Source organism: Blastococcus sp. LR1 (assembly GCF_020166105.1).
Taxonomy (GTDB): Bacteria; Actinomycetota; Actinomycetes; order Mycobacteriales; family Geodermatophilaceae; genus Blastococcus.
Genome location: NZ_JAIUJY010000002.1, coordinates 456,846 through 854,695, shown reverse-complemented (window position 1 = coordinate 854,695; position 397,850 = coordinate 456,846). Strand labels below are relative to the sequence as shown.

Sequence of the window (397,850 nt, the reverse complement as noted above, 5' to 3'; positions counted from 1 at the left end):
CATGGCGAGAGGGAAACGCCCGGCAACATTCCGAACCCGGAAGCTAAGCCTCTCAGCGCCGATGGTACTGCCCTGGAGACGGGGTGGGAGAGTAGGACGCCGCCGGACAACCATTCACGAAAGGCCCCCAGCCACCAGGCTGGGGGCCTTTCGTCGTTCCCGGAACATTCGAGCTAAGGCCATAGAGGCCCCCGGATGGCCGGCACCGCTATCTGCCTCTCCGGTGATGGTGGGGCCGTCCCGTGTGAGCGCTGCCAGCGGTGGGACGAGGATGCCCCTCCTGTGGCCCGTTCAGCTGATGGACGAGTCAGGGGTCGCGGGCGGCGGGGTTGTCATGCGTCGCGTCGGTCCGTGCGCGTCGGCCGGGGAGAGTGGCACCGGCATTTCGTCAGGACCCGAAAAGGCCCCGCAGCACCGAGCGCCGCGGGGCCTTCTCTCGCGTTCGGTCAGGGAACGACGCGGCGGATCCCGGGGAAGGACACCAGCGCGATGAGGAGAGCGAGCGCGGCGGGCAGGCCCACCGTCAGCGTCGTCGCCGACTGGTCGCTGAACCAGGTGCCGAGGCTCCCCCAGGCGTCGAGCCAGGTGACCAGGACGGCGAGGCCGCCGAAGAAGACCAGCGATCCGACGATCAGGCCCCAGGTGCCGGCCTGGCCGTACCGCTGGTGCACGACGCCCATACCGATCCCGACGAAGATGAATGCCAGCATCGGGGCACCCGACGTCAGGACCTGCAGGAAGAAGTTGTCCACCTCGAAGGGCCCAGGAGCCCAGTAGTTCAGTCCGCCGCCCCAGCCGTTCGTCGCGTTCTCGATGGCCACGAGCACCGCGATCGCGAGGCCGTAGTACAGCGCCTGGGCTCCTGCGAACAGCGCCGTCCCCAGGTAGAAGGTGCGACGGCTGACGCTGACGCCCATGGCGAACGGGAGCAGGTGGGTGACGGCCTGGACGTAGACGACCAGCACGGTGAAGTAGAGCGCCAGGACTCCACCGGTGAAGCCGCCGTCCTCCTCCCCGGCCGGCGTGAGGTTCCAGATGGCGATGTTGATCGCGAAGCTGATGGCGACGACCAGCCACGGGATGCCGAGGCTGACCAGGGGGTTGATCAGGTGCAGACGTGCCGCCTGCAGGACGCGGGTCATCGGGGGACCTCCTCGAGGTCGGTGGGAGCGGTGGCGGCTGCCGCGCGGGAGGCGGGGCTCTGCAGGCTCATCGCGACGATCAGCTGCTGGAGGTTGGTCGGTTCGACGGTGAGCCCGGATTCGGCGGCCGACCGGCGGGCGGCGGCGTCGGGAACGCGGACGACCGCGCGGGCGTGGCCACCCAGGGCCTCCGTGTGCAGGAGCTGGTGCTGCTGCGCGAATGCCTCCACGACGACGCGGGGGCCGCTCACCGTCAGCGCGCTGTTGCGCAGCGACTCGGCGTCGGCGTCGAGGAGCACGCGGCCCTTGTCGATGAGCAACACGCGCTCCAGGAGCGGGGCGATCTCCTCGATGAGGTGGGTGGAGAGGATGACGGTCCGCGGGTGCTCCGCGTAGTCGGCGATGAGCCGGTCGTAGAACAGCTGCCGTGCCACGGCGTCCAGGCCCAGGTAGGGCTCGTCGAACACCGTGAGCGGTGTCCGTGCGGCAAGACCGATGACGATGCCGACCGCCGAGGTCATGCCCCGGGAGAGCTTCTTGATGTTCCGGTTCGCCGGAAGGTCGAAGTCGCGCATCAGCGAAGCGGCGACGTCGGCGTCCCAGTGCGGGAACAGCATCGCCGCAGCGGTCAGCGCGTCCTTGACCCGGAAGTGATCGGGGTAGCGCTGCCCCTCCTTGATGAAGCAGATGTTCCGGAGGGCGGTGTCGTGCTCGTAGGGGGACTCCCCGAACACCCGGACGGTGCCGCTGGTCGGCACGCGGTGCCCGGCGACCAGCTGCATCAGGGTGGTCTTGCCGGCGCCGTTGCGGCCCAGCAGGCCGGTGATGCTGTCCTTCTCGAACGTCGTCGTGACGCCGGCGAGCGCGGTGTGCTCGCGGAAGCGCATCGTGACGTCCTGCACGGTGGCTGCTGCGGTCGCGGAGCCGGCGGTCATCGGGGGTCCTCCCAGCGGTCGATCATGTCGGTGAGCTCGTGGGGGGCGATGCCGAGCTTCTGCGCCTCGGTCATCAGCGGTCGGACGTACTGGTCGGCGAACTCGCTGCGGCGGCGCTTCAGCAGCTGTTCGCGAGCACCCGGGGCGACGAACATCCCGACACCTCGTCTCTTGTAGAGGACACCGTCGGCCACGAGCTGGTTGAGCCCCTTGGCGGCCGTTGCGGGGTTGATCCGGTGGAAGGCGGCCAGCTCGTTGGACGAGGGGGCCTGGCTCTCCTCGGGGAGGGAGCCGTCGACGATCGCGTTCTCGATCTGGTCCGCGACCTGCCGGAAGATCGGGCCGGCGTCCTCGTTCACGAGGTGGCCCAACAGTCACCAGGGCCCATGCAGTCCCTGGGTTCATTACTCATGTAATGAACCATAGGACCAGGCCGATCCCGCGCGCAAGCGCCTTCCGGAGCGTCTCCCCCGTGCGCGTTACGGTGACGCCGTCGAGTTCACCGCAGGAGGCCCGTTGTCCGGTCGTGCAGGCGCCCTCGTCGGCGCCGCGGCCGTGCTCGCGCTGGCCGGCTGCGGGACCGATCCCGCGACGTCCTCCCAGGTCGCCACGGAGGCGGCGAGGGTGCTCGAGGCGCGGACCGGAGTGCCGTCCGACGTCTCCTGCCCGGACGAGCTGCCCGCCGAGGTGGGGGCGGAGCTCCGGTGCGTGCTGACGCCCGAGGGCGACCCCCAGGAGTACGGGGTGACCGTGACCGTGACGGCGGTCGACGGGAACGTGCTGGACCTCGACGTCCAGGTGGACGACGAACCGACCGGCTGAGGGCGGTTGCCCAGCGCTGCGGCGGATGTCAGAGCGCTGCGGCGGATGTCAGAGCGCTGCGGCGAACGTCAGAGCGCCTCGGCCAGGGCCTCCAGGTCCTCCAGCGCGGTGTCGAGGTGCGGCGAGACGCGCAGCACCGGGCCGGTCATCTCTCCGGGCGCCCGCTCGGGGCCGATCGCGCTCAGCACGATGCCGTGCTCGGTCAGCAGCCGGGTCCGGGTACCGACGACGTCGACCCCGTCCGGCGGCAGCAGCGTCGTGCTGGCGGTCGGCTCGTCGATCGGCTCGACCACCCGCCAGCCGCCGACGCCGTCCAACAGCTCCCGGGTGCACCGGCCCAGGGCGGCGAGCCGTTCGCGCACCGCGTCCGGGCCGGCCGCCAGGTGCTCCCCGGTCGCCACGACGAGGCCGATGCGGCCGGCGACGTGCGCCTCGCCCGACTCGAACGCCCGCAACGGCGGGATGCCCTCGGGTTCGGGCAGCACGGGCACCAGCTCCGCGGCCAGCGCGGGCCGGACGAACAGCATCCCGACGCCGCGGGGGCCGGCCAGCCACTTGCGGGAGGTGCCGACGACGGCGTCGGCGCCGAGGTCGACGTCCACGTGCCCGAGCGACTGGGCGGCGTCCAGGACCAGGGGAACGCCGGCCTCGCGGCACAGGGCGGCGATCTCCCGGGCGGGCTGCAGCAGCCCGCGGTGGCTCCCGATGTGCGTCAGGTGCACGAAGCGCGGGGGATCGGTCGCCAGCAGCCGCGCCACGCCCTCGACGTCGGCCCGGCCGAGCCCGTCGACCGGCAGGGGCTCGGGGAGCAGCCCGGCGGCCCGGAACTGCGCGATGTTCGGGGCGTACTCCCCTGGCAGGCACGCCACCCGGGACCCGGCCGGGAGTCGCCACCCACCGAGGAGGGCGACCAGCGCCGCCTGGGCGGACTCGACGAAGGCGACGTCGGCGGCCGCCATGCCGACCAGTCCGCCGAGGATCGAGCGCCCCTGCTGGAGCAGGTGGTCCGCCGTCGCCTCGGCGACGTAGCCGCCCAGCTCTGACTCGTGCCGCGCGTGGTGCGCCGCGGCCTCGAGCGCCCGGTGCGACTGCCGGCTGGAGGCCGCGCTGTCCAGGTGGCGGCCCGCGGGCCGCGGGCGGACCGCGCGCCAGGAGGCGCCGAGGTCGTCGTGCGGGAGGCGGTCGTCGTGCGGGGCGGTCACGGGATGAACGCTAGGCGACGGCGGTCCGGCCTCAGGTGTCGAGTTCCCCACGGGCCACGGAGATCCCGGAGTGCGTGGGATCCCCGTCCAGCGGCTCGACCGAGACGTCGACGAGCGGGTACTCGCCCAGGTCCAGTCCGGCGGGCAGCTCGAAGGTCTGGGAGCCCGGCCGCAGGACGCCGAGCGGGACCATGTCGACGACCTGGGGCTCGATCAGCCAGAGCTCGTAGTACTCGCCGTCCAGCGCGGGAGCGTCCAGGTCCACCTGGAGCGCGCGCGAGCCGTCCTCGCGAACGAGGACCTCGGCACGGCCGGAGGCCTGCTCGTCGTCGAGCGGGTCGAGGGCGACGGCGGTCAGCGCCTCGGTGCTCTCACCGCTGCGGACCACGGCAGTGACGCCGGCACCGAGCACGGCTCCGGCGACGGCGGCGGCCGCCACCAGGACCAGGCCGCGACGCCGGGTGCGGAACGGGAGGACCTGGGCCCCGCCCGGCGTCTCCTCGGAGGAGGGGCCCACGGAGGGGGCAGCGGCGGAGGGTGCAGCGGCGACGGGCGCGGTCATGCCGGCCGGTGCTGCGGTCACGCCGGTGGCCGCGGCGATCGCGCCCCACACGGCGGGCGGCGGCGTCACGGACGGGCCGGGGTCGGCGAGCTCCGGAACGCTCACCGCCTCCACCGCGCGTCGCAGCGAGGCGACCTCGGCGCGGCAGAGGTCGCACGCGGCCAGGTGGAAGGCGTCGTCGTCGGGCAGCGGCTCGCGCAGCGCGGCGAGGGCGAGCTGCTCAGGCAGGCAGTGCTGCACCATCACCCTCCAATCGGCTCCTCAGTCGTTCCAGCGTGCGGCGGATGTGGGACTTGACCGTGCCCAGCGGGATACCGGTGCGTTCGGCGATCTGGGCGTGGGTGAGGTCGGCGAAGAACGCCAGCTCGATGATCCCGCGCTGCGGCTGGCCGAGACGGTCCAGCTCGTCGAGGACCAGCACCCGGTCTGCGACGACGCTGTCGATCCCCGGCCCCGATCCGCCGAGAGGAGCGGCCTGCGCCTGCGACATGGCGGCGTCGGTCTCGCGGCGCTGTCGCTCCCGGCGACCCCACGCGTCGGCGATCTTGTGCCGGCAGATGCCGACCAGCCACGCCGGCAGCGGTGACTCGCCGGGCCGGAAGCGGGCCCGGCCGGTCCAGGCGGCGATGAAGGTCTGCTGGGTGACGTCCTCGGCGTCCGGGCCGGGACCGAACGCCCGCACCGCCATCCCGTGCACCTGGCCGGACCAGCGCTCGTAGGCCCAGGCCAGGGCCTGCTCGTCGCCGGCGGCGAAGCGCCGGCCGACCTCGGCGTCGTCCGGGTCCACGGCGCCGCGGGCGGCAGCCATGGCGTCGTCGGGCACGACGACGACGCTACTGGTCGGCGCGGGTCGTGCGACCAGCAGCCCGCCCATGTCGTCGTCCTCCCGCTCCGGAACCGTCATCCCTGCTTCGGCTGCGCCGGTCCTCCTGGATGCAGCCCGCTTCCATCCCGATTCGATGGCGCACCATCAAGTTTCGGCGGCATCCCGCCGATGGCATCGGTGGGCACGCGTCCGTCGGCGCCCGGAAGGGACCACCGGTGCGTCGCCTGCTCAGCTCCTGGCGCCTCCTGACGGCGGGGCTCGTCCTCGCCGCGGTGGCCGTCGGCGTGCTCGCGGTGAACCTGCAGCAGTGGGAGCGCCAGCGCGCGTTCGAGCACGCGATCACCGACGCCGGCATCGTCAGCGAGTTGCTCGTGGAGGTCGATCTCCCCGCCGGCGTCGCCCCCACCGCTCTCCCGCCGGAGGTCCTGGCCCGCATCGACCGCGGCGTGACCCACCTGATCGCGGCCGACCGTCTCGTCGGCCTGCAGCTGTGGACCCGCGGCGGACGGTTGCTGTACAGCGACAGCCCGACGCCCGACCTGCTCTCCGCCGAGGAGCAGGCGCATCTCGACGACGTCCTGGCGGGTGACCCGCAGGTCGAGTTCGAGCACGACGCCGGCCGGCCCGCGCCCACGGCGACGGTCCTGATCGCTCCGGACGGCGCGGACGGCCGCCCCGTCGGTCTGGTGGCGGAGATCCTGCTGCCCGAGGACCTCATCGCGGCCCAGCTGCGGGACGCCAGCATCCGGCTGGTCGTGACGGTGAGCCTGCTGCTCGTCGGCATCACCGTCGTCGCCGTTCTCGGCCGGCGGCGGATGCTGCGCCGGGAGCGCCGCGCCCTGCACGACCCGCTCACGGGACTGGGCAACCGCACGCAGCTCGTGCAGCAGCAGCTGTCGGGCACCGTGCGCGGGGTTCCGGAGCGGGCCGCGCTGCTGCTGCTCGACCTCGAGGGCTTCAAGGAGGTCAACGACGGTCTCGGCCACGCGGTCGGCGACCAGCTACTCATCGAGGTGGCCGACGTCCTGCGCTCCGCCGTGCGGGGCGACGACGTCGTCACCCGGCTCGGTGACGACGAGTTCGCCGTCCTCCTGCGCGACGTGCCCGACGGCGCCGCCGCGCTCGAGCGGGCCCGGACGCTCGCCGCCCGCGTGGAGCGACCGTTCGCCGTCGCGGGTGTCAGCCTGGAGATCGGGCTGAGCGTCGGGATCGCGCTCTCCCCCGACCACGGCGACGACGTCGCCACGCTGCTGCGCCGCGCGGACATGACGCTGCACCGCGCCAAGCGCGAGGGGCGCGGCATCCGGCTGTTCGACCCTGCCGACGACTCGCAGGACGGCGCCCAGCTCGAGCTGCTCGCCGAGCTGCGCGGCGCGATCGACGGCGGGGACCTCCGACTGCACTTCCAGCCCAAGGTCGCCCTGCGCACCGGGCGCACGGTGGGCTTCGAGGCGCTGGTGCGCTGGCAGCACCCGGAGCGCGGGCTGCTGGGCCCCGGCGCCTTCGTGCCCGGCGCCGAGCGCACCGCGCTCATGCGTCCGCTGACCGAGTGGGTGCTGGCCGAGGCGGTCCGCCGCTGCGCGGGCTGGCGGGCCGAGGGCTGGGACGTCGACGTCGCGGTGAACGTGGCCCCGGCGACGCTGCTGGACCCCGACTTCCCCGCCCGCGTCACCGAGCTGCTCGCTGTCGAGCAGCTGCCCGGCCACGCGCTGGAGCTGGAGATGACCGAGACCGCCGCGATGGTCGACCCGCAGCGCACGGCGGACACACTGCGCCGGCTCCAGGCCATGGGCGTGCGGGTGTCGATCGACGACTTCGGCGCCGGCTACACCTCGCTCTCCTACCTGAAGACCCTCCCGGTCAGCGCGCTGAAGATCGACCGCGGCTTCGTCACCCACCTGCTGGAGGACACCGCGGACGAGGCGGTCACGCGCACGGTCGTCCAGCTCGCCCACCACCTGGGCGTCACCGTCGTCGCCGAGGGCGTGGAGACCGCCGAGGTCCGGCAGCGGCTGCTGGAGCTCGGCTGCGACGAGGCGCAGGGGTACTTCTTCGCTCGCCCGATGGAACCCGACGCCGTCCTGGGGTGGCTGCGCGACTCGGCCGCCGCGGTCCACGCTGCCGAGGCTCCCCGTCCGGCTCTGCCCTCCCCCAGGCCTCCCGCGCCGCGTCCGTCCGGCCGCTGAGCGCTGCCCGGCTCGTCCGGGGCAGGATGAGCGGGTGCCGGACCGGGATCGCGACGTCGAGGGCAGGGCGCGCAACGCCCGCCCCCGTGACGCCCTGGGCCGTCCGCTCCCCCACGGCACCGTCGGGGAGGAGCGTGCTCCCGAAGGTGTGGTGCGGGAGCCGGCCGTCGCCCTCGCCGAGGCGCAGGCGCTGCTCGACGCCGGGCGCCCCTTCCACGCCCACGAGGTGCTGGAGGACGCCTGGAAGTCCGCGCCCGCCGACGAGCGGCAGCTGTGGCGCGGGCTGGCCCAGCTCGCCGTCGGCCTGACGCACGCCGCGCGCGGAAACGACCCGGGCGCGACCACGCTGCTCGAGCGGGGTGCGGGGAACGTCGGGCCCTACGCCGACCGACGTCCGCACGGCGTGGACGTGCCCGGGCTGGTCATCTGGGCGCAGCGGCTGGCCGCCTCGCCCGCCGGCGGGCGTGATCCGGTGCGGAGCGCCCCCCGCCTCCGCGGCTGACCCTCAGCCCGCGCGGACGCGGGCGTAGCGGTCCAGCGCCACCCGGCGCTCGTGCGCGTGGTCGACGATCGGCTCGGGATAGCCGGCGGGGACGCCGCCGGGCGCGGTCCACGGTTCGTGCACGAAGCGTGGGTCGACGTCGCGCAGCTCCGGAACCCAGCGCTTGACGTAGGCGCCGTCGGGATCGAACTTCTTGCCCTGCGTGACCGGGTTGAAGACGCGGTAGTAGGGCGAGGCGTCGGTCCCGGTGCCCGCGACCCACTGCCAGCCGTGGTTGTTGCTGGCCAGGTCGCCGTCGACCAGGTGGGCCATGAAGTGCCGGGCGCCCAGCGTCCACTCCTGGTGCAGGTCCTTCACCAGGAACGACGCGACGATCATCCGCACCCGGTTGTGCACGTAGGCCTCGCCGAGCAGCTGCCGCATGCCGGCGTCCACGATCGGGAAGCCGGTGCGGCCGGCCTTCCACGCGGCGACCAGCTCGTCGGCGTGCGGGCCGCTGTCGTACCCCATCGCCTGCAGCTCGGGCTTGAGGTACTCCCGGGCGGACTCGGGCCGGTGCCACAGCACGTCGGCGTAGAAGTCCCGCCAGGCCAGCTCGTCGGTGTAGCGGCGCACCGACTCGGTCTGCTCGGCCGCGGCCAGGTCGGCCAGCAGCGTCCGCGGATGGATGCAGCCGTACTTCAGGTAGGCCGACAGGCGGCTGGTGCCCTGGGTTCCGGGCAGGTTGCGCCCGTCGGCGTAGCCGAGCAGCCGTTCGTCGCGGAAGCGCTCCCAGGCCGCTCGCGCCGCGGCCTCCCCGGCCGGCGGCAGCGCGACACCGCCCAGGTCCGGCGCTGCGGGCTGGTCGTCGGAGGGGACGCCGGTGGCCCACCGGACGTTCCCCGGGGAGGCCGCGGGCGCCCGCCAGCCGTGCTCCCGCCAGGCGCGCGCGAAGGGGGAGTAGACGCGGAACGGAGTTCCGTCGGCCTTGGTCACCCGCCCGGGCGTGACCGCGTACGGCGAGCCGGTGCGGACCAGTGGCACGTCGCCCAGGGCGCGCTCGACGGCGGCGTCGCGCTGCCGGCCGTACGGCCCGGCGTCCGCACTGACGTGCACCGACGTCGCGCCCACCTCGGAGACCAGCGCGGGCAGGACGCGGGCCGGATCGCCGGACCGCAGCACCAGGGCGCCACCGAGAGCGGCGTCGAGGGCGGTCAGGCAGTCGAGGAGGAAGCGGCGGCGGGGACCGCCGGAGGGGCCCCACAGCCGGTCGTCGAAGACGAACACGGGGACGACGTCGCCGTCCTGAGCCGCGGCGAGCAGTGCGGGGTTGTCCCGCAGCCGCAGGTCCCGGCGGAACCAGAGCAGCGCGGTGGACACCGGCCGAGCGTAGGAGCGGGCAGGGCGTCGAGCAGCCCGAACCGGCAGGTCGGGCCGAGTGGGGCCCGGAGGCCCCGTGCAGGCACGACGCAGCGGCTTCACGCGACAGGAGGACAGCACGTGGTCGCGGGGTCGTCCGGAGGACGACAATGACCCGATGCCGGAGCTGCCCGAGGTGGAGGCGCTGGCGGCGTTCCTCCAGGAGAACGCCGTCGGCCACGTGCTCGCGCGCGCGGACCTGGCCGCCGTCCAGGCGATCAAGACCTTCGATCCGCCGCTGTCCGCGCTGGCCGGGCTGGAGATCACCGGCGCGGGCCGGCACGGCAAGTTCCTCGACCTCGACGTCTCCGGCGTGCACCTCGTCGTCCACCTGGCGCGGGCCGGGTGGCTGCACTGGCGGGAGAACCTGCCTACCGCGCCACCGAAGCCGGGCAAGGGGCCGCTCGCGCTGCGCGTGCACCTCGACGACGGGAACGGCTTCGACCTCACCGAGCAGGGAACGCGCAAGGGGCTGGCGATCTACGTCGTCCGCTCTCCGTCCGAGGTGCCGGGCATCGCCCGGCTCGGTCCGGACGCGCTGGCCGTGGACCGGGAGGACTTCGCCCGGCTGATGGCGGGGCGCAGCGGACAGCTCAAGGGCGCGCTCACCGACCAGACGCTGATCTCCGGCATCGGCAACGCCTACTCCGACGAGATCCTGCACGCCGCGCGGCTCTCGCCGTTCAAGGGCGCCGACAAGCTCAAGGACGACGAACTGGTCCGTCTCTTCGACGCGATGCGGACGACGCTGACCGACGCGCTGGAGCGCCAGCGGGGACAGAAGGCGGCCACGATGAAGGGCGAGAAGCGCTCCGGGTTGCAGGTGCACGCCCGCACCGGCCTGCCGTGCCCGGTGTGCGGCGACACCGTGCGGGAGGTCAGCTTCGCCGACACCTCGCTGCAGTACTGCCCCACCTGCCAGACCGGCGGCAAGCCGCTGGCCGATCGGCGGATGTCGAAGCTGCTGCGCTGACCCTGCTCAGCCGGGCAGCAGGGAGAGCAGCCGGGTGAACGTGCGCACGAGCACCGAGGAGCGCACGCCGGCGTCGGCGTCCGATCCCTCGGCTGCCGAGCCCACCGCCGTCCACCAGTCGCGCAGCGGCGGGGGGTCGAGCACGTCGATCCGCTCCCCGGGCTGCGGGATGGCGACCTCGATGCCTCGGGGGCCGGCGGCGGCGAGCAGCCGCTGGACCGGCTCGGCCCAGCGGTGGAAGGCGAGGTTGAACGTGGCCCAGTGGATCGGCAGCAGGATCCCGCCGCCCAGGTCGCCGTGCGCCCGCACGGCCTCCTCCGGGTCCATGTGGATGGCGTGCCAGGCGTCGTTGTAGGCGCCGATCGGCAGCAGCGTCAGATCGAAGGGGCCCAGTCGGGCGCCGATCTCGGCGAAGGCGGGGGTGTAGCCGGTGTCGCCGCCGAAGAAGACCCGGTGCCGGGGGCCGATGACGGTCCAGGACGCCCACAGCGTGGTGTCGCGGTAGAAGTAGCGGCCGGAGAAGTGCCGCGCCTCGGTGCAGGTGAGGGTGAGCTCCCCGATGCGGTGCTCGCCGTCCCAGTCGAGCTCGACGATCCGCTCCTCGGGCACGCCCCACTTGCGCAGGTGCTCCCCGATGCCGAGCGGGACGACCCACGGCGCGGACTGCGTGCGCAGCAGCGCCTGGACCGTGGGCAGGTCGAGGTGGTCGTAGTGGTCGTGCGAGATCAGGACGGCGTCCACCGGCGGCAGCTCGTCGAGCTCCATCGGCGGCTCGTGCAGCCGCGTGGGCCCGAACACCGGCGACGGCGAGACGCGGTAGCCCCACACCGGGTCGAGGAGCACCCGCTGCCCGTCGATCTCCAGCAGCGCGCTGGCGTGCCCGAACCAGGTGACGGCGAGCTCGGCGGCGTCGGCAGGGAGCTCGGCGTGCGCGAGCGGGATGGGGTTGCCCGGCAGGCCGACGTGCCGCTCCTCGTGCCACTGCCGGAGCAGCCCGTCGCGGGTGTTGGCGGGGGAGAGCGCCGGCGTCGGGATCCGGTTGTGGAACTTGCCCTCGGAGAACTGCGCGGAGCCGGCCACCACGGGGCGGAGCCGGCGACGGTGCGCGCCGAGGGCCTTCGGAAGGCCCCAGGCGGCGGCGGTCACGAAGCCCACCGGGCCGGCGAGGAGGGTGGCGACGACGGCGGCACGGGGCAGCGAGCGGGACGGCACGGTTCCAGTGTCCCAGGCCCGGCGGTGTGCGGAGCTGCGGAACCCGGATGATCAGGTGACCTGATCATCCGGGGTCCTGGCTCACCACCGACCGTGAGCCAGGACCCGGAACGATCAGGAGACCTGATCACGATGATCAGGCGGCGATGGCGGCCACCGGGGAGGTGCGGGCGGCGCGCCGGGCGGGCAGCACCGAGGCGAGCAGCCCGGCCAGCGTGGCGACGACGACGATGACGGCGATCTGCAGCCACGGCACGTCGAGCACGATGGTGCCGATCTCGCCGAGCACCGAGGCGGCCCCGATCAGCCCGTACGCGCCGCCGATCAGCACGCCCAGCACCGCGGCGACACCGGCCACGAGCACCGCCTCCCACGCCAGCAGCCCGCGCAGCTGACCGCGGGTGAGCCCGAGCGCGCGCAGCAGGCCGTTCTCCTGCCGCCGCTCCACCACCGACAGCGCCAGGGTGTTGCCCACACCGATCAGCGCGATCACCACGGCGATGCCGAGCAGGCCGGTGACGACCAGCAGCAGCGCGTCGAGGATCTCGTCGATCTCGGCCCGCATCGCCACCAGGCCGGTCACCTGGGTGTCGCTCGACGTCTCCGCGACGACGTCGGTGATGCGGTCGACCGCGTCCAGCTGCTGCTCCGGGTCGCTGCCGGCCAGGCGCACCCACACCTGGCCGAGCGTGGCGTCGGGCGCCAGCGTCCGGAGCTCGGCGGTGTCCAGCAGCAGAGGGTTGTCGGCGTCGATCACCCGAACGGTGAACTCGCGGGCCGGAACCTCCACGTCGGGATTCCCGCCGCCGAGGGCGAGCCGGTCGCCGTCGGCCACGCCCCACGTCTGCGCCAGCCACTCCGGCACCGACGCCTGCCCGGGGCCGGGCAGGACGAGGTCCTCGGTGGAGCGCAGCGCCGCGGCGGCCTCGCTGCGGTCGACGCCGAAGGCGCCGGTCGGCTCGCCGTCGGGACCCGTGACGCTGCCGGCGAGCACCGACGCGGTGCGCTCCACGCCCTCGGTGGCGGTCAGCGTGCTCACCAGCGTCGCCGGGAGGTCACCGGTGAAGCCCTCGACCACGACGTCGGTCGGGAACTCCGCTGCCAGCCCGGCCTGCGCGGTGGCCCGCGTGGACGCCGCTCCCACCACGAACGCGCTGGTCAGCGTAACGCCGATCAGCAGCGCCGTCGCCGTCGCCGCCGTCCGCCGGGGGTTGCGGGTGGCGTTGCCCGCCGCCAGCCGGGCGGGGACCCCGCCCAGCCGCCCCGCCAGCCGGCCCGCGGCCGCCACCACGGGCGGCACGCCGCGCTGGGCGAGCAGGACGACGCCGAGGAAGCTCAGCACGCCGCCCGGGAGCGCGATCAGCACGTCTCCGGCCGTCACGCCCAGCGCCATCAGGCCGATGCCGGGCAGCAGGAGCACCAGACCGAGGACCAGCCGGAGGATGCCCGCCCGGGAGCGCAGCGGCGCCTGGTCCACGGGCCGCAGGGCGGCCAGCGGGGCGACCCGGGTGGCGGCGCGCGCGGGGGCCAGGGCGGCGAGGAACGTGACCAGCGTGCCGACGAGGACACCGGCCAGCGGGGCGTACCAGGGAACCGAGAGCCCGGCGAGCGGGATCGGCGCATCCGCTCCGCCCACGAGTGCCGAGACAGCCGCGGCCAACCCGATGCCGGCGGCCGCGCCGATCGCCGCGGAGACCAGGCCGGTGGCCAGTGCCTCTCCGAGGACGCTGCGCCGCACCTGCCGGGAGGTGGCGCCCACGCAGCGCAGCAGCGCCAGCTCGCGGGTCCGCTGCGCGAGGAGGACGGCGAAGGTGTTGGCGATGACCAGGCCGGCGACGACGACGGCGACGGTGCCGAAGACGAGCAGCACCGCGGTGAGCGCCATCGCGTTGCCCAGCATGTTCGCCGCGGCCTCGTCGGCGCGCTCGGTGCCGGTCAGCACCTCGACCTGCCGGTCGCCCACCGCGGTCGCGGCGTCGGACCGGACCTGTTCGTCACCGACGCCGGGAGCGGCGGCGATCCGCAGCTCCACGGGGTCGATCGCCCCCCACTGCCGGGCCTGGTCGGCGGTCACGAAGGCGCGGCCGTACAGGCCGGCCTGGGGGTCCCCGCCGAGGTCGACGATCCCGGTGACGGTCACCTCGGAGGCGGTCTCCTCCCCGTTCTGGTCGTAGCTGGTCACGGAGAGGACGTCGCCCACCTCGGCGCGGGCGCGCTCGCTGACCGCGACCTCACCGGGCCCGTCGGGCAGTGAGCCCTCGGTCATCCGCTGCCAGCGCAGCGCGGCGTCGTCGGCGACCGATTCGACGAAGAGGTACTGCGAGCCCCCGCGGCCGGGGACGCCGGCCTGGACCGACGTCTCGTACGACGGGGCGACGGCGGCCACCGACCCCAGACCGGAGAGGGCGTCGACGTCGGCGGTCAGGGACGAGCCGTCGGTGGAGGTGACGACCGCCGCGGCGCCGACGTACTGGGCGCCGACGGCCTCCAGCACGGTGCTGCGGGCGGTCGCGTTGAGCACGAGCGTGGCGACCACGAAGCCCACCGCGATGACGATGGCCAGAGTGGAGGCGACCAGGCGCGCGGCGTGCGCGCGCAGCTGGGCGAGCAGGACGGAGCGCATCGCGTCAGGCCCCCAGCCCGCGCAGCGCGTCGAGCACCGACTCGGCGGTGGGGTCGGTCAGCTCACCGGCGAGGAGCCCGTCGGCCAGCAGCACCACGCGGTCGGCGTAGGCGGCGGCGGAGGGGTCGTGGGTGACCATGACGACGGTCTGCCCGGTCTCCCGCACGCTGGAGCGCAGCAGGCCGAGCACCTCGGCACCGGAGCGGGAGTCCAGGTTGCCGGTGGGCTCGTCGGCGAACACGACGTCGGGGCGGGGGAGCAGGGCGCGGGCGATGGCGACCCGCTGCTGCTGGCCGCCGGAGAGCTCGTGCGGCCGGTGGCCCAGCCGCTCGCGCAGACCGAGGCGGGCGACGACGTCGTCGAACCAGACGGGGTCCGGGCGCTGCCCGGCCAGCTGCATCGGCAGGACGATGTTCTCCCGCGCCGGCAGTACCGGCAGCAGGTTGAACGCCTGGAAGACGAAGCCGATCCGCTGGCGGCGCAGCGCGGTCAGGGAGTCGTCGTGCAGCGCGGTCAGCTCGGTGTCGCCCAGCCACACCTGGCCCGCCGACGCGGTGTCCAGGCCGGCGAGGCAGTGCATGAGCGTGGACTTGCCGGAGCCGGACGGGCCCATGATCGCGGTGAACTCCCCGCGGGCGAAGGCGACGTCGACGCCGGCGAGGGCGCGGACGGCGGTCTCACCCTTCCCGTAGGTCTTGCGCAGCCCGGCGGCGCGGACGGCGACGCCCGCCGGTGCGGCCGGCGGCTCGCCGGGAACGGTCATGACGGGAACGGACACGGTGGCCTCCGTGGACAGGTGATCGGGACGAGATCACGCTCTCGCTCGGGGCCGTCCTCCCGCGTCGGAGCAGAGGACGATCTCCGCCGTCATCCCCTGGTCTTACACGGGAGGTGCTGGAACGGCCCCGTCCAGAGGCTCGCCGCGAGCGTGCGAGCGGTGAGGGGGACGGGGTCCTTCTAGGCGTTGCGGAGCAGATCCGCGGGAGCGACCAGGCCGGTCCGGTAGGCGAGGACGACGGCCTGCACCCGGTCGCGCGAGCCGGTCTTGGCCAGCACCCGCCCGACGTGGGTTTTCACGGTCGCCTCGCTGACGAAGAAGTGCGTCGCGATCTCGCTGTTCGACGCACCCAGCGCCATCTGCTCGAGCACCTCCCGCTCGCGCGGGGTGAGCTCGGCGAGCGCCCGGTCGTCGGTGGGAGCAGTCGTCGGCGTCGCGCCCCGCAGCATCGGCGCCACGTGCTGCAGCAGCCGGCGAGTGGAGCTCGCCGCGATCACCGAGTCGCCCGCGTGCACGGTGCGGATCGCGTCGAGCATGTCCTCGGGCGCCGCGTCCTTGAGCAGGAAGCCGCTGGCCCCGGCCCCGATGGCGGCCACCACGTACTCGTCGAGGTCGAACGTGGTGAGCACGACGACCTTGGGCGGCTCGGGCAGCGCCGTCACCTGGCGGGTGGCCTCGATCCCATCGGTGCCCGGCATCCGGACGTCCATCAGGACGACGTCGGCCCGCGTGCGCGCCAGCAGCTCGACCGCGGCGGCGCCGTCGCCGGCCTCCCCGACCACGCCCAGGTCGGGCTGGGAGTCGATGACCATGCGGAACCCGGCGCGGACCATCTGCTGGTCGTCGACGAGGACGACTCGAATCGGTTCGCTCATCGCCGCGAACCGTAGGGCAGGGCGGCGTGCACGCCGAAACCGCCGCCGTGCCGCGGCCCGGCCTCCAGCCGTCCGCCGTGCAGGGAGGCCCGCTCCTGCATGCCGCGCACACCCTGGCCCTGCCCGTCGCTCTCCACGGCGGCGGCGCCGCGGCCGTCGTCCAGCACCGAGAGCTCCAGGGCGTCGGGTCGCCACTGCAGCCGCACCCAGGCGCGCGATGCGGGACCCGCGTGCTTGAGCACGTTGGTCAGCGACTCCTGCACGATCCGGTAGGCGGCCAGCTGCGGACCGGCCGGCAGGGGCCTCGGCTCGCCCTCGATGATGAGGTCGACGTCCAGCCCGCTGGCGCGCACGTCCTCTACCAGGGCCGGGATCGCGGCGACGTCGGGCTGCGGCGCGTACTCCTCGCCGCCGCCCTCGCGAAGCACCCCGAGCAGGGAGCGCATGTCGGTGAGTGCCTGGCGTCCGGTCGCGGCGATCGCCTCCAGGGCGCCGGTCGCCGCCTCCGGATCGGCCTTTCCGGCGTAGCGGCCGCCGTCGGCCTGGGCGATGACGACCGACAGGGAGTGCGCGACGACGTCGTGCAGCTCGCGGGCGATGCGCGCCCGCTCGGTGCTGGCCGCCAGCCGCATCTCCTGGTCGCGCTCGAGCTCCAGCAGCTGCGCGCGCTCCTCCAGCGCGGTCAGCTGCTGGAGTCGGGCCCGGCGCAGGTTGCCCAGCGCCCACGCGGCGACGACCGCGACGCCGATGGCTCCGGCGTTGGCGGCCATGACGAAGACGTCGGAGTAGTCCGAGAAGTAGCGCAGCACGGCCAGGGCCGCACCGAACAGGCCGACCGCCAGCCCGGCCCGGCTCGCCCACCGCGGCGCGTAGGCGGCCAGGGCGTAGACCATCAGCAGCGCCGAGACGTTGGCCGCGAGGAAGGCGGGGAGGAAGGCGACCTCCAGCAGTCCGGCGGCCACGACGACGGCGGCGGCCGGCACCGGAGCCCGGCGCCGCCAGGCGAGCGGGGCGGTGAGCAGGACCCCGACGAGGAACGACTGCCGGGTGCCCGCCCAGTAGGACTCTGCGGTGATGAGCACCGTGAAGAAGAAGACGGCCGCGGCCAGGGCGATGTCGACGGCGAACGGGTGCCCGCGCAGCCAGTCGGTCAGTCGCACGGGGGGCCGGTCCACGGGGTCGACCCTAGGAGGAACGGCGTCCGATCTCGTCGTCCCCTGGGGGGAGATGCGCGTCCACCCGCGGGAGGACGGGTAGGAACCGGCGCATGACCGACGACGAGGGTGGCGACGCCGCCTGCCTGCTCCGCCGCGTCTGCCCGGCGTGCGGCCGGGTCGCCGACGAGGACCCGCCCACGCGCTGCCCCGCGTGCGGGGAGGAGCTGCCGGGGGAGTGATCCTCAGGCGGCCCGCTGCTGCCGGCGCTCGGCGACCATGAAGTCGCAGAGCGCCTCGCGCAGCGCGAGGCCCAGCCGGTCGGCGGGCACGTGCACCTCGTCGCGGAGGTCCAGCGGCAGCCCGGGGACGGCGAGGGTCTCCTGCGAGCGCACGTCCTCCTCGAGGATCCGCCGCTGGAGCGCCACCTGCTCGGCCAGCGAGCGAGGCGTCGGCAGCGGCTGGCCCGGGCCGGCCGAGACGAGCAGGCAGGTGTAGATCCGGGTGGAGTCCAGGTCCTCGGGCTGCAGCAGGTACAGCAGCGTCGTCGCCGCGCCGGAGTCGAGGAACTCCTGCCGCAGGCAGAGCCGGAACGGGGCGCGGAACGTGTAGGTGGTCCGGCGGCGCTGGCGCAGCGGCCGCCCGCCGGTCGTGACCTCCGGGTCGACCGGGTTGTCCACCCACTGCTCCTGCACGCTGCTGAAGCCGCCCGGCTCGCGCACCACCTCGGCGGGAGCCACCTCCGCGCGGTCGGCCGCCCCGATGGTCGTGGCGTGCACGAACGGGCCGTGCGACGCGTCGAGGAAGGTGTCCGCCAGCGGGCCGGCCGGGCCGGGGGAGCGCACCGGCGGCAACCAGCCGGCCACGAAGCGGCGGTCGAAGAGCTCCGGCACCTCGAGCGGGACGTCGGCCGGCTCCGCCGGAGCCAGCCAGATCAGGCCGAGCCGCTCGCGGACGCCGAACACCGCCGGCTCGACGGTCACCGTGCCGGCGGCGTCGCGCGCAAGGTTCCACGTGCAACCGAGCAGCCGGACCGAGGACCAGCCGCCCGGTCGCAGTTCGCGGCTGAGCTCGACCGGGTGCCAGGCGTTCGCCAGGGCCGGCGCCAGGTTGTCGAAGACGGGGCCTGCTGGTCGCGGCAGCTCGGCTCCCGGCTCGGGGCGGAGATCGCCGGCCGGCCGCGGTGGTCCCGACGTCGTCGGTTCCGGCGCCAGCCACACCCAGCCGTACCGCTCCTCGACCGCCCACGGTCCACGGAGGTCGGCCCGCGGCGGAGGGCAGCCGTCGTCGCCGAGCGAGGGCACCGTCGTGCACCTGCCCTCGCCGTCGAACCGCCATCCGTGCGCCGGGCAGATCAGCCGGCCGTCCTCGACGTGCCCGGCGGCCAGGGGGACCAGCCGGTGCGGGCAGCGGGCCGGGAACGCCGTCACCTCGCCGTTCGGGCGCAGCCGGACGACGACGTACGCCGAGCCGGCGGCGCCCACCGGCACCGGCGTCGTCCCCACCTCGGCCGCGCGGACCACCGGGTACCAGCCGGTCGTCCCGCGCTCGGGCATGTCCATGCCGAAGTGCACCAGCCGGGAATTTCTCCGGGGTTACGGCCGTGGGACATGTCCCGCACCATGAGTTCGGGGACACATCACGATCGGGTGGCCCGAGCAGGCGGGCGGGCGTCTACCGTGCGCAGGCTCACCTTTCCCGCTCCAGCGGCGGGCACCGAGACGTGGGGGAGGAGGAACGGACGCCGGGTCGCGAGGCTCCCGGCGCCCGACCGCGATGCGCGATCTCCGGCGGTGGCTGCGCCCGGGCCACCTGGGCACCGAGGCGGAGCTGGCGACCTTCCGCACCCTCCACTCCGCCTCCCGCAGCGCGCCCGAGCTGCGCGAGGGCCTGACGACGGAATCCGCCGAGCGCGCCGTCCGCCACCTGCGTGACCTGCTCGGGGTGCCCGCTGTCGCCCTCACCGACACCGTGACGATGCTGGCATGGGACGGCCGGTTCGCCCATCACGAGCGCGACACGGCGGCCCTCGCCGCGAACGTGCTCGAGTCCGGCGGCACGGTGGTGCGCGACCGGAAGGACTTCTCCTGCACGCACGCCGGCTGTGGCCTGCGGCAGGTGGTCATCAGCCCGCTGGTGGTGGAGGACCGGGTCGTCGGCACGCTGCAGGCGTTCACGTCGTCGGCGTCCGCCGGTCTGGTGCGGGCCGCGACCGAGGTCGCGCGCTGGGTCTCGGGGAACCTGGAGCTGGCCGAGCTCGACGCCTCCCGCACCCGCCTGATGGAGGCGGAGGTCCGGGCGCTGCGGGCGCAGATCAGCCCGCACTTCATCTACAACTCCCTCACCGCGATCGCCTCCTTCGTGCGCACCGATCCCGAGCGGGCCCGGGAGCTGTTGCTGGAGTTCGCCGACTTCACCCGGTACTCCTTCAGCCGGCACGGCGAGTACACGACGCTGGCGGAGGAGCTGCGGTCGATCGAGCGCTACCTGGTCCTGGAGAAGGCGCGGTTCGGCGACCGGCTGCAGGTGACGCTGCGGGTGGCGCAGGAGGTGCTGCCGGTCGCCGTTCCGTTCCTGTGCCTCCAGCCACTGGTGGAGAACGCCGTCCGGCACGGGCTGGAGCGCAAACCGGGGACCGGGAGGGTGACCATCATCGCGGCGGACCAAGCGGGCGAGTGTCTGATCACCGTGGAGGACGACGGCGTGGGTGAGGATCCGGAGAAGGTGCGGCGGGCGCTCGCCGGCGACGCCTCCGACGACTCGGTCGGCCTGGGCAACGTCGACGCCCGCCTGCGCACCGCCTTCGGCGACGACTACGGCCTGGTGGTCGAGACCGGTCCGGGCGCGGGGACCAGGGTGCTCGTGCGGGTGCCGAAGTTCGCCCACGGGGTGCACCCGTGACAGCCGACCGGCTGACCGTCCTCGTGGTGGACGACGAGCGCCCGGCGCTGGAGGAGCTGCGCTGGCTGCTCGAGCGGGACGGCCGGATCGAGACCGTGCTGACCAGCGACTCGGCCACCGAGGCGTTGCGGTTGCTGCAGGAGCGGGCGGTGGACGCAGTCTTCCTGGACATCCGGATGCCGGGGCTCAGCGGGGTCGACCTGGCGCGGGTGCTGTCCCGGTTCAAGGTCCCGCCGGCGGTCGTCTTCGTCACCGCCCACGACGACCACGCCGTGGACGCCTTCGAGCTGGGCGCCGTCGACTACGTCCTGAAGCCGGTGCGCGACGACCGGCTGGCCGAGGCCGTCCGCCGGGTGGTGGGCGCGCGGGCCGGTGGCTCCGCGCCGGCGGACGACGACATCGCCGTCGAGCTGGGCGGGGTGACGAGGTTCGTGCCGCGCTCCAGCGTCGGCTACGTCGAGGCGCAGGGCGACTACGCCCGGCTGCACACCCCGACGGGCAGCCACCTGGTCCGGGTGCCCCTGACCACGCTGGAGGAGGCCTGGAAGGACGCCGGGTTCGTGCGCATCCACCGGTCGCTCCTGGTCGCGCTCCAGCACGTCAAGGAAGTGCGGATGGACGCCGGCCGCTGCACGGTGGTCGTCGGCGGCACGGAGCTCGGCGTCAGCCGCCGGCACACCCGGGAGCTGCGCGATCTGCTGGTGCGCCGGGCGCGGCCGGGCACCTCGGGTCGGGGGTGACCGGTGTCGGAGACCCCGCCCCGGCGGGTGCGCGTCACCAGCCCGCGCACCGGCGCCGCCCGGGCCCAGCGGGTTCCTCCCGCCCGCGAGATCGACGCCCAGACCCTGCTGGGCGAGGTCTACATGTCCTCGCTGCTGCGCTCCCAGCTGCGGCTGGCGCTGCTCGCGCTCGGAGCCGTCGCGGTGTTCGTGGGCGGGATCCCGCTGGTGTTCTGGCTGCTCCCGGACCTGGCGAGGATCGAGGTGCTCGCCGTGCCGCTGCCGTGGCTGCTGCTGGCGTTCGCCGTCTACCCGTTCCTGTTCGGGATCGGCTGGCTCTACGTGCGCGCCGCGGAGCGGAACGAGCGGGACTTCGCCGACGTCCTGGAACGCTCGTGACGCGCCTCGACGGCCCCCGATGACCGCCGCCGGCTACAGCGTCCTGGGCGTGACGGCCGTCTTCGTGGCCACGCTGGCGGTCGGCGCCTACGGCTGGCGGTTCTCCCGCACCACCAGCGACTTCTTCGTCGCCTCGCGCACGGTGCGGCCGGGACTCAACGCGTCGGCCATCGGTGGGGAGTACCTGTCCGCGGCCTCCTTCCTCGGGGTCGCCGGCCTGGTGCTCGCCTTCGGCACGGAGATGCTCTGGTACCCGGTCGGCTGGACCGCCGGCTACCTCGTCCTGCTGGTCCTCGTCGCCGCGCCGCTGCGCCGGTCCGGGGCGTACACGCTGCCCGACTTCGCCGAGAGCCGACTGGAGTCGCGCGGGGTGCGGCGGCTGTCCGCGCTGCTGGTGGTGGCCATCGGCTGGCTCTACCTCATGCCGCAGTTCCAGGGCGCCGGCATCGCGCTGGCCGCCACGACGGGGACCGGCCCCTGGCTCGGGGGTGTGCTGGTCGCGACGGTGGTGCTGGTCAACGTGCTGTTCGGCGGCATGCGGAGCATCACCTTCGTCCAGGCGTTCCAGTACTGGCTGAAGCTCACCGCGCTGCTGTTCCCGCTGCTGTTCATGGTCGGGATCTGGCTCGGCGACGGCGGCATCTCCCCGGCCTCGGTCGACGTCGGGGACGCCGGCCCGGCCGGGGACTCGTGGGTGTCGCCCCTGGCCGGGACCGACCACGAGCTCTACACGACCTACTCGATCATCATCGCCACGTTCCTCGGCACGATGGGGCTCCCGCACGTGGTGGTGCGCTTCTACACCAACCCCGACGGCGCCGCGGCCCGCCGCACGACCCTCTTCGTGCTGGCCCTGCTCGGCGTCTTCTACCTCCTGCCGCCCGTGTACGGCGGCCTGGGCCGGCTGTACGCACCCGACCTCGTCGCCAGCGGCCGCACCGAATCGCTGGTGCTGGAACTGCCGGCCCGCATGCTGGCCGGCACGCTGGGCGACCTGCTCTCCGCGCTCACCACAGCAGGAGCGTTCGCGGCGTTCCTGTCCACGTCGTCCGGGCTGACCGTGGCGGTGGCCGGCGTGATCAGTCAGGACGTGCTGGGGCGGCGGTTCGGTGGGGTGCGGGCCTTCCAGGCCGGCGCCGTCGTCGCCGTCCTCGTCCCGCTGGGTCTGGCGCTGGCGGCCGAGGGGGTGGGGGTGGCCCAGGCGGTCGGGCTGGCCTTCGCCTTCGCGGCCTCCACCTTCTGCCCGCTGCTGGTGCTGGGCATCTGGTGGCGTCGGCTCACCGACGTCGGGGCGATCGCCGGCATGGTCGTCGGCGGGGGGTGCGCCGGCGGGGCGGTGATCGCCACGCTGCTCGGGGTGGCGCCCGTCGGCTGGCCGGGCGCGCTCCTGGGCCAGCCGGCCGCATGGACCGTCCCCCTGGCATTCCTCGTCATGGTGGGGGTCTCCCTCGCCACACCCCGTCGGCTGCCGCCGCACGCCGCCCGCACGATGGTCCGGCTGCACACGCCGGAGGCCGTGCAGCTGGACCGCGGGACCCCGCCCCGATGAACCGGCCCGCGCTCCCCTGACCGCACGGAGCCCGCGGGCTCGACCGCTCGTCCCGCCGTACCTGCCGTACGGCGATTACCCCTCGCCGCTCGGCGCAGATGGGGGTGATCCACCGCACTCCTGGCGTTGCCGGCTTCTAACGTGACACCGCTCACAGCCCTGCGGAGCTCGCGAGCGCCCATCCCGACCCTGCCAGGAGGACGCACCTTGACCGATCCCACGGAACGGCGCCTGCTGACCCCGGAGGAGTACCTGCAAGCCCAGAACTCCCCCGAGTTCGCCGAACTGAAGAGCCGGTTCCGCCGGTTCGCGTTCCCGATGACCTTCGCGTTCCTCGCCTGGTACCTGCTCTACGTCCTGCTCTCGACCTACGCGCCGGACTTCATGTCCACCGAGGTGTTCGGCAACGTCAACCTCGGCATCCTGCTCGGCCTCGGCCAGTTCGTCACGACCTTCGTGATCACGCACCTGTACGTCGCCCACGCGAACAAGCGCACCGACCCGATCTCCGACGAGATGCGCGAGCGACTGGAGGCCCACGCCTACGCGCCCGACGGCGGGACCGACTCCCACGAGACGACCGGAGGGGCCACCCGTGCCTGACCTGATCGCCGCCGACAGCACGATCGGCAATCCCACGATCAACATCGCGATCTTCGGGGCGTTCGTCCTCGTGACGCTGGCCATCACGTTCAAGGCCAGCCGCAACAACAAGAGCGCCGCGGACTACTACGCCGCCGGGCGCAACATCAGCGGCACCCAGAACGGTCTCGCCATCGCCGGCGACTACCTGTCGGCAGCGTCCTTCCTGGGCATCGCCGGCGCCATCGCCGTCTTCGGCTACGACGGCTTCCTCTACTCCATCGGCTTCCTCGTGGCCTGGCTCGTCGCCCTGCTGCTGGTCGCCGAGCTGATGCGCAACACCGCCCGGTTCACGATGGCCGACGTCCTGGCCTTCCGGATGCGGCAGCGGCCGGTCCGCATGGCGGCGGCGATCTCCACGCTGGCGGTCTCGCTCTTCTACCTGCTGGCGCAGATGGCCGGCGCCGGTGGCCTGGTCACCCTGCTGCTGGGCGTGACCGGCGAGGCCGCGCAGGCCGTCGTCGTCACCATCGTCGGCGCGCTGATGATCTTCTACGTGCTCGTCGGCGGCATGCGCGGCACCACCTACGTGCAGATCATCAAGGCCACGCTGCTGATCATCGGCGCGCTCGTGATGACGATCTGGGTGCTCGGCAAGTACGGCTTCAACCTGTCCGCGCTGCTCGGTGGCGCGCAGGACATGGCCGTCGAGGGCCGCGACGTCACCAAGCCCGGTGCGCAGTACGGCGCGACGGAGACGTCGAAGCTGGACTTCGTCTCGCTGGGTCTCGCCCTGGTGCTCGGCACCGCGGGTCTGCCGCACGTGCTGATGCGCTTCTACACGGTGCCCACGGCCAAGGACGCGCGGAAGTCCGTGGTCTGGGCCATCTGGCTGATCGGCATCTTCTACCTGTTCAGCCTGGTGATCGGCTACGGCGCCGGTGCGCTGGTCGGCCCGGAGACCATCCTCGCGGCCCCCGGTGCGGTCAACGCCGCGGCCCCGCTGCTGGCCTTCGAGCTGGGCGGCACGGTGCTCCTGGGCATCATCGCCGGCGTCGCGTTCGCCACGATCCTCGCGGTCGTCGCGGGCCTGACCATCACGGCGTCGGCGTCCTTCGCCCACGACGTGTACGCCTCGGTGATCAAGAAGGGTCAGGTCACCGGCAACGGCGAGGTCAAGGTCGCCCGCATCACCGCGATCGTCATCGGCGCGATCTCGATCGGCCTCGGCATCCTCGCGCTGCAGGCCGGCCTGAACATCGCATTCCTCGTGGCGCTGGCTTTCGCGATCGCGGCCTCGGCGAACCTGCCGACGATCATCTACACGCTGTTCTGGAAGAAGTTCACCACCCAGGGCGCGCTGTGGTCGATCTACGGCGGGCTCATCTCCTGCCTGCTCCTGATCCTCTTCTCGCCGGTGGTCTCGGGCGGGCCGATCAACGCGGCGACCGGGAAGAGCACGTCGCTGATCCAGGACGTCGACTTCTCCTGGTTCCCGCTGAACAACCCGGGTCTGGTGTCCATCCCGCTGTCGTTCTTCCTCGGCTGGCTGGGCAGCAAGCTGTCGAAGGAGAAGCCCGACGAGCTCAAGAACGCCGAGCTCGAGGTGCGGGCGCTCACCGGCATCGGGGCGGAGAAGGCCGTCGCCCACTGAGTCCGGTCGTTCGCCAGGGGCCCATTCCTCGATTCGTCGGGGGGTGGGCCCCTTCGCGTGCCGCGGCTGGGTGCCTTGAGTGGGGGCGTCGGTGCCGCGGTGTGGGCGTCGGTGCCGCGTTGCAGCGCGGCACTCGGCCCAGTACCGCGGCTCTCGTGCGTGCGGGGGCGGTCGCGTCTCCGGTCGGTGCCGCGGTGTGGGCGTCGGTGCCCCGTTGCAGCGCGGCACTCGTGCCAGTACCGCGGCTCTCGTGCAGGCGCGGTCAGGCGGCGGCGGCCGGGGCGGGCGCGACCTCCGGGGTCAGGACGACGACGTCTGCAGCAACGACGGCGGCGCGCCGGTGGTGGCGCAGCGCCCAGCGGGCGGTGAGCCCGGCGAGGACGACGACGCCGGCGAGCGTGGGGCGGCCGGGGTTCGCCAGCGCGACGGCGATCGCGGCGACGTAGACGACCGAGAGCAGGACCGCGGCGGGCGGCAGGTGGGGCAGGCGCAGGTGCAGGTTCGGGTGCACGGCGGTTCGACCTTCCGGGAGTTGAGGGCCCGCCGGGCCGGCGGCCGCACCCGCGAGGGGCGGCCACCGGCACGGCGACGGCGCAACAGGGGGTAGGCGAGAGGCCTACTTGAGCATGTCCTTGGCCTTCTGGAGCATCGTCTGGGCCTCCATCTGCGGCGTCGGGTACAGGCGCGGGTCACCCGGGGGCAGGATCGGGGCGTCGGCGGTGGCCTCGATCGGGCGGGCCGAGTACGTGGCGCGACCGTCGTAGGACGGACCCGAAGCCCAGCGGCCGGCCGCGGCGTCGGGGCCGTCGGAGGCGTCGATGAACGTGTAGCCCAGGTCGCCGACCTCGTCCTCGAGCGGGAAGGCCTCGGGCACCGGAACGCCCTCGAGCCCGTCCTCCTTGAGCTCCTCGATCGCGTGCAGCCACTGCTGCTGGTGGTAGTGGTCCCGGGTGATGAGGAACCGGAGCATGTCCTTCACGCCCGGGTCGTCGGTCATGTTGTAGAGCCGGGCCACCTGCAGCCGGCCCTGCATCTCGGCCGTGGCGTTGTACATGAAGTCGGCCATCAGGTTGCCGCTGGCGGTCACGTACGCGCCGGTCCAGGGGTTGCCCATCGAGTCGATGTAGCTGGCGCCGGCTCCGTTGACGATGGCGTGCTGCGGGTTGTGCTGCCCGTAGCCCGCGGCCGCCTCCTTGGTGCGGTCAGCGGCGTCCGGCTTGAGCGGGATGTGGTCGAGCAGCCGGTCGATCATCGTCACGATCATCTCGACGTGAGCCAGTTCCTCGGTGCCGATCGCGAGGAGCAGGTCCTTGTACTTGCCGGGCAGTCGGCAGTTCCAGCCCTGCAGCAGGTACTGGGTGGCGACGGTCATCTCGCCCCACTGACCGCCCAGGACCTCCTGCATCTTGCGGGCGAAGTCCGGGTCGGGACCGTCGGGCTTGGCCTCGTACTGCAGAGCGTGGGTGTGGGTGAACATCTCGTGCTCCCTGATGCGTCGTGACGTCGCCGCCGCTGCGGTGACACCAGAGAGATGCCCGCACCAGTTGGCCCGCCCGTGCCGACCCCTGGCCCCCGGGGGCCTATCGATCCGGCAGTTGCACGGTGAGGGTGAAGGCGTCGCTGTCGCCGGCCCACACGATCCGGCCGCCGAGCTCGCGGGTCTGCCGGCGCACCGACCACAGCCCCAGCCCGGTGAGGTCCAGCGGCGGCTCGCTCCGGCTGAGGTGCCCCACCACCCGCTCGGTGGGGACGCCGCCCTGCGTCAGCGACAGGTCCACCCACCGTGGGCCCCGTGACACCCGCAGCAGCACCGGCCGCCCGCCGCCATGCCGGTGCGCGTTCTCCAGCAGATTGGTGAGGATCCGGCCCACCCGGGCGTCGGCCACGCGGACCTCGCCGGCACCCTCGGCCACCTCCACGGTCAGCGTCGTCCGGGGCAGCCCGGAGGAGGAGATCGCGGCCAGCAGCACGTCGCGGAGCAGCCGGGTGCCGGCCCGGGGAGGCGCGCCCGCGGTGGCGTCGGCCGTGCGCAGCATCGAGGAGAGGTGCGCCGTCTGGGCCCGGGCGAGGTCGAGCAGTTCGCGCTTCGCCGTCGAAACCTGGTCCAGGCTGCCCAGGACGGCCTCGAGCGACGCCAACGGGCTGCGCATGTCGTGGCACAGCGCGCGCAGGACGGCGTCCTCGGTGGTGGGCGGTTCGGGGGCCGTTCCGCCCCGTCGGGGCCTCGGAAGATGCGCGCGGAGCACGCGAGCGAGATCGTTGAGCAGTCCGTGGCTGGGCTTCGACGTCGGGACGTCGGGAGCGAGGGTCACGGGCGCCTCCTCATGGAGACCGGTCAGCAGCGCCGGGGAACGACGGCCGACAGGGGAGAAGTGTCGGAGATCGACAGCGCGCTCGTTGTTGAACGCGGAAACCCGGTGGACGTGGTGGTCGTGGACGACCACCCGCTGTTCACACGGGGGTTGACCCTGCTGCTGCCGGGGTTGAGCGGCGGCAGGGTCCGGGTGGTGGGGACGACGGATGACGCGTCGGCGGCGGCCGCGCTCGTGCGGCGGCACCACGCGGACGTGGCGATCGTGGATCTGCACATGCCGCCACCGGGCGGGACCAGGGCGATCGCGGCGATCCGGCGGGCCGACCCGATGGTGCGGGTCGTGGCCCTGTCGGGGCTGGCCGAGGCGGACGCGGCGATCGAGGCGCTGCGGGCGGGCGCCGCGGGATTCCTGCCGAAGACGGCGGACCCGGAGCACCTGGTGCGCCCACTGCTCGCCGTCCTCGACGGCTGGTCGGTGATCCCGGAGGCGCTGCTGCGGCAGCTGCTGGAGGAGGCGACGCCGGCCGGGGAGCAGACCATCGCCGACCAGCTCACGGCCGACGAACGGCGGCTCTGGCGGCTGATCGCCGACGGCACGAGCACCGTCGACATCGCCACGACGCTGCACGTCTCCGAGCGCACGACGAAGCGCCTGGTCGCGCACCTGCTGCGCCGGCTGAACGTGAGCACCCGGGTCGAGGCGGCCCAGCTGGCCGGCCGGGTGGGCCTGAACCGGGACGGCGGCGCGGCGGGGCGGCAGGCCGGTGGCCTGGCGGGGTGACCGGCGCGTGAGGGCATCGACCGCCCGCTACCCGGGCGGGTGATCGTCAAGCGTCTGGGCAGGAAAGGTTCACCTACCTCCGGCCCGGGCCCGGAGGCAGCTCAGGGGGTGAGCGTCCCCGCCCAGCCCCCGGAGGCGGCCGAGGCGAACGCCGGCACCTCGGCGGCGTCCATGTCCACCGCGGCATAGCCGCCGCTGCCGGCGCCCACGCACGCCGTCACCGTGGCCAGACCGTCGCGGCGCTGGAACACCGTCTGCTTGACCTGCCAGCCGATGACCGCGCGGCGCTCGAGCACGATCTGCTCGCGCACCAGCCATCCGCGCCGGACGCTGAACGAGCGCGGCCCGGCGGCGTGCCCGAGGGCGGCGTAGAGGCTCCGGGCCAGCAGCACGCCCAGCACGGTGATCACCGGACCGGCGACGAGGAGCTCCCAGAAGCCCGTCGTGACGGTCAGCACGAGCCCGCCCGCGGTGAGGACCGAGCCGACGACGACGGCCCGGACGATGCGGCGTCGACGGGCCGCGGCGGGGTGGGGCACCAGCGGGCCCGGGTCCTCGGTCAGTCGGTGGGCCAGCGACCAGGCCTCCGCCCGCGGGCCCAGTGGGAGCAGCTGCCCACGGCGCGCGGCGTCGGCCAGTCCGGTGACCAGAGCGGTCGCCCGGCCGGCGCCGACCAGCCGCATCCCGAGGCCCTCGGAGACGCTCACGCCGCGGATCCGGTCGATCTCCAGCTCGGTGTGCCGGCGGGTGAAGAGTCCACGGACGGCGACGAGCGAGGTGCCCCGCTGGGTCAGCCGGAAGCCCCAGTTCACGATCGCGGCCCCGATGACCGACCCGGCGACCAGGAGCAGCAGCGTGCCCCCGAGCACGCCTAGCGCCAGGGCCCAGGCGGCGGGCAGCTCGACGTCGAAGACGTCGCCGAGCGGGTCGCCCGGGAGGTCGTCGAACACACGGGACAGCGCGCCGAGGGCGGCGGCGGGGATGGCCAGGTAGCTGCCGACCAGCGGCGCGTAGAGCAGCCAGCGGTTGTCCCAGCGGGAGAGCTCCTCCTCGACGGGCTCGGGCTCGTCGTCGTCGGCGGCGGCCGGCGCACCCCGGTGCGTCAGGACGGCGATCCGCAGCCGGTCGCCCTCGGCGCGCGGCACGCCGTCGACCACGACCTCCTCGTCCTCTCCGGCGGCGCCGGCGGCGGCGTCCACCCGGACCCGGACCAGGCCGAAGAGCCGGTGCAGCAGCGGCGCCTCGACCTCGACGCCGCGGATCCGGTCGTTGGGGACGGTGCGCACCGACCGGGAGAGCAGCCCGCGGGTGAGGACGACGGCGCTCGGGCCGTTGGCGTAGGAGAACCGCCACCAGGAGAGGGCCGCGGCGGCCAGGGAGATCACGGTGATCGCGACCGCCAGGATCACGATCGTCGTCCATCCGCCGCTGAAGCCGAAGCCGGCTCCCACCGGGATCAGGATCGGGACGAGCTGCCGGGCCTGCTTGAACGTGACGGTGTGCACCAGCACGATCCGCGGCGAGGTGCGGCGGACGTCGGGTACCAGGAGCGGCGGGGTCACGAGGGGCGGGGTCACGTCGCCTGGTCGCGGACCAGCTCGGCCCGGCGGGCCAGGTCGTCGGCGACCCGCTGGGCGACGTCGTGCTCCAGGTGCCAGATCCGCACCGTGCCCTGGCTGGAGGCGGTGAGGACGGCGACGGTCGCCAGCCCGAACATCTGCTGCAGCACGCCGCGGGTGACGTCGACGGTCTGGATGCGGCTGATCGGCACCAGCGTCCAGGTCTGGGTCAGCCAGCCGGTGCGCGTGTAGGCGGCCTCGGCGGTGATCTCCCAGCGGTAGATCCGGTGCTTCACCGACGGGCGGATGCCGACGGCGATGATCGTGTGCAGGAGAGCCAGCGCCGGGAGGACCCAGCGGAGCACCGGGACCGGGCCGCCCGCCGAGGCAGGGACGAACAGCAGGAAGGCCCCGGCGCCGAGCCAGAGGAACACGGTGCTGATCGCGCTCTCGACAGTCCACAGACCGATTGCGGAGCGCGGGAGCTGCCAAGCGGGCTCGCGCACCGGGGCAGGGGCGGTGGTCATCGCACCCATCCTCGCAGTCGGCCGGCCCATCATCCGTTCAGGCGGCGGTCGGCCTTTCGGCTGGTGCAGCGCTGCGACGTCTGTCCTAGTGCACGCATGCCAGAGATGAGCGTCCCGGTCGCCATGCCCGCGGGCGAATTCGAACCCGCCTTCGGCATCCCACTCCTCGTGCTCGCCGTCCTCGTCATCGGCTACAAGATCTACCGGTACCTGTCACAGTGATCGGGCGGGGGCGCTCGACCTGGTCGGCGGACTTCGGGCACGTCCGGCGCGTGTCACGATGGACGGCGTGATGCCGCACCAGATCCCCACCGTGTCCGCCGCCGAACTGCCTCAGGACGCCGTCGTCCTCGACGTGCGCGAGGACGACGAATGGGTGCACGGCCACATCGAGGGCGCGACACACATCTCGATGGGCGACGTCCCGGCGAAGCTCGACGAGCTGCCCGAGGGCGACCCGCTCTACGTGGTCTGCCGCAGCGGTGGCCGGTCCGCGCGGGTGGCCGCGTGGCTGAACCAGAACGGCTTCGACACGGTGAACGTCGGCGACGGCATGGGCGCGTGGGAGGCGGCCGGCCGGCCGATGGTGAGCGAGACCGGCCAGCCGCCCTTCGTGCGCTAGCTCGGGAGCTGGTACTCCGCGAACTTCGCGCGGAGGTCCTTCTTCGAGAACTTGCCGACGCTGGTCTTGGGCACCTCGTCGATGAACTCGACGGCGTCGGGCATCCACCACTTGGCGATCAGCGGCTTGAGGTGCTCGAGGATGTCCTCCTGCGTCGCCGTCTCGCCCTCGCGGAGGACGACGCAGGCCAGCGGGCGCTCGTCCCACTTCGGGTGCGCGATGCCGACGACCGCGGCCTCCTTCACCTTCGGGTGGCTCATGATCGCGTTCTCCAGGTCGACCGAGCTGATCCACTCGCCGCCGGACTTGATCAGGTCCTTGGTGCGGTCGGCGATGCGGATCGAGCCGTAGGCGTCCATCGCGGCGACGTCGCCGGTCTTCATCCAGCCGTCGGCCGTGGTGAGCTCCACGCCGGCGTCGGGGTTGTAGTAGTCCTGGGCGCACCACGGGCCGCGCACCTGCAGCTCGCCGGTGGCCTTGTCGTCCCAGGCCTGCGGCTCCAGCGTCTCGGAGTCCACGATCCGGGCCTCGACGCCGAGGAACGGGATGCCGGCGCGGGCGCGCTGGGTGGCCTTCGTCTCGTCGTCGGCGTCCTGGTACCTCTTGGGCAGCACGCCCGAGGAGGCGACCGGGTGGGTCTCGGTCATGCCCCACGCCTGCAGGATCGGGATGCCGACCTGCTCGCGGTAGGCCTCGCTCAGCGCCTTGGGCACCGCGGAGCCGCCGCAGCCGATGTCCCGCAGCTTGTGCGGCTTGCCGGCCAGGTGGGGGAGCACGCCCTGCCAGATGGTCGGGACACCGGCGGTGAAGGTGACGCCCTCGTCGAGGATCAGCTTGGCGATCGCCTCGGGCTGCATCAGCGCACCGGGCATGACCAGCGAGGCACCGGCTGCGGGCCCGGCCTGTGCGATGCCCCAGGCGTTGGCGTGGAACATCGGCACGACCGGCATGGCGACGTCGTTGATGCCCAGGCCGAAGGCGTTCGGGGCCATCACGCCCATCGTGTGCAGGAACGTCGAGCGGTGCGAGTAGACGACGCCCTTCGGGTTCCCGGTGGTGCCGCTCGTGTAGCACATCGAGGCGGCGCGGTACTCGTCCTCGACGTGGAACTCCACCGGCTGCGCCTCGGCCAGCAGCGTCTCGTAGTCGAGGATCCGGGCGTCGTCGGGGATCTCGTTGTCGGTGCCGTCGTCCATGACCACGACCTGCTTGACCGTCGTCATGGTGTCGATCAGCGGCCACAGGAGCGGCAGGACGCTGCGGTCGACGAAGATGACCTCGTCCTCCGCGTGGTTGGCGATGTAGGTGAGCTGCTCGGGGAACAGGCGCACGTTGAGCGTGTGCAGCACCCGCCCGGTGCAGGGCGCGGCGAAGTAGAGCTCCAGGTGGCGCTGGCTGTTCCAGCCGAACGTGCCCACCCGGCCGTCGGCGCTGATGCCGAGGGTGTCGAGGACGCCGCCGAGCTTGCGGGTGCGCTCGGCCCACTCCGCGTAGGTGGCGCGGGTGACGCCGCCGGGGTTGTTGGTGACGATCGTCCCGTCGCCGTAGTGCTGCTCCACGTGGCGGAAGATCGCGTCGATCGTGAGGGGGAAGTCCTGCATCAAGCCGCGCATGGCCGCATCGTGCCAGTGACGCCGCTCACCTTCCACCGGTAGGCGCCTGCTCAGCCGAACGTCGCGACGACGCCGTCCACGAGCACCGGGAGGATCTCGGCAGGCCGGACCGGCGTGGTGTCCTCCGACGACACGCTGAGAATCCAGATCCCGTCGTCGAGACGGGTATCGGGCAGGACGAGCGTGTAGCTGGTGTCCCTCGTCTCGTGGAAGGTCGAGCACCGGACGAGAAGGGCGCCGTCCGCGACCCAGGGGACGTCGACGGCCGGACAGAAGTGGGTGCCCTGCCCGGGCCCCTCACGCTGCATCCGGAAGTCCTCGACCGTCGTCCCGTCGGCCAGGAACCCGACGCTGATGAAGTAGTCGTAGATGTTGTCCTGACCGGACAGCGGGGTCTCCACCCAGGTGCACCCGCCGGGCCCGTTGGGCAGGGTGCCGGTCCAGTAGCTCATCTGCTGACCGGTGACCGTCTCCAGCCGGGCCGAGAGCACGGGGCAGGTGGACATGTCGTCGGCCGCGTCGGCACCCGGGTACGGCTTCCCCTCGGGCAGCCACTGGTCCCACAGCGCCGGCGAGCTCAGGCTCAGGGCCGGGAGTCCGGCGGCGACCTGGCGCAACTCCGCTTCGTGTGCGGGGTCGGGCCGGGATGCCGCGGCAGACGCCTCGGCTGCCCGTCGGGCCGCCTCGAGCTCTGCGCGGGCCTCCGCGGCCGCCCGTTCGGCGTCCTCTCGTGGATCGGACGTCGCCGGGGCAGGGGCGGCGGGGGCGCTGGGAGCGGAGGAGAGCGAGCCGGCGGCGACCGGGATGCCGACGGCGACCGCCACCACCGCGGCGACCGTCGCCATCAGCCCGGCGCGGGCGCGGCGGCGCTGTCGGTGCCGGGCCACCACGTCGGGCACCGAGATCGTGCCGCCCCGGCCGACGAGGTCGTCGGCGAGATCGTGCAGCCGGGCGGGAAGTTCCTGCTCGAGATGGGTCACGACGACGCCTCCGGGGCCGGAGCGGGCTTCAGTACGGTGCGGAGGACGGCGAGACCGCGGGTGACGTGGTTGTTCACGGTGCTGGTCGAGCAGCTCATCAGCCGCGCGGTCTCCGCCTCGCTGAGGTCGTCGAAGTACCGGAGGACGACGGCGGTGCGCATCCGCGGCGACAGGTGGGCGAGCGCGGTGCGGAGCTCGTCGGCCTCGGCGTGCCGGCTCTGCAGGTCGGCGCCGTCGACGCGTTCGGGCAGCGACTCGATGACGCTCTCCGTGCTGGAGAGCCGGCGCAGCCAGCTCAGGTGACTGTTCACCATCAGCCGGCGGACGTAGGCCGGCCGGTTCTCGGCCCCTCGCACCTTCGGCCACTGCGCGTAGGCGCGTGCCAGTGCCGTCTGCACCAGGTCCTCGCCGCGGTGCCGGTCGCCGGTCAGCAGGCAGGCGGTCCGGAGGAGCCCGGGGCTGTGCTGCTCGACGAACTCGGTGAATTCGCCGTCGTCGCGCTGCGCCACTCGCCCCCCCCGATGCCGTGCCTACATCTGGAAAGACGTATCGGCACCCCGCGGTGACCCCAGTCCGCTACGTCTCGGTTCCGTAACGATCGGGATCCCGGCTCAGGCGGTGAGGACGACGGGCAGCTCCGACAGGCCGCGGATGACGAACTCCGGACGCCGCACGGCCTCTGCACCCAGCGCCAGGTCCGACGTCCTGTCCAGCAGCGCGCCGAACGAAGCCTGGAGCTCCACCCGCGCCAGCGGGGCGCCGATGCAGAAGTGGATGCCGGCGCCGAAGGTGATGTGCGGGTTGTCCGCGCGGCCGACGTCGAGCGCTTCCGGTGCCTCGAACACCGCCGGGTCGTGGTTGGCCGAGCCGAGCAGCGCGGCGATCTTCTGCCCGCGCTCCACGGTCACCCCGCCGATCTCGACGTCGGCCGTCGCGGTCCGCTCGAACAGCTGCAGCGGGGAGTCGTAGCGCATGAACTCCTCGATCGCCGTCGGCAGCAGGGCGCGGTCCTCGCGCAGCCGCCGCAGCTGGGCGGGGTTCTCCAGCAGTGCGAGCAGGCCGTTGCCGGTGACGTTGACCGTCGCCTCGTGGCCGGCGTTGAGCAGCAGGATGCAGGTGGTGACCAGCTCGTCCTCGGTGAGCCGGTCGCCGTCGGCGTCGCGCAGGCTCACCAGGTGGCTCAGCAGGTCCTCGCCGGGGTTCTGGCGGCGCTCGGCGGCCAGCTCACGGAGGTAGTCGACGAACTCGGCGGCCGCGCGCTCCGCTGACTCCTCGATGACCGGCGTCCGGCCGTACTCGTACATCTTCACGATCGCGTTGGACCAGGGGCGCAGCAGCGGGCGGTCGACCTGCGGGACGCCGAGCAGCTCCGCGATGACGGCGACCGGCAGCTGCTCGGCCATGCCCCAGAGGAAGTCGACCGGCTGGCTGCCCGCGGAGCGCTCGACCAGCTCGTCGACCAGGGAGTTCGCGAGCTCCTCGACCCACGGGCGCAGTCGCTCCACGTGCCCGCGCGCGAAGGCGGCGCTGATCAGCCGCCGCAGCCTGGTGTGGTCCGGTGGCTCCATCTCCAGGATCGCGTTGCGGTGGATGAGGTTGAAGCTGCCGAACCGCTCGGCCGGCTCCTTGTCCGACCAGATGCGGCCCAGTCGGCGATCGCGGAGGACGGCGTTGGACTCCCCGTGCGTGAAGGCGAGCCAGAGACCCAGCTCCTCGTGCCACTGCACCGGCCCCTCGGTCCGCGCCCGGGCGAAGGCGGGATACGGGTCGTCGACGAACGAGGGGGCGTGGAGGTCCAGCGGCGGCACGGTGCCGACACTAAGGCTGTGCTCCGGCCCACCGTGGGGGCCACCTACGCTGCACGCATGGCTTCCCGCAAGCGAACGTCCGCCCCCGCTGCCGAAGCGACGGAGGGCATCAACCCGAAGGCACCGTGCCCGTGCGGCTCCGGCCGCCGCTACAAGCACTGCCACGGCTCGGGCTACGCGCCGCCGGTCACCCGGCCCTTCGAGGGCCTGCCCGGCGAGGCGGACTGGGTGGCCCTGCGCGAGCTCGTCCCCGCCGCGACGGCGACGCTGAAGACGACGGACGGCCGCGAGATCACCCTGGCCAGCGTGCTCCCCGGCGGCGCCCCGGCGCTGGTGCGGGCCAACGGCGAGATCCTCGTCGGCGCCCAGCTGGCGACCTCCTCGGACGACGTGAGCCGCGACCTCGGGACCGCGGTCGCTGCCGCGCTCGAGGCGCCCAAGGGCGCGCCGGTCGAGCCCGGCCCGATCGGTGGCGCGGGTTCGGCGGGCCCGCGGCTGCAGGAGGTGCTCGACCTGACGGCCCCGCTCGACGTCGTCGTCCACGACACCTTCGACTTCTGGCTGGAGGGCACCGAGCCCGGTGCCGCGGCGCGGGCGGGCCTCACGCAGGCCAACGAGGCAATCCTGCCGACCGTGCGCCTCGAGGGGCTGGAGGCGGCCTACTGGGTGCGCCCCGGCAACGAGCGCGCCCACCTCCGCTGGGTGCGGCCGGAGAAGGAGGAGCAGCTGCTCGACGCGCTGGCCCGCCTCTCCGCCGCCGAGCAGATCCTGCTCGGCGAGGGCACCCGGTACGCCGGAGCCTTCCGGGCCCACGGCCTCGTCGTCCCGGTGTGGGACCTGCCGGCCGACGCCCCGGCCGAGGACTGGGTCGGGCCCGCCACGGAGTTCCAGGCCCGCCTGGAGAAGGCGCTGACCGTCACCACCCCGCTGAACGCCGACGAGCGGCGGGCGCGGGCTGGGCTGCTGTCCCGGCAGATCACGCTTCGCTGACACCGGCTCGAACGCAGGAGGCCCCTGCCCACCATGGTGGGCAGGGGCCTCCTGCGTCGTGTCGAGCTGCCGGGGTCAGGTCCGGCGGGCGGCGCCGATCACCGTGAGGGTGCCGAGCGCGATCAGTGCCGCACCGGCCACCAGGAACGGCTCGACCTCGAAGCCGGTGTAGGCGAGCTGCGGGCTCGCGGTCGGCGTGTGCGTCGCCAGCGCGACCTCCTGCTCGCAGCCGACGCCGTCACCGTCGTTGTCGAGGTGCGCGGCGTAGCCGGCCTGACCGGCGTAGACAGGAGCGGCCCCGCGGGCGCGCGCGTCGTCGCAGTTGGCGTAGTGCACCGCGGGCTGCGCGACCGGCTGGACAGCCGGCGGCGCGGGCTGCGGCTGCTCCGGCGCCTCGGGCACGAGGCCCTCGAGGCAGACGGCGACGCCGTCCGTGACACCGTGCAGGAGCTCCGTGAGCTCGGCGGCGAGGGCGGGGGCCGTGGTCTCGACGAGGGTCGGCAGCCCCTCGAGGAAGGTCGGGAGGTCGGCGATGTTCGCCGGGTCGAACCCCGCCTCGATCGCGCCGAGCAGCGCCTCGGCGCCCTCGTCCAGCGAGCCCTGGAGGCCCCCGACCAGGAGCGCGAGCTCCTCACCGAGGCATTCGCCCACGGCCACGAGGTCCGGGGTGCCGCCCCCCGTCATCGGCTGGAGAGGCGGCTGCTGGTCGTCGGCCGGCGCGTCGGTCGGCGCGTCGACGGTCGAGGAGGTGCTGGGGAACTCCTGCTCGGGCAGGGGCTGGGGGCCGGTGAAGGCCGGGATGCCCTCGCCGGCCCTCAGCGGCTCGTCCTCGGAGTGCACGGGCTGGACCGGTCCCGGCTCCCGCTCCGGCTGGCACTCGGGGAGCAGGAAGTCCAGGACGCAGCTGGTGCCCGACGGCTTGGCCTCCTCGTCCTCGGCGGAGGCGACTCCGGACCAGAGCACGAGCATCGCCAGGGCGATGAGCAGGGCGAACGGCATTCTCACGAGCTTCGGCACAGACGTCCCCCGAGGGATGGGCTACAAGTCGTGAGCAGTCGATCACCGCTCAGCCGATCTCGAAGGTTGTCTTGCGGAACGAAACCAGAACGCCCCGCGGGTCATCACGTCATGTGACGGAGCGGTCCGCTCTGTGTTCGGGGGTGCGCAATTCGATAGCGGAAGGCCGCGCATGGATGCCCCCGCCCACCGGAGTGGGCGGGAGCATCCACGGCGCCCTCGGATCAGGTCCGGCGGGCGGCGCCGATCACCGTCAGGGTGCCGAGTGCGATCAGGGCCGCACCGGCCACCAGGAACGGCTCGATCTCGAAGCCGGTGTAGGCGAGCTGCCCGCCAGAGGTGGGCGTGAACGACTGCGCGACCGGCTGGAACTGCAGCGGAGCGACCGGGGGCGGGGTGTAGGCCGGGACGCCAGGGTTGTTGTTGCCCGGCGTGCCCCCCGGCGGCGGGTTCTCCCCGGCCGGCGGCTCGGGAACCTGGAGCAGTGGGCAGAGGAACATCTTGAAGAAGGCCCCGATGGCCTCGGCCGGGCTGTCGAACTCCGGAAGTTCGGGGAAGGCCGCGAGGAAGTCGCCGATGATCGACTCCTGGAGGGGAGTCGGCAGGTCCAAGAACTCGGCCTCGCTGTCGAATGGGAGCTCGCCACCACCGGGGAGCTCGCCGGGGCTGAACAGCGCCACCAGGAAGTCGATGAACTCCTCGCAGGAGGGGACGCACGGCGGCTCGGGCATGCTGCCGGGTGCCCCGGGTGCCCCGTCCGCCCCTGGTGCCGCCAGGACGCCCAGGATGGGTCCGTCGCCGGGGGTCTCGCCCTCGCCGGGGGTCTCGCCCTCGGGCAGGCAGCCCTCGTCCTCCGTCGGGGGAGCGGGCGTCACCTCGTCGCCCGGGGCGCCCACGCTCATGGCGTCGAAGGCCTTCACGACCGGGGTGGAGCCGGGGTCGACCGCGGCCGGCCCCTCGGTGGGCTGCGCCGGGGCCTGGCTCGTCGGCGCCGGGTCCTCGCTGGCGTCCGGGGTGACGAGGTCGTTCTCGCCCTCCTGCGAACAGATCGCCGGGGCGGGGTCCGTGGCGCAGAGCAGCTCGAGTCCTCCGGTGACCTCGTCCTCTCCGTCCGCAGCGGCAGGAACCGACCAGAGCAGCAGCAGTGCCAGTGCTGTCAGCAGCGCGAACGGCAATTTCAGGATCTTCGACACGGACATCCCCCGGAGGCTCAGTGACAGGCGGTGTGAAGTGCACCACTTCCTGACGTCCTCACGAACTGCTCACGATCAGCGGAACCCTTCGGTCCGGTGGGTCGTGACGGGATGTGACGGAGCGGTCCGCCTTGCGCTCGGGGTTTCGCTCAGGCCGGCGCTCGCGACACCGGGCAGGACATGCAGCGCGGCCCCCCGCGACCGCTGCCCAGCTCGGAGCCCGCGATCCGCACGACCTCGATGCCGGCAGCCTCGAGCGCCGCGTTGGTGACGGTGTTCCGCTCGTAGGCGACCGTCAGCCGTGGGGCCAGCGCGAGGGTGTTGTTGCCGTCGTCCCACTGCTCGCGCTCGGCGGTGACCGGGTCCAGCCCGGTGTCGATCACCCGCAGCTGGTCGATCCCCATGGCCTCGGCCGCCGCCAGCACGAACGGCTCCGGGCCGGTGACGGCGAGGTCGGTGGCGTCGGCGTCGGCCGGGTGGGCGGGGGAGTCGGGCAGCGCCCGGACGGTCCAGGCGACCAGCGAGTCCGCGACGGCGGGGTACATGACCATCGCGTCGACGTCGACCATCGTGGCGATGGTGTCCAGGTGCATGGTGGCCCGCTCCTGGGCGATCGGGACCACGAGGACCGTGTGCGCGAGGCCGCGGGCGAACAGCCGACGGGCCAGCCGCTCGGCGCCGCCCGGCGTCGTCCGCTCGCCCACGCCGACGGCGACCACGCCCTCGGCGAGCAGCAGCACGTCGCCGCCCTCGAGGTGCTCCAGCTCCGCGCCGTAGAGCTGGTCGGCCCCGGAGAACCGCGGGTGGTGGGTGTAGATGGCGGCGGTGATCGTGCTCTCCCGGTGCCGGGCCGGCATGGCCAGCGACGTCACGGCCACCTCGTCGCCGATCCACACCGAGGAGTCCCGGGTGAACAGCAGGTTGGGCAGCGGCGGGACGACGAAGTCCGAGCGGTCCATCAGCTGGTAGGCCAGCCCGTGCCCACGCAGCTCGTCGTGCGCCAGCCCGCCGATGAGCGCCGAGGCGAGGTCCTCCGGCGACAGCCAGGCCAGGTGCCGGGTCGCGTCGCGCTGGAGGGTGGCGCCCAGCCGCGGGTCGTCGACGGCGGCGCCGATCAGCTCGGCCCGCGCCGCGGGGAACTCCAGCACCTCGGCGAGCAGCGTCGCCACGTGCAGCACCTCGACCCCGCGGTCGGTCAGCGCCTGGGCGAACGCGTCGTGCTCCTCCTGCGCGCGGGCCACCCACGGGACGCCGTCGAACAGCAGCTGGTCGTTGTTCCGCGGCGTGAGCCGGCGCAGCTCCTGGCCGGGCCGGTGCAGCAGCACGGTGCGCAGCCGGCCGACCTCACTGGTGGCGCCGAGCGCGGGCGTGATCATGGGCGAAAGGCTGGCACAAGGCTCCGGAACTGCGCCGCAGAACCGCCTGGCTAGGGTGCCCCGGGGGCCGGATCCGGCCCCCGACGCCGAACGCGGAGGAACCCTGTGGACCTGTTCGACCTGACCGGCAAGGTGGCAGTCGTCACCGGTGGCACCCGCGGCATCGGCCTGATGATGGCCCGAGGCCTGCTGCAGGCGGGAGCGAAGGTCTACATCAGCTCGCGCAAGGCCGAGGCGGGCGACGCCGCCGTCGCCGAGCTCCAGGAGTTCGGCGACGTCGTCTCCATCCCCGCCGACCTCTCCACCGAGGCCGAGTGCCTGCGGCTGGCCGAGGAGGTCGGCACGCGCGAGGAGCGGGTGCACATCCTGGTGAACAACGCCGGCGCCACCTGGGGCGAGCCGCTGGAGACCTTCCCCGAGTCGGCGTGGGACAAGCTGCTCGACCTGAACCTGAAGTCGCCGTTCTTCCTCACCCGCGCGCTGCTGCCCAAGCTCGAGGCCGCCGCCACCGCCGACGACCCGGCGCGCGTGGTGAACGTGGGCAGCATCGACGGCCTGCACGTCAACCCGATGCCCACCTACTCCTACGCCGCCAGCAAGGCCGGTCTGCACCAGCTCACCCGCGTGCTGGCCAAGGAGCTGGGGCCGCGGCACGTCACCGTGAACGCCGTGGCGCCCGGGCCGTTCGAGTCCAAGATGATGGCGGCGACCCTCGACGCGTTCGGCGACGAGATCGCGGCGAAGTCGCCGCTCGGCCGGATCGGGCGCCCCGACGACATGGCCGGCGTCGTCGTCTACCTCTCCTCGCGGGCCGGCTCCTACGTGACCGGCGCCGTCATCCCCGTCGACGGCGGCATCGCCACCACCTCGTAACGCCGTCCTGGCTCACCATGAGGCGTCCTGGCTCAGCGTCGACGGTGAGCCAGGACGCCCGTTGATCAGGTCTCCTGATCAACAGGCACGGCGTCAGTCCGGGAGAAGGACGCCGGGGTTGCAGATGCCCTCCGGGTCCAGCTTCTGCTTGACCGCGCGCAGCACCTCGACGCCGAGCGGCCCGATCTCGCGCTCCAGCCACGGGCGGTGGTCGGCACCGACGGCGTGGTGGTGCGTGAGCGTGCCGCCCGCCGCCAGCAGTGCGTCGGTGGCCGCGCGCTTCGCCGTCAGCCACTGCTGGATGGGCAGCGCGTCGTCCCGGTCGGCGAGCACCGTCAGGTAGAGCGAGGCGCCGGTCGCGTAGCCGTGCGAGACGTGGCTCATCACCAGCGGCTGGTGCCCGTCGCGGCTGAGCGAGGCCTGCAGCGCGCGGCGGGCGGCGTCGTAGACCGTGGGCAGCGCGGACCAGGTGGCCGCCGTCTCCAGCGTCTCCACCAGCAGCCCGCCGTCCATCAGCTTGTCGCGGGTGTACGGGGCGCCGAAGCGGTGCGCGCGCCAGGACTCCGCGACCCGGCGGCCCAGGCGCACCGCCCCGCCGTCGCGCAGCAGCGACGACGCCGCGCGCTTCCGGGCGCGGACGAGGTCGGGCAGCCCCTCCCAGCCGACGAGCAGCAGGCAGCCCTCGCCGTGCCCGCGGGCCTTGAGGCTGCCGCGCAGCGCCTTGGCCCCCGCGCCGCCGGCCATCAGCAGGTTGGCGCGGGTCTCGTCGGCGTCCGACAGCCGGACGACGTCGGGCAGCAGGTCGTGCCGGGCGAGGTTCTGCAGCGCCGCGAGTCCGGCCGGCCAGGTCCGGAAGGACCAGCCCTCGTACACGGCGACCGCCGGCTTGGGGCGCACCCGGAGCTTCACCTCGGTGATGACGCCGAGCGTGCCCTCCGAGCCCAGCGCCAGGCCGAGGAGGTCGGGCCCGGCCGCGGTCGCCGGGGGGTGCCCGAGCTCGAGCACGCCCGACGGGGTGGCCAGCGTGAGGCCGGCGACCAGCTCGTCGAACCGGCCCACCCCGGTGGACGCCTGCCCCGCCGACCGGGTCGCGGCGTAGCCCCCGACGGTGGCGAACTCCCAGCTCTGCGGCAGGTGCCCGAAGGTCAGGCCCTCCCGGCCGAGCGCCTGCTCCAGCGCCGGTCCGCGCATGCCGGGACCGACGGTGACCATCGACGACGGCACGTCGAGGGCCTGGACCGACGCCATGCGGCCCAGGTCCACCGCGACCGCCGGCCGGTCGTCGGGGTCCACGCCGGCCAGCCCGCCGACGACGCTCGTCCCGCCGCCGAAGGGGACCACGACGATCCCGAGCTCGCTGCAGAGCGCCAGCAGCGCCGCCGTCTCCTCGGTGGTGCCCGGCAGGACGACGGCGCAGGGCGCGTCGGAGGCATCCCCCTCGCGGCGGCGCAGCAGGTCCAGGTAGCTCTTGCCGCCGGCGCGGAGCAGTCGGGACTCCCGGTCGGTGCGCACGTTCTCGGCACCGAGGAGCTCCACCAGCGCGGCGTGCGCCTCCTCCGGCAGCCGGCTCGGGGCCAGCCGGATCTCCTCGACCGGCACCGGCGGCGTGGCCCGCGGCGTCCAGCCCAGCTCGCGGACCAGGTGGCGGCGCGCGGCCTTGGTCAGGGTGCCGGCCAGCGGGTCACCGGTCGGCTCCGTGGTTCCGGCGGGGGCGGGGCCCCACCCCTGGATCGTCAGTTCCGGCTGCTCGGGCACGGCTACAGTCTGCCGGTGCCGCGGAGAGCCAGGTGATGGGTTCCCTGTCGCCTGCCCGGCGGGCCCGGGACCTGGCGGAACTGCCGGGCGCGACAGTCGACGTCGTGGTCGTCGGTGGCGGTGTCACCGGTGCCGGGGTCGCGCTGGACGCCGCCTCGCGCGGGCTGTCGGTGGCGCTGTTCGAGCGGCAGGACCTCGCCGCGGGCACGAGCCGCTGGTCCTCGAAGCTGGTGCACGGTGGGCTGCGGTACCTGGCGCACGGCGAGATCGGTCTGGCGCGGGAGAGCGCCCGCGAGCGCGCCGTCCTCATGGGGGCGACGGCGCCGCACCTGGTCCGGCCGCTGCCGTTCCTCGTGCCCGACGTCGCCGGGCGGGACGTGACCGCGCTGGCCGAGCTCGGCGGCCGGGCCGCTGATGCGATCCGGTTCTCGGTGCCCGGCGGTCGCGGCTCGCTGCCCTCGACCCGGCGGGTGGGTGCCGACGACGTCGCCCGCATGACTCCCGGTGTGCGCCCGGGCGCCGGCGGCGTCGTCTTCTGGGACGGGCAGCTCGTCGACGACGCGCGCCTCGTCGTCGCCCTCGCCCGCACCGCCGCCGCGTACGGGGCGCGAATCGTTCCCGGTGTCGAAGTGCTGGCGGTCGACGGCGCAGACGTGCACGTGCGGGTGGACGACGAGGCGTTCGCACTGCGGGCCGGCGCGGTGGTCAACGCGGCCGGCGTCTGGTCGCAGAAGCTGGCGCCCGGCATCCGGCTGGTGCCCTCGCGCGGCTCGCACCTGGTGGTGCCGGCCTCGGTGTTGGGCTCGCCCTCGGCGGCGATGACCGTGCCGCTGCCCGGATCGCGGTCCCGGTACGTCTTCGCGCTGCCGCAGCCGGACGGGCTGGTCTACCTCGGGCTGACCGACGAGCCGGTGGAGGGGCCGGTGCCCGACGGCGATCCGCAGCCGTCGGAGGCCGAGGTGCAGCAGCTGCTCGACACGGTGAACCAGGTGCTGTCGTCCCCGCTGAGCCGCGACGACCTGGTCGGCGCCTACGCCGGCTACCGCCCGCTGGTGCTGCCGGAGTCGGCGGGAACGGGGCCGGGGGATTCGACGGCGGACCTCTCTCGCAAGCACCTGCTGCGCTGGGACGGACCGGTCCTCTCGGTGGTGGGCGGCAAGCTCACCACCTACCGGGCGATGGCCGAGGAGACCGTGGACGCCGTCGTCGCGCGGCTGGGCAGGGGAGCTGCACGGTCCACGACCGCCCGGCTTCCGTTGGTCGGCGCCGCGCCGCGGGTGGCGCTGGACCGGGTGTCCGCGCCCGAACGGCTGGTGGCCCGGTACGGCACGGAGGCGCCGCGAGTCGAGGCGCTCGGCCCGGCGCTCGTGGTGGCGGGGCGGCCGGAGACGGTGGGGGAGCTGCGGTTCGCCGTCGAGCACGAGGGCGCGCGGACCGTCTCGGACCTGCTGGACCGGCGCACCCGCATCGGGCTGGTGCCGGCCGACCGCGAGCGCGCGGTGGCGGTCGCGGAGCAGGTGCTCGCGGAGCGCTGACCCGCTCCGCCCTCGCGCCGCCCGGGTGTCGCTCTGTCCACGGTCCTCGTGGTCTGCGGGCGCTGCAGGGCGGCCAGAGCGCGAGAAGCGGCGCAGAGCGGGCGCGGCGCCCGACCTCGTCTCAGCTTGCGGGGACGCTGTTCCATCAGGTGGGCAGCGAGGAGCACGATCCGCTCGTGGACACCTACACGCACGGGCACGCCGAGCCGGTCCTGCAGTCGCACCGCTGGCGGACGGCGGAGAACTCCGCGGCCTACCTGCTCCCCTCGCTGCGTCCGGGGCTCGACCTGCTCGACGTCGGCTGCGGTCCCGGCACGATCACCGTCGACCTCGCCGCTCGCGTGGCGCCCGGTCGGGTGCTCGGGCTGGACGTCTCACCGGATCCGCTCGACGAGGCGCGAGCGGCGGCGGCACGGGCGGGTGCCGAGGTCACCTTCGCGGTCGGCGACGTCTACGCCCTCGACCTCCCCGACGCCTCGTTCGACGTCGTGCACGCCCACCAGGTGCTGCAGCACCTGACCGATCCGGTGACCGCGCTGCGCGAGATGGCCCGCGTGTGCCGGCCCGGCGGGGTGATCGCCGTGCGGGACGTCGACTACGCGGCGACGACGTGGTTCCCGCTGGACGACGGGCTCGACCGCTGGCTGGAGCTGTACTCGCAGGTGGCCCGGGCCAACGACGCCGAGCCCGACGCCGGGCGCCGGCTGCTGTCGTGGGCGCACGCGGCGGGGCTGCGCGACGTCACCGCGACGACGTCGTCCTGGTGCTTCTCCACCCCGGACGAGCGGCAGTGGTGGGGCGACTCCTGGGCTGGCCGCGCGACGGCGTCGTCCTTCGCCGAGCAGGCGGTCGCCTACGGGCTGGCCACGACTGCGGAGCTGGACGCGATCGCCGCCGCCTGGCTGCGCTGGCGGGACGCCGACGACGGCTGGCTCGGCATGCTGCACGGCGAGCTGCTCATCCGGATGTGACGCTGTGCGCTGATGTGCAGTTCAGGGCCGCGGAACTGCACATCAGCGCACACGGCTCGGCTGTCCGGCGCCGGCGGGTCAGCTGCCGTGGCGGGTGGCGTTGGCCTGGATCGCGGCGCTCACGAACTGCGCGAGCCCGGGCGCGATCCGCTCGTAGTACGCGGTGAAGCGCTCGTCCTCGACGTACATCCGGCCCAGCCCGGCGTGCATCTCGTACCCGCAGTCGTAGAAGTTCCGGCTGATCTGCTGCCGGTGCTCCTCCGCTAGGTCCATCGCCTGCGCCGAGTCGGCCCCGACGCCCGACCGCAACGCCTCGGCGAACCGGGCCTCGACGTCGTCGGTCTCGGCCTTGACCCGCAGCCAGTCGTCCTTGGTCATGGCGCGGGTCCGCTGCTGGGACTGCGCCCAGGCGTCGGTCCCGCCCCACTTCTCCTCGGCCTCGGCCGCGTACTCCTCGGGCAGCCAGTCGCCGAACACCTCGAACCGCTCCTCCGGGGTCAGTGAGATCCCCATGGATCGTGCCTCCATCTCCTTCTCGACGGCCGCGACCATCGCCGTCGTCCGCTCCAGCCGGTCCCGCAGCAGCCGGTGCTGCCGGCGCAGGTGCTCGGCGGGATCGGCGGACGGGTCGTCCAGCAGCGTCGCGACCTCCTCGAGGGGGAACCCGAGCTCGCGGTAGAGCAGCACCAGGTGCAGCCGGTCCAGATCGGCCGGCGCGTACTGCCGGTAGCCGGCCGCCGTACGCCCGGACGGCGTCAGCAGCCCGATCCGGTCGTAGTGGTGCAGCGTGCGCACCGTGACGCCGGCCAGTGCGGCGACCTCTCCCACGTTCATCGAATCCCTCCCTCCTTGACGCGGTGAGCCTGCGGCCTCACGTCGCGTCAGGGTCAAGCGTTCGCGGTCGTCCTTTCGGGGGACCGTTGCCGAACCGACATGATCGTCGACCCTCCACGTCGCGCCGGACTGTGCAACGGTCGAGGACCGGAACTCACGGCCCCGACGACGTGGCCAGGAGAGGTGGCGGCTACATGCTCGACTACGTGGGAGAACGCTGGGGGCTGATCGCCTTCCAGTCGTTCCAGCACGTCAGCCTGGTGGTCCAGTGCGTCGTCCTGGGCTCGCTGCTCGCCGTCGCGCTGGCGGCCCTGGTCTACCGGAACCCGACGGCGACGGCCGCGGCCAACGGCTTCTCCGCGGTGGGCCTGACCATCCCCTCGTTCGCGCTGCTGGGGATCCTGCTCGCACCGTTCGGCTTCGGCATCACGCCCGCCGTCATCGCGATCACCTTCTACGCGGCGCTCCCCGTGCTGCGCAACGCCGTCGTCGGGCTGGCCGGGGTCGACCGGGCGCTGGTCGAGTCGGCGCGCGGGATCGGGATGAGCCGCATGTCCACGCTGCTGCGCATCGAGCTGCCGCTCGCGTGGCCGGTGATCCTGGCCGGCATCCGGGTCTCCACCCAGATGGTCATGGGCATCGCCGCCATCGCCGCCTACGTGCTGGGCCCCGGGCTCGGCGGCTTCATCTTCACCGGGCTCTCCCGGCTGGGCGGGGCCAACGCGATCAACTCCGCGCTCACCGGGACCATCGCCGTCGTCCTGCTCGCCCTCGTCCTCGACCTGCTGCTGGTGCTCGCCGGCCGGCTGACCACTCCCAGGGGGATCCGTGTCTGAGACCTTGTCCGCGCGTCCGTCCGACGCCGGCTCCGGCGACCGGCGCATCAGCGGCGTCCCCATCCGGCTGGAGGGCGTGACCAAGCGCTACCCCGGCCAGGACACCCCGGCCGTCGACGACGTCACGCTGGAGATCGCCGCGGGCGAGACGGTGATGTTCGTCGGCCCGTCCGGCTGCGGGAAGACGACGCTGCTGAAGATGATCAACCGGCTGATCGAGCCGACCGAGGGGCGCATCCACCTCGGGGACGAGGACGTCACCGACCAGCAGCCCGACCAGCTGCGCCGCCGGATCGGGTACGTGATCCAGGCCGGTGGGCTCTTCCCGCACATGACCGTGGCCACCAACATCGGTCTGGTCCCGAAGATGCTCAAGTGGGACGACGCCCGGGTCAAGGAGCGGGTCGACGAGCTGCTCGACCTGGTCGGGCTGGACCCCGAGCGCTACCGGGACCGCTATCCGCGCGAGCTCTCCGGCGGCCAGCAGCAGCGGGTCGGGGTGGCCCGGGCGCTGGCCGCGGACCCGCCGGTGCTGCTCATGGACGAGCCCTTCGGCGCCGTCGACCCGATCACCCGTCAGCGCCTGCAGGACGAGCTCATCCGCATCCAGGAGGAGCTCGGCAAGACCATCGTCTTCGTCACCCACGACTTCGACGAGGCGGTGAAGCTGGGCGACCGGATCGTGGTCTTCGACGTCGGCGCGCGGGTGGTGCAGTTCGACACCCCGGAGCGGATCCTGGCCGAGCCGGCCGAGGAGTACGTGGCCGACTTCGTCGGCGCCGGCGCGACCCTGAAGCAACTCACGCTGACCCGGGTGGCGGACGTCGACCTCCAGCAGCCGACGACGGCGGCCGTCGGATCGGACTCCGCGGCCGCGGTGGCCGCAGCGCAGGCGGCCGGCGACGACTACGTGGTGGTGCTCGACGAGCGCGGGCGGCCGATCAGCTGGCCCAGCCTGGCCGAGCTCTCCCGGACGTCGACGGTCCCCGACACGGTCGACCAGCGCCTGCCGGTGGTGGGCCTGCGCTCGACCCTCAACGACGCGCTGGACACGATGCTGGCGGCGAGCCAGGGCGGCGTCGTCGTCACCGGCCGCCGGGACTCGGTGGCCGGTGTGATGGTCGTCGAGACGGTCATGGCGGCGATCCAGCGCACGCGGACGCAGGGGGCGGGATGACCGCCTCCACGGAGGTGCGCCCCGGCGGCGCCGCTCCCGGGGTCGTGGCCACTCAGGCCGAGGCCTCGGAGGGAGGCGGCAGCTGGCGGGCGCTGCTCCTGCAGCCGGTCCTGGTCCTGCTCGCGGTGCTGGCCTTCGTCGTCTGGCGGGGCACCGCGGACCTCTCCGACACCGAGTCGCGGCAGCTGGGCTGGGACGCGCTGTCGCGCAGCATCGTGGAGCACCTGCAGCTCACCGCCGTCTCCGCGGTCGTCGTGCTGGTGATCGCGATCCCGCTGGGCGTCGCGCTCACCCGCGGCTCGATGCGCCGGTTCAGCCCGCTGATCATCGGCGTGGCCAACACCGGGCAGGCCGCGCCCGCGATCGGGTTGTTCGTGCTGCTGGCCGCCTGGCTGGACTTCGGGTTCCGGACGGCGGTGATCGGGCTGGTGGTCTACGCGGCGCTGCCGGTGCTGCGGAACACGATCGTCGGCATCCAGGGCGTCGACTCGCGCCTGATCGAGGCCGGGCGGGGCATGGGGATGAGCGCCAAGGCGGTGCTGCTGCGGGTGGAGCTGCCCCTGGCGGTGCCGGTCCTGCTGGCCGGCGTCCGGACCGCACTGGTGCTGCTGGTCGGCACCGCCACCCTGGCGACCTTCATCAGCGGCGGCGGGCTGGGCGTGCTCATCACGACCGGCATCAACCTCTCGCTGGACGCCCTCCTGATCAGCGGCGCGGTCCTCGTGGCGCTGCTCGCCCTCGCCATCGACTGGCTGGGGCGGGTCGTCGAGCACGTCGCCCGGCCGAAGGGGCTGTGATGGGCAACCGTCCGGGGGCCGCGCTGGCGGCCGTCGCGCTCGCCGGGACCATGGCGCTGAGCGGGTGCGGGCTGCAGGCGGCCTCGCAGTACACGCCGCCGTCGGCTCCCGGCAGCATCGAGCCGATCGAGGGCGCCGAGGGCGTCGAGCTGGTCGTGGGCGCCAAGAACTTCACCGAGCAGCTGATCCTGGGCAAGATCGCGGTGATCGCGCTGCAGGTGTCCGGGTTCGACGTCGTCGACCGGACGAACATCCCCGGCTCGGTGCCGGCCCGGCAGGGCCTCGTCGACGGCGACATCGACATGGAGTGGGAGTACACCGGCACGGCCTGGCTCTCCTACCTCGGTGAGACGGAGACGTTCGCCGATCCGCTGGCCCAGTACGAGGTGGTCCGCGCGGCCGACGAGGCCAACGGGCTGACCTGGCTGCCGCCGGCGGAGGCGAACAACACCTACGCCTTCGCGGTGCGCTCCGAGGCGCTGCCCGAGCTGGGCGACGTCACCTCGCTCTCCGGGCTCGCCGAGCTCCCGGTCGAGCAGCGCACCTTCTGCGTGGAGTCGGAGTTCTTCAGCCGCAACGACGGTCTGGCACCGATGCTGGAGGCCTACGGGATCCCGCTCGGCGATCCGGCGGGCGTGCCGCGCGACAACGTCCGGATCCTGGACACCGGCGCGGTCTACACGGCCACCGACGACGGCGCGTGCAACTTCGGCGAGGTCTTCACCACCGACGGCCGCATCCCCGCCCTCGACCTCACCGTGCTCGAGGACGACAAGGGCTTCTTCCCGGCCTACAACATCTCCGCGGTGGTGCTCACCGAGACGCTCGAGGCGCATCCGGAGCTGGCCGACGTCTTCGGCTCGATCAGCGACCTGCTCACCGACGAGGTGCTGCAGCAGCTGAACGCGCGGGTCGACGTGGACGGCGAGGAGCCCGCCGACGTCGCGCTGGACTGGATGGTGTCCGAGGGGCTCGTCACGCGCGGATAGTGTCGCCTCCGATGAGCGACGACGGGCCGCGCGGCTGGGGTGCGCCGCTGTACGAGACGGTGCTCGACGCCACCGCGGTGGGGGAGGGCACCCGCCTCCTCGATCTCGGCTGCGGCGCCGGCCTGTTCGCCCGGGCGGCGGCCGATCGCGGAGCGCTGGTGACCGGGGTCGATCTCGACGACGGCGCCGTGGCGCAGGCGGCAGCCGAGGTGCCCGAGGGGACGTTCCTCGTGCGGCACGCGCAGGATCCGCCGCGCGGCCCGTTCGACGTCGTCGCGGCGGTGCAGCTGCTCATGCACGTCGCCGACCCCGTCGCGGTGCTCCGCCGGGCCGGGCGGGGCGGGGAGCTGGTCGCGGCCACGGTGTGGGGCCGGGACGACGAGTGCGACCTGCGCGTACTGCAGGAGGCGCTGGCGCCACGTCGGCCGGGGCGGGGGCCGGCGGTGAGCGAGCCGGCGCGGCTGCGGGCGATGGCGGAGCGGGCAGGGCTCGTGGTGGAGCGGCTCGACGAGGTCGTCGTGCCCTTCGAGTACGCCGACGAGGACGCCCTGCTCGAGCCGCTGCTGGCCACCCCGGTCGCCCGTACCGCGACGCGGACCACCGATCCGGAGAGCCTGCGGAACAGCGTGCTCGAGGCGGTCGAGCCCTTCGCGACCGGCGACGGCGGTTATCGCCTGGAGAACCTGTTCCGGGTGCTGGTGGCCCGGCCCCGCTGATCGCTCACGCCGACGGCACAGTTCCCTCCACCCCGGGGTGCCGGCTGATGTCGGCGAGGTCCATGCGGGGGCGCCAGTCGCGCATGGCGGAGCGGTGCGGCTCCGCACGGGCGTAGGCGGAGACAGCGGCGTCGTCGTCCCACCACGAGACGGTGGTGAACCGCCGCGCCAGCAGCCGGGCGCGCAGGCGCACCGACCGGACACCGGGCTGCCGACCGCTTGGCGGTAGACGGCCATCGAGGTGCGGAAGAACGCCGGCACGTCGCGCAGCCGGCGCAGGTGCAGGTGGGTGGTGACGACGACGCCGGGCCCCGGACGGGGGTCGGGAGCCGTCCAGGCCAGGTCGGGGATCAGGGGCATGGAGTGCTCCTCGCACTGAACTTTACGGGTGTAAAGCACTCTAGGCTCGTGCTTAACGTCTGTAAAGTGACCCCGTGCCCCGCAACCTCCGCGCCGATCTCGTGTCAGCCGCCGCGTCCCTCCTGGAGCGCGAAGGAACGGTCGGCGCGGTGAGCCTGCGCGGGGTGGCCCGCGAGGCCGGGGTGAGCGCTCCCGCCGTCTACGGGCACTTCGCCGATCTCGACGCGCTGATGGACGCCGTCCTGGACGAGGGGTTCGTCGCGCTGCTGGCCGCGACCCGGTCGGCCGCCGCGGGGGTCGAGGACCCGGTCGATCGGTTGGTCGCCGGATGCCAGGCCTACGTCGAACAGGGAACGGCCGCGCCCGCCCGCTACGGGGCGATGTTCGCCGGGCGGCACCTCCCGCATGCCGGCGAGGCGTTCGACGGTCTGGTCGGCGCGGTGCAGGCGTGCGTGTCCGCAGGCCGCTCCGCGAGCCGCGACCCACGCGCCGACGCGGGGCTGGTCTGGACCGCGCTGCACGGCCTCGTGACGCTCCGCGTGGCTTCGCCGGGAATGGGCTGGCCCGACCTCGAGGCGCAGCTGACCGCGCTGGTGGAACGGCTGGCCCTGCTGACGCCGGAGATCAGCTGAGCGCGCGGACGGTCTCCACGACGGCGACGACGGCGAACACCAGGAACAGCCCGGCGGCCACCCGGCGGATGAGCGCGATGGGCAGCCGGTCGGCGAGCTTCTTGCCCAGGAACACGGCCAGGCCGGAGACGACGAGCAGCGCGGCCCAGGCGCCGACGAAGACCGAGAGCGGCTCCTCGTAGCGGGCGGCGAGGCCGGCGGTGGCCAGCTGTGACAGATCGCCCCACTCGGCGGCGAAGAGCACGCCGAACGAGATCGCCGCGGCGCGCAGGAACGACGTCTGCTCGCGGGCGTCCGCGGCCTCGCCGCCGTCCTCGATCTCCCCGGCGCTGCGCCACAGGATGATCGCGCCGACCAGGAACAGCAGGGCGACGACGCCGGTGACCAGGGCCTCGGGCAGCAGCGACAGCAGCGAGCCGGCGGTGACGGCGATCGCCACCTGCAGGCCGAAGGCCGTGCCGACGCCCACGAAGACCGGGAGCGGGGCGAACCGGGTGGCCAGCACGAGGCTGGCGAACAGCGTCTTGTCGGGCAGCTCCACCGGGAGCACCAGGACGAAGGCAGCCAGGACGACCGACCAGATCACGACGACACTCCTCCGCACGGCTCTGCCGGGCGGGGCTCGGGCAGGCGACCTCTCGGTCGACCACGGTAGCGGGCCGGGCGCTAGCGCTTCCGGCTGGCCTTGACCTGGTACATGGCGGCGTCGGAGTTCGCCAGTGCGGTGTCGGCGGTGTCCCCGGCGCCGCAGAGGGCCACGCCGATGCTGATGCCGACGAGGTGCTCCTCGCCGCCGGTCCGGCGCAGCGGCTCCTGGAACGCAGCGGTGATGCGGTCGGCGATGACCTGCGCGGCCTGCTCGGTGCCCACCTCGGGGCAGAGGACGACGAACTCGTCGCCACCGATCCGCGCGACGGTGTCGCCGGGGCGGATGGCACCGGCCAGGCGGCGCGACGCCTCGACGAGGACCTCGTCGCCGGCGGCGTGACCGGCGAGGTCGTTGACCGGCTTGAAGCCGTCCAGGTCGCAGTACAGGACAGCCATCGTGCGCTGTGCCCGCTCCGCTGCGGCCAGGCTCTGGTCCAGGCGGTCCAGCAGCAGGTTGCGGTTCGGCAGGCCGGTGAGCGGGTCGTGCAGGGCGGCCTCCCGGAGCGCCGCCTCGAGGGCGCGCTGCTCGGTGACGTCGTGCAGGACGGCGACGACGCCGAGGAGGTTCCCCTCGTCGTCCCGGACCTGGGCGCCGGCGGCCGCGACGCGGCGGGTCGGCCGGCCGGGCACCGTGATCCCCGACTCGACCGGGTCGAGCTTGCCCTCCCGGTAGATGCGCCACAGCGGCACCTCGTCCGGCTCCAGTGGCCGGCCGTCGACGTCGGTGAGCGAGAAGGTCGCCGGGATGTCGGCCGGGGCGACGTCGGGGTCGGCGTCCATCCCGTGCCACTTGCGGCTGGTGGCGTTGAACAGCGTCACCCGGCCCTCGGCGTCCGCGCCGACCACGCCGACCGGCAGCACCTCGAGCAGGGCCTTGGTGAAGGCGGTGGAGCGGGCGAGGTCCTCGTGGGCGCGGGCGATCTCGGCGCGGGCCAGCTGGCTGGCGGCGGCCAGGTCGGCGAGCTGGCTGGCCTGCTGGCGGGCACGGACGAGCGAGGCGACAGCGGTCGCGACGTCGGCGAGCCGCTCCCGCTCCGCGTCGGTGAACGCGTGCGGGGCGTTGTGGAACACGCAGATGGCCGCGATGAGGACGTCGTCGACGGTCACCGGGGCGTAGGCGAAGGCGCGGAGCCCGTCGCGGCGGCCGTCCACCCAGGGGCTGCCGGCGAACGCGGGTTCGGCGGTCATGTCGTCGCAGCTCTGCACGCCCGGCCCGCGCGCCATCATCAGGTCGATGACCGAACCCTTGCGGGGCCAGGAGGTGTAGCGGAAGCCGTCCGACGCCAGGACGCGCATGATCGGGGTGTCCATGCTGATCACCGAGGCGCGGGTCATGCCGGTCACCGCGGCGGCGACCCGGATGAGTCCCTCGAGCGCGGGGTCGGCGTCCAGGGCGGGCAGGTCGTCGGAAGCCAGGGCAGCGAGACGGCCGAGCGCCGCACGGGGCTCCGTCGTGCTGCTCATGCTGGTCCTCCCGGGTCCGGCCGGTCCGTTCCAGCCGTTCGGTTCCGTAACGGCGCAGTCGGGTTCCCGATTGAGCCCTCGCGGCCGGACTCCCTCGCACGGGTAACTCCGCAGGCCCACCCGGCGGTTCCCGGCCCGCCACCGGCCGGTGGCCGGGGTTCCTACCCGCGGCCCTTCCGGCCGACACGGCAGCGCCGCGGCGGGCGGATTCAGCCCCAGAGCGGAGGCGCGTCCTCGACCCGGGATGCGGGGTCGGCGGGGTAGGCCGCCTCCGCGGCGGCGGTGGCCGCGCGGAGGACCTCCTTGACGGGCAGGTCCCGCTCCCGCGCCAGCGTGACGACGTCCTCGAACTCGACGCCGACGTTGACCACCCGGTCGCCGGCGGTGGCCACCTTGACCCCCACCTGCCCGCCGAGGACGTCGACGGAGGCCAGGCTCCGTTCCAGGGCGACCTTCCGGGCCTCCACGACCCGCATGCCGGTGGTGGAGGTCGCGGAGAAGACGGCGGACTGGACCGACGTGAGGGCGTCGGGCCGGCACAGCGCCGACAGCATGTGCGCCGGCCGCCCCTGCTGCACCAGGATCGGGGTGAGCCAGGCGTCGGACGCGCCGGCGGCCAGCAGCGCGTCCAGCACGCCGGGCCAGAGACGCGGGTCGAGGTCGTCGACGTTGGCCTCCACGACGACCGGCAGGAGCGGCGCCGGGCGGGACGGCTCCCCCAGGACCAGCCGGACGACGTTCGGCAGCTCCTCCGGGTCCTCCTCGCCGGCGCCGGTGCCGACCCGCTGCGGGCGCACCGCGGGCAGCGGCGTCCAGTCGTCCACCCGGGCGGCGAGCAGCGCCGCGCCGGTGGCGGTGCACGTCTCCTCCGGGAGGACGCCGGCCTGCACCGGGACGCCGCGCAGCAGTTCGAGCACCACCGGGCCGGGAACGGGCTGGAGGCCGCTCCGGAAGGGAACGGTTCCGCTGCCCACGGCCACGGGAGAGGCGGTGAGCCGCTCCAGCTCCAGGTACTCCAGGCAGGCGAGGACGCCGACGATCGAGGCCAGCTCCCGGGCCGTCCCCAGCTCGCGCAGGGGCACCTCCTCGGCGTCGACCCGCTGCGCAGCCGCCGCCGCGCGGGCCAGCCGCTCGACGACCGCGAGGGCGCCGTCCCGGACCGTCGGTGGCAGCGGAGCGGCGTCGAGCAGCGCGCGGACACCGGGCCAGGTGCGCTCCTCGTCGGCCGCCGCCGCGTGCACGACCGCCAGGGTGGCGCCCAGTCCCTGCCGGCTCACCTGCTGGGGCTCCAGGTGCAGATGTTCCACGTGCAACGCCGCGATCGCCTCGGTGGGCACCTCGGGTGGCACGCCGACGTCGAGCAGGGCGCCGAGCAGCATCTCGCCCGTGGCTCCTGCTGCGAGATCCAGCCACCCGATGGTCACGCTCGGACGGTAGCCGTCCACGAGCCCCGGATGGCTCACCGCTCGCGGACGGCGGCGATCAACCCGCCGCGGGATGCGCATCGTCCCCGAGAACGGGTACGGCAGGCCCCACCGACCCGGGGAGCAGCCATGGCATCCGAACCCACGACCGAGGGCAGGCCCGGCGGCCGGCTCGCCAGCAGCACCCGCTCGACGCTGCTCGGCGCGATGTTCCTGATGGCCACCTCGGCCATCGGTCCCGGCTTCATCACCCAGACCACGACCTTCACCGTCCAGCTGGGCGCCGCGTTCGCGTTCGCGATCGTCGTCTCGATCCTCATCGACATCGCCCTGCAGCTGAACGTGTGGCGGGTCATCGGCATCAGCGGCCGGCGCGCCCAGGAGCTGGGCAATCTCGTGGTCCCCGGCCTCGGCTGGGTGATGGCCGGCCTGCTCGTGCTGGGTGGCCTGGTCTTCAACGTCGGCAACGTGAGCGGCGCCGGGCTCGGCCTGGACGCGATGCTCGGACTGGACCCGAAGATCGGCGGCGCGATCTCCGCCGTCGTCGCCATCGGCATCTTCCTCAGCAAGAAGGCGGGCGTGGCGGTCGACCGGATCGTCGTCGTCCTCGGATTGGTGATGATCGCGCTCACCGCCTACATCGCGATCACCTCCGGGCCCCCTGTCGGTGAGGCGCTGAAGAACGTCGTCCTGCCCGAGGAGATCGACTTCCTGGCCATCACCACGCTGGTGGGCGGCACGGTCGGCGGCTACATCGTCTACGCCGGCGCGCACCGGCTGCTCGACTCCGGTGTCAGCGGCCCGGAGCACGTCCGGAGCATCACCCGCGGGTCGGTCACCGGCATCGTGATCACCGGCGTGATGCGCGTGCTGCTGTTCCTCGCGATCCTCGGTGTGGTCACGGCCGGCGTGGACCTCGGCGCCGAGAACCAGGCGGCGTCCGCGTTCCAGCAGGCCGCCGGCGAGGTGGGCCTGCGCGTGTTCGGCGTCGTCCTCTGGGCCGCGGCGATCACCAGCGTCATCGGCGCGAGCTACACCTCGGTGTCCTTCGCGACCTCCCGGACCGGCACCAGCGACCGCACCCGCACGGTGCTCGTCGTCGGGTTCATCGCCGTCACCTCGCTGGCCTACGTGCTGATCGGCGCCGCGCCCACCACGCTGCTGGTCTTCGCCGGCGCCTTCAACGGCCTGCTGCTGCCGATCGGCATCGCCGTCCTGTTGTGGGTGGCGACGTTCCGGTCGGACCTGCTCAATGGATACCGGTACCCGCGCTGGTTGCTGGGAGTCGGCTGGGCGGCGTGGCTGCTGACCCTGTACCTGGCCGTGCGGTCGATCCAGCCGGTCATCGATCTGTTCGCCTGAGGGAGGCTGTCGGCGTGGACCTGAACTCCGATCTGGGTGAGGGCTTCGGTCAGTGGACGCTCGGGGACGACGACGCGCTGCTGGGGGTGGTCACCAGCGCGAACGTCGCCTGCGGCTTCCACGCCGGCGACGCCGTCATCATGCGGCGGGTCTGCGAGCGCGCGGTCGGGGCGGGCGTCGCCATCGGGGCGCAGGTGGGCTACCGCGACCTGCCGGGCTTCGGCCGCCGGTTCATCGACGTCGAACCGGCCGCGCTGACCCAGGACGTCATCTACCAGCTCGGCGCGCTGGAGGCGTTCGCCCGCATCGCCGGGGACCGGGTGCGCTACCTCAAGCCGCACGGGGCGCTGTACAACGCGATCGTCGCGCACGAGGAGCAGGCGGCGGCCGTGGTGGCGGCGGTGGTCGCCTACGACCCGACGCTGCCGGTGCTCGGCCTGCCGGGCTCCGCCTGGCTGCGGCGAGCGGCCGACGCCGGGCTGACGGTCGTGCACGAGGCGTTCGCCGACCGGGCCTACACACCCGAGGGCACGCTCGTCTCCCGCCGGCTGCCGGGCGCGGTGCTGCACGATCCGGCCGAGATCGCCCGCCGGTGCGTCGCGATGGCCACCGGCGAGCCGATCCGGGACGTCGAGGGCGGTTCGCTGACCCTGCGGCCGGCGTCGATCTGCGTGCACGGGGACACCCCGGGGGCGGTGGAGATCGCCCGGCAGGTCCGAGAGGCGCTCACCGGGGCGGGCATCGAGCTCAGCCCCTTCGTGCCCTGATGCGGGTCCTGCCGAGCGGCAGTGCCGCCGTCCTGGTCGAGCTGGACGACCTGGCGGCGGTGCTCGGGCTCTACGCGGCCCTGGCCGACGCGTCTCCGGACGGCGTGCTCGACGTCGTGCCCGCGGCGCGCACGGTGCTGCTCGCCTTCGACCCGGCTGTGACCACGGCGGACGCCGTCGGCGAGGCCGTGCGGCGGACGACGCCGCGCCCGTCCGCGTCGGGCACCGGCGAGGTCGTGGAGCTGCCGGTGCGCTACGACGGCGAGGACCTGGCCGAGCTGGCCGGGCTGCTCGACGTCCCGCCCGACGAGGTGGTGCGCCGGCACACGCAGACCGAGTGGACGGTGGCCTTCGGCGGCTTCGCCCCGGGCTTCGGCTATCTCGTCCAGCCCGGCGGGAACTGGGACGTGCCGCGCCGGTCGACGCCGCGGACGCGGGTGCCGGCCGGTTCCGTCGCGCTGGCCGGGGAGTTCAGCGGGGTCTATCCGCGGGAGTCGCCCGGCGGCTGGCAGCTGATCGGCCGCACCGACGTCGCCGTCCTCGACCTCGACCGGGAGCCCGCGGCCCTGCTGCGGCCGGGGGTGCGCGTGCGCTTCGTGGACGCCGGATGACGCTGACAGTGCTCGCCGCCGGGCCGCTGACCACCGTGCAGGACACCGGCCGGATCGGGCAGGCCGCGCTGGGCATCGGCCGCTCCGGCGCCTGTGACCGGGGCTCGGCCGCGCTGGCCAACCGTCTGGTCGGCAACGCGGCCGACGCCGCCGTCCTCGAGGTGACCTACGGCGGCCTGGCGGTGCGGGCCGAAGCCGACCTGACCGTGGTGACCACCGGCGCCCGGTGCGCCGGGGCGACGGCGCACAACGCCCCGGTGCGGCTGCGGGCCGGCGAGCTGCTGCGGCTCGGCGCCCCGGTCAGCGGCCTGCGCACCTATCTCGGTGTGCGCGGTGGCATCGACGTGCCCGCGGTGCTCGGCTCGCGGGCCACCGACGTCCTCTCCGGGCTCGGCCCGCCCGTCGTCCACGACGGCGACGTGCTGCCGGTCGGAGCCGCATCCCTGCCCCTGCCCGACGTCGACCTGGCCCCGGTGCCGGACCCGCCGGGAGGTGGAGTGACGGTGCGGGTGCTGCCGGGCCCGCGCGCGGACTGGTTCGGCGACGCCGGGTGGGCGCGGCTCGTCGGCCAGCAGTGGCAGGTGACCAGCGAGAGCAACCGCGTCGGTCTGCGCCTGGACGGCGAGCCGATCGACCGGGTGCGCACCGGGGAGCTGCCCAGCGAGGGGATGGTCCGCGGAGCCCTGCAGGTGCCGCCGTCAGGCCTTCCGGTGCTGTTCCTGGCCGACTCGCCGGTCACCGGCGGCTATCCGGTGATCGGGTACGTGCGCGACGACCCGCGGAGGAGCGACGTGGATCGCTGCGCCCAGCTGCAGCCGGGGCAGACGGTGCGCTTCTCGGTCTAGCGGCGCGAGCTGCGGCGGGCGACGCGGGCGGCGAAGACGCCGGCCGAGTACCCGTTGTCGATGTTGCTCACCGTCATGCCGGGCGTCGCCGCGGTCAGCATGGTCATCAGCGCGCCGAGCCCACCGAAGGCGCTGGGCTGGCCGGTGGAGGTCGGCACCGCGACCACCGGGACGTCGGTGAGCGAGCCGATCATCGTGGCCAGCGAGGCCTCCATGCCGGCGACCACCACGAGGCAGTCGGTGTCGTCGAAGATCGTGCGGTCGGTCAGCAGGGAGCGCGTCCGGCTGCCGGCGACGTCGTCGATGCGGACGACCTCGGTGCCGGCCACCCGGGCCACGAAGGCCGCCTCGGCGGCGACAGGCGTGTCGGCGCCACCGCTGCACAGCACCGTCACCCGGCCGGCGGGCTCGGGCACGGTGCCGATCGCGGCGGCCGAGGCGGCGGCGTCCATGGTCGTGGCGGAGCCGTGCTCGGTCGCGAGGGCGACCAGGGTCTCGGGGACGGCCCGGAGCACCAGCACGGGGCGGTCGGGGTGCTCCCGACGTGCCTCGCGGACCAGCGTCAGGACCTGCTCGGTGCTGCGGCCCTGGGCCCACACCACGTCGGTCTCCACCGCGCCGGGGACTGCGGGCCCGACCTCGTCCACCACCACCGGCTCGGCGTCGTCGACGAGCGGGTCCTCGATGGCGGCGTCCTCGACGACGGTGTTCTCGACGGCGGGCTGCTCCACCACGGTGTCGTCGACCACCACGGCGTCGATGGTCTCGGGCGCGGACGTCGTCGGCAGCGGGCCGAGCAGGGGCTCGGTGGGACGGTCGGTGCCCAGCGGGGGATACGGCCGGTCGAGCAGCGCGGCGAAGCCGGACTCCTCGTCGCGGACGGCCGTGACGGCACGGAGCGCGGCGTCGAGGGGGGAGGGGGGCGCCGAGGTCAGCGTGCCCGGCTCGGTCGCGGGAGCGACGTCGTCACCCGCTGCGGGGCCGAAGGAGGCGTCCAGCGGGCCGGCCGCCGCGCGGGTCTGGGTGAGAGCGGACAGCCGCACCACCCGGTCGCGCCCGCTGCGCTTGGCGTCGTAGAGGACGCCGTCGGCGGCCGCGAAGAGGGTCTTCCGGTCATCACCTCGGGTCGCCGAGGCGATGCCCGCGCTGATCGTGACCGGCAGCTCGAGGCCGAGCTCCGACCAGGGATAGCCGACGACCGAGGCGCGGATGCGCTCCAGAGCGCGCTCGGCCTGCTCGGAGGTCGTCTCCGGCAGCAGGATCACGAACTCGTCGCCGGCCCAGCGGCACACCTCGTCGGTGTCGCGCACGCCGGCCACGAGCAGCTCGCCGACGACGCGCAGCACGGCGTCGCCACCGGGGTGCCCGATGGCGTCGTTGATCGACTTGAACCTGTCGACGTCGACCACGGCGAGGGCCGGGACGTCGCCGGCGGCCAGCAGACCGTCCAGGCGGGCCTCGGCGTAGCGGCGGTTGGGCAGGTGGGTGAGCGGGTCCTCGTAGGCCTGGCGGCGCAGCTGCCCGGCGGCGCGCTCGGTCTCCAGCAGGCTCTTGCGGCGCCCGAACAGCTCGACCCAGCGGGTGCGGCGCTCGTCGACCCGGTCCAGCTCGTCGGTGAGGTAGGCCTGCAGGTAGGGGAGCGCCCGCTCGGCGTCGTTCAGGTCCGCGTGCAGCGTGCACAGCTCGCGCAGGGCGGCGCGGCGCACGCGCGGCAGCCCGTGCTCGGTGGAGAGGTCGAGGGCGGCGACCAGGTGCTCGTCGGCGGCGCGGCCGTCGCCCTGGCGACGCAGTGCGCGGCCGAGCGCGAGCTGCGCCGAGGCGAGCCGGGCCCGGTCGCCGGCGCCGCAGGACAGCCGGACGGCGGCACGGAGCGGGCCGACGGCAGCTGCCTGCTCGCCCATTCCGACGAGTGCCCAGCCGTGCACGATCTGCGCCGGCACGATGCCGGGAGCGTCGGGAGGGAGCTGCACGAGGGCCTGCTCGGCCAGCTGGCGGGCCTCGGCGAAGTACGGCGCGGCCGACTCGGGGGCGCCGTCGTCGAGCAGCCCCTCGCCGAGCTCCGCGCACAGCTCGCCCAGCCGGGTCGCGGCCACCGCCACCAGCACGTCGGGGTCGGCGGTGTCGGGCTCCAGGAGCGCCGGGTCCGCCGCGGCGGCCTGCGCGGTCTCGTGCGCCCGCCGCTGGTAGTCCAGCGCCAGCGGCATGAGCTCCAGGTCGGCGAGGACGCCGGCCAGGGTGGTGAGCGTGTCGATCAGCAGGACGCTCGGCGGAAGGGTCGGGTCGAGCAGGCTCGCGGCCTCCACGGCCTCGTCCATCGCGGCGTCGATGCGCCGGGAGAGCAGCTCGATGCGCGCGTGGCGGGCGAGCCCGGCGGCGCGCTGCAGGTGGTCGTCGGCGGCGTCGAAGGCAGCCTTGGCCGAGCGGACGAGGGCGATGGCCAGCGCCGCACGGGACGCCGACTCCGACCGCGGGTCGGTCTCGGCGGGAGAGCCGTCGAGCAGCCCCGCCACGCCGGCGTGCAGGTCGAGGGCGGGCTCGGCGGGGGAGTCCGAGGGCACCGGCTCGCCGACCAGGGTGAAGCCGGCCAGCCGCAGCCTGCGGACCAGCAGCTCCGCCCGCAGCGTGTCGGCCCAGGCCCGGCCCAGGGAGTTCGGGGCGTCGTCCATCGCGTCGGCGGCCGGAACGGCTGCGACGTAGGGCGACGGATCCCGCTCCACCCCCGACAGCAGCTGCTCGGCGTCGTCGAGCTGCCAGTTGCTCAGGGCGGCGGTGACCCGCTGATGCAGGGCTCCCGGTGGCACGAGGGCACTGTGCATGTCGGTACCGACAGTGTCGAGAACCGATCCCGGAACGCGCCGTCCCCCGTCCGTCTCGTCCCTCCCGTCCCAGGCGTTCGGGAAGGTCACGCGCTCTCTCCCCGGCGCAGGCCGGCCGGGGGGCCGACGTCCGGAGGAGCGTGGGCGCGCACCCGGTTCCGGCCGCCGCGCTTGGCGGAGAACAGGTGCAGATCCGCGGAGTCGAAGAGCGCCCGCCAGCCGACGAACGGGCTGGGCTGGCCCTCCGGGACGGCCGGTGCGGTGGCGACGCCGATGCTGACGGTGACCGGATCGGAGATCGCCAGATCGCTCCAGTCCGCCTCGGCGACGGCTGCCCGGAGCCGCTCCATGATCACCATGGCCTGGGCCTCGGCGGCGGTGGGCAGCACGACGAGGAACTCGTCACCGGCCCAGCGGTACACCTCGTCGCCGTTGCGGCTGTGCTCGCGGAGCAGGTCGGCCACCCGCCGCAGCACGGCGTCGCCCTGGGTGTGCGAGGCCTCGTCGTTGACCTCCTTGAACCGGTCGACGTCGACGACGGCCAGCGACAGCGGTTCCTGCCCCAGCTTGAGCGCGCCCAGCCGGCGCTCGGCGCTGCGACGGTTGCCGAGCCCGGTGAGCGGGTCCTCCAGGGCGTGCCGGCGCAGCACGGCCGCCTGGCGCTCGGCCTCGCGCAGCCGGCTGCGGCGGACGAACATCTCCGCCCACATCTCCCGGCCCCGGGTGTGTGCGCGGCCGGTGTCGGCGCGGTAGGCCTCGAGCCAGTGCAGCGCCTCGGCGGGCCGGCCCAGGTCGGCGTAGTCCTGGCCGAGCTCGAGCAGGGTCTGCCGGTACCGGCGGCGGTCACCGGTCGCGGCGAACGCGCCGGAGGCGTCGACCAGCAGGTCGATCGCCTCCTCGGCGAGCAGGTCGTCGTCGTCCCGCTTGGCCACGGCGGTCAGCAGCCGCGCGAGGACGAGGTCGGTGTAGCCGCGCAGCCAGACCCCGGCCTCGCGCTGCACGGACCGGCGGACGCGGCGCAGCGGGCCGAGCGCGTCGTCGAGGTCGCCGCTGCACATGAGCGCCCACGCCTGGACGACGTCGAGCAGGTCGGCCTCGGTCTGCTCCGGCTCCCAGTCCAGCTCGCGGGCCGCCGAGGCGCGGACGAGCGCCTCGCCGGCGAGCTCCTGGGCGCGCTCGGAGTCGCCGCGTCGGCGCAGCGTCTGGGCGAGCTCCACGTGCTGACGGGCCGAGAGCAGCAGCAGCCGCCCGTGGTCGGTGACATCGGGGAGCGCGGCGGCGACCTGGTGGCCGAGGGCGGCGTGGGCGACCGCCAGCTCCTCCAGGTCCAGCCCGGAGAGCGTGAGCGACAGCCAGCGGTGCGCCTGGAGCAGCGCCCGGGAGGGCTGGGCGGCCTGGCCGTCGGTGAGCAGGCTGGCGTCGACGGCCAGCAGCATGGCGTGGTCGAGGTGGTCGGCGGTCACCTCGACGTGGGCGAGGTACGCCATCAGCAGCGCCGTCTCCGAGGACACCGGGCAGCGGTCGAGCAGGTCGCGGGCGGCGGCCACCTCGTCGGCGGCGACGTCGTGGTCGCCGACGAGCTGGGCGCGCCGGGCGGCCAGCGCGTGCCGCCATGCCGTCCAGGCGGGCTCGTCGGCGTCGGCGAAGGCGGCGTCGGACTCGTCGAGCAGGTCCACGAACGGGCCCGCGTCCTCGGCGTCGCTCAGGTCGAGCAGACGCCAGAGCGCGGCTTGGAGGACGCCAGGGGCGACGCGGGCCGGGCCGGTGGTCACCTGCTCCTCCACTCGCGGGTCGGCGGCCGATTCTGGCCGGATGTGCCGGTGTCGAGGTCGGTCTGCCGGGTGGGGCGTGCGCCTCGTCCCGTGCGCACTACCCTCGTCGGATGCCCGGGAAGCCACCCAGCACGTCTCCGACGCGGTTCGTCTATCTCGGGCCCGAGGGTACCTTCGCCGAAGCGGCTCTGAGCAGGGCGATTACGTCGACCGAGGGAGTCCGTTCCCCCCGGCCGAGTGTGGCCGCGGCGCTGGCCGCCGTCCGGTCGGGTGAGGCCGACGCCGCGCTCGTCCCGCTGGAGAACTCGGTCGAGGGCTCGGTGCCCGCCACGATGGACGGGCTGGCCGACGGCGAGCCCCTCGTCATCACCCGCGAGGTCTTCCTCGAGGTCGCGTTCGTGCTCGCGGTCCGGCCGGGGACGGCGTTGTCCGACGTCCGCACGCTGGGCAGCCATCCGCACGCGCTGGCCCAGACCGGCCGGCGGCTGGCCGAGCTGCTGCCCGACGTCCCCCCGCTGCCGATGACGTCGACGGCGGCGGCCGCGGCGGCGGTGGCCGCGGGCGAGGTGGACGCGGCGGTGTGTGCGGCGATCGCGGCCGCGCGCTACGGGCTGGACTGCCTGGTCGACGACGTCGCCGACAACGCCGGCGCCGTCACCCGGTTCGTGGTCGTCGAGCGCCCCGGCCCGCTGCCCGCGCCCACCGGCAACGACAAGACGTCGCTGGTCGCCGTCGTGGGGGACCGCACCGGCGCCCTGCTCGACCTGCTGCGCGAGTTCGCCGTCCGCGACATCAGCCTGACCCGCATCGAGTCGCGGCCCACCCGGCAGCGCCTCGGGGTCTACTCCTTCTCGATGGACTGCGAGGGCCACGTCGCCGAACCGCGGGTGGGGGAGGCGCTGGCTGCGCTGCACCGGATCTGCGACGACGTCCGGTTCCTCGGCTCCTATCCGCGCGCCGACGACCGGGAGAACCGGCCGGTGCCCGCGGAGTCGGCCGACGCCGCGTTCGCCGAGGCCGAGGGGTGGCTGGCCCGGCTGCGCGCCGGCGACCTCTGAGCGCGTCCCCCGATCGCGGGTCGCCTGCGGGGAAAGCCCCGCGAGCACGGTTCCGTCGCTACGCTCCGCCGCCGTGACCGCCTTTCCCAGCACGTCCCTGCCCCCCGGCCTGCCGGTCGACCCGGCGGCGCGTCGTCGCGCGGCGGTCGAGCTGGGCGTGCTGCAGGGCGTCTACCTGCTGTTCCTGGTCCCGTGGTTCGGGATCGTCATCGCGGGCGCGATGGGGGCGGGGAGCTCCGGATCGCTGCTCGCGGTGCTGCTGTTCTACGTCTGGGCGGGCTATCCGCTGGTCGTCCTCGTCACGACGGTCATCGCGTGGGTGCTCTTCGCCAAGCGCAGCCTGGCCGCTGCCCGGTGGGTGAACCGGGTGCCGCTGGTCTGGGTGGTCCTGGGCTCGGCGCTGCTGGTCTGGGTGTTCACCGCCGCCTGAGCTCAGCCGAGGCGGGCGCGCAGCTCCTCGACGATCGCCCGGGTGACAGGGACGTCGACGCCGTGCCGGTCCGCGGCCCGCAGGACGGCGCCGCCGATGGCCTCCAGCTCCGTCGGGTTCCCCTCGTCGGAGTCCCGCTCCATCGACGAGCGCATGCCGTCCGGGAGCGACCAGGTGAAGTCGCGGGTGGCCGCCGGGTCGGACGCGGCGCCCTCGGCCTCCGCGACGGCCGCCACCTCGGTGATCACGGCGGTGAGCTCGTCGCCGTGCTGGTCGCGCACCGGGCCCAGCGGCGTCCCGGCCCGGGTGGTCAGCAGCGCCATCGGCGCGAGGAAGCAGAGCTTGTCCCACAGCAGACCGGCCTCGTCGGCGCGGACGGCGGCGTCGACCCCGGCTGCGGTGAGGGCATCGGCCAGCTCCTCGCCCCCGGGCGCCAGCTGGACGGCGACCAACTGCCCGTCGTGCCGGATCACACCCGGCTCGGGACGGGACGCGAACACCCGGATGGTCCCGGCAACCACGCGGGCGGCGGGATAGCGCTCGCGGAGCGCCGTCAGGTGCTCGACGCCGTTGAGCAGCGGCACGACGACGGCGTGGCCCAGCACGTCGGCGGGAACGCGCTCCAGCGCCTCGTCCAGCGAGGTGGCCTTCGTCGTGACGAGCAGGACGTCGACCGGGCCGGTCAGGCGCTCGGCGCCGCCGACCTCGGCGGCCAGCTCGCCGAACCGGGCGCTGGACAGGCGGAGGCCGTGCTCGTCGAGGTGCTTCGCCGTCCCCGGGCGGGCCAGGCAGGTGACCGTGTGCCCCTGCCGGGCGAGGAGGACGGCGAGCATCCCGCCGACGCCGCCGGGTCCGAGCACGGCGATGCGCAAGGAGGTCATGGCCGCATCCTCCCTCCCGGGTGGCGGTGCTTGCGCGGGCGGTGCGGCAGCCCGACGCTGTGCCGCATGACCCGCTCGCGCCCGCTGCTGCTCCTGATCGGCGCCCTCGTCGGCGCGGGGATCGTGCTGGCGGCGACCTTCGTGACGAACTACGACGGCCGGAAGACCATCGACCTCGCCGCGTGGGCGGAGGTCGACGACGCCTGGGACCGGGAGATGATGCCCGGCGCCCGCTGGGCCACCGACGAGCTCTGCACCGACGACCTGCCCTGCAGCCAGGCCGTCACCTCGGACACCCTCACGATGTACCGGTTCGACGACCACGCCGACGCCGTCGCCATCGCCCGCCGGTTCGCGGGCGAGGCCTACAAGTCCGGCTGGATCGTGGTCCGCTTCGAGCCCGGCGGGCTCACCGCCGACCAGCGGCAGAGCTTCGTCGGCGTGCTGGACTGCATCAACGTCGGTGACACCGAGGACGGCCTGGGCTGCTGATCAGCTCGTCGTCGCGCCGCTGAGCTCCCTTTCCCGGGGCTGCCCGGCAGGCCCCTTCGCGAGCTTGCTCGGCCACCAGATCCTGTCGCCGAGCAGGTGCACCAGCGCCGGCACGAGCAGCGACCGGACGACGAAGGTGTCCAGCAGGACGCCGAAGCCGACCAGGAACCCGAGCTGGGTGAGGATCACCAGCGGCAGCACGGTGAGCGCGCCGAAGGTGGCGGCCAGCACCAGCCCGGCGCTGGTGATGACCCCGCCGGTGACGGCCAGCGCCCGCAGCACGCCGTCCCGAGTGCCGTGCCGCATCGACTCCTCGCGGGCGCGGGTCATCAGGAAGATGTTGTAGTCGATTCCCAGCGCCACCAGGAAGACGAACCCGATCAGCAGCACCTGTGGGTCGCTGCCCGGGAACTGGAAGAGGTGCTCGAACACCAGGGCGCCGACGCCGACGGTGGAGAGCACGCTCACCGCGACGGTGGCGACCAGCAGCACCGGCGCGACGAGCGCCCGCAGCAGCAGCGCCAGGACGACGGTGATCACCAGGAGCACCAGCGGCACGATCACCAGCAGGTCGCGGGCGGCGGTGTCCTGGGTGTCCAGGTCGCTCGCCGTCGAGCCGCCCACCAGTGTGTCGGCATCGACGTCGCTGACCGCCGTCCGCAGCTCGGCGACGGTGCCCTGGGCCGCCGGGCTGTCGGGGGCGTCGGTGAGCGTGGCGTCGAGACGGACCAGTCCGTCCACCTCGGCCGGCTCGCCGGGCTGTCCGGGGCGGCCCTGGCCGGTGAAGGGGGTGACGTCGCTGACGCCGTCCACCTGTCCGGCCGCGTCGGCGACGTCCTCCCAGCCGTCGGCCGGGGTGATGATGACCGCGGGCGCGGCGCTGCCGGCGTCGAAGTGCCGCGCCAGCGCCTCCTGCCCGACGCCGGAGGGTGAGCCGCCGCGGACGGCGTCGGAGAGCGCGATGCCCTCCGCGTCGATGGTCGGCGCGAAGACGGCGAGGACGGCGAGCAGGCCGAGGCTGCCCACCAGGACGCGGCCCGGACGGCGGCCGACCGACGTCGCCACCCGCTCCCAGCCCCGGCCGTGCGCCTGCTCGGAGCCGAACTTCGGGCGGAAGGGCCAGAACGCCGCGCGGCCGAAGAGCACCAGGACGGCGGGCAGGAAGGTGAGCGCGGCCAGCATGGCGAAGGCGATGCTCACCGCGGAGATCGGGCCGAGGCCGCGGTTGCTGCCCAGGTCGGAGAAGAGCAGGCACAGCACGCCGAGGATGACCGTGGCGCCGGAGGCGACGATCGGCTCCCAGGACTGCTTGAGCGCGATCCGCATCGCGGTGAAGCGCGACTCCTCCTCGCGCAGCTCCTCGCGGTAGCGGGCGACCAGCAGCAGGCCGTAGTCGGTGGCCGCGCCGACGACGAGGATCGAGGCGATCCCCTGGCTCTGCCCGTTGACCGCGATCCAGCCCTCGCGGGCCAGGAAGTAGGCGACCGCGGTCGAGGCGACGAGCGCCATGGCGGCGGTGCCGATGACCAGCAGCGGCAGGAGTGGGCTGCGGTAGACGACGAGCAGGATGACCAGGACGACGCCGAACGCCGCGAGGAGCAGCAGGCCGTCGATGCCGGAGAAGCCCTCGGCGAAGTCGGAGAAGGTCGCGCCCGGCCCGGTGACGTACTCCGTCGTCCCGTCGACCGCCTCCAGGTCGCGCAGCTCGCCGATCACGACGCCCAGCTCGTCGCCCAGATCCGGGCTGAACGGCAGCACGACCTGGGCGGCTTCGCCGTCCTGGGAGGGGATGGGCGGGGAGGCCTCGCCGGACAGGGCGTCCTCGGTGATCCGCAGCGCCTCGTCGGTGCGCTCGCCGATCGCCGCGAGCTGCTCCTGGTCGAGCGGGCCGTCCTCGCTCTCCCAGAGCAGGATCACCGGAAGGCTGCGCTCGGTGGCGAACTCGCGCTGGAGCTCGGTCACCCGCGTCGACTCGGCGCTGTCGGGCAGGAACGCCGTCGAGTCGTTCTCCTGGACCGAGCTCAGCTTTCCGCTGAAGCCGCCCAGGGGTGCGGCGAGCCCCAGCCAGATCAGGGCGACGACCGCCGGGAGGAGCCAGCGGAGGACGGAGGTGCGGCGAGGCATGATTTCCCTTGAGAGTCGATTATCTCGATCGTCGAGAGGTTACTGTGACGATGCTTCGAACGCGAACGGAGGAGCTGCGTGTCCCACGAGAGCGCCCGTGAACTGGCACTGCTCCTTCGCCGGCTGAACGTCGAGCTGGATGCAGTGACCACCCGATTCGCCGACCTCCACGGGTTGAACCGCACCGACGTCCGGGCGCTGGTGGCGGTCATGGACGCCGCCCGCCGCGGCGAGGCGCTCACCGCCGGGCGGCTGGGGGAGGCCGTCGACCTGCGCTCGGCGTCGGTCACGGCGCTGGTCGACCGGCTGGAGAAGGTGGGCCACCTGCGCCGGACGCGGGACGCCGAGGACCGGCGGCGCGTCGTGCTGGAGATGTCGGAGACCGCGCTGGCCGCCGGTGGTGAGCACTTCGGCGGGCTCGCGCGCGACCTCACCGGGGCGATGGAGGGCTACACCGACGACGAGCTGGCCGTCGTCCGCCGCTGGCTCGAGGACATGACCGCCGTGATCACCCGGCACAACCGCGCGGAGCCCGACGGAGCGTGAGCCGCGGTCGTTGCGCGCACATCCACCCCTGGCGGCGCGAGGAAGGTGGATGGCCGCGCAATGGCGAGCGGCGCCGCGCCTCAGAGGTAGAGGCCGGTCGATTCCTCGATGCGCTCGGCGGCGACGGCGTGCACGTCGCGCTCGCGCAGGATGATCAGGTCCTCGCCGTGCACCTCGACCTCGTGCTGGTCCTCGGGTGAGAAGAGCACCTGGTCGCCGAGCTTGACCTGGCGCACGCTCGGCCCGACGCCCTTCGCCTCGCCCCACACCAGCCGCTTGGTCACCTGAGCCGTCGCGGGGATGAGGATGCCGCCGCTGGAGCGCCGGTCGCCGTCCTCTTTTCGGAGCGCCACGAGGATGCGGTCATGCAGCATCTTGATCGGCAGCTTGCCGGCGTTGTCCTCGGGCACGTCGATCGACGCTACCGGTAGCGCCCTCAGCCCAGCCCGCGGTGGGCGGCCCACAGCGAGCCCGCGCGGTCGGCCGCGGCCGCCACCAGCGAGGCGAGCTCCGGCCGGTCGGGGACGGCGAAGGAGACGTACGCCCCGCGCCCACCGGCGGTGGGCCGGCCGTAGGCCTTGGCGGCCAGCGACCCGTCCGGGAGCAGTCGCACGTTGAGCGTCATCAACCGGAACTCGTCACCCCGCCGGGTGTCGGTCCAGCGGAGGTGCTCCGGGATCGTCACGTTGATGGCGAGGGCGCTCACCTCGACGTCGTCGCTCATGACCGGACGCTATCGCCGCCCCCGCAGGGCCGAAATGGCCATTGTGGCCCCGGCTCAGCCTTCCAGCCGCTCCACCTGACGTGCTGCCGCGTCATGGCTCGGCTGTACGTCCGCCCGCGGCTGAACCCCCGTCGCTCAGCCCCAGCCGAGCTCGTGGAGGCGGTCCTCCTCGATGCCGAAGTGGTGCGCGATCTCGTGGACGACGGTGATCGTGACCTCCTCGACGACCTCCTCGGCGGTCTCGCAGATGTCGCAGATCGCCTCGCGGTAGATCATGATCCGGTCCGGCAGCGCCCCGCCGTACTCCCAGCCGCGCTCGGTCAGCGCGTAGCCCTCGTAGAGCCCGAGCAGCTCGGGCTCCTCGGGGTTCCGGTCCTCGACCAGGACGACGACGTTGTCCAGGAGCTTCATCAGCTCGGCCGGCACCTCGTCGAGCGCGTCGGCGACGAGCCCCTCGAAGACCGGCAGCGGCAGTGCCTTCACCCGCCGGCCTTCACCAGCTGGTCGGCAGCGGCCGGCCCTCTTCGTAGCCCGCCGAGCTCTGCACGCCCAGCACGGCCCGCTCGTGCAGCTCGTCCACGGTGCGCGCGCCCGCGTAGGTGCACGAGGACCGCACGCCGGCCACGATCTGGTCGATCAGGTCCTCCACGCCGGGGCGGGCGGGGTCCAGGTACATCCGGGACGACGAGATGCCCTCCTCGAACAGCCCGGCGCGCGCCCGCTCGAAGCCGCTCTGGGTGGCCGTCCGGGCCTTGACCGCGCGGGCCGAGGCCATGCCGAAGGACTCCTTGTAGAGCCGGTCGCCGTCGAGGTGCGCGTCGCCGGCGCTCTCGTAGGTGCCGGCGAACCAGGAGCCGACCATCACGTTCGCCGCGCCCGCGGCCAGCGCGAGGGCGATGTCGCGCGGATGCCGCACGCCGCCGTCGGCCCAGACCTGCTTGCCCAGCGACCGTGCCTCGGCGGCGCACTCCTCGACGGCGGAGAACTGCGGGCGCCCGACGCCGGTCATCATCCGGGTGGTGCACATGGCGCCGGGGCCCACGCCGACCTTGACGACGTCGGCACCGGCCTCGATCAGGTCGCGGGTGCCCTGCGCGGTCACCACGTTGCCGGCGACGACCGGCGTCGAGCCGGCCACCTCCCGCACCGCGCGCACGGCCTCGATCGCCTTCTCCTGGTGCCCGTGCGCGGTGTCGACCACCAGCACGTCCACACCGGCGGCGAGCAAGGCCGACGCCTTGCCGGCGACGTCGCCGTTGATGCCGACGGCGGCCGAGGTCAGCAGGTGCCCGTCAGCGTTCGTCGCCGGCGTGTAGATCGCCGAGCGCAGCGCGCCCTTCTTCGTGATGACGCCGACCAGTCGGTCGCCGTCCACCACGGGGGCCGCGCTGACCCGCTCGTCGGAGAGGACGTCGAAGATCTTCGGCAGCTCGGTGCCCTCGGGGATGGTCAGCGGCTGCCGGGTCATCACCTCGGACAGCTGGGTGAACCGGTCGACGCCCCGGCACTGCCCGTCGGTGACGACGCCGACGGGGGAGCCGCCCTCGACCACCACGACGATCCCGTGCGCGCGCTTGGTCAGCAGCGACAGCGCCTCGCCCACGGTGGAGGTGGGGGAGAGGGTGATCGGGGTGTCGTAGACCGGGTGCCGGGTCTTGACCCAGGAGACGACCTCGGCGACGACGTCGGCCGGGATGTCCTGCGGCAGCACCGCCAGGCCGCCGCGGCGGGCGACGGTCTCGGCCATGCGCCGGCCGGAGATCGCGGTCATGTTGGCGACGACGATGGGGATGGTCGTGCCGACCCGGTCCGGCGTGGTCAGGTCGACCTCGAGCCGGGACCCGACCGTGGAGTGCGCCGGCACCATGAAGACGTCGGAGTACGTCAGGTCGTGCGCCGGACGGGAGCCCTCGAGAAACCGCATGACACCAGTGTCCCTGACGCGAGGTCGCATGCGTGGGGCTGTGCGCAGGCGGGCCCGGAGGGTTCCCGGCGCGGAGCCCGGACGCGCTCGTCGCCGCTGGGGAACGACCGCTGGCCGCGGTGTCGCCCGGAGGGTGACAAAATCGCACGGTGATCGACCTGCGACTCCTCCGCGAGAACCCCGAGCTCGTCCGTGCCAGCCAGCGTGCCCGGGGAGCGGACGAGTCCCTGGTCGACTCCCTCCTCGCCGCCGACACCGCCCGGCGCGAGGCGGTCCGGCGCGGTGACGACCTGCGCGCGGAGCAGAAGACCGCCTCGCAGGCGGTCAAGAAGGCCACCCCGGAGGAGCGTCCGGCGGTGCTCGAGCGGGCCAAGGCGCTCGCCGCCGAGGTCAAGGAGGCCGAGGAGGCCCAGCGCGCCGCCGACGCCGCCCTGCGCGCGGCGCACACGAAGATCCCGAACGTCGTCGCCCCGGAGGTGCCGCCCGGCGGTGAGGACGACGCGGTCACCATCCGCACCGTCGGCGAGGTGCCCACCTACGACTTCGAGGTGCGCGACCACATCGAGATCGGCGAGCTGCTCGGCGCCATCGACATGGAGCGCGGCGCCAAGGTGTCCGGCTCCCGCTTCTACTTCCTCACCGGCCCCGGCGCGCTGCTGGAGTTCGCGCTCGCCCAGCTCGCCATCAGCCGCGCCGTCGCCGCCGGGTTCACCCCGGTGATCGCCCCGGCGCTGGTGCGCCCGGAGGCCATGGAGGGCACCGGCTTCCTCGGCGAGCACGACGAGGAGGTCTACCGGATCGAGCGCGACGACCTGTACCTCGTCGGGACGTCGGAGGTCGCGCTCGCCGGCATGCACTCCGGCGAGGTGCTGGACCTCTCGAACGGGCCGAAGCGCTACGCCGGCTGGTCGTCCTGCTTCCGCCGCGAGGCCGGCTCCTACGGCAAGGACACCCGCGGCATCATCCGCGTGCACTGGTTCGACAAGGTCGAGATGTTCAGCTTCGCCCGTCCCGAGGACACCGAGGCCGAGCACCTGCGGCTGCTCGCGTGGGAGGAGGAGTTCCTCGCAGCCCTCGAGCTGCCCTACCGCGTCGTCGACATCGCCGCGGGCGACCTGGGCACCAGCGCCACCCGCAAGTACGACATCGAGGCCTGGTTCCCCACCCAGGGCACCTACCGCGAGCTCACCTCGACCTCGGACTGCACCACCTTCCAGGCCCGCCGGCTCAACATCCGGTACCGCGACGACGACGGGAAGACGCAGACGGCGGCCACGCTCAACGGCACGCTCTGCGCCATCGCCCGCACGATCGCCTGCCTGCTCGAGGTGCACCAGCGCGCCGACGGCTCGGTGCACGTGCCGGTGGCGCTGCGCCCGTGGCTCGGCGGCATCGAGGCGATCACGCCCGGTATGACGCTGGCGGCGCCGGTGCCCCCCGCATGAGCCAGGAGCGGCCGCGCGCGCTCAAGGCGTACGACGTCCTGCCCGATTCCGATCGAGTGATCGAACTCGGGGATCTGGGCAGCTGGCGGCCCGAGCTCGTCGCCACCGACCTCGACGGCACGCTGCTCGACTCCGCGGGCGTGGTCTCCCCGCGCACGCGCAAGGCGCTCAGCGCCTGCTGGGACGCCGGCATCCCGGTGGTCGGCGTGACCGGCCGCGGGCCCCGGCTGCTCGACAGCGTCCGCGACGCCCTCGACGGCCGCGGCATCGCCGCCCTCTCCCAGGGCGGCTTCGTCGTCGACCTGGAGCGTGACGAGGTGCTGCGGGCGGTGGCCCTCCCGCGCGAGCAGGCCGAGCGGGTGATCCGGCAGATCGAGGAGGTCGCCGGCGACCTGATCCTCGCGGTCGAGGACGCCGCGGAGCAGGGGGAGGCGCAGGACGCCCGGCTGCGGGTGCAGCACGGCTTCGAGTGGCCCTACCCCGAGGCCGCCCAGGTGCTGGCGCGCGACGAGGTGCTGCCCCCGGGGCCGGTGCTCAAGGCGTTCCTGCGGTCCTCGACGCTGGGCCAGGACGAGCTGCTCGCGCGGGCGAGGAGCGTGGTCGACCCGGCCGACGCCGAGGTCACCCATGCCGGTCTCGGGTTCATCGAGGTCCTCCCGCCCGGCGTGACCAAGGCGACCGGCCTGGCTGTGGCGCTGGAGCGGTACGGCGTCGACCTGGGCGACGTCCTGGTGTTCGGCGACATGCCCAACGACCTGCCCATGCTCACCGCGGTCGCCGCGGCCGGCGGGCGGGCGATCGCGATGGCCAACGCGCACCCCGACGTGCGGGCCGTCGTGCAGGGCGTCACCAGCGGCCACGACGCCGACGGTGTCGCCCGCTACCTGGAGGCGATCCTCGATGTCTGAGCGCGATGTCTGACTGGTTGCCCCGGCTGATCGCCAGCGACATGGACGGCACGCTGCTGCGCTCCGACGAGTCGGTCAGCTCCGACACGGTCGCCGAGCTGGAGCTGTGGCGCGAGCGCGGGGTGCCCGTGGTGCCGGCCACCGGCCGTCCGCCGCGCTGGATGCACGGCATCCGCGAGGTGCTCCGCTACGGCACCGCCGTCTGCTGCAACGGGGCGGTGCTGCTCGACCTGGAGCCGATGGAGATCCTCGACGAGGACCCGCTGGAGCCGGCTGCGCTGCAGGCGATCACCGCCGGGCTCCGCGCGCACCGGCCGAGCATGTGGTTCGCCGTCGAGTACGGCTGGGAGTTCCGGCACGAGCCGGTGTACCGCCCGCGCTGGGACGTCGACGCCCCCGGTGTCGCGGCCGCCTCACTGGAGGAGGTCACGGCGACGCCGGCCGCGAAGCTGCTCGCCCGCCACGAGTCGATGACCCGGGACGACTTCGTCCGCCTGGTCGAGGACGTCGTCGGGGACCGCGGGACGGTCACCAACTCCTCCACCGACGCCCTGGCCGAGATCTCCGCGCCCGGCGTCACCAAGGCCAGCGGCCTGGCGAAGGTCGCCGCCCGGTACGGGGTGGGCCCGGAGGACGTCGTCGTCTTCGGGGACATGCCCAACGACATCGCCGCCTTCGAGTGGGTTCGCGCCGGCGGCGGCCGGGCGGTGGCCATGGCGCACGCGCACGCCGACCTGCTCGCCGTTGCGACGGATGTGACAGGTGGGAACGACGACGAGGGCGTCGCGGCCTTCCTCGCCTCGCTGCGGAGCTGATCAGGGTCAACTCCGGCCGCTGCCTGCCGAGAACAGCCGGGAGTAGTTGGAAACCGGTACAGGAGAGCAGGCAGGCATGGAGCAGGCGTACGAGACAGGGGTGCGGTCCGAGGACCGTGCCGACGAGGGCGGGGCGCGCCGCGGGTTGTCCGGCGTGGGCCTGCGCACGCGCCTGCTCGGGGCGATCCTCGTCGTCGCCCTGAGCACCGTCGCGGTCGGTGTGTTCAGCATCAACCGGATGTCGACCCTCAGTGACCAGGCACAGAAGGTCTACGACGGGGGCACGGTGCCCGTCGACGGCCTGCGGCAGCTGCAGTCGGACTGGTGGGCCTACTCGGCGTACTTCGCCCGGGCCAACGTGACGACCCTGCCGCCCGAGACCCGTCAGACCAACCAGAAGAAGGCGACCGAGACCGTCGCCCTCATGAACGAGCACATCGCTACCGTCGGCGAGATGGAGCTCTCCGGCGAGGCGCGGGCCGCCTTCGGTGAGTTCGCCACCAGCATCGAGGCCTACCAGGGCCTGCTGGCCCAGCTGGTCCAGATGACGGCCACCGGCCCGTCGGCCCTGGCGCAGATGGCGCCCACCCTGAAGCAGATGAACGAGCTCGAGGCCGTGATCGGCGAGTCGCTGCTCACCGCCACCACCGCCGCCACCGAGGCCGCGCAGGCCACCGTCGCCGAGGCGAAGGACGCCTACGAGTCCGCCCGCACCCTGGCGATCGTGATCATGGCGGTCGGCCTCGGTGTCGCGGTCGTGCTCGCCTTCCTCGTCGCTCGCGGCGTGACCGGCCCGGTGCAGCGCATCCGGGAGGTGCTGGGCCAGGTCGCCGCCGGTGACCTCAGCGTCCGCGCCGGCCGCACCGGCGGTGCCGAGCTGGACGACATGGCCGCCTCGCTGGACGAGACGCTGGACTCCATCGGCAACGTCCTGACCCTGGTCAGCGACTCCTCCACGCGCCTCGCGGCCGCCTCCCAGCAGCTCAGCGGCGCGGCCGAGGGCATGCGCCAGAACGCGCAGATCGCGGCCGGGCAGGCCGACGAGGTCGTCGCCTCCGCCGGCGCGGTCGCCTCCAGCGTCGACACCGTGGCCACCGGCTCCTCGCAGATGGAGTCCGCGATCCGGGAGATCTCGCAGAACGCCAGCGAGGCCAGCCGGGTCGCCAGCCAGGCCGTCGACGTCGCCGAGGAGACCACCCGCACCGTCGGCAAGCTGGGCGACTCCTCCGCGGAGATCGCCACCGTCATCAAGCTGATCAACGGCATCGCCGAGCAGACGAACCTGCTGGCGCTGAACGCCACGATCGAGGCGGCGCGAGCCGGGGAGGCCGGCAAGGGCTTCGCCGTCGTCGCCTCGGAGGTCAAGGAGCTGGCGCAGGAGACGGCGCGGGCGACCGAGGACATCTCCAAGCGGGTCGAGGCCATCCAGGGCGACACCGCCGGCGCCGTGGACGCGATCAGCAGGATCAGCACGGTCATCGGCGAGATCAACGACTTCCAGGCGACCATCGCCGCGGCGGTCGAGGAGCAGACGGCGACGACGAACGAGATGAACCGCAACGTCGCCGAGGCCGCTCAGGGCTCGCAGGGCATCGCGGCCGCCATCACCGGCCTCGCGGCCGGGACGGCGGAGACCAACCAGCGGGTCGAGGAGTCGCAGCGCGCGGCCACCGAGCTGGCCCGGATGAGCGGCGAGCTCCAGGACGCGGTCAACCGCTTCCGCATCTGAAGAAGGGCCCCGCTGCCCCCCGGCGCTCGCATGCTCGCACCGGGTCCCTGCAGCGGGGCCGGTTCCAGCCCGTCACCACGGCGGGGAGTCACCTCCGGGTGGCTCCCCGCCGTTGGTCATTTGTGCCTGGTTCCCGCAGCGGGATTGGCAGCCCGGGTCGTTGTATCGACTACAGCGAACGATCGGTCGTCCGACATCTAGTTGGAGACGTCGGTACGAGACCGGCGCACGCCGACGACAGGGAGCCGGCATGGACGGCCACGCGAACCAGGACGAGCACGACGCCACCGACCGCGCCCGCGGGACGTTCAGCCGCATCGGTCTCCGCGGCAGGCTCCTCGCCGCGATCCTCGTGGTCGCGCTGACCACCGTCGCGGTCGGCGCTGTGGGCGTCTCCCGGATGTCGGCGCTCAGCGACAAGGCCACCGAGGCCTACGAGCAGGGCACCGTGCCACTCGAGCAGCTCAAGTCGCTCGAGGTGACCTGGTGGCAGCTGCGGTACTACCGGTTGCTGATCGGCCTGGAGACCCTGGACGCGGCGACCCGGGCGGCCACCCAGCAGAGCATCGAGAGCACCTCCGCTGCCCTGCAGGAGCAGATGGCGACGCTGGAGAATGCGTCGCTCGGCGCCGAGGTCATGGCGGCCTTCATCGGCTTCGAGGAGGCCACCGCCGGCTACCTGAGCACGCTCGAGGAGCTGTATGCCGCGGTGGCCACCAACCCCGCAGCGCTGCAGACGCTCCTGCCGAAGCTGACCGCGTTCGAGCAGCAGGCGAACGAGACGATCGCGGCTGCCGCTGCCGCCGCCGACGAGTTCGCTGCCGCCACCGCGGCGGAGGCCCAGGATGCCTACGAGTCGGCCCGCACCATCACCTTCACGATCATCGGCGTCGGCCTCGTTGTCTCCCTCGTCCTCGCCATGGTGATCGCGCAGGGCGTCATCCGGCCCGTGCAGCGGATCCGCGAGGTGCTGGGCCAGGTGGCCGCGGGCGACCTGACGGTGCGCGCCGGCCGCACCGGCGGTGGTGAGCTCGAGGACATGGCGGCCTCGCTGGACGAGACGCTGGACTCGATCGGCACCGTGCTGACGCTGGTCAGCGACTCCTCGACCCGCCTGGCGGCCGCCTCGCAGCAGCTGGACGGCGCGGCCGAGGGCATGCGCCAGAACGCGCAGATCGCGGCCGGGCAGGCCGACGAGGTCGTCGCCTCCGCCGGCGCGGTCGCTGCGAGCGTGGACACCGTGGCGACCGGCTCCTCGCAGATGGAGTCCGCGATCCGGGAGATCTCGCAGAACGCCAGCGAGGCCAGCCGGGTCGCCAGCCAGGCCGTCGACGTCGCCGAGGAGACCACCCGCACCGTCGGCAAGCTGGGTGACTCGTCGGCGGAGATCGCCACGGTCATCAAGCTGATCAACGGCATCGCCGAGCAGACGAACCTGCTGGCGCTGAACGCCACGATCGAGGCGGCGCGGGCCGGGGAGGCCGGCAAGGGCTTCGCCGTCGTCGCCTCGGAGGTCAAGGAGCTGGCGCAGGAGACGGCGCGGGCAACCGAGGACATCTCCAAGCGGGTCGAGGCCATCCAGGGCGACACCGCGGGGGCCGTGGACGCGATCAGCAGGATCAGCACGGTCATCGGCGAGATCGCCGACTTCCAGACCACGATCGCCGCGGCGGTCGAGGAGCAGACGGCGACGACGAACGAGATGAACCGCAACGTGGCCGAGGCGGCCCAGGGGTCGCAGGGCATCGCCGCGTCCATCTCGGGGCTGGCTGCCGGGACCGCGGAGACGACCCAGCGGGTCGAGGAGGCGCAGCGTGCGGCGTCCGAGCTGGCCCGGATGAGCGGCGAGCTGCAGGACGCGGTCAGCCGCTTCCGCATCTGAGAAAGGACCCGTGCCCCCTGGCGCTCGCACCGGGTCCCTGCAGCGGGGCCGTTCCAGCACGTCGTCGGTCGGATCAGGTGAGCATGTTGTAGGCGATCACCATGTTCACGATCGCGCCGACGATGGCCACGACGCCGAGCACCAGGCCGGCGGTCGCCTGCCCGCTCCGGTTGCCGTTGCGGCGGGCCACCGCACCCAGCGCGACGCTCACGATGCCGAGGGCGAGGCCGATGATTGCGAACAGGAAGGCGAAGACGACGCCCACGATGCCGGTGATGAGCGAAGCGATCGCCAGGCCGTTCTGGCTCTTCACGGGCGCGGTGCTCGACTGCTGAGTGGTCACGGGGGTCCTCCCGGGATAGGGCCGGGCGATCCCGGCCTCAGGCCTCGGGAGATGCCCCGTCGAGCTCCGAGTCGATCATGGTTCACCCGGTCAGGGGAACCGGCTGGTTCCCTTTGGATCGCGTCCTACAGGTACTGCCCGCCGCCGGGGCGGAAGTCCTGCGCCGGCGCGGGCTGCTGCCCACCGGGCAGGGCCTTGCGGCGCATCTCCTCCAGCTGGGCCCGGGCTGCCATCTGCTGGGCGAACAGCGCCGTCTGGATGCCGTGGAAGACGCCCTCCAGCCAGCCCACCAGCTGGGCCTGGGCAATCCGCAGCTCGGCGTCCGACGGCGTCTGGTCCTCGCTGAACGGCAGCGTGATCCGCTCCAGCTCCTCGCGCAGCTCCGGCGCCAGGCCCTGCTCCAGCTCGCGGATGGACGACGCGTGGATGTCGCGCAGCCGGTTGCGGCTGGCGTCGTCCAGCGGCGCCGCCCGCACCTCCTCGAGCAGCTGCTTGATCATCGTGCCGATCCGCATGACCTTCGCCGGCTGCTCCACCAGCTCGCCGACGTGCAGGGCGCCGTCGCCGTCCTGCTCGCCCGCCTGCGGCATGGGCACGGCACCCAGCGGGGAGCCGTCGGGCCCGACCACGACGACCTGGTGGGGATTCTCCGGTGCAGTCATGCCTCCATCCTGCACGGTGCCGGGGACGGCGTGCGGCGGGCCGGAGGACTCCGGCGAACACGTCCGGCCACAGCGCGTGACCAGCCGTCGCAGGAACTAGGGTGCGGCCATGTCGAACGGGCCGGGGGGGCTGGACGTCGCGCGCGTGCGCGGCCTCTTCCCGGCCCTCGCCGACGGGTACGTGCACGCCGACGGCCCGGCCGGTTCGCTGGTCCCCGAGACCGTCGCGCACGCGGTCGGCACGGCGATGCGGATGCCGGTGGCCAACCGTGGCGGCGTCTTCCCCGCTTCCGGGCGTTCCGAGGCGCTGGTCAGCGGAGCGCGGGCCGCCGTCGCCGACCTGGTGGGTGGCCGACCGGGCGGCGTGGTGCTCGGGGCGAACATGACCACCCTGACCTACGCCTTCGCCCGCGCGCTGGCCCGCACGTGGCGGCCCGGGGACGAGATCGTCGTCAGCCGGCTGGACCACGACGCCAACGTCCGCCCCTGGGTGCAGCTGGCCGCCGCGGTGGGCGCCGAGGTGCGCTGGGCCGAGGTGGACATCGAGACCGGCGAGCTGCCCGCGTGGCAGTACGCCGACCTGATCACCTCACGCACCCGCCTGGTGGCGGTGACCGCGGCCAGCAACGCGCTGGGCACCCGGCCGGACGTCGCCGGGATCGCCGCCCAGGCGCACGCGGTCGGCGCGCTGGTCTACGTCGACGCCGTCCACGCCGCTCCGCACCTGTTCCTCGACAAGCGTTCGCTCGGCGCGGACTTCCTGGCCGTCTCGGCCTACAAGTGGTGCGGCCCGCACGTCGGGGCGGTGGTCGCCGACCCAGAGCTGCTCGAGTACCTGCGCCCCGACAAGCTGGCGCCGTCGTCGGACAAGGTTCCGGAGCGCTTCGAGACCGGCACGCCGCCCTTCGAGCTGTTCGCGGGCGTGACCGCCGCCGTCGACCACCTGGCCGCGCTCTGCGGCGAGGCGGCCGGATCCCGCCGCGAGCGGCTGCGGGCCTCGATGGCCGCCGTCGCCCGGCACGAGGGCGACCTCTTCGAGTGGATGGACCAGGCGCTGCGCGTGATGCGGCACGTGCAGGTGATCGGCCGCCCCGAGCGCAGCACGCCGACGCTCTCGTTCACCGTCGACGGCATGCGGCCGCGGCAGGTGGCCGCCGAGCTCGCCCGTGCGGGGGTCTGCGCCTGGGACGGCGACTTCTACGCCCGCGAGCTGTTCGACGCCCTCGGGGTGAACGAGACCGGCGGAGCGGTGCGGCTGGGCCTCATGCACTACAACACCGGCGACGAGGTGGGCCGCATCATCGACGCGGTGGCGGCGCTCCGCTCCCGCTGACGGGCCCTCGCTGACCCCCCTGCGGGAGCGATGTGCGCTGGTGGCGGGTTAGGGGGCCGTTGACGCGCCCTGGGCGCACATCGCTCGCGCTCAGTCGGCGGGGAGCAGCAGGACCTTCCCGATGTGCTCGCTGGCCTCGACGACGCGGTGGGCCTCGGCGGCGCGCGACATGGGCAGCCGGCGGTCCACGATCGGCCGTAGGACCCCGCGCTCGACGTCGGGCCAGACGTCGTGCAGGACGGCGGCGACGATCTCGGCCTTGCCCCCGCGACCGGTGGCCGGACGGGAGCGCAGCGTCGTCGCGTGCACGGCCGCCCGCTTGCCCAGCAGCTTGCCGAGGTCCAGCTCGGCCTTCGTGCCGCCCTGCATGCCGATGACGACCAGCCGGCCGCCCGTGGTCAGGACGTCGACGTTGCGTCCCAGGTACTTGGCGCCCATGTTGTCCAGGACGACATCGGCGCCCCCGGTCTCGGTCTTCACGCGCTCGACGAAGTCCTCGTCGCGGTAGTTGACGAGCACGTCGGCGCCCAGCTCGCGGCAGAAGTCGAGCTTGGCCTGCGTGCCGGCGGTGGTCGCCACGCGGGCACCGGCCCGCTTCGCCAGCTGGATCGCCATCGTGCCGATGCCGCTGGAGCCGCCGTGCACGAGGAACGTCTCCCCGGGCCGCAGGTTCGCCAGCAGGAAGACGTTGGACCACACGGTGCAGACGACCTCGGGCAGCGCCGCCGCGGTGGCGAGCTCCACGCCGGCCGGCTTGGGCAGCAGCTGCCCGGCCGGAACGGCGACCCGCTCGGCGTAGCCGCCTCCCGAGAGCAGCGCGCACACCTCGTCGCCGACCGACCAGCCGGTGACGCCCTCGCCGATCTCGCTGATGATCCCGCTGCACTCCAGGCCGAGGATCTCGCTCGCGCCCTTGGGCGGCGGGTAGAAGCCCTGGCGCTGCAGCAGGTCGGCGCGGTTCACCGCGGTGGCGGCGACGTCGACGATCACCTCGCCGGGACCGCAGACCGGGTCGGGCACCTCCGCCCAGCTCAGGACGTCGGGGCTCCCGGGCTCGTTGATCGTCACCGCACGCATGCCGACGACCTTAGGGTGACCGTCCGCTCCCCACCGCCCGCCCACGGCGGGCCCCGGTGCAGGGGCCCGCCGCGAGCTCGCGAGCGGTGGGGGGCAGCGGGGTCCTTGCTCAGCGGGCCTTGAGGTCCTTGCGCAGGATCTTGCCGGCCGCGGACTTCGGCACCGCCTCGATGAACTCGACGAAGCGGATCTTCTTGTGCGGGGCGACCTTCTCGGCCATGTAGGCCTTGACGTCGTCCTCGGTGATCTCCGAGCCCGGCGCGCGGACGAGGAACGCCTTGGGCAGCTCCTCGCCGCTCTCCTTGTCCGGGACGCCGATGACGGCGGCGTCGGCGATCTCCGGGTGGTTGATCAGCACGGCCTCGAGCTCGGCCGGGGCCACCTGGTAGCCCTTGTACTTGATCAGCTCCTTGACGCGGTCGACGACGGTGTAGCAGCCGTTCTCGTCGACGATCGCGACGTCACCGGTGTGCAGCCAGCCCTCGTCGTCGAGGGTGGACCGCGTGGCCTCCTCGTTGTTGAGGTAGCCCTTCATGACCTGCGGGCCGCGCACCCAGAGCTCGCCGCGCTCGCCGGGGGCGGCGTCCTCGCCCGTGGCCGGGTCGATGAGCCGGCACTCGGTGTTGGGGATGGCGAAGCCCACCGAGCCCTTCGGGATCTCGATGGAGACGCCCGGGGGCTGCGCGTCGACGTCGGGGCTGGTGTGCGAGACCGGCGAGAGCTCGGTCATGCCGTAGCCCTGGCCCACGACGACGCCGGTGTCGGCGCCCTTGCGCAGCCGGCTCTGGGCCGACAGTGCGAGCTGCTCGTCCAGGGGAGCGGCACCCGACAGGATCGACGTCAGCGAGGAGAGGTCGTAGTTGTCGACCAGCGGGTGCTTGGCCATCGCCAGCAGGATGGGGGGCGCGACGAAGGCGCGGGTGATCTTGTGGTCCTGGATCGTGCGGAGGAAGTCCTCGAGATCGAACCGGGGGAGGGTCACCACGGCGCCGCCCAGGGCCAGGCCCTGGTTCATCAGCACGGTCAGGCCGTAGATGTGGAAGAACGGCAGGACGGCGATGATCTTCTCGTCGGCGCCGGTCTTGAGCAGCGGCAGGCACTGCGCGACGTTGGCCACCAGGTTGCGGTGGGTCAGCATCACGCCCTTGGGCAGGCCCGTGGTGCCGCTGGAGTAGGGCAGCGTGACCAGGTCGTTGGCGGGGTCGATGTCGACCGTGACGCTGGGGGCGTCGGCGCCCAGGAGGTCGAAGAGGTTCGCCTTGCCCTCGAAGCCGTCGAGGACGATGACCTCGTCGACCGGGGACTTCTCGACCGCGGCCTGTGCCCGGTCCATGAACAGCGAGATCGTGATGAGGATCTTGGCGCCGGAGTCCTTGAGCTGGAACGCGATCTCGTCGGGCGTGTAGAGCGAGTTGATCGGGCTCATCACGCAGCCGGCGGCCGCGATGCCGTGGAAGACCACCGGGAACCACGGGGTGTTCGGGCAGAAGACGGCGACGACGTCGCCCTTGCGCAGCCCGCGGGCGTGCAGGTTGGCCGCGACCCGGTCGACGTACTGGGCCAGCTGGCCGTGGGTGATCACGTCACCCTTGAGACCGTCGATCAGGGCAGGAGCGTCCGGACGTTCCTTGCCAGCGGCCAGGACGAACTCCGGGACCGAGACGTTCGGGATCTCGACGTCGGGATACAGGCTGGCCAGCGACACAGGTGGAACCTCCTAGGAACGGGTGTGTGGCCGTAGTCTCACACTCCCCGTGTCCCTGCTCACAAGGGGGTTACCGGCGGGTTCGCCCGATCAGCGGGGCCAGAGCACCGACTGCGTGCAGCGGAACAGCGCGATCGTCTTCCCGTTCTCCGCGTTCGTGACCACGGCGTCCCACACCTGCGTCGTCCGCCCGGCGTGCACGTTCGTCGCGGTGCACTCGATCCGGCCCTCGCGCGCGGTACCCAGGTGGTTGCTCTTCAGCTCGATGGTGGTGAAGCCGCTCGACCCCTCCGGCAGCAGCGCCCGGGTGGGCAGCCCGCAGCTGGTGTCGGCGAGGGTGACCACGGTGCCGGCGTGCAGGTAGCCGTTGGGTGCCAGCAGCTCGGGGCGGACGTCGAGGTGGCTGGTCAGCCGCCCGCGCTCGTGGGTGTCGATGACGATGCCGAGCAGCCCGGGGAAGGTGCCCGGGAGCAGGTCGTTGAGCTCGGCGGCGGTGTGGAACCCGGTAGCGGCCATGCCGTGGAACCTATCGCCGGGCGCGCGGGGGTCGAGACCGCGGTGTGGGCGTGGGTGCCGCCCCGCAGCGCGGCACTCGCCCCCGCGGCGCGGCGCCGACCGACGTCGCGGGGCTCAGGCCAGGCCGCGGACGGTGCGAGCCGGCGGCCGGGTGCCCTGGATGGAGGCGACCATGTCCAGCGTCTGCCGGGTCGCGGCGACGTCGTGCACCCGGAACACCCGCGCGCCCAGCCAGGCGCTCACCGCCGTCGCCGCGAGGGTGCCGGTGAGCCGCTCCTCCAGCGGGACGTCGAGGGTCTCGCCGACGAAGTCCTTGTTCGACAGCGCCATCAGCACCGGCCAGCCGGTGTCGACCAGCTCGCCGAGGCGCCGGGTGGCCTCCAGCGAGTGCCGGGTGTTCTTCCCGAAGTCGTGACCGGGGTCGACCATCACCCGCTCGCGGTCCACGCCCGCGGCGACCGCGGCGTCGGCCAGCGCCGTCGTCCGGGCCACGATGTCGGCGACGACGTCGTCGTAGGTCACGCGGTGCGGCCGGGTGCGCGGCGGCAGCCCTCCGGCGTGCGTGCACACGATCCCCGCGCCCGCCTCCCCGGCGACGGCGGCGAGCGAGGGGTCCACCCCGCCCCAGGCGTCGTTGACGACGTCGGCGCCGGCCGCCAGGACCTCCCGCGCGACGGAGGCCCGCCAGGTGTCGATCGAGATCGGCAGCGTCGGGTGCGCGGCGCGGATGGCGGCCACCAGGTCGACGGTGCGGCGGATCTCCTCGGCGGGGGAGACCTCCTCGCCGGGTGCGGCCTTCACGCCGCCGACGTCGACCATGTCCGCGCCCTCGGCGACGACGGCGTCCACCCGCTCGACGGCGGCGGCCAGCTCGAAGGTCGCGCCGCGGTCGTAGAACGAGTCGGGGGTGCGGTTGACGATCGCCATCACCACGAACCGGCCGTCGGGCACGTCGAGGGCACCCAGTCGCAGCAACCCGCTCCCCGTCCGATCGTGGTGTGTGGTGGAGTCAGCCAACCAGACCGCATGTGGTCGAGATCTGCACACTCGCCCTCATCGCCGGGCTGACAGGGACGAGTGTGCAGATCTCGTCGGGATCGAGTGGAGGCAGAGCTGATGGCGCAGACGACCGCGGACGGCGTCGAGGGGGTCCAGGGCCTGGTCGGCCAGCACCTGGGCTACAGCGACTGGGTGGAGGTGACCCAGGAGCAGGTGAACCAGTTCGCCGAGGCGACCGGTGACCACCAGTGGATCCACACCGACCCGGAGCGCGCGAAGAAGGAGAGCCCGTTCGGCGGCCCGATCGCCCACGGTTACCTGACGCTGTCGCTGCTGCCCTCGCTGGTGCCGCAGATCGTGGAGATCAGCGGCTTCCGGATGGGCGTCAACTACGGCACGGAGAAGGTGCGCTTCCCCTCGCCGGTGCCCGTGGGCGCCCGGGTGCGCGCCGGCGCGACGATGGAGGCCGCGACCCCGTTCGAGGGCGGCGTCCAGATGAGCCTCACCGTCACCGTGGAGATCGAGGGCGGCAGCAAGCCGGCGATGGTCGCCACCGTCGTCTACCGCCGCTACCTGTGAGCTGAGACCCGGAATGATCAGGTGACCTGATCATTCCGGGTCCTGGCTCACCACCGGTGCTGAGCCAGGACGCCTAACGATCAGGAGAGCTGATCATCAGCGCGCTCAGACGACGATCGACTGGTTCACCAGCTGACGCAGGTAGTTGCGGATCGGCAGTGTGCTCGAGGGCAGCAGCTGCGTGTAGAAGGTGACGGTCAGGTCCTCGAGCGGGTCCACGTAGAACGCCGTCGACGCCGCCCCGCCCCAGCTGTAGTCGCCCAGGTTGGCGACGACGCCGTAGCGCACCGGGTCGATGACCATCGAGAAGCCCAGCCCGAAGCCGACCCCGCGCAGCGGCGTCTCGGCGAACAGCGGCCGACCCGAGCTCTCCAGGTCACGACCGCCGGGCAGGTGGTTGAGCAGCATGTGCCCGAGCGTGCGCGGACCCAGCAGCCGCCCGCCGTCGTAGGAGCCGCCGCGGCGCAGCATCTCCACGAAGCGCAGGTAGTCGCCGGCGGTGGAGACCAGCCCGCCACCGCCGGAGAGGAACGCGGGCTTGCTGTGCGCTGCCTCGCCCATCGCGTCCAGCGGCACGAACCCCGTGGGCGCGCCTCCGGGCTGCCCGGGGACAGCGGCGTAGAGGCGGGCGAGGGAGTCGGGGTCGTCGTCCGGCCGGAGCCCGAAGGAGGTGTCGGTCATGCCGAGCGGCGCGAAGATCCGGTCGGCGAAGAACTCGTCCAGCGGCTGCCCGGACACGACCTCGACCAGCCGGCCCAGGACGTCGGTGGAGACGCCGTAGTTCCACTCGCTGCCGGGCTGGAACAGCAGCGGCATCGAGGCCCACTGGCGGCAGACCTCGGCGGAGTCCGCGCCCGGCGGGGTGCCCCACTCGTGGCCGTTGTTCCGGTAGATCGCGTCGGGGACCGTCGCCCGGTGGAAGCCGTAGGTGAGGCCGGACATGTGGGTCAGCAGGTGCCAGACCCGGATCGGCTCCATGAGCGGCTCGGTGACCGGCTTCTGGTCCGAGCCGGCGACGTAGACCCGCGTCTCGGCGAACTCCGGCAACCACCGGGCGATCGGATCGGTGAGCTGGAAGGCGCCCTCCTCGTACAGCATCATCGCCGCGACCGAGGTGACCGCCTTGGTCATCGAGTAGATGCGCCAGCGGGTGTCGAGCTCGACGGGGCGGCCGTTCTCCACGTCACGGGAGCCGCCGGTGCCGACGTGCACGAGCTTCCCGTGCCGGGCCACCGTGACGAGGTAGCCGGGGATCTGCCCGTCGTCGACGTAGCGGGTCAGCCGCTGGTCGATGCGCGCCAGCCGGCTGCCGTCCATGCCGACCTCGGCCGGGTCGGTGCTCACCTTCAGGTCGTCGTTCACGTCCACCACTCACTCCGTCTGTGTGCCGATGTCCCGGAACGCCGACCGCCGCCGGCGACGCCTCGACCGGCATCCTGACTCACGAGGTGTGAGCCCGGACACACGGGGTCGGGCGCCCGCCGGCGGCGGACGAGGTGGTGCTGCCGATCAGACGGTGCTGATCAGACGGTGCCGATCAGACCGGGACGGAGCTTGCGGCCTTCTTCAGGTTCGAGCCCGCGGTCACCTTGACGGTGTTGGCGGCCGGGATGTCGATCGACTCACCGGTCTGCGGGTTGCGGCCGGTCCGCGCAGAGCGCTGGGTGCGCTCGACGGTGATCAGACCGGAGACGGCGACCTTCTCGCCACGGGTGATGGCGTCGACGAGCTCGTCCTGCAGCCCGGCCAGGACGGAGTCCACCGTCGAGGCGGGGACATCGGCGCGCTTGGCGATGGCGGAGACCAGTTCAGCCTTGTTCATGTGCTTCCTCTCGTAGGCGGTGGCGGTGCCATGTGTTCGGCACTCAGCCGGCTCGTTCCCCCCGGCGCCCGTGGCCCCGGGAGGAGCCCGGGCCGGCGCGCGGGGCGCGCGGTGGCCGGGTATTCGGCCCCCGTGGAGGGGACGAATCAGGAGGAACGCTGCCATGTCGCCCCGACATCTGGCCAGCGGGGGGTCCCTGCGGGGCCGCGGAAGACCCCCGGAGTCACGTGCGTCTCACCTCGGGCCGCCCCGCAGCAGCGACCTGTGATTAGCGTGGAAGGCATGCCGCTGATCCCCCGCACCGACCTCTCCGTCAGCGACCTCTGCCTGGGCGGCAACGTCTTCGGCTGGACCGCCGACGAGCCGACGTCCTACGCGATCCTCGACCGCTACCTCGACGCGACCCCGGGCACCGTCTCCCCGTTCGTGGACACCGCGGAGATGTACGGCAACGGCGTCTCCGAGCAGATCCTGGGCCGCTGGATGGCCGACCGCGGCGTGCGGGACCGCATCGTCGTGGCCACCAAGGCCTCGCCGGGCGAGAAGCAGCACCCCCTCGCGGCGGCCGAGATCCGCACCGCCGCCGAGCGCTCGCTGCGCAACCTGCAGACCGACGTCATCGACCTCTACTACGCGCACTACGACGACGAGACCACGCCGCTGGAGGAGACCCTCACCGCCTTCGACGAGCTCGTCCAGGCCGGCAAGGTGCGGCACGTGGCGGCGTCGAACTACTCGGCGGCTCGGCTCACCGAGGCCCTGGGGACGGCGGAGCGCATCGGCGTGACCGGCTACGTCGCGCTGCAGACGCACTACAACCTGATGGAGCGGCCGGCATTCGAGGCGGAGCTGCGCGACGTCGTCACCGGGGCCGGGATGGGCGCGCTGCCCTACTTCGCGCTGGCCAAGGGTTTCCTGAGCGGCAAGTACGCCCCGGGCGAGCAGATCGACTCGCCGCGGGCGAAGGGTGCCGCGGCCTACGTGGGGGAGCGGGGCGACCGGGTGCTGGCCGCGCTCCGCGACGTGGCGGCCGAGCAGGGCGTGCCGATGACGGCGGTGGCGCTGCGCTGGCTGGCCGACCAGCCGGGCGTCGTCGCGCCGATCGCCAGCGGGCGCTCGGTGGAGCAGCTCGCCGACCTGCTGCCGATGCAGGACCTGGTGCTGACCGACGACCAGCGCCGGCGGCTCACCGACGCCAGCGCATGACAGCGCCCGTCGTCCCCGCCCGGGGTCAGGGGGCGGGGGGACGGGCGCTGGGCTCAGGAGGCGCGGACGCCAGGTGTCAGGCGGTGCGGATGGCCGGCAGCACCAGGGCATCGGAGTCGGTGCCGGGCGCGGGCATGCCGTGAGCGTCGACGGCGTGCGCGCGGGTCTGCACGAGGATGCCGTCGTCGTCCGCGGCGGTGAACGTGGCGTCGCAGCCGGGGATGATGTCGCCGCAGGCGAAGTGCTTCATGGATGTCTCTCCTCGGGTTCTCCGGGGGCCGGTCGGCCGCCGGGTGGTGGGTTCAGCGAGTGGCCCGGGCGGCCGTCGCCAGGTCCTCGACGCGCAGCAGGCCGAGTACGCGGCCGGTGGGGTCGGTGCAGACGACGGGGTCGAAGCGCTGGGCCGGAACGCGGGTGAGGGCCCGCTGCAGCGCGTCGCCGATGTCGGTGGAGGGGTGGACCCGCAGCGACACCGGAGCCGTGTAGACCTCGAGCGTCCGGGGGTCGCAGAGCAGCAGCGAGCACGGCTCGCCGTGCTCGCCGACGAGCACGACCGGCGGCACCTCGGGGGTGTCGTCCTCGCCGAGCACGCACTGGCGCACCGGGCGCAGCAGGCTGGCCACGCTGTCGGTCAGGCGGGCGCGGGCGGTCTGCGCGCGCACCAGCTTCTCGACCTCGGCGGTCAGCGGCAGGAACTCCGGTGACGGCCGGCCGAGCAGCCAGCCCTGCGCCAGCGGCACACCGAGGCGGGTGAAGGCGGCCAGCTCGGCAGGGGTCTCGATGCCCTCGGCGAGCAGCCAGGCGTCGATCTTGCCGGCGAACTCGCCGACCATCTCGGCCAGCGCCATGCGCACCGGGTCGCCGTCGGCGTCCGCGACCAGCGAGCGGTCGAGCTTCACCAGCTGCGGGCGCACGGTGGCCATCTGCTGCAGGCCCGAGTAGCCGCTGCCGGTGTCGTCGAGGGCGATCAGCGCGCCTCGCTCGCGGAGCGCCTGGGTCTGCCGGCGCAGGCAGGTCAGGTCGTCGACCGGGGTGTGCTCGGTCAGCTCGACGACGACGCGGTGCAGGTCGTCGCGGCTGGCCAGGGCACGCTGGACGGCGTCGGCACCCAGCAGGTGGGGGCTGACGTTGACGGTCAGGAAGGTGTTGGGGGGCAGGCTGTCGACGGCGGCCAGGGCCTTGTGGATCGCCAGCGCCTCGAGCTCCGCGGCGATGCCGGCGTCGGCGGCGGCGGCGAACCAGACATCCGGGCCGGCGGCGCCGGGGAAACGGGCGAGGGCCTCGTAGCCGGCGATCGTGGCGTTCGCGAGGTTCACGATCGGCTGGAAGACGAGGGTGAGGTCGTCCGCGTTCGCGAGCAGCGGGCGGCAGTCGGGGAGGCGGGCCGTCCGCGTGCCGATCATGCCCAGGTCATCGGCCGGATACGGGCTGCACTTGAATCGGGTCCCCGGGCTCCCCCCGTCGGAGTGACCGGCGGGTGAGGTGCCGTCATTCGGAGAGCCGGGCCCGACGTGCCAGCATGTGGGGTGGACGCGCCCGGACCGGGAGCGCGATCCCGGCGGAGGGAGTGCGGTGTCCACGTCCGAGAGCGCCGCCCAGCCGGCGGTCGACCCGCTCACCGATCCCCTCCGCACCGCCGCCGCGCGACGGCTGCTGCTGGAGGTCCCCGGCCCGGCGGCGTTCGACCGGCTCTCCGCCCTGACCGCCCGCGTGCTCGGCGTGGGCCACGCCAAGGTCACGCTCTTCACCGACCACGACGTCGTCGTCGGTGGCTTCGGTCTGCCGGCCGGCGTGGTGGGCGGCCCGGCGCTGCTCACCGGCGCGCTGTCGGCGATCACGGTGCGCCAGGGGGCGCCGCTGGTGATCCCCTCGGCCGTGGACGACCAGCGGGTCGCCGACCTGCCCGCCGTCACCTCCGGCCAGGTGCTGTCCTACCTCGGTGCGCCGCTGGTCGCGGCGTCCGGCCAGGTCGTCGGCGCGCTGGCGGTCTACGACCCCGAACCCCGGAACTGGTCGGACGACGCCGCCCAGCTGCTCGAGCAGCTGGCCGCCTCCGTGGTGGCGGAGCTGGAGCTCTCGGCGGCGCAGTCGGCGGTCGGCACCTCCCGCACCTGGCTGGAGGTGGCCCTGGAGGCGAGCTCCGTCGGCATCTGGGAGCGCGACCTGCGCACCGAGACCATCCACTGGGACGACCGCTGCGCCGCCATCTTCGGGCTCGCCTCCGCCGTGGAGCTCAACTCGCTGGACGACGTGCTCGCCACCCACGTCCACCCCGACGACCACGCCGCGATCGCGGAGGCCATGCGTGTCGCGGTCGAGGAGCGCGGCGACTACACCGTCGAGTTCCGGGCCCTCCGGGAGGACGGCGCGGTGCGCTGGGTCCTGGGCCGCGGGCGGGTCGTGGCCGACGCGTCCGGCGCGCCGGCGCGGGTGCTCGGCACGGCTCTCGACATCACCGAGGCCCGTGGGAACGCCGAGCAGCGGCTCACGGCCGTCCAGCGGGCCGCCGCCGTCGCCGAGGTGGCTGCCGAGCTGGCCAACGCCGCCCGCATGGAGGAGCTCGCCGAGGTCGTGCTGCGAGGCGCCCAGGTGCTCGGCGCGCAGTCCAGTGCCCTGGCGGTCTTCGACGCCCCCGGCGGACCGCTGCGGCTGCACATGACCGACAACCTGCTCGCCGCCGTCCGCGAGGAGAGCCCGGAGAGGGAGAGCCTGGCCGACGGGGTCGTCCTCCCCCAGGACGACGCCCTGCCCGCTCAGCACGTGGCGCGGCACGGCCGGCGACTGCTGCTCAGCGACATGGCCGCGGCGACCGCGCGCTTCCCTGCGCTGGAGCCGATCGTGGCGATGCTCGGTCTGCGCGCCATGGCCGCGATGCCGCTGCGCGTCGAGGGCCGGGTGCTGGGCACGTTCCTCGCCGTCTGGACGGTGCCGCACGAGTTCGTCGGCGACGACGTGGAGGTGCTGGAGGCGCTGGCCGCGCAGATCGCGCTCAGCGTCTCCCGGCTGCAGTCAGACGCCGAGCGCGACGCCGCCGTCGCCGCCATGGCGGAGGCCAACCAGCGGCTCAGGCTGCTCGCGGAGGCGGGCCGGGTGCTCTCGGGCACGCTCGAGTTCGACCAGCAGATCGAGCAGTTGGCCTCGCTGGTCGTGCCGGAGCTCGGTGACTGGTGCTGGATCGTCGTCACCGACGAGCAGGGCCGGCTGCACGACGTCGCCACCGGCCACCGCGACCCCGGCCGCCGCCCGGAGGTCGAGGAGTACGTGCGGGCCATGGTCGGCGTCATGACGGAGGAGGCCGCCGCGCGCACGGTCGCCGCGACGGGCCGGCCGGTGCTCATGCCGGTCATCGACTGGGGGCACGTCACGCGGGCGCTGCCCGACCCGAGCGTGCGGGAGCGCTTCGCCCGGCTGGGAGCCGCCTCCAGCGTGGTGGTGCCGCTGGTGGCTCGCGGTCAGACGCTCGGCGCGATGGGCCTGTTCGCCCGGGAGGAACGCGGGCCGCTGGGCGAGGCCGAGGTGGACACCGCCGTCGAGATCGGCCGGCGCGCCGGCCTGGCGCTGCACCAGGCCCGGCTCTACGGCCAGCAGCGCGAGCTCGCCGACGCACTGCAGCGGAGCATGCTCACCGATCCGCCGCAGCCGGATCACAGCGAGATCGTCGTCCGCTACGTGCCGGCCGCCGAGGGCGCGGAGATCGGTGGCGACTGGTACGACGCGTTCGAGCAGCGCGGTGGGACGACGGTGCTGGCCATCGGCGACGTCGTCGGCCACGACACCCGCGCCGCCGCGGCCATGGGGCAGGTCCGCGGCCTCCTGCGCGGCATCAGCTACTCCAGCGGCGGCTCCCCGGCGGCGGTGCTCTCCGAGCTCGACCGCGCCGTCCAGGGGCTGGCGCTGAACACCATGGCCACCGCCCTCGTGGCGCACCTGGAACCGGCGCCCGACGACGAGGCGGGCCGGATGCTGCTGCGCTGGGCGAACGCCGGGCACCCCCCGCCGGTCCTGCTGGCCTCCGACGGCAGCGTGGTGCTGCTCGACGGCAAGCAGGCCGACCTCCTGCTGGGCGTGGCGCCGGAGACCGTGCGCGAGGACCACGTCGCGGTGCTGGCGCCGGGCTCGACGGTGCTGCTGCACACCGACGGGCTGGTCGAGCGGCGCGACCGCGACATCGACGAGGGCACCGAGCAGCTGCTGCAGGTGCTGGGGCAGTGCGCCGGCCTGCCGTTGGACGAGCTGTGCGATCGCGTGCTGGACCAGATGTTCCTGCCGGGCGCGGAGGACGACGTCGCGGTCCTCGCCGTCCGCCTCCGGTCGGAGGCCTGAGCTCAGCTCCGCCGGCGGAACAGCGCCGAGCCGGGGCGACGGCGTTCCGGCCGCTGCTGCCGCCGTCGGTCGAGGCGGTTCCGGGTGCGTTCGGGCAGGTCGACCGCGACCGGCGCCTCCCATCCGCGCCAGACCGACAGCACCCGCAGCGCCGCCACCAGGGTGATGACGATCGCGGCGACCGGCAGCGGGTCGAGGTCGAGCGGGCCGGCGAGCACCGTCAGCGCGGAGGCCCCGATCAGCGCCGCGACGGCGTTGTAGGGCCCGGGCCGGACGATCTCGGCGCGCTCGGCGAGCAGCACGTCGCGGATGACGGCTCCGCCGACCGCGGTCACCGTGCCGACGAACACGACCGAGGCGCTGGGGAGCCCCGCCAGCTGGGCCTTCTGGGCGCCGATGACGGTGAAGAACCCCAGCGTGACGGCGTCCAGGACCACGAGCAGCCCGGTGAGCCTGGAGAGCCAGCCGGAGAAGTAGAAGGTCACCATCGCGGTGATCGCGACCGTGGGCAGGTAGGCCTGGTTGGTCAGCGCGACCGGCGGGCCCTCGGCGAGCAGGACGTCGCGGATGAGCCCGCCGCCCAGGCCGCCGCTGACGGCCAGCAGCAGCACGCCGGAGACGGCGAAGCCCTCACGGGCGGCCAGCAGGCCGCCCGTGAGGGCGCCGATCACGATCGCGGTGAGGTCGACGGCGGCCGGGAAGTGCAGCGCTTCGGCCGCCGCGAGGATCTCCACGGCTGCTCATTCTCCCGAGACGTGCTGGAACGGCCTCGTCCAGGGGCCCGCCCTGAGCCTGCGAAGGGTGGGGGAGGACGAGGTCCTTCTACTGGCCCGGCGCCACGTCCACGTCGGTCGCCGTGCCGTCGGGGGTGTCCTGACCGTTGATCACGCGCAGCTCGGCGTCGCGGGCGGCCATCGCCTCCTGGCGACCGGGCTCCTCCTCGAGGATCTTCGCGGCCTTCCACGAGTCCGGGATGGCGAACCCGTCGACCAGCGTGGTGATGTGCGGCCGCAGCTCGCGGAGCAGCTGGTTCACCGTGCCGGTCAGCGTCTTGGCGCGGGCCGGGGTGAGCTGGCCGTGCTCCATGAACCACGCCTTGTCGGCCTCGACGGTGGAGAGCGCGTACAGGTCGCAGACCTTGTCGAGCAGCTCCCGGCCGGGCCCCTCCTCGGTGCGGTCGACGCCGGCGACGAAGGCCTCCAGCACGATCCGGTCGATGTGCGCCTGCGCCGACTTCAGCACGTGGTCCTGGACCGAGTTGAACATGTCGAACGGGGCCATGCCCTCGGTCGTCGAGTTCTTGCGCAGCCGGCCCGCGGCGCCCTCGAGGGAGTGCTTCTCGCGGAACTCGAACATCTTCAGCTGCCAGCCGCGGTCGAGCATCGGCACCTCGTCGTCCCGGCCGGGGACGGCGTCGACGAGCCGCTGGATGAGCGCGCGCGCCGCCGTCCGCTCCAGGACGGTCTCCCGGACCATGTCGGCGACGAAGCTGACCCGGCCCCAGCCGTCGAGCGAGCCGAAGTTGTCGCGGTAGCCGGTCAGCAGGCCCTTGGCGACCAGCTGGAGCAGGACGGTGTTGTCGCCCTCGAACGTGGTGAAGACGTCGGTGTCGGCCTTGAGGTGGGGGAGCCGGTTCTCCTGCAGGTAACCGGCGCCACCGCAGGCCTCGCGGCACATCTGGATGGTGGCCGTGGCGTGCGCGGTCTGGGCGACCTTGAGCCCGGCGGCGCGGGACTCCAGCTCGCGCTGCGCCTGCTCGTCGATCTCCTGGCCGTGCACGTGCACCGCCGTCTGGACGTCGTGCATCGTCGAGACCAGCTCGCCCTGCGCGAAGTGCAGCGCGTAGGTCTTGGCCAGCGCCGGGAGCAGCTTGCGCTGGTGCACGAGGTAGTCGTTGATGACGATCTCGCGCTCCTCGCCGGGGGCGGCGAACTGGCGGCGCGAGTTCCCGTACCGGACGGCGATGTCGAGGGCCATCTTGGTGGCCGAGGCCGAGGCCCCGCCGACGCTCACCCGGCCGCGCACGAGGGTGCCCAGCGTGGTGAAGAAGCGGCGGGTCTCGTTCTCGATGCTGGAGGAGTAGGTGCCGTCCTCGGCGACCTGGCCGTAGCGGTTCAGCAGCATGTCGCGGGGGACCTGGACGTGGTCGAAGCTCAGCCGGCCGTTGTCGACGCCGGGCAGGCCCGCCTTCGGTCCGTCGTCGCCGATGGTGACGCCGGGCATCGGGTTGCCCTGCTCGTCGCGGATCGGCACCAGCCAGGCGTGCACGCCGTGGTTCACGCCCTGGGTGATCAGCTGGGCGAAGACCACCGCCATCCGCCCGTCCTTGGCCGCGTTGCCGATGTAGTCCTTGCGCGCGGCCTCGTGCGGGGTGTTGAGGTCGAAGCACCCGGTCTCGGGGTCGTACTCGCAGGTGGTGCGCAGCTGCTGGACGTCGGAGCCGTGGCCGGTCTCGGTCATCGCGAAGCAACCGGGCAGGTCGAAGCTCATCGCGTCGCGCAGGTACTTGTCGTGCTGCCGCTGGGTGCCCAGCAGCTGCATCGCGCCGCCGAACAGGCCCCACTGGACGCCCGCCTTGACCATGAGCGAGAGGTCGGCGAAGGCCACCATCTCGATCGAGGTGACCGAGCCGCCCATGTCGTCCTCGCCGCCGTACTGCTTCGGGAAGCCGTAGCCCACCCGCCCGGAGTCGGCGAGCTTCTTGGCCGCCCGCGTCACGCGCTCGCGGGCCTCGGCCATGGATTCGCCGTAGACCGGGAGGAAGTCGGGGTCGTGCAGGTTCTCGCGGGCGTCGCGCCGGATGTGCGCCCAGCGGCCGTCCAGGACTTCCTGGAGGACCTTCGGGTCGACCGACGCGGGAAGGGTGCTGGTCACTGTTCCTCCTTGGTGCTGCGGGAATCCCCGACTGGGGGTTGCTGGGCCACGACGCCGGACACACCGGCCCAGGCGAGATCGGTCAGGTGTGCGGCGAGCTCGGTGCGGAGCATGGAACGCCCGGCCCGAAGCCACCAGTCGGCAGCCGAGCGGACCAGGCCGACGAGGCCGTGGCCCCAGGCGCCGGCGGCGGCCGGATCGCGGCCGGACCGTTCCAGGGCGACGGCCATGAGCGATGCCGCCTGGTCGCCGACGAGGTCGGCGAGGGTGGCGACGGGATCCACCGGGTCGCTGCCCGGCTGCGGGGTGACGACGAAGCGGTAGACCTCCGGATCGGCCTCCAGGAAGGCCAGGTAGGTCTCGATCGCCGCGGCGGTCATCTCCCGCGGGTGGTCGCTGCTCTCCATCGCCTCGCGCAGGCGGGGCAGGAGCCCTGCTGCGACCCGGCCGCAGACGGCGACGTGCAGGTCCGACCGGTCGGCGAAGTGCCGGTAGACGACGGTCTTGCTCGTGCCGGCCTGCGCCGCGATCTCCTCCATGCCCACGCCGGAGCCGTGTCGGCCCACCGCGGCCAGCGCCGCGTCGACCAGCTGCTCCCGCCGGGCACGACGGTGCTCGTCCCAGCGTGAATTCCGCCGATCGCGGGTACCGGCGGGCTTCGAGTCGCGCGGGTCGCTGTCCTGCGCGATCTTGTCGTGCGGGGCACCGACCTGCGACCTACGTCTCACCGCCTCGGCTTTCATGTGACCGACAGTACCGCGTACCCTCGGTACCGGCCAACCCCACCGACCCCGGAGGTCCTCATGGCGAGCAACGAGAAGCCGGCGACCCGCAAGGCCGCGATCGTCGGCGGGAACCGCATCCCGTTCGCACGGTCCAACTCGACCTACGCGCAGGCGTCCAACCAGGACATGCTGACCGCGACCATCGACGGTCTGGTGGCCCGCTTCGGGCTGGCCGGCAAGAAGGTCGACGAGGTCGTCGCCGGAGCGGTGCTCAAGCACGCCCGCGACTTCAACCTCACCCGCGAGTCGGTGCTGGGCTCCAAGCTCGACGCGAGCACCCCCGCCTACGACGTCCAGCAGGCCTGCGGCACCGGCCTCGAGGCGGCGATCCTGGTCGCCAACAAGATCGCCCTCGGGCAGATCGAGTCCGGCATCGCCGGTGGTGTGGACACCACCTCCGACGCCCCGCTGGCCGTCGGTGACGACCTGCGCCGCATCCTCATCTCGCTGAACAGTGCCAAGACGGTGCAGGACCGGCTCAAGGCCATCGCGCGGATCCGCCCCGGCATGATCGCGCCGGAGATCCCGCGCAACTCCGAGCCGCGCACCGGTCTCGCGATGGGCGAGCACGCCCAGCTCACCGCGCACGAGTGGGAGATCGGCCGCGAGGAGCAGGACGAGCTCACCGTCCGCTCGCACCAGAACATGGCCGCCGCCTACGAACGCGGCTTCTTCGACGACCTGGTGACGCCGTTCCTCGGCCTCGCGCGGGACCAGAACCTCCGCCCGGACTCCTCGCTGGAGAAGCTGGCCAAGCTGAAGCCGGTCTTCGACAAGGCGCTGCCCGAGGGTGCCGAGGGCACGATGACCGCCGGCAACTCCACGCCGCTGACCGACGGCGCCTCCGCGGTGCTGCTGGCCTCCGACGAGTGGGCCGCCGAGCAGGGCCTGCCGGTCCTGGCCCACCTGGTCGACGCGCAGACAGCCGCCGTCGACTACGTGCACGGCGGCGAGGGCCTGCTCATGGCGCCGGTCTACGCGGTGCCGAAGATGCTGGCCCGCAACGGCCTTTCCCTGCAGGACTTCGACTTCTACGAGATCCACGAGGCGTTCGCCTCCACGGTGCTCGCGACGATGAAGGCCTGGGAGGACCCGGCGTACTGCAAGGAGAAGCTGGGCCTGGACGCCCCGCTGGGCTCGATCGACCGGTCGAAGCTCAACGTCTACGGCTCGTCGCTGGCCGCCGGGCACCCGTTCGCCGCGACCGGCGGCCGGATCGTCGCCTCGCTCGCCAAGACGCTGCACGCGGCGGGCCCCGGCAAGCGTGGCCTGATCTCCATCTGCGCCGCCGGCGGCCAGGGCGTCGTCGCCATCCTCGAGTCCTGACCCCCGGTGCCGCGCGCCATCCCGACCCCGATGTGGAGGCCCTTCCGTGGCTGACTGGTACACGAACTTCGCGAACTCCGGCTTCGGCACCACGCTGACCAAGCAGCTGGGCCTTCCGCGCCCGGCGGTGCTGCGCCGCTACGAGCCCGGCGAGCCGCTGCTGCCCGGCCCCGTCGTCATCGGCTCGGCCGGTCAGGGACGGCTGCGCGACACCGTCGCGGCCGTCCTCAAGGACGCCGGTGCGACCGTGGTGTCGCCGGTCGCGGCCGACGGCTCGACCGACGGCGAGAAGTTCGGCGCCGTCGTCCTGGACGCCACGGGCCTGACCTCGCCCGGCGACCTGGTCAGCGCGCACGACTTCCTCGCCCCGGCGATCAAGCGGCTGCGGGCGAGCGGGCGGGTGCTGATCCTGGCCGACCCGCCGCAGACGGCCGACTCCCCGGCGCAGGCCGCCGCGCGGCAGGCGATCGACGGCCTGGTCCGCTCGATCGGCAAGGAGCTGCTCAACGGCTCGACGGCGAACGCGGTCTTCGTGCCCGAGGGCGCCGAGGCCTCCGTCGCCAGCCCGCTGAAGTTCTTCCTCTCCGGCCGCTCGGCCTACGTCGACGGCCAGCTGCTCACGCTGGAGCCGGCCGAGGTGCCGAACGGTGAGGACGCCGCGAAGCCGCTGGCCGGCAAGGTCGCCGTCGTCACCGGCGCCGCCCGTGGCATCGGTGCGGCGATCGCCGAGGTCCTGGCCCGCGACGGCGCGCACGTGGTCGCCGTCGACATCCCGGTCGCCGGCGACAGCCTGGCGAAGGTCGCCAACGAGATCGGCGGGACGGCGCTGCAGCTGGACATCACCGCCGACGACGCCCCGCAGCGGCTGATCGAGCACCTGCGCGAGCGGCACGGCGGGGTCGACGTCATCGTCCACAACGCCGGTATCACCCGCGACAAGCTGCTGGTCAACATGGACGCCGCCCGCTGGAACTCGGTCATGGCCGTGAACCTGCAGGCGCAGCTGGACATCACCCAGGCCCTGCTGGACGACGGCGACATCCTCAAGCCCGGCGCCCGCATCGTCTGCGTCTCCTCGCAGTCGGGCATCGCCGGCAACCGCGGGCAGACCAACTACGCGGCGTCCAAGGCCGGCGTCATCGGCATGGTGCGCGCCTGGGCGCCGGAGTTCGCCGAGCGCGACGCGACCATCAACGCCGTCGCGCCGGGCTTCATCATCACCGAGATGACGGCGAAGATGCCGGTGGGCACCCGCGAGGTCGGCTCGCGGATCAACTCGCTGCAGCAGGGCGGGCTGCCGGTCGACGTCGCCGAGACGATCGCCTGGCTGTCGCAGCCGGGCAGCGCCGGCGTCAACGGCCAGACGGTGCGGGTCTGCGGCCAGTCGATGCTGGGCGCCTGATGGGCACGACCGAGCTGGACGCGCCGCCGAACATGGCGGCGCTCTTCGCCAAGGCCGCGCTCACCGCGCGCGGCCGCGGCGGGGACCTGCCCGACACCCGGCTGGCCCGGAGCGGCGTGACGGTGGACCCGGCGAACCTCGCGGACTATGCGCGGGTCTGCCGGTTCCCGCTCACCGACTCGCTGCCGGCGACGTACCCGCACATGCTCACGTTCCCGCTGCAGATGGCGTTGATGAGCGACCGCTCGTTCCCGCTGGCCCTCCCCGGGCTGGTGCACGTGCGGAACACCATCGACGTCGTCCGGCCGATCGCCGCGACCGAGAGCCTCGACCTCGAGGTGTGGGCGGAGCGGTTCGCCACCCACCGCGTCGGCGCGACCGTCGACCTGTGCGCCTCGGTCTCGGCCGGTGGCGGCGAGGTGTGGCGGAGCCGGTCCACCTACCTGGCGCGCGGCGCGAAGGCGCCGGCCGGGGCGCCGGATTCCGATGTGACGGTGGAGGTCGGCGAGCTGGGGCACCCCGTGGCCACGTGGCGGATCCCGGACGACGCCGGTCGTCGCTACGCCAAGGTCTCCGGCGACGTGAACCCGATCCACCTGTCGGGCCTCACCGCGAAGGCGTTCGGCTTCAAGCGGGCGATCGCGCACGGCATGTGGGTCAAGGCCCGCGTGCTCGCGGCGGTGGAGAACCGGTTGCCGGAGGCGTTCACCGTCGACGTCGGCTTCCGCAAGCCGCTGTTCCTGCCCTCGACCGTGACCCTGTCGACGGCGGCGACCGGCGGCGGCTGGGACGCCGCCGTCCGCAACGCGAAGAGCGGCACCGAGCACCTGCTCGTCACCGTCCGACCTCTGTAGTCCAGGACAGTGGTGCTCTGCTCCCCCTGGGGAGGCAGAGCACCACTGTGCGACGAGGAGTAGTCGGACCCCGTCCTCCCCGACCACCGCCGGACCCACGGAAGGCTCCTCCCATGCCTGTCTCGTTCGACCTCACCGAGGACCAGCTCGAGCTGCAGAAGTGGGTGCACGAGTTCGCCGCGAACGTCGTCCGCCCGGCTGCGCACGAGTACGACGAGCGGGAGGACTTCCCGTGGCCGGTGCTCCAGGAGGCCGCCAAGATCGGCCTCTACTCGCTGGACTTCTTCGCCACCCAGTGGTTCGACGAGTCCGGGCTCGGCATCCCGCTCACCATGGAGGAGCTCTTCTGGGGTGACGCCGGGATCGGGCTGGCGATCGTCGGCACGACGCTGGCGGCGGCGAGCGTGCGGGCGAACGGCACCGACGAGCAGGTCGGTCAGTGGATCCCGGCCATGTTCGGCACCGAGAGCGAGCCGAAGGTCGCCGCGTTCTGCTCCAGCGAGCCCGATGCCGGCTCCGACGTCGGGGCGATGCGCACCCGCGCGGTCTACGACGAGAAGACCGACGAGTGGGTGCTCAACGGCGCCAAGACCTGGGCGACCAACGGCGGTATCGCCGAGATTCACGTGGTGAACGCCGTCGTCGACCCGGAGCTCAAGGCCCGCGGGCACGCCAGCTTCGTGATCCCGCCGGGCACCAAGGGGATCGCGCAGGGGCAGAAGTTCCTCAAGCACGGCATCCGCGCCTCGCACACCGCCGAGGTCGTGCTCGAGGACTGCCGCATCCCCGGGGACTGCCTGCTCGGCGGCAAGGAGAAGCTCGAGCAGCGGCTCGCCCGCGCCCGCGAGGGCGTGAAGGGCGGCCGCACCCAGCCCTCGATGGCGACCTTCGAGCGCACCCGGCCGGCGGTCGGCGCCCAGGCGGTCGGCGTGGCCCGGGCCGCCTACGACTACGCGCTGGAGTACGCCAAGACCCGCGTCCAGTTCGGCCGGCCGATCATCGAGAACCAGTCGATCGCCTTCATGCTCGCCGACATGAAGACCTCCATCGACGCCGCGCGCCTGCTGGTGTGGCGTGCCGCGTGGATGGCGCGGGTCGGCCAGCAGTTCACCGCCGCCGAGGGGTCGATGTCCAAGCTGGTCGCGGGTGAGACCGCGGTGCGGGTCACCGAGAAGGCCATGCAGATCCTCGGTGGCAACGGCTACACCCGCGAGTACCCGGTGGAGCGCATGGCGCGCGACGCGAAGATCTACACGATCTTCGAGGGCACCTCGGAGATCCAGCGGCTGGTCATCGCCCGCACCATCTCCGGCATGCAGATCCGCTGAGACCCGCCCACCCCCGACACCCGGGGCGACGGCGGAACCCGGCCTGACGCACCGGCTCGCCTAGCATCGGGCGCGACCGGACCAGTCCCGGTCGCGAGGAGACGACCGGGGGGAGCGGCATGGTGGACCCGGACGGGCAGCGGGGCGAGGACTCGACCGATCGCTGGGCCCGCGTTCCCGCCGTGCCGCCGTCGGGGTCGGTGGCCACCCGCACGGGGGCGCACCGGGCGCCCGACAGCGCCGACGACGAGTCCGTGGCGGCTCCCCCTCCGCGGGACCCGGTGGGGCGTCGCATCGTCCGCGGGGTCGGCGAGCTGTTCATCACCGCGGGGCTGATCCTGCTGCTCTTCGTCGTCTACGAGGTGTACGTCACCGACTACCTCACCGGTCGCCAGCAGGACGAGCTCGCGGAGGAGCTGCGCGAGCAGTGGGAACAGCCCCAGGGCGAGGGCCCGCAGCTGCGCCAGGTGGAGATCGGCGACGCCTTCGGCGTCCTCCGCATCCCCCGGCTCGGGGAGGACTACGCGCGGGTCATCCTCGAGGGCACCAACGAGACGGAGCTGTCGAAGGGCCCCGGCCACTACGAGGGGACGGCGATGCCCGGCGAGCCCGGCAACGTCGCGCTGGCCGGGCACCGGGTCGGCAAGGGCTCCCCGTTCCTGGAGCTGGACGCGATGCAGCCCGGCGACCCGATCGTCGTGGAGACGGCGGACAGCTGGTTCGTCTACCGGGTGCTCGGCGACCCGGCCACGGGCGACCTGGCGGCCGATCCCAGCGGGATCCCGGGGCGGCAGATCGTCCGGCCGGCCGACATCGACGTCATCGCCCCCACGCCGAACCAGGCGGCGTCCGCACCGAGCGGCTCGTACCTGACGCTGACCACCTGCCACCCGCGGTTCTCCGCGCAGCAGCGACTGATCATCCACGCCCGGCTCGACGGTGGCGCGCTGTCGAAGGCAGAGCTGCCCGACGGCCCGCCGGCGCTGTTCGAGGGCTGAGGGGAGTACCGCGTGTACGGCTGGATCTGGCGGCACCTGCCCGGAGGTGCCGGGCTGAAGACGCTGCAGGCGCTGATCCTGGTCGTGGCGGTCTGCGCGCTGCTGCTGCTCGTCGTCTTCCCGTGGGTGGAGCCGCAGCTGCCGTTCAACGACGTCACCGTGGACTGATCGCCCGGAGGGTGTGACGGAACGGTCACAGCCGCGCAACGATTCGCCGATGGGTCGCTCTCGGGTCGCGGACCTGCGCGGACGGGTCCAGGGTCGAGGACGGACGACGTCTTCCCAGACCCCGGAGGTCCCCCGGTGCGCTCCACCCGACTGCTCGCCCTCGCTTCCGTCAGCGCCCTCGGGCTCACCGCCTGCAGCGGGGGTGGGAACAGCGTCGACACCGGTGGTGGGGGCGGTGACAACGTGCTCGTCGCGGCGGTCAGCGCCCAGCCCGACCAGTTCGACCCGCACGTCACCAACGCCTACGCGAGCTTCCAGGTGCTGGAGAACGTCTACGACACCCTGGTCGTCCCGAACGGCGAGGACCTCACGATGGAGCCGAGCCTGGCGACCGAGTGGGAGGTCAGCGACGACGACCTGGAATGGCGCTTCACGCTCCGGGACGGGGTCACCTTCCACGACGGCAGCGAGTTCGACTCCGCCGACGTCGTCTACTCCTACAACCGGATCATCGACGACGAGCTGAGCAACGCCTACCGCTTCCAGACCGTCGAGTCGGTGGAGGCCGACGGCCCGCAGACCGTCGTCATCCGGGTCACCCAGCCCACTCCGAACCTGCCGGCGCTGATCGGCTCGTTCAAGGGCATGGCGATCATCCCCGAGGGCGCCGCGGAGGACCTCGACCTCACCACCGAGGCCGTCGGCACCGGCCCCTTCCGGCTGGAGAGCTCCGACGCCAGCGCCACCGAGCTGACGAAGAACGACGACTACTGGGGCGACGAGCCGAGCATCGACGGCGTCGAGTTCCGCTACATCACCGAGCCCGCGGCGGCGCTGACCGCGCTGCAGAACGGTGAGGTGCAGTGGACCGACAACATCCCGCCGCAGCAGGTGGACTCGCTGGAAGGCGACGACTCCGTGGAGCTCGCGACCACCCCGAGCGTCGACTACTGGTACATGAGCATGAACTTCGCCAAGCCCCCGTTCGAGAACCCGCAGGTGCGCAAGGCGATCGCGACGGCGATCGACCGCGAGGCGGTCACCCAGGCGGCGCGCTTCGACGCCGCCCAGCCCAACCAGACGGCGATCCCCGAGGACAGCTTCTTCCACTCCGACTACGCGCCCTACGAGGCCGACGTCGACGCCGCGAAGCAGCTCATCGCCGACTCGGGCGTGCCGACGCCGATCCGCATGGGCCTGATGGTCACCGACGAGTACCCGGAGACGGTCACGGCCGCCCAGGTCATCGCCAGCCAGCTGGAGCCGATCGGCGTCGAGGTCGAGGTGCAGACGACGGACTTCGCCACCTGGCTGGACCGGCAGGGGAAGGGTGACTTCGACGCCTTCATGCTCGGCTGGCTGGGCAACGTCGACCCGTTCGACTTCTACCACGCCCAGCACATCACCGGCGGCGACAGCAACTACCAGAAGTACAGCAACCCGCAGGTCGACCAGCTGCTCACCGACGCCGCGACCGAGACCGACCAGGACGCCCGCAAGGACCTCTACGACCAGGCCGCCCGGCTGATCGTGGACGACGTCTCCTACCTCTACCTCTACAACCCCGACGTGGTGCAGGCCTGGGCCCCGGGCCTCTCCGGGTACGAGATCAGGGCGGACAAGGCCATCAACTTCGAAGGCGTGGAGCTGCCCTGACCGGTTACCTGCTGCGGCGGGTCGGCCAGTCCCTGGTCGTCCTCGCCGGCGTGAGCGTCATCGTGTTCGCACTGGTGCACCTGGTACCGGGCGATCCGGTGCGGCTCGCGCTGGGCACCCGCTTCTCGCAGGACACCTACGACGCGCTGCGCGAGCGGTCCGGCCTGGACCGGCCGCTGGTCGAGCAGTTCTTCAGCTGGTTCGCACGCGCCCTCGGCGGTGACCTCGGGGTGAGCTTCCGCAGCGGCGACACGGTCACCTCGCTCATCGCCGAGCGGCTGCCGGCCACGCTGACCCTGGCGTTCGCCTCGATCCTCGTGGCCCTGGTCATCGCGATCCCGCTGGGCACCCTCTCGGCGCTGCGGCCCCGCTCGATCGTCGACCGGATCGCGACCGTGCTCAGCCAGATCGGCATCTCGGTGCCGGACTTCTGGATGGCGATCGTGCTGATCCTGGTCTTCGCCGGCACGCTGGGCTGGCTGCCGACGGGCGGCTACGTCCCGCTCGGCGAGGACCCGGGCGGCTGGCTGGCCCGGCTGGTCATGCCGGCGGTCGTCACCGGCGTCGTCTCCGGCTCGGTCATCACCCGGTTCGTGCGCTCCAGCGTGCTGGAGGCGCTGGGCGCCGACCACGTGCGGACGGCGCAGGCCAAGGGGCTCCCCGCCCGGCAGGTGTTCACCTGGCACGTGCTGCGCAACGCCCTGCTCCCGTTGGTGACCGTCACCGGCGTGCAGCTGGCCTACCTGCTCTCCGGGGTGGTCGTGGTGGAGATCGTCTTCTCCTGGCCGGGGCTGGGGCAGCTGGCGCTGCAGTCGGTCGAGGCCCGCGACTACCCGGTGCTGCAGGGCGCGATCCTGCTGTTCGCCCTCGTCTTCCTCGTCATCAACCTGGTGGTCGACCTGCTCTACACCGCCATCGACCCACGGATCAGGCGATGACCTCCCAGCCGGGTCCTGCCGCATCGGGCGCCCGGAAGTCCCTGCGCCCCGCGAAGCCGCGCTGGCGGGAGACCCTCGGCCTCCTGGCGCGCAACCCCACGGCGGCGATCTCGGCGGTGCTGCTGGTCGGGATCATCCTGGTCGCGCTCTTCGACGAGGCGCTCGCGCCGGCCGGCCCCAACGACATCGACGTCGGGGCGCGGCTGCAGCCGCCCAGCGGCGAGCACCTGTTCGGCACCGACGACCTCGGCCGCGACATCTTCAGCCGGGTCATCCTCGGCGCGGCCGTGTCGCTGCGGGTGGGGCTGCTCGCCGTCGGCATCGCGCTGGTCATCGGCAGCGTCATCGGGCTGCTGGCCGGCTACTACGGCCGCTGGGTCGACGACGTCCTCATGCGGTTCATGGACATGCTCTTCGCCTTCCCTGCGGTGCTGCTGGCGATCGCCGTGCTGGCGGTGCGCGGGCCGGGGTCGGGCAACACCGCGCTGGCGATCGGCATCGTCTACATCCCGATCTTCGCCCGGGTGACCCGCGCCAGCGTGCTCGGCGTCCGGGAGGAGGTCTACGTGCGGGCCTCGCGCTCGGTCGGGGCCTCGGACTTCCGGATCCTGACCCGGCACGTGCTGCCCAACGCCGCGCCGCCGATCATCGTGCAGGCCTCGATCAGCCTGGCCTTCGCCGTGCTCGCCGAGGCGGCGCTGTCGTTCCTCGGGCTCGGCACCCAGCCGCCGAACCCGTCGTGGGGGCTGATGCTCGCCGAGGGGCGCGGCTACCTGGACCTCGCCTGGTGGCTGGCCTTCTTCCCGGGGATGGCGATCTTCCTGACCGTGCTCTGCTTCAACCTGCTCGGCGACGGGCTGCGCGACGTGCTGGACCCGAAGCAGCGGACGCTGATGGGCTCCGCGGGCGGGGAGAACCCGTGACCGCTCCGGTGCTGGAGGTGTCGGACCTGCGGGTGCGGCTGCGCACGCCGCGCGGGCCGGCCGACGTCGTCAACGGGCTGAGCTACACCGTGGGGCCGGGGGAGACGGTCGCCGTGGTCGGGGAGTCCGGCAGCGGCAAGAGCGTCTCGGTGCTGGCGCTGCTGGGCCTGCTGCCGGCGCGGGTCGCAACCGTGACCGGAACGGCGCTGCTGCAGGGCGAGGACCTGCTCACCATGAAGCCCGAGCGGCTGCGCCAGGTGCGCGGTCCGGGCGCGGGCATGGTGTTCCAGGACCCGATGACGTCGCTGAACCCGGTGCTCACCGTCGGCAAGCAGCTGGTGGAAGGCATCCGGGCGCACCAGGACATCTCGAAGGAGGCGGCCCGCCGCCGGGCCGCCGACCTGCTCGGCGAGGTGGGCCTGCCCGACCCGGACGGTGCGCTGGACCGCTATCCGCACGAACTCTCCGGCGGGATGCGGCAGCGGGTGGTCATCGCGATCGCGCTGAGCAACTCCCCGGCGCTGCTCATCGCCGACGAGGCGACGACCGCGCTCGACGTCACCGTGCAGGCGCAGATCATCGACCTGGTCGAGAAGCTGCAGGCCGACCGCGGCACCGGCGTCATCTGGATCACCCACGACCTCGGCGTCGTCGCGGGGATCGCCGACCGGGTGCTGGTCATGTACGGCGGCCGCTGCGTGGAGGACGGCACGGTCGACGACGTCCTCGAGCATCCGGCGCACCCGTACACGCGCGGGCTGCTGGGTGCCCTTCCCGACCTGGCCGAGCCCGCCGTCGACGGCGTCGTCCCCGATCTGGCGACGGTGCCCGGCACCCCGCCGCCGCCCACGGACCTGCCGAAGGGCTGCGTCTTCTGGCCGCGCTGCCCGGTGCGCGGCGACGCGCGCTGCGAGCACGAGCAGCCCCCGCTGGCGGTCATCGGCTCGTCGGCGGTGTCCCTGCCGCACCGGGCGGCGACGTGGTGCACGGAGGGGTCCTCATGAGCGCTGACGTCCTGGTGAGCGCCCGCGGCCTCGAGGTGCACTTCCCGATCCGCGGTCAGGGGCTGCGGAAGAAGGGGGCCGGTGTGCTGCGCGCCGTCGACGGCGTGGACCTGGACATCCTGCGGGGCGAGACGCTCGGCCTGGTGGGCGAGTCCGGGTGCGGGAAGTCGACGCTGGGCAACGCGCTGCTGCGGCTGATCCCCTCGACCGGCGGCACGGTCGACTTCGCCGGCACCGACATCACGAAGCTGAGCGGCCGCGGGCTGCGGGAGCTGCGCCGTCGCGCCGGGATGGTCTTCCAGGATCCCTTCGCCTCGCTCGACCCGAGGCGCACCGTCGCGCAGACGGTGAGCGAGCCGCTGGAGGTGCACGGGCTGCGGAAGGGCCGCCAGGCGCGGGCCGAGCGGGTCGCCGAGCTGCTGGAGCTGGTCGGCCTGGACCCGGCGGTGGCCGGCCGCTATCCGCACGAGTTCTCCGGCGGGCAGCGCCAGCGCGTGGGCATCGCGCGGGCGCTCGCGGGGGAGCCGGACTTCCTGGTCTGCGACGAGGCGATCGCCTCCCTCGACGTCAGCGTGCAGGCGCAGGTGCTGAACCTGCTGCGCCGGCTCCAGCGCCAGCTCGGGCTCACGCTGCTGTTCATCTCGCACGACCTGTCGGCCGTCCGGCACATCTCCGACCGGATCGCGGTCATGTACCTGGGGCGTGTTGTGGAGATCGGCCCGGCCGAGGCCGTCGGCACCGATCCGCAGATGCCGTACACGCAGGCGCTGCTCTCGGCGGTTCCGCTGCCGCACCCGGCCCTGGAGCGGAAGCGGAAGCGGATCGTGCTGCACGGCGACGTCCCCTCGCCGTCCGCCGTTCCGAGCGGCTGCCGGTTCCGGACCCGCTGCCCGTACGTGTTCGAGCCCTGCGACGACGTCGACCCGGCGCTCCAGTCCGTCGGCGCCCCCGGTCAGCTGGCCGCGTGCCACCTGCACGGCGTCGTCGGCACGCCTGCCACCGAGCCCGAGGGCGTCACCGCCAAGCCCTGAGGCTCAGACCGCCGAGCCCACCAGCCGCGGGCGTGCGGCGGCCAGGCCCACCAGCGTCTGCAGCGCGACGACGCCGAGCAGCAGCGCCAGCCCGGGCTCCCAGGCGCCAGTGGCCTCGTGCAGCAGCCCGACGCCGAGTGGCCCCGTGGCGGCCAGCAGGTAGCCGACGCTCTGCGCCGACGCGGAGAGCCGTCCGGTCTGCCCGACGTCGCGGGTGCGCTGCAGGATCAGCGTCATCGCCAGGGGGAACGACACCCCGGTGCCGATGCCGTAGAGCAGCGCCCAGAGCAGCGGCGCCGCCGCGGGAGCGGCCAGCAGGCCGATCAGACCGGCGACGACGGGCAGCGTGGACACCAGCACCCAGCGGCGCTGACTGGCTCGCCGGGCCGCCAGCGGAGGGACGACGAGCGACGCCGGCAGCCCCAGCGCGGTGGCCAGCGCCAGGATCCCGCCCGCCGCCACCGGCGAGGTACCGGACTCCGCCTCCAGGATGTCGGCCAGCCAGGTCAGCATCGCGTAGAACGACAGCGACTGGAGGCCGAAGAAGAGCGTGACGGCGAGCGCCACGCGGTCGCGGAGCACCGCCGTGCGCGCTCCGGCGGGGGCGGCCGGCGGGCGGGGCGTGCCGCGCCGGGCCCGCGTCAGGGCGGCCATGGCGAGGAAGGCGGCGAGCACGAGGACGCCCCACAGCAGCAGGCCGGTGACGGCGCTGCCGGCGACGCCCGCGAGGGGCTGGGCGAGGCCGGCGCCGATGCTCGCCGAGGCCGCCATGGAGGCGGTGATCATGCCCAGCGCGACGGCGCTGCGGGGGCCGTACTCCGCCCGGGCCGCGGCCGGCAGCAGCACGTTCGCGATCGCGATGCCGCCGGTCAGCAGCACCGTGCCCACGTACAGCCCCGGCGTCCCGGCCAGCCGGAGCAGCAGCCCGGCGGCGATCACGACCACCCCGGCGAGCACCGCCCGGTGCACCCCGAAGCGGCTGGCGAGCGCCGGCGCGAACGGCGAGACGAGGCCGAAGCAGACCAGGGGCAGCGCGGTGACGACGGCGAGCGCTCCGGTGGACAGCGACAGCTCGTCGCCCAGCTCGCCGAGCAGCGGCCCGACGGCGGTGAACGGGGCGCGCAGGCACAGCGCCACCAGCACCAGGACGACGGCGGGCAGCGCCAGGAGCCAGCCCGAGCGGCGGGGCTCCGCGACGTCCTGGTCCTGAGTTCCCGCCCCCGTCACCCCTCCATGCTGGACCCGTCGTCCGGGCGCCCCGACGCCGGGTGCTGATCCCGCGCCCACCCGTGCCGGGCGGCGCCGGTTCCGCACGCACTAGCCTCGACGGCGCCAGGAGGGCTCGCCTAGTGGCCGATGGCGGCGGTCTTGAAAGCTCAGCGCATTGGCGGCGCCCGCGGTCAAGCGGTCGTGCAACACCCGTGCGAGAGCGACTCGCCCACCTTGGCCTGTGCCGTGGCCCAGCTGACGTAGGAAGAGCCCATGAGTGACGTCCGCATCCCTGCCGGGGCCACGCTGGCGGCGGCGATCGTCGCGGTGGTCGGCTCGATCGCCGTGGTGTGGCTGAGCGGGCGTCAGCAGCGTCGGCTGCAGTCTCGCGAGTTCGTCGATCGGATCGCGGCTCGCCATGCGCAGTGGAACGTCGAAGCCACACGCTCCGCCAGGGCAGCCGAGCTGGAGTCTTGCGTTCAGTTCGATGCAGCCGTGTCGGTCGCTCTGGCTCGCCTCATTCGCATGACAGATCTCCTGGGTCGACCACGACTTCGGCGCAGGCTGCTCGGGTGGAGGTGGGCGCAGCAGTGGAACCGGGAGGTCACGGACGCCGCCTTGGACTTCGCTGTCCCGCTGTCGGCAGTCAAGCTCAAGGCGCGGCCTGCAATTCGTAAGGAAGTCACGGCAGTGGCCACGGCGTTCGACGAAGCAGCGTCAGCCGTAGCGACGCTTCCGACTTACCTACCGGAGTGGCTCCTCCGAGGCCCCGTCGTTGCTCCTTGGCGCAAGCGGGTCGAGGAGGCTATTGCCGAGGTCCAGGGCGCCAGGGGTGCGCTCGCAGCCGTGTTGGACATGACTGGGCCGGGCGGTGACTTGGACGACTAGGGCGTGTCTCCCCAGTTGATGGAGCCCGTTGCGGAGTTCTTGAACTAGGTACTTAAGGCGGCCCTCGCCGTTGCCCCACCTTGCTGGACGGCTCGACCGGGCTGTGTGGTCGATACATGGCGGTGCACAGGACCGACCCGGAGGCCGCATAAGCCGGGGCCCTATGCCCGCAGCGTCGTTGGTCAGCGTGGGTAGAAGCGTCGGGTCATTTCCTCGTTGCGATTGTTGGAGGCTGCCAGCGCAGCAGCTGCGGCTGCCTGCTGGGCTGCACTGCGCCAGTAGTAGCCAGCGGGCAACATCCCTGCCTGCGCGGCACTGCCCAGCGGGACAACGGTCGAAGCCTGGGACGGCAGCGGCGCGGCGTCGCGGGCGCCCGTCAACAAAAAGGGCAATGTCAGCTCGGCCACGTAGCGCTGATACAGGTTCAGCTCGGGCAGGATTGGCCGCCACAAGCCGGTCTCGGGTCGTCGAATCGATGGGTAGGGGTACAGGTCGACGACCATGCGCGTCCCCCATTCTACCGAGAAGATGTCCATGCCAGGCTCAAGCGCGGCGCCGGCCGGAACGTGCCACTGGTAGGCCGACTCGCCGCCAGGGAACCCCGGTACCGGCACGATCCGAGGAAAAACGGGCCGGACGAAGGCGACGCTGAGCCGGCGGTGCTTGTCTTCGTTGGACCAGGCCGCCAGCCCGAGCAACGGATGGTGCTCCACCAGGGGGGTGCCATCAGAGTCCATGGGCGTGGTGAACAGTTGTCGAGACTCGTCATGGATCGGGACGGCCACATCGGCGTCGATCTGCTGCGCGGCGAACGGTTGCAGCGCGGCTAGCCGCTGGTACAGCAGCGAGCCCTCGGACAGTTCGGGCAGCATCTCCGATCGCCTTTTGGTCCACCTTCGGAAGGTGGCGGAGGTGCGGCAGACGGGAAATTCGGTGTTTCGCGCCTCGTTTGCGTCGAGCGCGCGCCCACGCACCTCTTCGAGCACCATTAGCACCGCGTGATCCAGGCACGAGCGAAGCTGTTGGATGGCGTCGCCGAACAACAGCCCGATACGCGGCGGGGGAGGCGCGACCGACGCGAGTCGACAGAACTCACGGTCGCCTCTGATGTCGGCTTCGAGGCGAACGGGATCGCGACTCGCGTAGGCGAACAACACCTCGGAAAGCTCCTGAGAGATTTCGTCGGCGCGGGCCAGTTTGTACAGCAGCGGTAGAAAACGGTCGGAAAGCCACACCTCGACGGGGACAGCCACAAGATAAGGCTAGGCGTCGGTCCTCAGCCGCTCGGTGGTGTTGACGACGGCGCCGAGGTGGGCTGTGGCGCAGGCCAGGTAGGCCGCGCCGGTGCCGCCCTTCTCATCGGGGATGAACCTCGGAGTAGCCCAGTGTGACCCATGAGGACCTCCGGGGATCGGGTGCCGTCTAGTCAGCGCGGAGATCAACGATAAGTGCACGCGTCATCGTTCTTCGACGTCGGGCGAAGTGAAGGCCAGGAGCCATCCGGCAACGTGGTGACGAAGCCTTCGCCAGGACCGCTGACATCCCAGCCTGTGGGGTCACCGCCGAGGGCGCGAGCCGCTGCAACGAGATCGGGCAAGCGCTCCAGCAGCGGGTCAAAGGTGCTCAAGACAGGCGTGTCGTGGCGCTGGTCGCCCTTGGTGCGCCGCACTCGGTCTGCTGCGTCCGCGTCGGTCACGACAACGTGGCAGTAGGGGATGGCCAAGCTCAGCGCGTCGATGTCGTAGACGTCGTTGAGCTTCCACGTCCGCTGGGCGTTGCGGAACAGCGCCACCTTCATTTCTGCCGCGAGGCGCATCGAGGGGATGCGGTCCGAAAGCGCCATCATCTTGGGGCGACCCGAACCGGGGTGTTGGAGGTCGATCCCTAGGGCCCGCTCTAAATCCAAGCGGTACTCGGCCAGCAGCTCGTTGAAGAGATCGAGATGCTCATGGAACAGCTCTCGGGCCATGACCTGCACCCGCATCTCCGTGACGCTGATGCGCTTTTGATCGCGCAGCAAGGAGACGTAGAGCTCCTCCCACGCCAGGCGACTGGCGGCCATCGCCTCAGTGACCTCGGGCATGTAGCCGTTCTTGCGCAACATGGCGACCTCGTCGTCGGTGGGGCCGGCGATCAGCATCGTCTCGCCCAGCTGCGCGCACTTCCGCTGTAGCGCCCCGACGCCGGGTAGCCGCTCCTCGGTTGTCTGCGCCCCGGTGTCCGTGTCGCGCACCGTCATCAGGCCTTGCTTACCGGTGAAGGCGAACGCCGCTCCGAGGCCCAGCGGTTCGGGTGGCTTCGGGCGGAACGTCGGGCGCCCGAAGGTCTCGTGCATGGCGTTGAGCATTTGGTGACGTATCAGCTGGCGTCCGCCCCCCAGGGTTCGGAAGTATGAAACCGACGCCATCACCCGTGCCAGGTTGTGACGCTGAGCGGGGTCCTTGATTTTGAAGGTCTCGTAATAGTGCGCGGGCGACAGCGGGAAAGCGACGCCGGCTACAGCTGCTTCGCGCAAGGCGTCCAGCACCTTGGGGTCCTCGGGACGGCGGGGCTTTCCCGCGACGGCCTTCGCCATGTCGATCCACACCCACTGATCCAGATAGACCGACGGCCGACTGGTGTGCAGGTTGATGGGTGCCACGGTCACCGACGTTAGAGCGCCGCTACGACACTATTGAGCTGCGCTCGTCGACGTCGCTCGACGCTCACGGACCGCCGGGCCGATGCGCAATCGGTTTCCGACGCCTGCGGCGTCGGGGACACCACCCGAGCTGTCGTGTCCAGCGCTCCCGCCATCTTCTTGCCGCGGCAACTGTGGTGACCGCAGGACGGTCCCTTTCTCTGTCGATGCTGTTCCGCAACGAGTGGGCTCCCGCTGCTCGACTCGTCACCTCGCGCGGGCGATCAGCCTTTGGGACCTCCGCCAAGAAAGCGGAGACCCTGCCCATCACAGTGCGCTCTACGAGCGGGCGCCGGGGAAGAGTGGCGGCGACCGACAGTGGCTGCAGTGCGCTTGGCCGGCCAGACCGATGCTCGGTATCACGCACCGGAGCGAGAGCGGTCGGCTCGAAGCCGAGTTGATGACCCGAGCCAGGACCCTACGACCGACGCCGTCGAGGCGTGCCAGGGAGCCGTCAACGCTCGAAGAGCGCTCGGCTTGCCCTGAGTCGGCCGACGCTCGGGACCTCAACCGCCGGCTGGGCAAGGACCGCGGCATCGAGCCGTGAGTCCCGCTGACCCGAGCCCTCCAAGTGCTGGACGGGCTCCGTAGCATTGCCGTGGCGTGCAACAGGTCGTGCAGCAAGCAGTGGCACGAAGCGGTCCCTAGTGGCGAAGAGGGGGCAGCACCAGGGCACGCCATAGCGGCATCGACACAGGTAACGCGACGTCGATGCAGCTAGGAGGGCTCGCCTAGTGGCCGATGGCGGCGGTCTTGAAAACCGCTAAGAGGTAATCCCTCTTCGTGGGTTCGAATCCCACGCCCTCCGCCCCTGTCCGGCGATGTGCGCGACGGGCGCATCCCGGCCTCCGGAACGCGCCCGCGCCGCACATCGCCGGGACGCGCAGAACGCCGCATCGCGCGACGCGCCGCGACCGGCCGGGCGGGCACGTCACCGTCGGTGCAACTGGGGGAGAACAGGCGCGTTTCCGCAGGTCAAGCCCGCTCATGTCGACATGACGCCGGGCTGGGGGAGGGGTCACCGGGGTGTCCCGGGGTGCGCCGCAACGATCCGGTGACGGGCCGGTCGGGAGTGGCTCGGAACCGGCCGGTCGGAGCCCCCGGAGGCCGTAACTTCTGCATCACACCGCGGTACTTCCCGCCGCGGTCGAAGGCGTCGAGGAGCTCCCCCGTGACCATGGGCACGTTGCTGTTGTGGCCGGCTACCGCAGTGCTTGGTTTTCTCCTGACCACCGCGGTGGTGGTGCTCCTCGGGGCCAGTTCGACCGCCCGCTACGAGTTCGAACGCAACGGGGCCCGCGCCGCCGAGGCGGCGATCGCCCGGAGCATGAGCAACCACCCCGCGGGCCGTCGCACCCCCGGCCGGGCCGGGACCGCCGCTGCCGCCCAGCCGCAGCCGCAGGCGCAGGCGGTCGCCCTCGCCGAGCGCCCCGCCGAGGCGCCGGCACCGGCGCCCTCGGCTCCGGCCTGGTGGCTGGTCGGCGAGACGGCGGAGGTGCTGGCCGGTCCGTTCGAGGACGAGCTCGACGCCGACTGGGCCGCTCTGGACTCCGAGGCCCCCGCCCTGACGGTCTACGGCGCCCGGCGCGGCAACGGCACCGTCGCCCCCCGCCCCTCCCCGGCGGACCGGGCCTGGCTGAACGAGCTCGGCGACCAGCTGGACCGGCTGCCCGAGGACTGGAACGACCTGCTGTCGGACACCGACCCGCTGACCACCCTCGTCGTGGAGATCACCGCGGCGCTCCTCGAGGCCGGCCTGCCGCTCTTCGACACCACGAAGGAGATCGCCTCCGGCGGGGTCTGGCTGGCCCCCGACGCCGAGAACTGCAGCGTCCTGGTCAGCTGGCGCACGCACTCCCGGATGAGCACCTCCGGCTCGCGCGGCCCGGACGCCGACGCGGCGGTCCAGGAGCTGATGAACGTCACGCTCGCCGACGTGCTCGCCCAGCTCGGGTTCGTGGTCCAGACGCTCGGGCCGGTCGGCTGCTCGATGGTGACCGCGCTGCGCTGAGTCGCCCCCACTCCGATTGGGCACAACTAAAAAGTGATCTGCGTCCGGTCGCTACGGAAAGGGCCGCCCGCTGCCGATGGGGTGGTGTGAGGATTCCGTCGTCGCTGCGAGCCCGCGACCCGCGTGCCGCCGCGCGCACCGCGGTGATCGTGCTGCTGGTCTGCGCCGCCATGATGGGACTCGTCGGTCTCCTCGGGCCCAGCGCCGCCGGTGACGCGAGCCGGGGCGTCGTCTGGGCCTGCTTCGCCGGGCTGCTGCTGGCCGCCGGCGGCCTCCACCGGATCTCCGCGGCGCGGCTGGACCGGGTGGGTGGCTTCCTCGCGCTGGCCGTCGTCGGCGTGACGGTGCTGTGCACCCTCGCCGTCTCGGCGGGCGGCACCTCGACCCGCGCCCAGGCGTTCCTCGTCTTCGTCGTCCTCTACGCGGGGTTCCACCTGCGGACGGTCGGCGCGCTCCTGGTCACGCTGCTCTCCGTCGTGGCCGGCGGCATCATGCTGTTCACCAGCCACACCGTGGAGTCGGCGCTCAGCGACTTCGTCTTCTTCGGCACCATGCTCGGCGTCACCGGAACGCTGCTGGCCCGCTCCACCAACTCCCAGGACCGCCTCGTCCGAGCGCTGAAGCAGCAGGCCGACATCGACACGCTGACCGGCCTGGTCACCCGCCGGGTGCTCGACCAGGCGCTCACCACCGCCCTCTCCCGTTCCGACGACGGCACCGCGCTGCTGCTCGTCGACGTCGACGAGTTCAAGACCATCAACGACCGGCACGGGCACCTCGCCGGAGACGACGCGCTCGTGCACCTGGCCACGATCATCAAGCGGCAGGTCCGCGCCAGCGACGCCGTCGTGAGCCGCATGGGTGGCGACGAGGTGGCGGTGCTCCTGCGCAGCTGCTCGCGCGAGGCCGCCGTGCACCGGGCGGAGCAGCTGCTGGACGCCGTGCGCGGCGAGCCGCTCGTGCTGCCCGACGGCACCCTCTACGGGCTCTCGATCAGCCTCGGCGTGGCGCACGCGGACCGCACGACCGGCGACCTGCGGGCGCTCTACGCCGCGGCCGACGACGCCCTCTACACCGCCAAGCGTGCCGGTCGCGGACGCGTCGCGGCCGCGTTCGCCTGACCCGGCGCCTGACCTAGCTGCGCAGCCGCCGGCTCGCCGCGAGCAGCGTGCGGGGGGTCAGCCGGCCGTCGGCCAGCCCCAGGGCGACGACGTCGTCGAACACCCGCTGGTCGGCCGCGGCGCCCCGGAAGACGGCGTCCATGAGCAGCGGCCACCGGCTCAGCCGGGAGGCCGCCGACGAGGAGCGCAGGTGCGCGCCCAGCCGGCGCGTCAGCGCTCGCCGGTGGACCGCCCCCGCCTCCGCGCCCCGGGCTGCGGCCCGACCCGCGAGGGCGCCGGAGAGCACCGCGTAGAAGATCCCCTCGCCGGTCAGCGGATTGATCAGTGACGCCGCGTCGCCGGCCAGCAGGACCCGCCCGTCGGGCTGGCGGGGCCGCCCGGTGCTGAGCGGGAGGCGGTGCGCACGCAGCTCGTCCGGCTCCACGCCGGGGAGCAGCCGGTGCAGGCCCTCGAGCAGCCCGGCGCGGGTGGCGCCGCCGGAGGTGAGCTCGCCGTAGCCGACGTTGGCCCGTCCGTCGCCGATGGGGAAGGACCAGGCGTAGGCCGGCCAGCGCTGCTCGGTGGTGAGGATGACCTGGACGCCCTCCTCCGCCGACGGCGCGTACCCGCGGATCGCGATCGCCACCTGGTCGGGGCGGTTGCGCGGCACGCCCAGCGCCCGGCGCACCACCGACTCCGCGCCGTCGGCGCCCACCAGCACGCCGGCGGTGAACGCTCCGTCGACCTCCACGGCATCGGCGCGCACGGTGATCCGACGGACCGTGTGCCTGCGCAGCTCGGCGCCGGCGACCTGGGCGGCGGCGATCAGCCGGGCGTCGAGGACGGCGCGGGGAATCACGTGCGAGGGCCGCTCGGTGGCCCGCTCCAGGGTGGTGCCGCCGGGGGAGCGCAGCCGCAGCCGCGGCACCGCCGGATACCCCGTGGTGACGGCGGCGGGATCGACGCCCAGCCCGGCGAGGACGTCGAGCGCCTCGGGTGCGATCCCGTCGCCGCAGACCTTGTCGCGGGGGAAGTCGGCGCGGTCGAGCACCAGCACCCGCGCGCCCGGGGAGGCCTGCCGGGCGGCCAGTGCGCACGCCGCTCCCGCCGGGCCGCCACCCACGACGACGACGTCCCAGTGCTCCACCGGGACGACGCTAGGCGGTCGCTACCGGACGGGGCGCGGCACGCCGTCCCAGTTCTGTGCCAGCAGCCGGCGCCAGCTGTCCAGGTCGTGCGCCGCCGGCTCGGTCGCGGCGATGAACTCCAGGAGGACGTCGCAGAAGCGGTCCGGCTCGTCGAGGTGCGGCCAGTGGCCGGCGTCGTCGAACACCTCGACCCGGGCGCTGGGCACGAGTGCCCGCACCGACTCGGCGTGCTGGGCGGGCACGATCGGGTCCTGGGCGCCCCAGATCACGAGCATCGGGACGGAGTCGGCGAGGTAGATCCGGTCCAGCGCGGTGACCGCCTGGCCGCGTGCGTCGACGACGCCGCGCAGGGTGCGCAGGAACGCGCGGCGCGCCTCGATGTCCTTGAGCGCGAGCAGCGCGTCGACGGCCTGGGCGAGATCGCCGATCCGCCGCCACCCGGTCACGCGCCCGACCTTCTCCACCGCCTGCAGGCCGGTGCGCAGCGGCGCGGAGACCTGCGCCAGCGCGGTCACCACGAGCTCGGCGCCCGGCAGCGTCGCCGCGCGCAGGCCGGCGGAGAGCTCCGGGCCCAGGCCACCGCTGCCGACCAGCGCCAGCCGCTCGCAGCGCTCCGGGAACTGGTAGGCGAACTGCAGCGCGATGCCGCCACCGAGGGAGTGGCCGACGACGGTGGCCTTCTCGATGTCGAGGATGGAGAGCAGGTCGCGCATGCCGTTGGCGTAGGCGGCCAGCGAGTAGTCGCCGCGGGGCTTGTCGGAGTTGCCGTGGCCGAGCAGGTCCGGCGCGATGACGGTGTGCGTCTCGGCGAGCCGGTCGATCACCTTCGACCAGGTCTGGCAGTTGTTCCCGATGCCGTGCAGCAGGAGCAGCGCCGGCCCGTCTCCCGCCCGGACGAAGGCGCGCTTGTGCCCGTGGACGACACGACTCTCGGCGACCTGGTTCGACGGCATCACTCCAGTGCACCACGATCCGTATTGCCGAGGGGTTACAGCTACCGCGCGATCAGGTGGACGACGGCGGCGCCGACCACTTTCTGGGCGGGTGCTCGTAACCCTCGACGAAGGCCAGCAGCCCCGCCGCGTCGTGCACCACGCCCAGAGCGTCCAGGCGGCGGCCGTCGAGGTAGCCGTCGTCGACCATCCGGCGCAGCTGGGCGAGCAGCGGCTGCCAGAACCCGTCGACGTCGAGCAGCAGCGTGGGCTTGGCGTGCAGCCCGAGCATCCCCCAGGTCCACGCCTCGAAGAGCTCCTCGAGCGTGCCGGCGGCGCCGGGCAGGGCGATGAAGGCGTCGGACAGCTCGGCCATCCGCGCCTTGCGCTCGTGCATGGTCGAGACGACGTCGAGCCGCGGCAGGCCGGGGTGGGCGACCTCGTCGTCCACCAGGTGCTGCGGCATCACCCCGATGACCTCGCCCCCGGCGGCGAGCGCGGCGTCGGCGACGACGCCCATCATCCCGACGTGCCCGCCGCCGTAGACGATGCCGACGCCCGCCTCCGCCAGGGCGGTGGCGAAGGCGGCCGCCGCCTCGGCGTGCGCGGCAGGCCCGTCGTGCGACCCCGTGAAGACGGCGATGCGCACGCGCGGATCAGCCGCCGTAGTAGCGGTAGACCGGCTCGGCGATGCAGACCGGCTTGTCGCCGCCCTCGCGCTCGATGACGCAGGCGAAGGTGAGCTGCTTGCCGCCCGTGATCTCCTCGACGCCGGCCAGGGTCGCGGTCAGCCGCACCCGCGCACCCACCGGCACCGGCGAGGGAAAACGGACCTTGTTCAGGCCGTAGTTCACACCCATCACGGTGTCGGTGACCAGCAGGACCTGCGCGAACAGCGGCACCAGCAGCGACAGCGTCAGGTAGCCGTGGGCGATCGGGCCGCCGAAGGGGCTCTCCTTCGTCGCGCGCTCGACGTCGATGTGGATCCACTGGTGGTCACCCGTGGCGTCGGCGAACAGGTTCACGTGCTCCTGGGTGACGTCGTACCAGTCGCTGGTGCCCAGTTCCGTGCCGATCAGCCCGTTCAGCTCGGCCATCGTCGTCGTGGTGCTCATGCGGTGCGTCCTCCGGAGTCATGGGTACTTCCCCGAACCTAGTGCTCTGCTCGCACAGGCGGAGCAGAGCACAACTGTTCGCCACCAGGTTCACTGGTCGGGTGCTCGCCTCCACCGACGGCTGGACCGTCTGCGCCTCCGGGCACCGGCACTGGGGTCGGGCCGGGGCGGCCGGGCTGCTGATCCACCGCGACGGCGACGACGGCCCCGAGCTGCTGCTCCAGCACCGGGCTCGGTGGTCGCACCACGGCGGCACGTGGGGGACGCCGGGCGGCGCGCTGCACGAGGGCGAGGCGCCGGCCGCGGGGGCGCTCCGCGAGGTGGGCGAGGAGCTCGGGCTCACCGCCGCCGACCTGGTGCTGGGCGCGCATTCGGTCGACGACCACGGCGGGTGGTCCTACACGACGGTGCTGGCCACGCCGGCGCGTCCGTTCGAGGCGAGCGACCTGCGGCTGGACGGCGAGAGCGACGGCGCGGCCTGGGTGCCACGTGCCCGATTGGCGCAGGTCGAGCTGCACCCCGGCCTGGCGGCGTCGCTGGGTCGCCTGTGGCCCCTGTTACGGATGGGAAACCCATGACTACATGCCGAACGGGGCGGGCACTGGTCTTCTGATGTCCCCGTCCCGGTAAGGGACAGGCAGCACCACCGCACCGCCATGAAGGAGCCGGCCCTGTCCCGCCACGCCGCAGCCACCACCGGACGTCACGGTTCGACCGTCACCGGTGCCGGTCGCCACGAGCGCCGCCCGCGCAAGAAGGGCCTCCTGCTCGCGCTCGCACTGCTCGGCGTGGGTCTGCTCATCGCCATCCCCCTGACGCTGATGCTCCTCGGGAGCGGCGGCGGGAGCGGGGCCGACGGCGGCGACGGCTCCTCCCGCGACTCCGACGGCGTGTTCGCCGGCAACGGCGGGGACCGCGACGGCTCCGGCAGCACCCCCACGGGTGGCCCGGCCGGCATCACGACCGAGGCCGACCGCACCCCGGCGCCGGGGGAGAACCCCCTCGCACCCGCCGGAGACGTCCAGGCCGGCAGCGGCGGTGGCGGTACGGCTGGGAGCGGTGCCGGCGCGGCCGGTGGCGGCTCGGCCTCCGGTGGCGGTGCGTCCGGCGGCGGCTCTGCGCCCGCCGGCACTGGCCGGGCGGCGGCCGGTGCTCCGGCTCCCGCCCCGGCGGGCGGTGGCGGTACGACCAGCGGCGGCACGACCGGGGGGACCAGTGGCGGTACGACCGGTGGCACCACTGGCGGTGGGCACACCGGTGGTGGCGGCACAGCTGAGCAGCCCCCGCCGCCCCCGCCGAACCAGCCGCCCCCGCCGGAGAAGGACTGCATCTGCGAGCCCGTCGGTGAGATCGTGGGCGGGGTCGGAGGCGCGGTTGGTGGCGTCGTGGGCGGGGTCGGCGGCCTGCTCGGCAAGTGACGCGCCTGGCGGGATGGGCGAGGGGCCGGGTTAGGTTCGGCGCATGACCGCGCGCGACGACGTCTCCGAGATCTTCGACAGCTCCGCCTGGGCGGCGGTCGAGGGCTTCGACTTCGAAGACATCACCTACCACCGGGCGGTGGACGCCGGTGTCGTCCGGATCGCCTTCGACCGGCCCGAGGTGCGCAACGCCTTCCGGCCGCAGACGGTCGACGAGCTGATCACCGCCCTGGAGCACGCCCGGCTGTCCACCGACGTCGGCTGCGTGATCCTCACCGGCAACGGCCCGAGCCCGAAGGACGGCGGCTGGGCGTTCTGCTCCGGCGGCGACCAGCGGGTGCGCGGGAAGTACGGCTACGAGCACGACAAGGGCCGGTCCAGCGGGCGGCTGCACATCCTCGAGGCGCAGCGGCTGATCCGCTTCATGCCGAAGGTCGTGCTCTGCGTCGTCCCCGGCTGGGCGGCCGGTGGCGGGCACAGCCTGCACGTCGTCGCCGACCTGACGCTGGCCAGCGCCGAGCACGCCCGCTTCAAGCAGACCGACGCCGACGTCGGCAGCTTCGACGGCGGCTTCGGCTCCGCCTACCTCGCCCGCCAGGTGGGCCAGAAGTTCGCGCGCGAGATCTTCTTCCTGGGCGACGAGTACACCGGCGAGGACGCCCAGCGCATGGGCATGGTGAACCGGGTCGTGCCGCACGCCGAGCTGGAGAGGACCGCGCTGGAGTGGGGCAAGAAGATCGTGACCAAGAGCCCGACCGCCCAGCGGATGCTCAAGTACTCGTTCAACCTGATCGACGACGGCCTGGTCGGCCAGCAGCTCTTCGCCGGCGAGACGACCCGGCTGGCCTACATGGCCGAGGAGGCCGTCGAGGGCCGTGACGCCTTCCTGGAGAAGCGCGATCCCGACTTCTCCCAGTTCCCCTGGCATGTCTGACAGCTCTGCATGCTCCAGGGCCGAAATGGCCATTAAGGCCCTATGAGGGCAGAGCCGTGATCGTGGAAGTCGTGACGGGCGCCGACGAGCGTCCCGAGGCCCGGGTCGTCGACGTCGACGACCTCGGTCGGCTGCACCTGGCGCTGGGCGTGGTCACCGACGAGGAGGCCGGGCAGGCGCTGGAGCATGCGGCGCTCGGTCGGCTGCAGGACGCGGAGACGGCGTTCCTCGACGTCGCCGCACTGCGGGCAGCGGCCGAGCCGCGGGCGACCGCGCCCGACTGGTCCACCAGGTGGGACGCGATGATCACGTCGGCGCGTACGCACGGCTGGCTGACCGCCGACGGTTCCGGGCTGCAGGTGCACGTGGAGAGCGCCGCCGGGGCCTGACCTGCGCAGTCGTCGCAGATCGCAGAGCCAAGATCATTGTGGTCGGTCCACCGAGCGGCCACTATGTCCGGGTGGACATGACCAGCCGTGGCGGAGCGGCGTCGTGACCGGGGCTCCCGGCCGGCCACTGAGCTCCGAGCTGTCGGAACAGTTGCTCACCGTCGCCGTCGACATCCTGGCCGACGAGGGGTGGGGCCGGCTCAACAGCGACCGGATCGCCGCCCGCGCCCGTGCGGGCAAGGCGGGCATCTACCGCCGCTGGCCCACGATGGCCGCGCTCGCCCGGGCCGCCGTCAGCCGCTTCCGGCTCGTCGTGGTCCCCGAGGACGGCGGCTCGCTGCGGGCCGACCTGCTGGGCCTGCTCGAGCGGTGGACCCGGCCGCTGGACCGCGAGGAGCGGGCGGTCGCCAGCCTCGCCGGCGCTGCGTGCCACGACGAGGAGCTGCGCGCCGGCCTGGACGAGGCGCTGGTCCGCCCGCTGGCCGCCGCGGTGCACGAGTTGTTCGCGCGGGCCGAGGCCCGGGGCGAGGGGATCGACCCCGAGCGCGAGCGCCTGCTCGCCACCGTGCTCGAGGCGTTCTGGTGGCAGCGCTACCGGCTCGCCGAGCCCTTGACGGCGGAGAACGTCGTCTTCGTGGTCGACGAGGTGCTCGCGCCGCTGCTGCGCGGGGTCGGGGAGCCGGTCGCCGCCTGACTCAGGAGGCGCGGGAGGCGGGCCACTCGACGGCGGGCATCACGGCGGCGCCGGCCTCCTCCTCGAACGCGGGCATCGTGGCGATGGCGGCGTCGAAGAAGCGCTCGGCCAGCTGGCCCAGCGTCTCGGCGATCTCGAGCGGGCAGGCCCCGGCGGTGACCCGGGAGCGCTGGCCGATGATGAGCGCACGGGCCGCACCCAGCCAGGTGGCGGCGGTGAGGGTCGCGGCGGTCGCCGGGTCCTGGGAGACGATGCCGTCGCGGTCGTCGGGTGAGGCCCACACCTCGTGCAGCGCCTCGGTGAGCCGTCGCTCGCACTCGTGGATGAGGTCCCGCTCGTGCGCCAGCAGCGCGTCGGAGCCCTCGATGGTGCGCAGGTAGGTGCGCGACTTCACCGACGCCAGCGCGCCGAAGCGGCCGCGCACCAGGGCCACGAGGTAGTTGCGCAGCGCGGTGTGGGCAGTCATCCCGGGCGTGCGGTCGCGGACGGCGTCGGCGGGGCCGGTGACCCACGGCGTGCGACCGTCGAAGAAGAGTTCCTCCTTGGTGGAGAAGTGGTTGAACACCGTCTGGACGGCGACGTCGGCCGCCCGGGCCACGTCCGCGATCGTGACGGCGTCGAACCCCCGCTCGGCGAACAGCTCCTGGGCGACGGCCCGGACGTGTGCTCGCGTAAGGGCCTTTTTCTGCGCTCGGCGGTCTAGCAACTCACTCACGGTGCGAGGATAGGCACCCGGAGTCCTCACCTGCACGGATGACTGGCCGGTCGGTATGTATGTGGTGGGTGGGACCGGACCGGCGTGCAGGGGCCGTCCGGCCACCAGGCACGATGACGGCCGCCCGACCGGGGCGTGCCGTCCGTCGCACCCCGGTTCCCACCGCCACCCAGGAGGACCCCGGTGCTCACCAGAGCCGCTGTGCTGCGCGAGCCGGACACCGAGTACGAGATCGTCGAACTCGAGGTCCGCGATCCCGGGCCGGGCGAGGTCCTGGTGGAGATGGCGTACTCCGGGCTGTGCCACTCCGACGAGCACCTGCGGCACTCCAACCCCGGCGGCCGCTACCCGATCGTCGGTGGGCACGAGGGCTCCGGCGTCGTCCAGGCCGTCGGCCCCGGCGTCACCGGCGTGGCGCCGGGCGACCACATCGTCACCAGCTTCCTGCCCGCCTGCGGGCACTGCCGCTTCTGCGCGTCGGGCCGGTCCAACATCTGCGACAAGGGCGCGACCATCGCCACCGGGCTGCTGCCCGGCGGCCAGTACCCGTACCGGCTCGACGGCGAGGAGCTCGGCGGCTTCTGCATGGTCGGCGCCTTCGCCCGGCATGCGCTGCTCAGCGAGTTCTCCTGCGTGAAGATCGACCCCTGGCTGCCGCTGGACACCGCGGCGCTCACCGCCTGCAGCGTGCCCACCGGCTGGGGCTCGGCGGTCTACGCCGGCGGCACGCGGCCGGGCGACGTCGTCGTCGTGGTCGGGCTCGGCGGCGTGGGCGTGAACGCGGTGCAGGGCGCCGTGCACGCCGGCGCGATGCACGTGATCGGCGTGGACCCGGTCGCCATGAAGCGGGAGTTCGCCGAGTCGGTGGGCGCCACCCGCACCGTGGCGAGCACCGACGAGGCGGTCGGGCTGGCCCGCGAGCTCTCCCGCGGCACGGGCGCGGACGTCGTCGTCGTGACCGTGGGGAAGATGTCCGCTGAGGTCTACCAGGGCGCGGCCGCCTGCCTGGGCAAGGGCGGCACCCTGGTGCTCACCGCCCTTGGCGACCGCCCGTCGGACGGGTCCGTCACGCTCAACGGGCAGCTCGCCACGGTCTTCGAGCACCGGATCCAGGGCTCGATGTTCGGCTCGTGCAACCCGTTCACCGACATCCCGCGGCTGCTGCGCATGCACGAGGAGGGCCGGCTGGAGCTCGACCGGCTGATCACGCGGCGCTACGAGCTGGACGAGATCAACCAGGGCTACCGCGACCAGGCCGCCGGCGAGACCGTCCGCGGACTCCTCGTCCACGCCGACTGAGCGAAGGACCCCCCTCGCCCCCTCGCCGTTGATCATCGTCATGTGGCTGCTCGACACGCCGCCCGCCCCAGCCACATGACGATGATCAACAGGGGTTGCGCGGGCGACGGGGTGGGCAGCTCCGCCGCATGAGCTCTCTGCGGATCGCCGTTCTCGACGTCGACGGCACCCTCGTCGACACCAACTACCAGCACGCGCTCGCCTGGTACCGGGCCTTCCGGTCGCTCGGGGAGACCTTCCCGGTCTGGCGGATCCACCGGCTGATCGGCATGGGCGGCGACCAGCTCGTCGCGGCCCTGGGCGGCGACGAGGTCGAGGAGCGCATCGGCGACGAGGCGCGCGAGCGCTGGGTGACCGAGGCCGACCCGCTGATGGAGGAGGTCGCCGTCCTTCCGGGCGCTCGCGAGCTGCTGCTGGCGCTGAAGGAGCGCGGGCACCGGGTCGTGCTCGCCAGCTCGGGCAAGCCGCACCACGTCGACAACGCGCTCGACCTGCTCGACGCCCGCGACATCGCCGAGGCCTGGACCACGAGCGAGGACGTCGAGTCGACCAAGCCGGCGCCGGACCTGCTGCAGGTGGCGCTGAAGAAGCTCGGCGAGCCGATCGACGCCCCGAGCATCCTGATCGGCGACTCGGTCTACGACGTCGAGGCGGGCAAGAACGCCGGGATGCCGTCGATCGTCGTCCGCTCCGGCGGCTTCGGCGACGACGAGCTGCGTGACGCCGGAGCGCTGGACATCTTCGACACCCCCGGCGACATCGCCGCCGCGCTTGACCGCCTGGACCTCACCGCCTGAGGAGGGGGCCCGGAAGCTCGTGCTCTGCCCCCTCCAGCGGGGCAGAGCACGAGCTTCCCGAACACCTGGTGGTCAGGAGAGGGCGGATCAGCGGCCGAGCCGGCGGAGCACCTCGTCGGGGCGGTCGGTGATGAGCGCGTCGACGCCGAGGTCGACGAGGAAGTCGACGTCCGCGGGCTCGTTCGCCACCCACACGTGCACTTCCTTGCCCGCGGCGTGCGCCTCGGCCACGTAGCCCGGATCGGACCGCAACAGCGCCAGCCCGGGGCCGACGGCGCTCATCGAGCCGGTCAGCAGCTCGCTGCGCACGGGCCGCAGCCGCTTGCCGATCAGCTGCACGGTCTGCACACCGGGCGCCAGCGTGCGGGCCCGGCGGACCGCGAGCTGGGAGAAGCTCATCACCCGGAACGCCGGCTTCCCGCCCCACTCGACGGGCTGGCCGCCGTCCAGCAGGCCGTACCGGCGCAGGCACCGCACCAGCTCCTGCTCCACCCGGCGGGCGTGCCGCGTCGGGTGCTTGGTCTCGATCGCCAGCCGCACGGTGCCGGGAGTGGCGGTCGCGTACTCGAGCAGCCGCTCCAGGGTGAGCACCCGGCCGTCCTCCACGTCCGGCTCGTCGGAGACGGCGAGGATCTCGTCGTCCTTCCAGGTGTCGCGCCGGGAACGGCGGGCGCCGAACTGGAACTGCTCGAGCTCGGACAGCCGCAGCGTGGAGACGACGCCGCGGCCGTTGGAGGTCCGGTGCACCCGCCGGTCGTGGACGCAGACGAGCACGCCGTCACGGGTGAGCCGGACGTCGCACTCGACCGCGTCGGCGCCGACCTCGACGGCGTGCCGGTAGGCGGCCAGCGTGTGCTCGGGCGCTTCGGCAGTGGCTCCGCGGTGGGCGACCACCTCGGGGGCGACGACCTCGGGAGCGGTCACCGGGGGGCGCGGCGGGAAGAAGCTGGCACGGCAGAGATCTTCCCCGTCCGCTTCCCGTCGCGCAGCGGAGGGGCGCGGCTACCCGGTGCGGCTACCCCGTGCGGCTACCCGGCGAGGCGGGCGCGGTACTCCGGCACGGTGGCCATCGGCGGCCGCTCGGCGACGGCTACGTCGCTGGTCCGGGGCACGAAGCCGGTGCCGTCGTGCCGGAACCGGGTGAGCGCGCCGCTCGTCTCTCGCGAGCCCCCGGCCCGTGACAGGACGGTGGCCACCACCTGACCGGCCATCTCGCCGAGCGCGTCGACGCCCTGCGAGGTGTGCCGGCGCTCGCCGAGGTCCACCTGGGCCAGCGAGGAGAGCCCGCCGAGCTCCAGCAGGTCGAGGAGCAGCCCGACCTCCACGCCGTAGGCGGAGACGAACGGCACCCGCTCGAGCGCCGAGCGGCGGCCGGCGTACTCGCCGCCCAGCGGTTGCACGAACCCCGCCAGCTCGGGCCACAGCGCGTTGAGCAGCGGCCGGGCGGTCAGCTCGGTGACCCGGCCGCCGCCGGCGGGGACGACGGTGCCGCCCACCTCGAGCGGCCGGGTGTAGCAGCCCTTCACGTACCGGACCTGCGGATCGGTGAGCAGCGGCCGCAGCAGGCCGGGCACGTAGTGGGTGACGTCGCCGAGCAGGTCGGCGTCCAGGAAGACGACGAGGTCGCCGGTGGTGGCGGCCAACGACTTCCACAGCGCCTCGCCCTTGCCGGGCCGGGAGCCGCAAGCCGGAAGCACGTCGGAGGTGGCGACGACGTCGGCGCCGGCGGCGCGGGCGACCGCCGCGGTGGCGTCGGTGGAGTCGGAGTCCATGACGACCAGCTCGTCGATCAGGGGGATCCGGCGCATCCAGTGCTCGCGCAGGTCCGCGACGAGCCGGCCGACGGTGGCCTCCTCGTCGCGGGCGGGCAGCACGACGCTGATCCGGTGCCCGCCGCGGCGCTTCGCGCGCAGCAGGGCAGCGGGATCGAGGTCGGCCAGGGAGGTCGCGGAGGTGGTGCGCTCGGCGAACCAGGCTCGGGCGTCGGGTCTCACGGGCTCCACTGTCGCGCACGCGTCCGGAGGGTCACCAGGGCGACTCCCTGGTGTTCACCCGTTCGTCACGGCCACGACGGACGAGCGCCGGACGGGCAGGAACCGGTCAGCGGGCGGGAACGGCGGCGAGCTGGGCGGCCAGGTCCTCGGCGGTGAGGTCCGAGGGGAGCACGCGCCCGTGCAGCAGGTCGATCCCGGCCGCGATGGCCCCGTCGCGCTGCTCGGCGCTGACGATGCCACCGGCCACGGAGACCAGGCCGAGTGCGGCCATCGTGCGGGCGACGGAGTTCAGCACCGTGAGCGCGCCGCCGGTGTCGTCGCGGGTGGCGAGGTTCGCCAGCTCGACGCGCACCATGTCCAGCGGAACGCGAGCGAGCAGCGCCCAGATGCTGTAGCCCAGGCCGTAGCCGTCGAGGCACAGCCGGACGCCGGTGCGGCGGACCGCCTCCAGCTCGGGGACCAGGGACGCCCCGGAGGTCATCAGCGTCTCCTCGGTGAGGGAGAGCACGAGGCGGCGCGGGTCGAGGCCGGCGTCGGCGACGGCGGAGGCGACGTCGCGGGCCAGGCCCTCGGCGTTGGCCGCGCCCGGCGGCAGGCTGACGACGACGCCCAGCGAGCGGTCGGCCAGCGGAGCGATCTCGCGGCAGGCCTGTCGCAGCAGCCAGCGCTGCAGGTCGGCGCTGCGCCCGAAGCGGTCGGCCACCCGCCACAGCTCCTGCCCGCGGACGGTGCCGCGCGGGTGCTCGTACAGCGGGAGCGCGTGCACGAGCGCGATGCTGCCGTCGGCGGCGCAGGCGGTGTCCATCCGCACGCTGAGCGTGCCCTCGACGAGGGCGGCGGCGAAGGTGAGGTCCTCCATGCCGGAGACGACGAACGCGTCGTCCTCGGCCAGGCGGACGCAGCCCTTGCCGGCCCGCTTGGCGTCGCGCAGCGCGGCGTCGGCGGCGCGGAAGGCGGCGGTGCCGCCGAGGGTGGCCAGGGTGGAGACGCCGACGCTGGCGCCGATGGCGAAGGTGCGGCCACCGGCCCGGAAGGGCAGGGTCATGACGTCGACGACGCGGTGCGCGACCTCCTCGCCGTCGGTGGGCGAGCCGCTGACCAGCACGGCGAACTCGTCGCCGCCGAGGCGGGCGATCAGGTCGTCGTCGCGGACGACGGTCCGGAGCCGGCGGGCGACCTCGACCAGCAGCTGGTCGCCGGCCTCGTGCCCGGCGACGTCGTTGACGGCCTTGAAGCCGTCGAGGTCGAGCACCAGCAGCACCCGCGGGTCGTCGGAGACGACGCCCAGCTCGCGGAAGAGCAGGACGCGGTTGGGCAGGCCGGTGAGGGAGTCGGTGTAGGCCATGCGCTCGAGCTCGCGCTCGCGCAGCCGCCGGGCGGTCACGTCGCGCAGGTGCAGCACGCGGCGGCTGCCGCCGGGGCGCTCGGAGCTGGTGACCTCGAGCTCGCGGGGCGCGGCGCCGTCGACCGGGACGCGGAAGTGCAGCGCCGCGCGGTCGGTGACGGCGCGCACGCTCGTCCGGTCCTCGGGGACGACGAGCTCGAGCAGGGAGACGTCGCGCTCGGTCCCGCCGTCGATGCCGAGCAGGTCGCGGGCGGCGGGAGAGGTGAAGAGCAGGCGGAACTGCGCGTCGATGATGGCGACGCCGTCGGAGCTGGACTCGATGAGCTCGCGGAAGTCCTCCTCGCTGCGCACGAGGTCCTCGGTGACGCGGCTGTCCTCGCGGATGCGCAGCACCAGGCGGACGCCCACGAGCGTGAGGACGACGGCGATGCCGAGCTCGGCGGCGGTGCTGACCGGTTCGCCCCGCAGCATGCCGAAGACGAGGGCGGCCGGCATGCCGAGAACGGCGGCGACGACGAGGACGAGCCCCACCGGGCTGATCTGCGGAGCGGCGTCGCGGGCGGTGCGCCCGACGGGCCGCAGCGGAGCGCGGTAGGTGGCCAGGGTGCCGGCGAGCAGAGCGGCGGCGACGGCGGAGTCGCCGACCGCCGTCCAGCCCCAGGACGGATCGACGATCGCCATGGCCTCGGCGCCGGCGGCGAAGGCCTGCAGCGAGACGCCGACCAGCAGCGTGGTGGCCGCGCGGCGCATCGCCGCCGTCGAGACGGTGCACATGACGCCGGCCGCGCCGAGCATCAGCGCGGCGTAGGCGCCGTAGGCGAGCACGAGGGAGCGCTGGTCGTCCGGAGCATTGGCGGGGCTGACCAGCGGTGTGCGCAGCACCTCGGTGATCACCAGGATCGCGACGATCACGACAGCGCCGTCGACGGCGAGGGCGCTCCAGCGGGTGCGGATGACGCGGCGGGCGAGGATCGCGCAGGTGATCAGCGGCGACGTCGCGCCGATCAGCAGGATCACGTCGTCGGCGCCGAAGCCGTCGAACTCCGGACCGGGGAAGGAGCCCGCCAGGAACTGGGCGACGGCGAAGCCGAGCGCGCCGAGAGCCGGAGGCCACCAGGGGAGGGTGACAGCCCGGTCCATGATCGCCAGGCGGCGCAGGATCAGGACGACGCAGCTGGTGGCGATCGAGCCGAGGACGAGCTCGTCCCACTGCATGCCGGTGCCGTCGGGCGCGCTGAAGGGCACCGCGGCGATCAGGCCGACGATGCCCAGGAGCACGGTCCAGCGGAACTGGACGGGAAGGTCGCGGAGCCAGCTCACGCAGGCACCCCCGGAGGCGCGGACGCGACGTAGGGAACCGTGCGCCACACGCCGGCGGCGAGCTGCTCGGCCTCCAGCGGCCGGGAGAAGGCGTAGCCCTGCACGAAGCGGTGGCCCATGTCGCGCAGCAGCGCGAGCACGGCCGGGGTCGCGACGCCCTCGACGATGACGGGCAGATTGAGGGTGGTGCCGAGCTGGAGGATCGCGCGGCACAGCGCCCGGCGCTGCGGATCGGTCTCCACGTGGGCCAGGAAGTGCTGGTCCATCTTGAGCAGGTCCACGGGCATGCCGACGAGGTAGGCCAGCGAGGACCAGCCGGTGCCGAAGTCGTCGACGGCGATCCGCACGCCGAGGCCGCGCAGGGTCTCCAGGTCGGCGGCGACGTGCTCGTCGAGCAGCATCGACTCGGTGATCTCGACGATCAGCCGGGAGGCGGGCAGCGCGCTGCTCTCCAGGGCGGCGACGACGTCGGAGACGAGCTGGCCGCTGCGGACCTGGCGGGCGGAGACGTTGACGGCGACCGACAGCTCGTCGTCGGTGGTGCGGGCGACGGTGGAGCACGCCTCGCGGAGCACCCAGCGGCCGAGCTCGGTGATCAGCGGCGACTCCTCGGCCAGCGGCACGAACTCCTGCGGGGAGACGTCGCCGAGCTCGGGGTGCCGCCAGCGCAGCAGCGCCTCGACGGAGACGGTGCGGTGCAGGACCACGTCGACCACGGGCTGGAAGGCCAGCCGCAGCTCGCCGCGCTCCAGGGCGCCCGCGAGGTCGACCGCGAGCGTGCTGCGACGGTCCTGGGCGTTGCGCAGGGCGTCGTCGTAGCGGTGCACGGAGCCCACGCCGGCGCTGCAGGCGCTGGACAGGGCGAGGTCGGCGCGGCGCAGGGCCTCGCCGGGGTCGATGTCTGCGGCCAGGCCGGTGACGCCGGCGGTGGCGGTGAGCGGGCCGGCGGGCGTGGCGATGTAGCCGAGCGTGCTGACCAGGCGGGTGGCGACGACCTCGGCGTCGGAGACGGTGCCGTCGACGAGGACGACGAAGTCACCGTCCTTGCCGCGGGCCAGCCAGTCCTCGCCGCGCAGCTCACGGCTCAGGCGCGAGGTGAGCACGCGCAGCACGGTCTCCTCGGTGCCGGGGCGCGAGGTCGCGCCGGCCACGCCGTCGATGGAGAGGAGGACGAGCGCGACCGGGGAGGCGGCGACCGTGCGCTGGACGGCGGCCAGCCGGCGGCTGAGCGCCGTCCGGTTGGGCAGGCCGGTGACGGGGTCGGCGAGGGAGAGCTCGAGCAGTTCGGGGTCGACGCCGCGGCCGCGGGAGGTGACGTCGCGGCAGTGCAGGACGAGCGCGCCGACGTCGGGGTCGTTGCGGAGGTCGCGGACGGTCGCCTGCATCAGGCGCCACTGCCCGTCGGCGGCGCGCACCCGGGCGGTGCGCACGGCGAACTCGCCGTTCTCGCGGCGCTGGAGGTTCGCGCCGAAGAGGCCGGCGCGGTCGTCGGGGTGGATGACCGGTTCCAGCGGGAGGCCCAGCATCTCGCCGGGCTCGCGGCCGAGGACGCCGGCCAGCGCCGGGGAGGCGAAGGTGACGCGGAGCTGCTCGTCGAGGATGACGACCGGGTCGACGCTGCTCTTGGCGAGCGTGCGGAAGGCGGCCTGGCTGCGGCGCAGGTCGCCGGCCAGGAGCTGCTGACGGCGGCAGACCGCGGTGAGGGCGGCGGTGATCGGCGCCAGACCGAGCAGGACGCTCAGCGCCCGGAGCAGCGGATGACCGGGCAGGAGCACCGGGACGACGGCGACCAGGGCGAGCCCGAAGCAGAGCACCGGAAGGAACCCGGCGCGCCCACGGGGAGGCGGAGTCGGGTTCGCAGCCGTCGGCTGACCCGGGTCGGGCGCGGTCGTCACCTGTTCGTTGTCGGGAGGGAGGGCCCCGTGCTGCAGCCCTCGTTACCGATCCGTCACCCGTTCGGGGGGCTGCGGTGATCACCACGGGTCCATCGGGGTCTCGACCCGCGCCGACGCCCCGGTGCGCCCGAGGTGATCATGAACGGCGCCGCCGCCAGGCACGAAGTGATCACCGCATTCCGGACGATCGGGACACGCAAGGGTCGGCCGCCGCGCCACGGTGGCGAACGGGTGGCAGAGTGCTGGGGGTGAAGACCTGGCTCGATAGCTGGCCGGTGTACCGCCAGCTGACCGGCTCGGACCCGCTGGGGCGTGGCAAGGCCGCCCGCAGCAAGGGGACCGAGTCCGTCGTCTCGCGTACCGCCACCGCTGACCGCGTCGTCAAGAGCGTCTGCCCCTACTGCGCCGTGGGTTGCGGCCAGAAGGTGTACGTCCAGGACGAGAAGATCACGCAGATCGAGGGCGACCCCGATTCGCCGATCAGCCGCGGCCGGCTGTGCCCCAAGGGCAGCGCCAGCAAGCAGCTGGTCACCAGCCCCACCCGCGTCACCACGGTCAAGTACCGCCGTCCGTTCGGGACGGAGTGGGAGGACCTGGAGCTCGACACGGCGATGGAGATGATCGCCGACCGCGTCCTCGACGCCCGCCGCAAGGGCTGGCAGGAGGAGGACGGCGGCAAGCGCGTGAACCGCACCATGGGGCTGGCCAGCCTCGGCGGCGCGACGCTGGACAACGAAGAGAACTACCTGATGAAGAAGCTGTACAGCGCGATGGGCGCCGTGCAGATCGAGAACCAAGCACGCATATAGCACTCTGCGACGGTGCCCGGTCTGGGTGCCTCGTTCGGTCGTGGCGGTGCCACGAACTTCCTGGAAGACCTCTCGAACGCCGACTGCATCGTCATCGAGGGTTCGAACATGGCCGAGTGCCACCCGGTGGGTTTCCAGTGGGTCGGTGAGGCCAAGGCGCGCGGCGCGAAGATCATCCACATCGATCCTCGCTTCACGCGGACCAGTGCGATCGCGGACCTGCACGTCCCGCTGCGCATCGGCACGGACATCGCGTTCCTCGGTGGCCTGATCCACTACGTGCTGAGCAACGAGCTGTACTTCAAGGAGTACGTCGCCGCCTACACGAACGCCGCCGCCCTGGTGGGCGAGGAGTACGTCGACTCCGAGGACCTCGACGGCCTGTTCTCCGGCTTCGACGCCGAGAACCGGCAGTACGACGAGGCGAGCTGGCAGTACGAGCCGGAGGAGCCGCCGAACTCGGGCTCCGACCAGCCGGCCGAGGCCGCCGAGCAGGAGCGGACCGACCAGGACCCCGACGTGAAGTCGGCCGACCGCGCCCAGGCGTCCGGCAGCGGCGGTCCGCCGATAGCGGCCAAGCCCAAGCGCGACGAGACGCTGCAGCACCCGCGCTCGGTGTTCCAGATCCTCAAGCGGCACTTCGCCCGCTACACCCCGGAGATGGTGTCCGAGGTCTGCGGCGTCGAGCCCGAGGTCTTCGAGCAGGTGGCGAAGTGGGTCACCGACAACAGCAACCGCGACCGGACGACGGCGTGGATCTACTCCGTGGGCTGGACGCAGCACAGCGTCGGCGCGCAGTACATCCGCACCTGCTCGATCCTGCAGACGCTGCTGGGCAACATCGGCCGTCCCGGCGGCGGGATCATGGCGCTGCGCGGGCACGCCAGCATCCAGGGCTCCACCGACGTCCCGACGCTGTTCAACCTGCTGCCCGGCTACCTGCCGATGCCGCACGCGAAGCAGCACGCGACGCTCGAGGAGTACGTCGCCGACGCCGAGGGCAAGGCCGGCTTCTGGGGCAACAAGAAGTCGTACATGGTCAGCCTGCTCAAGGCCTGGTGGGGCGAGAACGCGACGGCGGAGAACGACTTCGCCTTCGACTACCTGCCCAAGATCAACGGCGACCACAGCAGCTACCGGACGATCGCCGACATGATCAAGGGGAAGGTCTCCGGCTACTTCCTGGTCGGCGAGAACCCCACGGTGGGCCACCCGAACAGCAGGATGAACCGGTTCGGCCTGGCCAACCTCGACTGGCTGGTCGTCCGCGACCTGCAGATGATCGAGTCGGCGACCTTCTGGAAGGAGGGCCCGGAGATCGAGACGGGGGAGATGGCCCCCGACACGATCGGCACCGAGGTCTTCTTCATGCCGGCCGCCACGCACGTGGAGAAGGAAGGCACCTTCACCCAGACCCAGCGGGTGCTGCAGTGGCGGCACAAGGCTGTCGAGCCGCCGAACGACGCCCGCAGCGACCTGTGGTTCTACTTCCACCTCGGTCGCATCCTGCGCGAGCGGCTCAAGGACTCCACGGACCCCCGGGACCTCCCGCTGCTCGAGCTCACCTGGGACTACCCGACGCACGGTCCCGAGCTCGAGCCCAGCGCCGAGCACGTGCTGCAGGAGATCAACGGCTTCGGTCCGGACGGCCAGCTGCTGAACTCCTACCTGGAGATGAAGGACGACGGCTCGACCAGCGGCGGCTGCTGGATCTACTCCGGCGTCTACGCCGATGGCGTCAACCAGGCCGCCCGGCGCAAGCCGGGCAAGGAGCAGGGCCCGGTGGCCTCGGAGTGGGGCTGGGCGTGGCCGCTGAACCGGCGGATGCTCTACAACCGCGCCTCGGCCGACCCCGACGGCAAGCCGTGGAGCGAGCGCAAGAAGTACGTGTGGTGGGACGAGGCCGCCGGTGAGTGGACCGGCCTCGACGTGCCCGACTTCGAGAAGAAGAAGCGCCCGGACTACGTGCCGCCCGAGGGTGCCAAGGCGCAGGACGCGCTGGCCGGCAACGACCCGTTCGTCATGCAGGGCGACGGCAAGGCGTGGCTGTTCGCGCCGGGCGGCGTCGTCGACGGGCCGCTGCCGACGCACTACGAGCCGGCCGAGTCCGTCGTCGAGAACGGTCTGTACAAGCAGCAGGCCAACCCGACGCTGGAGATGATCGAGGGCCCGTGGAACCGGGCGAACCCCGCGCGCAGCGAGGTCTATCCGTTCCAGGTGACCACCTACCGGCTCACCGAGCACCACACCGCCGGTGGCATGAGCCGCACACTGCCCTACCTCGCCGAGCTCCAGCCGGAGTTCTTCGTGGAGGTCAGCCCGGAGCTCGCGAAGCTGCGCGGACTGGCCAACAACGAGTACGCGACGCTGGTCAGCGCCCGCACGGCGATCGAGGCGAAGGTGCTGGTCACCGAGCGGGTCCGGCCGATCAGGCTGCGCGACGGCACCGTCGTGCACCAGATCGGCATGCCCTACCACTGGTCCTACGCGGGCATCTCCACCGGAGACGCCGCCAACGACCTGCTGGGCATCGTGATGGACCCCAACACCCACATCCAGGAGTCGAAGGTCAGCTCCTGCGACATCATCCCGGGCCGCCGTCCGCGGGGGCCGGAGCTGCTGGAGTTCGTCGAGGGCTTCCGCCGTCGCGCCGGCGTGCAGTCGGGGAAGGTCGGCGTGAACGGCCGCGACCCGGTCGCCGCCGACGCCGGAGAGGGCTCGACGATCTCATGACGCACACGAAGAGGAGGGCCGCCGCGTGACCTCGGTCAGTTCCGCCAGTCCGGGCCTCGGTGGCCTGCGCGACGTCAAGAACCGGCTGTTCGGGCCCTTGCCCGACGTCGCGGAGGAGGCCGGGTACGAGCCCGACCACCCGAAGCGGGTCGGCTTCTTCACCGACACCTCGGTCTGCATCGGCTGCAAGGCCTGCGAGGTGGCCTGCAAGGAGTGGAACACGCTCCCGATGGACGACTCGCACGGTGAGCGGGACGCCCTGGGCCTGTCGGGGATGTCGTACGACAACACCGGGCAGCTGGGCGCCAACTCGTGGCGGCACGTGGCGTTCATCGAGCAGTCCCGCGCCGTCGACCTGCCGATGCCGACCTTCGGGCGGCCCGGCGACGACCGGCCGCACGAGCACGGCATCCCGGCGCCCGACAGCGGCGACCTGGACAGCACCGCCAAGGCGCAGGCCAGCGTGCTCAACATCGAGGCGCTCAGCGAGTTCGACCCGCAGACCGGCCAGACCGGCGCGGACAAGCAGATCCGCTGGCTGATGAGCTCCGACGTCTGCAAGCACTGCACGCACGCCGGCTGCCTCGACGTCTGCCCGACCGGCGCGCTGTTCCGCAGCGAGTTCGGCACCGTCGTGGTGCAGCAGGACATCTGCAACGGCTGCGGCTACTGCGTGGCGGCGTGCCCCTACGGCGTCATCGACCAGCGCAAGGACGACGGCCGGGTCTTCAAGTGCACGATGTGCTACGACCGGCTGACCGACGGGCTGCAGCCGGCGTGCGCCACCGCGTGCCCGACGCAGTCGATCCAGTTCGGCGACCTCGACGAGCTCCAGGAGCGCGCCGACGCCCGGCTGGCGACGCTGAAGTCGCAGGGCGTGGAGACGGCGCGGCTGTACGGGCGCGACGAGAACGACGGCGTCGGCGGCGACGGGGCGTTCTTCCTGCTCCTCGACGAGCCGGAGGTCTACGGCCTGCCGCCGGACCCGATCGTCACGACCCGGGACCTCCCGGCGATGTGGAAGGCGGCCGGCACGGCTGCGGCGATGATGATCGGGGTCGCGGTCTCGGCCGTCCTCGGCTCGCGGAGGCGCTGACATGACCGGCGGGATCACCAGCCCCGGTGCGGGGTGGCGCCAGGCCGACAGCGGCCCGGCGACGCAGCGCAAGAGCGGCAAGCGGCGCAAGCGCGGCGGCGGCCGCAACCGCGGCGAGGTCGCGATGGTCGACGACGTCGAGTTCACCTCGTACTACGGCCGGCAGATCGTCAAGACGCCGGTGTGGAAGTCGCCGGACGTGCCGCTCTACCTGTTCCTCGGCGGTGCTGCGGGTTCGTCGTCGATCCTGGCGGCGGTCGCCGACTTCACCGACCGGCCGAAGCTGACCCGCGTGGGCCGGATGACCGCGGCGATCGGGTCGCTGCTCTCGGTGGTCGCCCTGGTGCACGACCTCGGCCGGCCCGAGCGGTTCCTGCACATGCTGCGGGTGTTCAAGTTGACGTCGCCGCTGTCGGTCGGCACCTACATCCTGTCGCCGTTCAGCGCGGCGGCCGGGGCGACGGCGGCGGTGGAGCTTCTCGGCTGGTTCCCGCGGCTCGAGCGCTTCGGGGGCATCGTGTCCGCCATCTTCGGCGGGCCGCTGGCCACCTACACCGGCGTGCTGCTGGCCAACACCGCCGTGCCGTCGTGGCACGCGGCCTACAAGCAGCTGCCGTTCGTCTTCGGCGGCTCGGCGATGGCTGCCGGTGGCGGCATCTCGATGATCTTCGTGCCGGTCGACGAGGCCGGACCGGCCCGGAAGATGGCGATCACGGGCGCGGCGATCGAGCTGGCCGTGATGCACAAGGTCGAGACCGACCACGGCATCCTGAGCGAGCCGTTCCACGAGGGACGCCCCGGCAAGCTGATGCAGGCAGCGAAGACGACGACCGCCGCGGGCGCCGGGTTGGCCGCGATCGCCGGGCGCACCCGGGTGGGCGCCATTGCGTCAGGAACGCTTCTCGCGGCCGGTTCGCTGCTCACCCGCTTCGGCGTCTTCGAGGCCGGCATCGCCAGCACCAAGGACCCGAAGTACGTCGTTCTCCCGCAGCGCGAGCGGCTCGCCGCCGGCACCAACGAGCACGCCTCCACCGTCACCCGCTGAGCGGTTCCGCCGCCGCGCGCGGTTGTGCGCTGATGTGCCCTTCCGCGATGTGAAGCGGCACATCAGCGCACACGGTTGCTGGAGAAGAGCCGCTGACGCGTGGTGTAGACGGCGAGGATCTCGCGTCGGCACGCCTCGGGCGATCGGGTCATCCGGGCGAAGCCGAAGCGCAGGGTCTGCCAGCCGACCGTGGCGAGCAGGGCATCCCGGCTGATGTCGCGCTCCCGCTGCGCGCGCGAGCCGTGCCAGGCCGCGCCGTCCATCTCGACCGCCAGCAGGATGTCGTCGTAGGCGGCGTCGAGGAGGAACGTCCGGCCTGCGACGGCGACCTGCCGCTGCTGGACGAACGGCGGCATGCCCGGTGCCCGGAGCACCTCGAGACAGCCCCAGATCTCCAGCTCGCTCCGACATCCGTCGGCGAGCAGTGAGATGAGCCGGGAGAGCTCGACGCGGCCCGGCAGCCGTGGCTGGGTGGCCAGCTCCGCAGCCAGGTCCTGCGGGCGGCACCGCCGAGTGCGGACGGCGGCGATCGCGGCGGCACGCACGTCGGAGCGGGGGACGCCGCGGGGTCGGCCCCACGCGTCGACGATCGAGCGCTCGACGGACGTGAGGGCGAGACCGTCCACTCGCCGGTGGTCGGCGAAGGTGCCGGGAGCCCGGTGCACCACGACGCCGGCGGAGCCGCGGCCGCTTCTGCCCGGCTCGACCGTGACGTGCACCGGCCCGGGTGGGTGTGGGAGGAGTTCCCACAGCGCCAGTGCGGTGGCGTCGCTGGCGACCGCCTTCCGGTCATGCAGAGCCGCGGCCACGCGGGTACGCCAGTGTCCGGCGGTGGACGGCAGCGCCACCACGCCCGGCCGCACCTGGATCAGCCGGCCGTCGGAGACCCAGCGGGCGATCGTGCGTCGGCTCACCCGTTTCAGCAGCTCCGGAACCGTCACCCAGCCATCCGGCCCCACCGCCGCAGGTACGTCGAACGCCACGGAGGGACACTGCGGCACTCGACGCCACAGCGGGCTCCGCAGAGTCGACCTGTGGATGACGACCGACGGTGTGCGCAGATGCGCCGTAAGCGGCACATGTGTGCACACGACTGTCGTGGCCGGGACCGGCGTCTCTGTGACGGGCGTGACAGCGGGGGCGTGATTCCGCCCATCTCCCCTCTTGGGAGGAAGTCGAGGCAGTTCCGACTCGTATCCCCCTTCTGACCTGCCGATATCCCACACCTCGGCCCGCTGCGTCGATCCGCGCGCACGGGAGGCAGATCAGAAGAGGAAGTCATGTCCGGGTCCTTCTGCAGTAACTGTGGCGCCCAGCGCTCGCCGGGCGCGGCATTCTGCGCCGGCTGTGGCGCCGCGCTGGCAACGCCGACCGCAACGCCGACGACGGCGCCGACCGCGATGCCGGCCACGGCGCCGACCGCGACGCAGCCCGCCATCGCGGTGCAGCCCGCTGCCGCGCAGTACGCGCCGCCGCCGGTTCCGCAGGCAGCGCCCACCGCCGAGCTCCCCCAGCAGCCGACGCCGCAGCCCGCCGCCGCCCCCTGGGGTGCCGCCGCCGGCGCGCCGTCCGCTCCCCGTCAGTCCGGCCGCAGCTTCGTCGACGCCCTCCTCAACGGCGACTGGGGCGGCGCCGCCAAGACCGCCGGCATCGCCGTGGGCGCGATGCTCGCCGTCTCGCTGCTCGGCGTCCTCCTGGTCACCGAGGGCGGGGTGGGCTTCCGCGAGACGCTCGCACTGGTCCTCGCCGGTGCCTCCCTCGCCGTCGGCGGCGACGCCTTCGCGGAGGCCGACGCCAGCTTCGCCGCCGGCTCGGTGAGCGTCGGCGCGCTCCCGCTCACCGTCACCCTGGTGGGCGTCGGCCTGCTCGGCTGGCTCTTCGGCAAGCAGCTGCGCAGCAACCCGGGTCAGTCTCCGACCGACTCCCTGCTGCAGGGGCTGCGCACCGCGCTGGTGTTCACCGCTTCCTTCCTGCCGATCTCGCTGCTGACGCGGTACGACTCGGACAGCTCCGGCGTGTTCGACCTGTCCGGCCAGCTCGGTGTCGGCGTCGCCTCCACGCTGTTCGGCGCCCTGCTCTTCGCCGTGGCCGCCCTGGGCATCACCTGGCTGTTCGCCCGCACCAGCACGCTCCCCGGCCGGTTCGGTGCGCTGCTGGATGTGGCGCGTGTACCGCTGCTCGGCGCTGTCGCGGTCTTCGCCGTCGGCCTGCTCGCCGTCGTCGCCGGCCTGATCTACGGGCTCGTCGAGGGTGACGAGCCGATGGTCCAGATCGGTGCCGTGGTGCTCGCCGCCGGCAACGGAGCCCTGCTGAGCGTCCTGCTGTCGGCCGGTGTCCCGCTCAACGTGGACGGCGCCGTGCGCGGCGAGCTGGCCGACGAGCTGCCCGCCGCCGCTGCCGGCGTGGACCTGTTCACCTTCACCGACGCGAGCGGCTGGTTCTGGCTGGCTCCGGTCGCGCTGCTGGCCACCGTCGTCATGGTCGCCGCCGCCCTCGCGGTCCGGCAGAACACCATCGAGGACGCCCGCCGCGAAGGGCTCCGGTTCGCCGGTGGCCTGGCCGTGGTCGCCTTCGTGGCCACGCTGCTGCTGCGCGTCGGCATCGACGGCAACGCCGGCGTGACCGGATACGGCGACGGCGGCGTGGAGAGCTCGCTGATGTTCAACCCGCTCTTCGCCGCGGTCGTCCTGGGGATCTGGGGGATCGTGGCCGGGCTCGTCGCGCCGGCCGTGGCGGCCAAGCTGCCCACCGGTTTCGTGGTCTGGGTGCGCAGCCGGTTCGGTGCCGCGGCCCAGCCGGCTGCCCAGCCGGTCGCGCCGCCGGTCGCCTGACCTCCGCGTACCCGTGCGTCGCCAGGTCGGCTGCCTGGTCTCCGCTGTCCTGACGCTGGTCGCGACCGTGCTGCCGTGGAGCAGCACGGCCGCGGCCACGCGCAGCGGCTGGGAGACCGCGTCCCTCGGTCTCGCTCTCGACGAGGCGGTGGACGAGCCGTTCCTCGCCGGGCTCGCCCACCTCTGGCTCGCCGTGCCCCTCGCGGCGGCTCTCGCGCTGTGCGTCTCGATCCTGCTGCCCCGCCGTCCGGCGGTGGTGGCGGTGCGGGCACTCGGCGCGCTGATCCTCCTCGACGTCGTCGCGGTCCTGGTCGCCCTGCACCTGACCGGGCTCGACGTCGCCCTCTTCGGTCCTCTGCTCGCCCTGGCCGGCGGTGTCGCCCTGCTGACGTTCCCGGCCCCCTTCCGATCCTTCTCGAGCAGGCGGCGCACGGGCGCCGCATCCCCAGGAGCTCAGTCATGAAGTTCTGCCCCAGCTGCGGCACGTCCCTGCGGGAGGGCGCCCGGTTCTGCGAAGGGTGCGGCGCCCCGGTCGCGGCCGACGTCACTGGTGCCGCCGAGCCGGCCGCGGTGCCCGCGCCGCCGACCCCCACCCCGGCCCCCGAGCCGGCGGCCGTGCAGCCGACCGCCGTGCAGCCGACCGCCGTGCAGCCGACCGCCGTGCAGCCGACCGCCGTGCAGCCGACCGCCGAGCAGCCCACTGCTGTGCAGCCCACCCTCGTGCTGCCGACCGAGCAGCCGGCCGCCGCCCCGCGCAGCCGTCGCCGCCTGGTCACCGCGATCGGCGGCGTCGCCGCGGTCGGCGTCCTCGGCACCGTGGGCTACTTCGTCTACGACCAGCTCACCGGACCGGGCGGCGGCGCTGACTCCCCGCAGGCCGCCGTCCTGGAGCTCTCCGCCGCCGCCGGTGCGGAGGACGCGGTGACCGCGCTGAGCCTGCTGCCCCCCAACGAGGTCGGCCCGCTGGTGGAGCTCTACCAGGACGTCGAGGCCAAGGCCGTGAGCACCGGCGTCATCGCGAAGGACAAGCCCATGCAGGGCTTCGACCTGAAGCTCGACGGCGTGCAGGTGACCACCGAGGAACTGGGGGACGACGTCGCCGCCGTCACGATCACCGGCGGCACCGTCTCCTGGACGCTCGACCCCGACCAGCTGCAGGGCGCGCTGCGCATCCAGCAGGACGGTGACGCCCGGACGGCGACCGAGGGCTCGGCCGACCTGGTCGAGATCACGCAGGAGTCCTCCCCGGGCTCGCCGCTGCGCATCATGACCGTCCAGCGCGACGGCAACTGGTACGTCAGCCCGCAGTACACGCTGCTCGAGGCGTGGCGGACGGCCGAGGGCCTGCCCCAGGCGGACTTCTCGAAGGAGCTGGACCTTGAGGGCACCGGCGCCGACTCCGGTGCGGACGCCGTTCGCCAGGCGGCGGACGCCGTCGCCGACTACGACGTCGACAAGCTGCTGAACATGCTGAGCCCGGACGAGGCCTCGGCGCTCTACCACTACCGCGACGCCGTCACGACGGCGCTGCACCGCGAGGGCGCGCTGGCCGAGCTGCAGTCCGAGGGCAGCATCGAGTTCGTCTCCCTGGACCTCGTGGAGGGCGACGAGATCGACGACCGCGTGCCGGTGACGGTGCGGTCGGCGTCGGGCAACGTGTACGACGACGACGGCGACAGCATCTTCTGGTCGCTCGACAAGAACTGCGTGAGCTGGAACGACGCCGGCGACACCGACGGCGGCTGCCTCGACGAGGCGTTCGACGAGATGGGCCTGGGCGCGGACCTGGCCGGCCGCTTCGAGGCCGCCACGGTCCTGACCGAGGAGGTCGACGGGCGCTGGTACCTGGCCCCGGTCGCCACCGCCGTCAACGAGGTCCGGGACGGCGTTGCCGGCATGGACGCGGACGCGGTCGCCTCGCTGCTGGGCGTTCCGCAGTTCGGTGGCGTCGACGGCACCCTGGCCGACGGCGCCTCGGTCGACGGCGCGGTCGCCGGCTGGGAGCGCCCCGCGCTCTACGAGATGGACGTGCCGGCCGGCTCGGTCTTCGCGCCCTGCCTCGACCGCGATGACGTCTACGGCGTGATCTACGGCCCGGACGGCCGCCCGACCGGGGGGAGCGCCGCCGTCGCGACCGACGGCGGCCGGTACCGCGTGCTGGTGGTGAGCGGCAACTCGGCTCCCTTCAGCCTCGCCGCGACGACGTCGACGGTCGAGCAGGTTTCGGTGCCCACGAGCATCACGCCGCAGGACGACGACGCCTGCGGTGGCCGCGTGCTGAGCTTCGAGGCGACGGCGGGCCAGCCGATCGTCTTCGACGCTCCGGACGGCGACCAGGTGCTGGTCACCACCCCGAGCGGCGAGGAGGTGCGGACCCGCGCGTTCGTGCCCGAGGAGAGCGGCACCCACCTGCTGACCATCGGGGCGCAGAACTCGGTGGACATCGAGGACCTGAGCGGCGACATCCTGACGGTCGGCGACTCGGTGACCGTGGTCTCCGGCGACGGGACCGAGTCGCTGAGGGTGTTCGTCCCGTCCGGCAGCGAGGCGCGGATCTCGGTGTCCAGCAACGGGAACAAGAGCTTCGCCGCCCTGCTGGAGGACATCGACGGCGGGTACTCCGACTCCTCCGGCGGGTCGTCGTACTCGAATGCGCTCGTCTACTCCGCCGCCTCCGGGTCCGGCCTCTACACGCTCGAGTTGGAGGAGTACGCCTCCTGGTACTACTCCTCCGGCGACGACGAGCCGGTGACCTTCCAGGTCACGGTCCAGGCGTACTGATCCCTGAGGCCGGCACCCCTTCCCGGGTGCCGGCCTCTGCTCGCTCTCCCCGCTCCCTTTCCCAGTTCCCACGGTCGTCCACGGCCGTCTGCGCACGGAGGAACCGATGACCGACGACCAGAACCGCCGCGGAGCAACTCCCGCGCCGTGGGCCGCTGCCGCTGCGGCGCCCAAGCAACCGGCGCCGCCCACGCACCCGGCTGTCCCCGCGCCGCTGCCGCCGACCCCGGTGAGCTCGCACTGGGCCGCCGAACCCGCTCTGCAGCCGGACCGCTGGGAGGACATGTACGACGAGGAGCCGGAGAAGCGGCGCGGCGCGGGGTTCTGGGCGCTCGGTCTCGCGGCCGCCCTCGCGGTGGCCGCCGGCGGCTACGTCGTCGTCAGCGAGGTGTCCGCCGAGCCCGCCGCCTCGTCCTCCACCGGGAACGACTCGAGCGGGTTCGGGGCTGCGCCGGCCAAGAAGACCGAGGCCGCCGAGGAGTCGGCCGAGGCCGGCGCGTCGCCGACGAGGTCGGCTGACGAGACGCTGTCGAGCTCGTCGTTCGGGCCCCAGGGCCCCCTCGAGGTGCAGAAGCCGATGTCGGTGACCGCCACCTGCCAGGCCCCGTCCGGCGTGGACGCCGCCGGCGCGCCGATCACCTACGAGCCGGCGCTCACCCTGGACGGGAACCCTTCGACCGGATGGCGCTGCCCCGGCTCAGCCGTCGGCGCGCAGCTCACCTACACGTTCAGCAGCCCGGTGACCTTCACCTCCGTGGCCCTCGTGCCCGGCTACGCCAAGGTCGATCCGACCGACGGCACCCAGCGCTTCGCGGAGAACCGGACCGTGACCGCGGTGGAGTGGACGTTCGTCAGCGAGGATTCACACGTGCAGCGGATCGCCTCGCCGCAGCCGTCTCTGATCAGCAGCAAGCTCCCCGAGCAGTTCCTGACGACCGAGGTGGTCCTGCGGATCCTGCAGACCGGCAACGACGGGGCGGTCCGGGACTTCACCGCGATCAGCGACGTCCAGTTCACCGGCTACGTGACAAAAACTGAGTGACCGCAGCGCTCAGCGCATCGGCGACGCGGGCCTGGCCTTCTCCTGAGGTGAGCAGGGCCGCGTCGCCGGCATGACGCAGGTTGCCCGCCTCGAGCATCACGGCAGGCACGTCGGAGCGGTTGAGCGTGCCCAGATCGGTCCGCTCGTCGAGCCCGGCGGAGCCGAGATAGGTGGCCGGCGTCAGGCCGCCGGCCACCAGGGCGTCCCGGACGGCGACGGCGGCCCGCTGGCTCTCCGCGGCGATGTCGTCGGTCCAGCCGGGGAGCATCCCCGGCGCGATCACGTGGAAGCCGTGCGCTGACGCGGCGGAGCCGTCGGCGTGCAGGGAGAGCAGCAGGTCCGCGCCCTCGCGGTTGGCGACCGCCGCGCGCTCGTCGATGCACGGGCCCCATCCGGCGTCGGCGTCGCGGGTGAGCACGACCCGCGCGCCGGCCGCCTCGAGCCGTTGGCGGAGGGCCAGGGCCAGCTCCCAGTTGACGGTCGCCTCAGCGACGCCGCTGTTGGTGGCCGTGCCCGTGGTGTTGCACTGCTTCGTGAAGCCGCCGGCGTCGACCTGCCGGCCGATCTGGGCGGGGTGCTGCCCGTTGTCCCGGTTGTGCCCCGGGTCGAGGACGACCGTCCGGCCGGCGAGCGGGGGCGGGGGCGGAGGGGGAACCGTCGGGCTCGGAGCCGGTGACGGCGCCGCGGACGACGACGGGCTCGTGCTCGTCGCGACGGGTGCGGCGGCGTCGGACGAGCCCGCGGTGCGCACCAGGTAGCCCGCCCCCACAGCGGCGGCGACCAGTACGGCGACGCCCAGCAGGAGCACGACCGGGGACGGCCGGCGCCTCGAGCGTGCTCCGCGAGCTCCAGCGGGCATGCGCGCTCCTCGTGTCGAGATCCGGTGGACCCGAGCAGCGCGTTCGGGGCGGACTCGGCTCCGGCGAGTGTGACAGGCCGAGCGCGACAGGCCGGGCGTCGACGGCCGGACGAGCCGAGGCGTTCTCGCTAGGGTGCCGTCCGTGACCGACTCCGGATCGACGCCGGGCAAGGGCTCGCCGGCCCCCTGGGCGCTGAAGGCGACCCCGCCGGCCGAGCGCACGCCCACCGCCGTCCTTCCCGCGGGAGGCGGTACGCCGCCGGAGCAGCCGGGCGGCGGTCCTCGCCGTCGGCGCGGTGCGCTGCTCTGGGCTGTGCTCGCGGTCGTGCTGGTCGCCGCCGGGGTGGGGATCGGCCTGTTCCTGACCCGGGAGGACGCGTCGTCGTCCGGCGAGGAGAGCTCCGCCTCGACGGATGACGGCGGTTCCGCGCCGTTCGGCTCGTCCCAGCAGTTCGATGCCGACCGGAGCTCGGGGAGCGAGGACGAGGACGCCGCGCAGAGCACCGCCCCCACCCCGTCGGCGCAGCCGTCCGGGACCGCGGCCGGCGACCTGGGCCTGGGCGTTCCGATCTCGACGCCCGCGTGCGACGGCAGCTTCATGGTCTTCCTGGGTGCGGCGACCGATCCGGCCGCCCACGCCGCCGACGTCCAGGCGCTGATGAGCAGCCGGCCCGGTGCGATGTACACCCTCACCCGGGGCGGCTGCACCTCGATGCGGCAGCAGCTGGACGACGGCAGCCTCATCTACGCCGTCTACGTCGGCCCCTATCCGGACCAGGCCACGGCGTGCGCGGCCCGGTCCGCCGTCGGCGGCAGCGCCTACGTGAAGCGCATGGACAACAACACGCCGGCCACCCAGCTGTGGCAGTGCTGAGCCGGCGGACGGTGCTGCAGGGGCTGGTGGCGGCCGGCCTCGCCGTTCCGCTGGCGACGTCGCTGCCCCGGCCGGCGACGGCCGCCCCGGCCCTCGCCGGGCTGGAGATCCGGCCGCGCGCGGCGTGGGCCGAGGGGCTCGGTGCCCCGGCGCCGCTGCCGGTGGAGGCTCCGGGCGACGTCCGCTTCCTGCTGGTGCACCACTCCGCCTCGCCGAACGGCTACGCCGCGGGCGACGTGCCCGGCACCCTCCGCGGGTTCCACGGTTTCCACACCGGCGCGGACAAGGGCTGGCCCGACGTCGCCTACAACTTCTTCGTCGACCGGTACGGCGTCGTGTGGGAGGGCCGGTCCGGCAGCCTCGACGGCCCGGTGCAGCCCTCGGCCACCGGCGGGAGCCAGGGCTTCGCGCAGATCTGCTGCTTCGTCGGCGACCACACCACGGAGCCGCCGACGCCCGAGGCGCAGCGCTCGATGGTCGCGCTGCTGGCCGGCCTCGCCGAGCGGTACGGGATCGACCCGACGCCCGGCGTCACGACGACGTTCGTCTCCCGGGGCTCGAACCGGTGGCCGGCCGGGGCCTCGGTGACGACGCCGACCATCGCCGGTCACCGCGACATGTCCGTGACGAGCTGCCCGGGCGACGCTGCCTATCCGCTGGTCCGCGACGCCTTCCCGGGGCAGGTCGCCGCGTTGCTCGCCGCCCGTACTCCGCCCGCTCCGGCCCCGCCCGAGCCCGGGCCGACCGCGGCTCCGGCGCCGGCTCCGGAGCAGTCCGCGGCCCCGTCGGATCCCGCGACGGCGGCCGGTCCGCAGGACGACGACCGTTCCGTGGACGGGACGTCGCCGCTGGTCCTGGCCGCCGGGGGAGCGGCCGCGGTGGCGACCGCGGCCGCGGTCTACCGGTTCTCGCGCGTCCGGACGCCGGAGCAACCGGCGGCGGCCCAGCAGTCTCCGCAACCGCCTTCGGAGCCCCTGGCCGGCGGCTGACCCTCCGTCGGCGGCCGCCACGCCGCGAAGCCTTGTTCGCCCCGATTACGGACCGGTACGGTCCGTTCGCGAGCGGGTGCGCGGCGCCGTCACGCACCGCTGCACGCCGAGGGGGAGCTGGCGGATGACGGGGAGCTTCTGCTTCAACTGCGGTTCTCAGGCGGTTCCCGGCGGGAGCTTCTGCGCCACGTGCGGCGCCCGCCTGGCCGCGGCTACCGTTCCGGAGCAGCCGCCGCAGCAGCAGTGGAATCCGCCCCCGCCGCCGGAGCCGGGCCCGCCGACAGTGCCACGGACCGCCGTCGTCGACGCGCTGCTCACCGGCGACTGGCGTCCGGCGGTCCGGGCCGCCGGTCTCGCGGTCGGGGCGATGGCGGTGCTCGCGCTGCTCGCCGTCCTGCTGGCCGGCGAGGGCGACCTCGGCTTCGGTGAGGTGCTCACCCTGACCGTCGCGGCGGTCTGCCTCGCCGTGGGTGGCGACGCCTACCTGGAGGCCGACGCGTCGGTGCTGGGCACCTCCGCCGCCACCTCGGCCTCCGTCGGCTTCCTGCCGCTGACGATCACGCTGGCGGGGCTCGTCCTGCTCGCCCGGTCCTACCGCCGCGACCTGCACGCCTCCCCGCCGGCGAGCTCCACCGACGCCCTGCTGCGCGGCGTGCGCACCGCCCTGGTGTTCACGGCGATCTTCCTGCCGCTGGCCCTGCTGACCCGCCGGGAGGCCGACGAGCTCGACGCCCTGGGGGTCGCCGGCCAGTTCGGGATCGGCGTCCTCTCCACGCTGGTCGGCGCCCTGCTCTTCGCGGGAGCCGCGCTCGGGCTGACCTGGCTGTTCTCCCGGTCGGTGCCGCTGCCGGGCCGGCTGGGGGTGGCCCGCTCCCAGGCGCGGGCAGCGCTCGGCGGCGCCGTCGCGGTGTTCTCCCTCGGCGTCGTGGCCCTGCTCGGAACGTTCATCTGGTCGCTGATCGAGGAGGGCGAGCCGGTCGCCTCGCTCGCCGTCCTCCTGCTCGGCGGGGGCAACGGTGCGCTCGCCGGCGTCCTGCTCTCGGCGGGTGTTCCGCTGAGCCTGGAGGGCGGTTCCGACAGCCCCGTGCTCGGCGGGCTCGTCGGGATGAGCTCTGCCGACGTCGACCTGTTCATGCTCACCGATGCCAACGGCTGGCTGTGGCTGGCGCCGGTCCTGCTGGGGGTGGGAACGCTCGCGGTGGCCACGGCTCTCGCGGTGCGCCAGGACACGGTGGAGGACGCCCGGCGCGAGGCGGGCCGGTTCGCCGGGGCCCTGGCCGTCGTCGCGTTCGCCGCCGCCCTCCTGCTCCGGATCAGTGCCGACGGCGGCGGCGAGGTCGCCGAGTTCTCGGCCTCGGGGGAGGGGTCGGTCACCTTCAACCCGTTCCTCGCTGCGATCGTCCTGGCCGTGTGGGGCGGGGTCTGCGGGCTGCTGGCACCGGTCGTCGCGGCGAAGGTCCCCGCCGGCTTCGTGGTGGCCGTGCGGCGTCGTTTCGGCGCGGCGAGTGACGGACTCCCGACCGGGACGGCCGGCTGACCGCCCGGGTTCCGTATCGCATCGCGAAGGCCTCGATCCGGGCCGCAGCTGACCTACTCTCGCCGACGCCGCCCGCGCGGAGCGGCGTCGGCCACGGGGGTGTGCGATGAGCTCGTACGACGGAAAGCAGCCGCGGACGGCGCCCTGGGTACCGCAGGCCGCGCCCCCGGAGCCGGCGTGGGCACCTCAGCCGGCGTGGACCTCCGAGCCGGGGGTCGCCACGGCGACGACGCCGCAGGTGTCGCTCACCAAGGAACAGCCGCAGGTCGGCCCCTGGGCCGGTCCGCCGCCCGTGCACCCCTTCCCGGCTCCGCCGCCCCAGCCACCCGCGCACTCGGGACGGTCCTCCTGGCTCGTCCTGGTGGCGCTGCTGCTCGTGGGCGCGATGGGCGCCGGGGCGTGGTTCGTGTTCGGGGCGTCCGACGACGACAACCCGTCCGTGGTGGCCGACGGCGGACCGGCCGTCGTGGTCCCGGCGCCCGACCAGAAGGAGGAGGCAGAGCCCCGGCCGGACCGGCCCGTGGGATCGCTGCGGCCGGAGTTCGTCAGCGCCGGTTGCCAGGCGCTGCCCGGTGAGGACAGCGTCGGCAACACGATCACCTACGAGCCCGCGCACACGCTCGATGGCGTGCCGGGAACGGCCTGGCGGTGCCCAGGGTCCGCCGAGGGCCAGCGGGTGGCCTTCGACTTCGGGCGGGAGGTCACCCTGACGTCCGTCGGGCTGATCCCCGGCTACGCCAAGGTCGATCCGTTCGACGGGACCGACCGGTTCCTCGAGAACCGCACCATCACGCGCGTCGTCTGGGAGTTCGACGACGGCACCACGCAGGTGCAGACGTTCAGCCCTCCGCGCCCGTCGCTCGACCAGATCGTCCTGGACGCGCCGGTGACCACCGAGCAGGTCGTCGTCGAGATCGTGACGACCGGGAACGAGACGGCGGTCCGCGACTTCACCGCGATCAGCGAGGTGGCGTTCGAGGGCTACTGACTGCCCTCGTCCGCACGGTCAGATCAGGCCGCTGTCGACCTTCTGCTGCCAGGCGAGCTCGTCGATGACCGCGCGCTTCTCGACGTCGTCGAACCGGATCTTCTTCCAGCGGTTCTCCGACGCGCCGCCGTAGGCGCCGCTGCGGTGCCACTCGCCCTTGCGGGTCAGGAACCAGGAGCGGCCGTGGTAGTCGGCGCCCTCGAAGGCCCAGCCCGAGAGCCGGCTCAGCGCGCTGCCGCGCTTCTCGGGCTCGCGGGCGTAGGGGAGCAGGTAGAGGCAGGCGTCGGTGAAGTCGGTGGCGTTCAGGCCGCGCAGGACGTGCACGGCGGAGCGGATCTCCTGCTCGGTGCGCTTCTCGTCGCGGGCGTAGAGGATCCAGACGGCGTCTTCGGCGGCGAGCTCCAGCAGCTCGGTGCGCTGGCGGTGGCGCTCGGCCTCGGCGGCGGCGAGGGCGGCGGCGCGGGCGCGCTCCTCGGCGATCGCGGCCGAACGGGCGCGCATGCGCGCGTTGGCCAGGTCGCGGTCGCAGACCCGCCAGCCCTGCCACAGGGCGGAGTGGTCGGCGCAGACCGCGCGGGTGCACTCGGTGCACTCGCCGATGGCGGGGTCACCGCAGCGGCAGACGGCGGCGTCGGAGTCGGCGCGGGTCTGGATGTGGATGGTGCCGCAGCGCTTGGTCGTCGCGACCGGGGCCGCGGCGTCGACGGGACCGCCGACGAGCTCGGCTACGCGGACGACGGCGTCGCAGCGCCAGTAACCCGGAAGGATCTGCGTGCGTGCGTCCGTCGCCCCACAGGTGGGACAAGGCATGGGCGGAGCGTAGGAGCGGCCCGGGCGTGTCGAGCCGCTCCGTGTGCCACGTGTCGCTAACGCCTGAGCACGTCCGTCCCACGGGTCACGGGCGTCCGGCGTGCCTTTCGGTGTTCCGAGGGGCCGCGGCGTTCCGGCGTCGGCCCGCACGCCATAGGGTCATGCGCGCTCGCCCTGCGGGGCGGACGGTTTCGGGGGCCGGACGACGGGGACAGGAGCGCGGATGTTGCCTGACCTCACCTGGGCGGTGGCCTCGGATGTCGGCCGGCGCCAGGAGAACCAGGACCGATGCCTCGGAGCTCCGCCGGTGTTCGCCGTCGCCGACGGCATGGGCGGGCACGCAGGGGGCGCGCAGGCGAGCGAGCTGGCGGTGGCGCGGCTGGGGGAGCTGGCGCAGAGCCCGACGGTGTCGGTCGAGGCGATCCAGGCGGCGCTGGAGCGCGCCGACGACGACATCGCCGCCATGGGCAAGGCGATCGGCGCGACCAACCGGCCCGGGACGACGGTGGCCGGCATCGCGCTCGTCGAGGGCAACGGCTCCCCGCTGTGGGCGGCCTTCCACGTGGGCGACTCACGGGTCTACCGCTGGGGTGCCGAGGGCCTGGAGCGGGTGAGCTCCGACCACTCGGTCGTGCAGCGGCTCATCGACGCCGGCCAGATCACCGAGGAGCGCGCGCTCACGCATCCGCAGCGGCACATGATCACTCGTGCCCTGGGCTTCGGTGACCGCGCAGGAGCCGACGTCACGCTGCTCCCGGTGGAGGACGGCCAGCGCTTCCTGCTGTGCTCGGACGGCCTGACCGGCGACGTAGACGACGGGCGGATCGCGGAGCTGATGGCCGCCGACACCGACGAGCAGGCGCTGGCCGACGGGCTGGTCGACGTCGCTCTCCGGGCGGGCGCGCACGACAACGTGAGCGTGGTGGTCGTCCGCGTGCACGGTTTCGAGTCGGCTGACGAGCAGGCGGGTGGTCGAGCGGAAGAACCGTGAGCCCCCGTGGGTGTCGGCGTACAGCGCGCACCATGATCTGGGGCCGTGGGCTCGGGGATACCGGTCGCCAGCGGCGGCTTCCACCGCTCTGACGCTGGGCGGCGATGGGTTCGCCCGTCCCGTCCCCACGCGCGACACCTATCTCCTCCAGCCTGGCGTCAGGTGAGAGGAGCGCACCCCAACTGACCAATCGATCGAACTTGCTAGGCGCCGCTACCCGGCCGTGGCGACTCCGGCATCGTTTCGTCAACGGACGATCCTCCGCCGGTGGTACCGGTACCCCTAGTGGCGCTCGGCCCTGCCCGCCGTACCGCAGCGACAGTGAGAGAACGAACGCTGAGCATCCGATAAGTTACGGCTATGGTCAGTCAGGCGAGCTCTGCGGGACACTCCTTCGAGCAAGCAATCAGCTGTGTAATCCTGACTGAGGACGCGAGACAGTGCAAAGGCCTGGTCGGTAATTCAATGCCCTTAGTCGGAGTCTCTCCTTGAGAGTAATTCGCTCCAGTCTCGGTCCACTCTTCGCCGTGGCGGCGAAGTTCGCTATTATCCCCGCGACAACCATTGCGACGGTAGTCCTTGCGCGGTGGCTTGGGCCCGTTGATTTCGGCGTGTATGCAGCCGCTCTCGCCGTGGCTACGGCTGCAAATGCCTTCTCCTACGCCGGACTCGACCAAGCGTATCTGAGGAACGTCGTAGGAGACCAAGGCCTGCGGCGTGGACTGCTCGCCTGGCAGGTGATCTTCCTTTTTATCGCCACGGTGTCCGTCCTGGCTTACCCCCCGCTGGACGGGGAGGGGAAAGTTTCTGCACTCCTCATCGCCTTTGGATTGGCCATGACCTCACTGGCTCTCCCCTTCACTGCGAGGCCTCAGCGGCAGTTGCAGTATGCCGTCAAAGCGCGGCGCGACATCCTGTTGCGCTTGATTGCAGTGGCCCCGCTGCTGGTTGTACCCCTGGTAGCCTCGCCGAACGCGGTTGCTGCGGCCGGAGCATTCCTCCTCGGGGGCTTCGCCGCGCTCTTGATTAGCCTGCGACCTCGCACGTCCGCCGAGGTCGCCAGCAACGAACCGCGCCTGAAGCTCATTGCATTGTTCCGCGACTCGGTCCCTTTCGGGCTACAGAGCGCACTCATTGCGCTGTCGCGCCAAGCTCCGATGATATGCGCAGGTTTGGTTGCCTCCGTGACGCTTGCCGGATCCGCCCGTGCAGCCCTGTCGATCTACGGCATATCGGGATTGCTAGCGGTGGCAATGAATAACGATGTCTTGAGACCCCGCTTGTATGCGCGAGCGTCAGGTTGGGCGAGAATTCTTCGAGTCAGTTTCGCTGTGAACGTGGCGGCCGGTTCCCTAGTCGCCTTGGCCGTCTGGTTTGCCGCTCCGCAGATCGTGAGTGCGCTCTTCGGTCAAGACTTCGAGGCGGCGGCGGAGATTCTTGCATTGGTCATTCTTGGCACTCCTTTTTTCTTCGTGTCGAACTGGTTTGACACACTCTTGGTGGCGTCCGGCAGGCGATTCTCGATCGTCGCCAGGCTGGCCGTGAGCCTAGCGATAGTCGTGGGCACGATGCTTTCCCTCGGCTCCACTCCGCGAGGAATAGGGGCTGCAGTACTCGCCGCCGAGATCGCCTCCCTTATTCTCGTCCTACCCGCGGGCGTCAGCGCATGGCGCGCGGTCGTCAGGATTAAAGAGTCACCAGACGAAAAGGTGCAACCATGAGAATTCTATACATCGTCGGTGCCCCCCGCATTCGACTGGATGAAGGATCCAATACGCCAGGCCCGCGAACTCACGTCCTTGGCACGCTCGCGGCCATGAAGGAACTCGGGCACTCGGTGGACGTCTACCTCGCGAGCGACCAGAGATCCGCGAGGAGGCTGCGTGACACCGAGGAGCAAGACCTGCAGAAGTCGCCGGTTGCGTTGGCGGCGGGAGACCTCGCCCGCCTAGTAATAGGACTCTTGGCGCGGCGAACCCTCAAGCGATCTTTCGGGGGGGATTACGATCTTATCTACGAAAGATTCGCTAGCTACCAGTCTCTAGGTAAAGCGATCCGGCGCAGGCGGTCAGGCAGTAAATGGTTAGTCGAGAGCAACGGCCTCTTCTATAAGGAGGCGAGCGGCTCTCGAAAGTCCATTGGTATCCCGTGGCTTGCTCGAGCGCAGGAGACCCGCGCCTATCGCTCAGCGGATCTGGTGATCGCGGTCAGTGAGGCGATCAAAAAGCAGATCGTGGCCGAAGCGCGCGTTTCCGAGCGTAAGGTCCTAGTCGTTCCCAACGGTTTTGACTTCTCGTACTTGGCCTCGATCCAACCGAAGCGGGTATTCCCCGAAGGGGACATTGTCGTCGCCTTCCTTGGGCAGGTCGTCGGGTGGCAAGGTCTTGACCATCTCGTCAAGGTTATGGCATCGCTTGACGATCGCTTCAAGTTGCTCGTCGTTGGCGACGGTCCTGCCCTCGAAGGGCTGAAGGCGCGCGTTGAGTTGCTGCAGATGGGCGGGCGCGTCCACTTCAGCGGTCGTGTGCCGCACAGCGAGGCGCTAAATCTTCTGGCTGGTAGTGACATTGGCTTTGCTGGCCACAAGCCGACCGTCGACGGGGCGACCTACCACAGCCCGTTGAAAGTGTATGAATACCTTGCTCTCGGACTACCAGTCGTAGCAACCCGATCGAACGCAAGCAACGACGAATACCAGCCGAAGACGCTGCATCACTTCACCAGTGGTCATGATGAGGAACTGTTGCGAGCTCTCCTCGCTGCGGCGGAAGACGATAACAATCCTGAAACGCGCCGCGAGCGCACGGCTGAGGCGGCTGGAAGATTGTCTTGGACGGGCAGAGTCCGCGGCATGCTGGGCCGTCTCGAGGAAGGGGCGTAAGTGACCCAGGCAACGGACCGACCGGCTAGTGCGTTGGCTAGGCACATCGCTCGGCACGTCAGCGGAGGTCAGCCGCTCGCTGTGACTTGGCTAAATCACTACAGCGCACTGGTAGCTGAGACCACGGTCGGCGTCGACCTCGCCAACTTCGACGTGGTCGGTACGGATGGGAAGTTGTTGCAGTGGCTGGTCGGTGCGGAGCGCCGGACGAGCGCTGACCTGGTGGTTCCCCTAGTCCTGGAGGAACTCCGGTTACCACGAGTCGCACTCATCGGCGGAACGCCGCAGTCGGTGGCCGCTGCCGCGCATGCTCTCCAGTCGAGAAGTCGAATCGTTGGGGCCATGGATGGCTTCGACGGGCTGTTGAGAGGTGGACAGCTGAATGCCTGGCTAGAGGAAAGGGCGCCACAGCTGGTTCTGGTCGGCCTCGGTGCGGGCTTGCAAGAACTGGTGGCGCAGGAGGTCGCTTCGGCAAGCGCGGAAACCGTCGTTCTTACGTGCGGTGGCTATCTCGATCAGGTATCGCAGGCCGCCTACTATCCGGCGTGGGCGTACCCGCTACGCCTCAATTGGTTTGTGCGTTTGGTCAGAGAGCCTCGGCGACTCTGGCGCCGTTACACAATCTGGGCCGTACGTGCGGTACTTAGGCGCGGAGAGCTGCGTTCAATGATCCGGGGGTGTAGGGGATGGGAAAACCACCAGGCTCTGACGGACGCGTGACCACGCCTTACGTTCTGCTTGCTTGGCCGGACGGATCGGCCACCCAAGCGAACCCTTACCTAAGCCTTCTATATGCGTCGCTCCGACGAACAGGTCACTGGGAGGTCAGGCGCCTCTCGCGGCGCAGTCTCATCCGTCGGGCCCACATTCTGCACGTGCACTGGCCTGAAGACTTTGCCAGCCGTCATCGCTTTCGATGGGCGCGATTGATCCTGGTCCTATGCGTTCTGGCTTGGGCTCGAGTCTTCTTGAGAGCCAGGATTGTGTGGACGGCACACAACAGCCTCCCGCACGAGCCGATCTCGCGCTGGCAGCAGAGAGCGTTTTATGGGGCGTTGGCCAAGCTTGTTGCGGTCGTGGTTCACCTATCACAGGCGACGCAGGAAGAGTTCTATCGGGTGCACGGATCGCGCTTCGGGCGCGCACGGCACGCCGTGATTCGGCATGGGCTTTACGAGGCCGTCGGCGCGGCGGGACACTCCCCGCCGGCCGATTCCGACCAGCCCTTAGTGCTGGCGAACGTCGGACAGCTGCGTCCGTACAAGCGCCTGGTCGAACTGGTGGCCCGCTTCCCTCTGCAACCCTCCCGGCTGCGGCTCGTGATCGCAGGAGCAGCCGTCGATGCCGCCTACTCGGAAAAGCTCATGCGCGCAGTGACCGGTTCTTCCTCGGTCGAGTTACGTGCGGGGTGGCTCGCAGAGGAGGAAATCGCTCAAGTGGTGCTCGGTTCCGATGCCCTGATCTCGGCCGACCCAGATCTGGGCAACTCGGGGATGCTTCTTCTTGGTCTCTCTTATGGCCGGCGGGTGATCGCCATGGCGACGCCGGGAGTCGTGGAACTGCGCGAGACCGTTGGCGACGAGTGGGTCTTCAGCTATGGAGAACTCGACGATCCGGATCTCTGGGACAACCTCGAGGTGTGGCTGAGAAAGAAGCCCCTCAATGCCCCGAATCTGACGGAGTTCGCTTGGAGCGTTGTAGGCGAACAGCATCGTCAGCTTTTCGAGACCGCTGTGAATCGGCACTGACCCCTACGACCGTTGGCGATTCACCACGGGTGGCAGGGGCTACCACGGCCAGCCCAGCGCAGACTGCCAGAGACCAAAAGTAGGGGCTCGCGGTGGTGAGCTCCCACACAGGTTCTGTCAAGAACATGCTTGCGGCCGCACCCCCGATGCCGGCGGCAACTGGGGTTGCCGTAGTCGTGGCAAACCTCCACAGCAGCAAAGTCAGTGCCAGAAGCCCCAGCACACCCAGGTTGTTGAGTACGTAGGCGCCCTGAGCGTGCTCGTGGGGAAACGCAAATCCAGGAGTTCGCCCCATCATGTAGGCGTCTTCTAGCAGTCCGCGACCGGATCCGGTTAGCCAGTTATCGCGCAGGCCCTCGCGGACGACGGCGAACACTACACCTCGCTGGGTGAACGAGGTGGGCGAAGCCACGAAGAGGGTGACAACGGAGGCCGCGAGCGCTACGAGCGGAACTGCCAGTAGCCCAGTCCGGAGTATCCGAATGGCGGGGGCTGGCCTCCACATGTGGTCTCGGGTTGACGCCAGCGCTACTAGTGCCGTGACCCCGAGGGCAACCAAGGCCGTGCGACTACCGCTGCCTAGGACCAGAATTGGGCCGCACGCAAGCAGTGTCGCCGACACTGTCCGACTGCGCGCCACCACCGCGAGCGGAGCGGAGAGCGCAAAGAAGATCCCCAGGTTATTCTCGCTCGGCCAGTATGCACGCCATAGGCTTCCGAAAGCGCCGCACTTATCACTTCGGCATACGTCGGTGGTGGAGCTGGGGTCGAACAGGATAGTCAACAATGTGAGCGCGGAAAGTATCGCCGCGGTGGTTGCCAAAGGTGATAGGTGAGCCGCGGTCAACGGTGCTCGGGCAAGGAAGGCCAAAGAAATGGTCGCTAGCGCCGCGCCTAGAGTGAGGCTTGTTCCATCACCCCGGAACCACGTGAGTGAAGTCAACAGGATGCCCGTGCCGATGATGAGCCCAGTTGCAAGGTGGGAGGCTGGCCGCGTCTGTGAGTCCTCTCGGGTTCGTCGCATCAAACCAATTCCGCACAGCAGGAGGGTGCAGAACAGCGTCAGCGAGCCGACGAGGCCCGCCAAGTTGCCGTCGGCGGTCCAGACAAGGTTGCCGAAGGTGTCCCGGGTGCGCCGAGCGTTGTCCAGATAGAGGGATGTCGCGGAACGAAGGGGCACCGCCAGGAATAGCAAGATAAGGAGAGTCTCGACCAGCCTGTCCGCGCGGCGTCTTTGGCTGCTATCCGAACGCAGCCCACTTGCGGTTGCGATCACCGCAGCCTGAGCCAGGGCTGCAGAGGGTCCACGACTGCGGCTTTCGCAAGGTCGTCCGCGTCAGGAGCCGGTAGGGGGCTCATCGCGGTATGCACCCGCGTCGCATCCGCGTTGAGGGCCGTGGCCATCTCCACAAAGCTGGACCAGTGCGGTCCCATCAGCCAGTTCGCTGATGCCATTAGGTAGAGGTCGGCCACCGCTGCGACTACCGAAGCAGTCGAATTGTAAGCACCTTTAGGTAGCGTGTGCACGTTCGGAATTGCCTCGCGGATCTCCGCTTCTGCGATCGGCGAATCGCACGAAACAAAGAATGCGAGCTCGGGGGCCCGCTTGTGCAACGCATCCATTTCGGCGATGAACCATGAGACAGGCGACGCCTGTAGCGTGTTCTCATGTGCCTTGGCGTGGGCTCTGACTGAGACCCCGATGTAGGGGCGCCCCGCCAATCCTTGGTCCCACAGGCGGTTGACTAGGGTCGCGACCTCGGCGGCGGGCTTACTCGCGCGCAGTCGCGACTGCCAAGGCTCGGCGTCGTGAGGGAGCGCTAGAGCATGTTGAGTTCGGATGTTCCACAGGCGTTGGGTGGGGAGTAGGTCAGAAAGAGTTTCGTCGGAAGGCGTGCGCAGCACGTTGGCGAGTTCGGCCGGGAGTCTTAGGACAGGCCGGGCTTCCGGGACCTCCCACAGGGAATCTAGCGCCGGCTTGAACCTATGATCACGTGGCCAGACGTAGAGCAGGCGTCGCCCCGAGTGGGCTGCGAGTGACTCTGCGCCGAGGAGAACGCGCATCCGATTGCCGAGCCCGCCGATCGTTTGCACCAAGATGGTCCCATTTCGGTGCTTCCCTGCGCGCGATGGCAATGCGCCGTCCCCCTCTGGTTCCGGAGGCTCCGCGAGGTGCTGAGCCACGGGTCCGTCGAGCCTAGCCGAGCACGGGCCGGTTGCCGCTGACGAGTGCAGGGGAGGGGGGTGCCCGTGATGCGCCGCGACGGCTGCATGCCGAGGGTGCAGGGCCGAATGGGTGAACGGCGGCAGTGTGTTCTGTTGCTTCGGGCTAGATGAGCCGTCAACTTGCTCTATCGTCTGGGCGGCCTGCGATGCTGGCGCAGGGGCGAGAGAGGTAGGGCGCGCGGTGGACGTGCGAGAGATCTTGGCCGCGATGCGCAACTCGTGGTGGGCCCCAGCGATCGGGCTGATCCTCGGCGCGAGCGTCGCCTTGGGCGTGTGTCTAATCCAGACGCCTCTCTATGAGTCGCGCACGCAACTGTTTGTATCCACGGCGAACTCGGGAACTTCAGCCGAGGCCTTCCAGGGTAGCCAGTTCTCGCAGCAACGGGTCGCTTCCTATGCGCGACTCTTGGGGGGCGACGAATTGGCTAACCGCGTCATCGGGGACCTTGGACTGGATGTAACTCCCCAAGATTTCTCCTCCATGGTCTCTGCAGTGGCAGTGACAGACACGGTTCTGCTCGAAGTTGTTGTAAGTGATACGTCTGCACAGAGGGCGCAGCTCATCGCCGAGTCGATCGGTGACGAGTTCCCAGGTTTAGTGGCGGAACTCGAAACCGCCGACGAGCAAGCGGCTTCGCCCGTCAAGGTGACTGTGACAGATGCAGCGGACGTTGCGTCAGCTCCAAGTAGCCCGGTGATACCGCGAAGCGTCGCCTTGGGGGCGATCGTGGGACTGCTCGTCGGAGGTGGACTAGCCCTTCTTCGGGCACACCTTGATCGAACTGTAAAGGAGCCTGAGGTTGCCGCCGAGATGCTGGGGGCGCCGGTAATTGGCACCATCTTGCGGGATCCCGACCTGGAGCATCGGCACCTCGTAGGACGCGGTGCGACGGGGCGTAGCGCGGAAGACTTTCGTCAGCTTAGGACTAACCTGCAATTCCTTAGCGTCGATCACCCGCCGAAGATCATCATGGTCACAAGCGCGGTCCCGTCGGAGGGTAAAACGACCACCGTTGTGAACCTCGCTCTCGCCTTGGTCGATGCCGGGCAGCGGGTCACGATCGTAGAAGCCGATCTGCGCAAGCCCAAGGTGACCAAGTATCTCGACATGGTGGCGGGTGTGGGCCTGACTAACGTCCTCGCCGGGACGGCGGAAGTCGGCGATGTCATTCAGACGTACGGGTCGGCCGGGTTGAGCATCATCGGTGCTGGTCCGACCCCGCCGAATCCCGGAGAGTTGCTCTCGTCTCGCCACATGTCGGTGTTGCTCGAGAATCTGCGTGACGAGAATGACTTCGTGCTGGTGGATGCACCGCCCCTCCTCCCGGTTGCCGATGCGTCAGGTCTCGCTTCGGCCATGGACGGCGTGCTTGTGGCCGTGCGGTATGGCGTAAGCACTAAGGATCAGTTGCGACAGGCGGCAATGACTTTGCAACGAGTCCAGGCGAACACCCTCGGCGCCATCCTCAGCATCGTGCCACCGAAGGCTCAGATTGCGAGTGCGTACGGCTACGGATACAGCTATGAGGCTGACTCGACCGCTGGTCGCGGCAAGCGCCGAGCTTAAGTGTGTAGGCGGCATTCGATCGGAGTGTGAGCCTGACCTCCGGGGCCTAGCAGGTCTTCCAGATGGTAGTTCGGACGTGTAGCTTCCAACCGCTGGTTGAACGATGAAGTTCCCGGCGTCCATCAGGGATCCAGGGCCACTACGCCCGCATTGGCGCACGGGGGTGCCCGATTTCTCTGCTCGATGTGCAAGGTGTGCCCAGGAAGCCGGGTGAGCGACCTGCCGCGCGTGGCTGGTCGACGTACGCCTCCCGCTTCCGCGGGGAGGGGACGGAAGCCCGTCGCGCATGGCGGAGTGCCTACGTCCGCCGGGCCATCGTCGGAGATGTCGTTTGCGCAGCACTCGCAGGCCTGGCGGGTTACGTAGTCAGGTTCGGGAGCGATACCTCAACCCCGCAGGCTTCGACGTGGGCAGCTCTTGCTCTTCCCGTCGTCTGGGTGCTCGCCATGGTGGTGGCGCGAAGCTACGAGCAGCGGTTCCTCTGGGTAGGGGCTGAGGAATTTCGTCGGGTTTTCTTCGCGGCCATGATGCTGCTCGCGACCCTAGGAACGGTTTCCTGGGCCTTCCGCCTCGACGTGGCTCGGGGATTCGTCGTGCTCGCCGTCCCCTTGGCAGCGCTTCTCACGCTCGGCCACCGCTACTACCAGCGAAAGCTGCTCCACCGAGCACGTCGGCGGGGCGAGTACCTGCAGACCACGCTCCTGGTGGGGCACCGGAACGCCGTGGCAGCCCTTGACGAGCAGTTGGACCGGGAGGCGTTTCACGGGTACCGCGTGATCGGCTGCTGTCTCCCCGGCGACCAGTTCAGTCCCGAGGTCGATGCCTTCAACGGGCTTCCGGTCCTTGGTCGGCTCGACGAGGTGGCCGCCGTTGTGGCCCGGTACGAAGTCGACACCGTGGCGGTGCTCCCGTGCCCCGAGCTCGACGGGCCGGCCCTACGCCGGCTGGGCTGGGATCTGGAGAAAACCCGTGCGGAACTGCTGTTGGCGCCCGCCGTGACGGAGATCGTTGGCACGCGCGTGCGCATCCGTCCCGTGTGCGGGCTCCCATTGATGCACATGGAGCGCCCAGAGCTCACCGGCGCCCGCCGGCTCACCAAGGAGATCTTCGACCGCAGTTCCGCGTTGGCCGCCCTGCTGTTCTTCCTCCCGGTCCTGCTTGGTCTCGCCTTGTCAGTGAAGCTGAGCAGCCGAGGTCCCGTCTTCTTCCGTCAGGAGCGGGTCGGACGCGATGGGCGCTCGTTCTCGATGCTGAAGTTCCGCAGCATGGTCACCGGGGCCGACCGCATGGTCGGCCAGCTGGCAGAGGCTAGCGATGGAAACGGGGTTCTCTTCAAGAAGAAGGACGACCCGCGCGTCACTCGCGTCGGCAAGGTCCTGCGGCGTTATTCGTTGGACGAGCTGCCGCAGCTGATCAACGTCCTCCGGGGTGAGATGTCGCTGGTCGGGCCGCGCCCGCCGCTGCCGACCGAGGTCGAGCGGTACGGCTTCGACATGCATCGCCGATTCCTCGTGAAGCCGGGGCTGACCGGGCTCTGGCAGGTCAGTGGGCGCTCTGACCTGTCCTGGGACGACTCTGTGCGCATCGACGTCCGCTATGTCGAGAACTGGTCTCTCATGTTCGATTTCATGATCCTCTGGAAGACCGTGGGGGCAGTTCTGCGCGGATCCGGGGCGTACTGACCGCACAATGTGCCAGTGAATAACCCCGGCGCCTCCGCTGCGGCGGTCACGGTCCTCGTGGTGTGTACCGGCAACATCTGCCGGTCGGCCATGGCCGAGCAGCTGGGCCGCGCTTATTTGCAGGAGGCCCTCGGTGAGCGGGCCGGCGACATCCGGGTAGTCAGCGCAGGCACTCAGGCCGTCGTCGGGTCGGCGATGCATCCCGACAGTGCACTCGTTCTCTCCGGCTTCGGGGCTCGGGCCGAGAACTTTCGCGCGCAGCAGCTCACCGACGCTCTGCCGGCTCAAGCAGACCTGATTCTCACGATGACGCGGTCGCATCGGCGGGAGGTCCTGGCTCGAGCGCCTCGAGCGCTCGCTCGCACCTTCACTGTCCGGGAAGCGGCTGGGCTGCTCGCAGTCCTCGATGGCGGCAGCGGCAGCGCTGTTGTGGGGGAGAACTTCGGCCATCGAGTCCGCAGCCTTGTAGCCGCCCTGGGCGGGGCCCGCTCACGCCGACAGGGCGGCGCGGAGGACGACGTTCCAGACCCCATCCGCCAGCCCATCGAAGTGCACGAGCAGGTCGCCGAACTGATCGTCGAATCACTGCTGCCGCTGCTCAGCCGTATCGTCAGCCTGCACGAGTCGTTGGACTAGTCGAGGTCGCCCCCCGCGTCGCGATCGCCTTGCTGCGCGCAACGGCAATAGTCGCCGTGCGTGCGGACGCAATGCGGGGCGGCGTTCGCGCACTGTTGAAGTCCGAAATCGGCGCGTACGTTCTCGACCTCTGGGCAGAGATGTTTCGGACCGGCGGCCATGTTCGTCGCCGAGGGCGCACGGGGGTGCCTGCAGGCAGTGTTGGACACGCGTCGCGACATCTCTGTGGGCCGGGCTCGCAGCAGCTGGGGTTGGGGCCTGCACGCCTCAGGCTTTCGCGGCGAAGGCACGCTCGCCCGCAGGCAGTGGCGAGGCGACTATGTCCGCCGAGTGATCGTCGGTGATGCGCTCAGCGCCGCTGCTGCCGCGCTGTGTGGGTACTTGATCCACTTCGGACCTGCGGACTCTGTACCCGGGTATGCCTCCACCTGGGCAGCCATGCTGCTCCCGGTCATCTGGCTGGGTTCGATGGTGGTCGCCCGCAGCTACGAGGAGCGGTTCCTGTGGGTGGGGCCGGATGAGTTCCGGCGGGTGTTCTTCGCCGCGGTCATGCTCCTGGCCGCGCTGGGCACGGTCTCCTGGGCACTCCGACTCGACGTGGCCAGGGGGTTCGTGATCGTGGCTGTTCCGCTCACCGCCTCACTCACGCTGATGCAGAGATGTGCGCAGCGGTGGCTCCTGCACCGCGCCCGCCAGCGGGGTGAGCACCTGCAGACGACCTTGCTGGTTGGGCATCGACGTGCAGTGGCGGCCCTTGACGAGCAGCTGGAGCGGGAAGCTCAGCACGGCTACCGGGTCATCGGGTGCTGCCTGCCGGCGGACCAGTACGAGGCCCGGGCCGATGCGTTCAACGGGCTGCCCGTGCTCGGGGCTCTGGACGAAGTTGCCGACGTCGTCACCCGCTACGAGGTCGACACGGTGGCTGTCCTCCCCTGTCCGGAGCTCGACGGGCCAGCGCTAAGGAGGCTCGGGTGGGCCCTGGAGAAGACGCAGGCCGAACTGCTGCTCGCGCCGGCGGTGACCGAGATCGTCGGACCACGAGTGCGGATCCGTCCCGTCTGCGGGCTGCCACTCCTGCACATGGAGCGCCCAGAGTTGCGGGGAGTTCGGCGGCTGACCAAGGACACGTTCGATCGGACGGCCGCTGCTCTGGGGATGCTGTTCCTGGCGCCGGTGTTCATAGGGCTGGCGCTGGCTGTAGGGCTGACCAGCCGGGGTGGCGTGTTCTACCGCCAGGAGCGCGTCGGCCGTGATGGCCAGACCTTCAACATGCTGAAGTTCCGCAGCATGTTGTCCGGAGCCGACCGAATGGTCAGGGACCTGGCAGCCAACAGCAGCGGTAACGGCGTCCTCTTCAAGATGAAGACCGACCCTCGGGTCACACGGGTGGGCCGCGTTCTGCGGAGATACTCGCTCGATGAGCTGCCCCAGCTCATCAACGTCGTCCGCGGGGACATGTCCCTCGTCGGTCCGCGCCCCCCCTTACCGACGGAGGTCGAGCGCTACGGCTTCGACATGCAGCGTCGGTTCCTGGTCAAGCCGGGTATTACAGGACTTTGGCAGGTCAGCGGGCGCTCGGACCTTTCCTGGGACGACTCGGTGCGGATCGACGTCCGGTACGTGGAGAACTGGTCGCTGGCCTTCGACTTCATGATTCTCTGGAAGACCATCGGCGCGGTGGTGCGCGGGTCGGGTGCCTACTGACCGCGCCCGCTAACCGGGTGGTGGCAGCTCGCCGGGCAAGTTTGACTGCCCACGAGGCGCGGGCACCCTGGGCCGTGATCCGCTTTGGGGCCAAGCAATGGCTTCGTCAGAGCCACGGAGGCGGCGATCATGAGGATCTCAGTCATCGGCTGCGGCTATCTCGGTGCTGTGCACGCAGCTTCCCTGGTCGAGCTCGGCCACGAGGTCGTTGGCGTAGATGTCGACGAGCGCAAAGTGGCGTCACTGCGTCAGGGGCGCTCACCGTTCTACGAGCCCGGATTCCAAGACTTGCTGAGCCAGTCGCTGAAGTCTGGCCGACTGGCATTCAGTACCGACGTCGCCGTCGCCGCCGGTGCTCGCGTCCACTTCATCTGCGTGGGCACACCGCAGAAGCACGGTGAGTACGCGGCCGACTTGCGATTCGTGCAGGCAGCCGCAGAGTCCCTGCTGCTCGTGGTTGAGCCTGGCGACGTCGTGGTCGGCAAGTCCACAGTTCCCGTGGGTACGGCTGCCGGCCTGTCGCAGATGTTCGCCGAGAAGGTCCCGGGCACGCTGCTGGCGTGGAACCCCGAGTTCCTGCGGGAGGGGTTTGCCGTCCGTGACACCCTGCACCCTGACCGCCTCGTTTACGGCGTGGAGCAGGCATCTGAAGCGGACCCAGCGGCGGCAGTGCTCGATGAGGTGTACGCCCGCATATTGGCGCGGGGCGTGCCCAAGGTGGTCACCGATTACGCCACGGCGGAGATGGTGAAGACCGCAGCCAACTCGTTCCTCGCCACGAAGATCTCGTTCATCAATGCCATGGCCGAGCTGTGCGAGGCGACCGGGGCAGATGTGAAACAGCTCGCTGATGCGATCGGCTACGACGAGCGCATCGGGCGCCGGTTTCTCAACGCTGGCCTCGGCTTCGGCGGGGGCTGCCTGCCCAAGGACATCCGCGCGTTCATGGCCCGCGCCGGCGAGCTGGGTGCTGACCAGGCGCTGACTTTTCTGCGAGAGGTCGACAGCATCAACATGCGCCGGCGCATCCGCATGGTGGAGCTGGCTCGAGAAGTCTGCGACGGCTCATTGCTGGGCAAGCGCGTCGCGGTCCTGGGTGCGGCATTCAAGCCGGACAGCGACGACATCCGTGACTCACCTGCGCTCAACGTCGCGCAGCAGTTACAGCTACAGGGGGCCGTCGTGCGGGTCACGGACCCCGCCGCCATCGAGAACAGCCGCCGCGAGTGGCCGCACCTGGACTACGCCACGACCCCCGAGGAGGCGGCCGAGGGCGCCGACGCCGTTCTCGTCCTCACGGAATGGAAGCAGTACCGAGAGCTGGACCCGGTCGCCTTCGGCGAGGTCGTGCGTCAGAAGCGGGTGCTGGACGGGCGTAACGCCCTGAGTCGCACTGCTTGGACCGAGGCCGGCTGGACCTATCGGGCGCTGGGCCGCCGGGCCGGCTGACCTTTCGGTCTCACTCGGCGGAGGGGAGGTCAGGGGCGTCGCAGACCGCATCCCACTACCGTTGTGACCTGCACGAGTGCCCGCTGAGCAGTGGGCCGCCGGACGGGTCTCGCTCCGGTGGGGGGATGACGGCTTGAGGAGTCAGCAGACGATGCGCATGCTCGTCACCGGGGGTGCCGGTTTCATCGGTGCCAACTTCGTGCACCAGACGTTGCGCGACCACCCCGAGTTCGAGGTCACGGTCCTCGACGCGCTGACCTACGCCGGCAACCAGGGCTCACTCGCTGCCGTTCGCGACGATATCGAGTTCGTGCACGGCTCGGTGGCCGATCCCGAGGTCGTCGACCGGCTCGTGGGACGCAGTGACGTCGTCGTCCACTTCGCCGCCGAGTCGCACAACGACAACTCGCTGCGCGATCCTTCGCCGTTCCTCACGACCAACATCGTCGGCACGTTCACGCTGCTGGAGGCCGTGCGAAAGCACGGCGTCCGCTACCACCACATCTCCACCGACGAGGTCTACGGCGACCTGGAGCTCGATGACCCGGCGAAGTTCACGCCGGAGACGCCGTACAACCCGAGCAGCCCCTACTCCTCGACCAAGGCCGGCTCCGATTTGCTGGTGCGGGCGTGGGTGCGCTCGTTCGGCATCCACGCCACCATCTCGAACTGCTCCAACAACTACGGGCCGTATCAGCACGTCGAGAAGTTCATCCCGCGGCAGATCACCAATGTGCTCTCCGGCCTGCGCCCCAAGCTCTACGGCGCGGGTGAGAACGTGCGCGACTGGATCCACGTGGAGGACCACAACTCCGCGGTGCACGCCATCCTCGACCGCGGGCGATCCGGTGAGACGTACCTGATCGGTGCCGACGGCGAGCAGAACAACCGCGAGGTGCTCGGCCTGATCCTGGAGCTCACCGGCCAGCCGGCCGACGCCTTCGACTCGGTGACCGACCGCGTCGGCCACGACCTGCGCTACGCCATCGACGCCACGAAGCTGCGCACCGAGCTGAGCTGGACGCCGCGGTACACCGAGTTCCGCGACGGCCTGGCCGCCACGATCGACTGGTACCGCGAGAACGAGAACTGGTGGCGTCCGCTGAAGGATGGCGTCGAGGCGCAGTACGCGGCCCAGGGACAGTGAACGCGGTCATCGTCGGCGCGGGCGGCCAGCTCGGTCGGGCGCTCCGGCGTGAGTTCCCGGATGCCGTGGCGCTGGACCGCGCGGCGCTCGACGTCACCGACCCGGGAGCCGTGCGCGCGTACGACTGGTCCGGTGTCGACGTCGTCCTCAACGCTGCCGCCTGGACCGCGGTCGACGCGGCCGAGCACCCGGCCAACCTCGGTGCGGTGCGGGCCGCGAACGTCGACGCGGTGGGCCACCTGGCCGATGCCGCGGAGAAGCACGGCTTCGCGCTCGTGCACCTCTCCAGCGAATACGTCTTCGACGGGAGCCATGACGGGCCGATCCCGGAGGGCCTCGAGCCCTCGCCGCTGAGCGTCTACGGGCGCAGCAAGGCAGACGGCGACGTCCGCGCCATCGCGATCGAGCGGCACTGGCTGGTGCGCACCACCTGGGTGGTGGGGGAGGGCGGCAACTTCGTCCGGACCATGGCGGGCCTGGCCGACCGCGGCATCTCCCCGTCGGTGGTGGACGACCAGATCGGCCGCCTCACCTTCGCGAGCGAGCTCGCGGCCGGCATCCGGCACCTCGTCGAGAGCCAAGCGCCCTACGGCACCTACAACCTCACCGGCGACGGCGAACCGGCGAGCTGGGCCGACGTCGCCGCTGCCGTCTTCACCGCCCGCGGCCGCTCCGCCGCCGACGTCACCCGGGTGATCACCACCGAGTACTACGCCGGGAAGACCGGCATCGCCCCGCGGCCGCTGAACAGCGTGCTCGACCTGGCGAAGATCCGGGCCGCCGGGTTCCGGCCCCGCGACTGGCGTGCGGGTCTGACCGAGCACCTGGCGCCCGTCGGCGCCGGGACGGCACACCGCCCTTAGGCGACCGGCCGCAGTGGAGGTTGCTGCCACGCTTCCGTCGACGCCCGTGAGCTGCTCATCAGGTGGAGCGGCTCAGGGAGTTGGACCCGCCCGAAGCGCCCCCTCTGGGCGCTCGGTCAGGTGGCGGTGCGTGACCGGAACCGGGCCGATCCCGTACCTTCGCGGGCATGGCACGGGGAGGGTTCGAGCGACCGCCGCTGTCGGTGATCGTGCTGATGATCGTCGGCGTTCTCACGCTCGTCGCGGCCTCCGTGGCAGTCGCGACGCGCGAGCCCGCCATCTCGGCGGCCGAGGCCGACAGGCTGAACGACGAGGCGCGGGCGGCGGGGCTGCAGACCGACGAGCCGGAGCGACGACTCACCCTTCCAGCGGACCCCCGGCTACTGATCTTTGGCGACTCGTACACCACCGGCTTCGGCGCGGAGCCGGCTACTGACGGCTGGGCCTACGAGGCCATCGAGCAGCTCGGCTGGCCGTCCCTGCGATCCGGTGCGGGTGGCACCGGGTACACCACCGGATCCGAGCAGGACTCGCGCACCTACCTCGAGCGGCTGCAGGAAGTGATCAGCGCGGGGGAGCTTGCGCCCAACGTGGTCGTCTTTCAGGGCGGGCTCAACGACAGCCGGGCCACGACAGGCGAGATCGCCGACGCGGTGCAGGCAACGATCGGTGCCGCGCAGCAGGCATGGCCCGACGCCGTGATCGTCGTCGTGGGCCCCGCCGCCCCGGAGCCTCTGGACAGCGCGCTGGCGCCGATCGACGACGGCGTCCGGGCGGGAGTGAGCCGCACCGATGCCATCTACATCAGCCCGCTGTCCGAGGACTGGTTCACCGAGGCCAACAGTGAGCAGTACGCCTTCACGGACGGCTCGCATCTGAACAGCGAGGGCCACGCCTACTTCGCGGAGCGCTTCCTGGTGGAGTTCCGCGAGCTGGCCGGGTTGACCGTGCCAGCCGCGCCCTGATCGTCAGGTAGCGATGCCCAGGCGGGTGAGGTTGCGGATGCCGAACTCGCCGACGCGGAACGAGTAGTTCGGGGCGGTGCCCTGGTCGGAGCGGATCTGCACCTGGAGCACCCCGGTGGTGGAGGCGGGGACGACCTGCTCGACGTAGAAGACGCCGGCGGTGATGTCGGTGTTGACGCGGAGCCACGCCAGGTTCTCGGGGTTGGTGGCTCCGACGAATTTCGCCATCACCTCGACCTTGGAACCCTGGGCCTCGACGCCGACTGTGGTCATCTTGAAGGAGAGCGACAGGCGGTCTCCGGCCGAGAACATCGAGGTGCCGATGCTCTGCTCCAGGACGTGGGTGTCGGTGGCGGTGCGGGTGCACTCGTAGGCCTTGCCGCCCCGGAAGGCGGCGTCGGTGACGACGCTCTCCACGAAGCCGGTGCCAGCGGACGACGTCCAGCCGGTAGGCACGGCCGTCCCGTTGAGCATCAGCCCGTTGGTGATCAGGTTCGTGGTGTCGACGTTGTCGCTCGGCGTCCAGGCGCGGGTCGGCCGAGGCCCGGCGGCCGGGGCGAGGGTGTCGACGAGGGCCTGCGCCATCGCCTTCATGCCGACCTTGTTCGGGTGGGTGACATCAGCGAACCACCCGGCCTTGTAGCCGCCCGTCGCCGGGTTCACGAGGATGTCGTAGAAGTTGACCAGCCGCAGTCGATTCAGCGAGGCGTAGCGGGGCAGCCACCCGTTCAGGGTCCTGATCTTCGTCTGGATCTGGGCGTTGCTGTCGTTGCTCGGCGGGATGGTCGTGAGCACCGGCTCGATCCCGGCGGCTCGCAGAGCCGCGACGATCAGCGGAATGTTCGTCATGGCAGGGGCGGCGGTGCCGTCGTTGGTGCCGCAGGTGACGACGCAGACGTCCGGCTTCGGGTTGAGTCCGGTGACCTCTCCGACGCGGGCGAGCACCTGGGCGCTGGTGTCGCCGGGCTTGCCAGCGTTCCAGCGGTACTGGATGCGGCCTTCAGACAGGAGCGCCGACAGGATCGGCACGGACGCCCAGTAGTCGTTCTGCGCCTGGTTGAAGTTCTGCCCGGCGGTGATGGAGTCGCCGAGGGCTGCCAGCTTGATCGCCCCGCCGAGGACTCCCGCCTCGGTGACCACCAGCCGGGAGGCCGCCCTCTGGGCCACTTTCCGAGGCACCTCGGGCAGGTCGTCGTCGGCGAACGCGGTGGCGTTCTGGCCCAGCGAGTCGCTGCGCAGGTAAGTCCATCTGCGCTCAGCGGCGGTGTCGTCGAGATAAACGACGCTGGCCGCCCCCACCCGGCCGGTACCGAGCACCGGCGCGGTGAAGAAGTCGATGTTCTCCGGCGTCACGCCGCGCAGCGAGTAATCCAGCTGCACCATGTCGGCGTTGCTCAGTCTGTCGTCCACCGCCACCGCGTCGGTCACCGCGCGCAGCGCGCCGTCGAGCCGGGTCGGGCTGCTGAACGTGTCGGAGCTGAACAGCTTGCCGAACATCGCCTGCAGGTACTGCTGCTGCCGCTTCACGCGGTCGAAGTCACCCACCGGCAGGTCGTAGCGCTGGCCCAGGTACCAGCGGACCTGCCCGCCGTTCAGAACAGCAGGAGGCGGGGGCTTCGTGCCCCTACGGGGCAGGCGGAACGGTCAGTGGGCGCCGCGCGACGGCGGGGCGATCGAACCCGCGACGACGACGTTCAGCTCAGCGGTGAGCTCGGCGTCCTCGTCGGCGATGCGCACGGCACGGCCGATGACCGCAGCCAGCAGCAGCGCGACCACCATCCAGCAACTTGCAACCAGCCACAGTGCGCTCATGAGTTCTTCCTACGGGAGGACCAGGCCCGGGAAGAGCCGACCGATCAGGCATGCCTTGCCAAAACGGGCGGCCACTTCAGTGGGCTCGCCTTCTACCCGGGACGCGTGGGGTCCATTCATGCCGATGTGACGATTGGGACTCGACGCGAGCACCCAGCGTGAGCCGGGCGTCATGTTTCGCCACGTTCCTGCCGATGAACTGCTCGTGTGGTGGCTCTGGGTAGTAGGTGGACTTGTCGCGTGGTTCGTCCTCGCCTTCGGGCTGGCGCTCGTCATCGGCCGGAGCATCCGGACCGCTGACCTCCGCACCCCGGATTCGACGGGCCTGCTGACCACCGCGGACCTCGCCCCGCAGGCTGCCCCCGGTCGCGTGCGGCGCCGCGCCGTGCCGCTGCCCCCGATCGGCATCGCGCTCGCCGCCCTCGCCGTCGGCTTGATGACCGTCGGCTACGGCTTCCGGTTGTCCGGCACCACCAGTCCGCTCGCCCGGGCCCTCTCCATGGACGATCCTTTCTCCCTGCCTCGGATGTACGTGGCGGCTCTCTTCGGCGCCGCGGCTCTCGCGGCCGTTGCCGGCGCGGGTACCACGCGCCGCACCTGGTGGCTCGCCGTCGCCGTGGTGGCCGGCGGCATCGCCGCGGTCAAGGCCGGCAGCACCGTGCACGTCGACGCCAAGGTGGCACTGACCGGAGCGGTCGGTACGCAGGGAGCCGTGCTGATCAGCGTGACGGCGGCTGCCGTCGTCGTCTCCGGGCTGTTCGTCCTCAGTCGCACCGAACGCCGTGACCGCCGCCGGGTCCTCGGCGCGCTCACCGGGTATGCCGTGGCCTCCGTCGGGCTCTCCGCGCTCAGCTCGGCCGTGCCCGGTGGCTGGGCTGCGACGGCCACCTACCTCGAGGAGTCCGGCGAGGCGCTCGCCGGCGTCGCGTTCCTCGTCGCCGTGCTCGTCGGTGTCGCGCCGCGCCTGGCGCTCCCGGCGGACTGGGCGCTGCGCCGTACCGCCGACGCCGAGACCCTCGACGTGCGCGAGGCCCTTCCGGGTCGGCCGACCGGGGACGGGCTGCGGGGCTGACGCCCGTTCAGAGGCCGGGGCGCACCACGCCGCACCGGCAGGCGTACAGGCTCGACCCGCTGAACGGGTCGGCGCCGGCGTAGCGGAACCAGTGCACGTGGCGGGCGCCCGCCGCGCGGAGCTGCGACTGCCGCTCCGCGTTCGATGCCGGAATCACTCCGCTGGGCGCGTGCATGGTCGCACTGTGCCACCTGGAGCAGCGGCGGAGAAGACCTCCGATCGGAAATCAGCGGTGACGCATCGCGCCGGGTGCTGCCTTCCCTTGGCCCGACCGGGTCAGCGCGGGACGTTGGGAAGTGCGTCGTCCTCGAACTCCGCGGCGTTCTGGGCCAGCGAGTCGTTCCGCAGATAGCCCCACATGCGCTCGCACGCGCCGTCGTCCAGGTAGACGACACTGGCCGCCCCCTCGCGGCCGGTGCCGAGCACCGGGGCCGTGAAGTAGTCGATGTCGCCCGGAGTGACGTCGCGCAGGGAGTAGGCCAGGGACAACAGATCTCCGTTGCCCAGGGCGTCGTCGATGCTCACCGCGCTCGTCACGGCGAGCAGCGCCGCGTCCAGCCGTTGGGGGTCGGTGAACGTGTCCGCGCTGAAGAGCTTCTCGAACATGGCGCGGAGGTACTGCTGCTGACGCTTGACCCGGTCGAAGTCCCCGCCCGGCAGGTTCTTGCGCTGCTGGAGGTACTGCCGCACCTGGGCGCCGTCGAGGTGGTTGACGCCTTCCTCGAAGGTGTACCCCTGGTGGGTCGTGGTCTCGGCGACCCTCACGTCGACGCCGCCGAGATCATCGGTCACCTGGATGAGCCCGTCGAAGTCGATCGCCACGTAGTGGTCGATCCGCACCTCGGTCAGCTGCTCGACGGTCTGGATGAGCAGTGACGGGCCACCGAACGCGTAACTGGCGTTGATCTTGTTCCTGCCGTGCCCAGGGATGTCGACCCAGGAGTCCCGGGGGATCGAGACCAGTTGGGCGTGCCGGCGGTCCGCGGTGAACCGGGCGAGCATGATCGCATCGGAGCGGCCGTCCGGATCCTCGCCCTCGGCCACGTCGGCGCGGGTGTCGGAGCCGACCAGGAGGAAGGTGACCGGGTCGTCGCCCGCCTCCTGCACCGGCGTCGCGGGAGCGGGCCGGCTGTCGGCGTCCAGGTCGGCGAAGACGTCCGGGACGCGGTCGATGTTGCCCGCCCATCGGTCGGTCAGGTACCAGAGTCCGCCGCCGACGAGGAGCGCGAGGACGAGTCCGAGGACCCCCAGACTGATCAGCACCCGGCGCAGAGCCCGGCGTCGGCCGGACGTGCGCGAGGTGTCGGCGGCGTCGGGAGCCGCCCCCTCGGAGGTCTCCTCCTCCGGAGCCGGCGCGGGCAGCAGCGCATCCCGCGCCTGCCCGCTCTCCACGTCGTCCCGCATGCCGCGCCCCCGAATGGCAGATGAAGGGTCGAATGTACGGCCGGGCGTCGGCGAAGCGGGCCTGCGCTTCCCCCGGCGGAGTGAGGACGCGGCGCTCCGGCTGGCCGGATGCCCCGTCCGGGCGGACTTCCCGCAGGGATTTGGCCCTTCCTGCTGTGCGCGTTCTAGGGTCGGAGTCCACCAGTGCGAGCCGGACGTCTGCGCCGGAAGTCATCTCGCCGGACATCTTGGAGTGTGCGTGAAGATCTCGGTCATCGGCTGCGGCTATCTCGGTGCCGTGCATGCGGCGTCGATGGCGGAGCTCGGGCATGACGTCGTGGGCATCGATGTCGACGAGGCGAAGGTCGAGTGGCTGTCCCGGGCGAAGGCGCCGTTCTTCGAGCCCGGCTTCGACGACCTGCTGGCGCGCACCCTGGCGACCGGGCGCCTGCGCTTCTCCACCGACTTCGCCGACGCGGCCGGCTCGTCGGTCCACTTCGTCTGCGTCGGGACTCCGCAGAAGCGCGGCGAGTACGCCGCCGACATGCGCTACGTGCAGGGCGCGGTCGAGTCGCTCTTGGACGTCCTGAAGGTCGGGGACCTGGTGGTCGGCAAGTCCACCGTGCCGGTGGGAACCGCGGCGGCCCTCGCAGCGCTCGTGGAGAGCAAGGTGCCGGGTGCGCTGCTGGCGTGGAACCCCGAGTTCCTGCGGGAGGGTTTCGCGGTGCAGGACACCCTGCACCCCGATCGGCTGGTCTACGGTCTGCCGGCAGGCGCGGACGGGGACACTGCCCGCGCCCTGCTCGACGAGGTGTACGCGACGATCGTGGACCGGGGCACGCCCAAGGTGGAGAGCGACTACGCCACCGCCGAGATGGTGAAGACGGCGGCCAATTCCTTCCTGGCCACGAAGATCTCTTTCATCAACGCGATGGCGGAGCTCTGCGAGGCCACCGGCGCCGACGTGAAGCTCCTCGCCGACGCGATCGGTTACGACGACCGGATCGGCCGCAAGTTCTTGAACGCCGGGCTCGGGTTCGGTGGCGGGTGCCTGCCCAAGGACATCCGCGCGTTCATGGCCCGCGCCGGTGAGCTGGGTGCGGACCAGGCGCTCACGTTCCTGCGCGAGGTCGACAACATCAACATGCGCCGGCGGATCCGCATGGTCGAGCTGGCCCGCGAGGTCTGCGACGGGTCATTGCTCGGCAAGCGGGTGGCGGTGCTGGGTGCGGCCTTCAAGCCCGACAGCGACGACATCCGGGACTCCCCGGCGCTCAACGTCGCCGCCCAGCTGCAGTTGCAGGGGGCTGTCGTGCAGGTCACCGACCCGGCGGCGGGCGACAACATCCGGCGCAACTGGCCGCAGCTCGACGTCGTCGACACGCCCGAGCAGGCGGCGCACCGCGCGGACGCCGTCCTCGTGCTCACCGAGTGGAAGCAGTACCGGGAGCTCGACCCCGCCGCCTTCGGGAAGCTGGTGAAGCAGAAGCGCGTGCTGGATGGCCGCAACGCCCTCGACCGCGAAGCATGGACCGCCGCAGGGTGGGCTTACCGGGCGCTCGGCCGCCGCGCCGGCTGACCTCGCTGCCGGCGGGCGCCTGTACGACACCGCGGCGGAGCACCTGCCCGAACAGCACGCCGACGGGAAGGGCCACCGCCAACCACACGATCACCAGCATCAGCACCCGGGTGACTCCTACCTCTTTTGGTGGTACCTGCTCGACGACCAGCCGCTCACTGTCAGCACCCCGATGGGCACGACAGGTGAGGCACCGCCGTGTACGCGCGGGGACGGGCGGGTGAGGGGGCGATCGGCAGCCACCTGAAGAGCCCATCCGAGCTAGATCGAGGTTCGACGTCCACGATCTAATCGTGATTACCTACAGTCACATGGCGGGCAGTTGGCCCGTCGGCAGCGCGGAGGTTAAGAGTGAGATCCGTCGTCACGGGGGCAGCCGGCTTTGTCGGATCCCACCTGTCCGAGCACCTGCTGGCCCAGGGCGACGAGGTCGTCGGCATCGACGTCTTCACCGACTACTACGACACGGGCATCAAGGAGCGCAACCTCGAGGCCGCCCTCGGGAACGAACGGTTCACCCTCGTCCGCGGCGACCTGCTGACCGCCCCGCTGGCCGAGCTGTTCGCAGGTGCCGACGTCGTGTACCACCTGGCGGGTCAGCCCGGGGTCCGCCCGTCCTGGGGCTCGGACTTCACCACGTACGTGTCGCACAACGTGCTGGCCACCCAGGCGGTCCTGGAAGCGGCGCGCACGGTGGAGCTGAAGAAGCTGGTGTACGCCTCCAGCTCGAGCGTGTACGGCGACGCGGAGTCCTATCCGACGTCGGAGCAGGTGCGCCCACAGCCGATCTCGCCCTACGGCGTCACCAAGCTCGCCGCGGAGCACCTCTGCGAGCTGTACCGCACGGCTTTCGGCGTCCCGACCGCCTCGCTGCGGTTCTTCACCGTCTACGGCCCCCGGCAGCGCCCCGACATGGCGTTCAGTCGCCTGGTCGCCGCCGGCCTCGAGGGCACGGTCTTCGAGCTCTACGGCACCGGTGAGCAGACCCGGGACTTCACCTACGTCGGCGACATCGTGCGGGCGCTGCACGATGCGGCGACCTCGGACTTCGTGGGTGTCGCCAACATCGGCGGCGGCAGCCGGACCTCGATGAACGAGGTCGTCGACATCGTCTCCGACCTCGCCGGTGAACCGGATGTCCGCCGGCTCGCGAAGGTTCGAGGTGACGTCAAGGACACAGCTGCCGATACGCAGGTCGCCCGGGACGGGTTCGGCTATGCGCCGCAGGTCTCGCTGCGGGACGGGTTGGCGCTGATGGTCGAGGCGGCGCGGGGCACCGGAGGCGGTGCGGCAGCAGCGGGTGCGAGCGGAACGGGGAACGCGACATGAGCGACCGACGGGGTGCGGGAGCGCCGCAACCGGACCACCAGGGCCCCAGCTCGGGTGCACCCCGATGACGGCCGACCTGGGCAGCAGCCGGCCGGCCGGTCGGAGCGAGCTCGACATCGTGCCCACGGTGTTCGCCGACAACTTCGCCGTCGAGTTCCAGGCGGAGCCAGAGGTCGTTCCCGCGCCGGTCCCCGTGGCAGGGGACCTGCCCACTGCTACCGAGGAGCGCGCACGCCACCGGGTCGAGCGACTCCGCCGGGCCTTCCGGGTGCCGGCGATGCTCCTGCTCGCCGTGGACGTGGCGGCCTTCTCCGCCGCCACGCTGCTGACCGGCACGGCTCAGCTCAAGGGACTCGTCCTGCTGCTGCTCGTGGTGGCGCTGTACCAGCACGCCGGGCTGTACCGGTCACGCTTCACCTTCTCGATCCTGAACGACGCGCCGACCCTGATCGGGCGGGGCGTCGGCGCGGGCGCCGTCGTGATGGTGCTCGGAGGACTGCAGGACGGCCGCGCCGGCACGGCCCGGCTGGCCACGGCCGTGCTCTTCGTGGTCTTCTGCCTGCTCGGTCGCGCCGCGGTCTACCACGGGATCCGCGTCGCTCGCCGTCGGCACCGCCTCCAGCAGCACACCCTGCTGCTCGGAGCGGGTCAGGTCGCCGGCACCCTTGCCGAGAACCTGCTCGAGCACCCCGAGTACGGCTTGATCCCTGAAGGCTTCGTCGAGGACCACCCGCTCCTCGACGAAGGCGAGCGCCCGGTGCCCGTGCTGGGCCGCTATGAGGACCTCACCCGCGTCCTGGTCGAGCACCAGATCGACATGGTCATCGTCACCTACGGCTCCGTCCGGGAACCCTCGATGGTGAGCCTCCTGCGCGCCTGCGACCGCCTGGACTGCGAGATCTTCTTCGTGCCCCGGCTCTACGAGCTGCACACCGCGACCAAGGACACCGAGGTGCTGTGGGGTGTTCCCCTGGTCCGCCTGCGGCGGGCACCGTTCCGCACCCGGGCCTGGACCGGCAAGCGGATCTTCGACGTCACCATCTCCGGCTTGGGCCTGTCTCTCATTGCGCCGATCATGCTCGTCTGCGCGGCCATGGCCAGGTACGAGACGGGCTCGGCCATCTTCCGCCAGCAGCGCATCGGCCTGGACGGACGCCCGTTCGAGATCCTCAAGTTCTGCTCGCTGCGACCCGCGGCCGTCAGCGAGTCCACGACGAAGTGGAACATCGCCGAGGACGGCCGGGTCGGGCCCTTCGGCAGGTTCCTGCGCCGGACGTCGCTGGACGAACTGCCTCAGCTGTGGAACGTGCTCCGCGGCGACATGAGCCTGGTCGGCCCGCGCCCCGAGCGACCGTTCTTCGTGGACGAGTTCGCCCGCCGCTACCCCTGGTACACCGCCCGGCACCGGGTGCCTGCCGGTCTGACCGGTTGGGCCCAGGTCCACGGCCTGCGGGGAGACACCTCGATCGCCGACCGCGCCAAGTTCGACAACTTCTACATCGAGAACTGGTCGATGTGGGGCGACATCAAGATCTTGCTGCGTACCGTGGGCAAGGTGCTGGGCGCAGCGGGTCGGTGACGCCCATTGTGAGGATGCAGTGGCCGGAGCTCCTTCCCGGCACCGGCGGTGTCGTGTCCAATCGAGCACCAGGATTCGGCGCGTGCCCCGGAACGCTCGTGAGTACACCGGCGACGCTCCGACGACGGAGCGGAACTTCGACATCCGTGCTGCACATGCAGCACGGCCTGACGTGACAGGACGACATCGGTGGATCTGACCGAGGCAGCACAGCGCATCTTCAAGTACCACTGGGTTCTCATCCTCGTGACCACCCTCATCGGTCTGAGCATCCCGCTCCTGCTCGCGCAGGCGCAGGACGACGAGTACCGGGCGAGCGCACGCATCGTCATGGGCTCCGCCGATCCCCGCGACGGCGAGGAGGCCACCAGCCAGGCCGACGCGGCGCTGGGTGTGGCCACGAGCCCGGGAGTGGTCGGCGACGCGCTGACCGAGACCGGCGTGCAGCGGGACGCCGACGAGGTCGCCGGGCGGGTGCGGGTCGAGCCCGTCGGCACCTCCGGAGTGCTCGAGCTGGCGGTCACCGACCCTGACCCCGCGGCGTCCGCAGCTCTCGCCAACGCGCTGGCCGATGCCATCGTGGAACGGCGCGCCGAGGCTGTTCTCGGTGACACCGAGCGACTTCTCCAGGCCACGGACGAGCAGATCGCCGAGCTCGCCGCCACGGTCACCGCGATCCAGGACGAGGCGGCCGCAGCTGCCCGGCAGGAGAGCCGGGCGATCGCTCTGGGTCTGGCCCCCGACTCGACGCTCGACGCGATCGAGCTGCGCAACGACCAGGCGGTCGACCAGCTCAATCGCGCCCAGGACCAGCGTCAGCTGCTGGCGCAGACCCTGGCCGAGACGGTGCGGCCCGACGTGATCGACCGGGCGCCGGAGCAGGGCACCCTCGTCGACGCCTCCGTGCCGGCTCGGCTCGCCGTGGGCGCTCTCCTCGGGCTCCTGCTCGGGATCGCCCTCGCGGCAGCGCTGGAGGCGTGGCGTCCGACGCTGAACGGGCACACCCTGGCTCGTCACTTCGGGGTGCCGCTGCTCGGCCACCTGCCGCGGCTGCCCGGCCGCGGGGCCGGCATCGACGACCCCCGGCTCACCACGTACGTCTCGCTCGCGGCCGACGGGGCGGGGGTGCGGTCCTACGAGCTCGTGCAGGTCGGCCCGAAGACCGACGTCTCGCCGTTGGCCGAGGCGCTCGCCCGGGGCGACGGCAACCATGACGTGCTTCCCGCCGAGGAAAGTGCTTCGAACGGGACCCTGGCGCTGTCCACCAGGTCCCACGGCGGTGCCGGCGTCATCGTGGTGGCGCCGGAGAGGACCAGGTCCACGTGGCTCGAGGACCTGGAACGGCACGTGCAGCTGACCCGGCAGCCAGTCATCGGCGTCGTCACCTACGGGAAGCGCGCAGCGGACGGATCCGGCACCGCGGGCGAGGACGCACCCCGGACGGGGGCGAACGGTGGCGCGAAGGTGAACGGCGGCGCGAAGGGGCGCGGTGGCACGAAGGCGGACGGCGGCGGAACCGGCCGTTCCGAGCCGGGCACCAAGCGCAACGCGACGTCCTCCGCTGCCACCAAGTCCTAGGTCCGGATCGTGGCTGCACACCGCGCCGAACGAGGGAAACGGGGGGTGGACATGGCCGACCGGTGGACGGACGGTCAGCCGCCCAGCAGTCACAGGCCCCTGAGGTCGCCGGACACCGAGCCGGGGACCGGCGTGCTCGCCGTCTTGTGCCTGGCGATCGCCTCGATGCCGCTGGTCAACCCCAAGGCGCCGGGCAATGCGGCACCGATCGACGCGTTCATGGCTCTCGCCCTGTTCGTGGTGTTCGCCTGGGCGCTGCGCAACCGGGTGCTCATCCGCGTGCCCTACGTCGTGCCGATGGCGGGACTGGTGCTCACCGGCCTGACGGCCGCGCTGATGAGCCTGGCCCCGACCAAGGGCGCCATCGCGGTCGCGCAGGAGATCTTTCTGCTGCTCTGGTGCACAGCCATCGTCGCCGTCTGCCGGACGCCGCGAATCCTGTTCCTGCTCATGCGGGTGTGGGTGCTCAGCGCCACCGCGTGGGCGGCGCTGCTGGTGGCCGCGGTCAGCGTGGGGTTCGAGCCCATCGTCGGGGCGACCGAGGGCGGCGGGGCGCGGGCCCGGCTCTTCTTCGACCACCCCAACATGGCCGGCAACTTCTTCATGGTCACGGTCTTCATCGCGGTGGCGGCGGGTTATCCGACCCGGCGCTCCGCGCGCGCCGGCGCCGTCGCCGTCCTCCTGCTGGCGCTGCTCATGACCGGGTCCAACGCCGCACTGCTGTCCCTCCTCGGCGGAGCCATGGTCGCGCTGTTCCTGCACGTGCGCTCGCGGTCCGGTCTGGTCACGGCAACGGCGACAGCGCTCTGCCTGGCCGGCGGGCTGGCCGCCGGGTGGTTCGTCATCGGGCAGCCGCTGCTGGCCGCGGCCCAGCAGAGCGACAACCCGCTGCTGCGCTACTCGCTGGGCCGTGGTGAGGCCAGCGCCGAGGGGCGCGTGGACCTGTTCGCCTCGCAGTTCGAGCTCTACGAGCGCGGCAACCTGCTCGGCATCGGCCCGGCCGGCACTAAGGAGGCGCTCGGCGCATCGGCCGCCCAGACGGTCAAGGAGGCGCACAACGACTACCTGGCCACCCTCGTGGAGCGCGGCCCCCTCGGCCTGCTCGCGCTGATGGCGCTGGTCGCGGTGATCGCCTACCGGTCCGGTGCCATCACCCGGCGTCCGCTGCCGCCGTGGCTGGCCGCCACGGTGCCGGTTCCGGCGGCATTGGTCGGGCTGTGCGCGACCTTCGCCCTCACGGCGGTGACGCACGAGATCCTGCACTACCGGTGGTTCTGGACCACCTTGGGCCTCCTCGCCGCCGTCCACCTCCTGAACAGCCGGGCGCCGGGCGCCTTCGCCGCCGCCGACGACGTGGTCGAGACGCCGGGCTCGCCTCCCTCCGGCGGCGGGAGCGGCGCCCTCGAACGCCGTCCGGTGAGCGCATCGTCCAGTGCCGGCTGAGCCGACCCCCAGCACCGCTCCCGCCGGGCGGCGAACGCAGGGGCTGGTCTCGAACTCGACGTCCCAACTGCTGACCTTCGGGTTCCGGGCGGTTGCGGGCGTCGGCGTCGTCGTCCTCCTCGCCCGGAGCGGCGGCCCCGAGGACCTCGGCGTCGTGCAGTTCGCCCTGACGCTGACGTCGCTGCTCCCCTTCTTCTACGGCGTCCCGACGCTGCTCGCCCGGGAGGTGGCCCGTCGGCCGGAGACGGCGCGCCGGTGGATCGAGGCGGGCACGCTGCTGTCACTGGGCTTCGGCACGCTGTTCACGGCTCTGCTCTTCGCCGTGCCGCTGGCGATCGGCGCCTCGCAGGCAACGGTGCTCACCATCGGCATCGCCGGCATCGGCATGGCGTTCGACGGCATCGCCCGGGTGCAGTTCGCGGTGTTCTGGGCCCGGGAGCGGCTCAGCACCGAGACCTGGATCACCGGTCTGCAGGAGGCCGTCTACCTCGGCGGGACGGCAGCGGTGCTGGCCTCCGGTGGCGGACCGGTCGCTGCCACCGTCGTCTTCGCCGCATCGCGCGCCGTGGGCGCGGTCATCAGCTGGGGCGTCGTCGGCGTCCGGCTCGGAGGGCTGCCGGTGCCGCGGGTGGAACGCGGCGCGCTGCGCCCGATCCTGCGGCAGAGCACGCCGTTCGCCTTGTCGGACACCTTGACGCTCACCAACGGCCGGTTCGACGCCGTCCTGCTCGGTCTGCTGGCCGGACCCGCGGCGGTCGGCCTCTACCAGGCCGCCACCAATCTCGTCCTGCACTTCAACGTCATCGCTCGCAGCATCAACCGGGCCGTGTTCCCCCGCATGGGACGGGCCTGGCCGGAGCGGCCCGACGAGTTCGGCCGGCTGCGCAACCTCTCGTTGCGCGTGCTGGCCTTCATCGCCCTGCCCGTGACCTGCGCATCACTGCTGCTGGCGCCGCGCACGCTCGACTTCCTCTACGGCCCCGAATTCGCACCGGCCGTGCTCACCTACCAGCTGCTGATCGCCGTCATCGCGGTGCGCATGCTGGGCCACACGTTCAGCCTCTCGCTGACGGCGGCCGACCGGCAGAAGGAACGCACGGTGGCGGTGGCGACCGCGGCGGTGCTCAACATCGGCCTCAACTTCTGGTTCATCCCCCGCTTCTCCTACCTGGGTGCGGCCATCACCACCGTGATCTGCGAGACAGGGCTGCTCGTCGCCTACGCGGTGCTGCTGCGCCGGGTGGCCGGCCGCTCCGAGCTGTTCCGGGCCAACGGGTGGCCGCTGCTGGCCGTCGTCCCGATGGCCGGCGCGATCGTGCTCACCGCCGACCTGCACGTGCTGGTCAGCCTGGCGGCCGGACTGGCCGCCTACGGCGCAGCGGTGGCGCTGATCGCCGTGGCCCGCGGCGGAGATCGGAAGCGGCCGACCCGGGCGCTGGCCGCGCTGGTGCAGCCCGCGCGGCAGCCGATCAGCGGCGCGCCGACCGGCGGCTCGCCGCGAGCACGCCGGTGAGCACCGACCGGTAGGACGCGGCGATGGCGTCCGGGCTCCAGCTGGACACGTCGGCCACCACGTCTCGCTCCAGCGAATCGCTGAGCCAGTGCTCCACGGCATCGGCGGCCAGGTCGAGGCGACCGTGGGGCACCGGTGTGCCCTGCGCGCCGAGGGCCAGGAGCTCGCGGACGCCCTCGACGTCGAAGGCCACGTAGGGGGTGCCGGCGGCGGCGGCCTGGACCAGCACCTGGGGAAGCCCCTCGGCGTCGCTGAGCAGGAGCACGACGTCGACGGCTCGCAGCGCCTCGTGCACGAGGCGCGGTTCGGACAGGTAGCCGGTCAGGACGGCGCGGTCGGACAGGCACAGCCGGGCCAGCTCGGCGAGCAGCTCGTCGCGCTGCGGCCCGTCGCCGATGACCAGCAGGTCCGGGGGCGCGGACATGCGGTCGTGCAGATCCCGCAGCAGCTGGGCCAGGAGCACCGGGTTCTTCCGCGGCTCGAGGCTGCCGACGTAGCAGATCAGCGGCCTGCCGGGCACGGTGCCGTACCTGGTGTGCAACAGGTCCCGTGCCGCTGCCCGGTCCGGTAGCAGGTGGGGCAGCGGAACGCCGGAGCGCACGACGTGCAGCCGGTCGCGTGGCACGCCCACCGCGGCGAAGCGGTCGGCCAGATCGGCGCCGACGACGGCATAGGCCGCGGTGCGGGAACCCAGGAGGCGTTCCAGCCGGCGGAACACGGCGTTCTCCAGCTGCCCGTAGCCAGGCCCGAAGCTCGCCATCGACAGCGAGTGGACGGCGGCGGGGCCACCGGCGGCCGCTGCCGCGCGGGCCAGCACCCCTGCCTTCGACTGGTGGGTGACCACCACGGAGTACACGTCGCGCCGCAGCAGCCGCCACAGGCCGATGAGCGCCCGGACGTCGTCCACCGGGGACACCCGGCGGATCAGGGCGGGCAGCACGGACACCTGCTCGGCGCCGGTCTGCTCGGCCGCGAGCTCGACGTCGGAGTCGGCCCCGACCAGCAGGTGGTGCCGGAGCTCAGGTGTGGCGCGGATGATGTCACGCACCCGCCGCTCGGACCCGCCGCGCTGGTACCGGGTGATCACGTGGAGGGCGATCGGTCGCTGGTCGATCCTGCCGGCCTGTTCGTCGTCCACGCCGCTGATCCTCCCTGACCGGTGCGGGCCGGGAACGGGCAGGCGAAAAGATCAGCCTCCCGGGGTTCTCCGACTACCCGTAGTGACAATTCGACCCAGACGATGACGCTGCGTTGACATATCGAGCTGCGACACGGACGCTGAGCCGGATATGTTGCGCACAACACGGGGATTCTCTTGACGCTTCGCTTCCTGCTCCGCCTCGTCGTCGTCTGCGCGCTCGCCGCGGGCACGGTGACCGTTCTGCCGTCGGTGTCCTCGGCCGCGACGCTGGAAGCGACGGTGGTCGCCGCTCGGGACACCTCCGTCTGGGAGCGTCCCAGCCCCGACCCCTCCGGCATCACCTACGACCCCGTCCGCCGCCAGCTGATCATCAGCGACGGCGAGGTCGACGAGATGGGGCTGTACGCGGGGACGAACCTCTTCCTCTCCGGCCTGGACGGGACGCAGGCCTCCGACTTCCCCGGCGGGACGACGCTGCCGCACTCCAACGAGCCCGCGGGTGTCAGCTACCGGTCCGCCGACGGCACCCTCTTCGTCTCCGACGACGACAAGGACCGGATCTTCTCCTTCGAGCCGGGCGGCGACGGCCGGCACGGCACGGGGGACGACACCGTCACCTCGTTCTCGACCCGGGACGTGATCGGCAACAGCGACCCCGAGGACGTCGCCGTCGACATGGACGTGACCGCCAACGGGCACGTCCTCGTCATCGACGGCACCGACAAGGAGGTCTTCGACTACGGCCCGGGCGACAACGGGATCTTCGACGGGCTCGCCCCGGACGGGGACGACACGGTCACCTCGTTCGACGTCGCCCGGCACGGTGCCCTGGACCCGGAGGGTCTGGTCTACCAGCCGCAGCGCAACACCATCCTCGTGCTCGACGACGCGAGCGAGAAGATCTACGAGGTCAACCGGCAAGGTGCGCTGCTCAACGTCGTCGACATCGCACCCGTCCGTGCGCGCAAGACGGCGGGGATGACCCTGGCCCCGGCCAGCGACGGATCCGGACGGCAGAACCTCTACGTCGTCGCGCGGGGCTACGACAACGACTTCGACCCGAACGAGAACGACGGCATGTTCTACGAGCTGGCCGTGGACTTCCCGCCGGTACCGGATGCTCCGCCGAACGCGGCACCCACGGCGGACGCCGGCCCCGACGCGACCGTCATCGCACAGTCCGACGTGACGCTGCAGGGCTCGGTGAGCGACGACGGCCTGCCCAACCCGCCGGGAGCGACGAGCGCGGCCTGGCGCACGGTGAGCGGTCCGGCCCCGGCGGCCTTCGCCGACCCCTCCGCGGCGACGACCGCCGTCTCCTTCCCCGAGCCCGGCCTCTACGTGCTCCGCCTGACCGCCGATGACGGCCAGCTGGTCGACGCCGACGAGATCAGGATCGCCGTACGGCGCAGCGACGGCTCCGGCGTCTTCGACGTGCCGCTGCGAGCCGGCTCCGACGACGCCGAAGGGCGCTTCCGCCAGACGTTCGTCGACGGCAACGACCTCGAGCTGGTCACCGACGGCACGTCGAACCAGCAGGTCGGCCTGCGCTTCGCCGGCGTGCCGGTTCCGCAGGGCGCCACGGTCACCTCCGCCCACGTCCAGTTCAGCGCCGACGAGGTGACCACCGGCGCGGCGGACCTGCTCGTCCAGGGAGAGGAAGCCGACGACACCGAGGGCTTCTCCAGCGACGCGGGCTCCGTCTCCTCCCGTCCGCGCACCGCGGCCTCGGTGACCTGGCAGCCGGCGCCCTGGTCGACGGTCGGGGCCCGCGGGGTGGACGAGCGCACGCCCGACCTGACCGCGATCGTGCAGCAGATCGTGGCGCGCGAGGGCTGGACAGAGGGCAACGCGATGACGTTCGTCGTCACCGGTACCGGCACGCGTACCGCCGACGCCTACGAGGGGGGACCGCAGAACGCGGCCGCCCTGCACGTCGAGTTCGATGCCCCGCTGCCGGACAACTCCGCGCCGACGGCGTCGGCCGGTCCGGACGTCTCGGCGGAGCGGGATCAGCCGGCGACGCTGGCGGGCACGGTGTCCGACGACGGGCTGCCGTCGGGGTCGACGCTCGCCGCCCGGTGGACCCAGCTGAGCGGCCCGGGCACGGCGACCTTCGCCGATGCGTCGGCGGCGTCGACGACTGCCACCTTCTCGTCGGCGGGCACCTACGTGCTCCGGCTGACGGCCGACGACGGAGAGCTCACCGGCACCGACGAGGTGACCGTCGAGGTGGTCGAGCCGCCGGTCGTCGCTCCACCCGCGCAGTCCGGATCGGTGGACGTGCCCGTCCGGGCCGGCACCGACGACGCGGAGGAGCGGGTGAACGGCAGCGTGTACACCAGCAGCGGTGACCTGAACCTGGCCGTCGACGGCACCCGGACGCAGACGATCGGCATGCGGTTCGCCGGTGTCGAGGTGCCGCGGGGCGCCACGATCACCGCCGCCTACCTCCAGTTCCAGGCCGACGAGGTGGACTCCGGCGCAACGTCCCTGCGGATCGCCGGACAGGCCGCGGACGACGCCGCCGCCTTCACCGCCACTCCAGGGAACATCTCGACCCGCCCCCTGACCGGTGCCGGCGTGGAGTGGGCTCCGGCGGAGTGGACGACGCTCAAGGAGCGGGGTCCGGCCCAGCGGACGCCCGATCTCTCGGCCGTCGTCCAGGAGGTCGTCGACCGCACGGGCTGGTCGAACGGGCAGGCGCTGGCCCTGGTGGTCACCGGCTCCGGAACCCGCACCGCGGAGGCGTACGAAGGCGGCGCGGCCAAGGCCCCGGTGCTGCACGTCGAGTTCAGCGCGGACGGCGCGGAGCCCGGGAACGGCGGGGACAGCCCGGGCGACGGCGGCACGGACCCTGGCACGGGAGCCACGGACCCCGGCACGGGAGCCACCGATCCTGGGAACGGTGGCACGGACCCCGGCACGGACGGCGGGGTCGTGACGCTGAGCGTGCCGGTCACGGCGGGCGTGGACGATGCCGAGGAACGGACCAGCGGTGCAGTCGGCACCACCAGCGGTGACCTGAACCTGGCGCTGGACGGCACCCGCGAGCAGACGATCGGCATCCGCTTCGCCGGCGTCGCGGTGCCTGTGGGGGCGACGATCCTCGAGGCCCGCGTCCAGTTCCAGGCCGACGAGGCCGATCCCGGAGCGAGCAGCCTGACCGTCGCCGGTCACGCCGCCGACAGCGCGACGTCGTTCAGCACCGCCGCGTTCGACGTCTCGTCGCGACCGAGGACGTCCGCCGCGGTCGACTGGTCTCCGGCGCCGTGGCCGACGCTCAAGGAGCGCGGCCCCAACCAGCGGACGCCCGACCTGGCCGCGATCGTGCAGGAGATCGTGAACCGGCAGGGGTGGGTCGAGGGCAACGCGCTGGCGCTCCTGCTCACCGGCTCGGGCACCCGCACGGCCGAGTCCTTCGAGGGCGGGGCGGCCAAGGCTCCCGTCCTGGTGCTGCGCTACACGATGTGACATCGGCCGGCGCTGCGTCCAGAGATTGACCCGCAGCGCCTGCACGTCGATGGTGGACGGGTTCCATCAACTTTCGTCAGGGGATCTCAGTGACAACAGGTCGGGTACGAGCGCTGCTCGTCACCACGTTCGTCGGGGTCGGCGTGGCAGCTCTGCCGGCTGCCCCCGCTTCGGCCGGAGTTGTCGCTGCGACGCTGGTCAAGCAGACCTCGACCGGACAGGGCTCGACGTGGGATGCGAAGGGCCACCCCAGCCCGGACCCGTCGGGAATCACCTACAACTCGCGCACGGGACAGCTGATCATCAGCGACGGCGAGGTGGAGGAGACCGGGCCCGCGTACCCGAACAACGTGTGGCGGGGCACGAATCTGTTCGTCGCCGACCTCAAGGGCAACCTGGTGACGACCGGCCTCGACACGATGGCCTACACGCCCGAGCCCACCGGCGTCGGCTTCCGGCCGCGCTTCACGGCGTCCTCCGGGCACACGTTCCCCGAGCGGCTCTTCGTCTCCGACGACGACCGGCACCGGGTGTTCGAGGTGGCCGCCGGTCCCGACGGCGCCTACGGCAACGGCGACGACACGCAGACGTCCTTCGACGTCGCCTTCCTCGGGCACGGGCCCGAGGCCGACGCGGAGGACGTCGCCGTCGACCTCGAGACAATGCGCAACGGTCAGCTGCTGATCATCGACGGGCTGAACAAGCGGGTCTTCGTCTACAACCCGGGGCCCGACCGTGCCTTCAACGGCCAGTCGCCTGCCGGGGACGACTACGTCGAACGCGTGGTCGACGTCGGGGCCTACGGCGCCGGCGATCCCGAGGGCATCGCCTACAACCCCTCCCGGAACACCGTGCTCGTGCTGGACGACTCGAGCAACAAGCTCTACGAGCTCGCTCTGAACGGCGCTCTGCTGAACACGGTCACGTTGCCCTTCACGATGAAGAGCGGGGCCGGCATCGCCCTCGCGCCGGCGAGCAGCGGCTCGGGTGGTCAGAACGCCTACATCGTCGACCGCGGCGTGGACAACGACTCCAGCCAGACCACGTTCAACGACGGGCGGCTCTACGAGATCGCCATCCCGGGAATCCTCGCCGGCGGCACCACGCCTCCGCCGCCCCCGCCCGGCTCCGGCAGCCTGGACATCCCGATCCGGGCGCAGGCGGACGATGCCGAGCAGAAGGCGAGCGGCAGCATGACGCTGACCAGCGGCGACCTCAACCTCGGCCAGGACGCGACGGCACCCATGACCGCCGGGATGCGCTTCACCGGCGTCGGCGTGCCGAAGGGGTCGACCATCACCAATGCCTGGGTGCAGTTCCAGGCCGACGAGGCGCACTCCGGCGCGACCGACCTGAGGGTTCGGGCCCAGACCACCGGCAACGCGGCCGCCTTCACGACGACATCCGGCGACATCACCTCCCGGCCCCTGACGTCCAGCAGCGTCGGTTGGCAGCCGGCGGCCTGGCCGCTCAACGCCCGGAGCGCGGCTCAGCGCACGCCGAACCTCGCACCCGTGCTGCAACCCGTCGTCAACGGGGCTGCCTGGGCGAGCGGTAACGCGCTGGTGCTCGTCGTCTCCGGCACCGGCGAGCGGACGGCGGAGTCGTTCGACGGTGGTGCGGCCAAGGCGCCGGTGCTGCACATCGAGTACGGCCCGGCGTCGGGCACCGGAACGGCGAATGCGGCACCGACCGTGAGCGCGGGCCCTGACTCCTCGGTGGTGCGCCCGGGAGCGGCCACGCTCAGCGGTTCGGTGACCGACGACGGCAAGCCGTCCGGTTCGACGACGTCGGCGTGGAGCAGGCACAGCGGACCGGGCACCGTGGCTTTCGGCGATGCGCGCTCGGCGTCGACGACGGCGACGTTCTCCGCGGCGGGCACCTACGTGCTGCGGCTGACCGGCAGCGACGGGGCGCTGAGCGCGACCAACGACGTGACGGTCACGGTGACCGAGCCGGCAGCGCCGCCGCCGTCGTCCTCGACCGGTGTGCTCGAGATCCCGGTCCGCGCCGGCGCGGACGACGCGGAGGAGCGCTCGTCGGGCGTGACCCTCGGCAGCGGCGACATGAACCTCGTCGTGGACGGGTCGAAGATGCAGACGGTCGGGCTCCGCTTTGCCGGCGTGCAGCTGCCGCGCGGTGCCACCGTGACCAACGCCTACGTGCAGTTCCAGGTGGACGAGGTGTCCACCGGAGCGGCGAACCTGCGCGTTGCGGGTCAGGCGGCGGACGACGCGGCCTCCTTCACGACCGTCGCGGGGAACATCTCCGGTCGGCAGCGGACGGCCGCGAGCGTGGCCTGGGTTCCCGAGTCGTGGCCGACGGCCGGAGCCCGTACGGCGGGGCAGCGGACCACGGACCTGTCGGCGGTGGTGCAGGAGATCGTGAACCGGGGCGGCTGGGGGAGCGGCAACGCCCTCGCCCTGATCGTGACCGGTACGGGGGAGCGCATCGCCGAGTCCTTCGAGGGGGGCGCGGCCAGAGCCCCGGTGCTGCACGTCGAGTACCGGATCGGCTGATCCGGCGGCTCCGGCCGCCGCTCGACCGGCGTCAGACGCGTGGGGGCGCGGCGATCCGGTCGAGCAGTTCGGGATAGCCGGCTCCTGCGTCCCCGGCTCCGCTGACGTGCAGCACCTCGCGCGCGTCCGGTGCCGACCCGGCCCACCACTGCGCGAGCCGGTCTACCAGGTCAGCGCCACGCTGCAGCTCGGACAGCTGCTCGCCGACGGGGAGCTGCTGGGTCCGGCTGTGCCGGGACGGCCGCGCCGCGAGACGGGCGAGGGCGAGCTCGGGCGGGACCTCGACCACCACGAGCAGATCGGGTGACCGCCAGGCGGCCGGATCCTCCAGCGCGGCGAGCACGGGCCCGACGTCGCCGCGGAGCCCCATCGACCACAGCGCCTGGACCGGACCCTCGTCCAGCACGCAGACCTCGTCACGGGGAGCGGACGCGAGCACACCCTGGGCGACGAGCCACTGCACCAGGCGGCCGGCCAGGTTCCCGAGGCCGTGCTGGCCGCGGGCGGCGCCGCGCAGCACCCGCGACGTCGTGACCGGGGAGCGGACTGCGGCCGCCCCCGCGACCGATGCCTTGCGGGCCAGCCTGCGGGTCGTGGGCACCGACGGGCCGAAGGGTGCCTGTGGCTGCCGGGTGACGATGCCCCGTGCGGCGAGGTCGGCGGTGAGGGCCTGGGCGAGCCGGCTCTTGCCGGCCCCCGGGATGCCGACCAACTCGACCAGCGCGCCCAAAGGCCTGCCGGGTGACCGGCTCCCGGTCACAGGTTGGCCCAGACGGCTTCCCGCGCCTCTGCGAGCACCTCTGCGGCCGGCCGGGAGGCGTCGAGCACCTGCGCCGTGGTGGTGCTCCAGTCGGCCGCGTAGACCTCCGCGGACCGTGGCCGCACGAAGTCGGCCGGATCGACGCCCTGCTTGCGCGCGACCGCCGTCTCCGGGTCGACGCGGAGCACGAGCAGCAGATCGGGGTCGGTGATCGCCGCGTACTGGTGCTGCTCGGCCGCCACGAGGCGTCGTGCCAGAGGAGACAGCCCCTCGGCCGGCACCCAGCCGGTGCGCGGGCCGTCCATCAGCGTGACCTGTGCGAGCGGGAAGCGATCGCAGACGACGATGTGCCCCTTTGCGGCGAGGCTGCGGGCACGGCGGTGCTGACGTCGACGGTCCGACGCCGTGACCAGCTGCCACAGCAGCCAGGCGTTGCCGGGGAACTCGCCCCGGTGCTCCTCGGCCGTCGGGTAGTTCGGCAACCAGCGGCGCACGAGGCCGACTCCGCGGCCCAGACCCAATGCCCCCTTCACGGCCAGATTCGTCGCGCTGCGCGGCGGCTTGCCCATGTGCAGCACGCGGGTGTCCAGCGGCCCGTTGAGCCAGTCCGCCAAGTTGTCGACGAGGGTCGACTTGCCCGCCCCGTCACCCCCGACGATGGCGATGACCCGGCCCCCGGCCATCAGCCGCTTGGTGTTGCGCTGACCGAGTGCGTAGTGCCGCACGCCCCACTCGACGCGACGGCGGACCCGCGTGAAGGTGTCGAGCGCCGGTCGGCGGCGCATCAGGTCGGATGCGCCGGAGACGACGCGGCGACCCGTGACGAGGCGGGTTCCCAGGTCCCGCTCCTGGTGCAGCGCCTCGAAGTGCGCCGTCCAGGCGTCCCAGCCGATCTGCGAGAGGTGCGTCTCGACGACGCGACGCAGCTCGGCGGGCTCCGAGCAGGCGTGCAGGTACTCCAGCTCGCGGCGCTCGGTGCCCTTGAGCGGTGCCAGCCCGAACGCGGCGGCGTCCCAGGTGCCGTGCTTCAGCGCCAGGCGCAGGACGAGCACGGCGAGTTCGAACTCCGGCGCGGGCACGGGGAAGAGCGGCCCTTGCGTGCAGGAGGCGAGGTAGGCCGGCTCGATCGGCAGGTGCACGTTCTTGCTGGTGTCGTCACCGAGGACGAGCTGGGCCTGGGCATCGACGTGCACGAAACGGCCCGTCGCCCGGTCCAGGCCGTAGAAGTGCAGCACTCCCGGCACGAACCGACGGCGCTGGGGCCGCGCCTGCTTGAACCCGCACGCCGCGAGCACCTCGGTGAAACGCGTCAGGTGCCGCCGATCGACCAGCAGGTCGAGGTCGTTGTCACCGGAGGCGGACAGGTGCAGGACGTCGTTGCTCTTCCAGTGGCAGTAGGACACCCCGGCGTCCCGCAGTCGGGCGCAGAACTCGACCACGAGAGCGAGAGGCGCCGGGAGTGCCTCCTCGGAACCGCTCCACCCGGTGCCGTCCGTTGCCGCAGATGCCAGTCGTTCTGGTGCCGCCACGTGTGTCCTCTCGCCCGTGCCCCGGTGGTGGAATGATCCCTCGGGCGCGCTCATCGACGTCCTCGTCCCCGAGCTCTTGCTCGACTCGTGTGCAATCGTGCCCGCTCGAGTATGGCTTGCGCACTGACTGCCACCCGTCGTGGTGACGTGCTCACGTGCCGACGGACCGATCGAGCCGCCGACCGGACGCGGGTACGCTGGCGCTCAAGTGGGCCCGCCGAGAGGACGCCTGACGAGGTTCCGAGCACGGACGTCCGCCTGAGCCGCGATCCGAGAGGAACAGGTGTCGATGTTCTTGACCCGCGCACGCCGCCGGTTCGGGATGGTGCCGCTGGTCGCCGTGGTCGTGGTCGTCGTCGTGATGATCGCGGGCGTCGCCTTCTTCGTCATCCGCGACACGGGGTACGAGGCGGCGGACGAGCGTCCGCCGGCCTGCGACGGCGAGGAGCGGACCGTCACCGCACCCTTCCCGCCCGGCACGGAGCTGGACGAGCAGTGGGAAGAGCAGGACCCACCCGACGACGTCACGTACGACCTGACCGGCGTCACCTCGACGGCCTATCCGGCGACCCGCTCGGTGTTCGAGGTGGGTGACGACTTCCCGGCGATGCGGACCTGCGTGGTCGGCGGCACGGTGGTCGGCGACATCGACGACGACGAGACCTGGCAGTACTACCACGACGAGTGGAACGCCGGCTGCGTCAAGCTCGAGGCGCGGGACTGGCTGCAGGTGCGTGATGTGCGGTGCGACGGCATCGAGGACGGCATCGTGGTCAAGGAGTCGGCGGACAACGCCAACGAGACCAACATCTACATCTCGGGGACGTACCTCACGGGCATCCGGGACGACTGCCTGGAGAACGACTACACCATCGGCGGCCTGCTTTACGACAACCTCTGGGAGGAGTGCCACACCGGAATCTCCGAGCGTCCCTGGGGCGACCGGGAGTGGAACACCCCGGAGGACGAGACGCTGACCCTCGACCGCATGCTCATCGGGCTGTGGGAGACGCCCAACCAGGAGGAGGGCGAGAAGCGGATCGAGGGGCACAACTCGATCTTCAAGTGGTCGGACTCCGGCGGTCGTGTGGTCATCAAGTGCTCGATCTTCAAGCTCGAGTCGACGTCGATCAACGGTGTGGACTCGATGGAGATGCCGCCCGGCACAGTGGTCGACGACTCCTCGTGCGAGGACGATCCCTCGACGATCGTCTGGCTGGGGCGCGGCGATTACCCGGGGGAGACCGCCGGGATGCGGGTCACCAAGGACGAGGACGTCTGGGACGACGCGGTGGCGCAGTGGAAGGCCGACCACGACTACTGAGCCGTACCCGGACGGTTCGTCCCGGCTCAGGTGACGATCCCGCCCGCGGAGTGACGGACGGGGCTCGAGTGACTCGAGGGGCGCTGGATTGCCATGACGACTGGTCATGACACAGCTACAGATGGTTAACATCGTTGCGATAACGATTCGTGACGTCGCACACCAGAAGGCCTCCTCATGCTCCGGCGCACCGGACCTCTCCGTCTCTCCCACACCGAGATCGTCCGTCGGGGGTCGGTCGTCGGCCCATTCCGCGGTAGGCGCTCGCGAGCGCCCCGCGTGCTCGGCCTGGGAGTGCTGACCCTCGCCGTGACGACCGTCCTCGTGTCCGCGCCGGTGGTGTCCGGTGCGGAGGAGGCATCCGTTTCGCAGTCGGCGGGCCAGCGGATGTCCTACTCGTCGACCGACGTCTTCGGGTCCTCCGCGACCGGCGGACCGGAGATCCCTGAGGGCGCGGGAACGCCTCAAGCGCTCGCTCCGGCCGTTCCCGCACCGGCGCCGGTACCCCCGGCGGCCGCGCCGCCCTCGCCCTCCGTGCCGTCGGCCTCCGCGTCGCAGCCCCCGAGGCCGGTCGCTTCGAACGCCGCGTGCTCCGGGGCCGGTCGCACGATCGATCGGCCGGCGCCTGCGGGATCGGTCCTGGACACCTCCTGGCAGCAGTCGAGGACCGCTGACGACGTCACCTTCGACCTGACCGGCGTCCTCTCGACGGCCTTTCCATCGAGCAAGCACCCGTTCGTCACCGGCACGACGGTGGCCGGTGCCCGCACCTGCATCCTCGGTGGTGAACTCCGGGGAACCATCGACCCGGGTCTGTCGTGGGAGAACTTCCACGACGACTACAACGCGGCCTGCGTGAAGGTCGTCGCGCTCGACTGGCTGCAGATCCACGGGACGCGGTGCGACGGCGTCGAGGACGGCTTCCGCCCCCAGGAGGGCGGGGTGAACCTGAACCGGACCTCGTTCCTGATCTCGGGCACCCACCTGTCCAACGTCGCTGACGACTGCCTGGAGAACGACTACACCCTCGGCGGCGTGGTGCGCGACAGCCTGTGGGAGTCCTGCTTCACCGGCATCAGCGAGCGTCCCTCGTCGGCGAACGGGTCGTGGACGTCCCCGGAGGGGGAGACCCTGACCCTGGACCACGTGCTCATCGGGCTGCACACGTTGCCGCACGACAGCGACAAGGGCACCGGCACCAATGCGTTATTCAAGTGGTCGAAGTCGGCGAACGACCTGATCATCAAGTGCTCGACCTTCTTCGTGCCCGAGCGATCGGTCAACGGAACCGACACGATGGCGGTGCCGGCGGGAACGGTCGTCGACGACTCGGCCTGCCCGGACCGTCCGTCGACGATCGTGTGGCTCGGTGGCGGGGAGTACCCGGCCCCCACCGCCGGGATCCGCGTGGTGGACGACCGGAAGGTGTGGGACGACGCCGTGGCCGCCTGGAAGGCCGCTCACAACTGATCTGAGCGGATGCCGCGTAGACCTGGGAAGCGGTCGGCATCGGCTCTCCGGCTCAGCCGGCCGTCCAGGCCAGCAGCTCGTCGGCGACCAAGGTGTTGATGACCCGCTCGACCGGGACACCGCACTCGAGGGCGCGCTCGCAGCCGTTGTACTGCCAGTCGAGCTGGCCCGGCGCGTGCGCGTCGGTGTCGATGGCGAACTCGCAGCCGAGCTCCACGGCCAGGCTCAGCAGCCTTCTCGGGGGATCCAGCCGCTCCGGCCGGGAGTTGATCTCCACGGCGGTGCCGTTCTCCACGCAGGCGGTGAACACCGCCTCGGCGTCGAACTCGCTCTCCGGCCGCGGCTTCTGCTCGCCGTTGCGCTGCTTGCGGCCGATCACCAGCCGGCCGGTGCAGTGCCCGAGGACGTCGGTGTGCGGGTTGGCGACGGCGGCGAGCATCCGCTCGGTCATCTGCGCCCTCGGTGCGCGCAGCTCGGAGTGCACGCTGGCCACGACGACGTCGAGCCGGCCCAGCAGCTCGTCGGTCTGGTCCAGGCTGCCGTCGGGGTTGATGTCGCACTCGATGCCGGTGAGGATCCGGAACGGCGCGAGCTCGGCGTTCAGCTCGGCCACGACGTCCAGCTGCTTCTCCAGCCGCTGCGGGCTCAGCCCGTTGGCGACGGTCAGCCGGGGGGAGTGGTCGGTGAGCGCGAGGTACTCGTGGCCCAGCGACATGGCGGCCTCGGCCATCTCGCGGATCGGGCTGCCGCCGTCGGACCAGTCCGAGTGGGCGTGCAGGTCGCCCAAGAGCTTGGCCCGGAAGGCGGCGACGTCGTCGGCGGCGGGCAGCTGGCCGGCGTAGGCCTCCTCCAGCGAGAGGAGGTACTCGGGTACCTCGCCCTTGTGTGCCTGGACGATCGCCGTCGCCGTCTTCGGGCCGATGCCCTTGAGGTCCTTCAGGGTGTTGGTGCGGATCTTCAGGTCGAGCTGCGCCTCGTCGAGGCCGTCGACCACCGCCGCGGCGGTGCGGTAGGCACTGACGCGGTAGCTGGCCTCGCGGGCGCGCTCCAGGAGGAAGGCGATCCTCCGGAGCGCGGCCGCGGGCGGGAGCGGAGTGCTCAGCGGGAGGCCTTCTTCAGGCGCTTCTCCGACTGCTTCTGGGCCTTCGCGGCGCGCTTCTGCGCCTTCTCGAAGCTCTTCTCCGTGGCGTTGGCGGCCTTTACTGCCGCGCGACGCGCGCGGTAGCCCACCGACGGCTTGCCCTCGGTGTCGACGGAGGCCAGCAGCAGGCCGCCGAGCATGCCCAGGTTCTTCACGAAGTGGGCGATCTTCTCGAAGGAGACCTTGGGGTCGTCCTCCTCCCAGAACCGGTGCCCGGCCAGCGTCGTCGGCACGGTGGAGCCGGCCAGCGCGAGGGACGTCAGCCGCGGGAACTTGCCGAGGGCGAGCAGCACACCGGCGCCGACCTGCAGCGCGGCGTTGGCCTTGACGTACTGCTCGACGTCCCGGGGCACCTCGACCGGCAGCTGCTTGTCGGCGGTCTCGGCGATCTTCTCCACCACGGGGCGGGCGCCGGGAACGCGGTCCTGCGGCTTCCGGAGCGTGCTGATGCCGCCGTAGATGAAGGGCGTGGCGAGCAGGGGCCGAGCGATCCGGCGGACGAGCATGGTGACCTCTTTCCTCGATGTCACTGGGGAGTCCGGGGTGCACTGCCCGGAAGATCCTTCTCGCAATCCCCGTGCCATGATCCGGCGATGGCCTCGTACGTGTTGCACACCAGCGTCGACTGCGCCGACGCGTACGGGCTGTCGAGCTGGTGGCGGGCGGTGCTCGACTACGAGGACGACCCGGACGACCCGAACGAGCCCGGGGACGAGGAGTGCCTCATCAGGTCGCTCGACGGGCAGCACCGGCTGCTGTTCATCGAGGTGCCGGACGCCAAGCGGGTCAAGAACCGGGTGCACCTCGACCTGCGGCCGCGCGAGGGCTCGCGCGACGACGAGCTGGCCCGGCTGCTGGCGCTGGGCGCCGCCTCTCTCGACGACCGGCGCAACCCCGACGGCACCGGCTGGGTGGTGCTCGCCGACCCCGAGGGCAACGAGTTCTGCATCCTGCGCAGTGACGCGGAGGTCGCGACGACGCATGGTCCGGACGGCGGCTGACCGGTTCGGGCGCCGCCCCGCACTACCGTCGGGCGCCATGAGCCGTCGCGTCGCCGTCGTGGGGCTGGTGGCCTACCTCGCGGTGCTCGCGTCGCTCACCCTGGGCGCCTCGCCCGGCGCCGTCTTCACCGCCGTCGCGCAGCAGGCGCGCACGTTCGAGGACCTGCAGTGGGTGCGCGCCGGCGACGTCGAGCGGACGGCGAACGTGCTCGTCTTCGTCCCGGTCGGGTTGCTGGTCTGCTTCGCGCTCCCGCGGGTCTCCCGGCTGTGGGTCTGGGTGCTGTGCGTGCTGCTGTCGTTGACGGTGGAGGGAGCGCAGTTCGTGCTCCCCGGCCGCGACTCGACGCCGATCGACGTCGTCACGAACTCCACGGGCGCGGCGATCGGCGTGCTCCTGGCCGTGCTCCTGGTGGGGGTCGGCCGGCTGCGCGCCCGCCGGGCCGCACGTCAGCCGGTGCGGCAGCAGTAGACCGTCAGCGGCTCGCGCTTGCGGAACAGGAACTCGGTGTCCGGCTCGCCCATCTCGCCGTCGTAGGCGACCCGCTCAGGCCCCGACCGCACGAGGACCCGCACCTCCTCGGCGGCGAAGTGCCCGTAGCTGCGGGCGTGCTCGCTCACCCCGAGCACCGTGGCCAGCACGGCGCGGGTGCGCCCGAACCGCAGATCGGCGCGCAGGTACTGGACGTCGAGCAGCCCGTCCTCCAGCCGCGGCCGGTACGCCGGCGCGAGCCCGCGCGGGGTGTAGGTGCAGTTGCCGACGAAGAGGATCCAGGTGCGCAGCCGCTCGCCGTTCACCTCGAGCTCGACCGGCGTCCCGGTGCGCAGCACCTGCGCCGCGGCCACGCTCAGCGCCAGCCACTTGCCGAGCTTCGCGGACATGCGGTCGCGGCGGCGGACCATCTCCGGATACGCGCCGATGCTCGAGGTGTTGAGGAAGGGCGTTCCGTTCACCTCGGCGACGTCGACCTTCACGGCCTGGCCGGCGAGCACCGCGTCGACGGCGTCCTGCGGGGTGGTGAGCCCGACGTCGCGGGCGAAGTGGTTCAGCGTGCCGGCGGGGATCACGGCCAGCGGGAGCCCGTGCTCGAGGGCGACGGCGGCGGCCGCGGCGACGCTGCCGTCTCCGCCGGCCACACCGAGCGCCTGCGCCCGTCCCGACGCCGCTGCCTCGCCGAGCAGCTCGTCCACGCCGCGGTCCTCGCTCGTCTCCAGCACCTCGGCGCGGGGGAGGAGCCGGCGGATGTCCTCGGCCGGGTCGTAGTCGTCGGGGCCGGAGCGAGGGTTGACCGCGACGACGAGGCCTTCGCCGTCGGCCAGCGCGGGGGCGGCGAAGGCAGGGCGCACGCGAGCCGGATCGACGGGCCTGCGCGCCCACCAGTGCTGGCTGGCCGCGGCCACGGCGCCCCCGACGGCCAGGCCGGCCAGGACGTCGCCGGGGTAGTGGACGCCGACGTGCACGCGGGAGTAGCCGACGCCCAGCGCGAGCGGTGCCAGCGCGGCACCGGCGGCCGGGCTCTCCAGTGCAAGCCCCGTGACGAAAGCCGCCGCCGAGCTGGAGTGCCCGCTCGGGAAGGAGAGGCTGCCCGGTTCGCGGCGCAGCCGGCGGTGGGTCTGCAGGTTCTCCAGGTCCGGGCGCACCCGGCCGAAGATCCGCTTGAGGACGACGTTGACCACCGCGCTGGAGAACAGCATCGAGCCGATGCCGCGGATCGCGCCGCGGCGCAGCTGCCCGCGGCGGCTGCCCAGCACGAGCGCGATCAGGAACCAGATCTTGCCGCGGTCGGCGAAGGCCGAGAGGCGGCGCAGCCACCGGTCGGCCGGCGTCGTCGGCAGGGACCCGACGAAGGAGTGGAGCCGCGCATCGAGGTCCCGGGGTGAGCGCACGGGCCGACGCTAGTGGAGCGCGGTCCGCGTGCCGATCCCGTGGAACCCGAACGGGTCAGCGCGCGGCGCCGGTGCGCTGCACGGCGGTGAAGGTGAAGGCCACCGTGCTGACCTTGCCCTGCATCACGTTGCCGGCGGTCTCGGGCAGCTCGATGCTGGCCAGCAGGTGGTCCACCCCGCCGGGTTCCACGCTGGTGGCGCCCTGGAGCGAGCGCTCCGCGACGATCGGGCCGGAGTACAGCTCGGTCGCGCCGGCACCGCAGGCGTACGTGCCGGGGCCGGTCACGGTCCACGACACCGGGCAGTCCTCGAGGGTCAGCTGCAGCCCGTCGACCGCGTCGGTGTCCATCTCGCTGGACTGCGTGGCCCAGGACGTGAAGCCGAGCGCGCCCCAGCCGACGGTGCCGTCGTTGGTGATGTCGAACGGGGTGGCCTTGGTGTCGCCCGGGATGAGGCCGCCGCTGATGGCCGGCACCGTCGCGTAGCTGGCCGCGTAGCCCAGGTTGATGGACAGCACACCGGTGTCCGCGTTCGTGTTCACGGCGTCGGTGCTGTCGGTGAAGGTGCCGAAGGTGCCCATGCCGGCGATCGCGGCCGCAGTGCCGACGACGCCGAGCGAGGCGATGACCTTCGTGCTGGTGCGGTTCTTCGCAGCCGTGATGCGGGTCGACACGATTCCTACCCCCGGTGCTGGCGAGGTGGCCGATCCACCTCCGACACCGACGACCATCCCGGGGCGATCGCAAGGCGGTGCGCAGCGATCCGCAAGAGATCCGCAAGACCGCCGGCGCTGGTCACCGCCGCCGACGGCGACGATGACCAGCGTCTCCCTCAGCGGGCGGTGCCGCCGCGCTGCGTGGCCGTGAGGGTGAAGGCGAGCTCGCTGGACAGCTCCTTCATCTTGTTGCCGGCGCCCCCGGGCAGGGCCGCGGTGAACAGCACGTGGTCGACCTGCCCGGCGCGGAGGCTGGCGGCGCCGGCCAGGGGGCTGGTCGTGACGATGGGCCCCGCGTAGAAGTCGGTCGCCGTCCCCCCACACGTGTAGGCGTCGGGGCCGGTCGCCGTCCACGGCTGCGAGCAGGACCGCAGCGACAGCTGCAGCCCGTCGGCCGCGTCGGTGTCCAGGGCGCTGGAGGCGGTGGCCCACGACCGGAAGGAGACCGAGGACCAGTCCACCGTGCCCGCGTTGCGCACGTCGAAGGGAACGCTGGATGCCTCGCCCGGCTGGAGCCCGCCGATGGCGATGGGGCTGGTGACGGAGTTGTGCGCCCCGTCCAGCGTGATGGAGAGGACGCCCGACTCGACTGCCTGGTCGACGGGCGTGGTGCTGTCGGTGAAGGAGCCGAAGCTGCCGAGGGCGGCGATGGCGGCAGCGCTGCCCAGCACGCCCAGGGACGCGACGGCCTTCACGGCGAGGCCGCTCCCGGCAGATTTCGTGCGGATGGACACGGCGGGTCCTCTCGGTGCGGCCGAGTGGTGGGTCCACCCGGCGTCACCTGCGACCCAAGCCCGGCTACCGCACGGTCGTGCCCAGCCAGGCGCAAGACCTCCGCAAGGGCGGCCGGCGACCCGAACGGTCAGCCCGGGTCAGTCCTCGAAGCAGATCCCGTCGCCGTCACCGTCGCGGCAGTAGCCGCCACCGCCACTGCCCTCTCGCTGACGGCGCCGCTCGGCCTCCTCGGACTCCCGCTCGTACTGCTGGCGGCGCGCCTCGGCCTCCGCCTCCTGGCGCTCGCTCTCCTGCAGGCATGCGCCCTGACCGGCGGTTCGCGCGCTCTTCGCGGCGTTGCCGGCGGCGACGAGGAGGGGGGCGTACCGGGCCTGGACCTCCGACAACTGCTCCGGGTACCGGATGGCGAAGAGGTCGGTCGACGCCGAGTCGTCGTCGGCGAGCTGGAAGCCGGAGGGCTCCCACGAGCCTCCGCTCACCAGTTGCTCGTTGACCGACGCCGCGGGCGCGGCGGGGTCGGGCTCGTCCGAGTCCGCGGGCAGCAGGTGCACGAAGGCTGACGGCCCGCTCTCGTCGGCGCGGACGACCAGGACGCGGGTGCCGACCGGCAGCGCCGCCTCCTTGGCCGCCTGCGCCTGGTCCCGGAGGGAGTCCTCGAGGGCGTAGCAGCCGCCGCCCACCGGTCCGATGAGGTCCAGCGTGACGTCCGCCTTGTCGACCTGGAGCTTGTAGACGTCGTACGGGTGGTGCTCGGTGACGGTGCCGATGAAGGTCGTCTCGTCGAAGTGGAAGGGGTCGGCCTCCGGCTCGCCCCCTCCGCCGCAGCCGGCGACCAGCACCAGTCCCACGAGGCCGGCGACGGCCGGGCGTCCGCGCACGCTCCGCATCCCCGTCATGCCGCCCATCACGTCAGGACTTCTGGCGGGCCCGGTAGGCGGCGACCGTCGAGCGGCTGGCACACGTGTTGGAGCAGTACCGGCGGCTGGCGTTGCGCGAGGTGTCCACGTAGACGTCGTCGCAGCCCTCGGCCGAGCAGACGCCGAGCCGCTGCCAGCCGTGCTGGACGACGACCTGCGACAACCCCATCGCCACCGTCGTCGTCAGCTGCTCGAGGGCGGGGGCGTCCGGCCGCGCGTAGTGCAGGTGCAGCTCGCCGTCGTGGTCGGTGGCGTAGGGCCGTGGCAGGGCGAGGGCCAGCAGCTCGTTGAGCCGGGTGAGGACGTCGGGCTGCGACTCGGCCAGCGCCACCGCGCGGACCAGGAGGGCGGTGTCCGCGGCCTTCCGGGCGTCGGACGGCGTCAGGTCCAGCGAGGTCCCGGGCGTGAACCACTCGTCGTGGGACGCCAGGAATCGCGACACGCCGTCGTCGGGTTCCAGGTCGGCATTGGCCAGGGCGATGGCCAGTTCGACAGCAGTTGACCCGTAGGTGTCGTAGTCCACTTGACTCCCTACCGTCCGATTCCTAGTGTGGGGCTCTGTAGGCGGTCAACGCGATGTGACCCCCTACCGTTCCCTTCCCTGCAGTGCGAAACGAGTTCCAGCGTGCGTGCCTATCTCACCGTCTGGCGGCTTCCCTCCGCCCCGGTGCTCCTGCTTGCCGGCTTCGCCGGACGGCTTCCGTCGTCCATGGTTCCGCTGGCGCTGCTGCTCATGGTGCAGCAGCAGACCGGTTCCTACGCCGTCGCGGGTCTCGCGGCGGCGAGTCTGGGCATCGCCTCGGCTCTGATGGCGCCGATCCTCGGCCGCCTCGCCGACCGCAAGGGCCCGCGCCGGATCCTGCTCACCCAGGCCGCGCTCTACCCGCTGCTGCTCGGGCTGCTGGTCGCGGTCGCCCTCGGTGGCGCCCCCGACGTCGCCGTCGTCGCCGCCTCTGCTGTGGCCGGCGCGAGCACGCCGCTGGTCTCCGGCACGGTGCGCGCACTGTGGTCGCGCACCGACCCGCGCTCGCGCGGCACCGCCTACGCGCTCGACGCGACGGCGACCGAGCTGGTCTTCGTCGTCGGCCCCACGCTGGTCGCCACCCTCGCCGTCCTGGCCGAGCCCGCCTGGGCGGTCGCCGTCGCGGGCACGCTCGCCGTCGTCGGCGCGCTCGGCATCGCCGGCGCCGCACGCTCCTGGGTGTCCGCGCCGGGCCTCTCCCGGGGTCTGTTCACCACCGTCCGCTACCCGGGGATCCCGCGCGTGCTGATCAGCGGCGCCGCCGTGATGCTCGGCTTCGGCGCGCTCGAGGTGGCCATCCCGGCCTTCGCCGACGCCTACGGCTCCCCGGGCATCTCCGGCCTGCTGCTGGCGGTCTGGTCGCTGGGCTCGGTGGCCGGCGGCCTGTGGTTCGGCGCCCGCGTGCTGAGCGCCTCCCTGCCGCGGCAGTACCGGTGGCTGCTGTTCGGCGTCACCATCGGGCTCGCCCCGCTGGCCTGGGTGTCCAGCCCGTGGGCCCTGGGCGTGCTGCTCTTCCTCGGCGGCACGGTGATCGCGCCGACCATGACCGTGCAGAACTCGCTGGTCGGCTCGCTCGCCCCGGTGCACGCCACGACCGAGGCCTTCACCTGGCTCTCGACGATCACCGTCGGTGCCTCCGCGGTCGGCGCCGCCCTCGGTGGCGCGCTGATCGAGACGTCGGCCGGCGTCCCCGGCGCGCTGGGGCTGGCCTGCTTCGCGGCGGCGGTGGCCGTCGTCGTCACGCTCGTGCCGGGGCGCCGGGCACCGGTGGACGTCGTCCACCGGGAGCCGGTGCCCGTCTGAGGGCCAGTCGAGTCGCACGAACTCGTGGCCATCACGCGCTGATCGCCACGAGTTCGTGAGGTTCGGCGGCGAGGCGGCCGGACGGTCGGGACCCCCGCTGGGAGGCCGCTCCGGGCGCTGGTAGTCTCTCTTCTCGGCGGTTACGAGGGAACTCGGACCCCGGGAGGCTTCGCCTAGTCCGGTCTATGGCGCCGCACTGCTAATGCGGTTTGGGTTAATCCCCATCCCGGGTTCAAATCCCGGAGCCTCCGCGCGACACAACTGAACACACGCACCCGTAGCTCAACGGATAGAGCATCTGACTACGGATCAGAAGGTTAGGGGTTCGAATCCCTTCGGGTGCACGTCTGGTTGAGACACCGAGCGGCCCCGCACTTCGACGGAAGTGCGGGGCCGCTTCGTGTCGTGCGGAGGCCGGTGGTCGCGCCGGCTCTGCGCGTTCTGCTCGTGCTCTGCGAGTCCTGCAGCGGCCGCAGAGCGCGAGTTCGACCCACAGAGCGGGCCGGCGTGCAGACACGGCGCGCAGCTCGGGAGATGTGGGGGCGGGGGGCCGGTTCTGACGGTCTGGCCGCGTTGGTCGGTCTACCCAGCAGTGGGTAGCCACTCGATTCCCGGCTACCCCCGCCCGTCCCTACTGTGACCCCGGACACATCCCGGCGTCAAGGCTTCGCCGGCATGTCCTGCCGCAACCGCGAGTGCTTCCTGGCGTACGTCACGTAGAGGACGGCGGCCAGCGCGAGCCAGCCGGCGAAGAGCGCGAACGTCACGCCCGACAGCCCGGTGATCAGGTAGACGCAGAAGGCGATCGAGAGCACCGGCACGACCGGGTAGCCCGGCACCCGGAACCCGCGCGGCAGGTCCGGGGCGATCCGGCGCAGCACCATCACGCCGATCGACACCACGGTGAAGGCCACCAGCGTGCCCATGCTGGTCAGGTCGATGAGGAAGTCCAGCGGTACGAAGCCGGCCAGGGCGCCGACGAAGATCGCGACGGCGACGGTGCCGCGCACCGGCGTCCGGCGGCGGGCGTCGACCGTGCTGAAGAACGCCGGGATCATCCCGTCGCGGCTCATCGAGAACAGGATCCGCGTCTGGCCGTACATGGTCACCAGCGTCACGGAGAAGATCGAGACGACGGCGCCCGCGGCCAGCAGGATCGCCGGCCAGCTGGATCCCGTGACGTTCTCCAGGATCACCGCGAGCCCGGCCTCCTGGCCCTCGAAGCCCTCCGCGGACTGGGCGCCCACCGCGGAGAACGCCACGAGCAGGTAGACGACGGTGACGACGACCAGTGCCCCGATGATCGCCAGCGGCAGGTTGCGGCGGGCGTCCTTCACTTCCTCACCCGCGGTGGAGACGGCGTCCAGTCCGATGAAGGAGAAGAAGATCGACGATGCCGCCATGCTGATCCCGGCGACCCCCATCGGCGCGAACGGGGTGAAGTTGCCCGAGTCGAAGGCGGTGAACGCGACGACGGCGAAGAACAGCAGCACCGCGATCTTCACGACCACCATGACCACGTTCGCGGTCGAGGACTCCCGGACCCCGCGCACCAGCAGCAGCGCGCACATGAGCACCAGGACCACGGCCGGAAGGTTGACCAGCCCTCCGGCGTCCGGGGCGGCGGAGAGTGCGTCGGGGATGCGCAGGCCCACCGTGTCCGACAGCAGCTGGTTGACGTACTCGCTCCAGCCGACCGCCACCGCCGACGAGCTCACCCCGTACTCGAGGACCAGGCACCACCCCACGCCGTAGGCGACGACCTCGCCGAGGGTTGCGTACGCGTAGGAGTACGACGAACCCGATACCGGGATGGACGACGCCAGCTCCGCGTAGCAGAGGGCGGTGAAGGCGGCGGTCAGCGCGGCCAGCACGAACGAGACGACGACGGCGGGCCCGGCCTCCGGAACCGCGGTGCTCAGCACGAAGAAGATCCCGGTGCCGATCGTTGAGCCGATGCCCAGGCACATGAGCGGGATCAGGCCCATGCGGCGGGCCAGGCCGGTGTCCTGCTCGCTCTCGGCGATCAGGGCCGCGACGGGCTTGCGGCGGAGGAGCTGGGCGCGCAGGGATGGTGCGGTCACCGGAGCATCATCCGCTGAGGGCGACTGTGACCCGCCTCCTGTCGGCCGCGCGGGGGCACCACGGCTGTTCACGATGAGTGATCCGGCTCGGTCTCGTAGCTCCCCGTGTTTTGTCAGTGACGTCGTGGGGCCGCCGCGCTGTGATGGGGGTCACAGACAGTTCTGAGCAAATTACTGGCGTTCTTCAGGCCTTTTGCCCCACCGATCTCTGTATACGGTCCCGTCTCGCCGAGCCGATCACGGTTTGGTCACGGGGGGCGATGTCGCTCTCAGTCACAAGGAGAAACCATGCGCAAGATCAAGTCGGTCCTGGCCGCTGGTGTGCTCGGTGCGAGCGCGTCGCTGATCCTGACCACCCTGCCGGCCTCGGCCGAGACCGGCGGCGGCGACAACAAGTGCCAGGTGGACTGCTACGACAACGGCGGCGGCAACGGTGGCGACGGCGGCGACGGCGGCGACGGCGGTGCCGGCGGCGACGGTGGTTACGGCGGCGGAAACGGTGGCGACGGCGGTGACGCCGGCGATGGCGGTGACGGCGGCGACGGTTCCGGTTCCGGCGACGGCGGCGACGGCGGCGAGGGCGGCGACGGCGGTGCCGGCGGTGACGGCCACGGTGGCGGCTCCGGTGGCGACGGCGGTGCCGGTGGCGACGGCGGTGCCGGTGGCGACGGCGGTGCCGGTGGCGGCGGCAACGGCGGCAACGGCGGCAATGGCGGCAACGGCGGTGACGGTGGCGACGCGGGCCACGACGGTCACGACGGTGAGAACGGCAAGGACGGGCACGACGGCAAGGACGGCAAGGACGGCCACGACGGCAAGCCCGGGAAGCACGGCAAGGACGGGGTCGCGGGCGCCAGCCGGTACCACACCCAGGTGAGCGTCGTCCCGAACACCAAGGCCGGGATCAACACCGGCTCGGCGTGACGATTCGTTCCGCAGCGGTCGGAGCCGCACTCGGTCTGCTACTGACCGGGTGCGGCTCCGGCCCGGAGCCCGTCGAGCCCGCCCCGCAGGCGGCGCCCACCTCGACGACCGCGCCGGCGGTCGTCGCGGCCGCCCCCGTCGTCGGCGACCCCGACAGCGTGACGATCCCGGACATCGGGGTGCAGTCGTCGCTGGTGCCGCTGGGGCTGACCGAGACGAACGAGCACGAGGTCCCGCCGGTGACCGCGCCCGAGCAGGCCGGCTGGTACGAGCCCGGACCCGAGCCGGGTCAGATTGGCCCCGCGATCATCCTGGGGCACGTCAACGGGAGCGGGCGGCCGGGCGTGTTCGCGCGGCTGGCCGAGCTGGAGCCCGGTGACGAGATCGTGGTCGACGCGATGACCTTCGTCGTGACCGAGGTGCAGCACGCGGACAAGGACGCGTTCCCCGCCGACCGGGTCTACGCGGACACCGACTCTCCCGAGCTCCGCGTCATCACCTGTGGCGGGGTCTTCGACGCCGCGAGCAACAACTACCAGGACAACATCATCGTCTACGCAGACCTGGTCTGACCCGGGTGCGGGCGGTCCCGATCGGGACCACCCGCACCGCGGGCGATCAGCCCACCCGGCGCAGGATGTCCGGGCTGAGCTGGTCGACGGCGGTGTGCCCGGTCAGGCCGAGGGTCAGGTCGAACTCGCCGACGACGTCCTCGATGACCTGGCGCACGCCCTGCTCGCCGGCGAGCGCCAGCCCCCAGGCGAACGGTCGGCCGAGCAGCACCGCCGTCGCCCCGAGCGCGACCGCGGTGAAGACGTCGGCGCCGCTGCGGATGCCGCTGTCCAGCAGCACCGGCACGCGGCCGGCGACGGCGCCGAGCACGTCGGGGAGCGCGTCCAGGGCGGAGATCGAGCGGTCCACCTGGCGGCCGCCGTGCGTGCTGACGACGAGACCGTCCACGCCGGCGTCGAGCGCCTGACGGGCGTCGTCGGGGTGCAGGACGCCCTTGAGCAGGATCGGCAGCCGCGTCTTCGACCGCAGCCAGACCAGGTCGTCCCAGCTGATCGAGGGCCGGGAGTAGATCGACAGGAAGGTCTCGACGGCGGCGCGGGGCAGCGGTGAGCGCAGGTTGTCGCGGAACGAGCCGGGCCAGGCCTTCGCCATCGAGACCAGGGCGCGCACGGCCGCGGGCGTGGGCCGGGGCTGCGGCTCGCGGGGGCCGGCCCCGGCAGCCCGCTCCTCGACGAGCCGGCGGAAGACCGGGTCGGAGGTGTACTGCGCGATGCCCTTGCCCAGCGCGAACGGCAGGTGGCCGAGGTCGAGGTCGCGGGGGCGCCAGCCGAGCATCGTGGTGTCGAGGGTGACCACCAGCGCCTCGCACCCGGCGGCCTCGGCGCGGCCGATCAGGCTCTCGACCAGCTCGTCGGAGGTCGACCAGTACAGCTGGAACCAGCGGGGGGAGTCGCCCATGGCGGCGGCGCACTCCTCCATCGAGCGGGAGCCCTGGTTGGAGAAGACCATCGGCACACCGGTCGCCGCCGCGGCGCGGGCGACGGCGAGGTCGGCCTCCGAGTGCACCAGCTCGAGCGCGCCCACCGGGCCGAGCAGCAGGGGCGCGGGCAGTCGGCGGCCGAAGAGCTCCACCGAGGTGTCGCGGACGCTCGCATCGCGCAGCACCCGCGGAACGACCGCCCACTTGTCGAAGGCGGCGCGGTTGGCGCGCTGGGTCGCCTCGTCGCCGGCACCACCTGCGACGTAGGCGTACGCGCGGGCGTCCAGCACCCGCTTCGCCCGCTCCTGCAACCGCCGGATGCCCACCGGCACCGCGGGGGAGCGACCGAAGACCCCGGCCCGGTACACCTCGTTCTGCCGGCGCCGTCCTGCGCCCGTCTCGTCCACGCGCTCACCGTAGTGACCGCGATCTCACCCCTGCCGAGGTGGTTGCTGATCGGCTCGCCGGGGAACGAAATTCGGACACGCCGCACGACACGCACGACACGCGCGTAACGGCGTAGCAACGAAGCGTCACTTCCGGCATCATCTGAAACTCCAGTGCACCGAAATGGAGGACGGGCTGAGCACCAGTTCCGGTCAGGCCCCCGACGCGACGACGTCGGGTGTTCCGCGCCGCCTCGCCCGTTCCACCGGGATCGTGACCGGCCTCCTCGTGGCCGCGATGTCCGGCGCCGTCGTCCTGGCCGGTCCCGCCCTCGCCATCGACGACCCGACGCGCCCGAACGTCCAGGTGACCCGGGGCCCGAGCTGCCAGCCCGGCGGCATCGTCGTCGAGGTGGTCGCCGGCACCGCTGCCTACGCGGTGCGGCTCGCCACCACCCGGCGCCCGGCGGGTGAGGACGAGGTCGTCCTGGTCGCGCAGGGCTCTGCGCTGCTGCAGACCGGCGACGTCGCCCCGGGCGAGACCATCGACCCGCGGCTGGAGTTCACCGCTCGGGACGGCTCCGGCGTCACCTTCGTCGACGAGCTCGACGACTACACCCTCACCCGGCCGACCACCGAGGACTGCCGGGCGATCCTGAACCCGCCGGTCACTCCGCCGTCGACCCCCACCGCCACGCTGGAGCCGACGAGCCCGAGCACGTCGCCGCCCGGCGGCGGATCGACCGGGACGACGACGCGGCCCGGCACCCCCTCGAGCTCCTCGCGCCCGGCGCCCAGCCCCACGACCGACGCCCCGACGCGCACGTCCGACCCGGCCGGTGGGACCACGGCAGGGGGTCCGACGGCCGGTGGTCCGACGGCCGGTGGGCGGCCGGCCCCGGCGGGCGCCGTCGCCCCGGGAGGCACGGTGACGCTGCGCGGCGCGGGCTTCCTGCCCGGTGAGCGGGTGGACATCCTGCTGCGCGGCACCGAGACCGTGATCGCCACCGCGACCGCCGGGCCGGACGGGACGGTGCGCGTCGACGTCCGCATCCCCGACGCGGCCGAGGCCGGTCCGGCCACGCTCGATCTGGTCGGTGCGGACTCCGCGACGACCACCGGCGTGGACCTCCAGGTCGCCTCGGCGGAAGGAGCCGTGGGCGGCGCCGGAGGAGCGCTCGCCCTGGGCTCCCTCGTGGCCGCGGCCGTGGCGCTGGTCGGCAGCGTGGGAGCGCTGGTCTCCGTCGCCGGGCGCTCGCGCGCCGAGCGCGCGGAGCGTCTCGGGTGACACGCTGTGCGCCGCGCCTGACGGCGGTTTCGCCGTTCTCCGATCGGGGGACCCCGGGCGCGTGCACCGGCCCGAGGACGCGCTCGCACGCGGTGTTCCGCGGAACGCCGCCTCTCTTCCCGGAGCCGCTCCCCGGCCGGCCGAGACCTGGCTGCGCATCGTGCAGGTGCACGACCGCATCACCCGGCGGGTCGACTCTGCGCTGCACCGCCACTACGACCTCTCGCTCACCGGCTTCGAGGTGCTGCGCCGCATCGCCGAGTCGCCGGGTGAGCGCGCCTCCATGGGTGACGTCGCCGAGGCCGTCGGCCTCTCGCGTGCCGGGGTGACCAGCACGGTCGACCGGCTGGTCGCCCAGGGCCTGGTCGTCCGCGAGCGCGGTGCGGGGGACCGGCGGCTCCTGCACGCCCGGCTGACGCCCGCCGGCCGGCAGCGGGTGGTCACGGCGGCCGCCACGCACGACGCCATGGTCACCCACCTGCTCGGCCTGCTCGGTGACGACGCCGGGGTGGTCACCGACGCCCTGGCGCGCGTCTCCTCGGCCGCCCGCGACCGCCTCTGAGCCGCTGGGCGAACGGCAGGCGACGACCCTCCGACGCTTCGAGCCCGTAGTGTTTCCGCGCCCCGGGATCGGGCACGACGCCGGTCATGCTCGAGCAGGTGACGGTGGTCGTGCCGACGATCGGGCGGCCGTCGCTCGACGTCCTGCTCGACGCGCTGGCCGCCGCTCCCGGCCCCCGCCCGGCCGAGCTGATCCTGGTCGACGACCGCCCGACGGGGGAGCCGCTGCGCCCCGAGCGGCCCGGGCTGCCGCCGGTCCGCGTCGTCCGCACCGGAGGCGGCGGGCCCGCCCGCGCGCGCAACCTCGGCTGGCGCACCGCGCGCACCGGGTGGATCGCCTTCCTCGACGACGACGTCGTGACCGACCCCGACTGGTACTCCGCGCTCGCCGCGGACCTGGGCTCGTTGCCGGCCGACGTCGCGGGCAGCCAGGGCCGCGTGCGCGTACCGCTGCCGGAGGACCGCCGCCCCACCGACTGGGAGCGCGGCACCGCCGGGCTGGCCACCTCCAGCTGGATCACCGCCGACCTCGCCTACCGCCGCGCCGCGCTGGCGCAGGTGGGCGGCTTCGACGAGCGCTTTCCCCGCGCCTTCCGGGAGGACTCCGACCTCGCGCTGCGGGTGATGGGCACCGGCTCGAGGCTGGTGCGCGGCGAGCGGTGGATCACCCACCCGGTGCGCCCCGCCGACCGCTGGGTCAGCGTGCGCGTGCAGGCCGGCAACGCCGACGACGTCCTCATGCGCCGGCTGCACGGCGCCGACTGGCGCGACCGGGCCGACGCCGCGCTCGGCCGCCGTCCGCAGCACACCGCCGTCACCGTGGCGGGGGTGGCCGCGCTCGGGCTCGCCGCGACTCGGAGGCCGCGGGCCGCCCTGGCCGCGGCCGCCGTCTGGGCCGCCGGCACCGCGGAGTTCGCCTGGGCCCGCATCGCCCCCGGCCCGCGCACCAGGGCCGAAATGGCCACCATGGCCCTCACGAGTGCGGTGATCCCGCCGCTCGCCACCTGGCACTGGCTGCGCGGAGTGGTGCGGCACGTCGGCGTGCGGCAGTGGCGCGGCCTGCCCGACCTGGTGCTCTTCGACCGCGACGGCACCCTCGTGCACGACTTCCCCTACAACGGCGACCCCGCGTGGGTCCGGCCCGTCGACGGGGCGAAGGAGGCGCTGGACGCGCTGCGCGCCCGCGGGGTGCGGGTGGGCGTCGTCAGCAACCAGTCCGGCGTCGCCCGTGGGCTGATCACCCGCGAGCAGGTCGACGCCTGCATGGCCCGGCTCACCGAACTCCTCGGCCCGTTCGACACCGTCCAGTACTGCCCGCACGGCCCGGACGACGGCTGCGCCTGCCGCAAGCCCGCTCCGGGCATGGTCGAGGCCGCCTGCGCCGAGCTCGACGTCGACCCCGCACGCTGCGTCGTCGTCGGTGACATCGGGGCCGACGTCGAGGCGGCGGCCGCGGCGGGCGCGGTGGGCATCCTGGTGCCGACGCCGGTGACGCGGGATGCCGAGATCGCTGCCGCGACGTGGGCCCTGCGCGACCTGGGCGAGGCGGTCGACGTGGTCCTGGGCGGTTCCTGGTGACCCGCACGGTGCTCGTCGCGCGCCTGGACAACGCCGGCGACGTGCTCCTCCAGGGCCCGCTCGTGCGCGCGGTCGCGCACGGCGCCGACCGCGTCGTCTTCCTCGCCGGGCCGGCGGGCGCCGCGGCGGCCGGGCTGCTCCCCGGCGTCGACGACGTCTGGACCTGGGCCTGCCCGTGGATCCTCGGCGACCCGCCGCCGGTCGATGCCGCCGATCTCGCCGCGCTCACCGACCGGGTGCGGGCGCTGGCGCCGGACGAGGCGGTTCTCTCCACGTCGTTCCACCAGTCGCCCCTGCCCCTGGCGATGCTGCTGCGCACCGCGGGCGTGCCGCGGATCTCGGCGATCAGCGTCGACTACCCGGGCTCGCTGCTCGACGTGCGGCACTCGGTGGACGACGACCTCCCCGAGCCCGAGCGGGCGCTCTCGCTCGCCCGGGCCGCAGGGTTCGAGCTGCCCGACGGCGACGACGGCCGGCTCTCCGTGCGACGGCCCCTGCCCCCGGCCGCGCACGACCCCGGCTATGTCGTGCTGCACCCCGGCGCCTCCGTTCCCGCCCGCGCCTGGCCGCCGGAGCGCTGCGCGGAGGCCGTCGAGGCGCTGGCCGACGCCGGCTACCGCGTGCTGGTCACCGGCGGCCCGGGGGAGCGCGCGCTCACCGCGCAGGTCGCCGGCGTCCGCGGGATCGACCTCGGCGGGGCGACGTCGCTGCCGGAGATGGCCGCGCTGCTCGACGGTGCGGTCGCCGTCGTCGTCGGCAACACCGGCCCGGCGCACCTCGCCGCCGCGGTCGGAACGCCCGTCGTCTCGCTCTTCTCCCCGGTCGTGCCGGCCGCGCGGTGGGCGCCGTACGGCGTGCCGACCGTGCTGCTGGGTGACCAGTCCGCGCCCTGTCGCGACACCCGGGCCCGCGAGTGCCCGGTGCCCGGCCATCCCTGTCTCGCCTCGGTGAGCGCCGCCGACGTCGTCGCCGCCGTGGAGAAGCTGGTGAGCGCGTGAACATCCTGCTCTGGCACGTGCACGGCTCGTGGACGACGGCGTTCGTCCAAGGGGAGCACGAGTACCTCCTGCCCGTCGTCCCTGATCGGGGTCCCGACGGGCTGGGCCGCGCCCGCACCTGGAACTGGCCCGCGTCGGCGCGCGAGGTGACCCCCGAGCAGCTCCGGGCCGAGCACGTCGACGTCGTCGTGCTGCAGCGGCGTCGCGACCTGGAGCTGGTCCGCGAGTGGCTGGGGCGCGAGCCCGGACGGGACCTGCCCGCCGTCTTCCTCGAGCACAACGCGCCGGGGCTGGAGCCCGGTGACGGGCCGGTCCCGCACACCCGGCACCCGATGGCCGACCAGTCCGAGATCCCGATCGCGCACGTCACGCACTTCAACGAGCTCTTCTACGACAACGGCCGCGCGCCGACGACTGTCATCGAGCACGGCATCGTCGACCCGGGGGAGCGGTACACCGGCGAGCTGGCGCACGCCGCCGTCGTCACCAACGAGCCGGTACGCCGCGGCCGGACCGTCGGCGCCGACCTGCTGCCCGGGCTCGCCGCGGTCGCGCCCGTGGACGTCTTCGGCATGGGGCTGGCCGGGCTGCACGAGCGGTACGGCCTGGACCCCGCGCGGGTCACGCTCTTCGACGACCCGCCGCAGGCCGCGATGCACGCCGAGCTGGCCCGCCGCCGGGTGTACGTGCACCCGGTGCGCTGGACCTCGCTGGGCCTCTCGCTGCTGGAGGCGATGCACCTGGGCCTGCCGGTCGTGGCGCTCGCGACGACGGAGGTCGTGGAGGCGGTGCCCGCCGAGGCCGGCGTGCTCTCCACCCGGCCCGAGCGGCTGTGGGCCGCCGTCCGCGAGTTCGTGCACGACGAGGACGCCGCGCGGCTGGCCGGGAAGGCGGCCCGGTCGGCGGCGCTGGAGCGCTACGGGCTGGACCGCTTCCTGCGCGACTGGGACGCCCTGCTCGGAGAGGTGACCCGATGAAGATCGACCTGGTGTCCGAGCACGCCAGCCCGCTCGCCGCCATCGGCGGGGTCGACGCCGGCGGGCAGAACGTGCACGTCGCCGCCCTGGCCGCGGGGCTCGCGGAGCGCGGGCACGAGGTCACCGTGCACACCCGCCGGGACGACGCCTCGCTGCCGGAGCGGGTGGTGGTGCAGGACGGCTACAACGTCGTCCACGTGACCGCCGGCCCGCCCGAGACGCTGCCCAAGGACGAGCTGCTGCAGCACATGCCGGCCTTCGCCCGCGTGCTCCGGCACGGGTGGGCCGCCGCGCCGCCGGATGTCGTGCACGCGCACTTCTGGATGAGCGGGCTCGCGGCGGTCGAGGCGTCGGTCAGCCTGCTGCGTCCGGTCCCGGTGCTGCAGACCTTCCACGCGCTCGGCTCGGTGAAGCGCCGGCACCAGGGCGACGCCGATCCCTCGCCCGCCGAGCGGATCGACCTCGAGCGCGGGCTGTGCCGCGACGTCAGCCACGTCGTCGCCACCTGCTCCGACGAGGTCTTCGAGCTGCGCCGGCTCGGGCTGGCCGGCGACCGCGTCTCGATCGTGCCGTGCGGCGTCGACACCTCGGTCTTCACCCCGGACGGGCCGGTCGCGCCGCGCTCGGACCGTCACCGCCTGCTCGTCCTCGGCCGGATCGTCGAGCGCAAGGGGCAGGACGACGCCGTGCGGGCCCTGCGCGCGGTGCCCGACGCCGAACTCGTCGTCGTCGGCGGTCCGCCGGCCGATCAGCTGGACGGCGACCCGGAGGTGTCCCGGCTGCGCGCCGTGGCGGCCGATGCCGGGGTGGCCGACCGGCTTGTCTTCACCGGCGCCGTCGCCCGCGCCGACGTGCCGGCCTGGATCCGCTCGGCCGACGTCGTCCTCGCCGTGCCCTGGTACGAGCCGTTCGGCATCACCCCGCTGGAGGCCATGGCGTGCGGCCGGCCGGTGGTCGCCACCGCCGTCGGCGGCCTGCAGGACTCCGTCGCCGACGGCGTCACCGGCGATCTCGTCCCACCGCGGGACCCCGCGCGGCTCGGCGAGGTCCTCGCCGCGCTGCTGGCCGACGACGACCGACGCGCCGCCTACGGCGCCGCCGGCGTGCAGCGGGCCCGAGCCCGCTACCGCTGGAGCCGGGTCGTCGCCGACACCGAATCCGTCTACCGGCAGGTCCTCGCCCGCCGTCGCCCCGTGGAGGTCGCCCGATGAGCATCCCGCCGCACACCTTCCGGGAGAACGTCGTGGTCCCGATGCCGGACACGTGCACCCACCTGACCGGGGCCGACCACGTCGCCTCGCTGACCGCCGCGCTCGGCTCGCTGAACGGCCAGCTGGACGCCCTCGACCGGTGGGGGAAGCTGGTCGCCGACGTGCTGTGCTCCGAGACGCGCGGCCGGCTGCTGGCCGCGGGCAACGGCGGCAGCGCCGCCCAGGCCCAGCACCTGACCGCCGAGCTGGTGGGCCGCTACCGCGCCGACCGGCCGCCGTTCTCCGCGATCTGCCTGACCGCGGAGACCTCGTCGCTCACCGCGATCGCCAACGACTATCCCGCCGACGAGCTGTTCGCCCGGCAGGTCGAGGCGCACGGCCGCCCCGGCGACGTGCTGATCCTGCTGTCGACGTCGGGCCGCTCGCCGAACGCCGTCGCCGCCGCGCGGCGAGCCCGGGACTGCGGGATCACCGTGCTGGCGATGACCGGCCCGGCACCCAACCCGCTCGCCGCCGCGGCCGACGACGCTGTCTGCATCGACTCCCCGTGGACCGCCACCGTGCAGGAGTGCCACCTGGTCGCGCTGCACCTGGTCTGCGCCGCCTTCGACGAGGCGGTGCTCGCCGAGCCCGCGCGCGTGCCGTCCGGGCCGGTGCTCCGATGAGCCGGGTGGGTGGGGGAGCGATCGTCGTCGTCGGGGACGCGCTGCTCGACGTCGACCTCGTGGGGTCGGCCTCGCGGCTGACCCCCGACGCGCCGGTGCCGGTGGTCGAGGACATCGAGCGGCGGGAACGCCCCGGCGGGGCCGCTCTCGCCGCGGTGATCGCGGCGGCAGCCGGATCGCGCGAGGTGGTGCTGATCGCGCCGTTCGACTCCGACGAGGGCGCCGCCCGGTTGCGGGAGCTGCTGGCCGGTCGCGTGCGGGTGATCGAGGTCCCGGCGTCGGGCGGCACCGCCGTGAAGCAGCGGGTGCGGGTGGGCGACCACTCCGTGGCCCGGCTGGACAGCGGCGCCCCGGTGGCGGCCCTGGGTGCGTTGCCCGACGAGGCCCGCGACGCGATCCGGGACGCCGCCGCCGTGCTGGTGGCCGACTACGGCCGGGGGACGACGGCGGCGGCCGACGTGCGGAAGGCGCTGGCCTCCGCGCGTGGCCCGGTCGTGTGGGATCCGCACCCGCGCGGCGCCGACCCGGTGCGCGGGGTCCGCCTGGTGACGCCGAACGCCGCGGAGGCCGCGCGTGTGGTGTCCGACGTGTCCGGCGACGGGCTGGCCGCGGTCGGGGCTCGGGCGGAGGCGCTCATCGAGCAGTGGGGCGTCGGCGCGGTCGCGGTGACGATGGGCGCCCGCGGCGCGCTGCTCTCCTACGGCTCAGGCGCGCCGATGGTGGTGCCCGCCGTCGCGGTGACCGGGGGAGACCCGTGTGGGGCGGGCGACTCGTTCGCGGCGTCGGCCGCGCTGGCGCTCGCCGAGGGCGCGGTCACCGGCGAGGCTGTCGCGGCGGCCGTCGCCTTCGCGTCGGCGTTCGTCGCCCGCGGTGGCGCCACCACCTGGGACGCCGCTGACGACGCCCCGAACGTCGTCGCCGAGCCAGGTGCCGACGGGGTGATCGCGCGGGTGCGGGCCGCCGGCGGCACCGTCGTCGCCACCGGGGGCTGCTTCGACCTGCTGCACCCCGGCCACGTCGCCACGCTGCGGGCCGCCCGCGGACTGGGCGATTGCCTCGTCGTCTGCATCAACTCCGACGACTCGGTGCGCCGGCTGAAGGGCCCCTCGCGGCCGCTGGTCAGCGCTCCGGACCGTGCGCGCGTACTGGAGGCGCTGGAGTTCGTCGACGCCGTGGTCGTCTTCGAGGAGGACACCCCGTCGGCGGTGCTGGAGTGGCTGCGGCCCGACGTGTGGGCCAAGGGTGGTGACTACGCCGGCGCGGACCTGCCCGAGGCCGAGGTGCTGCGGACCTGGGGCGGCCAGGCCGTCGTGCTGCCCTACCTGGACGGTCACTCGACCACCGCCCTGGTCGAACGCTCGAGGGTGTGAGGCCCAGGGCCGTGGTCCTCCGGCCGCTGGGTCTGGGGGACCTGCTCACCGGCGTCCCGGCGATCCGCGCGATCCGGGCGGCGGTGCCCGACCATCGGCTGGTGCTGGCCACCACCTCCGCGCTGGCTCCCCTCGCCGGGTTGATCGACGCCGTCGACGAGGTGCTGCCCGCCCGTGAGCTGGAACCCCTGGACTGGGTCGGTCCGCCCCCCGAGCTCGCCGTCGACCTGCACGGCAAGGGCCCGGCCTCGCACGTGGTCGTTGCCGAGCTGGAGCCTGCGCGGCTGCTCACGTTCGACAGCCCCGGCTATCCCGGACCGACCTGGCACCCCGACGAACACGAGGTGCAGCGCTGGTGCCGGCTGGTGTCGGAGGGGCTGGGCGTCGAGGCCGACCCCGACGCGCTCGACCTCGCCGTCCCGGCCGTGGCTCCGCCGGTCACCGGGGCGTCGGTCGTGCACCCGGGGGCCGCCTATCCAGGACGCCGCTGGCCCCCCGACCGCTTCGCCGCCGTCGCCCGCTTCCTCGCCGACGCCGGCCATGACGTCCGGATCACCGGCGGGCCGGCCGAAGTGGAGCTGGCCCGGGCGGTCGCCTCCGCGGCGGGGCTGGACGACGACGCCGTGCTCGCCGGCCGGACGACGTCGATGGAGCTCGCCGCCGTGGTGGCTGCGGCCCGCGTCGTCGTCTGCGGGGACACCGGCGTCGCGCACCTCGCCACGGCCTACCGGCGGCCGTCGGTGGTGCTCTTCGGCCCGGTGTCACCCGCGCTGTGGGGGCCGCCGCCGCGGGAGCAGCACGTCGTCCTCTGGCACGGGGACGGCGCCGGCGACCCGTGGGGCACCGAGCTCGACCCCGCCCTCGCCGCGATCACCGTCGACGAGGTGCTCCATGCCCTCGCCACCCTCCGGGCGGCACCGCGACCAGGAGCCGTTCCCCCGCGGCGCTGAGCGCGCCCGTCTCGCCTGCGCGGACCCCTGCGGGGCCCACTCGGCGCGACAGAACTGCTACCGCTACCCGCGCTGGCGGAGGGCGTCGAAGAGCACCGTCTGCAGGTCGGCCGGGTCGACGGCGGAGTACGCCTCGCCGCCTGTCGCCTCCGCGATCTGCTCCAGCGCCGCCAGGTCGGCGTCCGGGCCCAGGGCCACCCCGATGACCTTGATCGGCCGGTCGGAATCGGTCTCGGACGCCAGCGTGATCAGCAGGTTCTCCAGCGTGAGACCGGCGTCGTCGTCCTCGTTCGTGCCGTCGGTGAGCACCAGGATGCTGTTCACCGCGGTCGGGTCGTAGTTGTCCCGCGCGGCCCGGACCGCGGCCAGCGTGGTGTCGTACAGGCCCGTTCCGCCGGGGGTGAGCCGGCCCGGGATGCTGTCCAGCTGCTCGTCGAGCACCGCGCGCTGGGTCCGGCCCTCGACGTCGGCGTCCAGCTCGCGGGTGGGCACCAGCTCGGCCCAGTCCTGGCCGCCCTCGAGCTCGTAGGCGAAGACCCACAGCCCGAGGGCGTAGTCGCCGGGGACCAGGGAGAGCGTCGACTTGGCGGCGTCGCGGGCGAGGGTGGCGCGGGTGCCGTCGCCGACGGGTGCCTTCATCGACGTCGAGACGTCGAAAGCCGTGAGGATGCGCGACGGCGAGGCGAGACTGGAGAGCCGCCCGAGCAGCGCCTGCACGGCGGCCGGGTCCAGCGCGAGCGCGGTGGGGGCCTCCTGCTGGATGCCGGAGTCGCCGGCGTCGTCGGGGGTGGCGCCGTCCCGGCCGCGGAAGCCGGCCTTCATGGCGGCGTCGCGAGCGGTGTCGGAGGTCAGCCGGGCCACGATCGCGCTGATCGCCGTGGCGGCGTCGCCCGACGGGGAGCCGACCCGTAGGACGGGGTAGTCCAGCGCCGGGCTGCCCTCGGCCGGGTAGACGGCGACCAGCGCGGAGTCCTCGGACTGCTGGTTCGAGCTGTAGACCTCCTGCTCGCTGACCGGCACGAGGGGAGCATCCGCACCGCCGTCCCGGCCGGCGGCGAGTCCGTCCGCCGACGACATCGCCGGACCGCGCTGCGCGGCCAGGACCGCCTGGACGACGGCGTTGTCGGCCTCCTCGCCACCGCCCAGGGCGCCGCGGACGGCCGCGAGCGCGGACACTCCCTCGGCGTTGGTCGCGAGGTCGGGCACGGCCAGCGCCTGCTCCCCGGCCAGGGCCTCGCTCCAGCCCGGAGCCTTCTCGTTCCAGCCGAGCGACTCGACGGCGTCCCGGCTGGTGGCCAGGACCACGGGGGAGGAGGCGAACGAGCCGACCGGCTCCACGGGGGCGTCGCCGGCGCGGGCAGTCCACAGCGAGGAGTCGGGCACCCACACGTCGGGCAGGGCGTCGGCCTCGAGCGCGGCCAGGTCACCGACCGTCTGCACCGGCTGCTGCGCGGTCACCTCGGCCACGGCGCAGAGCCCGCCGTCGAGCTCCACCGGCTCGGCCAGCAGCTCCTCGGCGAGCGTCCCGATCTCCGGGGCGACGGTGACCGCGACGGTCTGCCGGGTGTCGCACGCGTCAGAGCCCGTCCACCACCAGGTCAGTCCGCCGGCGACCAGGAGGACGACGACGCCTGCGGCGACGAGAAGGGGCAGCGACAGCGTGCGACGTGCTGCGGTGGGATCGGCGTGGCGGCCCATGCTCGCTCTCTGGATCGACTCGGGGGTGGTGCGGCTCCCCCCGAGCCCGCGTCGTCCAGATTAGAGGCGCGACCCTCGGCCCCCGGTGTGACACCGACCACTTCCGGTGTCAGACCGGGTCAGGGCCGTCTCAGCCCGCCAGCGCCCGGGTGGCCGCACGGTGGGCGGCGAACCACTCGACGGTGCGGCGGAGCCCGTCCTCCGACCGCACCTGCGGCTGCCAGCCGAGCAGCTCCTGCGCGCGGGTGGTGTCCGGTCGGCGCACCTTGGGGTCGTCGACCGGCAGGTCGATGTAGTCGATCCGGGACGTCGAGCCGGTGAGCTCCACGATCCACTCGGCCAGCCGGAGCATCGACAGCTCGTCGGGGTTGCCGATGTTGATCGGGCCCGGCTCCACGGAGAAGGCCATCGCCAGGATGCCCGCGACGGTGTCGTCGACGTAGCAGATGGAGCGCGTCTGCGACCCGTCCCCGGCGACCGTGAGCGGACGGCCCTCGAGCGCCTGGCCGACGAAGGCGGGGATCGCGCGGCCGTCGTCGGCGCGCATCCGTGGTCCGTAGGTGTTGAAGATCCGCACGATGCCGGTGTCGGTGCCCTTCGACGTCCGGTAGGCGGTGGTCATGGCCTCGCTGAACCGCTTGGCCTCGTCGTAGACGCCGCGGGGACCGACAGGGTTGACGTTGCCCCAGTACTCCTCGGTCTGCGGGTGCTGCAGCGGATCGCCGTAGACCTCCGAGGTGGAGGCGAGGACGTAGCGGGCGCCCTTCTCGTGCGCCAGCCCGAGGGTGTGCAGCGTGCCGAGGCTGCCGACCTTCAGCGTCTCGATCGGCATCTTCAGGTAGTCGATCGGGCTGGCCGGTGAGGCGAAGTGCAGGACGAGGTCGACCGGGCCGGGCACGTGCACGAAGTCGGTGACGTCGCAGCGCACCAGCCGGAAGCCGGGGTGCTCCATGAGGTGCAGGACGTTCTCGGGGGAGCCGGTGAGGAAGTTGTCGAGGCAGACCACCTCGACGCCGCGCTCCAGCAGCTGCTCGCACAGGTGGGAGCCGAGGAATCCGGCGCCGCCGGTGACCACCGCGCGGCGGATCGTGCGTGCTTCCCGTACGGGTCCGGTGCCCATGGCTGCTCTCCCTGGATGCGCCCGCCCAGGCGCTCGGCGGCCCTCCTACCCGGGCCGGGGGCGCACACACCCCGGCCGAGCCCCCGCCCCGCCGCCCCGCCGCCGCTCTGGGGCGTTTCTCGCGCTCTGCGACTCCTGCAGGACGGCCAGAGCGCGAGGAACGTGCGCAGAGCACCGGGTGAGCCGAGCAGTCGGGGGAAGGCGACGGGCCGCCGGACTCCTGGAGGAGTCCGACGGCCCGCCGTCAGTGCAGAGAGTTCAGCGTGGAGGGATCAGCCCTCGTACGCCTCCTCCTCGGGGATGGCGTTCGCCGGCGGGGTGGAGGCCTCGCCGTCGAACTCCTCGATCTCGGCGTCACCGATGTCGGTGATCCGGACGGGCTGGACCTCCTCGGAACCGTTGCCGACGATCCGCTCGATCGTCATGCCACCGGTGCCCATGTGGCTGTCCTCGGAGTAGCGGAACGGCGCGAACACCGGACCCTCCCACTCGCCGCCGACGGCCTCGACTGCCTCGACCAGGCCCTCACGGGTCGGGTTCTGGCCGGCCGCCTGCAGGGCCTGCGTCATCGTGTAGGCCTGCGACATGCCGTAGACGCGGTAGTTGGTGAGCTCACCCTCGCCGCCGCACTCGTCCCAGATGCGCTGGAACTCGGTGATCCACGGGTTGTCGGTCATGTCGACCGTGGGCAGGTAGCCCGTGGTCAGCGCGCCGTCCAGCAGAGCGGCGTCGGTGACCTTGCCCTCGCTGAAGCGGTTGAGCAGGCCGCCGACCAGGTTCGGGTCCGAGCCCACGTTCGAGTAGAACCACTGCGGGTCGTAGCCGAGCGCCAGCGACGTCAGCTGCGAGAGCGCGGTGTAGCTGGGCACGTTGAAGCCGACGACGAAGTCGGCACCGGCGGCCTGCAGCGCCGCGATCTGCGGGCCGACGTTCGTGTTGCCCGGGGTGTACCGCTCGGCCGCGACGATCTGGTCGTCGATGTACTGGCGGATGCCGGACTCGCCGTCCTCGCCGAAGTCGTCGTCCTGAAGGAAGAGCCCGACCTTGGCGTCGGGGAACTCGTTGGCGATGTACTCGCCGATGATCTTCCCCTCGCTCTCATAGTCGGTCTGCCAGCCGAAGGACATCGGGTACTCCTCCGGGTTGTCACCCCACATCAGGGAGCCGGAGGAGACGAACAGGTCGGGGACGCCCTCGTCGTTGAGGAAGTCGACGACGGCGCTGTGCGTGGGCGTGCCCAGGCCGCTCATCATCGCGAAGATCTCGTCGTTGAGGACGAGCTCGTTGGTGACCTGGCTGGTCTGCGCCGGGTTGTAGGTGTCGTCCTTGTAGACGAACTCGATCTCGCGGTCGTAGACCCCGCCCGCCTTGTTCAGGCAGTCGAAGTAGGCGGTCACGCCGGTGGGGATCTCGCTGTAGCCGGGGGAGGCCACACCGGTCAGCGGGTAGTGGGCGCCGAGCTTGATCGAGGTCTCGGTGACGCCGGTGTCGGAGGCCTCGTTCTCGCCGCTGCCACCGGAGGAGCCGCCGCCGTCATCCCCGCCACCACAGGCGGCGAGGGTGGAGACGACGGTCGCCGCGGCGACCACGGACATGAGACGTCGGGAGGATCTGGACAACAGTTCTCCTCTAAAGCGGCCCGGGCGTCGGTGCCCGGGAGTCTGGGTGGGGTGGAGCGGCCTGGAGCGGCGGATCGAAGGGGTTGCCCTCACCCCCTGCTGCTGGCGCCGTCGGCGTGCGCCTGGGCCATCGCACGCTTGGCCTTGCGGGTCATCCACCGGAGGCGGATGGTGCCCACGAGGCCGGCTGGGACGAAGATCATCACCACGACGAGCACGACGCCGTAGACGAACGGGGCCACCTGGGCGGCCTCGGTCTGGTCGAGCCCGAAGCTTGCGCCCATGTCGCGGGCGAAGGGCGGCAGGAAGACCAGCAGCGCCGATCCGATCAGGGCGCCGGTGAGGCTGCCCAGCCCGCCGAGCACGATCGCCGTCAGCAGCGAGAGCGAGAGCACCAGCGTGAACCCGCTCGGTGCGGCGAGCCGGACGACCAGCGCGAGCACCGCGCCGGCCAGGCCCGCGGCAGCCGCGCTGACGACGAACGCGAGGACCCGCCAGGCACCGAGGTTGATCCCGGCGAGCTCGGCGGCGACCTCCTGGTCGCGGACCGCCCGCCAGGTGCGGCCGATCCGGCTGCGCACCAGGTTGGCGAGGAAGAAGTAGGTCAGGAGCAGGCAGATCGTGCCGACGTAGGCCAGCCACTTGGTGCTGGAGGCGGCGCTGCCCGAGACGAGCTGGATGAAGCTGTCGAACGACTCGGGGGCCTGGGGTGCGCGCACCCGCATGCCCTGCTCGCCACCGAAGATGTCGTGGAAGTAGATCGCCAGGCCGGGCAGACCCACGGCGAGGGCGAGAGTTGCACCGGCCAGGTACGGCCCGTGCAAGCGCGCGGCTGCCACACCGACCAGGGCGCCGATGATGATCGCGACCAGGATCGACGCCAGCAGGATCACGACCAGCGGGAGCGGCTCGTCGGCGTCGAGGAACAGCGCCGTCGTGTACGCGCCGGCGGCCATGAGCGCGCCGTGCCCGAGCGAGATCTGGCCGTTCATGCCGGTCAGCACCGTGAGGCCGCCGGCGGCGATGGCGTAATAGGTCAGCGTCGCCAGCTGCGAGTTCTGGTACGGGGTGGTGACCTCGAGGACCACCACGGCGAGCACGGCGAAGACGACGAGTGCGAGCAGGTGCCGCAGCAGCGTCGACTCGGGGAGCAGTGAACGGCCGGTGCTGGCGGACGCCGACGTCGCGTTGGCGCCGGCGGTGGCGACGACGGGCGCCTCATCGCTGGCCTTGCCGGCGGTGGACGGGGAGCTCTGCAGATCGCTCATGGTCATGCCCTCCGGGCCGTGCTGCTGCTGAACAGGCCGCCGGGCCGCACCAGCAGGACGCCGATGAGGATCACCAGGGCGGAGATGGTGACCAGGGCGCTGCCGCGGGGGGCGTAGCCGCTGACGTAGCTGAGCGCCAGGCCGAGGATCAGCCCGCCCACGATCGCGCCCACCGGCGAGTCGAGGCCGCCGATGATCGCGGCGACGAACCCGAAGACGATGAGCGAGTCCATGTACGCCGGGTAGACGAACGTGCCGCCGGCGATGAGCAGGCCCGACAGCGAGCCGACGACCGCGGCGAGTCCCCAGCCGAGGGTGAGCATCCCGCCGACCTTGACGCCGAGCAGCCGCGCGACCTCCTGGCTGAACGCCGAGGCGCGCATGGCCAGCCCGATGCGGGTGAACCGGAACAGCGCGACCAGCAGCGCCATCGTGACCAGCACCGCGGCGATGACGTACAGGTTGGTGGGGGTCAGCGGGATCGTCGTGTCGCCCAGCTCGAAGCCCCGCACGCCGAAGGGCGTGGGGAAGGACTGGAAGGACGAGCCGAAGATGATCGCGATCAGGGCCTGGATCGCCACGAAGAGACCGAGGGTGACGATGACGGCGTTGAGCTCGGGCCCGCCCTCGACCGGCCGGATGATGACCCGCTCGATGACGGCGCCGAGGACGAAGCCGGACACCAGGGCGACGATCAGCGCCACCCAGTAGGAGGCGCCGGCCTGGATGAGCGCGAGGGCGATGAAGGTGGTGGCCGCGGCCATCGAGCCCTGCGCGAAGTTGACGATGCGGGTGGAGCGCCAGATGAGCACCAGGGCCAGCGCGAACGCCGAATAGATCATGCCCTGGGTCAACCCGGTGATCGTTACGTTGACGAAGTAGTCCACGACAGTGGGAAGCCTTCCTGGCAGTGCGGGAGGGTCAGAAACCGAGGTAGGCGTGCCGGAGGTCCTCGTCGCCCATCAGCGTGCTGGCGGAGTCGGTGACGACCACCCGGCCGAGGTTGAGGACGACGCCGACGTCGGCGACCGACAGGGCGCTGCGTGCGTTCTGCTCGACGAGCAGGACCGAGAGCCCCTCGGAGTCGACCAGCTGACGGAGGAGGCCGAAGATCTGCGCGACGATCCGGGGCGCGAGCCCGAGGGACGGCTCGTCGAGCAGCAGGATCCGCGGCTGGGCCAGCAGCGCACGACCGATGACGAGCATCTGCCGCTCACCACCGGAGAGCGTGTGCGCGGCGTTGTTCTTCCGCTCGGCGATGCGCGGGAACAGGTCGTAGACCCGGTCGAACTCGCCCTTGCCCACCTTGCCGCGGAACAGCGAGCCGACCCGCAGGTTCTCGTCGACGGTCAGCTCGGCGATGACCCCACGGCCCTCGGGCACGTGCGCCATGCCCTTGCCCACCATCGACTCGACGGGGGCCTTGGTGATGTCCTGCCCGTCGAGCAGCACCGTGCCGGACACCGGGCGGACCAGTCCGCTGATCGTGCGCAGCAGCGTCGTCTTGCCGGCGCCGTTGGCACCGAGGACGGCGGTGATGCGGCCGGCCTCGGCCGACAGGGAGACGCCGTCGAGAGCGCGGACCGGACCGTAGGCCGAGGTCAGGTTCTCCACCTCGAGCAGGCGGGTGCCGGCGGCGGTGCCGCTCTTGCCGGCGGCGGAGACCGCCGTGGCGCCGTGGTTCTCAGCCATGGTGGCGTCCTCCGTCCACGTTGGTCAGCTCCGCCGCGTCGGCCTCGACGTCGACGGCGTCGCCGAGGTAGGCCTCGGTGACGGCGGGGTCGGCCTGCACCTCGGCGGGGGTGCCGGCGGCGATCTGCTTGCCCGAGTCGAGGACCGTGATCTGGTCGCAGACCCGCATGACCAGGTCCATGTGGTGCTCGACGAGCAGCACGCTGACCCGGCCGGCCAGCGAGCGGATCAGCTCACCCAGCTCGTGCATCTCGTCCTCGGAGAGACCGCTGGCGGGCTCGTCCAGCATGAGCAGGTCGGGCTCGGAGACCAGGGCCCGCGCCAGCGCCACCCGCTTCTGCACCGGGTAGGGGAGCGAGCCCGGGTAGCGGCCGGCGTACTGGACGGCGTCCAGCTCGGTGAGCGCCGCGACCGCGCGCTCGCGCAGCCGCTTCTCGTCCTTGTCCGACATCGGCAGCGCCAGCAGGGCCGACGCGAAGCCGGCCTTCGCGTGCCGGTGGGCGCCGATCATGACGTTCTCGAGCACGGTCATGCCGGCGAACAGGCCCACGCCCTGGAGGGTGCGGGCGATGCCGAGCTTCGTGAGCTGGCTCGGGCGGAGGCGGCGGAGCTCCTGGCCGCGCCACACGATCCGGCCCTCGGTCGGTCGCACGAGGCCGCAGGCGACGTTGAACAACGTCGTCTTGCCTGCGCCGTTGGGACCGATGAGTCCGTGCACCTGACCCGGCTCGACGGTCAGCGACACGTCGGACAGGGCGAGGACGCCGCCGAAGGCGACCTTGATCCCGGTCATCTCGAGCCGGGCCGTGGGCACTGTGTCGGTCTTCTGCTGGCTGCCGGTCGGCTGCGCCAAGGGGCCCACTGCTCCTCTTCGTCAGGGAGATGGTTCGTTAGGGAGATCGCCCTCCCGGATGTCCGGAACGGCGTCGATTGGGTCACGAGTACGTCCCGCTGAGACTGCCCGCCCGTGGCGACCGTCACAATGGGCGCAGTGCACAGCGATCACGACCGGTAGTTGTGCTGTGTGTCACGTACAGGAGGTGAGCAGGTGCATCCGTTCCGACCGGAGGTCTCGGCTCGTCTCGCCGAGCTCGCGCCGATGCTGATGGCCGAGCTCGAGGACATGACCGACCGAATGTTCGACGTGCTGCTGCGCAGCGAGCCCGTCTACCGCGACCTGATGGTCCCGGAGGAGGAGTTGCGCGCCTCCATGCGCCGGAACCTGGAGAGCGGGCTGCGCACGCTCATCGCCGGGCGCCCGGAGCACGGTGACCGCTGCCGGGAGGGCGCGCGGGCCGTCGGGCGCCGCAGGGCCGCCCAGGGGGTTCCGCTCGAGGCGGTGCTGCGTGCCTACCGTCTCGGCGGGCAGGTCACCTGGGAGGGGCTGCTGGCGGTGTCCCAGCGCAGCGCGCACGGGCACGACGTCCTCCTGCTGGAGGTGGCCGGCTCGGTGTGGCGGACCAACGACGCGGACTGCGCCGCCGTCGCCGAGGGGTACCGGGACGAGCAGCGACGGCTGGCCGGCGTCGACGAGGTGGCCCGCCAGCAGGTGCTGGACGGACTCCTCGACGGGCGGGGCAGCGACCCGGCGTTCGTGCGCACTGCGTCCGAGCTGCTGGCGATGCCCCTGGACGGGCGGCTCATGGCGGTGGCCGCGCTGCCCGGCCCGGACGGCGGCTCAGCCCTCGACGCGGCGGCCGAGGTGCTGCTCAAGCGCGGGGTCCGGTCGGTGTGGGGCGCGCGCGGGGACGTGCAGGTCGGCGTCGTGGTGCTCGGTGCCGCCCGGCCCGGCGATCTGGTGGCGCTGCTGACCGGGGTGGCGCGGGGGCCCGTCGGCGTCTCCGACGTCGTGAGCGGCGCGGCCGCAGCAGGCGCCGCCTACCGGCTCGCCGAGACGGCGGCCCGGACTCTGCCCGCGGGGGACCGGCGCGTGGTCAGCATCGACGAACGGCTGCCCGAGGCCTTGATGAGCAACTCGCCGGAGATCAGCTCCCGGCTCGTGGGGCAGTCGCTGGGTGGCCTGCTGGAGCTGCCCGACGACGAGCAGGCCGTCCTGCTGGACACCCTGGAGGCGTTCCTCGCCGCCGACGGCTCGGCGACGCGGGCGGCCGACGCGCTGTACTGCCACCGGAACACCGTGATGCACCGGCTGCGCCGCATCGAGTCGGTGACCGGGCGGAAGCTCACCGATCCCCGCTCCCGGCTGCTGTGGCAGCTGGCGTTGCTGGGGACCGGCCGCCGGCAGCCGGCCACCCGCTCCGCGTAGGCGTTACTGCAGGTAGCTCTCCACCTGCGGCTCGGGGCGGGTCTCGGCGTCGTCGGGGTCCTCGCCGTACTGGCGCTTGGCACGGCGCTGGCGGAGCAGGTCCCAGCACTGGTCGAGGTCGGCCTCGAGCTTGCTCATGCGGGCGCGGGTGTCGTCGGTGTGCTCGCTGCCTTCGCGGAGCTTGTGCTCCTCGTCGACCAGCGAGTGGATGCGGGTGAGGATGTCGTTCTCGTCCATGCTCCCGTCCCTGCCCGACGTCGCAGGCGCGAAACGGGACGCTCGTCAGGCGCTGCTCCCGCGGCTGTCGTCAGGCGGGCAGCCAACCCTCGACGAACGCCGCGAGCCGACGGTGCACCGCGCCGCCCGCGCGGCCGAGGCTCAGCAGCGCCGCGCGGTCCAGCGGCACCCGCACGGTGCGCCGGTCGTCCGGGCGCCGGGCCACCGCGGAGCCTGCGGCGACGAGCTCGGGCCACGGCCGGTCCAGCTGGGCGCGGACCCGGGCGAGCGCGGCGGCGGTCGGGCCGGCGTTGCCCTCGACCATCGCCGTCACGAAGGCCGGGTCGCTGCCGATGACCCGGGTGCCGCTGCGGAAGCTCCCCGCGGCCAGGGCGAGCGCCAGCGGTCCGGCGTCGGCCGCCGCGGCGGCGAGGGCGGCGGCCAGCAGGTGCGGCACGTGGCTGATCGCGGCGACGGCGTCGTCGTGCTCCGCGGCGGTGACCGGCACCACCTCGGCGCCCACGGCCAGGGCCACCTCGGCGACCCGCAGCCAGCGCGGCAGTTCGGTGCCGGGCTCCAGGCAGAGCGCCCAGCGCGCGCCGGCGAAGAGGCCGGGGTCGGTGGCCTCGTGGCCGGACCGTTCCGTCCCGCACATCGGGTGGCCGCCGACGAACCGGCCGCCGAACGCCGCGCCGAGTGACTCCATCACCGGCACCTTCACCGAGCCGAGGTCGGTCACGGTGGCGGCGAGGTCGATGGCGAGCCCGTCGAGGGCCGCCGTCATGGCGGGCAGCGGCACGGCGAGGACGACGACGCCGGTGAACTCCTGCGTGATCCGCACCCCCCGCGCGGCGGCGGCGGCGCGGGCCGCGGGATCGACGTCCCACCCGCTCACCTCGCGACCGGCGGCCAGCAGCGCGGCGGCCAGCGAACCGCCCAGCTGACCCAGCCCGACGACGCCCACCGGGGGAGCAGGCATGGTCGGTACCGGGAACGCGGGGGCATCGGCCATGATCAGAGGCTATGACGCCCCGCTCGTTCCTCCTCACCGCCGAGCTGGCGGACTACGTGCGCGCGTCGTCGGAACCGGTCGACGAGGTGATGGCCGACCTCATCCGGGAGACCGCTGGGATGGCCGAGCGGGGCGAGGCCTCGCCCACGCTGCAGATCGCTCCCGAGCAGGGCGTGCTGATGCGGCTGCTGACCCGCGCGCTCGGCGTCCGGAGGGCGATCGAGATCGGCACCTTCACCGGGTTCTCCGCGCTGTGCATCGCCGAGGGCCTCCCGGAGGACGGCTCGCTGCTCTGCCTGGACCGCAACGAGGAGTGGGGCGCCGTCGCCCGCCGGTACTGGGAGCGCGCGGGCCTGGCCGACCGGATCGAGCTGCGCCTCGGCGATGCGCTGGAGACCCTGCGGGCGCTGCCGGCCGAGGAGACCTTCGACCTGGCCTTCGTCGACGCCGACAAGCCCGGCTACGCCGCCTACGTCGAAGAGCTGCACCCCCGGCTGACCACCAACGGCGTGGTCCTGCTGGACAACACGCTGCGCTCGGGGCGGGTGCTGGACCCCGACGACGAATCCGCCCATGTTCTGGCGGCGCTCAACGCCGCACTCGCCGCCGACCCGCGCTGGGAGACCGTGCTGATGCCGCTGTCCGACGGCCTGACCCTGCTCCGCAAGCGATGACCGACGGGAGCGTCTACGGCCGCACCGGGTTCGCGGTCCGGGTGGCGCGCGAGGGCGGGCGATGGAAGGTCCGGCTCCTGGCCGAGGACGCCGGCGACGAGCTGCCGGTGCTGGAGCGGGCGCTGGGCGAGCCGGGCGCGGGGGAGTGGCCGCCGCCGCTCGTGCTGGTCCTCGACTCGCGGCTGTACTTCGTGGCGCTGCGGCACGGCCCGGGCGGCATGGTGCGCGCCCTGATCTCCGACGCCGCGATGCTGGAGTGGGTGCTCGCCGCCGAGGTGGTGGAGCGCTACGGCATCGGCGTCGACACCGAGGGCGCCTTCGACGACGACGAGACCGGCTGGCCCGGCGGCGACATGGACCTGTTCGCCGACGACGGCCTGCCCGCCGAGGAGCTGCGACCCATCGTGACCGCCGACGACCTGTGGGCCGACGAGATGGTGGAGCGGATCGCGACGCGGCTCGGCTTCGCCGACGAGCTGGCAGCGGCGGTGACGCCGTGACCGTCTCGGCCGTCGTCTTCGACCTGGGCGGTGTCATCACCGAGAGCCCGATGCGGGCCTTCGCCGCCTACGAGCGCGAGGCGGGGCTGCCCGACGGGCTGATCCGGCAGCTCAACTCGACCGACCCCGACACCAACGCGTGGGCGCGGTACGAGCGCAACGAGCTGGACGTCGCCGGGTTCTCCGCCGCATTCGAGGCGGAGGCCGCGGCCCTGGGTCACCGGATCGACGCCGCCCGCGTGCTCGCCGGGCTGCAGGGCGACGTGCGCCCGGCGATGGTCGCCGCGGTGCGCCGGCTGCGCGAGGCGGGGCTGCCCCTGGCGGTGCTGTCGAACAACGTCGCGCCGATGGAGCGCACCGGCCGGCTCGGCGAGCTGCTGGAGCTGTTCGACGCCGTCGTGGAGTCCTCGCTGGAGGGCATCCGCAAGCCCGAGCCGGAGATCTACCTCCGTGCGCTGGAGCGGCTGTCGGAGGCGGTGGGGCGGCCGATCACGGCGACCGACTGCGCCTACCTGGACGACCTGGGCATCAACCTCAAGCCGGCCCGCGCCCTGGGCTTCTCGACGATCAAGGTCGTCGACCCCGCGGTCGCGCTGGCCGAGCTGTCGGAGCTGGTCGGCTTCCCTCTGGACGGCGCCGCGTGACACATCTGGGTTCGGCACAGTCGTGCTCTGCCCCGCCTGGCGGGGCAGAGCACGACTGTCCGGGGAACGTCCCATGAGCGTGGACCTCGAGGCGGCCATGGGGCGGGCGCTCGAACTCGCCGCGGCCGCGGAGGAGTGGGGCGACACCCCGATCGGCGCCGTCGTCCTCGGGCCGGACGGGACGGTGCTGGCCGAGGCCGCCAACGAGCGGGAGAAGCGCGGCGACCCCACCGCGCACGCGGAGGTGCTGGCGCTGCGGGCCGCGGCCGAGGTGCACGGCGACGGCTGGCGGCTGTCGGGCTGCACGCTGGTCGTCACGCTGGAGCCGTGCACGATGTGCGCCGGCGCGAGCGTGCTGTCGCGCGTGGACCGGGTGGTCTACGGCGCCGACGACCCGAAGGCGGGCGCGGCCGGATCGCTCTGGGACGTGGTCCGCGACCGCCGGCTCAACCACCGCCCGGAGGTGACCGGCGGGGTGCGCGCCGAGGAGTGCGGCGCGCTGCTACGTGCCTTCTTCCGCCGTCAGCGGGGCCTGTAGTCTCTTCGGCGGTGGCGTGTCCGAGCGGCCGAAGGAGCACGCCTCGAAAGCGTGTGAGGGCAACCCCCTCCGTGGGTTCAAATCCCACCGCCACCGCCAGCTGGACCGGAGCCCCTGCTCTCCCGTGAGGGAGGCGGGGGCTCCGTCGTCGTCAGGGGTGGATCAGGGGTCGAGCTCGCTGTCCAGGATCAGCTGACCGTCCTGCTCGAGGAGGGTGAACGCGCGGACGGCTGACTCCCGCTCGCCGTTCGTGTACGTCCACTCGAGCCGGCCGGTGACCTGCGTCTGACCGTCGGCGGCCTGCAGCTCGCTGAGCCGCACGTCCGAGAACTGGTTCCAGTACGCGATGTAGTTCTCGCGGCTGATGTTCGCCCGCAGGGTCGGACCGGTGCGGTCGTACGCGGCGGCGGGATCCTCGATCACCTGCCGGTGGTAGTCCTCGAGGAACTCCTCGATGTTGTCGGCGCTGAGCGGGTCCCCGGCGGGCTCCTCGGTCGGCTCCGTCGTCGGGACATCGGGTTCGGGCTCGGTGTCCGACGTCGTCGGCCCGTCCTCGTCCTCGTCGGCGGAGGTGGGCGCCGGCTCGGAGCTCGACGGCGACGGATCGCCCGCGTTCTCGTCCGGGTCGTCGGGAGAGAGGTTCAGCAGCACGACCAGCAACCCGACCAGCGCCAACGCCGCGAGGGCCGCGGCCACCCACGGCCACCGTCGCCGGCGGCGTGCGCCGGTCGACGCGGCAGCGGGCCCGGTCCTCGTCGGCGGCTGTGCCGCCACCGCCGGCCGGGCCGCCGGAGCGGGGGCCGTGGCGGGGAGGGGGGTCGGGTCCGCCGCCGGGACGGGCGTCGGCTGGTCGACGGACGTGGGAGCCGGCGCAGCAGCCGGTGCCGACGCCGGTGCGGGCGTGGGAGCCGGGGTGGGGGCGCTCGCTGCCGCGGGGAAGACGGCGGTGCCCGGTCGATCGGTACCCGGGCGATCCGGCGACGCGAGGTCGGTGCGGGCCAGCAGCACCGTCGTCGTGTCGCCGTTCCGGCCGGCGGCGAGTGTGGCCAGCCGGTCGCGCACCTCGGTCATGACGGGGCGCTCCGCGGGATCGACGGCGAGCATCCGCATCAGGGGCGCCGTCAGCTCCCCGGCCCGCCGCGGTGGGGTGATCCGTCCGCCGGCGACGCGGTGCAGCATGCCGAGCGCGTTGTCGTCCATGCCGAACGGGGGCCCGCCCTCGAGGCAGGTGTAGAGCGTGGCCCCGAGCGAGAAGACGTCGCTGGCCTCGGTCATCTCCTGTCCCTGCGCCACCTCGGGGGCGAGGTAGGCGGGGGTGCCGGTGATCTGGCCGGTCTGGGTCAGGGTGACGTCGCCCTGGGCGTGCGAGATGCCGAAGTCGGTGATCTTGACCAGCCCGGCGACGCGCCCGCCCTGGCCGATGAGGATGTTCGCGGGTTTCACGTCGCGGTGCACGATCCCGGCGGCGTGCGTGGCGGCCAGTGCGTCGGCCACCTGGGCGCCGATCTGCGCGACCTGGTCGACCCGCAGGACGCCGTCCTCGGTGAGCACCTCCGACAGGCTGCGGGAGGGCAGGTACTCCATGACCAGCCACGGGGCGCCGCCCTCCAGCGCCACGTCGTAGACCGAGATCGCGTGCGGATGGCTCAGTCGCGCGGCGATCCGGCCCTCGCGCAGCGCACGCTGACGCTGCTCGTCGACCTGTCTCTCGTCGGCGCCGAGCGGGGAGAGGACCTGCTTGACGGCGACGTTGCGGCCGAGCAGCTCGTCACGGGCGAGCCAGACGGCGCCCATCCCGCCGCCACCGATCTGCGACTCGAGCCGGTAGCGCCCGGCGATGAGGCGGCCGGGGGCGGTGACGACAGGACGGGTCATCGACGGGGAACGGCCGCGCTCAGACGGTGGAGGGCACGCCGTACCGGCGCGCGTACTCCTCCTGCGCGCCGGCGGGGAGGGCGTCGTAGAGGTCGCCCAGCTCGGTGTGCACCCCGGGCTCGAGGTCGTCGAAGATGCGGGCCCACGTGGGGGGCTCGTCGTAGCTGCGGGTCAGCAGCAGCTCCCACGCCTGAGCCTGCCGGTCGCGCTTGCTGCGCTCGGCGACGAACTCCGACAGGTAGCGGTCCTTCGCGGCGGTCTTCTCCTCCGCCGTCGCGCCGGGCGGCAGCTCTCCGGCGTCACCACCCTTGAGCACCGCGACGATCGCCTCGACGACGTCCGGCCGTACCTCGCTGTGCTCGCCCATGTCGTGCCTCCTCGTCAGTGACCCGCAGTTCAGGAGCCTTCCCCAGTGGCTTCCCGGCGAACCGCCCTGCGGTGCAGGATGCCGCACCGGGCGCGGCTCGGCCTCCCCGGTGGTGTCCCGCAGATCCTCCGGGAGGCGCCCGGTACGATCCTCGTCGTACCTGGAGGATTCGCCTAGTGGCCTATGGCGCTCGCTTGGAAAGCGGGTTGGGGGCAACCCCTCGGGAGTTCGAATCTCCCATCCTCCGCAGGTCGACGAGCCCCCGGCAGACGCCGGGGGCTCGTCGCGTTCCGCGGCCGGGTCAGACGTCGGCCGGCGAGGGCTGCCGCAGCCGGTGCAGGTACAGCCCCGCGACGGCGGCCAGCACGAGGAACCCGCCGAGCAGCGCCGGCGCGGAGAGCCGCTCGCCGAGGAACGCCGTCGCCAGCGCCGTGGCGGTGAGCGGCTCCAGCAGGGTGACGATCGAGGCGACCGCTCCGGGCACCGTCCGCAGCCCGGTGAAGAACATCGCGTACGCCAGCGCGCTCGGCACGAGCCCCAGGTAGATCAGCACCGCCAGCGCCGTCGGCTCGGTCGTGGTCCGGAGACCGAGCGCCAACGCCGCGGGGGTCAGGAGCAGCGCGCCGCCGGCGAAGCCCACCAGGGTGACCGGGATGCCGGCCGGGACGCCGCCACCGGCCAGTGTGACGACGGCGTAGCCCAGCGCCGAGCCGACGGCCATCAGGGCGCCGAGCGCGATCGTCGTCCCGGTGTCGGCGCCGGCGGAGACGCCGACCAGCAGGACCAGCCCGACCAGCGCGACGACGAGGGCGACCCCGGTGGCCCGGTCGGGCCGGCCGTGTCCGAGCAGAGTGCCCCCGACGGCGATCAGCAGCGGAGCGAGGCCGAGCGCGACCAGCGTCGCGATGCTGACCCCTGCCGTGGCGACGGCGGCGAAGTAGGCCAGTTGGTAGGCGGCCAGGCCGGCTCCGACCAGGACCAGACGGACGGCGGTGCCGCGGGAGATCGCCGGCGTCGGACCGGACCGGCGGCGGGTGAGCGCCCAGGCCGCCAGCAGCGCGACGGCGCCGATCGCCATCCGGTGCCAGGCGATGTCCAGGGGGCCGAGGTCGGTGCGGTCGGCGACGATCTTGCCGCTCGCGCCCGAGGTGCCCCAGCACAGCGAGGCGAGGACGACGAGCAGGAACCCGCGCCCGGAGACGGCGACGTGCGGGGTGGACATGACGCTCCCGTGCGGTTCCGGCGGCTCGGCTGGCGGAGCGCGACGGCAGCGTATCGGGGCGTGCGTCGGGAGCTCGACCGGTTTCCTCTACAGTGGGGGAGACCCCTCGTGTGGCGTCATCCTGTGAACCTCCCCAGGGCCGGAAGGCAGCAAGGATAAGCGGGCTCTGGCGGGTGCGCGGGGGGTCCTTTGCTTTCCGCATCCGATCCCGTTGCGTGGCTGCTCGCGATGCGGCGGCTCGGCGAGGGCGCGTTGAGCCGTAGGGTCTAGTCCCAAAGTGCTCTGCCCATGGTTGGTGCGCCGGAGTGATTGCTCCCCCACCCAGGGGCCGATGTCGCCGGTCGTTGGCGGTTGGTCCCCGTAGCCTTGTGATCCCGAGGGACCGTGGGACGGGACGCCGTAAGCATCGTTACGTGGGGGAGCAGACGTGCAAGGTGCGGGGGAGCCATCAAATGCTGAGATCGCGGCGGTCACGGCGGCGGCCCTAGCGCATCACGCGCAGTGGTGCAGCGAGAACGGGCATGACCGCTGTGGGGGGTCCTTGCTATGCGAGCGGGTCGCTGATCACGAGACGCAACAGGCCGCGTACGACGCCGCCGCACGCTCTTTCGATGTGGGGGCGCTAGCCGCTGAGTACCGCGGCCGCGAACCTAGCGTGGCGTGGCCGACGACTGCGCTTCTTCGGGTGGTTCACGACGGCCTTGAAGTGGTGCCGTGGGCCGCTGGAGGCTTTCATCGTTCAGTACTTATCACTTCGGCATTGGCGCGGCTGGGCGAGCGGGGAATTCTCGCTGATGCAATCGTGCGGCTCTGTATCGGCCCACTCTTAGCTCGTCGAGTCACCCTTCACGTAGTGCATGCGATGGCCGCTACGCGCCGAGGAGTCGTTGACGCCGACGCTCTCCCGCGGCAGTTGCGCGGCTGGTTGACCGCGTTTGCGCACCTGCCGGATATGGACGAAAGCGGTCTTCTCATGTCCGCGCTGACCGGGCCGGGCATTGCAGAGCTAAATCAGTGGATCGATGAAGCTGCCTTGGCCCACCTGATCGTCTGGCGGCGGGATGCGCAACGGGTTCAACTGGAGCCCGCAGATCGCGTATTGCCGGGCGGGGTAGATGCGACGCGCTGGATATTCGATCGGTTCACGAAGACCAGATTGGACGAGTGGCGGACCGCGTCCCTGCAGTGGGAATTAGCGTTCCTGGATCGCCCGGAGGCAGTGTGCGGCGATGCTGGCGTCCCTGTGCGCTTGGTTGCAGAACGCCCTGTCTCCATGGCGATGGTCGTCAGTGCTCTCGCTCGGCGGGTCTGTGCAGCTAGCAGTGACGCAGAGGTGCTCGCGGGGATGACAGCGTCGGAGGTGATGCAGGAACTGGTCACGCTTACCAAGGTTGGAGCCTTCGATGCCGCAGTGGGCTTGGCCGCCCGGGCAAGTTCCGCCGCGCCGGCGAGTGTTGAACTAGCTATTGCTCATGCCTTCTTACGGATAGTTCGGCATCCGGGCGCTGCCGAGACCGAGCTTCGACAGATACTTCGGAGTAGTCCGGGTCAGAAGCCCCTGATTTCTGTCAACATCGCATCTTGCCTCTTGCGGCAGCAGGGGTCAATCGACCAGATCTCAGAACTCTTAGGAGACGAGGATGTCGCAAAGAGCGACAAGCTAGCGTGGCTTTGGGCGCCGGAGCCTCTCATTGAGGGGAAGCTTCTTCTTGAGGAGTATCGTATATCTGACTGGGTAAGCGAGATGACATATTGTCTTGCACGGGCGCGTTGATAAGGGTCAGCTAAAGCCGGGAATCTTGGCTAGCTCTGCCATTGGCACCATTAGATGCAACTGCTCAACTGGTGACTCGAGGAAGTCGCCGTGCCGCATGTAGAACGCGTGGGCGGACTCGTCGCGAGCGTGCACCAAGAACAGGCGTGCTCCTACACTTTCGCTAATGAATAGGGCTCGACGCAGTGCGTCCCGAAGAAGGGCAGCACCGAGCCCCCGGCCATGCCAAGCTTCATCTACGGCTAGTCGAGCCAAGAGGATGCAGGGGACCTGGGCCGGCGCCCCTTTGACGAGAGTTGCGGGGGCGCCGGCTCGGTCGTAGGACGCCACGGTGATGGCGTAGTAGCCCACGACAAGACCGTCCACATGGCTGACGTAAGTCGTGGCGTTGTTGGCGCGCTGGTTTTGCCACGAGTACTGACGAAGCCACTCGTCCAGTTCGGCAGCCCCAGACGTGAAGTTCGAGCGATCGAAAGCTCGCTCGAGCTTTACTGGACTGCTCGGTTTTTCGCTCACTCGTCAGCGAACGGGCTCTCGCGGCGTCCGAGCTCCTGGAACTTGGACGTCGAGGGAAGCGGTGCATCCAGCAATCTCTGAAGTTCTGCCCACTGCTCCTCGCTAGCGAGGAACCAGCGACGGTCGGCCAAGATGCGCTCGGCATGCTCGACGACGCTCTCGAGGATGAAGTCGGTCATGGTCCTGTCTGACGCCGCAGCGGCTTGCCGGATCAGTTGCTCCTGCCGTCCGCTGACGCGCAGGTTGAACCGCTGATCCTTGGCTGCACGGGCGTCGGTGCGCTGGACTGACATGATCCTCTCCTAAGTCGGTGAGTACATCGTATGTACGTATCGGCTCTTGTCAACGCGAACTTGACGCCAAGGCTTCCCTCGTTTGGGTGGCCTCAGGTACCTCCCGCTGAAGCTCCTGACGCCCGTCTGCCTGTCATCCCGTCCGCGTAACCTGCGTCCGTGGCTCTCGCGCTCTACCGGAAGTACCGCCCGGCGACCTTCGCCGAGGTGGTCGGGCAGGAGCACGTCACCGCGCCCCTGATGAACGCCGTCGACGGCGGCCGGATCAACCACGCCTACCTCTTCAGCGGCCCGCGTGGCTGCGGCAAGACGTCGTCGGCGCGGATCCTGGCCCGCTCGCTGAACTGCGAGCAGGGGCCGACGTCCACGCCGTGCGGCGTCTGCGAGTCGTGCATCGCGCTGGCGCCCGACGGCCCGGGCTCGCTCGACGTCATGGAGATCGACGCGGCGAGCCACGGCGGTGTCGACGACGCCCGTGACCTGCGCGAACGCGCCTTCTTCGCGCCGGTCAACAGCCGCTACAAGGTCTACATCGTCGACGAGGCGCACATGGTGTCCTCGCAGGGCTTCAACGCCCTGCTCAAGGTCGTCGAGGAGCCGCCCGAGTTCCTGGTCTTCATCTTCGCGACCACCGAGCCGGAGAAGGTGCTGTCGACCATCCGGTCGCGCACCCACCACTACCCCTTCCGGCTGGTGCCGCCGACGACGCTGCGCACGCTGCTGGAGAAGACCTGCACCGCCGAGGGCGTGCACGTCGAGGCGACCGTGTTCCCGCTGGTGGTGCGCGCCGGCGGTGGCTCGGTCCGTGACTCGCTGTCGATCCTCGACCAGCTGCTCGCCGGTGCGGGGCCCGACGGGGTCACCTACAAGAGCGCCGTCGGGCTGCTCGGTGTCACCGACGACGCGCTGCTCGACGAGACGATCGACGCGATGGCCGCGCAGGACGCCCCCGGCGTCTTCCGCGCCGTCGACCGGGTCGTCGAGGCCGGGCACGACCCGCGCCGCTTCGCCACCGACCTGCTGGACCGGCTGCGCGACCTGATCGTGCTGGACGCGGTGCCCGAGGCAGGTGGGAACGGGCTGCTCGACTGTCCGCCCGACCGGCTGGACCTGATGACCTCGCAGGCCCGGGCGCTGGGGTCGGCGACCCTCTCCCGGATGGCCGACACCGTGCACGAGGGCCTCACCGAGATGCGTGGGACGACGGCGCCGCGGCTCCTCCTGGAGCTGGTCTGCGCCCGCATGCTGCTGCCGGCCACCGACGGCTCCGCGGCGGCGACCCTGCAGCGCCTCGAGCGGCTCGAGCGCCGGATGTCGATCGCCGGGGAGCACGCCGGCCGGGACACCGGGCACGCTCCGGCGCCGGTCCGCGAGACCGCACCCGCACCGGTCCGCGAGGCGCCCCGAGCCGCCGCGCCGACTCCTGCTCCGGCTGCACCCGCGCCCGCTGCGCCGGCCGCGCAGCCGGCGCCCGCCGAACGTCCCGCGCAGCCGGACGCCGGCCGCAAGGAGTACGTGCGCCCCTCGCAGCGCAGCGAGGCTCCGGCGCAGCGTCCTCAGACCCCTGCCCAGGCGCCGGCGGCGTCCGCTCCGGCGTCGTCGGACTGGCCGGAGACCGCCCGCCCGGGGGAGAAGCCGCGGCCCGCGGCCGCCGCCCCGGCCGCGAGCGACTGGCCGGAGACGGCGCAGCCGGGCAACCGCCCGAAGCCCGCGGCGGCCGCGCCCACCCCGGCCGCGGCGCCGCCCAGCGAGCCCGCCGCCGCACCGGCCGCCCGTGCCCCCCGCGTGGCCGAGGGCGAGCCCGACATCCCGCTCCCGCCCGAGCCGACCGACGACGAGGACTGGCCGCACACCCCCCAGCCGGCCGCCGTCCAGGCCGCGGCGGCCCGGACCGAGCAGCCCCGCCCGCCGGCCTCCCCGCCGCGGGCGGCCGCCGAGTCCGCACCGGCGCCACGTGGAGGTGAGCCGACGCCGATGGTGTCGGCGAACCCGCCGGAGGCGGCGGGGGGCGACGACGGCGAGCTCACCACGGCCGACGTCCGCCGGGTGTGGCCCGAGCTGCTCGCCATCGTCAAGAAGCACAAGCGCACGACCGAGGCGCTGCTGCACAACGCCCAGGTGCACCAGCTCGCCAACGGCGTCCTGACGCTGTCCACCTCGTCGCCGGCGCTCGCGCGCCGACTGGGCGACGACCTGAACAAGGACATCCTCCGCGAGGCGCTCAACGAGCTGCTCGGGGTGCGGTGGCGGGTGGACGCCGTCGTCGGGGGCGCCGGGAGCGCGGGAGCCAGCAGCGGTTCCCCGGCCGGGCCGCCGGTCACTCCCGAGGTGGCCCGCGAGGCGGCACGGCAGGCCGAGGCCGCCGAGGCCGTCGAGCTCATGGCCGAGCGGGCCGCGGAGACGTCCTCCGGTGGCGACCGCGAGCCGGAGCCCGCGGTCGACCAGGAACAGGCTGCGCTGCAGCTGCTGCGGGCCCAGCTCGGAGCGCGCCCCGTCGACAGCTGACCCGCAACGTCGGACCGGCGGCCTACTCTCGTGGCATGTTCCCCGGAGGCCAGCCCGACCTTTCGCAGCTGATGAAGCAGGCGCAGGAGATGCAGCAGCAGCTCGTCGCCGCCCAGGAGGAGCTGGCGGCCACGGAGGTCATCGGCACCGCCGGCGGCGGCCTGGTCTCCGCCACCATGACCGGTGACGGCGAGCTCACCGCGCTGACCATCGCCCCGGCGGCCGTCGACCCGGCCGACATCGAGACGCTGCAGGACCTCGTCGTCGCCGCGGTCCGCGACGCCAAGCGGACGGCCGACGAGCTGGCCGCCAGCGCCATGGGCCCGCTCGCCGGCGGGCTGGGCGGTCCCGGCGGGGGACTGGGCCTGCCCGGCTTCTGACCGGCCGCGTCCGCCCGATCCCCTTCGCACCTCGAGGAGCACCGTGTACGAGGGTGCAGTCCAGGACCTGATCGACGAGCTCGGTCGCCTGCCCGGCGTGGGGCCCAAGAGCGCCCAGCGCATCGCCTTCCACCTCCTGTCGTCGGAGACCGCCGACGTCACCCGGCTGGTGGCCGCGCTGACCCGCGTCCAGGAGTCGGTGCGGTTCTGCGTGACCTGCTTCAACGTCGCCGAGGCCGAGCAGTGCCGGATCTGCCGTGACCCGCGCCGGTCCGACGACGTGCTGTGCGTGGTCGAGGAGCCCAAGGACGTCGTGGCGATCGAGCGCACCCGCGAGTTCCGCGGCCGCTACCACGTGCTCGGTGGGGCGATCAGCCCGATCGACGGCGTCGGCCCCGACGACCTGAAGGTCAAGGAGCTCATGACGCGGCTCATGGACGGCACCGTCAAGGAGATGATCATCGCCACCGACCCGAACCTCGAGGGCGAGGCGACGGCGGCGTACCTGGCCCGGCTGGTCGGGCCGATGGGGCTGGCGGTCTCGCGGCTGGCCAGCGGTCTGCCGGTGGGCGGCGACCTGGAGTACGCCGACGAGGTGACGCTGGGCCGGGCGTTCGAGGGCCGCCGCCGCATCGACGCCTGAACCCGCGCAGCCCCGGGATTCCGGGGCGGTCCGGTGAATCTGTGGGCCATCTCTCCGCCCGCAGTCACATCGCCATAACGGTCCCCGGGCGACCTCACAGCGCGACGATCCGCTGTGTTAGACCTGAGGTTCCTGACCAACGGCGGGCGCCCGCACGACCGGCGTCCGCTGTGACGAGAACGAGGTATGGATGACTTCCGGTTCGATCAGCCGTCGGCGCACCGTCGCCACGGCAGGCCTCGCGGCAGCGGCCCTGGTGCTCAGCGCCTGTGGTGGCGGCGACGGCGACAGCGGTTCCGACGGCGGCAACGGCGGCGGTGCCCTGACGATCGGCACCACCGACAAGATCACCTTCCTCGACCCGGCCGGTTCGTACGACAACGGCTCGTTCGCGGTGATGAACCAGGTGTTCCCGTTCCTGATGAACACCCCCTTCGGCAGCCCCGACGTCGAGCCCGACATCGCCGAGAGCGGCGAGTTCACCGCGCCGACCCAGTACACGGTCACCCTGAAGCCCGGCCTGAAGTGGGCCAACGGCAACGACCTGACCAGCTCGGACGTCAAGTTCTCCTTCGACCGCCAGGTCGCCATCGCCGACGAGAACGGCCCGTCGTCGCTGCTCGCGAACCTCGACAGCGTCGAGACGCCGGACGACACCACCGTCGTGTTCAACCTGAAGAGCGAGAACGACCAGACGTTCCCGCAGATCCTCTCCAGCCCGGTCGGGCCGATCGTCGACGAGGACGTCTTCTCCGCCGACGCGATCACCCCGGACACGGAGATCGTCGACGGCAAGGCCTTCCACGGCCCGTACACGATCACCAGCTACGACCAGAACAACCTGGTCAGCTACGAGGCCTACGACGACTACCAGGGTCTCCTCGGCGCGCCGAAGACCGACTCGGTCAACGTCAAGTACTACGCCGAGTCCTCGAACCTGAAGCTCGACATCCAGCAGGGCAACATCGATGTCGCCTTCCGCAGCCTGACCGCGACCGACGTCGAGGACCTGCGTGGCAACGACGACGTCAAGGTCGTGGACGGTCCCGGCGGCGAGATCCGCTACATCGTCTTCAACTTCAACACCCAGCCCTTCGGCGCGACGACCCCCGAGGCCGACCCGGCCAAGGCCCAGGCCGTCCGCCAGGCCGCTGCCGACCTCCTCGACCGCGAGGAGCTGGCCGACCAGGTCTACAAGGGCACCTACACCCCGCTGTACTCCTTCGTCCCCGAGGGCCTGACCGGCGCCACCGAGCCGCTCATGGAGAAGTACGGCGACGGCTCCGGTGGCCCGGACGCGGCCAAGGCCAAGCAGCGCCTCGAGGCCGCCGGCGTCCAGACCCCGGTCGAGCTGAGCCTGCAGTACTCCAACGACCACTACGGTCCGTCGTCCGCCGACGAGTACGCGCTGATCAAGGACCAGCTGGAGGCCGACGGACTGTTCACCGTCAACCTGCAGACCACCGAGTGGACGCAGTACTCCGAGCAGCGCACCGCTGACGCGTACCCGGCCTACCAGCTCGGCTGGTTCCCGGACTACTCCGACGCCGACAACTACCTGACGCCGTTCTTCAAGCTGGAGAACTTCCTCAGCAACCACTACGCGAACCAGCAGGTCAACGACATGATCCTGCAGCAGCTCGCCACCCCCGACGCCGCCGAGCGCGAGGCCCTGATCGGTGAGATCCAGGACGCCGTGGCCGACGACCTCTCCACCCTGCCGTACCTGCAGGGTGCCCAGGTGGCCGTGACCGGCGCCGACGTCGAGGGCGCCGAGGACACGCTGGACGCGTCCTTCAAGTTCCGCTACGGAGCCCTCAGCAAGGGCTGATCCCAGCCTCTGAGAAACTGAAGGCACCACGGCCCCGGGTGATCCGCCGCGCGCGGATCACCCGGGGCCGACCTTCGTAGCGCACAGATTCACGAGCAGGAGACATGACCACCACCACGACCGAGCTCACCGGGGGCGGTGCCGCTCCGGACGCCGCCGCGCCCCCCGCGGCGAAGACGCGCCGCGGCGGCGGTGGGCTGGGCAGCTACCTGCTCGTCAGGTTCCTGCTGATCTTCCCCACCATCTTCATCCTGGTGACGACGGTGTTCGTGCTCATGCGGCTGACGGGTGACCCGATCACCGCGGCACAGGGCGGGCGACTCCCCGCCGCCGAACTCGCCGCCCGCATCAAGGAGGCCGGCTACGACCGGCCGATCCTGGTGCAGTACTGGGAGTACCTCACCGGCGTCTTCACCGGCGACTTCGGCACCGCGATCAGCGACGGCCGCGAGGTCACCGCGATGCTCACCAGCTTCGGTGCGGCCACCCTCGAGCTGGCCGTCTACGCGCTGATCGTGGCCTTCGTCGTCGGCATCCCGCTCGGCCGGCTCGCCGCCTACCTGCGCGACCGCTGGCCCGACGCCGTCCTCCGGGTCTTCGCGATCCTCTGCTACGCCACCCCCGTCTTCTTCGCGGGCCTGGTGCTCAAGCTGGTCTTCGCGGTCAACCTCGGCTGGCTGCCCGTCGCCGGCCGCGCCTCGACCGGCGCGGAGATCCAGCTGCAGACGCTCGAGAGCCGCACCGGCATCTACCTGATCGACGCGATCCGGCTCGGCGACGGCGAAGTCATCTCCGACGTCCTCGAGCACGCCGTCCTGCCGGCGATCGCGCTCGGCCTGCTCACCGCCGGCGTCTTCCTCCGGCTGGTGCGCACCAACGTCATCAGCACGCTCGGCACCGGCTACGTCGAGGCCGCGCGCTCCCGAGGGGTCAGCGAGCGGCGGCTGCTGCGCAAGCACGCCTACCGCCCGGCGCTGATCCCCATCGTCACCGTCATCGGCCTGCAGATCGCGCTGCTCCTCGGCGGCGCCGTCCTCACCGAGACGACCTTCGAGTGGAAGGGGCTCGGGTTCCAGCTCGTCGAGTACCTGCAGGCGCGCGACTTCGTCGCCGTCCAGGGCATCGTCGTGCTGGCCGCCGTGATCGTGGCGCTCGTCAACTTCGTCGTCGACGTCATCGCCGCGCTCATCGACCCCCGGGTGAGGTACTGAGATGGCCACCGTCGCCACCCCTGGGACGTCCACCGCGACGTCCTCCGAGCGCCGGCCGCGCGGCTGGCGCGGGCTGCCCGTCGTCCGCCAGGTCCGGCAGAGCGTCGGCCTGCAGCGCGGCATGCTGGTCACAGGCCTGGTGCTCACCGGCATCTTCCTGCTGACGGCGCTGCTCGCGCCGCTGCTGGCGCCCTACGAGTACAGCCAGCTGCGTGACCCGTCCGGGCCCTTCGGCGCCCAGCAGCCGCCGTCGTCCGAGCACCTGCTGGGGACGACGGTCGGCGGCTACGACGTGCTGTCCCGGGTGATCTGGGGCTCGCGGACGGCGCTGCTGGTGATTGTCGCGGCCGTCGCGATGTCGATCGTGCTGGGCGTCCTGCTCGGCCTCGTGTCGGGCTACTTCGGTGGCTGGCTGGACCGCGTGCTCGTGGTCATCGCCGACGCGATCTACGCCTTCCCCTCGCTGCTGCTGGCGATCGTCGTGGGCATCGTGCTCAACGGCGGTGAGTCCAGCCTGGCCGGCGGCATCATGGCCGCGGCCATCTCCATCACGGTCATCTTCGTGCCGCAGTACCTGCGGGTGGTGCGCGCCGAGACCGTGCGGATCAAGGCCGAGGCCTACGTCGAGTCCGCCCGCGTGATCGGCGCCGGGCACTGGCGGATCATGTCGCGGCACGTCTTCCGCAACGCGACCCGCACGCTGCCGCTGATCCTCACGCTGAACGCCTCCGAGGCGATCCTGACGCTGGCCGGCCTGGGCTTCCTCGGCTTCGGCATCGAGCCCACCGCCGCCTCGGAGTGGGGCTACGACCTGCAGAAGTCGCTGTCCGACGTCACCAGCGGCATCTGGTGGACCTCGCTGTTCCCGGGCCTGGCGATCGTGCTGGTCGTGCTCGGCCTGACCCTGGTCGGCGAGAGCCTCAACGACCTGGCCGACCCGCGGCTGCGCGTCCGCCGTCGGGGCGGCACCTCGCCCGCCGACGTCGCCGGGACCTCCGTGGTGCCGGCCGCGGCCGCGGTCCCCACCGATCGCGAGCCCGTGAAGGAGGCCGGACTGTGACCGCCACCCCCGCCCGCGAGGTCGTCGGCATCGACGACCTCACCGTCTCCTTCGCCACGGACAACGGCGACGTCGCCGCCGTCAAGGGCGTGACGCTGTCGGTGGCCGCCGGTGAGGTGCTGGCGATCGTCGGCGAGAGCGGCAGCGGCAAGACCGTCACCGCCCGCACCATCCTGGGTCTGCTGCCGGAGACCGCGACCACGCGCGGCGCGGTGCTGCTCACCAGCAAGGACGGCGGCACGACCCACGACGTCGCGAGCCTCTCGCCCCGGCAGCTGGGCGACGTCCGCGGGGTCGACGCGGCGATGGTGTTCCAGGAGCCCTCGACCGCGCTGAACCCGGTCTACCCGGTGGGCTGGCAGATCGCGGAGGGCCTGCACGCGCACGGCAGGTACAGCCGCGCCGAGGCCCGCGCGAAGGTGATCGACGTGATGCGCCGCGTCGGCATCCCCGACCCGGAGAAGCGGATCGACCACTATCCGCACCAGTTCTCCGGCGGGCAGAAGCAGCGCATCGTCATCGCCCAGGCGCTCGTGCTCGACCCCGGCGTGATCATCGCCGACGAGCCGACCACGGCCCTCGACGTGACCGTGCAGGCCGAGATCCTCGAGCTGCTGCGGCGCTGCCGCGACGAGTTCGGCACCGCGATCGTGCTGATCACGCACAACATGGGCGTGGTCGCCGACCTCGCCGACCGCGTGGCGGTCATGTACCACGGGAAGATCGTGGAGCAGGCCGACGTCGCCACCCTCTTCGCCTCCCCGCAGGACCCGTACACGCAGAAGCTGCTGGCCTCGGTGCCGCGGCTGGGCGAGGGGTCGGCGCGGGCAGTCGAGCGAGGTTCGCGGCGGGCCGCCGGCTGGGCCGGCAGCACGCCGGTGGTCGAGGCGCGCGACCTGCGGATCGTCTATCCCGGCCGGCTGCGCCAGCCCGACTTCGTGGCCGTGGACGGCGTCGACCTCGCCATCCGGCCCGGCGAGGTGCTCGGCCTGGTGGGCGAGAGCGGCAGCGGCAAGACGACGATCGGCCGCGCGATCGCCGGGCTGACCAAGGTCACCGGCGGCTCGCTGCAGGTGCTCGGCACCGAGATGAACGGCGTCAAGCAGAAGGCGTTCCGGCCGGTCCGCGAGCGGATCGGCTTCGTCTTCCAGGACCCGGCCTCGAGCTTCAACCCGCTGCTGACCATCGCCGAGGCGGTGGCCGAGCCGCTGGTCGTGCACAAGCGGGCCGGCGACGCCCGCGAGGCGCGCGGCCGGGTCGACGAGCTGCTCGAGGCGGTGCAGCTGCCCAAGGCGTTCGGCGACCGCTTCCCGCACGAGCTCTCCGGCGGGCAGCGTCAGCGGGCCAGCCTCGCCCGCGCGCTGGCGCTCCAGCCCGAGCTGCTGATCGCCGACGAGCCCACCTCGGCGCTCGACGTCTCGGTGCAGGCGCGCGTGCTGGAGCTCTTCGACGAGCTGCAGCGCGAGTTCGGGTTCGCGGCGCTGTTCATCAGCCACGACCTCGCCGTCGTCGACCTGCTCGCCGACCGGATCGCGGTGCTCTACCGCGGCTCACTGGTCGAGGAGGGCACCGGTGCGGAGGTGCTGGGCAACCCGCAGCACCCCTACACGCAGCGGCTGCTGGCCTCGCTGCCCGTGCCGGACCCGGCCGAGCAGCCTCGCCGCCGCGCGGCCTGGGAGCAGCTCAACACGTAGTCGGCGGGCGGTCCTTCACTCGAGGACGACGTCGTCGCCCCGGCGGGTGGCCCGGCGCACGCGCAGCCGGGCCACCGAGCCGACCAGGCGCACCAACTGCGTGTAGATCGGCGTCGGCCCGTGGTAGCCGAGGAAGCCCTTCGGACCGTCGACCATCTCGCCGGTGCGGACGTCGTAGCGGCTCTGGTGCCAGGGGCAGACCAGGCAGCCGTCGGCGTCCACCGTTCCCTTCGACAGGTCGGCCAGCTGGTGCCGGCAGACCCGGCTGACCGCGAAGTGCCGGTCCTCGCCGTCGGGCCCCGGACCGCGGTTGCCCACCGCCCAGTCGCCGACCCGGCGCACGGTGCCGGGAGGCAGATCGGCGGCGGGGACGGAGTCGCGGTCGGGCACAGGACCTCCTGGATCGGTGGGGTGTCGCCGACCGCCCCTACCCACGGCGGCCGGGCCGGACCCCTCGGCCGTCGGTAGGGTCGCGAGCGTTCCAATTTCGCGTCCAGGAGGTCCTTTCGTGCGCCGGTTGTGCGTCGTCCTGGGCGTGCTCGCCCTGCTGGTCCTCACCGGCGGCCCGGCGTACGCGGTGCCACCCTTCCGGCTCGCCGACCAGGTGACCGACGAGGTGGGCGCGCTGCGGGGACGCGAGGACGAGGTCGCCGAGGCCGTCGACGAGCTGCGCCGGGCGAACGGGATCCAGCTGTTCGTGGTGTTCGTCGCCAGCTTCGACGGTGCCCAGCCCAGGGACTGGGCGAGCGCCACTGCCGAGCTGAGCCAGCTGGGCCGCAACGAGGCGCTGCTCGCGGTCGCCGTCGAGGACCGCGCCTACAGCTTCTCTCGCCCGCCCGCGGCGTCGCTCTCGCAGGCGGAGCTGGACGACCGGGCCGCCGAGGAGGTCGAGCCCTACCTCGCCGAGGGCGACTGGGCCGGCGGAGCGAGCGCCTTCGCCGCCGTGCTGGGCGGGGAGGGAGCCGCGGCCGGCGACTCCGGGAACGGCTCGTCGGGGAGCGGGGGCGGGACCCTGCTGGTGCTGGGCGGCATCGCCGTCGTCGGGGGCGGGGCCTACCTGGTGAGCCGCTCGCGGCGGAACCGCGGCGGCGCCGCGCTCCCGGCCGGACGGCGTCGGGAGCGGGACCCCTACGAGGGCACGCCGACCGACCAGCTGCAGGGCCGCGCCAGCGAGGCGCTGCTCGAGCTGGACGAGGCGGTGAAGACCTCGCAGCTCGACCTCGACTTCGCCCGCGTCCAGTACGGGGAGGAGTCGGTGGCCGGGTTCGGTGCGGCGCTGGACCAGTCGAAGGCCGAGGTCGCGCGTGCGTTCTCGCTGCGGCAGCAGCTGGACGACGAGATCCCGGAGGACGAGCCGACGACGCGGCGGATGCTCGCCGAGATCCTCTCGCTCACCGCGGCGGCGGACGCGCGCCTCGACGAGCAGAGCGCGGCCTTCCAGCAGCTGCGTGACCTGGAGAAGAACGCTCCGCAGGTGCTGGACGCGCTCGGGCCGCGGATCGCGGCTCTGCGCGCCCGGCTGCCGCAGGAGGAGCAGCGGCTCGCGGGGCTCCGGCAGCGCTTCGCGGGCTCGGCCGTCGCGGCGGTCGCCGACAACGTCACGCAGGCCGGAGCACGGCTGGACGCGGCGGACCAGGAGATCCGGGAGGCCCGCGAGGCGCTCGACGCAGGCAGGGGAGGGGACGCCGTCGGCGACCTCCGCGCCGCCGAGGACGCCGTGGCCCAGACCGAGCAGCTCCTGGACGCCGTGGGCCGGCTGGCCGCGGACCTCGATGCCGCCGCGAGCGGGATCGCCGCCGTGCGGGCGGAGACGGAGAAGGACCTGGCCGAGGCGCACGCGCTGGTCCGCGCCGGCGACCGCAGCGGCCTGGAGCCGCAGATCGCCCGGGCCGAGACGGCGCTCGCGGCGGCCGAGACCGCGCTGCGCCCGGCCGACGGCTCACCCGGAGATCCGCTGGCCGCCCTGCGCCAGCTCGAGGACGCCGACGACGCGCTCGAGCAGGCCCTCGGGGCGGCCCGGGACGCGCAGACGCAGGCCCGCCGCGCGGCGGGTGCTCTGGACCAGGCTCTGCTCACGGCCCGCTCGACGGTCGCCGCCGCGACCGACTTCATCGACACCCGGCGCGGCGCCGTCGGGCCCGAGGCCCGCACCCGGCTGGCCGAGGCCCGGCGGTACCTCGAGGCCGCCGTCGACCAGGGACGGACCGACCCGGTCTCGGCGGTGCGGTCGGCGCACCAGGCAGGACTGCTCGCCCAGAACGCACTGGACCTGGCGCAGGACGACGTGAACCGGTGGAACTCCGGCGGCTACGGCGGCGGGATGCCCGGCGGGTTCGGCGGCGGGTACCGGCGCGGTGGCGTCGACCTGGGCAGCCTCGTGCTCGGCGGGATCCTGCTGGGCGGTGGCCGGTCCTCCGGTGGCTTCGGCGGCGGTTTCGGGGGTGGCTTCGGCGGCGGGGGTGGCTTCGGGGGCCGCAGCGGCGGCGGTGGCTCGTTCGGTGGCGGTGGGGGCCGCAGCTCCGGGGGCGGGCGCTTCTAGCGCGGCGGAGGGCGACCCCTGGGAACTGTCGGTGGTCGGTGCCACGGTGGTCCTCCGCAGACCTCGACGAGGAGGACCCCATGCCCACTCGAACCACTCCCTGGCCGGCCGGAACGCCGTGCTGGATCGACTACGGCGCCGGCGACATGCCGGCCGCGCAGGCCTTCTACGCCGACCTGCTCGGCTGGAGCTTCACCGACGGCGATGCCGAGTACGGCGGCTACCTGAACGCGCTGCTCGGCGGTGAACCGGTGGCGGGCTTCGGTCCGAGCATGGACGCCGATCAGCCCAACGGCTGGACCACCTACTTCGCCACCGACGACTCGCAGGCCACGGTCGCCGCGATCCGGGAGGCGGGCGGCACGGTCATGGTGGAGCCGATGCAGATCGGCGCGCTCGGCACCATGACGATCGCCATCGACCCGCAGGGCAACGGGTTCGGGCTGTGGCAGTCCGGCGAGCACACCGGTGTCCGCCGGTACAACGAGCCGGGCTCGCTGGTGTGGAACGAGGTGGCCGTGGCCGACACCGAGCAGGCCCGGGCGTTCTACGGCACCGTCTTCGGCTTCCGCTTCGAGCCGGTGGACGCGGAGATGGACTACAGCACCTTCGCCACGACCGGCGACCCGCTCGGCGGTCTCGGCGGGCTCTCCACCGGTGGGCCGGCGGGCTGGTCGGTCTGCTTCGCGGTGGCGTCGGCCGACGACACGGTGGCCCGGGTCGCGGAACGCGGCGGCACCGTGACGGTGGGGCCGATGGACAGCCCCTACGGCCGGTTCGCGGTGCTCCAGGACCCCTGGGATGCGGTGTTCTCGATCATGGAGACCTCGGCGGCCGAGGGCAGCTAGCGGACCCGGCCGCGGGCCAGCAGCGGCACCGGTGGCAGCGGCGGGGCGGAGAGCCGGTCGCCGTCGTAGCCGTCGACGGTGCCGAACCGTGCGTCCTCGGCGTTCCACTGCTCGGCGTAGCCGGCGATCTCCTCACCGGCGCGGCCGACGAAGTTCCACCACATCACCAGGCGCTCCTCGAACGGTTCGCCGCCGAGCAGCAGCAGCCGGGCCGCCTCGGCGGCGCGGAGCCGCAGCGTCCGCCGGCCGGTGCCCAGGTAGAGCATCGCGCCGCGCTCCAGCCGCACGTCCTCGATCGAGGCGACCCCGGAGGAGGCCAGCAGCGCGTACTCGAAGTCCGGTTCGAGCGGGATCTCGACGTCGGCGCCCGAAGCGAGGTCGAGATCGGCGCCGACGATCGGGGTGTAGGCACGGCCGGGTGAGCTGGTGCCCGCGAAGGTGCCCATGAGCACCGTGCTGCGCACACCGTCGGAGCTGAAGCCGGGCAGCGTGTGGTGGTGCTCGAAGTGCGGCGCCACCTCGCGGGAGGCGTCGGGCAGGGCGACCCACAGCTGCGCGCCGTGCAGGAAGCGCGGGTGCGTCGCCGGGGACTGCTCGGAGTGCGAGATGCCGTGCCCGGCGGTCATCAGGGCGAGCTCGCCCGGCCGGACCATGGCGTCGCTGCCGAGCGAGTCGCGGTGGTGCACCTCGCCGTCGAGCAGCCAGGAGACGGTCTGCAGGCCGGTGTGCGGATGCGGCGCCACCTGCATGCCGGGAGCAGTGGAGATGTCGTCGGGGCCGTAGTGGTCCACGAACACCCACGCGCCGACCATCCGCCGGCCCAGGGTGGGCAGCAGCCGGCGCACCCGCGTGGACTCGCCCAGGAGCACCTCCTTGGCGGGCAGCAGGTCCAGCACCGGACCGGTCGAGGTCTGCTCCGTGCCGCCGAGTTGGCGGGCCGCGGGGCGGCGATCGAGGTTGCTCATGGGATGTCCTCCGCCTCGTGCGAGGCCACAACGGCCATCAGGGCCTCACGCCTGCTGGCCAGTCTGACCCCGGACGTGGCTGTGGGGGACGGTGGGCGGGCGGAAAGATGGAACCGGCGACCCGACCCGGAGTGCCGGCACGGTGCCCAGCCGCCCCGCGGAGAAGTCGGCGAAGGCGTCCTGCACCTCCTGCCGGGTGTTCATCACGAACGGCCCGTACATGGCGATCGGCTCGCGGATCGGCGCGCCACCGAGGACGACGACGTCCAGCGCCGGCGTGCGCGACTCCTGGTGGACGGCGCCGTTGATCGTCACCGTGTCACCGGGGCCCAGCACCGCGAGCTGGCCGGTGCGCACGGGGGCGCCGTCGATGCCCACCGATCCGGCGCCGGAGAGGACGTAGACCAGCGCGTTGAAGTCCGGCCGCCACGGCAGGTCGAGGGTGGCGCCGGGGGACACCGTCGCGTGCACCATCGCCATCGGTGTGTAGGTCGAGCCGGGGCCGGTGTGCCCGGCGACGTCGCCGGCGATCACGCGCAGCAGGGCGCCGGCGTCGGCGCTGGCCAGCAGGACCGAGGAGTTCGCCCGCAGGTCCTGGTAGCGCGGCTCCACCCACTTCTGGGCGCGGGGCAGGTTCACCCACAGCTGCAGCCCGTGGAAGAGGCCGCCGCTGCTCACCAGCTGCTCCGGCGGGCGCTCGATGTGCAGGACGCCGCTTCCCGCGGTCATCCACTGGGTGTCCCCGTTGCTGATCGTGCCGCCGCCGCCGTGGGAGTCGGCGTGCTCGAAGGTGCCGTCGATCAGGTAGGTGACGGTCTCGAAGCCGCGGTGCGGGTGCCAGCTGGTGCCCTTCGGCTCGCCCGGCGCGTACTCGACCTCGCCCATCTGGTCCATGTGGATGAACGGGTCCAGGGCGTGCAGGTCCACCCCGGCGAACGCCCGGCGCACCGGGAAGCCCTCGCCCTCGAAGCCCGACGGCGCCGTCGTCACCGACCTGGTGCGGCGGCGGACGGTGCGGGGCTCAGGGAGGGGCACCCGCGGCAGGGCGGTGGTGTCCTCGACTGTCACTGCGGGCATGCCGGCCTCCTCGTTGAGCCTTCAACCACTTGCCGCTGCAGCCCCGTTCCGCAGCTGTCTATTCCCCGGATGCGGGGCCCCTTCGGCACCGGCGTCGCCCCCGGGAACCGCGGCGTCGGATACTGGGGGCCTCATGACGTATCCGAGCAGCCGATGAGCGCGCCCCTGAACCTGGTCAACCTCGAGCGGGTGTCCAAGGCCCACGGCACCACCGTGATCCTCGACGACGTCTCGCTCGGCGTCGCCGCGGGTGAGCGGATCGGCGTCGTCGGCCGCAACGGCGGCGGCAAGAGCACGCTGCTCTCGCTGCTGACCGGCACCGACGACCCCGACTCCGGCCGGGTCACCCGCCGCGGCGACATGGCGATGGGCGTGCTCGACCAGTCCGGCACGCTTCCGGCCGGGACGACGGTGCGCGACGTCGTCCTCCCGCCGTCGATGTTCGCCGCGGAGCACGAGTGGGCCGGCGACCCCGCCGTCCGCTCGGTGCTCACCGGGCTGGAGCTCGACCGGCTCGGCCTCGACGCCCCGGTCGCCCCGATGTCCGGTGGCGAGCGCCGCCGCGTCGCGCTGGCCGCCCAGCTCATCCGGCCGCTGGACCTGCTGATCCTCGACGAGCCGACCAACCACCTCGACGTCGAAGGCGTCGCGTGGCTGGCCGAGTACGTGAAGGCCCGCCAGGGCGGCATGGTGGTCGTCACCCACGACCGGTGGTTCCTCGACGAGGTCTGCACCACCACGTGGGAGGTCGCCGACGGCAGCGTGCACTCCTACGACGGCGGCTACTCCGCCTACACGCTGGCCCGGGCCGAGCGCTCCCGCATCGCCTCGGTCACCGAGGAGCGGCGCCTCAACCTGGTCCGCAAGGAGCTGGCCTGGCTGCGGCGCGGCCCGCCGGCCCGCACCAGCAAGCCGAAGTTCCGCATCGAGGCGGCCCAGGCGCTGATCGCCGACGAGCCCCCGGCGCGCGACTCGATGGCGCTCAAGGGCTTCGCCGCCAAGCGGCTCGGCAAGACCGTCTACGACGTCGAGGACGTCGACTACGCCGTTCCCACCGACGACGGTCCGCGCACGCTGTTCAAGGACCTGACCTGGAACGTCGGGCCCGGTGACCGGATCGGCATCGTCGGCGTCAACGGTGCTGGCAAGACCTCGCTGCTGAAGCTGCTGGTGGGGGAGACCAAGCCCGACTCCGGCACGATCGTCGTCGGCCAGACCGTCTCGCCGACCTACCTCTCGCAGCACGTCACCGAGCTGCCCCCGAAGGCCCGCGTGCTGGAGGCGGTGCAGGACGTCGCCCGGCTGGCCCGGATCGGCAACCAGGAGATCTCCGCCTCGACGCTGGCCGAGCGGTTCGGCTTCGCGGCCAACCGGCAGTGGACGCCGGTCGGCGACCTCTCCGGCGGCGAGCGGCGCCGGCTGCAGCTGCTGCGCCTGCTCATGGCCGAGCCCAACGTCCTGGTGCTCGACGAGCCCACCAACGACCTGGACATCGACACCCTGACCGCGCTGGAGGACCTGCTCGACAGCTTCCCCGGCACGGTGCTGGTGGTCAGCCACGACCGGTACTTCGTCGACCGCGTCTGCGACAAGGTCGTGGCGCTGCTCGGCGACGGCTCGCTGGCCGAGCTGCCGGGTGGGGTGGACGAGTACCTGCGCCGCCGCGCCGCGGGCGGGGCGCCGCTCACCTCGGCCGGTGACGGCGGCAACCGCGCGGTCGGGGCCCCCTCCACCGCGGCCCCCGCCGTCTCCGCCGCCGAGTCGCGCGCGGCCAAGAAGGAGGCGAGCAAGCTCGAGCGCCGGATGCTCAAGCTGGACGCCGACGAGAAGAAGCTGCACGAGCAGCTGGCGGCCGCCGCGAACGACTACGGCAAGGCCGCCGAGCTCGACGCGCAGCTCAAGGCGCTGCAGGCGGAGAAGGCCGAGGTCGAGGAGGCCTGGCTGGCGGCGTCCGAGCTCGCCGAGGGCTGAACCCCCGCCGACGTCCTGGCTCACCATCGGTCGTCCTGGCTCACCGTCGACCGTGAGCCAGGACGCGGAATGATCAGGTCTCCTGATCATTCCGCGGCGGCGGGGGTGGTCCGGGCGGCCCGGTAGTCTGGGCGTCACCGCCGGCCGTCGCCCGACGTCTGTGGTGTCCGAGAAGCCCCACCGACTCCCCGGAGACCCGTGCTCGCACTCCTGCTCCTCCACCTGGTCGCGGCCGTGCTGGCACCGGTCCTGCTGCGGTGGTGGGGCCGGAACGCCCTCCTCGTGCTCGCCCTGGTGCCGGCCGCCGCCTTCGGGTGGGTGCTGAGCCGGCTCGGCCGCATCACCGACGGCGGTGCGCTGCAGGAGACCGTGCCCTGGGTTCCGCAGCTCGACCTCGAGATCGCGCTCCGGCTGGACGCGCTCTCGCTGACCTTCGCGCTCCTGGTCACCGGCGTCGGGGCGCTGGTGCTGCTCTACTGCGCGCGCTACTTCGAACCGGACGACGAGGGGACCGCCCGGTTCGCGGGCACCCTCACCGCCTTTGCCGGCTCGATGCTCGGGCTCGTCCTCGCCGACGACCTGCTGCTGCTGTACGTGTTCTGGGAGCTCACCACCGTCTTCTCCTACCTGCTCATCGGTGGCGCGGGCACCAAGCTGGCCGCCCGCCGCGCGGCGAGCCAGGCGCTGATCCTCACCACTGCCGGTGGGCTGGCGATGCTGATCGGCCTGATCATGCTGGGCGAGACGAGTGGCAGTTATCTGCTGTCGGAGGTCGTCGCCGATCCGGGCAGCGGCCCGCTGCTCGTGGCCGGGACGATGCTGGTCCTCGCCGGCGCGGTGACGAAGTCGGCGATGATCCCGTTCCACTTCTGGTTGCCGGCCGCGATGGAGGCCCCCACGCCGGTCAGCGCCTACCTGCACGCCGCGGCCATGGTGAAGGCCGGCATCTACCTGGTGGCCCGGCTGGCGCCCGGCTTCGCCGACGTGCCGGGCTGGCGGCCGGTGGTCATCGGGCTGGGCCTGGCCACGATGCTGGTCGGGGGCTACCGCGCGCTGCGGCAGAACGACCTCAAGCTGTTGCTGGCCTTCGGCACGGTGAGCCAGCTGGGCTTCCTGATGGTGCTCGTCGGCGCGGGCAGCCGGGAGCTGGCCGCAGCCGGCCTGGCGATGACGCTCGCCCACGCGCTGTTCAAGTCCACCCTCTTCCTCACCGTCGGCGTCATCGACCACGCGACCGGTGTGCGCGACCTGCGCCGGCTCTCCGGTCTCGGCCGGCGGTTGCCGGTGCTCGCCGTCATCGGCACGCTGGCCGCCGCCTCCATGGCCGGCCTGCCCCCGCTGCTGGGCTTCGTCGGCAAGGAGGCGGCGTTCACCGCGCTGCTGGACGGCGGGCTGCCCGACCGCACGGCCGCGCTCGCGGTGCTCACCGGCCTGGTGCTCGGGTCGGTGCTCACGGCGGCCTACACGGCGCGCTTCGTCTGGGGCGCCTTCGCCCGCAAGCCGGACCTGGCGGAGACCGAGCCGGCTGAGCTGGTCCACCCGCCGAGCGCCCTGTTCCTGGCCGCGCCCGCCGTCCTGGCCCTCGTCGGCCTGCTCGCCGGCCCGTTCAGCCCGCTGCTGGAGCCGCTGGTCGCGAGCTACGCCGACACGCTCGCGCCGGTGGCCGAGAAGGCCGAGAAGCTGGCGCTGTGGCACGGCCTGCAGCCGGCCCTGCTGCTGTCGGCGGTGACGGTCGTCGGCGGTGCGCTGCTCTTCGTCGCCCGGGCCCCGGTCTTCCGGTTCCAGCGCAGGCTCGCCGTCGGCGCCTCCGCCGACGAGGGGTACTGGAACACCCTGCAGGCGCTCGACCGGATCGCCGTCCTGGTCACCGGCACCACCCAGCGCGGCTCGCTGCCGGCCTACCTCGGCACGATCCTCGTCGTCGTGCTGGCGCTGCCCGGCTCGGTGCTGCTCTTCCGGGCGCCGTGGCCGGACCAGTGGCGGGCGTGGGACACCCCCGTCCAGGCGCTGGTCGGAGCGGTCGTGATCATCGCCGCGTTCCTGGCGCTGCGGATCCGGCAGCGGCTCTCGGCGGTCCTGGTCGTGGGCGTGACCGGCTACGGCCTCGCGGTGCTCTTCGCCCTGCAGGGCGCCCCGGACCTGGCGCTCACCCAGTTCCTCGTGGAGACGCTGACCCTGGTCGTCTTCGTGCTGGTGCTGCGCAAGCTGCCCAAGGACATCACCGAGCGGCACCGTCCCCGCGAGCGGCTGGGCCGGGGGGTCATCGCCGTCGGGATCGGTGCGCTGATGGCCGCGGCCGGCGCGGTGGTGATGAGCGCGCGCACCGCGACGCCGGTGTCCGTGGACTATCCCGAGGCGGCCTACGACTTCGGCGGCGGTCAGAACATCGTCAACGTGACGCTGGTGGACATCCGCGCCTGGGACACCCTGGGTGAGCTCTCGCTCGTCGTCGTCGCCGCCACCGGCGTGGCCAGCCTGGTGTTCCTGCGGCGGCGGACCGGCGTCGTCGACCGCCTGGACCCCGTCCAGCTGGCGCGGCAGGAGCGCAGCTCCTGGCGGGCGCCCCGCGGGCAGTGGCTGGCCGCCACGGCCACGCTGGCGCCGGAGCGGCGGTCGGTGATCCTCGAGGTGATCACCCGGGTCCTCTTCCACACGATCCTGGTCTTCTCGGTGTTCCTGCTGTTCAGCGGGCACAACGAGCCGGGCGGCGGATTCGCGGGCGGCCTCGTGGCAGGTCTCGCGCTGGTGCTGCGCTACCTGGCCGGTGGCCGGTACGAGCTGGGCGAGGCCGCGCCGGTCGATCCGGGCCTGCTGCTCGGGGTCGGGCTGCTGTTCTCCGGGACGACGGGTGTCGTCGGGCTGCTGCTCGGTGCCGACGTCCTGCAGACGGCGATCCTGGAGACGACGCTGCCGGTGCTCGGCGACGTGAAGCTGGTGACGTCGCTGTTCTTCGACATCGGCGTCTACCTGATCGTGGTGGGCCTGGTGCTCGACATCCTGCGGAGCCTCGGCGCGGAGCTCGACCGCCAGGTCGACGAGGACGACCCGATCGACGCCGCTCCCGGAGAGGTGATCGTCCGATGACCCCGACCGTCGTCCTGCCGGTGGTGATCGGCGTGCTCTACACCGCCGGCGTCTACCTGCTGCTCGACCGCAGTCTCACCCGGGTGCTCCTGGGCTTCCTGCTGCTGGGCAACGCCACCAACCTGCTCCTGCTGTCGGCCGGCGGGCCGTCCGGCCTGGCGCCGATCCTCGGCTACGCCGAGGCCGAGGAGATGAGCGATCCGCTGCCGCAGGCGCTGATCCTCACCGCGATCGTCATCACCTTCGGGATCGCCGCCTTCGTGCTGGCGATCATCTACCGGTCCTGGCGGCTGGTCCGCCAGGAGGTGATCGAGGTCGACGAGGAGGACCGCCGGGTGGCGAGCCGGTCGGACACCGACGCCGACGACATCGACCCCGACGACCTCGCCCCCGAGGACCGCCCGGCGATGCACGACGACACCTTCGCCGCCGACAACGACATCGAGCGCGGCCTGGCCCGGTACTACTCCGGCATCGCCTCCGACGACATCGACCTCCCGCCGACCCGGGGGAGGAAGCGGTGATCCGCGTCCTCACGCCGCTGCCGGTCCTGCTGCCGCTGCTCGGCGCCGCGGCGGCCCTCCTGGTGGGCGGCCGCCACCCCCGGGTGCAGCGCGCGCTGAGCGTGGCGGTGCTCACCGCGGTGCTCGCCGTCTCCGTGGCCCTCCTGCTGCTCGCCGACTCCGAGGGGGCCGCCGCGCTCTCGGTCGGCGGGTGGCCGGTGCCGCTGGGGGTCGTGCTCGTCGTCGACCGGCTCTCGGCCCTGATGCTCGTGGTCGCCGCGACCGTGGCCCTCGGCGTCCTCGTCTTCGCCGTCGGCCAGGGTGCCGCGGACGGCGACGAGGAGACGCCGATCTCGATCTTCCACCCGACGTTCCTGGTGCTGATCGCAGGCGTCGCCAACGCCTTCCTGGCCGGCGACCTGTTCAACCTCTACGTCGGCTTCGAGATCCTGCTGACCGCCAGCTACGTGCTCCTGACCCTCGGCGGCTCGGCGGCCCGCATCCGGGCGGGCATCACCTACATCGTCGTGAGCCTGCTGAGCTCGATCCTGTTCCTCGCCGCGATCGCGCTGGTCTACGCGGCGACGGGGACGGTCAACATGGCCCAGCTGGCCGTGCGCCTCGCGGAGCTGCCCGAGGGCACCCAGCTGCTGCTCCAGTCGATGCTCCTGATCGCCTTCTGCATCAAGGCGGCGGTGTTCCCGCTCTCGGCCTGGCTGCCCGACAGCTATCCGACCGCCCCCGCGCCGGTCACCGCGGTGTTCGCCGGCCTGCTGACCAAGGTGGGCGTCTACGCGATCATCCGCACCCAGACGCTGCTGTTCCCCGGTGGCGCGCTGGACCAGGTGCTCATGTGGGCCGCGCTGGCGACGATGGTGGTGGGCATCCTGGGCGCGGTGGCGCAGACCGACATCCGCCGGATCCTCTCCTTCACCCTGGTCAGCCACATCGGCTACATGGTCTTCGGGATCTCGCTGGCGTCCACGGCCGGCCTGGCCGGGGCGATCTTCTACGTCGTCCACCACATCGCCATCCAGACGACCCTGTTCCTGGTCGCCGGACTGATCGAGCGCCAGGGTGGCTCGACAGGCGTGAACCGGCTGGGCGGACTGGCCACGGCCTCCCCGCTGCTCGCGATCCTGTTCTTCGTCCCGGCGATGAACCTCGCGGGCATCCCGCCGTTCTCCGGCTTCATCGGGAAGCTGGGCCTGCTCGAGGCGGGCATCGCCGACGGCGGATGGCTGCCCATCCTCCTGGTCGCGGGCGGCGCGGTCACCAGCCTCCTGACGCTGCTGGCCATCTCGCGCGTGTGGAGCCGGGCCTTCTGGCGCCTCCCGGCGCAGTCGCCGGCCGACGACACGTCCGACGCGGCAGCGGCCGCAGCGGGGCCCGACCTCGATCCCGGTCCGCTGCCGGACCCGGCCGAGCAGGACCAGCCGGCGGGGGAGAAGGAGCCGGTCGGAGCGACCGTCGGTGACCGCGCCGAGGCGCGGCGGGCGGCCTGGGAGCGGCACACGGCGGTCGCGACCGCGACCACCCCCACCACCGACGGGTTCGGCGACGACGACGAGCGGGAGCGCCCGCTGCGCCCGCTGCCCCGCGTCATGGTCGCCTCGACCACCGCGATGGTGGTGGTCACCGTCGGCCTGACCGCACTGGCCGGGCCGCTGTACGGCGTGGCCGAGCGGGCGGCCGACGACCTCCGGGACCGGACCCCCTACATCGAGTCCGTCTTCGTCGGGGGGGACGTGCCGTGAGCGAACCCGTGTCCCCGGCCGCGCACCGGCTCCGGCACCAGCTCCCGCTGCTGGTCTGGCTGGTGCTGGTCTGGAACCTGCTCTGGGGCACCTGGTCCTGGGCCAACCTGATCAGCGGGGCGGCCGTGGCTCTCGGGGTCACGCTGCTGCTGCCCCTCCCGCCGGTGGTCGGCGGCTCCCGGGTGCGCCCGCTGCCCACGCTGCGCTTCGTGGGTCACTTCGTGGCCGACCTCGTGCGCTCGGGGGCGCTCGTCGCCTGGCAGACCGTGCGGCCGAGCGGGATCGACCGGAGCGCGATCATCACGGTGCAGCTCCGCACGGACTCCGACCTGCTGCTGACGATCCTGGCGGAGTCGCTGACGCTCGTGCCGGGCTCGATGGTGATCGACCTGGACCGGGAACGGCGGACGATCTCGCTGCACGTCCTGCACGTGCGCGACGAGGCCGACCTGGAGCGGCAACGGGCCGCGGTGCTGGCGGAGGAGAACCGCGTGGTGCGCGCCTTCGGGTCGCCCGAGGAGGTCGCGGCGCTGGACGCGGCCGGGGGGAGGACGGCGTGACGATCGTCTACTGGGCCGCCTACGGGATGCTCGGCGCGGGCGCCCTGCTGGCGCTCGTCCGACTCGGGATGGGCCCGTCGCTGCTGGATCGCGTGGTGGCCACCGACACCCTGCTGGTCATCATCGCGGCCGGGCTCGCCGTGCACGCCGGGCTGGAGCGCGACCCCACCGTCGTCCCGGTGCTCGTGGTGGTCTCGCTGCTGGCCTTCGTCGGATCCGTCTCAGTGGCCCGGTACATCGGCGGCATGCTGGTCGGATCCGCGGACGACGGGCAGGACGTAGGTCTGCCCGAGGCCGCCGAGGAACGGGCCGCCCGCGCCGGGGAGGCACCCCGGTGAGCGCCCTGGAGATGGTGCGCGACGCAGTGGCGATCGTCCTGCTGCTCCTGGGCACGTTCCTGTGCCTCACCGCCGGTCTGGGGCTGGTGCGTTTCCCCGACGTCCTCACCCGCATGCACGCCGGCACCAAGCCCCAGGTCCTCGGCGTGCTGCTGATCATGGTGGGCGCGGCGATCCGGCTGCAGGGCTGGTCGGCGACCTGGATGCTGCTGCTGGTGGCCGTGTTCCAGATGCTGACCGCCCCGGTCAGCGCGCACATGATCAGCCGCGTGGCCTACCGCCGCCGGCACGTGCGCCGCGACCGGCTGATGGTCGACGAGCTGAACAGCGGTGGCGGCGTGCGCGACCGGGTGTACCAGGGCGACGAGCCCGCCGACGCGCCGCCCGAGCAGCCCGGCGCGGCGCTGGCCAAGAGCCGCGAGGAGGACGAGGCGCGCTGAGCCGCGCGCCCCGTCCTCGCCAGGTCAGCGCTGGGCGCGGTTGACCGCCGAGACGACGGCGCGCAGCGACGCGGAGACGATGTTGGGGTCGATGCCGACGCCCCACAGCACCCGGTCGCCGACGGCGCACTCGACGTAGGCCGCCGCCCGGGCGTCGCCGCCGGAGGACATGGCGTGCTCGGCGTAGTCCAGCACCCGCACGTCGACGTCCACGCTCCTCAGCGCGTCGACGAACGCGGCGATGGGGCCGTTGCCACGCCCCTCGACCGTCACCGGGACGCCGTCGGCGACGAGCTCGACGACCATCTCGTCGGTGGTGTCGCCGTGCGCGGTGTGCCGGTGGCCGGTGAGCGCGAACCGGCCCCAGGGCGCCGCGGGGTCGGGCAGGTACTCGTTGCTGAAGGCGGTCCACATCTGCTCGGCGGTGACCTCGCCGCCCTCGTCGTCGGTGTGCCGCTGGATGACCGCGGAGAACTCGATCTGCAGCCGGCGGGGCAGGTCGAGGTGGTTCTCGGTCTTCATGATGTAGGCGACGCCGCCCTTGCCGGACTGGCTGTTCACCCGGATGACGGCCTCGTAGCTGCGGCCGACGTCCTTGGGGTCGATCGGCAGGTAGGGCACGGCCCAGGCCTGCTTCTCGACCGGGATCCCGGCGGCCTCGGCGTCGGCGGCCAGCGCCTTGAAGCCCTTGTTGATCGCGTCCTGGTGGGAGCCGGAGAACGCGGTGTAGACCAGGTCGCCGCCGTAGGGGTGCCGCTCGTGCACGCCCAGCTGGTTGCAGTACTCGACGGTGCGGCGGATGTCGTCGATGTCGGAGAAGTCGATCTGCGGGTCGATGCCCTGGCTGAACAGGTTCAGCCCGAGGGTGATCAGGTCGACGTTGCCGGTGCGTTCGCCGTTGCCGAACAGGCAGCCCTCGATGCGGTCCGCGCCGGCCCGGTAGCCGAGCTCCGCGGCGGCGACGGCGGTGCCGCGGTCGTTGTGCGGGTGCAGGCTGAGGATGACCGAGTCCCGGCGGGCCAGGTTGCGGTGCATCCACTCGATCTGGTCGGCGTAGACGGTCGGCTCGGCCATCTCGACGGTCGCCGGCAGGTTGAGGATCGTCGGCCGGTCGGGGGTGGGCTCCCAGACGTCGGTGACGGCGTTGCAGACCTCGACGGCGAAGTCGAGCTCGGTGCCGGTGAAGGACTCCGGCGAGTACTCGAAACGGATGTCGGTGTCGCCCATCTGCTCGGCGAGCTTGCGCACCACCTGGGCGCCGTGGACGGCGATGTCGACGATGCCGGCGCGGTCGGATCCGAACACGACCCGCCGCTGCAGGGTGCTGGTGGAGTTGTAGAGGTGCACGATCGCCTGCTTCGCGCCCCGCAGGGACTCGAAGGTGCGCTCGATCAGCTCGTCGCGGGCCTGGGTGAGCACCTGGATGCAGACGTCGTCGGGGATCAGGTCGTCCTCGATCAGCTGGCGGACGAAGTCGTAGTCGGTCTGGCTGGCCGCGGGAAAGCCGACCTCGATCTCCTTGTAGCCCATTCGGACCAGCAGCTCGAACATCCGCCGCTTGCGGTCGGGCGTCATCGGGTCGATCAGCGCCTGGTTGCCGTCGCGCAGGTCGACCGCGCACCAGCGCGGCGCCGTCGTGGTGACCTTCTCGGGCCACGTGCGGTCGGGCAGGGCGACCGGGGTGAAGGGCGCGTAGCGGTGGGCCGGCATCCCCGAGGGCTGCTGGGGATGGCGGGCGTGCGGGTGGGTCTCGCTCATGAGGAGGCTCCTGGTGCGGGCTGCCGTGCGCGGAGTGCGCACAGCTCCGGGGCGGTCAGCGACGCCGGGAACGCCAGAACCCCGCGGCGAGGAAGCCGACCTAGGAGAGGGCCTCGCCGCGGCGGGTAAGCAGGAGGCTGCCGCGCACGGTCCCAAGGTAGCAGCGGGTCAATCGATGTCGCAGGCGCACGCGCAGTCCTCCGCGTGGACGGGCTTTCCGGACCAGTCGTCGAGCTCGTCGCAGCGCGCCGGGCAGGTGCAGGCGAAGCTCTCGGGGAGATCGCGGAGCTCCCCGGCCAGGAATCGTCGCTCGTGCTCCTCCGCCGCCCGCCTTCGCGCCTCCGCGCGCCGGGCGGCCGCGCGTTCCCAGGGCGCGTCGCCGGGCTGAGCGAGGAGGTGGTCGTCCGGTCGGTCCGCTCGTCGCCGGGCCGGGGCCTCCCACCGTGCCCGGCGGTCGAACGTGTAGCTGGGCTGCGCCCGATCGCGCCGGATGTCCCAGCGCCACCACCGTTCCTCGCTCAGCATCGTGTCCAGGTGTGCGGGGAACCGCCGGCCGCTCCTGTCCCGCACCGCGTCCCGGCTCATGCCCCGGACCTCCTGGCCCGACTCGTCGAGCAGGGCGAGGCGCAACCCGGCGAGCGCGGCCGCCCGGACCAGGAGGCCGACGTCCAGTCCTCCGTGCCCGCACTCGATGCGGCCGATGGCCGACTTCGATGCGCCGATCCGCTCGGCGAGCTCGCGCTGGGACAGGTCGGCGGTGCGGCGGATCCGGCGGAGCGCGGCCGACGGGTCGAATACGGACACCGGATCAGCATCGTTGCCGGCAGTCCGAGCCGGTCAGGCGTACATGCATCTGTGGACAGTCAGTCTCTGCCCCGCTCGGCGGGGCAGAGAGCGAGCGTGTGGAAGTCCTTGTGATGCGAGGCCCTGTTGCGCCGTGGATGGCGCAGGACGAGTGTGTGACGTGCGACACAGTTGCGCTCCGGCGCCTGGTCGCCGGTCCGGTGCGCCAGCGCCGGGGTCCGTCCGCGAAGGCGCCGCGGGAGGGGGGTGGGCAGCCCACCGCACCGACCGGTGCGGTCCACCGCCGCGGGGCGGACCCGGATCCAGGCGCAGGAGGAGCAGACATGGCAGGCAACAGGGGAGTGGCCTACATCGGCCCCGGCAAGGTCGAGGTCCAGGAGATCCCGTACCCGAAGCTGGAGCTGCAGGACGGCCCGGGCGTGAACCCGGCGAACGTCGGCCGCAAGACCGAGCACGGCGTCATCCTCAAGGTCGTCACCAGCAACATCTGCGGCAGCGACCAGCACATGGTCCGCGGCCGGACGACGGCGCCGGAGAACCTCGTCCTCGGGCACGAGATCACCGGCGAGGTCATCGAGGTCGGCCGCGACGTGGAGTTCATCCAGGTCGGCGACGTCTGCTCGGTGCCGTTCAACATCGCCTGCGGCCGGTGCCGCAACTGCAAGGAGGGCAAGACCGGGATCTGCCTGAACGTGAACCCGGCCCGGCCGGGGGCTGCCTACGGCTACGTGGACATGGGCGGCTGGGTCGGCGGCCAGGCGGACTACGTGATGGTCCCGTACGCGGACTGGAACCTGCTGAAGTTCCCCGACCGCGACCAGGCCATGGCCAAGATCCGCGACCTGACGATGCTCTCCGACATCTTCCCCACCGGGTACCACGGCTGCGTCACCGCCGGCGTGAAGCCCGGGTCCACCGTCTACATCGCCGGTGCGGGGCCGGTGGGGATCGCCGCCGCGGTGGGCGCCCAGCTGCTCGGCGCCGCCGTCGTCATCGTCGCGGACCTGGTGGAGTCCCGGCTGGCGCAGGCGCGCAGCTTCGGCTGCGAGACCGTGGACATCTCGAAGGGCGACCCCAAGGACCAGATCGAGCAGATCCTGGGCGTCCCCGAGGTGGACTGCGCGGTCGACGCCGTCGGCTTCGAGGCCCGCGGGCACGGCGAGGGCTCGGCGAAGGAGGCCCCGGCGACGGTGCTGAACTCGCTGATGGAGGTCACCGCTGCCGGCGGCGCGGTGGGGATCCCGGGGCTCTACGTCACCGGCGACCCCGGGGGCATCGACGAGGCGGCCAAGGTCGGCGCCCTGTCGCTGAGCCTGGGCACCGGCTGGGCCAAGTCGCTGTCGTTCACCACCGGCCAGTGCCCGGTGATGCGCTACAACCGCCAGCTGATGATGGCGATCCTGCACGACAAGGTGCAGCTCGCGAAGGCCGTCAACGCGACGGTGATCCCGCTGGACCAGGCGCCGCAGGGCTATGCGGACTTCGACAGCGGCGCCGCGAAGAAGTACGTGCTCGACCCGCACGGCATGGTCGCCTGAGCGGTGGTCGCCTGAGCGGTGGTCGGCTGAGCGCGCCGGGGCGGCGGCGGTGGTCCGCCGCCGCCCTGGGCCTCAGAAGGTCTTCTTCAGCCGCATCCGCAGCGGTCGGCCGTCGGGGTCGTCCAGCAGTCGGTAGACCGGTGTGGCCCACAGGCGGGTGAACCAGGGCAGCTTCTCCGCATGGTGCCGGCGCACCCGGCCCGGCGGGCGGGGTCCCTGCCGGCCGCCGTCGTGCCAGGCGTCGAGGGCGTCGGCGCGGGCGTTCAGGACGTCGATGAACCGCGCCGGGTCCAGGGCCAGCTCGTCCTCGCTCCCCTCGGGATCCAGGTCGAGGTGCTCGCGGGCCAGCGCCAGCCGCAGGTCCCGGGCGAAGGTGCGGGCGCCGTCCCCGGTGCCGGCCGGGTCGCGGGGCTCCCGCGGATCCCGGGTCGTGTCGAGGACGGTGCTGGAGAGCTCGCTGTCGTGGGTCCACGAGCGCCGGTTGAAGTTGTCGCTGCCCACGCTGGCCCAGGTGTCGTCGACGACGCAGACCTTCGCGTGCACGTAGACCGGCGTTCCCGCGTGGTTCTCCACGTCGAAGACGTGCACCCGCCCCTCGCCGGCCTTCTGGCACATCTCGATCGCCTGCCAGCGGCCCACGTACTGCGGGCGCTCGGCGAACGCGCCGTCCTGGTCCGGCACCCGCGGCACGATGACGACCAGGTGCAGGTCGGGGTTGCCGGCGAGCGCGTCGGCGAACAGCCGGGCGACCTCGCCGGACCACATGTACTGGTCCTCCAGGTAGATCAGCCGGCGGGCCCGCTTGATCGCCTTCGTGTAGCCGCGGGCCACCGACCGTTCGCCCTGCGGTGCGAAGTCGTACGGCGGCCGGATCGCCGGGTAGGTCCGCAGGTTCTGGACCGCGTGCGGCCCGCACTCCGGCGGCGGCGGGAGCTGCGGCGGCAGCGGGTCGGCCGACAGGCGCGCGTGGTTGAGCTTGTCGTGGATCCAGGCGAGCGGGTGGTCCTCGTCGGGGCTGTTCGGGTCGTCCCAGCGCTCACGGAAGATCGTGTCGAGCACGTGCACCGCCGGGCCGCGGAGCTGCAGCTGGACGTCGTGCCAGGGCGGGGTGTCCCCGTAGGCGGCGGCCATCGGCAGGGCCTGGGGGTCGCCGCGGTGCTCGGCGTCGTCGCGCCGGGAGTGGCAGAGGTCGATGCCGCCGACGAACGCGACGTCCTTCGACGGGTCCTCGTCGTGCCGCAGGATGACCATCTTCTGGTGGTGGCTGCCCATGCGGCGGATGCGCTGGTCCAGGATCACCTCGCCGCCGCCGTGCTCGATGGCCTTGTCGAGGGCGCGGTTGGACTCCTTGTTCATCTGCAGCGCCTGCATGTGCGAGCGCCAGACGAGCCCGCGCACGCAGACGCCCTTCTTCACCGCCTCGGTGAACAGCTCGGCCACCGTCGGCCCGCCGTCGAGCAGCAGTTCGTCGGCGTCGCCGCGCCAGTCGGTGAAGAACAGCTGGTCCCCGGCGTCCAGCGAGCGGACCTCCTCGACCAGCCGGGCGAAGTACGTGGCCCCGTGCAGCAGCGGCTCGGCGAGGTTGCCGGCGGTCCACCCCGGGATCGCCGTGGCGGCGTTTCCGCGCTCCTCCGCGCTGAGCAGCCACTCCTCGGGTGAGTCCATCTGGTGATCTCATCCTGCGGGAACCCGCGGACGCAACCGCCGGTCATCGCGGAGACGTCGGTAGCCTTCTGTCCCGTGGCCCTCGTCGTCCAGAAGTACGGCGGCTCCTCCGTCGCCTCGCCCACGCACATGAAGCGCGTCGCGGAGCGGATCGTCGCTGCGAAGAAGAACGGCGACGACGTCGTCGTCGTCGTCTCCGCCATGGGCGACACCACCGACGAGCTGCTCGACCAGGCCAGCCAGATCACCGACGAACCGCCCGGTCGCGAGCTCGACATGCTGCTCACCGCCGGCGAGCGGATCTCGATGGCGCTGCTGGCCATCGCGATCTCCACGCACGGCTACGAGGCGCGGTCGTTCACCGGCTCGCAGGCCGGCGTCATCACCACCGGCAGCCACGGCAAGGCCCGGATCATCGACGTCACGCCCGGCCGGCTGCGGTCCGCGCTCGACGAGGGGTCGATCGTCATCGTCGCCGGCTTCCAGGGCGTCAGCCAGGACACCAAGGACATCACCACGCTCGGGCGCGGCGGCTCCGACACCACCGCCGTCGCCGTCGCGGCGGCGCTGCGGGCCGACGTCTGCGAGATCTACACCGACGTGGACGGCGTCTTCACCGCCGACCCGCGCATCGTCCCGAACGCCAAGCGGCTCGACACCGTCACCTACGAGGAGATGCTCGAGCTCGCCGCGTCCGGCGCCAAGGTGCTCATGCTCCGCTGCGTCGAGTACGCCCGCCGCTACGGCATCCCCGTGCACGTCCGCAGCTCCTACTCACAGCTCCCCGGCACGATCGTGGCCGGCTCGATGGAGGACCTCCCGGTGGAACAGGCGATCATCACGGGCGTCGCGCACGACCGCTCCGAAGGCAAGATCACCGTCTACGGGGTGCCGGACCGGCCGGGCGAGGCCGCCCAGCTCTTCCGCGTGCTCGCCGACGCCGAGGTCAACATCGACATGATCGTGCAGAACGTGTCGGCCGGGGCCAGCAAGCTCGCCGACATCTCCTTCACGCTGCCCAAGAGCGACGGCCCCGCCGCGCTGGCCGCGCTGGAGAAGGTGAAGAACACCGTCGGCTACACCGATGTGCAGTTCGACCAGCACATCGGCAAGGTCTCGCTGGTCGGTGCGGGCATGCGCTCGCACCCCGGCGTCTCCGCCAAGTTCTTCGGCGCGCTCGCCGACGCGGGCGTGAACCTCGAGCTGATCAGCACCTCGGAGATCCGCATCTCCGTGGTCTGCCGCGACACCGACGTCGACATCGCCGTCCGCGCGGTGCACGACGCCTTCGACCTCGGCTCCGACGTCGAGGCCGTCGTCTACGGAGGAACCGGACGATGAGCATGCGACCGCTGAACGTCGGCATCGTCGGCGCGACCGGCCAGGTCGGCGCCGCGATGCGCTCGATCCTCGCCGAGCGCGACCTCCCGATCGCCTCGATCCGGTTCTTCGCCTCCGCCCGCTCCGCCGGCACCACCCTGCCGTGGGGCGACGGCGAGATCACCGTCGAGGACGCCGCCACCGCCGACCCCACCGGGCTCGACGTCGCGCTGTTCTCCGCCGGCGCCACCACGTCGAAGGCGCAGGCCCCGCGGTTCGCCGCCGCAGGCGTCACCGTGATCGACAACAGCTCCGCGTTCCGCCGCGACCCGGAGATCCCGCTGGTCTGCAGCGAGGTCAACCCCGGCGACATCGCGAAGGCGCAGGGGCGAATCATCGCCAACCCGAACTGCACCACGATGGCCGCGATGCCGGTGCTCAAGCCGCTGCACGACGAGGCCGGGCTGGTCCGCATCATTGCCAGCACCTACCAGGCGGTCTCGGGTTCGGGGATCGCCGGCGTGCAGGAGCTGCACGGCCAGGCGAAGGCCGTCGTCGACAAGGCCGACGAGCTCGCCTACGACGGCTCCGCGGTGCAGTTCCCCGCGCCGGTGAAGTACGTGGCGCCGATCGCGTTCAACGTGCTGCCGATGGCCGGCTCCGTCGTCGACGACGGCTCGTTCGAGACCGACGAGGAGCAGAAGCTCCGCAACGAGAGCCGCAAGATCCTCGGCATCCCTGACCTCCGCGTCTCGGGCACCTGCGTGCGGGTGCCGGTCTTCACGGGGCACTCGCTGTCGCTGAACGTCGAGTTCGACCGGCCGATCTCCGTCGAGCGCGCCACCGAGCTGCTCTCGTCGGCGCCCGGCGTCCAGCTGGTCGACGTCCCGACCCCGCTCCAGGCGGCGGGCAACGACCCGAGCTACGTCGGCCGGATCCGCCAGGACGGCGAGAACGGCCTCGTGCTGTTCATCAGCAACGACAACCTGCGCAAGGGTGCCGCGCTGAACACGGTCCAGATCGCGGAGCTCATCGCCGCCCAGCCATGACGGACGGCGCCGCCGGCCCGGACCTCTACACGCTCCGGGGCTGGGTGGAGCTGGAACTGGCGCTGGAGGCCGGCGTCCGGGTGGACGCCGCCCACGCGGTGCTCAGCGACGCGCTCACGCAGGAGTCCGGCCCGGAGCTCTTCGGCTGGCTGGCCGAGGCGCTGGTCGCAGAAGGTCGCTCACCCGACGACTTCGCCGACCTGCTGGACGACGACGACCTCGCCGAACGGGTGCTCGCCGTGCTGCGGGCACGCCTGGCGGGGGAGGACCCCCACGCGGAGCCGCCGGGCGCCCGGCTCGTGTGGTCGGCCTACTCCCCGGACGATCCGTCGGGCGGGCGCGAGGCGTTCCGGCGTGCGGTCAGGCGGCGGGCGCAGACCGCCCGGCACGCGCTGCTGGCGCCCCGCCGGCCGCACGTGGCCGGCCGGCGGGACGAGCGCTGACCCGCAGTCGCTACGGCTTCACGTGTCGCAGGGCGAAGGCGAGCGCGATCTCGACCTGGCGGATGGTCTCCTCGATGACCAGCGAGCCGTGGCCGGCGTCGAAGCGGTACACCTCGTGCGGCTTCTCCAGCCGCTCGAGCTCGCCGAGGTAGTTGTCGATCTGCCGGATCGGGCAGCGCGGGTCGTTCGCGCCCGCGACGACGAGCACAGGGGCGGCGACGGCGTCCACGTAGGTGAGGGGCGAGGAGCGCACGTACACGTCGCGCACCTCCTCCGGTGAGCCGCCGAACAGCGCGCGGTCGTAGGCGCGCAGGCCCTCCATCTCGTCCTCGTAGGCGGCCAGGTAGTCGGCCACCGGCACCTCGGCGATGCCGGCCGCCCAGCGCTCGGGCTGCGTGCCCAGCCCGAGGAGCGTGAGGAACCCGCCCCACGAGCCTCCGGTCAGGATCACCCGCTGCGGGTCCACGACGCCCTCGGCGACCAGTGAGTCGTAGACCGCGCCGATGTCCTCCAGCTCGGTCAGACCCGGCCGGCCGGTGAGGGCGTCCCGCCAGGTCGAGCCGTAGCCGGTGGAGCCGCGGTAGTTCACGTGCACGACCGCGTAGCCGGCGTCCACGTAGGCGGCCCGGCGGGCGCGGTAGGAGTCGTCGTCGGCCGCCTCGGGGCCGCCGTGCACCAGGAAGGCCGTGGCGTGCGGCCCCTCCCCGGCCGGGCGCACCAGCAGTGCGTGGATGTGCCCGCCCGGGCCGGGCACCCAGCGGTCCTCGACCGGATAGGCCGGCGGCGGCTCCTCGTCGGATGCCGACAGCACGACCGGGCCGTCCGCGCGACGGATGACCGGCGGCAGCTCTGAGTTCGACCAGGCCAGCTCCACGCTGCCGTCCGGGCGCACGCCGGCACCCCGGACGACACCGGGTGGGGTCTCCAGGCGCTCCAGGGCGCCCGTGGCCAGGTCGTAGCGGTACAGCTCGCTCCGGGCGGCGTGGTCGTGCCCGACCAGCAGGGCGGAGCCGTCGGGGTACCAGCCGGCGGTCACGTCGCCCGGCAGGTCGAGGACCACCTCGGTCTCGGTGTCGGCCTCGACGTCCCAGATCAGCAGCTCCTCGCGGCCGCGGCGCTCGTGGCCGACCAGCAGCCGGCGGTCGCCGGGCAGCGGCGCGAACTCGAGGGCGTGCAGGCCCAGTCCCTCGCCGTCCCACTTCTCGGTCACGAGTGAGTCGTCCGCCGTCCGCAGCACCCGCAGCGCGGGGTACCGCGGATCGCCGTTCTCCGAGTGCGAGACGACCAGCAGCTCGTCGTCCCGGGTGAGGGCGTCGACCGAGGCGGGGTCGGCGTGGGTGTAGATCACCCGCGGCGCGCTCCCACGCGGCGCCAGCCAGAGCTCGCTGCCGTCGTCGGTGCTGCGGCCGATCGCCACCAGCGTCCGGCCGATCTCGAGGCCGGCCGGGTAGGCCGGACCCACCTCGGCGACGGCGACGGTGTCCTCGCCGCCGGCGAACGGCTGGTTCATCCAGACGCCGAACTCGTCGCCGTCGGTGTCGGCGAACCACCAGATGGTCTCGCCGTCCGGGCTGAGCGTGCTGATCAGCGTGCCGTTCGGCCGGTCGGTGACCTGCCGGTGCTCGTCGGTCGAGCGGTCCCAGGCGTACTGCTCGACGACGCCGCTGACGTCGGAGCTGTAGAGGTTGCGGTGCGGGGCCTCCTCGGCCCAGTCCGGCAGCGAGACGCGGGGCGCCCGGAACCGGGCCTGCCAGCGGGCGGTGACCTCGGGGGGAAGGGCTGGCACGGTGCTGGGCTCGGCGGTCACCCGTCCATCTTGCCTGCCGGGCGCGCGGCGACCGGATCGACGGCCGAAATCGGTCATCCGTCCGTGGTCACTTGTCGCATGTCCGGCCCTTGACGACGCCAGCTGTGATCCGGACCATACGTACAACGGACTTCTGTCCGCAGACCGGACAGCTTCGCCATCGACGTCAGGAGCGGCCATGTCACTGCCCACCACGAGCGCGCCGGAGCCGGTGAGCACGTCCTCGGAGGCGCGGAAGGGGACCGCCGCCGTCGCCATCGGCTTCGCCGTCCTCTGCCTCTCCTACATGCTCAACGCGATGGACCGGCAGGTCTTCTACCCGCTCCTGCCGCAGATCCGCGAGGAGTACGGGTTCTCCCTCGACCAGTCGGGCCTGCTGGCCACCGGCTTCACGCTCGGCATCGCGCTGACCGGTCTTCCGGCCGGCTACCTGCTCGACCGGCTGTCCCGGAAGATGATCATCGTCGTCAGCGTGGTCGTGTACTCACTGGGCACCCTGGCCATCCCGCTGTCGGCGGGCTTCGGCGACATGGCGGTCTACCGGCTGGTCTCCGGCATGGGCGAGGGCGTGCAGGCCACCGCGATCTACGCGGTCATCGGCGCCTACTTCTTCCACCGCCGGGCGCTCGCGGCCGGCTTCATCGGCGTCGCGTTCGGGCTCGGCGTCTTCCTCGGGCCGATCATCGGGCAGGCGTTCGCCGACTCGGCCGACTCCTGGCGGGCTCCGTTCGTGGTCTTCGGCGTCGCCGGGCTGATCATGGCCGCGGTCCTCGCGTTCACCGTGCCCCGCTGGATGAGCGAGGCCGTGGCGGGGCGCTCCGGGACGGCGGACACCGCGTCCTACGAGCACGTGCCCGCCAGCCCCTGGAACCGCGCCACCCTCGGCATCGGGATCGCCTCCGCCGTCTCCGGACTGGTCTTCTACGGCTTCCTCGGGCTCTACCCGACGTTCCTGCGCGAGGAGCTGGCCTTCGAGCCCGCGCAGGCCGCCCTGGCCGCCTCGCTGGTGGGCTTCGGCGCGATGGTCGCGCTCCCGGTCGGCTACCTGGCCGACCGCTACGACCAGCGGCTGCTGCTGGCCGTGGGCTTCGTCGGCTCGTCGCTCACCGCGCTCGCGGCCTACCGCTTCGCCGACGGCCCGGGCGCGCAGTACGCGCTCGCGTTCCTGATGGGCGCCTTCGCCAGCGGCGTGCTGTTCACCAACTGCACGACGGCGATGCAGCGCGCGGTCCGTCCCGAGCAGGTCGGGCGCGGTGCGGGCCTGTTCATGCTCACCTACTACGTGGCGGCGGCGTTCTCGGGCCTGATCTTCGCCCGCCTGGTCGGCAGCATGGGCTGGGACGGGGCGGGGCTGATCCAGCTGACGCTGCTGCCGATCGTCGGCATCGCGGCACTCGTGCTGGTCGACCCGCGGCGGATGAACGTGCCGCCCAGGATCGCCCGCGTCTGACGGCACCCCACGGCGGTGGCCGGCCCTCCCGGAGGAGGCCGGTCACCGCCCGCCGGCGCCCGCACCCGAGGCGGCGGCGACCTCGGCCGGTGTCCGGTCGTCGCGCCGGTCCACCCGACGGCGTTCGGCAGCGGCGTCCCGGACGTCTCCGATCAGCTGCTCCAGGACGTCCTCGAGCGCCACCACCCCGCGGACCCGGCCGTCGTCCCGCACCAGGCCCAGGTGCGCACCGGCCTTGCGCATCGCGGCCAGCACCTCGGGCAGCGCCTCGCCGGCGCGGAGCTCGACGAAGGGGAGCACGTCGCGGTCGGGGAGGGGGGAGTCGCGGCGCTCGGCCGGCACGTCGAGCACGTCCTTCACGTGCACGAAGCCGACCAGGTCGCCGTCCTCGCCGCGCACCGGGTACCGGCTGAACCCGAACTCGGCCACGGTGGCCTCCAGCTCCCGCGGCGTGATGCTGCGCGGCACGGTCACCAGCTTCTCCAGCGGCAGCAGCACCGAGGAGAGGTCGTTGTCCTCGAAGGACAGCGCGCCGGCCGCCAGCTCGCTCATCTCGCTCCCGAGGATCCCCTCGCGCTGCGACTGGGTGACCATCGAGCGGATCTCGGTCTCGTCGAAGCTCGCCGCGACCTCGTCGGTGGGCTGCACCCCGAACAGCCGCACGAAGCCGTTGGCGATGGTGTTGAAGAACCAGATGAACGGCTTGAGCACCCGCACCATCACCGCCAGCGGCGGCCCCAGCACCAGTGCGGCGCGGTCCGGCCCCGCCAGCGTGATGTTCTTCGGCACCATCTCGCCGATCACCATGTGCAGCACGGTGACCAGCGAGAGCGCGATCGCCAACGAGATCGGGTGCAGCAGCGCGTCCGGCACGCCCGCCGCGTGCAGCGGGACCTCGATCAGGTGGGCCACCGCCGGCTCGCCGACGGCGCCGAGACCGAGCGAGCACAGCGTGATGCCCAGCTGCGCGCCGGCCATCATCTGCGAGACGTTGCGCATGGCGGCCAGCGTCTTGACCGCGCGCGGCGAACCGTCGGCAGCGCGCGCCTCGATCTGCGCGGCGCGGGCGGAGACGAGCGCGAACTCCGCGGCGACGAAGAACGCGTTGCCCAGGAGCAGGGCGACCAGGATCAGCAGGCTCACGACGCTCACGCCGACACCTCCTCGCGGGTAGCAAGGGCGTCGGCGGCGTCGTCGTCGTCGTCCGGCGGGTCGGGCACCCGGCGGGACACGACGCGTGCGACCCGGCGCCCCTCCACGGTCTCGACGGTGAGCTCGACGCCGTCGACGCGGACGACGTCCCCTTCCTCGGGCAGCCGCTGGAGCCGGTCGGTGAGGAAGCCGGCCAGCGTCTCGTAGCGGCCCTCGGGGACGGCGATGCCCGTGCGGTCGTGCACCTCGTCGGGACGCAGCAGCCCGGAGAGGACCCACGTGTCGGCGTCCACCCGGCGCAGCGCGCGCAGCGGCCGGTCGGTCTCGTCGGCGATCTCCCCGACCAGCTCCTCCACGATGTCCTCCAGGGTGACCACGCCGTGCGTGGCGCCCCACTCGTCGACCACGAGGGCCAGCTGGAGGCCCTGGTCCCGCAGCAGGTCCAGCAGCCGCTCCAGCTGCATCGACGAGGGGACGGCGAGCACCGGCACGGCCAGCTCGCCGGCGGTGCGCACGCCCCGCTCGGCCTCCGGGACGGCGACCGCGTGCTTCACGTGCACGATGCCGGTCACCTCGTCGAGGTCCGAGCCGTAGACCGGGAAGCGGGAGTTGCCCGACTCCACAGCGGCGGCGATGACGTCGGCGGCGGTGGCGCTGGCCCGCAGCGTCCACAGCTGCGTGCGCGGCGTCATCACGTCGGTGGCGAACTTCGTGCCGAGCTTCAGCGAGCGCTGGAGCAACCGGGCGGCGATGGGGGAGAGGTCGCCCTCCTCCGCGGAGCGGCGGGCGACGGCGGCGAGCTCGTCGGCGTCGCGGGCGGTGTCCAGCTCCTCCCGCGGCTCGAAGCCCAGCCGCTGCACGATCGCGTTGGCCAGCCGCTGCAGGCTGCCCACCACGGGGCCGGTGACGCGGGTGAAGGCGCGCATCCCCGGCGCGACGAAGCCGGCCACGGCCAGCGGGTTGGCGATGGCCAGGTTCTTGGGCCCCAGCTCGCCGAGCAGCATCTGCAGCGTCGTCGCCAGCGCGATGGCCAGGCCGTAGGAGACGGCGGTGGCCGAGCCGCCGGTCAGCCCGAGGCCTTCCAGCGGGCCGCGCAGCAGCTGGCCGATGGCCGGCTCGGCCAGGTAGCCCACGACCAGGGTGGTGACCGTGATGCCGAACTGCGCGGCGGAGAGCTGGGTCGACAGCGAGCCCAGCGCCCGGACGACGCCCTTCCCGCGCCGGTCACCCGAGGCGGCGGCCTGCTCGGCGCGACCGCGGTCGACGGTGGTGAGCGAGAACTCCGCGGCGACGAAGAACCCGGTGAACGCCGTCAGCAGGACAGCGGCGAGGAGGAGCAGCCATTCGGTCATCGACGGTGCGGGTGCCCGGACCGGGACCGGCCCAACCTGTGAGCCCGGAAACGGCTCAGGGGCCGCCATCTGGCGGCCCCTGAGGAGAGGGTCGGGGTGACAGGATTTGAACCTGCGGCCTCGTCGTCCCGAACGACGCGCGCTACCAAGCTGCGCCACACCCCGAGGTGCCCGACGAGTCTAGCGCTCCGCTCGCCGCTGCCCGGCGGCGGGTCAGGACGGTCGCGGAGTCAGCGTCAGCAGCGTCGCCTCGGGCGGGCAGGCGAACCGCACCGGGGCGTAGGGGCTGGTCCCGAGGCCGGCCGAGATGTGCAGCCAGGTCCCGGCCGGGTGCGCGGGAGTGGGCTCGCTCCAGCGGTGCAGCCAGCGCACCCGGTCGCGGTCGATCCCGCAGTTGGTGACCAGCGCCCCGTAGAACGGGATGCGCAGCTGACCGCCGTGGGTGTGCCCGCACAGCAGCAGGTCGTAGCCGTCGGCGGCGAACCGGTCGAGCACCCGGGGTTCGGGGGAGTGCGCCAGCCCGAGGCGGAGGTCCGCGGTCGGGTCGGCCGGGCCGGCGACGACGTCGTACCGGTCCCGCTTCAGGTGCGAGTCGTCCACGCCGGCGAACACGATCCGCCGTCCGCCGACGGTCAGCTCGCCCGCGGCGTTGGTCAGGTCCAGCCAGCCGCGCGCGGTCATCCCGTCGCGGAGGTCGCGCCAGGGGAGCTCGTCGCCGTGCACCCGCTTGTGCTCGGTGCGGAAGTACTTGAGCGGGTTCTTCGGCCGCGGCGCGTAGTAGTCGTTGCTGGCCAGGACGAAGGCGCCCGGGAAGTCCATCAGCGGGTCCAGGGCGCGCAGCGTGCCGGGGACGGCGTCGAAGCCGGCCAGGTTGTCGCCGCTGTTGATGACCAGATCCGGCTCGAGCTCGGCCAGCCCGGCCACCCACTCCTGCTTGCTCCGCTGCCCCGCGGTCATGTGCAGGTCGGAGATCTGCAGGATCCGCAGGGGCGCCGATCCCGGCGCCAGCACCGGGACGTCGAACCGGCGCAGCGTCCAGCGGGTCCGCTCGTAGAGGCTCGCGTAGGCGGTCACCGCCGCGCCTGAGGCGACGGCGGCGGTGGGGACGGCGGTGTACCAGCGCACGCGGGGAAGCCTACGGGCGCGGGCCGGGACGGACGCATGTCAGGCTGGAGCACGTGTCCGACTTGAAGGTTCAGCTGCGCTCCGACCTGACCACCGCCATGAAGGCCCGTGACGAGCTGCGCACCGCCACGCTGCGCATGGTGCTCGCCGCGGTCAGCGCGGAGGAGGTCTCGGGCAAGGAGGCCCGCGAGCTCAGCGACGACGAGGTGCAGGCGGTGCTCCGCCGCGAGGCCAAGAAGCGCCGGGAGGCCGCCGAGGCGTTCGGCTCGGCTGGCCGGGCCGAGCAGGCCGCCCGCGAGCAGGCGGAGGGCGAGGTCCTCGCGACCTACCTGCCGGCCCAGCTCGAGGACGCCGACCTGGCCGCCATCGTCGCCGACGTCATCACGCGGACCGGGGCGTCCGGCATGAAGGACATGGGCAAGGTCATGGGTGCGGCGAACGGGGCCGTCGCCGGCCGGGCCGAGGGCTCGCGGGTGGCCGCGGAGGTCCGTCGCCAGCTGGGCTGAGCCCGCGGGTCACCCGGTGGGCTGCTCCGGCGGGCCGGGCGGGGGGACGTCCCCGCCGGGGGGCGGGGGCGGCGCGTTCGGGTCGGCCGGCGGCTCGGGGGCGGGAGCCGGGGCCACCTCGGCGCCGTTGCTCACCTGGATGCTGACCGTCGAGCCGGCGCTCGCGCGCGTGCCGGACCGCGGAGACGTGCCGAGCAGCGTGCCCTCGGGCTCGGCGCTGTCGACCTCGCGCACGGAGTGCTCGAACCCGGCCTCCTCGAGGGCGGTCTCGCAGGCCGAGACCGAGGAGCAGCTGGGAACGACCTCGGTGTCGCCCTCGGCGACCTCCTCGTCCTCCGGCGGGAAGGGCACCATCGGCTGGCCGCGGAGGATCGGCTCCATCGCGTCGTTCCAGATGGTCGCGCCCTTGCCGCCGCCGAAGCCGCCGACGCTCCTGCCGGCGGCGGTCTGCCACACGAGGACGCTGGCGCTGTACTGCGGCGTGTAGCCGACGAACGCCACCGAGTTGTTGTCGTTCGTCGTTCCGGTCTTGCCGGCGATCTGGTGGCCCGGGACGTAGGCGCGGGAGCCGGTCTGTCCACGGAACCCGGGCTCGACGTCCTTGCGCAGCATCTGGTTGAGGGTGGTCGCCACGCCGGACGGGATCGCCTCGGGCGTGCAGTTGTCCTCTCGGACGACCGGCTCGCCGTCCCGGGTCAGCGGCTTCCCGTTCCGGTCGAGGATGGCGGTCACGGGGGTGGGGTCGCACTGGGTCCCGCTGGCCGCCAGGGTCGAGTAGGCGCTGGCCAGGTCGAGCGGGCTCACGCCGTCGGTGCCGAAGGTGAACGAGCCCCGGTTCTCCTCGATGATCTGGTCGGCGGGGTACTGGGTGGCCGCGTAGTCGAAGTTCATGCCCATCCGCTCGGCCATCCGAACCGGGCCCTCGACCGATCCGAGCCTGTCCTCCAGCGCCAGGAAGTAGGTGTTGGAGGACATGTAGAGGGCCTTCTCCATGTCCAGCGTGCCGGGGTAGTTGCCCGCGTTCGGGACGCTGTAGGGCTTGTTGCCGTCCTTGTAGATGCGCGAGGTGTAGCGGGGCCCGGTGGTGAGCGTGAAGTACTTGGAGTAGCCCTGCTCCAGCGCGGCGGCAGCGGTGAACACCTTGAACGTCGAACCGGCGCCCTTGGTGGGGACGACGTTGAGGTTCACGGATTCGCAGTCGTCCTCGGTGCAGCCGTACCGCCGGTTGTTCGACATCGCCAGCACCTTGCCGGTGTTCGGCTCCACCGCCGTGTAGGTGCCGATCAGCTGATCGCCCAGGGCCAGGGTGTTCAGCACCGCCTGGTCGCCGGCCGCCTGCATGTCCGGCCGCAGGGTGGTCTGGATGGTGAGGCCACCGCTGTCGATCTCGGAGGCGGTGAGCTTCAGCGTCCCGGTGAGGTAGCTGTACATGTAGTCGCAGAAGAAGGCGCCCAGCGAGGCGTCGATGCACCCGTTGGGCGGCGCCAGGCCGGGCGCGACCTGGACCGGCTGGGCGGAGATGTCGCCCAGTTCCTGCTGGGTGATGTGCTTCAGGTCGAACATCCGCTGCAGGACCTGGTTGCGCCGGATCTGCGCGTTCTCCGGGTTGGTGATCGGGTCGTCGTTGGTCGGGCTCTGCACCAGGCCGGCCAGCATCGCCGCCTGCGGCAGCGTGAGGTCGACGGCGTTGGTGCTGAAGTAGCGCTGGGCCGCGGCCTGGATGCCGTACGCGCCCTGACCGAAGTACACGATGTTCAGGTACCGGGTGAGGATCTCGTCCTTGGAGTAGGTCTCCTCCAGGGCGAGGGCCAGCCGGGCCTCGCGCAGCTTCCGGGAGAGGCCCTCGACGCCGTCCTGCTCGATCGCCGCGTCCCGCTCGGCCTGGGTCGTCGCCGTCTGCAGGAGGGTCTGCTTGACCAGCTGCTGCGTGATCGTGGACCCGCCCTCGCGGACGCTCCCGGCGGCCAGGTTCGTGGCCAGGGCGCGGAACGTGCCCTGCACGTCGAGCCCGTTGTGGTCGTAGAAGCGCGAGTCCTCGATGTCGACCAGCGCCCGCTTCATGATCGGGGCGATCTGGTCCGGAGGCAGCGGGGTGCGGTTGTTCCGGTAGATGTTGGTGATCAGCGAGCCGTCGGCGGCCAGGACGCGGGTGTTGCCGGCCGGGGTCTCGTCCGTCAGCTCCACCGGCAGGGCGTCGAGGAGCGACGCGGAGTTGCGTGCGATGACGCCCGTGCCCCCGACCCAGGGCAGCAGGAGGCCCGCCATGAGCATGCCTGCGACCACGATGGTCGCGGCGAGCTTGGCGAGCAGACGGCTCTTGACGCGCGCGTTCTCCGACATCGCGGCCAGGGTATTACGCGCGCGGCGTTCGCAGCCCCGCTCAGCCGCGGCGCGCGGGAAGGATGCGGGTCCGGGGGGTCCCCGTGGGCGTGTCGGCATCCCGTCCGGTCAGCGCCTCGGCCATCACCCGCAGCCCGTCCAGGTCGTGGACGTCGCCCGCGGCCGCCGGCACCGTGCGCACGGCGACCTCCGGGTGGGCGCTGGTGAAGCGGTCGGCCAGGTGCTGCTCGCGGGCGGCCACCTGCATCCGGCCGGCGTGCACGCGCAGGGCGGCGGCGGCCAGCTCGGCGCCCGCGCCGCCGGACTCGGCCACCTCCTCGGCGGCCCCCTCGGCCCTGGTGGCCGACAGTGCCGTCGTCATCGGCGGGTGGGTGCGGTTGACCACCAGCCCGGCCAGCGGCATGCCCTCGGCGGAGAGCCGGTCGACGAAGTACGAGGCCTCGCGCAGCGCGTCCGGCTCCGGTGCGGCCACCACGACGAACCAGGTCCCCGGGCGTCGCAGCAGCTCGTAGGTGGCGGTCGCCCGTTCGCGGAAGCCGCCGAACATCGTGTCCAGCGCCGCCACGAACGCCGAGATGTCGCGCAGCAGCTGGCCGCCCAGGATCTTGCTGACGATCCGGCTGAACAGCAGGAAACCGGCGCTGGCGAACTTGAAGCCGGCCCGGCTCGGGGCGGTGAGCAGCCGGATCATGGTGCCGTCGAGGAAGCGGCCCATGCGGTTCGGGGCGTCGAGGAAGTCCAGCGCGGACCGCGACGGCGGGGTGTCCACGATGATCAGGTCCCACTGGTCGCTGGCGCGCAGCTGGCCGAGCTTCTCCATCGCCATGTACTCCTGCGTCCCGGAGAAGGACGACGAGAGTGCCTGGTAGAAGGGGTTGTCCAGGATCTGCTGGGCCCGCTCCGGCGTGGAGTGCGCGGACACGACGTCGTCGAACGTCCGCTTCATGTCCAGCATCATCGCGTGCAGTTCGCCCGGTGCCCCGGGGACGTCCACCCGCCGCGGCTCGTTGTCCAGCTCCACCAGGCCGAGCGACTGGGCCAGCCGCCGGGCCGGGTCGATGGTGAGGACGACGACGGTGCGCCCCGCCTCCGCCGCGGCGAGCGCGAGCGCCGCCGAGCTGGTCGTCTTGCCCACCCCACCGGCGCCGCAGCAGACGACGATGCGGGTCTCCGGGTCGCGGATCAGCTGGTCGAGGTCCATCGCCGGCGCCTGTCGCGGAGCGGTCACGCCGGGACCCCCGCGCCCAGGTGGTCCTCGAGCCGGCCGGCCAGCTCGAACAGGCAGCCGACGTCCATGGGGCCGGGCAGCAGCGGCAGCTCGACGGTCGGACGGCCGAGCGCCTCGACCTCCGCGCGGAGCGCGTCCTGGGACGCCCAGCGGCGAGCGTGCTCGATCACCTCGGCGGCCAGCGCGCCGGCGATCTCCTCGGCGCCCGGCAGGTGCGCGGCGGTCAGCGCCGGCGTCAGGTCGGCGCCGGTCAGCTCCCCGGCAGCCGCCCGGGACAGCGCGTCGGCCGGCAGCACCGGGTCGGCCGCCAGGTTGACGAACACCGAGCCGATGGGCAGGCCGGCAGCGGTGAGCTCTGCGATCGCGTCGGCGGTCTCCTGCACCGGCATGTCCTCGAGGATGGTCACGAGGTGCACCGCCGTCTGCGGGGAGCGGAGCACGGCCATCACGCCGTCGCTCTGCGTCTTGATGGGGCCCGAGCGGGCCAGCTGCGCCATCTCGCCGGTGACGCCGAGGAAGCGGGTGATGCGGCCGGTCGGCGGGGCGTCGACGACGACGGCGTCGTAGACCTGGCGGCCGTCGTGGCGGCGGGTGACCGCCTCCTTGATCTTCCCGGTGATCAGCACGTCGCGGAGGCCCGGCGCGATGGCGGTGGCGAAGTCGATCGCGCCCATCTTGCGCAGCGCCCGGCCGGCCCGCCGCAGGTTGTAGAACATGTCGAGGTAGTCCAGGAGCGCCTCCTCGACGTCGATCGCGAGCGCCTTGACCTCGCCGCCACCGCGGGCGACGGCCACGCGGCGCTCCTCGTAGGGGAGCGGCGGGGTGTCGAACAGCTGCGCGATGCCCTGCCGGCCCTCGGTCTCCACCAGGAGCACCGAGCGGCCGTCGGCCGCCAGCGCCAGGGCGAGCGCGGCCGCGACGGTCGTCTTGCCCGTCCCGCCCTTGCCGGTGACCACGTGCAGACGCGGGGAGGACGGATCTGGGCTCACCACGCCAGCGTAGAAGTCGAAGGACCCTCCTGCCCCCCAGCGTTCGCAAGCTCACGCCGGGGCCCTGCAGGAGGGCCGTTCCAGCACCTCACCAGCGGGCCGCCCGGTCAGGTCACCTGCTGCAGTAGCGTCGCGCCCATGAGCGACACCGCACGCCAGAAGTGGGAGTACGCGACCATCCCGCTGCTCGTCCACAACACCAAGGCCATCCTCGATTCCTGGGGTGTCGACGGGTGGGAGCTGGTGACAGTTCTCCCTGGCCCGTCCGGCGCCGATCAGCTGGTGGCGTACCTCAAGCGCCCGGCATGACGACCCCCGCGGCTGCGGCCCCGAGCTGGCACGCCCGGCTGGTCGAGCTGGGCATCCGGCTCCCCGCCGTCGCCGCGCCGGTCGCCGCCTACGTGCCCGCGGTCCGCACCGGCTCGCTGGTCTTCACCTCCGGGCAGCTGCCCTTCGTCGACGGCGGCCTGCGCCGCACCGGCAAGGTCGGCGGCTCGGTCGACGTCGAGGCCGCTGCTGCGGACGCCAAGCTGTGCGCCCTCAACGCGCTGGCCGCGATCGACGAGCTCGTCGGGCTCGACTCGGTCGCCCGGGTCGTCCGCGTGGTCGGCTACGTGGCCAGCGCCGAGGGCTTCACCGGCCAGCCGCGGGTGGTCAACGGCGCCAGCGAGCTGCTCGGCCGGATCTTCGGCGAGGCGGGCCAGCACGCCCGCAGCGCCGTCGGCGTTGCGGAGCTGCCGCTCGGTGCCCCGGTCGAGGTCGAGCTCACCGTCGAACTCCGGTGACCGACCCCGCGGGCGGCGCGCCGGCCGAGGCGAAGCAGGCGGCCACCGTGCTGCTGCTGCGCGACGGCGAGCCCGGGCTCGAGGTCTACCTGCTGCGCCGCACCAAGGGCATGCCCTTCGCCGGCGGGATGACCGCGTACCCGGGCGGCGGCGTCGATCCGCGGGACGGTGACACCGAGATCGGCTGGGCCGGGCCCTCGCCCGCGGACTGGGCGAGCGCCTTCGGGTGCGACGAGCGCACCGCCCGGGAACTGGTCTGCGCCGCGGTCCGGGAGACCTTCGAGGAGGCCGGCGTCCTGCTGGCCGGGCTGCCCGACGGCTCGGTCGTGCCGGACGTCTCGGGGAACGACTGGGAGGCGCAGCGGCAGGCACTGCTCTCCCGCGAGCTGTCGCTGGCCGAGCTGCTGGCCGGTCGCGGCCTGGTGCTGCGGTCGGATCTGCTCCGGCCGTTCGCGCACTGGATCACCCCGCCGGTCGAGCCCCGCCGCTACGACACCAAGTTCTTCGCCGCGGCGCTGCCGGTCGGCCAGGAGGCGCGCGACGTCTCCGGCGAGGCGGACGAGGCGGACTGGCTGACGCCGTCCACCGCGCTCGCCGAGATGACGGCGGGCACCCGGCCGATGCTGCCGCCGACCTCGCACACGCTGAGCCAGCTGCAGCCGTTCGGGACCGTGGGGGAGGCGCTGGCCGGATCGCCGCCGGAGCCGCTGGAGCCGATCAGCCCGCGCTTCGAGGAGAACGCCGACGGCCGGTGGGCGGTGCTGCCCGACGGCACCCGCATCCGCCTGGTGATGCCGCTTCCTTCGTGATCCTCCGGATCACACCGCGGCCGAGTGCCGTTCCCGGCCGCCGCTGAGCCGTTGCCGTCGGCCGGGGCCGCGGCCGCGGTATGGGCTTCGGTGCCGCGCTGCGGGGCGGCAGTCAGCACCACAAGGCGGCCGCGAGGGCTAGACGTCGACCCCCTGACGCGCGAGAGGCCCCGCACCAACCGGTGCGGGGCCTCTCGTCGTTCGTCAGGTCAGCGTGCGCGGCGGCGCAGGCGCTCCTCGTCGAGGACGACGACGGACTTGCCCTGCAGCTGGATCCAGCCGCGGTGCACGAAGTCGGCGAGCGCCTTGTTCACCGTCTCGCGGGAGGCGCCGACCAGCTGGGCGAGCTCCTCCTGCGTGAGGTCGTGCTTCACGCGCAGGCCGTCGTTGTCGCGGCTGCCGAAGCGGTCGGCCATCTGCAGCAGCGCCTTGGCCACGCGGCCCGGCACGTCGGTGAAGATGAGGTCGGCGACCGAGTCGTTGGTGCGACGCAGGCGGCGGGCCAGCACGCGGAGCAGCTGCTCGCCGATCTCCGGGTGCGCCTCGATCCACGGGAGCAGCACGCTCTGCGGCATCCGGGCCAGCTTCACGTCGGTGACGGCGGTCGCCGTCGCCGTGCGCGGGCCGGGGTCGAAGACCGAGAGCTCGCCGAACTGGTCCGACGGACCCATGACCGCGAGCACGTTCTCCCGGCCGTCAGGGGACCGGCGGGAAAGCTTGATCTTCCCGGTCATGACGATGTAGAGGCTGTCGCCGGGCTCGCCCTCGTTGAAGACGACCCGTCCGCGGGGGAGGGTCTGCGTCTCGAGACGGCTGATGACGGGGTCCACCGCGTCCTCGGAGAGCCCCTGGAAGAGCCCCGACTGAGCCAGCACCTCGTCCACTGCACGTCCTCTCACACACTGTCTGCGGCCACGGGGATGCCCATGTCCGCAAGCGAGTCTAGGCGGCTGTGCACTCGGTCACCCGTTAGGTGCCTTCGCACATACCCCGATGGGGCGAGAGCGGCCTTCCCGCAGGGGCCCTCGTGAGCGTGCGAGCGGTGGGGGCAGGGAGGTCCTTCGTCAGACCAGCGGCGGATTGTCGCTGCCGCGGTTGCGCCGACGGCGGCGCCAGCGGAACAGCGCCCGCCGGATTCCCGACTGGGCGAGCGTGTCGACCTCGCCGGGGGTCGCGGTGCTGAGGAACTCGTTGACCTCGCGCGGGCCGGCCGGGCGGCGGAGGGGCTCCTCGACGCGCTCCATCACCAGCAGGAAGGCGATCAGCAGCGGCGGGAAGAGGATGACGCTGAGGGCGACCATCGAAGTCCTCCTACTGCGGCGGCGTCGGTCCGGGGGGAAGCGGTCCGCCGTCGATCATGGCACGGCAGGAGACCGTCGGCAGGGCCGCCTACGCTCGACCGCGTGTCAGCACCCGCGTCCTCCCCGGCCTACGCGCGCCCGGCCAAGGCCCGTCGTCCGACCCGCGCCGCCCTGACCGGGGCCTCGCCGTTCGACCCGGAGGAGACGGCGCTGTCCCGGACGCGGCGCGCACGACGGATGGCCCGCGAGCTCGCCGTCATCCATCCCGACGCGCACTGCGAGCTCGACTTCACCACCGCCTTCGAGCTGCTCGTCGCCACCATGCTGTCGGCGCAGACGACGGACAAGACGGTCAACAAGGTGACGCCGGTCCTCTTCGCGCGCTATCCCGACGCGGTCGCGCTGGCCGCCGCCGACCGGGCGGAGCTGGAGGAGATCCTCAAGCCGACCGGGTTCTTCCGGGCCAAGGCGAACTCCGCCCTCGGTCTCGCCCAGGCGCTGGTGGAGCGCTTCGACGGCGAGGTGCCCGCCCGCATGAAGGACCTCGTGACGCTGCCCGGCGTGGGGCGCAAGACCGCCAACGTCGTCCTGGGCAATGCCTTCGGCGTTCCCGGCCTGACCGTCGACACGCACTTCGGGCGGCTGGTCCGCCGGTTCGGCTGGACCGCGGAGGAGGACCCGGTCAAGGTCGAGGCGGAGATCGCGGAGCTGCTCCCGAAGAAGGAGTGGACCGAGTTCAGCCACCGGGTGATCTTCCACGGGCGGCGGGTCTGCCACGCCAAGCGCGCGGCCTGCGGCGCCTGCGGCCTGGCGCAGTGGTGCCCGTCGTTCGGCATCGGCCCGGTCGACCCGGAGATCGCGGGAAAGCTCGTGAAGACCCCGGCCGCCTCGGACACCGAGTGATGCGCGGTGTGATGCGCGGTGCCCTGCCCGGCCTGATCGCGGTCGCCCTGCTGTCGGCCGGCTGCACCGCCGAGGCCGACGGACCCGACGACGGCGCACCGCCGGAGTCCCAGGCGTCCAGCCTCACCGCCTGTCCGGAGCAGGCCGGGGTCGAGGCGAGCGGCGCCGAGCGGCTGCCGGCGTTGTCCCTGGACTGCCCCGGTGGCGGGTCCCTGGACCTCGCTCAGGCCCCGGGTGTGCCCATGGTGGTCAACCTGTGGGGGAGCTGGTGCCCCCCGTGCCGGGAGGAGATGCCGATCCTCCAGGAGTTCTCGGAGGTCGCCGGGAACCAGGTGCGTCTCGTGGGCGTGATCAGCAAGGACGGGCTGCCGCAGGGCGAATCCTTCGCGCAGGACGCCGGCGTCACCTTTCCGAGCGCGTTCGACGGAAAGGGGAGGCTGATGGCCGAACTGGGCGTGAACGTCCTCCCGTACACCTATTTCGTCGACGCCGACGGGGCGCTGGTGCACACCGAGGCGGGGCCGGTGGAGTCCGTGGACGAGCTCCGCGGACTGGTGGCCGAGCACCTGGGAGTGCAGCTGTGAGCGCCGAGGTCGCCGAGCAGGACCTCCCCGACTACCTGCGACGGCTCGTCGACGCCGCCGCGGACCTCCCGCTGCGGCACCGGATGCCGCAGGCAACCGCCACCGCGCGTCGCTCGGCCGTCCTGATCCTGTTCGGCGAGGGGCCGGCGGGTCCCGACCTCCTGCTGATCGAGAAGTCCGCGCACCTGCGCAGTCACGCCGGCCAGCCGGCGTTCCCCGGCGGCGGCGTGGATCCCGACGACGACTTCCCGGTGGGGACCGCGCTGCGCGAGGCCCACGAGGAGGCCGGTATCGACCCGGCCGACGTGCGGGTGCTGACCACCCTGCAGGAGCTCTTCCTCCCGCCGTCGAACCGCCTCGTCGTGCCGGTGGTCGGCTGGTGGGACGACCCGCGCGAGGTCGGCGTCGGTGACCCCACGGAGGTCGCGCGCGTCGCCCGCGTGCCGCTCGCCGACCTGGTGGACCCCGCGAACCGGTACCGGCTTCGCCACTCCGTGGGCTACATAGGACCGGCGTTCTGCGTGGCCGGCATGGAGGTCTGGGGCTTCACCGCCGGGCTGCTCGACGCGATCCTCGAGGCGGCCGGCCTGGCCCTGCCCTGGAACCACGACGACGTGCGTCCGCTGCCGGACTCGGCGCTCCGGCCCGCCACCCTGCCGGGCTCCGGCGACGACGACCCGGCTGACGACGCCGCCGCGCCGACGGTCGCCGATCCCGCGCCGGACGGGGCGCCGGCGCGTACGGTTCAGCCCCGATGATGCGGCGGATCGGAAGCAGGGCGGCCGCCCTCGGCATCGGCGCGGCGCTGGCCGCAGGCGTGCTGACCGGGTGCGGGAGCGACGAGCCGGAGCAGGCGCCGGTCCCCGAGGGGCTGGGCGAGGTGACCGTGGGTGCCGACGGCGTCCAGGAGGTCACTCTCCAGACCCAGGACGACTACGTCTTCACCCCGGACACCTTCACCGTCGCCCCCGGCACGGTCCGGCTCACCCTGGTCAACGTCGCCGAGCAGATGACGCACAACCTGGAGTTCACCGACGACGAGCTGCCGGCGCCCATCGACGCCGGGATCGACGTCCTCGGCCCCCGGAACCAGGAGGTCACCATCGAGTTCGAGGTGACGACGCCGGGCGACTATCCGTTCAGCTGCACGTTCCACACCCAGCTGGGCCAGGTGGGCACGATGACGGTCAGCGAGTAGCCGGCGTGTCCCTCGTCGACCTCATCCTGATCGCCCTCGCGCTGTTGTTCGCGCTCTCCGGCTTCCGCCAGGGCCTGCTCGTCTCGGCGACGTCGATCCTCGGCTTCCTGGGTGGCGCGGTCCTGGGGGCCCAGCTCTCCGGCCCGGTCGCCGACCGGATCGACGGCTCCAGCGTCACGCGCGTGTTCGCCGCGCTGGTGGTGGTCCTCGCCGGTGCGCTGCTCGGCCAGATCCTGGCCGGGGCGGCCGGCCGGGCGCTGCGTTCCCGGGTCACCTGGGAGCCGGCCAAGATGGTCGACTCGGTGGCCGGGGCCGTCGTCTCGTCGGCGTCGGTGCTGCTCGTCGCCTGGATGGTCGCCTCGCCCCTGGCCAGCTCCCCGTTCCCGCAGGTCGCCAGCCAGGTGCGGCAGTCCGCGCTGGTCCAGGCCGTGGACGTCGCCGTGCCCGAGGGGGTGCGCCGGGTCTACCAGAACCTGCGCGAGGCCATCGACCGCCGCGGGCTGCCCGACGTGCTCGACCCGCTCACCCCGACCGAGGCCCGCGAGGTGCCCGCGCCCGACCCGGCGCTGGAGGGCAGCCAGGTCGTGCAGTCGGTCCAGGGCTCGGTGGTGCGGGTCCGCGGCGTCGCGCCCTCCTGCTCGCGGCAGATCGACGGCTCCGGCTTCGTCTACGCCACCGAGCGGGTGATGACCAACGCGCACGTGCTGGCCGGCGTCACCGACCCCGTCGTGGTGGCCGAGGGCGAGGAGTACGACGCGGTCCCGGTCTTCGTCGACGAGGAGGTCGACGTCGCGGTGCTCGCCGTGCCCGGCCTGCCGCAGGTGCCGCTGCAGTTCACGCCGAACGCCGCGGACACCGGCGACGACGCGATCATCATGGGCTACCCGGGTGGTGGCCCCCTCTACGTCGGCTCGGCGCGGGTCCGCGACCGCGGGGAGATCAGCGGTCCGGACTTCCGCAACAGCCAGACGGTGGTGCGTGACGTCTACGCGCTGTTCGGCCAGGTGCGGTCGGGGAACTCCGGCGGTCCGCTGTTCGCCCCCGACGGCAGCGTGCTCGGGGTCGTCTTCGCCTCCGCGATCGACGACCCGCAGACCGGCTACGCGCTCACCGGGCCGCAGGTCACCGAGGCGGCGACCCAGGGCAGCGCCGCGCGCTCCGAGGTCAACACCGGCCCCTGCGAATGAAAGGACCCCGTCCCTCTCAGCACTCGCAAGCTCGTGCCGAGCCTCTGGACGGGGCCGTTCCATCCTGTTGCGCAGGGCCGCTCCGCTTCGCTACGCGCCCCACTCCACGATGGCTCGGGTGACGGTGTCGGGGGCCTCCTCGTGCGGGAAGTGGCCGATGCCGTCGAGCTCGCGGTACTCGTAGGCGCCGGCCACGTACCGGCCGGAGCCGCGCGCGGTGGCGGGCAGCACGCAGGTGTCCAGCGTGCCGTGCAGCTGGAGCGTCGGGGCGGTGATCGGCGCCGCCATGCGCCGGGCGTAGCGCAGCCCGTCGGGTCGGAGCTGCGACCGCCCGGCCCAGCGGTAGTACTCCATCGCGCCGTAGGCGGCCTGCGGGATGCGGGCCGCCGACCGGTAGCGGTCCACCGCCGAAGCGAAGTCCGACGTCCGCGTCCACTCGGGGCCGGCCCAGCGCTGCATCAGGTCGGCGACCGGGTCGTCGTCCAGCCGGGTCAGCCGGCGCTCGGGCAACCGCGGCACCTGGAAGGTCAGGGCGTGCCGGAACGCCCGGCGCTGGGCCCTGTCGGTCATCCCCGCCCGCAGCAGCCGGGGGTGGGCCATCGACAGCACCACCAGCCGGCGGACGGCGCGCGGGTGCAGGGCCGCCATCGTCCAGCCCAGCAGTCCGCCCCAGTCGTGGCCGACCACCACCGCGTCCCGCTCCCCGAGCGCCCGTACGAGCGCGGCGACGTCGGCCGAGAGGGTCGGGAGGTCGTAGCCGCGGGGCGGCTTGTCGCTGGCTCCGTAACCGCGCAGGTCGGGCGCGACGGCCCGGAAGCCGGCGTCGGCCAGCGCGGTCAGCTGCGAGCGCCAGGTCCACCAGAACTGCGGGAACCCGTGCAGCAGCAGCACCAGCGGACCCTCGCCCGCCTCGGCCGCGTGCAGGCGCACGCCGTTGGCCGAGATGTCGCGATGGGTCCACGGCCCCGGGAGCAGGACGCTGGTGGCGTCGGGTCGGCCGTCCGGAGGGACGGTCACGCGGTCAGACCGAGTAGGGCTGCTTGTTGTGCAGCTCGACCTTGCCGCCGCTGACCACCGGGACGTCGCGGTGCCGGGCACCCGGCGCCTCGCGGTGCATCACGTCGGGCAGCTCGCGCAGCGACTCGATGGTCCGCTCCGGCTTCTCGATCTTCTTGATCATCTTCTTGCCGACGAGCGCCGCGATGACGGCCACGACGACGAGGACTGCCCAGACGATCAGGTACGACACCCACCGAGGCAGCCCCAGCGCGGTCAGCGCCTCGGCGATCGCGATGAAGAGGAAGAACGACGAGAAGCCGAGGACGACGGCGGCCGCGCCGAACGCGCCTCCGCCGATGGCGGCCTTCTTGGCCGAGCCGGAGATCTCGGTCTTCGCGAGCTCCACCTCGTTGCGCACCAGCGTCGAGAGGTCGGCCATCGCGCTCTGCACGAGGGTTCCGATGGAGGGCTCGGCGGCTCCGGCGGACCGGTCGTCCCCGCCGGTCGTCACGCTGTGGGCCACGAGGGCAACTCCTTTGCGTTCTGCACTGCTGGTCAAGGGGAATCGTGCCCCACCCGCCGCGACGGCGCCCGCCGGCTCCCCCGAAAGGGAGCCGGCGGGTCCTCCCGCTAGTCCTCCGCGGGGGCGGCGGGCAGCTTGTCCTTGATCATGTTCATCACCGACGAGTCGGTGAGCGTGGTGACGTCGCCCAGCTCGCGGTTCTCGGCGATGTCGCGCAGCAGCCGCCGCATGATCTTCCCGGAGCGGGTCTTGGGCAGCTCCTGGACGACCATGATCTGGCGGGGCTTGGCGATCGGGCCGATGTCCTTGGAGACGTGCTGCTTGAGCGTCTGCACCAGCTCGTCCCCGGAGTCCTCGGCGTTCCCGCGGAGGATCACGAACGCCACGATGCCCTGACCGGTGGTCGGGTCGCTGGCACCGACCACCGCGGCCTCGGCCACCGTCGGGTGGCTGACCAGCGAGGACTCCACCTCGGTGGTGGAGATCCGGTGGCCCGACACGTTCATGACGTCGTCCACGCGGCCGAGCAGCCAGATGTTGCCGTCGGCGTCCTTCTTGGCGCCGTCACCGGCGAAGTAGACGCTCTTCCCGAACCGCGACCAGTAGGTGTCGACGTACCGGTCGTCGTCACCCCAGATGGTGCGCAGCATCGACGGCCACGGCTCGGTCAGCACCAGCAGGCCGGTCGAGTCGTCGGACAGCTCGTTGCCCTCGTCGTCGACGACCTTGGCCGAGATGCCGGGGAACGGGTGCTGGGCCGAGCCGGGCTGCAGCTTCGTGACGCCGGGCAGCGGGGTGAGCATGTGCGCGCCGGTCTCGGTCTGCCACCAGGTGTCCATGATCGGGCAGCGCCCGCCGCCGATGTGCTCGTGGTACCAGAGCCAGGCCTCGGGGTTGATCGGCTCGCCGACCGAACCGAGCAGCCGCAGCGACGTGAGGTCGAACCCGGCGGGGACCTCCTCGCCCCACTTCATGAAGGTCCGGATCACCGTCGGCGCGGTGTACAGGATCGTCACGCGGTACTTCTCGATCAGCTCGAACCAGCGACCGCGGTGCGGCGTCTCCGGCGTTCCCTCGTACATGACGCTCGTGGCCCGGTTGGCCAGCGGCCCGTAGACGATGTAGCTGTGGCCGGTCACCCAGCCGACGTCGGCCGCCGTCCAGTAGACGTCGGTCTCGGGCTTGAGGTCGAAGGTCGCCCAGTGGGTGTAGGCGACCTGCGTCAGGTAGCCGCCGCTGGTGTGCAGGATGCCCTTCGGCTTCGCCGTCGTCCCGGACGTGTACATGATGTAGAGCGGGTGCTCGGCGTCGAAGAACTCGCAGGTGTGCTCGGAGGACTGCCGGCCCACGACGTCGTGCCACCACAGGTCGCGGCCCTCGGACCACTCGATGTCCTGCTCGGTGCGCTTGACGACGAGGACGTTCTTGACGCCGGGGCTGCGGCCCACGGCGTCGTCCACGGCCGGCTTGAGCGCGCTGGGCGCGCCGCGGCGGTAGCCGCCGTCGGCGGTGATCACGAGGACGGCGCCGGCGTCGTCGAGCCGGCTGGCCAGGGCGTCGGCGGAGAAGCCGCCGAAGACGACCATGTGCACCGCGCCGATGCGGGCGCAGGCCAGCATCGAGATGACCGCCTCGGGGATCATCGGCAGGTAGATGGCCACCCGGTCGCCGGCCTTCACGCCGAGCTCGACGAGCGCGTTGGCCGTGCGGCAGACCTCCTCGGTGAGCTGGGCGTAGGTGAGTGTGCGGGTGTCGCCCGGCTCGCCCTCCCAGTGGTAGGCGACCTGCTCGCCGTGGCCGGCCTCGACATGCCGGTCCAGGCAGTTGTAGGCGACGTTCAGCTTGCCGCCGACGAACCACTTCGCGAAGGGCGGATTGCTCCAGTCGAGGACGGTGTCCCACTCCTGGTCCCAGCTGAGCCGGCGCGCGGCGGACTCCCAGAACGCGAGCCGGTCACTCGCCGCCTCGTCGTAGATCCCGGGACCGACGTTCGCCTGGGCGGCCAGCTCCTCCGGCGGTGCGAAGGTGCGGCCGGCTGCCTGGGTCGTCTCGCTCATGGGGTCCTCCCGATCGGCGTCACCGGGGTCCGGCGACGATGCACACGTGGTCCAGGACACACCGTATGGCCCCAGGTCTCCACCGTCTGCCCCGTGCGACCTGCCAAGCGACGACCGGCAACACTGACCCGATGAGCGGTATCCAGGCGCAGGTGGCGGCGCGCGTCCGGGGTGCCGTCGCCCTCGGCCTCGTGCCTCCGAGCGGCGCGGAAGCGGTGCCGGCGACGACGCTCACCGATCCGGCCTGGCTGGCGGAGCTGCCGGCGCTGCGCAGTGGGGACCCGAGGGTCGCGGTCACGGTCTGGTGGTACTCGGCGTCAGCGGTGGTGATGGCACCGGTCCTCGCCGGGCTCGCCGTCGGCCGGCCGCTCTCGGCCCGGCTCGAGGACACGACGGTGTTCCTCGGTCCGGGAAGCCGCCCGGTCGCGGCGGTCTCCGGAGCTCCCGACGCCGACCCGGCCGGCGGACTGCGGGAGTGCCTCGAGGCGGTGATCCCGGCGCTGGCCGAGGTGGCCGGCATGCGGGAGCGGCCGCTGTGGGGGATCGCCACCGACTCGCTGGCCAACGGGCTGCTCTCGCTCGGCCGGGCGCTGGGCGACGTCCCGGCGGTCACCGCGGTGGCGGTCCCGCTGGCCCGCGCCATCGGGTCCCCGTTGCCCGAGCCGCGCTACACCGATGTCGCCGGGGTGCGCTTCGTCTCGCGGGTGTCCTGCTGCCTGGTCGACCAGCTGCCGCACGGGAGCACCTGCGTCTCCTGCCCGAACCGCCTGCCGGCCGAGCGACAGGCCCTGCTCGAGTCAACCGCCCGACGGTTCGGCTGAGGGTCACCTAGGTGGACAACCGCTCCGCCAGTCCGTCGAGCCCCGCCGTGATCATCGAGCCGTAGGGGTCGTCGCCGAGCGCGACCGCGGCCTGCCGGCCCAGCTCCAGGTGGCGACGGGCCGCTGCGACGTCGCCGAGCTTGCGGTGGTCCTCGCCCAGGTTGAGGTGCAACGACGGGTAGAACGCGGCCACCGGACCCGTGGCCCCGGCTGCGGCGGCCCGATCGTCGGTGATGGACTCCGCAGCCACCAGGGCGCGCAGATCCCACATCAGCTCGTCGCGCGGATCGTCCTGGACGTCGGCCATGTGGTGCGCCAGCGTGCACCGGTGCAGGGGGTCCCCGTCGGTGCCGATCTCCGCCCAGATCTCGGAGAAGGTGGCGCGGGCCTCCTCCCGCCGCCCCTGCTGACCCAGTGCGATCGCCTCGCCGAGGCGCACCATGACCGGATCGATCCCTGGCTGTTCGCCGTCGCTCGGCGTCGTCGTCATGCGCGGCACCGTAGGGGGCGGGTGCGACATCCCCGGAGGTCTCGCCCCGGGGTGGAGGGGGTGAGGACGGATCCGGTCACCCGGCAGGGCGGTGCAGATCGGTGACGCGGGGGAAGGGTCGGGTGGAGAACACCGCCTCCACAGGGACGCCGAAGAACTCCGCGATGCGCAGAGCGAGGTGGAGGCTCGGGTTGTACTCGCCGCGCTCCAGGTAGCCCACCGTCTGGTAGTGGACGCCGAGGGCCTCGGCGAGCTCCCGCCGGCTCACCCGTTGCTCGGCACGCAGCAGGGCGATCCGGTTGTGGACGGCGTCCGGGGTGCGTTCCCCGCTCACTTGATGATCTGGAGCGCGGCGTCCCGGGCCTCCTGGACCTGTGAGCCCGACTGACGGCGGGCCATCCGGCGGAGGAAGCGCGGCATGGCGAGCATGCCTGCCACCGCCCAGGCCGTCAGGACGAGCACGGCCGTACCGGTGCGCCAGGAGTCCCCCAGCTCGACGGTGGCCGCGGCGTCGGGGAGGAAGGCCGAGCGCATCAGCAGGCCGATCCAGTACGTCGGAAAGATCTGCGCCACCACCTGCACCCAGGCCCACAGCGCCTGGATCGGGAAGAAGATCCCGGAGATGGCGGTGAGCAGCATGACCGGCAACATCCCCCAGGTGCCGAGCTTCGAGACGCTGGGCACGACCGCGCCGATGAGCATGCCCAGCGGCAGGGTCGCCAGCAGCCCGAGGACGAGTGCCCCGGCCAGGACGAGCCACCCGACGGCCCCGCGGTGCATCAGCTCGTCGAAGAGCAGCAGGCTCGGCACCAGGATCGTGACCAGCATGGGGACCAGCCCCAGGGAGTGGTAGACCAGCTGGCCGGTGACGTAGCCCTGCATGCCGTGCGGCACCGCCTTGTGCCGCAGGAGGGTGCCGTCCTCGCGCTCCATCGCCAACGTGGAGGCGGGACCGATGATGACGCTGAACACGACCAGGCCGGCGAGGATGCTGGGCAGCGCGTACGTCGGGTACATCAGCCCGGTGCCGTCGAGCTCGTTGTCCCGGTTGAACCAGAGGAACGCCAGCGTGCCGACGGCGACGAACAGGTAGAAGCCCTGGTCCTGGGCGCTGCGGAGGCTGAGCACGAACTCCGTCCAGCCGCGGCGCAGGCCCAGGCCGATCGCGTGCCTGGTGGGGGTCACTGCGCGACCTCCGTGAGTGCGACGGTCCGGTCGCCCGACTGGTGCCGCTGGACCATGGCGATGTAGGTGTCCTCGAGCGACGCCGGCCGGACCTCGAGCTCGGTGATCGCGTCGCCGTGCTCCTCGAACAGCCGGCGGACGAAGGGGACGACGTCGGGGGTGGCGTGCACGAAGCGGTCCTCCCCGCAGGCCCAGCGCACCTCCGACGACGCCGCGGCCTCGCGCGCCAGCGCCTCTGCACTGCCGTTCGCGACGATCCGTCCGCCGGCCAGGATCAGGATCCGGTCGGCGAGCCGTTCCGCCTCGGCCAGGTCGTGCGTGGTGAGCAGGATGCTGGTGCCCTCCAGGTCGGAGAGCCGGTGCACCACGTCGTGGAAGTCGCGGCGGGCCTCAGGATCGAAGCCGGTCGTCGGCTCGTCGAGGAACAGCAGCTCCGGCCGGCCGATGATGCCGACGGCGACGTCCAGCCGCCGCCGCTGCCCGCCGGAGAGCGTGCCGATCTTGCGGTCGGCGTGCTCGGTCAGGCCGACCGTGTGCAGCAGTTCCTCGGTCTCGTAGGGCCGGGGTCGCTCGGGCCTCGAGTAGGGGGCGTAGTAGCCGCCCAGGTGGGAGAGCAGCCGGCGGGGGCTCCATCGGGCGTGGTCCCGCCAGGACTGCAGCACCACCCCGACCCGCGCCTTCCACGCGTCGCCGGCGCGGAACGGGTCCTCGCCCAGCACCCGCACCTCGCCGGCGGAGGGTGACCGGAAGCCCTCGAGGATCTCGATGGTCGTGGTCTTGCCCGCGCCGTTGGGGCCGAGGAGGCAGACCACCTCGCCCGCGCGGACGTCCAGATCCACTCCGGTCAGGACGTCGTGCTGCCCGTAGCTCATCCGCAGGCCGTTCACCGAGATCACCGGGCCGTCGGGTCGTGCCGAGCGCATCGCAGCTCCATCCATCGGCGTGGAGCTGACGGTAGGAGTGCTACATCTGCAGCAGCAATGCTTTATGTGCTGGAAGCGCCCGAGGATTCCCCGAGGCTCACGACCTCACCCACGACCCAGACGGCGGGCGGGCGGACGGCGTTGTCGGCGAGGGCGTGCGGCAGGTCGGCCAGCGTCGTGCGGACCGTGCGCTGGGTCGCCGTCGAGCCGTCGCTGACGACGGCGACCGGCGTCTCCGGGGCGCGGCCGTTCTCGACGAGCGCCGCGGCGATCGCCGGGGCGGTGTCCACGCCCATCAGCACCACGATCGTCCCGCGCAGCCGGCCGAGCGCTGCCCAGTCGATCAGTGACTGCGGGTGCCCCGGCGGCAGGTGCCCGGAGACCACGACGAACTCGTGGGTCAGCCCGCGGTGGGTGACCGGGATGCCGGCCAGCGCCGGGACGGCGATGGCGCTGGTGATGCCGGGAACCACCTCGACCGGGATGCCGGCGGCCGCGCAGGCCTCGATCTCCTCCATGCCGCGGCCGAAGACGAACGGGTCGCCGCCCTTGAGTCGGACGACGCGGCGACCGGCCCGGGCGTGGGTGACGAGCAGGTCGTTGATCTGCTCCTGTGCCATCGACCGGCCGCGCGGCAGCTTCGAGGCGTCGATGACCTCCACCTCCGGCGGCAGCGAGGCGAGCAGCGCCTGGGGTGCGAGGTGGTCGGCGACGACGACCTCGGCGTGGGCGAGCGCCTGCCGGCCGCGCACGGTGATGAGTCCGGGATCCCCGGGCCCGCCGCCCACCAGGACGACGCTGCCACCGGGGGAGGGCCGGGCGGCCCGGTCGCGGATGCTGCCGTCGGTCAGGCCGGCGACGACGGCGTCGCGGACGCCGATGGCCCGCTGGGGATCGCCGCCTCCGTGCACGCCGATGACGAGGTCGCCCTGGCGTCCGATGGCCGGCGTCCAGACGCTGGAGGCGAGCCGGTCGTCGGCGCGGGCGCAGAAGATCCGGCGGTGCTCGGCCTCCTCGGCGACGGCGGCGTTCACGGCGGAGTCGTCGGTGGCGGCCACCGCGTACCAGGCGCCCTCGAGGTCGCCTGGCTCGTAGCGGCGGGGGAGCCAGGTGAGGGAGCCGGGACCGACCATCGCCTCGAGGGCGGGGGTGACCTCCGGGCTCACGACGGTGACCCGGGCGCGGGCCTCGAGCAGGCCGGCCACCCGGCGGTGCGCGACCTTGCCGCCGCCGACCACGACGACGAGCCGGTGGCGCAGGCGCAGGCCCACCGGGTAGACCGCGCCGGACTCCGGTGGGGCAGGCGTCGCGTGCCCGGGCTCGCGACCGGGCGCCGGGTGGCGGGGCGGTTGCGGGTCGGTGCTCAGCGGATCTCCTCGGGGCTGCCGGAGGTCGTCTCCGGTGCGGCTCGGGGCGTCGTGCCCGGGACAGGATCGCAGCGCGCGTGGCGGTGGACGCGGGCGAGGTGCCCGCGACCCCCGGGGCCGCTCGCGCCGGAACGATGGCAGCCGCGTGTGACACGCGCGTTTCGCCGTCTCTTGACGGATCGGAAAGTGAGGGTCACTCTTTCCGACATGGAAAGTGGTGAGCACGAGGCCCGGTTCCAGCTCGATGCCCTGCAGGCCGACCGTGCGGCGCTGGCCGGGCGGCTGGTGCAGCCCTGGTGGTGGGACGTCGCCTTCGGGCTGCTCCTCGCCGGCTTCATCGGCAGCTACTCGTCGCACAACATCTGGGTGATCGGGGCGGCGGTGCTGCTCCTCGCGCTCGGCATGCGGTGGTTGATCGCCACCTACCAGCGGATCACCGGAACCTGGTGGGACGCCAGCAAGGTGGGGCCGGTCCAGGACCGCGTCCAGCGGGCGCTGCGCCGGCTGGTCGTCGGCTACTTCTCCCTGCTCGCGCTCGGCGTCGCGCTGGAGTTCCTGCTCGACGTTCGCGGGGCCATGATCGGGGCCGGCGTCGTGATGGGCGTAGCGGCCGGACTGAGCTCGCGGTGGGTGACCCGGATCTACGTCGCCGGCCTGCGCGCGCAGCTGTGACCGCCGTCGAACCCCGCTTCGACGCCGTCGTGCACGCGCCGCCGCGGTTGCAGGTCTGCGGCCTGCTGGCCGTCGTCGACACGATGGAGTTCGCGACCGTGCGCGATCAGGTCGGCGTCAGCGACTCGGTGCTCTCCAAGCACGTGAAGCAGCTGGAGGAGGCCGGGTACGTGCAGGTGCACAAGGCCACCCGAGCGTCCCGGCAGCGCACGTCGCTCTCGCTGACCGCCGCGGGCCGGACCGCGTTCGACGCGCACGTCGCGGAGCTCCGGCGGATCACCGGGGGCTGACGCCGCCCTGTCCGCAACCGCCGGGCAGAGTGGGCGCGTGGCGAGCGGGCGGGGTGCACGACTCCTCGACGCGGCGGTCGTCGTCGCCGGCGGCATCGGTGTCAGCCTGCTGGTCGCGCTGGCCGGGTTGCCCTCCCCGGCGCTGTTCGGCGGCCTGATCGCGGGCCTCGTGCGCGCGCTCGCCGGCCGCACGGTGGCGCGGCTCCCGGAGGCCGCGGGCACGGCTGGGCAGGCGGTCATCGGCGTCGCGATGGGTGCGCTGGTCGACCTGGACACCCTGCGCGCCGTGGGGGCCAACTGGCTGCCCGTCCTGCTGACGACGGTGGCGACGCTCGCGCTCAGCCTCGTCGCGGGTGCGGCGTTGCGGCTGCACCGCGGCATCAGCCCGGTCACCGGCGCCTTCGCCATGATCGCCGGAGGTGCCAGCGGGATCGTGGTGATGGCGCGGGACCTCGGCGCCGACGAGCGCATGGTCGCGGTGCTGCAGTACCTGCGGGTGCTGCTCATCGTGCTGCTCATGCCGGTCGCGGCGACCGCGGTCTACGGCGCCGGCGCCGGCTCCGGATCGCCTCCCGGCACGGATGGTCCGGGCTGGCCGGCCGGGCTGGCCTTCACGGTCGGCTGCTCCGTGGTCGGGCTGGTCGTCGGCCGGCTGCTGAGGGTGCCGGTCGCGGCGCTGCTGGGGCCGCTGGTCGCCGCCGCCGGAGCCGACCTCACCGGGCTCTCGCGGGGAGCCGAGGTACCGGGCCTCGTCGAGAGCGCCGCGTTCCTGGTCATCGGACTGCAGGTGGGCCTCAGCTTCACCCGGGACAGCCTGCGCGTCATCGGCAGGGCGCTGCCGCTGGCGCTGGGGATCATGGCCGCCCTGGTGCTGGCCTGCGCCGGGCTGGGCGTCCTGCTGGCGCGGATCACGGGCCAGAGCGCGCTCGAGGGCTACCTGGCGACGACGCCCGGCGGGCTCTACGCGGTGCTCGCCACCGCCCGCGACTCCGGGGCGGACACCACCTTCGTGCTGGCGGTCCAGGTGCTGCGGCTGTTCGTGATGCTGTTCAGCGCGCCGCTGGTCGCCCGCTGGCTGCGGAGGTCGGGCGCCGGCGCCTGACCGGACCTGGTCCTGTTCCGGACGCTCGGTCTCTGCCCCGCTCAGCGGGGCAGAGACCGAGCGTCGGGGAACAGATGCTCGAGCAGTTCGCCCACGATCTCGTCCACCGGCCGCGCGGCGTCCACTCGCAGGCACTCGCCGTCCGGCCACGGCTCGTACGCCGCGGCCCGGGCGGTCACCTCGCCCCAGCCGGGTTCGGGGACGTGCGTCAGGTCCCGCCGTCGCCCCGCCAGCCGGCGCCGGTGCTCCGCCTCGTCGTCGAGGGCCAGCAGGACGAACTCGGGTCCGGATCCCGCGCCGGTCGCCGTGCGCCAGGTGTCGCGCGCGGACGCGCTGTCGTTCACCGCATCGACGACGACGGATCTCCCGAGCCCGAGGTTGAGCTCGGCCACCGCCCGCGCCGCCTCGTACGCGGCGACGCCCGTCTCCCACGAGCGCGGGAGGCCGGCCCGGAGAAGGGCGTCCTCGATCGGGTCGACCGAGACGTGGACGCAGTCGGAGCGGGCGGCGAACGCCCTGGCCACCGTAGATTTCCCCGTCCCGGGGAGTCCGGAGATGACGAGGAGCACCGGGTCACGGTGCCCTGCTGCGGTCGGATTCTCCCATCCGGATCTCCCCAGCAGGGAGGTCCGCAGACCTGACGGACGGCTCCGACGCGCCTACGCTCGTTGGTCGGCGCACGAGCGGGAGGAGACCGGAACTGTCCGAGGAGAACGCGGTCGAGGCGACGGGCGACACCGAGGACTCGGTGCTGCTCTTCGTCGGCGGACCCCTCGACGGAAGGGTCCAGATCCGGGAGGCGCGGCACGGTGACCCCCTCCCCACGGTGACGCACGTGCACCTGCACGGCGGCCCCAAGGTGGTGCACCGCTACGACCTGGAGCCGCTCACCGAAGGAGTCGGCGTCTACAACCTCCGGCCGCCGGTCCGGCGTCAGGCACGGGACGAGTCGGTCGCCGACTGACGGGCAGGGCTCACCAGCCCTGCACGCGCCGGGCCTCGGCGACGACGCGGTCGAACCGGATGCGGTCGAGCGCGGCGCCCTCGCGGCGCACGGTCGCGGGATCGAGCACGAGCAGGCGGTCCAGCCGCACCTCGCTCGGCCGGCCGCGGGAGTCCCACGCGCCGCTGCCGATGTCGGTCCAGAGGCGCCCGTGGCGGGCCTCGGCGGCGGCGTCCGGGTCGTGGTCCTGGCTGCTCAGCATCAGGCCGAGCAGCTCCGCCCCGCGCCGGCCGATGACCAGCACCGGCCGGTCCTTGCCGCGGCCGTCGTTCTCGTCGTAGGGAACCCAGGCCCAGACGACCTCGCCCGGATCGGGCCGGCCGTCCTCGCGCGGCCGGTAGTCGACGTCGGGCCCGGCCGGCGCGGTCCGGAGAGTCGCGCGGCTCGGAGCACGTCCCAGCAGGCGCTTCGCGACCCGCAGCGCCGTCCGACCGAACCGCCCGGGGGTTGCCATGCGCAGCACCCTACGGAGGGCGAGGCGCGCCGAACGGAACGAATTCGGACACGAGCCAGTCACACCGAGTAACACGTGACTCATCGACACCAAATGCTCACGGTGAGGGTTGGAGCTGCCGAAAGGGGGGCACCATGGACGCGCGGGGGTACTCGGCTGGTTCCCCCGGGAGAAGGGGGTCTCCATGACGTCGGCCGAGCCGGTCCGACCCGCCGTCCCACGGGCGCGCGAGGTGAAGGCGAGCGTGCTCGCCGCCTTCCAGCTGGTGGAGGACGCCCGCTACATGGGCACCGACCGCAGGCCCCGGCGGGAACGCGTGCGGCAGATGGCCGAGCGCACCGTGATCGATCGCCGGCTCGCCCGGGACCTCCGCGCCAGCTGAGCCGCGGCCCTCAGGCCACGCAGAACTCGTTGCCCTCCGGGTCGGCGAGCGTCACCCAGGCGAACGGGCCCTGAGCGCCCCGCCACAGCTCGCGTGCGCCCAGCCCGACCAGCCGGGCCACCTCGTCCTCGCGGCGTTCGTCGCCGACCCGGACGTCGAGGTGCAGCCGGTTCTTCCCCGACTTCTCCTCCGGAACGAGCTGGAACAGCACCCGCGGCCGCCCCGGCTCGCTCGAGGTGATCGCCGCGCCCGCCGCCCACACGAGGGCGCCCCGGTGGGTGGTGGTCTCGGATTCGGAGGCCACGCCGGTCTCGATCATCCGGCGGATGAACGCCTCGTCCTGCGGCTCGACCTGCCAGCCCAGCGCTCCGGCCCACCAGTCGGCGAGCTGGTGGGGCGTGGTGCTGTCGACGACGACCTGGATGTCGAAGGGCATGGGCGCAGGCTAGGAGCGGGAGCCGACAGTTTCGGCCCCGCGGGCTCCGTCGGCTCCTAGAGCTCCTCGGCGAGCGCCGCGCGCATGACCGTGTCGTCGGTCGTGATCGTGGTGTCCCGGCAGTGCTCGCGCAGCACCGTGCCGAACGAGGGGTACGTCGAGCGGTCCACCCGGCGCTCCGGATCCCACAGCCCCGACCGCATGACCGACTTGGGGCACTGGAAGTACGCCTTGGTCACCTGCAGCACCAGCACCGACAGCGGCGCCTTGCCGAACTCGGTGAGATCGACGTCGAGCTCCGCGGGGGAGACCACCGACGTCGTGCCGTAGACGCGCAGCGTCTCGTCGAAGCCCGGCACGAAGAACATCAGCGCCGCTCGCGGGTTGTCCGTGAGATTCCGCAGGCTGTCGATCCGGTTGTTGCCCAGCCGGTCGGGCAGCGCCAGCCGGTGCGCGTCGAGCACGTGCACGAACCCCGGCGCCCCGCCGCGGGGCGAGACCTCGGGCCAGCCGTCGGCCGAGGCGGTCGCGAGCGTCGCGAACGGCGAGAGGGCGATGAAGTCGCGGCAGAACGAGTCCAGGGCCCCGATCTCTTTGTCCAGCACCCGCTGCGACGGCGACCGGTAGGCGTCCAGGGCGTCAGGGGCGAGGGCGTCGGCATCCACGCGCCGACCGTAGACGGCGGCCCCGTTACCGTTCCTCCTCGTGCCTGAGGTCTGGAGCTCCCTTGTCCGCTACGTCGAGTGCGACCAGCAGGGCGTCGTCTTCAACGCCCACTACCTGACCTGGGCCGACGAGGCGTCCAACGGGTGGTGGGCCTCCCACGGGCTCGAGTGGGACGCCCTGGTCGAGCGGGGCGTCGACCCGGTGGTCAAGGCCAGCTCGCTGGAGTGGACGTCGTCCGCCCGTTGGGGCGACACCGTCGCCGTGGACGCCGAGACCGAGAAGGTGGGCCGCACCAGCGTGACGGTCCGCTTCACCGTGCGGGTCGGCGAGCGGGTGTGCTGCGTCGTCCGCAACACCTACGTCTCGGTCGCCGACGGCCGCCCCCAGCCGTGGCCGGACGACGTGCGGGCGAGGATCACCGAGGGCTGACGCCGCTCACGCCGCGTCGGGAGCGTCCCAGCCGGCCTTCTCCTGGCCGGAGAGCTCGGCGATCGCGACCATGATCCGGTCGGTCACCTCCCGCCGGGCGCGGCCGTTGCCCGCCTTGCCGCGGTGCTCCGGGAACGTGAGGGGAGCGCCGAAGGTGATCGACACCCGCGCCGGCCGCGGCCAGCTCGCCCCGACCGGCTGGACGCGGTCGGTGCCGGCGACCGCCACCGGCACCACCGGGCAGTCCGCCGTCAGCGCGAGCCAGGCGACGCCGGTCTTGCCCCGGGCCAGCCGCCCGTCACGCGACCGGGTGCCCTCCGGGTAGATGCCGAAGCCCCCGCCGGCCTGGAGCACGCCGAGCGCGGTGTCCAGGGCGGCCTGCGCGGCGCGGTGGGTCTCGCGCTCCACGGGCAGGGCGCCGAGGGCGGTGAACAGCGTCCGGGTGAACCACCCGGAGATGCCCGACCCGGTGAAGTACTCCGCCTTGGCCAGGTAGCCGACCCGGCGCGGAGCCACGGTCGGGATGGCGATGCTGTCGATGAACGACAGGTGGTTGCTGGCGAAGATGACCGGGCCCTCCATGGGCACGTTCTCCCGGCCGGTCACCCGCGGCCGGAAGATCAGCCAGAAGAGCGGCCGGACGACGAGCATGGTGAGGACGTAGAACATCCGGGCTTCCCCCTCGGCGGCCCGTGCGCCATCCGCCGCACCGCTGCCCGCGATCCTGCCCGAGACCGGTCGAGGGCTGCGCGGCGGGACGCGGCGCCGGTCAGCGCAGAGGCTGCCCCGGCGGCATGGCGTCGCGGAGGATCGCAGCCAGCTCCTCGGGCAGCGCGCTGCGGCGGGCGGCGGACTCGGTCAGCAGCTGTGCGACGTCCCGCACCTTCCGGTGGGTGTGGCTGGAGATGTGCGCCAGCAGGTCGAACGCCGTCTGCTCTGCGCAGTTGGTCAGGACCATCAGCACGCCCTTGGCCTGCTCGATGACCGCCCGGCTGGCCATCGCCGTGCGCATCTGGGCCACCTCCGTCTGCAGTGCGCGCGCGGCCTCGGCCTCGGTGTCCGGGGCGCGGGAGGCGGTGATGTCGGCGCACGTGCCCTCGACGCCGGTCACCGCACCGGTTCCGTCCCGCAGCGGCTCGCCGATCAGGACCACCGAGCGCTGGGCGCGGGTGGGGTGCAGGACCCGGGTCTCGAGCGCGAACGGCCGACCGCCGTCGCAGGCGGCGGTGACCGCCTCGATCACGCGGGCCGAGTCGGCGGGGTGGTGGGCGGCCAGGAAGCTCTCCGTGCAGGGTTCGCGGAGCGGGTCCAGGCCGAGCAGCTCGTGCATGCCGGCGGACCACCACCAGTCGCCGGTGGCGGAGTCGTACCGGAAGCGGGCGGTGGGCGAAGGAGCGGCGCGGCGGGGTGAGGGCGGGCGTACGCGGTGGCGGGGCAGCGCAGGTGACGACATGGCCGAGCTCCTCAGAGGAGGCGTGCTGCGTGTGGCAGGCGGTCACCGCCGGGTTCTCGACGGGTGCGCCCCCTGCCCGTGCGGGCAGGTCGCTCCGATGGTCGGACCCTACGTCCGTCGTCGGCTGCGCGCAGCGCTCGGGACACCCGCCGGAGCCGGGTCCCTAGGATCTGCGGTCATGCGCCTGTTCGGCCGTTACGACGGCGTCGCCCGGCCGATCGTCACCTACGGCAGCAACCCGGTCCTGCACCGCCGCTGCGCCGAGGTGACCGCGTTCGACGACGGCCTGCGCCGGCTGGTCCTCGACATGTTCGCCAGCATGGAGGCCGCCGACGGCGTGGGCCTGGCGGCCAACCAGATCGGCGTCGACGCCCGGGTCTTCGTCATCGACTGCCCGGACGCCGACGGCGAGGACGTCATGGGCTACGTCGTCAACCCGGTGCTGACGGTCCTCGAGCCCGTGGGCGACGAGCCCGCCGAGGAGCTGGACGAGGAGGGCTGCCTCTCGGTGCCCGGCCCCTACGCCGAGCTGGCGCGCGCCTTCCGCGCCCGGGTGGACGGCGTCGACCTCGAGGGGAAGCCGATCTCGATCCAGGCCACCGGCATGGCCGCCCGCTGCCTCCAGCACGAGGTCGACCACCTCGACGGCACCGTCTACGTCGACCGGCTGCCCGCCGAGCTGCGCGAGCGGCTGCTCGCCGAGGCGGCCGGCCCCGGAGGAGATCTGCCCGCCTGAGGGTGTACGGCGCCGGGCGCGGGTAGCGGGGACCCATGGCGCTCCCGAAGGTTCTCGTGCTCGTGCTCGCCGGTGGCAAGGGCAAGCGGCTGGAGCTGCTGACCGAGCAGCGGGCCAAGCCCGCCGTCCCGTTCGCCGGGGTATACCGGCTGATCGACTTCCCGCTCAGCAACTGCCAGCACTCGTCGATCGCCGATGTGTGGGTGTCGGAGCAGTACCAGCCGCAGTCGGTGAACGAGCACCTGGCCAACGGCCGCCCGTGGGACCTGGACCGCACCAGCGGCGGGCTGATGATGCTGCCGCCGTTCCAGGGCAGCGAGCGCGGTGGCTTCACCGAGGGCACCGCCGACGGCCTGTGGCGGCAGTCCGAGCTGATCCGGCAGTTCGCCCCCGACGCGCTCGTCGTCGTCAGCGCCGACGCCGTCTACAAGCTGGACTACCGCGAGGTCGTCGACGCCCACCTCGCCTCGGGCGCCGAGGTGACGATGGTGACCACCGAGGTGGAGGCCGACGACGCCTCGCGCTACGGGATCGTCGAGGTCGACGGCGACCGCGTGACCAGCTATGCCTACAAGCCCGATGAGCCGGCGACGACGACGGCGACCAACGAGGTGTTCGTGTTCTCCCCGGGGCCGACGCTGGACCGCCTGGATGCGCTGGGCGAGGAGGCGGGGGAGGACGGTCTCGAGGACCTCGGCGACCACCTGCTGCCCGCGCAGACGAAGGACGGGGTGGCGCGCGCCTATCCGCTGAACGGCTACTGGCGCGACGTCGGCACGATCGAGTCCTACTGGCGCACGCACCGCGAGTTCCTCGACGAGGAGCCGCCGCTGGACCTCGACGACCCGGACTGGCCGGTGCACACGCGAGGTGGGCGGCACAGCGCCGCCCGCGTCCTCGACGACGGGCAGATCGAGAACAGCCTGCTCTCCGGCGGCACCCGGATCTCCGGCAACGTGCGGGGGTCGGTGCTCTCTCCGGGCGTGATCGTCGAGCGGGGGGCGACGGTCGTCGACTCGGTGCTGCTCCCGGGCGTGCGGGTGCGGTCCGGCGCCACGGTGACCCGGGCCGTGCTGGACGACAACGTGGAGATCGGTGCCGGCGCCACGGTCGGTGGCGACGGCGAGATCACGCTCGTCGGCCGGGAGGCGAAGGTCGCCGAGGGCGCGGAGCTCGCCGCGGGTGCGCGGTACCCCGACCCGGAGGACTGACGGCGGGAAGCGGCCGGGGCCGGCGTGCGTTGGGGCGGGCATGATGCGGGAGTTCGAGCTCGACCTCCACTCGGAGTTCCTCCGGGCGGACCTCTTCCTGAACATGGGGCAGCCGGCCGAGGCCGCCCGGATCCTGCAGGGCGTCGTGGACGCCGAGCCGGGCAACCAGGCGGCCCTGGAGCTGCTGGCCCGCGCGTACTACAGCTCCGCTCAGCTGAGCCGCGCCGAGGAGGCGCTCAGCAAGCTGGTCGTGCTGGCGCCGGCCAACGGCTGGGCCCGCCGGGCGCTGGCCCGCACCCTGGAGCGGCTGAGCCGCGCCGACGAGGCCGCGGTGCACCACCGGATGGCCGACGCGCTCGGCGCCTCCTGACAGTGGGCCGCCGCTCGGCCGCCTTGCGCTCTGGGAGGGGGGCGCTCTGGGACGATGGCGGCATGACCCGCCGCACCGTGCCCGGGGCGCTCCTCGCGCTCTCCCTGCTCCTCCCGCTCGCCGCCTGTGGCGACGACTCCGACTCCGCGAGCAGCTCGTCGGAGGTCAGCACCGACCTCGGGACCGCGCCGAAGATCCCCGCGTCGGAGGAGGAGGCGCCCACCGAGCTGGTGATCGAGGACGTCGTCGTGGGCGACGGGGCCGAGGCCGAGGCCGGCGACGTCGTGGAGGTCAAGTACGTCGGCGGCTTCCCCGAGACCGGCGAGGAGTTCGACTCGTCGTGGAAGGGCGGGGAGAACAACACCTTCGAGGTGCAGCTCGGCGCCGGCGGCGTCATCGAGGGCTTCGACCGGGGCATCACCGGCATGAAGGAGGGCGGTCGGCGCATGGTCACCATGCCCAGCGACCTCGGCTACGGTTCTCAGGCCAACGGGTCGATCCCCGCGGACTCCACCCTCACCTTCATCATCGACCTGGTCGAGGTCTCCTGACCCGTCGCCGATCTGGCTGGGTGGCAGCGAGGCTGACCGCGCGGTGACGGCACGCCGCGCGGCCGCCGCCCGCCCGGGTCATGCCGCGGATCCGGGGCACCCCTGTTCCATGAGCATCCTCGGACGACTGATGGGCACGGCGGAGACCACCGCGAGGAACGCAGCGAGGGGCGGGGCCGCACGCCCGGGGCGTGGGAGTGCCGTGCCGCGGGGCGGCCTGCGCCGGGGCCGGTCGGCTCCTGCACCGGCTGCGGGCGGCCTCGGCCGCCTGGTGGGTGGCCTGCTCCGCCGCCGCTGACTACTCGCAGATCTCCAGGCGGGTGATCGAGCCGTTGGGCGGCGTGACCGCCGGCATGGCGTCGGCGCCCAGACCCGCGGCGACCGCCTGGACGGCGCGGATCGTGTCGCCGTGGGTGACGAGGGCGACGACGTCGGCCGGAGGCTCGGCGCACAGCTGAGCCAGGAACGCGGCCACCCGCCCGTGCAGCTCGGCCAGGCTCTCGCCGCCCTCGGCCGCCCAGGAGGCGTCGGTCCAGTCGACGACGTCCCACAGTTCGCGGGAGGGGCGGCCTTCCAGCACGCCGTACCCCTGCTCGCGCAGCTCGGCCGCCGTGGTCACCGGGAGTCCGGTGGCCGCGGCGCAGTGCTCGGCGGTCTGCACCGCGCGCAGCAGGTCGCTGGAGATCAGGGCGCCGGGGGAGAGCGCGGCGAGCTCGACGGCGGCCAGCTCCGCCTGCGAGTGGCCGAGGGCGGTGAGCGGTGGGTGCGCGGTCTGGCCCTGCATCAGACCCTGGGCGTTCCACTCGCTCTGCCCGTGACGGACCAGCAACAACGTGATGGGGGAGGCCATGGCAGGAGGCACTGTAGGACAGGGGAGTGCGGTGCTGCAGGGCGCGCCTCGTACCGTCGTCGCGTGAGCATCCCCGTCCGTCCCGGCGCCGCCCGTCCTGCTGCCCGCCCGGGCACGCCCGACCCGCTGGCGCCGCTGCTCGACCTCCCGGGTGTGCGCGATGCCGCCCACGACGCCCGCCACGGCATCGACCGGCTGCTGGGCCACAAGGTGCTGCGGCGCGAGTCGGCCGGCATCAGCATCGAGTCGGCGCTGCGCGGCGCGCGGGCCTCGGCGGCGCTCGCCGGGGTCGACGTCCCCCTGGCCGAGCTGCGTGCCGGCTCGGTGACCGACCCGGTCGTGCAGGGCGCGCTCCGCGCCTCGGCCGGACTCGGCTCGATGATGGAGACCTGGCCCAAGGCCCCGGGGCAGGTGCTCGCCCGGTTGCACGTCCTGGCCGCCGCGGACCTCGCCGACCAGGCCGAGCTCGGCCGGCCCGGGCCGCACGCGGGCCAGCGGCTGGCGGGTCTCTTCTCCATCGTCACGGGCACCTCGACGGCGGTTCCCGCGGTGATCGTGGCCGCCCTCGTGCACGGCGAGATCGCCGCGCTGGCGCCGTTCGGGCTGGCCGACGGCGTCGTCGCCCGGGCCGCCGCCCGGCTCACGGTCATCACCCGGGGCCTGGACCCGAAGGCGGTGTCGGTGCCGGAGGTCGGGTTCGCCCATCTCGGCCGGGAGGCCTACGAGGAGGCGCTCGCCGGCTACGCGTCGGGCTCGCGCGAGGGCCTGGCCGCCTGGCTGGTGCACTGCTGCCGGGCCGTCGAGCACGGCGCCCTCGAGGGTCTGGCGATCTGCGAGAGCAAGCTCCGCGGCTGATCCGCGGTCAGTGCGGCGCGAGCCCGAGGCCGACGAGGGCGACGACGGTCACCGCGACCGCACCCAGGGCCGCGGCGGGCAGCCAGGCTCCGGTGAGGGCGCCGACGGCGGCGGCGGAGAGGCCGGTGAGCCACGGCCCGCCGCGGGAGAGGAAGAGGCCGACCCGCTGGACGGCCGGACGCCGGCGGCTCCCGACGCGGGCGTCGTGCCCGAACCACGCCGCGAGGGCGCAGACGGCGAGCACGGCCAGCCAGGCGCCGGTGAGGGCGAGCACGTGCTGAGCGGGGGTCAGGCGCCGAACCGGCGACGGCGGCTGGGCACCGGCGCCGGGCCGGCGGCGCGCAGCGCGCGGTGCCGGGCGTACCAGGCCAGGCCGACGACGGCGGCGCCGACGCCCATGGCCGCACCCGTGACGACAGGCGTCGACGGCGTGGAGAAGCGGGACCGGATGCTGACCGGCCGCTCGAAACGCAGCATCGGCCAGCCCCGCTCGAGGGCGACCTTGCGCAGCCCGCGGTCGGGGTTGACGGCGGTCGGGTGGCCGACCGCGGCCAGCAGCGGCAGATCGGTGATCGAGTCGCTGTAGGCATAGCAGTCGGCCAGGTCGTAGCCGCCCTCGGCGGCCAGCCGGCGCACGGCCTCGGCCTTGTTCTCGCCGTAGGCGTAGAACTCGATGTCGCCGGTGTAGCGGCCGTCCTCGACGACCAGCCTGGTGGCGACGACGCGGTCGACGCCGAGCATCTCGCCGATCGGCTCGACCATCTCCGCGCCACTGCTGGAGACGATGACGATCTCGCGGCCGGCGGCGCGGTGCTCCTCGATGAGGTCGGCGGCCTCGGCGTAGACCAGCGGGTCGACGATCTCGTGCAGCGTCTCGCGGACGATCTCGTGCACGACGGCGGCGTCCCAGCCGGTGACCATGGCGGTGAGCTGCGCGCGCAGCCGCTCCATCTGCTGCTCGTCGGCGCCCGCGAGGGAGAAGACGAACTGGGCGTAGGCGGACTTGAGGACGGCGCGCCGGTTGATCAGCCCGCCCTGGAAGAAGGGCCGCCCGAAGGCGAGCGCACTGGACTTGGCGATGACCGTCTTGTCCAGGTCGAAGAACGCCGCGGAGCGCGTCACGTCAGTCACGGTAGCTGGATCGGCAGATCGGCGATCTTTCTGGACCGTTTTCCACACCTGACGGGGGAATCCACAGTCCGGTCGGTGCCGTGGTGCTGATCCGTGGGCCCGCGGTGGGGTGGGCGGGTGCTCTCCCCGCCTGTTCCGCCGTCCCGTCCGCTCGTCGTCAGCAGTGACGAGGAGCTGCTCGACGACGTCCTCCGGGTGCTCGCCGCGGCGGGCGCCGAGGCCGAGCACGCGGTCGGTGGTCCCTCGCTGCGGCGGGCCTTCCGGGACGCGCCGCTGGTGCTCGTCGGCGCCGACTGCCTCCGCGCCGGGGCGCTGCGGTCGCTGCCCCGGCGCCCGGGCGTCGTGGTCGTCACCGCGGCCGAGCTGCCGCCGGCGGAGTGGGCCGCGGCGGTCGAGGTGGGGGCCGAGCGGGTCGCGGTGCTTCCGGCCGACGAGTCGTGGCTGCTGGCGCGTGCGGCGGCCGCGATCCGCGACCCGGTCGCGCGCGGACCGCTGATCGCCGTCGGCGCGGCATGTGGCGGAGCCGGTGCCAGCACGCTGGCCGGTGCGGTGGCGCTGGCGGCTCCCGACGGCGCGCTGCTGGTCGACGCCGACGTGTGGGGCGGCGGACTGGACCTGCTGCTCGGCGCGGAGAGAGCCGAGGGGCTGCGCTGGCCGGACCTGGTCGGTCTTCGCGGACGGGTGGCCGGAGAGGCGCTGCTCGCCGGGCTGCCGGAGGTGGCGGGCGTGCACCTGCTCACGGCAGACCGCGAGCGGGCGAGGCCGGTGCCCGCCGAGGCCCTGGCCGCGGTGGTGGACGCCGCCCGTGGCACCGGTCGGCCGGTGGTCGTCGACCTCCCGAGGCCCGGGCCCGAGGGGCCGGACGAGGCGGCCCGCGCGGTGCTGGCCGACGCCGATCTCTCCCTGCTGGTCGTCCCTGCCCGGCTGCGTGCCGCGTCGGCGGCCAGGCTCCTCATGACTGCCGAGGGCACGCCGTGGGCGGGCGCCCGGCTGGTCGTCCGGACGCACCCCGGTGGGCTCGGGATCGACGACGTCGCGGAGGTGGTCGGCTGTCCGGTCGCGGGGGAGATCCCGCACTCCCGGGGCGTGATGGTCCGGGGCGAACGGGGCGAGCCGCCGGGCGGCGGACCGCGCTCGGTCCTGGGAGCCCTCGCGCGCCGACTGCTCGACGAGGTCGCCGGATGAGCGCGCCGACGCTGCTCGACCGGGTGCGGGCCCGCCTGGCGGTCGAGGACGCGGCCCCGTCCCGGGCGGGCGTCGCGGCGCTGGTGCGCGAGGAGGCCGGCGGCCTGCTGGGTGACGCCGACGTCCTGCTGGCCGTGCGCGACGCCGTCGACGAGCTGGCCGGCGCCGGGCCGCTCGAGGCGCTGCTCCGGCTGCCCGGGGTGACCGACGTGCTGGTCAACGGACCGGACGAGGTGTGGCTCGACCGTGGCGCCGGGCTGGAACCGGTGCCCGACGTCGGCTTCCCCGACGACGAGGCGGTTCGCCGGCTGGCGGTGCGCCTGGCGGGCTCGGCGGGCCGCCGGCTCGACGACGCCGCGCCGTGGGTCGACGTCGGCCTGCCCGACGGCACCCGGCTGCACGCGGTGCTGCCCCCGGTCTCCGGCGGCGGGACGTGCCTCTCGTTGCGCGTGCTCCGGCGCTGCTCGCGGTCGCTGGCCGAGCTGGGCGACCGCGGCACGCTGCCGGGGGAGAGCGGGGCGCTGCTGCGGGCCGTCGTCGACCGCCGGCTCGCCTTCTTGGTCACCGGCGGTACCGGCTCGGGCAAGACCACGCTGCTGTCCGCGCTGCTCGGCGAGGTGGCGCCGAGCGAGCGGCTGCTGCTCTGCGAGGACGCCGCGGAGCTGACACCCCGGCACCCGCACGTGGTCCGGCTGCTGACCCGGCCGCCCAACGTGGAGGGAGCCGGCGCGGTCGGGCTGCGCGACCTGGTGCGGCAGGCCCTGCGGATGCGCCCGGACCGGCTGGTGGTGGGCGAGGTGCGCGGCGCGGAGGTGGTCGACCTCCTCGCCGCGCTCAACACCGGTCACGACGGCGGATGCGGAACGCTGCATGCCAACCGCTCGGCCGAGGTGCCGGCCCGGCTGGAGGCGCTCGGGGTGGCCGCGGGGCTGGGCCGCGCGGCGGTGCACAGCCAGGCCGCGGCGGCGCTGGACGTCGTGGTGCACCTGCGCCGGGTGCCGACCGGCCGGCAGGTGGCGGAGATCGGGGTGCTGCGCCGCCGGGACGACCTCGTGGTCGTGGAGCCGGGCTGGCGGGCCGACGGCGGGCCGTGCCCGGCGGCCGAAGCGCTCCGGGCGCTGCTGGCGGTGCCGTGACGCCGGCGCTGCTCGCTGTCGCGGGAGCGGTGCTGCTCTGGCCGGACGGTCGTGCCGTCGTCCGGGACCGGCTGCACCGGGTGCCGTCCGTGGCCGCCGGGTCCCGCGAGGTGCGCCCGGTGCCTCTCCCGGCCGCCGCGGCGGTGCTGGCCGGGAGTGCGGCCGTGCTGGTCAGCACCGGGCTGGTGGCGGTGCTCGCGGCCGGCTGCGCCGCTCTCGCCGTACGCGGGTGGCACGCGCGGCGGGAGCTCGCGGCCGATCAAGCCCGGTTGTCGACGCTCATCGAGGTGCTCGCCGCGTTCGCCGCGGAGCTCCGCGCCGGCCGGACGCTCGAGGAGGCGGTGCGCGGCGCCGTCGCCGACTGCCCGGACGAGGACACCGCAGCAGCGCTGGTGCGTGCCGTCCGGGCACCGGTGGCCTCCGTGCCCGGGATGGCTGCCTCCGCCGACGGGAGAGCTTCCGCCCTCGACCGGCTCTCGGCAGCGGTGGCCTTGAGTGCGCGCACCGGCTGCTCGCTGGCCGCCGTCGTCTCGGCGGTCGAGGACGACCTCCGGGCCCGGCAGCGGCGCCGGCGTGAGCTCCTGGTCGCCACCGCCGGACCACGGGCCAGCGCGCGTCTGCTGGCGGGGCTCCCGCTGCTCGGGCTCGCGATGGGCAGCGGTGTGGGAGCCGATCCCTGGCAGGTGCTCACCCGGACCGGCACCGGACAAGTCCTGCTGGTGGTCGGCGTGCTGCTCGAGGGAGCCGGCATCGCCTGGACCGGCCGCCTCGTCCGCGGGCTCGCCCGATGAGTGCGGCTCTCCCGGCGCTCCTGCTGGCGGTCGCCGTCGCGGTGTGGGTGCCCGGCTCGGCCGTGGTGGGCCGGCGGGTGCGGGCGCTGGTGGCTGCCGGGTCCGACGCGGATCCCCGGCCCGAGGACGCGAGCGCGGACCCGCGGCGGCGGTGGCTGCTGGCCGGAGCGGCCGGACTGGCGGCGGCGTTGCTGCTCGGCGGCACGCTGGGTGCTCTCGCCGCGGTCGGGGTGACGGTGGGAGGTGAGCGGTTGCTCCGCGCCGCAGCTCCGGACGAGGACGCCGCCGAGCGTGCGGCCCTCGACCGGGAGCTCCCCGCGGCGTGCGAGCTGCTGGCGGCCTGCCTGACCGCCGGACTGCCCGTGGCCGGCGCCCTGGCCGCGGTGGCCGGTGCGGTGCCCGCGCCCCTGGCTGCGCGCCTGCAGGTCGTCGCCGGGCTCTCCCGGATGGGTGCGGTGCCGCGGCGGGCGTGGGCCGGCCAGCCGGGGGAGCTCACCGCCCTCGCCCGCGTGCTGATCCGCGCGGGGGAGTCCGGCGCCGCCGCGGTCCCGGCGCTGCGGGCGCTGGCGGAGGAGACCCGGTCGGCGGCCCGGGCGGAGGCCCAGGCGGAGGTGCAGCGGGCCGGCGTGTGGGTCCTGGCGCCGCTCGGGCTGTGCTTCCTGCCCGCGTTCGTCTGCCTCGGCGTGGTCCCGCTCGTCCTCGGCATCGCCGGCGACGTCCTCGGGTGACCGTCCACAGCCGCTGTGCCCTTCCACAGATGTCGCCGGGGCCTGGGACCGCGGAGGCTCGCGACCGAGGCTCGGTGCACCGCCCCACCGGGGCCCGACGCAGGAGGAACTCCATGAACACCGAGCCGAAAGTCATCGAGCCGAACGTTCTCGCCGCGGATCTGATCCAGCCCGATGCGGAGGCCGTGCGGACCGGACGCCGGGCGCGACTGCGGGCCGCGGGGGAGGAGGCCGGGATGAGCACCGCCGAGTACGCCGTCGGCACCGTGGCCGCCTGCGCCTTCGCCGCGGTGCTCTACCGGGTGGTCTCCGGGGACTCCATCGTCACCGGGCTGACCGACCTGGTCGACCGCGCGCTCGCCACGCTCTCCTGAGCGGTGCGCCGTCGAGAGGCGTCGGTGCGGCGGGGCGAGGCCGGGATGGTGACCGCGGAGACGGCGGTGGTGCTCCCCGTGCTGGTGCTCGTCCTCGTCGCCGCGGTCGCGGTCATCACGGTCGTGGGTGCCCAGCTCCGGTGCGTCGACGCAGCAGGGGAGGGCGCCCGGGCCGCGGCTCGCGGGGAGGACGTCGCGACGGTCGTCGAGTGGGCGGGCCGGGCGGCGCCGGCCGGTGCCCGCACCGACGTCTCGACCACCGGCGGCGAGGTCCGGGTGGTCGTGACCGCCGAGATCGCGCCGCTCGGACCGCTGCCCTGGCGGTTCACCGTCACCGCGGAGTCCGTGGCGCAGCGTGAACCGGACGGGATCGGATGAGCGGCGAGCGCGGCTCTGCGACGGTGTGGGTGCTGATCCTGTCGGCGGTCCTGGTGACGGTCGCGGCCGCGGCGGTCCTCTCGAGCTTGGGGGTCGTCGCCCGGCACCGTGCGGCGACCGCGGCCGATCTGGCCGCGCTGGCAGGCGCGAGCCGGGCCGTCGTTGGCGACCCCGACCCGTGCGCCGCGGCGGCGGAGACCGCGGCGGCCAACGGTGCAGAGCTGACCGGGTGCGAGCTCGAGGCGGGATCGATCGTCTCCGTCGAGGTCCGCGTCGCCCTACCGCTCGGGCGGCTGGGGACGCACGACGCCCGAGCCCGGGCGAGAGCCGGACCGGTGCCGCTGTGAGCCGCTCAGAAGACGAGCTCGTCCTCGTCGACGTCCGCCGGGGCCGAGGGTGTGCCGGGCTCCTCGTACTCGTCGGGCCCTTCGATCTCGGCGACGACGTTCCCGCCGGCTGCCTCGGCGGCAGCCAGCTCGTCGAGGACCACGTCGAGCACCCGCACCGCTCCGGCCTTGTCCAGCGGGTCGTTGCCGTTGCCGCACTTGGGCGACTGCACGCACGACGGGCAGCCGCTCTCGCACTCGCAGCTGGCCACCGTCGCCCGGGTCGCCTGCAGCCAGCGGCGCAGCGCCGCGTAGCCGCGCTCGGCGAAACCGGCGCCGCCCGGGTGGCCGTCGTAGACGAAGATCGCCGCCGTCCCGGTGTCCGGGTGCACCGCGGTCGACAGCCCTCCGAGGTCCCAGCGGTCGCAGGTCGCCAGCAGCGGCAGGATGCCGATCGCCGCGTGCTCGGCCGCGTGCAGCGAGCCCGGCAGCTCGGCGTCGCCGACGTCGGCCCGCTGCACCGCGCGGGAGTCCAGCGTCAGCCAGACCGCCTTGGTGCGCAGCTGGCGGGGCGGCAGGTCGAGCGGGAACTCGGCCAGCACCTCGCCGGTGCCCATCCGCCGCCGCTGGTAGGCGACCACCTGGTTGGTCACGTCGACCAGGCCGGTGTGTGCGGTGACCGCACCCAGGGTGCGGGTCTGCTCGATCGAGACGATCGCCAGGTCGGTGATGTCGCGGGCCACGGTCGTCCAGTCGGGGCTCTCCGGGTGCACGACGGCGCAGGCGTCCTCGACGTCGAACTCGTCGACCACGAAGGTGTTCCCGCGGTGCACGTACAGCGCGCCTTCGTGCACGGTCGAGTGCGCGGCCCCGCCGTCGACCGTGCCGAGCAGCCGGCCGGTGGCCGCCTCGATGATCGCGACCGGCTCGTCGCCGCTGCCCCGGATGTCGACGTCCGGACGCCCGCGCCCCGCCCAGTACCAGCCGGTGGGGCGCTTGCGCAGCTGCCCGGCGGTCACCAGCTCCTCGATCTGCGCCTCGGCCACAGGGCCGCCGAAGTCGGCCAGGTCCTCCGGGCGCAGCGGCAGCTCGGCGGCGGCGCAGCACAGCTGGGGGCCGAGGACGTAGGGGTTGGCCGGGTCGGTGACGGTGGCCTCGATCGGACGCCCGAACACCGCCCGCGGGTGGTGGGCGAGGTAGTGGTCCAGCGGGTCGTCGCGGGCCACGAACACCACAAGCGACTCCCGCTGCGCGCGGCCGGCCCGGCCGGCCTGCTGCCACAGCGAGGCCAGGGTGCCGGGATAGCCGGCGAGGACGACGGCGTCCAGGCCGGCGATGTCGATGCCCAGCTCGAGCGCGTTGGTCGTGGCCACCCCGAGCAGGTCACCGGAGGAGAGCGCCCGCTCCAGCTCGCGGCGCTCCTCCGGGAGGTAGCCGCCGCGGTAGGAGTCGACGCGGGGGGCGAGGTCACCGCGGCCGCGGTCCTGCAGCAGCCGGCGGGCCTGGTCGGCGACGGACTCCGCGCTACGCCGCGACCGGACGAACGCCAGCGTCCGGGCTCCCCGCTCGACCAGGTCGGCGAGCAGCCCGGCGGCGTCAGCGGCGGCCGAGCGGCGCAGCGGCGCCCCGTGCTCGCCGGTGCGCTCGGTCAGCGGCGGCTCCCACAGCGCGAAGGTAGCGCCGGGCCGCGGCGAACCGTCCTCGGTGACGGCGACGACGTCCTCGCCGACCAGCCGGGTGGCGGCCGCGGCGGGGTCGGCGACGGTGGCCGAGGCGAGGATGAACACCGGCTCCGCGCCGTAGCGCCGGCAGATCCGGCGGAGACGGCGGAGCACGTGGCCGACGTGGGAGCCGAACACCCCGCGGTAGGCGTGGCACTCGTCGATGACCACGTAGGCGACCCGGCGCAGCGTGCTCGACCAGCGCTGGTGCGCCGGCAGGATCCCGCGGTGCAGCATGTCCGGGTTCGTCACGATCCAGCGCGAGTGCCGCCGGACCCAGTCGCGCTCCTCGGCGGGGGTGTCGCCGTCGTAGGCGGCGGGGCGCACCGAGGAGTCGGCGAGCTCGGCGACCGAGGCCAGCTGGTCGCGGGCCAGTGCCTTGGTCGGGGCCAGGTACAGGACGCAGGCGCGGGGGTCCTCGGCCAGCTTCGTCAGCGCCGGGAGCTGGTAGGCCAGCGACTTCCCCGACGCCGTGCCGGTGGCGACGACGACGTGCCGCCCGTCGCGGGCGGCCTGCGCGGCGGCGATCTGGTGGGAGTACGGGGCGCGCACGCCGCGGCCGACCAGGCGCTCGCGCAGCTCCGGCTCCACCCACTCCGGCCAGACCGCGGTGCGGCTCTCGCGCACCGGCAGGTGGTGCACGTGCGTGACCGGCTGCTCGTCCTCCGCCGTTCCGGCGAGCAGGGCCTCCAGCAGCTCGCCGCCGGGCGGGACCAGCCCGCCCTCGGGCCGGGCGTCCGTGCCGGGAGGGGGAGCCGACCGGACCGGGTGGAGCGTGGTCACGGGTTCCACTGTCACACCCCTGCGCAAGGCGCGGTCGGCCGGTCCGCGAAGGGAGCGCGCGAGACGGCCACCCAGAGTGTGATCTGTCTTACACTTCGCGCCGTCCCGGAGGCGGTCGAGGCCGGCGCCGGGACGCCGACCTCCGCCGTACCGGGGAGCAACGGCGCCACCCGGGCGGCTGCCGATGCCTGGAGGATCCATGCCCGACAGCTCCCTGTCCGGCGGGGAGACGGCGCTGGTCGCCGTCATCCTCGTCATCTCCCTCGCGGCACTGGTCTTCGCCGCCTACCTGGTCAAGGCCGTCACGGCCGCCGGCCAGGGCACCGTGAAGATGCAGGAGATCGCCCGGGCGGTGCAGGAGGGGGCGGCGGCCTACCTGCGGCGGCAGTTCCGGACGCTGGCGGTCTTCGCCGTCATCGTCTTCCTGCTGCTGCTCGTGCTCCCGGTGGCCGACGGCGGCTGGGGCACCCGGGTGGGCCGGGCGGTGTTCTTCCTCGTCGGCGCCACGTTCTCCGCGCTGGTCGGCTTCATCGGCATGACGCTGGCCACCCGCGGCAACGTGCGGGTCGCCGCCGCGGCGAACGACGGTGGCTACCTACCGTCGTTCCGCATCGCGTACCGCACCGGCGGCGTGGTCGGGATGATCACGGTCGGGCTGGGCCTGTTCGGTGCGGCGCTGGCGCTGCTGCTGTTCGACGAGACCGCGCCGATCGTGCTGGAGGGCTTCGGCTTCGGGGGCGCGCTGCTGGCGATGTTCATGCGCGTCGGCGGCGGCATCTTCACCAAGGCCGCCGACGTGGGGGCCGACCTCGTGGGCAAGGTCGAGGCGGGCATCCCGGAGGACGACCCGCGCAACGCCGCCACGATCGCGGACAACGTGGGCGACAACGTCGGCGACTGCGCGGGCATGGCCGCCGACCTCTTCGAGTCCTACGCCGTCACCCTGGTCGCCGCGCTGATCCTCGGGCAGGTCTTCTTCGGCCCCGTCGGCATGGTCTTCCCGCTGGTGGTTGCCGCCATCGGCGTGCTCGCCTCGGTCGCCGGGATCCTCGCCACCCGGCCCAGCGAGAAGGACAGCAGCGGCCTCGCCCCGATCAACCGCGGGTTCTTCGTCTCCGCCGTCGTCTCCCTGGTGCTGGTCGCGATCGCCTCCTTCACCGTGCTCCCGGGCGTCGGGGACGACGTCGACAACCTGCCGGTCAGCCCGCAGGTGCTGGGATTCGTCGCCGTGCTCGTCGGCGTCGTGCTCGCCGCGGCCATCCAGCAGCTCACCGGCTACTTCACCGAGACCACCCGCAAGCCGGTCAAGGACGTCGGCCGCAGTTCGCTGACCGGCCCGGCGACGGTGATCCTCTCCGGCATCTCGCTCGGCCTGGAGTCCGCCGTCTACGCCGCGCTGCTCATCGGCGGTGCGGTCTACGGGGCCTTCCTGATCGGCGGCGGTGCTGCTCTCTACGCCGTCGCGCTCGCCGGGTGCGGCCTGCTCACCACCGCCGGCGTCATCGTCTCCATGGACACCTTCGGCCCGGTCAGCGACAACGCCCAGGGCATCGCGGAGATGTCCGGTGACATCGACGAGAACGGCGCCCGGGTGCTCACCGACCTCGACGCCGTCGGCAACACCACCAAGGCGATCACCAAGGGCATCGCGATCGCGACCGCCGTGCTCGCCGCCACCGCGCTCTTCGGCTCCTACAACGCGCAGATCGCCGTCGCCCTCGACGAGGCCGGCGCCTCGCTGGGGAACGCCTTCAGCCTGGTCAACCCGAACAACGTCGTCGGCGCGATCCTGGGTGCGGCGGTGGTCTTCCTCTTCTCCGGGCTGGCCATCAGCGCGGTGTCCCGCGCCGCCGGCCGCGTCGTGTTCGAGGTGCGGGAGCAGTTCCGCACGAAGCCCGGGATCATGGACTACAGCGAGAAGCCGGACTACGGCGCCGTCGTCGACATCTGCACGAAGGACTCGCTGCGCGAGCTGGCGACGCCGGGCCTGCTGGCCGTCCTCGCCCCGGTCGCGGTCGGGTTCGGCCTGGGCATCGGCCCGCTGGCCGCCTACCTGGTCGGCGCGATCGCCGCCGGCACCCTGATGGCGGTCTTCCTCGCCAACTCCGGCGGCGCCTGGGACAACGCCAAGAAGATGGTGGAGGACGGCGCGCACGGCGGGAAGGGCAGCGAGGCCCACGCGGCGACCGTCATCGGCGACACCGTGGGCGACCCGTTCAAGGACACCGCCGGCCCGGCCATCAACCCGCTGATCAAGGTGATGAACCTGGTGGCGCTGCTGATCGCGCCGGCCATCGTCTCGCTGTCGGTGGGAGAGGACGCCAACACCGGGCTCCGCGTGGGCCTGGCGCTCGCGGCGCTCGCCGTCATCGTGGTGGCGGTCGTGATCTCCAAGCGGCGGTCCGTCGTCGTCGGCGAGGTGGGCGCGGCAGCGGACGAGGCGCCCCTGGCGCAGAGCGCTCCGTAACTCCTGGCGGCGGGCGGGCAGTCACCTCGGCGGAGAGCGCGCCCTGACCCCTTGGCGGGACGTGCTCTTCCCGCCCCGGGAACACGGGCGCAGCATCCACGTTGGTCGGGGTGACGGCGCGCCCACGGAGGGTCGCCCCCGGCGCCTCGGCGCGGGGGTGGCTTACCGTGGCCCGCCGAGGGGCGTTCCGCGGTGGCGCCCGACCGATCCCGGAACCCCGGGGTCGATGCGCCCGGGTCATCAGGCCCGGGGACGAGCGCCGCACCCGCACCACCTCAGCACCACCGACAGGAGTCCCGTGCCCACGAAGACCACACCGACCGGAACCGAGAGCGCACCCGCCACCGACGGAGCGGCCAAGAAGCCGGCCCGCCGGGGCTCTGCCGCGTCCGGGGGCCGGCCGCTGGTCATCGTCGAGTCGCCGACCAAGGCGAACAAGATCGCCGGGTTCCTGGGCAGTGGCTACGTCGTCGAGGCCAGCGTCGGCCACATCCGCGACCTGCCCCGCAACGCCGCCGACGTCCCGGCCGAGCACAAGGGCGCCGCGTGGGCCCGCCTCGGTGTCGACGTCGACAACTCCTTCGAGCCGCTCTACGTGGTCAGCCCCGACCGCAAGCAGCAGGTGAGCCGGCTCAAGCAGCTGGTCAAGGAAGCCAGCGAGATCTACCTCGCGACAGACGAGGACCGCGAGGGCGAGGCCATCGCCTGGCACCTGATCGACACGCTCAAGCCGCGCGTCCCGGTCCGCCGGATGGTCTTCCACGAGATCACCCCCGAGGCGATCGCCCGCGCCGTCGCCAACCCCCGCGAGCTCGACACGCACCTCGTCGACGCGCAGGAGACCCGCCGCATCCTCGACCGCCTCTACGGCTACGAGGTCAGCCCGGTCCTCTGGAAGAAGGTCCTGCCGAAGCTCTCGGCCGGCCGCGTCCAGTCCGTGGCGACCCGCATCGTCGTCGAGCGCGAGCGGGAGCGGATGAACTTCCACTCCGCCGACTACTGGTCGCTGGAGGGCACCTTCGCCGTTCCCGGCAAGGCCAACGGCACCGACGAGGGCGAGCCGACGACGGTCCGCGCCAAGCTGGTCAGCGTCGACGACAGCCGCGTCGCCACCGGCAAGGACTTCGACGCCTCGACCGGCCGGGTCACCGGCGACGTCATCCACCTCGACGAGGCCGGCGCCCGAGGCCTGGCCGCCCGCCTCGAGGGCCGCCAGGTCAGCGTGAGCCGCGTCGACGAGAAGCCCTACCGCCGTCGTCCGTACGCGCCGTTCACCACCTCCACGCTGCAGATGGAGGCCGGTCGCAAGCTCGGCTGGTCCTCGGCGCAGTCGATGCGGGTGGCCCAGCGGCTGTACGAGAACGGCCACATCACCTACATGCGTACCGACTCGACGAACCTGTCGCAGGAGGCCATCAACGCCGCCCGCCAGCAGGCCCGCGAGCTGTACGGCGACGCCTACGTCCCGGCCGAGGCCCGCCGCTACGCGAAGAAGTCCAAGGGGGCGCAGGAAGCGCACGAGGCGATCCGTCCCGCGGGTGACAGCTTCCGCACCCCCGGCCAGCTGGCCTCCCAGCTCGCCCGCGACGAGTTCCGGCTCTACGAGCTGATCTGGCAGCGGACGGTCGCCTCGCAGATGGCCGACGCCGTCGGCCAGACCGTGAGCGTCCGGCTCGCCGGCCGCAGCGCCACCGACGAGGCGGTCGAGTTCACCGCCAGCGGCCGCACGATCACCTTCCCGGGCTTCCTGCGCGCCTACGTCGAGTCCCGCGACGAGGGTGCGGCCGCCAAGGACGGCGATGACGACCACGGCAGCGACGACGCCGAGCGTCGGCTGCCCCGCCTCGAGCGCGGCCAGCAGCTGGACACCCAGGCGCTGGACGCGAAGGGCCACACCACGCAGCCGCCGTCGCGCTACACCGAGCCGAGCCTGGTGGCGCGGCTGGAGGAGCTGGGCATCGGCCGCCCGTCGACCTTCGCCTCGATCATGCAGACGATCCAGGACCGCGGATACGTCTGGAAGAAGGGCAACGCGATGGTGCCCTCCTTCATCGCGTTCGCCGTGACCAACCTGCTCGAGCAGCACTTCGCGCAGCTCGTGGACTACGACTTCACCGCGTCGCTGGAGGCCGAGCTCGACGAGATCGCCGGCGGCACCCTCGGCCGGGTCGACTGGCTGACCGAGTTCTACTTCGGCGGCGCGGGCCGGCACGCCGGCGCCATCGCCGAGTCCGGCGGCCTCAAGCAGGTCATCGGCCAGCGGCTGGAGGAGATCGACGCCCGCGGCGTGAACTCCATCCCGCTGCGCGCCACCAGCGCCACCGGTGAGCCGGTCGTCGCGCGCGTCGGCCGCTACGGGCCGTACCTGCAGGCCGGTGAGGACGGCGGGCGCGTCAGCATCCCCGAGGACATCGCGCCCGACGAGCTCACCGAGGAGAAGGTGCGGGAGCTGCTCGAGGCGCCGTCCGGCGACCGCGAGCTCGGCACCGACCCCGAGTCCGGCCACTCGGTCGTGGTCAAGGCCGGCCGCTACGGCCCCTACGTCACCACCGTCGTGCCCGAGGACAGCAAGGAGTCCCCGCGCACCGCGAGCCTGTTCTCCTCGATGTCGCCGGAGACGCTCACGATCGAGCAGGCCCTCACGCTGCTCACCCTGCCCCGCGTCGTCGGCACCGCGCCCGACGGCGAGGAGATCCAGGCGCTGAACGGGCGCTACGGGCCCTACATCAAGAAGGGCACCGACTCTCGCTCGCTGGAGAGCGAGGACCGGCTGTTCACCGTCACCCTCGACGAGGCGCTGGCGATCTTCGCCCAGCCCAAGCAGCGCGGGCGCGCCGCGGCGAAGGCCCCGCTCAAGGAGCTGGGTCCCGACCCGGTCACCGAGGGCGTGGTCACCGTGCGCGAGGGCCGCTTCGGGCCCTACGTGACCGACGGCGAGACCAACGCCAGCCTGCGCAAGGGCGACGAGGTCGAGACGATCACGATCGAGCGCGCCGCCGAGCTGCTGGCCGACCGCCGCGCCGCTGGCCCGGCCAAGAAGAAGAAGGCCGCCAAGAAGACGACGGCCAAGAAGACGACGGCGAAGAAGACCACCGCCAAGAAGGCGACGGCCAAGAAGACGACCGCGAAGGCGTCGGCGGACCCGGTCTCCGCCGGCTGATCGCCGTGACCGCTCCGGAGGAGGTGCTGCGCGCCCGGGCACGCTCCTTCGGTGCGGTCGCCGCGGGCTACGCCTCGCTGCGCCCGAGCTATCCCGCCGACGCGGTCGGGTTCCTGCTCGACTCCGAGCGGTCGCTGGACGTGCTCGACGTCGGCGCGGGCACGGGGCTGCTCACCCAGGTCGCGCTCGGCCTGGGCCACCGGGTGCGCGCGGTGGACCCCTCGCCGGAGATGCTCGCGGAGCTGACCACCCGGCTGCCGGCGGTCGCGACGGCCGTGGGCACCGCCGAGGCGCTGCCGCCGGCCGACGGTTCGGTCGACGCCGTCGTCGCCGGGCAGGCCGCGCACTGGTTCGACCCCGGTCCGGCCGCCCGCGAGCTCCGCCGGGTGCTGCGCCCCGGCGGCGTCGTCGGCCTGATCTGGAACACCCGGGACGTCCGCGTGCCGTGGGTCGCCGCCCTCGAGGAGCTGGTCGACGACGGGGCGCGGGGGCACGAGGCCGACGAGGCAGTCGTCGGACGGCTCGCCGCCGAGCTGGACGCCGACGTCGAGGTCCTCGAGTCGCGGATCGTCCAGCGGGTCGCTCCCGACGACGTCGTCGCCGGGATCGGCACCCGCAGCTACGTGGCGATCCTGGACGACGCCGAGCGAACCGCGTTCCTGGCACGCATCCGCGAGCTGCTGCGCGACCACCCCGACACCCGGGGTCGACGCGAGCTGGAGCTGCCCTACCGGACCCACGCCTACCGGCTCACCCCGCGCTGAGCCGGGTGCCGACGGCGAAGATCCGGCGGAAGGGCAGCACCGTCGTGCCGTCGGGTCGTGGGGGATAGGCGGTCCGCAGCGCTGCTGCGTACTCGTCGGTGAACCGGGCGGCGTCGTCCTCGTCCAGTCGGGCCAGGACCGGGCGCAGCACGGTCGAGCGGACCCAGGCCAGCACCGGGTCCGGCCCGGTCAGCAGGTGCAGGTAGGTGGTCTCCCAGACGTCGGCGGTCAGCCCGTCGTCGCTGAGGAGCTCGGCGTACTCGGCAGGGTTCAGGACGGTGTCCGGGGACGGAGCGGCGTCGGCCAGCCGGTCCGCCCAGGTCGGGGCGCGGCAGAGCTCCGTGAGCAGCGCATGGCTCGGCGCGCGGAAGTTGCCCGGCACCTGGACGGCGAGCCACCCGCCGTGCGGCAGCGCCCGGGCCCAGCGGGACATCAGCTCGGCGTGACCGGGGACCCAGTGCAGCACGGCGTTGCTGACGACGACGTCCACCGGATCGGTGGGCGCCCAGTCGCGGACGTCGCCCAGCTCGAAGGTGACGCGATCGGAGGAGGCAGCCGCCGCGGCCAGCATCTCGGGGGAGGAGTCGACGCCGGTGACCCGAGCGCCGGGCCACCGTTGCGCCAGCGAGGCGGTCAGCGAGCCCTCGCCGCACCCGAGGTCCACCACCGTCTGCGGCGCCTCGGCGTCGACCCGCGCGAGCAGCTCGGCGAACGGCCGCGCCCGCTCCCCGGCGAACCGCAGGTAGCTGCCCGGCTGCCACGCGCCGCCGCCCGGTCTCACTCCACGGACCCTAGGGGCCCGCTGGTCGGACGGGTGAACCTCGGGTGACCGATAGGAGCGACCGTGCGGCGAGACGCTGGAAACGTCACGGCTGCCCGGTACCGTTGCCCGGCCGGGGCCTGCTCCGTCCCGGTGACCACCGACCTCGGGAGCTCGTGATTCCAGCCGTTCCGACGCCACCGGTACCCCCGTCCGACGGGGCGGACGGGGCTGTCCGCGGGACCGGGTCGGCCGCGCCGGCCGACGGGCTGCCGCCGGCCGGGACGCCGGTGCCCCCGGAGGCCGTACCGCCCCAGGGCGTCCCGGACGTCGTGGCGGACCAGGACCACGGGCATGCGGACCACGGGCACCCGGACCACGCGCACGGCTCCGACGCCGTCGGTCTGGTCGCCAAGATCCGCGCCGTGCTGCAGGTGCGTGACTTCCGCAAGCTGTGGATGTCGATGTCGCTGTCGAGCTTCGGCGACTGGCTCGGCCTGCTGGCGATCACCGCCACGGCCACCTCGCTGTTCGACGACTTCGCCGCCCAGAACTTCGCTCTCGGCGGGGTCCTGCTCTTCCGCCTGCTCCCGACGATCGTGCTGGGCCCGCTGGCGGGCGCGTTCGCCGACCGGTTCGACCGGCGCAAGACGATGGTGGTCACCGACATCATCCGGTTCGGTCTGTTCGCCTCGATCCCGATCGTCGACAACCTCATCTGGCTGTTCGTCGCCCAGTTCCTCATCGAGGCGTTCAGCATGTTCTGGATCCCGGCCAAGGACGCCGCGGTGCCGAACATGCTCCGCAAGGACCAGCTGGAATCGGCCAACCAGCTCTCCCTGGTCACGACCTACGGCCTCACCCCGGTGGTGGCGGCGCTCGTCTACGCGGTGCTCACCAGCGCCGGGGACCAGGTGAGCGACCTGCTGCCGGGCGTGGACCAGATCGACCTCGCCCTCTACCTGAACGCGCTCACGTTCCTGGTCGCCGCCGTCGTCATCTGGAACCTGCCCTCGATCAGCGGCCGGCGGGCGGCCGGCACCGTCGTCGGCCAGCAGGAGAGCTTCCTCGGCTCGCTGGTGAAGGGGTTCTCCTTCGCCGGTCACACCCGGCTGGTGCGCGGGCTCGTCGTCGGCATCACCGGGGCCTTCATCGCGGCCGGCGCGATCATCGCGACCGGCCAGGCCTACGTCGACGCCCTCGGCGGCGGTCAGGCGGCCTACGGGCTGCTGTTCGGCGCCGTCTTCGTGGGGCTGGGCCTGGGCATCGGGGTCGGTCCGAGCGTCGCGCGCGACCTGGCCCGCGAGCGCATCTTCGGCATCGCGATCGTCGGGGCCGGCATCGTCGTGCTGCTGCTGTCCTGGTCGCCCGCGCTGTGGATCTCGCTGGTCCTGGTCGTCGTCATGGGCTTCTTCGCCGGCATGGCCTACCTCGCCGGGTTCACCCTCATCGGCACCGAGGTGGAGGACTCGATCCGGGGGCGCACCTTCGCGATCGTCCAGTCGCTGGTGCGCGCCGCGCTGATCGTGTCCCTGGGCTTCGTGCCGTTCGGGGTGGCCTTCATCGGGCGGCACGACGTCGACCTGGGCGCGTTCACGCTGCCCATCACCGGTGAGCGGATCATGCTCTTCACCGCCGGGCTGCTGGCCATCGGCGTCGGGCTGCTGGCCTACCGGCAGATGGACGACAACCGGCCGGTCCCGCTGCTGGCCGACGTCGTCACCGCCCTGCGGCGCGACACCACGGCCCGCCGCCGGCTCGCCAAGGGCGGGGTGCTGATCGCGTTCGAGGGCGGCGAGGGCGCCGGCAAGTCCACCCAGGTGCGCCGGCTGCAGGAGTGGCTGACCGACGAGGGCCTGGTCGCGCGGGCGACGTTCGAGCCCGGCGCGACGTCCCCCGGAGCGGGGATCCGCGCGATCGTCCTGGACCGGGCGCAGACCGGGATCGCCCCGCGGGCGGAGGCGATGCTCTACGCCGCCGACCGCGCCCAGCACGTCCACGAGGTGCTCCGCCCCGCGCTCGACGCCGGGGAGGTCGTGATCACCGACCGGTTCGTCGACAGCTCGCTGGCCTACCAGGGCGCGGGCCGCACGATCCCACTCGACGACGTCCGCATGCTGTCGCGCTGGGCCACTCAGGGGCTGCAGCCGGACCTGACGATCCTGCTCGACCTGCCGCCCGAGGTGGGCCTCGCCCGGGCGCGCGGCCGGGCGGTCGCCGACCGGCTGGAGTCCGAGTCGCTGGACTTCCACCAGCGGGTCCGCCAGACCTTCCGTGCCCTGGCCGAGGCGGCGCCCGACCGGTACCTCGTGCTGGACGCCCGCACCGGCCCCGACGAGCTCGCCGCCGCCATCCGGGTGCAGGTCGCCGAGCTGCTGTCGGGTCTGCCGCTGCAGACGCTGAACCAGCCTGGTCCAGGTGGCGCTCCGGGTCCGCAGACCGGTGAGCTGACCCCGGCGGCCCACCATCCGCACGCCCAGACCGGCTCGACCCCCCAGCTGCACCCGTGACCGCCGCCCCGACGACGCCCGCCCAGGGCGTGTGGACCCAGGTGGTCGGTCAGCCCGCCGTGGTGGCAGAGCTGCGGGCGGCGGTGGCCGATCCTGCGGCGATGACCCACTCGTGGCTCTTCACCGGACCGCCGGGCTCGGGGCGGTCGGTCGCCGCCCGCGCGTTCGCCGCGGCCCTGCAGTGCCCGAACGGCGGTGACGGCACCTGCCACGAGTGCCGCACGGTGCTCGCCGGCACGCACGCCGACGTGCACGTGATCGTTCCCGACGGACTCTCCATCGGCGCCGCGGAGGCCCGCGGGCTGATCCGGGTGGCCGGCCGGGCGCCGTCCAACGGTCGCTTCCAGGTGGTCCTGGTCGAGGACGCCGACCGGATGACCGAGACCGCCTCCAACGCCGTCCTCAAGATGATCGAGGAGCCGCCGCCGCGCACGGTGTTCCTGCTCTGCGCACCGAGCCTGCACCCCGACGACGTCCCGGTCACCATCCGCTCGCGGTGCCGGGTCGTGGGGCTGCGGACGCCGCGGGTCGACGACATCGCCGAGGTGCTCGTCGCCCGGGACGGCGTGGACCCCGCGCTGGCCGCCTGGTCGGCCGCCGCGTCCGGGGGACACGTCGGCCGCGCCCGCCGGCTGGCGCGCGACGAGGACGCCCGCATGGCCCGCAAGGCGGTGCTGGACGTGCCGCTGCGGCTGGTCTCGCTGGCCGCCTGCCTGGACGCCGCCGACGACCTGGTCGGCTCCGCGCAGGAGGAGACCGACGCGGCCACCGGTGCGCTCGACGGCGCGGAGACCGAGGCGCTCAAGAACAGCCTGGGAGTGGGCGCCCGGGGGCCGGGCGTCGCCGCCTCCCGGGGCGGGGCCGGGCAGCTCAAGGACCTGGAGAAGCGGCAGAAGTCACGGGCTACCCGCATCGGCCGCGACTCGCTGGACCGGGCCCTGGTCGATCTCGCCGGGCTCTACCGGGACGCGCTGGTGCTGGACGCCGCCGGTGCGGACGCACCGCAGCTCAACCACCCCGACCGTCGTTCGGACGCCGAGGAGCTGGGCCGCCGGATCGGCGCGGAGGGCGCGCTGCGGCGGATCGACGCGATCCTGGCCTGCCGGCGAGCGCTGGAGCAGAACGTGAAGCCGCAGATCGCCCTCGAGGCGCTCACCGTGGCGCTCCGGCTGCCGTCCTGACCCCGGCTGCCCCTGCGCAGCCGCCGCGACCCGGTGTCGTAGGCTGTGCGGGCAGTTCGCCGCCTTAGCTCAGTCGGTAGAGCATCTCACTCGTAATGAGAAGGTCGTCGGTTCGATTCCGACAGGCGGCTCACCACACACGTCGGGCCCGTCCATCCGGACGGGCCCGACGGCGTTTCCGGGCAGGAATGCCGCGACCGGCCGCCGCGCCCAGGACCGCCCGGATGCGCATGAGAGCGCGAATGCGGACCGCGATAGCCGCTCTCGTGCGTGAGGGGGCGCTTCAGCGCCCTCGTGCACCTGTTCGCGGGAACGGCTGACGGCGGCACGTCCCCGAGGGGATGTGCCGCCGTCGGTGCGATCGGCGTCCGGACCCGAGGGACCGGCAGTCGATCAGTGGTGCGTGGAGTTGTCCTTCGCCCGCTGGATCGAGGCCACGATCTCGGCCTCGGCCTCTTCACGGCCGACCCACTCGGCGCCCTCGACCGACTTGCCCGGCTCCAGGTCCTTGTAGGTCTCGAAGAAGTGCTGGATCTCCAGACGGTCGAACTCCGACACGTCGTGGATCTCCTTGAGGTGGGCCACCCGCGGGTCCGTCGCCGGGACGCAGAGGACCTTGTCGTCCCCTCCGGCCTCGTCGGTCATGCGGAACATGCCGATGGCGCGGCAGGTGACCAGGCACCCCGGGAACGTCGGCTCCTCGAGGATCACCAGGGCGTCGAGCGGGTCGCCGTCCTGCCCGAGGGTGTTCTCGATGTAGCCGTAGTCCGCCGGATAGCGGGTGGAAGTGAAGAGCATCCGGTCCAAGCGGATGCGGCCGGTCTCATGGTCCAGCTCGTACTTGTTCCGCTGGCCCTTCGGGATTTCTACCGTCACGTCGAACTGCACGAACGTAGTGTGGCCCACGGGGGCCGATCCGGTCGGCGCTGGCCCCCCTCTGGGGGTGTAAAAGCATGTCGTCGGGTGGTTCCACGGTCATCACCGCGAACTACGGGCGGTTCCGCCGGCGCATGGTCCTGGCCGCCGTGACGCTGGTCGTCCTGCTCGTCGGCGGCGGCATCGCGCTCGGGGTGGGCCTCGGTGGCGACGACGCCGGCAGCGACGCGGCCCCGGTCGCCGACGCGCAGCTGCCCGAGCTCGGTCCCGTCGACCCGGTCCTGGCCGGCCTCGCCGACGACGCCCCGGTCCCCGACGGCGGCGCCCTGGAAACCAGGCTGGCGCCGCTGGTCACCGGTGCTGCCCTCGGGTCCGGCGCCACGGCGCAGGTGGTGGACGTGGCCACCGGCGACGTCCTCTTCGACCAGGACGCCGACGCCCCCGTGACGCCGGCCTCCACGGCCAAGCTGCTCACCGCCGTCGCCGCGCTCACCACGCTCGACCCCGCGGACACCCTGGAGACCACCGTCGTGAGCGGCGCGGCCCCCAGCGAGGTCGTCCTCGTCGGCGGGGGAGATGTCACGCTCTCGCGCACCAGCCCGTCCACGACCTACCCGGGCGCGCCCACCGTCGACGACCTCGCCACCCAGGTCGTCGGGGCCCTGCCCGCCGGGACGTCGGTCACCCGGATCGTGGTGGACGGCTCCCTCTTCACCGGCCCCCTGACGGCGAGCGGCTGGGGTCCCGGCGATGCACCGTCCACGTACGCCGCGCCGGTCACCGCCACCGCCGTCGACGGCGCGCGGGTGAGCCCAGGCTCCCTCGCGCGCAGCGGCCAGCCCGGCCTCGACGCCGGCGCAGCCCTGGCCGACGCGCTCGGCGCCCCGAGCGCCACCGTCGTCCTGGGGCAGGCCCCCGCCGGCGCCAAGACGCTCGGCACGGTGCAGTCGGCGCCGATCGCCCGGCTGGTGGAGCAGGCGCTGTCGATGTCGGACAACGTGCTCGCCGAGGCGCTGGCCCGGCAGGTGGCGATCGCCCGCGACGAGCCGGCGTCGTTCGAGGGCGCGGGCACGGCGGTCGTCGATGCCCTGCGCGAGGCCGGTCTGGCCGTCGGCGACGTGACGCTGGCGGACGGCAGCGGCCTGTCCCGCGAGGACGTCGTCACCGCCGAGGTGCTCGCCGCCGTCGTGACCGGCGCGGCCGACGGCAGCCTGGGCGACGCGGCCGCACTGCTGGCCGGCCTGCCGGTGGCCGGCTACGACGGCACGCTCTCCGACCGCGGCGACTCCGACCCGGCCACGGCGCCGGGGACGGTCCGCGCCAAGACCGGCACCCTGCTCGGGGTGAACGCCCTCGCCGGCACCGTCGTGACCGCCGAGGGGCGGCTGCTGTCCTTCGCGGTGGTCGCCGACGGCAACACCGGGAGCGAGGCCGCGGCCGAGGCCGCGCTGGACGACTTCGCCGCTGAGCTCGCCGCCTGCGGCTGTTAGAAGCAGAAGGACCCCGTCCCCCTCACCACTCGCAGGCTCGCGGTGAGCCTCCGGACGGGGCCACGGCGGGTCCCTGAACGGAGGCCGTTCCAGCACGTCACCAACAACTGCGCCTACGGTGGGCCGATGAGCAGCGCCTCCTCGATGGTCGACTGGGACCTCGCCGGACGCACCGCCCGGCGGTTGGTCAGCCCGGGTCCGCGCACGACGCGGGAGGAGGCCGCCGCCGTCGTCCGCGAGCTGCACGAGGCCGCGGCCACCGCGGTCGCGCACGTGGAGGCCCTGACCGGCCTGTCGCCCGTCCCCGGCGGCGCCGTCCCCGAGGTCGTCGTCGTCGACCGCCCGGCGTGGGCCGACGCGAACGCCCGCGGCATGGCCACGTTGCTCGACCCGCTGGTCGAGAAGCTCGCCGAGCAGCAGGGCAGCCGCCCTGGCGCCCTGGCCACCGCCATCGGCTCCCGGGCCACCGGGCTGCAGGCCGGCGGGCTGCTGGCCTTCCTCTCCAGCCGGGTCCTCGGGCAGTACGAGATCTTCGGCTCCGGCGGCCGGCTGCTGCTGGTGGCGCCGAACATCGTCGCGACCGAGCGCAAGCTCGGCGTGGACCCGTCGGACTTCCGGCTCTGGGTCTGCCTGCACGAGGTCACCCACCAGCTCCAGTTCACCGGTGTCCCGTGGCTGCACGGCTACCTGGAGGCGCAGATCGCGGAGTTCGTCTCCGCCACCGACCTCGCGCCCGAGGTGCTGCGCGAGCGGATCCAGGACGTGTTCCGCAGCGTGCTCGACGCCGTCCGCGGCACCGAGTCCGGCAGCGAGCCCGAGGGCCTCATGGCGCTGATCCAGGATCCCCGCCAGCGCGAGGTGCTGGACCGGGTCACCGCGGTGATGAGCCTCGTCGAGGGCCACGCCGAGTACGTGATGGACGGCGTCGGCCCGGACGTCGTCCCCTCGGTGCGCACCCTGCGGAAGCGGTTCGCCCAGCGCCGCAAGGGGCGCGGCCCGATCGACCGCGTGCTGCGCCGCCTGCTCGGCCTCGAGCAGAAGATGAAGCAGTACGCCGACGGCCGGATCTTCGTCGGCGGCGTCGTCGACCTCGCCGGCATGGAGGGCTTCAACCGCGTGTGGGAGGGCCCGGCGAACCTGCCGCGCATCGACGAGCTCACCGCTCCCGAGCGGTGGGTGGAGCGCGTGCTCGGCCGCCCGGCCATCCCCGCCTGACCGCCGGGTGAGCGGGCCACCCCCCGCCGTCGCCGCCCTGCGCAGCGCGGTCCGTCCGGGGCTGCGCGGCTCGTCGCTGTCGGTGCTCGTCGCCTGCAGCGGGGGAGCGGACTCCGTGGCGCTTGCCGCGGCGCTCGCCTTCGAGGCGCGGGACGCCGGCGTGCGGGTGGGCGGGGTGACCGTCGACCACGGCCTCCAGCCCGGCTCGGACCGCAGAGCGGGGGAGACCGCGGAGCTGCTCGGTGCCCTCGGGCTGGACCCCGTGCTGGTGCTGCCGGTCGACGTCGCCGGTGCGGGTGGCCCGGAGGCGGCCGCCCGGACGGCGCGCTACGCGGCGCTGGCCGGCGCGGCACGCGAGCACGGCGCCCGGATCGCGCTCGGCCACACCCTGGACGACCAGGCCGAGACGGTGCTGCTGGGCCTCGGCCGGGGCTCGGGACCGCGGTCGGTCGCCGGCATGCGGGCCGACCGCGAGGACGACGGCGTGCAGTGGTGGCGGCCGCTGCTCGGTGTGCGGCGGGCCACCACCCGGCAGGCCTGCGCCGACCAGGGCCTGACGGTGTGGGACGACCCCTGGAACACCGACCCCGCCTACACGCGGGCGAGGCTGCGCGCCGAGGCGCTGCCCCTGCTGGAGGACGTGCTCGGCGGCGGCGTGGCACCGGCCCTGGCGCGGACGGCGGACCTGCTCCGGGAGGACCTCGACGCCCTCGACGGCCTGGCCGCCGCGGAGCTCGCCCGGCTGGCCGCCGAGGCCGGCGACGGGAGCCTGCCGGCCCGCCCCCTGGAACCGCTGCCCGCGGCGCTGCGCCGGCGCGTGCTGCGCGGGTGGCTGCTCGCCGCCGAGGTTCCCGACCTCCAGGCGGTGCACCTCCACGCGGTGGAGGCGCTCGTCACAGGCTGGCGCGGGCAGGGCCGGATCGACCTACCCGGTGGGGCGGGGGTCCTCCGCACGTCTGGCACTCTGGTGCTCCGGCCGCCGGATCTCCGACGCGCCGATCCAGGACCCGCAGCCCTCGAGGAGCCCCTTCCGTGACGACGGAGCCCGCCAGCACCCCCGGGGCCCTCGGCCCCGACCACGGCTACGGCCCGGACATCGACCACGTGCTCCTCAGCGAGGAGCAGATCCAGGCCAAGATCGGCGAGCTCGCGGTCCAGATCGCCGCCGACTACGCGGGCAAGGAAGTCCTGCTCGTCGGCGTGCTCAAGGGCGCCGTCCTCTTCATGAGCGACTTCGCCCGGGCGCTGCAGCTGCCCACGCAGATGGAGTTCATGGCCGTCTCCTCCTACGGCTCCTCCACCAGCTCCTCGGGCGTCGTGCGGATCCTGAAGGACCTCGACCGCGACATCACCGACAAGCACGTGCTGGTGCTCGAGGACATCATCGACTCCGGTCTGACGCTGTCCTGGCTGCTCAAGAACCTCGGCGGCCGGTCGCCGGCCTCCCTCGAGGTCTGCGCGCTGCTGCGCAAGCCGGACGCGATCAAGGTCGAGGTGCCGGTGAAGTACATCGGGTTCGACATCCCCAACGAGTTCGTCGTCGGCTACGGCCTGGACTACGCCGAGCGGTACCGCGACCTGCCCTACATCGGGACGCTCAAGCCCGAGGTCTACTCGAGCTGATCCCCCGGAGGGCTCTCCTCCCGTCGGGGGATGCGCACGGGTTCCCAGCTCGCGCGCAGGAGTCGCCCAGGCCCCCCGGTGTACCTTCGATCGTGACGACGCTGCACCGAGCGCCGGGGTCCCCACCCGGGCCGCCGGCTGCGTCCCGGGGACGATCAGGAGGGTCGACGGGCAGGCCGGCATGCCGGCGCCCGGCATCGGTGTATGGAACGTAAGAAGATCTTCCGCTCCGTCTGGTTCTGGATCGTCCTGGTCATCCTCCTGGCCCTGACGGTCTCGACCTTCTTCAGTGGCAACGCCGACCGCAAGGAGATCTCGACCTCGACCGCGATCGAGCAGATCGAGAGCGGCAACGTCGAGTCCGCGACGCTGAACACCAAGGAGCAGACTCTCGACCTCGAGCTGGACGACGAGGTCGAGGGCAGCACCGAGGTCACCGCCTCCTACCCGGTCGCGTTCGAGGACCAGATCGTCGAGCTGCTCCGCGAGGACGAGGGCACCTCCGACGGGTTCGACACCAACGTCACCCAGGAGAGCCTGCTGGTCAGCCTCCTGGTCGGCTTCCTGCCGTTCCTCATCCTCCTGCTGCTGCTCTTCTGGCTGTTCAACTCCATGCAGGGCGGCGGCCGCGGCGTCATGCAGTTCGGGAAGTCCAAGGCCAAGCAGGTCACCAAGGACACCCCGAAGACGACGTTCGCCGACGTCGCGGGCGCCGACGAGGCCGTCGAGGAACTGCACGAGATCAAGGACTTCCTGCAGAACCCGGTGAAGTTCCAGGCCGTCGGCGCCAAGATCCCCAAGGGCGTGCTGCTCTTCGGCCCGCCCGGAACCGGCAAGACCCTGCTGGCCCGCGCCGTCGCCGGTGAGGCCGGCGTGCCGTTCTACTCGATCTCCGGCTCGGACTTCGTCGAGATGTTCGTCGGCGTCGGCGCCAGCCGGGTCCGCGACCTGTTCTCCCAGGCCAAGGAGAACGCGCCGGCGATCATCTTCATCGACGAGATCGACGCCGTCGGGCGCCACCGCGGCGCGGGAATGGGCGGCGGCCACGACGAGCGCGAGCAGACCCTGAACCAGATGCTCGTCGAGATGGACGGCTTCGACGTCAAGGGTGGGGTCATCCTGATCGCGGCCAGCAACCGGCCCGACATCCTCGACCCCGCGCTGCTGCGCCCCGGCCGCTTCGACCGGCAGATCGCCGTCGACCGACCCGACCTCGAGGGCCGCAAGGCGATCCTCTCGGTGCACGCCAAGGGCAAGCCGCTCGCGCCCGACGTCGACATCGAGACCGTCGCCCGGCGCACCCCCGGGTTCACCGGCGCCGACCTGGCCAACGTGCTCAACGAGGCCGCGCTGCTCACCGCGCGGCACAACGGCTCGCTCATCACCGACGACACCCTCGAGGAGGCGATCGACCGTGTCATCGCCGGCCCCGAGCGCAAGACGCGGGCGATGAGCGAGAAGGAGAAGAAGGTCACCGCCTACCACGAGGGCGGCCACGCCCTGGTGGCGCACGCGCTGCCCAACCTGGACCCCGTGCACAAGGTGACGATCCTTCCCCGCGGCCGCTCGCTCGGGCACACGCTCGTGCTGCCGACCGAGGACAAGTACACGCAGACGCGCTCGGAGATGATCGACACCCTGGCCTACGCCCTGGGTGGCCGCGCCGCCGAGGAGCTCGTCTTCCACGAGCCGACCACCGGCGCGGGCAACGACATCGAGAAGGCCACCTCCATGGCCCGCGCGATGGTCACCCAGTACGGCATGAGCGCCAAGCTGGGTGCGGTGAAGTACGGCAGCACCGACTCCGAGCCCTTCCTGGGCCGGGACATGGGCAGCCGTCCCGACTACTCCGAGGCCGTCGCCGCCGACATCGACGCCGAGGTGCGGGCGCTGATCGAGGCCGCGCACGACGAGGCGTGGGAGATCCTGGTGGAGTACCGCGAGGTCCTCGACCAGCTGGTGCTCGAGCTGATGGAGAAGGAGACGCTCTCCAAGGACGACATGGCTCGCATCTGCGCGCCGGTCACCAAGCGGCCGTCGCTGGCTCCGTACAACGGCTTCGGCAAGCGCACCCCGTCCTCGCAGCCGCCGGTGCTCACGCCGTCGGAGCGCGCCGGGCAGAACGGCGGGAAGCCGCTGGCCATCGGCCCGGTCGGGGACGTCGGGTCTCCCGTCCAGCGATGAGCGAGATCCCGGCGGAGCCGGCGGACCAGCTGCTGAGGCCGGTCCCCGGGGTCGACCAGGAGCGGGCCGCCGCGGCGGTCCGCGAGCTGCTCATCGCGGTGGGGGAGGACCCCGACCGCCCGGGGCTGCAGGACACCCCGGGGCGGGTCGCCCGCGCGTACGCGGAGACCTTCGCCGGACTCTGGCAGGACCCGTCGGACATCCTCGCGACGACGTTCGACGAGGACCACGACGAGCTGGTGCTGGTCAAGGACATCCCGATGTACTCGACCTGCGAGCACCACCTGGTGCCCTTCCACGGGGTCGCGCACGTCGCCTACATCCCGGGCCACGACGGCCGGGTCACCGGCCTGTCGAAGCTGGCCCGGCTGGTCGAGGTCTACGCGCGCCGGCCGCAGGTGCAGGAGCGGATGACGCGGCAGATCGCGGACGCGCTCAACGACGCCCTCAAGCCGCGGGGAGTGCTGGTCGTCATCCAGGCCGAGCACCTCTGCATGGCGATGCGCGGGATCCGCAAGCCCGGCTCCTCCACCGTCACCTCCGCGGTGCGCGGCATCTTCCGGGAGAACGCGGCGACCCGCAGCGAGGCGATGAGCCTGGTTCTCGGGCGATGACCCCGGTCGCGCTCCCGCGGCCGGGTCGCTGCCTGGTGATGGGCGTCCTGAACGTCACGCCGGACTCGTTCTCCGACGGCGGCTGCTTCGCCGATCCGGCGGTCGCGATCGCGCACGGCCTGGCGATGCACGAGGCCGGTGCCGACTACGTCGACGTGGGCGGGGAGTCCACCCGTCCCGGCGCCGACCGCGTGGACGCCGACGAGGAGTGCGGCCGGGTCGTGCCGGTCATCCGCGAGCTCTCCGCCGCCGGGGTGCGCACCAGCGTCGACACCACCCGGGCCGAGGTCGCCGAGGCGGCGCTGCACGCGGGCGCCGTCCTGGTCAACGACGTCAGCGGCGGCCTGGCCGACGCGAACATGGCCACCCTGGTCGCCGACGCCGGCGTGCCCTGGGTGCTCATGCACTGGCGCGGGCACAGCCGGGAGATGTACGCGGCGGCGCAGTACGGCGACGTCGTCACCGAGGTGTGCGCCGAGCTGACCGCCCGCGTGGAGGACGTCGTCGCCGCGGGCGTGCGCCCGGAGCAGTTGGTGCTCGATCCCGGCCTCGGGTTCGCCAAGCGGGCCGAGCACAACTGGGCGCTGCTGGCCGGGCTCGACCGGCTGATCGCGCTCGGCCTCCCGGTGTTGGTCGGCGCCTCCCGCAAGACGTTCCTGGGCCGCCTGCTGCCCCTGGCCGACGGCGCCCCCCGGCCCGCCGAGCAGCGCGACGCCGCCACGCTGGCCACCACGGTGCTCGCTGCCGAGGCCGGTGCGTGGGGGGTCCGGGTGCACGACGCCGCGGCGTCGGTCGACGCGGTCCGTACCGTGGCCGCAGTTCGCGCAGCGAGAGGAGCCGGCCGTGGCCAGCACGCCTGACCGCATCGCCGTCCGGGGCATCCGGGCGCACGCCCACCACGGCGTCTACGACTTCGAGCGCGAGCGCGGCCAGGTGTTCCTCGTCGACGCCGTGCTGGAGCTCGACACCTCCGCGGCCGCGGCCGGTGACGACCTGGCCCGGACCGTCAACTACGCCGAGCTGGCCCAGAAGCTGCACCACGTGGTGGCCGGGGAACCGGTGAACCTGCTGGAGACCCTCGCCCAGCGGCTGGCCGACGTCTGCCTCGCCGACGAGCTGGTCGACGCCGTGGAGATCACCGTGCACAAGCCGGAGGCCGAGCTGGGCGTGCCCTTCGCCGACGTCACCGTCAGTATCCGGCGGGAACGCCGGTGACCCGGGCCGTCCTGTCGCTGGGGGCCAACCTCGGCGACCGCGCCGCCGCGCTGCGGGCGGCGCTGACCGGGCTCAAGGACGACGGCGTGCTGGTCGCCCGCTCGACGCTGTACGAGACGCCGCCCTGGGGCCCCGTCGAGCAGCCGTCGTACCTGAACGCGATCGCCGTCGTCCGCGGCGACCGCGACGCCCGTGGCTGGCTGGAGCTGGCCCGCGAGCTGGAGCGGGCGGCCGGCCGCACCCGCGAGGTCCGCTGGGGGGCACGCACCCTCGACGTCGACGTGGTGACCGTGACCGGGGACGACGGCGAGCCCGTCGTCTCCACGGACCCCGAGCTGACCCTGCCGCACCCGCGGGCCCACGAGCGCGCGTTCGTGCTCGTGCCGTGGGACGTCGTCGAGCCCACCGCCGTCCTGCCGGGCCGCGGCCGGGTCTCCGAACTGGTCGCCGCACTGGACCCGGCCGACGTCGCCGCGGTCCAGCGCTGGGACCACCTGCACTGAGCCGCCCGTGACCGCCGTCCGCCGCCGCGACCTCGCCGCCCTCGCCGCCGGCCTCGCCGTCGCTTCGTGGCTGCTCGTGCGGGCCTGGTACGGGGACCTGCCCGCGCTGCGCTGGTGGCAGCCCGCGCCGCTCGCACTCCTCGCCGTCGCCGAGGCGCTGGGGGCCCGCACGCTGCGGGCCCGGCTGACCGCTGAGCGCGAGGCGCGCGCCGGCCGCGGACCCGCGGCGGCGGAGGGCCGGGCGGCCTTCCTGCGCCCCGTCGAGCCACTGCTCGTCGCCCGGCTGGTGGTGCTGGCGCAGGCCAGCGCCTACCTGGGCGCGGTGTTCGCCGGCGTCTGGGGCGGGGTGCTGCTGCACGTGGCGCCGGCCGCCGGGCGGCTCCCGGCCGCGGGCAACGACACCGTCGCGGGCGCGATCGGGGTGGGCTGCTCGGCGGCGCTGGTCGCTGCGGCGCTCTGGCTGGAGAGCGTGTGCCGGGTGCCACCGACCCCGCCGGAGGGGGAGGGGCGACCCGCCCGCTGAGCCGGGCAAGATCGGTCAAGCACGCGGGGACGGCGGCGCACCAGACTGACCGGCATGACCGGACGGGACCGCCTGCGCGAACTGCTCGACGCGGTGCTCGACGAGGACAACCGCACCCTCGCCGACATGGCCGGGAACGCGTACGCCTCGCCGTTCCACTTCACCCGGGTGCTCACCCGCGACGCCGGCGAGCCGCCGGTGGCCATGCGCCGGAGGGTGATGCTGGAGCGCGCCGCCTGGGAGCTGCGGCAGGGCGGCAGCGTCACCGATGTCGCCTGGGCCGCCGGCTACGAGTCCGTGGAGGGCTTCAGCCGCGCATTCACCCGGGCCTTCGGCCGGGCCCCGAGCACGGTGGACGCGACCACCGGCCACTGGTTGCCGGCACCCAACGGGATCCACTTCCACCCGCCGATGTCGCTGTGGGTGCAGAGCACGGAGCACGCTCTGAACCCGCTCACCGAACAGCTGGTCGCGCACGGTCTCGACGACGCGCGACACCTGCTCGAGCAGGCGAAAGGGCTGACCGACGAGGAGTTCCGCGCCATCCGGATGCCGGGCCTGGTCGTGCAGCCCTGGGACGGCCCGGAGGAGTCGATCCAGGCGGTGCTCGCGCACCTGGTGTCCACCGTGGAGGTCTGGCTGGCCTCGGTCGAGGGCCGGGATCTCCCGCGGTCCGAGGACGACCCCGGACCGGACCGGCTGCTGGAGCGGCACGACGCCGCCGCGCCGCGGTGGCTCGCCGCGATCCGGGACGTCGACCGGCGGGGCGGCTGGGACGACCGGCTGATCGACGCGCTGTGCGAGCCCCCCGAGAGCTTCGTGCTCAGCAGCGTGGTCGCGCACGTGCTCACGTACTCGGCGCACCGCCGGCAGCTCGCCCGGCATCTGTTCCGCGCCGCGGGCCGGGAGATCGATACCGGCGACCCCATCGACTGGCTCCGCGCACGGCGCGGGGAGGACCCGGGAGGACTTCCGTGCTGACCTACTACACCGCCACGACGCTCGACGGGTTCCTCGCCGATGAGCACGACTCGCTGGACTGGCTGTTCCGCCAGGAGCACGACGAGAGCGGCCCGTTCGGCATGGAGGCGTTCATGGCGGGCATCGGCGCGATCGTCATGGGCTCGACCACCTACGAGTGGGTGCTGGCGCACGAGGACGGCCCCTGGCCCTACGCCATCCCGTCCTGGGTCATGACCTCCCGCGACCTGGCCGCGCGCGACGGCGGGGATCTCAGGTTCGCCTCGGGCGACGTGCGTCCGGTGTTCGAGGCCATGACCGCCGCGGCCGGGGGCAAGGACCTGTGGCTCGTCGGGGGAGGAGACCTCGCCGGCCAGTTCGCCGAGGCGGGTCTGCTGGACGAGGTCGTCGTCTCGGTCGCGCCGGTGACCCTCGGCGCCGGACGGCCGCTGCTCCCGCGGAGGCTGGACCTCGAACTGGTCGAGTCGGCGGTCAACGGCGCCTTCGTGAGCAGCCGCTACCGGGTGACCGGGCCGCTGCGGGAGGACCGCTCCTAGGTCAGCGGGTCAGTACCAGCCGCCGGCAGGCAGCTGCTCCCCGGCGGCGACCGGCGTCGCCACCCGGTTCCCCTCCGGGGCCAGCGGGCACGACCAGCGCGGGTCGTAGGCGCAGGACGGGTGGTAGGCGAAGTTGAGGTCGACCACGAGCCGGCCCTCGTCCCCGCCGAGGTCGACGCCCTTGATCGTGTCCAGCAGGTAGCGGCCACCGCCGTACGTCGTGCTCCCGGCGGTGCCGTCGCGCAGCGGCAGGAAGACCCCGCCGCCGTAGGCGGCCACCCACCAGACGTCGAGCCGGCCCACGCCGGGCAGCTCGACCGCGCCGATCCGCTCCAGGGGGACGACGCCGTCGTCGGCGGTCGGCAGCTCCCGCCGCAGCGGGGCGGCGGGATCGAGCAGCGGCTCGAACCGCAGGGAGGCGTCGTAGGCGGCCACCGGGAGACCGGTGAACGCGGCGCGGGCGTCGTCGTCCAGGGGTGACTGCGGATGGCCCGCGAACAGCTCGTCCCGGCCGTCCCGCCAGAGCTGCCACGCCTGCTCGGGGTCGGTCGAACTCCGGACGGCGGCGTGCAGTGCGGCGACGCGACGGCGCCAGTCCAGCAGCGGGAGGGTCACCGCGTCACTGTCGCATCGAGTCGCAACCGCAACTCTGGGCACGGGCGCGGATGCCGCCGGTGAGCGCCACCCGTCGCTACGCTGGACCCATGCCCCGCCGCGAGGACGACGACGCCGCCAGCGGCTCCGTTCTCCCCGACGGCCGCACGCTGATGCAGGCGGGTGGATTCCTGCTCGCCGGCGTGGCCACGCTGGTCGTGTTCCTGACCAGCAACCCGCAGCTGCTGAGGCTCGCCGTCGTCGCCGTGGCCTGGGCCTTCGTCCTCGCCACCTTCACCGCCGGCCGCCGCGGCACCGACTCGGTCCGCGCCGCGGCCCGCGAGGCCGACCTGCGCCGGGCCTACGAGGCGGAGCTGGACCGCGAGGTCGCCGCCCGCCGGGAGTACGAGCTGGAGCTCGAGACGGAGCTGCGTCGCGAGGCCGAGGACTCGATGCGCGGGGAGCTCGACGCGCTGCGCGGGGAGATCGCCTCGCTGTCCGGCCTGCGTGGCGAGATCGCCGCACTGTCGGGCCTGCGCGACGAGGTGGCCCGCGTGTCCGCGCTGCGCGGCGAGATCCAGGCGCTCGGCGGCCTGCGCGACGAGGTCGCCCGGGTGGCCGCCCTGCGGGACGACGTCGCCGCCCTGACCGCCCTGCGGGGCGACCTCGGCCAGATCGGGGCGCTGCGCGAGGACATGGGCCGCCTGCGGACGGAGCTCGCGGAGCAGCTGTCCAGCGAGATGCTGGTCGAGCGGATCGTGATGCGCACCCAGGCCAGCCGGCTGCCCGGTGAGGCGCCCCGGATCGACGCTCCGGCGCGGGGCCTGGATCCCGCGGCCGACTGGAGCGACGACACCCCGCCGCGGGAGCTGACCGGTGGCTGGCCGGCGATCCGGCTGGACGAGCCGCCGCGGACCCAGCAGTTCGAGCAGGTGCGCAACGCGCCGTCGTGGGCGACGGCCTCGTACCAGCCCGCGCCGCCGACGACGTCCTTCCCGGCGGTCCCGCCCGCAGCGCCGGCCGCGCCTCCGCGTCCTCCGGCACCCCCCGCGCCGCCGACCGTGGTGCCCCTGCAGGCGCCGGTCGCCGGCCGCCACGAGCCCCCGGCCTACGAGCCGCCGCCGAGCTACCTCTCCGACGTCCGGTACGGCTCGGAGCCCGCCGAGCCGGCCCGTCCGGCGCCCGCGCCCGAGCGGGACGCCGTGCCGGCGTTCGACCGGCACACCCGCTCCGCCGCCCACGACGCCGACCCGTACCTGGGTGCCGGGCGCCGTCCGACGGAGGCGCCGCCGGCCGAGGCGTACACGGTCGCCTCGCCCGTCGTCACCCCGTCGTCGGTGCTGCCGCCGGCGCCGCACGAGCGCCCGCAGACGCCGATGGACTGGCTGGCCGCCCGGTCGTTCCTCGATCCGCAGCCCGCGCCCGCCGCCGAGCCGGAGCTCCGTCGCCGGCGCACCGACGATGCCCCCGGCTGGTCGCCCGCTGCGGAGTTCGCGCCCACCACCGAGCGGCCCGCGCCATCCCCGTCGTGGTCGAGCGCGCCGGCGACGGGCCCCGACACCTCGGAGAGCCTGTCCCGCATCCTGGCCGAGAACGGCGCCAACCCGCCGCCGGGTGGGCGCCGCCGCCGCCGCTACCGCGAGGACGGCGAGTCCGACGACGTCCTGGCCCGGGTCCTCGGCCGCGACTAGAAGGACCCCCCACCGCTCGCAGGCTCGCGCAGGGGCCCTGCGAGGGGGCCGCCCAGCGGAGTTCTCCTGCTACCTGGGCCCTCGGGAGAGCCCTCCGCCGTCGATCACCAGGGTCTGGCCGGTGACCCAGCCCGCGCCCTCGCCGAGCAGGTAGGCCGCGGCCTCGCCGATGTCCTCGGGCGTGCCGAGCCGGGCCATCGGATAGGCCTGGGCGGCCTCGGTCTCGCGGCCCTCGAACAGCGCCTCGGCGAACCGGGTCTTCACCACGGCCGGGGCGACCGCGTTCACGCGCACCTTCGGCGCCAGCTCGACGGCCAGCTGGGTGGTCAGGTTGATCAGTGCCGCCTTGCTCACGCCGTAGGCGCCGATCTCCTGCGACGAGCGCAGGCCGGCGACCGACGCCACGAACAGCACCGAGCCGCCGTGCTCGGACATCCACGCCCGCCACGCCTCCTGCACCAGGCCGAGCGCGGAGACGACGTTGGTGTCCATGATCTTGCGGAAGGCGTCGAGCTCCAGGTTCATCAGCGGCCCGTACGCCGGGTTGATGCCGACGTTGCCCACCAGGACGTCGAGGCTGCCGAAGGTGTCCACCGCGGTGCGGACCGCCTCGGCCCGGTGCGCCGGGTCGCCGGCGTTGCCCGGAACGGCGACCGCCACCTCCGGGCCGCCCAGCTCGGCGACAGCCTCGGTCAGCGCGTCGGGCTTGCGGGCGGTCAGGACCACCCGTGCTCCGCGGTCGACCAGGCTCTTGGCGATCCCCAGCCCGATGCCCCGGCTGCCGCCGGTGACCAGGGCGGTGCGTCCCTCGAACGTGCGCACGATGTCTCCTGTCGTCGATGTGCCGAGGGTCACGGTAGGGGGCCGCGGACGGCGGCCGTCCGCGGGGGAGCGGCACCCCCGGTGAGCTACGACACAGACGCCAGACGTTGCGGAGCGTCTGAAGCGGTTCCACACTCGCCATCGGCACGTCGCCCGCGTGACACATCCGGTTGCAGCGGGCGCCGGCCGGACGCACGACCCGCACGACCACCCCGCGGCCACCAGTGGCCGCGACCGACGTCCGGTACCCGCACGGGACTGGAACGAGAGGTGCACCGATGCCTGCTGCCCGCAGGACCCGAGCCGCGGGTCTCCCGCCGGCCTCCGACGCACCTGCGCGCCTGCGCGTGGGGATCATCGGCGCCGGCCGTGTCGGCGCCGTCCTCGGTGCCGCTCTCGCCGCCGCCGGCCACGACGTCGTCGCCGCCTCGGGCCTCTCCGCTGCTTCCGCCGAGCGCGCCGCCAGGCTGCTGCCCGGCGTTCCGCTGGTCCCCGCCGACGCCGTCGTCGCCGCCTCCGACCTCGTCGTCCTGGCCGTGCCGGACGACATCCTTCCCGGCCTGGTGGCCGGGCTCGCCGAGACCGGCGCCTGGCGGGCCGGGCAGCTGGCCTTCCACACCTCGGGCGCGCACGGACTGGCCGTGCTGGCCCCCGCGACCGACGCCGGCGTGCTGGCCCTCGCGCTGCACCCGGCGATGACCTTCTCCGGCGCTCCCGAGGACGCCGACCGGCTCGTCGACGCGCCCTTCGGGGTGACCAGCCGCCCGGAGCACCGGCCGGTCGCTGAGACCCTGGTGCTGGAGATGGGCGGCGACCCCTTCTTCGTCGCCGAGGCCGACCGCGGGCTCTACCACGCGGCGCTCGTCACGGGCGCGAACCACCTGGTCACGCTGGTGGCCGAGGCCGCCGACCTGCTCCGCACCGCCGGCGTCGCGGACCCCGCGCGCGTGCTCGCCCCGCTGCTCACCGCCGCGTTGGACAACGGCCTGCGCCGCGGCGACCGCGGGCTCACCGGTCCGGTCAGCCGCGGCGACGTCGGCACCGTCACCGCCCACCTGGACACCCTGGCCGAGCGGGCACCCGACTCGGTCGCCGCCTACGTGGCGATGGCCCGGCGCACCACCGAGCGGGCGCTGGCCGCCGGCCGGCTCAAGCGGCACGAGGGCGCTCCGCTGCTCGACCTGCTCAGCGGCTCGCCCGAGGAGGCCGCGCGATGACGCCGGTGATCGCCGAGACCGCCGCCGACCTGCGCAAGCTCCGCGACGAGCTGCCCGGGCCGGTCGCGCTGGTGCCCACCATGGGAGCGCTGCACGAGGGCCACCGGACGCTGGTCCGGGCCGCCCGCGAGCGCGCCGGCAGCGTCGTCGTCTCGGTCTTCGTGAACCCGACGCAGTTCGGTCCCGGCGAGGACTTCGACCGCTATCCCCGCACCTGGGACGCCGACCTCGCCGCGCTCGCGGAGGAGGGCGCCGACGTCGTCTTCCACCCGACGGTCGAGGAGGTCTACCCGGCCGGGGCGCTGGGCGTGACGGTCGATCCGGGGCCGCTGGGCGCGGTGCTCGAGGGCGCGGTGCGCCCCGGCCACTTCGCCGGCGTGCTGACCGTCGTCTCCAAGCTCTTCGGGCTGGTCCGGCCCGACCTGGCCCTCTTCGGGGAGAAGGACTACCAGCAGCTCACGCTGATCCGGGCGATGGCCCGGGAACTGGCGCTGGGCGTGGAGGTCGTCGGCGTGCCCACCGTCCGCGAGGACGACGGCATGGCGCTGTCGAGCCGCAACCGCTACCTCTCGCCGGAGCAGCGCTCCACCGCGGCCGCGGTCTCCGCGGCGCTGCGCGCCGGGGCGTCCGCCGGAGCGCAGGGAGCCGGCGCCGTGCTCGCCGCCGCCGGCGCTGTGCTGGCCCAGCACCCCGACCTGGTCCAGGACTACCTCGAACTCACCGATACCGATCTGGGGCCGACGCCGTCCGCCGGTCCCGCCCGCCTGCTCGTCGCCGTGCGCGCCGGCAGCACCCGACTCCTCGACAACATCGCGATCCAGCTGGGAGCAGACCGATGATGCGCACGATGCTCAAGTCCAAGATCCACCGCGCCACGGTCACGCAGGCCGACCTGCACTACGTGGGCTCGGTGACCGTCGACGAGGACCTCCTCGACGCCGCGGACCTCATCCCCGGCGAGCAGGTCGCCATCGTCGACATCACCAACGGCGCGCGCCTGGAGACCTACGTGATCCCGGGGGAGCGCGGCAGCGGCGTCATCGGGATCAACGGCGCCGCGGCGCACCTGGTGCACCCCGGCGACATGGTCATCCTGATCAGCTACGGCGTGATGGACGAGACCGAGGCCAAGAGCTACATCCCGCGGGTCGTGCACGTCGACGGCGCCAACCGGGTGGTCGAGCTGGGCGCGGACCCCTCGGCCCCGGTGCCCGGCGCGACCGACCAGCAGCGCAGCGACCTCGGCGTCCCGATCCGGTGACCTCGTGCTGCTGACCGTCGACGTCGGCAACAGCCAGACCGTCCTCGCCACCTTCGACGGCGAGCGCCGGATCGGCTCGTGGCGGGTGACCACCGCCGCCCGCGCGACCGCCGACGAGCTCCGCATGGTGTGGCGTGGCCTGCTGCGCGACACCGAGGTGTCCGGCGTGGCCGCCTGCTCGACGGTGCCGGCGCTGCTGCCGTCGCTGCGCCAGCTGCTGGACTCCCTCGAGGTGCCCGTCACGCTCATCGGGCCCGGCGTGCGCACCGGCGTCCCGCTGCACGTGGACAACCCCCGCGAGGTCGGCGCCGACCGCGTCGTGACGGCCCTGGCCGCGCACGAGCTGTTCGGCCGGGGACCCGGCGGTCACGCCCGGCCGGTGGTCGTCGTCGACTTCGGCACCTCCACGAACGTGGACGCCGTCGGCCCGGACGGGCAGTTCCTCGGCGGTGCGCTCGCTCCCGGCGTCGAGGTCAGCCTGGACGCGCTGGCCAGCCGGGCCGCGCAGCTGCGCTCGGTCGAGCTGACCTGCCCGCCGCACGCGATCGGCAAGAACACCGTCGCCGCGTTGCAGTCCGGCCTGGTGCTCGGTTTCGCCGGTCTGGTGGACGGTCTGGTCACCCGGATCGCCGCGGAACTGGTCGCCCAGTTCGGCACCGCACCGGTCGTCGTCGCCACCGGAGGGCTGGCGCCGGTGGTGGTCGACAGCTGCGCGTCGATCGGCGAGCAGGAGCCGGACCTGACCGTGCACGGGCTGCGGCTGGCGTTCTCCCGGCATCAGGCGCAAGCCTCGCGCTGAGCCGCCCGTACGCTCTGCCTCCGTGAGCGAAGGACCGAACGGCCCCGGCAGCGTCGACGACGGCAGCGAGGAGCTGCCCGAGCAGATGCGCGTCCGCCGCGCCAAGCTCGACCGGCTGCGCGAGGCGGGCACCGACCCCTATCCGGTCTCGGTGCCCCGGACGACGTCGCTGGCCGACGTCCGGGCCGCCCACCCCGAGCTCGAGCCGGACACCATGACCGGTGAGCGTGTCGGGATCACCGGCCGCGTCATCTTCTCCCGGAACACCGGCAAGCTCGCGTTCGCGACGCTGCGCGAGGGCGACGCCGAGCTGCAGGTGATGCTCTCCCGCGACCGCGTGGGCGAGGAGGCCCTGGCTGCCTGGAAGGCCGACGTCGACCTCGGCGACCACGTCTTCGTGGAGGGCGAGGTCGGGACGTCGCGTCGCGGCGAGCTCTCGGTCTTCGCCGACTCGTGGCAGCTCACCGCCAAGTCGCTGCGCCCCCTCCCGGTCGCGCACAAGCCGATGAGCGAGGAGCTGCGGGTCCGCCGCCGCTACGTCGACCTCATCGTGCGCGACGAGGCCCGGCGCACCGTCCGGCAGCGGGCCACCATGATGGCGACGCTGCGGGCCGGCCTGGACCGGCGCGCCTTCACCGAGGTCGAGACGCCGATGCTGCAGACCGTGCACGGTGGTGCGGCGGCACGGCCGTTCCGCACGCACATGAATGCCTTCGATCTCGACCTCTACCTGCGCATCGCCCCCGAGTTGTTCCTGAAGCGGTGCATCGTCGGTGGCCTGGACCGGGTGTTCGAGATCAACCGGAACTTCCGCAACGAGGGGGCCGACAGCTCGCACTCGCCGGAGTTCGCGATGCTGGAGTTCTACGCGGCCTACGCCGATTACCAGGACGTCGCCGTCATCACCCGGGAACTCGTCCAGGAGAGCTGCGCCGCGCTGTTCGGCGACCACATCGCCCGGCACCACGACGGCACCGAAGTGGATCTGTCCGGGGAATGGCGTCAGGTGAAGCTGTTCGACCTGGTCAGCGAGGCGGTGGGGGAGACGGTGACCCCCGGGACGCCGATCGAGCAGCTGCGCGCCTTGGCCGAGCGGCACGACATCGGCGTCGACCCGGCCTGGATCCACGGCAAGGTCGTCGAGGAGATCTTCGAGGCGCTCGTCCAGCCGTCGCTGCAGGACCCGACCTTCGTCATGGACTACCCCGTGGACACCTCGCCGCTGACCCGGGCGCACCGGTCGGAGCCCGGAGTGGCCGAGAAGTGGGACCTCTACATCGGCGGCATCGAGCGGGGCACCGGCTACTCCGAGCTGGTCGACCCGGTCGTCCAGCGGGAGCGTTTCACCCAGCAGGCCCTGCTGGCGGCGGCCGGTGACCCGGAGGCCATGGCGCTGGACGAGGACTTCCTGGAGGCCCTCGAGTACGGGATGCCGCCGACCGGCGGGGTCGGCATGGGGATGGACCGGCTCATGATGACGCTCACCGGACTCGGAATCAGGGAGACCATCCTCTTTCCGCTGGTGAGACCAATTAGTTCCTGATCGTCGCCTTCTTCGCTCACCACAAAAGGGCACGGGTTGCGCACTGAATGCCTCGAATAGAAGAGGCTTGTGCTTTAATCGATTCGTACCCGACGGGTGCGATTTATCGATCGACCTCCGGGTCGCTGCGAAAAGCGAGGAACGAATGGCGCGCAAGGTCCAGGTCATCCTGAGCGACGATCTCGACGAGAATCTCCCGGCCGACGAGACGGTCAGCTTCTCGCTGGACGGGACCTCGTACGAGATCGACCTGGCGGAGAAGAACGCCACCGAGATGCGGGACGCCTTCGCCCGCTACGTCTCGGCCGCCCGCAAGGTCGGTCGTGGCAGCGGCAACCGCGCCTCCGGCGCCGGTCGCTCTCGCGCCACCGGCGGTCGCATGGACCGCGAGCAGGCCGGCGCGATCCGCGACTGGGCCCGGAAGAACGGCCACGCGGTCAGCGACCGCGGCCGCATCCCGGCCAGCGTCGTCGAGGCCTACGAGGCCGCGCACTGAAACGGGGCCTCCCGGCGGGAGGCCCAGCGAGTCGCCAGGCCCGGTTCCCCTGGGGGGAGCCGGGCCTGCGGCGCTCCCGGGGGCCGACGGGGCGGCGCGCCGCCGTCCGCTGACGGCGTAACGGGGGCGGAACACCGCTCCCCGGGCGCCGGTTGGAACGGACAGCCACCCACCGTCGCTGTGCATGCACGACAGGACGGCGTGGTCCGCGACTACAGTGGAATGACCGGTGCCCCCGCGCCGACGGATGTCGGGTGCTCCTTCCCAGACCAGGGAAGGACAGTGCCGGACCAGCCGGTCGAAGGAGAAGCAGCAGATGTTCGAACGGTTCACCGACCGAGCCCGCCGCGTTGTTGTCCTGGCCCAAGAAGAGGCCCGGATGCTCAACCACAACTACATCGGCACCGAGCACATCCTCCTGGGCCTGATCCACGAGGGTGAGGGCGTCGCTGCCAAGGCGCTGGAGTCCCTGGGCATCTCGCTCGAGGGCGTCCGCCAGCAGGTCGAGGAGATCATCGGCCAGGGCCAGCAGGCCCCTTCCGGCCACATCCCCTTCACCCCGCGGGCGAAGAAGGTGCTGGAGCTGTCGCTGCGCGAGGCGCTGCAGCTCGGCCACAACTACATCGGCACCGAGCACATCCTGCTCGGCCTGATCCGCGAGGGCGAGGGCGTCGCCGCCCAGGTCCTGGTGAAGCTCGGCGCCGACCTCAACCGCGTCCGCCAGCAGGTCATCCAGCTGCTCTCGGGCTACCAGGGCAAGGAGCCGGCCGCCGCGGGCGGCCCGGCCGAGGGCACCCCCTCGACGTCCCTGGTCCTGGATCAGTTCGGCCGCAACCTGACCCAGGCCGCTCGCGACCAGAAGCTCGACCCGGTCATCGGGCGGGCCAAGGAGATCGAGCGGGTCATGCAGGTGCTGTCCCGCCGCACCAAGAACAACCCCGTCCTCATCGGCGAGCCCGGCGTCGGCAAGACCGCCGCCGTCGAGGGGCTGGCGCAGGCCATCGTCAAGGGCGAGGTGCCCGAGACGCTGAAGGACAAGCAGCTCTACACGCTGGACCTCGGCGCGCTCGTCGCCGGTTCCCGCTACCGCGGTGACTTCGAGGAGCGCCTGAAGAAGGTCCTCAAGGAGATCCGCACCCGCGGCGACATCATCCTGTTCATCGACGAGATCCACACGCTCGTCGGTGCGGGTGCCGCCGAGGGCGCGATCGACGCCGCCAGCATCCTCAAGCCCATGCTGGCCCGCGGCGAGCTGCAGACCATCGGCGCCACCACGCTGGACGAGTACCGCAAGCACCTGGAGAAGGACGCCGCGCTCGAGCGCCGCTTCCAGCCCATCCAGGTCAGCGAGCCGACCCTCGCCCACACCGTGGAGATCCTGAAGGGCCTGCGCGACCGCTACGAGGCGCACCACCGGATCAGCATCACCGACGGCGCGCTCGTGGCCGCCGCGACGCTGGCCGACCGGTACATCTCCGACCGCTTCCTGCCGGACAAGGCGATCGACCTGATCGACGAGGCCGGCGCCCGGATGCGGATCAAGCGGATGACCGCGCCGCCGGACCTGCGCGAGTTCGACGACCGGATCGCCGGCGTGCGCCGCGAGAAGGAGTCGGCGATCGACGCGCAGGACTTCGAGAAGGCCGCCGCGCTCCGCGACACCGAGAAGCAGCTCCTGGGCGAGAAGGCCGAGCGCGAGAAGCAGTGGAAGGCCGGCGACATGGACGTCGTGGCCGAGGTCGACGAGGAGCAGATCGCCGAGGTCCTCGCCAACTGGACCGGCATCCCGGTCTTCAAGCTGACCGAGGAGGAGACCTCCCGGCTGCTCCGCATGGAGGACGAGCTCCACAAGCGGATCATCGGCCAGGAAGAGGCCATCAAGAGCGTCAGCCAGGCGATCCGGCGTACGCGGGCGGGTCTCAAGGACCCGCGCCGTCCCGGTGGCTCGTTCATCTTCGCCGGCCCCTCGGGTGTCGGTAAGACCGAGCTGGCCAAGGCGCTCGCGCAGTTCCTCTTCGGTGAGGACGACGCGCTGATCCAGATCGACATGGGCGAGTTCCACGACAAGTTCACCGTGTCGCGGCTCGTCGGTGCGCCCCCCGGTTACGTCGGTTACGACGAGGGTGGACAGCTGACCGAGAAGGTGCGGCGCAAGCCGTTCTCGGTGGTGCTGTTCGACGAGATCGAGAAGGCGCACGCGGATGTGTTCAACACGCTTCTGCAGGTGCTGGAGGACGGTCGGCTCACCGATGGTCAGGGCCGGATCGTGGACTTCAAGAACACGATCCTGATCCTCACCACGAACCTCGGTACGCGGGACATCTCGAAGGCCGTCGGTCTCGGATTCCAGGCCGGCAACGACTCGACGAGCAACTACGAGCGGATGAAGCTCAAGGTCAACGAAGAGCTCAAGCAGCACTTCCGGCCGGAGTTCCTCAACCGCATCGACGACATCGTCGTGTTCCACCAGCTGACCGAGAACGAGATCATCCACATCGTGGACCTCATGCTCGGCCGCCTGGAGACGCAGCTGAAGAACAAGGACATGGCGATCGAGGTGACCCCGGCGGCGAAGCAGCTGCTGGCGGCCCGCGGCTTCGACCCCGTCCTGGGTGCCCGGCCGCTGCGCCGCACCATCCAGCGCGAGATCGAGGACGCCCTGTCGGAGAAGATCCTCTACGGCGAGCTGACCGGCGGTCAGATCATCGTGGTGGACGTCGACGACGCCGAGGGTGCCGCGCAGAAGTTCACCTTCCGCGGCGAGGCGAAGCCCTCCGACCTGCCCGACACCCCGCCGGTCGCGCTCTCGGGCGCCGACGGGGACGAGGGCGAGGGTCCCTCCCTCACGAAGAAGTAAGGGCCCACCAGGTCCCTCGGAGGCCGCTCCACCCGCTCGGGTGGGGCGGCCTCCGGCGTTCCCGGCTCAGGCCGGCAGGCGGAAGAGTCCGTCGGCGGTCTGCTCGACCAGGCCGTCGCCGAGCAGTGAGTCCAGGCACCGGGAGCGCTGGACGGCGTCGTCCCAGGCCCGGTCCAGCGCGGCGGCGTCCACCGGCTCGTGCGCGGCGCGCAGGACGTCGAGCAGCCGCCCACGCACCTGCCGGTCGGTGCCGGCGAACTTCTGCACCCGTCGCGGCGGCCCGTCGTGCGCCGGGGAGCCGGCCAGGCGCCAGGCGCAGCGATCCCGGACCGGGCAGGCTCCGCACCGCGGCGTCCGGGCGACGCAGACCAGCGCCCCGAGCTCCATCACGGCGACGGAGAAGCGCACCGCCCTGTCGTCGTCCTCCGGCGCGAGGGCGGCGATGTCGGCGAGGTCGGAGGCGCGGGCGTTGCCGGCCTCGGCCTGACCGTGCACCAGCCGGGCCACGACCCGCCGCACATTGGTGTCGACGACCGGCTGCCGCTGCCCGTAGCCGAAGCAGGCCACCGCCCGGGCGGTGTAGGTCCCGATTCCCGGCAGCGCCTCCAGGGCGGCCACGTCGGAGGGGACGACGCCGCCGTGCCGCTCGGTGACAGCGACGGCGGCCTCGCGCAGCCGCAGGGCGCGCCGCGGGTAGCCGAGCTTGCCCCAGGCGCGGATGACCTCACCCGGCGGCGTCGCCGCGAGATCGGCCGGTCGGGGCCAGCGGGCCATCCACTCGCGCCACACCGGCTCCACCCGGGCCACCGGCGTCTGCTGCAGCATCACCTCGCTGACCAGGACGGCCCAGGCGTCCACCTCCGGAAAGCGCCACGGCAGGTCGCGGGCCGCGGTCGTGTACCAGTCGACGATCGCCTCACCGGCGGGTTCGCCGGGCGCGCTCGCGGTCAGGGAGGTCACGGGCACCCAGTGTGCCGTTCGGCCGGTGCGGCGCGCCGAGGGGGACGGGGCCGACGCCGCCGATTACCGTTCCGGGCGTGTTGCACCCCGTGGGCCCGCTGCGCGCAGCCGTCTACTGGCGGCGGCGCGTGCTGGTCCTGGTGCTGGTCCTGGCCGTGGTCGGTGGGCTGGCCTGGGGCGCCGTGGCGCTGCTGGACCGGCGGGCCGGGGGCGGCGGCGCGGCCGCTCCGACCTCCGCCCGGCCCGCCGAGCTGCCCGCTCTGGATCGCGTGGTGCCCTCCGTCGCTGCCGTGCGGACCCCGGAGGCCCCCAGCGAGCCCGTCGCACCGCCCAGCGAGCCCGTGGCGCCTCCCAGCGCCCCTGCGGCGCCGGCCCAGCAGGCCGGTGGGCCGTGCCTGGACGAGCTGCTGCTCCTCGACGTGCGGACGCCCGGTCAGGCGGCCGTGGGCAGCAAGCCGATCTTCGAGCTGATCGTCGGCAACCGGGCGACGGTCCCGTGCGTCCGGGCGCTGGACAAGGAGCTGCAGGAGCTCGTGCTGGTCGACGCCGCCGGCGGCCGGATCTGGGGCAGCAACGACTGCTTCCCCGAGAGCAGCGACGAGCTCCGCACCCTGGCGCCCGGCGAGATCGTCGTGTTCCCGATCATCTGGGGCGGCCTGACCAGCGAGCCCTCGTGCACCGCGCCGCGTGGCGCCCCGGCACCCGGTGCCTACGCGCTGCGTGGCCGGCTGGACACCAAGGTCTCCGGCGACGCGCCCCTCATCCTGCAGTAGTCCTCAGCTGTAGCGGTCGAGGATCGACGTCTCGGCGAGCCGGGAGAGGCCCTCGCGGATGCCGCGGGCCCGGGCCTCGCCGACGCCCTCGACGGCGAGCAGGTCCTCGATGGTCGCGGCCAGGAGCTTCTGCAGCCCTCCGAAGTGGTCGACCAGCCGGTCGATGATCCCGGCGGGCAGCCGGGGCACCCGGGCCAGCAGCCGGTAGCCCCGGGGGCTGACGGGGGAGTCCAGGGCGTCCGGCGACGTCGGCAGCCCGTAGCACCGGGCGACGGCGGAGAGGTCGAGCAGTTCGGTGGCGCTCAGCGCGCGCAGGTCGGTGAGGACCTGGTCGATCGTGCGCGGCCGGCGGCCTCCCGAGGGCAGGTAGTCGCGGACCAGCAGCCCGCGGTCCTCCTCGACCCCGGCCAGCATCTCGTCCAGCTGCAGGGCGAGCAGCCGGCCGTCGGTGCCGAGCTCGACGACGAAGCCCTCGATCTCGTCGGCGATGCGGCGGACCATCTCCAGCCGCTGGCTGACGCTCATGGCGTCGCGGACGGTGACGAGGTCCTCGATCTCCAGTGCCGACAGGGTGCTGGCCACCTCGTCGAGGCGGAGCTTGTAGCGCTCCAGCGCCGCGAGGGCCTGGTTGGCGCGGGCGAGGATCGTGGTGGGGTGCTCGAGCGTGTAGCGCCGCCCGGCCACGTAGACGCTGATGATGTGCATCGACTGGCTGACCGAGATCACGGGGAAGCCGGACTGGATCGCCACCCGCTCGGCGGTGCGGTGCCGGGTGCCGGACTCCTCGGTGGGGACCGTCGGGTCGGGCATCAGGTGGACGCCGGCCCGCACGATCCGGGTGCCGTCGTAGGAGACGATCACCGCACCGTCCATCTTGGCCAGCTCGCGGAGGCGGGTGGCGGACAGGGCGACGTCCAGGGCGAAGCCGCCGGTGCAGATCGACTCCACGACGCGGTCGTAGCCGAGCACGATCAGCGCGCCGGTGCGGCCGGCGAGGATGCGCTCCAGCCCGTCGCGCAGGGCGGTGCCAGGGGCGATGCGACCGAGGAGCTCGCGCAGGGCGATCTCGGGGTCCACGGCGGCGGGCACGAGCGCTCCTGACGGTCGAGTGGTGCGGCGGCTGAGTCTACGTGCCCGGAGGCGGGGCCGGATCGCCTCGGGTGCGGTCGTGCGCCTCCGCCCTGTTGCGAGACCCTACGGACTCAGAACAGGCGGTGGAAGGCGGCCCCCAGGTCGGGCACCTCGATCAGCCGCATCCCGGCCGGAGCCGATCCGGCGTCGGGCGGGACGAACGCGGTGCGGTAGCCCTGGCGGGCCGCCTCGGCCAGCCGACGGCCGGTCCCGCCGACCCGCCGGATCTCACCGGAGAGGCCCACCTCGCCGAGGGCGACCATGCCGGGGGGCAGCGGGTGGTCCTTCGACGCCGAGGCGATGGCGAGGGCGAGGGCGAGGTCGGCGGCCGGCTCGGCGATCCGCACGCCGCCGACGGAGGCGGCGAAGACGTCGGCATCGGCGAGCTTCACCCCGCCACGGCGCTCCACGACGGCGTTGACCATGGCGACCCGCTGGCTGTCCAGGCCACTCACGGCCCGGCGCGGGGAGCCGCCGCCCCCGGAGCTGGCGACCAGCGCCTGCACCTCGGCCAGCAGCGGACGGCTGCCCTCCAGCGTGACGGTGACGCAGCTGCCCGGAACCGGGTCGGTCCGCCGGGAGACGAACAGCGCGGAGGGGTCGGGGACGCCGACCACGCCGCGGTCGCCGATCTCGAAGCAGCCGATCTCGTCGGCGGGGCCGAACCGGTTCTTCGTGGCCCGCACCATGCGCAAAGTGGAGTGGCGCTCGCCGTCGAAGGAGATGACGACGTCGACGAGGTGCTCGAGGGTGCGGGGGCCGGCGATCGCGCCGTCCTTGGTCACGTGCCCGACCAGGATCGTCGTCATCCCGCGGCTCTTGGCGACGCCGGTCAGCGCCGAGGCGACGGCGCGCACCTGGGTGGATCCGCCGTCGGTTCCCTCGGCCGCGGGGGAGCGGACCGTCTGCACGCTGTCGAGCACCAGCAGCGTCGGCTTGACCGCCTCGACGTGCGCGAGCACGGCCGACAGCTCGGTCTCCGCGGCCAGGTAGAGCTGGTCGTGCAGGGCGCCGATGCGCTCGGCGCGCAGTCGCACCTGCCCGGCCGATTCCTCGCCGGAGACCACGAGGGCCGGCCCGTTGCTGGCCGCGACCCGCTGGGCCACCTCGAGCAGCAGGGTCGACTTCCCCACGCCCGGCTCGCCCGCGACCAGCAGGACCGCGCCCGGCACCAGCCCTCCGCCGAGCACGCGGTCGAACTCCGCGATGCCGGTGGGGACGGCGCGGGCGCCGGCGAGCTCCACCTGTGCGATCGGCAGGGCGGGGGAGGAGACCTTTCCCGCCGACACCGCCCGCAGCCCCGTCGTCGGGGCTCCGGTCTCCTGCAGCGTGCCCCAGGCCTGGCACTCCGGGCAGCGCCCGACCCACTTCGCCGAGGCGTACCCGCACTCGGTGCAGCGGTGGGCGGGGCGGGCTGACTTGACTCCTGCGGGCGGCACGGTGTCGACGCTAACCGCGACCACCGACAGAACCGGGGGAAACGCGCGACGGCGGCCCCGGATCGGGGCCGCCGTCGGGCGGAACTCAGGTCTGGCGGTTCAGCGGGAGGTCACTCGCCGCCCTCGCGTTGCGCGCCTTCTTCGCTCTCCTCGCTGCTGTGCTCGCCCTCGCCACCGGCTTCGCCGCCGTGGGCCTCTTCCTCGTGGTGGAAGTCGAACGCCTCGCCGCGCTCCACCACATCGGCCGGGGTGCCGACGGGAACCAGCATCGTCACTTCGCCGGCGTTCTCGAAGGTGAAGGTGAGCTCCACGAACCGACCGGTGGTGAGCGCCTCGTCCAGGCCAGTCAGCGTGATGGTCGGGGCGCCGTCCTCGCCGATGAAGACGGTGGAGCGCGCCGGGATCTCCAGCTCGGTCGGTGCCGCCGCGGTCGTGGACGCCACGGGAGGAACGGTCTGGGTCGCCGCCGGCGGGGTCGCGGTGTCGGTGGCCGCGGCGCCGGCGTCCGTGGTGGGGGCGGCCGGCGCGGTGGAGGCGCCCGGGACGCTGCTGACGGACGGGGCAGCCGCACCGGAGGTGCTGATGACCGCCTCGTCGAAGCCCTCGCCGGAGACCTCGGTCAGGGTGTCGGCCTCGTCGCTGCCGTTGGCGATGGCCAGCACCAGCACGGCGTCGTCGCCGGCCGCGTAGCCGCCGTCGCCCGGGTGCTCGAGGTTCGCCTTCCGGAGGGTGATGTCGCCGACGGCCGCCAGGGCCCCGACCTTGTCGCGCTCCTGGGTGGCGGTCTGCGTGACCTGCCCCGCGCTGCACGCGGAGAGCGCGATGGGGGAGAGGAGCAGAACGCCCATGGTGGCGGCGCGCAGAGCGCGGTTCACAGCTGTCGACCTCCAGCAGGACCGTGCCGGCCACCGGGGATCGGTGGCGCGGAGACGGCCCGAGCGTATCGGTCGCCCGCCCGGGCCGCCCGCAGGGAGCGGCGACAGGTCGCGCGCCGCGGCCGGGAGCCCGCCTCAGGAGAGGGCGGAGCCCCCGGCGAGCAGCAGCACGACATCCAGCACCGTCAGCAGCATCACGGCGGGGAAGGCCAGCCGGCGGTAGCCGGGGCGGCCCGCGAGGCCCGCGACGACGGCCGCCGGGACGGCCAGCGCCAGCGCTGCCCACCCGCTGGCCGTGGGGGGACCGGCCGGGCCCAGGACCAGCACTAGGGAGGCCGCTGCCAGGAGCACCGCGCCGGACACCGCGGAGACGCCGGCGCCGAGCCGGTGTGGCAGCCCGCGGACGCCGGTGGCGAGGTCGTCCTCCAGGTCGGGCGCGACGTTCGCGAGGTGCGCTGCGCCGCCCAGTGCGGCCCCCGCGGCGACCAGCCACCAGGGGGCCGCGGCGTCGCCGGGAGCGGCGGCGACGACGCCCGCGGGGAGGGCCCCGAAGCCGACCACGTAGCCCGCGCCTGACCAGATCGTGCGCTTGAGCCCGGCGTTGTAGGCCCATCCGCTGGCCACGAGGAGCAGGAGGAGCAGTCCGGGGACGAGACCGAGGAGCAGGGAGAGGACGACCGCCAGGGCCGCCGACCCGAGCGCGGCTCCGCGCAGCGCCGAGGGGCTCACGGCGCCCTGGACCACCGGCTTGTCCGACCTGGCGACGGCGCGGTCCCGATCGGCGTCCAGCCAGTCGTTGCTCCAGCCGATGGACGCCTGACCTGCGAGTACGGCCGCGCAGACCAGTGCGGTGCGGCCCGTCGGTGTGCCCGAGGCGACGGCCAGCAGGGTCGCGACGGTGGTCACCGCGACGGCCGGCCCCGGGTGGGTGGCGAGGGCCAGCGCGCGGAGCAGCGACGAGGGCCGAGCGGCCTCCGGAGGCACATCAATCACGCTCTGTCAACCCCCTGAGAGCAATGCATCAAGGCTCTGACCTGCAGATTTACGGCCCGGACCGGATCCGTTGCCCAGTCTGCCGTGCTAACCTAGAGAGAGCGAAAGGGGTCACATTCACATGGGCTTCACTGTCGGCGAGACCGTCGTCTATCCGCATCACGGTGCCGCACTGATCGAGGCGATCGAGCAGCGCACCATCAAGGGCGAGCAGAAGGCCTACCTCGTGCTGAAGGTCGCCCAGGGCGACCTGACCGTGCGCGTGCCGGCCGACAACGCAGAGATCGTCGGCGTGCGTGACGTCGTCGGACAGGAGGGCCTGGACAAGGTCTTCGAGGTCCTGCGCGCTCCGCACACCGAGGAGCCGACCAACTGGTCGCGCCGCTACAAGGCCAACCTCGAGAAGCTGGCCTCCGGCGACGTGAACAAGGTGGCCGAGGTCGTCCGCGACCTGTGGCGTCGCGACAAGGACCGCGGACTGTCCGCCGGCGAGAAGCGCATGCTCTCGAAGGCTCGCCAGATCCTGGTCAGCGAGCTCGCGCTCGCCGAGGGCACCAACGAGGACAAGGCCGAGATCCTGCTCGACGAGGTCCTCGCCAGCTGAGCACTCCGCCCCACCCCGGAACCATTCGAACCGCTCCCGTGCACGCTGTCGCGATCGTCGCAGCGGCCGGGAGCGGTTCGCGTCTGGGGGCCGACCGCCCGAAGGCGCTCGTCCCGCTCGCCGGCCGCCCCCTCGTGGTGTGGGCCGTCGAGGGGCTGCTGGCCGGAGGTGTCGCCGAGGTCGTGGTGACGGTGCCGGCCGCCGAGCGGGAGGCCTTCGCCGCCGTCCTGCCGGCCGCCGTCCGGATGGTCGACGGCGGTGCGACCCGTACCGCGTCCGTCCGCGCGGGGCTTGCGGCCGTGCCCGACGCCGATGCGGTCCTGGTGCACGACGCCGCGCGTCCGCTCACCCCGCCCGAGGTCGTCGCCCGGGTCCTGGCCGCTCTGGAGGGCGGCGCCGAGGCCGTGGTGCCCGTCCTCCCCGTCGTCGACACGACGGTCCTGGTGGACGACGACGGCGCCGTCGTCGAGGCGGTACCCCGCGCGCCGCTGCGCCGCGTGCAGACGCCGCAGGGCTTCGACCGGGCGACGCTCGTCGCGGCCTATGCAGCGCTGCCCGAGGGTGCCGAGCTCACCGACGACGCCGCCGTCGTGCGCGCCGCCGGGATCCGGGTGGAGACGGTCGCCGGAGACGAGCGGTCGGCGAAGATCACCGTTCCGCACGACCTGACCCTGGCCGAGCTCGCCGTCGGCCTCGATGGCACGGTTCCCCGGTGACCACCCCCGAACTGCCCCGGGTCGGCGTCGGCACCGACGTCCACCCGATCGAGAGCGGCCGCCCCTGCTGGCTCGCCGGGCTGGAGTGGCCGGGCGTCGACGGCTGCGCCGGGCACTCCGACGGCGACGTCGTCGCCCACGCGATCACCGACGCGGTGCTCTCCGCGGCGGGACTGGGCGACATCGGCGGGCTGCTCGGCACCGACGATCCGCGCTGGGCCGGCGCCCGTGGCGCCGACGTCCTGGTGCACGTCCGCGACGTGCTCGACGCGGGCGGCTGGCGCGTGGGCAACGTGTCGGTCCAGCTGATCGCCACGACCCCCAAGCTCGGCCCTCGTCGGGGGGAGGCGGAGGCGGTGCTGGCCGCTGCGCTGGGCGCCCCGGTGAGCGTGACCGCCACCACGACCGACGGCCTCGGCCTCACCGGTCGCGGGGAGGGGCGGGCCGCCGTGGCCACCGCGCTGGTGGTCCGGACGGGGGAGGATGCCGCTCCGGCGGTAGGAGAGGGCCGAGAAGCTCCGTAGACTCCCGGCAGTGAGCCTCCGCCTGTACGACACGGCCGCCCGCGCGGTCCGCGACTTCACGCCCCTGCGTGCCGGTCACGCGTCGGTCTACGTCTGCGGTCTCACCGTGCAGGGCCGGCCGCACGTGGGCCACATCCGGGCCGCCGTCTCCTTCGACGTGCTGCGCCGCTGGCTGGCCGCGAGCGGGCTCGAGGTCATCTACGTCCGGAACGTCACCGACATCGACGACAAGATCCTGACCAAGGCCGCCGAGCACGACGTGCCGTGGTGGGCCTGGGCGTACGAGAACGAGCGGGCCTGCACCCGCGCCTACGACGTGCTCGGCATCCTGCCGCCGACCTACGAGCCGCGGGCCACCGGGCACGTCCCCGAGATGGTCGAGCTCATGGAGCGGCTGATCGAGCGCGGCCACGCCTACGCCGTCGACGGCGACGTCTACTTCGACGTGCGCTCCTTCCCCGAGTACGGGGCGCTCACCGGTCAGCGGCTGGAGAACCTGGAGCCGGCGGCCGACACCGACACCGACGACCGCAAGCGCGACCCCCGTGACTTCGCCCTCTGGAAGGGCAGCAAGCCGGGCGAGCCGGAGACGGCGTCCTGGCCGACCCCGTGGGGTCGCGGCCGCCCCGGCTGGCACCTGGAGTGCTCGGCCATGGCCGGGCGCTACCTCGGCGACGCCTTCGACATCCACGGCGGCGGCCTGGACCTGCGCTTCCCGCACCACGAGAACGAGCAGGCCCAGTCCCGGGCCGCCGGCCAGGACTTCGCCTCGTACTGGATGCACAACGGCTGGGTGACTCTCGGCGGCGAGAAGATGAGCAAGTCGATGGGCAACACCGCGCTGGTCGACGAGGTGGTCCAGCGGGTCCGCCCGGTCGAGCTCCGCTACTACCTCGTCGCCCCGCACTACCGCTCGACGATCGAGTTCACCGACGCCGCGCTGGAGGAGGCCGGGCAGGCCTACCGCCGGATCGAGTCGTTCGTGAAGCGCGCCGTCGAGCGCGTGGGGTCGCAGGTGGAGGGCGAGCTGCCTGCCGAGTTCCGCGCGGCGCTCGACGACGACCTGAGCACCCCGGCCGCGATCGCCGCGGTCCACGAGGCGGTCCGGCAGGGCAACACCGCCCTGGCCGACGGCGACGACGCCGCGATCGGGGCCGCGCTCGGCTCGGTGCGCGCGATGCTCGGCGTCCTGGGCCTCGACCCGCTCGACCCGCAGTGGGTCAGCGCGGGCGGAACGGACGACCGGCTGGCGCAGGCCACCGACGGGCTGGTGGCGCTCGCTCTCGAGCAGCGCCGGGCGGCCCGTGCACGCAAGGACTTCGCGGCGGCGGACGCGATCCGCGACCAGCTCGCCGCCCTCGGCCTCTCGGTCGAGGACACCCCGCAAGGAACCCGATGGGAGCTGAGCCGCTGATGGCCGGCAACAGCCAACGCCGAGGCCGTAGCGACGGTGCAGGCAAGAAGACCGCCACCGCAGGTACTGGTGGCAAGAACCGGCGGTCGCTCGCCGGACGTGGCGCGACCCCGCCCGCCGAGCAGCGCACCGGGCACCCCGCCGCGCGCCGCGCCGCGGACGAGGCCCGCCAGCGCGCGGACCGGGCGCGGGCCCGTCAGCGTTCCGCGGAGCAGCCGGAGCTGCTGCTCGGCCGCAACCCCGTCGTCGAGGCGCTGCGCGCGCGGATCCCCGCGACGGCGCTGTACGTCGTCACCGGCGACACCACCCGGCCCGGCGCGGACGAGCGGATCACCGAGGCGCTGGGGCTGGCTGCGGACCGCGGCCTGCCGCTGCTCGAGGTCGGCAAGGGCGAGTTCGACCGGATGTCCCAGGGCGCGCTGCACCAGGGCATCGGCCTGCAGGTGCCGCCCTACGACTACGCGCACCCGGACGACTTCCTCCAGATCGCGCGCGACTCCGGCCGGGCGCCGCTGATCGTCGCCATGGACGGCGTCACCGACCCGCGCAACCTCGGCGCCGTCGTGCGCTCGGCCGCGGCCTTCGACGCCCACGGCGTCGTCGTTCCGCAGCGCCGGGCGGTCGGCATGACCGCCTCGGCCTGGCGCACCAGCGCCGGCGCGGCGGCGCGGCTGCGGGTCGCCCGCGCGGTGAACCTGCCGCGTGCGCTCACCGCCTACCAGGACGCCGGGCTCCAGACGGTCGGCCTGGCCGGCGACGGCGACGTCGAGCTGCACGAGTACGACGGCTTCGCCGACCCGGTCGCGCTCGTCGTCGGCGCCGAGGGCACCGGCCTCTCGCGGCTGGTCCGGGAGAAGTGCGACGTCGTCGTGCGCATCCCGATCGACCGCGACACCGAGTCGCTCAACGTCAGCGTCGCCGCCGGCATCGCGCTCTACCAGGCGGCCGCCGCCCGCCGCTGAGCCGACCGTTGCCCCCCGGGCAGCAGGAGGAGCACACTCCGCGGCACCGCGTCGGAGGAGGAAGTGTGCAGATCAGCCAACTGCTCCGCCACAAGAGCCGTGAAGTCGCCACCGTCGACGGGTCGGAGAGCGTCGGGACCGCGCTGGCGTTGCTGGCGGAGAAGGGCATCGGCGCGCTGGTCGTGTCCTCCGACGGCCGTCACGTCGACGGCATCATCTCCGAGCGGGACGTCGCCCGGGGACTGCACGAGCGCGGCGCCGGGCTCCTCGCCGACCCCGTGTCCAGCGTGATGACGACGGAGGTGCACGTCTGCCCGCCCGAGGCCAGCCTGGACGGTCTCGCGCGCACGATGACGGATCACCGGGTGCGGCACGTCCCCGTCGTCGCCGACGACGTCCTGGTCGGCATCGTCTCGATCGGCGACGTCGTGAAGGCCCGGCTGGACGAGCTGGAGGAGGAGCGGCGGCAGCTCGTCGACTACATCCAGGCCTGACGGTCGCAGGGCTCAGGAGAGCAGCTGGGCCACGGTGTAGATGACGAGGCCGGCGAGGCCGCCGACGACGGTGCCGTTCACCCGGATCCACTGCAGGTCGCGGCCCACCTGGAGCTCGATGCGACGGCTGGTCTCCTCGGTGTCCCAGCGGGCGACGGTGCTGCTCACCAGGTCCGCCAGGTCTCCGGAGAACCGCTCGACGGCGTACCCCACGGCGCGGCGGCTGTGCCGCTGGACCAGCTCGCGGACGGTCGGGTCGTTCTGCAGCAGCTTCGCGCCATCGGCGATCAGCGCGGTGATCCGCTCCCGCAGCGGCGAGGTGGGGTCGGCCGCGGCGGTGAGGAAGGTGTTCTTCGCGGTGGTCCACAGCGAGCCGGACCAGTCGCGGATCGCCGGGTGCTCGAGCACCTCCCGCTTGAACTCCTCGACCCGCTCCGCGGTCTCCGGGTCGGTGCGCAGCGCGTGCACGTAGGCCCGCAGCCGGGCGTCGTAGGAGCGGCGCAGCTCGTGGCGGGAATCGTCGCCGACCTCGGCGATGAAGCTGTGGATCCCGGCGAACGCGCGGTCGAAGACGCGGTCGTCCACCCAGTCGGGCACCCAGGCGGGGGAGGCGCCGCCCAGTTGGGCCCGGAACACCAGGCGGTTCTCGTCCAGGAAGCGGGCCATCAGCCGCAGGGCCGCCGAGAGCACCTCCTGGTGCCGGTCGCCGTCCACGACCAGCTCCAGCACCCGTGCCAGGCCGGGCGCGGCAGGCGTCTCGTGCAGCTTGCGGTCGACCAGCGAGGCGACGGCGGGCTGCAGGTCCTCGTCCTTGAGCAGGTCGGTGACCGCGGTGAGGACCTTCGCGGCGTCGCCGCCCAGCCGCTCGGCCCGCCCGGGAGCGGCGAGGAAGCCACCCAGCCGGCCCGGGACGTCGATGGTGGCGAGCTTCTCCTCGATGACGGCGCGGGTCAGGAAGTTCTCCTGGACGAAGGCGCCCAGGCTCTCGCCGATCTGGTCCTTCTTCCGCGGGATGATCGCGGTGTGCGGGATCGGCAGCCGCAACGGGTGCCGGAAGAGGGCCGTGACCGCGAACCAGTCGGCCAGCGCGCCGACCATCGAGGCCTCGGCGGTCGCCCGCACGTACCCGACCCAGGCGCCCGCCTCCTCGCCGAGCAGGACGCAGCCGAGGAACACCGCTGCGGCGACGCCGAAGAGCCCGGTCGCCAGTCGCTTCATCCGGGCGAGGTCGCGCGCGCGGGCCGGGTCGTCGAGGGACCCGGCCAGGGGCGGGGTCAGTGAGGGAGCGGCCACCCGGCCCAGCCTAGGGACCGGGGCCGGGCGGCCGCAGCGGACCTCAGCTGGTCTCGCCCAGGGTGACCTCGACGGTGCTGCTGCCCGAACCCCGGCGCACGGTGAGCTCGACGCTCTCGCCCGGGGCCAGGCTGCGCACGGCGGCGGTGAGCTCCGTGGAGGTGGTGACCGGGCGGTCGCCCACGGCGGTGACGACGTCGCCGCGCTGGAGGCCGGCGCGCTCGGCGGCGCTGTCGGGCTCCACCGTCTCGATCTGGGCGCCGGTGCCGACCTCGCTGTTCTCGTCGTCGGCCGCGGTGCGCGCGCTCACGCCGAGGAACGCGCGGGTCGCCGTGCCGGTCTCGATGATCTCCTGGGCGACCCGCTGGGCGGTGTTGCCGGGGATGGCGAAACCGACGCCGATGTTGCCGCTCTGCGACTGGCCGCCCGGCATGCCCGAGGCGACGGTGGCGATGGCGGTGTTGATGCCGATGACCTCGCCGGCGGCGTCGACCAGAGCGCCGCCGGAGTTGCCGGGGTTGATCGCGGCGTCGGTCTGGATCGCGTCGAGCACGGTCGCGTCGTCCTGGGTCGAGCCGGTGGCCACGGCGCGGTTGGTGGCGCTGATGATGCCGTCGGTGACCGTGTTGGACAGGCCCAGCGGGGCGCCGATGGCGACGGCGACGTCGCCGATCTGCAGCTCGTCGGAGTCGGCGAAGGTGGCCGGCGTCAGGTCGTCGGCGCCGTCGAGCCGGAGCACCGCGAGGTCGAAGGCGGGATCGGTCCCGACGATCTCGGCGTCGTAGAGCGCCCCGTCGGAGGTGCGCACCTGCACGCTGCCGCCGTTCCCGCCCTCGGCGACGACGTGGTTGTTGGTGAGCACGTAGCCGTCGGCGGTGAGGACGACGCCGGAGCCGCTGCCGGCGCCCGACCCGCTGGAGACGTAGACGGTGACGACGCTGGGAGCGGCCTTGGCGGCGGCCGCGGTCGCGGTGGTGGCCCGCTCCGGATCCTTGATCGTCACGCTCTGCGCCGGCGCGGAGGAGCTGGAGGTCCCGTCGGACCCGTCGAGGAAGGTGGCCACGCCTGCCCCGGCGCCGCCGCCGATCAGCGCACCGGCGACCAGGCCGACCAGCCCGATGCGGAGCCGGCTCCCGCGGGCCGACGTCCGCTCCGGCTGTGCGGCCGGCGGCGTCGGGAAGCCGCCGTAGCCGGGGTAGGTCGGCGGCTGGGCGGTCTGCTGGGCCGTGTGCTGGATGGTGTCCTGCTGGCCGGCCGGCTGCGGGGGCTGCCAGCCGTACTGCTGGCCGGTTCCGGGGTGCTGGTGCTCGCTCACGGGTCCGATCCTCTCCTGGCACGACCGTCCGGTCGCGCTGTCGGTACCACTGTCCGCCGGTGCGCTGGTGCGTCGCTGGACGAGGGCTGTGAGTCTGCTGGGCGCCGGGCCTAGCGGGGGACGGGGAGCAGTCGGCCGCGGGCCACCATCTCGGTGACCGCCCAGACCGCGAGCACCTCCGCGGCGAGCAGGCCGAGGAGCACCAGCAGCTGCGCCGCCCCCGCCTCGAGCGGCGTGCCGCCACCGAGCAGCACCCCGACGAACGCGCCGGGCAGCGTGACCAGCCCGACGGTGCGCGTCTGGTCCAGCGGGGGGATCAGCGCGGTGCCGGCCACGGGGCGGGCGACGAGCAGCACCGCGTCGCGGGGGAGGAGGCCCAGGGCGAGCCCGGCCTCCACCTCCCCGGACCGGCGGTCGAGCTCGTCGCGCAGCCGGCGGCCGGCCAGCGAGGTGGCGCTCATGGCGCCGCCGATCAGGATCCCGGCGATGGGGATGACCGCCTCGCCCCGCAGCGGCACGGTGCCGCTGGCGAGGACGAGCCCGACCACGGGCGCCGCCCCGCCGACGACGGGGAGCGCGGTGGCGAGCAGCCGGCGGGCGGCGCCGGGGGAGCGCAGGGGACGACCGGTGGTCCGGCCGGCGGCCGTGGCCGTGGCGACGGAGACCATCAGCAGCACGAACAGGGCGGAGAGCTCCAGCGAGCCGACGACGAGGAGCAGCACCGCGGACACCGCGGCCAGCTGGACAGTCGCGCGAACGGCGGCCACGAGCACGCTGCGGTCCTCGCCGAGCCCCGACAGCCGTCCGCTTCCCGCCGCCAGCGCGGTCAGGAGCACGAGGACGACGGCGAGCCGGACGTCGACGACGACCACGGAGGACCCCACGACGCCAGATCCTGCCGGTCGGCACGCGCCCGTCCGGGAGCGGGTGATCGTCCGCTGACCCCGTGTGCAACACGACCTCTCGCCGGGTAGTGCCCCGTCCGGCGGGCCGCACCGCCCCAACTTCTGCCGTGGAGGCTGCTCGTGCCCGTCCGTGGTCCCCTGCTCCGGTTCCTCGCCGGCATCGGTCTGGTCCTCGTCGCCGCTCTCTCGGTGGTCGGCGGCATCGCGCTGCGCGGCCCCGGCCTGATGGCCGTGCTCGTCTCCGGGGCCATGGCCGGCTGCGTGACGGCGGGTGTCGCGCGGGAGACGGTGGAGCCCCGCCGCCGGTCGGTGCTGGAGTCCGCGCTGCTGGGCGTCGCGGTCACCGTCGTCACGCTCCTCGTCCTCAGCGGGACGGCGATGCTCGCGGGCGGCGGGGCGGCGGTGCTGCTGGTCGGTCTCGCCGGGGCCGGCTGGGCGACGAACCGGTGGCTCCGCGAGCGCCGGCTCCGCGCCGCCCTGGCCGGACCCGCAGCCGGACGCCTGGCCGGAGCCTCCTCCCGGCCCGCGGGCTCCCTGCGAGGACCGGTCCCGACCGTGGACGAGCTGAGCACCGGTGACCTGGCGGAGGAGTGGCTGCGCTCTGGCTCGGTCCTGCAGGGTGCTCTGGCGCCGGCCGCCCGGCAGGGCCTGGTCGCCCGCCGCGCGCAGGTGCTGGACGAACTGGAGCGGCGGGATCCCGCCGGGTTCGCGCGCTGGATGGCGGCGGGGCCCCTGGCCAGCGCCGACCCGGCCGGCTATCTGCGGTCGGAGCCGCCGCGCGCCGACCCCAGCGCGGAGACCGAGGCGGCCTGAGCCCTCGGCGGGCACCTACGATCGACGCGGCCACCGGCGGTGGTCACCGCCGGCGTGGCGCAACTGGTAGCGCACCCGACTTGTAATCGGGCGGTTAGGGGTTCGAGTCCCCTCGTCGGCTCAGTCGAAGCTGCCCGAGCCGTCGCGGCGGTAGGGCGAGAGTCGTTCGAGCCGCTCGCGCTCGGCGCGGCGGGCGCGCAGCCGGGCCGCCGTCCCCGGTTCGTAGCCGGCCTTCGCCACGCGGTGCTCGATCGTCTCGACCATGTAGGCCAGCGAGAACAGCAGCCCGAGCAGGAGGCCCCCGACGGCGGCGGAGATCCGGTCGCTCAGCGGCACCGGGATGGCCAGCAGGCAGATCAGCACCAGCGGGCTGAGCTGGACCACCGCACGGGCCAGGTGCCGCCACACCCAGGTGCGCCGGGTGGTGTCCTCCAGCACCCAGGGCGAGAGCCGCCGGGGGAGGCCGCCGCCGAGGGCGTACCAGATCCACCGCAGGGGATCGGGCCGCGAGCTGCTCACGCACCGACGGTAGGCCGATCCGGTTGCGTGCTGTCGATCGGGAGGCCCGGCGTACGGTGCGGTGCGTGGACGAGCGTCGCCTGGGGGTGGTCTCCGGGATCGGCGCCTACGCGCTCTGGGGGCTGTTCCCGCTCTACTTCCCCCTGCTGGAGCCGTCCGGCGGGCTGGAGATCGTCGCCCACCGGGTGGTCTGGTCGCTGCTCTTCGTCGGCATCCTGCTGACCGTCGTGCGCCGGTGGGGGCACGTCCGTGCCGCGGCCCGGAGCGGCCGCAGTCTGCTGATCCTGGCCGGCGCCGCGGTGTTCTTGATGGGCAACTGGCTGCTCTTCGTCCACGGCGTGAACTCCGGGCAGGTCGTCGAGACCTCGCTCGGTTACTTCATCAACCCGCTCGTCAGCGTGCTGCTCGGGGTCGTGGTGTTCAGCGAGCGGCTGCGGCCGCTCCAGTGGGTCGCCGTCGGCATCGCCACCGTCGCCGTCCTGGTGCTGACCATCGACTACGGACGGCCGCCCTGGATCGCGCTGGGGCTGGCCGCGAGCTTCGGCCTCTACGGCCTGATGAAGAAGCTGGTGGTGGTCGAGGCGGCTCCGGGGCTGTTCCTGGAGACGGCGCTCGTCGCGCTGCCGGCCGCGGCGATCCTGGCCGTCCTCCACGGCGGAGGTGACGGAACGTTCGCCACCGCCGGGTCGGGACACGCGCTGCTGCTCATGAGCTCGGGGATCGCGACGGCGATCCCGCTGCTGCTCTTCGCGACCGCGGCCCGACGGATCCCGCTGTCCACCGTCGGCCTGCTGCAGTACCTGACGCCGCTGATGCAGCTGTCGATCGGGGTCTTCGTCTACGGGGAGCCGATGCCACCGGCCCGGCTGGCCGGTTTCGTGATCGTCTGGGTCGCGCTGGCGGTGTTCACCGCGGACAGCCTGCGACACGCCCGAGCCGGCGCGCGACGGAGGTCACGGGAGGCTCTGGTTCCCACCCCCTGAGCCCGCTCCGCGGACCCGCCGCGGCGCTGCCCGGGAACTGTCGGTGGGCGGCGCTACGGTCGCTTTCGTAGCCGTCCGGGACATCCCGGCGGCGGGCAGGGAAGAGGCGGAACCAGCGATGAGCAGCGACCCGGCACCAGTGGTCCCCCAGCCCCGGGCAGACGGTCCCGGGGAGGCGTTCCCGCAGGTGGGGGCGGCAGGGCTTTCCCGCCGGGAGCACGACGTGCTCCGGTTCGAGCGGCAGTGGTGGCGGCGGGCCGGTGCCAAGGAGACGGCGATCCGGGACCAGTTCGGAACCACGGCCACCCGGTACTACCAGGCGCTCAACGCCCTGGTCGAACGGCCCGAGGCGCTGGCCGCCGACCCGGTGCTCGTGCAGCGGCTCCGACGTCTCCGTTCGGCGCGTCAACGAACGCGTTCGTCTCAGGTCCTGGGCAAGGCGAATTACATGGATTAGATTTGCTCACCGTGGGCAGGCACGCCGCGTCAGGCAGTGACGGAGTAGACCAGGGGAACGCTCCTGCAGCCGCTGGGCGGCGCAGGACCGATACCCCCGAGGGATCGCGCCCTGTCATGGGGATGAGCGATCATCCGACCACCCGGGATCGTGATCGGTCGGGTCGTCGTGACGTCCTGCTCGGGACGCCTCCGGCCGAGCGCGCGCCGCAGGGCTCCCGCTCGCGCCTGCCGCTGCCCCCGGTTCCGGTCGGCGCCCGCCCCGGCGGTGCGCCCGCGCCGCGACCCCCGGTCGCCCCGGCTCGCCCCGTTCCGGCTGCCGAGCCGCGGATCGGGCTGGCCGTGCCCGCTCGCGCCGCCGACGCACGGGTGTCGGCGCCCTCCGGTGAGGCGCTCCTCCCGAAGCCGGTCCACTCCGCTGCCAAGGCCGCTGCGCCGTCGCTGACGCCGTCCGGTTCCTGGGTGGAGGACGAGGCCCTGGTGACCACGGGTCCGAGCCGCGCCCCGCGCCCGGCACCCCGGGCTCCCCGCGTTCCGCGCCAGACCACTCCGACGGGCGCCCCGTCGTCGTCCTACGGCGACTGGACCAAGCCCTCCCGCGCCGACGCGGCGCGGCGCGGCGCCTTCGACCTCGGCACGGATCTCGACCTGCCGCAGGCGCTGGTGCCGCCGATGACCACCGCGATCCCCGAGCGGAACGTCGTCTCGACGCGCGCCGCCGACGTCGACGAGTTCGACGACTACGACGAGGCCCTCGCGGACGAGTACGACGACCTCGACGCCGAGGGCGCTCCCGCCGCCGTCCGTGGCCCGGCCAGCGGCGCCACCAAGGCCGGCCGCGCCGCCTACCGCGCCGAGCGTCAGGCCGCCGACTCCGCCCGCCGCCGGGCCGCCAAGAAGAACGGCACCCCGGAGGTCATCTTCGAGGACGAGGAGGAGCACAAGCCGCGGCTCGTCCTCAAGAGCCTGGTCGCCATGGCGGTCGTCGCGCTCGCCGTCCTCGGCGTCTACACCGTGACCCAGCCGCCGGCGCAGGAGACGAGCACGCAGACTCCGTCCGCCCCGACCACCGTCGCCGCCCCGGTCGCCCCGACCGCGGAGCTGCCGCCGCTGGCCAACGAGCCGATCTCGCTGGAGCCCGAGGCCCCGGTGGGCGGCAAGCTCCCCGTGACCGTCCTCAACGCCACCGACGTCACCGGCCTCGCCGGCAAGATCTCCTCCGCCGTCGTCGCCGGGGGCTGGGAGTCCCCGGGCGTCGGCGCCTACGAGGGCAGCCCGGTCGCCGCCACCACCGTCTTCTTCACCGAGGGCGACGAGGCGCAGCGCCAGGCCGCGGTCGCGCTGCAGCAGCAGTTCCCCGAGCTCGCCGGCCCCGCGGCCCGGTTCTTCGAGGTCAGCGGCGTGCCGGCCCCGGGCTTGGTCATCGTCGCCACCGGCAACTGGACGCCCTGACGCAGACGGGTCGGCCCGCGCGGAACACGCGCGGCGTCCCGCCCGTTGGGCGCTTCGTGCGCTCCCTCCGCGGGCCCGTGCGTGCGGGTGGACGCGCTCCGCTCGCCGCCCTGCTCGCCGTCCTCCTGTCCTCCGCCACTGTCGCGTTCGCGCCGTCGGCGACCGCCGCCGAGATCCGGACCGAGGACGCCCGCGTCCCCTCCGGCTCCGGTGCGGACGCCGTCGAGCTCGACACCACCCTGTACCTGCCCGACACCGAGGAAGCCGCTCCGGCGGTCGTCCTCGCGCACGGGTTCGGTGGCAGCAAGAGGTCGGTGGCCGATGACGCCACCGCGCTCGCCGAGCGGGGCTACGTGGTGCTCACCTTCTCCGCCCGCGGCTTCGGCGAGAGCACCGGGCAGATCGGTCTGAACGACCCCCGCTACGAGATCGCGGACCTCTCCACCCTGCTGGACCTGCTCGCCGAGCGCGACGACGTGCAGCTCGACGCCGACGGTGATCCGCGGGTGGGCGTCGCCGGTGGCTCCTACGGCGGCGGGCTGGCGCTGCTCGGCGCCGCCTACGACGACCGGGTCGACGCGATCGCGCCGCAGATCACCTGGAACTCGCTTACCACGGCGCTGTTCCCCTCGCAGACCGGCACCCCCGAGGCCGGCACGGTGGCCGCCACTCCGCAGACGGCGGACGCCGGCGTCTACAAGCGGCTCTGGGCCGGCATCTTCTTCGGCATCGGGGCCGCGCCCGGCGGCGACCTGCTCGGCGGTTTCGGGGGCGGCGGGGGTACCGACGACGAGAGCGGGAGCGGCGACGGGGCCTCGGCGGGTCCGGTCGGCGGGCGCTCCATGGGCGGTATCCCGCCGGAGCTCCTGGAGCGCGCGGCCCGCAACCCTGAGGTGGTGGAGCAGCTGCTCACCTGCGGCCGGTTCCGGGTCGACATCTGCACCGCCTACCAGGCCGCCGCGGAGGCGGGCACGCTCACGCCCGAGGTCGCCGCGGTCCTCGACCGCAGCAGCCCGGCCGGCGTGCTCGACCGCATCGAGGCGCCCACCCTGCTGATCCAGGGCACCCAGGACTCGCTGTTCGGCCTCGGCCAGGCAGACGCCAACGCCCGCGGCATCGCCGCGAACGGAACGCCGGTGAAGGTGGTCTGGTTCGCCGGCGGTCACGACTCGCAGTCGTCGGACAGCCAGACCGAGGCTCTGCGCGAGCAGGTCGGCGGCTGGTTCGACTGGCACCTGCGGGGCGAGGGCGAGGACCCCGGCACCGGTTTCGAGTACCCGGCGCCCACCGGCATCGGGGCCACTCTCGGCCGGGTGCAGGGCGGCAACCGCACGATCATCGCCGACAGCTACCCGGGCCTGGCGGGCGAGGAGTCCTCCGCACGCCGTCAGGTGCAGCTCGAGGGGCCCCTGCAGCCGGTGGTCAACCCGGCCGGCGGAACGCCCGCGGCCCTGACCACCGTCCCCGGCCTGGGCGCCCTCACGTCCGCCCTCGGCGGGACGACCCTGGAGATTCCCGGCCAGTTCGCCGCCTTCGACAGCGAGCCGCTGGACGCCGCCCTCGAGGTCGTCGGCGCCTCGACCGTGGACCTCGAGATCGCGGCCCCGGAGGGCTCGGCCACGCTGTTCGCCAAGCTCTACGACGTCGGCCCCGACGGCACCATGACGCTGCCCAGCGGACTGGTCGCCCCACTCGCCCTGACCGGCGTCTCCGCGGATCCGGCCGCCCCCACGCGGGTCTCGGTCACCCTTCCGGGGATCGTGCACCGGTTCGAGGCCGGCCACACCATGCGGGTCGTCGTCTCCTCGACCGACCAGGGCTACGCGCTGCCCGTCGCGGCCGGCGCCTACTCGGTCGGGCTCGCGGCGGCCGACCTCGCCGTTCCGGAGGTGGGTGGGCAGGCCGAGAACACCGGCGGTTCGTCGCGCTGGTGGGTCCTGCTGGGCGTGCTCGCCGCGCTCGGCCTGCTCGGCTGGCTGGCCGCGCGGTGGTGGGGTGCCCGTCGCCGTCGGCAGATCTCTGTCGCCGACCCCGACGGCGAGGACGTCCCGCTGCGCTTCGAGGGCGTGACGAAGGCCTACAAGGACGGCTTCGTCGCCGTGAAGGACCTGTCGTTCGAGGTCCGCCGCGGTCAGGTGCTCGGCCTGCTCGGCCCCAACGGCGCCGGCAAGACGACGTCGCTGCGCATGCTCATGGGCCTGATCAAGCCCACCGAGGGGCGGATCAGCATCTTCGGCCACGCGGCGGGCCCGGGCGCCCCGGTGCTGTCCCGGCTGGGCTCGTTCGTCGAGGGCACCGGCCTGCAACCGCACCTCTCCGGCCGCGACAACCTCACGCTCTACTGGGCCGCCACCGGCCGCCCGCTCGAGGACGCGCACATGGAGGAGGCGATCGCCGTCGCCGGCCTGGGCTCGGCGCTCGACCGCCCGGTGCGCCGCTACAGCCAGGGCATGCGCCAGCGGGTCGCGATCGCGCAGGCGATGCTCGGCCTGCCCGACCTGCTGGTGCTCGACGAGCCGACCAACGGGCTGGACCCGCCGCAGATCCACGCGATGCGCGAGGTGCTGCGCGACTACGCGGCCACCGGACGCACGGTCATCGTCTCCAGCCACCTGCTCAGCGAGATCGAGCAGACCTGCAGCCACGTCGTCGTCATGGCGAAGGGGCAGAAGATCGTGCAGGGCACCGTGGAGGAGATCGTCGGCACCGGGGGATCGGTGCTCGTGGGCCTGGCCGACGACGCCGACACCGACCGCGCCATCGCCGTCCTCGGCGCGGTGCCCGGGGTGACCGCGTCCCGCACCGACGAGGGTCTGGTGGCCGAGCTCGAGGGCGCCCGCCGCTCCGACGCCCTGCAGGCGCTGGTGTCCGCGGGGATCGCCGTCGACCAGTTCACGCCGCGACGACGGCTCGAGGACGCGTTCCTCGCGCTGGTGGGGGAGTCATGACCAGCACCGACCACGTGCAGCCGACCGGGGCGGTCAAGGGCTACCGGCCCGAGCGCACGCTGCGGCTGTCGGTGGAGCTGCGCCGGCAGTTCACCCGGCGCCGCACCCTCGGCGTCTACCTGCTGATGGCCGCGCTTCCGCTGGTGCTCATCGCCGCCCTGAAGCTGGGCGCCAACGAGGAGGCGGAGTCCAACAGCCGGATCAACCTCGTCGACGTCGCCACCTCCAGCGGACTGAACTTCACGCTGTTCGTGCTGTTCGCGACCACCGGGTTCTTCCTGGTCGTCGTCTACGCGCTCTTCTTCGGCGACGCCGTCGCCACCGAGGCGCAGTGGGGGTCGCTGCGCTACGCGCTGGCCACCCCGGTGCCCCGGATGCGGCTGCTCCGCCAGAAGTGGTTCGCCGCCCTGGTGCAGTCGGTGGCCGCGCTGCTCACGCTCGTGGTGGTGGCCGTCGTCGCCGGCGGGCTCGCCTTCGGCTTCGACGACATCCAGACGCCGGTCGGGGTGACCCTCGACCAGGGCGACGGCATGGTGCGTCTGGCCGGGATGCTCGGCTACCTCGCCGTCCACCTGCTCGTCGTGGGTGCGCTGGCGTTCTGGTTCTCCACGATCACCGACGCGCCTCTCGCGGCCGTCGGCGGGGCCGTCTTCACGATGGTGGTCTTCGCGATCCTCGACCAGGTCGAGCAGCTCGGGTCGATCCGCGACTGGTTCCCGACGGCGGAGGAGTTCGCCTGGACCGACCTGCTGCAGACGCCGATCGACTCCGGGGACATGTTCCGCGGCGTCATCCAGTCGCTGGTCTACGTCGCGATCTTCACCGCGCTCGGCTTCCGGCACTTCGCCCGCCGCGACGTCACCTCCTAGGTCGGCGTCGCGCGATCGGTGCGCCGAAAGGACCACGGTGTTCGCGCGGCCTAGGCGATCCGACCCGTAGCGGACCGGATCGCGGCGGCGACGTCCTCGGCGTTCTTGCACGACACGAGGAACAGCCGCCAGCCGCCGTGCTCGTCATCGAGCTCGATGCGGACCGCCTCGCGACCCAGGTAGACGAAGGTCGCCGCTCGACCGCGCGGGACCGCGGCCCTCGACGATGCAGTGACCACGGCGCCCAGCAGCGCCGTGTTGCCGGCGAAGCCGAGGTCGACGTCGTGCAGGGTCTCTCTCGGGTGGGCGTCGACCGTCACGCCCCGGATGGCGGCCACCGGAGCCGAGGGGCTGTGGAGCCGAAGGTCGAGCAGCTTCTCGAGGGCGTTGAGGCGGAGCCTGAGCTGGTCACCGACGACCTCGAGACGAGCCATCAGGCGCGGCCCAGTGCGGTGCGCACTGCCTGGGCCCAGCCCTCGCCCATCGCGCCGTCGGTGACGGTGACGTTCGGGACGGCGGCCAGCGCCTCGGCCATGCCGTCGACGGCCGCGCCGTTCGCGGTGATGAACAGCCGGCCGACGGCGGGCGCCATGTCCAGGTCGCTGACGCTGTCGCCGATCGCGACGGCGTCGGCGGGGGAGAGGCCGCGGCGCTCGAGGTCCCAGGCGATCGCCGCGCCCTTGGAGATGCCGCGCGGCATCAGGTGGTAGACCCGCGGCGGTGCGGCGTCGTCGTCCAGACCCATCCAGGAGGCGGCCGGGATGGCGCCGTTGTCCTTGAGCGTCAGCCAGCCCGCGCCCTGCTCGTCCAGCCAGGCGTCGACGGCGAGCGGGTCGACCCGGCCGCGCAGCAGCGCGTCGGTGTCGTGGGTGGTGTGCCAGGGCGCGTGCCACTCGAGCCGACCGGCGTTCGCGGCGATGAGCTCCTCGACGACGCCGAGGGAGGCCATCACGTCCATCGGGGTGCGGTCGCCGTAGGACTCGGGGAGCTCGCCGCGCAGCCGGTGCGGGGTGCGGCCGGAGCCCCAGCCGATGGTGGCGCCCAGTTCGGCGATCGCACCGTCGGCGGCGAAGATGCGCCCCGCCTCCACGACCTGCTCGTAGGTCCGGCCGCTGACCAGGACCAGCGCGACGCCGGCGCGGTGCAGCTCGACCAGGGCCGCGGCCGGCCCGTCGGTCAGTTCCCGCCCCGCCGTGTGCCAGAAGGAGCCCCGCGGGCCCACCATCGTCCCGTCGAGATCGGTGTAGACGACGCGCACGCTCACCGGGCCATCCTGTCCGGCCGCCGCCGGCCGTCCGCGACTGGGTAGAGTGCGGGCTGTTCACTCATCCAGAGGGGCAGAGGGACACGGCCCGATGAAGCCCCGGCAACCGCCGCCTGCGTTCGCGCAGCGGGAGGTGCCAATTCCGTCCTGTGCGGCTCGACGGCCCGACGCAGGGAAGATGAGGAGGTAGTCGTCGCATGACTCTGACCGCTCCGGGCTCCGTCCAGGCCGATTCGTCCGCCGGGGGACCCGTTCCCCCCTGTCCCGCCCGGGGGCTGGTCTGCCGCAACTGCGGCGCCACCTTCGGCCTCATCGCCGAGCACGCCTGCGCCGAGTGCTTCGGGCCGCTCGAGGTCGACTACGACCCCGAGATCATGAAGAGCGTCACCCGCGAGCAGATCGAGGCCGGACCGCAGAACATCTGGCGCTACGTGGCCCTGCTCCCCGTGGGCCAGGACCCGGCGTCCCGCGTCTCGCTCGACCCGGGCATGACCCCGCTGGTGCGCGCCGACCGGCTGGCCGAGGAGCTCGGGCTCACCGGTGGCCTCTGGGTCAAGGACGACTCCGCGAACCCGACCCACTCCTTCAAGGACCGCGTGGTGTCGCTCGCCGCCACCGCCGCCAAGGGCCTGGGCTACACGAAGATCGCCGCCGCCTCCACCGGCAACCTGGCCAACTCGGTGGCTGCGCACGCCGCCCGCGTCGGCCTGCCGTCCTACGTCTTCATCCCCTCGGACCTCGAGCCGGGCAAGGTCGTGCAGTCCGCCGTCTACGGCCAGACGCTCGTCGCCGTCGACGGCTCCTACGACGACGTCAACCGGCTGACCAGCGAGCTCGCCGAGACCGACGAGTTCGAGGACACCGCCTTCGTCAACCAGAACGTCCGGCCGTACTACGCCGAGGGTTCCAAGACGATGGGCTACGAGATCGCCGAGCAGCTCGGCTGGCGCATCCCGGCCCAGGTCGTGATCCCGATGGCGTCCGGCTCGCTGCTGACCAAGGTGGACAAGGCGTTCCGCGAGCTCACCGCCGCGGGCATCGTCGAGGCCACCGAATGGACGATCTTCGGCGCCCAGTCCGCCGGCTGCGACCCGATCGCCACCGCGTTCGACAACGGCTGGGACGTCGTCAAGCCGGTCAAGCCGACCGGGATCGCCAAGTCGCTGAACATCGGCAACCCCGCCGACGGCCCGTACGCCCTGGACGCCATCCGGCGCACCGGTGGCTCGGTCGCCCGCGTGGGTGACGACGAGATCGTGCAGGGGATCCGCGACCTGGCCCGCACCACCGGCGTCTTCGCCGAGACCGCCGGTGGCGTCACCGTCGCGGTGCTGCGCAAGCTCGTCGAGGGCGGCCAGCTGGACCCGGCGAAGGAGACCGTCGTCCTCAACACCGGCGAGGGCCTCAAGACCCTCGACCCGCTGGAGCCGGTCGTCGGCCCCACGCACCGGGTCGAGCCGTCGCTGAAGTCCGCGCGGGCCGCCGGCCTGATCGGCTGACGCCCGGCCCGGATCGGGCGGCGCCACGTCGCCCGATCCGGGTATCGATGGGGCAGAGTTCTGGCTCCACCAGGCCTTTTCTGTTGTACCTTCTCGCGCGGTTCCAGTTCCATGTTCGTGTTCGAACGGGCGGAAGAGCTAGACCCGGTTCCCCGATCCAGAGGGACCGTCCGTACGCACGAACGTGGGAGCACACGTGGCACAGGGCACCGTGAAGTGGTTCAACGCCGAGAAGGGCTTCGGCTTCATCGCCGTCGACGGCGGGCAGGACGTCTTCGTCCACTACTCCGCCATCCAGATGGACGGCTACAAGTCCCTCGACGAGGGGCAGCGGGTGGAGTTCGAGGTCGTTCAGGGCTCGAAGGGCCCGCAGGCCGACGCCGTCCGCGCCGCCTGATCCACCGCTGAGGCGTCAGGCCCGGTCCCTCTCGGGGGACCGGGCCTGCGTCGTTCCGCGGGCCCCCGGTCGAGCGGCCCGACACCCCCGTTCTTGCACTCGCCGGGGTCGAGTGCCAGACTCGTTTCTGGCACTCGGGACTCCCGAGTGCCAATCAGGTCGGAACGGTGAGGCACCGGCGCGCGGACGCAAGGGAGTCCGTGGCAGCAGGTGTCGTCCGTCGCGGGCACCAACCCGGCCGTGCAGCGATCAATGCATGGAGGACATCACCACATGGCCAAGATGATCGCCTTCGAGGAAGAGGCGCGCCGCGGCCTCGAGCGGGGCATGAACACCCTCGCCGACGCCGTCAAGGTGACCCTCGGTCCCAAGGGCCGGAACGTCGTGCTGGAGAAGAAGTGGGGAGCCCCCACGATCACCAACGACGGCGTGAGCATCGCCAAGGAGATCGAGCTCGAGGACCCGTGGGAGAAGATCGGGGCCGAGCTCGTCAAGGAGGTCGCGAAGAAGACCGACGACGTCGCGGGTGACGGCACCACCACCGCCACCGTGCTGGCCCAGGCGCTCGTGCGCGAGGGCCTGCGCAACGTCGCCGCCGGCGCGAACCCGATGGCCCTGAAGAAGGGCATCGAGAAGGCCGTCGCTTCGGTCAGCGAGTACCTGCTCTCGACTGCCAAGGACGTCGAGACCAAGGAGCAGATCGCCGCCACCGCCTCGATCTCCGCCGCTGACCCCGCCATCGGTGAGCTCATCGCCGAGGCCATGGACAAGGTCGGCAAGGAAGGCGTCATCACCGTCGAGGAGAGCAACACCTTCGGTCTCGAGCTCGAGCTCACCGAGGGCATGCGCTTCGACAAGGGCTACATCTCGCCCTACTTCGTGACCGACACCGAGCGCATGGAGGCCGTCCTCGACGACCCGTACGTGCTCGTCGTCAACTCGAAGATCAGCTCCGTCAAGGACCTGCTCCCGCTGCTGGAGAAGGTCATGCAGGGCGGCAAGTCCCTGGCGATCATCGCCGAGGACGTCGAGGGCGAGGCCCTCGCGACCCTGGTCGTGAACAAGATCCGTGGCACCTTCAAGTCCGTCGCCGTCAAGGCACCGGGCTTCGGTGACCGCCGCAAGGCCATGCTCGGCGACATCGCCATCCTCACCGGTGGTCAGGTCATCAGCGAGGAGGTCGGCCTCAAGCTCGAGAGCGCCGGCGTCGAGCTGCTGGGCCGCGCCCGCAAGGTCGTCGTCACCAAGGACGAGACGACGATCGTCGAGGGTGCCGGTGACGCCGACCAGATCCAGGGTCGCGTCAACCAGATCCGCGCGGAGATCGACAAGTCGGACTCCGACTACGATCGCGAGAAGCTGCAGGAGCGCCTGGCCAAGCTGGCCGGTGGCGTCGCCGTCATCAAGGCCGGCGCCGCGACCGAGGTCGAGCTCAAGGAGCGCAAGCACCGCATCGAGGACGCGGTGCGCAACGCCAAGGCCGCCGTCGAGGAGGGCATCGTCGCCGGTGGTGGCGTCGCTCTCGCGCAGGCCACGGCCGTCGCGTTCGACAAGCTCGAGCTCGAGGGTGACGAGGCGACCGGTGCCAACATCGTGCGCGTCGCGCTCGAGGCCCCGCTGAAGCAGATCGCGATCAACGCAGGCCTCGAGGGTGGCGTCGTCGCGGAGAAGGTCCGCAACTCGGAGACTGGCTGGGGCCTCAACGCCGCCACCGGCGAGTACGTGGACCTGATCGCGGCCGGTATCATCGACCCGGCCAAGGTCACCCGCTCCGCGCTGCAGAACGCCGCCTCCATCGCGGCGCTCTTCCTCACCACCGAGGCCGTCATCGCCGACAAGCCGGAGAAGAACGCTCCCGCTGCCGGCGGCGGCGACATGGGTGGCATGGGCGGCATGGACTTCTGAGTCCGTCCCACCCGTAGTACCTCGCACGTCCCGACAGGGGCGGTCCGCTTCGGCGGGCCGCCCCTGTCGGCGTTCGTGGGGTCGGGCGGCGGCTCCAGCCGCGCGTCCGGACGTCCAGCCGCGCCGCGTACCGGCTGAACGGTCGACGACGCGGCTGGACGTCGCTCGAACGGGGCGGTGCGTCAGCGGTGATCGGCGGGGGTAGGCGGACCCGGTGACCGTGATCATCGGGACCTCGGGCTGGCAGTACCGCGACTGGCGCGGCGCCTTCTATCCGCCGAAGCTCCCGCAGCGGCTGTGGCTGGAGCACTACGTCGAGCACTTCGCGACGGTGGAGAGCAACAACGCCTTCTACCGGCTGCCCGAGCGCGAGACGTTCGTGAAGTGGAAGGACCGCACCCCCGAGGACTTCCGGTGGGCGGTCAAGGCCAGCCGGTTCCTCACCCACATCAAGCGGTTGCGGGAGCCGGAGGAGCCGGTGGCCCGCCTGATGGGCCGCGCGGAGGGGCTGGAGACCAAGCTCGACACGATCCTGCTGCAGCTCCCGCCGACCCTGAAGGCCGATGCCGACCTGCTGCGCGACTGCCTGGCGCAGTTCCCCGGCGGCACGCGGGTGGCGGTGGAGCCGCGACACGAGTCGTGGTGGACCGACGAGATCCGCGCCCTGCTGGAGCGCTACGGGGCGGCGCTGTGCTGGGCCGACCGGGACGAGCAGCCGATCGCCCCGCTGTGGCGCACCACCGACTGGGGCTACCTGCGCTTCCACCACGGGTTCGAGCAGTGGGGTTACCGCTCGGAGACCCTGCAGCTGTGGGCGGACCGGATTGCCGAGACGTACGGCGAGGACGACGTCCTCGTGTACTTCAACAACGACCCGGGCTGCGCCGCGGTGATCGACGCGGTGCGCTTCGCCGACGCGGTCCGCCGCGCGGGAGGTACTCCGACGCGCGTGCCCACGGCGGACCAGGCGACCGGGGTGGCCTGGCCGGCAGCCTGACCCGGCCGCCCAGAGGTCAGTCGTCCTCGGTGTCCTTCTCCGCGGCCTTGCGGGCCTGCTCGGCAGCTTCCTTGGCGGCCTCACGGGCCTCCTCGGCTGCTTCCCGGGCCTGCTCCTCGGCTTCCTCGGCGGCCTCGCGTGCCGCCTCCTGGGCCTCCTGCGCGGCCCGCTCCTGGGCCTTGGCGGCCTCGCGGGCCACCTTCTCCTGCTCCTTGGCCGCCTCGCGGGCGGCCTTCTCCTGCTCCTTCGCGGCGTCGCGGGCGTCCTTCTCGGCGTCGCGCTGCTCGTGGCGGGCCTGGTTCTCCTCGAGCTTCTCGCGAGCGTGCTCGTCGGCGTGCTCGATGGCGTTGTCGAGGCCGCGCCCGTCGCTGTCGTCCTCAGCGCCCTCGTCCTGGGCGGCCTCGTCCTCGGTCGAGTCCTCGGTGGAGTCGTCCGGCGAGTCCTCCGCGGAGTCATCCGTCCCGTCGTCGTCGCCCGGACCGTCCAGGCCCGAGTCGTCGGTCTCGGCCGCGTCATCCTGGTCCGAGTCGGCCGAGTCGGCCGAGTCGGCCGAGTCGGGGAGGTCGAAGGGCGACACCGTCTCGACGGCCTGCGCAACGACGTTCTGCACCGGCTCGGGCAGTGCGTTGGCGGCGCCCGCTCCCGTCACACCGGCGGCGGCGATGCCCAGACCGGTGGCCACCTGCGCCGCGGTGCTCGCGCCGGCGATCTTCGCCACGACAGCGGCCAGACCCTCGAGAAGTGCCATGAATCCGTGCTCCCTCTGAACCTGTGCCGCCCATGCGGCTGCTCCATCCGTCATCGGCACGGAGAGCGGTCGGCTACAGCGGATTCACCCGGACGGAGAGCTCAGAGGACGTCGACCGCCTCGGTGTGCCGCACGCCGAGCTGGTCGGCCGCCTGACCCAGCACGTCCTGCACGGCGAGGGTGTCGGCCAGCGGCATCACGGCGCTCTCGGTACGACCGGCGCGCAGGCACTCGGTGACCTCGATCAGCTCGTGCGCGTACCCGGCGCCGGTCTGCGGGCGGGTGATCTCCTCGGGCTCGGCGCCCTGGCGGTGCAGCACGATCGTCCGCGGGTGGTGGAAGCGGGGGAGGACGTCGATCCAGCCGGTCGTCCCCACCACGCGGGCGGCGCCGGGCAACGCGTACCGCAGCGACGTCGTCAGCGCGGCGTTCCGGCCGTCGTCGTAGCCCAGCAGGATCGCCGCCTCGGCGTCGGCGCCCGAGGGGAAGACCGAGCCGGTGGCGACGACGCGGTCCGGCGTCCCCAGCAGCATCTGGGCGAAGGAGACGACGTAGACCCCGAGGTCGAGCAGCGCGCCGCCGCCCAGCTCGAGGGCGAAGAGCCGGTCCGCCGGGTCGTACTCGCGGGCCACGCCGAGGTCGGCCTGCACCGAGCGCACCTCACCGATCGCGCCGTCGGCCACCAGGCGCCGCAGCTCGACGACGGCCGGCTGGAAGCGGGTCCACATCGCCTCCATGACGAAGGCCCCGGTCTCGCGCGCCAGGTCCACGACCTCGGTCGCTCCGGCGGTCGTGGCCGTGAACGCCTTCTCCACCAGGACGGCCTTGCCCGCGCGCAGGGCCGCCATCGCGAGCGCGTGGTGCTGCGGGTGCGGCGTCGCCAGGTAGAGGACGTCGATGTCGGGGTCGGCCACGATCTCGGCGTAGGAGCCGTACGCCCGCTCCAGACCGTGCCGGGCGGCGAAGGCATCGGCCCGCTCCTGCGACCGCGAGGCGACGGCGACCGCCCGCGCGTCCGGGGTGACGCCGAAGTCCGGCATCACGCTCTCGGCGATGCGGCCCGGCCCGACGATGCCCCAGCGGATCTCGTTGCTCACCCCGCAGACGCTATCGGGGAGCCGAACCGCAGCAGGTTGCCGTCCGGATCGACGTGCGCGCCCTCGCGGAGCCCGTAGTCGGTGTCGACAGGGGGAGTCGTCCGGCCGACCCCGGCCCACCGCGCCGCCAGCTCGTCGGCGTCGGGCACGTGCAGATAGGCCGCGGCCGCCGTGCGGAGCGGATCGTGCCCCTCGGTCACGACGAGGTGCAGCTCGATCCCGGCCAGGGCGGCGAAGCCGTACCCCTCGTCGTGCGCCGACACCTCGCAGCCCAGGGCGGCATAGTGCTCGAGCGCCCGCCGCAGGTCGGCGACCGGGAAGATCGGTGAGATCCGGACCCGCGGGTGCTCGTGCGCCATGGCGGGCAGAATCGCACGGGTGACCGTCCTGATCGACTCCCCGGTGTGGCCGTGGCGGGGACGGAAGTGGTCGCACCTGGTCAGCGACGTCTCCTACGAGGAGCTGCACGCCTTCGTCGACGCCGAGCTCGGCATCCCGCGGCGGGCGTTCCAGGGCGACCACTACGACATCCCCGAGGACCTCTACGACGTCGCCGTCGCGGCGGGGGCGGAGCCGCTCGGCTCGCGCGAGCTGCTCAGCCGCCTGATGGCGGCGGGGCTCCGCCGGAAGAAGTCCCGCCCGCCCCGGCGCGCGACCGGAGCAGGCTGAGCTCGGCGGCCAGGTTCGCCCGGGCCCGCGGCTCCCAGTCGGCGAGGGCGGGCAGCCGGTAGAGGCGGGGGAGCGCCAGCAGCTGCTCGAGGACGGCGATCCTCCCCGCGGTGAACACCTCGTCGGAGAGGTGCCCGTACTCGGCGCGGATCGCCGACGCGTAGACCACGTAGGCCTCCGGAGGCCCGGCCAGCACGGCGAGGTCGGCGTCGCAGAGCACCGCGCCGTTGACGTCGTCGGGCTCCGGGGCGTGGCCCGCGGTGAGCAGGACCAGCCGCACGACCTCCTCGACCCGGTCGTCCGGCACCAGCCCGCGCAGCCCGGCCCGGGCACGGGCGGCGCTGATCTCCTCGTTGTCCGACCGCTCCGGGTCGTAGACGACGTCGTGGTACCAGGCGGCGAGCAGGACGGCGTCGCGGTCCGGGGCGTCCCCGGCAAGCTGCGCGGCCAGCCCGAGGACGGCGGCCAGGTGCGCGAGGTCGTGGTACCGCCGGTGCGGCTCGCTCCAGGCGGCGACGACGGCGGCCCACTCGGTGCGGGAGGTGGGGGAGTCGCCGGCCAGCGCCGTCCAGGCGTCGAAGCCGACCAGCGTGCTCACCGGACCCCGCAGCTGCGCAGCGCCAGGAGCGCGAAGGCGCGGGCCGAGGTGACCAGCTCGGCGACCGGCACCCGCTCCAGCGGCCCGTGCGCGAGCTCGAGGTCGCCGGGGCCGTAGTGCAGCGTCGGGATGCCGGCGGCTGCGTAGAGCCGCAGGTCGGTGCCGGCGGTCAGCGCGCGCTCCGGCGGGGGCGGGCCCCCGGCGTCCACGACGGCGGCGCGGACCCGGTCCAGCAGCGGGTGCTCGGCCGGCAGCTGCCCGCTGGCGAAGGCGCCGCCGATCCAGGTCAGCCGGGCCGGGTGCCCGGCCAGCCAGGGATGTCCGGCGCAGAGCTCGGCGAGGCGGGCCTCGAGCGCGGCCCGGGCGGTCTCCACCGGCTCGCCCAGCCGGACGCCGTAGCGCCCCTCGGCGACGAGCCGGTCGGGCACCGAGCTCGCCCAGTCGCCGGCCTCCAGGCGCCCGATGGAGAGGCCGTAGGGGAAGGGGGCGTCGCCGAACCGCGGGTCGGCGTCGCGCTGCCGCTCGGCCTCGAACGTCCGCAGGCCGGCGTGCAGGTGCTCGAACAGCTCGATCGCGCTCACCCCGCGGTGGCGCAGCGCGGCGTGCGCGGCCTGGCCGGTCACCTCCAGCCGGAAGGTGAGCGCTCCCGCGTGCGCGGTCATCACCGACTGCGCGGTCGGCTCGGGGATGACGCAGACGTCGCCGGTGTGGCCCCGGCGGAGCGTCGCCCACGCGCCGAGCCCGCCGTCCTCCTCGCCGACGACGGCGTGCACCGCCAGCGGCCGGGCCAGGCGCACCTCCGCCGTCCGCAGTGCCTGGACGGCGGCGAGCGCGGCCACCACCCCGGCCTTCATGTCGCAGGCCCCGCGGCCGTGCACCGAGCCGTCGGCGAGGCGGGGGACGAAGGGATCGCCCGCCCAGAGCGAACGGTCGCCGGGCGGGACGACGTCGGTGTGGCCGGAGAACACGAGCGCCGGCGTCCCCTCCCCGGCGCCGGGGACGGTGCCGACGACGCCCCAGGCCTCGGTGCGGTGGACCTCCTGCCCCGGTGCGTCGGGTGCGGTGGCCGCCTCGCCGAGGTCGATCTGCCAGCGGTCGACCGTGCAGCCGAGCTCCTCGAGCCGGTCGGCGACGAGGTGCTGGGCCTCGCTCTCCGCCAGGGTGCCGCCCACCGAGGGGACGGCCACGAGCTCGCACAGCCGCTCGACGGCCCACTGCTCGTCGACGGCGGAGAGCACCCGGGCCTCGACGGCGGTGAGGTCGGCCATGCGTCGGAGTCTGGCACTAGCTTGGCGGCCGTGACCCGACCCCCGCCGCCCGGCTGGTACCCCGATCCCGCAGGGGGCCCGGCGCCCCGCTGGTGGGACGGCCAGAGCTGGACCGAGCACCTCCAGCAGCAGACCGCGCCGCCGCCGGTCCAGCAGGCGCCGGTCCAGCAGCTGCCCGCCGGCCCGTCGCTCTACGACCAGCCGGTGCTGCTCGTGTCGCAGAAGACGAAGCTCATCGAGCTCACCAACGAGTACGCGGTCTACGACGGTCAGGGGCAGCAGATCGGCGCCGTCGTCCAGGTGGGGCAGTCGGCGATGAAGAAGGCGGTCCGGCTGCTCTCCAGCCTCGACCAGTTCCTCACCCACCACCTCGAGGTGCGCGACGCGACCGGCCCGGTGCTGGTGCTCACCCGCCCGGCCAAGGTGATGAAGTCGCGGATCATCGTGCAGCGCCCCGACGGGACGGCGCTGGGCGAGATCGTGCAGGCCAACGTCTTCGGCCGGATCCGCTTCGACCTGGTCGCCGGGAACCAGGTGATCGGGAGCATCCAGGCGGAGAACTGGTGGGCCTGGGACTTCGCCGTCCTCGACGCCGCCGGCACCGAGGTCGCCCGCATCACGAAGAAGTGGGAGGGGCTGGCGCGCACGATGTTCACCACCGCCGATCGCTACGTCGTCCTGGTGCACTACCGGCTGCCCGAGCCGCTGGCGAGCATGGTGATCGCCTCCGCGCTGACCGTGGACACCGCCCTGAAGCAGGACGAGCGCGGGCTGAACTGAACCCTCCGGGCCCACGCGGCGTGACACGGCGGACAGCGACAGGGGGTGCTCTGGCGCGTACTCTGGGCGGAGTCCGGACCGGGTGCATCGTGCCCCCGGGTGCCATTTGGTTACGCCTTCACGGACTACCGCCCCGACCTCGGTCGGGGGCCTGGAGCCGTGTTGTGCTTTTCGCCGCGAGGCGGCCGTCATCCGGTCCGGACCTCATCACGACGAGAGCCCCCGCCCCTTCCGGGCGGGGGCTCTCGTGCGTCCGGCTCGAGGTGCCGGTCAACGTTGACCGCTCTAGCGTGAGCCCGGTCACGACCGCACGACCGAGGGGGGCACCATGGCGGGCGCGGTAAGACACGAGCAGGCGACCGAGGAGAAGCACAAGCTCCCGGTGAAGACGCTGGTCTCCGCCAGCATCGGCAACGCGGTCGAGTGGTTCGACTGGACCGTCTACGCGACCTTCGTCGTCTTCTTCGCGGGGCAGTTCTTCCCCGGCGACAACGAGGCGCTGAAGCTGATCGGCGCGACGTCGACCTACGCCCTCGCCTTCTTCTTCCGGCCGCTCGGCGGGCTGGTCCTCGGGCGGTTCGCCGACCTCAAGGGGCGCAAAGCCGGGATGCTGCTGACCATCCTGCTGATGGCCGGCGGCTCCATGGTCATCGCGCTCCTGCCGACGTACGAGCAGGTCGGCTGGTTCGCGCCGATCCTGTTGCTGCTGGCGCGGATCGCGCAGGGCATGTCGCTGGGCGGCGAGGTCTCCAACGCCTCGGCGTACCTGGGCGAGATCGCGCCGCCGGCGCACCGCGGCCGCTACTCGGCGTTCTTCTACATCTCGACCGGCTCCGCGCTGCTCGCCGCCTCGCTCATGGGTGTGCTGCTGACGACGGTGCTGAACCAGGACCAGCTGGAGTCCTACGGCTGGCGGATCGCCTTCTTCATCGGCGGTCTGCTCGGGTTCATCGGCATGTGGCTGCGCCGCTCGCTGGTGGAGACCGAGCAGTTCGAGGAGAACGCCGAGAAGGCGAAGGCGACCAAGAACCCGCTGATGCAGACGATCAAGCACCACCCGCGGGCAGTGCTCCAGCTCTGCGCCTTCACGCTGCTCTCGACGCTGTCGTACTACACGTTCTTCAGCGCCCTGACGCCGTTCGCGATCAACTTCCGGGACGCCGACTCGACCGACGTCTTCATCGCGCTGTCGGTGGGGACGGCGCTGTTCGTGGCGCTCTGCTATCCGTTCGGCAAGCTGTCGGACCGGATCGGCCGCAAGCCGCAGCTGCTCATCTGGTCCGGCGCGATGGCGGTGCTCATCGTGCCGCTGTCGTTCCTGGTGCAGGACAACCTGGCGTCGCTCATCGTCGTCTTCTGCGTCGGGCTGGGGCTCTACGCACTGATGGCCTCGATCGCTCCGGCGATCATGAGCGAGCTGTTCCCGACGGAGCTGCGGGCGACCGGGATCGGCGCTTGGTACAACCTCACCGTCGCGATCTTCGGCGGGACGGCGCCGCTGGTCATCACCGCGCTGTCCGACGCCGATCGTCCGCTCTGGTTCTTCATCTACGTGGCGGTGGCCGCCGTGGTGGCGTTCAGCGTGATCCTCACGCTCAAGGAGACCAAGGGCACCGAGCTGCGCTGAGACGTCGAAGGGCCCCCGTCCACGCTGACGGGGGCCCTTCGCCGTGCTGAGCGGGTGCGCTCAGTAGGTCTCTTCGGTGGTGCTCCGGCGGGCAGGTGCGCCGGCGGCCTCGCCGTAGGAGTCGGTGTGGGTGACCCGGCGCTGGCGCGGACCCCAGACGGCGAGCTCCAGGACGATGCCCAGAGCGCCGGCGATCATGAGGATCCAGCCGACCACCTGGAGGTCGACGCCGCTGACGTCGACGCGCAGGGCGAAGGTCAGGATCGCGCCCAGGGCGAGCAGGACGATGGCAGTTCCGAGCCGCATTGCGAACTCCCTTCCTCGCGGTCCTGTCGGCCCGGAGGCACGCGGGACCGGCGGCGATCGCCGCGGGGCGAACCGTGCCCTGCGGGGGAGCGCGGGAACCGCCGCGGCGGGCCGATGTCCCTCTAAGGGGTGTGCCCGAGACCCCCTTAGGACCCGTTTCCCCCGCCGGGACTGCCCGGTCGGCCGATGCCGGAGCCCACCCCTCAGAACGAACGTCTCTCTCGTACCGAGAAACACCCACGAGAGGACGCGGTTCCGATGGCCCTGCACTACAGCAACCCCGCACTGGACGCCGAGCTCGCCTACCGCCGCGAACAGCTGCAGCAGCTCGACCGGTCCGGGCGCAGCCGTCGCGGCCCCTGGATCCGGCTGCGCCGGCGTTCGCGCTGACCGCACCCCGTCCGGAGCACGGCGGATCGGGATCGTCGCAGGTCCGTGCCACGATCCACCCCGTGACGCGATGGGACGAGGGGCCGCTGGTCGGCCGGGCCGACGAGCTGGACCGGCTGCTCGCGCACGTCGGCCGGGCGGCCGGCGGGCGGTCGTCGGCCGTGCTCCTGGCCGGCGACGCCGGGGTCGGCAAGACCCGGCTGCTGGACGAGCTGAGCCGCCGGGCGACCGAGCGCGGCGTCCGGGTCCTGATCGGGCACTGCGTCGACCTCGGGGACGTCGGCCTGCCCTACCTGCCCTTCGTCGACCTGCTGCGCCCGGTCGCCGCCGACCCGGAGCTGGCGCTCTCCGCGCGGGAGAACCCGGTGCTGGGCGCCCTGCTCTCCGGCCGGCCCAGCGGGGCCGCGGCCATCCGCCCGACCGGCGAGGAGCAGGACCTCGGGCGTCCGCTGCCCAACCGCGCCATGCCCCAGCCCGCCGACGACGGCCGGCTCCTGCTGTTCGAGTCCGTCGCGCACCTGCTCTGCGAGCTCGCCTCGACCGGCCCGCTGCTCCTCGTCCTCGAGGACGTGCACTGGGCCGACCGGTCCAGCCGCGACCTGCTCCGCTACCTCCTCGCCCGGCTCGCGGACGAGCCGATCGCCGTCGTCGCCTCCTACCGTTCCGAGGACCTGCACCGCCGGCACCCGCTCCGGCCGCTGCTCGCGGAGCTCGTCCGGCTGCCCGGGGTGGAGCGCGTCGACCTCGAGCCGTTGCCGCCGCAGGCGCTGCGCGAGCTGGTGCGCGGGCTCGGCCACGAGGCGGGCGGGCTCAGCGAGCGGGCGCTCGACGACGTGGTGGCACGGGCGGAGGGGAACGCCTTCTTCGCCGAGGAGCTGGTGGCCGCGGGGGTGCACGGCGAGGCCCTGCCCTGGGCCCTGGCCGACGTCCTGATGACCCGGGTGGAGCAGCGCTCGCCGGCCGCCCAGCAGGTGCTGCGGGTGGCGGCCGTCGCAGGCCGCAAGGTGCGCCACGAGTCGCTGGCCGGCGTCGTCGACCTGGCCCCCGAGGAGCTCGAGCGGGCGCTCGCCGAGGTCGTGCACCACCACCTGCTCGTCGTCCACGACGACGGCCACTACCGGTTCCGGCACGCGCTGCTGCGCGAGGCGGTGCTCGCCGACCTCCTGCCCGGCGAGGCGGTCCGTCTGCACGCCGCGATCGCCGGCTACCTGGCGCAGCACCCGACGGCCGGCACCGCCGCCGAGCGGGCGCATCACGCCCGCGGCAGCAACGACCTGCCCGGCGCGCTGACCGCCGCGCTCGAGGCCGCCGACGACGCCTGCTGCGTCGGAGCCCCGGCCGAGCAGCTGCAGCACCTCGAGGCGGCCCTGGCGCTGTGGTCGGCGGTGCCCGACGCGGAGGAGCGGGCCGGCCGGGACCAGGCCGCGCTGCTCTTCGAGACGGCGGTCTGCGCCCGGTCGGCCGGTGAGCTGCACCGTGCCGTTGCACTGCTCCGCGCGGCGCTGGACGTGCTCGGGCCGGACGGGGACCCGAAGGTGCGTGCGCGGGTGCACTACACGCTGGCGCAGGCGATGGTCCGGGTCGAGAACGTCGAGGGCGCCCACGAGCAGACTCGGGCCGCCCTGGCGCTGGTCCCGGCCGACCCGCCGTCGGAGGTGCGCACCTGGGCCGCCGCCACACACGCCCGGATGAGCTACTCGCTGGGGCTGCTGGACGAGGCCGACGCGATCGCCGAGGAGGCGCTGGCCGCCGCCGACGCGCTCGGGCTGGACAGCGCCTGGGCCGACACCGCCATCTCCCAGACGGGCAACCGGCCGGGGGAGGACCTCGCGTGGGTCACCCGGCGGCTGGAGGAGGCGCAGGTGCGGGCCGCCCGCGCCGGCGACGTCGACGTCGAGATGCGCGCTGTGTTCAACCTGGGCGCGTTCGCGCGGGAGGCCGGCCGCCTGGACGAGGTGCTCGAGGTGACCGGCCGCGCCGTGGAGCGGGCCCGCGACCGCGGCATGGAGTGGGCCTTCTACTCGGTGGAGCTGCGGCACCTGAGGGTCAACGTCCTCTACATGGCCGGTCGCTGGGACGAGAGCCTGGCCGAGGCCGACCAGCTCGCCCGCATCCCCGACATGGCCGCGCACCTGCGTGCCGCGGCGCTGCTGGTCCTGATCGGGCGCGGCGACCCGGCTGCCCGCGAGCGGCTGGACTGGGCGCGTGCCCTGATGCCGCGGCTGAGGTCGCACGTGCTGCTCACCGTGGTCACAGCGGCGGCGGAGATCGATCTCGCCGCCTGGACGGGCGACCCGCAGACCGCCCTCGACGCAGCCATGACCGCGAGCCGGCAGCTGCAGGCGGTCTGGAAGTCCGACCACCTCGGGGTGCTGCGACTGATCGCGACGGCGCTGGCACCGGCCGCCGACGCGGCGTGCGCCGCCCGGCTCGTCGGCGACACCGCGACCGCGGAGCGCTGGATGAGCGCGGCGGAGCCGCTGATCGAACTGGCCCGCTCCGCCGTGGACGTCTACGTCGAGTCCTTCGGTGAGCCGGGGCTGGAGGGGAAGGCCTGGCAGGCGCGCCTGCTGGCCGAGGCGGCGCGTCTGCGTGGGGACGACTCACCCGGCCCGTGGCGGAAGGCCGTCGAGTCGTTCGGCTCCTGGCACGTCTACGAGGAGGCGCGCTCGCGTCGACGGCTCGCCGAGGCGCTGCTGGCTGCCGGCGACCGGTCCGCGGCCGCCGCCGAGGCACAGGCCGCGCACGACGTCGCGGTCCGGCTGGGTGCCGCTCCGCTGCGGTCGGCCGTGGAGGCGCTGATCCGGCGCGGGCGGCTCGGCGTCGGGGGAGTGCGCGCGGTCGACGGCGCCGCGGTGCTCACGCCCCGGGAGCAGTCGGTCCTCGCGCTGCTGGCCCAGGGGCGGACCAACCGGCAGATCGGTGCGGAGCTCTACATCAGCGAGAAGACCGCGAGCGTGCACGTCAGCAACATCCTGGCCAAGCTCGGCGCCGGCGGACGCACCGAGGCCGTCGCCATCGCCGCCCAGCGTGGCTTGCTGACCTAGCTCACAACATCGTGCGCAGGCGCTCCCGGCGGGCGCGGAGGACGTCGACCGACGCGGATGCCGACGGCGGTCCGGGCACGGACTGACGCAGCTGGGTGTGCACGACGGCCTGCGGCTGCGAGGTGCGTGCCGCGACCCGGTTGACCAGCCTGTTGATCTCCCGGCGGAGCTCCGCGGCGTCGCGCCACGAGCGGCCGGTGTCGTCCTCGTCGGGGTGGTCCTCGACCATCATGAAGTCGTCGACGTCGGCCCGGTGGCTCGCGGCGATCCGCTGCCGCAGCTCGTCGTCGCGCTTGGACAGCAGCTCCGCGGTCTGGGCGGGGGTGAGCAGACCGGGGATGCCGAGGAACTCCTCGTCCTCCTCGCCGACGACGACTGTCGCGCCGGTGCCCTCGCCGGTGTGCGCGGTTCCGCTGTGGAGGACGTGGGCGAAGCGGGCGTCGGCCTCGAGGGCCTCCCACTGCTTCATCTCGCCCTCCTTCGGCTCCCGCGGCGGCAGGTCGAGCGCCTCGAGCTCCTCGTCGGGCTGGCTCTTCGGCGGCGGCATGACGTGGTTGCGCTGCTCCTCCATGGAGGCGGCCAGCGACAGCAGCGGGCGCACCGCGGGGAGGAACACCGTCGCCGACTCGTGCGGCGAGCGGGAGCGGACCACGCGGCCGACGGCCTGGGCGAAGAACAGCGGCGTCCGGTAGGAGGTCATCCAGGCCAGGACGGCGGCGCGGGGGACGTCGACGCCCTCGGAGATCATGCGGACGCAGACGGCGATGCGCGCGGACCCGGTCGCGAAGCGCTCGATCTTCTTCGACGCCTTGGGGTCGTCGGAGAGGATCAGCTCGGCGGCCTTGCCGGTCACCCGGCGGACGATCTTGGCGTAGGCGCGGGCGTCGTCCTGGTCGCTGGCGAGGATCAGGCCGGCGGCGTCGGGCATGCCGCCCTCCTCGCGGAGGTGGGTGATCCGGTCGTCCATCGCGGCGATCACGTGCGGCACCCACTGGCCCTTGGGGTCCAGCGCGGTGCGCCAGGCCTGCATCTCCACCGACTTGGTGCCGGCCTCGCTCAGCGAGGCGGCGACGACCTCGCCGGCGGAGTTCCGCCAGCGCGAGGTGCCGGTGTAGGCGGCGAAGACGACGGGGCGGACGACATTGTCGGCCAGCGCCTCCTTGTAGCCGTAGGTGAAGTCGGCGCGGCTGACCAGGCCACCGGCCTCGCCCTCGAAGAGGTCCTCCTCGTAGCGGACGAAGGGGATGCGCTCGTCGGGCTTGGTGCGGAACGGCGTCCCGGTCAGGCAGAGCCGGCGGGCGGACATGCCGTACGCCTCCTCGACCGCCTCCCCCCAGGAGAGGCCGTCACCGGCGTGGTGCACCTCGTCCAGGATGACCAGCGACTTGACGGCGGTGGCGCGGGCCGCGTGCAGCATCGGCTTGCCGGCGACCTGCGCGTAGGTGGTCACGTAGCCCTGGGTGCCGGCGCGGACCGGTCCGACGGCGTTGGTCAGGTTGGGGTCGAGCACGATGCCCATCGCGTCCGCGGCCTCGGCCCACTGCAGGCGCAGGTGGTCGGTGGGGGCGACGACGACGACGCGGGCGACCTCGCGGCGGGACAGCAGTCGGGCGGCCAGGGTCAGCGCGAACGTCGTCTTCCCGGCGCCGGGCGTAGCGGTGACGAGGTAGTCCTTGGGGGACTGCTCCTCGTACTGGGCGAGCGCGGCCTGCTGCCATGCGCGGAGCGGACGGCTGGTGGTCTGCGGGCTCAAGGCTTCCGCTCGCAATGCACTCCCCATGACGGGGTCCATCTTCACTGTCCGAGGAGCAACACGCCCAACCGGTCCCCTGTCGCGCGCCCCGGCCCCGACCACGTATAGAGCTACCCAACGCGCGTCTGACCTGCGGAAACACGACGTCAAGGGAAAAGGTCTGTGGGGATCCTCATGCCGTGAGGGACCGGCACGTCACTTCCGTCCCACCGGGGTGGGCGCCGTGCGCTGATGTGCCGTTCCGGGTGCTGGAATGGCACATCAGCGCACACGATGCTCGTGCCTAGGCCGGAGGGCGGTCCCCGCCGCCCAGCCGCGCCAGGGTCGCCTCCGGCGCGGAGTCGTCCCCGGACCGGGCCTGGGCACCCACGCTGTCCAGCAGATCGAGCGCCACCTGGCCGGAGACTGCGGTGGCCGGGGCCGCGGGTAGCAGGGAGCCGGCAAGGCCGTCGACCTCCAGCACCACCGTCTCGCCGGCGCGCAGGGCGCCCCGTACCGACAGCGACGGCGCCGCGTACGCCTGGAAGTGCGCGCAGGTGCCCTCGGGCAGGGGCAGGCGCACGGGCACGGGCACGAAGGTGACAGGGGAGACGAGCGGGTCGACGGCCAGCACGACAGGCGTCCCGTCGACGGCGTCGGCGATCAGCAACCCCAGCGCCGGGCGCGGCTCCGTCGTGCGCGCGATCCGGATGGCTCGGGCCCGGCGCGTGAGGAGGACCGCGAGGCCTGTGCACCACAGCAACGCGATCAGCAGGACTGCCACGCAGACGCCGACGCCTCGGCCGAGCGCGTCGTCCTTCCCGACCAGCCGGGCGGACGACGGGTCGGCGAGCGCGTACTCGACGTCCACCTCGCTGCCCGTCGGCGGCAGGTTGTCGACGGCGACGTCCGCCTCCCGGGCACGGCCGTCCCCGTCCCGGAATCGCACGGTGACCGACTCCGGCACGGGGCCGAAGGACTCCAGCGCCCGTTCGCCTGTGCTCGTGGCCGTGGCGATCGTCGTGGGCCCGGAGGTGAGCGCGTACCACTGGGCCGGCAGGGGCCAGGCGATGGCGGCGGCGATGGCGACCAACCCGATCGGCCACAGGAAGCCCAGCAGCGCAGACCTCGGACGCACGGCGGAGGTGGCGCCGGCGGGGCGTCGCGCGTCCTCCCAGTCGTCGCGCGGGATCTGTCGACGGGTGTAGGGCGCCAGCCGGGCGAGGAGGGCGGCAGGCTGCTCGCCCGGGAGAAGCCGGAGGTCGTCCTCCGTCAGTGGCGGCAGGGGGTGCGCCGGCTCGACCGCGGCGGAGCCAGGGACCGATGCCGACCACGCATTGCGACGGCTGCGCAGGTACAGGAGGCGGAGGCCGCCGACGAGTGCCGGCGGCAGCCCCACCATCAGGGCGATCCCCACGTACAGGCCCGGGGTTGTGGGGTCGCCCGGGTCCGGCCAGCCGGTGACCCGGACGTCGAGGAGGCTGCCCGTGGGCTCGTCGTCGCAGTCGGCCTCGCCGCTGCGCTCGATGCCGTCGGCGTCGGTCCAGACGACGTCGCAGAAGCCCTCGCCGTCGCCGCCCACCACCTCGACCGAGGCGGAGTAGCCCGTGACGTACATGCTCAGGCAGTACGCCACCCACAGCCCGCCCAGGCCCAGGAGCAGCCAGGCCCACCAGCTCCGGCCCGGCTTCGGGGCGGAGGGGGGCTTCGGCACCCCGGCCGATGGCGACGAGCGGAGGACGCCGACGAGGAGGCCTGCGTACTCCTCACCGAGCGCCATTTCGACGACCCGCCGGTCGGTGAGCTGGATGCGCAGGAGCACGTCGTCCGGCGTGGACCACGCGCCCGTGGCCATCCCCGAGTGCAGGACGACCCCTCCCGTCAGGTCGACCCGGCCCGTGCCCCAGCGCGGCGCCCAGACGGCATGTCCCGCGGCGAGAGCGAGCTGCCCCGAGCGGGACCAGCGACCGGGCAGCGTCAGGCGCGCCCCCATGGTCGTGCGGCCGCCCTGCCCGAGGTCGGCCCGCCAGGCCTTCGCCCGCCGTCGCCGCCACCAGCTCTGGACGAACAGCGCGACCAGGCCCACGGCGAAGCCGCCGACCGCGGTCAGGATCGTCTCCACGCCTGACCCCTTCGGCAGCGAGGGTGGTCAGCGACAGCCGAACGGGTCAGTCGGCGGGCTCGTCCACCCAGTCCGGGCCGTTGACCTCGCCCGGGCCGGCCAGGTCCGCGGCGTCGACGATCGTGTACGCGTAGCCCTGCTCGGCGAGGAAGCGCTGCCGGTGGGCGGCGTACTCGCTGTCGAGGGTGTCGCGGCTGACCACCGTGTAGAAGTGCGCCTGCCGACCGTCGGCCTTGGGGCGGAGCACCCGGCCGAGCCGCTGCGCCTCCTCCTGCCGCGACCCGAAGGTGCCCGACACCTGCACGGCGACCGCGGCCTCGGGCAGGTCGATGGAGAAGTTGGCGACCTTGGAGACCACCAGGGTCTTGATCTCGCCGGAGCGGAACGCGTCGAACAGCCGCTCGCGCTCCTTGTTCGTCGTCGACCCCTGGATCACCGGGGCGTCGAGCGCGGCGCCGAGCTCCTCGAGCTGGTCGAGGTAGGCGCCGATGACGAGCTTCTGCTCCTCGGGGTGCCGCTCCAGCACCCGGCGGATCACCGGCAGCTTCGAGTGCGCGGTCGCCGCGATCCGGTACCGCTCCTCAGGCTCGGCGACGGCGTAGGTCATCCGCTCCTCGTCGTCGAGCGCGACCCGCACCTCGACGCACTCGGCCGGCGCGATGTAGCCCTGCGCCTCGATGTCCTTCCACGGGGCGTCGTAGCGCTTCGGCCCGATGAGGGAGAAGACGTCGTCCTCGCGGCCGTCCTCGCGCACCAGCGTGGCGGTGAGGCCGAGCCGGCGGCGGGACTGCAGGTCGGCGGTGAGCCGGAAGATCGGCGCCGGCAGCAGGTGCACCTCGTCGTAGACGATCAGGCCCCAGTCCTGCGCGTCGAAGAGGTCCAGGTGCCGGTACTCGCCCTTCCGGCGGGTGGTGATCACCTGGTAGGTCGCGATGGTGACCGGGCGGATCTCCTTGCGCTCGCCGGAGTACTCGCCGATCTCCTCCTCGGTCAGCGTGGTGCGGGCGATCAGCTCGCGCTTCCACTGCCGCCCGGAGACGGTGTTGGTCACCAGGATCAGCGTCGTCGCCTTGGCCTCGGCCATCGCCGCGGCGCCGACCAGCGTCTTGCCCGCGCCACAGGGGAGGACGACGACGCCCGAGCCGCCGGCCCAGAAGCCGTCGACGGCCTGCTGCTGGTAGTCGCGCAGCGTCCAGTCCTCCTGGTCCAGGAAGATCGGGTGCGCCTGCCCGTCGACGTAGCCGGCGAGGTCCTCGGCCGGCCAGCCGATCTTGAGCAGCGCCTGCTTGAGCCGGCCGCGCTCGGAGGGGTGCACGACGACGGAGTCGCCGTCGATGCGGGCGCCCAGCATCGGGGCGACTTTCTTCGACCGGACGACCTCCTCCAGCACCGCGCGGTCGGTGCTGGTCAGGACCAGGCCGTGGATCGGATTGTTGGCCAGGGTGAGTCGGCCGTAGCGGTCCATCGTGTCGGCGATGTCGACCAGCAGCGCGTGCGGCACGGGGTAGCGCGAGAAGCGGACCAGCGCGTCGACGACCTGCTCGGCGTCGTGGCCGGCGGCGCGGGCGTTCCACAGCGCGAGCGGCGTTACCCGGTAGGTGTGCACGTGCTCCGGGGAGCGCTCCAGCTCGGCGAACGGCGCGATCGACGCGCGGCACTCACGGGCCAGCGGGTGGTCCACCTCGAGGAGCAGGGTCTTGTCCGACTGGACGATCAGGGGGCCGTCGCTCAAGGCGATGTGATCCTTCGTTCGGGGATGGCGGCGCGGCAGGGCACGCGCCGGACTGTCCACGGTAACGCCGGGGAGCGATCTGGCCTTCCCCGCGGCGGCTAGCTGCGGGGGCGCCAGCGCTTCCAGAGCGCCGTCGCCGTCGCCCGCGGCTTGCCGTCCCACCGCAGCTGCACGTCCACGGTCATCTGCGCCTCGGACGCCTCGGTGACCACCGCGACGAGCGACACCGGCTCGGCCAGCGGCGCGGGCCGGAGGAACCGGACATCGAGCCCCGCGGTCACGTACGCCAGCGCGCTGCCGGGCGTGACCAGCCCCCGCTGCTCCGCCTCGTGCAGAACCGCGGCAGCGCTGTGGCAGTCCAGCAGCGTCGAGATGATCCCGCCGTTGAGGTAACCCAGGCCGTTGTCGTGCTCCGGCCACGGCGTGAACGTCGCCGTCACCCCGTCGTCGCCGGGGTAGCTCCGGATCCGCAGACCGCGCTCGTTGGCCGGCCCGCAGCCGAAACACGTCATGTCCGGGATCAGCCGTTCCTGGATGCTCGGAGAGGTCACCCGAGGCAGCATGCCGCAGCCCGCCGCTAGGTTCGGCCCATGGGCAGAGCGCGCATGGGATTCGTCGGAGCCGGGGTGCTGTTCGCCGCCGTCTGGCTGTGGTCGCTCGGCCGGCTCCCCGAGCGGGTGCCCACCCACTTCGGCGGCAGCGGCGAGGCCGATGCCTGGAGCAGCCGCGCGGTCGCCCTGGGCACCTTCGGCGTGATCGGGCTCGGCACCGCCGCGCTGTTCGCGGGGCTCGTCTGGTTCGTCGGCCGGGTGCCGGCCGAGCACGTCAACGTGCCGCACCCGGAGTACTGGAAGCAGCCCGAGCACCTCGACCGGCTGCGGCGGCTGCTGGCCGAGGACATGTGGTGGCTCGGGGCGTCGACGCTCCTGCTGCTGGCCGCCGTCCAGCTGCTGCTGGTCCGCGCGGCGGCGCTGGAGGAGCCCCGGCTCGGGCCCTGGGCCGTCGTCGCCCTCGGGACCTACCTGCTGGTCCTGGGCGGCCGGCTGGCCTGGATGTTCACCCGCCGCTACGCGGTGCCGGGCCGCGCCTGAGCGTCGTCGGGCTCGACCAGGGCGACCGAGGTGATCCGGTGCACGGCGAAGGTGCGGTTCTCCCCGCGCCCCTCGTCGTAGCCCTGCAGGAACCCACCGACCAGCGACACCGGCTGCACCACGCGCTGGCTGCCGCTGCCCTGGGCGTCGACGTAGCCCAGCCACACCGGCACGCCCTCGCGGAGCGCGCGGGAGAGCAGCTCCAGCGTCGACGCCGTCGTCACGCCGGGCACCTGGCGCACCGCCTCGCCGCGGCGGGCGGCCAGCGCGGCGTCGCCGGCGCGCACCTCCCGCACGACCGCGGCCAGCTCGTCGTCCGACGGCCGGCGGCCGGCGGGGGAGGGCTCGGCGCCGGTCCGCCGGCCGGCGGCACGGGCGCGGGCCGGCGGCCGGGTGAGGACGGCGCCGCCCGGGTTCTCGCCGGCGGGTGCGTAGCCCGCGTCGCGCAGCACGGTGAGCACCTCGTCGGCACCGAGTCCGCTGACGAGAACTCCCGGGGCCAGCCGGCGCAGCTCCGCGGCGGCCGTCCGCCGGTCGCTGAGCACCTGGGAGAGCAGCCCGTGGTCGTCGGAGCGCACGTAGGACTCGATCGAGCCGACCCGCAGCCGTCCGTGCTGCCGGGCGACGTCGTCGACCAGGTAGTCCAGCGCCTGCGGCACCGGGGTGCGTGAGGCCTTCGCGAAGAAGTCGTGCAGGTCTGAGGCCGACCAGCCGACGTCCAGTGCCCGGCGCACGCTGGCCTCCGACACCCGGAAGACCGTCGCGCCGCCGGAGGACTCCACGTCGGCGACGACCGAGAGGGTGTCGGACAGCTCGGCGACCAGCGGGCCCGGCGCGATCAGCGACAGGTCCGGCTGGGCGAGCACGTGGTCGACCGGCGCGGGGAGCAGACCGCGCATGCCGTCGGCGGCGCCGTCCTCCCCGCTCGTCAGCAGGCCGCGCCCGCCGGTGGAGAGCGCACCGTTGACCAGGACGCCGAGGCGCGCGGCCTCGGCCAGCATGTCGGGAACCGGTGCCAGCCGGTCGGCCCGGCGCGGGGTGCGCCAGCGCAGCAGCGCGGTGAGGTCGTCGGGCGCGAGACCGGAGCCGGCGGGCAGCTCGGCGAGCACGGCCAGCGCCGACCGGCGGATCGCCGGGGCGGTGTGCCGCACCAGATCGGGGGAGAGGGCGTTGGCCGACTTCCCGGCGACGTCGCGCACCCCGACCAGCGACGGCAGTCGGACGCCGTCGAGCCAGCCGGCCACGAGCACGGCCCAGCGGTCGGCGAGGTCCTGCTCCCGCCAGACGTCGTAGGCGCGGGTCGGCAGCCACTCGTCGCGGTGCGGTCCGCCGACGTCGAGCAGTCCACCGGCGAAGGCGAGCTCCAGCAGCCAGGCGGCGTCGGGCTCGGAGACCTTCAGCGCCTTCGCCACCCGCTTCTGGTCGCGCACGCCGACCCCTCCGCTGCGCAGCAGTCCGGCCGGTTCCTCCTCCAGCAGCGTCAGCAGCTCGCCGATCCGGCCGACCACCTCCAGCGCGCCGCCCGCGGCCTGCCGGTCCACCACCTTCGGCTCCCGCGCGGTCACGGCCGGCTCGGGGCGGGTGCGCGGCGGCCCGTAGGGGGAGCTCCCGCGCAGCAGGACGCCGATCTCCCGGGGGAGCTCGACGTTCAGGGCGTCGATGCGGGCGAGCAGGCCGCGCTGCAGCAGCCGTCGGGCGGGGGAGGAGGCGCCGTTGCCCGGGACGTCGGGGAGGTGGCCGACCGGGCGGTCGCCGGCCAGCCGCTCCAGCACCGCCAGCTCGTCGGGTGCGAGCTCGCCCAGGACCGCGGGGAGGTCGGCCGGCAGGTGCAGCCGCAGGTCGAGGGCGCGGCGGCCCAGCCCCGCGGGATGACGCACCGATCGCCGTACCGGGTCGGGTGCGTGCAGGACGTCGTCGCCCCACAGCAGCGCGCGGGTGGTGAGGGTGTCGATCGTGGCGACCAGCACGTCGTCGGCGACCTCGGGCAGCGCCGCGATCAGCTCGTCGGGGGCGACGCCGTCGGTGGGCGCGAGCAGCACGACGTCGAGCACCTGCAGGGTCGCGGCGTCCAGCTCGTCGAGGGCGCGGTCCACCGAGACCGGCACCGCCAGCCGGCTGGCCAGGGCGACGACGTCGGAGGGGGCGGGGCGGGCGACGTCGGGGCGGGCCGCCAGCAACGCGCTCAACTGCTCGTCGCTGCGGGTGCGCAGCCAGGCGGCGAGCGTCGCAGGGGCTTCCGTGGACATCCGGTCCACGCTACGTCGTCAGCGCCACCCGCTGCCCGGGCGGCCCGGCTGAGAGCATGGCGGGATGCCAGCCGCCGCCGACGACCCGCGCACCCGCACCGCACTGGCCGCTCACCAGATGGGCGCGCTGCGCTGGCTGGGCGGCGGGGTGATCGCCGTCGTCCTGGGGATCCTGCTCGGCGTCGCCGCCGTCCAGGTGGCCGACAGCGGAGGTGGACGGCTGCCGGGCGCGGGCGTCGGAACCCTCGCGCTCGTCCTGGCCGGGGCAGCCGGGATCGGCGTCGGAGCTGGGGCGCTGCTGCGCACCCGCCGCTGGCGGCAGGGCCTGGCCACGACCTCCTGGCGGACCGGCACGCTGCGGGTGGCCGGCCCCGCGGTCATCTCCTTCGAGCCCTACGACGGCGAGGAGGTCCGGCTGCGGCTGCTGAGCACCGCCGTGTGGCGGACTCGAGCGGTGCAGGCGCTCGACGGCGCGACGGTCCAGGCGGCGCCGGTGGGTGGCGCCCAGTGGGTGCTGACCACAGAGGACGCGGCCACCGTCTACGGCGCCCGGACGGTTCCTCCCGGCCGCTGAACGACGATCCCGTCTCCTCCGCACGGGGCGGTGGCGTGCGGAGGCCGGGGCCGACGCGCGAAGATGGGGGAGACAGCGCACCGCACGGTGCGCACGGCACAGCACACGGAGGCGTCATGGCCAAGCGCAACGAGAAGCACGCGCACCTGGTGGAGCCCACCTGGGGCGAGTCCGAGGACGGCGGTCCGCCGCTCACCGAGCTCTCGGCGTCGGTCGCCGGCCCCCTGTCGCCGTTCGGCCAGGACCACGCCTTCCCGCTCCCGGCCGACCGCCTGCTCTACGCGCACCCGACGGACAAGCCCAACCGGGCGGGCGTGCAGCTGGCGGAGAACCGCAAGCACTGAGCACCTCGGTCGCCGGCGGCGCAGGCCGCCGGCGACCGATCAGGCGCGCGCCTCGATCAGGCGTCGGCCTTCTTGGAGGCGGGCGCCGGGGCGAGCTTGACGATCAGCTTGGAGATCAGGCTCCCGGCCACGACCCAGACCACCGCGGCGAGCCCGGCGTTGATCGTCTCGGCGATCTTCGGGTCCGAGGGCGTGAACAGGTCCTTCGTGAACCAGCCGAAGGAGTCGCGCCAGCCCGCGGCGAACTCCACCAGCCCGTTGGTCGGATTCGCCTCGAAGAGCACGAACAGCGCATGGATCACGATCACCGCGGCGATGACGGCGCACGCCACCCGCACGATGGTGGCGACGAGCGACAGGATGCTGGCTGTTGCGTTGCTGGCCATGCCGGAATGATGTCGTGATCGGGGTCACCGCGCGACCCGTCCCCGCGTGTCAGCCAGGTTCCACCCGGACGACCAGCGCGCGGTGGTCCGAGAGCGGCAGCCGCACGGCCTCGGCAGGGCCGGCCGCTCGCAGGTTTCCCCGCACCAGCACGTGGTCCAGCTGCCGCGCGGGACGCGGGGCGGGGAACGTCGCTCCGGTGGCGATGGACTCCATCCCGCTGTGCCGGAC

Annotated in this window: 372 protein-coding genes, 8 tRNA genes, 1 rRNA gene, 1 other RNA gene, 2 pseudogenes and 1 riboswitch (1 of these 385 only partly in view); of the genes and pseudogenes, 225 read left to right on the top strand and 159 right to left on the bottom strand. The window is 73.0% G+C overall.

What is annotated here, in order from left to right:
* A 5S ribosomal RNA gene (gene rrf, locus LBW97_RS08760) occupies window positions 1-108 on the top strand; the annotation flags it as partial.
* Window positions 109-446: 338 nt separating this feature from the next.
* Here rrf and LBW97_RS08755 read toward each other — a convergent pair.
* From LBW97_RS08755 to LBW97_RS08745, 3 genes are read right to left on the bottom strand one after another with little or no spacing between them, the layout of a single operon-like run.
* Window positions 447-1,142 carry a hypothetical protein gene (locus LBW97_RS08755; protein WP_224499009.1) on the bottom strand — a complete coding sequence of 232 codons (696 nt, stop codon included), beginning with the start codon at window positions 1,140-1,142 and terminating at the stop codon, window positions 447-449.
* The gene (locus LBW97_RS08750; protein WP_224499008.1) at window positions 1,139-2,077 is read right to left on the bottom strand and encodes an ABC transporter ATP-binding protein; all 939 of its coding nucleotides are present in this window, start codon (window positions 2,075-2,077) and stop codon (window positions 1,139-1,141) included. The genes LBW97_RS08755 and LBW97_RS08750 overlap by 4 nt, the downstream gene beginning before the upstream one ends.
* Entirely contained in the window at window positions 2,074-2,436 is a 363-nt protein-coding gene (locus LBW97_RS08745) for a GntR family transcriptional regulator (RefSeq protein ID WP_224499007.1), read from the bottom strand. Before LBW97_RS08745 ends, LBW97_RS08750 begins: the two co-directional genes overlap by 4 nt.
* A gap of 157 nt (window positions 2,437-2,593) precedes the next feature.
* On the opposite strand from LBW97_RS08745, the gene LBW97_RS08740 reads away from it, so the two are divergent.
* Complete coding sequence (locus LBW97_RS08740) at window positions 2,594-2,899, top strand: DUF4333 domain-containing protein (protein ID WP_224499006.1); 306 nt, start codon at window positions 2,594-2,596, stop codon at window positions 2,897-2,899.
* A gap of 68 nt (window positions 2,900-2,967) precedes the next feature.
* On the opposite strand, the gene egtE is transcribed toward LBW97_RS08740, so the two are convergent.
* From egtE to LBW97_RS08725, 3 genes are read right to left on the bottom strand one after another with little or no spacing between them, the layout of a single operon-like run.
* Window positions 2,968-4,101: an ergothioneine biosynthesis PLP-dependent enzyme EgtE gene (egtE, locus tag LBW97_RS08735; protein ID WP_224499005.1), complete on the bottom strand. Its 1,134-nt coding sequence runs from the start codon at window positions 4,099-4,101 to the stop codon at window positions 2,968-2,970.
* 31 nt (window positions 4,102-4,132) lie between these two features.
* Entirely contained in the window at window positions 4,133-4,906 is a 774-nt protein-coding gene (locus tag LBW97_RS08730; protein WP_224499034.1) for an anti-sigma factor, read from the bottom strand.
* Window positions 4,884-5,567, bottom strand: coding sequence for an RNA polymerase sigma factor (locus LBW97_RS08725; protein WP_224499004.1), 684 nt, complete (start codon window positions 5,565-5,567; stop codon window positions 4,884-4,886). Before LBW97_RS08725 ends, LBW97_RS08730 begins: the two co-directional genes overlap by 23 nt.
* A gap of 137 nt (window positions 5,568-5,704) precedes the next feature.
* Here LBW97_RS08725 and LBW97_RS08720 point away from each other — a divergent pair, with 137 nt between their 5' ends.
* Both LBW97_RS08720 and LBW97_RS08715 read left to right on the top strand, forming a co-directional pair.
* Window positions 5,705-7,675, top strand: a complete 1,971-nt coding sequence (locus LBW97_RS08720; RefSeq protein ID WP_224499003.1) for an EAL domain-containing protein — start codon at window positions 5,705-5,707, stop codon at window positions 7,673-7,675.
* Window positions 7,676-7,709: 34 nt separating this feature from the next.
* Window positions 7,710-8,177: a DUF309 domain-containing protein gene (locus LBW97_RS08715; protein ID WP_224499002.1), complete on the top strand. Its 468-nt coding sequence runs from the start codon at window positions 7,710-7,712 to the stop codon at window positions 8,175-8,177.
* Window positions 8,178-8,180: 3 nt separating this feature from the next.
* On the opposite strand, the gene LBW97_RS08710 is transcribed toward LBW97_RS08715, so the two are convergent.
* The gene (locus tag LBW97_RS08710; RefSeq protein ID WP_224499001.1) at window positions 8,181-9,536 is read right to left on the bottom strand and encodes a deoxyribodipyrimidine photo-lyase; all 1,356 of its coding nucleotides are present in this window, start codon (window positions 9,534-9,536) and stop codon (window positions 8,181-8,183) included.
* A 157-nt stretch (window positions 9,537-9,693) separates the two neighbouring features.
* Between LBW97_RS08710 and LBW97_RS08705 the strand changes: the two genes are divergently transcribed.
* The gene (locus LBW97_RS08705; protein ID WP_224499000.1) at window positions 9,694-10,548 is read left to right on the top strand and encodes an Fpg/Nei family DNA glycosylase; all 855 of its coding nucleotides are present in this window, start codon (window positions 9,694-9,696) and stop codon (window positions 10,546-10,548) included.
* 6 nt (window positions 10,549-10,554) lie between these two features.
* Here the strand turns inward: LBW97_RS08705 and LBW97_RS08700 are convergent, their stop codons facing one another.
* The 5 genes from LBW97_RS08700 to LBW97_RS08680 all read right to left on the bottom strand — a co-directional run bounded on the left by LBW97_RS08700 (window position 10,555) and on the right by LBW97_RS08680 (window position 17,211).
* Entirely contained in the window at window positions 10,555-11,760 is a 1,206-nt protein-coding gene (locus LBW97_RS08700; protein ID WP_224498999.1) for an MBL fold metallo-hydrolase, read from the bottom strand.
* Between the two features lie 136 nt (window positions 11,761-11,896).
* A complete protein-coding gene (locus tag LBW97_RS08695; protein ID WP_224498998.1) occupies window positions 11,897-14,383 on the bottom strand; it encodes an ABC transporter permease in 2,487 nt (828 codons plus the stop codon).
* Between the two features lie 4 nt (window positions 14,384-14,387).
* Window positions 14,388-15,146, bottom strand: coding sequence for an ABC transporter ATP-binding protein (locus LBW97_RS08690; protein WP_255600727.1), 759 nt, complete (start codon window positions 15,144-15,146; stop codon window positions 14,388-14,390).
* A gap of 194 nt (window positions 15,147-15,340) precedes the next feature.
* Window positions 15,341-16,036, bottom strand: a complete 696-nt coding sequence (locus tag LBW97_RS08685; RefSeq protein WP_224498996.1) for a response regulator transcription factor — start codon at window positions 16,034-16,036, stop codon at window positions 15,341-15,343.
* Window positions 16,033-17,211 (bottom strand): sensor histidine kinase, encoded by a 1,179-nt coding sequence (locus tag LBW97_RS08680; RefSeq protein WP_224498995.1) that lies wholly within the window; start codon window positions 17,209-17,211, stop codon window positions 16,033-16,035. Before LBW97_RS08680 ends, LBW97_RS08685 begins: the two co-directional genes overlap by 4 nt.
* 92 nt (window positions 17,212-17,303) lie before the next feature.
* On the opposite strand from LBW97_RS08680, the gene LBW97_RS19925 reads away from it, so the two are divergent.
* The gene (locus tag LBW97_RS19925; RefSeq protein WP_255600434.1) at window positions 17,304-17,432 is read left to right on the top strand and encodes a hypothetical protein; all 129 of its coding nucleotides are present in this window, start codon (window positions 17,304-17,306) and stop codon (window positions 17,430-17,432) included.
* Between the two features lie 3 nt (window positions 17,433-17,435).
* Here LBW97_RS19925 and LBW97_RS08675 read toward each other — a convergent pair whose 3' ends face one another.
* Complete coding sequence (locus LBW97_RS08675; RefSeq protein WP_224498994.1) at window positions 17,436-18,752, bottom strand: Rieske 2Fe-2S domain-containing protein; 1,317 nt, start codon at window positions 18,750-18,752, stop codon at window positions 17,436-17,438.
* Window positions 18,753-18,966: 214 nt separating this feature from the next.
* Between LBW97_RS08675 and LBW97_RS08670 the strand changes: the two genes are divergently transcribed.
* The 6 genes from LBW97_RS08670 (at window position 18,967) to LBW97_RS08645 (ending at window position 24,994) form a co-directional block, all read left to right on the top strand.
* The gene (locus tag LBW97_RS08670; RefSeq protein WP_224498993.1) at window positions 18,967-20,091 is read left to right on the top strand and encodes a sensor histidine kinase; all 1,125 of its coding nucleotides are present in this window, start codon (window positions 18,967-18,969) and stop codon (window positions 20,089-20,091) included.
* Window positions 20,088-20,831, top strand: a complete 744-nt coding sequence (locus LBW97_RS08665; RefSeq protein ID WP_224498992.1) for a LytTR family DNA-binding domain-containing protein — start codon at window positions 20,088-20,090, stop codon at window positions 20,829-20,831. Before LBW97_RS08670 ends, LBW97_RS08665 begins: the two co-directional genes overlap by 4 nt.
* Before the next feature lie 3 nt (window positions 20,832-20,834).
* Window positions 20,835-21,209 carry a hypothetical protein gene (locus LBW97_RS08660; protein ID WP_224498991.1) on the top strand — a complete coding sequence of 125 codons (375 nt, stop codon included), beginning with the start codon at window positions 20,835-20,837 and terminating at the stop codon, window positions 21,207-21,209.
* A 49-nt stretch (window positions 21,210-21,258) separates the two neighbouring features.
* On the top strand, window positions 21,259-22,758 hold the full coding sequence (locus LBW97_RS08655; RefSeq protein WP_224498990.1) for a cation acetate symporter: 1,500 nt from the start codon (window positions 21,259-21,261) through the stop codon (window positions 22,756-22,758).
* A gap of 207 nt (window positions 22,759-22,965) precedes the next feature.
* Entirely contained in the window at window positions 22,966-23,361 is a 396-nt protein-coding gene (locus LBW97_RS08650) for a DUF485 domain-containing protein (RefSeq protein WP_224498989.1), read from the top strand.
* Window positions 23,354-24,994 carry a cation acetate symporter gene (locus tag LBW97_RS08645; protein WP_224498988.1) on the top strand — a complete coding sequence of 547 codons (1,641 nt, stop codon included), beginning with the start codon at window positions 23,354-23,356 and terminating at the stop codon, window positions 24,992-24,994. The genes LBW97_RS08650 and LBW97_RS08645 overlap by 8 nt, the downstream gene beginning before the upstream one ends.
* Before the next feature lie 262 nt (window positions 24,995-25,256).
* Here LBW97_RS08645 and LBW97_RS08640 read toward each other — a convergent pair whose 3' ends face one another.
* The 3 genes from LBW97_RS08640 to LBW97_RS08630 all read right to left on the bottom strand — a co-directional run bounded on the left by LBW97_RS08640 (window position 25,257) and on the right by LBW97_RS08630 (window position 27,306).
* A complete protein-coding gene (locus LBW97_RS08640; protein WP_224498987.1) occupies window positions 25,257-25,505 on the bottom strand; it encodes a hypothetical protein in 249 nt (82 codons plus the stop codon).
* A 105-nt stretch (window positions 25,506-25,610) separates the two neighbouring features.
* A complete protein-coding gene (locus LBW97_RS08635; protein ID WP_224498986.1) occupies window positions 25,611-26,471 on the bottom strand; it encodes a manganese catalase family protein in 861 nt (286 codons plus the stop codon).
* A gap of 103 nt (window positions 26,472-26,574) precedes the next feature.
* Window positions 26,575-27,306 carry a sensor histidine kinase KdpD gene (locus LBW97_RS08630; protein WP_224498985.1) on the bottom strand — a complete coding sequence of 244 codons (732 nt, stop codon included), beginning with the start codon at window positions 27,304-27,306 and terminating at the stop codon, window positions 26,575-26,577.
* Between the two features lie 105 nt (window positions 27,307-27,411).
* On the opposite strand from LBW97_RS08630, the gene LBW97_RS08625 reads away from it, so the two are divergent.
* The gene (locus tag LBW97_RS08625; protein WP_224498984.1) at window positions 27,412-28,089 is read left to right on the top strand and encodes a response regulator transcription factor; all 678 of its coding nucleotides are present in this window, start codon (window positions 27,412-27,414) and stop codon (window positions 28,087-28,089) included.
* Between the two features lie 101 nt (window positions 28,090-28,190).
* On the opposite strand, the gene LBW97_RS08620 is transcribed toward LBW97_RS08625, so the two are convergent.
* Window positions 28,191-29,666 (bottom strand): PH domain-containing protein, encoded by a 1,476-nt coding sequence (locus LBW97_RS08620; RefSeq protein WP_224498983.1) that lies wholly within the window; start codon window positions 29,664-29,666, stop codon window positions 28,191-28,193.
* The gene (locus LBW97_RS08615) at window positions 29,663-30,175 is read right to left on the bottom strand and encodes a PH domain-containing protein (RefSeq protein ID WP_224498982.1); all 513 of its coding nucleotides are present in this window, start codon (window positions 30,173-30,175) and stop codon (window positions 29,663-29,665) included. Before LBW97_RS08615 ends, LBW97_RS08620 begins: the two co-directional genes overlap by 4 nt.
* Before the next feature lie 292 nt (window positions 30,176-30,467).
* Between LBW97_RS08615 and LBW97_RS08610 the strand changes: the two genes are divergently transcribed.
* Complete coding sequence (locus LBW97_RS08610; RefSeq protein WP_224499033.1) at window positions 30,468-30,797, top strand: rhodanese-like domain-containing protein; 330 nt, start codon at window positions 30,468-30,470, stop codon at window positions 30,795-30,797.
* On the opposite strand, the gene LBW97_RS08605 is transcribed toward LBW97_RS08610, so the two are convergent.
* The 4 genes from LBW97_RS08605 to LBW97_RS08590 all read right to left on the bottom strand — a co-directional run bounded on the left by LBW97_RS08605 (window position 30,794) and on the right by LBW97_RS08590 (window position 35,198).
* Entirely contained in the window at window positions 30,794-32,410 is a 1,617-nt protein-coding gene (locus LBW97_RS08605) for a long-chain fatty acid--CoA ligase (RefSeq protein WP_224498981.1), read from the bottom strand. The two genes, LBW97_RS08610 and LBW97_RS08605, sit on opposite strands and share 4 nt — an antisense overlap.
* A 50-nt stretch (window positions 32,411-32,460) precedes the next feature.
* Window positions 32,461-33,390, bottom strand: a complete 930-nt coding sequence (locus LBW97_RS08600) for a hypothetical protein (RefSeq protein ID WP_224498980.1) — start codon at window positions 33,388-33,390, stop codon at window positions 32,461-32,463.
* The gene (locus LBW97_RS08595) at window positions 33,387-33,899 is read right to left on the bottom strand and encodes a SigE family RNA polymerase sigma factor (protein ID WP_224498979.1); all 513 of its coding nucleotides are present in this window, start codon (window positions 33,897-33,899) and stop codon (window positions 33,387-33,389) included. Before LBW97_RS08595 ends, LBW97_RS08600 begins: the two co-directional genes overlap by 4 nt.
* A gap of 102 nt (window positions 33,900-34,001) precedes the next feature.
* Window positions 34,002-35,198 (bottom strand): cytochrome P450, encoded by a 1,197-nt coding sequence (locus LBW97_RS08590; RefSeq protein ID WP_224498978.1) that lies wholly within the window; start codon window positions 35,196-35,198, stop codon window positions 34,002-34,004.
* Between the two features lie 57 nt (window positions 35,199-35,255).
* Between LBW97_RS08590 and LBW97_RS08585 the strand changes: the two genes are divergently transcribed.
* The gene (locus LBW97_RS08585; protein WP_224498977.1) at window positions 35,256-36,188 is read left to right on the top strand and encodes a DUF5926 family protein; all 933 of its coding nucleotides are present in this window, start codon (window positions 35,256-35,258) and stop codon (window positions 36,186-36,188) included.
* Between the two features lie 75 nt (window positions 36,189-36,263).
* Here the strand turns inward: LBW97_RS08585 and LBW97_RS08580 are convergent, their stop codons facing one another.
* From LBW97_RS08580 to LBW97_RS08570, 3 genes are all read right to left on the bottom strand, one after another.
* A complete protein-coding gene (locus LBW97_RS08580; protein WP_224498976.1) occupies window positions 36,264-37,187 on the bottom strand; it encodes an excalibur calcium-binding domain-containing protein in 924 nt (307 codons plus the stop codon).
* A 242-nt stretch (window positions 37,188-37,429) separates the two neighbouring features.
* Window positions 37,430-38,404, bottom strand: a complete 975-nt coding sequence (locus tag LBW97_RS08575; RefSeq protein WP_224498975.1) for a hypothetical protein — start codon at window positions 38,402-38,404, stop codon at window positions 37,430-37,432.
* A gap of 143 nt (window positions 38,405-38,547) precedes the next feature.
* On the bottom strand, window positions 38,548-39,774 hold the full coding sequence (locus LBW97_RS08570; RefSeq protein WP_224498974.1) for an arginine deiminase: 1,227 nt from the start codon (window positions 39,772-39,774) through the stop codon (window positions 38,548-38,550).
* Between the two features lie 105 nt (window positions 39,775-39,879).
* On the opposite strand from LBW97_RS08570, the gene LBW97_RS08565 reads away from it, so the two are divergent.
* Entirely contained in the window at window positions 39,880-40,647 is a 768-nt protein-coding gene (locus LBW97_RS08565; RefSeq protein WP_224498973.1) for an SDR family oxidoreductase, read from the top strand.
* 93 nt (window positions 40,648-40,740) lie between these two features.
* Here LBW97_RS08565 and LBW97_RS08560 read toward each other — a convergent pair whose 3' ends face one another.
* Window positions 40,741-42,402: an FAD-binding oxidoreductase gene (locus LBW97_RS08560; protein ID WP_224498972.1), complete on the bottom strand. Its 1,662-nt coding sequence runs from the start codon at window positions 42,400-42,402 to the stop codon at window positions 40,741-40,743.
* Between the two features lie 35 nt (window positions 42,403-42,437).
* Between LBW97_RS08560 and LBW97_RS08555 the strand changes: the two genes are divergently transcribed.
* The gene (locus tag LBW97_RS08555) at window positions 42,438-43,937 is read left to right on the top strand and encodes a glycerol-3-phosphate dehydrogenase/oxidase (RefSeq protein ID WP_224499032.1); all 1,500 of its coding nucleotides are present in this window, start codon (window positions 42,438-42,440) and stop codon (window positions 43,935-43,937) included.
* 176 nt (window positions 43,938-44,113) lie between these two features.
* The gene (locus tag LBW97_RS08550) at window positions 44,114-44,908 is read left to right on the top strand and encodes a methyltransferase domain-containing protein (protein WP_224498971.1); all 795 of its coding nucleotides are present in this window, start codon (window positions 44,114-44,116) and stop codon (window positions 44,906-44,908) included.
* Window positions 44,909-44,986: 78 nt separating this feature from the next.
* On the opposite strand, the gene LBW97_RS08545 is transcribed toward LBW97_RS08550, so the two are convergent.
* Entirely contained in the window at window positions 44,987-45,742 is a 756-nt protein-coding gene (locus LBW97_RS08545; protein WP_224498970.1) for a MerR family transcriptional regulator, read from the bottom strand.
* A 194-nt stretch (window positions 45,743-45,936) separates the two neighbouring features.
* Here LBW97_RS08545 and LBW97_RS08540 point away from each other — a divergent pair, with 194 nt between their 5' ends.
* Genes LBW97_RS08540 through LBW97_RS08520 form a run of 5 tightly spaced genes read left to right on the top strand, consistent with a single transcriptional unit; the run spans window position 45,937 to window position 50,257 of the window.
* Window positions 45,937-46,578, top strand: coding sequence for an ABC transporter permease (locus LBW97_RS08540; RefSeq protein WP_224498969.1), 642 nt, complete (start codon window positions 45,937-45,939; stop codon window positions 46,576-46,578).
* The gene (locus LBW97_RS08535) at window positions 46,571-47,755 is read left to right on the top strand and encodes a betaine/proline/choline family ABC transporter ATP-binding protein (RefSeq protein ID WP_308010443.1); all 1,185 of its coding nucleotides are present in this window, start codon (window positions 46,571-46,573) and stop codon (window positions 47,753-47,755) included. The genes LBW97_RS08540 and LBW97_RS08535 overlap by 8 nt, the downstream gene beginning before the upstream one ends.
* On the top strand, window positions 47,752-48,552 hold the full coding sequence (locus LBW97_RS08530) for an ABC transporter permease (RefSeq protein ID WP_224498968.1): 801 nt from the start codon (window positions 47,752-47,754) through the stop codon (window positions 48,550-48,552). The genes LBW97_RS08535 and LBW97_RS08530 overlap by 4 nt, the downstream gene beginning before the upstream one ends.
* Window positions 48,552-49,541: a glycine betaine ABC transporter substrate-binding protein gene (locus tag LBW97_RS08525; protein ID WP_224498967.1), complete on the top strand. Its 990-nt coding sequence runs from the start codon at window positions 48,552-48,554 to the stop codon at window positions 49,539-49,541. The genes LBW97_RS08530 and LBW97_RS08525 overlap by 1 nt, the downstream gene beginning before the upstream one ends.
* An 11-nt stretch (window positions 49,542-49,552) precedes the next feature.
* On the top strand, window positions 49,553-50,257 hold the full coding sequence (locus tag LBW97_RS08520; protein WP_224498966.1) for a bifunctional 2-polyprenyl-6-hydroxyphenol methylase/3-demethylubiquinol 3-O-methyltransferase UbiG: 705 nt from the start codon (window positions 49,553-49,555) through the stop codon (window positions 50,255-50,257).
* Between the two features lie 4 nt (window positions 50,258-50,261).
* Here LBW97_RS08520 and LBW97_RS08515 read toward each other — a convergent pair whose 3' ends face one another.
* Complete coding sequence (locus LBW97_RS08515) at window positions 50,262-50,450, bottom strand: hypothetical protein (RefSeq protein WP_224498965.1); 189 nt, start codon at window positions 50,448-50,450, stop codon at window positions 50,262-50,264.
* A 241-nt stretch (window positions 50,451-50,691) separates the two neighbouring features.
* On the opposite strand from LBW97_RS08515, the gene LBW97_RS08510 reads away from it, so the two are divergent.
* Entirely contained in the window at window positions 50,692-51,249 is a 558-nt protein-coding gene (locus LBW97_RS08510) for a TetR/AcrR family transcriptional regulator (protein WP_224498964.1), read from the top strand.
* Here the strand turns inward: LBW97_RS08510 and LBW97_RS08505 are convergent.
* The 3 genes from LBW97_RS08505 to LBW97_RS08495 all read right to left on the bottom strand — a co-directional run bounded on the left by LBW97_RS08505 (window position 51,242) and on the right by LBW97_RS08495 (window position 54,785).
* The gene (locus LBW97_RS08505) at window positions 51,242-51,835 is read right to left on the bottom strand and encodes a TMEM165/GDT1 family protein (RefSeq protein WP_224498963.1); all 594 of its coding nucleotides are present in this window, start codon (window positions 51,833-51,835) and stop codon (window positions 51,242-51,244) included. The genes LBW97_RS08510 and LBW97_RS08505 overlap by 8 nt on opposite strands.
* 80 nt (window positions 51,836-51,915) lie before the next feature.
* Window positions 51,916-53,361 (bottom strand): diguanylate cyclase domain-containing protein, encoded by a 1,446-nt coding sequence (locus tag LBW97_RS20210; RefSeq protein WP_304505411.1) that lies wholly within the window; start codon window positions 53,359-53,361, stop codon window positions 51,916-51,918.
* Between the two features lie 209 nt (window positions 53,362-53,570).
* Window positions 53,571-54,785, bottom strand: coding sequence for a LarC family nickel insertion protein (locus tag LBW97_RS08495; RefSeq protein ID WP_224498962.1), 1,215 nt, complete (start codon window positions 54,783-54,785; stop codon window positions 53,571-53,573).
* Between the two features lie 129 nt (window positions 54,786-54,914).
* Between LBW97_RS08495 and LBW97_RS08490 the strand changes: the two genes are divergently transcribed.
* The 4 genes from LBW97_RS08490 to LBW97_RS08475 are packed head-to-tail and all read left to right on the top strand — an operon-like array spanning window position 54,915 to window position 58,370.
* Window positions 54,915-56,147: an NRAMP family divalent metal transporter gene (locus LBW97_RS08490; protein ID WP_224498961.1), complete on the top strand. Its 1,233-nt coding sequence runs from the start codon at window positions 54,915-54,917 to the stop codon at window positions 56,145-56,147.
* Between the two features lie 14 nt (window positions 56,148-56,161).
* Entirely contained in the window at window positions 56,162-56,914 is a 753-nt protein-coding gene (locus LBW97_RS08485; protein WP_308010442.1) for a 5-oxoprolinase subunit PxpA, read from the top strand.
* A complete protein-coding gene (locus LBW97_RS08480) occupies window positions 56,914-57,525 on the top strand; it encodes an allophanate hydrolase subunit 1 (RefSeq protein ID WP_224498959.1) in 612 nt (203 codons plus the stop codon). The genes LBW97_RS08485 and LBW97_RS08480 overlap by 1 nt, the downstream gene beginning before the upstream one ends.
* Window positions 57,522-58,370 (top strand): biotin-dependent carboxyltransferase family protein, encoded by an 849-nt coding sequence (locus LBW97_RS08475; protein ID WP_224498958.1) that lies wholly within the window; start codon window positions 57,522-57,524, stop codon window positions 58,368-58,370. Before LBW97_RS08480 ends, LBW97_RS08475 begins: the two co-directional genes overlap by 4 nt.
* On the opposite strand, the gene LBW97_RS08470 is transcribed toward LBW97_RS08475, so the two are convergent.
* The gene (locus LBW97_RS08470; RefSeq protein WP_224498957.1) at window positions 58,367-61,171 is read right to left on the bottom strand and encodes a diguanylate cyclase domain-containing protein; all 2,805 of its coding nucleotides are present in this window, start codon (window positions 61,169-61,171) and stop codon (window positions 58,367-58,369) included. The two genes, LBW97_RS08475 and LBW97_RS08470, sit on opposite strands and share 4 nt — an antisense overlap.
* A 101-nt stretch (window positions 61,172-61,272) precedes the next feature.
* The gene (locus LBW97_RS08465; protein ID WP_224498956.1) at window positions 61,273-62,958 is read right to left on the bottom strand and encodes a diguanylate cyclase; all 1,686 of its coding nucleotides are present in this window, start codon (window positions 62,956-62,958) and stop codon (window positions 61,273-61,275) included.
* Window positions 62,959-63,068: 110 nt separating this feature from the next.
* Here LBW97_RS08465 and pheA point away from each other — a divergent pair, with 110 nt between their 5' ends.
* Window positions 63,069-64,016 carry a prephenate dehydratase gene (pheA, locus tag LBW97_RS08460; protein ID WP_224498955.1) on the top strand — a complete coding sequence of 316 codons (948 nt, stop codon included), beginning with the start codon at window positions 63,069-63,071 and terminating at the stop codon, window positions 64,014-64,016.
* A 73-nt stretch (window positions 64,017-64,089) separates the two neighbouring features.
* Window positions 64,090-64,446, top strand: a complete 357-nt coding sequence (locus LBW97_RS08455; protein ID WP_224498954.1) for a hypothetical protein — start codon at window positions 64,090-64,092, stop codon at window positions 64,444-64,446.
* A 2-nt stretch (window positions 64,447-64,448) separates the two neighbouring features.
* Here LBW97_RS08455 and LBW97_RS08450 read toward each other — a convergent pair whose 3' ends face one another.
* The gene (locus LBW97_RS08450; protein ID WP_224498953.1) at window positions 64,449-65,327 is read right to left on the bottom strand and encodes a ketopantoate reductase family protein; all 879 of its coding nucleotides are present in this window, start codon (window positions 65,325-65,327) and stop codon (window positions 64,449-64,451) included.
* A gap of 66 nt (window positions 65,328-65,393) precedes the next feature.
* Here LBW97_RS08450 and LBW97_RS08445 point away from each other — a divergent pair, with 66 nt between their 5' ends.
* Window positions 65,394-65,819, top strand: coding sequence for a hypothetical protein (locus LBW97_RS08445; protein WP_224498952.1), 426 nt, complete (start codon window positions 65,394-65,396; stop codon window positions 65,817-65,819).
* Here the strand turns inward: LBW97_RS08445 and LBW97_RS08440 are convergent, their stop codons facing one another.
* Window positions 65,820-67,943 carry an MMPL family transporter gene (locus LBW97_RS08440; protein ID WP_224498951.1) on the bottom strand — a complete coding sequence of 708 codons (2,124 nt, stop codon included), beginning with the start codon at window positions 67,941-67,943 and terminating at the stop codon, window positions 65,820-65,822.
* A gap of 78 nt (window positions 67,944-68,021) precedes the next feature.
* Between LBW97_RS08440 and LBW97_RS08435 the strand changes: the two genes are divergently transcribed.
* Window positions 68,022-68,489 carry a MarR family winged helix-turn-helix transcriptional regulator gene (locus LBW97_RS08435; protein WP_224498950.1) on the top strand — a complete coding sequence of 156 codons (468 nt, stop codon included), beginning with the start codon at window positions 68,022-68,024 and terminating at the stop codon, window positions 68,487-68,489.
* Between the two features lie 80 nt (window positions 68,490-68,569).
* Here LBW97_RS08435 and LBW97_RS08430 read toward each other — a convergent pair whose 3' ends face one another.
* From LBW97_RS08430 to LBW97_RS08415, 4 genes are all read right to left on the bottom strand, one after another.
* Complete coding sequence (locus tag LBW97_RS08430) at window positions 68,570-68,899, bottom strand: co-chaperone GroES (protein ID WP_224498949.1); 330 nt, start codon at window positions 68,897-68,899, stop codon at window positions 68,570-68,572.
* Window positions 68,900-68,925: 26 nt separating this feature from the next.
* The gene (locus LBW97_RS08425) at window positions 68,926-69,213 is read right to left on the bottom strand and encodes a hypothetical protein (RefSeq protein WP_224498948.1); all 288 of its coding nucleotides are present in this window, start codon (window positions 69,211-69,213) and stop codon (window positions 68,926-68,928) included.
* A gap of 135 nt (window positions 69,214-69,348) precedes the next feature.
* Complete coding sequence (locus LBW97_RS08420) at window positions 69,349-69,696, bottom strand: metallopeptidase family protein (protein ID WP_224498947.1); 348 nt, start codon at window positions 69,694-69,696, stop codon at window positions 69,349-69,351.
* A gap of 10 nt (window positions 69,697-69,706) precedes the next feature.
* Window positions 69,707-71,137 (bottom strand): GuaB1 family IMP dehydrogenase-related protein, encoded by a 1,431-nt coding sequence (locus LBW97_RS08415; RefSeq protein ID WP_224498946.1) that lies wholly within the window; start codon window positions 71,135-71,137, stop codon window positions 69,707-69,709.
* Between the two features lie 149 nt (window positions 71,138-71,286).
* Between LBW97_RS08415 and serS the strand changes: the two genes are divergently transcribed.
* The 5 genes from serS (at window position 71,287) to LBW97_RS08390 (ending at window position 77,916) form a co-directional block, all read left to right on the top strand.
* A complete protein-coding gene (gene serS, locus LBW97_RS08410; RefSeq protein ID WP_224498945.1) occupies window positions 71,287-72,582 on the top strand; it encodes a serine--tRNA ligase in 1,296 nt (431 codons plus the stop codon).
* Window positions 72,579-73,490 carry an HAD family hydrolase gene (locus LBW97_RS08405; protein WP_224498944.1) on the top strand — a complete coding sequence of 304 codons (912 nt, stop codon included), beginning with the start codon at window positions 72,579-72,581 and terminating at the stop codon, window positions 73,488-73,490. Before serS ends, LBW97_RS08405 begins: the two co-directional genes overlap by 4 nt.
* A 5-nt stretch (window positions 73,491-73,495) precedes the next feature.
* On the top strand, window positions 73,496-74,305 hold the full coding sequence (locus tag LBW97_RS08400; protein WP_224498943.1) for an HAD family hydrolase: 810 nt from the start codon (window positions 73,496-73,498) through the stop codon (window positions 74,303-74,305).
* 76 nt (window positions 74,306-74,381) lie between these two features.
* Window positions 74,382-76,034: a methyl-accepting chemotaxis protein gene (locus LBW97_RS08395; RefSeq protein WP_224498942.1), complete on the top strand. Its 1,653-nt coding sequence runs from the start codon at window positions 74,382-74,384 to the stop codon at window positions 76,032-76,034.
* A gap of 250 nt (window positions 76,035-76,284) precedes the next feature.
* Window positions 76,285-77,916, top strand: a complete 1,632-nt coding sequence (locus tag LBW97_RS08390; RefSeq protein WP_224498941.1) for a methyl-accepting chemotaxis protein — start codon at window positions 76,285-76,287, stop codon at window positions 77,914-77,916.
* Between the two features lie 73 nt (window positions 77,917-77,989).
* Here LBW97_RS08390 and LBW97_RS08385 read toward each other — a convergent pair whose 3' ends face one another.
* Both LBW97_RS08385 and LBW97_RS08380 read right to left on the bottom strand, forming a co-directional pair.
* A complete protein-coding gene (locus LBW97_RS08385) occupies window positions 77,990-78,259 on the bottom strand; it encodes a DUF4190 domain-containing protein (protein WP_224498940.1) in 270 nt (89 codons plus the stop codon).
* 125 nt (window positions 78,260-78,384) lie between these two features.
* Entirely contained in the window at window positions 78,385-78,921 is a 537-nt protein-coding gene (locus LBW97_RS08380) for a bacterial proteasome activator family protein (protein WP_224498939.1), read from the bottom strand.
* Between the two features lie 109 nt (window positions 78,922-79,030).
* Between LBW97_RS08380 and LBW97_RS08375 the strand changes: the two genes are divergently transcribed.
* The gene (locus LBW97_RS08375; RefSeq protein ID WP_224498938.1) at window positions 79,031-80,254 is read left to right on the top strand and encodes a cysteine desulfurase-like protein; all 1,224 of its coding nucleotides are present in this window, start codon (window positions 79,031-79,033) and stop codon (window positions 80,252-80,254) included.
* A gap of 90 nt (window positions 80,255-80,344) precedes the next feature.
* Here LBW97_RS08375 and LBW97_RS08370 read toward each other — a convergent pair whose 3' ends face one another.
* From LBW97_RS08370 to folP (LBW97_RS08355), 4 genes are all read right to left on the bottom strand, one after another.
* The gene (locus LBW97_RS08370) at window positions 80,345-81,331 is read right to left on the bottom strand and encodes an NAD(P)H-quinone oxidoreductase (protein ID WP_224498937.1); all 987 of its coding nucleotides are present in this window, start codon (window positions 81,329-81,331) and stop codon (window positions 80,345-80,347) included.
* Window positions 81,332-81,440: 109 nt separating this feature from the next.
* On the bottom strand, window positions 81,441-83,036 hold the full coding sequence (locus LBW97_RS08365) for a 4-coumarate--CoA ligase family protein (RefSeq protein WP_224498936.1): 1,596 nt from the start codon (window positions 83,034-83,036) through the stop codon (window positions 81,441-81,443).
* Window positions 83,037-83,126: 90 nt separating this feature from the next.
* Window positions 83,127-83,552 (bottom strand): PaaI family thioesterase, encoded by a 426-nt coding sequence (locus LBW97_RS08360; RefSeq protein WP_224498935.1) that lies wholly within the window; start codon window positions 83,550-83,552, stop codon window positions 83,127-83,129.
* A 114-nt stretch (window positions 83,553-83,666) separates the two neighbouring features.
* Window positions 83,667-84,527, bottom strand: a complete 861-nt coding sequence (gene folP, locus LBW97_RS08355) for a dihydropteroate synthase (RefSeq protein WP_224498934.1) — start codon at window positions 84,525-84,527, stop codon at window positions 83,667-83,669.
* 141 nt (window positions 84,528-84,668) lie between these two features.
* Here folP (LBW97_RS08355) and LBW97_RS08350 point away from each other — a divergent pair, with 141 nt between their 5' ends.
* Window positions 84,669-85,130 carry a MaoC family dehydratase gene (locus LBW97_RS08350; RefSeq protein WP_224498933.1) on the top strand — a complete coding sequence of 154 codons (462 nt, stop codon included), beginning with the start codon at window positions 84,669-84,671 and terminating at the stop codon, window positions 85,128-85,130.
* Window positions 85,131-85,235: 105 nt separating this feature from the next.
* Here LBW97_RS08350 and LBW97_RS08345 read toward each other — a convergent pair whose 3' ends face one another.
* Window positions 85,236-86,498 (bottom strand): serine hydrolase, encoded by a 1,263-nt coding sequence (locus tag LBW97_RS08345; RefSeq protein WP_224498932.1) that lies wholly within the window; start codon window positions 86,496-86,498, stop codon window positions 85,236-85,238.
* A 169-nt stretch (window positions 86,499-86,667) separates the two neighbouring features.
* Window positions 86,668-87,117, bottom strand: a complete 450-nt coding sequence (locus tag LBW97_RS19915; protein WP_255600430.1) for an HU family DNA-binding protein — start codon at window positions 87,115-87,117, stop codon at window positions 86,668-86,670.
* A 117-nt stretch (window positions 87,118-87,234) separates the two neighbouring features.
* Here LBW97_RS19915 and LBW97_RS08335 point away from each other — a divergent pair, with 117 nt between their 5' ends.
* The gene (locus tag LBW97_RS08335) at window positions 87,235-88,158 is read left to right on the top strand and encodes an aldo/keto reductase (RefSeq protein WP_224498931.1); all 924 of its coding nucleotides are present in this window, start codon (window positions 87,235-87,237) and stop codon (window positions 88,156-88,158) included.
* Window positions 88,159-88,234: 76 nt separating this feature from the next.
* Here the strand turns inward: LBW97_RS08335 and LBW97_RS08330 are convergent, their stop codons facing one another.
* Both LBW97_RS08330 and LBW97_RS08325 read right to left on the bottom strand, forming a co-directional pair.
* A complete protein-coding gene (locus tag LBW97_RS08330; protein ID WP_224498930.1) occupies window positions 88,235-88,408 on the bottom strand; it encodes a DUF1059 domain-containing protein in 174 nt (57 codons plus the stop codon).
* A 52-nt stretch (window positions 88,409-88,460) separates the two neighbouring features.
* Entirely contained in the window at window positions 88,461-89,561 is a 1,101-nt protein-coding gene (locus LBW97_RS08325) for an EAL domain-containing protein (RefSeq protein WP_224498929.1), read from the bottom strand.
* Between the two features lie 169 nt (window positions 89,562-89,730).
* Here LBW97_RS08325 and LBW97_RS08320 point away from each other — a divergent pair, with 169 nt between their 5' ends.
* A complete protein-coding gene (locus LBW97_RS08320) occupies window positions 89,731-92,481 on the top strand; it encodes a SpoIIE family protein phosphatase (protein ID WP_224498928.1) in 2,751 nt (916 codons plus the stop codon).
* A 2-nt stretch (window positions 92,482-92,483) separates the two neighbouring features.
* Here the strand turns inward: LBW97_RS08320 and LBW97_RS08315 are convergent, their stop codons facing one another.
* From LBW97_RS08315 to LBW97_RS08305, 3 genes are all read right to left on the bottom strand, one after another.
* Complete coding sequence (locus LBW97_RS08315) at window positions 92,484-93,215, bottom strand: trimeric intracellular cation channel family protein (RefSeq protein ID WP_224498927.1); 732 nt, start codon at window positions 93,213-93,215, stop codon at window positions 92,484-92,486.
* 88 nt (window positions 93,216-93,303) lie between these two features.
* Window positions 93,304-95,355: an acyl-CoA dehydrogenase gene (locus LBW97_RS08310; RefSeq protein ID WP_224498926.1), complete on the bottom strand. Its 2,052-nt coding sequence runs from the start codon at window positions 95,353-95,355 to the stop codon at window positions 93,304-93,306.
* Window positions 95,352-96,098, bottom strand: a complete 747-nt coding sequence (locus LBW97_RS08305; RefSeq protein WP_224498925.1) for a TetR family transcriptional regulator — start codon at window positions 96,096-96,098, stop codon at window positions 95,352-95,354. The genes LBW97_RS08310 and LBW97_RS08305 overlap by 4 nt, the downstream gene beginning before the upstream one ends.
* 60 nt (window positions 96,099-96,158) lie before the next feature.
* On the opposite strand from LBW97_RS08305, the gene LBW97_RS08300 reads away from it, so the two are divergent.
* The 11 genes from LBW97_RS08300 (at window position 96,159) to LBW97_RS08250 (ending at window position 107,768) form a co-directional block, all read left to right on the top strand.
* A complete protein-coding gene (locus tag LBW97_RS08300) occupies window positions 96,159-97,466 on the top strand; it encodes an acetyl-CoA C-acetyltransferase (protein WP_224498924.1) in 1,308 nt (435 codons plus the stop codon).
* Window positions 97,467-97,512: 46 nt separating this feature from the next.
* On the top strand, window positions 97,513-98,868 hold the full coding sequence (locus LBW97_RS08295) for a 3-oxoacyl-ACP reductase (RefSeq protein ID WP_224498923.1): 1,356 nt from the start codon (window positions 97,513-97,515) through the stop codon (window positions 98,866-98,868).
* A complete protein-coding gene (locus LBW97_RS08290; RefSeq protein WP_224498922.1) occupies window positions 98,868-99,722 on the top strand; it encodes a MaoC/PaaZ C-terminal domain-containing protein in 855 nt (284 codons plus the stop codon). Before LBW97_RS08295 ends, LBW97_RS08290 begins: the two co-directional genes overlap by 1 nt.
* A 113-nt stretch (window positions 99,723-99,835) precedes the next feature.
* Window positions 99,836-101,050 (top strand): acyl-CoA dehydrogenase family protein, encoded by a 1,215-nt coding sequence (locus tag LBW97_RS08285; protein ID WP_224498921.1) that lies wholly within the window; start codon window positions 99,836-99,838, stop codon window positions 101,048-101,050.
* Window positions 101,051-101,169: 119 nt separating this feature from the next.
* Window positions 101,170-102,048, top strand: coding sequence for a class E sortase (locus tag LBW97_RS08280; RefSeq protein WP_224498920.1), 879 nt, complete (start codon window positions 101,170-101,172; stop codon window positions 102,046-102,048).
* A 12-nt stretch (window positions 102,049-102,060) separates the two neighbouring features.
* A complete protein-coding gene (locus LBW97_RS08275; protein ID WP_224498919.1) occupies window positions 102,061-102,216 on the top strand; it encodes a hypothetical protein in 156 nt (51 codons plus the stop codon).
* 135 nt (window positions 102,217-102,351) lie between these two features.
* Window positions 102,352-103,872, top strand: coding sequence for an ABC transporter substrate-binding protein (locus LBW97_RS08270; RefSeq protein WP_224498918.1), 1,521 nt, complete (start codon window positions 102,352-102,354; stop codon window positions 103,870-103,872).
* Entirely contained in the window at window positions 103,869-104,810 is a 942-nt protein-coding gene (locus LBW97_RS08265) for an ABC transporter permease (protein WP_224499029.1), read from the top strand. The genes LBW97_RS08270 and LBW97_RS08265 overlap by 4 nt, the downstream gene beginning before the upstream one ends.
* A complete protein-coding gene (locus LBW97_RS08260; RefSeq protein ID WP_224498917.1) occupies window positions 104,807-105,733 on the top strand; it encodes an ABC transporter permease in 927 nt (308 codons plus the stop codon). The genes LBW97_RS08265 and LBW97_RS08260 overlap by 4 nt, the downstream gene beginning before the upstream one ends.
* Window positions 105,730-106,737, top strand: coding sequence for an ABC transporter ATP-binding protein (locus LBW97_RS08255; protein WP_224498916.1), 1,008 nt, complete (start codon window positions 105,730-105,732; stop codon window positions 106,735-106,737). Before LBW97_RS08260 ends, LBW97_RS08255 begins: the two co-directional genes overlap by 4 nt.
* Window positions 106,734-107,768 (top strand): ABC transporter ATP-binding protein, encoded by a 1,035-nt coding sequence (locus tag LBW97_RS08250; protein ID WP_224498915.1) that lies wholly within the window; start codon window positions 106,734-106,736, stop codon window positions 107,766-107,768. The genes LBW97_RS08255 and LBW97_RS08250 overlap by 4 nt, the downstream gene beginning before the upstream one ends.
* Window positions 107,769-107,771: 3 nt before the next feature.
* Here the strand turns inward: LBW97_RS08250 and LBW97_RS08245 are convergent, their stop codons facing one another.
* A complete protein-coding gene (locus LBW97_RS08245) occupies window positions 107,772-108,995 on the bottom strand; it encodes an MFS transporter (RefSeq protein ID WP_224498914.1) in 1,224 nt (407 codons plus the stop codon).
* Between the two features lie 255 nt (window positions 108,996-109,250).
* On the opposite strand from LBW97_RS08245, the gene LBW97_RS08240 reads away from it, so the two are divergent.
* Window positions 109,251-109,865 carry a hypothetical protein gene (locus LBW97_RS08240; protein WP_224498913.1) on the top strand — a complete coding sequence of 205 codons (615 nt, stop codon included), beginning with the start codon at window positions 109,251-109,253 and terminating at the stop codon, window positions 109,863-109,865.
* 182 nt (window positions 109,866-110,047) lie between these two features.
* Here LBW97_RS08240 and LBW97_RS08235 read toward each other — a convergent pair whose 3' ends face one another.
* A complete protein-coding gene (locus LBW97_RS08235; protein ID WP_224498912.1) occupies window positions 110,048-111,118 on the bottom strand; it encodes a hypothetical protein in 1,071 nt (356 codons plus the stop codon).
* Window positions 111,119-111,303: 185 nt separating this feature from the next.
* On the bottom strand, window positions 111,304-112,506 hold the full coding sequence (locus LBW97_RS08230; RefSeq protein WP_224498911.1) for a hypothetical protein: 1,203 nt from the start codon (window positions 112,504-112,506) through the stop codon (window positions 111,304-111,306).
* Between the two features lie 759 nt (window positions 112,507-113,265).
* Between LBW97_RS08230 and LBW97_RS08225 the strand changes: the two genes are divergently transcribed.
* The 3 genes from LBW97_RS08225 (at window position 113,266) to LBW97_RS08215 (ending at window position 115,677) form a co-directional block, all read left to right on the top strand.
* Window positions 113,266-113,353 (top strand) — tRNA-Ser (locus LBW97_RS08225).
* Window positions 113,354-113,722: 369 nt separating this feature from the next.
* Window positions 113,723-114,556: a hypothetical protein gene (locus tag LBW97_RS08220; RefSeq protein WP_224499028.1), complete on the top strand. Its 834-nt coding sequence runs from the start codon at window positions 113,723-113,725 to the stop codon at window positions 114,554-114,556.
* Between the two features lie 86 nt (window positions 114,557-114,642).
* Complete coding sequence (locus LBW97_RS08215; protein WP_224498910.1) at window positions 114,643-115,677, top strand: GGDEF domain-containing protein; 1,035 nt, start codon at window positions 114,643-114,645, stop codon at window positions 115,675-115,677.
* Window positions 115,678-115,690: 13 nt separating this feature from the next.
* Here LBW97_RS08215 and LBW97_RS08210 read toward each other — a convergent pair whose 3' ends face one another.
* The 4 genes from LBW97_RS08210 to LBW97_RS08195 are packed head-to-tail and all read right to left on the bottom strand — an operon-like array spanning window position 115,691 to window position 118,851.
* Window positions 115,691-116,803: a geranylgeranyl reductase family protein gene (locus tag LBW97_RS08210; RefSeq protein WP_224498909.1), complete on the bottom strand. Its 1,113-nt coding sequence runs from the start codon at window positions 116,801-116,803 to the stop codon at window positions 115,691-115,693.
* A 21-nt stretch (window positions 116,804-116,824) separates the two neighbouring features.
* On the bottom strand, window positions 116,825-117,757 hold the full coding sequence (locus LBW97_RS08205; RefSeq protein ID WP_224498908.1) for an alpha/beta fold hydrolase: 933 nt from the start codon (window positions 117,755-117,757) through the stop codon (window positions 116,825-116,827).
* Window positions 117,758-117,809: 52 nt separating this feature from the next.
* The gene (locus LBW97_RS08200) at window positions 117,810-118,385 is read right to left on the bottom strand and encodes a TIGR00730 family Rossman fold protein (protein WP_224498907.1); all 576 of its coding nucleotides are present in this window, start codon (window positions 118,383-118,385) and stop codon (window positions 117,810-117,812) included.
* A 7-nt stretch (window positions 118,386-118,392) separates the two neighbouring features.
* Window positions 118,393-118,851, bottom strand: coding sequence for a MaoC family dehydratase (locus LBW97_RS08195; protein WP_224498906.1), 459 nt, complete (start codon window positions 118,849-118,851; stop codon window positions 118,393-118,395).
* A gap of 101 nt (window positions 118,852-118,952) precedes the next feature.
* On the opposite strand from LBW97_RS08195, the gene LBW97_RS08190 reads away from it, so the two are divergent.
* From LBW97_RS08190 to LBW97_RS08170, 5 genes are all read left to right on the top strand, one after another.
* On the top strand, window positions 118,953-119,429 hold the full coding sequence (locus tag LBW97_RS08190; protein WP_224498905.1) for an NUDIX domain-containing protein: 477 nt from the start codon (window positions 118,953-118,955) through the stop codon (window positions 119,427-119,429).
* Window positions 119,430-119,507: 78 nt separating this feature from the next.
* Window positions 119,508-120,269, top strand: a complete 762-nt coding sequence (locus LBW97_RS08185) for a hypothetical protein (protein WP_224499035.1) — start codon at window positions 119,508-119,510, stop codon at window positions 120,267-120,269.
* A 43-nt stretch (window positions 120,270-120,312) separates the two neighbouring features.
* Complete coding sequence (locus LBW97_RS08180) at window positions 120,313-121,203, top strand: 1,4-dihydroxy-2-naphthoyl-CoA synthase (protein WP_224498904.1); 891 nt, start codon at window positions 120,313-120,315, stop codon at window positions 121,201-121,203.
* 71 nt (window positions 121,204-121,274) lie between these two features.
* Window positions 121,275-121,592 carry a hypothetical protein gene (locus tag LBW97_RS08175; protein ID WP_224498903.1) on the top strand — a complete coding sequence of 106 codons (318 nt, stop codon included), beginning with the start codon at window positions 121,275-121,277 and terminating at the stop codon, window positions 121,590-121,592.
* A gap of 103 nt (window positions 121,593-121,695) precedes the next feature.
* On the top strand, window positions 121,696-122,286 hold the full coding sequence (locus LBW97_RS08170) for a TetR-like C-terminal domain-containing protein (RefSeq protein ID WP_224498902.1): 591 nt from the start codon (window positions 121,696-121,698) through the stop codon (window positions 122,284-122,286).
* A 1-nt stretch (window position 122,287) separates the two neighbouring features.
* On the opposite strand, the gene LBW97_RS08165 is transcribed toward LBW97_RS08170, so the two are convergent.
* Window positions 122,288-123,001 (bottom strand): TetR/AcrR family transcriptional regulator, encoded by a 714-nt coding sequence (locus tag LBW97_RS08165; RefSeq protein WP_224498901.1) that lies wholly within the window; start codon window positions 122,999-123,001, stop codon window positions 122,288-122,290.
* 183 nt (window positions 123,002-123,184) lie between these two features.
* Here LBW97_RS08165 and LBW97_RS08160 point away from each other — a divergent pair, with 183 nt between their 5' ends.
* Complete coding sequence (locus tag LBW97_RS08160; RefSeq protein ID WP_224498900.1) at window positions 123,185-124,300, top strand: NDMA-dependent alcohol dehydrogenase; 1,116 nt, start codon at window positions 123,185-123,187, stop codon at window positions 124,298-124,300.
* Window positions 124,301-124,428: 128 nt separating this feature from the next.
* Window positions 124,429-125,097 (top strand): HAD family hydrolase, encoded by a 669-nt coding sequence (locus LBW97_RS08155; protein ID WP_224498899.1) that lies wholly within the window; start codon window positions 124,429-124,431, stop codon window positions 125,095-125,097.
* 87 nt (window positions 125,098-125,184) lie between these two features.
* Here LBW97_RS08155 and LBW97_RS08150 read toward each other — a convergent pair whose 3' ends face one another.
* From LBW97_RS08150 to LBW97_RS08135, 4 genes are all read right to left on the bottom strand, one after another.
* Window positions 125,185-126,021: a glycerophosphodiester phosphodiesterase family protein gene (locus LBW97_RS08150; RefSeq protein WP_224498898.1), complete on the bottom strand. Its 837-nt coding sequence runs from the start codon at window positions 126,019-126,021 to the stop codon at window positions 125,185-125,187.
* 104 nt (window positions 126,022-126,125) lie between these two features.
* Complete coding sequence (locus LBW97_RS08145; protein WP_224498897.1) at window positions 126,126-127,091, bottom strand: glucosyl-3-phosphoglycerate synthase; 966 nt, start codon at window positions 127,089-127,091, stop codon at window positions 126,126-126,128.
* 106 nt (window positions 127,092-127,197) lie between these two features.
* Window positions 127,198-129,756, bottom strand: coding sequence for a diguanylate cyclase domain-containing protein (locus tag LBW97_RS08140; RefSeq protein ID WP_224498896.1), 2,559 nt, complete (start codon window positions 129,754-129,756; stop codon window positions 127,198-127,200).
* Window positions 129,753-131,651 carry a bifunctional diguanylate cyclase/phosphodiesterase gene (locus tag LBW97_RS08135; RefSeq protein ID WP_224498895.1) on the bottom strand — a complete coding sequence of 633 codons (1,899 nt, stop codon included), beginning with the start codon at window positions 131,649-131,651 and terminating at the stop codon, window positions 129,753-129,755. Before LBW97_RS08135 ends, LBW97_RS08140 begins: the two co-directional genes overlap by 4 nt.
* A 242-nt stretch (window positions 131,652-131,893) precedes the next feature.
* On the opposite strand from LBW97_RS08135, the pseudogene fdh reads away from it, so the two are divergent.
* The 3 genes and pseudogenes from fdh (at window position 131,894) to nrfD (ending at window position 137,334) form a co-directional block, all read left to right on the top strand.
* A pseudogene (fdh, locus tag LBW97_RS08125) lies at window positions 131,894-135,193 on the top strand (formate dehydrogenase).
* A 25-nt stretch (window positions 135,194-135,218) separates the two neighbouring features.
* Window positions 135,219-136,289: a 4Fe-4S dicluster domain-containing protein gene (locus LBW97_RS08120; protein ID WP_224498892.1), complete on the top strand. Its 1,071-nt coding sequence runs from the start codon at window positions 135,219-135,221 to the stop codon at window positions 136,287-136,289.
* Between the two features lies 1 nt (window position 136,290).
* Entirely contained in the window at window positions 136,291-137,334 is a 1,044-nt protein-coding gene (nrfD, locus tag LBW97_RS08115; protein ID WP_224498891.1) for an NrfD/PsrC family molybdoenzyme membrane anchor subunit, read from the top strand.
* A gap of 62 nt (window positions 137,335-137,396) precedes the next feature.
* Here nrfD and LBW97_RS08110 read toward each other — a convergent pair whose 3' ends face one another.
* The gene (locus LBW97_RS08110; RefSeq protein ID WP_224498890.1) at window positions 137,397-138,248 is read right to left on the bottom strand and encodes a DUF559 domain-containing protein; all 852 of its coding nucleotides are present in this window, start codon (window positions 138,246-138,248) and stop codon (window positions 137,397-137,399) included.
* 366 nt (window positions 138,249-138,614) lie between these two features.
* Here LBW97_RS08110 and LBW97_RS20600 point away from each other — a divergent pair.
* From LBW97_RS20600 to LBW97_RS08085, 5 genes and pseudogenes are all read left to right on the top strand, one after another.
* Window positions 138,615-138,689, top strand: a pseudogene (locus LBW97_RS20600) (zinc-ribbon domain-containing protein); the annotation flags it as partial.
* Window positions 138,690-138,734: 45 nt separating this feature from the next.
* Complete coding sequence (locus LBW97_RS08100) at window positions 138,735-140,165, top strand: streptophobe family protein (RefSeq protein ID WP_224499027.1); 1,431 nt, start codon at window positions 138,735-138,737, stop codon at window positions 140,163-140,165.
* A 13-nt stretch (window positions 140,166-140,178) separates the two neighbouring features.
* The gene (locus LBW97_RS08095) at window positions 140,179-140,628 is read left to right on the top strand and encodes a hypothetical protein (RefSeq protein WP_224498889.1); all 450 of its coding nucleotides are present in this window, start codon (window positions 140,179-140,181) and stop codon (window positions 140,626-140,628) included.
* The gene (locus tag LBW97_RS08090) at window positions 140,625-142,946 is read left to right on the top strand and encodes a zinc ribbon domain-containing protein (RefSeq protein ID WP_224498888.1); all 2,322 of its coding nucleotides are present in this window, start codon (window positions 140,625-140,627) and stop codon (window positions 142,944-142,946) included. Before LBW97_RS08095 ends, LBW97_RS08090 begins: the two co-directional genes overlap by 4 nt.
* Window positions 142,947-143,052: 106 nt before the next feature.
* The gene (locus LBW97_RS08085; RefSeq protein WP_224498887.1) at window positions 143,053-143,988 is read left to right on the top strand and encodes a discoidin domain-containing protein; all 936 of its coding nucleotides are present in this window, start codon (window positions 143,053-143,055) and stop codon (window positions 143,986-143,988) included.
* Here LBW97_RS08085 and LBW97_RS08080 read toward each other — a convergent pair.
* Entirely contained in the window at window positions 143,960-144,847 is an 888-nt protein-coding gene (locus LBW97_RS08080) for an N-acetylmuramoyl-L-alanine amidase (RefSeq protein ID WP_224498886.1), read from the bottom strand. The genes LBW97_RS08085 and LBW97_RS08080 overlap by 29 nt on opposite strands.
* Before the next feature lie 142 nt (window positions 144,848-144,989).
* Between LBW97_RS08080 and LBW97_RS08075 the strand changes: the two genes are divergently transcribed.
* The 4 genes from LBW97_RS08075 (at window position 144,990) to LBW97_RS08060 (ending at window position 149,235) form a co-directional block, all read left to right on the top strand.
* A complete protein-coding gene (locus LBW97_RS08075; protein WP_224498885.1) occupies window positions 144,990-145,721 on the top strand; it encodes a hypothetical protein in 732 nt (243 codons plus the stop codon).
* Window positions 145,715-146,710, top strand: coding sequence for a peptidoglycan recognition family protein (locus tag LBW97_RS08070; RefSeq protein ID WP_224498884.1), 996 nt, complete (start codon window positions 145,715-145,717; stop codon window positions 146,708-146,710). The genes LBW97_RS08075 and LBW97_RS08070 overlap by 7 nt, the downstream gene beginning before the upstream one ends.
* A gap of 124 nt (window positions 146,711-146,834) precedes the next feature.
* Window positions 146,835-148,247: a streptophobe family protein gene (locus LBW97_RS08065; protein WP_224498883.1), complete on the top strand. Its 1,413-nt coding sequence runs from the start codon at window positions 146,835-146,837 to the stop codon at window positions 148,245-148,247.
* 106 nt (window positions 148,248-148,353) lie between these two features.
* On the top strand, window positions 148,354-149,235 hold the full coding sequence (locus LBW97_RS08060) for a discoidin domain-containing protein (RefSeq protein ID WP_224498882.1): 882 nt from the start codon (window positions 148,354-148,356) through the stop codon (window positions 149,233-149,235).
* A gap of 18 nt (window positions 149,236-149,253) precedes the next feature.
* Here LBW97_RS08060 and LBW97_RS08055 read toward each other — a convergent pair whose 3' ends face one another.
* A complete protein-coding gene (locus LBW97_RS08055) occupies window positions 149,254-150,045 on the bottom strand; it encodes a hypothetical protein (RefSeq protein ID WP_224498881.1) in 792 nt (263 codons plus the stop codon).
* Between the two features lie 223 nt (window positions 150,046-150,268).
* Between LBW97_RS08055 and LBW97_RS08050 the strand changes: the two genes are divergently transcribed.
* From LBW97_RS08050 to LBW97_RS07990, 13 genes are all read left to right on the top strand, one after another.
* Window positions 150,269-151,036, top strand: coding sequence for a PP2C family serine/threonine-protein phosphatase (locus LBW97_RS08050; RefSeq protein WP_224498880.1), 768 nt, complete (start codon window positions 150,269-150,271; stop codon window positions 151,034-151,036).
* A gap of 527 nt (window positions 151,037-151,563) precedes the next feature.
* Window positions 151,564-152,757 carry a lipopolysaccharide biosynthesis protein gene (locus tag LBW97_RS08045; RefSeq protein WP_224498879.1) on the top strand — a complete coding sequence of 398 codons (1,194 nt, stop codon included), beginning with the start codon at window positions 151,564-151,566 and terminating at the stop codon, window positions 152,755-152,757.
* On the top strand, window positions 152,754-153,917 hold the full coding sequence (locus LBW97_RS08040; protein ID WP_224498878.1) for a glycosyltransferase: 1,164 nt from the start codon (window positions 152,754-152,756) through the stop codon (window positions 153,915-153,917). The genes LBW97_RS08045 and LBW97_RS08040 overlap by 4 nt, the downstream gene beginning before the upstream one ends.
* On the top strand, window positions 153,918-154,637 hold the full coding sequence (locus LBW97_RS20595; RefSeq protein WP_374489601.1) for a WecB/TagA/CpsF family glycosyltransferase: 720 nt from the start codon (window positions 153,918-153,920) through the stop codon (window positions 154,635-154,637). It begins immediately after the preceding gene.
* A gap of 335 nt (window positions 154,638-154,972) precedes the next feature.
* Complete coding sequence (locus LBW97_RS08030) at window positions 154,973-155,665, top strand: glycosyltransferase (protein ID WP_224498877.1); 693 nt, start codon at window positions 154,973-154,975, stop codon at window positions 155,663-155,665.
* A gap of 2,407 nt (window positions 155,666-158,072) precedes the next feature.
* Complete coding sequence (locus LBW97_RS20380; RefSeq protein WP_224498876.1) at window positions 158,073-159,458, top strand: polysaccharide biosynthesis tyrosine autokinase; 1,386 nt, start codon at window positions 158,073-158,075, stop codon at window positions 159,456-159,458.
* Between the two features lie 185 nt (window positions 159,459-159,643).
* Window positions 159,644-161,140 (top strand): sugar transferase, encoded by a 1,497-nt coding sequence (locus LBW97_RS08020; RefSeq protein WP_308010440.1) that lies wholly within the window; start codon window positions 159,644-159,646, stop codon window positions 161,138-161,140.
* A 15-nt stretch (window positions 161,141-161,155) separates the two neighbouring features.
* Window positions 161,156-161,776: a hypothetical protein gene (locus LBW97_RS08015; RefSeq protein WP_224498874.1), complete on the top strand. Its 621-nt coding sequence runs from the start codon at window positions 161,156-161,158 to the stop codon at window positions 161,774-161,776.
* Between the two features lie 159 nt (window positions 161,777-161,935).
* Window positions 161,936-163,480 carry a sugar transferase gene (locus tag LBW97_RS08010; RefSeq protein WP_224498873.1) on the top strand — a complete coding sequence of 515 codons (1,545 nt, stop codon included), beginning with the start codon at window positions 161,936-161,938 and terminating at the stop codon, window positions 163,478-163,480.
* Window positions 163,481-163,609: 129 nt separating this feature from the next.
* The gene (locus LBW97_RS08005) at window positions 163,610-164,929 is read left to right on the top strand and encodes a UDP-glucose/GDP-mannose dehydrogenase family protein (protein WP_224498872.1); all 1,320 of its coding nucleotides are present in this window, start codon (window positions 163,610-163,612) and stop codon (window positions 164,927-164,929) included.
* Between the two features lie 151 nt (window positions 164,930-165,080).
* Window positions 165,081-166,076, top strand: coding sequence for a dTDP-glucose 4,6-dehydratase (rfbB, locus tag LBW97_RS08000; RefSeq protein WP_224498871.1), 996 nt, complete (start codon window positions 165,081-165,083; stop codon window positions 166,074-166,076).
* Window positions 166,073-166,939, top strand: a complete 867-nt coding sequence (locus LBW97_RS07995) for an NAD(P)-dependent oxidoreductase (RefSeq protein ID WP_224498870.1) — start codon at window positions 166,073-166,075, stop codon at window positions 166,937-166,939. The genes rfbB and LBW97_RS07995 overlap by 4 nt, the downstream gene beginning before the upstream one ends.
* 203 nt (window positions 166,940-167,142) lie before the next feature.
* Window positions 167,143-167,904 carry an SGNH/GDSL hydrolase family protein gene (locus LBW97_RS07990; protein ID WP_224498869.1) on the top strand — a complete coding sequence of 254 codons (762 nt, stop codon included), beginning with the start codon at window positions 167,143-167,145 and terminating at the stop codon, window positions 167,902-167,904.
* Window positions 167,905-167,907: 3 nt separating this feature from the next.
* Here LBW97_RS07990 and LBW97_RS07985 read toward each other — a convergent pair whose 3' ends face one another.
* Both LBW97_RS07985 and LBW97_RS07980 read right to left on the bottom strand, forming a co-directional pair.
* Window positions 167,908-169,449, bottom strand: coding sequence for a GDSL-type esterase/lipase family protein (locus tag LBW97_RS07985; protein WP_224498868.1), 1,542 nt, complete (start codon window positions 169,447-169,449; stop codon window positions 167,908-167,910).
* 99 nt (window positions 169,450-169,548) lie between these two features.
* Complete coding sequence (locus LBW97_RS07980; protein WP_224498867.1) at window positions 169,549-169,716, bottom strand: hypothetical protein; 168 nt, start codon at window positions 169,714-169,716, stop codon at window positions 169,549-169,551.
* A 172-nt stretch (window positions 169,717-169,888) separates the two neighbouring features.
* On the opposite strand from LBW97_RS07980, the gene LBW97_RS07975 reads away from it, so the two are divergent.
* Complete coding sequence (locus tag LBW97_RS07975; RefSeq protein ID WP_224498866.1) at window positions 169,889-170,788, top strand: hypothetical protein; 900 nt, start codon at window positions 169,889-169,891, stop codon at window positions 170,786-170,788.
* A gap of 7 nt (window positions 170,789-170,795) precedes the next feature.
* Here LBW97_RS07975 and LBW97_RS07970 read toward each other — a convergent pair whose 3' ends face one another.
* On the bottom strand, window positions 170,796-170,963 hold the full coding sequence (locus LBW97_RS07970; protein WP_224498865.1) for a hypothetical protein: 168 nt from the start codon (window positions 170,961-170,963) through the stop codon (window positions 170,796-170,798).
* 101 nt (window positions 170,964-171,064) lie between these two features.
* A complete protein-coding gene (locus LBW97_RS07965) occupies window positions 171,065-172,192 on the bottom strand; it encodes an LCP family protein (RefSeq protein ID WP_224498864.1) in 1,128 nt (375 codons plus the stop codon).
* Between the two features lie 238 nt (window positions 172,193-172,430).
* On the opposite strand from LBW97_RS07965, the gene LBW97_RS07960 reads away from it, so the two are divergent.
* From LBW97_RS07960 to LBW97_RS07935, 6 genes are all read left to right on the top strand, one after another.
* On the top strand, window positions 172,431-173,750 hold the full coding sequence (locus LBW97_RS07960; protein WP_224498863.1) for a UDP-glucose/GDP-mannose dehydrogenase family protein: 1,320 nt from the start codon (window positions 172,431-172,433) through the stop codon (window positions 173,748-173,750).
* Between the two features lie 351 nt (window positions 173,751-174,101).
* The gene (locus tag LBW97_RS07955) at window positions 174,102-175,079 is read left to right on the top strand and encodes an NAD-dependent epimerase/dehydratase family protein (RefSeq protein ID WP_224498862.1); all 978 of its coding nucleotides are present in this window, start codon (window positions 174,102-174,104) and stop codon (window positions 175,077-175,079) included.
* A 64-nt stretch (window positions 175,080-175,143) separates the two neighbouring features.
* Complete coding sequence (locus LBW97_RS07950) at window positions 175,144-176,658, top strand: sugar transferase (RefSeq protein ID WP_224498861.1); 1,515 nt, start codon at window positions 175,144-175,146, stop codon at window positions 176,656-176,658.
* Between the two features lie 189 nt (window positions 176,659-176,847).
* Complete coding sequence (locus LBW97_RS07945) at window positions 176,848-178,236, top strand: hypothetical protein (RefSeq protein ID WP_224498860.1); 1,389 nt, start codon at window positions 176,848-176,850, stop codon at window positions 178,234-178,236.
* Between the two features lie 132 nt (window positions 178,237-178,368).
* On the top strand, window positions 178,369-179,679 hold the full coding sequence (locus LBW97_RS20375) for an O-antigen ligase (RefSeq protein WP_224498859.1): 1,311 nt from the start codon (window positions 178,369-178,371) through the stop codon (window positions 179,677-179,679).
* Window positions 179,669-181,192 carry a flippase gene (locus tag LBW97_RS07935; RefSeq protein ID WP_224498858.1) on the top strand — a complete coding sequence of 508 codons (1,524 nt, stop codon included), beginning with the start codon at window positions 179,669-179,671 and terminating at the stop codon, window positions 181,190-181,192. The genes LBW97_RS20375 and LBW97_RS07935 overlap by 11 nt, the downstream gene beginning before the upstream one ends.
* Here the strand turns inward: LBW97_RS07935 and LBW97_RS07930 are convergent.
* Window positions 181,149-182,330 carry a glycosyltransferase gene (locus LBW97_RS07930; RefSeq protein ID WP_224498857.1) on the bottom strand — a complete coding sequence of 394 codons (1,182 nt, stop codon included), beginning with the start codon at window positions 182,328-182,330 and terminating at the stop codon, window positions 181,149-181,151. The two genes, LBW97_RS07935 and LBW97_RS07930, sit on opposite strands and share 44 nt — an antisense overlap.
* A gap of 177 nt (window positions 182,331-182,507) precedes the next feature.
* Here LBW97_RS07930 and LBW97_RS07925 point away from each other — a divergent pair, with 177 nt between their 5' ends.
* Window positions 182,508-185,807: a hypothetical protein gene (locus LBW97_RS07925; RefSeq protein ID WP_224498856.1), complete on the top strand. Its 3,300-nt coding sequence runs from the start codon at window positions 182,508-182,510 to the stop codon at window positions 185,805-185,807.
* 143 nt (window positions 185,808-185,950) lie between these two features.
* The gene (locus LBW97_RS07920) at window positions 185,951-188,326 is read left to right on the top strand and encodes a hypothetical protein (protein ID WP_224498855.1); all 2,376 of its coding nucleotides are present in this window, start codon (window positions 185,951-185,953) and stop codon (window positions 188,324-188,326) included.
* A gap of 31 nt (window positions 188,327-188,357) precedes the next feature.
* Here the strand turns inward: LBW97_RS07920 and LBW97_RS07915 are convergent, their stop codons facing one another.
* Both LBW97_RS07915 and LBW97_RS07910 read right to left on the bottom strand, forming a co-directional pair.
* A complete protein-coding gene (locus LBW97_RS07915; RefSeq protein ID WP_224498854.1) occupies window positions 188,358-189,056 on the bottom strand; it encodes an AAA family ATPase in 699 nt (232 codons plus the stop codon).
* A 26-nt stretch (window positions 189,057-189,082) separates the two neighbouring features.
* Window positions 189,083-190,525, bottom strand: coding sequence for a hypothetical protein (locus LBW97_RS07910; protein WP_224498853.1), 1,443 nt, complete (start codon window positions 190,523-190,525; stop codon window positions 189,083-189,085).
* A gap of 379 nt (window positions 190,526-190,904) precedes the next feature.
* Here LBW97_RS07910 and LBW97_RS07905 point away from each other — a divergent pair, with 379 nt between their 5' ends.
* Together LBW97_RS07905 and LBW97_RS07900 are read left to right on the top strand one after the other, a co-directional pair.
* Window positions 190,905-191,939, top strand: a complete 1,035-nt coding sequence (locus tag LBW97_RS07905; protein ID WP_224498852.1) for a hypothetical protein — start codon at window positions 190,905-190,907, stop codon at window positions 191,937-191,939.
* A 279-nt stretch (window positions 191,940-192,218) separates the two neighbouring features.
* Complete coding sequence (locus LBW97_RS07900) at window positions 192,219-193,409, top strand: hypothetical protein (protein ID WP_224498851.1); 1,191 nt, start codon at window positions 192,219-192,221, stop codon at window positions 193,407-193,409.
* Window positions 193,410-193,461: 52 nt separating this feature from the next.
* Here LBW97_RS07900 and LBW97_RS07895 read toward each other — a convergent pair whose 3' ends face one another.
* Window positions 193,462-194,511, bottom strand: a complete 1,050-nt coding sequence (locus LBW97_RS07895) for a PHP domain-containing protein (protein WP_224499025.1) — start codon at window positions 194,509-194,511, stop codon at window positions 193,462-193,464.
* On the bottom strand, window positions 194,508-195,056 hold the full coding sequence (locus tag LBW97_RS07890) for a DoxX family protein (RefSeq protein WP_224498850.1): 549 nt from the start codon (window positions 195,054-195,056) through the stop codon (window positions 194,508-194,510). Before LBW97_RS07890 ends, LBW97_RS07895 begins: the two co-directional genes overlap by 4 nt.
* 87 nt (window positions 195,057-195,143) lie before the next feature.
* On the opposite strand from LBW97_RS07890, the gene LBW97_RS07885 reads away from it, so the two are divergent.
* Together LBW97_RS07885 and LBW97_RS07880 are read left to right on the top strand one after the other, a co-directional pair.
* Window positions 195,144-195,551, top strand: coding sequence for a VOC family protein (locus LBW97_RS07885; RefSeq protein ID WP_224498849.1), 408 nt, complete (start codon window positions 195,144-195,146; stop codon window positions 195,549-195,551).
* Window positions 195,552-195,588: 37 nt separating this feature from the next.
* Entirely contained in the window at window positions 195,589-196,020 is a 432-nt protein-coding gene (locus LBW97_RS07880) for a VanZ family protein (RefSeq protein WP_224498848.1), read from the top strand.
* Here LBW97_RS07880 and LBW97_RS07875 read toward each other — a convergent pair.
* The 5 genes from LBW97_RS07875 to LBW97_RS07855 form a co-directional block, all read right to left on the bottom strand.
* Window positions 195,999-197,435, bottom strand: coding sequence for a phosphatase PAP2 family protein (locus LBW97_RS07875; RefSeq protein WP_224498847.1), 1,437 nt, complete (start codon window positions 197,433-197,435; stop codon window positions 195,999-196,001). The genes LBW97_RS07880 and LBW97_RS07875 overlap by 22 nt on opposite strands.
* 55 nt (window positions 197,436-197,490) lie before the next feature.
* Complete coding sequence (locus LBW97_RS07870; protein ID WP_224498846.1) at window positions 197,491-198,108, bottom strand: hypothetical protein; 618 nt, start codon at window positions 198,106-198,108, stop codon at window positions 197,491-197,493.
* Between the two features lie 158 nt (window positions 198,109-198,266).
* Entirely contained in the window at window positions 198,267-198,884 is a 618-nt protein-coding gene (locus LBW97_RS07865; protein ID WP_224498845.1) for a hypothetical protein, read from the bottom strand.
* Between the two features lie 138 nt (window positions 198,885-199,022).
* Entirely contained in the window at window positions 199,023-199,763 is a 741-nt protein-coding gene (locus tag LBW97_RS07860; RefSeq protein WP_224498844.1) for a hypothetical protein, read from the bottom strand.
* Between the two features lie 31 nt (window positions 199,764-199,794).
* Complete coding sequence (locus LBW97_RS07855) at window positions 199,795-200,325, bottom strand: CGNR zinc finger domain-containing protein (protein WP_224498843.1); 531 nt, start codon at window positions 200,323-200,325, stop codon at window positions 199,795-199,797.
* A gap of 102 nt (window positions 200,326-200,427) precedes the next feature.
* Between LBW97_RS07855 and LBW97_RS07850 the strand changes: the two genes are divergently transcribed.
* The 3 genes from LBW97_RS07850 to LBW97_RS07840 all read left to right on the top strand — a co-directional run bounded on the left by LBW97_RS07850 (window position 200,428) and on the right by LBW97_RS07840 (window position 201,971).
* The gene (locus LBW97_RS07850; RefSeq protein WP_224498842.1) at window positions 200,428-201,627 is read left to right on the top strand and encodes an MFS transporter; all 1,200 of its coding nucleotides are present in this window, start codon (window positions 200,428-200,430) and stop codon (window positions 201,625-201,627) included.
* Between the two features lie 162 nt (window positions 201,628-201,789).
* A tRNA-Ser gene (locus LBW97_RS07845) sits at window positions 201,790-201,878 on the top strand.
* A gap of 20 nt (window positions 201,879-201,898) precedes the next feature.
* Window positions 201,899-201,971: transfer RNA gene (locus tag LBW97_RS07840), tRNA-Arg, on the top strand.
* Between the two features lie 315 nt (window positions 201,972-202,286).
* On the opposite strand, the gene LBW97_RS07835 is transcribed toward LBW97_RS07840, so the two are convergent.
* Window positions 202,287-203,711 (bottom strand): amino acid permease, encoded by a 1,425-nt coding sequence (locus LBW97_RS07835; RefSeq protein WP_224498841.1) that lies wholly within the window; start codon window positions 203,709-203,711, stop codon window positions 202,287-202,289.
* 288 nt (window positions 203,712-203,999) lie between these two features.
* Between LBW97_RS07835 and LBW97_RS07830 the strand changes: the two genes are divergently transcribed.
* A complete protein-coding gene (locus LBW97_RS07830) occupies window positions 204,000-204,635 on the top strand; it encodes a hypothetical protein (protein WP_224498840.1) in 636 nt (211 codons plus the stop codon).
* Window positions 204,632-205,207: a class F sortase gene (locus LBW97_RS07825; RefSeq protein WP_224498839.1), complete on the top strand. Its 576-nt coding sequence runs from the start codon at window positions 204,632-204,634 to the stop codon at window positions 205,205-205,207. Before LBW97_RS07830 ends, LBW97_RS07825 begins: the two co-directional genes overlap by 4 nt.
* Before the next feature lie 46 nt (window positions 205,208-205,253).
* Here LBW97_RS07825 and LBW97_RS07820 read toward each other — a convergent pair whose 3' ends face one another.
* Window positions 205,254-206,534, bottom strand: coding sequence for an alpha-hydroxy-acid oxidizing protein (locus LBW97_RS07820; RefSeq protein ID WP_224498838.1), 1,281 nt, complete (start codon window positions 206,532-206,534; stop codon window positions 205,254-205,256).
* Between the two features lie 163 nt (window positions 206,535-206,697).
* Between LBW97_RS07820 and LBW97_RS07815 the strand changes: the two genes are divergently transcribed.
* The 9 genes from LBW97_RS07815 to LBW97_RS07775 all read left to right on the top strand — a co-directional run bounded on the left by LBW97_RS07815 (window position 206,698) and on the right by LBW97_RS07775 (window position 216,111).
* Window positions 206,698-207,801 carry a hypothetical protein gene (locus tag LBW97_RS07815; protein ID WP_224498837.1) on the top strand — a complete coding sequence of 368 codons (1,104 nt, stop codon included), beginning with the start codon at window positions 206,698-206,700 and terminating at the stop codon, window positions 207,799-207,801.
* 61 nt (window positions 207,802-207,862) lie between these two features.
* Window positions 207,863-208,363 (top strand): MarR family winged helix-turn-helix transcriptional regulator, encoded by a 501-nt coding sequence (locus LBW97_RS07810; RefSeq protein WP_224498836.1) that lies wholly within the window; start codon window positions 207,863-207,865, stop codon window positions 208,361-208,363.
* Window positions 208,364-208,449: 86 nt separating this feature from the next.
* Window positions 208,450-209,940 (top strand): HAD-IIIA family hydrolase, encoded by a 1,491-nt coding sequence (locus LBW97_RS07805; RefSeq protein WP_224498835.1) that lies wholly within the window; start codon window positions 208,450-208,452, stop codon window positions 209,938-209,940.
* Entirely contained in the window at window positions 209,937-210,938 is a 1,002-nt protein-coding gene (locus LBW97_RS07800; protein ID WP_224498834.1) for a glycosyltransferase family 9 protein, read from the top strand. Before LBW97_RS07805 ends, LBW97_RS07800 begins: the two co-directional genes overlap by 4 nt.
* Window positions 210,935-211,915: a glycosyltransferase gene (locus LBW97_RS07795; RefSeq protein WP_224498833.1), complete on the top strand. Its 981-nt coding sequence runs from the start codon at window positions 210,935-210,937 to the stop codon at window positions 211,913-211,915. The genes LBW97_RS07800 and LBW97_RS07795 overlap by 4 nt, the downstream gene beginning before the upstream one ends.
* Window positions 211,912-213,126, top strand: coding sequence for a glycosyltransferase (locus LBW97_RS07790; protein WP_224498832.1), 1,215 nt, complete (start codon window positions 211,912-211,914; stop codon window positions 213,124-213,126). Before LBW97_RS07795 ends, LBW97_RS07790 begins: the two co-directional genes overlap by 4 nt.
* Complete coding sequence (locus tag LBW97_RS07785; RefSeq protein ID WP_224498831.1) at window positions 213,123-213,791, top strand: SIS domain-containing protein; 669 nt, start codon at window positions 213,123-213,125, stop codon at window positions 213,789-213,791. The genes LBW97_RS07790 and LBW97_RS07785 overlap by 4 nt, the downstream gene beginning before the upstream one ends.
* On the top strand, window positions 213,788-215,161 hold the full coding sequence (rfaE2, locus tag LBW97_RS07780; RefSeq protein ID WP_224498830.1) for a D-glycero-beta-D-manno-heptose 1-phosphate adenylyltransferase: 1,374 nt from the start codon (window positions 213,788-213,790) through the stop codon (window positions 215,159-215,161). The genes LBW97_RS07785 and rfaE2 overlap by 4 nt, the downstream gene beginning before the upstream one ends.
* Window positions 215,158-216,111: a glycosyltransferase family 9 protein gene (locus LBW97_RS07775; protein WP_224498829.1), complete on the top strand. Its 954-nt coding sequence runs from the start codon at window positions 215,158-215,160 to the stop codon at window positions 216,109-216,111. The genes rfaE2 and LBW97_RS07775 overlap by 4 nt, the downstream gene beginning before the upstream one ends.
* Before the next feature lie 63 nt (window positions 216,112-216,174).
* Here the strand turns inward: LBW97_RS07775 and LBW97_RS07770 are convergent, their stop codons facing one another.
* The 7 genes from LBW97_RS07770 to LBW97_RS07740 all read right to left on the bottom strand — a co-directional run bounded on the left by LBW97_RS07770 (window position 216,175) and on the right by LBW97_RS07740 (window position 224,370).
* Window positions 216,175-217,809 (bottom strand): substrate-binding domain-containing protein, encoded by a 1,635-nt coding sequence (locus LBW97_RS07770; protein ID WP_224498828.1) that lies wholly within the window; start codon window positions 217,807-217,809, stop codon window positions 216,175-216,177.
* A gap of 130 nt (window positions 217,810-217,939) precedes the next feature.
* On the bottom strand, window positions 217,940-218,929 hold the full coding sequence (locus LBW97_RS07765) for a UDP-glucuronic acid decarboxylase family protein (protein WP_224498827.1): 990 nt from the start codon (window positions 218,927-218,929) through the stop codon (window positions 217,940-217,942).
* Window positions 218,930-219,201: 272 nt separating this feature from the next.
* The gene (locus LBW97_RS07760; RefSeq protein ID WP_304505410.1) at window positions 219,202-220,548 is read right to left on the bottom strand and encodes an ABC transporter substrate-binding protein; all 1,347 of its coding nucleotides are present in this window, start codon (window positions 220,546-220,548) and stop codon (window positions 219,202-219,204) included.
* A gap of 89 nt (window positions 220,549-220,637) precedes the next feature.
* Window positions 220,638-221,816: a branched-chain amino acid ABC transporter permease gene (locus LBW97_RS07755; protein WP_224498826.1), complete on the bottom strand. Its 1,179-nt coding sequence runs from the start codon at window positions 221,814-221,816 to the stop codon at window positions 220,638-220,640.
* A gap of 2 nt (window positions 221,817-221,818) precedes the next feature.
* Entirely contained in the window at window positions 221,819-222,703 is an 885-nt protein-coding gene (locus LBW97_RS07750) for a branched-chain amino acid ABC transporter permease (protein WP_224498825.1), read from the bottom strand.
* Between the two features lie 34 nt (window positions 222,704-222,737).
* A complete protein-coding gene (locus LBW97_RS07745) occupies window positions 222,738-223,508 on the bottom strand; it encodes an ABC transporter ATP-binding protein (RefSeq protein WP_224498824.1) in 771 nt (256 codons plus the stop codon).
* On the bottom strand, window positions 223,501-224,370 hold the full coding sequence (locus LBW97_RS07740; protein ID WP_224498823.1) for an ABC transporter ATP-binding protein: 870 nt from the start codon (window positions 224,368-224,370) through the stop codon (window positions 223,501-223,503). The genes LBW97_RS07745 and LBW97_RS07740 overlap by 8 nt, the downstream gene beginning before the upstream one ends.
* A 186-nt stretch (window positions 224,371-224,556) precedes the next feature.
* On the opposite strand from LBW97_RS07740, the gene LBW97_RS07735 reads away from it, so the two are divergent.
* On the top strand, window positions 224,557-225,774 hold the full coding sequence (locus LBW97_RS07735; protein WP_224498822.1) for a CdaR family transcriptional regulator: 1,218 nt from the start codon (window positions 224,557-224,559) through the stop codon (window positions 225,772-225,774).
* Between the two features lie 3 nt (window positions 225,775-225,777).
* Here LBW97_RS07735 and LBW97_RS07730 read toward each other — a convergent pair whose 3' ends face one another.
* Window positions 225,778-226,011 (bottom strand): DUF2630 family protein, encoded by a 234-nt coding sequence (locus LBW97_RS07730; protein WP_224498821.1) that lies wholly within the window; start codon window positions 226,009-226,011, stop codon window positions 225,778-225,780.
* 70 nt (window positions 226,012-226,081) lie between these two features.
* Complete coding sequence (locus LBW97_RS07725; RefSeq protein ID WP_224498820.1) at window positions 226,082-227,002, bottom strand: prephenate dehydrogenase/arogenate dehydrogenase family protein; 921 nt, start codon at window positions 227,000-227,002, stop codon at window positions 226,082-226,084.
* 11 nt (window positions 227,003-227,013) lie between these two features.
* Between LBW97_RS07725 and LBW97_RS07720 the strand changes: the two genes are divergently transcribed.
* From LBW97_RS07720 to LBW97_RS07700, 5 genes are all read left to right on the top strand, one after another.
* Window positions 227,014-227,676, top strand: a complete 663-nt coding sequence (locus tag LBW97_RS07720) for an O-methyltransferase (RefSeq protein WP_224498819.1) — start codon at window positions 227,014-227,016, stop codon at window positions 227,674-227,676.
* Window positions 227,673-228,176, top strand: a complete 504-nt coding sequence (locus LBW97_RS07715) for a tRNA adenosine deaminase-associated protein (RefSeq protein WP_224498818.1) — start codon at window positions 227,673-227,675, stop codon at window positions 228,174-228,176. The genes LBW97_RS07720 and LBW97_RS07715 overlap by 4 nt, the downstream gene beginning before the upstream one ends.
* Window positions 228,173-228,820: an HAD-IA family hydrolase gene (locus tag LBW97_RS07710; protein ID WP_224498817.1), complete on the top strand. Its 648-nt coding sequence runs from the start codon at window positions 228,173-228,175 to the stop codon at window positions 228,818-228,820. Before LBW97_RS07715 ends, LBW97_RS07710 begins: the two co-directional genes overlap by 4 nt.
* Before the next feature lie 73 nt (window positions 228,821-228,893).
* Window positions 228,894-229,358, top strand: coding sequence for a tRNA adenosine(34) deaminase TadA (gene tadA / locus LBW97_RS07705; RefSeq protein ID WP_224498816.1), 465 nt, complete (start codon window positions 228,894-228,896; stop codon window positions 229,356-229,358).
* A gap of 10 nt (window positions 229,359-229,368) precedes the next feature.
* A tRNA-Ser gene (locus LBW97_RS07700) sits at window positions 229,369-229,457 on the top strand.
* Between the two features lie 63 nt (window positions 229,458-229,520).
* Here LBW97_RS07700 and LBW97_RS07695 read toward each other — a convergent pair.
* Window positions 229,521-231,233: a serine/threonine-protein kinase gene (locus tag LBW97_RS07695; RefSeq protein ID WP_224498815.1), complete on the bottom strand. Its 1,713-nt coding sequence runs from the start codon at window positions 231,231-231,233 to the stop codon at window positions 229,521-229,523.
* A 19-nt stretch (window positions 231,234-231,252) separates the two neighbouring features.
* Window positions 231,253-231,600 carry a hypothetical protein gene (locus LBW97_RS07690; RefSeq protein ID WP_224498814.1) on the bottom strand — a complete coding sequence of 116 codons (348 nt, stop codon included), beginning with the start codon at window positions 231,598-231,600 and terminating at the stop codon, window positions 231,253-231,255.
* Between the two features lie 162 nt (window positions 231,601-231,762).
* Here LBW97_RS07690 and LBW97_RS07685 point away from each other — a divergent pair.
* Window positions 231,763-231,847, top strand: a tRNA-Ser gene (locus tag LBW97_RS07685).
* 54 nt (window positions 231,848-231,901) lie between these two features.
* Here LBW97_RS07685 and LBW97_RS07680 read toward each other — a convergent pair.
* The gene (locus tag LBW97_RS07680) at window positions 231,902-232,822 is read right to left on the bottom strand and encodes a DMT family transporter (protein ID WP_224498813.1); all 921 of its coding nucleotides are present in this window, start codon (window positions 232,820-232,822) and stop codon (window positions 231,902-231,904) included.
* Window positions 232,823-232,919: 97 nt separating this feature from the next.
* Here LBW97_RS07680 and ffs point away from each other — a divergent pair.
* An RNA gene (ffs, locus tag LBW97_RS07675) (signal recognition particle sRNA small type) lies at window positions 232,920-233,015 on the top strand.
* A 492-nt stretch (window positions 233,016-233,507) separates the two neighbouring features.
* The gene (locus LBW97_RS07670; protein ID WP_224498812.1) at window positions 233,508-234,596 is read left to right on the top strand and encodes a hypothetical protein; all 1,089 of its coding nucleotides are present in this window, start codon (window positions 233,508-233,510) and stop codon (window positions 234,594-234,596) included.
* Between the two features lie 6 nt (window positions 234,597-234,602).
* On the opposite strand, the gene LBW97_RS20590 is transcribed toward LBW97_RS07670, so the two are convergent.
* Window positions 234,603-235,112 carry a GNAT family N-acetyltransferase gene (locus tag LBW97_RS20590; RefSeq protein WP_224498811.1) on the bottom strand — a complete coding sequence of 170 codons (510 nt, stop codon included), beginning with the start codon at window positions 235,110-235,112 and terminating at the stop codon, window positions 234,603-234,605.
* Window positions 235,109-235,405 carry a DUF1778 domain-containing protein gene (locus LBW97_RS07660; protein WP_224498810.1) on the bottom strand — a complete coding sequence of 99 codons (297 nt, stop codon included), beginning with the start codon at window positions 235,403-235,405 and terminating at the stop codon, window positions 235,109-235,111. The genes LBW97_RS20590 and LBW97_RS07660 overlap by 4 nt, the downstream gene beginning before the upstream one ends.
* 159 nt (window positions 235,406-235,564) lie before the next feature.
* On the opposite strand from LBW97_RS07660, the gene LBW97_RS07655 reads away from it, so the two are divergent.
* From LBW97_RS07655 to LBW97_RS20370, 7 genes are all read left to right on the top strand, one after another.
* Complete coding sequence (locus LBW97_RS07655; protein WP_224498809.1) at window positions 235,565-237,910, top strand: DNA polymerase III subunit gamma and tau; 2,346 nt, start codon at window positions 235,565-235,567, stop codon at window positions 237,908-237,910.
* A 35-nt stretch (window positions 237,911-237,945) separates the two neighbouring features.
* Window positions 237,946-238,290, top strand: coding sequence for a YbaB/EbfC family nucleoid-associated protein (locus LBW97_RS07650; protein ID WP_224498808.1), 345 nt, complete (start codon window positions 237,946-237,948; stop codon window positions 238,288-238,290).
* Between the two features lie 43 nt (window positions 238,291-238,333).
* Window positions 238,334-238,933: a recombination mediator RecR gene (gene recR, locus LBW97_RS07645; RefSeq protein ID WP_224498807.1), complete on the top strand. Its 600-nt coding sequence runs from the start codon at window positions 238,334-238,336 to the stop codon at window positions 238,931-238,933.
* A 190-nt stretch (window positions 238,934-239,123) separates the two neighbouring features.
* Window positions 239,124-240,764 carry an ABC transporter substrate-binding protein gene (locus LBW97_RS07640; RefSeq protein ID WP_224498806.1) on the top strand — a complete coding sequence of 547 codons (1,641 nt, stop codon included), beginning with the start codon at window positions 239,124-239,126 and terminating at the stop codon, window positions 240,762-240,764.
* Between the two features lie 104 nt (window positions 240,765-240,868).
* Window positions 240,869-241,975 (top strand): ABC transporter permease, encoded by a 1,107-nt coding sequence (locus LBW97_RS07635; RefSeq protein WP_224498805.1) that lies wholly within the window; start codon window positions 240,869-240,871, stop codon window positions 241,973-241,975.
* A gap of 1 nt (window position 241,976) precedes the next feature.
* Window positions 241,977-243,035 (top strand): ABC transporter permease, encoded by a 1,059-nt coding sequence (locus LBW97_RS07630; protein WP_224498804.1) that lies wholly within the window; start codon window positions 241,977-241,979, stop codon window positions 243,033-243,035.
* The gene (locus LBW97_RS20370) at window positions 243,032-244,729 is read left to right on the top strand and encodes an ABC transporter ATP-binding protein (protein WP_224498803.1); all 1,698 of its coding nucleotides are present in this window, start codon (window positions 243,032-243,034) and stop codon (window positions 244,727-244,729) included. Before LBW97_RS07630 ends, LBW97_RS20370 begins: the two co-directional genes overlap by 4 nt.
* Before the next feature lie 15 nt (window positions 244,730-244,744).
* Here the strand turns inward: LBW97_RS20370 and LBW97_RS07620 are convergent, their stop codons facing one another.
* Window positions 244,745-245,119, bottom strand: coding sequence for a Rieske (2Fe-2S) protein (locus tag LBW97_RS07620; RefSeq protein WP_224498802.1), 375 nt, complete (start codon window positions 245,117-245,119; stop codon window positions 244,745-244,747).
* Window positions 245,120-245,237: 118 nt separating this feature from the next.
* Here LBW97_RS07620 and LBW97_RS20205 point away from each other — a divergent pair, with 118 nt between their 5' ends.
* Both LBW97_RS20205 and LBW97_RS07610 read left to right on the top strand, forming a co-directional pair.
* The gene (locus LBW97_RS20205) at window positions 245,238-247,268 is read left to right on the top strand and encodes a TPM domain-containing protein (RefSeq protein WP_308010437.1); all 2,031 of its coding nucleotides are present in this window, start codon (window positions 245,238-245,240) and stop codon (window positions 247,266-247,268) included.
* Between the two features lie 80 nt (window positions 247,269-247,348).
* Window positions 247,349-248,116, top strand: a complete 768-nt coding sequence (locus LBW97_RS07610; protein ID WP_224499023.1) for a VOC family protein — start codon at window positions 247,349-247,351, stop codon at window positions 248,114-248,116.
* On the opposite strand, the gene LBW97_RS07605 is transcribed toward LBW97_RS07610, so the two are convergent.
* Window positions 248,113-249,081, bottom strand: a complete 969-nt coding sequence (locus LBW97_RS07605; protein WP_224498801.1) for a pirin family protein — start codon at window positions 249,079-249,081, stop codon at window positions 248,113-248,115. The two genes, LBW97_RS07610 and LBW97_RS07605, sit on opposite strands and share 4 nt — an antisense overlap.
* Before the next feature lie 45 nt (window positions 249,082-249,126).
* Window positions 249,127-250,158 carry a pirin family protein gene (locus LBW97_RS07600; protein WP_224498800.1) on the bottom strand — a complete coding sequence of 344 codons (1,032 nt, stop codon included), beginning with the start codon at window positions 250,156-250,158 and terminating at the stop codon, window positions 249,127-249,129.
* A gap of 153 nt (window positions 250,159-250,311) precedes the next feature.
* Here LBW97_RS07600 and LBW97_RS07595 point away from each other — a divergent pair, with 153 nt between their 5' ends.
* The 7 genes from LBW97_RS07595 (at window position 250,312) to mnhG (ending at window position 258,811) form a co-directional block, all read left to right on the top strand.
* Window positions 250,312-252,129, top strand: coding sequence for an ABC-F family ATP-binding cassette domain-containing protein (locus tag LBW97_RS07595; RefSeq protein WP_224498799.1), 1,818 nt, complete (start codon window positions 250,312-250,314; stop codon window positions 252,127-252,129).
* Window positions 252,130-252,327: 198 nt separating this feature from the next.
* Window positions 252,328-255,213: a Na+/H+ antiporter subunit A gene (locus tag LBW97_RS07590; RefSeq protein WP_224498798.1), complete on the top strand. Its 2,886-nt coding sequence runs from the start codon at window positions 252,328-252,330 to the stop codon at window positions 255,211-255,213.
* Window positions 255,210-255,737, top strand: coding sequence for a Na(+)/H(+) antiporter subunit C (locus LBW97_RS07585; RefSeq protein ID WP_224498797.1), 528 nt, complete (start codon window positions 255,210-255,212; stop codon window positions 255,735-255,737). Before LBW97_RS07590 ends, LBW97_RS07585 begins: the two co-directional genes overlap by 4 nt.
* The gene (locus LBW97_RS07580; protein ID WP_224498796.1) at window positions 255,734-257,473 is read left to right on the top strand and encodes a Na+/H+ antiporter subunit D; all 1,740 of its coding nucleotides are present in this window, start codon (window positions 255,734-255,736) and stop codon (window positions 257,471-257,473) included. Before LBW97_RS07585 ends, LBW97_RS07580 begins: the two co-directional genes overlap by 4 nt.
* Window positions 257,470-258,033: a Na+/H+ antiporter subunit E gene (locus LBW97_RS07575; protein WP_224498795.1), complete on the top strand. Its 564-nt coding sequence runs from the start codon at window positions 257,470-257,472 to the stop codon at window positions 258,031-258,033. Before LBW97_RS07580 ends, LBW97_RS07575 begins: the two co-directional genes overlap by 4 nt.
* A complete protein-coding gene (locus LBW97_RS07570; protein WP_224498794.1) occupies window positions 258,030-258,371 on the top strand; it encodes a monovalent cation/H+ antiporter complex subunit F in 342 nt (113 codons plus the stop codon). The genes LBW97_RS07575 and LBW97_RS07570 overlap by 4 nt, the downstream gene beginning before the upstream one ends.
* Window positions 258,368-258,811 (top strand): monovalent cation/H(+) antiporter subunit G, encoded by a 444-nt coding sequence (mnhG, locus tag LBW97_RS07565; protein WP_224498793.1) that lies wholly within the window; start codon window positions 258,368-258,370, stop codon window positions 258,809-258,811. The genes LBW97_RS07570 and mnhG overlap by 4 nt, the downstream gene beginning before the upstream one ends.
* Window positions 258,812-258,835: 24 nt before the next feature.
* Here the strand turns inward: mnhG and leuA are convergent, their stop codons facing one another.
* Window positions 258,836-260,569: a 2-isopropylmalate synthase gene (gene leuA / locus LBW97_RS07560; RefSeq protein ID WP_224498792.1), complete on the bottom strand. Its 1,734-nt coding sequence runs from the start codon at window positions 260,567-260,569 to the stop codon at window positions 258,836-258,838.
* 168 nt (window positions 260,570-260,737) lie between these two features.
* Window positions 260,738-261,373: a helix-turn-helix transcriptional regulator gene (locus LBW97_RS07555; RefSeq protein ID WP_224498791.1), complete on the bottom strand. Its 636-nt coding sequence runs from the start codon at window positions 261,371-261,373 to the stop codon at window positions 260,738-260,740.
* Between the two features lie 323 nt (window positions 261,374-261,696).
* Here LBW97_RS07555 and fdhA point away from each other — a divergent pair, with 323 nt between their 5' ends.
* The gene (fdhA, locus tag LBW97_RS07550; protein ID WP_224498790.1) at window positions 261,697-262,911 is read left to right on the top strand and encodes a formaldehyde dehydrogenase, glutathione-independent; all 1,215 of its coding nucleotides are present in this window, start codon (window positions 261,697-261,699) and stop codon (window positions 262,909-262,911) included.
* Window positions 262,912-262,983: 72 nt separating this feature from the next.
* Here the strand turns inward: fdhA and LBW97_RS07545 are convergent, their stop codons facing one another.
* Entirely contained in the window at window positions 262,984-264,576 is a 1,593-nt protein-coding gene (locus LBW97_RS07545; protein ID WP_224498789.1) for a phospholipase D-like domain-containing protein, read from the bottom strand.
* A 75-nt stretch (window positions 264,577-264,651) separates the two neighbouring features.
* On the opposite strand from LBW97_RS07545, the gene LBW97_RS07540 reads away from it, so the two are divergent.
* The 3 genes from LBW97_RS07540 to LBW97_RS07530 are packed head-to-tail and all read left to right on the top strand — an operon-like array spanning window position 264,652 to window position 267,388.
* A complete protein-coding gene (locus LBW97_RS07540) occupies window positions 264,652-265,917 on the top strand; it encodes an aspartate kinase (RefSeq protein ID WP_224498788.1) in 1,266 nt (421 codons plus the stop codon).
* Window positions 265,914-266,945 carry an aspartate-semialdehyde dehydrogenase gene (locus tag LBW97_RS07535; RefSeq protein ID WP_224498787.1) on the top strand — a complete coding sequence of 344 codons (1,032 nt, stop codon included), beginning with the start codon at window positions 265,914-265,916 and terminating at the stop codon, window positions 266,943-266,945. Before LBW97_RS07540 ends, LBW97_RS07535 begins: the two co-directional genes overlap by 4 nt.
* Window positions 266,942-267,388 (top strand): hypothetical protein, encoded by a 447-nt coding sequence (locus LBW97_RS07530; RefSeq protein ID WP_224498786.1) that lies wholly within the window; start codon window positions 266,942-266,944, stop codon window positions 267,386-267,388. The genes LBW97_RS07535 and LBW97_RS07530 overlap by 4 nt, the downstream gene beginning before the upstream one ends.
* 10 nt (window positions 267,389-267,398) lie before the next feature.
* Here the strand turns inward: LBW97_RS07530 and LBW97_RS07525 are convergent, their stop codons facing one another.
* Entirely contained in the window at window positions 267,399-269,195 is a 1,797-nt protein-coding gene (locus LBW97_RS07525) for a prolyl oligopeptidase family serine peptidase (RefSeq protein WP_224498785.1), read from the bottom strand.
* 178 nt (window positions 269,196-269,373) lie between these two features.
* Here LBW97_RS07525 and LBW97_RS07520 point away from each other — a divergent pair, with 178 nt between their 5' ends.
* On the top strand, window positions 269,374-270,645 hold the full coding sequence (locus LBW97_RS07520; RefSeq protein WP_224498784.1) for an MFS transporter: 1,272 nt from the start codon (window positions 269,374-269,376) through the stop codon (window positions 270,643-270,645).
* A gap of 42 nt (window positions 270,646-270,687) precedes the next feature.
* On the opposite strand, the gene LBW97_RS07515 is transcribed toward LBW97_RS07520, so the two are convergent.
* From LBW97_RS07515 to LBW97_RS07500, 4 genes are all read right to left on the bottom strand, one after another.
* Window positions 270,688-271,797, bottom strand: a complete 1,110-nt coding sequence (locus LBW97_RS07515) for a hemolysin family protein (protein ID WP_224498783.1) — start codon at window positions 271,795-271,797, stop codon at window positions 270,688-270,690.
* Entirely contained in the window at window positions 271,794-273,149 is a 1,356-nt protein-coding gene (locus tag LBW97_RS07510; protein ID WP_224498782.1) for a hemolysin family protein, read from the bottom strand. Before LBW97_RS07510 ends, LBW97_RS07515 begins: the two co-directional genes overlap by 4 nt.
* Before the next feature lie 91 nt (window positions 273,150-273,240).
* Window positions 273,241-273,314: transfer RNA gene (locus tag LBW97_RS07505), tRNA-Pro, on the bottom strand.
* 48 nt (window positions 273,315-273,362) lie between these two features.
* Complete coding sequence (locus tag LBW97_RS07500; protein WP_224498781.1) at window positions 273,363-274,274, bottom strand: metallophosphoesterase; 912 nt, start codon at window positions 274,272-274,274, stop codon at window positions 273,363-273,365.
* Between the two features lie 53 nt (window positions 274,275-274,327).
* Between LBW97_RS07500 and LBW97_RS07495 the strand changes: the two genes are divergently transcribed.
* A complete protein-coding gene (locus LBW97_RS07495; RefSeq protein ID WP_224498780.1) occupies window positions 274,328-274,780 on the top strand; it encodes a GatB/YqeY domain-containing protein in 453 nt (150 codons plus the stop codon).
* Between the two features lie 9 nt (window positions 274,781-274,789).
* Here the strand turns inward: LBW97_RS07495 and LBW97_RS07490 are convergent, their stop codons facing one another.
* The 3 genes from LBW97_RS07490 to LBW97_RS07480 are packed head-to-tail and all read right to left on the bottom strand — an operon-like array spanning window position 274,790 to window position 279,337.
* The gene (locus tag LBW97_RS07490) at window positions 274,790-277,120 is read right to left on the bottom strand and encodes a transglycosylase domain-containing protein (RefSeq protein WP_224498779.1); all 2,331 of its coding nucleotides are present in this window, start codon (window positions 277,118-277,120) and stop codon (window positions 274,790-274,792) included.
* Window positions 277,121-277,160: 40 nt separating this feature from the next.
* Window positions 277,161-278,348, bottom strand: coding sequence for an ArsA family ATPase (locus LBW97_RS07485; protein WP_224498778.1), 1,188 nt, complete (start codon window positions 278,346-278,348; stop codon window positions 277,161-277,163).
* Window positions 278,345-279,337, bottom strand: a complete 993-nt coding sequence (locus tag LBW97_RS07480) for an ArsA-related P-loop ATPase (protein ID WP_224498777.1) — start codon at window positions 279,335-279,337, stop codon at window positions 278,345-278,347. Before LBW97_RS07480 ends, LBW97_RS07485 begins: the two co-directional genes overlap by 4 nt.
* 138 nt (window positions 279,338-279,475) lie before the next feature.
* Here LBW97_RS07480 and LBW97_RS07475 point away from each other — a divergent pair, with 138 nt between their 5' ends.
* From LBW97_RS07475 to LBW97_RS07465, 3 genes are read left to right on the top strand one after another with little or no spacing between them, the layout of a single operon-like run.
* Window positions 279,476-279,646 carry a DUF4177 domain-containing protein gene (locus LBW97_RS07475; RefSeq protein ID WP_224498776.1) on the top strand — a complete coding sequence of 57 codons (171 nt, stop codon included), beginning with the start codon at window positions 279,476-279,478 and terminating at the stop codon, window positions 279,644-279,646.
* Window positions 279,643-280,122: a RidA family protein gene (locus LBW97_RS07470; protein ID WP_224498775.1), complete on the top strand. Its 480-nt coding sequence runs from the start codon at window positions 279,643-279,645 to the stop codon at window positions 280,120-280,122. Before LBW97_RS07475 ends, LBW97_RS07470 begins: the two co-directional genes overlap by 4 nt.
* Window positions 280,119-280,931 carry an NUDIX domain-containing protein gene (locus tag LBW97_RS07465; protein ID WP_224498774.1) on the top strand — a complete coding sequence of 271 codons (813 nt, stop codon included), beginning with the start codon at window positions 280,119-280,121 and terminating at the stop codon, window positions 280,929-280,931. Before LBW97_RS07470 ends, LBW97_RS07465 begins: the two co-directional genes overlap by 4 nt.
* 209 nt (window positions 280,932-281,140) lie before the next feature.
* On the opposite strand, the gene LBW97_RS07460 is transcribed toward LBW97_RS07465, so the two are convergent.
* Both LBW97_RS07460 and LBW97_RS07455 read right to left on the bottom strand, forming a co-directional pair.
* Entirely contained in the window at window positions 281,141-281,815 is a 675-nt protein-coding gene (locus LBW97_RS07460; RefSeq protein WP_224498773.1) for a Crp/Fnr family transcriptional regulator, read from the bottom strand.
* A gap of 180 nt (window positions 281,816-281,995) precedes the next feature.
* Window positions 281,996-282,232, bottom strand: coding sequence for a hypothetical protein (locus LBW97_RS07455; protein WP_224498772.1), 237 nt, complete (start codon window positions 282,230-282,232; stop codon window positions 281,996-281,998).
* Window positions 282,233-282,334: 102 nt separating this feature from the next.
* On the opposite strand from LBW97_RS07455, the gene nth reads away from it, so the two are divergent.
* Genes nth through LBW97_RS07430 form a run of 5 tightly spaced genes read left to right on the top strand, consistent with a single transcriptional unit; the run spans window position 282,335 to window position 286,104 of the window.
* The gene (nth, locus tag LBW97_RS07450) at window positions 282,335-283,135 is read left to right on the top strand and encodes an endonuclease III (RefSeq protein ID WP_224498771.1); all 801 of its coding nucleotides are present in this window, start codon (window positions 282,335-282,337) and stop codon (window positions 283,133-283,135) included.
* On the top strand, window positions 283,135-283,719 hold the full coding sequence (locus LBW97_RS07445) for a TlpA disulfide reductase family protein (RefSeq protein ID WP_224498770.1): 585 nt from the start codon (window positions 283,135-283,137) through the stop codon (window positions 283,717-283,719). The genes nth and LBW97_RS07445 overlap by 1 nt, the downstream gene beginning before the upstream one ends.
* Window positions 283,716-284,477, top strand: a complete 762-nt coding sequence (locus LBW97_RS07440) for a CoA pyrophosphatase (protein WP_224498769.1) — start codon at window positions 283,716-283,718, stop codon at window positions 284,475-284,477. The genes LBW97_RS07445 and LBW97_RS07440 overlap by 4 nt, the downstream gene beginning before the upstream one ends.
* Entirely contained in the window at window positions 284,474-284,917 is a 444-nt protein-coding gene (locus tag LBW97_RS07435; RefSeq protein ID WP_224498768.1) for a plastocyanin/azurin family copper-binding protein, read from the top strand. The genes LBW97_RS07440 and LBW97_RS07435 overlap by 4 nt, the downstream gene beginning before the upstream one ends.
* 5 nt (window positions 284,918-284,922) lie before the next feature.
* Window positions 284,923-286,104, top strand: coding sequence for a MarP family serine protease (locus LBW97_RS07430; RefSeq protein WP_224498767.1), 1,182 nt, complete (start codon window positions 284,923-284,925; stop codon window positions 286,102-286,104).
* Between the two features lie 90 nt (window positions 286,105-286,194).
* Here the strand turns inward: LBW97_RS07430 and LBW97_RS07425 are convergent, their stop codons facing one another.
* From LBW97_RS07425 to acs, 3 genes are all read right to left on the bottom strand, one after another.
* Window positions 286,195-287,121: an alpha/beta fold hydrolase gene (locus tag LBW97_RS07425; RefSeq protein WP_224498766.1), complete on the bottom strand. Its 927-nt coding sequence runs from the start codon at window positions 287,119-287,121 to the stop codon at window positions 286,195-286,197.
* A gap of 4 nt (window positions 287,122-287,125) precedes the next feature.
* Window positions 287,126-287,626 (bottom strand): phage holin family protein, encoded by a 501-nt coding sequence (locus LBW97_RS07420; protein WP_224498765.1) that lies wholly within the window; start codon window positions 287,624-287,626, stop codon window positions 287,126-287,128.
* A 107-nt stretch (window positions 287,627-287,733) separates the two neighbouring features.
* Window positions 287,734-289,683 carry an acetate--CoA ligase gene (gene acs / locus LBW97_RS07415; protein ID WP_224498764.1) on the bottom strand — a complete coding sequence of 650 codons (1,950 nt, stop codon included), beginning with the start codon at window positions 289,681-289,683 and terminating at the stop codon, window positions 287,734-287,736.
* Window positions 289,684-289,814: 131 nt separating this feature from the next.
* Between acs and LBW97_RS07410 the strand changes: the two genes are divergently transcribed.
* Entirely contained in the window at window positions 289,815-290,504 is a 690-nt protein-coding gene (locus LBW97_RS07410) for a (2Fe-2S)-binding protein (protein WP_224498763.1), read from the top strand.
* A 7-nt stretch (window positions 290,505-290,511) separates the two neighbouring features.
* On the opposite strand, the gene LBW97_RS07405 is transcribed toward LBW97_RS07410, so the two are convergent.
* The 5 genes from LBW97_RS07405 to cobA all read right to left on the bottom strand — a co-directional run bounded on the left by LBW97_RS07405 (window position 290,512) and on the right by cobA (window position 294,373).
* The gene (locus tag LBW97_RS07405; RefSeq protein ID WP_224498762.1) at window positions 290,512-290,994 is read right to left on the bottom strand and encodes a hypothetical protein; all 483 of its coding nucleotides are present in this window, start codon (window positions 290,992-290,994) and stop codon (window positions 290,512-290,514) included.
* A gap of 76 nt (window positions 290,995-291,070) precedes the next feature.
* Window positions 291,071-291,328, bottom strand: coding sequence for a helix-turn-helix transcriptional regulator (locus LBW97_RS07400; protein WP_224498761.1), 258 nt, complete (start codon window positions 291,326-291,328; stop codon window positions 291,071-291,073).
* Complete coding sequence (locus LBW97_RS07395; protein WP_224498760.1) at window positions 291,325-292,179, bottom strand: ABC transporter permease; 855 nt, start codon at window positions 292,177-292,179, stop codon at window positions 291,325-291,327. The genes LBW97_RS07400 and LBW97_RS07395 overlap by 4 nt, the downstream gene beginning before the upstream one ends.
* Window positions 292,176-293,102, bottom strand: coding sequence for an ABC transporter ATP-binding protein (locus LBW97_RS07390; RefSeq protein ID WP_224498759.1), 927 nt, complete (start codon window positions 293,100-293,102; stop codon window positions 292,176-292,178). The genes LBW97_RS07395 and LBW97_RS07390 overlap by 4 nt, the downstream gene beginning before the upstream one ends.
* 62 nt (window positions 293,103-293,164) lie before the next feature.
* Window positions 293,165-294,373, bottom strand: coding sequence for a uroporphyrinogen-III C-methyltransferase (gene cobA, locus LBW97_RS07385; RefSeq protein ID WP_224498758.1), 1,209 nt, complete (start codon window positions 294,371-294,373; stop codon window positions 293,165-293,167).
* 303 nt (window positions 294,374-294,676) lie between these two features.
* On the opposite strand from cobA, the gene LBW97_RS07380 reads away from it, so the two are divergent.
* Genes LBW97_RS07380 through LBW97_RS07370 form a run of 3 tightly spaced genes read left to right on the top strand, consistent with a single transcriptional unit; the run spans window position 294,677 to window position 296,533 of the window.
* The gene (locus LBW97_RS07380; RefSeq protein ID WP_224498757.1) at window positions 294,677-295,141 is read left to right on the top strand and encodes a hypothetical protein; all 465 of its coding nucleotides are present in this window, start codon (window positions 294,677-294,679) and stop codon (window positions 295,139-295,141) included.
* Complete coding sequence (locus tag LBW97_RS07375) at window positions 295,138-295,431, top strand: transcriptional regulator (RefSeq protein ID WP_224498756.1); 294 nt, start codon at window positions 295,138-295,140, stop codon at window positions 295,429-295,431. Before LBW97_RS07380 ends, LBW97_RS07375 begins: the two co-directional genes overlap by 4 nt.
* A gap of 37 nt (window positions 295,432-295,468) precedes the next feature.
* Window positions 295,469-296,533: an AbrB family transcriptional regulator gene (locus LBW97_RS07370; protein WP_224498755.1), complete on the top strand. Its 1,065-nt coding sequence runs from the start codon at window positions 295,469-295,471 to the stop codon at window positions 296,531-296,533.
* Window positions 296,534-296,574: 41 nt separating this feature from the next.
* Here the strand turns inward: LBW97_RS07370 and LBW97_RS07365 are convergent, their stop codons facing one another.
* On the bottom strand, window positions 296,575-297,102 hold the full coding sequence (locus LBW97_RS07365) for an AAA family ATPase (RefSeq protein WP_224498754.1): 528 nt from the start codon (window positions 297,100-297,102) through the stop codon (window positions 296,575-296,577).
* Between the two features lie 179 nt (window positions 297,103-297,281).
* On the opposite strand from LBW97_RS07365, the gene LBW97_RS07360 reads away from it, so the two are divergent.
* Complete coding sequence (locus tag LBW97_RS07360; RefSeq protein ID WP_224498753.1) at window positions 297,282-297,497, top strand: hypothetical protein; 216 nt, start codon at window positions 297,282-297,284, stop codon at window positions 297,495-297,497.
* 10 nt (window positions 297,498-297,507) lie between these two features.
* Here the strand turns inward: LBW97_RS07360 and LBW97_RS07355 are convergent, their stop codons facing one another.
* Window positions 297,508-297,990 (bottom strand): type II toxin-antitoxin system PemK/MazF family toxin, encoded by a 483-nt coding sequence (locus tag LBW97_RS07355; protein ID WP_224498752.1) that lies wholly within the window; start codon window positions 297,988-297,990, stop codon window positions 297,508-297,510.
* 184 nt (window positions 297,991-298,174) lie between these two features.
* Here LBW97_RS07355 and LBW97_RS07350 point away from each other — a divergent pair, with 184 nt between their 5' ends.
* Window positions 298,175-298,372, top strand: coding sequence for a hypothetical protein (locus tag LBW97_RS07350; protein WP_224498751.1), 198 nt, complete (start codon window positions 298,175-298,177; stop codon window positions 298,370-298,372).
* A 10-nt stretch (window positions 298,373-298,382) separates the two neighbouring features.
* On the opposite strand, the gene LBW97_RS07345 is transcribed toward LBW97_RS07350, so the two are convergent.
* Both LBW97_RS07345 and LBW97_RS07340 read right to left on the bottom strand, forming a co-directional pair.
* Complete coding sequence (locus tag LBW97_RS07345; protein ID WP_224498750.1) at window positions 298,383-298,808, bottom strand: VOC family protein; 426 nt, start codon at window positions 298,806-298,808, stop codon at window positions 298,383-298,385.
* Between the two features lie 56 nt (window positions 298,809-298,864).
* Window positions 298,865-299,473, bottom strand: coding sequence for an MSMEG_1061 family FMN-dependent PPOX-type flavoprotein (locus LBW97_RS07340; RefSeq protein WP_224498749.1), 609 nt, complete (start codon window positions 299,471-299,473; stop codon window positions 298,865-298,867).
* A 40-nt stretch (window positions 299,474-299,513) separates the two neighbouring features.
* On the opposite strand from LBW97_RS07340, the gene LBW97_RS07335 reads away from it, so the two are divergent.
* Window positions 299,514-299,903 (top strand): thioesterase family protein, encoded by a 390-nt coding sequence (locus LBW97_RS07335; RefSeq protein WP_224498748.1) that lies wholly within the window; start codon window positions 299,514-299,516, stop codon window positions 299,901-299,903.
* 6 nt (window positions 299,904-299,909) lie between these two features.
* On the opposite strand, the gene LBW97_RS07330 is transcribed toward LBW97_RS07335, so the two are convergent.
* Together LBW97_RS07330 and LBW97_RS07325 are read right to left on the bottom strand one after the other, a co-directional pair.
* Complete coding sequence (locus LBW97_RS07330; RefSeq protein ID WP_224498747.1) at window positions 299,910-300,572, bottom strand: 1-acyl-sn-glycerol-3-phosphate acyltransferase; 663 nt, start codon at window positions 300,570-300,572, stop codon at window positions 299,910-299,912.
* A 100-nt stretch (window positions 300,573-300,672) separates the two neighbouring features.
* Window positions 300,673-301,356, bottom strand: coding sequence for an ANTAR domain-containing protein (locus tag LBW97_RS07325; protein ID WP_224498746.1), 684 nt, complete (start codon window positions 301,354-301,356; stop codon window positions 300,673-300,675).
* Window positions 301,357-301,534: 178 nt separating this feature from the next.
* Between LBW97_RS07325 and def the strand changes: the two genes are divergently transcribed.
* From def to LBW97_RS07305, 4 genes are all read left to right on the top strand, one after another.
* On the top strand, window positions 301,535-302,092 hold the full coding sequence (gene def, locus LBW97_RS07320; protein ID WP_224498745.1) for a peptide deformylase: 558 nt from the start codon (window positions 301,535-301,537) through the stop codon (window positions 302,090-302,092).
* A 35-nt stretch (window positions 302,093-302,127) separates the two neighbouring features.
* Window positions 302,128-303,303, top strand: coding sequence for a glucose-1-phosphate adenylyltransferase family protein (locus LBW97_RS07315; protein ID WP_224498744.1), 1,176 nt, complete (start codon window positions 302,128-302,130; stop codon window positions 303,301-303,303).
* A gap of 40 nt (window positions 303,304-303,343) precedes the next feature.
* A complete protein-coding gene (locus LBW97_RS07310; protein ID WP_224498743.1) occupies window positions 303,344-303,673 on the top strand; it encodes a tetratricopeptide repeat protein in 330 nt (109 codons plus the stop codon).
* A 62-nt stretch (window positions 303,674-303,735) separates the two neighbouring features.
* The gene (locus tag LBW97_RS07305) at window positions 303,736-304,224 is read left to right on the top strand and encodes an FKBP-type peptidyl-prolyl cis-trans isomerase (RefSeq protein ID WP_224498742.1); all 489 of its coding nucleotides are present in this window, start codon (window positions 303,736-303,738) and stop codon (window positions 304,222-304,224) included.
* 298 nt (window positions 304,225-304,522) lie between these two features.
* On the opposite strand, the gene LBW97_RS07300 is transcribed toward LBW97_RS07305, so the two are convergent.
* The gene (locus LBW97_RS07300; protein WP_224498741.1) at window positions 304,523-305,074 is read right to left on the bottom strand and encodes a histidine phosphatase family protein; all 552 of its coding nucleotides are present in this window, start codon (window positions 305,072-305,074) and stop codon (window positions 304,523-304,525) included.
* 63 nt (window positions 305,075-305,137) lie between these two features.
* Between LBW97_RS07300 and LBW97_RS07295 the strand changes: the two genes are divergently transcribed.
* Window positions 305,138-305,929, top strand: coding sequence for an oxidoreductase (locus tag LBW97_RS07295; RefSeq protein ID WP_224498740.1), 792 nt, complete (start codon window positions 305,138-305,140; stop codon window positions 305,927-305,929).
* Window positions 305,930-305,936: 7 nt separating this feature from the next.
* Here the strand turns inward: LBW97_RS07295 and LBW97_RS07290 are convergent, their stop codons facing one another.
* Complete coding sequence (locus tag LBW97_RS07290; RefSeq protein WP_224498739.1) at window positions 305,937-306,203, bottom strand: hypothetical protein; 267 nt, start codon at window positions 306,201-306,203, stop codon at window positions 305,937-305,939.
* A gap of 14 nt (window positions 306,204-306,217) precedes the next feature.
* Window positions 306,218-307,051: an HAD family phosphatase gene (locus LBW97_RS07285; RefSeq protein WP_224498738.1), complete on the bottom strand. Its 834-nt coding sequence runs from the start codon at window positions 307,049-307,051 to the stop codon at window positions 306,218-306,220.
* Between the two features lie 126 nt (window positions 307,052-307,177).
* On the opposite strand from LBW97_RS07285, the gene ssd reads away from it, so the two are divergent.
* From ssd to LBW97_RS07250, 7 genes are all read left to right on the top strand, one after another.
* On the top strand, window positions 307,178-308,245 hold the full coding sequence (gene ssd / locus LBW97_RS07280) for a septum site-determining protein Ssd (protein WP_224498737.1): 1,068 nt from the start codon (window positions 307,178-307,180) through the stop codon (window positions 308,243-308,245).
* Window positions 308,242-309,381, top strand: a complete 1,140-nt coding sequence (locus LBW97_RS07275) for a TadA family conjugal transfer-associated ATPase (RefSeq protein ID WP_224498736.1) — start codon at window positions 308,242-308,244, stop codon at window positions 309,379-309,381. The genes ssd and LBW97_RS07275 overlap by 4 nt, the downstream gene beginning before the upstream one ends.
* Window positions 309,378-310,172, top strand: a complete 795-nt coding sequence (locus LBW97_RS07270) for a type II secretion system F family protein (RefSeq protein WP_224498735.1) — start codon at window positions 309,378-309,380, stop codon at window positions 310,170-310,172. Before LBW97_RS07275 ends, LBW97_RS07270 begins: the two co-directional genes overlap by 4 nt.
* Window positions 310,169-310,900 carry a type II secretion system F family protein gene (locus LBW97_RS07265; protein WP_224498734.1) on the top strand — a complete coding sequence of 244 codons (732 nt, stop codon included), beginning with the start codon at window positions 310,169-310,171 and terminating at the stop codon, window positions 310,898-310,900. The genes LBW97_RS07270 and LBW97_RS07265 overlap by 4 nt, the downstream gene beginning before the upstream one ends.
* Before the next feature lie 113 nt (window positions 310,901-311,013).
* Window positions 311,014-311,274 (top strand): DUF4244 domain-containing protein, encoded by a 261-nt coding sequence (locus LBW97_RS07260; protein WP_224498733.1) that lies wholly within the window; start codon window positions 311,014-311,016, stop codon window positions 311,272-311,274.
* Window positions 311,275-311,277: 3 nt separating this feature from the next.
* Complete coding sequence (locus LBW97_RS07255; protein WP_224498732.1) at window positions 311,278-311,652, top strand: TadE family type IV pilus minor pilin; 375 nt, start codon at window positions 311,278-311,280, stop codon at window positions 311,650-311,652.
* Window positions 311,649-311,999 (top strand): Rv3654c family TadE-like protein, encoded by a 351-nt coding sequence (locus LBW97_RS07250; protein ID WP_224498731.1) that lies wholly within the window; start codon window positions 311,649-311,651, stop codon window positions 311,997-311,999. The genes LBW97_RS07255 and LBW97_RS07250 overlap by 4 nt, the downstream gene beginning before the upstream one ends.
* A gap of 5 nt (window positions 312,000-312,004) precedes the next feature.
* Here the strand turns inward: LBW97_RS07250 and LBW97_RS07245 are convergent, their stop codons facing one another.
* Complete coding sequence (locus tag LBW97_RS07245; RefSeq protein WP_224498730.1) at window positions 312,005-314,482, bottom strand: DEAD/DEAH box helicase; 2,478 nt, start codon at window positions 314,480-314,482, stop codon at window positions 312,005-312,007.
* Window positions 314,483-314,681: 199 nt separating this feature from the next.
* Between LBW97_RS07245 and LBW97_RS07240 the strand changes: the two genes are divergently transcribed.
* The 3 genes from LBW97_RS07240 (at window position 314,682) to LBW97_RS07230 (ending at window position 320,873) form a co-directional block, all read left to right on the top strand.
* Window positions 314,682-316,949 (top strand): sodium-translocating pyrophosphatase, encoded by a 2,268-nt coding sequence (locus LBW97_RS07240; RefSeq protein ID WP_224498729.1) that lies wholly within the window; start codon window positions 314,682-314,684, stop codon window positions 316,947-316,949.
* A gap of 298 nt (window positions 316,950-317,247) precedes the next feature.
* Window positions 317,248-320,109 (top strand): type I DNA topoisomerase, encoded by a 2,862-nt coding sequence (topA, locus tag LBW97_RS07235; protein ID WP_224498728.1) that lies wholly within the window; start codon window positions 317,248-317,250, stop codon window positions 320,107-320,109.
* A gap of 5 nt (window positions 320,110-320,114) precedes the next feature.
* Window positions 320,115-320,873: a class I SAM-dependent methyltransferase gene (locus tag LBW97_RS07230; RefSeq protein WP_224498727.1), complete on the top strand. Its 759-nt coding sequence runs from the start codon at window positions 320,115-320,117 to the stop codon at window positions 320,871-320,873.
* On the opposite strand, the gene LBW97_RS07225 is transcribed toward LBW97_RS07230, so the two are convergent.
* Window positions 320,860-321,654 carry a trans-aconitate 2-methyltransferase gene (locus LBW97_RS07225; RefSeq protein WP_224498726.1) on the bottom strand — a complete coding sequence of 265 codons (795 nt, stop codon included), beginning with the start codon at window positions 321,652-321,654 and terminating at the stop codon, window positions 320,860-320,862. The genes LBW97_RS07230 and LBW97_RS07225 overlap by 14 nt on opposite strands.
* Before the next feature lie 269 nt (window positions 321,655-321,923).
* On the opposite strand from LBW97_RS07225, the gene tmk reads away from it, so the two are divergent.
* The 3 genes from tmk (at window position 321,924) to LBW97_RS07210 (ending at window position 325,455) form a co-directional block, all read left to right on the top strand.
* The gene (gene tmk, locus LBW97_RS07220) at window positions 321,924-324,143 is read left to right on the top strand and encodes a dTMP kinase (RefSeq protein WP_224498725.1); all 2,220 of its coding nucleotides are present in this window, start codon (window positions 321,924-321,926) and stop codon (window positions 324,141-324,143) included.
* On the top strand, window positions 324,140-325,324 hold the full coding sequence (locus tag LBW97_RS07215) for a DNA polymerase III subunit delta' (RefSeq protein WP_224498724.1): 1,185 nt from the start codon (window positions 324,140-324,142) through the stop codon (window positions 325,322-325,324). Before tmk ends, LBW97_RS07215 begins: the two co-directional genes overlap by 4 nt.
* Window positions 325,325-325,382: 58 nt before the next feature.
* Window positions 325,383-325,455 (top strand) — tRNA-Thr (locus tag LBW97_RS07210).
* A 262-nt stretch (window positions 325,456-325,717) separates the two neighbouring features.
* Here LBW97_RS07210 and LBW97_RS07205 read toward each other — a convergent pair.
* A complete protein-coding gene (locus LBW97_RS07205; protein ID WP_224498723.1) occupies window positions 325,718-326,212 on the bottom strand; it encodes an inorganic diphosphatase in 495 nt (164 codons plus the stop codon).
* 65 nt (window positions 326,213-326,277) lie between these two features.
* On the opposite strand from LBW97_RS07205, the gene dacB reads away from it, so the two are divergent.
* The 12 genes from dacB (at window position 326,278) to LBW97_RS07145 (ending at window position 337,084) form a co-directional block, all read left to right on the top strand.
* Window positions 326,278-327,690, top strand: a complete 1,413-nt coding sequence (gene dacB, locus LBW97_RS07200) for a D-alanyl-D-alanine carboxypeptidase/D-alanyl-D-alanine-endopeptidase (protein ID WP_224498722.1) — start codon at window positions 326,278-326,280, stop codon at window positions 327,688-327,690.
* Window positions 327,691-327,816: 126 nt separating this feature from the next.
* Window positions 327,817-328,905 (top strand): zinc-dependent metalloprotease, encoded by a 1,089-nt coding sequence (locus tag LBW97_RS07195; RefSeq protein WP_224498721.1) that lies wholly within the window; start codon window positions 327,817-327,819, stop codon window positions 328,903-328,905.
* A 7-nt stretch (window positions 328,906-328,912) separates the two neighbouring features.
* Window positions 328,913-329,941 carry a tRNA lysidine(34) synthetase TilS gene (tilS, locus tag LBW97_RS07190; RefSeq protein WP_224498720.1) on the top strand — a complete coding sequence of 343 codons (1,029 nt, stop codon included), beginning with the start codon at window positions 328,913-328,915 and terminating at the stop codon, window positions 329,939-329,941.
* A complete protein-coding gene (gene hpt / locus LBW97_RS07185) occupies window positions 329,938-330,528 on the top strand; it encodes a hypoxanthine phosphoribosyltransferase (RefSeq protein WP_374489551.1) in 591 nt (196 codons plus the stop codon). The genes tilS and hpt overlap by 4 nt, the downstream gene beginning before the upstream one ends.
* A 204-nt stretch (window positions 330,529-330,732) precedes the next feature.
* Window positions 330,733-332,712, top strand: a complete 1,980-nt coding sequence (gene ftsH, locus LBW97_RS07180) for an ATP-dependent zinc metalloprotease FtsH (protein WP_224498719.1) — start codon at window positions 330,733-330,735, stop codon at window positions 332,710-332,712.
* Window positions 332,709-333,326 carry a GTP cyclohydrolase I FolE gene (gene folE, locus LBW97_RS07175; RefSeq protein ID WP_224498718.1) on the top strand — a complete coding sequence of 206 codons (618 nt, stop codon included), beginning with the start codon at window positions 332,709-332,711 and terminating at the stop codon, window positions 333,324-333,326. Before ftsH ends, folE begins: the two co-directional genes overlap by 4 nt.
* A complete protein-coding gene (gene folP / locus LBW97_RS07170) occupies window positions 333,323-334,186 on the top strand; it encodes a dihydropteroate synthase (protein WP_224498717.1) in 864 nt (287 codons plus the stop codon). The genes folE and folP (LBW97_RS07170) overlap by 4 nt, the downstream gene beginning before the upstream one ends.
* Entirely contained in the window at window positions 334,170-334,541 is a 372-nt protein-coding gene (gene folB / locus LBW97_RS07165) for a dihydroneopterin aldolase (protein ID WP_224498716.1), read from the top strand. The genes folP (LBW97_RS07170) and folB overlap by 17 nt, the downstream gene beginning before the upstream one ends.
* Window positions 334,538-335,044, top strand: a complete 507-nt coding sequence (gene folK / locus LBW97_RS07160) for a 2-amino-4-hydroxy-6-hydroxymethyldihydropteridine diphosphokinase (protein WP_224498715.1) — start codon at window positions 334,538-334,540, stop codon at window positions 335,042-335,044. Before folB ends, folK begins: the two co-directional genes overlap by 4 nt.
* Before the next feature lie 7 nt (window positions 335,045-335,051).
* Window positions 335,052-335,567: a DUF3180 domain-containing protein gene (locus tag LBW97_RS07155; RefSeq protein ID WP_224498714.1), complete on the top strand. Its 516-nt coding sequence runs from the start codon at window positions 335,052-335,054 to the stop codon at window positions 335,565-335,567.
* Between the two features lie 54 nt (window positions 335,568-335,621).
* Window positions 335,622-336,548, top strand: coding sequence for a helix-turn-helix domain-containing protein (locus LBW97_RS07150; protein WP_224498713.1), 927 nt, complete (start codon window positions 335,622-335,624; stop codon window positions 336,546-336,548).
* Window positions 336,542-337,084 carry a dihydrofolate reductase family protein gene (locus LBW97_RS07145; protein WP_224498712.1) on the top strand — a complete coding sequence of 181 codons (543 nt, stop codon included), beginning with the start codon at window positions 336,542-336,544 and terminating at the stop codon, window positions 337,082-337,084. The genes LBW97_RS07150 and LBW97_RS07145 overlap by 7 nt, the downstream gene beginning before the upstream one ends.
* A gap of 9 nt (window positions 337,085-337,093) precedes the next feature.
* Here LBW97_RS07145 and LBW97_RS07140 read toward each other — a convergent pair whose 3' ends face one another.
* Window positions 337,094-337,699 (bottom strand): DUF1684 domain-containing protein, encoded by a 606-nt coding sequence (locus LBW97_RS07140; protein WP_224498711.1) that lies wholly within the window; start codon window positions 337,697-337,699, stop codon window positions 337,094-337,096.
* Between the two features lie 89 nt (window positions 337,700-337,788).
* On the opposite strand from LBW97_RS07140, the gene LBW97_RS07135 reads away from it, so the two are divergent.
* A complete protein-coding gene (locus LBW97_RS07135; RefSeq protein WP_224498710.1) occupies window positions 337,789-339,369 on the top strand; it encodes a DUF6779 domain-containing protein in 1,581 nt (526 codons plus the stop codon).
* Between the two features lie 69 nt (window positions 339,370-339,438).
* Here the strand turns inward: LBW97_RS07135 and LBW97_RS07130 are convergent, their stop codons facing one another.
* A complete protein-coding gene (locus tag LBW97_RS07130) occupies window positions 339,439-340,191 on the bottom strand; it encodes an SDR family oxidoreductase (protein ID WP_224498709.1) in 753 nt (250 codons plus the stop codon).
* Window positions 340,192-340,469: 278 nt separating this feature from the next.
* Here LBW97_RS07130 and LBW97_RS07125 point away from each other — a divergent pair, with 278 nt between their 5' ends.
* The 7 genes from LBW97_RS07125 to LBW97_RS07095 all read left to right on the top strand — a co-directional run bounded on the left by LBW97_RS07125 (window position 340,470) and on the right by LBW97_RS07095 (window position 348,364).
* Window positions 340,470-341,408 carry a Rossmann-like and DUF2520 domain-containing protein gene (locus tag LBW97_RS07125; RefSeq protein WP_224498708.1) on the top strand — a complete coding sequence of 313 codons (939 nt, stop codon included), beginning with the start codon at window positions 340,470-340,472 and terminating at the stop codon, window positions 341,406-341,408.
* Window positions 341,405-342,247, top strand: coding sequence for a pantoate--beta-alanine ligase (gene panC, locus LBW97_RS07120; protein WP_224498707.1), 843 nt, complete (start codon window positions 341,405-341,407; stop codon window positions 342,245-342,247). Before LBW97_RS07125 ends, panC begins: the two co-directional genes overlap by 4 nt.
* A complete protein-coding gene (gene panD, locus LBW97_RS07115; protein ID WP_224498706.1) occupies window positions 342,244-342,669 on the top strand; it encodes an aspartate 1-decarboxylase in 426 nt (141 codons plus the stop codon). Before panC ends, panD begins: the two co-directional genes overlap by 4 nt.
* Before the next feature lie 4 nt (window positions 342,670-342,673).
* Window positions 342,674-343,468, top strand: a complete 795-nt coding sequence (locus tag LBW97_RS07110) for a type III pantothenate kinase (protein ID WP_224498705.1) — start codon at window positions 342,674-342,676, stop codon at window positions 343,466-343,468.
* An 85-nt stretch (window positions 343,469-343,553) separates the two neighbouring features.
* Window positions 343,554-345,011: a lysine--tRNA ligase gene (gene lysS, locus LBW97_RS07105; protein ID WP_255600619.1), complete on the top strand. Its 1,458-nt coding sequence runs from the start codon at window positions 343,554-343,556 to the stop codon at window positions 345,009-345,011.
* Between the two features lie 145 nt (window positions 345,012-345,156).
* Window positions 345,157-345,507: an Lsr2 family protein gene (locus LBW97_RS07100; RefSeq protein WP_224498703.1), complete on the top strand. Its 351-nt coding sequence runs from the start codon at window positions 345,157-345,159 to the stop codon at window positions 345,505-345,507.
* A gap of 316 nt (window positions 345,508-345,823) precedes the next feature.
* Window positions 345,824-348,364 carry an ATP-dependent Clp protease ATP-binding subunit gene (locus LBW97_RS07095; RefSeq protein ID WP_224498702.1) on the top strand — a complete coding sequence of 847 codons (2,541 nt, stop codon included), beginning with the start codon at window positions 345,824-345,826 and terminating at the stop codon, window positions 348,362-348,364.
* Between the two features lie 66 nt (window positions 348,365-348,430).
* On the opposite strand, the gene LBW97_RS07090 is transcribed toward LBW97_RS07095, so the two are convergent.
* Complete coding sequence (locus LBW97_RS07090; RefSeq protein WP_308010434.1) at window positions 348,431-349,324, bottom strand: A/G-specific adenine glycosylase; 894 nt, start codon at window positions 349,322-349,324, stop codon at window positions 348,431-348,433.
* A 77-nt stretch (window positions 349,325-349,401) separates the two neighbouring features.
* Here LBW97_RS07090 and LBW97_RS07085 point away from each other — a divergent pair, with 77 nt between their 5' ends.
* Window positions 349,402-350,097 (top strand): MucR family transcriptional regulator, encoded by a 696-nt coding sequence (locus LBW97_RS07085; RefSeq protein ID WP_224498701.1) that lies wholly within the window; start codon window positions 349,402-349,404, stop codon window positions 350,095-350,097.
* A 3-nt stretch (window positions 350,098-350,100) separates the two neighbouring features.
* On the opposite strand, the gene disA is transcribed toward LBW97_RS07085, so the two are convergent.
* The 4 genes from disA to LBW97_RS07065 all read right to left on the bottom strand — a co-directional run bounded on the left by disA (window position 350,101) and on the right by LBW97_RS07065 (window position 354,526).
* Complete coding sequence (gene disA, locus LBW97_RS07080) at window positions 350,101-351,186, bottom strand: DNA integrity scanning diadenylate cyclase DisA (RefSeq protein ID WP_224498700.1); 1,086 nt, start codon at window positions 351,184-351,186, stop codon at window positions 350,101-350,103.
* 113 nt (window positions 351,187-351,299) lie between these two features.
* Complete coding sequence (gene radA / locus LBW97_RS07075) at window positions 351,300-352,667, bottom strand: DNA repair protein RadA (RefSeq protein ID WP_224498699.1); 1,368 nt, start codon at window positions 352,665-352,667, stop codon at window positions 351,300-351,302.
* 110 nt (window positions 352,668-352,777) lie between these two features.
* Window positions 352,778-353,542 carry a hypothetical protein gene (locus tag LBW97_RS07070; RefSeq protein ID WP_224498698.1) on the bottom strand — a complete coding sequence of 255 codons (765 nt, stop codon included), beginning with the start codon at window positions 353,540-353,542 and terminating at the stop codon, window positions 352,778-352,780.
* A 135-nt stretch (window positions 353,543-353,677) separates the two neighbouring features.
* Complete coding sequence (locus tag LBW97_RS07065) at window positions 353,678-354,526, bottom strand: UbiA family prenyltransferase (RefSeq protein ID WP_224498697.1); 849 nt, start codon at window positions 354,524-354,526, stop codon at window positions 353,678-353,680.
* A gap of 130 nt (window positions 354,527-354,656) precedes the next feature.
* Between LBW97_RS07065 and LBW97_RS07060 the strand changes: the two genes are divergently transcribed.
* The 6 genes from LBW97_RS07060 to LBW97_RS07035 all read left to right on the top strand — a co-directional run bounded on the left by LBW97_RS07060 (window position 354,657) and on the right by LBW97_RS07035 (window position 359,249).
* Entirely contained in the window at window positions 354,657-355,139 is a 483-nt protein-coding gene (locus tag LBW97_RS07060; protein ID WP_224498696.1) for a CarD family transcriptional regulator, read from the top strand.
* A gap of 38 nt (window positions 355,140-355,177) precedes the next feature.
* Window positions 355,178-355,855 carry a 2-C-methyl-D-erythritol 4-phosphate cytidylyltransferase gene (gene ispD / locus LBW97_RS07055; protein WP_224498695.1) on the top strand — a complete coding sequence of 226 codons (678 nt, stop codon included), beginning with the start codon at window positions 355,178-355,180 and terminating at the stop codon, window positions 355,853-355,855.
* A complete protein-coding gene (ispF, locus tag LBW97_RS07050) occupies window positions 355,852-356,379 on the top strand; it encodes a 2-C-methyl-D-erythritol 2,4-cyclodiphosphate synthase (protein WP_224498694.1) in 528 nt (175 codons plus the stop codon). The genes ispD and ispF overlap by 4 nt, the downstream gene beginning before the upstream one ends.
* A 10-nt stretch (window positions 356,380-356,389) precedes the next feature.
* Window positions 356,390-357,793: a cysteine--tRNA ligase gene (cysS, locus tag LBW97_RS07045; RefSeq protein ID WP_224498693.1), complete on the top strand. Its 1,404-nt coding sequence runs from the start codon at window positions 356,390-356,392 to the stop codon at window positions 357,791-357,793.
* Window positions 357,775-358,755, top strand: coding sequence for a 23S rRNA (guanosine(2251)-2'-O)-methyltransferase RlmB (rlmB, locus tag LBW97_RS07040; RefSeq protein ID WP_224498692.1), 981 nt, complete (start codon window positions 357,775-357,777; stop codon window positions 358,753-358,755). The genes cysS and rlmB overlap by 19 nt, the downstream gene beginning before the upstream one ends.
* 65 nt (window positions 358,756-358,820) lie before the next feature.
* A complete protein-coding gene (locus LBW97_RS07035) occupies window positions 358,821-359,249 on the top strand; it encodes a CBS domain-containing protein (protein WP_224498691.1) in 429 nt (142 codons plus the stop codon).
* A 12-nt stretch (window positions 359,250-359,261) separates the two neighbouring features.
* On the opposite strand, the gene LBW97_RS07030 is transcribed toward LBW97_RS07035, so the two are convergent.
* The 3 genes from LBW97_RS07030 to LBW97_RS07015 all read right to left on the bottom strand — a co-directional run bounded on the left by LBW97_RS07030 (window position 359,262) and on the right by LBW97_RS07015 (window position 362,741).
* Entirely contained in the window at window positions 359,262-360,542 is a 1,281-nt protein-coding gene (locus LBW97_RS07030) for a DUF445 domain-containing protein (RefSeq protein ID WP_224498690.1), read from the bottom strand.
* 43 nt (window positions 360,543-360,585) lie between these two features.
* On the bottom strand, window positions 360,586-361,857 hold the full coding sequence (locus LBW97_RS20200; protein ID WP_308010433.1) for a trypsin-like peptidase domain-containing protein: 1,272 nt from the start codon (window positions 361,855-361,857) through the stop codon (window positions 360,586-360,588).
* 110 nt (window positions 361,858-361,967) lie between these two features.
* Entirely contained in the window at window positions 361,968-362,741 is a 774-nt protein-coding gene (locus LBW97_RS07015) for an ABC transporter permease (RefSeq protein WP_224498689.1), read from the bottom strand.
* 141 nt (window positions 362,742-362,882) lie between these two features.
* Between LBW97_RS07015 and LBW97_RS07010 the strand changes: the two genes are divergently transcribed.
* Together LBW97_RS07010 and LBW97_RS07005 are read left to right on the top strand one after the other, a co-directional pair.
* On the top strand, window positions 362,883-363,575 hold the full coding sequence (locus LBW97_RS07010; protein WP_224498688.1) for a hypothetical protein: 693 nt from the start codon (window positions 362,883-362,885) through the stop codon (window positions 363,573-363,575).
* Between the two features lie 48 nt (window positions 363,576-363,623).
* Window positions 363,624-363,696: transfer RNA gene (locus LBW97_RS07005), tRNA-Thr, on the top strand.
* Here LBW97_RS07005 and LBW97_RS07000 read toward each other — a convergent pair.
* Window positions 363,696-364,094, bottom strand: coding sequence for a DUF5313 family protein (locus LBW97_RS07000; protein WP_224498687.1), 399 nt, complete (start codon window positions 364,092-364,094; stop codon window positions 363,696-363,698). The genes LBW97_RS07005 and LBW97_RS07000 overlap by 1 nt on opposite strands.
* Before the next feature lie 65 nt (window positions 364,095-364,159).
* Between LBW97_RS07000 and rarD the strand changes: the two genes are divergently transcribed.
* The 5 genes from rarD to LBW97_RS06975 all read left to right on the top strand — a co-directional run bounded on the left by rarD (window position 364,160) and on the right by LBW97_RS06975 (window position 370,802).
* On the top strand, window positions 364,160-365,077 hold the full coding sequence (gene rarD / locus LBW97_RS06995) for an EamA family transporter RarD (RefSeq protein ID WP_224498686.1): 918 nt from the start codon (window positions 364,160-364,162) through the stop codon (window positions 365,075-365,077).
* 118 nt (window positions 365,078-365,195) lie between these two features.
* A complete protein-coding gene (locus tag LBW97_RS06990) occupies window positions 365,196-365,534 on the top strand; it encodes a DUF3263 domain-containing protein (RefSeq protein ID WP_224498685.1) in 339 nt (112 codons plus the stop codon).
* Between the two features lie 122 nt (window positions 365,535-365,656).
* Window positions 365,657-366,985, top strand: coding sequence for a LytR C-terminal domain-containing protein (locus LBW97_RS06985; RefSeq protein WP_224498684.1), 1,329 nt, complete (start codon window positions 365,657-365,659; stop codon window positions 366,983-366,985).
* A 77-nt stretch (window positions 366,986-367,062) separates the two neighbouring features.
* Window positions 367,063-369,933, top strand: a complete 2,871-nt coding sequence (locus LBW97_RS06980; protein WP_224498683.1) for an alpha/beta fold hydrolase — start codon at window positions 367,063-367,065, stop codon at window positions 369,931-369,933.
* Window positions 369,930-370,802, top strand: coding sequence for an ABC transporter permease (locus tag LBW97_RS06975; RefSeq protein ID WP_224498682.1), 873 nt, complete (start codon window positions 369,930-369,932; stop codon window positions 370,800-370,802). Before LBW97_RS06980 ends, LBW97_RS06975 begins: the two co-directional genes overlap by 4 nt.
* A 50-nt stretch (window positions 370,803-370,852) precedes the next feature.
* On the opposite strand, the gene LBW97_RS06970 is transcribed toward LBW97_RS06975, so the two are convergent.
* Together LBW97_RS06970 and LBW97_RS06965 are read right to left on the bottom strand one after the other, a co-directional pair.
* Window positions 370,853-371,236 carry a hypothetical protein gene (locus LBW97_RS06970; protein WP_224498681.1) on the bottom strand — a complete coding sequence of 128 codons (384 nt, stop codon included), beginning with the start codon at window positions 371,234-371,236 and terminating at the stop codon, window positions 370,853-370,855.
* Window positions 371,236-372,066: an HAD family hydrolase gene (locus tag LBW97_RS06965; RefSeq protein ID WP_224498680.1), complete on the bottom strand. Its 831-nt coding sequence runs from the start codon at window positions 372,064-372,066 to the stop codon at window positions 371,236-371,238. Before LBW97_RS06965 ends, LBW97_RS06970 begins: the two co-directional genes overlap by 1 nt.
* A 58-nt stretch (window positions 372,067-372,124) precedes the next feature.
* A riboswitch (SAM riboswitch) is annotated at window positions 372,125-372,251 on the top strand.
* 12 nt (window positions 372,252-372,263) lie between these two features.
* Between LBW97_RS06965 and thrC the strand changes: the two genes are divergently transcribed.
* The 4 genes from thrC (at window position 372,264) to LBW97_RS06945 (ending at window position 376,864) form a co-directional block, all read left to right on the top strand.
* On the top strand, window positions 372,264-373,565 hold the full coding sequence (thrC, locus tag LBW97_RS06960; RefSeq protein ID WP_224498679.1) for a threonine synthase: 1,302 nt from the start codon (window positions 372,264-372,266) through the stop codon (window positions 373,563-373,565).
* Between the two features lie 196 nt (window positions 373,566-373,761).
* Window positions 373,762-373,962 carry a cold-shock protein gene (locus tag LBW97_RS06955; RefSeq protein WP_224498678.1) on the top strand — a complete coding sequence of 67 codons (201 nt, stop codon included), beginning with the start codon at window positions 373,762-373,764 and terminating at the stop codon, window positions 373,960-373,962.
* A gap of 273 nt (window positions 373,963-374,235) precedes the next feature.
* The gene (groL, locus tag LBW97_RS06950) at window positions 374,236-375,867 is read left to right on the top strand and encodes a chaperonin GroEL (protein WP_224498677.1); all 1,632 of its coding nucleotides are present in this window, start codon (window positions 374,236-374,238) and stop codon (window positions 375,865-375,867) included.
* A 214-nt stretch (window positions 375,868-376,081) separates the two neighbouring features.
* Entirely contained in the window at window positions 376,082-376,864 is a 783-nt protein-coding gene (locus LBW97_RS06945) for a DUF72 domain-containing protein (protein WP_224498676.1), read from the top strand.
* A 16-nt stretch (window positions 376,865-376,880) separates the two neighbouring features.
* Here LBW97_RS06945 and LBW97_RS06940 read toward each other — a convergent pair whose 3' ends face one another.
* The 3 genes from LBW97_RS06940 to LBW97_RS06930 form a co-directional block, all read right to left on the bottom strand.
* Window positions 376,881-377,612 (bottom strand): hypothetical protein, encoded by a 732-nt coding sequence (locus tag LBW97_RS06940; protein ID WP_224498675.1) that lies wholly within the window; start codon window positions 377,610-377,612, stop codon window positions 376,881-376,883.
* Between the two features lie 101 nt (window positions 377,613-377,713).
* The gene (locus LBW97_RS20365; RefSeq protein WP_224498674.1) at window positions 377,714-378,709 is read right to left on the bottom strand and encodes a Gfo/Idh/MocA family protein; all 996 of its coding nucleotides are present in this window, start codon (window positions 378,707-378,709) and stop codon (window positions 377,714-377,716) included.
* Window positions 378,706-379,068 carry a VOC family protein gene (locus LBW97_RS06930; protein WP_224498673.1) on the bottom strand — a complete coding sequence of 121 codons (363 nt, stop codon included), beginning with the start codon at window positions 379,066-379,068 and terminating at the stop codon, window positions 378,706-378,708. Before LBW97_RS06930 ends, LBW97_RS20365 begins: the two co-directional genes overlap by 4 nt.
* 19 nt (window positions 379,069-379,087) lie before the next feature.
* Between LBW97_RS06930 and LBW97_RS06925 the strand changes: the two genes are divergently transcribed.
* On the top strand, window positions 379,088-379,378 hold the full coding sequence (locus LBW97_RS06925; RefSeq protein ID WP_224498672.1) for a DUF4031 domain-containing protein: 291 nt from the start codon (window positions 379,088-379,090) through the stop codon (window positions 379,376-379,378).
* Here the strand turns inward: LBW97_RS06925 and LBW97_RS06920 are convergent.
* Window positions 379,305-379,976 carry an HD domain-containing protein gene (locus LBW97_RS06920; protein ID WP_224498671.1) on the bottom strand — a complete coding sequence of 224 codons (672 nt, stop codon included), beginning with the start codon at window positions 379,974-379,976 and terminating at the stop codon, window positions 379,305-379,307. The two genes, LBW97_RS06925 and LBW97_RS06920, sit on opposite strands and share 74 nt — an antisense overlap.
* The gene (locus LBW97_RS06915) at window positions 379,973-381,244 is read right to left on the bottom strand and encodes an ArgE/DapE family deacylase (RefSeq protein WP_224498670.1); all 1,272 of its coding nucleotides are present in this window, start codon (window positions 381,242-381,244) and stop codon (window positions 379,973-379,975) included. Before LBW97_RS06915 ends, LBW97_RS06920 begins: the two co-directional genes overlap by 4 nt.
* Window positions 381,245-381,274: 30 nt before the next feature.
* On the opposite strand from LBW97_RS06915, the gene LBW97_RS06910 reads away from it, so the two are divergent.
* Window positions 381,275-382,024 (top strand): phospholipid scramblase-related protein, encoded by a 750-nt coding sequence (locus LBW97_RS06910; RefSeq protein WP_224498669.1) that lies wholly within the window; start codon window positions 381,275-381,277, stop codon window positions 382,022-382,024.
* 328 nt (window positions 382,025-382,352) lie between these two features.
* Window positions 382,353-383,651 carry an MFS transporter gene (locus LBW97_RS06905; RefSeq protein WP_224498668.1) on the top strand — a complete coding sequence of 433 codons (1,299 nt, stop codon included), beginning with the start codon at window positions 382,353-382,355 and terminating at the stop codon, window positions 383,649-383,651.
* A gap of 60 nt (window positions 383,652-383,711) precedes the next feature.
* Here LBW97_RS06905 and LBW97_RS06900 read toward each other — a convergent pair whose 3' ends face one another.
* Entirely contained in the window at window positions 383,712-383,957 is a 246-nt protein-coding gene (locus tag LBW97_RS06900; RefSeq protein WP_224498667.1) for a DUF6458 family protein, read from the bottom strand.
* 258 nt (window positions 383,958-384,215) lie between these two features.
* Between LBW97_RS06900 and LBW97_RS19875 the strand changes: the two genes are divergently transcribed.
* Complete coding sequence (locus LBW97_RS19875) at window positions 384,216-384,347, top strand: hypothetical protein (RefSeq protein WP_255600734.1); 132 nt, start codon at window positions 384,216-384,218, stop codon at window positions 384,345-384,347.
* Between the two features lie 62 nt (window positions 384,348-384,409).
* The gene (locus LBW97_RS20195) at window positions 384,410-387,394 is read left to right on the top strand and encodes an AAA family ATPase (RefSeq protein WP_308010432.1); all 2,985 of its coding nucleotides are present in this window, start codon (window positions 384,410-384,412) and stop codon (window positions 387,392-387,394) included.
* A gap of 1 nt (window position 387,395) precedes the next feature.
* Here the strand turns inward: LBW97_RS20195 and LBW97_RS06885 are convergent, their stop codons facing one another.
* From LBW97_RS06885 to LBW97_RS06870, 4 genes are all read right to left on the bottom strand, one after another.
* A complete protein-coding gene (locus LBW97_RS06885) occupies window positions 387,396-389,147 on the bottom strand; it encodes a DEAD/DEAH box helicase (protein ID WP_224498666.1) in 1,752 nt (583 codons plus the stop codon).
* A 283-nt stretch (window positions 389,148-389,430) separates the two neighbouring features.
* Window positions 389,431-391,248, bottom strand: a complete 1,818-nt coding sequence (locus LBW97_RS06880) for a hypothetical protein (protein ID WP_224498665.1) — start codon at window positions 391,246-391,248, stop codon at window positions 389,431-389,433.
* 46 nt (window positions 391,249-391,294) lie between these two features.
* A complete protein-coding gene (locus LBW97_RS06875) occupies window positions 391,295-392,980 on the bottom strand; it encodes a DNA repair helicase XPB (RefSeq protein WP_224498664.1) in 1,686 nt (561 codons plus the stop codon).
* A gap of 98 nt (window positions 392,981-393,078) precedes the next feature.
* A complete protein-coding gene (locus LBW97_RS06870; RefSeq protein WP_224498663.1) occupies window positions 393,079-393,531 on the bottom strand; it encodes a PaaI family thioesterase in 453 nt (150 codons plus the stop codon).
* Window positions 393,532-393,570: 39 nt separating this feature from the next.
* On the opposite strand from LBW97_RS06870, the gene LBW97_RS06865 reads away from it, so the two are divergent.
* Window positions 393,571-394,071, top strand: a complete 501-nt coding sequence (locus tag LBW97_RS06865) for a DUF1648 domain-containing protein (RefSeq protein ID WP_224498662.1) — start codon at window positions 393,571-393,573, stop codon at window positions 394,069-394,071.
* Here the strand turns inward: LBW97_RS06865 and LBW97_RS06860 are convergent.
* Window positions 394,047-396,317: a helicase C-terminal domain-containing protein gene (locus LBW97_RS06860; protein ID WP_224498661.1), complete on the bottom strand. Its 2,271-nt coding sequence runs from the start codon at window positions 396,315-396,317 to the stop codon at window positions 394,047-394,049. The genes LBW97_RS06865 and LBW97_RS06860 overlap by 25 nt on opposite strands.
* A gap of 64 nt (window positions 396,318-396,381) precedes the next feature.
* Here LBW97_RS06860 and LBW97_RS06855 point away from each other — a divergent pair, with 64 nt between their 5' ends.
* Window positions 396,382-396,891, top strand: coding sequence for a hypothetical protein (locus LBW97_RS06855; protein WP_224498660.1), 510 nt, complete (start codon window positions 396,382-396,384; stop codon window positions 396,889-396,891).
* 116 nt (window positions 396,892-397,007) lie between these two features.
* On the top strand, window positions 397,008-397,235 hold the full coding sequence (locus LBW97_RS06850; RefSeq protein WP_224498659.1) for a hypothetical protein: 228 nt from the start codon (window positions 397,008-397,010) through the stop codon (window positions 397,233-397,235).
* 56 nt (window positions 397,236-397,291) lie between these two features.
* Here LBW97_RS06850 and LBW97_RS06845 read toward each other — a convergent pair whose 3' ends face one another.
* Window positions 397,292-397,621 carry a hypothetical protein gene (locus LBW97_RS06845; protein ID WP_224498658.1) on the bottom strand — a complete coding sequence of 110 codons (330 nt, stop codon included), beginning with the start codon at window positions 397,619-397,621 and terminating at the stop codon, window positions 397,292-397,294.
* Window positions 397,622-397,670: 49 nt separating this feature from the next.
* Window positions 397,671-397,850, bottom strand: the 3' portion of a protein-coding gene (locus LBW97_RS06840; protein ID WP_224498657.1) for an endonuclease/exonuclease/phosphatase family protein. It continues 588 nt past the right edge of the window; only the last 180 of its 768 coding nucleotides appear in the window; the start codon falls outside the window, past its right edge — the gene reads right to left on this strand; its stop codon occupies window positions 397,671-397,673.

Bases quoted from the DNA above. Each gene is read 5' to 3' on its own strand.
- LBW97_RS20210 (WP_304505411.1), bottom strand. From the start codon at position 53,361: ATGAGCAGCACGACGGAGCCCCGTGCGGCGCTCGGCCGTCTCGCTGCC.
- LBW97_RS08180 (WP_224498904.1), top strand. From the start codon at position 120,313: ATGACCGCGCGCGACGACGTCTCCGAGATCTTCGACAGCTCCGCCTGG.
- LBW97_RS08615 (WP_224498982.1), bottom strand. From the start codon at position 30,175: ATGACCACCGCCCCTGCCCCGGTGCGCGAGCCCGCTTGGCAGCTCCCG.
- LBW97_RS07890 (WP_224498850.1), bottom strand. From the start codon at position 195,056: ATGCTCGTCCGCCGGATCGCTCGGCCCCTGCTCGCCACGCCCTTCATC.
- panD (WP_224498706.1), top strand. From the start codon at position 342,244: ATGATGCGCACGATGCTCAAGTCCAAGATCCACCGCGCCACGGTCACG.
- LBW97_RS07330 (WP_224498747.1), bottom strand. From the start codon at position 300,572: ATGTTCTACGTCCTCACCATGCTCGTCGTCCGGCCGCTCTTCTGGCTG.
- LBW97_RS07265 (WP_224498734.1), top strand. From the start codon at position 310,169: ATGAGTGCGGCTCTCCCGGCGCTCCTGCTGGCGGTCGCCGTCGCGGTG.
- LBW97_RS08370 (WP_224498937.1), bottom strand. From the start codon at position 81,331: ATGCGTGCGGTGACGATCAACGAGCCCGGGAGCCCCGACGTCCTGAGC.
- LBW97_RS06850 (WP_224498659.1), top strand. From the start codon at position 397,008: ATGGCCAAGCGCAACGAGAAGCACGCGCACCTGGTGGAGCCCACCTGG.
- LBW97_RS08445 (WP_224498952.1), top strand. From the start codon at position 65,394: ATGACCCGCTCGCGCCCGCTGCTGCTCCTGATCGGCGCCCTCGTCGGC.
- LBW97_RS08335 (WP_224498931.1), top strand. From the start codon at position 87,235: ATGCCGCTGATCCCCCGCACCGACCTCTCCGTCAGCGACCTCTGCCTG.
- LBW97_RS06845 (WP_224498658.1), bottom strand. From the start codon at position 397,621: ATGGCCAGCAACGCAACAGCCAGCATCCTGTCGCTCGTCGCCACCATC.
- LBW97_RS07310 (WP_224498743.1), top strand. From the start codon at position 303,344: ATGATGCGGGAGTTCGAGCTCGACCTCCACTCGGAGTTCCTCCGGGCG.
- LBW97_RS07695 (WP_224498815.1), bottom strand. From the start codon at position 231,233: ATGACCCGTCCTGTCGTCACCGCCCCCGGCCGCCTCATCGCCGGGCGC.
- LBW97_RS08570 (WP_224498974.1), bottom strand. From the start codon at position 39,774: ATGATCACGCCCGCGCTCGGCGCCACCAGTGAGGTCGGCCGGCTGCGC.
- lysS (WP_255600619.1), top strand. From the start codon at position 343,554: ATGCGCGTCCGCCGCGCCAAGCTCGACCGGCTGCGCGAGGCGGGCACC.
- LBW97_RS08195 (WP_224498906.1), bottom strand. From the start codon at position 118,851: ATGAGCACCACGACGACGATGGCCGAGCTGAACGGGCTGATCGGCACG.
- LBW97_RS07980 (WP_224498867.1), bottom strand. From the start codon at position 169,716: ATGAGCGCACTGTGGCTGGTTGCAAGTTGCTGGATGGTGGTCGCGCTG.
- LBW97_RS08155 (WP_224498899.1), top strand. From the start codon at position 124,429: ATGAGCTCTCTGCGGATCGCCGTTCTCGACGTCGACGGCACCCTCGTC.
- tadA (WP_224498816.1), top strand. From the start codon at position 228,894: ATGAGCGTGGACCTCGAGGCGGCCATGGGGCGGGCGCTCGAACTCGCC.
- acs (WP_224498764.1), bottom strand. From the start codon at position 289,683: ATGAGCGAGACGACCCAGGCAGCCGGCCGCACCTTCGCACCGCCGGAG.
- LBW97_RS07250 (WP_224498731.1), top strand. From the start codon at position 311,649: ATGAGCGGCGAGCGCGGCTCTGCGACGGTGTGGGTGCTGATCCTGTCG.
- LBW97_RS08185 (WP_224499035.1), top strand. From the start codon at position 119,508: ATGAAGGAGCCGGCCCTGTCCCGCCACGCCGCAGCCACCACCGGACGT.
- LBW97_RS08390 (WP_224498941.1), top strand. From the start codon at position 76,285: ATGGACGGCCACGCGAACCAGGACGAGCACGACGCCACCGACCGCGCC.
- LBW97_RS08055 (WP_224498881.1), bottom strand. From the start codon at position 150,045: ATGCCTTGTCCCACCTGTGGGGCGACGGACGCACGCACGCAGATCCTT.
- LBW97_RS08540 (WP_224498969.1), top strand. From the start codon at position 45,937: ATGCTCGACTACGTGGGAGAACGCTGGGGGCTGATCGCCTTCCAGTCG.
- LBW97_RS08395 (WP_224498942.1), top strand. From the start codon at position 74,382: ATGGAGCAGGCGTACGAGACAGGGGTGCGGTCCGAGGACCGTGCCGAC.
- LBW97_RS07240 (WP_224498729.1), top strand. From the start codon at position 314,682: ATGCCCGACAGCTCCCTGTCCGGCGGGGAGACGGCGCTGGTCGCCGTC.
- LBW97_RS08695 (WP_224498998.1), bottom strand. From the start codon at position 14,383: ATGCGCTCCGTCCTGCTCGCCCAGCTGCGCGCGCACGCCGCGCGCCTG.
- ftsH (WP_224498719.1), top strand. From the start codon at position 330,733: ATGGAACGTAAGAAGATCTTCCGCTCCGTCTGGTTCTGGATCGTCCTG.
- LBW97_RS19925 (WP_255600434.1), top strand. From the start codon at position 17,304: ATGACCGACGACGAGGGTGGCGACGCCGCCTGCCTGCTCCGCCGCGTC.
- LBW97_RS07600 (WP_224498800.1), bottom strand. From the start codon at position 250,158: ATGCCCGCAGTGACAGTCGAGGACACCACCGCCCTGCCGCGGGTGCCC.
- LBW97_RS08605 (WP_224498981.1), bottom strand. From the start codon at position 32,410: ATGCGCGGCTTGATGCAGGACTTCCCCCTCACGATCGACGCGATCTTC.
- LBW97_RS07275 (WP_224498736.1), top strand. From the start codon at position 308,242: ATGAGCGCGCCGACGCTGCTCGACCGGGTGCGGGCCCGCCTGGCGGTC.
- LBW97_RS08325 (WP_224498929.1), bottom strand. From the start codon at position 89,561: ATGATCGGCACGCGGACGGCCCGCCTCCCCGACTGCCGCCCGCTGCTC.
- LBW97_RS07150 (WP_224498713.1), top strand. From the start codon at position 335,622: ATGACCGGACGGGACCGCCTGCGCGAACTGCTCGACGCGGTGCTCGAC.
- LBW97_RS07470 (WP_224498775.1), top strand. From the start codon at position 279,643: ATGACGACCCCCGCGGCTGCGGCCCCGAGCTGGCACGCCCGGCTGGTC.
- LBW97_RS08730 (WP_224499034.1), bottom strand. From the start codon at position 4,906: ATGGTGCAGCACTGCCTGCCTGAGCAGCTCGCCCTCGCCGCGCTGCGC.
- LBW97_RS07815 (WP_224498837.1), top strand. From the start codon at position 206,698: ATGGAGGACGGGCTGAGCACCAGTTCCGGTCAGGCCCCCGACGCGACG.
- LBW97_RS08585 (WP_224498977.1), top strand. From the start codon at position 35,256: ATGGCTTCCCGCAAGCGAACGTCCGCCCCCGCTGCCGAAGCGACGGAG.
- LBW97_RS07530 (WP_224498786.1), top strand. From the start codon at position 266,942: ATGACGGACGGCGCCGCCGGCCCGGACCTCTACACGCTCCGGGGCTGG.
- LBW97_RS08005 (WP_224498872.1), top strand. From the start codon at position 163,610: ATGAGGATCTCAGTCATCGGCTGCGGCTATCTCGGTGCTGTGCACGCA.
- LBW97_RS08490 (WP_224498961.1), top strand. From the start codon at position 54,915: ATGGCATCCGAACCCACGACCGAGGGCAGGCCCGGCGGCCGGCTCGCC.
- LBW97_RS08205 (WP_224498908.1), bottom strand. From the start codon at position 117,757: ATGCCGTCGAACCAGGTCGCCGAGAGTCGTGTCGTCCACGGGCACAAG.
- dacB (WP_224498722.1), top strand. From the start codon at position 326,278: ATGTCGTCGGGTGGTTCCACGGTCATCACCGCGAACTACGGGCGGTTC.
- LBW97_RS07455 (WP_224498772.1), bottom strand. From the start codon at position 282,232: ATGGTCGCCCTCAGCGTCATCCTCTTCCCGCCGCTGCTGATCGCCTTC.
- LBW97_RS08520 (WP_224498966.1), top strand. From the start codon at position 49,553: ATGAGCGACGACGGGCCGCGCGGCTGGGGTGCGCCGCTGTACGAGACG.
- LBW97_RS07725 (WP_224498820.1), bottom strand. From the start codon at position 227,002: ATGGCCGATGCCCCCGCGTTCCCGGTACCGACCATGCCTGCTCCCCCG.
- LBW97_RS08060 (WP_224498882.1), top strand. From the start codon at position 148,354: ATGAGCTCGTACGACGGAAAGCAGCCGCGGACGGCGCCCTGGGTACCG.
- LBW97_RS08360 (WP_224498935.1), bottom strand. From the start codon at position 83,552: ATGGCCGCTACCGGGTTCCACACCGCCGCCGAGCTCAACGACCTGCTC.
- LBW97_RS07950 (WP_224498861.1), top strand. From the start codon at position 175,144: ATGACGGCCGACCTGGGCAGCAGCCGGCCGGCCGGTCGGAGCGAGCTC.
- LBW97_RS08220 (WP_224499028.1), top strand. From the start codon at position 113,723: ATGGGCACGTTGCTGTTGTGGCCGGCTACCGCAGTGCTTGGTTTTCTC.
- LBW97_RS08575 (WP_224498975.1), bottom strand. From the start codon at position 38,404: ATGTCCGTGTCGAAGATCCTGAAATTGCCGTTCGCGCTGCTGACAGCA.
- LBW97_RS08290 (WP_224498922.1), top strand. From the start codon at position 98,868: ATGGGCACGACCGAGCTGGACGCGCCGCCGAACATGGCGGCGCTCTTC.
- LBW97_RS08440 (WP_224498951.1), bottom strand. From the start codon at position 67,943: ATGCCTCGCCGCACCTCCGTCCTCCGCTGGCTCCTCCCGGCGGTCGTC.
- LBW97_RS07965 (WP_224498864.1), bottom strand. From the start codon at position 172,192: ATGCGGGACGACGTGGAGAGCGGGCAGGCGCGGGATGCGCTGCTGCCC.
- LBW97_RS07350 (WP_224498751.1), top strand. From the start codon at position 298,175: ATGACGTCGGCCGAGCCGGTCCGACCCGCCGTCCCACGGGCGCGCGAG.
- LBW97_RS08085 (WP_224498887.1), top strand. From the start codon at position 143,053: ATGACCGACGACCAGAACCGCCGCGGAGCAACTCCCGCGCCGTGGGCC.
- LBW97_RS08040 (WP_224498878.1), top strand. From the start codon at position 152,754: ATGAGAATTCTATACATCGTCGGTGCCCCCCGCATTCGACTGGATGAA.
- LBW97_RS06860 (WP_224498661.1), bottom strand. From the start codon at position 396,317: ATGTCCACGGAAGCCCCTGCGACGCTCGCCGCCTGGCTGCGCACCCGC.
- LBW97_RS07595 (WP_224498799.1), top strand. From the start codon at position 250,312: ATGAGCGCGCCCCTGAACCTGGTCAACCTCGAGCGGGTGTCCAAGGCC.
- LBW97_RS08425 (WP_224498948.1), bottom strand. From the start codon at position 69,213: ATGAGCGACGACGTCGAGGTGAGCGCCCTCGCCATCAACGTGACGATC.
- LBW97_RS07715 (WP_224498818.1), top strand. From the start codon at position 227,673: ATGACCGACGGGAGCGTCTACGGCCGCACCGGGTTCGCGGTCCGGGTG.
- LBW97_RS08400 (WP_224498943.1), top strand. From the start codon at position 73,496: ATGTCTGACTGGTTGCCCCGGCTGATCGCCAGCGACATGGACGGCACG.
- LBW97_RS08475 (WP_224498958.1), top strand. From the start codon at position 57,522: ATGACGCTGACAGTGCTCGCCGCCGGGCCGCTGACCACCGTGCAGGAC.
- thrC (WP_224498679.1), top strand. From the start codon at position 372,264: ATGACTCTGACCGCTCCGGGCTCCGTCCAGGCCGATTCGTCCGCCGGG.
- LBW97_RS07135 (WP_224498710.1), top strand. From the start codon at position 337,789: ATGCCCCGCCGCGAGGACGACGACGCCGCCAGCGGCTCCGTTCTCCCC.
- LBW97_RS08100 (WP_224499027.1), top strand. From the start codon at position 138,735: ATGCCGGCCACGGCGCCGACCGCGACGCAGCCCGCCATCGCGGTGCAG.
- LBW97_RS08260 (WP_224498917.1), top strand. From the start codon at position 104,807: ATGACCTCCCAGCCGGGTCCTGCCGCATCGGGCGCCCGGAAGTCCCTG.
- fdhA (WP_224498790.1), top strand. From the start codon at position 261,697: ATGGCAGGCAACAGGGGAGTGGCCTACATCGGCCCCGGCAAGGTCGAG.
- LBW97_RS08010 (WP_224498873.1), top strand. From the start codon at position 161,936: ATGTTCGTCGCCGAGGGCGCACGGGGGTGCCTGCAGGCAGTGTTGGAC.
- LBW97_RS07380 (WP_224498757.1), top strand. From the start codon at position 294,677: ATGGAAAGTGGTGAGCACGAGGCCCGGTTCCAGCTCGATGCCCTGCAG.
- LBW97_RS07650 (WP_224498808.1), top strand. From the start codon at position 237,946: ATGTTCCCCGGAGGCCAGCCCGACCTTTCGCAGCTGATGAAGCAGGCG.
- LBW97_RS07125 (WP_224498708.1), top strand. From the start codon at position 340,470: ATGCCTGCTGCCCGCAGGACCCGAGCCGCGGGTCTCCCGCCGGCCTCC.
- LBW97_RS06905 (WP_224498668.1), top strand. From the start codon at position 382,353: ATGGCGGGCGCGGTAAGACACGAGCAGGCGACCGAGGAGAAGCACAAG.
- LBW97_RS07690 (WP_224498814.1), bottom strand. From the start codon at position 231,600: ATGGGCGAGCACAGCGAGGTACGGCCGGACGTCGTCGAGGCGATCGTC.
- LBW97_RS07490 (WP_224498779.1), bottom strand. From the start codon at position 277,120: ATGTCGGAGAACGCGCGCGTCAAGAGCCGTCTGCTCGCCAAGCTCGCC.
- LBW97_RS07535 (WP_224498787.1), top strand. From the start codon at position 265,914: ATGAGCATGCGACCGCTGAACGTCGGCATCGTCGGCGCGACCGGCCAG.
- LBW97_RS08555 (WP_224499032.1), top strand. From the start codon at position 42,438: ATGGGTTCCCTGTCGCCTGCCCGGCGGGCCCGGGACCTGGCGGAACTG.
- LBW97_RS07520 (WP_224498784.1), top strand. From the start codon at position 269,374: ATGTCACTGCCCACCACGAGCGCGCCGGAGCCGGTGAGCACGTCCTCG.
- LBW97_RS06990 (WP_224498685.1), top strand. From the start codon at position 365,196: ATGAGCAGCGACCCGGCACCAGTGGTCCCCCAGCCCCGGGCAGACGGT.
- LBW97_RS07730 (WP_224498821.1), bottom strand. From the start codon at position 226,011: ATGGACGAGAACGACATCCTCACCCGCATCCACTCGCTGGTCGACGAG.
- LBW97_RS07785 (WP_224498831.1), top strand. From the start codon at position 213,123: ATGAGCATCCCGCCGCACACCTTCCGGGAGAACGTCGTGGTCCCGATG.
- LBW97_RS06970 (WP_224498681.1), bottom strand. From the start codon at position 371,236: ATGGCTCGTCTCGAGGTCGTCGGTGACCAGCTCAGGCTCCGCCTCAAC.
- LBW97_RS07060 (WP_224498696.1), top strand. From the start codon at position 354,657: ATGGGCTTCACTGTCGGCGAGACCGTCGTCTATCCGCATCACGGTGCC.
- LBW97_RS08405 (WP_224498944.1), top strand. From the start codon at position 72,579: ATGAGCCAGGAGCGGCCGCGCGCGCTCAAGGCGTACGACGTCCTGCCC.
- nrfD (WP_224498891.1), top strand. From the start codon at position 136,291: ATGACCGGCGGGATCACCAGCCCCGGTGCGGGGTGGCGCCAGGCCGAC.
- LBW97_RS08380 (WP_224498939.1), bottom strand. From the start codon at position 78,921: ATGACTGCACCGGAGAATCCCCACCAGGTCGTCGTGGTCGGGCCCGAC.
- LBW97_RS08065 (WP_224498883.1), top strand. From the start codon at position 146,835: ATGACGGGGAGCTTCTGCTTCAACTGCGGTTCTCAGGCGGTTCCCGGC.
- LBW97_RS07605 (WP_224498801.1), bottom strand. From the start codon at position 249,081: ATGAGCAACCTCGATCGCCGCCCCGCGGCCCGCCAACTCGGCGGCACG.
- LBW97_RS08050 (WP_224498880.1), top strand. From the start codon at position 150,269: ATGTTGCCTGACCTCACCTGGGCGGTGGCCTCGGATGTCGGCCGGCGC.
- LBW97_RS07635 (WP_224498805.1), top strand. From the start codon at position 240,869: ATGACCACCACCACGACCGAGCTCACCGGGGGCGGTGCCGCTCCGGAC.
- LBW97_RS07640 (WP_224498806.1), top strand. From the start codon at position 239,124: ATGACTTCCGGTTCGATCAGCCGTCGGCGCACCGTCGCCACGGCAGGC.
- LBW97_RS08635 (WP_224498986.1), bottom strand. From the start codon at position 26,471: ATGTTCACCCACACCCACGCTCTGCAGTACGAGGCCAAGCCCGACGGT.
- LBW97_RS08250 (WP_224498915.1), top strand. From the start codon at position 106,734: ATGAGCGCTGACGTCCTGGTGAGCGCCCGCGGCCTCGAGGTGCACTTC.
- LBW97_RS07680 (WP_224498813.1), bottom strand. From the start codon at position 232,822: ATGTCCACCCCGCACGTCGCCGTCTCCGGGCGCGGGTTCCTGCTCGTC.
- LBW97_RS07390 (WP_224498759.1), bottom strand. From the start codon at position 293,102: ATGCGCTCGGCACGACCCGACGGCCCGGTGATCTCGGTGAACGGCCTG.
- LBW97_RS08545 (WP_224498970.1), bottom strand. From the start codon at position 45,742: ATGAACGTGGGAGAGGTCGCCGCACTGGCCGGCGTCACGGTGCGCACG.
- LBW97_RS08755 (WP_224499009.1), bottom strand. From the start codon at position 1,142: ATGACCCGCGTCCTGCAGGCGGCACGTCTGCACCTGATCAACCCCCTG.
- LBW97_RS06855 (WP_224498660.1), top strand. From the start codon at position 396,382: ATGCCAGCCGCCGCCGACGACCCGCGCACCCGCACCGCACTGGCCGCT.
- LBW97_RS08750 (WP_224499008.1), bottom strand. From the start codon at position 2,077: ATGACCGCCGGCTCCGCGACCGCAGCAGCCACCGTGCAGGACGTCACG.
- LBW97_RS07765 (WP_224498827.1), bottom strand. From the start codon at position 218,929: ATGGGCACCGGACCCGTACGGGAAGCACGCACGATCCGCCGCGCGGTG.
- LBW97_RS08690 (WP_255600727.1), bottom strand. From the start codon at position 15,146: ATGACCGTTCCCGGCGAGCCGCCGGCCGCACCGGCGGGCGTCGCCGTC.
- LBW97_RS07475 (WP_224498776.1), top strand. From the start codon at position 279,476: ATGAGCGACACCGCACGCCAGAAGTGGGAGTACGCGACCATCCCGCTG.
- LBW97_RS08330 (WP_224498930.1), bottom strand. From the start codon at position 88,408: ATGAAGCACTTCGCCTGCGGCGACATCATCCCCGGCTGCGACGCCACG.
- LBW97_RS07745 (WP_224498824.1), bottom strand. From the start codon at position 223,508: ATGGCTGAGAACCACGGCGCCACGGCGGTCTCCGCCGCCGGCAAGAGC.
- LBW97_RS08285 (WP_224498921.1), top strand. From the start codon at position 99,836: ATGCCTGTCTCGTTCGACCTCACCGAGGACCAGCTCGAGCTGCAGAAG.
- LBW97_RS08675 (WP_224498994.1), bottom strand. From the start codon at position 18,752: ATGGACATGCCCGAGCGCGGGACGACCGGCTGGTACCCGGTGGTCCGC.
- LBW97_RS07195 (WP_224498721.1), top strand. From the start codon at position 327,817: ATGAGCAGCGCCTCCTCGATGGTCGACTGGGACCTCGCCGGACGCACC.
- LBW97_RS08705 (WP_224499000.1), top strand. From the start codon at position 9,694: ATGCCGGAGCTGCCCGAGGTGGAGGCGCTGGCGGCGTTCCTCCAGGAG.
- LBW97_RS07975 (WP_224498866.1), top strand. From the start codon at position 169,889: ATGTTTCGCCACGTTCCTGCCGATGAACTGCTCGTGTGGTGGCTCTGG.
- LBW97_RS07355 (WP_224498752.1), bottom strand. From the start codon at position 297,990: ATGGCAACCCCCGGGCGGTTCGGTCGGACGGCGCTGCGGGTCGCGAAG.
- LBW97_RS06940 (WP_224498675.1), bottom strand. From the start codon at position 377,612: ATGGCACTTCTCGAGGGTCTGGCCGCTGTCGTGGCGAAGATCGCCGGC.
- LBW97_RS06915 (WP_224498670.1), bottom strand. From the start codon at position 381,244: ATGGCCGACCTCACCGCCGTCGAGGCCCGGGTGCTCTCCGCCGTCGAC.
- LBW97_RS08450 (WP_224498953.1), bottom strand. From the start codon at position 65,327: ATGACCTCCTTGCGCATCGCCGTGCTCGGACCCGGCGGCGTCGGCGGG.
- rlmB (WP_224498692.1), top strand. From the start codon at position 357,775: ATGGGAGCTGAGCCGCTGATGGCCGGCAACAGCCAACGCCGAGGCCGT.
- LBW97_RS07445 (WP_224498770.1), top strand. From the start codon at position 283,135: ATGCGCGGTGTGATGCGCGGTGCCCTGCCCGGCCTGATCGCGGTCGCC.
- LBW97_RS19915 (WP_255600430.1), bottom strand. From the start codon at position 87,117: ATGGCAGCGTTCCTCCTGATTCGTCCCCTCCACGGGGGCCGAATACCC.
- LBW97_RS07435 (WP_224498768.1), top strand. From the start codon at position 284,474: ATGATGCGGCGGATCGGAAGCAGGGCGGCCGCCCTCGGCATCGGCGCG.
- LBW97_RS08525 (WP_224498967.1), top strand. From the start codon at position 48,552: ATGGGCAACCGTCCGGGGGCCGCGCTGGCGGCCGTCGCGCTCGCCGGG.
- rfaE2 (WP_224498830.1), top strand. From the start codon at position 213,788: ATGAGCCGGGTGGGTGGGGGAGCGATCGTCGTCGTCGGGGACGCGCTG.
- rfbB (WP_224498871.1), top strand. From the start codon at position 165,081: ATGCGCATGCTCGTCACCGGGGGTGCCGGTTTCATCGGTGCCAACTTC.
- LBW97_RS07970 (WP_224498865.1), bottom strand. From the start codon at position 170,963: ATGCACGCGCCCAGCGGAGTGATTCCGGCATCGAACGCGGAGCGGCAG.
- panC (WP_224498707.1), top strand. From the start codon at position 341,405: ATGACGCCGGTGATCGCCGAGACCGCCGCCGACCTGCGCAAGCTCCGC.
- LBW97_RS07885 (WP_224498849.1), top strand. From the start codon at position 195,144: ATGGCCTCGTACGTGTTGCACACCAGCGTCGACTGCGCCGACGCGTAC.
- LBW97_RS08530 (WP_224498968.1), top strand. From the start codon at position 47,752: ATGACCGCCTCCACGGAGGTGCGCCCCGGCGGCGCCGCTCCCGGGGTC.
- LBW97_RS07510 (WP_224498782.1), bottom strand. From the start codon at position 273,149: ATGACCGAATGGCTGCTCCTCCTCGCCGCTGTCCTGCTGACGGCGTTC.
- LBW97_RS06930 (WP_224498673.1), bottom strand. From the start codon at position 379,068: ATGGCGCACGAGCACCCGCGGGTCCGGATCTCACCGATCTTCCCGGTC.
- LBW97_RS08300 (WP_224498924.1), top strand. From the start codon at position 96,159: ATGGCGAGCAACGAGAAGCCGGCGACCCGCAAGGCCGCGATCGTCGGC.
- LBW97_RS08280 (WP_224498920.1), top strand. From the start codon at position 101,170: ATGGTGGACCCGGACGGGCAGCGGGGCGAGGACTCGACCGATCGCTGG.
- LBW97_RS07610 (WP_224499023.1), top strand. From the start codon at position 247,349: ATGCCCACTCGAACCACTCCCTGGCCGGCCGGAACGCCGTGCTGGATC.
- LBW97_RS08375 (WP_224498938.1), top strand. From the start codon at position 79,031: ATGTCGAACGGGCCGGGGGGGCTGGACGTCGCGCGCGTGCGCGGCCTC.
- LBW97_RS07720 (WP_224498819.1), top strand. From the start codon at position 227,014: ATGACGCCCCGCTCGTTCCTCCTCACCGCCGAGCTGGCGGACTACGTG.
- LBW97_RS08240 (WP_224498913.1), top strand. From the start codon at position 109,251: ATGAGTGACGTCCGCATCCCTGCCGGGGCCACGCTGGCGGCGGCGATC.
- LBW97_RS08685 (WP_224498996.1), bottom strand. From the start codon at position 16,036: ATGAGCGAACCGATTCGAGTCGTCCTCGTCGACGACCAGCAGATGGTC.
- LBW97_RS07300 (WP_224498741.1), bottom strand. From the start codon at position 305,074: ATGGCCTCCCCCATCACGTTGTTGCTGGTCCGTCACGGGCAGAGCGAG.
- LBW97_RS06865 (WP_224498662.1), top strand. From the start codon at position 393,571: ATGGGCAGAGCGCGCATGGGATTCGTCGGAGCCGGGGTGCTGTTCGCC.
- LBW97_RS06900 (WP_224498667.1), bottom strand. From the start codon at position 383,957: ATGCGGCTCGGAACTGCCATCGTCCTGCTCGCCCTGGGCGCGATCCTG.
- LBW97_RS08610 (WP_224499033.1), top strand. From the start codon at position 30,468: ATGCCGCACCAGATCCCCACCGTGTCCGCCGCCGAACTGCCTCAGGAC.
- LBW97_RS07630 (WP_224498804.1), top strand. From the start codon at position 241,977: ATGGCCACCGTCGCCACCCCTGGGACGTCCACCGCGACGTCCTCCGAG.
- LBW97_RS07410 (WP_224498763.1), top strand. From the start codon at position 289,815: ATGAGCGGTATCCAGGCGCAGGTGGCGGCGCGCGTCCGGGGTGCCGTC.
- LBW97_RS07100 (WP_224498703.1), top strand. From the start codon at position 345,157: ATGGCGCGCAAGGTCCAGGTCATCCTGAGCGACGATCTCGACGAGAAT.
- LBW97_RS07260 (WP_224498733.1), top strand. From the start codon at position 311,014: ATGAACACCGAGCCGAAAGTCATCGAGCCGAACGTTCTCGCCGCGGAT.
- LBW97_RS08480 (WP_224498959.1), top strand. From the start codon at position 56,914: ATGCGGGTCCTGCCGAGCGGCAGTGCCGCCGTCCTGGTCGAGCTGGAC.
- LBW97_RS07095 (WP_224498702.1), top strand. From the start codon at position 345,824: ATGTTCGAACGGTTCACCGACCGAGCCCGCCGCGTTGTTGTCCTGGCC.
- LBW97_RS08080 (WP_224498886.1), bottom strand. From the start codon at position 144,847: ATGCCCGCTGGAGCTCGCGGAGCACGCTCGAGGCGCCGGCCGTCCCCG.
- LBW97_RS19875 (WP_255600734.1), top strand. From the start codon at position 384,216: ATGGCCCTGCACTACAGCAACCCCGCACTGGACGCCGAGCTCGCCTAC.
- LBW97_RS08725 (WP_224499004.1), bottom strand. From the start codon at position 5,567: ATGACGGTTCCGGAGCGGGAGGACGACGACATGGGCGGGCTGCTGGTC.
- LBW97_RS08305 (WP_224498925.1), bottom strand. From the start codon at position 96,098: ATGAAAGCCGAGGCGGTGAGACGTAGGTCGCAGGTCGGTGCCCCGCAC.
- LBW97_RS07305 (WP_224498742.1), top strand. From the start codon at position 303,736: ATGACCCGCCGCACCGTGCCCGGGGCGCTCCTCGCGCTCTCCCTGCTC.
- LBW97_RS06985 (WP_224498684.1), top strand. From the start codon at position 365,657: ATGAGCGATCATCCGACCACCCGGGATCGTGATCGGTCGGGTCGTCGT.
- LBW97_RS07830 (WP_224498840.1), top strand. From the start codon at position 204,000: ATGCGCAAGATCAAGTCGGTCCTGGCCGCTGGTGTGCTCGGTGCGAGC.
- LBW97_RS07905 (WP_224498852.1), top strand. From the start codon at position 190,905: ATGTTCTTGACCCGCGCACGCCGCCGGTTCGGGATGGTGCCGCTGGTC.
- LBW97_RS07325 (WP_224498746.1), bottom strand. From the start codon at position 301,356: ATGTCGTCACCTGCGCTGCCCCGCCACCGCGTACGCCCGCCCTCACCC.
- LBW97_RS07790 (WP_224498832.1), top strand. From the start codon at position 211,912: ATGAAGATCGACCTGGTGTCCGAGCACGCCAGCCCGCTCGCCGCCATC.
- LBW97_RS07405 (WP_224498762.1), bottom strand. From the start codon at position 290,994: ATGACGACGACGCCGAGCGACGGCGAACAGCCAGGGATCGATCCGGTC.
- folE (WP_224498718.1), top strand. From the start codon at position 332,709: ATGAGCGAGATCCCGGCGGAGCCGGCGGACCAGCTGCTGAGGCCGGTC.
- pheA (WP_224498955.1), top strand. From the start codon at position 63,069: ATGCCCGGGAAGCCACCCAGCACGTCTCCGACGCGGTTCGTCTATCTC.
- LBW97_RS08090 (WP_224498888.1), top strand. From the start codon at position 140,625: ATGAAGTTCTGCCCCAGCTGCGGCACGTCCCTGCGGGAGGGCGCCCGG.
- LBW97_RS07345 (WP_224498750.1), bottom strand. From the start codon at position 298,808: ATGCCCTTCGACATCCAGGTCGTCGTCGACAGCACCACGCCCCACCAG.
- def (WP_224498745.1), top strand. From the start codon at position 301,535: ATGCGCCTGTTCGGCCGTTACGACGGCGTCGCCCGGCCGATCGTCACC.
- LBW97_RS08415 (WP_224498946.1), bottom strand. From the start codon at position 71,137: ATGCGGTTTCTCGAGGGCTCCCGTCCGGCGCACGACCTGACGTACTCC.
- LBW97_RS07755 (WP_224498826.1), bottom strand. From the start codon at position 221,816: ATGAGCGATCTGCAGAGCTCCCCGTCCACCGCCGGCAAGGCCAGCGAT.
- LBW97_RS07770 (WP_224498828.1), bottom strand. From the start codon at position 217,809: ATGGGCCGCCACGCCGATCCCACCGCAGCACGTCGCACGCTGTCGCTG.
- LBW97_RS07660 (WP_224498810.1), bottom strand. From the start codon at position 235,405: ATGTCAGTCCAGCGCACCGACGCCCGTGCAGCCAAGGATCAGCGGTTC.
- folP (WP_224498717.1), top strand. From the start codon at position 333,323: ATGACCCCGGTCGCGCTCCCGCGGCCGGGTCGCTGCCTGGTGATGGGC.
- LBW97_RS07315 (WP_224498744.1), top strand. From the start codon at position 302,128: ATGGCGCTCCCGAAGGTTCTCGTGCTCGTGCTCGCCGGTGGCAAGGGC.
- groL (WP_224498677.1), top strand. From the start codon at position 374,236: ATGGCCAAGATGATCGCCTTCGAGGAAGAGGCGCGCCGCGGCCTCGAG.
- LBW97_RS08350 (WP_224498933.1), top strand. From the start codon at position 84,669: ATGGCGCAGACGACCGCGGACGGCGTCGAGGGGGTCCAGGGCCTGGTC.
- leuA (WP_224498792.1), bottom strand. From the start codon at position 260,569: ATGAGCGAGACCCACCCGCACGCCCGCCATCCCCAGCAGCCCTCGGGG.
- LBW97_RS07805 (WP_224498835.1), top strand. From the start codon at position 208,450: ATGCTCGAGCAGGTGACGGTGGTCGTGCCGACGATCGGGCGGCCGTCG.
- LBW97_RS08580 (WP_224498976.1), bottom strand. From the start codon at position 37,187: ATGCCGTTCGCCCTGCTCATCGCCCTGGCGATGCTCGTGCTCTGGTCC.
- LBW97_RS07585 (WP_224498797.1), top strand. From the start codon at position 255,210: ATGACCCCGACCGTCGTCCTGCCGGTGGTGATCGGCGTGCTCTACACC.
- LBW97_RS07880 (WP_224498848.1), top strand. From the start codon at position 195,589: ATGAGCCGTCGCGTCGCCGTCGTGGGGCTGGTGGCCTACCTCGCGGTG.
- LBW97_RS08670 (WP_224498993.1), top strand. From the start codon at position 18,967: ATGCGCGATCTCCGGCGGTGGCTGCGCCCGGGCCACCTGGGCACCGAG.
- LBW97_RS06975 (WP_224498682.1), top strand. From the start codon at position 369,930: ATGACCAGCACCGACCACGTGCAGCCGACCGGGGCGGTCAAGGGCTAC.
- LBW97_RS07545 (WP_224498789.1), bottom strand. From the start codon at position 264,576: ATGGACTCACCCGAGGAGTGGCTGCTCAGCGCGGAGGAGCGCGGAAAC.